Annotated in this window: 403 protein-coding genes and 1 tRNA gene (2 of these 404 running past the window's edge); 222 read left to right on the top strand and 182 right to left on the bottom strand. The window is 39.0% G+C overall.

The features are described 5' to 3' along the window. The 5 genes from P0Y49_21660 to P0Y49_21640 form a co-directional block, all read left to right on the top strand. Window positions 1-138, top strand: the end of a protein-coding gene (locus P0Y49_21660) for a glucosaminidase domain-containing protein (GenBank protein WEK19385.1). The gene continues 768 nt to the left of window position 1, outside the view; 138 of the gene's 906 nt are visible here — the last part of the coding sequence; its start codon lies beyond the left edge, outside the window; the stop codon is at window positions 136-138. A 51-nt stretch (window positions 139-189) separates the two neighbouring features. Continuing rightward, entirely contained in the window at window positions 190-942 is a 753-nt protein-coding gene (locus P0Y49_21655) for a hypothetical protein (GenBank protein ID WEK19384.1), read from the top strand. A gap of 403 nt (window positions 943-1,345) precedes the next feature. Beyond that, the gene (locus tag P0Y49_21650) at window positions 1,346-2,353 is read left to right on the top strand and encodes a DUF3078 domain-containing protein (protein ID WEK19383.1); all 1,008 of its coding nucleotides are present in this window, start codon (window positions 1,346-1,348) and stop codon (window positions 2,351-2,353) included. Between the two features lie 82 nt (window positions 2,354-2,435). Beyond that, window positions 2,436-3,770, top strand: a complete 1,335-nt coding sequence (gene ffh / locus P0Y49_21645) for a signal recognition particle protein (protein WEK19382.1) — start codon at window positions 2,436-2,438, stop codon at window positions 3,768-3,770. 141 nt (window positions 3,771-3,911) lie between these two features. Beyond that, window positions 3,912-5,450 carry a YifB family Mg chelatase-like AAA ATPase gene (locus tag P0Y49_21640; protein WEK19381.1) on the top strand — a complete coding sequence of 513 codons (1,539 nt, stop codon included), beginning with the start codon at window positions 3,912-3,914 and terminating at the stop codon, window positions 5,448-5,450. On the opposite strand, the gene P0Y49_21635 is transcribed toward P0Y49_21640, so the two are convergent. From P0Y49_21635 to P0Y49_21615, 5 genes are all read right to left on the bottom strand, one after another. Next, window positions 5,447-5,716, bottom strand: coding sequence for a hypothetical protein (locus P0Y49_21635; GenBank protein ID WEK19380.1), 270 nt, complete (start codon window positions 5,714-5,716; stop codon window positions 5,447-5,449). The two genes, P0Y49_21640 and P0Y49_21635, sit on opposite strands and share 4 nt — an antisense overlap. Before the next feature lie 35 nt (window positions 5,717-5,751). Further along, on the bottom strand, window positions 5,752-7,185 hold the full coding sequence (locus P0Y49_21630; protein WEK19379.1) for a hypothetical protein: 1,434 nt from the start codon (window positions 7,183-7,185) through the stop codon (window positions 5,752-5,754). A gap of 26 nt (window positions 7,186-7,211) precedes the next feature. Further along, window positions 7,212-7,805, bottom strand: coding sequence for a penicillin-binding protein activator LpoB (locus tag P0Y49_21625; protein WEK19378.1), 594 nt, complete (start codon window positions 7,803-7,805; stop codon window positions 7,212-7,214). 32 nt (window positions 7,806-7,837) lie between these two features. Further along, window positions 7,838-8,236: a hypothetical protein gene (locus P0Y49_21620; GenBank protein ID WEK19377.1), complete on the bottom strand. Its 399-nt coding sequence runs from the start codon at window positions 8,234-8,236 to the stop codon at window positions 7,838-7,840. 138 nt (window positions 8,237-8,374) lie between these two features. Beyond that, window positions 8,375-8,974: a TlpA disulfide reductase family protein gene (locus P0Y49_21615; GenBank protein WEK19376.1), complete on the bottom strand. Its 600-nt coding sequence runs from the start codon at window positions 8,972-8,974 to the stop codon at window positions 8,375-8,377. A gap of 207 nt (window positions 8,975-9,181) precedes the next feature. Between P0Y49_21615 and P0Y49_21610 the strand changes: the two genes are divergently transcribed. Both P0Y49_21610 and P0Y49_21605 read left to right on the top strand, forming a co-directional pair. After that, window positions 9,182-9,685: an RNA polymerase sigma factor gene (locus P0Y49_21610; protein WEK19375.1), complete on the top strand. Its 504-nt coding sequence runs from the start codon at window positions 9,182-9,184 to the stop codon at window positions 9,683-9,685. Further along, window positions 9,675-10,295 (top strand): hypothetical protein, encoded by a 621-nt coding sequence (locus tag P0Y49_21605; protein WEK19374.1) that lies wholly within the window; start codon window positions 9,675-9,677, stop codon window positions 10,293-10,295. Before P0Y49_21610 ends, P0Y49_21605 begins: the two co-directional genes overlap by 11 nt. Before the next feature lie 5 nt (window positions 10,296-10,300). Here P0Y49_21605 and P0Y49_21600 read toward each other — a convergent pair whose 3' ends face one another. The 3 genes from P0Y49_21600 to P0Y49_21590 form a co-directional block, all read right to left on the bottom strand. Beyond that, window positions 10,301-11,605, bottom strand: a complete 1,305-nt coding sequence (locus tag P0Y49_21600; GenBank protein ID WEK19373.1) for a hypothetical protein — start codon at window positions 11,603-11,605, stop codon at window positions 10,301-10,303. Next, on the bottom strand, window positions 11,602-12,195 hold the full coding sequence (locus tag P0Y49_21595) for an RNA polymerase sigma factor (GenBank protein WEK19372.1): 594 nt from the start codon (window positions 12,193-12,195) through the stop codon (window positions 11,602-11,604). The genes P0Y49_21600 and P0Y49_21595 overlap by 4 nt, the downstream gene beginning before the upstream one ends. Before the next feature lie 143 nt (window positions 12,196-12,338). Continuing rightward, on the bottom strand, window positions 12,339-13,043 hold the full coding sequence (locus tag P0Y49_21590; protein ID WEK19371.1) for a DUF4397 domain-containing protein: 705 nt from the start codon (window positions 13,041-13,043) through the stop codon (window positions 12,339-12,341). A 370-nt stretch (window positions 13,044-13,413) separates the two neighbouring features. Here P0Y49_21590 and P0Y49_21585 point away from each other — a divergent pair, with 370 nt between their 5' ends. Both P0Y49_21585 and P0Y49_21580 read left to right on the top strand, forming a co-directional pair. Continuing rightward, window positions 13,414-13,878, top strand: a complete 465-nt coding sequence (locus P0Y49_21585) for a nucleoside triphosphate pyrophosphohydrolase family protein (protein WEK19370.1) — start codon at window positions 13,414-13,416, stop codon at window positions 13,876-13,878. A 215-nt stretch (window positions 13,879-14,093) separates the two neighbouring features. Then, complete coding sequence (locus tag P0Y49_21580; GenBank protein WEK19369.1) at window positions 14,094-14,681, top strand: helix-turn-helix domain-containing protein; 588 nt, start codon at window positions 14,094-14,096, stop codon at window positions 14,679-14,681. Between the two features lie 84 nt (window positions 14,682-14,765). Here the strand turns inward: P0Y49_21580 and htpG are convergent, their stop codons facing one another. Further along, on the bottom strand, window positions 14,766-16,649 hold the full coding sequence (htpG, locus tag P0Y49_21575) for a molecular chaperone HtpG (protein ID WEK21822.1): 1,884 nt from the start codon (window positions 16,647-16,649) through the stop codon (window positions 14,766-14,768). A gap of 157 nt (window positions 16,650-16,806) precedes the next feature. On the opposite strand from htpG, the gene P0Y49_21570 reads away from it, so the two are divergent. Genes P0Y49_21570 through def form a run of 3 tightly spaced genes read left to right on the top strand, consistent with a single transcriptional unit; the run spans window position 16,807 to window position 19,109 of the window. Further along, the gene (locus tag P0Y49_21570) at window positions 16,807-17,265 is read left to right on the top strand and encodes a hypothetical protein (protein WEK19368.1); all 459 of its coding nucleotides are present in this window, start codon (window positions 16,807-16,809) and stop codon (window positions 17,263-17,265) included. 35 nt (window positions 17,266-17,300) lie between these two features. Next, a complete protein-coding gene (locus tag P0Y49_21565) occupies window positions 17,301-18,530 on the top strand; it encodes a pitrilysin family protein (protein WEK19367.1) in 1,230 nt (409 codons plus the stop codon). A gap of 18 nt (window positions 18,531-18,548) precedes the next feature. Then, window positions 18,549-19,109: a peptide deformylase gene (gene def, locus P0Y49_21560; GenBank protein ID WEK19366.1), complete on the top strand. Its 561-nt coding sequence runs from the start codon at window positions 18,549-18,551 to the stop codon at window positions 19,107-19,109. Here the strand turns inward: def and P0Y49_21555 are convergent. From P0Y49_21555 to P0Y49_21545, 3 genes are read right to left on the bottom strand one after another with little or no spacing between them, the layout of a single operon-like run. Further along, window positions 19,106-19,747, bottom strand: coding sequence for a hypothetical protein (locus tag P0Y49_21555; GenBank protein ID WEK19365.1), 642 nt, complete (start codon window positions 19,745-19,747; stop codon window positions 19,106-19,108). The two genes, def and P0Y49_21555, sit on opposite strands and share 4 nt — an antisense overlap. A 54-nt stretch (window positions 19,748-19,801) precedes the next feature. Further along, a complete protein-coding gene (locus P0Y49_21550; protein ID WEK19364.1) occupies window positions 19,802-20,047 on the bottom strand; it encodes a NifU family protein in 246 nt (81 codons plus the stop codon). Between the two features lie 47 nt (window positions 20,048-20,094). Beyond that, the gene (locus P0Y49_21545) at window positions 20,095-21,189 is read right to left on the bottom strand and encodes an Mrp/NBP35 family ATP-binding protein (protein WEK21821.1); all 1,095 of its coding nucleotides are present in this window, start codon (window positions 21,187-21,189) and stop codon (window positions 20,095-20,097) included. A gap of 119 nt (window positions 21,190-21,308) precedes the next feature. Here P0Y49_21545 and P0Y49_21540 point away from each other — a divergent pair, with 119 nt between their 5' ends. Genes P0Y49_21540 through P0Y49_21530 form a run of 3 tightly spaced genes read left to right on the top strand, consistent with a single transcriptional unit; the run spans window position 21,309 to window position 24,735 of the window. After that, a complete protein-coding gene (locus P0Y49_21540) occupies window positions 21,309-23,465 on the top strand; it encodes a transglycosylase domain-containing protein (protein WEK19363.1) in 2,157 nt (718 codons plus the stop codon). 5 nt (window positions 23,466-23,470) lie between these two features. After that, window positions 23,471-24,028 (top strand): hypoxanthine phosphoribosyltransferase, encoded by a 558-nt coding sequence (hpt, locus tag P0Y49_21535; protein ID WEK19362.1) that lies wholly within the window; start codon window positions 23,471-23,473, stop codon window positions 24,026-24,028. A 47-nt stretch (window positions 24,029-24,075) separates the two neighbouring features. Beyond that, window positions 24,076-24,735 carry a phosphatidylserine decarboxylase family protein gene (locus P0Y49_21530; GenBank protein ID WEK19361.1) on the top strand — a complete coding sequence of 220 codons (660 nt, stop codon included), beginning with the start codon at window positions 24,076-24,078 and terminating at the stop codon, window positions 24,733-24,735. A gap of 83 nt (window positions 24,736-24,818) precedes the next feature. Here the strand turns inward: P0Y49_21530 and P0Y49_21525 are convergent, their stop codons facing one another. The 10 genes from P0Y49_21525 to P0Y49_21480 form a co-directional block, all read right to left on the bottom strand. Further along, complete coding sequence (locus P0Y49_21525; protein WEK19360.1) at window positions 24,819-25,931, bottom strand: mechanosensitive ion channel; 1,113 nt, start codon at window positions 25,929-25,931, stop codon at window positions 24,819-24,821. Between the two features lie 2 nt (window positions 25,932-25,933). Then, window positions 25,934-27,160: a Glu/Leu/Phe/Val dehydrogenase dimerization domain-containing protein gene (locus tag P0Y49_21520; protein WEK19359.1), complete on the bottom strand. Its 1,227-nt coding sequence runs from the start codon at window positions 27,158-27,160 to the stop codon at window positions 25,934-25,936. A gap of 91 nt (window positions 27,161-27,251) precedes the next feature. After that, entirely contained in the window at window positions 27,252-27,599 is a 348-nt protein-coding gene (gene rplS, locus P0Y49_21515; GenBank protein ID WEK19358.1) for a 50S ribosomal protein L19, read from the bottom strand. 282 nt (window positions 27,600-27,881) lie between these two features. Next, the gene (locus P0Y49_21510) at window positions 27,882-28,151 is read right to left on the bottom strand and encodes a hypothetical protein (protein ID WEK19357.1); all 270 of its coding nucleotides are present in this window, start codon (window positions 28,149-28,151) and stop codon (window positions 27,882-27,884) included. A gap of 34 nt (window positions 28,152-28,185) precedes the next feature. Further along, the gene (locus P0Y49_21505) at window positions 28,186-28,467 is read right to left on the bottom strand and encodes a hypothetical protein (protein ID WEK19356.1); all 282 of its coding nucleotides are present in this window, start codon (window positions 28,465-28,467) and stop codon (window positions 28,186-28,188) included. Window positions 28,468-28,691: 224 nt separating this feature from the next. After that, window positions 28,692-29,369, bottom strand: coding sequence for a tRNA (guanosine(37)-N1)-methyltransferase TrmD (gene trmD / locus P0Y49_21500; protein WEK19355.1), 678 nt, complete (start codon window positions 29,367-29,369; stop codon window positions 28,692-28,694). Between the two features lie 14 nt (window positions 29,370-29,383). Beyond that, window positions 29,384-29,911: a ribosome maturation factor RimM gene (gene rimM, locus P0Y49_21495; GenBank protein ID WEK19354.1), complete on the bottom strand. Its 528-nt coding sequence runs from the start codon at window positions 29,909-29,911 to the stop codon at window positions 29,384-29,386. Window positions 29,912-29,987: 76 nt separating this feature from the next. After that, window positions 29,988-30,563: a 30S ribosomal protein S16 gene (locus tag P0Y49_21490; protein WEK19353.1), complete on the bottom strand. Its 576-nt coding sequence runs from the start codon at window positions 30,561-30,563 to the stop codon at window positions 29,988-29,990. A 109-nt stretch (window positions 30,564-30,672) separates the two neighbouring features. Beyond that, complete coding sequence (pfkA, locus tag P0Y49_21485) at window positions 30,673-31,656, bottom strand: 6-phosphofructokinase (protein WEK19352.1); 984 nt, start codon at window positions 31,654-31,656, stop codon at window positions 30,673-30,675. A gap of 58 nt (window positions 31,657-31,714) precedes the next feature. Further along, window positions 31,715-32,491, bottom strand: a complete 777-nt coding sequence (locus P0Y49_21480; protein WEK19351.1) for a biotin--[acetyl-CoA-carboxylase] ligase — start codon at window positions 32,489-32,491, stop codon at window positions 31,715-31,717. A gap of 41 nt (window positions 32,492-32,532) precedes the next feature. Between P0Y49_21480 and rsfS the strand changes: the two genes are divergently transcribed. The 4 genes from rsfS to P0Y49_21460 are packed head-to-tail and all read left to right on the top strand — an operon-like array spanning window position 32,533 to window position 36,865. Continuing rightward, window positions 32,533-32,907: a ribosome silencing factor gene (gene rsfS, locus P0Y49_21475; protein ID WEK19350.1), complete on the top strand. Its 375-nt coding sequence runs from the start codon at window positions 32,533-32,535 to the stop codon at window positions 32,905-32,907. A 26-nt stretch (window positions 32,908-32,933) separates the two neighbouring features. Continuing rightward, complete coding sequence (gene ftsH / locus P0Y49_21470) at window positions 32,934-35,015, top strand: ATP-dependent zinc metalloprotease FtsH (GenBank protein ID WEK19349.1); 2,082 nt, start codon at window positions 32,934-32,936, stop codon at window positions 35,013-35,015. 58 nt (window positions 35,016-35,073) lie between these two features. Continuing rightward, window positions 35,074-35,727: an LUD domain-containing protein gene (locus P0Y49_21465; GenBank protein ID WEK19348.1), complete on the top strand. Its 654-nt coding sequence runs from the start codon at window positions 35,074-35,076 to the stop codon at window positions 35,725-35,727. Between the two features lie 55 nt (window positions 35,728-35,782). After that, window positions 35,783-36,865 (top strand): ketoacyl-ACP synthase III, encoded by a 1,083-nt coding sequence (locus tag P0Y49_21460; GenBank protein ID WEK19347.1) that lies wholly within the window; start codon window positions 35,783-35,785, stop codon window positions 36,863-36,865. Between the two features lie 87 nt (window positions 36,866-36,952). Here P0Y49_21460 and P0Y49_21455 read toward each other — a convergent pair whose 3' ends face one another. From P0Y49_21455 to P0Y49_21440, 4 genes are read right to left on the bottom strand one after another with little or no spacing between them, the layout of a single operon-like run. Continuing rightward, on the bottom strand, window positions 36,953-37,696 hold the full coding sequence (locus P0Y49_21455; protein WEK19346.1) for a C4-type zinc ribbon domain-containing protein: 744 nt from the start codon (window positions 37,694-37,696) through the stop codon (window positions 36,953-36,955). Next, complete coding sequence (locus P0Y49_21450; GenBank protein ID WEK19345.1) at window positions 37,696-38,793, bottom strand: Nif3-like dinuclear metal center hexameric protein; 1,098 nt, start codon at window positions 38,791-38,793, stop codon at window positions 37,696-37,698. The genes P0Y49_21455 and P0Y49_21450 overlap by 1 nt, the downstream gene beginning before the upstream one ends. Window positions 38,794-38,816: 23 nt before the next feature. After that, the gene (locus P0Y49_21445; GenBank protein WEK19344.1) at window positions 38,817-39,176 is read right to left on the bottom strand and encodes a TM2 domain-containing protein; all 360 of its coding nucleotides are present in this window, start codon (window positions 39,174-39,176) and stop codon (window positions 38,817-38,819) included. After that, window positions 39,169-39,498 carry a DUF2752 domain-containing protein gene (locus P0Y49_21440; protein ID WEK19343.1) on the bottom strand — a complete coding sequence of 110 codons (330 nt, stop codon included), beginning with the start codon at window positions 39,496-39,498 and terminating at the stop codon, window positions 39,169-39,171. The genes P0Y49_21445 and P0Y49_21440 overlap by 8 nt, the downstream gene beginning before the upstream one ends. 167 nt (window positions 39,499-39,665) lie before the next feature. Between P0Y49_21440 and mfd the strand changes: the two genes are divergently transcribed. Both mfd and P0Y49_21430 read left to right on the top strand, forming a co-directional pair. Beyond that, window positions 39,666-43,007: a transcription-repair coupling factor gene (gene mfd, locus P0Y49_21435; GenBank protein ID WEK19342.1), complete on the top strand. Its 3,342-nt coding sequence runs from the start codon at window positions 39,666-39,668 to the stop codon at window positions 43,005-43,007. 9 nt (window positions 43,008-43,016) lie between these two features. Continuing rightward, window positions 43,017-43,235, top strand: coding sequence for a DUF3820 family protein (locus P0Y49_21430; GenBank protein ID WEK19341.1), 219 nt, complete (start codon window positions 43,017-43,019; stop codon window positions 43,233-43,235). Here P0Y49_21430 and P0Y49_21425 read toward each other — a convergent pair. Genes P0Y49_21425 through P0Y49_21400 form a run of 6 tightly spaced genes read right to left on the bottom strand, consistent with a single transcriptional unit; the run spans window position 43,232 to window position 51,928 of the window. After that, window positions 43,232-44,041 carry a phosphatidate cytidylyltransferase gene (locus P0Y49_21425; protein ID WEK19340.1) on the bottom strand — a complete coding sequence of 270 codons (810 nt, stop codon included), beginning with the start codon at window positions 44,039-44,041 and terminating at the stop codon, window positions 43,232-43,234. The two genes, P0Y49_21430 and P0Y49_21425, sit on opposite strands and share 4 nt — an antisense overlap. After that, the gene (locus tag P0Y49_21420) at window positions 44,038-44,970 is read right to left on the bottom strand and encodes a CPBP family intramembrane metalloprotease (protein ID WEK19339.1); all 933 of its coding nucleotides are present in this window, start codon (window positions 44,968-44,970) and stop codon (window positions 44,038-44,040) included. Before P0Y49_21420 ends, P0Y49_21425 begins: the two co-directional genes overlap by 4 nt. Next, window positions 44,957-47,326, bottom strand: coding sequence for a hypothetical protein (locus tag P0Y49_21415; GenBank protein ID WEK19338.1), 2,370 nt, complete (start codon window positions 47,324-47,326; stop codon window positions 44,957-44,959). The genes P0Y49_21420 and P0Y49_21415 overlap by 14 nt, the downstream gene beginning before the upstream one ends. An 11-nt stretch (window positions 47,327-47,337) precedes the next feature. After that, the gene (locus P0Y49_21410) at window positions 47,338-48,450 is read right to left on the bottom strand and encodes a DUF4249 domain-containing protein (GenBank protein WEK19337.1); all 1,113 of its coding nucleotides are present in this window, start codon (window positions 48,448-48,450) and stop codon (window positions 47,338-47,340) included. A gap of 2 nt (window positions 48,451-48,452) precedes the next feature. Next, on the bottom strand, window positions 48,453-51,200 hold the full coding sequence (locus P0Y49_21405; GenBank protein WEK19336.1) for a carboxypeptidase-like regulatory domain-containing protein: 2,748 nt from the start codon (window positions 51,198-51,200) through the stop codon (window positions 48,453-48,455). A gap of 2 nt (window positions 51,201-51,202) precedes the next feature. Continuing rightward, window positions 51,203-51,928, bottom strand: a complete 726-nt coding sequence (locus tag P0Y49_21400) for a hypothetical protein (protein WEK19335.1) — start codon at window positions 51,926-51,928, stop codon at window positions 51,203-51,205. 120 nt (window positions 51,929-52,048) lie between these two features. Here P0Y49_21400 and dusB point away from each other — a divergent pair, with 120 nt between their 5' ends. Next, entirely contained in the window at window positions 52,049-53,056 is a 1,008-nt protein-coding gene (gene dusB, locus P0Y49_21395; GenBank protein ID WEK19334.1) for a tRNA dihydrouridine synthase DusB, read from the top strand. A gap of 34 nt (window positions 53,057-53,090) precedes the next feature. After that, window positions 53,091-53,477, top strand: coding sequence for a Co2+/Mg2+ efflux protein ApaG (apaG, locus tag P0Y49_21390; GenBank protein ID WEK19333.1), 387 nt, complete (start codon window positions 53,091-53,093; stop codon window positions 53,475-53,477). 1 nt (window position 53,478) lies between these two features. Here the strand turns inward: apaG and P0Y49_21385 are convergent, their stop codons facing one another. Then, the gene (locus P0Y49_21385) at window positions 53,479-54,171 is read right to left on the bottom strand and encodes a zinc metallopeptidase (protein WEK19332.1); all 693 of its coding nucleotides are present in this window, start codon (window positions 54,169-54,171) and stop codon (window positions 53,479-53,481) included. 238 nt (window positions 54,172-54,409) lie between these two features. Between P0Y49_21385 and P0Y49_21380 the strand changes: the two genes are divergently transcribed. Beyond that, on the top strand, window positions 54,410-55,732 hold the full coding sequence (locus tag P0Y49_21380) for a DNA recombination protein RmuC (GenBank protein WEK19331.1): 1,323 nt from the start codon (window positions 54,410-54,412) through the stop codon (window positions 55,730-55,732). Here P0Y49_21380 and thiL read toward each other — a convergent pair. Then, entirely contained in the window at window positions 55,727-56,767 is a 1,041-nt protein-coding gene (thiL, locus tag P0Y49_21375) for a thiamine-phosphate kinase (GenBank protein WEK19330.1), read from the bottom strand. The genes P0Y49_21380 and thiL overlap by 6 nt on opposite strands. A 44-nt stretch (window positions 56,768-56,811) precedes the next feature. After that, entirely contained in the window at window positions 56,812-57,804 is a 993-nt protein-coding gene (gene nadA / locus P0Y49_21370) for a quinolinate synthase NadA (GenBank protein ID WEK19329.1), read from the bottom strand. 601 nt (window positions 57,805-58,405) lie between these two features. On the opposite strand from nadA, the gene nadB reads away from it, so the two are divergent. Together nadB and P0Y49_21360 are read left to right on the top strand one after the other, a co-directional pair. After that, on the top strand, window positions 58,406-59,992 hold the full coding sequence (gene nadB / locus P0Y49_21365) for an L-aspartate oxidase (GenBank protein ID WEK19328.1): 1,587 nt from the start codon (window positions 58,406-58,408) through the stop codon (window positions 59,990-59,992). A gap of 3 nt (window positions 59,993-59,995) precedes the next feature. Next, window positions 59,996-60,505 carry a gamma carbonic anhydrase family protein gene (locus tag P0Y49_21360; protein WEK19327.1) on the top strand — a complete coding sequence of 170 codons (510 nt, stop codon included), beginning with the start codon at window positions 59,996-59,998 and terminating at the stop codon, window positions 60,503-60,505. Here the strand turns inward: P0Y49_21360 and P0Y49_21355 are convergent, their stop codons facing one another. From P0Y49_21355 to P0Y49_21335, 5 genes are all read right to left on the bottom strand, one after another. Beyond that, on the bottom strand, window positions 60,506-62,134 hold the full coding sequence (locus tag P0Y49_21355; protein ID WEK19326.1) for an Ig-like domain-containing protein: 1,629 nt from the start codon (window positions 62,132-62,134) through the stop codon (window positions 60,506-60,508). Between the two features lie 143 nt (window positions 62,135-62,277). Further along, window positions 62,278-64,140: a tRNA uridine-5-carboxymethylaminomethyl(34) synthesis enzyme MnmG gene (mnmG, locus tag P0Y49_21350; protein ID WEK19325.1), complete on the bottom strand. Its 1,863-nt coding sequence runs from the start codon at window positions 64,138-64,140 to the stop codon at window positions 62,278-62,280. A 228-nt stretch (window positions 64,141-64,368) separates the two neighbouring features. Continuing rightward, window positions 64,369-66,231, bottom strand: coding sequence for an ABC-F family ATP-binding cassette domain-containing protein (locus tag P0Y49_21345; GenBank protein ID WEK19324.1), 1,863 nt, complete (start codon window positions 66,229-66,231; stop codon window positions 64,369-64,371). A gap of 475 nt (window positions 66,232-66,706) precedes the next feature. Then, entirely contained in the window at window positions 66,707-67,141 is a 435-nt protein-coding gene (ybeY, locus tag P0Y49_21340; protein WEK19323.1) for an rRNA maturation RNase YbeY, read from the bottom strand. Between the two features lie 12 nt (window positions 67,142-67,153). After that, complete coding sequence (locus tag P0Y49_21335) at window positions 67,154-70,468, bottom strand: hypothetical protein (protein WEK19322.1); 3,315 nt, start codon at window positions 70,466-70,468, stop codon at window positions 67,154-67,156. Between the two features lie 157 nt (window positions 70,469-70,625). Here P0Y49_21335 and P0Y49_21330 point away from each other — a divergent pair, with 157 nt between their 5' ends. Beyond that, the gene (locus P0Y49_21330; GenBank protein ID WEK19321.1) at window positions 70,626-71,423 is read left to right on the top strand and encodes a glycerophosphodiester phosphodiesterase family protein; all 798 of its coding nucleotides are present in this window, start codon (window positions 70,626-70,628) and stop codon (window positions 71,421-71,423) included. Window positions 71,424-71,489: 66 nt separating this feature from the next. Here P0Y49_21330 and P0Y49_21325 read toward each other — a convergent pair whose 3' ends face one another. The 3 genes from P0Y49_21325 to P0Y49_21315 all read right to left on the bottom strand — a co-directional run bounded on the left by P0Y49_21325 (window position 71,490) and on the right by P0Y49_21315 (window position 74,005). Next, window positions 71,490-71,681, bottom strand: coding sequence for a cold-shock protein (locus tag P0Y49_21325; protein WEK19320.1), 192 nt, complete (start codon window positions 71,679-71,681; stop codon window positions 71,490-71,492). A 96-nt stretch (window positions 71,682-71,777) separates the two neighbouring features. After that, entirely contained in the window at window positions 71,778-72,716 is a 939-nt protein-coding gene (locus P0Y49_21320) for a hypothetical protein (GenBank protein WEK19319.1), read from the bottom strand. A gap of 47 nt (window positions 72,717-72,763) precedes the next feature. Next, window positions 72,764-74,005 carry an aspartyl protease family protein gene (locus P0Y49_21315; protein WEK19318.1) on the bottom strand — a complete coding sequence of 414 codons (1,242 nt, stop codon included), beginning with the start codon at window positions 74,003-74,005 and terminating at the stop codon, window positions 72,764-72,766. A gap of 41 nt (window positions 74,006-74,046) precedes the next feature. Here P0Y49_21315 and P0Y49_21310 point away from each other — a divergent pair, with 41 nt between their 5' ends. After that, complete coding sequence (locus P0Y49_21310) at window positions 74,047-75,399, top strand: D-alanyl-D-alanine carboxypeptidase (GenBank protein ID WEK19317.1); 1,353 nt, start codon at window positions 74,047-74,049, stop codon at window positions 75,397-75,399. A gap of 16 nt (window positions 75,400-75,415) precedes the next feature. On the opposite strand, the gene P0Y49_21305 is transcribed toward P0Y49_21310, so the two are convergent. The 4 genes from P0Y49_21305 to P0Y49_21290 form a co-directional block, all read right to left on the bottom strand. Next, window positions 75,416-76,108, bottom strand: coding sequence for a M15 family metallopeptidase (locus tag P0Y49_21305; GenBank protein ID WEK19316.1), 693 nt, complete (start codon window positions 76,106-76,108; stop codon window positions 75,416-75,418). Next, window positions 76,108-77,334 carry an alanine dehydrogenase gene (locus P0Y49_21300; protein WEK19315.1) on the bottom strand — a complete coding sequence of 409 codons (1,227 nt, stop codon included), beginning with the start codon at window positions 77,332-77,334 and terminating at the stop codon, window positions 76,108-76,110. The genes P0Y49_21305 and P0Y49_21300 overlap by 1 nt, the downstream gene beginning before the upstream one ends. A 61-nt stretch (window positions 77,335-77,395) precedes the next feature. Next, window positions 77,396-77,821, bottom strand: coding sequence for a tRNA (adenosine(37)-N6)-threonylcarbamoyltransferase complex ATPase subunit type 1 TsaE (tsaE, locus tag P0Y49_21295; protein WEK19314.1), 426 nt, complete (start codon window positions 77,819-77,821; stop codon window positions 77,396-77,398). 375 nt (window positions 77,822-78,196) lie between these two features. Beyond that, the gene (locus P0Y49_21290; GenBank protein WEK21820.1) at window positions 78,197-79,750 is read right to left on the bottom strand and encodes a bifunctional response regulator/alkaline phosphatase family protein; all 1,554 of its coding nucleotides are present in this window, start codon (window positions 79,748-79,750) and stop codon (window positions 78,197-78,199) included. Window positions 79,751-79,855: 105 nt separating this feature from the next. Here P0Y49_21290 and P0Y49_21285 point away from each other — a divergent pair, with 105 nt between their 5' ends. From P0Y49_21285 to P0Y49_21235, 11 genes are all read left to right on the top strand, one after another. After that, window positions 79,856-81,079, top strand: a complete 1,224-nt coding sequence (locus P0Y49_21285; GenBank protein WEK19313.1) for an HD domain-containing protein — start codon at window positions 79,856-79,858, stop codon at window positions 81,077-81,079. 119 nt (window positions 81,080-81,198) lie between these two features. Continuing rightward, on the top strand, window positions 81,199-82,284 hold the full coding sequence (lpxD, locus tag P0Y49_21280) for a UDP-3-O-(3-hydroxymyristoyl)glucosamine N-acyltransferase (protein ID WEK19312.1): 1,086 nt from the start codon (window positions 81,199-81,201) through the stop codon (window positions 82,282-82,284). Continuing rightward, complete coding sequence (locus P0Y49_21275; GenBank protein WEK19311.1) at window positions 82,274-83,683, top strand: bifunctional UDP-3-O-[3-hydroxymyristoyl] N-acetylglucosamine deacetylase/3-hydroxyacyl-ACP dehydratase; 1,410 nt, start codon at window positions 82,274-82,276, stop codon at window positions 83,681-83,683. Before lpxD ends, P0Y49_21275 begins: the two co-directional genes overlap by 11 nt. Further along, on the top strand, window positions 83,680-84,465 hold the full coding sequence (gene lpxA, locus P0Y49_21270) for an acyl-ACP--UDP-N-acetylglucosamine O-acyltransferase (protein WEK19310.1): 786 nt from the start codon (window positions 83,680-83,682) through the stop codon (window positions 84,463-84,465). Before P0Y49_21275 ends, lpxA begins: the two co-directional genes overlap by 4 nt. Before the next feature lie 9 nt (window positions 84,466-84,474). Then, the gene (locus P0Y49_21265; GenBank protein ID WEK19309.1) at window positions 84,475-85,089 is read left to right on the top strand and encodes an ATP-binding cassette domain-containing protein; all 615 of its coding nucleotides are present in this window, start codon (window positions 84,475-84,477) and stop codon (window positions 85,087-85,089) included. Between the two features lie 156 nt (window positions 85,090-85,245). Continuing rightward, a complete protein-coding gene (gene efp, locus P0Y49_21260) occupies window positions 85,246-85,806 on the top strand; it encodes an elongation factor P (GenBank protein ID WEK19308.1) in 561 nt (186 codons plus the stop codon). 435 nt (window positions 85,807-86,241) lie between these two features. Further along, window positions 86,242-86,904, top strand: a complete 663-nt coding sequence (locus tag P0Y49_21255) for a hypothetical protein (GenBank protein WEK19307.1) — start codon at window positions 86,242-86,244, stop codon at window positions 86,902-86,904. Between the two features lie 158 nt (window positions 86,905-87,062). Beyond that, on the top strand, window positions 87,063-87,233 hold the full coding sequence (locus P0Y49_21250) for a hypothetical protein (GenBank protein ID WEK19306.1): 171 nt from the start codon (window positions 87,063-87,065) through the stop codon (window positions 87,231-87,233). A gap of 424 nt (window positions 87,234-87,657) precedes the next feature. After that, complete coding sequence (locus P0Y49_21245) at window positions 87,658-88,218, top strand: 5-formyltetrahydrofolate cyclo-ligase (protein WEK19305.1); 561 nt, start codon at window positions 87,658-87,660, stop codon at window positions 88,216-88,218. Between the two features lie 308 nt (window positions 88,219-88,526). Beyond that, window positions 88,527-88,904 carry a hypothetical protein gene (locus P0Y49_21240; GenBank protein WEK19304.1) on the top strand — a complete coding sequence of 126 codons (378 nt, stop codon included), beginning with the start codon at window positions 88,527-88,529 and terminating at the stop codon, window positions 88,902-88,904. Between the two features lie 15 nt (window positions 88,905-88,919). Beyond that, the gene (locus tag P0Y49_21235; GenBank protein ID WEK19303.1) at window positions 88,920-89,120 is read left to right on the top strand and encodes a hypothetical protein; all 201 of its coding nucleotides are present in this window, start codon (window positions 88,920-88,922) and stop codon (window positions 89,118-89,120) included. Window positions 89,121-89,201: 81 nt separating this feature from the next. Here the strand turns inward: P0Y49_21235 and P0Y49_21230 are convergent, their stop codons facing one another. The 4 genes from P0Y49_21230 to P0Y49_21215 are packed head-to-tail and all read right to left on the bottom strand — an operon-like array spanning window position 89,202 to window position 92,893. Further along, entirely contained in the window at window positions 89,202-90,173 is a 972-nt protein-coding gene (locus P0Y49_21230; protein WEK19302.1) for a formimidoylglutamase, read from the bottom strand. Beyond that, entirely contained in the window at window positions 90,173-91,417 is a 1,245-nt protein-coding gene (gene hutI / locus P0Y49_21225; GenBank protein WEK19301.1) for an imidazolonepropionase, read from the bottom strand. Before hutI ends, P0Y49_21230 begins: the two co-directional genes overlap by 1 nt. 2 nt (window positions 91,418-91,419) lie before the next feature. Next, window positions 91,420-92,190 carry an exodeoxyribonuclease III gene (locus P0Y49_21220; protein ID WEK19300.1) on the bottom strand — a complete coding sequence of 257 codons (771 nt, stop codon included), beginning with the start codon at window positions 92,188-92,190 and terminating at the stop codon, window positions 91,420-91,422. After that, window positions 92,171-92,893: a peptidylprolyl isomerase gene (locus P0Y49_21215; GenBank protein ID WEK19299.1), complete on the bottom strand. Its 723-nt coding sequence runs from the start codon at window positions 92,891-92,893 to the stop codon at window positions 92,171-92,173. The genes P0Y49_21220 and P0Y49_21215 overlap by 20 nt, the downstream gene beginning before the upstream one ends. Window positions 92,894-93,047: 154 nt before the next feature. Here P0Y49_21215 and ygiD point away from each other — a divergent pair, with 154 nt between their 5' ends. Beyond that, on the top strand, window positions 93,048-93,875 hold the full coding sequence (gene ygiD, locus P0Y49_21210) for a 4,5-DOPA dioxygenase extradiol (GenBank protein ID WEK19298.1): 828 nt from the start codon (window positions 93,048-93,050) through the stop codon (window positions 93,873-93,875). Window positions 93,876-93,877: 2 nt separating this feature from the next. Here the strand turns inward: ygiD and P0Y49_21205 are convergent, their stop codons facing one another. Further along, on the bottom strand, window positions 93,878-95,278 hold the full coding sequence (locus P0Y49_21205) for an aldehyde dehydrogenase family protein (protein ID WEK19297.1): 1,401 nt from the start codon (window positions 95,276-95,278) through the stop codon (window positions 93,878-93,880). A gap of 75 nt (window positions 95,279-95,353) precedes the next feature. On the opposite strand from P0Y49_21205, the gene P0Y49_21200 reads away from it, so the two are divergent. After that, window positions 95,354-96,562, top strand: a complete 1,209-nt coding sequence (locus tag P0Y49_21200) for a hypothetical protein (protein WEK19296.1) — start codon at window positions 95,354-95,356, stop codon at window positions 96,560-96,562. A gap of 496 nt (window positions 96,563-97,058) precedes the next feature. Here P0Y49_21200 and P0Y49_21195 read toward each other — a convergent pair whose 3' ends face one another. The 4 genes from P0Y49_21195 to P0Y49_21180 all read right to left on the bottom strand — a co-directional run bounded on the left by P0Y49_21195 (window position 97,059) and on the right by P0Y49_21180 (window position 106,638). Beyond that, on the bottom strand, window positions 97,059-97,358 hold the full coding sequence (locus P0Y49_21195; protein WEK19295.1) for a hypothetical protein: 300 nt from the start codon (window positions 97,356-97,358) through the stop codon (window positions 97,059-97,061). A 963-nt stretch (window positions 97,359-98,321) separates the two neighbouring features. Continuing rightward, entirely contained in the window at window positions 98,322-99,083 is a 762-nt protein-coding gene (locus tag P0Y49_21190; protein WEK19294.1) for a hypothetical protein, read from the bottom strand. A gap of 7 nt (window positions 99,084-99,090) precedes the next feature. Beyond that, window positions 99,091-102,684: a DUF6443 domain-containing protein gene (locus tag P0Y49_21185; protein ID WEK19293.1), complete on the bottom strand. Its 3,594-nt coding sequence runs from the start codon at window positions 102,682-102,684 to the stop codon at window positions 99,091-99,093. 39 nt (window positions 102,685-102,723) lie between these two features. Continuing rightward, on the bottom strand, window positions 102,724-106,638 hold the full coding sequence (locus P0Y49_21180) for a PKD domain-containing protein (GenBank protein ID WEK19292.1): 3,915 nt from the start codon (window positions 106,636-106,638) through the stop codon (window positions 102,724-102,726). 505 nt (window positions 106,639-107,143) lie between these two features. On the opposite strand from P0Y49_21180, the gene P0Y49_21175 reads away from it, so the two are divergent. From P0Y49_21175 to P0Y49_21165, 3 genes are read left to right on the top strand one after another with little or no spacing between them, the layout of a single operon-like run. Beyond that, window positions 107,144-107,776, top strand: a complete 633-nt coding sequence (locus tag P0Y49_21175; GenBank protein ID WEK19291.1) for a peroxiredoxin — start codon at window positions 107,144-107,146, stop codon at window positions 107,774-107,776. A gap of 16 nt (window positions 107,777-107,792) precedes the next feature. Next, on the top strand, window positions 107,793-108,104 hold the full coding sequence (locus tag P0Y49_21170) for a thioredoxin family protein (protein ID WEK19290.1): 312 nt from the start codon (window positions 107,793-107,795) through the stop codon (window positions 108,102-108,104). Further along, window positions 108,101-108,352: a hypothetical protein gene (locus P0Y49_21165; protein ID WEK19289.1), complete on the top strand. Its 252-nt coding sequence runs from the start codon at window positions 108,101-108,103 to the stop codon at window positions 108,350-108,352. The genes P0Y49_21170 and P0Y49_21165 overlap by 4 nt, the downstream gene beginning before the upstream one ends. 65 nt (window positions 108,353-108,417) lie before the next feature. Here P0Y49_21165 and P0Y49_21160 read toward each other — a convergent pair whose 3' ends face one another. From P0Y49_21160 to P0Y49_21140, 5 genes are all read right to left on the bottom strand, one after another. Next, window positions 108,418-111,006 (bottom strand): phosphoenolpyruvate carboxylase, encoded by a 2,589-nt coding sequence (locus tag P0Y49_21160; GenBank protein WEK19288.1) that lies wholly within the window; start codon window positions 111,004-111,006, stop codon window positions 108,418-108,420. Between the two features lie 322 nt (window positions 111,007-111,328). Continuing rightward, the gene (locus P0Y49_21155; protein WEK19287.1) at window positions 111,329-112,876 is read right to left on the bottom strand and encodes a DHA2 family efflux MFS transporter permease subunit; all 1,548 of its coding nucleotides are present in this window, start codon (window positions 112,874-112,876) and stop codon (window positions 111,329-111,331) included. 3 nt (window positions 112,877-112,879) lie between these two features. Beyond that, on the bottom strand, window positions 112,880-113,923 hold the full coding sequence (locus P0Y49_21150) for an HlyD family secretion protein (GenBank protein WEK19286.1): 1,044 nt from the start codon (window positions 113,921-113,923) through the stop codon (window positions 112,880-112,882). Between the two features lie 21 nt (window positions 113,924-113,944). After that, window positions 113,945-115,261: a TolC family protein gene (locus P0Y49_21145; protein WEK19285.1), complete on the bottom strand. Its 1,317-nt coding sequence runs from the start codon at window positions 115,259-115,261 to the stop codon at window positions 113,945-113,947. After that, window positions 115,251-115,877, bottom strand: a complete 627-nt coding sequence (locus P0Y49_21140) for a TetR/AcrR family transcriptional regulator (protein WEK19284.1) — start codon at window positions 115,875-115,877, stop codon at window positions 115,251-115,253. Before P0Y49_21140 ends, P0Y49_21145 begins: the two co-directional genes overlap by 11 nt. Window positions 115,878-116,008: 131 nt before the next feature. Here P0Y49_21140 and P0Y49_21135 point away from each other — a divergent pair, with 131 nt between their 5' ends. The 3 genes from P0Y49_21135 to P0Y49_21125 all read left to right on the top strand — a co-directional run bounded on the left by P0Y49_21135 (window position 116,009) and on the right by P0Y49_21125 (window position 119,351). Then, window positions 116,009-118,522, top strand: a complete 2,514-nt coding sequence (locus P0Y49_21135) for a glycoside hydrolase family 9 protein (protein WEK19283.1) — start codon at window positions 116,009-116,011, stop codon at window positions 118,520-118,522. Window positions 118,523-118,584: 62 nt separating this feature from the next. Next, window positions 118,585-118,764 carry a hypothetical protein gene (locus P0Y49_21130; protein WEK19282.1) on the top strand — a complete coding sequence of 60 codons (180 nt, stop codon included), beginning with the start codon at window positions 118,585-118,587 and terminating at the stop codon, window positions 118,762-118,764. 32 nt (window positions 118,765-118,796) lie between these two features. Continuing rightward, complete coding sequence (locus P0Y49_21125) at window positions 118,797-119,351, top strand: DUF2911 domain-containing protein (GenBank protein WEK19281.1); 555 nt, start codon at window positions 118,797-118,799, stop codon at window positions 119,349-119,351. 13 nt (window positions 119,352-119,364) lie between these two features. On the opposite strand, the gene P0Y49_21120 is transcribed toward P0Y49_21125, so the two are convergent. Further along, complete coding sequence (locus tag P0Y49_21120) at window positions 119,365-119,688, bottom strand: multidrug efflux SMR transporter (protein ID WEK19280.1); 324 nt, start codon at window positions 119,686-119,688, stop codon at window positions 119,365-119,367. A 106-nt stretch (window positions 119,689-119,794) separates the two neighbouring features. Here P0Y49_21120 and P0Y49_21115 point away from each other — a divergent pair, with 106 nt between their 5' ends. After that, window positions 119,795-120,361 (top strand): Crp/Fnr family transcriptional regulator, encoded by a 567-nt coding sequence (locus P0Y49_21115; protein ID WEK19279.1) that lies wholly within the window; start codon window positions 119,795-119,797, stop codon window positions 120,359-120,361. On the opposite strand, the gene P0Y49_21110 is transcribed toward P0Y49_21115, so the two are convergent. Genes P0Y49_21110 through P0Y49_21100 form a run of 3 tightly spaced genes read right to left on the bottom strand, consistent with a single transcriptional unit; the run spans window position 120,362 to window position 122,479 of the window. Then, window positions 120,362-120,784 (bottom strand): hotdog fold thioesterase, encoded by a 423-nt coding sequence (locus P0Y49_21110; protein WEK19278.1) that lies wholly within the window; start codon window positions 120,782-120,784, stop codon window positions 120,362-120,364. Then, the gene (locus tag P0Y49_21105; protein ID WEK19277.1) at window positions 120,781-121,284 is read right to left on the bottom strand and encodes a DinB family protein; all 504 of its coding nucleotides are present in this window, start codon (window positions 121,282-121,284) and stop codon (window positions 120,781-120,783) included. Before P0Y49_21105 ends, P0Y49_21110 begins: the two co-directional genes overlap by 4 nt. Further along, window positions 121,262-122,479: a HAMP domain-containing sensor histidine kinase gene (locus tag P0Y49_21100; protein WEK19276.1), complete on the bottom strand. Its 1,218-nt coding sequence runs from the start codon at window positions 122,477-122,479 to the stop codon at window positions 121,262-121,264. Before P0Y49_21100 ends, P0Y49_21105 begins: the two co-directional genes overlap by 23 nt. An 89-nt stretch (window positions 122,480-122,568) precedes the next feature. Between P0Y49_21100 and gltX the strand changes: the two genes are divergently transcribed. From gltX to P0Y49_21060, 8 genes are all read left to right on the top strand, one after another. Further along, the gene (gene gltX, locus P0Y49_21095) at window positions 122,569-124,077 is read left to right on the top strand and encodes a glutamate--tRNA ligase (protein WEK19275.1); all 1,509 of its coding nucleotides are present in this window, start codon (window positions 122,569-122,571) and stop codon (window positions 124,075-124,077) included. Window positions 124,078-124,148: 71 nt separating this feature from the next. Beyond that, the gene (locus P0Y49_21090; GenBank protein WEK19274.1) at window positions 124,149-124,988 is read left to right on the top strand and encodes a neutral zinc metallopeptidase; all 840 of its coding nucleotides are present in this window, start codon (window positions 124,149-124,151) and stop codon (window positions 124,986-124,988) included. A 122-nt stretch (window positions 124,989-125,110) separates the two neighbouring features. After that, the gene (locus P0Y49_21085; GenBank protein ID WEK19273.1) at window positions 125,111-126,235 is read left to right on the top strand and encodes a hybrid sensor histidine kinase/response regulator; all 1,125 of its coding nucleotides are present in this window, start codon (window positions 125,111-125,113) and stop codon (window positions 126,233-126,235) included. A 16-nt stretch (window positions 126,236-126,251) separates the two neighbouring features. Beyond that, complete coding sequence (locus tag P0Y49_21080; protein WEK19272.1) at window positions 126,252-129,845, top strand: response regulator; 3,594 nt, start codon at window positions 126,252-126,254, stop codon at window positions 129,843-129,845. A gap of 25 nt (window positions 129,846-129,870) precedes the next feature. Then, window positions 129,871-130,248: a response regulator gene (locus P0Y49_21075; protein WEK19271.1), complete on the top strand. Its 378-nt coding sequence runs from the start codon at window positions 129,871-129,873 to the stop codon at window positions 130,246-130,248. Window positions 130,249-130,251: 3 nt separating this feature from the next. After that, entirely contained in the window at window positions 130,252-131,073 is an 822-nt protein-coding gene (locus P0Y49_21070) for a protein-glutamate O-methyltransferase CheR (GenBank protein ID WEK19270.1), read from the top strand. After that, on the top strand, window positions 131,073-131,636 hold the full coding sequence (locus P0Y49_21065; protein ID WEK21819.1) for a chemotaxis protein CheB: 564 nt from the start codon (window positions 131,073-131,075) through the stop codon (window positions 131,634-131,636). The genes P0Y49_21070 and P0Y49_21065 overlap by 1 nt, the downstream gene beginning before the upstream one ends. Window positions 131,637-131,657: 21 nt before the next feature. Continuing rightward, window positions 131,658-132,020, top strand: a complete 363-nt coding sequence (locus P0Y49_21060) for a response regulator (GenBank protein WEK19269.1) — start codon at window positions 131,658-131,660, stop codon at window positions 132,018-132,020. Here P0Y49_21060 and P0Y49_21055 read toward each other — a convergent pair. Then, a complete protein-coding gene (locus tag P0Y49_21055; GenBank protein WEK19268.1) occupies window positions 132,013-133,695 on the bottom strand; it encodes a Zn-dependent hydrolase in 1,683 nt (560 codons plus the stop codon). The two genes, P0Y49_21060 and P0Y49_21055, sit on opposite strands and share 8 nt — an antisense overlap. Before the next feature lie 193 nt (window positions 133,696-133,888). Here P0Y49_21055 and P0Y49_21050 point away from each other — a divergent pair, with 193 nt between their 5' ends. Next, complete coding sequence (locus tag P0Y49_21050) at window positions 133,889-134,728, top strand: N-acetylmuramoyl-L-alanine amidase (protein WEK19267.1); 840 nt, start codon at window positions 133,889-133,891, stop codon at window positions 134,726-134,728. A gap of 36 nt (window positions 134,729-134,764) precedes the next feature. Here P0Y49_21050 and P0Y49_21045 read toward each other — a convergent pair whose 3' ends face one another. Beyond that, window positions 134,765-136,426, bottom strand: coding sequence for a glutamine--tRNA ligase/YqeY domain fusion protein (locus P0Y49_21045; GenBank protein ID WEK19266.1), 1,662 nt, complete (start codon window positions 136,424-136,426; stop codon window positions 134,765-134,767). An 80-nt stretch (window positions 136,427-136,506) separates the two neighbouring features. On the opposite strand from P0Y49_21045, the gene P0Y49_21040 reads away from it, so the two are divergent. The 7 genes from P0Y49_21040 to P0Y49_21010 all read left to right on the top strand — a co-directional run bounded on the left by P0Y49_21040 (window position 136,507) and on the right by P0Y49_21010 (window position 141,485). Continuing rightward, on the top strand, window positions 136,507-136,926 hold the full coding sequence (locus P0Y49_21040) for a cobalamin B12-binding domain-containing protein (protein WEK19265.1): 420 nt from the start codon (window positions 136,507-136,509) through the stop codon (window positions 136,924-136,926). A 3-nt stretch (window positions 136,927-136,929) separates the two neighbouring features. Continuing rightward, a complete protein-coding gene (locus tag P0Y49_21035) occupies window positions 136,930-137,712 on the top strand; it encodes an enoyl-CoA hydratase-related protein (protein ID WEK19264.1) in 783 nt (260 codons plus the stop codon). A 152-nt stretch (window positions 137,713-137,864) separates the two neighbouring features. Continuing rightward, window positions 137,865-139,265: a sigma-54 dependent transcriptional regulator gene (locus P0Y49_21030; protein ID WEK19263.1), complete on the top strand. Its 1,401-nt coding sequence runs from the start codon at window positions 137,865-137,867 to the stop codon at window positions 139,263-139,265. Window positions 139,266-139,276: 11 nt separating this feature from the next. Next, window positions 139,277-140,329, top strand: coding sequence for an AI-2E family transporter (locus tag P0Y49_21025; GenBank protein ID WEK19262.1), 1,053 nt, complete (start codon window positions 139,277-139,279; stop codon window positions 140,327-140,329). Window positions 140,330-140,381: 52 nt separating this feature from the next. Then, window positions 140,382-140,651, top strand: coding sequence for a YtxH domain-containing protein (locus P0Y49_21020; GenBank protein ID WEK19261.1), 270 nt, complete (start codon window positions 140,382-140,384; stop codon window positions 140,649-140,651). A 23-nt stretch (window positions 140,652-140,674) separates the two neighbouring features. Then, window positions 140,675-141,058: a phage holin family protein gene (locus tag P0Y49_21015; protein ID WEK19260.1), complete on the top strand. Its 384-nt coding sequence runs from the start codon at window positions 140,675-140,677 to the stop codon at window positions 141,056-141,058. Beyond that, window positions 141,033-141,485: a hypothetical protein gene (locus tag P0Y49_21010; protein ID WEK19259.1), complete on the top strand. Its 453-nt coding sequence runs from the start codon at window positions 141,033-141,035 to the stop codon at window positions 141,483-141,485. The genes P0Y49_21015 and P0Y49_21010 overlap by 26 nt, the downstream gene beginning before the upstream one ends. 85 nt (window positions 141,486-141,570) lie before the next feature. Here the strand turns inward: P0Y49_21010 and aspS are convergent, their stop codons facing one another. Continuing rightward, window positions 141,571-143,316 carry an aspartate--tRNA ligase gene (gene aspS / locus P0Y49_21005; GenBank protein ID WEK19258.1) on the bottom strand — a complete coding sequence of 582 codons (1,746 nt, stop codon included), beginning with the start codon at window positions 143,314-143,316 and terminating at the stop codon, window positions 141,571-141,573. Between the two features lie 147 nt (window positions 143,317-143,463). On the opposite strand from aspS, the gene P0Y49_21000 reads away from it, so the two are divergent. The 7 genes from P0Y49_21000 to P0Y49_20970 all read left to right on the top strand — a co-directional run bounded on the left by P0Y49_21000 (window position 143,464) and on the right by P0Y49_20970 (window position 149,546). Beyond that, window positions 143,464-144,024, top strand: coding sequence for an RNA polymerase sigma factor (locus tag P0Y49_21000; protein WEK19257.1), 561 nt, complete (start codon window positions 143,464-143,466; stop codon window positions 144,022-144,024). Next, window positions 144,011-144,532, top strand: a complete 522-nt coding sequence (locus tag P0Y49_20995) for a hypothetical protein (GenBank protein ID WEK19256.1) — start codon at window positions 144,011-144,013, stop codon at window positions 144,530-144,532. Before P0Y49_21000 ends, P0Y49_20995 begins: the two co-directional genes overlap by 14 nt. Continuing rightward, entirely contained in the window at window positions 144,529-145,740 is a 1,212-nt protein-coding gene (locus P0Y49_20990; protein ID WEK19255.1) for a hypothetical protein, read from the top strand. The genes P0Y49_20995 and P0Y49_20990 overlap by 4 nt, the downstream gene beginning before the upstream one ends. Before the next feature lie 79 nt (window positions 145,741-145,819). Further along, the gene (locus P0Y49_20985; GenBank protein ID WEK19254.1) at window positions 145,820-146,611 is read left to right on the top strand and encodes a TerC family protein; all 792 of its coding nucleotides are present in this window, start codon (window positions 145,820-145,822) and stop codon (window positions 146,609-146,611) included. Window positions 146,612-146,620: 9 nt separating this feature from the next. Further along, a complete protein-coding gene (locus P0Y49_20980; protein ID WEK19253.1) occupies window positions 146,621-147,670 on the top strand; it encodes a nucleoid-associated protein in 1,050 nt (349 codons plus the stop codon). Window positions 147,671-147,748: 78 nt separating this feature from the next. Then, window positions 147,749-149,293, top strand: a complete 1,545-nt coding sequence (locus tag P0Y49_20975; GenBank protein WEK19252.1) for an MFS transporter — start codon at window positions 147,749-147,751, stop codon at window positions 149,291-149,293. A 13-nt stretch (window positions 149,294-149,306) separates the two neighbouring features. Continuing rightward, window positions 149,307-149,546, top strand: a complete 240-nt coding sequence (locus tag P0Y49_20970) for a hypothetical protein (GenBank protein ID WEK19251.1) — start codon at window positions 149,307-149,309, stop codon at window positions 149,544-149,546. Window positions 149,547-149,600: 54 nt separating this feature from the next. Here P0Y49_20970 and P0Y49_20965 read toward each other — a convergent pair whose 3' ends face one another. Then, window positions 149,601-150,785 (bottom strand): class I SAM-dependent rRNA methyltransferase, encoded by a 1,185-nt coding sequence (locus P0Y49_20965; GenBank protein ID WEK19250.1) that lies wholly within the window; start codon window positions 150,783-150,785, stop codon window positions 149,601-149,603. 33 nt (window positions 150,786-150,818) lie between these two features. Between P0Y49_20965 and P0Y49_20960 the strand changes: the two genes are divergently transcribed. The 3 genes from P0Y49_20960 to P0Y49_20950 all read left to right on the top strand — a co-directional run bounded on the left by P0Y49_20960 (window position 150,819) and on the right by P0Y49_20950 (window position 152,366). Next, window positions 150,819-151,154, top strand: a complete 336-nt coding sequence (locus tag P0Y49_20960; GenBank protein WEK19249.1) for a tRNA-binding protein — start codon at window positions 150,819-150,821, stop codon at window positions 151,152-151,154. Between the two features lie 15 nt (window positions 151,155-151,169). After that, the gene (locus P0Y49_20955; protein WEK19248.1) at window positions 151,170-151,643 is read left to right on the top strand and encodes a nucleoside deaminase; all 474 of its coding nucleotides are present in this window, start codon (window positions 151,170-151,172) and stop codon (window positions 151,641-151,643) included. A gap of 117 nt (window positions 151,644-151,760) precedes the next feature. Further along, window positions 151,761-152,366, top strand: a complete 606-nt coding sequence (locus P0Y49_20950) for a superoxide dismutase (GenBank protein WEK19247.1) — start codon at window positions 151,761-151,763, stop codon at window positions 152,364-152,366. A gap of 81 nt (window positions 152,367-152,447) precedes the next feature. Here the strand turns inward: P0Y49_20950 and P0Y49_20945 are convergent, their stop codons facing one another. The 10 genes from P0Y49_20945 to P0Y49_20900 all read right to left on the bottom strand — a co-directional run bounded on the left by P0Y49_20945 (window position 152,448) and on the right by P0Y49_20900 (window position 169,040). After that, the gene (locus P0Y49_20945) at window positions 152,448-153,326 is read right to left on the bottom strand and encodes a glycosyl hydrolase (GenBank protein ID WEK19246.1); all 879 of its coding nucleotides are present in this window, start codon (window positions 153,324-153,326) and stop codon (window positions 152,448-152,450) included. Between the two features lie 39 nt (window positions 153,327-153,365). Next, window positions 153,366-156,188 carry a hypothetical protein gene (locus tag P0Y49_20940; GenBank protein ID WEK19245.1) on the bottom strand — a complete coding sequence of 941 codons (2,823 nt, stop codon included), beginning with the start codon at window positions 156,186-156,188 and terminating at the stop codon, window positions 153,366-153,368. A 5-nt stretch (window positions 156,189-156,193) separates the two neighbouring features. Beyond that, window positions 156,194-157,102, bottom strand: coding sequence for a PKD domain-containing protein (locus tag P0Y49_20935; protein ID WEK19244.1), 909 nt, complete (start codon window positions 157,100-157,102; stop codon window positions 156,194-156,196). A 28-nt stretch (window positions 157,103-157,130) separates the two neighbouring features. Then, window positions 157,131-158,687 carry a RagB/SusD family nutrient uptake outer membrane protein gene (locus tag P0Y49_20930; protein WEK19243.1) on the bottom strand — a complete coding sequence of 519 codons (1,557 nt, stop codon included), beginning with the start codon at window positions 158,685-158,687 and terminating at the stop codon, window positions 157,131-157,133. 13 nt (window positions 158,688-158,700) lie between these two features. After that, a complete protein-coding gene (locus tag P0Y49_20925) occupies window positions 158,701-161,760 on the bottom strand; it encodes a TonB-dependent receptor (GenBank protein ID WEK19242.1) in 3,060 nt (1,019 codons plus the stop codon). A gap of 60 nt (window positions 161,761-161,820) precedes the next feature. Then, the gene (locus P0Y49_20920; GenBank protein ID WEK19241.1) at window positions 161,821-163,056 is read right to left on the bottom strand and encodes a cellulase family glycosylhydrolase; all 1,236 of its coding nucleotides are present in this window, start codon (window positions 163,054-163,056) and stop codon (window positions 161,821-161,823) included. A gap of 2 nt (window positions 163,057-163,058) precedes the next feature. Beyond that, complete coding sequence (locus P0Y49_20915) at window positions 163,059-164,903, bottom strand: glycoside hydrolase family 2 TIM barrel-domain containing protein (GenBank protein WEK19240.1); 1,845 nt, start codon at window positions 164,901-164,903, stop codon at window positions 163,059-163,061. A 242-nt stretch (window positions 164,904-165,145) separates the two neighbouring features. Then, window positions 165,146-166,981, bottom strand: coding sequence for a 7TM diverse intracellular signaling domain-containing protein (locus P0Y49_20910; protein WEK19239.1), 1,836 nt, complete (start codon window positions 166,979-166,981; stop codon window positions 165,146-165,148). 145 nt (window positions 166,982-167,126) lie between these two features. Then, window positions 167,127-168,059, bottom strand: coding sequence for a LysR substrate-binding domain-containing protein (locus tag P0Y49_20905; GenBank protein WEK19238.1), 933 nt, complete (start codon window positions 168,057-168,059; stop codon window positions 167,127-167,129). A 39-nt stretch (window positions 168,060-168,098) separates the two neighbouring features. Continuing rightward, on the bottom strand, window positions 168,099-169,040 hold the full coding sequence (locus P0Y49_20900; protein ID WEK21818.1) for a GDP-L-fucose synthase: 942 nt from the start codon (window positions 169,038-169,040) through the stop codon (window positions 168,099-168,101). A 113-nt stretch (window positions 169,041-169,153) separates the two neighbouring features. Here P0Y49_20900 and trmB point away from each other — a divergent pair, with 113 nt between their 5' ends. The 4 genes from trmB to P0Y49_20880 are packed head-to-tail and all read left to right on the top strand — an operon-like array spanning window position 169,154 to window position 171,049. Then, on the top strand, window positions 169,154-169,804 hold the full coding sequence (trmB, locus tag P0Y49_20895; GenBank protein ID WEK19237.1) for a tRNA (guanosine(46)-N7)-methyltransferase TrmB: 651 nt from the start codon (window positions 169,154-169,156) through the stop codon (window positions 169,802-169,804). An 11-nt stretch (window positions 169,805-169,815) separates the two neighbouring features. After that, a complete protein-coding gene (locus tag P0Y49_20890; GenBank protein ID WEK19236.1) occupies window positions 169,816-170,142 on the top strand; it encodes an MGMT family protein in 327 nt (108 codons plus the stop codon). 1 nt (window position 170,143) lies between these two features. Beyond that, complete coding sequence (locus P0Y49_20885; GenBank protein ID WEK19235.1) at window positions 170,144-170,485, top strand: carboxymuconolactone decarboxylase family protein; 342 nt, start codon at window positions 170,144-170,146, stop codon at window positions 170,483-170,485. Then, entirely contained in the window at window positions 170,486-171,049 is a 564-nt protein-coding gene (locus P0Y49_20880) for a DNA-3-methyladenine glycosylase I (GenBank protein WEK19234.1), read from the top strand. 1 nt (window position 171,050) lies between these two features. Here the strand turns inward: P0Y49_20880 and P0Y49_20875 are convergent, their stop codons facing one another. Next, on the bottom strand, window positions 171,051-171,740 hold the full coding sequence (locus P0Y49_20875) for a hypothetical protein (protein WEK19233.1): 690 nt from the start codon (window positions 171,738-171,740) through the stop codon (window positions 171,051-171,053). An 87-nt stretch (window positions 171,741-171,827) separates the two neighbouring features. On the opposite strand from P0Y49_20875, the gene polA reads away from it, so the two are divergent. Further along, window positions 171,828-174,641, top strand: coding sequence for a DNA polymerase I (gene polA / locus P0Y49_20870; protein WEK19232.1), 2,814 nt, complete (start codon window positions 171,828-171,830; stop codon window positions 174,639-174,641). 89 nt (window positions 174,642-174,730) lie between these two features. On the opposite strand, the gene P0Y49_20865 is transcribed toward polA, so the two are convergent. The 3 genes from P0Y49_20865 to P0Y49_20855 form a co-directional block, all read right to left on the bottom strand. Then, window positions 174,731-175,408 carry a metal-dependent hydrolase gene (locus P0Y49_20865; GenBank protein ID WEK19231.1) on the bottom strand — a complete coding sequence of 226 codons (678 nt, stop codon included), beginning with the start codon at window positions 175,406-175,408 and terminating at the stop codon, window positions 174,731-174,733. A gap of 26 nt (window positions 175,409-175,434) precedes the next feature. Next, on the bottom strand, window positions 175,435-175,740 hold the full coding sequence (locus P0Y49_20860; protein ID WEK19230.1) for a YbaB/EbfC family nucleoid-associated protein: 306 nt from the start codon (window positions 175,738-175,740) through the stop codon (window positions 175,435-175,437). 78 nt (window positions 175,741-175,818) lie between these two features. Continuing rightward, a complete protein-coding gene (locus tag P0Y49_20855; protein WEK19229.1) occupies window positions 175,819-176,961 on the bottom strand; it encodes a M28 family peptidase in 1,143 nt (380 codons plus the stop codon). Window positions 176,962-177,085: 124 nt separating this feature from the next. Here P0Y49_20855 and P0Y49_20850 point away from each other — a divergent pair, with 124 nt between their 5' ends. The 10 genes from P0Y49_20850 (at window position 177,086) to argH (ending at window position 186,397) form a co-directional block, all read left to right on the top strand. Further along, window positions 177,086-177,220, top strand: a complete 135-nt coding sequence (locus P0Y49_20850) for a hypothetical protein (protein WEK19228.1) — start codon at window positions 177,086-177,088, stop codon at window positions 177,218-177,220. A 90-nt stretch (window positions 177,221-177,310) separates the two neighbouring features. Next, window positions 177,311-178,015, top strand: a complete 705-nt coding sequence (locus P0Y49_20845; GenBank protein WEK19227.1) for a GNAT family N-acetyltransferase — start codon at window positions 177,311-177,313, stop codon at window positions 178,013-178,015. Between the two features lie 13 nt (window positions 178,016-178,028). Beyond that, window positions 178,029-179,222, top strand: coding sequence for an argininosuccinate synthase (argG, locus tag P0Y49_20840; protein WEK19226.1), 1,194 nt, complete (start codon window positions 178,029-178,031; stop codon window positions 179,220-179,222). Further along, window positions 179,212-180,183 (top strand): N-acetyl-gamma-glutamyl-phosphate reductase, encoded by a 972-nt coding sequence (gene argC / locus P0Y49_20835; protein ID WEK19225.1) that lies wholly within the window; start codon window positions 179,212-179,214, stop codon window positions 180,181-180,183. The genes argG and argC overlap by 11 nt, the downstream gene beginning before the upstream one ends. Window positions 180,184-180,259: 76 nt before the next feature. After that, entirely contained in the window at window positions 180,260-181,393 is a 1,134-nt protein-coding gene (locus tag P0Y49_20830; GenBank protein ID WEK19224.1) for an aminotransferase class III-fold pyridoxal phosphate-dependent enzyme, read from the top strand. After that, on the top strand, window positions 181,390-182,352 hold the full coding sequence (locus P0Y49_20825) for an acetylornithine carbamoyltransferase (GenBank protein ID WEK19223.1): 963 nt from the start codon (window positions 181,390-181,392) through the stop codon (window positions 182,350-182,352). Before P0Y49_20830 ends, P0Y49_20825 begins: the two co-directional genes overlap by 4 nt. Window positions 182,353-182,357: 5 nt before the next feature. Beyond that, window positions 182,358-183,149, top strand: coding sequence for an acetylglutamate kinase (gene argB, locus P0Y49_20820; protein WEK19222.1), 792 nt, complete (start codon window positions 182,358-182,360; stop codon window positions 183,147-183,149). A 2-nt stretch (window positions 183,150-183,151) separates the two neighbouring features. Further along, window positions 183,152-183,970 carry a pyrroline-5-carboxylate reductase gene (gene proC, locus P0Y49_20815; protein WEK19221.1) on the top strand — a complete coding sequence of 273 codons (819 nt, stop codon included), beginning with the start codon at window positions 183,152-183,154 and terminating at the stop codon, window positions 183,968-183,970. Between the two features lie 5 nt (window positions 183,971-183,975). After that, entirely contained in the window at window positions 183,976-185,043 is a 1,068-nt protein-coding gene (locus tag P0Y49_20810; protein WEK21817.1) for a M20 family metallo-hydrolase, read from the top strand. 22 nt (window positions 185,044-185,065) lie between these two features. Then, on the top strand, window positions 185,066-186,397 hold the full coding sequence (argH, locus tag P0Y49_20805) for an argininosuccinate lyase (protein WEK19220.1): 1,332 nt from the start codon (window positions 185,066-185,068) through the stop codon (window positions 186,395-186,397). Window positions 186,398-186,456: 59 nt separating this feature from the next. Here the strand turns inward: argH and P0Y49_20800 are convergent, their stop codons facing one another. From P0Y49_20800 to P0Y49_20790, 3 genes are all read right to left on the bottom strand, one after another. Beyond that, on the bottom strand, window positions 186,457-188,037 hold the full coding sequence (locus P0Y49_20800) for a peptide chain release factor 3 (protein WEK19219.1): 1,581 nt from the start codon (window positions 188,035-188,037) through the stop codon (window positions 186,457-186,459). Between the two features lie 197 nt (window positions 188,038-188,234). After that, window positions 188,235-188,495 carry a hypothetical protein gene (locus P0Y49_20795; GenBank protein ID WEK19218.1) on the bottom strand — a complete coding sequence of 87 codons (261 nt, stop codon included), beginning with the start codon at window positions 188,493-188,495 and terminating at the stop codon, window positions 188,235-188,237. Between the two features lie 554 nt (window positions 188,496-189,049). After that, entirely contained in the window at window positions 189,050-190,411 is a 1,362-nt protein-coding gene (locus P0Y49_20790; GenBank protein WEK19217.1) for a hypothetical protein, read from the bottom strand. A gap of 302 nt (window positions 190,412-190,713) precedes the next feature. On the opposite strand from P0Y49_20790, the gene P0Y49_20785 reads away from it, so the two are divergent. Next, window positions 190,714-191,424 (top strand): SAM-dependent methyltransferase, encoded by a 711-nt coding sequence (locus tag P0Y49_20785; protein ID WEK19216.1) that lies wholly within the window; start codon window positions 190,714-190,716, stop codon window positions 191,422-191,424. Here P0Y49_20785 and nadD read toward each other — a convergent pair. The 3 genes from nadD to P0Y49_20770 are packed head-to-tail and all read right to left on the bottom strand — an operon-like array spanning window position 191,421 to window position 193,442. Continuing rightward, entirely contained in the window at window positions 191,421-191,993 is a 573-nt protein-coding gene (gene nadD, locus P0Y49_20780) for a nicotinate (nicotinamide) nucleotide adenylyltransferase (GenBank protein WEK19215.1), read from the bottom strand. The genes P0Y49_20785 and nadD overlap by 4 nt on opposite strands. A gap of 9 nt (window positions 191,994-192,002) precedes the next feature. Further along, entirely contained in the window at window positions 192,003-192,572 is a 570-nt protein-coding gene (gmk, locus tag P0Y49_20775; protein WEK19214.1) for a guanylate kinase, read from the bottom strand. A 6-nt stretch (window positions 192,573-192,578) separates the two neighbouring features. Further along, on the bottom strand, window positions 192,579-193,442 hold the full coding sequence (locus P0Y49_20770) for a YicC family protein (protein WEK21816.1): 864 nt from the start codon (window positions 193,440-193,442) through the stop codon (window positions 192,579-192,581). A 113-nt stretch (window positions 193,443-193,555) separates the two neighbouring features. Here P0Y49_20770 and P0Y49_20765 point away from each other — a divergent pair, with 113 nt between their 5' ends. Beyond that, complete coding sequence (locus tag P0Y49_20765) at window positions 193,556-194,266, top strand: hypothetical protein (protein ID WEK19213.1); 711 nt, start codon at window positions 193,556-193,558, stop codon at window positions 194,264-194,266. Between the two features lie 6 nt (window positions 194,267-194,272). Here the strand turns inward: P0Y49_20765 and rnc are convergent, their stop codons facing one another. Genes rnc through P0Y49_20750 form a run of 3 tightly spaced genes read right to left on the bottom strand, consistent with a single transcriptional unit; the run spans window position 194,273 to window position 196,531 of the window. Next, window positions 194,273-195,001, bottom strand: a complete 729-nt coding sequence (gene rnc, locus P0Y49_20760; GenBank protein ID WEK19212.1) for a ribonuclease III — start codon at window positions 194,999-195,001, stop codon at window positions 194,273-194,275. Between the two features lie 11 nt (window positions 195,002-195,012). Then, window positions 195,013-196,266 (bottom strand): beta-ketoacyl-ACP synthase II, encoded by a 1,254-nt coding sequence (fabF, locus tag P0Y49_20755; protein WEK19211.1) that lies wholly within the window; start codon window positions 196,264-196,266, stop codon window positions 195,013-195,015. 28 nt (window positions 196,267-196,294) lie between these two features. Further along, complete coding sequence (locus P0Y49_20750; GenBank protein WEK19210.1) at window positions 196,295-196,531, bottom strand: acyl carrier protein; 237 nt, start codon at window positions 196,529-196,531, stop codon at window positions 196,295-196,297. Between the two features lie 158 nt (window positions 196,532-196,689). On the opposite strand from P0Y49_20750, the gene P0Y49_20745 reads away from it, so the two are divergent. The 3 genes from P0Y49_20745 (at window position 196,690) to P0Y49_20735 (ending at window position 198,816) form a co-directional block, all read left to right on the top strand. Beyond that, window positions 196,690-197,109: an IPExxxVDY family protein gene (locus tag P0Y49_20745; GenBank protein ID WEK19209.1), complete on the top strand. Its 420-nt coding sequence runs from the start codon at window positions 196,690-196,692 to the stop codon at window positions 197,107-197,109. A 141-nt stretch (window positions 197,110-197,250) separates the two neighbouring features. Next, window positions 197,251-198,681 (top strand): pyruvate kinase, encoded by a 1,431-nt coding sequence (gene pyk, locus P0Y49_20740; protein ID WEK19208.1) that lies wholly within the window; start codon window positions 197,251-197,253, stop codon window positions 198,679-198,681. A 47-nt stretch (window positions 198,682-198,728) separates the two neighbouring features. After that, window positions 198,729-198,816, top strand: a tRNA-Ser gene (locus tag P0Y49_20735). Between the two features lie 49 nt (window positions 198,817-198,865). On the opposite strand, the gene P0Y49_20730 is transcribed toward P0Y49_20735, so the two are convergent. Further along, entirely contained in the window at window positions 198,866-199,522 is a 657-nt protein-coding gene (locus P0Y49_20730; protein ID WEK19207.1) for a DUF6266 family protein, read from the bottom strand. A 274-nt stretch (window positions 199,523-199,796) separates the two neighbouring features. On the opposite strand from P0Y49_20730, the gene P0Y49_20725 reads away from it, so the two are divergent. Continuing rightward, complete coding sequence (locus tag P0Y49_20725) at window positions 199,797-200,417, top strand: dihydrofolate reductase family protein (GenBank protein WEK19206.1); 621 nt, start codon at window positions 199,797-199,799, stop codon at window positions 200,415-200,417. Between the two features lie 17 nt (window positions 200,418-200,434). Here P0Y49_20725 and P0Y49_20720 read toward each other — a convergent pair whose 3' ends face one another. After that, entirely contained in the window at window positions 200,435-201,037 is a 603-nt protein-coding gene (locus P0Y49_20720; protein ID WEK19205.1) for an insulinase family protein, read from the bottom strand. A 179-nt stretch (window positions 201,038-201,216) separates the two neighbouring features. Here P0Y49_20720 and P0Y49_20715 point away from each other — a divergent pair, with 179 nt between their 5' ends. Continuing rightward, window positions 201,217-201,912 (top strand): LytTR family DNA-binding domain-containing protein, encoded by a 696-nt coding sequence (locus tag P0Y49_20715; GenBank protein WEK19204.1) that lies wholly within the window; start codon window positions 201,217-201,219, stop codon window positions 201,910-201,912. Between the two features lie 7 nt (window positions 201,913-201,919). On the opposite strand, the gene P0Y49_20710 is transcribed toward P0Y49_20715, so the two are convergent. From P0Y49_20710 to P0Y49_20695, 4 genes are all read right to left on the bottom strand, one after another. Further along, the gene (locus P0Y49_20710) at window positions 201,920-202,651 is read right to left on the bottom strand and encodes an aquaporin family protein (protein WEK19203.1); all 732 of its coding nucleotides are present in this window, start codon (window positions 202,649-202,651) and stop codon (window positions 201,920-201,922) included. 32 nt (window positions 202,652-202,683) lie between these two features. Further along, entirely contained in the window at window positions 202,684-204,174 is a 1,491-nt protein-coding gene (glpK, locus tag P0Y49_20705; protein ID WEK19202.1) for a glycerol kinase GlpK, read from the bottom strand. A gap of 145 nt (window positions 204,175-204,319) precedes the next feature. After that, window positions 204,320-204,499: a hypothetical protein gene (locus tag P0Y49_20700; protein WEK19201.1), complete on the bottom strand. Its 180-nt coding sequence runs from the start codon at window positions 204,497-204,499 to the stop codon at window positions 204,320-204,322. 211 nt (window positions 204,500-204,710) lie between these two features. Continuing rightward, window positions 204,711-205,325 (bottom strand): porin family protein, encoded by a 615-nt coding sequence (locus P0Y49_20695; GenBank protein ID WEK19200.1) that lies wholly within the window; start codon window positions 205,323-205,325, stop codon window positions 204,711-204,713. Window positions 205,326-205,619: 294 nt separating this feature from the next. On the opposite strand from P0Y49_20695, the gene P0Y49_20690 reads away from it, so the two are divergent. From P0Y49_20690 to P0Y49_20680, 3 genes are read left to right on the top strand one after another with little or no spacing between them, the layout of a single operon-like run. Then, window positions 205,620-207,326, top strand: a complete 1,707-nt coding sequence (locus P0Y49_20690; GenBank protein ID WEK19199.1) for a glycoside hydrolase family 3 protein — start codon at window positions 205,620-205,622, stop codon at window positions 207,324-207,326. A 9-nt stretch (window positions 207,327-207,335) separates the two neighbouring features. After that, window positions 207,336-207,992, top strand: coding sequence for a TatD family hydrolase (locus tag P0Y49_20685; protein WEK19198.1), 657 nt, complete (start codon window positions 207,336-207,338; stop codon window positions 207,990-207,992). Between the two features lie 5 nt (window positions 207,993-207,997). Beyond that, window positions 207,998-208,777: a tRNA threonylcarbamoyladenosine dehydratase gene (locus P0Y49_20680; GenBank protein ID WEK19197.1), complete on the top strand. Its 780-nt coding sequence runs from the start codon at window positions 207,998-208,000 to the stop codon at window positions 208,775-208,777. 10 nt (window positions 208,778-208,787) lie between these two features. Here the strand turns inward: P0Y49_20680 and P0Y49_20675 are convergent, their stop codons facing one another. Continuing rightward, the gene (locus P0Y49_20675) at window positions 208,788-209,297 is read right to left on the bottom strand and encodes a thioredoxin family protein (GenBank protein ID WEK19196.1); all 510 of its coding nucleotides are present in this window, start codon (window positions 209,295-209,297) and stop codon (window positions 208,788-208,790) included. Between the two features lie 295 nt (window positions 209,298-209,592). Between P0Y49_20675 and P0Y49_20670 the strand changes: the two genes are divergently transcribed. Continuing rightward, window positions 209,593-210,912 (top strand): ATP-binding protein, encoded by a 1,320-nt coding sequence (locus P0Y49_20670; protein ID WEK19195.1) that lies wholly within the window; start codon window positions 209,593-209,595, stop codon window positions 210,910-210,912. Window positions 210,913-210,914: 2 nt separating this feature from the next. On the opposite strand, the gene P0Y49_20665 is transcribed toward P0Y49_20670, so the two are convergent. Continuing rightward, on the bottom strand, window positions 210,915-211,106 hold the full coding sequence (locus tag P0Y49_20665) for a hypothetical protein (GenBank protein ID WEK19194.1): 192 nt from the start codon (window positions 211,104-211,106) through the stop codon (window positions 210,915-210,917). A gap of 260 nt (window positions 211,107-211,366) precedes the next feature. Between P0Y49_20665 and P0Y49_20660 the strand changes: the two genes are divergently transcribed. The 5 genes from P0Y49_20660 to P0Y49_20640 all read left to right on the top strand — a co-directional run bounded on the left by P0Y49_20660 (window position 211,367) and on the right by P0Y49_20640 (window position 221,911). Further along, window positions 211,367-214,594 (top strand): UvrD-helicase domain-containing protein, encoded by a 3,228-nt coding sequence (locus P0Y49_20660; GenBank protein ID WEK19193.1) that lies wholly within the window; start codon window positions 211,367-211,369, stop codon window positions 214,592-214,594. A gap of 1 nt (window position 214,595) precedes the next feature. Beyond that, window positions 214,596-217,511 (top strand): PD-(D/E)XK nuclease family protein, encoded by a 2,916-nt coding sequence (locus tag P0Y49_20655; GenBank protein WEK19192.1) that lies wholly within the window; start codon window positions 214,596-214,598, stop codon window positions 217,509-217,511. A 109-nt stretch (window positions 217,512-217,620) separates the two neighbouring features. Next, the gene (locus P0Y49_20650) at window positions 217,621-218,607 is read left to right on the top strand and encodes a pyruvate dehydrogenase complex E1 component subunit beta (GenBank protein ID WEK19191.1); all 987 of its coding nucleotides are present in this window, start codon (window positions 217,621-217,623) and stop codon (window positions 218,605-218,607) included. A 151-nt stretch (window positions 218,608-218,758) separates the two neighbouring features. Then, the gene (locus tag P0Y49_20645) at window positions 218,759-221,080 is read left to right on the top strand and encodes a Tex family protein (GenBank protein ID WEK19190.1); all 2,322 of its coding nucleotides are present in this window, start codon (window positions 218,759-218,761) and stop codon (window positions 221,078-221,080) included. Window positions 221,081-221,377: 297 nt separating this feature from the next. After that, window positions 221,378-221,911 (top strand): ORF6N domain-containing protein, encoded by a 534-nt coding sequence (locus tag P0Y49_20640; GenBank protein ID WEK19189.1) that lies wholly within the window; start codon window positions 221,378-221,380, stop codon window positions 221,909-221,911. Window positions 221,912-221,945: 34 nt separating this feature from the next. Here P0Y49_20640 and P0Y49_20635 read toward each other — a convergent pair whose 3' ends face one another. Further along, window positions 221,946-222,296 carry a phage holin family protein gene (locus tag P0Y49_20635; GenBank protein WEK19188.1) on the bottom strand — a complete coding sequence of 117 codons (351 nt, stop codon included), beginning with the start codon at window positions 222,294-222,296 and terminating at the stop codon, window positions 221,946-221,948. Window positions 222,297-222,314: 18 nt separating this feature from the next. On the opposite strand from P0Y49_20635, the gene P0Y49_20630 reads away from it, so the two are divergent. The 8 genes from P0Y49_20630 to P0Y49_20595 all read left to right on the top strand — a co-directional run bounded on the left by P0Y49_20630 (window position 222,315) and on the right by P0Y49_20595 (window position 231,553). Beyond that, window positions 222,315-222,752 (top strand): hypothetical protein, encoded by a 438-nt coding sequence (locus P0Y49_20630; protein WEK19187.1) that lies wholly within the window; start codon window positions 222,315-222,317, stop codon window positions 222,750-222,752. 154 nt (window positions 222,753-222,906) lie between these two features. After that, a complete protein-coding gene (rimP, locus tag P0Y49_20625; protein WEK21815.1) occupies window positions 222,907-223,371 on the top strand; it encodes a ribosome assembly cofactor RimP in 465 nt (154 codons plus the stop codon). Window positions 223,372-223,373: 2 nt separating this feature from the next. Then, complete coding sequence (nusA, locus tag P0Y49_20620; protein ID WEK19186.1) at window positions 223,374-224,609, top strand: transcription termination factor NusA; 1,236 nt, start codon at window positions 223,374-223,376, stop codon at window positions 224,607-224,609. Between the two features lie 116 nt (window positions 224,610-224,725). Further along, window positions 224,726-227,758 (top strand): translation initiation factor IF-2, encoded by a 3,033-nt coding sequence (gene infB / locus P0Y49_20615; GenBank protein ID WEK19185.1) that lies wholly within the window; start codon window positions 224,726-224,728, stop codon window positions 227,756-227,758. Window positions 227,759-227,878: 120 nt separating this feature from the next. After that, the gene (locus P0Y49_20610; GenBank protein WEK19184.1) at window positions 227,879-228,685 is read left to right on the top strand and encodes a methyltransferase, TIGR04325 family; all 807 of its coding nucleotides are present in this window, start codon (window positions 227,879-227,881) and stop codon (window positions 228,683-228,685) included. A 70-nt stretch (window positions 228,686-228,755) separates the two neighbouring features. After that, window positions 228,756-229,739: a GDSL-type esterase/lipase family protein gene (locus P0Y49_20605; GenBank protein WEK19183.1), complete on the top strand. Its 984-nt coding sequence runs from the start codon at window positions 228,756-228,758 to the stop codon at window positions 229,737-229,739. Between the two features lie 97 nt (window positions 229,740-229,836). Beyond that, entirely contained in the window at window positions 229,837-230,919 is a 1,083-nt protein-coding gene (locus P0Y49_20600; GenBank protein ID WEK19182.1) for an acyltransferase, read from the top strand. A gap of 37 nt (window positions 230,920-230,956) precedes the next feature. After that, window positions 230,957-231,553 (top strand): hypothetical protein, encoded by a 597-nt coding sequence (locus P0Y49_20595; protein WEK19181.1) that lies wholly within the window; start codon window positions 230,957-230,959, stop codon window positions 231,551-231,553. Here P0Y49_20595 and P0Y49_20590 read toward each other — a convergent pair. Both P0Y49_20590 and P0Y49_20585 read right to left on the bottom strand, forming a co-directional pair. Next, entirely contained in the window at window positions 231,543-232,484 is a 942-nt protein-coding gene (locus tag P0Y49_20590; protein ID WEK19180.1) for a nucleotide-diphospho-sugar transferase, read from the bottom strand. The genes P0Y49_20595 and P0Y49_20590 overlap by 11 nt on opposite strands. 22 nt (window positions 232,485-232,506) lie before the next feature. Then, complete coding sequence (locus P0Y49_20585; protein WEK19179.1) at window positions 232,507-233,601, bottom strand: glycosyltransferase family 1 protein; 1,095 nt, start codon at window positions 233,599-233,601, stop codon at window positions 232,507-232,509. A gap of 23 nt (window positions 233,602-233,624) precedes the next feature. On the opposite strand from P0Y49_20585, the gene P0Y49_20580 reads away from it, so the two are divergent. Next, entirely contained in the window at window positions 233,625-234,431 is an 807-nt protein-coding gene (locus P0Y49_20580; GenBank protein ID WEK19178.1) for a glycosyltransferase family 2 protein, read from the top strand. A 6-nt stretch (window positions 234,432-234,437) separates the two neighbouring features. On the opposite strand, the gene P0Y49_20575 is transcribed toward P0Y49_20580, so the two are convergent. From P0Y49_20575 to P0Y49_20560, 4 genes are read right to left on the bottom strand one after another with little or no spacing between them, the layout of a single operon-like run. Beyond that, window positions 234,438-235,403 carry a glycosyltransferase family 10 gene (locus P0Y49_20575; GenBank protein ID WEK19177.1) on the bottom strand — a complete coding sequence of 322 codons (966 nt, stop codon included), beginning with the start codon at window positions 235,401-235,403 and terminating at the stop codon, window positions 234,438-234,440. Window positions 235,404-235,431: 28 nt separating this feature from the next. After that, window positions 235,432-236,394: a glycosyltransferase gene (locus tag P0Y49_20570; protein WEK19176.1), complete on the bottom strand. Its 963-nt coding sequence runs from the start codon at window positions 236,392-236,394 to the stop codon at window positions 235,432-235,434. A 3-nt stretch (window positions 236,395-236,397) separates the two neighbouring features. Continuing rightward, window positions 236,398-237,558 carry a glycosyltransferase family 4 protein gene (locus P0Y49_20565; protein WEK19175.1) on the bottom strand — a complete coding sequence of 387 codons (1,161 nt, stop codon included), beginning with the start codon at window positions 237,556-237,558 and terminating at the stop codon, window positions 236,398-236,400. Window position 237,559: 1 nt separating this feature from the next. Next, window positions 237,560-239,401 (bottom strand): ABC transporter ATP-binding protein, encoded by a 1,842-nt coding sequence (locus P0Y49_20560; GenBank protein ID WEK19174.1) that lies wholly within the window; start codon window positions 239,399-239,401, stop codon window positions 237,560-237,562. Between the two features lie 131 nt (window positions 239,402-239,532). Here P0Y49_20560 and meaB point away from each other — a divergent pair, with 131 nt between their 5' ends. The 6 genes from meaB (at window position 239,533) to recG (ending at window position 245,790) form a co-directional block, all read left to right on the top strand. Then, on the top strand, window positions 239,533-240,423 hold the full coding sequence (gene meaB, locus P0Y49_20555; GenBank protein WEK19173.1) for a methylmalonyl Co-A mutase-associated GTPase MeaB: 891 nt from the start codon (window positions 239,533-239,535) through the stop codon (window positions 240,421-240,423). Between the two features lie 346 nt (window positions 240,424-240,769). Then, entirely contained in the window at window positions 240,770-242,125 is a 1,356-nt protein-coding gene (locus tag P0Y49_20550) for an OmpA family protein (protein WEK19172.1), read from the top strand. A gap of 75 nt (window positions 242,126-242,200) precedes the next feature. Continuing rightward, entirely contained in the window at window positions 242,201-242,341 is a 141-nt protein-coding gene (locus P0Y49_20545) for a hypothetical protein (GenBank protein WEK19171.1), read from the top strand. Between the two features lie 43 nt (window positions 242,342-242,384). Next, a complete protein-coding gene (locus P0Y49_20540) occupies window positions 242,385-242,765 on the top strand; it encodes a RidA family protein (protein WEK19170.1) in 381 nt (126 codons plus the stop codon). 3 nt (window positions 242,766-242,768) lie between these two features. After that, a complete protein-coding gene (locus P0Y49_20535; GenBank protein WEK19169.1) occupies window positions 242,769-243,680 on the top strand; it encodes an EamA family transporter in 912 nt (303 codons plus the stop codon). Between the two features lie 4 nt (window positions 243,681-243,684). Next, a complete protein-coding gene (gene recG, locus P0Y49_20530; GenBank protein WEK19168.1) occupies window positions 243,685-245,790 on the top strand; it encodes an ATP-dependent DNA helicase RecG in 2,106 nt (701 codons plus the stop codon). Here recG and P0Y49_20525 read toward each other — a convergent pair whose 3' ends face one another. Next, window positions 245,791-247,020 carry a serine hydrolase gene (locus P0Y49_20525; protein WEK19167.1) on the bottom strand — a complete coding sequence of 410 codons (1,230 nt, stop codon included), beginning with the start codon at window positions 247,018-247,020 and terminating at the stop codon, window positions 245,791-245,793. Window positions 247,021-247,182: 162 nt separating this feature from the next. On the opposite strand from P0Y49_20525, the gene fumC reads away from it, so the two are divergent. The 7 genes from fumC to P0Y49_20490 all read left to right on the top strand — a co-directional run bounded on the left by fumC (window position 247,183) and on the right by P0Y49_20490 (window position 254,101). Continuing rightward, window positions 247,183-248,580: a class II fumarate hydratase gene (gene fumC, locus P0Y49_20520; protein WEK19166.1), complete on the top strand. Its 1,398-nt coding sequence runs from the start codon at window positions 247,183-247,185 to the stop codon at window positions 248,578-248,580. Window positions 248,581-248,595: 15 nt separating this feature from the next. Then, window positions 248,596-249,096 carry a fumarate hydratase gene (locus P0Y49_20515; GenBank protein ID WEK19165.1) on the top strand — a complete coding sequence of 167 codons (501 nt, stop codon included), beginning with the start codon at window positions 248,596-248,598 and terminating at the stop codon, window positions 249,094-249,096. Between the two features lie 45 nt (window positions 249,097-249,141). Then, window positions 249,142-249,948 (top strand): S1/P1 nuclease, encoded by an 807-nt coding sequence (locus P0Y49_20510; protein ID WEK19164.1) that lies wholly within the window; start codon window positions 249,142-249,144, stop codon window positions 249,946-249,948. Between the two features lie 52 nt (window positions 249,949-250,000). After that, window positions 250,001-250,438 (top strand): low molecular weight phosphotyrosine protein phosphatase, encoded by a 438-nt coding sequence (locus P0Y49_20505; protein WEK19163.1) that lies wholly within the window; start codon window positions 250,001-250,003, stop codon window positions 250,436-250,438. 13 nt (window positions 250,439-250,451) lie between these two features. Further along, window positions 250,452-251,021: a DUF1543 domain-containing protein gene (locus tag P0Y49_20500; protein ID WEK19162.1), complete on the top strand. Its 570-nt coding sequence runs from the start codon at window positions 250,452-250,454 to the stop codon at window positions 251,019-251,021. A gap of 60 nt (window positions 251,022-251,081) precedes the next feature. Further along, window positions 251,082-251,765 carry a hypothetical protein gene (locus tag P0Y49_20495; GenBank protein ID WEK19161.1) on the top strand — a complete coding sequence of 228 codons (684 nt, stop codon included), beginning with the start codon at window positions 251,082-251,084 and terminating at the stop codon, window positions 251,763-251,765. Window positions 251,766-251,917: 152 nt separating this feature from the next. Then, a complete protein-coding gene (locus P0Y49_20490) occupies window positions 251,918-254,101 on the top strand; it encodes a carboxy terminal-processing peptidase (protein ID WEK19160.1) in 2,184 nt (727 codons plus the stop codon). Window positions 254,102-254,174: 73 nt separating this feature from the next. On the opposite strand, the gene P0Y49_20485 is transcribed toward P0Y49_20490, so the two are convergent. From P0Y49_20485 to P0Y49_20475, 3 genes are all read right to left on the bottom strand, one after another. Next, complete coding sequence (locus P0Y49_20485) at window positions 254,175-255,104, bottom strand: SPFH domain-containing protein (GenBank protein WEK19159.1); 930 nt, start codon at window positions 255,102-255,104, stop codon at window positions 254,175-254,177. A 95-nt stretch (window positions 255,105-255,199) separates the two neighbouring features. Continuing rightward, window positions 255,200-256,309 (bottom strand): CapA family protein, encoded by a 1,110-nt coding sequence (locus tag P0Y49_20480; GenBank protein ID WEK19158.1) that lies wholly within the window; start codon window positions 256,307-256,309, stop codon window positions 255,200-255,202. Between the two features lie 65 nt (window positions 256,310-256,374). After that, complete coding sequence (locus P0Y49_20475) at window positions 256,375-256,929, bottom strand: NlpC/P60 family protein (protein ID WEK19157.1); 555 nt, start codon at window positions 256,927-256,929, stop codon at window positions 256,375-256,377. Window positions 256,930-257,325: 396 nt separating this feature from the next. On the opposite strand from P0Y49_20475, the gene pdhA reads away from it, so the two are divergent. From pdhA to hisS, 3 genes are all read left to right on the top strand, one after another. Further along, complete coding sequence (gene pdhA, locus P0Y49_20470) at window positions 257,326-258,321, top strand: pyruvate dehydrogenase (acetyl-transferring) E1 component subunit alpha (GenBank protein WEK19156.1); 996 nt, start codon at window positions 257,326-257,328, stop codon at window positions 258,319-258,321. 30 nt (window positions 258,322-258,351) lie between these two features. Beyond that, a complete protein-coding gene (locus P0Y49_20465) occupies window positions 258,352-259,986 on the top strand; it encodes a 2-oxo acid dehydrogenase subunit E2 (protein ID WEK19155.1) in 1,635 nt (544 codons plus the stop codon). A gap of 86 nt (window positions 259,987-260,072) precedes the next feature. Beyond that, on the top strand, window positions 260,073-261,458 hold the full coding sequence (gene hisS, locus P0Y49_20460; protein WEK19154.1) for a histidine--tRNA ligase: 1,386 nt from the start codon (window positions 260,073-260,075) through the stop codon (window positions 261,456-261,458). Here hisS and P0Y49_20455 read toward each other — a convergent pair. Then, window positions 261,455-261,928, bottom strand: coding sequence for a nuclear transport factor 2 family protein (locus tag P0Y49_20455; GenBank protein ID WEK19153.1), 474 nt, complete (start codon window positions 261,926-261,928; stop codon window positions 261,455-261,457). The two genes, hisS and P0Y49_20455, sit on opposite strands and share 4 nt — an antisense overlap. A 42-nt stretch (window positions 261,929-261,970) precedes the next feature. Then, window positions 261,971-262,363: a response regulator gene (locus tag P0Y49_20450; protein WEK19152.1), complete on the bottom strand. Its 393-nt coding sequence runs from the start codon at window positions 262,361-262,363 to the stop codon at window positions 261,971-261,973. A gap of 762 nt (window positions 262,364-263,125) precedes the next feature. Between P0Y49_20450 and P0Y49_20445 the strand changes: the two genes are divergently transcribed. Together P0Y49_20445 and P0Y49_20440 are read left to right on the top strand one after the other, a co-directional pair. Beyond that, window positions 263,126-265,426, top strand: a complete 2,301-nt coding sequence (locus P0Y49_20445; GenBank protein WEK19151.1) for a TonB-dependent receptor — start codon at window positions 263,126-263,128, stop codon at window positions 265,424-265,426. 160 nt (window positions 265,427-265,586) lie between these two features. Continuing rightward, a complete protein-coding gene (locus tag P0Y49_20440; protein WEK19150.1) occupies window positions 265,587-266,576 on the top strand; it encodes an alpha/beta hydrolase in 990 nt (329 codons plus the stop codon). Window position 266,577: 1 nt separating this feature from the next. Here P0Y49_20440 and P0Y49_20435 read toward each other — a convergent pair whose 3' ends face one another. Further along, window positions 266,578-267,360: a zinc-dependent peptidase gene (locus tag P0Y49_20435; protein ID WEK19149.1), complete on the bottom strand. Its 783-nt coding sequence runs from the start codon at window positions 267,358-267,360 to the stop codon at window positions 266,578-266,580. Between the two features lie 3 nt (window positions 267,361-267,363). Beyond that, window positions 267,364-268,377 carry a Gfo/Idh/MocA family oxidoreductase gene (locus tag P0Y49_20430; GenBank protein WEK19148.1) on the bottom strand — a complete coding sequence of 338 codons (1,014 nt, stop codon included), beginning with the start codon at window positions 268,375-268,377 and terminating at the stop codon, window positions 267,364-267,366. Between the two features lie 126 nt (window positions 268,378-268,503). On the opposite strand from P0Y49_20430, the gene P0Y49_20425 reads away from it, so the two are divergent. Further along, a complete protein-coding gene (locus tag P0Y49_20425; GenBank protein ID WEK19147.1) occupies window positions 268,504-268,848 on the top strand; it encodes a hypothetical protein in 345 nt (114 codons plus the stop codon). An 87-nt stretch (window positions 268,849-268,935) separates the two neighbouring features. Here the strand turns inward: P0Y49_20425 and P0Y49_20420 are convergent, their stop codons facing one another. The 6 genes from P0Y49_20420 to P0Y49_20395 all read right to left on the bottom strand — a co-directional run bounded on the left by P0Y49_20420 (window position 268,936) and on the right by P0Y49_20395 (window position 275,364). Continuing rightward, a complete protein-coding gene (locus P0Y49_20420; GenBank protein WEK19146.1) occupies window positions 268,936-269,616 on the bottom strand; it encodes an OmpA family protein in 681 nt (226 codons plus the stop codon). 170 nt (window positions 269,617-269,786) lie between these two features. Further along, a complete protein-coding gene (locus P0Y49_20415) occupies window positions 269,787-270,485 on the bottom strand; it encodes an ABC transporter ATP-binding protein (GenBank protein WEK19145.1) in 699 nt (232 codons plus the stop codon). 29 nt (window positions 270,486-270,514) lie between these two features. Next, a complete protein-coding gene (locus P0Y49_20410; GenBank protein WEK19144.1) occupies window positions 270,515-271,990 on the bottom strand; it encodes a DUF5687 family protein in 1,476 nt (491 codons plus the stop codon). Window position 271,991: 1 nt separating this feature from the next. Continuing rightward, window positions 271,992-273,272 (bottom strand): replication-associated recombination protein A, encoded by a 1,281-nt coding sequence (locus P0Y49_20405; GenBank protein WEK19143.1) that lies wholly within the window; start codon window positions 273,270-273,272, stop codon window positions 271,992-271,994. A gap of 42 nt (window positions 273,273-273,314) precedes the next feature. Next, window positions 273,315-274,550, bottom strand: coding sequence for a DEAD/DEAH box helicase (locus P0Y49_20400; protein ID WEK19142.1), 1,236 nt, complete (start codon window positions 274,548-274,550; stop codon window positions 273,315-273,317). 49 nt (window positions 274,551-274,599) lie between these two features. Then, window positions 274,600-275,364 (bottom strand): DUF4197 domain-containing protein, encoded by a 765-nt coding sequence (locus P0Y49_20395; GenBank protein WEK19141.1) that lies wholly within the window; start codon window positions 275,362-275,364, stop codon window positions 274,600-274,602. A gap of 160 nt (window positions 275,365-275,524) precedes the next feature. On the opposite strand from P0Y49_20395, the gene P0Y49_20390 reads away from it, so the two are divergent. The 3 genes from P0Y49_20390 to P0Y49_20380 all read left to right on the top strand — a co-directional run bounded on the left by P0Y49_20390 (window position 275,525) and on the right by P0Y49_20380 (window position 278,286). Beyond that, on the top strand, window positions 275,525-276,103 hold the full coding sequence (locus P0Y49_20390; GenBank protein ID WEK19140.1) for a sigma-70 family RNA polymerase sigma factor: 579 nt from the start codon (window positions 275,525-275,527) through the stop codon (window positions 276,101-276,103). Next, the gene (locus tag P0Y49_20385; GenBank protein ID WEK19139.1) at window positions 276,096-277,394 is read left to right on the top strand and encodes a carboxypeptidase-like regulatory domain-containing protein; all 1,299 of its coding nucleotides are present in this window, start codon (window positions 276,096-276,098) and stop codon (window positions 277,392-277,394) included. Before P0Y49_20390 ends, P0Y49_20385 begins: the two co-directional genes overlap by 8 nt. Window positions 277,395-277,869: 475 nt before the next feature. Then, on the top strand, window positions 277,870-278,286 hold the full coding sequence (locus P0Y49_20380; protein ID WEK19138.1) for a hypothetical protein: 417 nt from the start codon (window positions 277,870-277,872) through the stop codon (window positions 278,284-278,286). A gap of 383 nt (window positions 278,287-278,669) precedes the next feature. Here P0Y49_20380 and P0Y49_20375 read toward each other — a convergent pair whose 3' ends face one another. The 5 genes from P0Y49_20375 to P0Y49_20355 form a co-directional block, all read right to left on the bottom strand. Beyond that, window positions 278,670-279,680, bottom strand: coding sequence for an inorganic phosphate transporter (locus P0Y49_20375; GenBank protein WEK19137.1), 1,011 nt, complete (start codon window positions 279,678-279,680; stop codon window positions 278,670-278,672). Window positions 279,681-279,691: 11 nt separating this feature from the next. Next, complete coding sequence (locus tag P0Y49_20370; protein WEK19136.1) at window positions 279,692-280,333, bottom strand: DUF47 family protein; 642 nt, start codon at window positions 280,331-280,333, stop codon at window positions 279,692-279,694. A gap of 86 nt (window positions 280,334-280,419) precedes the next feature. Then, window positions 280,420-281,445, bottom strand: a complete 1,026-nt coding sequence (locus tag P0Y49_20365; protein ID WEK19135.1) for an ATP-binding protein — start codon at window positions 281,443-281,445, stop codon at window positions 280,420-280,422. A 70-nt stretch (window positions 281,446-281,515) separates the two neighbouring features. Then, entirely contained in the window at window positions 281,516-282,163 is a 648-nt protein-coding gene (locus tag P0Y49_20360) for an HD domain-containing protein (protein ID WEK19134.1), read from the bottom strand. 17 nt (window positions 282,164-282,180) lie between these two features. After that, window positions 282,181-283,374 carry a class I SAM-dependent RNA methyltransferase gene (locus tag P0Y49_20355; GenBank protein WEK19133.1) on the bottom strand — a complete coding sequence of 398 codons (1,194 nt, stop codon included), beginning with the start codon at window positions 283,372-283,374 and terminating at the stop codon, window positions 282,181-282,183. Between the two features lie 72 nt (window positions 283,375-283,446). Between P0Y49_20355 and P0Y49_20350 the strand changes: the two genes are divergently transcribed. From P0Y49_20350 to P0Y49_20335, 4 genes are all read left to right on the top strand, one after another. Further along, window positions 283,447-283,815 (top strand): DUF3127 domain-containing protein, encoded by a 369-nt coding sequence (locus P0Y49_20350; GenBank protein ID WEK19132.1) that lies wholly within the window; start codon window positions 283,447-283,449, stop codon window positions 283,813-283,815. A 199-nt stretch (window positions 283,816-284,014) separates the two neighbouring features. Further along, window positions 284,015-284,605, top strand: a complete 591-nt coding sequence (locus P0Y49_20345) for a DUF1016 N-terminal domain-containing protein (GenBank protein WEK19131.1) — start codon at window positions 284,015-284,017, stop codon at window positions 284,603-284,605. Between the two features lie 92 nt (window positions 284,606-284,697). Further along, a complete protein-coding gene (locus P0Y49_20340) occupies window positions 284,698-286,533 on the top strand; it encodes an ATP-binding protein (GenBank protein ID WEK19130.1) in 1,836 nt (611 codons plus the stop codon). Further along, the gene (locus P0Y49_20335; protein WEK19129.1) at window positions 286,533-287,228 is read left to right on the top strand and encodes a response regulator transcription factor; all 696 of its coding nucleotides are present in this window, start codon (window positions 286,533-286,535) and stop codon (window positions 287,226-287,228) included. Before P0Y49_20340 ends, P0Y49_20335 begins: the two co-directional genes overlap by 1 nt. Here the strand turns inward: P0Y49_20335 and P0Y49_20330 are convergent. Both P0Y49_20330 and P0Y49_20325 read right to left on the bottom strand, forming a co-directional pair. Next, complete coding sequence (locus tag P0Y49_20330; protein ID WEK19128.1) at window positions 287,225-287,983, bottom strand: GLPGLI family protein; 759 nt, start codon at window positions 287,981-287,983, stop codon at window positions 287,225-287,227. The genes P0Y49_20335 and P0Y49_20330 overlap by 4 nt on opposite strands. A gap of 5 nt (window positions 287,984-287,988) precedes the next feature. Beyond that, window positions 287,989-290,781 carry an outer membrane beta-barrel family protein gene (locus P0Y49_20325; GenBank protein ID WEK19127.1) on the bottom strand — a complete coding sequence of 931 codons (2,793 nt, stop codon included), beginning with the start codon at window positions 290,779-290,781 and terminating at the stop codon, window positions 287,989-287,991. 155 nt (window positions 290,782-290,936) lie between these two features. On the opposite strand from P0Y49_20325, the gene P0Y49_20320 reads away from it, so the two are divergent. Together P0Y49_20320 and P0Y49_20315 are read left to right on the top strand one after the other, a co-directional pair. Beyond that, on the top strand, window positions 290,937-292,742 hold the full coding sequence (locus P0Y49_20320) for a DUF4153 domain-containing protein (GenBank protein WEK19126.1): 1,806 nt from the start codon (window positions 290,937-290,939) through the stop codon (window positions 292,740-292,742). A 23-nt stretch (window positions 292,743-292,765) separates the two neighbouring features. Beyond that, window positions 292,766-295,060, top strand: a complete 2,295-nt coding sequence (locus P0Y49_20315) for a helix-turn-helix domain-containing protein (protein WEK19125.1) — start codon at window positions 292,766-292,768, stop codon at window positions 295,058-295,060. A 16-nt stretch (window positions 295,061-295,076) separates the two neighbouring features. On the opposite strand, the gene dapF is transcribed toward P0Y49_20315, so the two are convergent. Then, window positions 295,077-295,862, bottom strand: a complete 786-nt coding sequence (gene dapF, locus P0Y49_20310) for a diaminopimelate epimerase (protein ID WEK19124.1) — start codon at window positions 295,860-295,862, stop codon at window positions 295,077-295,079. A gap of 154 nt (window positions 295,863-296,016) precedes the next feature. On the opposite strand from dapF, the gene P0Y49_20305 reads away from it, so the two are divergent. Next, window positions 296,017-297,552: a trypsin-like peptidase domain-containing protein gene (locus tag P0Y49_20305; GenBank protein WEK19123.1), complete on the top strand. Its 1,536-nt coding sequence runs from the start codon at window positions 296,017-296,019 to the stop codon at window positions 297,550-297,552. 177 nt (window positions 297,553-297,729) lie between these two features. Here the strand turns inward: P0Y49_20305 and P0Y49_20300 are convergent, their stop codons facing one another. After that, window positions 297,730-297,963 carry a hypothetical protein gene (locus P0Y49_20300; GenBank protein WEK19122.1) on the bottom strand — a complete coding sequence of 78 codons (234 nt, stop codon included), beginning with the start codon at window positions 297,961-297,963 and terminating at the stop codon, window positions 297,730-297,732. 561 nt (window positions 297,964-298,524) lie between these two features. Here P0Y49_20300 and P0Y49_20295 point away from each other — a divergent pair. From P0Y49_20295 to P0Y49_20280, 4 genes are all read left to right on the top strand, one after another. Beyond that, window positions 298,525-299,205, top strand: a complete 681-nt coding sequence (locus P0Y49_20295) for a succinate dehydrogenase cytochrome b subunit (protein ID WEK19121.1) — start codon at window positions 298,525-298,527, stop codon at window positions 299,203-299,205. 24 nt (window positions 299,206-299,229) lie between these two features. Then, on the top strand, window positions 299,230-301,209 hold the full coding sequence (locus P0Y49_20290; protein ID WEK19120.1) for a fumarate reductase/succinate dehydrogenase flavoprotein subunit: 1,980 nt from the start codon (window positions 299,230-299,232) through the stop codon (window positions 301,207-301,209). Between the two features lie 26 nt (window positions 301,210-301,235). Then, window positions 301,236-302,006: a succinate dehydrogenase/fumarate reductase iron-sulfur subunit gene (locus P0Y49_20285; GenBank protein ID WEK19119.1), complete on the top strand. Its 771-nt coding sequence runs from the start codon at window positions 301,236-301,238 to the stop codon at window positions 302,004-302,006. 129 nt (window positions 302,007-302,135) lie between these two features. Beyond that, window positions 302,136-302,999, top strand: a complete 864-nt coding sequence (locus P0Y49_20280; GenBank protein ID WEK19118.1) for an energy transducer TonB — start codon at window positions 302,136-302,138, stop codon at window positions 302,997-302,999. A gap of 78 nt (window positions 303,000-303,077) precedes the next feature. On the opposite strand, the gene P0Y49_20275 is transcribed toward P0Y49_20280, so the two are convergent. Beyond that, window positions 303,078-305,090 carry a TonB family protein gene (locus P0Y49_20275; GenBank protein ID WEK19117.1) on the bottom strand — a complete coding sequence of 671 codons (2,013 nt, stop codon included), beginning with the start codon at window positions 305,088-305,090 and terminating at the stop codon, window positions 303,078-303,080. Continuing rightward, window positions 305,087-305,464: a BlaI/MecI/CopY family transcriptional regulator gene (locus P0Y49_20270; protein WEK19116.1), complete on the bottom strand. Its 378-nt coding sequence runs from the start codon at window positions 305,462-305,464 to the stop codon at window positions 305,087-305,089. The genes P0Y49_20275 and P0Y49_20270 overlap by 4 nt, the downstream gene beginning before the upstream one ends. A gap of 816 nt (window positions 305,465-306,280) precedes the next feature. On the opposite strand from P0Y49_20270, the gene P0Y49_20265 reads away from it, so the two are divergent. From P0Y49_20265 to P0Y49_20255, 3 genes are all read left to right on the top strand, one after another. Next, complete coding sequence (locus P0Y49_20265; protein WEK19115.1) at window positions 306,281-306,961, top strand: helix-turn-helix transcriptional regulator; 681 nt, start codon at window positions 306,281-306,283, stop codon at window positions 306,959-306,961. A 167-nt stretch (window positions 306,962-307,128) separates the two neighbouring features. Beyond that, the gene (locus P0Y49_20260; protein WEK19114.1) at window positions 307,129-312,819 is read left to right on the top strand and encodes a YDG domain-containing protein; all 5,691 of its coding nucleotides are present in this window, start codon (window positions 307,129-307,131) and stop codon (window positions 312,817-312,819) included. 53 nt (window positions 312,820-312,872) lie between these two features. After that, a complete protein-coding gene (locus tag P0Y49_20255; GenBank protein WEK19113.1) occupies window positions 312,873-313,733 on the top strand; it encodes a type IX secretion system membrane protein PorP/SprF in 861 nt (286 codons plus the stop codon). Between the two features lie 124 nt (window positions 313,734-313,857). On the opposite strand, the gene P0Y49_20250 is transcribed toward P0Y49_20255, so the two are convergent. Next, window positions 313,858-314,028, bottom strand: a complete 171-nt coding sequence (locus P0Y49_20250; GenBank protein ID WEK19112.1) for a hypothetical protein — start codon at window positions 314,026-314,028, stop codon at window positions 313,858-313,860. Between the two features lie 207 nt (window positions 314,029-314,235). On the opposite strand from P0Y49_20250, the gene P0Y49_20245 reads away from it, so the two are divergent. Both P0Y49_20245 and P0Y49_20240 read left to right on the top strand, forming a co-directional pair. Continuing rightward, window positions 314,236-315,270 (top strand): sensor histidine kinase, encoded by a 1,035-nt coding sequence (locus P0Y49_20245; protein ID WEK19111.1) that lies wholly within the window; start codon window positions 314,236-314,238, stop codon window positions 315,268-315,270. After that, complete coding sequence (locus tag P0Y49_20240; GenBank protein WEK19110.1) at window positions 315,267-316,022, top strand: LytTR family DNA-binding domain-containing protein; 756 nt, start codon at window positions 315,267-315,269, stop codon at window positions 316,020-316,022. The genes P0Y49_20245 and P0Y49_20240 overlap by 4 nt, the downstream gene beginning before the upstream one ends. On the opposite strand, the gene P0Y49_20235 is transcribed toward P0Y49_20240, so the two are convergent. Genes P0Y49_20235 through P0Y49_20220 form a run of 4 tightly spaced genes read right to left on the bottom strand, consistent with a single transcriptional unit; the run spans window position 316,019 to window position 322,328 of the window. Beyond that, complete coding sequence (locus P0Y49_20235; GenBank protein WEK19109.1) at window positions 316,019-316,774, bottom strand: lysophospholipid acyltransferase family protein; 756 nt, start codon at window positions 316,772-316,774, stop codon at window positions 316,019-316,021. The genes P0Y49_20240 and P0Y49_20235 overlap by 4 nt on opposite strands. Before the next feature lie 25 nt (window positions 316,775-316,799). Further along, complete coding sequence (locus P0Y49_20230; protein WEK19108.1) at window positions 316,800-317,354, bottom strand: NUDIX hydrolase; 555 nt, start codon at window positions 317,352-317,354, stop codon at window positions 316,800-316,802. 34 nt (window positions 317,355-317,388) lie between these two features. After that, a complete protein-coding gene (locus tag P0Y49_20225; protein ID WEK19107.1) occupies window positions 317,389-319,806 on the bottom strand; it encodes an outer membrane beta-barrel protein in 2,418 nt (805 codons plus the stop codon). Window positions 319,807-319,832: 26 nt separating this feature from the next. Further along, window positions 319,833-322,328: a TonB-dependent receptor gene (locus tag P0Y49_20220; protein ID WEK19106.1), complete on the bottom strand. Its 2,496-nt coding sequence runs from the start codon at window positions 322,326-322,328 to the stop codon at window positions 319,833-319,835. A 93-nt stretch (window positions 322,329-322,421) separates the two neighbouring features. Between P0Y49_20220 and P0Y49_20215 the strand changes: the two genes are divergently transcribed. Then, a complete protein-coding gene (locus P0Y49_20215; GenBank protein WEK19105.1) occupies window positions 322,422-323,021 on the top strand; it encodes a thioredoxin family protein in 600 nt (199 codons plus the stop codon). On the opposite strand, the gene P0Y49_20210 is transcribed toward P0Y49_20215, so the two are convergent. Then, window positions 323,008-323,289, bottom strand: coding sequence for an ATP-dependent Clp protease adaptor ClpS (locus tag P0Y49_20210; GenBank protein WEK19104.1), 282 nt, complete (start codon window positions 323,287-323,289; stop codon window positions 323,008-323,010). The two genes, P0Y49_20215 and P0Y49_20210, sit on opposite strands and share 14 nt — an antisense overlap. A gap of 80 nt (window positions 323,290-323,369) precedes the next feature. Here P0Y49_20210 and P0Y49_20205 point away from each other — a divergent pair, with 80 nt between their 5' ends. Next, window positions 323,370-324,416 (top strand): ketoacyl-ACP synthase III, encoded by a 1,047-nt coding sequence (locus tag P0Y49_20205; protein WEK19103.1) that lies wholly within the window; start codon window positions 323,370-323,372, stop codon window positions 324,414-324,416. A gap of 3 nt (window positions 324,417-324,419) precedes the next feature. Here P0Y49_20205 and P0Y49_20200 read toward each other — a convergent pair whose 3' ends face one another. The 4 genes from P0Y49_20200 to dcd form a co-directional block, all read right to left on the bottom strand. Further along, entirely contained in the window at window positions 324,420-325,295 is an 876-nt protein-coding gene (locus tag P0Y49_20200; GenBank protein ID WEK19102.1) for an SDR family oxidoreductase, read from the bottom strand. Window positions 325,296-325,298: 3 nt separating this feature from the next. After that, window positions 325,299-326,060, bottom strand: coding sequence for an enoyl-CoA hydratase/isomerase family protein (locus P0Y49_20195; GenBank protein WEK19101.1), 762 nt, complete (start codon window positions 326,058-326,060; stop codon window positions 325,299-325,301). Window positions 326,061-326,069: 9 nt separating this feature from the next. Then, on the bottom strand, window positions 326,070-328,766 hold the full coding sequence (locus tag P0Y49_20190; protein WEK19100.1) for a TonB-dependent receptor plug domain-containing protein: 2,697 nt from the start codon (window positions 328,764-328,766) through the stop codon (window positions 326,070-326,072). Between the two features lie 782 nt (window positions 328,767-329,548). Next, window positions 329,549-330,085, bottom strand: a complete 537-nt coding sequence (dcd, locus tag P0Y49_20185) for a dCTP deaminase (protein ID WEK19099.1) — start codon at window positions 330,083-330,085, stop codon at window positions 329,549-329,551. A 67-nt stretch (window positions 330,086-330,152) separates the two neighbouring features. Here dcd and P0Y49_20180 point away from each other — a divergent pair, with 67 nt between their 5' ends. The 5 genes from P0Y49_20180 to P0Y49_20160 all read left to right on the top strand — a co-directional run bounded on the left by P0Y49_20180 (window position 330,153) and on the right by P0Y49_20160 (window position 333,043). After that, complete coding sequence (locus P0Y49_20180; GenBank protein ID WEK19098.1) at window positions 330,153-330,794, top strand: 4'-phosphopantetheinyl transferase superfamily protein; 642 nt, start codon at window positions 330,153-330,155, stop codon at window positions 330,792-330,794. A gap of 10 nt (window positions 330,795-330,804) precedes the next feature. Continuing rightward, on the top strand, window positions 330,805-331,515 hold the full coding sequence (lipB, locus tag P0Y49_20175; GenBank protein ID WEK19097.1) for a lipoyl(octanoyl) transferase LipB: 711 nt from the start codon (window positions 330,805-330,807) through the stop codon (window positions 331,513-331,515). 78 nt (window positions 331,516-331,593) lie between these two features. Further along, window positions 331,594-332,244, top strand: a complete 651-nt coding sequence (locus P0Y49_20170; protein ID WEK19096.1) for an SGNH/GDSL hydrolase family protein — start codon at window positions 331,594-331,596, stop codon at window positions 332,242-332,244. Window positions 332,245-332,327: 83 nt separating this feature from the next. After that, window positions 332,328-332,651: a CD225/dispanin family protein gene (locus P0Y49_20165; GenBank protein ID WEK19095.1), complete on the top strand. Its 324-nt coding sequence runs from the start codon at window positions 332,328-332,330 to the stop codon at window positions 332,649-332,651. Next, window positions 332,648-333,043, top strand: a complete 396-nt coding sequence (locus P0Y49_20160; GenBank protein ID WEK19094.1) for a DUF2752 domain-containing protein — start codon at window positions 332,648-332,650, stop codon at window positions 333,041-333,043. The genes P0Y49_20165 and P0Y49_20160 overlap by 4 nt, the downstream gene beginning before the upstream one ends. Before the next feature lie 5 nt (window positions 333,044-333,048). Here P0Y49_20160 and P0Y49_20155 read toward each other — a convergent pair whose 3' ends face one another. Then, window positions 333,049-333,792: an RDD family protein gene (locus tag P0Y49_20155; protein ID WEK19093.1), complete on the bottom strand. Its 744-nt coding sequence runs from the start codon at window positions 333,790-333,792 to the stop codon at window positions 333,049-333,051. Window positions 333,793-333,886: 94 nt separating this feature from the next. On the opposite strand from P0Y49_20155, the gene P0Y49_20150 reads away from it, so the two are divergent. The 6 genes from P0Y49_20150 to P0Y49_20125 are packed head-to-tail and all read left to right on the top strand — an operon-like array spanning window position 333,887 to window position 339,970. Continuing rightward, a complete protein-coding gene (locus P0Y49_20150) occupies window positions 333,887-334,837 on the top strand; it encodes a stage II sporulation protein M (protein WEK19092.1) in 951 nt (316 codons plus the stop codon). A 1-nt stretch (window position 334,838) separates the two neighbouring features. Beyond that, window positions 334,839-335,723: a hypothetical protein gene (locus P0Y49_20145; GenBank protein WEK19091.1), complete on the top strand. Its 885-nt coding sequence runs from the start codon at window positions 334,839-334,841 to the stop codon at window positions 335,721-335,723. A 2-nt stretch (window positions 335,724-335,725) separates the two neighbouring features. After that, a complete protein-coding gene (locus P0Y49_20140; GenBank protein WEK19090.1) occupies window positions 335,726-336,451 on the top strand; it encodes a DUF4129 domain-containing protein in 726 nt (241 codons plus the stop codon). After that, a complete protein-coding gene (locus tag P0Y49_20135; protein WEK19089.1) occupies window positions 336,448-337,629 on the top strand; it encodes a DUF4350 domain-containing protein in 1,182 nt (393 codons plus the stop codon). Before P0Y49_20140 ends, P0Y49_20135 begins: the two co-directional genes overlap by 4 nt. 3 nt (window positions 337,630-337,632) lie before the next feature. Further along, entirely contained in the window at window positions 337,633-338,610 is a 978-nt protein-coding gene (locus P0Y49_20130; GenBank protein WEK19088.1) for a MoxR family ATPase, read from the top strand. 13 nt (window positions 338,611-338,623) lie between these two features. After that, window positions 338,624-339,970 carry a DUF58 domain-containing protein gene (locus P0Y49_20125; protein ID WEK19087.1) on the top strand — a complete coding sequence of 449 codons (1,347 nt, stop codon included), beginning with the start codon at window positions 338,624-338,626 and terminating at the stop codon, window positions 339,968-339,970. A gap of 23 nt (window positions 339,971-339,993) precedes the next feature. Here the strand turns inward: P0Y49_20125 and P0Y49_20120 are convergent, their stop codons facing one another. The 11 genes from P0Y49_20120 to miaB form a co-directional block, all read right to left on the bottom strand. Next, window positions 339,994-341,421 carry an L-serine ammonia-lyase gene (locus tag P0Y49_20120; GenBank protein ID WEK19086.1) on the bottom strand — a complete coding sequence of 476 codons (1,428 nt, stop codon included), beginning with the start codon at window positions 341,419-341,421 and terminating at the stop codon, window positions 339,994-339,996. A gap of 57 nt (window positions 341,422-341,478) precedes the next feature. Continuing rightward, complete coding sequence (locus P0Y49_20115) at window positions 341,479-342,135, bottom strand: MgtC/SapB family protein (GenBank protein ID WEK19085.1); 657 nt, start codon at window positions 342,133-342,135, stop codon at window positions 341,479-341,481. A 53-nt stretch (window positions 342,136-342,188) separates the two neighbouring features. Continuing rightward, entirely contained in the window at window positions 342,189-343,217 is a 1,029-nt protein-coding gene (locus tag P0Y49_20110) for a PorP/SprF family type IX secretion system membrane protein (protein ID WEK19084.1), read from the bottom strand. Window positions 343,218-343,219: 2 nt separating this feature from the next. Continuing rightward, window positions 343,220-349,774, bottom strand: coding sequence for a PKD domain-containing protein (locus tag P0Y49_20105; protein WEK19083.1), 6,555 nt, complete (start codon window positions 349,772-349,774; stop codon window positions 343,220-343,222). Window positions 349,775-349,910: 136 nt separating this feature from the next. Then, on the bottom strand, window positions 349,911-351,551 hold the full coding sequence (gene groL / locus P0Y49_20100) for a chaperonin GroEL (GenBank protein ID WEK19082.1): 1,641 nt from the start codon (window positions 351,549-351,551) through the stop codon (window positions 349,911-349,913). Between the two features lie 110 nt (window positions 351,552-351,661). Further along, entirely contained in the window at window positions 351,662-351,952 is a 291-nt protein-coding gene (locus P0Y49_20095; protein WEK19081.1) for a co-chaperone GroES, read from the bottom strand. A gap of 217 nt (window positions 351,953-352,169) precedes the next feature. Continuing rightward, complete coding sequence (gene secG / locus P0Y49_20090) at window positions 352,170-352,514, bottom strand: preprotein translocase subunit SecG (GenBank protein ID WEK19080.1); 345 nt, start codon at window positions 352,512-352,514, stop codon at window positions 352,170-352,172. A 12-nt stretch (window positions 352,515-352,526) separates the two neighbouring features. Beyond that, entirely contained in the window at window positions 352,527-353,630 is a 1,104-nt protein-coding gene (locus tag P0Y49_20085) for a hypothetical protein (protein WEK19079.1), read from the bottom strand. A gap of 33 nt (window positions 353,631-353,663) precedes the next feature. Next, window positions 353,664-354,161, bottom strand: coding sequence for an LptE family protein (locus P0Y49_20080; protein ID WEK19078.1), 498 nt, complete (start codon window positions 354,159-354,161; stop codon window positions 353,664-353,666). A gap of 1 nt (window position 354,162) precedes the next feature. Next, window positions 354,163-355,395, bottom strand: coding sequence for a sigma-54 dependent transcriptional regulator (locus tag P0Y49_20075; protein ID WEK19077.1), 1,233 nt, complete (start codon window positions 355,393-355,395; stop codon window positions 354,163-354,165). Window positions 355,396-355,596: 201 nt separating this feature from the next. Beyond that, window positions 355,597-357,027: a tRNA (N6-isopentenyl adenosine(37)-C2)-methylthiotransferase MiaB gene (gene miaB / locus P0Y49_20070; protein ID WEK19076.1), complete on the bottom strand. Its 1,431-nt coding sequence runs from the start codon at window positions 357,025-357,027 to the stop codon at window positions 355,597-355,599. 245 nt (window positions 357,028-357,272) lie between these two features. On the opposite strand from miaB, the gene P0Y49_20065 reads away from it, so the two are divergent. The 3 genes from P0Y49_20065 (at window position 357,273) to P0Y49_20055 (ending at window position 360,914) form a co-directional block, all read left to right on the top strand. Beyond that, entirely contained in the window at window positions 357,273-358,244 is a 972-nt protein-coding gene (locus P0Y49_20065) for a glycosyl transferase (GenBank protein ID WEK19075.1), read from the top strand. An 83-nt stretch (window positions 358,245-358,327) separates the two neighbouring features. After that, window positions 358,328-359,089: a hypothetical protein gene (locus P0Y49_20060; protein WEK19074.1), complete on the top strand. Its 762-nt coding sequence runs from the start codon at window positions 358,328-358,330 to the stop codon at window positions 359,087-359,089. A 31-nt stretch (window positions 359,090-359,120) separates the two neighbouring features. After that, a complete protein-coding gene (locus P0Y49_20055) occupies window positions 359,121-360,914 on the top strand; it encodes a hypothetical protein (protein WEK19073.1) in 1,794 nt (597 codons plus the stop codon). A gap of 92 nt (window positions 360,915-361,006) precedes the next feature. Here P0Y49_20055 and P0Y49_20050 read toward each other — a convergent pair whose 3' ends face one another. The 9 genes from P0Y49_20050 to P0Y49_20010 all read right to left on the bottom strand — a co-directional run bounded on the left by P0Y49_20050 (window position 361,007) and on the right by P0Y49_20010 (window position 374,808). Continuing rightward, the gene (locus P0Y49_20050) at window positions 361,007-362,080 is read right to left on the bottom strand and encodes a phytase (protein ID WEK19072.1); all 1,074 of its coding nucleotides are present in this window, start codon (window positions 362,078-362,080) and stop codon (window positions 361,007-361,009) included. A gap of 10 nt (window positions 362,081-362,090) precedes the next feature. Then, the gene (locus P0Y49_20045; GenBank protein ID WEK19071.1) at window positions 362,091-363,347 is read right to left on the bottom strand and encodes a right-handed parallel beta-helix repeat-containing protein; all 1,257 of its coding nucleotides are present in this window, start codon (window positions 363,345-363,347) and stop codon (window positions 362,091-362,093) included. A 32-nt stretch (window positions 363,348-363,379) separates the two neighbouring features. Beyond that, window positions 363,380-366,148: a TonB-dependent receptor gene (locus P0Y49_20040; protein ID WEK19070.1), complete on the bottom strand. Its 2,769-nt coding sequence runs from the start codon at window positions 366,146-366,148 to the stop codon at window positions 363,380-363,382. A 250-nt stretch (window positions 366,149-366,398) separates the two neighbouring features. After that, window positions 366,399-368,000 (bottom strand): tetratricopeptide repeat protein, encoded by a 1,602-nt coding sequence (locus P0Y49_20035; GenBank protein ID WEK19069.1) that lies wholly within the window; start codon window positions 367,998-368,000, stop codon window positions 366,399-366,401. A 173-nt stretch (window positions 368,001-368,173) separates the two neighbouring features. Beyond that, on the bottom strand, window positions 368,174-370,294 hold the full coding sequence (locus P0Y49_20030; protein ID WEK19068.1) for a DPP IV N-terminal domain-containing protein: 2,121 nt from the start codon (window positions 370,292-370,294) through the stop codon (window positions 368,174-368,176). Window positions 370,295-370,384: 90 nt separating this feature from the next. Further along, window positions 370,385-371,449: a branched-chain amino acid aminotransferase gene (locus P0Y49_20025; protein ID WEK19067.1), complete on the bottom strand. Its 1,065-nt coding sequence runs from the start codon at window positions 371,447-371,449 to the stop codon at window positions 370,385-370,387. Between the two features lie 26 nt (window positions 371,450-371,475). Beyond that, window positions 371,476-372,432: a tryptophan 2,3-dioxygenase family protein gene (locus P0Y49_20020; GenBank protein ID WEK19066.1), complete on the bottom strand. Its 957-nt coding sequence runs from the start codon at window positions 372,430-372,432 to the stop codon at window positions 371,476-371,478. A 48-nt stretch (window positions 372,433-372,480) separates the two neighbouring features. Next, window positions 372,481-373,779 (bottom strand): HAD-IB family phosphatase, encoded by a 1,299-nt coding sequence (locus P0Y49_20015; protein ID WEK19065.1) that lies wholly within the window; start codon window positions 373,777-373,779, stop codon window positions 372,481-372,483. Between the two features lie 66 nt (window positions 373,780-373,845). Beyond that, window positions 373,846-374,808 carry an NAD-dependent epimerase/dehydratase family protein gene (locus P0Y49_20010; GenBank protein WEK21814.1) on the bottom strand — a complete coding sequence of 321 codons (963 nt, stop codon included), beginning with the start codon at window positions 374,806-374,808 and terminating at the stop codon, window positions 373,846-373,848. A gap of 74 nt (window positions 374,809-374,882) precedes the next feature. On the opposite strand from P0Y49_20010, the gene P0Y49_20005 reads away from it, so the two are divergent. From P0Y49_20005 to P0Y49_19995, 3 genes are all read left to right on the top strand, one after another. Further along, a complete protein-coding gene (locus P0Y49_20005) occupies window positions 374,883-376,064 on the top strand; it encodes a formimidoylglutamase (GenBank protein WEK19064.1) in 1,182 nt (393 codons plus the stop codon). 90 nt (window positions 376,065-376,154) lie between these two features. Further along, entirely contained in the window at window positions 376,155-377,297 is a 1,143-nt protein-coding gene (locus P0Y49_20000; protein ID WEK19063.1) for a TlpA disulfide reductase family protein, read from the top strand. Window positions 377,298-377,670: 373 nt separating this feature from the next. Then, complete coding sequence (locus P0Y49_19995) at window positions 377,671-378,111, top strand: hypothetical protein (GenBank protein ID WEK19062.1); 441 nt, start codon at window positions 377,671-377,673, stop codon at window positions 378,109-378,111. A 78-nt stretch (window positions 378,112-378,189) separates the two neighbouring features. Here P0Y49_19995 and purD read toward each other — a convergent pair whose 3' ends face one another. Further along, on the bottom strand, window positions 378,190-379,461 hold the full coding sequence (purD, locus tag P0Y49_19990; GenBank protein WEK19061.1) for a phosphoribosylamine--glycine ligase: 1,272 nt from the start codon (window positions 379,459-379,461) through the stop codon (window positions 378,190-378,192). A gap of 270 nt (window positions 379,462-379,731) precedes the next feature. Between purD and P0Y49_19985 the strand changes: the two genes are divergently transcribed. After that, window positions 379,732-380,214 carry an ORF6N domain-containing protein gene (locus tag P0Y49_19985; protein WEK19060.1) on the top strand — a complete coding sequence of 161 codons (483 nt, stop codon included), beginning with the start codon at window positions 379,732-379,734 and terminating at the stop codon, window positions 380,212-380,214. Between the two features lies 1 nt (window position 380,215). Here P0Y49_19985 and P0Y49_19980 read toward each other — a convergent pair whose 3' ends face one another. Continuing rightward, window positions 380,216-381,160 (bottom strand): putative sulfate exporter family transporter, encoded by a 945-nt coding sequence (locus tag P0Y49_19980; GenBank protein ID WEK19059.1) that lies wholly within the window; start codon window positions 381,158-381,160, stop codon window positions 380,216-380,218. A gap of 684 nt (window positions 381,161-381,844) precedes the next feature. On the opposite strand from P0Y49_19980, the gene P0Y49_19975 reads away from it, so the two are divergent. After that, the gene (locus tag P0Y49_19975; GenBank protein ID WEK19058.1) at window positions 381,845-382,297 is read left to right on the top strand and encodes a hypothetical protein; all 453 of its coding nucleotides are present in this window, start codon (window positions 381,845-381,847) and stop codon (window positions 382,295-382,297) included. A gap of 2 nt (window positions 382,298-382,299) precedes the next feature. Here the strand turns inward: P0Y49_19975 and P0Y49_19970 are convergent, their stop codons facing one another. Then, window positions 382,300-383,196, bottom strand: a complete 897-nt coding sequence (locus tag P0Y49_19970; protein WEK19057.1) for a LysR family transcriptional regulator — start codon at window positions 383,194-383,196, stop codon at window positions 382,300-382,302. 180 nt (window positions 383,197-383,376) lie between these two features. Here P0Y49_19970 and P0Y49_19965 point away from each other — a divergent pair, with 180 nt between their 5' ends. The 9 genes from P0Y49_19965 (at window position 383,377) to P0Y49_19925 (ending at window position 394,836) form a co-directional block, all read left to right on the top strand. Continuing rightward, window positions 383,377-383,676, top strand: coding sequence for a hypothetical protein (locus P0Y49_19965; protein ID WEK19056.1), 300 nt, complete (start codon window positions 383,377-383,379; stop codon window positions 383,674-383,676). Between the two features lie 149 nt (window positions 383,677-383,825). After that, the gene (gene secA, locus P0Y49_19960; protein WEK19055.1) at window positions 383,826-387,134 is read left to right on the top strand and encodes a preprotein translocase subunit SecA; all 3,309 of its coding nucleotides are present in this window, start codon (window positions 383,826-383,828) and stop codon (window positions 387,132-387,134) included. A gap of 66 nt (window positions 387,135-387,200) precedes the next feature. Then, window positions 387,201-387,662, top strand: a complete 462-nt coding sequence (locus P0Y49_19955) for an SPOR domain-containing protein (GenBank protein ID WEK19054.1) — start codon at window positions 387,201-387,203, stop codon at window positions 387,660-387,662. Further along, window positions 387,652-388,839: a M20 family metallopeptidase gene (locus P0Y49_19950; protein WEK19053.1), complete on the top strand. Its 1,188-nt coding sequence runs from the start codon at window positions 387,652-387,654 to the stop codon at window positions 388,837-388,839. The genes P0Y49_19955 and P0Y49_19950 overlap by 11 nt, the downstream gene beginning before the upstream one ends. Further along, window positions 388,839-389,771 (top strand): hypothetical protein, encoded by a 933-nt coding sequence (locus P0Y49_19945; protein ID WEK19052.1) that lies wholly within the window; start codon window positions 388,839-388,841, stop codon window positions 389,769-389,771. Before P0Y49_19950 ends, P0Y49_19945 begins: the two co-directional genes overlap by 1 nt. 47 nt (window positions 389,772-389,818) lie before the next feature. Continuing rightward, a complete protein-coding gene (locus tag P0Y49_19940) occupies window positions 389,819-391,378 on the top strand; it encodes a serine hydrolase (GenBank protein ID WEK19051.1) in 1,560 nt (519 codons plus the stop codon). 29 nt (window positions 391,379-391,407) lie between these two features. Beyond that, window positions 391,408-393,396, top strand: coding sequence for a DNA primase (gene dnaG, locus P0Y49_19935; GenBank protein ID WEK19050.1), 1,989 nt, complete (start codon window positions 391,408-391,410; stop codon window positions 393,394-393,396). A gap of 2 nt (window positions 393,397-393,398) precedes the next feature. Further along, on the top strand, window positions 393,399-393,761 hold the full coding sequence (locus P0Y49_19930; GenBank protein ID WEK19049.1) for a YraN family protein: 363 nt from the start codon (window positions 393,399-393,401) through the stop codon (window positions 393,759-393,761). Then, the gene (locus P0Y49_19925; protein WEK19048.1) at window positions 393,742-394,836 is read left to right on the top strand and encodes a glutaminyl-peptide cyclotransferase; all 1,095 of its coding nucleotides are present in this window, start codon (window positions 393,742-393,744) and stop codon (window positions 394,834-394,836) included. The genes P0Y49_19930 and P0Y49_19925 overlap by 20 nt, the downstream gene beginning before the upstream one ends. Window positions 394,837-394,947: 111 nt before the next feature. Here the strand turns inward: P0Y49_19925 and P0Y49_19920 are convergent, their stop codons facing one another. Next, window positions 394,948-395,478, bottom strand: coding sequence for a DUF4251 domain-containing protein (locus P0Y49_19920; GenBank protein WEK19047.1), 531 nt, complete (start codon window positions 395,476-395,478; stop codon window positions 394,948-394,950). A 157-nt stretch (window positions 395,479-395,635) separates the two neighbouring features. Further along, window positions 395,636-397,282, bottom strand: coding sequence for a glucose-6-phosphate isomerase (gene pgi / locus P0Y49_19915; protein ID WEK19046.1), 1,647 nt, complete (start codon window positions 397,280-397,282; stop codon window positions 395,636-395,638). A 231-nt stretch (window positions 397,283-397,513) separates the two neighbouring features. On the opposite strand from pgi, the gene P0Y49_19910 reads away from it, so the two are divergent. The 3 genes from P0Y49_19910 to P0Y49_19900 all read left to right on the top strand — a co-directional run bounded on the left by P0Y49_19910 (window position 397,514) and on the right by P0Y49_19900 (window position 400,089). Next, complete coding sequence (locus tag P0Y49_19910; protein WEK19045.1) at window positions 397,514-398,005, top strand: hypothetical protein; 492 nt, start codon at window positions 397,514-397,516, stop codon at window positions 398,003-398,005. A gap of 93 nt (window positions 398,006-398,098) precedes the next feature. Then, window positions 398,099-399,173 (top strand): peptide chain release factor 2 gene (gene prfB / locus P0Y49_19905; protein ID WEK19044.1). Its coding sequence is split into 2 segments (ribosomal slippage): window positions 398,099-398,158 and window positions 398,160-399,173, totalling 1,074 coding nucleotides; the frame shifts between segments, so codons are not numbered across the junction. Between the two features lies 1 nt (window position 399,174). Beyond that, complete coding sequence (locus P0Y49_19900) at window positions 399,175-400,089, top strand: alpha/beta hydrolase (protein ID WEK19043.1); 915 nt, start codon at window positions 399,175-399,177, stop codon at window positions 400,087-400,089. Here the strand turns inward: P0Y49_19900 and P0Y49_19895 are convergent. Further along, a complete protein-coding gene (locus tag P0Y49_19895; protein ID WEK19042.1) occupies window positions 400,084-400,953 on the bottom strand; it encodes a transglutaminase-like domain-containing protein in 870 nt (289 codons plus the stop codon). The genes P0Y49_19900 and P0Y49_19895 overlap by 6 nt on opposite strands. 35 nt (window positions 400,954-400,988) lie before the next feature. Between P0Y49_19895 and P0Y49_19890 the strand changes: the two genes are divergently transcribed. Continuing rightward, a complete protein-coding gene (locus tag P0Y49_19890; GenBank protein ID WEK19041.1) occupies window positions 400,989-401,771 on the top strand; it encodes a class I SAM-dependent methyltransferase in 783 nt (260 codons plus the stop codon). Window positions 401,772-401,788: 17 nt separating this feature from the next. Here the strand turns inward: P0Y49_19890 and P0Y49_19885 are convergent, their stop codons facing one another. Beyond that, window positions 401,789-402,919, bottom strand: a complete 1,131-nt coding sequence (locus tag P0Y49_19885; GenBank protein WEK19040.1) for a BamA/TamA family outer membrane protein — start codon at window positions 402,917-402,919, stop codon at window positions 401,789-401,791. Window positions 402,920-403,035: 116 nt separating this feature from the next. Between P0Y49_19885 and P0Y49_19880 the strand changes: the two genes are divergently transcribed. The 27 genes from P0Y49_19880 (at window position 403,036) to P0Y49_19750 (ending at window position 433,711) form a co-directional block, all read left to right on the top strand. Beyond that, window positions 403,036-404,016: a deoxyhypusine synthase family protein gene (locus tag P0Y49_19880; protein WEK19039.1), complete on the top strand. Its 981-nt coding sequence runs from the start codon at window positions 403,036-403,038 to the stop codon at window positions 404,014-404,016. 253 nt (window positions 404,017-404,269) lie between these two features. After that, entirely contained in the window at window positions 404,270-405,565 is a 1,296-nt protein-coding gene (locus tag P0Y49_19875) for a c-type cytochrome (GenBank protein ID WEK19038.1), read from the top strand. Window positions 405,566-405,611: 46 nt separating this feature from the next. Then, window positions 405,612-408,683, top strand: coding sequence for a TAT-variant-translocated molybdopterin oxidoreductase (locus P0Y49_19870; GenBank protein ID WEK19037.1), 3,072 nt, complete (start codon window positions 405,612-405,614; stop codon window positions 408,681-408,683). A gap of 24 nt (window positions 408,684-408,707) precedes the next feature. Next, window positions 408,708-410,180, top strand: a complete 1,473-nt coding sequence (gene nrfD / locus P0Y49_19865) for a polysulfide reductase NrfD (protein ID WEK19036.1) — start codon at window positions 408,708-408,710, stop codon at window positions 410,178-410,180. Between the two features lie 2 nt (window positions 410,181-410,182). Next, window positions 410,183-410,719 carry a DUF3341 domain-containing protein gene (locus P0Y49_19860; GenBank protein ID WEK19035.1) on the top strand — a complete coding sequence of 179 codons (537 nt, stop codon included), beginning with the start codon at window positions 410,183-410,185 and terminating at the stop codon, window positions 410,717-410,719. Beyond that, a complete protein-coding gene (locus tag P0Y49_19855) occupies window positions 410,712-411,302 on the top strand; it encodes a cytochrome c (GenBank protein WEK19034.1) in 591 nt (196 codons plus the stop codon). Before P0Y49_19860 ends, P0Y49_19855 begins: the two co-directional genes overlap by 8 nt. A gap of 15 nt (window positions 411,303-411,317) precedes the next feature. After that, window positions 411,318-412,532 (top strand): quinol:cytochrome C oxidoreductase, encoded by a 1,215-nt coding sequence (locus P0Y49_19850; protein ID WEK19033.1) that lies wholly within the window; start codon window positions 411,318-411,320, stop codon window positions 412,530-412,532. Between the two features lie 68 nt (window positions 412,533-412,600). Beyond that, the gene (locus tag P0Y49_19845) at window positions 412,601-413,830 is read left to right on the top strand and encodes a cytochrome c oxidase subunit II (protein ID WEK19032.1); all 1,230 of its coding nucleotides are present in this window, start codon (window positions 412,601-412,603) and stop codon (window positions 413,828-413,830) included. Between the two features lie 20 nt (window positions 413,831-413,850). After that, window positions 413,851-415,734 (top strand): cbb3-type cytochrome c oxidase subunit I, encoded by a 1,884-nt coding sequence (locus P0Y49_19840; GenBank protein ID WEK19031.1) that lies wholly within the window; start codon window positions 413,851-413,853, stop codon window positions 415,732-415,734. Between the two features lie 89 nt (window positions 415,735-415,823). Further along, on the top strand, window positions 415,824-416,888 hold the full coding sequence (locus tag P0Y49_19835; GenBank protein WEK19030.1) for a COX15/CtaA family protein: 1,065 nt from the start codon (window positions 415,824-415,826) through the stop codon (window positions 416,886-416,888). Between the two features lie 11 nt (window positions 416,889-416,899). Further along, a complete protein-coding gene (cyoE, locus tag P0Y49_19830) occupies window positions 416,900-417,778 on the top strand; it encodes a heme o synthase (GenBank protein ID WEK19029.1) in 879 nt (292 codons plus the stop codon). A 7-nt stretch (window positions 417,779-417,785) separates the two neighbouring features. Beyond that, a complete protein-coding gene (locus P0Y49_19825) occupies window positions 417,786-418,376 on the top strand; it encodes a cytochrome c oxidase subunit 3 (GenBank protein ID WEK19028.1) in 591 nt (196 codons plus the stop codon). A gap of 30 nt (window positions 418,377-418,406) precedes the next feature. Continuing rightward, window positions 418,407-419,114 carry a cytochrome c oxidase subunit 3 gene (locus P0Y49_19820; GenBank protein WEK19027.1) on the top strand — a complete coding sequence of 236 codons (708 nt, stop codon included), beginning with the start codon at window positions 418,407-418,409 and terminating at the stop codon, window positions 419,112-419,114. A 20-nt stretch (window positions 419,115-419,134) separates the two neighbouring features. After that, window positions 419,135-419,491, top strand: coding sequence for a cytochrome C oxidase subunit IV family protein (locus P0Y49_19815; protein ID WEK19026.1), 357 nt, complete (start codon window positions 419,135-419,137; stop codon window positions 419,489-419,491). Next, window positions 419,491-420,198: an SCO family protein gene (locus P0Y49_19810; GenBank protein WEK19025.1), complete on the top strand. Its 708-nt coding sequence runs from the start codon at window positions 419,491-419,493 to the stop codon at window positions 420,196-420,198. The genes P0Y49_19815 and P0Y49_19810 overlap by 1 nt, the downstream gene beginning before the upstream one ends. Window positions 420,199-420,213: 15 nt before the next feature. Then, on the top strand, window positions 420,214-420,747 hold the full coding sequence (locus tag P0Y49_19805; GenBank protein ID WEK19024.1) for a DUF420 domain-containing protein: 534 nt from the start codon (window positions 420,214-420,216) through the stop codon (window positions 420,745-420,747). 156 nt (window positions 420,748-420,903) lie between these two features. Continuing rightward, the gene (locus tag P0Y49_19800) at window positions 420,904-421,542 is read left to right on the top strand and encodes an RNA polymerase sigma-70 factor (protein ID WEK19023.1); all 639 of its coding nucleotides are present in this window, start codon (window positions 420,904-420,906) and stop codon (window positions 421,540-421,542) included. A 102-nt stretch (window positions 421,543-421,644) separates the two neighbouring features. Next, complete coding sequence (locus P0Y49_19795) at window positions 421,645-422,607, top strand: FecR domain-containing protein (protein WEK19022.1); 963 nt, start codon at window positions 421,645-421,647, stop codon at window positions 422,605-422,607. Window positions 422,608-422,636: 29 nt separating this feature from the next. Next, the gene (locus tag P0Y49_19790; protein ID WEK19021.1) at window positions 422,637-426,248 is read left to right on the top strand and encodes a SusC/RagA family TonB-linked outer membrane protein; all 3,612 of its coding nucleotides are present in this window, start codon (window positions 422,637-422,639) and stop codon (window positions 426,246-426,248) included. A gap of 16 nt (window positions 426,249-426,264) precedes the next feature. Further along, a complete protein-coding gene (locus P0Y49_19785) occupies window positions 426,265-427,725 on the top strand; it encodes a RagB/SusD family nutrient uptake outer membrane protein (protein ID WEK19020.1) in 1,461 nt (486 codons plus the stop codon). 25 nt (window positions 427,726-427,750) lie between these two features. Beyond that, window positions 427,751-428,599 carry a putative zinc-binding metallopeptidase gene (locus tag P0Y49_19780; protein ID WEK19019.1) on the top strand — a complete coding sequence of 283 codons (849 nt, stop codon included), beginning with the start codon at window positions 427,751-427,753 and terminating at the stop codon, window positions 428,597-428,599. A 16-nt stretch (window positions 428,600-428,615) separates the two neighbouring features. Then, a complete protein-coding gene (locus P0Y49_19775; GenBank protein ID WEK19018.1) occupies window positions 428,616-429,896 on the top strand; it encodes a DUF4302 domain-containing protein in 1,281 nt (426 codons plus the stop codon). A gap of 18 nt (window positions 429,897-429,914) precedes the next feature. Then, window positions 429,915-431,171 (top strand): DUF4302 domain-containing protein, encoded by a 1,257-nt coding sequence (locus P0Y49_19770; GenBank protein WEK19017.1) that lies wholly within the window; start codon window positions 429,915-429,917, stop codon window positions 431,169-431,171. 219 nt (window positions 431,172-431,390) lie between these two features. Then, window positions 431,391-431,639 (top strand): hypothetical protein, encoded by a 249-nt coding sequence (locus P0Y49_19765; protein WEK19016.1) that lies wholly within the window; start codon window positions 431,391-431,393, stop codon window positions 431,637-431,639. A gap of 57 nt (window positions 431,640-431,696) precedes the next feature. Then, entirely contained in the window at window positions 431,697-432,095 is a 399-nt protein-coding gene (locus P0Y49_19760; protein WEK19015.1) for a DUF983 domain-containing protein, read from the top strand. Beyond that, the gene (locus P0Y49_19755; protein WEK19014.1) at window positions 432,092-432,754 is read left to right on the top strand and encodes a DUF2461 domain-containing protein; all 663 of its coding nucleotides are present in this window, start codon (window positions 432,092-432,094) and stop codon (window positions 432,752-432,754) included. Before P0Y49_19760 ends, P0Y49_19755 begins: the two co-directional genes overlap by 4 nt. Window positions 432,755-432,868: 114 nt before the next feature. Beyond that, window positions 432,869-433,711, top strand: coding sequence for an OmpA family protein (locus P0Y49_19750; protein WEK19013.1), 843 nt, complete (start codon window positions 432,869-432,871; stop codon window positions 433,709-433,711). A gap of 539 nt (window positions 433,712-434,250) precedes the next feature. Here P0Y49_19750 and rfbC read toward each other — a convergent pair. From rfbC to P0Y49_19735, 3 genes are read right to left on the bottom strand one after another with little or no spacing between them, the layout of a single operon-like run. Then, on the bottom strand, window positions 434,251-434,805 hold the full coding sequence (gene rfbC / locus P0Y49_19745) for a dTDP-4-dehydrorhamnose 3,5-epimerase (GenBank protein ID WEK19012.1): 555 nt from the start codon (window positions 434,803-434,805) through the stop codon (window positions 434,251-434,253). A 6-nt stretch (window positions 434,806-434,811) separates the two neighbouring features. Next, window positions 434,812-435,114: a DUF4286 family protein gene (locus P0Y49_19740; protein ID WEK19011.1), complete on the bottom strand. Its 303-nt coding sequence runs from the start codon at window positions 435,112-435,114 to the stop codon at window positions 434,812-434,814. A gap of 15 nt (window positions 435,115-435,129) precedes the next feature. After that, on the bottom strand, window positions 435,130-436,938 hold the full coding sequence (locus tag P0Y49_19735) for a tetratricopeptide repeat protein (GenBank protein ID WEK19010.1): 1,809 nt from the start codon (window positions 436,936-436,938) through the stop codon (window positions 435,130-435,132). Between the two features lie 307 nt (window positions 436,939-437,245). On the opposite strand from P0Y49_19735, the gene P0Y49_19730 reads away from it, so the two are divergent. Genes P0Y49_19730 through P0Y49_19720 form a run of 3 tightly spaced genes read left to right on the top strand, consistent with a single transcriptional unit; the run spans window position 437,246 to window position 441,511 of the window. Continuing rightward, window positions 437,246-439,138: a prolyl oligopeptidase family serine peptidase gene (locus P0Y49_19730; protein ID WEK19009.1), complete on the top strand. Its 1,893-nt coding sequence runs from the start codon at window positions 437,246-437,248 to the stop codon at window positions 439,136-439,138. Window positions 439,139-439,149: 11 nt separating this feature from the next. Next, window positions 439,150-440,817, top strand: a complete 1,668-nt coding sequence (locus P0Y49_19725; GenBank protein ID WEK19008.1) for a HAMP domain-containing sensor histidine kinase — start codon at window positions 439,150-439,152, stop codon at window positions 440,815-440,817. A gap of 4 nt (window positions 440,818-440,821) precedes the next feature. Beyond that, on the top strand, window positions 440,822-441,511 hold the full coding sequence (locus P0Y49_19720; protein ID WEK19007.1) for a response regulator transcription factor: 690 nt from the start codon (window positions 440,822-440,824) through the stop codon (window positions 441,509-441,511). Here P0Y49_19720 and P0Y49_19715 read toward each other — a convergent pair. The 6 genes from P0Y49_19715 to P0Y49_19690 all read right to left on the bottom strand — a co-directional run bounded on the left by P0Y49_19715 (window position 441,508) and on the right by P0Y49_19690 (window position 448,326). Further along, window positions 441,508-442,398: a hypothetical protein gene (locus tag P0Y49_19715; GenBank protein ID WEK19006.1), complete on the bottom strand. Its 891-nt coding sequence runs from the start codon at window positions 442,396-442,398 to the stop codon at window positions 441,508-441,510. The two genes, P0Y49_19720 and P0Y49_19715, sit on opposite strands and share 4 nt — an antisense overlap. 19 nt (window positions 442,399-442,417) lie before the next feature. After that, window positions 442,418-443,683 carry a metallophosphoesterase gene (locus P0Y49_19710; GenBank protein WEK19005.1) on the bottom strand — a complete coding sequence of 422 codons (1,266 nt, stop codon included), beginning with the start codon at window positions 443,681-443,683 and terminating at the stop codon, window positions 442,418-442,420. Between the two features lie 36 nt (window positions 443,684-443,719). Continuing rightward, entirely contained in the window at window positions 443,720-445,198 is a 1,479-nt protein-coding gene (locus P0Y49_19705; protein WEK19004.1) for a sigma 54-interacting transcriptional regulator, read from the bottom strand. 100 nt (window positions 445,199-445,298) lie between these two features. Then, a complete protein-coding gene (locus tag P0Y49_19700) occupies window positions 445,299-446,396 on the bottom strand; it encodes a VWA domain-containing protein (GenBank protein WEK19003.1) in 1,098 nt (365 codons plus the stop codon). 81 nt (window positions 446,397-446,477) lie between these two features. Beyond that, window positions 446,478-447,359, bottom strand: coding sequence for a cupin-like domain-containing protein (locus P0Y49_19695; protein ID WEK19002.1), 882 nt, complete (start codon window positions 447,357-447,359; stop codon window positions 446,478-446,480). Window positions 447,360-447,444: 85 nt separating this feature from the next. Then, entirely contained in the window at window positions 447,445-448,326 is an 882-nt protein-coding gene (locus P0Y49_19690) for a cupin-like domain-containing protein (protein ID WEK19001.1), read from the bottom strand. 274 nt (window positions 448,327-448,600) lie between these two features. Between P0Y49_19690 and P0Y49_19685 the strand changes: the two genes are divergently transcribed. Genes P0Y49_19685 through P0Y49_19675 form a run of 3 tightly spaced genes read left to right on the top strand, consistent with a single transcriptional unit; the run spans window position 448,601 to window position 453,031 of the window. Next, a complete protein-coding gene (locus P0Y49_19685) occupies window positions 448,601-450,583 on the top strand; it encodes a DUF1800 domain-containing protein (GenBank protein ID WEK19000.1) in 1,983 nt (660 codons plus the stop codon). 17 nt (window positions 450,584-450,600) lie between these two features. Beyond that, window positions 450,601-451,869, top strand: a complete 1,269-nt coding sequence (locus tag P0Y49_19680) for a DUF1501 domain-containing protein (GenBank protein WEK18999.1) — start codon at window positions 450,601-450,603, stop codon at window positions 451,867-451,869. Between the two features lie 40 nt (window positions 451,870-451,909). Beyond that, complete coding sequence (locus tag P0Y49_19675) at window positions 451,910-453,031, top strand: formylglycine-generating enzyme family protein (protein ID WEK18998.1); 1,122 nt, start codon at window positions 451,910-451,912, stop codon at window positions 453,029-453,031. 26 nt (window positions 453,032-453,057) lie between these two features. Here P0Y49_19675 and P0Y49_19670 read toward each other — a convergent pair whose 3' ends face one another. Genes P0Y49_19670 through P0Y49_19660 form a run of 3 tightly spaced genes read right to left on the bottom strand, consistent with a single transcriptional unit; the run spans window position 453,058 to window position 456,470 of the window. Beyond that, window positions 453,058-453,843 (bottom strand): SDR family oxidoreductase, encoded by a 786-nt coding sequence (locus tag P0Y49_19670; protein ID WEK18997.1) that lies wholly within the window; start codon window positions 453,841-453,843, stop codon window positions 453,058-453,060. 16 nt (window positions 453,844-453,859) lie between these two features. Further along, complete coding sequence (gene hemW, locus P0Y49_19665) at window positions 453,860-454,999, bottom strand: radical SAM family heme chaperone HemW (protein ID WEK18996.1); 1,140 nt, start codon at window positions 454,997-454,999, stop codon at window positions 453,860-453,862. A gap of 37 nt (window positions 455,000-455,036) precedes the next feature. Then, window positions 455,037-456,470, bottom strand: coding sequence for an amino acid permease (locus tag P0Y49_19660; protein WEK18995.1), 1,434 nt, complete (start codon window positions 456,468-456,470; stop codon window positions 455,037-455,039). A gap of 175 nt (window positions 456,471-456,645) precedes the next feature. Here P0Y49_19660 and P0Y49_19655 point away from each other — a divergent pair, with 175 nt between their 5' ends. From P0Y49_19655 to P0Y49_19645, 3 genes are all read left to right on the top strand, one after another. Continuing rightward, window positions 456,646-457,212 carry an RNA polymerase sigma-70 factor gene (locus P0Y49_19655; GenBank protein WEK18994.1) on the top strand — a complete coding sequence of 189 codons (567 nt, stop codon included), beginning with the start codon at window positions 456,646-456,648 and terminating at the stop codon, window positions 457,210-457,212. Between the two features lie 138 nt (window positions 457,213-457,350). Next, window positions 457,351-458,469, top strand: coding sequence for a DUF4974 domain-containing protein (locus P0Y49_19650; GenBank protein ID WEK18993.1), 1,119 nt, complete (start codon window positions 457,351-457,353; stop codon window positions 458,467-458,469). Window positions 458,470-458,626: 157 nt separating this feature from the next. Then, window positions 458,627-461,373, top strand: partial view of a SusC/RagA family TonB-linked outer membrane protein gene (locus tag P0Y49_19645; GenBank protein ID WEK18992.1) — the 5' portion only. Its footprint extends 640 nt past the window's final position; the window shows 2,747 of its 3,387 coding nt (coding positions 1-2,747); its start codon is at window positions 458,627-458,629; its stop codon lies off the right edge, out of view.

Here is a 461,373-nt window from a genome sequence, read left to right as displayed (position 1 = left end):
GGCTCTTATACCGTTAAGCAAGGAGATACGCTCTATGGCATTTCTAAAAGGTTTAATGTGAGCATCGACACTTTAAAATCACTAAACAATCTTAGTGATACCGGAATTAAAATCGGGCAGAACCTCATCTTACGTTAAATAATGTTAATAATTATTTAAGCGCTATCACTATCTTGTATTTTTGTATTAATGAAGTTTTATAGCCTGGTGCTCCTTTTTTATTGTTTAACATTTAAAGCTTTTGCCCAACAAACGTCGGTGCAGGGCTTTGTGATAGACAAGGATTCCAAACATCGGTTGGCAAAAGTTTACATCTATAATTCTGCCAATGACGAGGGCATTTACAATACCCCTAAAGGAGAATTTTCCATTAAGGCTAAACCAGGTGATACCCTGTTCGCCGTTTTACAGGGATATGCTTTAGACACGGTTGTCATAAACACTCAAAAGGCCATTTATTTCCAGTTGAAACCATTAGGCATTCCACTTCGTGAAGTTGCCATTGTTGGCAGTAAATACACCCCAAGGGAGCTTCATGAAAAAACTTTAAAAGAATACAAGTATGCATTGGACAAGGGAAAGGCAAAAGATCTGCTTAATCTTGGTTTGGGTGGTGCAGGCCTAGGTATAGACGCCATCTATAATCTGCTTAGCCGTCAAGGCAAAAATGCGCGACATCTGCAGAAAATATTGGAAAGAGATTACCGGGAAGCTATTGTCGATTATAGATTTAAACCCGAATATGTAAAGCGGGTTTTACAGATAGGCGATTATGAAGCTGAAGATTTTATGCAGCAATACCGTCCATCATATGATTTTGTTTTAACGGCATCGGATTATGCCTTTGTGGTCTACCTGAAGAATAACTATGCCAACTACAAACGTAATCCTGCAGCATTTCGGCTACCCACATTACCTAAAATAACAATTGAAACGTTTTGAAACCGCTATTCCTTGTTGTTACAAAAATACCGGCCAACGCCATGGCCATCTTTCCCTTTATCCTTTTAAAGGACAGAAAGCAAAAAAATGATCCACACCTGGTTAACCATGAGCGTATACACTTACGACAACAACTGGAACTCCTGATATTCCCCTTTTATTTACTTTATCTGCTGAACTACATTATTTTGTTAATCAAGTACAAAAACCATCATCAGGCCTATTTAAATATTGTTTTTGAGAAGGAAGCTTATGCTTCCCAGCATAACTTAAATTATTTGAAGCGACGGAAGCTTTTCTCCTGGCTCAGATACCTCTGAAAGTCTGACATCTCTACCTTACTTATCCAATTAGTTTACTATTAAACTTTTAATAAGTCACTTTTTTGTTTTTCTTTGTAGCAATGAAGATTTTTTATGCTTGCTTACTTTTAGTTTTTAGCGGTACTACCAGCCTGTATGCTCAGGAGATTGACACCATCCCAATTAATACCAAGGGGCTTAACATCAAATTAAAGCGCAGCCCACTGCCGTCAAGAACCGGAACAATCCCTTTTAAACCAGTAGGGTTAGACCCTGTAGTTGTGGATGCCCGGGTAAATTACTGGAAAACCAGAACTTCTGTAGGCATTAATGTAAACCAGGCAACCTTTTCCAACAACTGGAAAGGCGGGGGAGTAAATTCTCTTGCGGTAGGTGGTATTGTCAATTATAAAGCTGAATACAGCAAGGAAGGCTATAGTTACGTAAGCGAGGTAATTCTTGAATATGGCAAGGTTAAAAATAAAGATCAGTTGCAAAAGAAAACCCGTGATCGGATTTTCTGGGACAATAAAGCTGCATTGCAATTATCTAAAAACTGGTACTTCTTCGGCTCGGTCAATTTTGAATCGCAATTTGATTCTGGATTCTCCTATACAAAGAAGGATGGGAACGAAGTGGCGACCTTGATCTCCAAATTCATGGCACCCGGCTATCTGACAGAATCAATGGGTTTTGAGTATAAACCCAGTAAATATTTTTCTACCCGAATTGGTACGGGTACAGCGAGACAAACGTTTGTGTTGGACTCAGCAGTTTATTTTAACTCAGATGGCAATAAGGTATCACCAAAATACGGAGTTGAATTTGGCAAGAAATTTAAGAACGAGCTGGCTTTCCAGATTGTAAGTAATTTCGAAAAAGAGATTTTCACCAACACGATGCTTAAAGCAAGGTACCAGATGTTTATTCCTTACGATAGGGCTTTAATAGAAATTGACCACCGCTTGGATGTTTCCATAACATCCAAATTAAACCGACTGATGAACGTTTCACTAACCTGCGTTGGCTTGTTTGACAAAGATAACGATCCGAAGATACAAGGGAGCCAGGCGCTCGCACTTGGTGTGTCGTTCTACTTCCCACGTTAATACTTTTAATTAATCATTATCGTTTCCTCCAAAATTAATACCTTTGAGGCTACAAAAAATTGAACACTAAGCATTAAAGAAAATGTTTGAAAATTTACAGGATAAACTAGATCGTGCGTTTAAAGTTTTAAAAGGACAAGGAAGCATTACAGAAATCAACGTGGCCGAAACCATGAAAGAGATCCGTAAGGCTTTATTAGATGCCGACGTAAACTACAAAACAGCAAAAAGCTTTACCGATGAGGTAAAAGAAAAGGCTTTAGGCTTAAACGTACTTACAGCTGTTTCTCCAGGTCAATTACTGACCAAGGTAATGAACGATGAGCTGACTGCCTTAATGGGTGGTGAGGTTACCGAGCTGGACTTAAAAACAAATCCTACCATTATATTAATTGCGGGTTTAAACGGAGCGGGTAAAACTACTTTTACGGGTAAACTAGCGCTTTACTTAAAAAGCAAAGGCAAAAAACCGCTATTAGTGGCGGGCGACGTATACCGTCCGGCAGCAGTAGACCAGCTACAAATTTTAGCAGAACAGGTTGGCGTTCCTGTTTATGCAAATAAAGACTCTAAAAATCCGGTAGCGATAGCCCTTGAAGGTATTGCCGAAGGTAAAAAGAACAATAACAACGTCATCATCATTGATACCGCAGGCCGTTTATCGATCGACGAAAGTTTGATGAATGAGATTTCAGAAGTAAAAGCACAGACGAAACCTCACGAAATCTTATTTGTAGTAGATGCCATGACCGGTCAGGATGCCGTTAATACCGCAAAAGTTTTTAACGACAGACTTGACTTTACCGGAGTTGTATTAACCAAATTAGATGGTGATACACGCGGTGGTGCCGCCCTTTCCATTAAATCTGTAGTCAACAAACCGATCAAATTTATCGGTACTGGCGAAAAGATGGAAGCCCTTGATGTGTTCTATCCAGAAAGGATGGCTTCACGTATTTTAGGGATGGGTGACGTGGTTTCATTGGTTGAACGTGCACAACAGCAGTTTGACGAAAAAGAAGCCGCAGAACTTCAGAAAAAGATCCGTAAGAACAAGTTCGATTTTAATGACTTCTACAACCAAATCCAGCAGATTAAAAAAATGGGTAACATGAAAGACCTGATGGGCATGATACCGGGTGTTGGAAAAATGATGAAGAACGTCGAAATTGAGGATGATGCCTTTAAAAATGTGGAGGCCATTATTCAATCAATGACCAAATTTGAACGTGAAAACCCGGATAGTATTCAACAAAGCAGACGACTGCGTATTGCCAAGGGATCAGGAAATAAAATAGAAGAAGTTACCAAACTCATCAAACAGTTTGAGGATATGCGCAAGGTAATGAAACAATTCTCTAATCCGGCTACAGCAGCCAGGATGATGAAGAATATGCCAAAAATGCCACAGCGCTAATTTAATTATAACAGCCTAACCGATCCCAACCCGCTAATGGTTGGGATTTTTTTTGCTCTTTTTTTAAATAAGTAGCCATTCCTGACCAACTAAACCTCAAATCAGTATAGATTCACACTTGTGATACCTATATATTGATTTATGCTGATAAAAACCTATGGCAGCGCTGTTTTTGGCGTGAATGCCCTGACCATTACCATTGAAGTAAGTATAGGCGGGGGAAATAGATACCATATTGTTGGTTTGCCCGACAACGCCATTAAGGAAAGTCTGAGAAGGATTGAAAGTGCCATACAATCTGCCGGACTTAAAATGCCCCGGCAAAAAATTGTAATCAACCTGGCCCCAGCGGACATCCGCAAAGAGGGTTCAGCTTATGACCTTCCAATTGCGATTGGCATTTTAGCAGCTTCAGGGCAAATAGAAAGCACAGAGATAGAAAAATACTTTATTATGGGTGAACTATCCTTAGACGGCAGCTTACACCCTATAAAAGGCGCGCTACCCATCTCCATACAAGCTCGTAACGCAGGCTTCAAAGGTTTTATACTCCCATGTGACAATTCACGCGAAGCTGCAATTGTAAGCGAACTCCAGATATATGGTATGCGCAACTTAACAGAAGTCGCTGCTTTTTTTAATGGCACCGCACATCCTGAGCCTGTGCTGGTCAATACCAATAATGAATTTTACAATAATGTAAGCAATTATGAGCAGGACTTTTCGGATGTAAAGGGTCAGGAAAATATAAAAAGAGCATTGGAAATCGCCGCTGCCGGCGGGCACAATCTGATTCTGATTGGACCTCCGGGTGCCGGAAAAACTATGCTTGCCAAACGCCTACCTACAATTCTACCACCCTTAAATCTTCAGGAGGCACTGGAGACTACCAAAATACATTCAGTCGCCGGAAAGCTAAGTGCAGCAGAGTCGCTAATGACAGAACGCCCTTATCGAAGTCCGCATCATACGATTTCAGACATGGCTTTGGTTGGCGGAGGGGCAAATCCGCAGCCCGGAGAAATCTCACTGGCCCACAATGGGGTACTATTTTTAGATGAATTACCGGAGTTTAAACGCAGTGTGCTGGAAGTGATGCGTCAGCCCCTTGAAGACCGCGCTGTAACCATTTCCAGAGCACGCTTAAGTGTAGAATATCCTGCCAGTTTTATGCTCATTGCCTCAATGAACCCCTGTCCATGCGGTTTTTATAACCATCCGGAAAAAGAATGTACCTGCGGTTCGGGCCTTGTTCAGAAATACCTCAGCAAAATCTCTGGCCCTCTGTTAGACCGTATTGATTTACATGTAGAAGTAACACCAGTAAATTTTAAGGAACTGACCTCGGCTTTCGAAACAGAAAAGAGTGCTACAATTAGAGAAAGAGTAATCAAGGCCCGTACTGTTCAAGACATACGTTTTAACACCACTAAAAACCTTTATTACAATGCACAAATGAGTCCCAATATGGTGCGAAACATCTGCAAAATAAATGATGCAGGGCAAAGCTTAATTAAAGCCGCTATGGAAAAACTGGGCCTTTCAGCCCGTGCTTATGATCGCATTTTAAAGGTATCAAGAACCATTGCCGACCTTGCCGAAAGCAAAGACATTAAATTAGAGCATTTGGCAGAGGCAATACATTACCGTAGTCTTGACCGGGATAGCTGGTCCGGTTAATCTAAAAAGTCTCCCTCATCAGCATCCTCTTCTTCCTCCTCTTCCGGGACATAAGCGACAATCGCTCTGCCAATAGCATTAATCTCCTCGTCGGCTTCAAACAAAGGTAAAGCGGTTTCTTCATCCAGCTTTAACCATTGCTCTTCTGTATCCTTTTGGATCTGCACGTATTCCTTCCCATCTTTAAAAATAACGTAAGTATCGTTGCCTTCCGGAAATACCGCATAATCTGTTGTCCCTATTGTAATGTCAAATGGTTCTTGCATATTGTTGTGTTCTATTGTTAATTATATAAAAAAGGTCAGCGTAAAGTTGAGTAGTTATAAAACTGCAGCTTCCCTGTTCCTGTAATTTCTATTGTTCTCGATTCTTCACTCCCCGAAGCGCTTTTTAGGTTCAGGGTAATGATATTGTTTCCTTTTTGCAAAGGTATACGTGTATAGTTAATATTGGCAGGTAATGATTGCCAATTTCGTGTATCTGCTTTTTCGGAAAACAAACTATATAACTGCATCCCTATTCCAAGGCCCTTCAACAAAGCATCATCCTTGCCATTTTTCCCAGTTCCCTTTGAACTTTCCTTAAGCACATATTCTGCACTCTTTTTAACGGCCAACCGCGTCAACACTTTGCTCATCTCTTTCACAAAACGCTGGTCAAGGGTTTTAAAAGCAAGCTCATTAATGTCTTCCGCTTTTTCAAATGAGAGGGATTGTGCCCCATTGCTTAAAGTTGCCGAGCTGTAATAAGGCGCTTGAGCAACATATTTTGGATAAGTGGCCCGCAAGCTTTCGACACCGCTCAAGCTAAAATTACCGTCACTAGCACTATGATCAAACGGGATAATGACCGTTCCCCCAAGGTTGGTGAAAAATAAATCTCCATCGTTTCCTTTAACCAAAGAGAAAAAGAGCTCTTCCTGCTGTTTTACCGGCACCAAACCATTTTCCCAAAAGAAAATCAGCTCACCACCATCAGGTGCAGGCCCTCGTTGATATTTTATACCAAAGAGGCCTTCAAAGCGCTCCAATTCGGCAGTAAAACCATTCAAATCAGCCATTCTCAATACACTTTGCTTTAACTCATCTGACATTTTTGTGCCATAATAGGTTTGATTCTCGCTTTTCAGATAAACCTCAGCAGCATTTCTATTGGCGATAAAAGCATTGTTTATATCACCATCATATTCATAAATCAACCCCTGAAGCATAAGAGAGAATGCATCCTTTGAATAACGGCTATCTTTATCATTAAACTTATCCCCCTGCTCCTGTGATTGCAGCGTAATCCGTCTGGCTTCGACAATGGCATCTTCGGTTTTGTTCAGGTACACATAGTTTAAGGCTTTATAATAATGGATCATGAACTTCTCAAAATCCTCCCCCTTATAACGCTGTGTCATTGGGTTTACCAATGTACCCACCATAGCATCCATAACCCCTCCCATTCCTTTCTCCAATAGCTGATCGGCTTCATTAAAATATCTGTTGCTACTTTCATAATCACCTTCAAGATGGCTGGCTTTACCCCTTTCCATTAAAAAAAGCAGCTTATTTCTCGGCTTTTTCAACAGCTTATTCTTATCAAGTTCCTTCGCTGCTTCAGCATAATTACCTGCAGAGATCTGTTTATAATAAGACGCAATCATGTCATTGTAGCTGGAACAGCCAAAAAGAAAAAGCATCAATCCCAAAAAGAATGATGCTTTAAAGATATTCCTGCGGATATGTGTCATATTATATTTAGCCGGGATAATGCCGGCTAATTTTTAACGTATTTAGCTATTTTCTTATCTCCAATCCAAACAACTTCATTGGTCTGGATATCGGTAAGCTCTAAATTAACCTGATAATATACTACCTTTTTGCGTTTATGGGAATCCACAATAGAGTTGATGGATCCCTGAAGGATATAATCCGCTCCACTTTCCAGGCCGAATTTTTTCATGGTAGATATCGTTGCATTGTCCTGCTGATCTGCTTTCTCTCCACGCAATTCTTCTCTTTTTTTACCCCCTTGAACCAAACGCACACGCTCGCTTTTAATAAAAGCCTGCTCTACATCTTTAACAAAAGTTTCGGCATCAATATGCTCATGGCTTTTGTTTTTCACTACGCCAACAACAACAACCGGTCTTTTGCCTTGTTTCTGTTCCAGGTGAGTTGATAACCACTTTCCGCCCAAAATAGTCTGGGTCATTTCTTCGGCAACAAGTCTGGAATCGGTATTATTCCAGTTACCGCTTACATCAATAGTCTGATCGGTGCTTACACGTGTTACTTGTCGCGAGCATGAAGTAATTATCATCCCCGAAACGGCAATAGCCGCAATAGTCATTATCTTTTTTACCTGCATTTTTTTGAATATAAAGTTTTTAAATATGCTGTTTACCATCCGTACCACGGTCTGCTGTTACCAAAACCATAACCTATATAACCCCCATAACCAAAACGGCCCCCAAAGCCATAATTGCCATAGCTTATTGAAGGATAAAAATATGGGCTACCATAATAATACCCTCCATTAAGGTTTAGTTGAAAATTACGTTCCCTTCGTAGTTTCCTGCGCTCTTCACGTGCCTCATACCAATCGTAAGCTTTATAGGTATCTTGAACTGTCGATCCCTGGTCGCGATTCAAAGAATCGGTCAGTTTAAGATACTTAGCCCTGCTTTCCTGATACCTTGGATTCTGATCCTTTATTGGATCAACTTTTTGCGCATAGCCGGCTGTTGCATAGGCAATGCCTGCGAGACAACTCCATACAAAAATCAAATTCCTTTTCATCTGTATATATTTTAATAAGAACCGGTATGAATTTGTCACAGGTTAACCAGTTCTTCGTTCAACGCTATATAAATTTACAGAATTTTTAACGCCTTGTAATGTTTTAACCTTTTTTAACTTTAAGACGTAAATAATCGGTTAAATGTTACTTTCCTTTAGCTTTTTTATAAAGTCTATAAATTTTTGACTTGCATAATTTGCAGCCCCTGCCTCATTGTAAGAAATACGTCCCTGTTTATCAAACACTACTGTAGTAGGCAGTGACCCTTTAAAAATTTGCTCAGGGATATTGCTTGCGACATTATAAACGGGGAGTTTATAACCCTTCTTATCCATAAATTGCTGCGATTTTGTAAAATCACTGTCAGCATCCACCAAAATAAAAACAACCTCTTTATCGTCCTTAAACTGTTCGTACAGCTTATTTACAGATGGCATTTCGGCCTGACATGGTGGACACCAGGTAGCCCAGAAATTCAGAAAAATAACCTTTCCTTTTAAACTTCCTAAATCAACAATCCGACCTGAAACATCTTTAAAGCGAATACCAGAAAGGTCGGCTACAGCTTCCGGAGCCACATTTTCGGTGGACCTTTCAACCGATGGCCTGAATAAACCAATCTCCATCAAGCCGCGGATCATTAAGGCTTTTGCAGATGGTACAAAAATAAGTGCCAAAAGAAAGCCAAGGAACAACCCATTTATAATGTTCTTTTTATTAAAAATCTTCTTCATCATCTATCTGCAGAGTGCTTTTTTGTAAATCTACGAGATTCCGTATTTAACAGGTCCTTTCAGAAAAGCTTTTGACATTTTATTGTTAATCCTAATTTTTTAAAAAATCTGTAACGAATCTTATCTTCCGAATACTTACTCTATGAAATCAAAAAAACTATACATTATGAAAAAATTATTTAGAAGGTTAAACCTATACTTAAATAAGGTTTGAAAACAAGAGAAAAAGAATTTCTTGAACATGTGGAAACCCACAAAGGAATCATACATAAGATCTCCAGGATGTATATGGATGATGATGACGGCCAGAAAGATCTATTTCAGGAAATCATCTGCCAACTATGGAAATCGTACGACTCTTTTAACTATCAAAGCAAGTTTTCCTCCTGGATGTATCGTGTGGCACTTAATACAGCAATTGTGTATTTCAAAAAGCAAAAACGAAAAGAATATGCTTATGCCACAATTGCACAGGAAATAGAGATCCCAACGGATGATGCAGAAACCAAAGAAATACAGCTGGCACATTTTTACAAAGCATTACAACAGTTGGATAAAATAGAGAAGGCTTTGATGTTCTATTTTCTTGAAGATTACTCGCACAAAGAAATAGGAGAGAATCTGGGAATTAGTGAAGGAAATGCAAGGGTTAAACTGAGCAGAGCAAAACACAAATTAAAAGAACTTATAAAAAAACAAGGATATGAATTTTGATGATATAAAATCTGCCTGGAACAAAGATTCCAACGGCAACATAGAAGTGCCCAATAAAATTGATGAGTTAAAGAAGGCCGAATTACCTCTTGATAAGATCAGAAGGAACATGAGACACGAATTTGTTGTACAAGTGTTATCAGTTATATTAATTGCATTTGTACCCCAAATCTATAGTCTTAAACCGGCACTTCTTTTACCTTTTAATGCGATATACATGCTGTTTGTGATGACTTCCGTTTATTTCTTTTCTCGTTTTTATGCCTTTTACAAACGTGTAGGTGCTACCTCGTTGACTACCAAAGATGCTTTATATGAAATAAATTATGACATCAAGTTAAATATGGAACTTTATAAAATGTTTAGCTACATGCTGTTCCCATTTGTTTTGATGATACTAAGCTTACTGCTCATTAGCATAAAATACAATCATGTTATTCGACTGTTGCAGTCTGGTATTACGAATACCTCTTTTTACCTTTACTTTGGCCTTAGCGTTGCTGCCATATACGCTCTGCTTCATTTCTCAGCAGTATATTGGTTAAAAACCTGTTATCAGAAATATGCTAAAGAGATTGAAAATATCTTAAAAGAACTTAAAGAAGAATAATAGGTCTAGAAATCGAATTTCAACCGAAGACCTGTGCCAATAAGGTTCAGGTTTTCTTTTGTAAATTCTTTCATGGGAAGTTTCATAAACGGTTCTATTGCGAACGACTTACTTCCGGATATTTTCTGCTTATACCCAAAAGAGATGTTGTAAAATCCTAAATACTTATCGTTTCTGATCTCTTCGGCAGGAACAGGTTCTGAAACAGCTTTCGTTGTAAAAATCGTTTTAAAGCCCGAGACATTTGCCGGATCCGAAACTGAATATTCCAGAGATCCTTTAAGATAGTTGTTGCTTTGTTTTTGGCTTAAAACAGCAAAAGCGGATACACCTATGTTGGTATAGAACTTTTTCGTAAGGTTATACTTAATTCCAAGAGGGATATCTATTCCCACAACGTTGGCATCAACAGATTGCAGACTTTGGGTATTGCTAATCATAGCCGTAGTAGATGGCGAGGCATAAGTATCTCCCCCCCCACCAATCATACTTTTTGAGGCATCCATTTCATTATAAGATATTCCTGAGCTAATGGAAACTTTGTCGGATAAAGCATAACCGAAGCTTACGCCATATCCCATATTTAGCTTTTTACTGTTCCCAATAGAGGGAGCAACGACTAATCCCATTTCCCACTTATCGGCCTTTTTAGCTGTCGATTTTGTTGCAGCCAATACATTGCCATTTGTTTTAACCTCCGAATCCAGAAAGTCCTGGAAACTGCGTGGTTGCTCTTCTTTAACCGGGGTATTTTCTTTAACCAGAGCTTTCGCAATATGACCTGAATCCACAGCTAAAGGAACCCCATCTTTTTTCCCTACAGCAGCCATTCTTGTTCCATTAATTTGCATTTGAGAAACGGCAGGTTGTTCATTTGGAATTACAGCCTGCTTAATGGCCTGATCAGGTTTCAAGGTGACAATTAAAGGACTATTTGCCACAAGATTATTCTTTCTTTGTCTAACTACACCAGCATTCTCTGCAACCTTAGTATTCAAATTTTCTCTTATATTTCGTTGAGCGATCTCTTTTGTAGCGGTTTTTGGCAATGTATCTGTATTTTGTTTATTGGTTCTAACTTTTGCATGTTGTTCTGCTTTGTTTTCCAATTTTTTATTACTGCCATAAAATATCGCGAACCCGATTAAAAGTATGGCTGCAGCGCTACTTAAGCTGGCTAGCCATAACCATCCACCTCTTCTTCTTTCTTTTTGTTCAAAACGCTCCCACGCACCGGGAGCATAAACCTCCTCGTACTCCGTCAAACTTTCCTTTATGTGAGCAAACAGCTCGTCATCTGCCCGTTTCATATTTTGCGGATATTTTGAATTGTTGTCGGTTCATATGAATTCATCAGGGAGTTTTTATACAGCACTCTCAACTTGTTTTTTGCTCTTGTTAAATAAACCCTGCAAGAGCTGTCAGGGATGTTTAGCATTTTTGAAATCTCTTCATGCGAAAAGCCTTCAATTTCATACATATTAAAAATCAATTTATGTGTTTCGGGTAACTTATTTAATAGTTTCATGATATCCTGCACATTTAGCTGCGATACCGCATTTAATTCAGTAAGCGGTTGCTGCTCTTCAGTAATATCATCTACATATAAAAAGGTCTTTTTGCTGCGTAAAAAATCAATAGCTGTTCGGGATGAAATTCTAGCTATCCAGCCTTTAAAGGCTTTTTGCAACTGATCACTATCTTTTGGGGTACTAAACTGACCTATACTTTTAAAAATCTTTATAAAACTGTCATTAACCAACTCCTCTGCATCATTTCTGTCTTCCACATAACGTAAAGTTACGCCCATTAAATAGCCGTAAAATGATTTATACACCATTTCTTTACTCTTATTATCATTCCTTAAGCACCCTTTTATAGCGTCCTCAAACTTGAGCATTCTTTTCTTAAGCAGTTAAGGGTTAGTTTATACGTTTTCCATGAATATACATATTTTTTAATGATGACAAGGTCAACTGGTCATACAATGTCTTTCTTTACCAGAGGCTATTCTTTACGAACAGCCTCTAATATAGGTAGATATTATTTGTGTGTGTAAATTGCAACTCCTAATTTCAAACTGTCTACTGTTGCCGTCGAAATTCCTTTTGCGTAAATGGTATAGATTTTACCCTTCTCTATTTTAACATTTGGCAATATTGTTTTAACCACATCTCCGGCTTTAACGTTAAATGTCACACTTTCACCAGGATCAACAGTAGTAAAAGTTGTATACTCATAAAACGCTTTATCTGTAAATAAGTTGGTATCCTTTCCATTAACGATAAGGCTTAACGCAGGTGCATCTTTGCTTAAATTGATGAAACGAACTTTTGCTTTATCTGTGGCAGGCGCACTTAAATCATCTTCAGTCAAAAGGTATTTTTTAGTATTTGTATTCACTGTGTCCAATACAAAAATAGAGTATCCTACACCCGAAAGCAGGTTAAATCGTTCAGAAATCAAAGCTCTATTTGATCCTCTTTTAGCTACGCTTAGCGCTCTGTTTCCAGGAAACAAGTTTAAATAATCAATTTTACTATTGAATTTTAAGGCCTTATTATTTGCTCTTGTTTGATCTATATAAAAATCTAAAGAATCAGGAGCTGGGAAGGCATTAATGATGGAGAGCCCTGCAACCTGTTGAGGCTCATACTTATCTTTTGAACAAGCAATAAAAACTACAGACACGGTAAGTACGGCAATAAAGGCTTTCAATATCGTTTTTAAATTATTTACGTTTTTCATAATCATTTATTTTTTAAGGGTTTTGAGGCCTTCTTTAGAGAAGCTCTCATTTTATCTTCTTTTATAAAAATTAGGGTTAATGGCCATTAACTGTTTTTCCCCTTAAACGAGGTCTTTAAAAAAAACGCTACAGCTATATTGATTTTTTATGCTTTGGTAAAGCGTATCTCCGGGTATTCGCGGGTCTTTGCCCCCGCAAGGCCCCAACAACACCCCAGCAAGGCCCCGGCAATGCCCCCTCAACCATTGACCCGCGCAAGCAATACGAAAGAATACAAATTCCAGCCCGAAAACTTTAATTTTAATACACTAATTTTGGACCGAAATAAATAAGTGTAAATTTAAAATTACAAAATAACTCATTAAAGACATGAAGGAAGCAAATTCATTAAACCAGGTAGCAGAGTTTCATAAAACATTTAAGCATCCAATAAAAGAAACTCCGGGTATTCCTTCCATAGAAAGAGCAAATCTAAGGGTTTCATTACTTGCCGAAGAGCTTAATGAGTTGAAACAAGCCATTGAAACCAACGACTTTGTTGAAGTTGCAGATGCATTGTGCGACCTGCAATATGTACTTTCAGGTGCAATATTGGAATTTGGATTAGGTGATAAATTTAAGGCGCTTTTTGATGAGGTACACCGTTCTAACATGAGCAAAGCCTGTAAATCTGTAGAGGAGGCTAATGAGACTATACAGCACTATAGAACAACTCAGCAATGTGATGCTTACCACAAAGAAGAAGACTCTTTATTTTTGGTATACAGAACCAATGATAATAAGACTTTAAAATCGATCAACTACTCCCCAGCAAATCTGCAAAGCATACTTTAATCCTTTAGCAGAGGTTATCCTCTGCTAAACTTTTATTTCAACAATTGCTAGATTTTTATAGCAAAGAGGCAATTCCCCGCGCTAAACGCAGCAATAAACTGGACAAAAATGCCTTTTAAACCCTTGAAGACATAGATGTCGTAAAAATGCCGTAAACAAGTCGTAAAGAAAAAAGTATAACTTCACTTAGCTTTGGCCCTGAACTAAATAACTATATGATGAAGAATACCGAGTTGGCGAAAAAAATTAAAGAATTACGAACCCGAAAAGGACTTAGTCAGGATGAATTGTCAATAGCTGCACAGTTAAATCTGAGAACCATCCAAAGAATTGAGAGTGGAGAAACGGAGCCAAGAGGTGATACATTAAAACGATTAGCTTCTGCACTACAGGTTACTCCTAACGATTTGATTGACTATACAGAAGACGAAGACCCCACGATGTTGATGCTTCTCAATATATCTGCGTTAAGTTTTATTGCATTTCCAATATTAGGCGTCATTATACCACTTGTTTTATGGATATCTAAAAAAGATAAAATCAAACACTTCAATACTACAGGAAAAAAATTGTTAAACTTTCAAATATCCTGGTGTTTAGCGCAATTTATCATTTTTATTACGGTGATTCTGATAAACCCGCGTCATATTTCTGGTCTTGGAATGAATTCATCTGAACTCATTTTGGTCATGAGCATTCCACTCATGTACTTCTCTAATTCGATCTTAATATTGGTCAACACCTACCGATGCTATAAAAATAAAACCGTATGGTACAAGCCGGCTATTTCTTTCATAAAATAAAGAAAACCCCTACTGTCTATAAAAACAGTAGGGGTTTCTTTTTATAAACTGAATAAAAAATTACCTTCTCTGAGAAGATGTATTTTAAATCAATTCCACGCTTCTACTAACAAAAGCAGTTAATTCTGCACCTGTTAGCATTCCTTGTGCCAGTAAAGCCAAGTCTACAGCCTGTTTTGCCAATAAACCTTGCTCACCTTCATTATCAGTAGCAATGATCTTTCCAATCAATTTATGGTTACCATTGATGGCTACTTTGTAGCTATCCGGCATATTGCCATAAAAGCCCATTCCACCTCCCATTGCAGCCATATCCTTCATGCGTCGCATAAACTCATCCATCGTTACAGTAACAGGTAACTCTTCAGGATTTAAGCCAACAATCTCTACACTATATCCAGCCTTAGTGATCGCTTTTTCAAAGATCTCTTTAACCTTTTTAGACTGATCTTCTGTCAATACCGACTCCACGTTCTCATCCTTATCAATCAGCTTGCTCGCTACACTTGAATCGACGCGTTTTAACGACGTTTTGTCAAGCTTCTGCTCTAACTGACTAATGAAGTGATTATCAATCGGAGAATCCATCAATAATACATCATAATTCTTTTTATTGGCCGATTGGATAAAACTATCCTGTTTTGCCGGGTCATTGGCATAGATATAAACAACCTGACCATTCTTATCAGTCTGCAGATCTTTTACCTTATTGTGGTATTCTTCTAATGTATAGTGTTCTTTTTTCGTATTGGTTAGCAGAGCAAAGTCTTTCGCTTTATCGTAGAATTTCTCTTCGCTCACCATACCATATTTTACAAACAGACCGATATCACTCCACTTTTCTTCATAACCTTTACGGTCTTTATTGTACAGTTCCTGCAATTTATCCGCTACTTTTTTAGTGATGTAGCTGTTGATCTTTTTAACATTGCTATCAGCTTGTAAAAAGCTTCTCGAAACATTCAATGGAATATCAGGTGAGTCTATCACCCCGTGTAACAACATTAAGAATTCAGGAACGATGTCTTTAACTTCATCGGTGATGAATACCTGGCGTGAGAATAATTTGATTTTATTGCGTTGCATATCAAAATCATTCTTCACTTTAGGGAAGTACAATACGCCCGTTAAGTTGAAAGGATAATCAACATTCAGATGGATCCAGAATAATGGATCTTCTGAGAAAGGATACAACTGCTTATAAAACGCAAGATAATCCTCATCTGACAAATCTGCAGGTGCTTTTGTCCAGATTGGATTAGTCGTATTGATGATGTTATCAACTTCAACACTTTTGGTTTTAGGCTTTCCTTCTTCATCTTCCCCATCTGGCTCCTGCTCTGTCTTCGTGCCAAACTTAATTGGAACAGGCAGGAATTTACCATATTTATCAAGAATCTCTTCCAGCTTATGTTTGCTTAAGAACTCTTCCGATTCTGTATTGACATGTAAAATAATCTCAGTACCTCTGGTAGTTCTGTTACCAGCAGTAATTTCATATTCCGTACTACCATCGCATACCCAGCGTGCAGGCTCTGCACCATCCTGGTACGAAAGTGTCTGGATTTCTACCAAATCAGCCACCATAAATGCAGAATAGAATCCTAAACCGAATTTACCGATGATTTCGTTAGCATCTTTGGCATCTTTAAATTTCTCAACGAACTCGCTGGCACCAGAGAAAGCAACCTGATTGATATATTTTTTAATCTCTTCGGCGGTCATACCCAAACCATTATCTGTAATCGTAATGGTCTTTTTCTCTTCATCTACTGCCACCTCTACAAGTGGATCCCCCAGCTCTCCGCTATATTGTCCAAGAGCCGCTAAACGTTTGATTTTTTGTACCGCATCAACGGCATTTGATACAAGCTCTCTTAAAAAGATCTCGTTGTCTGAATACAGGAATTTCTTGATAATTGGGAAAATGTTCTCCGTATGAATGGATATGCTTCCTTTTTCTTCTATGCTCATATGTAAACTCATTTTTAAGTACATAACTCACCTATCAATGGTTATTCCAAACTTCCTATGTTGTCAAATTGACAGTCAGCCCTACAAAAATGTATTAATATGAATTGTCCGTAAAAACCTATATATTCGTATAAATTAATGCCAATAAACAATGAATTCTTCTAAACTAAAGGTCATGCAGATCATGCTCAGCGCATTCTGTATTGGGATCATCACCTTCGCTATGGTATCCCTTTTATTAAACAAAGACAAGGTCTATTTTGACACATCCATAGCTGACGATCAAACAGGTTTCTATCCATTGTTTCCATTATTTGGCCTCGCAGCGATTATATTTGGAAGGTTTATGTTTAATAAACAGTTGGGCAATTTACCTGAAGGTGCCGGTCTGGATGAAAAAATTGCAGGTTATCAGACCGCGTTTATTATCCGTAGCGCTTTTTTAGAAGGGGCTTCCCTCATGAACATTGTCGGATTTTTGATTTCAGCAAATGCTGTATTTTTAATCGTTCCAGCAATTGCAGTCGCTGTATTAATCCTAACTAGGCCAACCAAACAAGGTGTAACAGATACTTTAAACTTAAGCTATCCAGACACAGAAAAATTATAGTCTCGTGATATAATTCTGTGTACCTTTGCCCTTTAATGGAATACAATGTTCATACCTTGCCAAACGGCATACGCTTACTTCATGTGCCTTCGGCATCAGCTATATCTCATGCATGTATCATCATCAATAGCGGTTCGAGAGATGAGAAAGCTGAAAAATCGGGCCTTGCCCATTTTATTGAACACCTGATATTTAAGCGCACAGAAAAGCGAAATACCAACCAAATCCTGAACAGGCTGGAAAGTGTAGGTGCCGACTTAAATGCTTATACCACGAAAGAATATACTTGTATTCATGCTTCCTTCCTTAATCCATATCTGGACAGGACTTTGGAGCTGTTTAACGATATTGTTTTTCATTCTACCTTCCCGGAAGATGAAATAGAAAAGGAAAAAAGTGTGGTACTGGATGAGATCGCATCCTACCTGGATCAGCCGGAAGAGGCCATCTACGATGACTTTGAAGACCTTGTTTTTGAAGGTCATCCATTGGGCAGAAACATATTGGGAACTACGGAAAGTGTAAGTAACCTGGATAAAAAAGACATCCTGCAATTCATTAAGGACAATTATCACACGGATAAAATAGTGATTGCAGTATTGGGGAACTACACGTTAAACAAGCTGATAAAAGTTGGATCGAAGCATTATGCAGACATCCCGGCCAATCTGCACAGTTTATCCAGAATTGCTCCAGTAAAGAACATTGCAGTTACCCAAACTTTTCAAAAACCCATTCAACAGGCACACGCCATGATGGGTACACAAGCTTACTCCTTACACCATCCTTATAAAACCGGCCTGCTGCTATTGAACAACTTGCTCGGAGGCACCGGAATGAGCTCTATCCTGAACTTACAGATCCGCGAAAAATACGGTATCGCTTATACCATAGAAACCGGATACAGTCCACTTAGCGACACCGGTATTTTTACCTTATATTTTGGCACAGATAAGGAAAAAGTAAATAAGGCATGGTCATTAATTCATAAAGAATTTAAAAAAATCAAGGATACCCCATTAACTGAAGTTCAGCTCCAAAAAGCAAAAAATAAGTTTATCGGGCAAATAGCGCTGGGTGAAGAAAACAGAATCGGCCTGATCATCGCTATGGCAAAAAGCCTGATCGATTATGACAAGATTGATGACCTTGAGACCGTATTTAAGAAAATTCAGGGGGTTAGCACATCAGATATGGCCAATATTGCCAATGAAATATTAGATGAAAGTAATCTTACATCCCTAACCTTTTATCCTTTAGGGTAATATTCGTACTTTTGTACCATGAAATTTCCCATTATAGCTTACGGAGATCCGGTTCTTAAAAAAGTGTGTACACCTATTGATGAGAATTATCCCGATTTGAAACAATTAATCAGCAACATGTTCGAAACCATGTACCACGCTCACGGCGTTGGGCTGGCCGCTCCACAAGTGGGTTTGCCGATACGCTTGTTCATCGTAGATACCGGGGCTGATGAGTCTGATAAAAACATGTTTAAAAAAGTCTTCATCAATGCCGAAATCATCGAAGAAACAGGCGAACCATGGGCTTTTAATGAAGGTTGTTTAAGTATCCCCGACATTAGGGAAGATGTAATGCGCAAGCCTAACATCCGTATCAAATATTACGATGAGAATTGGGTATTGCATGAGGAAGAAGTTACTGGCATGCCTGCTCGTGTAATTCAACACGAATATGATCACATCGAAGGGAAGCTATTTACAGACACTTTAAGTTTATTGCGTAAGAGAATGCTGAAAAGCAAGCTAGATGCGATTTCTAAAGGAAATATAAAAGCTGATTACAAGATGCGTTTCCCGAATCAAAGCAGAAAGCGCTAGTTGCTTTCGCTCCTAACCTTATCTCCTTTAAAGATAGATTGCATCAACTTACCCCATGCAAATGGGTTTAATAACGGATTGGTTTGAACCATGTTCTTGTTTAAAGCACGATCATGGTTTAACCTATTGTTGATACTTTGAATTTCCCCTCCATCCCTTGGCAGTGTCATAATTAATCCTCCAAGGCTCTCAGACGAAAGATTTCGGGCCGCAATGACATAATCATCATCTGCAATCTTCATAGACATGAAGTCTCTGGTAAAGTCCTCCACAGTTGCCCAGGGATAAACACGTACTGTTGGCAGGTTTACAATCTCTGCTTTCATTTTAATCATAGCAGTATACTTACTGTCATTAATTTGCGCAGGAATAGCCAGCAATAAGTCTCTATAACCAATTGCAGTGTACAATATTGTGTCTCCGGGGTGTGCAATAAAGGAGAAATATCCTTTATAATTGGCAGCATAGCGCTGTTCCTTATTGGTTAAATTGGTAACCGTTACATAAGGAACAACTGTATTGCTATCCACATCGGTAATAATTCCGGCGAATTGAATCAATTGTTTCTCCTTTGTATTTTGCTGGGCAAATACTGAGGACACGAAAAGAGACAACATGATGGTTAGCAAGTACTTCATATGACAAAATTAGCTGTTATAAATAAAACGGCTAGTTAAATTGTGTTAAATCGTTTAAACCGGCTCTGTCAGGTTTATTGCTTCAACAGCAGTAATTTGAGGAACAGCTTTCATAATTGCTTGTTCAACACCCGCCTTCATTGTCATAAAGCTCATTTTGCAGGATCCGCAGTTACCCAATAATTTCAATCTAACCACATTATTCACTGTAATCTCTTCTATAGCTACATTTCCACCATCAGCAATTAAATATGGTCGGATAGTTTCTAGTGCCTGCTCTACTTGTTCTGTTAAATTCATTTTGGTATATTAAAATATAAAAATAGTAATTTTTTTCTCATTTAATATCATTTGTCAGCAGCCAACGCAGCGACTCCTACCGTTTGTGCATTATTTATAGCAATTTGCTGTGCTACCCTCCCTGCAATTTCGGCAAAGGACACCGCTATGTTATTGTCCTTATCTAAAGCTACCGGCTTTCCGTTATCACCACCTGCAGTAATACTTTGTACGATAGGAATCTCTCCAAGGAATGGCACCGAAAATGATTTTGCGAGCTCCTTACCCCCGTCTTTTCCAAAAATATAATACTTATTATCCGGCAGCTCTTCAGGTGTAAAATACGCCATATTTTCTACCACTCCAAGCACAGGAATATTGATGCCCGGCATTTTAAACATTGCCAGTCCTTTTCGTGTGTCTGCCAACGCCACTTGCTGAGGTGTAGTAACAATCACAGCTCCCGCTATCGGGAAACTTTGAGTAATGGTAATGTGAATATCTCCAGTTCCTGGCGGAAGGTCTACAATAAGGTAATCTAACTCACCCCAATCTACATCGTTAAAAAGTTGCTTTACTGCATTGGAAGCCATAGGTCCACGCCATGGCACCGGCTGATCAGGATCTGCAAAAAAGCCCAGAGAAAGGAGCTTTATACCATACTTCTCTACCGGCATAATTAATGTTTTCCCCTCTTCAGTTTCCCTTGCTGATGGTTTTTCGCCCACAAGATCAAACATTATCGGCACAGATGGCCCATAAATATCTGCATCTATAAGCCCCACTTTTGCGCCGTCAGTAGCAAGTGTGATGGCCAGGTTACTGGCAACAGTCGATTTACCCACTCCGCCCTTACCTGAAGATACCAGGATAATATTCCTGATCGCTTTAAGCTGGGTGGTATCCATTGGTTTGGTTACTCTGGAAGTAATATTGATTTCTACTTCGGCGTCCTGACTCACAAAGTGCTTAATTGCATTTAAACATGCATTCTTTAGCATATCCTTCATCGGACAAGCAGGGGTCGTTAATTCCAAGGTAAAACTTACCTGTTTATCAACTATTTTTAAGTCTTTGATCATATTCAGCGTAACCAAATCTTTCTTAAGATCCGGATCCTCAACATTTCTCAAAGCGGCTAGAACTTGTTCTGGGCTAATCATCATTAGCCAAAATTAACAAAAGACGGCCACAATTAATTTTAAATGCCCCTTTTTATTGTAATTTTAACACGAAATAAACATTTGACTTTAACGTTTAGCAATAAAATCTATTTTATAGCATGCATCTTCCAAAAATTAACATCCCCAAAAAGTACATTAAGACCGGAGCGTGGGTATTGGGGATTTTTCTTCTTTTACTGATTATTGCAGGCATTGTTGCCTATAGCAAAAGAGAAGCCCTTCTAACAAAAATGATGACAAAGGCCATTGATAAGGCCGATAAAGATTATGGCCTGGATGTTAAAATTGCTGAATATGGGTTTAATGGATTGAGCACTGTTCACATGAAAAACATTTCGGTAGTCCCTAAAGACCGGGATACTCTTACCACAATAAATGACATGACCATTGGAGTTAAGCTTTTCCCCTTAATTTTTGGTGATGTTAAACTCTCTGAAATTAATTTAAACGTCGGTAAGCTAAATGTGGTTTTCAAAGATTCCTTAAGCAACCTCGACTTCATTCTAAAAAGAAAAAAGAAAGATAATACAGAAAAGAAGACCAAAACAGGCCTTGCTGATCTAGCGCATAACTTGCTAAATCAAATTTTGTATAAAATTCCTGACAATATGGAAATCAACGACTTTCTATTGAATGTAAACGATAATGATACAGCAAAACTGAGCTTCCTTACCAAAAAGGCTACAATTAATGATGGCGATTTAAATTCAACAATTTTAGTAAACGGCACTGAATCTACCTGGCACATTAAAGGAACTGTAAAACCGGGAAAGAAGCAATTGGACATCATGCTTTTTGCAGACAACAAGAAGATAGAATTGCCCTATCTGGATCGCAAACTGCAAGCCAAATTGAGTTTTGATACGGTAAGAACAGAAATGAAAAATGCCGAATATAGTGGCGACAATTTCAAAATATCTGGCTCCTGGTCGATCAAAAACTTACTCATCAACCATCCCAAAATCGCTTCCAACGACATCGTGGTTTCCAATGCAAGGATTGATGCCGATATGCTTATTGGAAAGAATTTTGTTGCGCTGGATAGTTCTTCGACTGTCTATCTTCAAAAAGCAACCATTCATCCTTATTTAAAATACACCTTATCTCCTAACAAAATTTATGAGGTAAAGCTTCGCGCGCCAGAACAGGACGCCCAGGAAGTATTAAGCGCTTTTCCGCAAGGCTTATTTGAATCACTTGACGGAATGCAGGTGAGTGGAAAGATCCGCTATGACCTGGATTTTTATCTTGACAGTTCACTTCCGGATAGTGTAAAATTCAGCTCTTCGCTAACACCTGCCAATTTCAAGATCCTCAAATTTGGAAAAACGGACCTACAAAAGATCAATAGGGACTTCGTTTACACGCCATATGAGCACGGAAAGCCCATGCGCGATATTTTAATCGGCCCGGCAAACCCAAATTACACTCCGCTTTCTGAGGTTTCCAGCAACTTTAAAAACGCCATACTTACCTCCGAAGATCCTTCTTTCTTTACCCATAAGGGCTTTGTGGAGGAATCTATCCGTAAATCTATTGCCGTAAACTTTAAGGCGAAGAAATTTGTTAGAGGTGGAAGTACCATATCCATGCAGCTGGTAAAAAACATATTCTTAAGCAGACAAAAAACATTATCGCGAAAAGCAGAAGAAATTCTTATTGTATGGCTGATTGAAAACAACCATCTGGTGAGCAAAAACCGCATGTTGGAGGTTTATTTTAACATCATTGAAATGGGCCAGAACATTTACGGAATTGGAGAAGCTACAAGGTATTATTTTGGTAAAAAACCATCTGATCTGAATATTGGAGAAGGAATTTTCCTGGCCAACATTGTTCCGAGACCTAAGATAGCATTGTATAAATTTAAAGATAACGGCGAGCTTAAAGACTATCTTTATCCTTACTTTAAATTTATCGGGAAGATTATGGCGGGAAGAGGTTTAACACCTAATGATAGCAGTGGATATGGCTTTTATAATGTCCGCCTGCGCGAAGGATTAAGGAAATACCTGCTGCCGGACTCGACCAAAATCGATACAACCGCATTTGACAATGATGATCCACTGCCTGCTATCGAAACCCACGATGCGCCAAAGAGTTTATTCGATAGGATATTCGGCAGACAAAAAAAGGACACCACGGCTACTCCGTCGGTAAAAATAGACACGACCAAAACGAAGAAACAATTGAGGCAGGAGCGCCGGGAACAACGAAAAAGAGAAAAAGAACAAGAGAAGGCAAAACAGTTATAAATACGATGAACAACATTATAATTGAAGATAAAGCGTTTGAAATTCTTTTGGAGAATCACACCATTAGCAAAAGAACACGTCTAATCGGTATACAGATGAATATGGACTATGAAAAACGTTGTCCCATATTTATTGGCGTATTAAATGGGAGTTTCTTATTTATGGCCGACCTGCTTAAGGAAGTGGAGATCCCCTGCGAAATTGGGTTTATCAGGGTTTCTTCTTATGAAGGAACCGAAAGCAGTGGAAAAATAAAAGAAGCATTTGGGTTACCTAAAAATCTACACAACCGCGACATCATCATTGTTGAGGATATTGTAGATAGCGGCTTTACGCTTAATTACGTCCTGAGCGAGGTATATAAACAAACACCAGCCTCAGTTAAGGTTTGCAGCCTTTTATTCAAACCTGAAGCCTTAAAAGCACCTATAAAGGAGCTTGAATACGTAGGTTTTGAAATCGCAAATGAGTTTGTGGTTGGCTATGGTTTAGATTACATCGGACTCGGCCGAAACCTGAAAGATATCTACAGAGAGAAAACTGTTCCGTCTCAGTTACCTTAAATGTTGTTTTTTTTTCACAATTTTGTGAAAACATACATTCTATATCAATGACCATACACAAAGAAGGTTACACCACCATTGCACTATCTGTCCTTTTCATATTTATTTTGAATGCGATTATTTCTTATAAATTTGATGACATAACCTGGTTAAGATGGTTAATCTACATTTTCTCTTTTTCCCTTTTCGTTATCGTTTTACAGTTTTTTAGAAACCCATCACGAACATTTACCACCGGAGAAAACCTGGTTATTTGCCCGGCAGATGGAAAAGTTGTGGTAATAGAAGAGACAGAAGAAGGTGAATATTTTAAAGACAAAAGATTACAGGTATCTATATTCATGTCGCCTGTAAATGTACACATCAACAGAAACCCGATTTCTGGAGTAGTTAAGTTTTTTAAATACCATCCGGGTAAATATTTAGCAGCCTGGAATCCTAAATCATCTACAGAGAACGAAAGAACAACAGTAGTTGTAGAACATAAAAATGGTACACCTGTATTGTTTAGACAAATTGCAGGTGCACTTGCCAGAAGGATTGTTTGGTATGTAAAAGAAGGAGATAAAGTTGAGCAGACTAAAGAATTTGGTTTTATCAAATTCGGCTCAAGGGTGGATATATTCCTGCCTCTTGGTACCAAAGTTAACCTGGAGCTAAATCAGGTTGTAAAAGGCGGAATTACAGTACTGGCCGAGCTTTCATAAAGCAAACAAGCTTTATAATTAAAAGGGGGATATCATTTAAATCATGATATCCCCCTTTTTTTAATGCCTATTCTAAGTCTTTTTTACTTCTGACCATCAGTAATCGATCTTTGCGTTGGATAGGCAAAGTCAGAGCGGTACTGTTTAACTACCTCCATAAGCTTAAAATTAACCTCCTCCTTCACTTTAAGATACTTATTGAATTCCATATTCTTAACCAGGTAAACAACCTGTATACGCAAAGAGGAATCGCCAAAACTATCAAACGTAGCGTAACCATCCTTTGTCTCTCGATGAGCAGTCAGAAAGCCTCCAATTGCTTCAAGGATCTGTTTAATATCAGTCGACTCAGTTTCATAAGTAATACCAATAGAAAAATTCACCCTTCTATAGTTTCTTAAGGTTACATTTTCAAGTACTCCGGCAATCATTGCCTTATTTGGAATAACGATGGTCGTTTTATCAGGACTCGTCAACCAGGTACTTCTAAAACCAACTTTATTAATCGTGCCCTCTACTCCACCCACCTTAACCACATCGCCAACAGTAAAAGGCTTATCCAGGAATATGGTAAAAGAGCCGAGTAGGTTCTCCAAACTTTCTTTTGCAGCTAACGCTATTGCAATACCACCAATTCCTAGTCCAGTAATCAGGGTAAGGACATTAATCTCAAAAACAAAGCCTAGTAACACAAAAAAACCTAAAAAACAAACCAGCGTCTTAGTCAACTCTTTTAAGAATGGCACCAATTGATCATCTGCCCGATTATTGGTTATTGATGCTTTATGCTTTAATACAAAAGCTATAAAATCAATAATTCTTAAGATGATCCAGAAAACGGACAAAATAATCAGAAATAGAAATACCTTATCCAGACAATCTCCAACAGTGACGCCTAACTTTGTTTTTGATCTGTGCCACAGGACAATATCAAGCGGGTGGGTTAAATTATTAACAGCAAGATAGAATGTACAGAAAGAAATAAATGATTCTATGGGTTTTACCAGGAGTGCAGTAAAAGTATCCCCATTAACCTCTTCGGCAAACTTCTTAAATATTTTAAAAAGAAAAAAACTAATTAACCTGGAAACCAATCTTTTAAACAGTAGTCCAAGTAAAATAATACCAACAAAAAAACAATATTGCTTAACTGTATTGCCCCAGAAAATCTGTTCAAAAAATTGATTATCCATCATATTTACACCAATTGTTTTAATGCAATTTCGAATGCGGTTTTAGATAGCTGTTTACGCTCCGGTGACTCATCATGGATCGCCTTCATTGCTTTATAAATTACTTGTGATGCATCAGTAAATATTGCATCATCGCTCATCTCTACATTTCTTTGCATCAAGTAAGCAAAAACTCTGGCCATACCACAGTTAGAAATAAAGTCTGGAATTACAGCACAATGGTTATCAACGTGCTCCATAATGCTTCCAAAGAAAATCTCTTTATCCGCAAAAGGAACGTTTGCACCGCATGCAATTACCTCCAAGCCACCAGCGATCAACTGATCCACTTCTGCTTGCTTAACAAGCCTGGAAGCTGCTGCAGGAACAAAAATTTCTGCTCCTATATTCCAAATCTGCTCACTAGCCTCCTCAAAAGAAATCAGGTCAGGAGAAACCAATGTGTTTCCAACCCTATTGTTAAACAGAGCAACGATCTCTTCCTTGCTAAAGCCTTCTTTCTTTATCAATCCGCCAACACGGTCAATAATCCCTACAACTTTTACACCATTTTGTGCCAGATAATAACCCGCGGCTGCCGCTACATTACCCCATCCCTGAATAATCGCTCTTTTTCCGGCTAATTCACCACCCCAGATGCCATAAAAATGCCCGATCGACTCGGCTACACCGTAACCTGTAATCATATCAGCAACTTTATATTTCCTTTTGATGTCAGGCGTGTAGTTTAAATCTTCCAGCACTTTAGATACTCCGTAGCGCAATTGACCAATCTGATGAATACGCTCATTTTCTCTGGCCTGGTAATGTCCATTGATTACACCCTCTTGTGGATGCCATAAGCCATAATTCTCAGTGATTGGAATCACTTCATGAATCTCATCAATATTTAAATCTCCACCGGTCCCATAATAACTCTTCAACAAAGGCATTACGGCTTTATACCAGCGTTCTAATACTTCCTTCTTTCTTGGATCCGCAGGGTCAAAGTTTATGCCTGATTTAGCACCACCTATAGGAGGTCCTGACACTGTAAACTTTACCTCCATTGTTTTAGCCAAAGATTCAACCTCTCTTTTATCCAGTCCCTTACGCATCCTTGTACCACCACCGGCAGCACCACCACGAAGTGAATTGATAACCACCCAGCCCTCAGCTTCAGATTCTTTATCCTTCCATTCAAAAACAATCTCCGGTCGCTTCTCCTCGAATTTTTTTAACAGTTCTTTCATTATTATATTAAGTTAGTTAGCGCAAAGATATGCAAACAAAAAAACCTCATCGATATGATCGATGAGGTTAATATATTTTTTTTTAAAAGAATTAAACTCTTTTAGATTTGATACGAGCTGCTTTACCAGTCAATTCGCGCAGATAAAATAATTTCGCTCTGCGAACTTTACCGTGGCTATTCACTTCGATTTTAGCGATGTTAGGAGAGTTAATAGGGAATATACGCTCTACACCTACGCCGTTAGACATTTTACGAACGGTAAACGTTTCGCTTGCACCAACGCTATTACGTTGTAATACTACGCCTTGGTAAATTTGAATACGTTCTTTATTACCTTCGCGAATTTTATAGTGAACACTCACTGTATCTCCTGATTTGAATGCAGGAAACTCATTTTTTGCGATTACCTGCTCTTCAACAAATTTTACTAAATCCATGATTTTAAGCTATTAAGCCGACTTTTTCTTGTTTAAAATCGGACTGCAATATTAGGAATTTTATTTTAAAAATAAAAGCCTTTTTTATTTTTTTCCACATTCTTTGACATTTCCACAAAATCAGCACAGCATACAGCACCCTGATAATCACGGGAAAATAACCAGGCGCATTCCTTAAACCTTCCCTATTTATCATAAAAAGGCTATAAAATCCGAAACCATACTAATTAACAGTTATTGCCTAACTCTCCTAATGTCAATTCTTAACAAAAAAATAAAAATCTATTTTTTCTTCTTTTTATAGATCAATGATTTTAAGTCACTCCCTTTAATGACCGAATTTTCCAAACCACCCCTCTTCATATTAAAAAGAATCTCCAACTTCCTTACCATAGCATAAGGAATATCAGTAACGGCATCCGCCTTAATATTGCGGTAATTATGAAAGGTATTTAATGAGATTTCTAACTCTTGAGGAATGATCTTCCTGGCTGCCGAATATTCAATAACGTTTAACCCATATAAATATTCGTTAATCTTATACTTGTACATGCTTAATAAAAATAAGTTAGCGGATAGATGTAAACTACTTGCGCAAGCTTTCACGCAGCATAAGCTCTTTTAAAGGCTTACAGCGCATTTCTTTATTGATCAGCTCACCACCTCTCATTTCAAACAGCTTCTCAATCATTACAACCTTCTCATACGGAATATCCTGCTTGTCATTCGATAAAATATTCCTGTAATTATGAAACGTATTCAATGATATTCCTAAAACCTTAGGAAGAATTTTTATGGCCTCCCTATATTGGGGCACCGGTAGCCGTAGCAAAAAATCATTAATCTTGTATTTCCTTGTTCTACTCATGGGACATGTATTTGGTTAATTTAAATTCATTTTCTTTTGCACATTAAAAAAACGGCAGAAACATAATTTTTTAGTGTGAATTTACTTAAAATTCACCGAAAAACCAAAATTAAACAATTTATTTTTTTGCACAGCGCCAAATTTATGTCGTTCAATTATAAAAAAAACGCACAGCAAATCCTGCCATGTAAAACACAGCAAAAAGAATTCTAAGAAATTAAATACTAATCTTCCAAAAGATCTGGCCTACGCGTTTGCGTACGGATCAAAGCCTGGTCATGTCGCCATTCGTTGATCTTTGCCTCATGCCCGCTCAACAACACATCTGGCACCTTATGCCCCCTCCAGTCAGCAGGCCTCGTATAAACAGGCGCATCAAGCAACTCACCCTGGAAACTATCAGACAACGCAGAAGTCTCATCATTTAAAACACCTGGAATTAACCGCACAATAGCATCTACAAGCACCGCTGCAGGGAGTTCTCCACCAGAAAGCACATAATCCCCGATCGAAATCTCTCGTGTTACAAACAGATCTCTGATCCGCTGATCTATACCCTTGTAATGCCCGCACAGAATCATAATATTTCCCTTTCCTGATAACTCGTTTGCAATCGTCTGGTTAAACGTTTCTCCATCAGGACTCATAAAGATAACCTCGTCATAATTACGTTCTGCCTTAAGCGCTTCGATGCAGCGCGCAAAGGGCTCAATAGACATCACCATACCACTACCACCACCATAAGGATAGTCATCTACACTTTTTTGCTTGTTGGTCGCATAATCCCTTAAATTATGAACAACAATTTCAGCAATGCCTTTTTTTTGTGCACGCTGAAGAATAGAATGAGCAAAAGGGCTAACCAGTAAATCAGGTAAAACAGATATAATGTCGAAACGCATCTTATAAAGTTAAATTAATTTGACAGGTAAATATCCAGTAAACCTTCCGGTAAATCTACCAATAAGGTCTCTTCCTCTTCATCAATTTCAACGATCATATCCTCGTTTAAAGGGAACATGATCTCTGTACCCTTATACAAAACCGTTGCTACAAACTGCTGTGGATATTCATTTACTTCAATAATTTCACCAAGCTCTCCATGCGTCTCATCCGAAACGGTAAAACCTTTTAAATCATTATAATGAAAATCATCATCTGAGCGATCTGGCATTTTAGACAAAGGCAGGTAGATTTTTTTTCTGACCAAAGCCTGAGCTTTATCGATATGATCTATATCATCGAAATAGAAGTTACCCGTGTTATTGCTTTGCAGCTTATAGGATGACACAAAAAACGGGACCATTTTACCATTTATTTCTGCAAAAACCACATCCAGATCTAATAATTCCGGTTCATCATATTCAAAAAATAATTGAACCTCACCCTTCAATCCCTTTGTCTTGGTAATATACCCTATGTAAAACGCTTCTTCCTGTGTCATAAATACCTGATAAATAAAAATAGCGAAGAATTCATTTTCATGAAATTTCTTCGCTATCAGTTAGCATAAAAAAAGATTATGCTTGTTCTTCTTTGTTTTCTTCAGCAGCAGGAGTTGCCTCATCAGTAGCTGGAGCATCTTCAGCAGCAGCCTCAGGAGCTACTTCTTCTTCAGCAACAACTTCTTCTACTACCGGTGCATTTTTAATAGCCAGAGCAGCAGCACGATCAGCATTTTTCTTGCTTTCAGCAGCTAAAGCAGCTTTTTTAACTTCTTCCTTAGATTTAGTTAAACCATCTTTTTTACCTGCAATCTGACCATCTTTAGCACTTAACCATTCAGCAAATTTAGCTTCAGCTTGCTCAGCAGTTAATGCGCCTTTTTTAACACCACCTTCTAAGTGTTTTTTGTACAAAACACCTTTGTAAGAAAGGATTGCACGACAAGTATCCGTAGGTTCAGCACCTTTGTTTACCCAGTCTAAAGTTTTATCGAAATTAATTTCAATAGTAGCAGGATTGGTGTTTGGGTTATAAGAACCTAAACGCTCAATAAATTTACCATCTCTTGGTGAACGGGAATCCGCTACCACTACGTGGAAAAAAGGTTTTCCTTTTTTACCGAATCTTTGCAATCTGATTTTAGTTGCCATTTCTTCTTTTTGTTTATGTATTCAACATAGTTCCCGGAGCTTCGTGCTTGCGGGGTTGCAAAAGTAAGTAAAATACTAATGATTAACAAGATGCAACGGCCCCTTTTTATTACAATGACAATATTTCTACCAGCTTTAACCAGGCTGGACTCACTTCCTGCGCATCAATATGCTTTATAGCATGATCAAATGGTGTAAAAACCAGTTCCCTGTTTATCTGCCCAACCATAACTCCCGACTGTCCATTCAAAACACCTTCAACTGCAGCAACCCCAAAGCGACTAGCCAAAACACGATCCATACAGCTTGGCTTTCCTCCACGTTGAATATGCCCCAATACTGAAACCCTGATATCATAGTGCGGAAACCTTTCTTTCAGAACTTCTCCTACATTAAAGGCACCACCTACCTCATCTCCTTCGGCTACTACTACAATCTTAGATGCCTTATCCTTACGGCCGCTTTCTAGTCGTGTAATCAAGCCATCCACGCCCATATTCGCTTCAGGAATAAGAATAGCCTCAGCACCTACGCCAATTCCACTTCTTAGGGCAATTAAGCCCGAATCTCTTCCCATCACCTCCACTATAAATAATCGGTCATGCGACTCTGCAGTATCCCTGATCTTATCAACAGCATTTACAACGGTATTAATTGCTGTATCATAACCAATCGTAAAATCAGTTCCCTGTAAATCGTTATCTATTGTTCCCGGCAGTCCAACAATCGGAAAATCAAACTCACTACTAAATAAATTTGCTCCGGTAAACGTCCCGTCTCCACCAATTACAATTAATGCATCTATATCATGCTTTTTCAACTGCGCGTATGCTTGTTCCCGTCCATCTTTAGTTCGGAAAGCATCACTGCGCGCTGTTTTTAAAATAGTCCCTCCCCTTTGAATAATATTGGCTACGGATTTTCTGTTCATTTCAATAAAATCTCCATGAACCAATCCTTCGTATCCTCTTAAAATTCCCGTAACCTGTAAATCATAATAAATTGCCGCTCTAACAACTGCCCTAATGGCAGCATTCATTCCAGGAGCATCGCCACCTGAAGTTAATACTCCAATATTTTTTATTTTATTCATTTAGTTTCTAAACCGGTTTAAACGCTTGCACTACAAGCCGTGAAAATAGCTATAATCTTTAAATGTTATTCAAAAATTCTACTTCTTTAAAATCATACTGCTTTTCTGTGCCCTCCGACTTAATCACCAGCAAGCCATTCTCCGTTACAGTTGTAATCACTCCTTCAAAGGTATGCCCATCATGTCGATATAGCGCTTTTTGATTAAATCTGTACAACCCATTAAGGTAGTTATCTTGCAAATTATTAAGGTTTCCTGATTTTAATTTCAGGTATTGGCACTCAATATGGCTGCATATTTGGCTCAGAAGCTCGATTAAATTAACATCCCGTTGTAAAATTTTGCCCATCGAAGTTGCCCTGTTTAACAGCGCCGAGTCAAAATTAAGCTGATTTACATTAATCCCAATACCAATAATACTCGCCTTATATCTTGTTCCAGACAAAATATTCTCTATCAGAATACCACCCAGTTTCTGATCATTATAATACAGATCATTGGGCCATTTTATTTTAAGAAAATCACCCAAAAAAGCGGTCAGCGCATCCCTAATACCAACGCTTACAGCCATATTCAGCAGGAATTGCCTGTTTATTGGCAAAAAAGAAGGACTCAAATAAATGCTAAAAGTAAGGTTCAGCCCCGGGGCTGCATGCCAGATATTATTCTGTTGCCCACGACCCGCAAACTGCTTATCTGCCATAATAACAGTTCCTTCGGGTAATGGCTCGGAATTTGAGACCTTAGCTTTTAAAAAGTTATTGGTAGAATCAACCTCAGGTAATCTGATCAAATTTTGACCAACAAATAATGTTGGAAAAGTATTATTTTGCAAGTGTTGATTGTATATTTGTTTATCAAAATTAAAATATTTTAATGATAAAAAAGAAAATTGGAAACCTTTCTACATACCTCTCAGAGATAGCTGTACACGGCATACAGGAAAAAAAAGGACACGATATAGTAAGGTTAGACTTAAGAGAATTGAATAGCTCTGTTTCTGATTACTTTATCATCTGCAATGCAGATTCTGCTACCCAGGTAAAAGCAATTGCCGATAGCGTAGAAGAAGAAATCTATAAAAACACACAAACTAATCCATGGAGAAAAGAAGGTATGGATCATGCCGACTGGATTATTCTTGATTATTTTGACATAGTAGTTCATATATTTAAAACTGAAAAGCGCGAATTTTATGGAATAGAAGACCTTTGGGGCGATGCCCAGTCTACTTCCTACCAAAGCGCATAATCATTCACCCCACTTTTGATTTAACAATGAAAGAGAATCCGAATACGAAACCCAAGTTGATAAAGAGAATTCCGAATATTCCCAAGAAACCTCAAAAAGGTTCAAAGTTTAATATTTTTTGGGTATACGCCGCTATTATTTTAGGACTAATTTTACTACAATTCCTATTTAGTGGTGATACCGCAAAAACCATTTCTTACCGCACATTTGAAACTCAAATGTTGGAACCGGGCGATGTAGATAAATTAATTGCCTACAAGTATGAAGATTTAATTAAAGTCGAGGTATACATTAAAAAAGACAGGCTTAAAGAAGCCAAGTATAAACAATACTTAAGCAGAAATAACTTTGGCGGTAGTGAAGGTCCTCTCGTTTATTTTAACGCAGGTTCTTTTGACAAGCTAGACGCAGACCTGAAAGACTCTCAGAAAAACATCCCTCCATTACAACAAGTAGAGGCACAAAAAATAACCAAACAGAGTTCTTTTAACTCCTGGTTCTTAACCATAATCCTTCCCGTTTTATTATTTATCGGCTTCTGGATATTTATCATGCGCCGTATGGGCGGTGGTGCAGGCGGTGGCGGTGGCCAGATCTTCAATATTGGAAAATCTAAAGCCACACTATTCGATAAAGAAAGCCAGGTAAATGTTACTTTTAACGATGTAGCAGGACTTGAAGAAGCCAAACAAGAGGTAATGGAGATTGTCGATTTCCTTAAAAACCCTAAAAAATACACCAATTTAGGAGGTAAAATCCCTAAAGGAGCCCTATTGGTAGGTTCTCCGGGTACAGGTAAAACCCTATTGGCAAAAGCGGTTGCAGGCGAAGCACAAGTACCATTCTTCTCCCTTTCAGGGTCAGACTTCGTAGAGATGTTTGTTGGAGTTGGAGCCTCACGTGTTCGTGATTTGTTCAAACAGGCTAAAGATAAAGCGCCTTGTATCATCTTTATTGATGAGGTAGATGCAATCGGACGTGCTCGTGGTAAAAACAGCATGATGGGTGGTAACGATGAGCGTGAGAACACATTAAACCAATTATTGGTAGAAATGGATGGTTTCGGTACGGACTCTGGAATTATCATTCTTGCTGCAACCAACCGACCTGACGTTTTAGACTCAGCTTTATTGAGACCAGGCCGTTTTGACAGACAGATATCTATTGATAAACCAGATTTGGTTGGTCGTGAGCAAATCTTTAAAGTTCACCTTAAGCCGATCAAAACAGATGAAGTTGTAGATGCTAAAAAGCTATCTGCGCAAACTCCGGGATTTGCCGGTGCAGAAATTGCCAATGTTTGTAACGAAGCTGCACTAATCGCTGCCCGTCGTAACAAAGAGTTTGTAGACATGCAGGATTTCCAGGATGCTATCGACCGTGTGATTGGTGGTTTAGAGAAGAAAAACAAAATCATTTCTCCTGAAGAGAAGCGCATTGTTGCTTACCACGAAGCCGGACACGCTATTGCAGGCTGGTTCCTTGAGCATGCAGATCCTTTGGTAAAAGTATCCATCGTTCCACGTGGTGTTGCTGCATTGGGTTACGCACAATATCTACCTAAAGAGCAGTTCCTGTATACCACAGAGCAGCTAACCGATGGTATGTCTATGACTATGGGAGGCCGTGTTGCTGAAGACATCGTTTTTGGTAAAATCTCAACAGGCGCCCAAAACGATTTGGAGCGCATTACCAAATTGGCTTACGCCATGGTAACTATCTATGGAATGAACGAAAATATAGGTAATGTATCCTTCCACGATCCGCAAAACGAATACAACTTTAACAAGCCATATTCTGAAAAAACATCAGAAATGATTGACAATGAAGTTCGTAATTTAATTGCCGGTGTATATACAAGAACTAAAGCATTACTTACCGACAAAAGAGAAGGTTTAGAAAAATTAGCTCAAAAATTAATCGAAAAAGAGATCCTTTTCCAGGCTGATTTAGAGGAGATCTTAGGTAAACGTCCTTTTGATAACCGCACCACTTATGATGAATTTGTAAATGGAACAGGCGATCAGAAGCCAGCTGCAAAAGGTTTATTGCATGATGGCGTAGGCGATCCTGCAACACCGATCACACCGGCTAGTACGGAATCTTAATCACAATATTTATGGGGCTGCCGCTTCTTTTAAAGATGCGGCAGCAAATCCATTTTCTATGCAAGAAAACATTTCCTCAAAAGAACTCATGCTAAAAAAGATAAGAAAAGCCCTTCTGGAAAGAAGAGACAATCCTTATCCCAACTTAGAAGATACCCCCCTGTATACCGAGAATGAAGACCATAGGGAGTATCCGGAAATCTTATTTGCAGAGCAACTTACTGCTGTCTCCGGCAATTTCATTTACTGTGAAAATGGAATAGAATTTATTGAAAATATTCTCCAACTGGCAGAAAGGTTTAATTGGAGAAAAATATACTGCTGGGAACCTGAATTACAAGACTTGCTCGCTACCTACGAATTCCCCTTTTATCAGACCGATAAAGGCTTTGAAATGGCGGAGGTAGGCATAACCCTATGTGAAGCCTTAATTGCCCGTAATGGCTCTGTAATGGTCTCAAATCAAAACGCAGCTGGCCGTAGACTAAGTATCTTTCCACACCACCATATTGTAATTGCCCGTAAGGGTCAAATGGTAATGGACCTAAAAGACGCATTTAAAATGATCAAGGATAAATATGGAAGTCAAATTCCATCAATGATCAGCACCATTACCGGACCAAGCAGAACAGCCGATATTGAGAAAACTTTAGTACTCGGCGCTCATGGACCTAAAGAATTATTCGTATTTTTAGTTGACGATTTTTCTTAATCTAATATATTTATTCTAATTTTATACTGTACACCAAAACAGTATATGGTTCAAAATGGGCATTAAAACAAACTTAAACTCAGTTATTACGGGTACCGGAAGCTATATTCCACAAAATGTTATCTCAGGAAATGCCTTTTTAAATGCCTCGTTTTACGACAATGGCACTAAGCTTGACAAAGAAAACAGTGAAATAATCAGCAAATTCTCAGAAATTACAGAAATTAATGAGCGTCGCTATATTGATGACGATCAGGTAAGTAGTAATATTGCTGCAATTGCAGCACAAAGAGCAATTGACGACGCCAATATCGATAAAGAAAGTCTTGACCACATTATATTTTGCCACAATTTCGGCGATGTAAAAATTGGCAGCAACCGTATGGATATTCTTCCATCTCTCGCCGCTAAAATTAAGCAAGCACTGCAAATAGAAAACCCGGATTGTGTTGCCTATGATATTATTTTTGGTTGTCCAGGCTGGGTACAAGGGGCCATTCAAGCCAATTACCTCATCCAAAGCGGCGATGCCAAACGTGTAATGGTGATCGGTGCAGAAACACTTTCCAGAATTATCGATGCACACGACCGCGATAGTATGATCTTTGCAGATGGTGCTGCTGCAGTAATTTTCGAAGCTCAGGATAGTGATGAACCACTGGGCATTATTGCCCATAAAACACAAACACATGCCATTAGCCACGGTTCCTTATTGGTGATGGGGAAAAGTAACAACCCGGACGAAAAAAGCGGCAATGCCTATCTAAAAATGAATGGACGAAAGCTTTATGAGTTCGCTGTAACAAATGTCCCTCAGGTTGTAAAAATGGCTATAGATAAAGCCGGCATTAGCATAAAGGACATTAAAACCGTTTTTATTCATCAGGCTAATGGAAAAATGGACGCAGCTATCATGAAACGACTATTTAAGCTTTATGATCTGGATACTGTTCCTAAAAATTTAGTGCCAATGACGATTTCCTGGCTTGGAAACAGCTCGGTAGCCACAATCCCTACGCTACTCGATCTGGTAAGAAAAGGCTTGGTTGAGGGCTATAAAGTGAATAAAGGAGAGTACGCTTTATTTACTTCGGTAGGTGCTGGTATGCACATCAATGCCTTTGTTTACCGGTTCTAGTCTATTCTTTACGTATAACCGTAAATTTAAAATACAAAAAAGGGTCAGAAAATATTTCTGACCCTTTTCTATTCCTTATAGCTGGTTTTAAACCGGCGCCACTTCCTGAGTAAGTGCTTCATCCACTAAAATCCTTCCGCAATGCTCGCAAACGATGATTTTTTTACGTTGACGAATATCCAACTGACGTTGAGGAGGAATCTGGTTGAAGCATCCTGAGCATGAATCACGGTCGATCGTTACTACAGCTAAACCATTATTAGCATTTTTTCTCAATCTGTTATAAGCTACTAAAAGGCGCTCATCGATTAAAGTTTCTGCTTTCTCTGCTTTTTTAAGTAAGCCTTGCTCATCTTTCTCCGTTTCAGCAGTAATAGTTTCCAGCTCTCCTTTCTTAAGCTCAAGATCTTTTCTTCTTGACTCTAAATCAGCAAGGGCTTTATCATAAATCTCAGTTTTTTGAGTAATATCGAATCCGAATTCTCTGATCTTCTTCTCACAAACCTGAATTTCAAGCGTCTGTATTTCAACCTCTTTAGTTAAGGCATCGTACTCACGGTTGTTTTTAACATCTTTTAATTGAGTCTCATATTTTTTGATCAGGTTTTGAGCATCCTTGATCATATTTTTACGTGTTACAATGGCATCTTCAGTATCATCCAATTCGCCTTTGAATTTTTGTATACGTGTTTCCAGGCCTGCAACATCATCTTCTAAATCGGCAACTTCCATTGGCAATTCACCACGAATCTGACGTATTTTATCAATCTGAGTATGCAGGGTTTGTAATTCGTATAAAGCTTTTAGCTTTTGCTCTACAGTTTGTTCCATTAAATGAAATAATTTATGGGGTTTGTGTTATGCTCCGTTAAACGGATTGCAAAGTTAGGAAATTTTTCTTGAATAATATCTATCAACAAATCAGATGTAAATTGTTCACTTTCAAAGTGTCCGATATCTGCGATCACTATTTTTTCATCTGCATCAAAAAACTCATGGTATTTAAAATCTGCCGTAACAAAAGCATCTGCACCTGCGGCGATAGCTTCTTTCAGCAAAAAGCTTCCAGATCCGCCACAAACGGCTACTTTTCTAATCTTTTTAGGCAACAAACGAGTATGTCGAATCACAGTTGCATCCATATTATGCTTTACCAGTCTTAAAAACTCCGAGCCCTCAAGCGCTTCTTCCAGCCAACCAATCATCCCCGCTCCGACTGTTTGCAGTTTATTATCCAACGGATAAATGTCGTATGCAACCTCTTCGTATGGATGATGCTCTAACAAGGCCAACAATACTTTCCGCTCATCCTGAACCTTAAAAATAGTCTCCAGTCTCACCTCTCGCTCCTGATGCAATACACCTGGTTCACCCACAAAAGGATTTGTATCCTCATCCCCTTTAAAGGTCCCATATCCCTCCGTATTAAAACTACATTCACTGTAATTCGAAATATCCCCTGCTCCTGCGGCAAACAGTGCTTCTCTTACAATGTCTGCCTGTGCAACCGGACAAAACGTAACCAGCTTTTTTAAAAGAGATCCCTTAGGACTAAGTATTTTTGTGTTTTTTAAGCCTAGTCTGCTGCTAATTACCCCATTTACACCATGCTGTACATGATCCAGATTCGTATGTATAGCATACAAAGCAATGTTATTTTTTATAGCTTTTAGCACTACACGCTCCACATAAGTTTTGCCGGTAATCTTTTTCAGCCCTTTAAAAACAATAGGATGATGGGTGATAATCAGGTTGCAATTGTGCAAAATGGCCTCATCTATGACACTCTCTATACAGTCTAAAGCAACCAGAGCCCCCTTTATCTCCTCATTCGGATCTCCAACTATCAAGCCCGAATTATCGTAATCCTCCTGGTAATTTAAAGGCGCAAATGCCTCCAAATGCTTTATTAAACCCGACAACCTCATATTCCGTAAATATACGATAGATTTTAATTATTAAATCCCATTTTTACCATTTGCAGGCTTTCGAAAACCATACGCTGGTTATACTCGGAGGCCAGACTTTTATGGTTAATCAAGTCAATGATCGTACCAATAAAGCACAAACCAACCGTAAAAAAGTACAATACACCCATTCCGATCTGGTTTACTAAAAAGCGTGGTAATCCCGGTACAAAAAAACCAAGTATACAATACAAAATCATATCATCAGGATTTCTTCTTTTGCTACTGTAAATCATTAAAAACCCTCTCAACTGTTGTTCACTAAATCCGGTAGTTGCACTTTGCAAATACGTATATTCCTGCGGTGTAATGCCTGGCAGCGACATAAATGGTGAATCAAACATATCCTTCCTCCTTATTCTTTAAGTTCAATATTCTACTACTTTTCAAATTCAATTTAATTAAAGTCACTATTCTACTGCATAAAATCAGTAGAGCGGGCAATCCAAACCAGTGTTGTTTAAAGCTTTCCCCAAAATTGCCCTGCAATAAATGAGCAATAGAACGTCCTATCCCACATCCAGGACACCATGTTAGACCCATATTCGCTAATGGGCAAAGTGTAAAATGGGCTCCGCTATGATCATGCACATCAGCTGTACCCAATAAAAGCAAAGCTGTTATCCAAAAGATCAATTCAAAAGGCAAACCTTTTATTATTTTCATCTTACAAAACTTATCAAGTTGTTAAAGGTATACACTTCTACTTAAAACAAGCTCCAAAACACCGGGATGTGCATAAATTATCATGAACATTAGCCCTTTTTAACTTTAGATCACTCGGTTGAAACTTTGTTACATTTAAAGCCCACCATAAACCTTACCTTTGCAAGGTGAACATTCGCGACCTGATCAACAGATACAAAACAGATGAGCGCATTGTAGAATTGGCAAAAGCCCTTAACGCGGGCAAAAGCACCAAACTTCAGCTTAAAGGCTTAGTGGGTTCTGCCGATGCAACAATTGCAGTGGCTACTTATTTTCTTTTACATAAGCCGCAGTTATTTATACTCCCAGACCGGGAAGAAGCTTCTTATTTCCTCGCCGATCTGGAAAGCATACTCGATATAGAGGTGTTGCTTTTCCCCTCTTCCTTCCGTAAAGCATTCGATTTTACACAGGTAGATACAGCCAACGTACTGGCAAGGGCAGAAGTTTTAAATGAACTAAACCACCATTCGGAATATGGAAAGATTGTGGTTTCCTACCCCGAAGCTATTGCTGAAAAGGTAATAGACCGCAATGTGCTTGAAAAAAATACACTGGAGATCAGCTTAAATGCCAAATTGGGTATAGATTTCATCAACGAGTTTTTATTCGATCATGATTTTAACAGGACTGATTTTGTATACGAACCGGGACAGTTTTCTATCCGTGGAGGTATTGTAGACATTTTCTCCTTCTCCCATGACCTCCCTTACCGCATAGAATTTTTTGGCGATATTGTAGAGAGCATACGTACTTTTGAAATAGAGAGTCAGCTTTCTGTTGAAGATGTAAAAACATTGACCATTATCCCAAATGTTCAATCTAAATACCTCACAGAAAACAACATCAGTATACTGGATTATATAGAAAAAGATACCCAGCTATGGTTTAAAGATGTAGAATTCACCTTAGATATTGTTAAAAGCGGGCATAAAAAAGCTGTTGAGCTTTGGAAGGCCCTTCCTGCAAAAGAAAAACAGGAAAACCAGGATTGGATAGATCCTAAATTTGCTTTTACGGACGAGAAAATGATGGGGGATATGTTCCAGGATTTCGCATTAGTTGAGTTTGGAAAGCAGTTTTTCTATAAAACAGAACATATTTTTCAATTCGAAACCAAGCCTCAGCCTTCCTTCAACAAGGATTTTAACCTACTGATACATAACCTTAAAGAGAACGAAAAACAAGGCATACATAACTTTATATTTAGCTCTTCGACAAAACAAACAGAGCGTTTATATGCCATATTAGACGATATTGATAAAACGGCCAAGTTTACACCGGTAAACATTCCGCTAAGAGAAGGTTTTATAGATGGCCAGCAAAAACTTGCTTTTTATACTGACCACCAGATATTCGACCGATTTTACAAATACAAGCTTAAAAGGGGCTATCAGCGCAGTCAGGCCATTACACTAAAAGAGTTGAGAGATCTTAAACCCGGAGATTTTGTAACTCATATAGACCATGGTATTGGTAAATATGCCGGTTTAGAAAAAGTAGAAGTAAATGGTAAAACTCAGGAGATGATCAGACTGGTTTATGCCGACAACGATCTCTTGTATGTAAATATCAACTCCTTAAACCGCATTGCTAAATATAGCGGCAAAGATGGCACAGCGCCAAAAATGAATAAACTAGGCACAGAAGCCTGGGACAAGCTTAAAAAGACAACTAAAAAAAAAGTTAAAGACATTGCCCGCGATCTGATTAAGCTGTATGCCTTAAGAAAATCGCAGGTAGGAACCGCCTTTAGTCCGGATGGATACCTGGAAACCGAATTAGAAGCTTCATTTATTTATGAAGATACCCCGGATCAGGAAAAAGCAACCAGTGACGTAAAAAAGGATATGGAAGCTCCACATCCTATGGATAGGCTGGTATGTGGTGATGTTGGCTTTGGCAAAACAGAAATTGCCATACGAGCAGCCTTTAAAGCTGTTGCAAATGGTAAACAGGCCGCTGTACTGGTGCCAACCACCATTTTGGCCCTACAACATTTTAAAACCTTTTCAGGTCGTTTAAAAGATTTTCCTTGTACTGTCGATTACATCAACCGTTTTAAAACCAATAAACAGATTAAAGAAACCCTGGCCAAAGTAGCCGAAGGGAAGGTTGATATCATAATCGGCACACACCGTTTATTGAGCAAAGACGTAAAGTTCAAAGATCTGGGTATCATGATAATTGATGAGGAGCAGAAGTTTGGCGTAACATCCAAAGAAAAATTAAGGGCTTTACGTGTAAATGTAGATACGCTAACCCTTACTGCAACGCCAATACCACGTACTTTACATTTCTCTTTGATGGGTGCACGCGATTTGTCCATTATGAGTACACCTCCACCAAACAGACAGGCTGTAAATACCGAACTTCACGTCTTTAATGATAAATTGATCCAGGAAGCTGTTCAATTTGAGTTAGACAGGGGTGGGCAGGTATTCTTTATCCATAACCGCGTTAATGATTTACCACAACTGGGTGGACTGATCAAAACCTTAGTGCCAAAAGCGCGCATAGGTATCGCTCACGGTCAGTTAGATGGCGATCAGCTGGAAGATGTAATGCTTGATTTCATCAATGGAGAAAAGGATGTATTAGTGGCCACAACCATTATTGAGGCTGGTTTGGACATTCCAAATGCCAATACCATTATCATCAACCATGCACACATGTTTGGCTTAAGCGATTTGCACCAAATGCGGGGCAGGGTAGGACGCTCCAACAAAAAAGCCTTCTGCTATTTGTTAAGTCCACCATTGTCAACCCTTACTTCCGAAGCACGTAAACGTCTTAGCGCTATTGAAGAGTTTTCAGACCTTGGGAGCGGTTTTAATATTGCGATGAGGGATTTGGATATCCGGGGCAGTGGAAACCTCTTAGGTGCAGAGCAAAGTGGCTTTATTGCCGAAATAGGTTTCGAAATGTATCACAAGATTTTGGATGAAGCCATTCAGGAGCTAAAAACAGATGAGTTTAAAGATCTATTTAAAGATGAACCTTTACGCCCATTTGTTAATTTTACCCAGGTGGATACCGATCTGGAACTCTATATCCCTGATGATTATGTAACCAATATCACCGAAAGATATAACCTGTATACAGAGCTTTCTAAAATTGAAGATGAAACGCAATTAAAAGCTTTTGAGCTTTCCTTAAAAGACCGTTTTGGACCTGTTCCAAAGCCCGTAAAAACCATGTTAAATGTGTTGAGGCTACAATGGGTAGCCAAAAAATTAGCATTCGAAAAACTGAGCTTTAAAAAAGGAATTTTGCGTGGTTATTTCATTACCGATAAACAATCGACATTTTTTGATTCAATAATGTTCAATAAAATACTGCATTTTGCACAAATCCATCCCCGTTTATGCAACCTTAAAGAGGTTAAAGATTCATTGCGTATTGCCTTTGACAATCTGAATACCGTTGATGAGGCTGTAGAAATGCTGGAAATGGTAGTCAATTAAACAATTAAAATGAATCCACAGCTATTACAAGACCTGGTTACCATGCAAATGCCTTTTGGAAAGTACAAAGGCCGTATCATCTGCGATTTGCCCGAATCTTACCTGGTCTGGTTTCATCAGGAGGGATTTCCACCGGGCAAACTGGGCGAAATGATCGCCACTCTTTATGAAATTAAATTAAACGGACTAGAATACTTATTAGAGCCTTTAAAGAAAAAAAGGTACTAATTAAGAATTAGGTACAGATAAGTATAAACTATCGGTGCGGCAATTAAAAGCCCGTCAAAGCGATCTAAAAAGCCTCCATGGCCCGGTAATATATTGCCTGAATCTTTTACATTAAGGCTGCGTTTAAGCATTGACTCTACCAGGTCTCCCAACGTACCAAAGGAAACGATCAATACTGCCATTCCACCAAATACCAATGGACTGATCTCTGTAAAGAATAAAGAAATCACATAAGAAACCACCACACTGGTAAACACTCCGCCTAAAAAGCCTTCCCATGATTTTTTAGGTGAATGGCGCTCAAATAAACGGGTTTTGCCGAATTTAACACCAAAAAGATATTGACCCGTATCACTGCCCCACAACATCAGCAAAAAGGATAAGGGCAGGTGATAATTATATTCACCCTGATTTTGTATAAACCCTAAAGAATAAAAAAAGCAAAAAGGTACTGTAACGTAAATAAAGCCAACAAATGTGTACGAAATATTAGAAAAAGGCATCTTTTCCTTTTTATATAATTCACTGATAAATATACAGAAAATTAAAGGCACAATCAGCAACAAAAACTTCGCTTCGAACTGCAGGAAGTGGTAGCCAGCTGTCGATAAGAATATTAATGCAGCCACAAACAACGCCATATTTCTATGTGGTTTGATACCTGCAGTTTTAATCATATTAAAAAACTCGAATAGGGCTGCAAGACTCAAAATCAGATAAAAAAAAGTAAAAGTATAGCCCCCTAAAAAGATGGAGCCCAGCATCACTATAGTAAAGAAAAAAGCAGTTATCGCCCTCGTTTTCATTCAGTTTTATTTTTAAAATATCGGAACAGCAAAAAAGTTAGTATTGCACTGATAATATACCCATACCAGGCAATATCCATTGTTTTATCAGTTTCGGACAAAGGTATATTGTTTTTTTGCATATACCATGCAACACATACCGCATATCCATTATTTATAAAATGACCAATTATGGCATACCATAAACTACCACTCCAAAAATAAAGATAACCAAAAGCAGCTCCCAAAAACATACGCGGTAAAAATCCATAAAATTGCATGTGGATAGCACTGAATATGATAGCAGTAAACCAGATAGCAATATGTGGATTATTAGACATACGACCCAGTGCACGTTGTACCCCCCCCCTAAACATAAATTCCTCCGCTACAGCAGGCAGCAAAGCAATCATGAATATATTGATAATAAATGCATCAATATTGTCCATTTTTAAGAGTGCTTTGGTCATTTCCATCCCTTGATCTTCAGCTTCCTTCATCCATTTTTCCAGCCCTTTAAAAGCCTCCGGTAATACCATTTTTTGATTAAGTTCAGTTACCCATTCCAAAACCGGCAAAGCGCAAATCATAATCAATAAAACAATAAACAGTAGTTCAGCTTTTGGCCTTTTAAAACTATAAAATCCATTGATCTTTTGTCCCTCTGTTTTAGCAAGCAAGAAGGCTGGAACTAAAAAAAGACCAATTTGTTGCGCTGTTAATAGTATCCTTTGAGCAGGAAGATAGTAGAGATCAGTGTCCGACAACCAACTAAGGTCTTCAAAAATGCCAACCCCGTACTTAAAATATACGATAATCAAGCCTATTCCTGATACCACCACTAAACCAACAATGGCATAAAAAACAAGCATTAAGATCTGTATAAAGGGGTCATTCTCTTTCCTTATTTTTTGTATGGAGTTCATTATTTCTATCTTAATTTCTGACATCAAATTTAAAAGTTGTATAACCTGCCTCACCTTTATTGGTTATACCTTGAATGATGCCAATATAATTACCTGGCTGGTCAGAAGTATAAAATGCCCATTTTTTATTTCCGGTCCTATCGGTAATCAGTTCTGGAGCCCATTCCAGAACAGTTCTAAAATCAGGCATTTTACTTTCAATTTGTCGTTTATTATCATAAACAGGAGCGTAGAACTGCGTTTTTAATTGAAGTCCTTCATAATCCAAAATTAAGGCATTGGCTTCAATTTCGTAGCCAGCCATATCTTTAGTATTGGTTGTTATGTTTATTATTCCCTCTTCCATCCTATTATTCATAAAATATCTGCGATTTACAATCTCCATCGCCTTCACTTGAGCTGGATTTATGTCCATTAATTTTTTTACACTAAACACAGGTACACCATTTAAAATAATCATTGGATTTATACTTAATAAGCCATTTGCAGTCCCTATTCTTAATTGTATATCCCCATCCTTTCTTACCATATATGCTTGGGAAATAAATTCTCTAAAAACCTCTCTCATTGTAGGAAATCGTACATAATCATCCATTAAGTAGCGTTTTGTATAATTAATATAAAAAGACGTAGTATCTGAATCATGATTAAACGTTTGCCTTAACTTATTCCCATAATAAGCGTTTTGCACTTGGGCATTTAGATTCCAGGAATTTAAATCATTTACGTTTAGCTTTTTGATGTTTAGTGGCGGTGTGTTTTTTATTTTATACGATTCAGAAAAGGGGTTGGATAAGCTTATTACAGAGGAGGTATCAATTGAAGCATCTGACTGCAATACTACTTCGTTAGTCCCATAATAATCTCTTACATTAATCACAAAAGACCCATCATACTTTGTATTAGCATTGAATAATTTTGGTTGAATTCCGGGTATAGAAAAGAAAACATTTCTATTATTAACTGGACCACCATTTTTATCAGTTAATCGCCCAGCAACTAAATGGCCTTCATGCTCTGGAATAAATTTTAATATGGGCTTACCTGCTTTTAATGCATCATCCCATAAATATTTTCTCCATCCGCTTGTTAGCATTAAATTATCTGCGGCAGAAATCAATTCGGCACCAGGTTTCCCAAAATAATAATCCGGTGATTCAATTTCATCTTTTAATTCTGATTTTAGCCAGAAATAGCTAAGGATATGCATTGATCCATCTAATTGAATTTCATCTGTTTTATAAACAGAAAGTGACGAATTAGCTGTTTGAGGGCCATTTTTGTCTTTAGATTGGATATCTAAAGAAACCTTACTTCTCACACCATAGCTGACGCTATCACTCTGCACATCGATATGCAAAACATCAGTTACAGGTTTAAAATATAAACGTCCACATACGGGCTGTCCAGATGAATTAAATAATGTAAAATTCGAAATACCTTGTGAAAGAAGTGCTTTATCTATGGAAAATAAAGCATGTCCTTTGTTTGTTTTAAGATGTTTAGCATGACGGATTAACTGTTTATCGTGAACGATTAAATAAATTTCTTCATCTTCTAAATTTTTCGATTCAATGTTAATTCCAATTTTTTCGGCAACTGTATCGATTATCTGCATACTGTACCCCCTGGTATTAATTGAGGGCAATACACTCATTATTTTTTTCCCACCCAAGGAAACAACACATTCATAATGTGAACTTCCATCAGGTATCATATTAAACGTACCAATACCAAATTTAAATGCGCTAAACTTTGCAATTGTGTCGGTTTTATTCTTTAAAATAACGGCTTTAAAATCGAGCCCTTTTCCATCATTTCCTACAACTTTACAAGCTACTTTACTATTTATTCCTTCTATAAAGCTTCCTCCTTCAGGAAAAAATTGAATAATTGGTCTATTTTGTACTTCTTGATTAACAGATTTATCACTTTGTGTATTTATGATTATAATCTGTTTTTCAAAATAATACTTTTCGTCAAAGTTTTTCATCCAATTGGTGTAGCCCACAAGTTTATAGTTACCAGTTGAAATCCCGGGTGGGATATAAAAGGAGCCTATACCAAATCCATTACTTAAGCTTATTTTTGCACGCTGAACAGGCTTATTGTTACTATCATAAATTTCAGTATACACCACTTTACTTAAGTCTAGTGGCCTATTCGAAATTCCATCAACACAATATATTTTGAACCAAATATTTTCTGTTGTCATATAGGCTTCTTTATCTGTATGGATAAAGATCTTCTCCTTAATATGAGATTGCTGATAATTAGTAAAAGAGCTATCTAGCTTTTCAATTACCCGATCTTGAGCATTTGAATTGCCAGCCCATATTATTAAATATAAAAATAAGCCAATAAAAATGTTTCTATTCATATTCATGCTATTTATGGCCAGAAGCTCGGCTTTGTCTTTGTTCCCCGTGTTGTACAATCAACACACTTAATGTCCGAAGCATAAGAAATCCCTGTAAAACCATCTTTATACACTAGAACATAATTTGTAGGATACAAAAATTGGGGTAAAACTGATTCAGGAAGACTATCTAATTGACAACTATAAATATCATCCTTTTTCCAGGTTTCAGGGAGTTCACTTTTATCAAGAAAAATTCTTTTTCTCGTTATGTTTCCTGCACCAACATAACCCAATACTTTTTCTTCAGAATTAGTTAAACAATGTATATTTCCAGAAACAAAAGATGGTTGAGGATCAAATATAGAACCTATATTTTCCGTGTTCTTTTTTAATGTTTCCCAATATTTATATTCCTGCTCAGACATTGCATATTGTTTTAATAAAATACTATATTTTAAAGATATACGTTCATCGCCAGAAGGAATAAATGTTACCGGAAAGTGAGATAAAATGTCATTACTAAGCTGTGCGGTAGACGCTATAAGGATGTTTGAAGAATAATCACTACCATAGCAATAATAGATATCCTCATTTGCCGATCTGGGAAGTATCATTCCATTTTTCAAAATCAATTGTGATATATATTTGGTGTGAAATCTCCAGGTTTGCTCATATTCAAATCTGTAATACCTTGAATTGTTTGTATCATCATGACTATCAACACTGATTTGAACCCCATTTAGCTTGATTTCCGCATTGATTTTATCTATTTGAGGGCTAACCTTTGGCTGAACAAATTCTGATTGATATAAGCCACCTTTTACGGTTTTAATATTCAATCTATATTTTTTGTTAGGATCAACAAAAAAATAAGTTGTATAATTACCTTGTCCCATTTCACTAAGATTATAAAATTGCTTGTCTTCGCTTTCAATATTTAAAATTGCTCCAAGTTCAGGTTTTGATTGAATAGCTTTCAGATTGGTAGTTCTACTTAATTTAATATCAGTATACTCTCCAGAAAAATTAATGAATCCTTCTACAACAAGATAATTTACATTACCATCTACAACACCTGGATTATATGTTTTTTTACACCCATAAATCATCAAAACAATACAAAGTAAAATATATTTCTTCATGTCTAAAATTTGATGTTATAATTGATAAAAGGAATAGCTGTTGCAAATATTGATAACTTATACCCGTTAATAGAACCCCGCTCTGAAGCAAAATATGTAGAATAAGCATTTTGTCTGCCTGTAAGATTGTACACACCTATGGTCCAGAAACTATGCGTTAACTGCTTAATTTTATGATTTCCTTCAATGTTAAATGAAATATCTGATCTAAAATAATCTGGTATTCTATATTCATTTCTATCAGAATACAATACCCTGATATTACCTGCATATACATATTTTGCTATAGGTAATGTAATTGGTCTGCCAGTACTATATGCTAAATTAATTGAAATACTATATCTATGTGTAAATCTATAATTACCTGTAAAATTAAAATCATGAGGTTTATCTGCATTCCCAGGATAGTAGGCTCCATTGTTAATGAGTTCCCCCTGGCTGGCATCAGTCATCCTGAGCAGTGTCCTAGAGTAGGTGTAGCTAATCCAACCATTTAAACTTCCAGCAGTTTTTTTTATCATAAATTCCGCCCCGTATGCCTTTCCCTCCGTTCTTATCACATCGGTTTCAATGTGATCATTTAACACTAAAGTAGCCCCACTTTTATAATCAAGAAAATCCTTCATTCTTTTGTAGTACCCTTCCGCAGAGAATTCAATCGTATGAGATTTATTACTTTTATAAATACCAAATGATAGCTGATTTCCTTTTTGTGGTTTTATATTAGGATCGCTTAGCTTCCAAATGTCCGTTGGTGATATAGAAGCAGAGTTTGAAAGTAAATGAATGTACTGATTTAATGTATTATAACCTCCTTTAAAAGATAGATTATCAGTAATACTATATCTAAATGATGCTCTTATTTCAGGAGACTGATATGTTTTAATAACATCTCCGGCCCCATAGGATTTCGTATCTGTTATAGTGTTAATTTCTACAGGGAGTCCTGGAGCATAACTATTTATAGTTTTGGCACCCAGATAATTATAAATACTATACCTAAGACCAACATTAATAGATAACTTACTACTTACATCAAATCTATCCCCAATATATACTGCTGTTTCAAGAGCCTTTTCATTTTCTATTAGAATACCCTTAACTAACGACTCAGCACCAACAGGTGTATAATTACCTGGCGACAGGTTATAATGAGCTGTATTTATACCAAAATCTAAGATATGCTTATGATCTAAAATATAACTAAAGTCAGCTTTCGCATTAATTTGTTTTATCCCAAAAAACAAATTATAAGCCGTTAAAGGGTTTGATTGAGATTCAACGTTGTAATTGTACCCAGAATAAGACCCCATTACATCAGAATAAAACTTATTGCTAAATATGTGTTTCCATTTTAAAGATATATTGCTATTTGCATATTTATAGCTCGTATCACTATTCAATTTAAATTTGTCAGCACTCAAATAGGTTGATAAAAGAATTGTATTTTTATCATTAACCTTATGATTGATATCAAGATTAAGGTCATAAAAAGAAGCCTTGCTATTTTTGTATTCCTTTGGTAAAAGATTCAATAACCAATTTGCATACGTAGTTCTACCACCAAAAATAAATGAAGTTTTTCCACTATCAATTGGTCCTTCAACATTAATTCTACTTGTCAGCAATCCAATACCAGCCGAACCCGTAAACTTTCCCTTATTTCCCTCTCTATTAGTTACTTCAAGGACTGATGAAAGTCGTCCTCCATATTTTTGTGGAATGCTGCTTTTATATAGCTCTATATCTTTCACAATTTCTGGGTTAAAGGCAGAGAAAAAACCAAAGAAATGGGAGGGACTGAAAACCGGTGCATCATTCAACAACACTAAATTTTGGTCGGTAGAACCTCCTCTAACATTAAATCCTGTACTGGCTTCTCCTACAGATTTAACTCCCGGTAACGTTAATACCACTCGTAATATATCTGCTTCTCCAAAAACAACAGGGACTTGCTTAATACTTTTTATATCTAATCTATTTACACCAAGTTCAACCGCTTTAACATTGCGCGCGCGCTCTGCAGAAACATTTACTTCTTTTAAAGAGAATGACTGTTCAAATAATTCAAAATTTATTTTTCCACTCGAATAAACCACAACTTGTCGGCTTGCATCTTGCATACCCGGAAATCTAATTATAAACTGTCTTTTGCCAGCTGGCAAATTAATTACAAAATATCCCTTTTCATTAGCTGTAATTGTTGCCGAACTATCTCGTATTGAGATAGTAGCTCGAGGTAAAGGTTCCCCCGTTTTACTATTTCTAACAAAACCGGACAAACTGATCATTTCAGTTGAAATAAGATTCCTTTTTTGTCCAATTTCATACAATTTATTAGATACTTTAGCATTCAAAATATCCTCTTCATCCTTTGATTCTTGCCTAATTTGACCGATATAGGCAATGTTATTAGAAAAGTAAGGGGAAATTTCTATTTTTATTTCTTTATCCTTTGTCAGGAAAATATTGCGATCAGATCGCACATATTTTATGTCTGTATTGACAAGTAGGCTTTCTAAAAACTGATTGATGCTCTTATTTCCAGAATCAGAACTAAATAAAATGTTATTAAAATCCGCAATATTGTAAAAAAACCGAACTGAATATTTACCCTCTAATTTTTTAACTAATTGTTCAATATTTAGCTCGTTAAAATTTTCATTGACGATTATTTTAATTTCCTGTGCTGAATTTTTTAAACTCAAAAATATTAATATAAAGAAAATAACAAAGAGCGTTTTTTTCATATTTATTTGTTTAAAGTTTCATAATAGATTATTGCTTTCTTCATATATAATTCCTGATTAACATTATAATCTATCTTATTTGCTTTTAAATAACCTTTAATTATACTCTTCTTTTCCTTAAATAAAGCCAAAAAATCTGATTTTGACGTGATAAAACGCCGCGTATTTTCTTTTTCAATTAGATAGAATAGGCGCTCGTGAAATTCCTTCTCAATTGAAAAAGTACTAGATAAAGTCCTTATTCCTTTTGTCCTTTTTACATAAAAAATAATATTTCCATTACTTAGTAAATCATAAAAACCATTAACATTTAGCTTATCATTTCCTCCTTTTAAGAATATAAAATGATGATCAAGAAGCCAAAATTCACATACTTTATCATTTATCAAGGTAAAAGGTAAATTAGTATTTGTATCTAAAACAACGACTAAATCCTTAACCAAATCGTATTTTAATGGTATATTTTTATACTTAATTCCATTGTATATTACATCACCCTTATTCCATCCACTCTCATTATTAAAGTTTGGAGAACCTTTAATATTTGGCAAATAGGAATCATATTCTAACCCATTATTTAAGCCTCTTTGTATATCAATTTGACTAGTGTAAAAGTTTATTGCTTTAGTCAAAGCTATTGATCTAAGAATTGAATCTTGACCATTATTTTGAGCAAAACTCTCAATATACACGCTGGTAATAAATATAAATAATAAATATTTCTTCATTATTTTAATTAGCTAACGGCGTAATATAATGATTATTTGATAATGAAACTATCCAATTATATGGTAAAGAATTCATTATTTGTACCTTTGTGGCTTTAATTTTGGCTTGAAGATAGAGAAATGTCGGTAAAGATAGGAAATATTGATCTGGGAGAATTCCCTTTATTGCTTGCTCCGATGGAAGATGTAAGCGATCCACCTTTCCGTTTTGTATGTAAACAAAGCGGCGTGGATATGATGTACACTGAATTTATATCATCAGAGGGATTGATTAGGGATGCTGCAAAAAGCAGGGCTAAGCTCGATATTTTTGAATATGAAAGACCAATTGGCATCCAAATATTTGGCAGTGAAATTGATCATATGCGCGAAGCAACTGAAATTGCTACGCTTGCCGGACCTGATTTAATGGACATAAATTACGGTTGTCCGGTTAAACAAGTGGCCTGTAAAGGTGCCGGTTCTGCATTATTACAAGATATTGACAAAATGGTAAAAATGACAGAAGCTGTCGTTAAAGCTACCCATTTACCGGTAACTGTTAAAACCAGGTTGGGATGGGATGATACCACTAAAAATGTTGAGGAAGTTGCTGAACGTTTACAGGATATTGGAATACAAGCATTAACCATTCATGGTCGTACCAGAGCACAACTCTACAAAGGATCGGCAGACTGGACATTGATACGGGAAATTAAACGTAATCCAAGAATTAAGATTCCTATTTTTGGCAATGGAGATGTAGATAGTATACAAAAAGCGGCAGATTGGCGTTTGGAATATGAGGTTGATGGTATTATGATAGGTAGAGCCGCAATTGGATATCCATGGATATTCAGAGAAATCAGACATTTTTTCAATACCGGTGAAATTTTGCCAGGGCCAACCATTGAAGAACGTGTTTCGGTATGTAGAACACATTTTGAAAAATCAATTGCCTGGAAAGGACCAAGGGTTGGTATTTTCGAAATGAGAAGACATTATGCCAACTATTTTAAAGGAATACCAGACTTTAAAACTTATAGAATGCAACTGGTTAAAGAAGAAAATATTGATACTATTCATAGTATTTTAGACGAAATAGCAGATAAATATCATCATGTTTTCACAAATAGTGAAATGGCCTGATTTTTGAAAACTATTTATTAAATGATAAGTTAAAATGGTTACTGCTATTACATTAGGTGTTAAAATTTCAGTTGAAACAACCTATCAGGAAGAACATTCTAATCCCGGTAATGGACATTTTATGTTCGCTTACCGAATTATTATTGAGAATTTAACGGATTATGCCATTCAGCTAAAAAGAAGACAATGGTTTATTTTTGATTCCAATGGCTCACAAAGAGAAGTTGAAGGCGAAGGAGTAGTAGGAGAGCAGCCTGTTATTGAAGCAGGCCAAAGACACTCCTACATATCTGCTTGTAACTTAAATACTGATATGGGTAGCATGAGTGGAAATTATTTAATGCGCCGCATATTTGACGAAAAGGATTTTATTGTGGATATTCCCGAATTTGAACTGATTGTTCCTTACCGCTTAAACTAGCTTATTTACTTCTTCCAAATAGAACTGAGGCATAGTAAAACAGGTTTGCCAAAGCACCTAAAGCAGCAACAACGTAAGTCATAGCAGCCCACCAGAGCGCATCCTTAGCCTGACGATGTTCTTCAGTAGTATACAATACTTCTTTATTGTTTTTTAACCATAATAACGCCCTTTTACTGGCATCAAACTCCACCGGTAAGGTAACAATGCTAAATAGGGTAATCAAGGTAAGTCCAACAACACCTATCCCCAATACAACCGGATTAAATGTAAAAGCAATTAACAAAACACCTATAATTAATACCCATTGCAGCAGATTTGAGGTGATACTAACTACAGGAACCATATTAGATCTAAATTCCAGCCAATGATATGATCTGGCATGTTGTACAGCATGACCACATTCGTGTGCAGCTACAGCAGCAGCAGCAACGCTACGTCCATAATATACATCCGTACTTAAATTTACTGTTTTATCTTCAGGATTATAATGATCAGATAAAGCTTTATCTGTACTCATCACTTTTACATCAAATATTCCATTATCATACAGCATTTTCTCTGCCACTTCCCTTCCCGAAAACTCTGAATTCAATTGCATTTCGGCATATTTTGAAAATCTGTTTCTAAATCGCCACTGCACAAACATGCTAATCACCAGTATCGGAATGATCAAAATAATATAAGTTCCCATTTATATAATGATTGTTCCCATCAGCTGTTAAACAAAAAGTGTTCCTATTTTATTTAAATGCAGATTTTAATCATTTTTAAGCAGACAATTAGCATTGTTATAGCAATCAGACCTATATTTTTTTTAACAAAGAAAATGACTTTAAACCTTGTAAGTGTAGCTATCCTAAAAATTAGTAGTAAATAACCTTCATTTGTTAATGCCATAGATTTTAATCATTTTTGATAAAAATATTAGTATGGAAGCTTTTTTAATCCCCTTATTGATCATAATTTTAGTACTACTGGTAGTGTTGTTTTTTAAAAAGCCAGCGACCCGTGAAAATTCAGCAGCCTTACTCGAATTAAAAGAACAGGAGCATTTAAAAGCTATAAACTGGCTAAAAGAAGAGAAGCAAAAACTGGAAGATGAACTAAATGACCTGCGGGCTATTTTTATGATAGAACGTAGTAAAGTAATTAAAGCCGAAGAAAACTTATCCGCTCAGCAACAAAAGCAAATCGAACAGGAAAAATATATAGCTGAACTGCAATTACGTTTTAAACTCGAGTTTGAAAATATAGCTAATAAAGTACTGGACGAAAAAACAGAAAAATTTACGCTGCAAAATAAAACGAACCTGGATGTTATTTTGAATCCTTTAAAAGAAAATATCAAAGCATTTGAAGACAAGGTTGACAAAGTTTATAAAGCCGAATCTGATGAGCGTAATATTTTAAAAGGAGTGATCTCACAGCTGATGGATCAGAGTAAGCAAATTCAGGAAGATGCCAATAATTTAACCAAAGCCCTTAAAGGCGATAATAAGAAACAAGGAAACTGGGGAGAAGTAATACTTGAACGGGTTTTAGAACGTTCGGGTTTAATCAAGGATAGAGAGTATAGGATACAAACCAGTTTAAGCTCATTTTCAGGCTCCAGGATGCAACCAGATGTTATTATTGACCTTCCTGATGAAAAACATATAGTAATCGATTCTAAGGTCTCTTTACTGGCTTATGAGCGATTGATCACTGCCGACACCGATGAAGACAGAGAAACAGAGCTTAAACAGCATTTAACATCTATTAAAGCACACATACAAGGACTATCTGCAAAAAACTATCACGAACTGTATCAAATCAACTCCCCTGATTTTGTATTGCTTTTTATTCCTATTGAATCTTCTTTCGGAATTGCAGTGCAAAAAGATGCCGAATTGTTTAATTATGCATGGGATAGAAAAGTAGTTATCGTAAGCCCTTCTACATTATTAGCTACCTTACGTACCATTGCCAGTATATGGAAACAAGAAAGACAGAATAGAAATGTATTGGAAATAGCACGTTTAAGCGGCAGTATGTATGATAAGTTTGTTGGTTTTTTAGCAGATATGGAAGGTATTGGTCGAAACATAAAGCTAAGTCAGGATGCTTATGATAAAGCACTTAACAAGTTATCCACAGGCTCAGGAAACCTTTCAAACACCTCAGAGAAGATTAAAAAATTAGGTGCCAAAGCCACTAAGCAGATTGACACCAAATTTTTAGATCCCGTTTTATCGTCAGACGAAGAATTATGATTTAAAGGCATTCCAGCCCTGTGCTTTCAATTCGTGCACTACATTGGATTTTGAGATCATCTTACATCCTGAGTTCTTCTCCGTAATATGGCCAATGATACTGATGTCTACATCATGCTTTAATTTCTCGTAATCTGCTTGTTTTATGGTAAATAGCAATTCATAATCTTCACCGCCATTTAAAGCACAAACCATTGGATCAAGTCCCAGTTCCCTGGCAGTCTGGTAAGTCATAGGATCAATAGGTAACTTCTCCTCATACAACGTAACACCCTTATCAGATTGCTGACAAATATGTAAAACCTCAGAAGCTAAGCCATCAGAAATGTCAATCATTGAAGTAGGAATAATATCCATTTGAGCCAGTAAATCAACAATATCTCTACGACCTTCAGGCTTTAACTGACGCTCAATAATATAGTCTTTTCCTTCAAGATCAGGCTGTATATTAGGGTTTTCTAAAAATATTTGCTTCTCCCTTTCCAAAATTTGCAGGCCTACATAAGCACCCCCCAAATCTCCGGAAACACATAAAAGATCACCCTCTTGTGCCCCATTTCTATAACAAACGGTTCCTTTTTCAGCATGACCAATACTGGTTACACTAATCACTAAACCTTGTTTGCTTGAAGAAGTATCACCGCCAATCAAATCGATATTAAATTTATCACAAGCCAGCTGAATACCTTTATAAATTTCTTCAACTGCTTCTAACGGAAATTTACTCGATAAGCCAATAGAAACGGTAATCTGAGTTGCAATACCATTCATGGCGTAAATATCGCTTAGATTAACTTGTACGGCCTTATAACCTAAATGCATCAACGGTACATAGGCCAGATCGAAATGTATACCTTCCAGCAATAAATCTGTAGAAATTAAAACCTCTTTATTTTCAAAATTCAATACTGCAGCATCATCACCAATACCTTTGATACTGCTTTCGTGCTGTACCTTAAAATTAGCTGTCAGGTGCTTAATCAATCCGAATTCACCCAATTCAGCAATATCCGTACGCTCTTTATTTTCAAACATTATCTAATTATTTTACAGTTAATTAACATAGTTACTAACACATACTACAAGCCTAATTTTGCAGATATTTCCAGCATTCTTTCAATTGGTTTGCGAGCCTGTTCAATAATATCAGCAGGCACGGTAACCTCCGGCAAACCATTTTTTAAGCACAAATACAGTTTTTCAAGAGTATTTCTCTTCATATATGGGCAATCATTACAAGCACAATTGTTATTTGGAGGTGCTGGAATAAAGGTTTTACCCGGACTAGCTTTCTCCATTTGGTGAATGATTCCACTTTCTGTAGCTACAATGAATTCTAAGGCGTCGTTTTTGATAGAATAATTCAATAATCCAGTCGTAGAACCAATATAATCAGCCATTTGCAACACTGATTCTTCACATTCCGGATGCGCAATAAATTTTGCGTTAGGATGACGTTCTTTTAGTTTAGTAATTTTTTCTCTCGAGAAAATCTCATGTACCATACAGGCTCCATTCCATAAAACAAGGTCTCTACCTGTCTTTTTAGCCACCCAAGCCCCTAAATTCTTGTCCGGACCAAATATAATCTTCTGATCTTTAGGTAAACTTTCAACAATTTGAACTGCATTTGTCGATGTACAGACAATATCACTCATTGCTTTCAATTCAGCTGTACAGTTCACATAAGTAATCACCAGGTGATCTGGATATTTTTCTTTAAATTTCTTGAATAAGTGCGGTGGACAGCTATCTGCAAGCGAACAGCCGGCTTTTAAATCCGGCAGCAATACTGTTTTTTCCGGAGACAAAATTTTAGCAGTTTCTGCCATAAAATGAACTCCTGCAAAAACAATCACATCAGCTTCAGTTTTAGCAGCTTCCTGAGAAAGCCCCAAACTATCCCCAATATAATCAGCAATATCCTGTATATCAGGCTCCTGATAATAATGAGCTAATACAATTGCATTTTTCTCTTTTTTTAATTTTTCAATTTCTTCAAAGAGGTCAAGCGTTGGATCAATACTTTCCTCAATATATCCTTTTCTATTTAATTCGGTTAAGGTATCCATTTTGTCTTCTTATTTTATTCAATTTCTTAATGAATACTTTATTCCATAAGCATTCATACTCTTCTTTAAGTTTTCATCAGAAAAATTTGAAAACTGTTTTTAAGATTTTGTAAAGGTACGCAGTTTCAACACTTCAATAAATTATAATTAATTTAATATAAATAGATTTCTATTGTTTATTAGTGTGTTGATAACGTTTATAAAAATGTTTTTTTTCTTCTTTGATTTGAGTTATTAGTAATTTACTAACATTTATACTGCTTTTTTATTTAAAATATCTCCTGATTTACAGCAATATATTTTTTGAGCTTAATTTTTATCAATAGAAATATGTGTATTGTTAGTAGGTGTGTAAAAAGTTAATAAACTCGTCAGCTCTGGTTAAAAATAACGCAAAATATTGTGGCAAATTCCCTTTTTAGCTTAGCTTTAAACATTCAAAAATATTTGTTCTGATTCTATAGACAAGTAATTAACATTAATACCAACGTTGTTAACAACGTGAGAATAATTGTTTAATTATTGAAAATATGTGAATATTCAGATCAGATAATGGAGCTCATGAAAGCTTTATAATAAGTTGAAAAACAATATCATACAAATGAGAGAAGTAGATTTTTTGGTTATAGGATCGGGAATTGCCGGTTTGAGTTTTGCATTAAAGGCGGCTCAGCATGGTAAAGTATTAATTGTTACAAAATCAAATGAAGATGAGTCAAATACGAAGTATGCCCAGGGTGGGGTAGCTGTAGTTGTAGATAAAGACGATTCTTTTGAAAAGCATATAGAAGATACACTTATTGCAGGTGATGGATTGTGTGACAAGAAGATAGTGGAAATCGTTGTAAAAGAGGGACCTCAGAGAATACAGGAAATAATTGATTATGGAATCAATTTCGATAAAAACAGGACTGGTGTTTACGATCTGGCTAAAGAAGGAGGGCACTCAGAACACCGTGTTTTGCATTATAAAGACGTTACAGGCTATGAAATAGAAAGCGTGCTTTTAAGGCAAATTCATCAGAATAAGAACATAGAGATATTAACACATTACTTCTGTTTGGAGTTAATTACCCAGCATCATCTAGGGGAGCATGTGGATAAGAGTTCTGAAGATATCCACTGTTATGGGATATATGCCTTTAATACAGAACTTAACGATGTGGAAAAGATCTTAGCTAATGTGACTATCATGGCCTCTGGTGGAGCAGGACATGTGTATTCAAGCACTACAAATCCCGTAATTGCCACAGGTGATGGTATGGCAATGGTTTATCGTGCTAAAGGTAAGGTGAGGAATATGGAGTTCATTCAGTTCCATCCTACGGCTTTATATAACCCAGGAGAGTATCCTGCATTTCTAATTTCTGAAGCAGTAAGAGGTTTTGGAGGTGTTTTGCGACGCAAAAATGGAGATGAATTTATGTACGAGTATGATAAACGTGGGTCTTTAGCACCACGTGATATTGTAGCGCGCGCTATTGATGCAGAGATGAAAAAGTCGGGCGAGGATTTTGTTTATCTGGACATTAGAAACAGAAATAAACAAGATATTTTAGCGCATTTTCCTAATATATATGCCAAATGCCTATCCATAGGTATTGATATGACTAAGGATTTAATACCTGTAACACCAGCTGCACATTATATGTGTGGGGGTATTATGGTGGATGAATATGGAAGATCTTCTATTAAAAATCTATATGCTTGTGGCGAATGTTCATCTACAGGCTTACATGGCGCCAATAGATTGGCTTCTAATTCACTGTTAGAAGCGCCTGTATTTGCACATAGAATTTATGAAGACGCCATTAAAGTATATAAAAATAGCGTAATTCCTGACCATATTCCAGACTGGAATGAGCATGGTGTTACCCAGTCGGATGAAGATATTTTGGTGACACATAATCTTCGGGAAACTCAAAAATTAATGAGCGATTATGTGGGTATTGTACGTTCTGATTTCAGGTTGGAACGAGCCATGAGAAGATTGTTTTTACTCCACGAAGAGACAGAAGAATTTTATAAAGCCAATAAAGTTTCTGTTAAACTTTGTGAGCTAAGAAATGTTATACAAGTCGCTTTTTTAGTGATTAAGTCTGCAAAAATGAGAAAAGAAAGCAGGGGATTGCACTATACAACAGATTATCCAAACCATTCAACAGAGTTGACAGATACAATTTTTTAAGATATGCCAGTAATATTACCAGTTAAAGATAAAGACCCAAAATGGGGTGAAAATTGTTTTATAGCACCAAATGCCACTTTGGTTGGTGATGTATTGATGGGAAATAATTGTTCAGTATGGTTCAATGCTGTCATTAGAGGGGATGTAAACAGCATTACCATTGGTAATGAGACCAATATACAGGATGGCGCTGTAATACATGCTACCTACCTTAAAGCCTCTACAATTATTGGTAATAGGGTGTCTATAGGCCATAATGCGATCGTTCATGGCTGTATTCTAAGAGATAATATATTGATTGGGATGGGTGCAATCGTTATGGATAATGCACTTGTGGAGCCATATTGTATTATTGCTGCAGGTGCTGTAGTGCTTGAAAATACACGCTGCGAGAGTGGATTTATTTATGCCGGAACACCTGCTAAAAAAATAAAGCCCATTACTGAAGAGCAACGGGCTTTATTAAATAAATTACCTGATAATTATATCATGTATTCCGATTGGTTTAGATAATTATTCTTTCGGAATAGTTATCGTTTCATTACGTTCCCAATTAGCTCTTATAGAGAGTTCTTTGGGTTCGTTCCATATTTTTTCCGGTTGAAGTCCCAATTTTACATTACCGGTATCCCATTTACCATTTTTATTGGTATCATAGGTTATCCTTATCCAGTATTTACCAGCTTTGTAATTGGCAAATCTTACTGTGGTATCCCTGGTAATTACGAGCGTATTTACGACGCCTTTATTTTCATTTAGTACCTCTAGAATGTAGCTTTTATTAGGCTCAGGAGGTACAATTTTAACAACTAATGTTCCGTAATCATCCTTGTTGGCCAGTTGGAAGGTTTTAGTAAACTCCTTGTTTTTCGTATTGAAAATAGCAGTAAAAGCACCAGCGTCAAACTTTATATCATAAGTCTTTTTGGGTTTCCATGGATATCTAAAATAGTAGTAGAGGAGGTCAGCACTGTCTTTAACCAAGGTAAATCCCTTGCGTTCAACAGAGTCCTCGAGAAGGCTTATTTTATTCAGGTCAGTGCTTTCAATTGGAAAGTTAAAAGTTAATTTTAATGGCTTATTAGGGTTTAATAAACGGTTATCTATATTGTCTGTAGCATTAAGTACCCTTGTATAAGTTTCCTTTTTACCTCTGGTCAGATTAGCTGTTTGAAGTATTTTTCCATCCTCTTTAATGGCTATTTTAACAGAATCAAAGGTCAATTCTTTGAGCCATACCTTTAATGAATCATTGTTTTTGCTGAATTTGAACAGCTTTGTAGCATCCAAAGCAGGAGGATCTGTTACAACAACTTGAGGATGTATTAATTTCTGGTTGAAAACAAAAGTAATGCTACCATCTGGATTTAGTTTTTTATCCAACATTCTAAATACTGTTGCATCTTCCTTAAATACACTTAAATTAATGTTATCCAGGGGCTTGGTTAATACAATAGAGTCTTTAAGAAAACCAATTTCATCTGTTGCCTGCTGGTAAATTTTATCTCCGTTTTTTTCTTTAAGCGCATAGATCTTATAAGTATCTTTTCTTAAGTTATTCAAGGAGTAATTCCCACTACTATCTGTTGTTGTAAAGATAGAAGGCCTTTTCTTTCCAAAAAGTGTATCTCTATCCAGTGGAAAAACGAAAACAACGGCATCAAGTTCAGGTAAACCTGTCACAGAATTGGTTACTTTACCTTTTATGCTTAATGAGTCCAGATGTGGTCCGGTAGAAAATACATAAGTAAAGTTCTTGAGCACGTTACCTTCATTTACATCGGCTATGGCTTTACCAAAATTAAGCGTATAGGTAGTGTTCTTTTCCAGGCTATCTTTAATGGTGATTTCTAGTTTTTTACCTTTGGTTTTTAATTCCGGTGGTTTCTCCATTTCAGGTGATACAGAAAATTCCTTGGATTCATTCTGAACTTTGAAATACTCATTAAATTCAATAACAATCTTTGGGGAATTAAAATTAACCGTCAAATTTTTCGGGGTTAATTTTAAAACCTTGGGTGGCTCGGTATCTTTTGGTCCTCCCTGGGGCTGTTGGATACTCGCACAAGCGTAAAATAAGATGCTGATGAAAACAAGAGCAAAAAATTTAGGCAAATTTTCTATGATTCGATTTTTAGCCATTTATAAGCGCTGTATTTAATTTATATGTGTTTTTAATGAATATCATTCAGAAATTCTAAAAGTGTCTTATATCTCATTTAATGATGTCAGTTTTAAAATGTTAGAATTCATGGTTAATGTATTATAAATCAATAAGTTGTCTTCTATTTACTAATGTGTACCATTAAAACAGAGATATCGGACGGCGAAACACCAGAAATTCTTGAAGCCTGTCCCAAAGTTCTGGGTTTTATCTTTAATAATTTCTCACGCGCCTCTTTAGATAGAGATACCAACTGCGAATAGTCGAAATTTGGGTTGATATCTTTATCCTCCATTTTTTGCATTTTGTTTACAATCTCCTGCTCTTTTTCAAAATAGCTTTCATACTTGATCTTGATCTCTGCCTGTTCAATAGTTTCCTTGTCAAACTGATTTAACATTTCATCGAAGACATGACTAACTTTTCTGACGTCGTCTATGCCAACCTGTGGTCTGCCGAGTAAGCTTACTATTTTTACATTTTGATTTAAAGCACTTGTTCCAAGTTCTTCAAGCATGGCATTGGCACTACTCATTTCTATACCTTGCTTTTTAGAAAAGGCAACAATAGCATCAGAGTTTTCAATCTTCTTATGAACAATATCTAAACGCTCATCACTGATCAATCCAAGTTTATGACCAATAGGGGAGAGCCTGATATCTGCATTATCCTGACGCAGTAATAAGCGATGTTCAGCTCTGGAAGTAAACATACGATAAGGCTCTTCGGTACCTTTTGTAACCAGATCATCGATCAAAACACCTATATATGATTCCGAACGTTTCATGATCAGCTCATGCTTGTCAAATACTTTCTGATGAGCATTAATTCCAGCTATAAAACCCTGACTAGCAGCCTCTTCGTATCCTGTTGTGCCATTAATTTGACCTGCAAAGTATAAATTGCTGATTAACTTGGTTTCGAGGGTCAAAGATAGCTGGGTAGGTGGGAAATAGTCGTATTCTATGGCATAACCAGGTCTAAACATCCTGGCATTTTCGAAGCCTGGAATCTGGGTTAAGGCACGATATTGTACATCTTCAGGTAGTGAAGTAGAGAAGCCATTCACATAGATTTCGCAAGTATTCCAGCCCTCAGGTTCAACAAATATCTGGTGTCTTTCGCGCTCGGCGAAGCGGTTTATTTTATCTTCAATAGAGGGACAATATCTTGGGCCAAGGCCTTTGATACGACCGGTAAACATAGGGGATTTTTCAAAACCTTCCTTTAAAGTTTCGTGTACATTGGCATTGGTATAGGTAATCCAGCAGCACCTTTGTTCTTTTGGAAGCGCTACGTTTGTGAAGGAGAAACGGCCAGGATTTTCATCGCCCCATTGCTCTTCCATTACACTGTAATTTAAAGAACGACCATCTATACGGGGTGGGGTACCAGTCTTCATTCTTCCGGCTTCAAAACCTAATTCTGTGAGTTGTTCCGTTAGTCCGGTTGCAGCTTTTTCACCAGTCCTGCCACCGCCAAATTTCTTCTCACCAATGTGTATCAGACCATTTAAAAAGGTACCATTTGTAAGCACTACAGACTTGCCTTTTATCTCTACACCTATAGATGTTTTCACACCAACAACAGTATTATTTTTTATGATCAGACTGCTTACCATATCTTGCCAGAAGTCTACATTTGGGGTTCGCTCTAATGCCAATCTCCATTCTTCAGCAAATCTTTTTCTATCATTTTGCGTTCTTGGACTCCACATTGCCGGACCTTTAGAAAGGTTAAGCATTCTGAATTGTAGTGTAGTTTTGTCGCTAATGATACCCGAATAGCCACCCATAGCATCTATTTCACGCACAATTTGACCTTTTGCAACACCACCCATGGCGGGGTTACAGCTCATTTGTGCAATAGTTTCCATGTTCATTGTGATCAGTAAAACGGAAGACCCAAGGTTAGCGGCAGCAGCTGCTGCTTCACAACCTGCATGGCCTGCGCCTACAACGATTACATCATATTCTTTAAACATTTCGTTTTTTATTAGTTAGTGTTTCACGTGGAACCTAATGCGCTTACGCTTGATTTTTTTGGAGGGGGTTTCACGTGGAACGTTTAGTTTTTTTAAATTATTTCTATTGTTTTAATTCAGTAATTTCAGTTTATTCTAGTTTTAAAAGAGGGTCATAAAATTGATATAATTCTTGTTTTGATTTCAATTCTTTCTTCTTATAAATAGAATATAAATTCTAAATTTTGATTATTGTTCCGATAGCGTTAACCAGCGTTCTGTGATTACTTCTAACTCGCCATTTAATTTTTCTATCGACTTTGTTGTGTTTTGCAATTCTAAATAATTAGCACTATCAATCTTAGAAAGGGATGATGTCAGATCGGTAATTTCATTTTCAACTTCTGTAATCCTTGATTCTAATTCTTCCAGTTCTCGCTGCTCTTTATAACTTAATTTTTTTACAGCAGGAGCAGGGGCTGGGGTAGTCACATTTTGCTTTTGCTTAGGGACTGTTTTTTCTTTTGGTGTCTCTAGACTTATACGGTACTCAGAATAATTACCATTGTAAATTGCTACGTTTCCATCGCCTTCCATGATGAACAATTGCTCGCTCATTTTGTCAAGCAAATACCTGTCGTGAGAAACCAAAATTAAAACACCAGGGAAGTTTTCCAAAAATTCTTCCAATACATTTAGCGTGTCAATATCCAAATCATTGGTTGGCTCATCCAGAATTAAGAAGTTAGGGTTTTGCATCAACACCTTCATCAGGTGTAAACGTTTCTTTTCACCACCACTTAATTTCTCAACCATCCCGTGTTGTTTTTTAGGCGGAAATAAGAAGAGGGTTAAAAGCTGCGAAGCAGAAATGGTTTGGCCATCGGCCATTTTTATATATTCGGCATCCGACTTCACAATATCAATCACACGCTCTTTCTCATTAAAAGCAAGGCCGCCTTGTTTATAATATCCGTAAACTGTAGTTTCACCGGTACTCACTTTTCCTTTCTCCGGAGTTAGGAATCCAGTAATGATATTTAGCAGAGTAGATTTACCAGTACCATTTTTACCGGCTAAACCAATACGATCTGCACGTTTAAACGTATAACTAAAATCATTAATGATGTTTTTTCCATTAAAGGACTGGCCAATATGATCCAGTTCAAGTATTTTATTTCCTTGCCTGGACATTTTTACATTTAAAGTAACTTTCTGATTATCAGATCTTTGTTTTGTTTTTGATTCTAAATCATAAAAAGCATCAATTCTAGACTGAGATTTAGTTGTACGTGCAGCAGGCATCCTTCTCATCCATTCCAGCTCTTTCTTAAGCAAGTTTTTATTCTTTTGAAAAGTACTCTCATCAGCAGCTTCCCGTTCCGACTTCTTTTCAAGAAAGTAGGCATAGTTTCCATTGTAATTGTAAATCTTGCCTCTGTCGAGCTCTACGATTGTATTACAGACATTATCCAGGAAGTAACGATCATGTGTAACCAAAAGCAAAGTTTTGTTGCCTGTGGTCAGCAATTTCTCCAACCATTCAATGGTATCTATATCTAAATGGTTGGTTGGCTCGTCCAGTACATAAATCTCCGGATCTTCAATTAAAAGTTTAGCAAGTGCCAGACGTTTTTTCTGTCCCCCTGAAAGGGTAGAAATCTTTTGCTGCAAATGGGTGATGCCCATTCTGCTTAAAATGGTTTTTATTTCATGCTCATATTCCCAGGCATTGTGCTCGCTCAGTTCTTCATACAAGCGGTTTAATTTCTTTTCGTCTGGATTGGGATCTTCTATCAGTTCCTCATATTCTTTAATCAGCTGCTGCTGCTTATTTTCAAGAGAAAAGATAAAATCACTAATGGAATAGCCCTCTGTAAATGAAGGTTCCTGATCCAGGAAGCCAATTTTTACCGATTTGTTCTTTACGATTTTTCCTTCCAAAGGAGAGAACCTTTCGGCAAGAAGTTTTAATAGGGTGCTTTTTCCGGCACCGTTAATACCCACCAACGCTACGCGCTGCCCGGTTTGGATGCCCAGTGTTAAGTTTTTAAATAGCCATTCGTTGTGATAAGCATGGCCTAAGTTTTCGGCTGCAATAAGTGTGCTCAAAGTCTGTGTTTAACGATATTATAGATAAGAAATTACCACAAAAGTAAGTAATAATTATTTGGTATCTAACTGGGCCTATTAGATATAAAGGATTTTGATCTTTTACAAACATAAGTCTAATCAAAAACCAATTGTAACAAAAATGTTATATAAAGAAAAAGGAGACCAAATTGCCAGATGATTTTTGAGGACAAATAGGGCTAAAAAATGACCTTCATAACTCGTCTTAGAAGCAATAATACATCTTAGTTCAATATATTTATCGTAAAAGCACTAAAGTTCGGCAAAAGGCTTAAAAACAACCTGATTTGGCTTTGGCTATTTTTGCTAAATAGCGGACATTTTTTTTGGAAAATTTTACTTAAAATTTACTTCAGAAACTCCTTTATTTAAGTTATTGAAAAATAATGGTGGGGCTTAACTTCTAAGAAGCAAGCAAACAAAATAAATGGGAAAGAAAAGTCGGGAGCTGAATTTAAGAATTGAATAAAAGGGAAAGGTAGTGATCTTCCTTTTCCGTCATTAGTTTTTTTGCAGCTTTGGTTTTATCCTTATAACCTAAAAGATGAAGCGCCCCATGAACCATAATCCTGCACAACTCCTGTTCGGTGGTATGCTTAAATGTAGCTGCATTTTCTTTGATCCGTTCTATGCTGATAAATATATCGCCCACAATCGTTTTAAGCTCCTCAGAGTTATCAAAAGTGATCACGTCAGTATAGGTGTCATGATTAAGGTAATCCTGGTTTATACGCAATAAATACTCGTCAGAGCAAAGGATGAAATTTAGTTCTTTTAACAGATACCCTTCTGCGACAACAGTTGATTTCAACCAATCTTTAATGATGGTCTTTTTTTTAAGGGTATAATTCGTGTCTTCAGTAAAAAAATTAATGCTCGGTTTGCTCATCAAATTATAATATTATTGCCCCGAATTTAGCAATTTAAAATATTCTGCAATTTTATTTTTGTAATAATGGTTCAGATTAGGCGGTAATTTTTGCAGCCATTCTGTTTCATTTTTCTCGAATGCTTTAAATTTCTCCTGCATTTGTTTGTACGAAGAAGGTAGGTCTTTACCAGCTTTACTTTCCCTTTTCGCATCCTGATCTTGTTCACGCTGGGCATTCTCCGCATCTAAAAGTTTTGTCAGCAAGTCCTTCTGACGCCTCATGGTTTCCTGCTCCAAACGTTTGTTTACCAGTTCCGATTCCGTCGCTTTCATATCCTCTACCATTTGGTTCAGGTTGCCAAGGCCGCCTTTCCCGTCTTTGTTTTCTTCCCTGTTTATTTTTTGCAGGGCTTCGCGGATCATCTGCTGTTGCTGAGCCATTTTAGCAAATTCTTCACTCAGGGTACCCTTAGGTACTGTACCTTTATTTCCTCCATTTTGCATTTGATCACGCATTTTTTGCATGTTGTTATTCAGTTGTTGCTGCATTTGCTGTAACTGTTTCATGCTTTGCTTTTTCTTCCCTTTTCCTCCGCTCTTGCTGTTTTTCATCATGTCTTGCAACTGGTCAAGTGCCTCATTAAGCATTAAGGAAAGGTTGTTTATCGAGGTCATGGTATATTGCTGGTTCTTATTGGCTGCAGCTGTATATCGTTCGCCCAGGTTTTCAAGGCTCTTATCGATATTAAAATTAATCTTCTGCATTTCCTCATTCACTGCCGTTTCAATCTGCGGAACCCGTTTACTCAACGAAAACAGACTATCGGCAATAGTTTTCATATTATCTTTGATCTCGCGTTGTTTTTGAACATTGGTTGTATACTGCGGGTCATTGTTATTTAAGCGCCTAAGGTTTAGCATGACCTTCTCCTGGTCAAAGGAAGTTTTAAGCAGGTTTTCAAGCAAACGGTGTAACTCCTGAGCATTTAGGTTATTTTCCATTTCGGCAGATTCCTGCTGCATTTCAGCCATTTTTTTTGCCTGTTGCTCCATTTTCTCCGCTGCTTTCTGTTGATTTTCGGCAGCGCTCTTCTTTTCATTCTTACTTAGCTGTTCCTCACTGTTTTTCTGCTGCTGCTGGATGTCTTTCATTTCCTTTTCAGGCGATTGAAAAGCGTTGGGGCGTTCCAGCTCCTGGTTCTTTTCATCCAGATTTTTAATCTCTTTTTTCAACTCCTCAAAGGATTTAGAGAGCTCCTTTTGTTTGCTCTTCAAATCTTCCAGTTGGGTATCTTTGCTTAAACTCCGTTTAGCTAGCTCTTTTTGAGCTTTAGCCAGCTCATTGAGCCGGTCTATCTTGTTTTGCAGATTTTGTTCAAATTCAAGCTGTTTGTAGAGCTCTAAGATGCGGTCAAGTTCATTTTTTAGAGATTTATTGTCCATTTGCATTTTAGAGAGTTCATTCTGCGTCTGATCTTTATTGTTTTGATCCATCAGGCGCTGCAGCTTTTCCAGCAGGGCCTTGGTCTTGTCATCCAGCACATTGTTAAACAGGTCATCAATCTTCTTTTGCTTATCCGCAAGCTCCTGTTTTAGTAAATTATTCTCTTCTTTCTCGACAGTATTCTTTTTATTGAGGGTGTTGATCTCTTTAACCGCTTGCTCTAGTTGTTTTTGTTTTTCCAGCAACTGTTCAATCTGCTTTTTATCATCAAAAGAGATTTGTTTCTTATCCAATAAGGTTTCGCCCAGTTTCTTGCTTTCTTTTTCAACCTGTCCGGCAAGTTTTATGGCTTTTTCCATTTTCTGTTTGAGTGCCTGACTGCTTTCACTTATTTTTTCTGCTACCTGTTGCGATGAAGGGACAGTATATACCTTAAGTTCAGATTTAGTTGTTTTAGCGCCATTTACGCCATCATTATCTGCTACTTCAAAGTAATACTCCAAAGTCTGCCCAGGCTTTATCAAGGGCTCATTTAAGTCCCAAAAGAAAAAGAATGAATCTTCTGGTTGTCCTTTTTTAATCGCTATAGACTTACTTACTGTACTTTTAATTTTATCCTTTTCTTTGATGTTATATTTGAATTTAAGAGAACTAAATCCATGGTCATCCGTTACTTTTCCAGAAAAGTATAAGGCTTTGCTGCTTAGTGAGTCTGGCGCTTCAGTCACCAAAATACCCGGAAACTCGTCTTTAATAACATTTAACTGATGTGTAAGCGAATCATTACTGCTGATAAAGTTGTTCTTAGGGACGATGCTGTACTTTGAATTCTCGTGAATAGTCCCGGCATACGAAAATACATTATTTGAAGCTGTCAATATCTGTGATTTACCCCCCAATACAAAAGCGAGGCGATTACTATTTCTTGTTTCCAGTTCCCAGGTTACATGAGTTCCTTCAGGTAGGATCAGATCTCCAGCATTTTTAATGCTTTCTTGTTTTTTGTTTAAATAAGAGGGGTAGCGCAATAAAGCTGTTACCATCACAACAGCAGGACGAGGTTTTACCTGAATCGTAAAAGGCATAGAGTTGAAGCCCCCGGCAGAAAACCTTATTTTTTGTGTTTTTTGGAGGTTTTTAAACGTGTAATTGAACGTTGTATTGCTTTCTTTTTCTAATTTATAAGTATTTGTGCCATCAGAAAGGTATACTTCCTGTGGAATCTCATTGCCATTTAACTTTAGCTTTAATGCTACATCATCGCCCTGAGCAACGATCAAATTGGTGGTTAGCAATTGAAAATCAAAGGGTGCCCTGGGTAATATTTCCTTATTGTATTGAATAAAACTGCTGGTTCCTTCTTTTAGGATGTGTGGAGCAATAAGGGCAATCAATAAGATAACTGAGGCCGGGGCAAGAAAATATTTGATGTACTTTCTATTGTCTCCCAGTCTTATGGCGCTTGAAAAAGGAATAGGGCTAAGTTCGGCAATCTTCTGATCTATTCCTGCCATAATCAGCTGACTATTTTCCGGCGAAGAATCGGCCATTGCTTTAAGTTGCAGGGTATTCAGCAGTTTATCTTTTACATTGAAAAAATGATTCCCTATAATTTCGGATGCTTGCGCTATACTTAAGTTTTTACCCAACTTAAAATAGGCCAGGGCAGGTTTCACAATCAGTATGGTAATAGTCGCAATAGTTATGGCCAGATACCCGAAAAAAAGAAATGTTTTAGTAATGGTTCCAGGATTTGCATAGTAGATCAGGACAAACAATAACAAGTATAAGCCCAGCAATAAGGTGGCAGCATAAATGCTACCGCGCAAAAGTCTATTGAGGTAAAACTTTTGTGTAAACTCATTAATTTTAGAAATTAAAAGTTCGTAATTATTGTTCATCTATTGGGCGATGTAGCTTATGGTAAAGGTCAGGGCTGTTTTTTGATAAAAATAGAGATATTAATCTTTGTTTTATTTAAGTATTATCAAATATTAACTTTAAGAAAACATATATATTATCTTTTTAATGATATTTTAGTAAAAAAAACACAAGCAAATGAAACATTCATCTTTAATCATTATCCTTATGGTAGTGACCTTAAACGGCGCATTTGCGCAGAAAAAGACAAATAGTTTTAAAACCTGGAACAAAAATTTGGTGATTGCACATCGCGGTGCCTGGAAAAAGAATGCATTTCCGGAAAATTCGATTGCATCATTAAATGAAGCTATACGAATTGGTTGTTATGGATCTGAATTTGATGTTCACATGACTTCCGACAGTGTATTGGTGGTTAATCATGATCCTGATTTTTTAGGCTTACCAATTGAAAAATCAACCTATCAGGAATTGTTGAGTAAGAAGCTATCGAATGGAGAATCTATTCCTACGCTGGAGAGCTATTTAAAGGCCGGTATGAAGCAGAAGACTACCAAGCTGATACTTGAGATCAAGCCTTCAAAAGCAGGGGCGGAAAACGACAAAATTTTAACCACTAAAGTCGTAGCTATGGTCGGAAAGTTAAAAGCACAGCCTTGGGTGGATTATATTAGCTTTAGTTACGACATCCTGAAAAAGGTTAAAGAATTACAACCAGGTGCGAATGTTGCCTACCTTGCAGGTAATGCTCCCCTGGAAAAACTTAAACAAGATGGTTTTTATGGGGCTGATTACCAATATGGAGTATATCAAAAAGGGGAGTGGTTTGCAAAAGCTAAAGAACTTGGCCTGACTATCAACGCCTGGACAGTAAATGGAGCGCCGGAGATGAAATGGCTGCTTGATAGTAACATCGATTTTATTACAACGAACGAGCCTGAAATGCTTTTTGAGTTGATCAAAAGCAAGAAATAAACCTCTTTAAAACAAAAAAGCATCGCGGGTTATCCGCGATGCTGTACAATTTATGTTTTTAATAATCTAGATTACTTTAACATTAATCGCATTCAACCCTTTTTTGCCGCTTTCAACGTCGTATTCAACTTTGTCGTTCTCACGAATTTCGTCGATAAGGCCTGTTGAATGTACAAAAATTTCGCTATCTCCGTTTGCAGGGATAATAAATCCGAAACCTTTAGTTACATTAAAAAATTTTACTGTTCCTTCTTGCATTGTATTATTTATTAAAATTAAGTGTGCAAGGTACATATTATTTTTTTATAATATGCAAACGCTTCATTTTTTGATAAATATAAAATAAAACGCCCTTTAAGCACTATTTTTGCGGCCTGTGACAATCAAATTAATTTCGCTGGAGTGCGGAAATCCTAAAGTTTTTCCGGGAATTACCTTCAAAAGGTTTTGAAGATAAACGTTGATTATTGCCTCTAATGTTTTCTTCCTCGGCTCATAATTTTCAGGGAAATCTACACGGAATTTTCCGAGGTGAATTTTACCTTTTGCATCCACCAGGGCCGAGAATTCATAGCCAAAATTAGCATAAGCTTTCGTAATATCTATCCGGTAACTAGGGAAAAGATAATCATAGGATTCTGTTCTGCCAAGAAGCTTGTCAACCGTACTAATTTTTTTTACCTGAATCATTTTGCTTAAAGGAATAAACATTACCGGTTCGCGGCCTGCGAAGGCACTATCGCGGTTATCAGGGTTCCTATTCGATTTTTCTGCTAAGTTTTGAATGTAAGCCGTATCAGCCTTTGTAGGACGCTGTAGCGCTTCGGCCGTCGTCTTAAGCACATTGTTGATGTAATTTTCTGAGTACCACGTCATATTTACATCCGAACTGATATCTTTCGAGATTTCACGACCCGTTAGATGAAGTCGTTGGAAGACCATGCTGTCCTTACTGATCTTTTTAATTTTAAACCATTCTTTTGCAAAATTATACACGTCGCCATGGTCATAATGCAGGAAAAAGCTTTGCATCCTTTTCTTCTGTGGACTATAGGCCATAATGGAATCCTGCGATTTAAACTGGATAATCCATGTGGGTTCCTGCTGAAAGCCCAATTCATTAAAGGAAAGACCAGTACTGAAACGGCGTTTTATTTCATAATATTTGATGCCTATAATCGAATCAAAGGATAATCGGCCATTGGCTTTCGAACTTTCTTTAGTGGTATTGTTACAGCTGCTCATGAGCAACGCAAGGCATGTCAGTGGGATTAGGATACTGGACTTCGTCATGGAAGGATTAAGGCTTCTATATTGAAAAGCAAAGTTATAAGAATCATTTAAATTCTTTGTTTAAGCTTAAATACCTTAACCATCAATTCATTGTTCCTCATAATGGAAAGAATGATTGTTTTGCCATTGGCAGACTTAAAAAGGTTGTTGATGTCATTTAGTTTATAGGTTGATACCGGGGCCAAATTTATCGTAACAATCTCGTCATCAACCAAAACACCGGCTTTTTGTGCTGGCGAATCTGGCTCAATTCTGCTTACGAAATAGCGCTTCATTTTATCGTTATGAACATATAACTCAATTCCGGACATATCATGCTCAAAAGGGCGGGTAAATTGGCTGTTTTTTCTTAAATACATTGAATTGTCGGCATAATCGAATACCACATTAAACCGGCTCAGGACATCTGCTCCCAGGTTTCCATTGCGATCCCTAAGAAAAATTTTAGCAGCAACATCGTCATATTTGGGATAAGAGGCTAAAACTCTTTTCAAGGTAAAGCTACCTATTTTTAATGCCGAAATACGGCCAATACAACCATCTATAGGGCCACTCATGCCTACCCCAAGGTTTGCCTTTATTGAAGATGGGGGAACAGGGAATGGCTGTTCATGGAGCCGCTCTAAGGAAATGGCATGACTGGCGCCATTATCAATTAGTGTTTTGATTTCAATTTTTCCATGTTCCTCATTTTCAATCGTAATGTTTGCATAAGGCTTATACGCACTGATTTCTATGGGAACCCTTTCGCCTTTGATTTTACCACCACTTCCGGGATCTTTAAACAGTATTTTTTTAGTCGAATACCGTAACTCAACTATAAAGCTTTTGAAAAAATAATAGCCCAGTAAGCCATAAATTTTTGTATCCAGATAATTGGATAACCCAAAAATGTCCTCCTTTAATATCGCCGTAGGAATCTCGTCTATGTACGCTTTACCCAGTTGTGCCGAAACATCATTGGAGATATAAGCATCTATTTCATTGCCCTTACCCAATCCCGATATTTTAATGGAACGTGATACCTTTAAACCAATACTGTCTATTAAGCTCGGATCAGTAATGATCATAGGGCCAACGCCGGTATCTAAAATAAAGTTAAAGGGGCCCTTTTCGTTCAAATAAAGCGGAATGATAATCAGGTTTTTAACCATTGTAAAAGGTATGACATCCTTATTCCGATCTCCTTTAAAATAAAACTGTTGCCCCTGAGCTGTAATTGCAGTACAAAATAGAATCATCAGTATAATCTGATAAATTCTAAGGGTACTTAAATTAATCCTGCTCATTAACAATTTCATTAAACTAAATTAATAAATTAGTACGCAGTATGGTTCGATCTAAGCATAAAAGTATTCAGTTAAAGAATAATAATATAAAACCCATCTTTTTTGCCGCCATAATTGGCATGGCTTTATCAATAGGGTGCTCTACAGAGAAGAGGATTTCCAAAAGCTTGACTAAGGTGTTTTCAAGTTCTCCGGTCCTTAAACAGTATTATGCAGGCTTTGCATTGTATGACATGACTGCAGATCGAATGTTGTTTGAACAACATGCTGATCAATACTTTACACCGGCGTCAAACACCAAGTTATATACTTTTTATGCCGGATTAAAAATGACCCCGGACTCTATTCCCTCCCTCAGGTATATAGAACGAGGCGATTCTCTTATCTTTTGGGGAACAGGTGATCCCTCTTTTTTGCAAAGCAAATTAAAAGGAACAAAAGCAGCAGATTTTTTAAGAAACAGCACTAAAAAGCTATTCTATGCCCCGGGTAGGTATACCGGAAATTTTTATGGAAGTGGCTGGCAGTGGGATGATTATAATGACTATTATCAGGCTGAGATCAATGAACTGCCCCTTATGGATAATTTGGTTGACATTAGGGCTAAAATTGGGAAGCTGGTTATTTCTCCGGCTGTACTTAAAGACTGCTTTGCAATGGATTCCATTTCCGAAGAAAAGACATTTAGTGTAATCCGTGATTTTACTACCAACCATTTTAAGTATCCAAATGTCCCCATTCCAGCAGCTTATAACCAGCAAGTTCCATATAAAGTAAGCCTTCCTCTTACATTAACCATGCTTTCTGATACGCTTCACAAAGACATTCAGTTAATTAAACTAAAAATGCCTGAGAATGCAAAAACCATTTATAATTTAAAAACTGACTCAGTGTTAAAGGAAATGATGTTGCCAAGCGACAATTTTATTGCAGAACAGCTGCTGCTGGTGTTCGCCAATCAACTGGGAGAAGAACTGAATACTTATAAGGCCATTGCTTATATCGAAAAGAATTACCTGTCGGATTTGCCTGATAAACCTCGTTGGGTAGATGGATCTGGCCTGTCAAGACGTAATCTATTTACGCCAAGAGACATGGTCAAATTGCTCGATATGATTTATAAACAGGTAAATGATCCGCAACGGTTATTCAGTATGCTACCGGCGGGAGGTAAAAGTGGGACACTCAGAAATGCGTACCCAAAAACAGACCAGCCCTTTGTGTTTGGTAAAACCGGCACACTTTCCGGAGTGCACAATCAAAGTGGCTATGTTCTTACCAAAAAAGGGAAAACATATATTTTTTCCTTTATGAACAACAACTTTGTGGTACCTGCCAGCGATGTGCGAAGAGAAATGGTCCGGATTATGACCTATATCCATGAAAAATTTTAAATCGGGCTTAAAAAGATTATAGCTTTTGAAAGGAAATGTCCATCAAATCATAGGCCTGCCAACCCGTAAAATCGAAATGCCACCATTCATTTTCCAATACCTTGAAGCCATAGCGCTGCATTGTGCTGATTAACAATTGCCTGTTTTTTATAATTTGGGGTGGTAGATTGGTATAAGTAACGGCAGCTTCGGGTGCAAAACTGTCGTAAGGAGTTGGCATTTTAAGCTCCTGACCACTTTTCAAATCAATCAGGGTGAGGTCAATCGCACAGCCTCGATTGTGTCTTGAGCCCTTGTTTGGGTTGGCAACAAATGCTTTATCAGAGGCCTCCTTGTAAAAAGCAACTGTTATGCTGTAGGGACGGTAAGCATCGAAAATTTTTAGGCCATAGCCTTTCTTTTTAAGCTCCGCCTGTACTCTTTTTAGTTGCATGACCACGGGCCTTCGGGCAAATGCACGAGCCTGAGGGTACATTACACGCTTCATAAAATTATCTTTCGTTGCGTATTTGATGTCGAGGACAAGGCCTGGGACATATTTTGTAATTTCTAAAAGCTGATAATCTGTATTCTTTTTGCAGGAGTCTAAATAGTCCGTATAGGAGTCCACCTTCAGTCCAAAAGGATTGAGTTTGTTTTTCTGTGCCTGAACAGAAAGACAACAGCCTACCAATAAAAGCAGGATGGTTTTTTTTATTGACCAGCGCATTATTGGTTAGCTGCCAGGAGTAAATCGAGATCTTTATAGGGTAGATTAAACATATTGGCCAGATCTTTACTGGTTAAATGCCCCTGATAAATGTAAAGCGCTTCTCTGATCCCGGGAGTGCTCCAAACGACGTTCATCAGTCCACCCATTTCACCGATATCCAACAAAATAGGGGTAAAGATATTGGTTAGGGCGTAAGAGGCTGTTCTAGGTACTCTGGAGGCAATATTTGGCACACAATAATGAATAACATCGTGCTTTCTAAATACCGGATCTTTATGGTTGGTTACTTGTGAAGTTTCAAAGCAACCACCCTGATCAATGCTAACATCAATTATCACTGAATTTGGTTTCATTCTTGCAACAGTTTCTTCCATCACTACACAAGGGCTTCTACCATGGGTAGCGCGAATGGCACCAATCACCACATCGCAGGTTGTAATGGCTTTGCTCAATACGATAGGTTGCATTACAGAAGTAAAAACCCGTGTTCCTAAGTTGTTTTGGAGGCGTCTAAGGCGATAAATGGAGCTGTCGAACACTTTGACTTCCGCGCCTAATGATATCGCTGTACGGGCAGCATATTCGCCTACTGTTCCTGCTCCCAGAATAACAATCTCCGTTGGTGGAACACCAGTAAAGCCACCTAGCATTAAACCCTTTCCTCCGGTTACATTGCTTAGGTATTCTGCAGCAATCAAAATTGAGGTTGCTCCAACAATTTCACTCATTGAGCGTACTACACTTAAAATATTTCCTTCATCGCGCAGATTCTCAAAGCAGATGGCATTGATTTTTTTATTCAGGAGGGTTTTCAGGTATGATTCTTTAAGTGCACCCATCTGCAAGGCCGAAATTAAAGTTTGCCCTTTGTGCATCATGGCTATTTCCTCAACAGTTGGCGGGGCAATTTTTACGATAATATCCGCTTCAAATACCTGCTTTTTGTTGAAGCTAATCGTTGCCCCTTGCTCACTATAATCATTATCAGAAAAATTTGCACCTACACCGGCCCCGGTTTCAATAATTACTTTGTGCCCGTTGTTTACAAGGAGCGCAACTGATAAAGGAGTCAGCGCAATCCTGTTTTCCTGAAAAGAGATTTCTTTTGGAATGCCAATGTACAAGCTGTTGGTCTTCTTATTTATCTCTGACATTGCCTCTTTTGGTTGTATTAAACCCTTCTGAGCAATGGAGGCCATACCTTCGCGTAATCCTGTAGCCATTTTCATTTATTGATTTGGATTGAAATTAAGCAAAATAGCTGAAATAAAGAGCGTTTAGTCTTTAAATTTTTGAAATTGACAATATACGGTCATTTTCATTCTGTACCGAAATTTCTATTTTTACATAATGTTGAGGCAAAAGAGGCTCAATTTTCTCCGGCCATTCTATAAAACAGATATTTCCTGAGTAAAAATATTCTTCGTAACCAATATCATAAGCTTCCTGAAGGTTTTTAATCCTGTAAAAATCAAAATGATAAATTACCTTCCCTTGGGCGTCGTATTCATTTACAATAGAAAATGTTGGACTGCTAACCACTTTGGTTACTCCTAGTTCTTTGGCCAAAGCCTTGATTAAAGTAGTTTTTCCTGCGCCCATTTCTCCTTCAAAAATAAAGATGTGGTCGTCCTGCGTACGTGTTACAATTTTTTTAGCCGCATTTTCAAGACCATCGAGCCCATTAACTTCAATTTTTATATTTTCCATACTAAAGCAAATTTATAACAATTCAGCTAAATTTTTCAGTATGCAGACAGGCAGTGTAGGATAGAACTTATAAGACGCATAATGCACACCAGTGGTTCCATAGTGCTTCTATAGTGCGTCCTGTGTGGTAGGATACCTTCCATGGTGCTACGCCTAGGTTGAGTCGGTATTGACACGGGGTTGTTTCGATTTCTATACCCGAACCAACCCCCTCTTTACTCCGGCGCAACTCCGGCGTAGGTATCCAACCATTATAGAAGATCAGTAAAGGCATTATGAACGGACAGTGTCCTTTATACTGTCTTATAACAAGAAGGGGTGTGTCCGATCTTTTTGGACACACCCCTTCGTTAAATCAATAAAAAAAGCTATTAACTACCTCGAACTGTAGGTTGCAATAGGTATAATCATTTCTTCCAAAGAAATGCCGCCATGTTGAAAAGTCTCATTGTAATAGTTTACAAACTGGTTATAGTTGTTCTGATAAACAAAATAGCGGTCTTCCTTCGCAAAAATGTAGTTAGAGCTGATGTTTATTTTAGGCAATTGGGCTTCATGAGGGTTTTTAATCAGGAAGACTTCTTTTGCATTGAAATTAAGGTTTCTCCCCTGTTTATAACGCAGGTTGGTATTGGTATTTCTGTCGCCGATTACTTTACTTGGGTGTTTAACCCTGATGGTACCATGGTCGGTTGTAATGATTAATTTAACCCGTTTCTGTGAAATCTTTTTAAGCAAATCCATCAATGGCGAGTGTTCGAACCAGGAAAGCGTTAATGAGCGATAGGCTGCATCATCATTAGCCAACTCGCGAATCATTTGCATATCGGTACGGGCATGTGAAAGCATGTCAACAAAATTGTAAACAATGGCATTAAACTCGTTTTGCATTAAGTTGTTGATTTGCTCATTCAAGGCCTTTCCGTCATCATAAGTCAGGATTTTGTTATAGCTAAATTTGCAGTCCTTACGTAGATTCCTTTTGATCTGATCAGCAAGAAAAGTGCCCTCATGCATGTTTTTTCCGCCCTCGTCATCATCATTCTGCCACAATCCCGGGAAGCGTTTTTCCATTTCCAAAGGCATCAGGCCTGAGAATATAGCATTTCGTGCGTATTGCGTTGCCGTAGGAAGGATACTAGTATAGATATCTTCGTCATCCATCCTAAAGTACTCGGTAATTAATGGATTAATGATGCGCCATTGATCGTACCGAAGGTTATCAATCAGGATAAAGAAAACAGGGGTGGTGCTGTTGATTAATGGGAATACCTTCTTTTTTAGTAACTCATTAGATAACAGAGGGGCCTTCCCTTTGCCGTTTACCCAGCTTAGGTAATGGTCTTCAATAAATTTAGAAAACTGTGCATTGGCTTCCGACTTTTGCATGGTCAGGATCTCATGCATTTGTGGATCGTCCAGTTTTTCCAGCTCAAGCTCCCAGAATACCAGCTTTTTGTATACGTCTACCCATTCTTCATAACTTAACTTGTCATTTAGCGTCATTCCCAGGCGTCTAAAGTCCTGCTGATATGCCATTGATGTTTTTGCGCTAACCAGACGCTTGTTGTCGATGAGCTTTTTAATGGTCAGTAATACCTGTTTAGGGTTCACTGGTTTAATCAGGTAATCGTCTATTTTAGAACCTATGGCATCTTCCATCAGGTTTTCTTCTTCGCTTTTGGTGATGAGCACCACAGGCACATCATTTCTGATATTTTTTATGGCACTAAGGGTCTCCAGTCCACTCATCCCCGGCATATTTTCATCCAGAAAAACCAAATCAAAATGCTCTTTCCCGAATGCTTCAAGGGCATCATTACCGTTGGTATATGTGGTTACATGATATCCTTTTTCATTTAATAGCAATATATGCGGTTTTAATAAGTTGATCTCATCATCTGCCCATAAAATCTTAGTCTCTTGCATCATTATATTTGTATAATGTAAAAATAATTCCTCAAAAAGAGTCTTCTCTTTCTTAGTTATGGATAAAAATAGCAATTTTTGTACCGCATAATTTATTTTTAAGGATTGAACAAAAAGAAAATCATAAATGATCCGGTATATGGCTTCATAAATATCCCTTCTGAAATCATATTTGATCTGATCTCTCATCCATATTTTCAAAGGCTCAGGTATATTAAGCAATTGGGAATGACTCATCTTGTCTATCCCGGCGCTTTGCACACCAGGTTTCATCACGCTTTAGGTGCTATGCACTTGATGAGTTTGGCGATTGAGGTGCTTAGAGGGAAGGGGCATGAAATTACTGCTGCTGAAGAAGAGGCTGCCACAATTGCCATTTTGCTACATGATATTGGTCACGGGCCTTTTTCTCACGCGCTGGAGCATACCCTGGTTAACGAGATTAAACATGAAGATATTTCCATGATGATGATGGAAAAGTTGAATGAGGAATTTGGAGGCCGGTTAACTTTGGCGATTAATATTTTTAAGGGTGATTATGCCAAAGCTTTTCTTCCGCAACTGGTTTCCAGTCAGCTGGATCTTGACCGAATGGATTACCTGAACCGGGATAGCTTTTTTACTGGCGTAAGCGAGGGGGTCATTAGTTTCGACAGGATCATTAAGATGTTTAATGTGCTGGATAATCAACTGGTGATTGAGGAGAAGGGGATTTATTCGATAGAAAAGTTTTTGATTGCCAGGAGGTTGATGTACTGGCAAGTGTACTTACACAAAACGGTGATTGCCGGGGAGATGCTGCTGGTGAAGCTTTTAGAAAGGGCAAAGTACCTGGCCGGAAATGGCGAAACGTTATTTGCAACACCCGCATTGCAGCACTTTTTAAAAAATGAGATTACTGAGCCGGAATTCTTTTCTTCGGAGGAGCACCTGTTGCAGTTTTCGAAGTTAGATGATCAGGATATTTTTGCCTCGGTGAAGGTATGGGTAGATCATCCTGACAGGATTTTATCGGAGCTTTGTCGCATGCTGACGCAAAGGAACTTATATAAGGTGGAAATCAGTAATGAGGTTCCTGATGAAAATAGGGTAAAAGATTTGAGGGAAAGAACAGCGGCTTTTTTAAATCTAAATGAAACGGACGTATGTTATTTTGTATTTACGGATATGATTAGAAACAGAGCTTATAATGCCGGTAGTGGCAATATTAATATTCTGTTGAAAAACAATACAATTATCGATATTGCAAAAGCATCGGATTTATCTAACTTAGAATCTTTAGATAAGACTGTAAAGAAACATATACTCTGCTATCCCCGAATTATTTAGCATTATTTAACAAAATAATAAACAATTAATCCCGTTTTTTAGGCTGTTGATTAAGAACACTGATCAATAACCTACGGAGGTTTATTTGTTCATATCAATTTAACATATAACTTTGCAAAATGCAATTTACTGCCAAGCAGATAAGTGAGTTTATAGATGGGACCATTGAAGGCGACGATAACGCTAAGGTTAGCGAGCTTTCTAAAATAGAAAATGGTAAGACTGGTTCTTTATGCTTTTTATCTAACCCTAAGTACGAGAACTATTTATACCAGACAAATGCTTCAGTAGTAATTGTTGGAAAAGACTTTGTGCCTTCACAAAAGGTAAGCAGCACCTTAATTCGGGTTGCTGATCCTTACAGTGCTTTTTCTGTTTTACTTGACAAGTACAATGAGGTAGTTAACCAGAGTAATACACAAACCGGGATTGAACAGCCTTCTTTTATCCATCCTTCAGCAAAAATTGGGAAAAATGTATTTATAGGTGCGTTTTCCTATGTGTCTGAAAATGTGGAGATTGGTGATGGCAGTAAAATTTCGGCTCAGGTATTTATTGGAGCCGATAGTGTTTTAGGGAAAAACTGCAGCATTTTTCCAGGAGTAAAGATCTACAATCGATCGGTTTTGGGGAATAATATCACGATCCACTCCAACAGTGTAATTGGTAGTGATGGATTTGGATTTGCCCCTCAGACAGATGGAACGTACGCTAAAATTGCGCAGATTGGCAATGTGGTGATTGAGGATGATGTAGAGATTGGTGCCAATACGGCCATCGATAGGGCGACTATGGGTTCTACTTTCATTAGAAAGGGCGTTAAGCTCGACAATCTGATCCAGATTGCACACAATGTTGATGTAGGTGAGCACAGTGTTGTTGCAGCGCAAACCGGTATTTCGGGTAGTTCAAAATTGGGCGGGAAGTCTGTTATTGGCGGCCAGGTTGGTATTGCGGGACATCTTTCATTAGCCAAAGGAACGCAGGTTGGTGCCCAGACCGGAATAAATTTTAATATAACTGAAGAAAATAAACAGTGGCATGGCACTCCTGCTCAGCCATTAAGAGATTGGATGCGGGCTTCTGTAATTTTTAAGCAGTTGCCAAGCGTTGAAAAAAGAATAGCAGACCTGGAAGCAAAAATCAGGGAGCTTAACTTGATCATCGAACAAAACAGTACAATATCAAATAATAATGAACGTTAAACAAAAGACCATAAAAAACGAGGTTTCGGTAAGTGGTGTAGGCTTACATACCGGAGCGAATGTTACACTTACATTTTGTCCGGCACCGGAAAATCACGGGTTTAAATTTCAAAGAATAGACCTTCCTGGAAGTCCGATCGTTGATGCAGATTGTGATAATGTTACCGATACAGCAAGAGGAACAACCATTACTCAGAATGGAGCGAGTGTAAGTACGGTAGAACATGTTATGGCCTCTTTGGTGGGGATGGATTTGGATAATGTGCTGATAAAGCTTGATGGCCCGGAAACACCAATTATGGACGGGAGTGCTATTGAGTTTTTAGACGCTTTAGAGCGTGCAGGAATCCAAGTGCAGAACCAGGATAGAGAGTATTTTCAAATTCCACATAATATTACTTATACAGAGCCCGATAGAAAGGTTGAGATCGTTGCAATGCCTTTGGATGACTATAGGTTTACTTGCATGATTGATTACAATTCACCGGTATTGGGTAGTCAACATGCTGGAATATCCAGCATTGCTGAATTTAAAAAAGAAATTGCTTCGTGCAGGACTTTCTGCTTTTTGCATGAGCTTGAATATCAGTTGCAAAACAACCTGATTAAAGGGGGTGATTTAAATAATGCCATTGTCATAGTTGATAAAGAGGTGACCAAAGATGAGTTGGATCATCTGGCTAAAATATTTAAACGTACAGAAATTGAGGTTGCGCCCCAGGGTATTTTAAATAATATGGAGCTGAGGTATCAAAACGAGCCGGCAAGACATAAATTGCTGGATATGATTGGTGACCTTGCTTTGGTTGGTGTTCATTTGAAAGGGCATATTATGGCTGCAAGACCTGGTCACGCGGCTAACATCGCTTTTGCCAAAAAAATTAAAGCGGCTATCAAAAAAGAGAAAAACAAAAAGGTGCATCATGTTTATGATACCAATGTAAAACCGCTATACGATATTGTTCAGATTATGGACATATTGCCTCATCGTCAGCCATTTTTGTTTATTGATAAGGTATTAGAACTGAGTAAAACTCATGTTGTTGGTCTGAAAAATGTGACCATGAATGAGGAGTTTTTTAAAGGTCATTTTCCTGGAGCGCCTGTTTTTCCGGGTGTGATTCAGATTGAGGCGATGGCTCAAACAGGGGGCATCCTGGTGTTGAGTACAGTACCTGATCCAAGAAATTACCTCACCTTATTCCTTAAGATCGATAATGTGCGGTTTAGGGCTCAGGTTTTACCTGGCGATACGATTGTTTTCAGATGCGATTTGATGGAGCCAATTAGAAGAGGCATCGCGCAAATGAAAGGTGTTGGAATGGTAGGTGGAAAAGTTGTGGTTGAAGCAGAAATGATGGCTCAAATCGTAAAAGTAAAAGAAAACGAAACTACATGATACAACCTTTAGCATATATACATCCTCAGGCAAAAATAGCCGATAATGTGGTTATTGAGCCCTTTGCTGTAATTCATAAAGATGTTGAGATCGGTGAAGGAACCTGGATTGGCTCTAACGTGGTGATCATGGATGGAGCCCGTATTGGAAAGAACTGCAGGGTATTTCCCGGGTCAGTAATTTCCGGTGTGCCACAGGATTTAAAATTTGCAGGAGAGGTGACCACGGCCGAGATTGGCGATAATACCACGATTAGAGAGTGTGTGACTATTAATCGGGGCACAAAGGACAAATGGAAGACGGTTATTGGCAGCAACTGCCTGATTCAGGCTTATTCTCATATCGCGCATGATTGCGAAGTTGGTGATTACTGCATATTTTCGAATAGCACGACGCTTGCAGGGCACATTACAATAGGTAATTATGTTGTTCTGGCCGGATTGGTGGCCATCCATCAGTTTGTAAAGGTGGGATCACACGCATTTGTTACGGGTGGTTCATTGGTTAGAAAGGATGTACCACCGTATGTTAAGGCAGCCAGAGAGCCTTTGTCTTACGCCGGGATTAATTCTGTTGGTTTAAGAAGAAGAGGTTTTTCGTCTGAAAAGATCAACGAGATACAGGAAATTTACAGGGTTTTGTTTGTGAAGCACAACAACGTAACCAAGGCTCTGGATATGATAGAGGCCGAATTTAAGCCTACGGAGATCCGTGATGAGATTGTAGATTTTATCAGAAACTCTAACCGTGGTGTAATGAAGGGCTTTGGTTCTGGTAGCTAAGGATCTGGGATGACAATCGGCTTAGCTAACGTTGGAAGAAGGTTTAACCAGGAGTGGATTTTCAGGAATATAGACTATTCGTTTCTTTCTGGAGAAAAATACGCGGTCTTAGGGCCTAACGGTTCTGGTAAATCTACTTTGTTAAGCGTCTTGCTGGGGAATTTATCTCCGTCTGAAGGGACAATAAGCTACAAATCAGAGGTTGATATCCCTGTAGAGGAAGTTTATAAGTCCATTAGTTTTGCTGCGCCTTATCTGGATTTAATTGAAGAATTTACACTTCAGGAAACCATCAGCTTTCATTTCAAGTTTAAAGCCTTCTACGAGGGTATGAATGCGGAGTCGGTGTTACACCTGCTTGGGCTTGCGAAATCTCAGGATAAAGCCTTAAAATACTTCTCTTCGGGAATGAAGCAGCGTACTAAGCTTGCCTTGGCTTGCTGTGCAAACACTCCAATCCTTATACTGGATGAGCCGACCTCCAATCTGGATAAGCAAGGAATGGCCTGGTATCTGCACCTGATTGAACGATTTTCGGTAAACCGAACTCTGATTATAGGGTCAAATCAGGAGTCTGAGTATTCCTTTTGTAACCATTTTGTTGAGTTGACGGATTATAAATAACTAAAATATATATTTGAAAACAGGCCAAACGGGGCTGTTTAGGGCTTAAAATGTCTTAAAAAAAATATTTTTAAATTACTATTGCAGGATTAATAAATAGTCTTTACCTTTGCGGCACGAAAAAAAGCCGAAAGTTTAGGCACAATTTCAAAGAAAATGGCAAAAGCATCAGAAGTAAAAAGTGGGAACATACTTCGTTTTAACGGAGAGTTGGTACAAGTAGAAGAGTTTCTACATCGTACACCCGGAAATTTACGTGCCTTTTATCAGGCTAGAATGCGGAATGTTAAAACCGGTAAATTGGTTGAATATAGGTTCCGTGTTGATGAAGAGGTGGAGATTTGCCGTGTTGAAACCAGTGATTACCAGTTTTTGTATGAAGATGGTGATGCACTAGTGGTAATGGATAATAATACTTTCGAACAGTTTAACATACCGAAATTATTATTCGGTAAAAGTATCCGGTTTTTGAAAGAAGGAATGAATGTAATCATCGCATTTGAAAGTGACGAGCCGATTATGGCACAAACACCTTCTCATGTGGAATTAGAAATAACCTACTCTGAGCCTGCGGTTAAAGGCGATACTTCTACAAATGCATTGAAATATGCAACGGTAGAGACAGGAGTAGAGATAAAAGTCCCAATGTTTATCAATCAGGGCGATAAAGTTAAGATTGATACACGTACTGGTGACTATGTTGAAAGAGTAAAATAAGAATTTTCATAGTTTAGTTTTAGGTTTAGGTTGATTGTGGCTTCGGAGTGGTTCCCGAAGCCATCTTTTTTATGGGGATTTTTTGCTTTTGAAAAATCATATTATGCTTCTGAGGCTGGAATCGCATATAAAATGAAAACAATGGTGGGAAAAGGTTAGTATGCGGAAGGAACGCTTAAAAGGTTTGGGGTACTGGAAAGACATGTTAAAGACCTTGCCAATTAATACAACAAAAAAGATTTATAAAAAGTACAATTTTGTATTTTTTTATTTGAAACTCACTACCTTGGCATACTAACCAAATTAATATGATCTCAAAAATTGACGCTCTAAAAATCTCATCAATCCTTATCTTCTGGATTGTTCTTTTGCAGCAAGGAATAGATCGAAATGGCTATAGCATGCTAAAAAAAGGTAAAAGCGGAGGATGTTAGTATGAAAGTATTAAAAATTTTGGCGCTACTGCTAGCTAGCTTCAGCTATTGTAACGCTCAAAATCTGAACGGAAAATACGCTGTCGTAGATAACGCTTTTCAAGGAAGTAGGAAATTGACATTTGAAAATGGAAAGTTTACTGATTCCATATCAACAGGTGATATGGGAATAAAAACCATAGGAACGGGAACTTATACCTTGGAAAACCATAGGTTAACCCTCAAATACTTAGCGACCATAAACGGAGATAGTTCTTATTATCAACTCAATTCTTATTCACAACCTTCAGCAACTGGTTTGCTTTCCGTGAAGATCGAAGATAAAACCGGGGCGGCAATGCAGGCAAATGTTGGTTTCAAGGATAACAATCAAAAGCCTTTGTTCTTCTTCTTAACAGATAAAAGTGGTCTTTCAGATTTAAGATTATATGAAGGACTTCACACTGGCCATGTTGTGGTAGATTTTATAGGTTATTATACGGTTTCTATTCCGGTTGCCAATCTACTGGCTAAAAAATCAACTCTTTTGGTTAAATTGATGCCAGCTTTAAAAACCTATATAGATTCTAAAACTGAGATTTATGAGGTAACAATAAGTTCGACAAATGTAATCTTAGCGTCCAAAAAAACGGGAAAGTTGCAACTTACAAAAATTGGAAATTGATGATCTCAAAAGCTGGGACGGGCAATTCATGCAGTGGGCTTTTGGTATCCCATTTGCCGCTGCGGATGGTTTATGGACGGACTTTCAAAGCAGATCGAAGGACGTCCTGTGAAGCAGAAAACCACTAAATACATTATCTAAAGACTGTCCTGATTAATATGAAAAATTTAGCAAAAGTGCTCTTAATTGTAATTGGAATATTCGATGCAATCCATCTTGTTTTTTTGACATGTATGCCCTTTGTCGGCTTCAAAGTATTTTTTCAGGGAATTTTTTATGGTGCTATCTACAACAGCCGGGAGCTGGCTGATATGGCGCTGCAGTACTAACTATTTTTGAATATTTCCAGTTCCTTATTGTATGTAGGAAGTCTCATCATTGCTTTATTGATTATTACGCGCGGAAAGCAAAATGTCAATAAAAAACTTTTGTGGGCATTTCTGTTTACACTTGTTCCCTGGGTGCTGATCATGTTAAAAGTATATTTCGTGCCTTTTTAAATACATACATTCTTACAGATTATTTATTTAAAAGGAAGAATGCATAAAAAAGGGTGCGTTACTCGGGGAGTCGAGTATCAAAATCCACCCAAATAATCAGTGAGATTTTGCCCAGAAGAAGGGCAAAAATTTCTTAGGCCTCTTCAGCACAATATTAATTTTTCTTTGGGTGTAAAGCTTGAACCATAAAAATGCTAGATTCAGGATTTGGAGTATGTTGCAGGACTTGTAATTGTTATGTAAGTTTGTTTTAATGACAAAAGCAGAGATAAGAAAAGTCGCCGCAGTACAGCGAAAATGGCTTTCTGAGGCCCAAATTGAAGATTATAGTGAACGATTACTAGTGCAATTCTCTTCGCTTGACCTATCTGCTGTAAGTACCATTCATCTGTTTTTGCCGATTACCGAGAAAAAGGAACCGGATACTTTCCTTTTTATTGATTGGTTAAGCCTGCATCATCCAGCTATAAAAATAATTGTGCCTAAGGCTGACTTTGATACAGCCTTGATGGTTAATTATGTATACAAGGGCAAGGAGGGATTGATTAAGAACTTATACAATATTCTTGAGCCTGCGCAAGGGGAATTGCACACTGGAGTTGTGGATATGGTACTTATTCCAATGTTAGCTTTTGATTTACGGGGTTATCGTGTAGGCTATGGTAAGGGCTTTTATGATCGGTTTTTACAAAATATAGTGACAAAAAAAGTCGGTTTGTGCTTTTTTGATCCGGTTGAGCAGATCAGTGATGTGAATGAACATGACATATGCCTAGATTTTTGCATTACTCCAACTAAAGTTTATTCATTTTAAAGGCGAAAAAATATTATCTCGTGTCGATATATCTAATATCTCCAAAAGATTTGATTGCTTTTAATACGCGTCCTGCGCCAGAATTCAAGTATTTTTTATGATAATGAAGGATATTCATTGAAGAGATGTTGCGATAAGAAAAGGATAATCCAAAATATTGGAATTTAGCTCGAAATGCTACTATTTGTCACAAAATTTACGTTTTGGTTAATTAATATAATTTATATTATCTTTGTGATATTAATAAAGAGCGGTATGACTTTATCACTGATCCTCGCTTAACGAGATTTACATTCCAAAGCATTGGTTTGAAAGGCAACGTGAAAAAAGCGGTTGAATACACATCTGTTGAAATAAATGGGCAAAAGTTCTATAATCTAGGATTTGGAGACTTGAATGATGCAACAGGTAAATTCGATGACCTTTCTATATCAAATAATGGTGATCGGGATAAAGTATTAGCTACTGTTGCGGCTACTGTTCTTGATTTTGTTAATTATGTTCCTGGAGCTTTGATTTTTGCTGAAGGTAGCACTCCGACAAGAACACGATTATATCAGATGGCATTAATGACCAATCTGGAAGATATTAGTAAAGTTCTTGAAGTTTATGGATTGATAAAGGATCAGTGGTATCCGTTTGAGAAAAATGTTAATTATGAGGCTTTTATGGCTTTACGTAAATAATAAATATATTTGTATATGAAAAAGGAAGAAACATTTCAAGCGCAATTAGAGAGGTTTGCTTTTGATCCTGCCAGGGATAGGGTTGTTACTAAACTTAAAGACCGTAGTAATGATCCTTACATTGTAAAAAAAGTTAACAAAGCAATTGAGACCCTAACTAGAGTGGGTTTCCCTGCTGAGTTACTAAAAATGCGGGCTGACCGTTTGAAACAATAAGGCCGTCTTCTGTAATTATCTTAAGCTTTTAGTGAAACCTCAGGACTATTGAGTGCTGGCTGTAAGAAATATAAATCGAATTTATTTTTGTGACTTGATAAAATCGCTTATAAGGTAAGTTATGGTCTTTGGCGTGCTCTGACTCGATCTGCCGTCAGTTAGCGCAACAGCGCCCTCGCAAATGTGTAAATACGTAAATTTTTTAGTGGAGGTCAATATTAGTCTTCTGATTTCGTTTAAAGTGAAGCCTGAAGGTGTCATGGCGCTTGATAGTAAATTCTCTATGCAGTCCAGATCGAGCTCTAACCCGGTGGTTGTCCCTGTTTTTTTAAGGAGGTTAGCCCAGGCAGTGAAGACGGACTGGTCGCCTTTGAGAAGATCATCAAAAAAGACCGGATAGATGTGTTGGTTTGCAGCTATGGTTTCGAGTATCGCGTTGTTATTATAATTCTGGTGGAGGCCAAATATGCCATAACGCGTTAAAAAGTCATCTTTTATGGCGTAACTGAATCCATTACCGCTATGTCTTCCTGTTGTAGGTCTTAAATCGGCATGGGCATCTATATTGATGACATCAATTGGCCTATTTAAGGCCATTGAAGTCCCTTTGATAATTGGGTAGGCATTATTGTGGCCTCCACCAATTACAATGGGTATTTTGCCCGAGGTAACGATTTTTTGAATTACCGGGTAAACCAGCGCATCGATCTCCTCTACTTTTTGCTGTAGATGGGGGATGCCTTCTTCGGATGGGGTTGAGAAAGTAAAGTGGCCGAGTACCAAGAGTTCATCACCCTTAAAAAAGGGGGTGCTTTGGATGTTAAGGAGCGCTTTAAGGGTTGGGTGCCAGGCAGAGGCCGCCCCGGCAATACCATGGTTGGCCCGGACACCAATATCTTCGGGGATACCGAGCAGCACAAATTGAGCGGTTGAGGTCGCAATTTCATCTAATGCGGATACAGATTGGACTTTCTGGCCCAATTTAATCTCTCCTTCCCGCGGATTGGTTAAGGAAGTGAGTTCTGCCGCACTGTATATTTTAAGGCCGTTCATTAGCTTATTTTGCCGTTTAATACGATGGTTTCTATTTGAGGCTGACCAAAACTATAAGGCAGAAATGCAAGGGAAGACATTGGTCTGGTGATAAACAGGTTGGCCTTTTTGCCTTTGGCGATACTGCCTATTGCTGAACTCAATTCCATTGCTGCAGCTCCATTGATTGTTGCTGCGTTTATGGCTTCTTCGGGACGCATTCGTAGTTTAATGCAGGCCAGTGATACCACAAAGTTCATGTTTCCCGAAGGAGTGGAGCCAGGGTTATAATCAGTTGCCACAGCTACAGGAATGTTTGCATTGATCAGCCCTCTGGCATTGGCAAAGGGGATGTTGATGTAGAATGAGCAGGAAGGCAATAAGGTTGCGATGGTGTTGCTTGCCGTTAAGCTTTCAATGACTGCATCATCAGTAGCTTCCAAATGATCTACAGAAATAGCCTGGTGTTTTACACCGACCTGTACACCGCCGGATACCGAAAGCTGATTGGCATGGATCTTAGGTTTTAAATCGTATTTCGCTCCTGCTTGCAGCAATCTATCGGTGTCATCCACAGAGAAAAAGCCCTGTTCGCAAAATGCGTCCATATAATCTGCAAGACCTTCATCTGCTATTTTAGGAAGCATTTCTTCTATGATCAGTTTGATATAACCTTCGTGGTTGTCTTTATAAGCCGGAGGATAAGCATGTGCTGCTAGAAAAGAGGCTTTAACAGGGATGGGAAAGTTCTCTTTTAGCTTACGGATAACCCTCAGCATTTTTAATTCACTGTCTGTTGTAAGGCCATAGCCGCTTTTTATTTCTACAGCTCCGGTACCTTGTCTGATCATGTCAGTTAAGCGTTGTGTTGCAGAATCATACAATTCATCGGCTGAAGCGACTTGTAACTTCCTTGCTGAATTTAAAATTCCACCCCCTGCTGCTGCAATATCTTCATAGCTTTTGCCGTCAATTTTCATGACAAACTCTTCTTCTCTTGAGGCGGCAAAGACGATATGTGTATGAGAATCGCACCATGAAGGGAAGACAAAACCACCATTTGCATCGTGCGTCACGATGTAATTTGGTAAATGTTCCGGTAGCTGGTCCATAGGGCCAAAGTCTTTTATTTCTTCTCCTTCACATAAAAGCCAGGCATTTTCTATTGCCGGAAGGTTTTGCATCTGGTTTCCCCTTAAAAAGCGTGTGTTCTCAGGGTGTACACCAACTAATGAGCGGATATTGGTAATGAGTAGGTCTGACATGGCTAAGGGTTTAATTCCAATAAAACAGGACAGTGATCAGAATGAATGGCATCGGCCAGAATGGTTACATTTTTCAATTTGTTCAACATCGGTTGTGTTGCCAGGTGGTAATCGATACGCCAGCCCAGATTCTTTGCTCTTGAGTTGGCTCTGAAACTCCACCAGGTATAATGATGCGGGTCTTTGTTAAAGTGCCTGAAAGTGTCTATAAAACCGTTGTGTAAGAACAATTCCATCCATTCGCGTTCTTCTGGCAGGAAGCCGGAAGAGTTGGCATTTGATTTCGGGTTATGAATGTCAATCGCGGTATGGCAGATGTTGTAATCACCGGAAATGATCATGCTAGGGTGTTCTTTCCGTAAGTCAGCAATATAGGTGTCGAAGAATCGCATAAATTCATACTTTTTAACCTGGCGCTCATCGCCACTGGATCCTGAAGGCATGTAAAGGCTCATTAGGGAGAATTCATCGAAATCAGCTCTTAAAATTCTTCCTTCTTTATCAATCCATTCTTCACCACAACCATATTCAACATGGTTTGGTTTTATTTTAGTGAGGATAGCAACTCCACTGTATCCTTTCTTCTCGGCTGGGAACCAGTAGTGATGATAGCCCAATTGTTCTATTAAACCAATGATTTCGGGTATTTGTGATGGTAGTGCTTTAACTTCCTGCAGGCAGATCATGTCGGCATTGGTCTCTTGCAACCAACCGAAAAAGTTCTTGGTAGAGGCAGAGCGGATGCCATTGACGTTATAGGATATGATTTTCATTGCGATGTGCTTTTTCTTGTTTAGTGAGTTCTTTTTCGAGTTTTTTTGCTTCCCGACGTTTTAAAATGGTAATGGTCATTTTTACATCGGCTACAGGTCTGTTGTTGCCATCTGTTTCCAGGATAGCAATTTTATCTACCATGTCTATACCTTGCACTATTTCTCCGTAAACGGTATAGTTTCTGTCTAAATGTGGCGTGCCACCCAGTGTTTTATAGACTTCTCTTTGCCATTCCGGAAGTTTAAATTTCAGGCGGTTTTTCTCCAGGGCGTCCAGTTGTTCGTCTGTAAATCTTTTACCTTGTACCAGGTAAAATTGACTGCCACTGGATGCTTTTTCCGGATTATCGTCTCTTGCTGCGGCTAATACACCCTTTTTATGAAAAAGGCTATCACGAAACTCGGCGGGCACGGTGTAGCCTACGGTTCCTTCACCCAGTAGTGCGCCTTTAACTGCATTTTTGGAGTCAGGATCTCCACCCTGGATCATAAAATCTTTGATTACCCGATGAAATAAAGTGCCGTTGTAAGTTCCTTTTTCTGTTAATTTAAGGAAATTGTCGCGATGCTGTGGAGTTTCATTGTACAGTTGGATGATGCATTCGCCCAGATCTGTCTTTATTTTAACGTATTGGTGTTTTGGCTTTGCCGAAAAGGCCGAAATGAAGCACAGGCAGAGCATTAGGGTAAAATAATTCCTCATTGTCAGTTTAATTACCCGGCTAAGTTAAGTTAAATCTACTTTATTCAATAGTCGGTATTAAAATGTTAGCGCTGGTATTTCTTATCATAGGTCAACAATCAGGGCTGGAATTCGTTATAACTTTGTGGCTTATAATTAATAGATTTTTAACGTTATGTCGACCTTATCTCAATTCAATAATTTTACCAGCAATTTGCCTTATCAGGATATCTTAATGCCTGTTTTGTTTATTGGTCATGGATCGCCAATGAATGGAATTGAAGACAATGAGTTTAGTACCAAATGGGCGGATGTTGCAAAGGATATTCCACAGCCAAAGGCTGTTTTAGTCATTTCTGCGCATTGGTTTACCAAGGGCACACATATCACTGCAATGGATTTTCCGAGAACTATCCACGATTTTGGAGGTTTTCCAAAAGCATTATTCGATGTGAACTATCCTGCTCCGGGCAGCCCCGCTTTAGCTTTGGAAACTGCGGGACTTATTCATAGCACGGAGGTGGGGCTAGACCACGATTGGGGTCTTGACCATGGTGCATGGACTGTCGTAAGGCATATGTATCCGGAGGCAATCATACCTGTTTTGCAGCTGAGTATAGATTATACCCAGGATGCAGCATATCATTATAACCTTGCGAAAGAGTTGTACGAACTCCGAAAAAAGGGCATTCTGATTTTAGGAAGTGGCAACATGGTGCATAACTTAAGGATGATGAGTTGGGAAATGATTCATGGAGGGGGCTATGATTGGGCCCTGGAAATGAACGATAAATTTAAAAGCCTGATTTTAAATCGTGAGCACCAGCAATTGGCAGATTACAGGAATTTAGGGAGGGAGGCTATGCTTGCAATTCCTACACCTGAACATTATTTGCCATTGATGTATACTTTAGGTCTGCAAACTGCTAATGAAGATGTTTCTTTATTTAATGATAAAGCGGTTGGTGGTTCTTTAACGATGACTTCGGTAAGGGTTGGCTAAGCTTACATTAGTTTTTTAAGCCATTTTAATAAGCCGTATTTACCTTCGTAAGGTGGGTAAACGATATTGCCCATGTTCATTGCAGACTGGAAGACAACTGCTCGTTCATGTGAGAAGGTTTTGAAACCGAAAAAACCATGGCAGCTTCCCATTCCACTGCTATTTACTCCACCAAAGGGTAATTTGGAGTTGGAAATGTGTATCAATACATCGTTAACACAGGTGCCACCGGCGGAAGTGTTTTTTATGATATGATCGATGTTTTTGGCGTTTTCGCTAAAAATATATAGCGCCAGAGGCTTATCGCGACTGTTTATTTGCCCGATGGCTTCGTCGGGTGTTTGATAGGTGATGATGGGCAAAATCGGGCCAAAGATCTCTTCTTTCATGATGCGCGAGTCTAAGTTGACCTGAGTAAGGACTGTTGGGTTTATGGTTTGTCTGGCTTCGTCTTTCCCTCCTCCAAATGCTATTTTGGCGCCTTTTTCGGTTGCTTCATTCATTAAATTTATCAATCTGTTGAAATGCTTTTCATTGATAATCTTTGCATAGGCATTTTCATTGATCTGCTGGTTACTGTTAAAAAACAACTGGGTAGCTGCATGGGCATATTCAAGGATAAATTCTCCCTGCCTCTTTTCCGGGATTAAAATATAGTCGGGAGCGATGCAGGTTTGACCTGCATTGACTAGTTTTCCCCATGCGATTTTTTCTGCTGCTTTTTTGAGGTTGGCGCTTTCGTCTATTATGGTAGGTGATTTACCTCCAAGTTCGAGTGTAACTGAGGTTAAATGTTTGGCTGCTGCTGCCATCACAATTTTGCCGATTACGGTGCTTCCTGTAAAAAATATATGATCAAAAGGGAGGTTAAGTAAGGTTGTTGATACTGTGGCATCGCCCTCAAAGCAGCAAATTTCCTGCTCTTCAAAACATTCTTTGATGATTTTGCTAATGATACTACTTGTCGCTGGACTTAGCTCTGAGGGTTTTAAGATGGCACAATTCCCGGCGGCAATTGCAGACAAAAGGGGGCTCATCATTAGTTGAAAGGGGTAATTCCAGGGGGAAATGATCAGGCAGGCGCCCTTAGGTTCGTAATAGATTCTATTTTTGGCCATTAAGCTTGCCAGACTTTTTCCGGCGCGTTTGGGTTTCATCCATTTGCCGATATTCTTTATTGCGAAATCCAGCTCACTGTAAATAAAAAACAGCTCTGTTACAGCAGTTTCGAAACGACTTTTGCGCAAATCGGATTGCAGGGCGGCGTAAATATCCTTTTCGTATTTCTCTATAGTAGCCTTTAAAGTTTTTAATTTATCAATTCTTTGTGTTGCATTGCTGTTTCTAAGCGTATATTTATGTTTTTGCTGTGCTTCGAATATTGAATTGATAGTTTGTGTCATGACTAATTTAAGCGGGTAAGATCATTTGTCGATATTGCAGATCGTTAACTAAATATATACATAAGTACATACAAAATGAAAAAGGGATTGTTTGTTGTTTTCGTGATTTCGGTATTTACGCAGGTTGCCACTGCCCAAACCATTAAAACAGGGGTTTTAGTGATTGGGAATGGGAATAATGCTATTGGATCAGGATTTCAATCCGCAATTTCGGGGGTAAAAACCACCATGTTGATTCAAGGGGCGGACCTGGTTGTCTCTCCGCCCGATAAAAATATCAGCTCTGGTCTTGAGTTTCAATTTTTAAAGAAGATGCGTTTGGCTAAAGGAATTCAGGATAGTACAAGCAAGGTATATATTGATGGAACCAGCGCGAATTCGGTACTTAAAACCTGGGCAGACAGCATTAAGAACTTAACGGTATTGAGGAATATAAAATGGTCGCGGATAAAGAGGTCCGGGAATAACTGGAATGTGTTGCTGGAAGATGGAAGAAGTATAAAAGCAGAGGTGATTGTTAATGCAGATGGTAGTGGAAATGTAGATGAAGCTTTGGGACTTAAGGGTGGGGCAGTTAAGCAGTGGCAGCCATTAAGTTATAGCAATAATCTTTACCGGTTAAGTGTTAGCTCGGGTTATTTGACGAATAATACAAATGCGAATATCATCTTGCTTAACAGTTTTTTGTTGCCTCAACAGGAAAATCTGGTTGTCTTAAATCAGGGGAATGAAAGTTTTGCCGGTGGACAGGCAGCTGGGGCTACGGCAGCTTATGCGGTGTTTTTTAAAACGAAAACATCACTTTCTGACTTAAAGGAGATACAAAAGGAACTGATCAATCATAAGTTGGCCACATTACCATTTGCGGATGTTGAGCAGGGAGATCCCAATTGGAAGTCAATTCAGTTCATTGGTCTTTCGGGATTCTTAAAGGTTGTTTTGACAAATGGAGATGCCAATTTCTATCCGGAGCAAGCGGTCTCTACTGCCGAAGTAAAAGAGCCTATAAAAGAGTTTTACTATAAAGCCCAAATTTGGTTTGATGACTATAAGGATGTTAACATAACCGTTGGGGCTGCATTGAACATGATTTGCATGGTTGGAAACAAGGCGCCGGAAAATACAAATGCCGAAGTTCAGAAAAAATGGAAGTCAAGCTATCATTTTAAAAATGAGTTTGATTTAAATAGGAGCATTACCCGCCGTGAATTTGCCGTTTTGGTGGATGAGTATTTAAATCCATTTAAAACGAACATAGATAAGACGGGCAGGGTAATCAGGTAAAACACTATTGATTTGCTTTATACGGCTTATAGGGAGCTTTTAGAGAGCAAAAAACAAACCGGGATGTGGGGCGGGCTTGAAATTAAATTACAAATGCAATTCGCTACCCATTCCTGTCAAGCCATCCCGTTCCCCGGCCGTTTGGATTTCGCGCCTTACGAGCTCAACTTTTGGGTGGAGTATAGCCTGGAACATTGGGAGGGTTATTCTTCATATCTGGTAATGAGGGTTTATTTGGGTCACCTTCTGCGCCCCATTGCTAAAGACCATTCCCCTGATTAGCATCCTTATTATTGGGGGAGAGATCTATTAATTATCCTTTCATTATATTTCTAAAGATTGTAATAGCGGCATTAAAAACGATCGAAAAAAATAACACAGCAATAACTATTGCGATTCGTTTTTTATTATTTTGTTTTCCTTTTAAAAACTCAAATTCCTTAAATCTTAAATCGAACTTTTTATGCTCCAGGTATCCATATTCCAGCTGCGCCTATTAGATTATCTGCAATGTTCCACCCGATATTGCTAGCGGATGGATCTTTATAAATACTGTAAACACTATAAAGCGCTCCTGCAACAAATATCCTTTTACCAATTGCGTCAGTGGCTGCTTTGGTGAAAGTACCACCATTATACAAATTATTATTCCCATCAGAGCGGCTCCAAATCCAAATGTTTCATCTAGGCTTAGAAACTCTGAATAACCACCCCCTCTAGCGGTCCATGTTCCTCCGAATTCATAACTCTTAAAGGTTTCTATAATTTCTTGTAACGGTGCTTCTTTATCACCCATTGGTTATAGCCTAGGCCTAATAGATCCTTTTGCTCCATAACTACCAATACTTCAACTATATGGATAGCTAGTGGCTATAAAAGACCATAAGGTGTTTAATCCTTAAATCACGAGTTACCGCAAGAGAAATCTGGTTAATCATCTATATCTTTAGTAGATTTTCAATAATATTATTATGAATATTTAGAACTTTAAAAATAAAATTTAGAGTAAAAAAGATAGCTAAAAGCAATACTTTGTAACCCATATAGGTACTGGCAAATATTATTATTAACAGCTGAATTAACTCAAATGTTATTGACAAATGATAAGTTAAGCATATATTCGTCTGTCCATTTTGTCGAGTAAGATCAAATTGACCTTCATTTATTTTACTATAGTAGGTGTAGTTTGGGACCAATTTCCAACTTACAATTTGATCGTTAAATGAGATAGTAGTCGCAGTTTGCTTAACGACATTGTAATTTTTCTCTTTCAAGTATCTTATTGTCTTATCGTATACAGCGTCTGCATTAAATTCTACTAGCTTATGCGTTTTAAATTTTAATTTCATTTTAATGTTGTCCAAAGTTATGAAGATATTGATTCGAAAAATTAGGATTTCCTATTTGATCTGCTCTATATGGTTCACCTATTAAGGTAGTTTGCCCAATGCTAAAGTAACCAGTTTTGCCATTTTGCCAAGAAAAGGTTTCTCCAACGCCTATAGTGTTATAACTAGATGATGTCCCTAATATAAGACTGGCAGTACCACCATCGAGATACCTCCGAAGCCCCCCTTGCCAATCCCTTACCGCCCACTTGTGGTAGGGTAAGTAGGTTTTTGGCTGACACAAAAACACAACTTGCAAGTATAAAAACAAGCACATTAACAGATAGATATCTATACGTATATACCGATAGTTTGATCTAAAAAAGCAAAGCCCGGCTGGTGACCGGGCTACTGTCAATGATAATTAATATCTATTTATAAGCATATTTTAAAAGGTAATCCTTAATCCCCTGTTCATACCATTCACCTTTTACGTAGTAATAATTGCTTTTATCTAAGGTAATCACTGGCACCACTCCATTCACATCCTGTTTAATCGTCTGTTGAATTTTAGGGTCATAAACCGTGAATGTTTTAGATATACTTTGACGTGTGCTATAAAAAATGTCTTGGTTCGGGTCAAAGCTTAGGATGACCTGCTTATTATAATTATGGTTGGTCTTAGGGGTACGTTCTGAGGTACTTTCATCGTGAATGCTAAGATTTAACTTGTAATTATTTTTTCCATTCCCAAACAAACGCACTTTAACTTTAAACAGTTGATATTCACTCAGGTTGCCTTTTATATGCTGAATATTTCGCATATCATAAGTTGAACCCGATCTAATATGCATTGCCTGGCATAATTTTTTATTGTCAACACATAGCAGCAGCATGTTTTCTAAATCCTCATTTGAGCCAGCCCTTTTAGCGTATGTTATTTGCAAAAATCTATTATTCAATACCTTAACGTTGTTTATATCCATGTAGTCAACCAATAACAACGTGTCTTTTAAATAGCTAATAGCTAATGTACCAAGTGATGGTTTGTACAATAAATTAACTCGCACCTTAGCTCCCTCTAAAGACTGAAGGCTATAAGTTTGAGCATTGGTAGTATTATACAATGAACAAACAGTCATTAATAAGAATAGTAAAATAAGCCCTCGCTTTATCTTCATTATTGTATTCATAGTGATCTTATCTAAATCCAAAAAATGTTGAATTACCTGCAATCGTGGTTATATAAAAAATACCTTGATTGACTCGTTGAAAGTTTGAGTCTGTGCCTGGCTGACCAGGAGGTGGACTTGCGCTCCAACTGATAGCGCCATTAGAGTAATCCCTTGTTGTGCGGTTGTCATACGCCTGCAATGCACCTACTATGTAAGGCAAGGAGCTGGCTCTAATTTGATCCATAGTCATACCCATAACCATTTTATATTCATATTGATTAGGATGCCGGAGAATTTGATAGTTGCCTTTAACTGTCCCCCCAAGACCCTTACTATGTATTGATGCTGCCATCCAATTTGGATCATTTAGATCTGATCCTGCTGCATCCAATCTATTTAATATAGTACTTGCTATTGCTCTGGCAGCAAGTCGATTTCCCGCCGCTTCCCCGGATGCTATTGCAATAAGATCCTTCAATCCAAACGGGTCACCCAATATACCAGCCCAATTATTAGAAGTAATCGTTGTTCCGTGCTGAGCAATTGTTGCTGCAACTTGAGCATCAGAAGGAAGGTTCTGACCCAAATAATCACTCCAGGCGCCATGATCCCCTAGTGATTCGAACTTGGCCAGCAACTTCTCTTTAAAATTTCGATTATTTTTAAGTATGCCACCGCCACCAAGGGGGAGCGCGTCACCAGTTCCAGCATTAGTATCCATCATAGGCAAAGGCCTGGGCTCGTCACCCAGCGGATCATTAAACATTATTGGGTTATTGTTACTATAGTGATAGCCAGTTACAGAAGCATCACTATCCGCTAATGGGTCAATCCCTATAAATCGACCTAAGGCAGCATCATAATTCCGATAAAAGGTTTGCTGATAATCCGGTAAATTTCCATAATCGTTTTGCCACTCTGCACCACCATTGTACAAATTCTTATTCCCATCAGATAGTGTGCCTACCGGACTGTTCGGTAAAATCATTCCAAACCCATAATAACTGTTCTCCTGGCGGACAACCGCCACACCATTGTTATCTTCAATACTCACACGTGCATTACCCTGTTGATCAGTAATTACATATTCCAATTTCAGTGCACCCAAATCATTTCTCACCCTGCCCTCAGGCATTGGAAAATAGGCCAAATCCTTGACATTACCCGCGCTATTGTTCGTATAAACAAAACCTTCAATGTAATCTGTAACCAATGTAGCTGCGCCAGCTTTAAAAACCTCCTTACGTAACAAACCACCAGAAGCATCATAAGTATAAGCGATGTACTGCCCATTTCCAGCATTTATCGTAATCCTATCGGTCTTATTTAATACATTATAGGTTAAGCTAAGCCCTTTATAAGGATCGCTAATCAGATTGCCACTCAGATCATATTCATACGTACCTATATTGCTCCCACCGGGGTAAATCATAAAACCCGCAGTGCTAACTGAGGCATCAACAACCCCTGTTAAGTGATTGGGCTGTGTGACACTATACGTATAAGTCAAGTTATCTATCTTGGTATGCGCATTGCTGCCGGGGGTAGAAGAATTGCGTTGCAACGTTAAAATGTTTCCATTTTCATCATAACTAATCCCGTCCTCGTTGAATCCACCTATATTCGTACTAAAACTTCCGGTAGCTCCAACCCGTTCAGCATAAGATGAAGAAGTCAGTCTATTTAAAATATCGTATTGATAGGAATAACTTCTTTCAACACTACTAATGTTATTTCCGTCTTTACTCATCCATTTAACTGCTGATAGCGCTCCACTAAAGTAAGGAATATTTCCCAAATCTGGATCACTTTGATCATACAACAATTGCATCCCAAAAACATCATTGTCATCAAGATTAGTAACACCACCATCAGCAGTTAATCTGCTATTATTAATTGATTGCAATTGACCACGTATGTTATACCGATAATCTAAAGATTGAAGCCCAGCCCCTTCGCCGGGCTTTAAATTTTTCTTAATGAGTTGTCCAATCTCATTATACGTATAAGCCGCTAGCGAAATCGGTGAGGCCCCATTGTAGCTTTGATTAACCGATATTAAACGGTAAGCATGATCATAAACATATCCCGTTTGAACAGTCGTACTGGCAACGCCTGCCAGCTTCGAAGTTTTAGTTAAGACCCGGGCTCCACTAAAATCAAAAGTACTTGTACTTATATCGGTGATAACTTCGGCCGCATAGTTTAAATGGTTGTTACTTTGTTTCTGGATCAAATGACCATACTTATCGTAAAACAGCACATCTATTAACCAAATATTGTTCAATCCAGTTCCCAGAGTCCTTTTTCTTATCATAGTAGGCATACCTCGTAATAGGGTAGTAGCTACAGCTTCTCCAGTAAGACCTTGAACAGCATAACTATAATCAGACACCCCATTTTGATCCAAATCATAATCATCATAATAACTGTAAGCAAGAGGGGTTATTCCTGTATTGGGAAAAACAACATTGCTGTAATAAGCTGTGGCAGAATTGGATGTTCGCTCTTCATAATAGACATTGCTGTAATCAAGCGTGTTTACATAGTTTTGCATATTACTAAGACCGATGTGTCCAGGGTCCAAATCGGTATAAATACCTTGGCTAATGGCATGTCCTTTAGCGTCATATTTAATATAATTCCACTGATTATCCATTCTAAGATTTGCGTCCTGCATCAAAACGGGTCTGTTTACAGGATCGTAAATGATAAATACAGCGCCTTTAGCAGGTATGGATTTCTGAATTAAGCGACCACGAATATCATACTCGTAACTAAATGTTAAATTGACAATTGTAGTTTGCGAAAGGCTCCAATTTCCACTTTGTTGCATCAATGAAATCGCTTTGGGTGGAACAACATAAGCCAATGCGCCGCTTTCATTGTAAAGGTAATAAGTATCAAAGTAAGCTCTAAATACGCCATTAACCGTTTGATTTGCCTTTTTACGTTCTAACAGTGTTTTGCCATTTTTATCTTTAAACACCGTCACCTGTTTACCATCCTCATCAGTAACATCCGACACAAGCAAAGTCGCGGAAGTATAATAACCTTGATTCGTAGCATTTGTCCCCCAATTAATGACATAATCAGAATTTTGGTTCGAACGGTAGTTATAGGTGCGATGGTGTTGATCAGGTTGAAAGCCTGATCCAACAGTCCCCTCCTTTAATATCCTTTGCAAAGGACTGTTTTCAAATATCTGCTGACTATATGCTGCTGCATCTTGTGCAACTAAAGGATTTCCATTTTGATAAAAAGCGGGCTGCTCATTCGTAGCCGCATTTGGGTGGTAACTCCCATCTACTGTAGTGGTAACATAGGGTAGATAATGAATACTTTCCTTTCCAAGACTATTGTAAACGATGGGTTGAATAATATCTTTTTTTAGGGGGCTGCCCTGGATGGCTACAGATTGAACAATCCTACCCAAACCATCAGTGTACGATCGGGTAACCGTTTTTTGCGAAATGTCTAATGAAACCAATTGGTTTTCATTAATCACCCCATTCACCTTAACTTTTTCGTTCTGTATGTAACCGGTTTGTGCCAATACGCCAAAATTTAACAACATTAACAATGGTAAAATGGCACAATATTTTATATGGTATTTCATCCTGCTTGATTCTATTTAGTTATGAACTAGAGTTAAATTTTAATTACAGTTCCCATTTTCAATACTGATGGTCAGTGACCTCGAAGAGGTTAAGTTGGCTAAGAAAGTATAGCTGCTAGACATGAAATGGTCACTGCAATAATTAAGGTCACCATCATCCAGTTTAACACTCCCGTATGTTCCAGAACAAAAAACCCTTACCCTGAAAGCTCCCTCTGGAACTTTAACATCACCATTAGATAGTTCAGTTCCGGTAAACTCATATTTCACCACACCATTTTGGGAGAGCTGGATACTTGTGATTGATCCAGAGCTAGTGTTCTGATAAACAACAGGAACAATAAGTGGTGGATCTGGTGGAATGGGTGGCGCTACAACATTAATCACCGCAGTTGTTTTTCTACTACTGTACCCCAATGCGGTAACAGTAAGGCTTACGGTGTATGTACCATTGGTAGTGTATGTGTGACTTTGATAAAAATTGTTTGTAGTAACAACAGGACTACTGCCATCACCAAAATTCCATGTAAAAGTTACTCCGGTAAACTGACAAGGATTATAATAAGTGTCGTTGTAAAACCTGACTTCCGCATTCTCTAGAACATCTTTAACAGGATAAAAACTAAATGTAGGATCGGAAAAAGTTTCATAAGTGTCAAGATACTGATAACTTGTGCGAGACTTAATTTGTTTATCCTGATCATAAACAAGATTCAACCTGCCAAACTTGTCAGATTCGTAATATTCAGAAATGCCATTGGTGTTGGTCTCAACGATTTTACTTGGCATTGCCATTCGATAATCGGATGTTATTATCTCAGAACTCTCTGGGTAAAAAAGGACATCAGTTACTGTAAAAGTTGAAACCGCATTATTTTTAATGCCTATATTAAAAGTTGGAGATAAGCTACTTACAGGAACTTTAATTTCATGGTACTTCCAGCTTCCATTACTTGCAATAAAATTAAGCGAATACGAATATGGAATATTATCGGTTCCTGTTAGCACGACTGATATGGTACCACTGATACCAGAATTGATCCACACAGAGAAAATATAATTTTTGGCACTTTTATTCTTCTTAATTGCTTTCGAAAAAGCAACACCTGAATGGATACTTACGCCACTCGATCCTGCACCAGATCGTCCTGAAGACATCTCCGGAATGCCATTGTCTACAGTGAAAGATGAAGATCTAATTAAATTATTGGGATTATAATATCCAATTTCATCGGCCGATGCATTTTGAATATTAGCTACTGGAAAATGGTGTATAGGATTAGAAAGAACAGTATTTACCCGCTTATGATGATCATCCTTGGTTTGTAAAAAACCATTCGCATCATATAGCAGATAATTTTCCAAAGGAATATAATTAACATCATGGCTAAAGTTTCCGGATAAAATATCAGAAGGTGTAAATTGCGCAATTCCATTTTGACTTATAAAGGACAGTTTTTGAGAAGGAAGGCATAAGGAGTAGTTATCAAAATTAAAGGCCTTAAATTTGACCAGGGAGCCCGAAGTAACTTTCAACTCCTGATTAGGTTTTTGAACCTGTACGTATTGTTCTACAGGTATATTTTGATTTTCCAATTGCAGCTGACGTAATGCAACTGAGGCGTCATCGTTAACATTTGCAGTATTATAGTCCTTAGCGTATTTGATAAATTGCTTTTCAATTGTACCATCGCTTCTTACAATTTCCTGTCTGGTAGTAAGGCGATGGAAAGGGCTGTCATAAAAATAAGAATTAGATGTTTCCCTTACCTGACTATAGGGAGCTAAGTCCGTTGTCTTCTTTATTATCGTCTTTTGTAGCTCCCCCGCGGCTGCATACACAGTGTATTTGGAATAGACTTTAAATCCGCCGTTTTCGTCCCATCTTAAGCCAGTAATTGAAATCGGAGTACCTGTACGCTGATAAGAATAAGTACTCTCATCAACAATAGCACCAGTTTCATTATATACTTTTACACTTTTTAGTAACCCTCGTTCAAAATCATAATTTGTGTTTGGTGCAAATGGATAGGTTACTTTATCATTTTTCATAAAACCTGCTGCTGTACATCCTGGTCTCGCAACAAAACTAACTGTCGGCGCCCAATCTACAGTTGCGCAATTAAGACAAGAAGGCGAAGCACTCATATCATAATTCGTTGCAGGTATAGCGTATTCATAAACCATCTTGCCCGCACCAGTTTTAGCTTCAGCAACATGAGAATATACAATACTGTGATCAGCTGAAGATAGGTCAATTTCCGACCTGACCGTAGACTGGGTCCACAAATCCTGAGAGGTACCGTTGCCTGTATATGGTCGGGTAAAACCATAAATAGGCAAAGAAGTTGGCTTACCACTAGATATGCCAGTCACAGGATCTTTGTAACTATAGTTACTGACCATATTATGAGAGACATCGATGCCATCATAGTCAATAACCTGCTTAATTCTAACACCACCTCCTTGGACAACAGTTCCTGCCAATGGATCATAATAATCATGGGGTTCATAAATCAAGGTCGTAGTTCCATGATCAAGGTAGTTAATCTGGCTTACAGATCCGGCCGCTGCTACAGTTGGATCTGATCGTCTATCTGCGCCCGACAAGCCAATACTGTAAATTGGTCTCCAGATATTATCTGCGACAACCTGATACCTCTGAAATAAACCGTTAGATGGATTAATACTTAAGGCTGGCAACAGTGATGTATTGGAATAGCTATTTGCATACCCCCAATAATCTATGCTTTTAGAGGAGGAGTCGCCCAAAGATGTCCTATAGACATAGTAAGATGAAATCTCACCATTATATGTGAACTTATATTTTTCAGGCGAATTGCATTGATCTGTTGTAATATCCCGTAGAAAGAATCTTGAATAGTTACCCGTCAATGGTATCACACTACTATAATTTAAAAAGTAGCATGCACCGCCAGTTAATTGAATAGCATTTAGCAGTGCCTGTGTAGTATGATAATTTTTACTATATGAAAAAGATGCGCCACCTCCTCCTCCATAAACACTACTTAATAAACTTGGAAACGTCTCATCTTTAATCCAATATTGAGTGGTTTTGGACGGACTTCCTACATACAATTCAATTGGAGTTATATTCTCTTTTGGCGGGCCAGGTTCATAAGAAAACTCAATTTTATTATGATTTGCATCAGTCAGGCTGGTTAATTGCCAGCTGTTGTATGAACTAATACCCGATTTATACTGTAAAAAACGAGTTCTAAAATAGGAAATATTGCTTTCGTTAATGCTTTGAGAATTAAAAGTTGATAGCGTTTGTTTTGTTGATTTAGTGGTCAGGACCACCTCAAATTGATAGCGTATGCCCTGATCATTTATTACTGTAAATTGATCGATATTCCCATTGCTATTTGTGGAGTAAGATATTTTTAGATCTTGATAAGGTATTGTCTGAATTTGATGATTTTTATCAAAAACAAAATTGAAGGATAATCCTGGTGCATTAACAGAAAAAAGATCGGGTTCTGTATCCGACAGATCAGAAAAATTGGCATTTAAACTCGTGATATCTGTGGTTTCATCGGTGCAGGTTGTTGTATTACCGTCATTTGCGACGATAAAATTATCTATCTTAATTCCGTTACTGTTATAAAGCCAACCTAAACGAATGTTATTTGAATTGTCCTTCTGACAATCGTCAGGTAAACCACGTATTTCCCTGCTGATCTCACCTCCTCCAGATATTTCCCAACCCATACCTGCAGTACCTTCTACGTCTTTAACTTTTATCCCTCTTCCAGCATTTATAAGACCAATTTGTGTGGAAACAGCACCGTTTTGTATGGTGTAAATCGGTACAACTACACTTGCTGTTCCCGAATATGGGTTTACCTGTACCAAATTTCTCTGGGCTTTCAATGGGCATGTATAGGCTACAAACAGGAGAACTGTAAGAAAAGAATAAATCTTTGACATAATGAAGAAAATTATAATTCCCCAATACTAAAAAACCTCAGTGCAACCAGTTTGCACTGAGGTTTTTTTCTCAAAATAAATTCAAGCTCAAATTTTTAGTCCAAAATCAAGTGCTGTGCGCTTTATAAGCCGTATTTTGACTAAAAGCCTTACAAAATTTAACCAAACACAAAACATCTCCGGTGCAAAAAAACGACATGCATCTTCCCAATTTCCTTAAAAAAGATTACTCATTTCAAACGTCATTAGATACATTGACAATAAAATAAACCTAACCGCCAAACGCAGAAAAATGATAGATGAATGCAAATGGGTTTATAGGTTATATGAAGAGACGCTTAAAAAAATCACATAGATAAAAACTAATTTCAATTATTGTATTATAGACGTACTCTATATGCCTATCAAGATTAAGTATCCCTAATATCCTAAATACGGTTGTTTTTGAGGGTATATAGCCTTACCTTTGCACTGTCAAAAAAGAACAATAAACACAAAAATAATTATGGCAATAGTAGGTAAAAAATTCCCGAGTGTAAGCATCGATGCAATGTCAGAAATGGGTGATGATTTAAGGATCAACATCTTTGAAGAAGCAGTAAGTAAAGAGAAAAAAGTTTTATTATTCTGGTATCCAAAAGATTTCACTTTTGTTTGCCCAACAGAGTTACACGCTTTCCAGGCAGCTTTACCTGATTTTGAAAAAAGAAACACAATTGTAATTGGTGCTTCATGTGATACTAACGAAGTTCACTTCGCATGGTTAAATACAGCAAAAGAGAATGGCGGTATTGAAGGTGTAACTTATCCGATTCTGGCAGATGCACACAGACATTTAGCTAACATTTTGGGTATTGTAGATCAGGAAGTTGAATATGATGAAGAAGGAAATGAGTCTTTCTCTGGTTCAAACGTAACTTACAGAGCTACTTATTTAATTGATGAGACAGGTAAAGTGTTCCACGAAAGTGTTAACGATATGCCTGTAGGCCGAAATGTAAAAGAATATTTGCGCTTAATTGATGCTTATGCTCACGTTCAGAAACATGGTGAAGTTTGCCCTGCGAACTGGGAAGAAGGCAAAGAAGCAATGAGCGCGAACAGAACCGGTGTTGCAGAATACCTGAGCGCTAACTAATAAAAAATTAAAAAATATGTTTTTAGAATTAACAGAAGATAATCTTCAACAGTATGTTGCTGAAAACAACAAGGTAATGGTTCAGTATGCTGCATCCTGGTGCGGAAACTGTAGGATCATGAAGCCGAAATTTAAGAAGTTGGCTGCTGAAAATGAAGATGTTACTTTCTTAATCGTGGATGCTGAAAAACTTCCGGCTTCACGTAAACTTGCAAACGTTGATAATTTACCAACTTTTGCAGCCTTTGAAGGTGGGGCTTTGGTTGACCAGGTTCAAACCAATAAGGCAGAAGTGTTAAATGAATTATTTGATAAAATAAAATCATGAAAATACCAGTTATAAGGCAGCTATTCCAAAATAGCACTCCTGAAAACCTTGAAGCAACTTTAACTGTTTTAGAGGCTTTCTGTGAGTTCAGAGGAGTAAATGAGGAAGAAATTGATGTGGCTGGCGAATTGATTACTAATATCTGCGGGGCACTTGAAGTTCATGAAAGTGTAAAGGCAGGTGCAGTTGAAAAAGATGCGCTGAATGCATTTGGGCAAAAAGTTATGGGCTCAATTGATAGACATTAATTTTTGATACACAAAAAAGGGAGGTTCCAATTGCTGGAACCTCCCTTTTTTATGCATTATGCTTTTTAAGCTAGGTTACGGCCGGCATTTACAATGCCATATACCGTTCTAATGGCTAGTTTTTCGTACGATTGCTGCTCTTCATCTGTAATTTTAGATTGCAGTTGTTCCAATGCGTAGTGCTGGATGAGTACTAAAGGGAGTACAATCTTCTCTCTGACTGCAATAGAGCTCTTCTCAACGGGGTAATTCTCCATTAAGGCCTCATGACCCGACAGCTTCAATAACATGTGCTTAGAGAGCTCAAATTCGTCGTGTAGGATTTTCCAGAAGGCGCCATATTCTTTGTCATTTGCAAAGTGAGCAGTTATAGAAAAATCAGATTTGCTCATAGACATCATACAATTGTCTACGATGGTTTTAAAATACCCTGATTCCTGATAGGTCTTTACAACCTTATCCCAGTTGCCTTCGGTTTCCTGATTTTTTAAAGCTGTTCCCATTCCATAAAAACCGGGGATGTTTTGTTTTAATTGACTCCAGGCGGTTACGAAGCTAATTGCTCTAAGATCTTCCAGCTTTAAAGCGCCTCCGGAGTTACGTTTTACCGGTCTGCTGCTAATGGTGATTTTAGACAAGAGGGTTAGAGGAGAGAATTTCTCCAGGTAACTTAAAAACAGGGGATGCTGACGTAAAGCAAGGAAGGAGTCGTAACTATCTTTTGCCATTACATCAAGTAGGTTTTTGTGGAGCGGGTCGAGCAGGATATTGTGTGTTTCTTTTATTCCTGCTGACATACCGGCATTGATCAGCTGTTCGATGTTAAATTCTGCACTGTCGATTGATCCGTACTGTGAACTAATGGTTTGCCCTTGTATAGTTAACTGGATGTTTTTGTTGGCAATCTCTTTACCCATAGAGGCATAGAAACGGTGTGTTTTACCTCCTCCGCGTGAAGGCGGGCCTCCACGGCCATCAAAAAATGCAAGTTGTATGTTGTGCTGGTTTGCAATTCCTGTTAAGGCGACTTTGGCATTAAAAATAGACCAGTTGGCCATCAGATAACCACCGTCTTTGGTGCTGTCTGAGAAGCCCAACATAATGTGTTGTTTATTGCCGCGGCTCTTTAGGTGCTTTTTATAAAACGGATGTGCATAAAGCGTGTTCATAATTTGATCTGCATCGGCAAGGTCATGAACGGTTTCAAATAGCGGTACGAAGTCGATTGAGAGGTTATCTTCTTCCCAGCCATTCCATAAGAAAAGCTCCATTAGTTGCAGGATATCGCTTGCTTGCTGACAATTACTGATAATGAAACGGTGGCAGGCCAGTTCTCCATTACTTTCCTGGATCTGCTTGATCTCTGCGATGGTTTGCAGGGTATCCTTTACCAACGAGTCTGAAGATTCAGGAACATTTAATTTAGCGCTTTTGAACGACAGATTTTTAATCTTTTCTTCTTCAGAAAGGCTATCGTAGTTTTCAGGGAATAAGGAGACAATTGGCTTGCTTTGGCGGCAGAAAGCGTGAACGTTTCTAAGTACCCTGCTGTCTTGTCTGATATCTAAAGATGCGAAATGACTACCATAAAGTTCTACTTTTCTGATCAAATCGGATGCTACATCAGCAAAGAGCCCATCATGGTCTTCGTTTAAAGTGGTTAGGATCTTATTGAGGTTTTCGATTAAGAAATCAGCAATATTTTCCATCTTGATATTTGGATCGAAAGCATTTTTGTACAATACGTCTTGTACAATTGCAATGGTATCTTCGACTCCTCTGAAGGTAATACGGCGTTTAAGGTTCCTGAAGTCGCGGTAGTAGCACCTGAATAGGATTTGACGTAGCATTTTAGATACTTGTATTGTAGAGTCGGCATGTACATTCGGGTTGCCGTCTCTGTCTCCACCGGGCCAGAAGCCAAGTTCGATGATCTTTTTTGATTGCAGGTTATAATCGTTCAGGCTTTTATCTACTTCTGATTGGATATTGGCAGCAGCAAAGTAAAATACGTTTTCAAGGTACCAGGCCAGACTTAAGGCTTCGTCAACAGGGGTAGGGGACTTCTTGTTAAAGAAGGGAGTCTTGCCTAACTGTTGTAAGAGCAAGTTAATGGTTGATATATCGTTGGTCTTGATTGCGGTCGTTAAGTCGGTAATGATCGACAATACGCTACCTGGGTAAAACTGTGTTGGGTGTGCAGTTAATACAAGACGAAGAGAAAAATCTTCAATTAGTTTTTCAATCTTATCATTAAGGGCCTTATTGTCAATACCCTTTTTAAGGTAGGACAATAGGGCATTGTGCTCATCAGCAGCATTAAGCTTATTGAAGGAAGCATCTTCAACTGCATCGAATAATACAACCTGACGCTCTATATATTGTATAAAACGGAATAAAAGGTCTATAACATCCTTGTTTGAATGCTTTTGGGTATACTTCTTGAAAAAAACATTAATAATCTCTGCGGGAGTATCATGGTTGTTTACACCATCTTCGCAGTATTTTAGAAAGAGGGGTAATAAAGTACCGGTGTCTTTAACTTTGTAAAACGGAAGGGTTAGGAAAAGGCTATTATAAAGTTCGAACCGGGATACGACTTCATTGTTAAATATAGACTCTCTCTGACCTTTTGCTCGTTGTTTTTGCATCATAATTGGAAGGAAATATTTTCGCGCTTAATCTAGCAAAAATGATCCAAATAACTGCTTAAACAGGCAATAAATTTATTTGTATTTATTTGGTGAAATCTCTAACTTAGTTGCGTAGAGATTCAAAAAATCTTTAAAAAGGGTTTGTGTATTTAAGCGGAGACGCTGAAAAATATACAATTTAATTGTTATTTTTTTGGGGTAAAAGAGGTTGATTCATCGATAAAAGGATGGTCAACCTTTTTTTATGATCTATTTTTTTATAAAAATGCCCCCATAAGTGTTTAGCTTTTTGGGGGCATTCTATAATGATACAGGCGCTTTTTTAGTGCAGATCTGCTGGAACTTCGACGTTCTTCTTAAATTTCTGTAGGTATAGTAATGGGATGGAGCAGAGCAGAATAAGTCCTGCTACCCAATAAGCATCGCTATAGGTAAGTAATAAAGATTGCTTAGTTACCGCCCCATCGATTGCTTTAATGGCAAGCGCCTTGGCATCAAGATATGAATACCCCTTGGCCATAAAATTGTGTACAAAGGCATTAAAACGATCAGTAAAGGCAGGGTTATACTCATTGATATTAACGAGTAGGTTGCTGCGGTGAAAGCCCTGACGCACATGTATCAGTGTGGTTAAGGATGCAATACCAAATGAACCGCCCAATTGCCTCATCATGTTGTTTAATCCGGAACCTTGGCCAATTTCGTCGCCCTTTAAGTCCTGAATTGCCAACGTGGTTAATGGAACGAATAGCAGAGCCATACCCACACCACGTATAATTAATGGAAGGAAAAAGTCATTAGTGCCTGATTCTAGTGTGGATTTGCTCAACATAGAACAGAAAACAAAGAATAGGAACATGCCTATGGTTGCCATGAACTGTGCCGGTATGTTTTTCTTGAGCATAATCCCTACAAATGGCATCATTACAATAGTACATAGCCCTCCTGGGAATAAAAGTTCTCCGGTTTGAAGGGGTGAAAATCCAAGTAGGTTCTGACAGAATACAGGAAAAACGAACACTGAACCATATAGTCCAAACCCTAAAACAAAGGAGGTAAACATCCCGACAGAAAAGCTTCGGTGACGTAGGATCTTAAAGTTTACAATAGGGTGGTCTGTACTAAGCTCTCTCCATATAAATAGGATTAAGCCTAGTACTGAGGTTACGGCAAGCGCTACAATGTAAGGGGTGGCGAACCAATCTTCGCTTTCTCCTTTTTCCAGAACGGTTTGCAAACTTCCTACAGCAATAGCTAATAAAAGAATACCCCACCAATCTACAGGCGTTCCTTTTCCATACTTTGGTGTTTCCCTGACAAAGGTATACGTACAATAGGCTGCGAGGATTCCGACGGGAATATTGACATAGAATATCAATGGCCATGAACTGATCTCGAGCAAGTAACCTCCTATTGTAGGACCAACAGTAGGGCCTACAACAGCTCCAAGTCCAAATAAAGCTGTAGCGATACCGACATCTTCACGGGGCCAGGTTTCTATTAAGATCGCCTGTGCAGTTGAGATTAAGCCTCCTCCTGCCAGTCCTTGCAAAATCCTGAAGGCAATGAGTTCTTCGAGGCTAGTTGCGTTTCCGCAAAGAAAGGAAGCAATGGTAAACAGGATTATGGAAAAGAGGAAGTAATTTTTACGGCCAAAACGGCTACCCAGCCATCCTGACATTGGTAATACAATTACGTTTGCAACTGCATAACCGGTAGATAACCAGGCTACATCTTCGAGAGTTGCACCCAGGTTACCTTGTATTTGAGGGATAGCCACGTTTACAATAGTGGTGTCAATCAGCTCCAATAGCGAGGCTGTGATCACTGTAAATGTGATTATCCACTTTTTTAAACCTTTCTCGGCCATTGTTTAGTCTTTTATAGAAACAGAAACCTTAACGCTCATTCCTGGGCGCAATTTTTCAAGAACATCTTTTGGAGTTTTTGTTATTTTTATTTTAACAGGTATGCGTTGTACAACTTTAACAAAGTTACCTGTTGCATTATCAGGAGGCAGAAGTGAGCCTTTTGCACCGGTAATAGGTGCAAAATTATAAACTTCACCTTCCATAGTCTGATCTGGATAAGCATCAACGGTTATTTTAACTTTTGAGCCGTGTTTGATGTCTTCTAGCTGAGTTTCTTTAAAGTTTGCAGTAATGTATAAGCTGTTGTCATTTACAATAGAAAATAGAGATTGACCCGCTTGCACGAGTTGTCCTTTTTGAATATTCTTTTTAGATACGATACCTGTAGCCGGGGCTTTAATTTCTGTATAGGATAGCTGCAATTTTGCAAAATCTACATCTGCCTGATGTTGCGTTACACTGTTGCTGCTTACTGCCAATTGGGATTGTGTAGTCCCAACTTGCTTTACAGCGGCATTGTATTGGTCGTTTGCTGCAGTGAAGGCTGCCTGAGCGGCTTCTTTTTGTGCTTTTGCCTGATCAAATTGTTGTTGGGTAATAGAACCATCTTTTACCAAGTTCTGGTAACGGTCGTAATCTTTTTGTGCCAGATTTAATTTTACTCTTGCAGCTTCGATATTGGCTTTTGCAGTACTGGTATTGGCTGCAGTAGCGGCAATCTGTGATTCAGAAACACCAACCCCTGCACTTGCACCCTTTTGTCCGGCCATGGCCTGTTCCAGTTTTATTTTGTAATCGTGGTCATCCAGCTTAACCAATACATCACCTTCGTGAACCCTGGTGTTTTCTTCGAAATTAATGTCTTGTACATAGCCTCCAACACGGGAAACTACCGGACTGATGTCTCCATCAATCTGGGCATCATCGGTATCTACGTGCTTGCTGTAGTAGATATATTCTCTGGTTCCAAATATTGCACCCAGGATGAGGAGTACCCCTAATATGATCGGGATAACTTTATTCTTTTTTTTCTTTTCAGTTGTCATTGCCTAATTTGTTATGGTATTTTATTGAGAAATTTTTCCGGTAGATTTTAATAAAGTGTAATAAGCTAGTCCGGCATCAGCTCTGGCTATTTCTAAGTTAATTTTAGCCTGGTATAGTAAGGTTTCTGCATCTATTCTGTCTATTGCTGAGGCTACGTTATTTTTGTATTTTGATTCCATTAATTTATCATTCTCTGTAGCCTGTGCAATTGATGTTTCCAGCACATTGATCTTGTCGAGGGCTAGCTGATAATTTTGATAATTTCTGTTGATCTCTGTTTTAACCTGATCAGAAAAGATATCTTTTTGGATCACAACCTCTTTTTGTTGTATTCTGGCATTTGTTACTTTATTCTTATTTGTCCACAAGGTGCCTATATTCCAGGAAGCGGTTGCACCGATGGTTACCGGCAGAATGTATTGGTTGGCTGAAGGAATAAAGCTGCCATTTGGATTGATATAGTACAGATTTGCACCTACACCCACAGTTGGTAAGGTATTGGCTTTAACAGATTTTATGTTTACGTCAGCAACTTTGTTCTGTATATCCAGTTGTTTCAATTCCTGTCTGCCTGTAAATCCCATATCCAGGTAGTTGCTTAAAGGTGCTAAAGCCTTCAATTCTTTGGTCGGGTCTGTAATTTCAATTTGGGTATTTTCGTTTAGGCCCAGTAGAATATCGAGGTTGTAGTTGATAATTTTTCTGTTGTTTTCGGCCTCCATACCAGTAAGGGAGATATTTGCACGTTGAAGTTGAAATCTTAAAACATCGTTTTTGGTCACAATACCTTGTTCAAAAAAACGCTGGGATTGCTTTAGTTGACTATCAATAGACTCGATATTTTGAGCAATTACCTTTTTGCTTTGCAATACTTTAAATAAAGAATAGTAGGTGTTGATAATTGCATAGCTGATCTCTTCCTTGTCTTTATCTGCATCCAGTTTTGCTACATCAGCAAGTAAACGGGTAGACTCTTCAGCATATTTCAGCTTTCCTCCTCCATAAACAAGTTCTTCGACCGCTGCGGTGCCAATAAAAGCATCTGCACGCTTCGGTAAGTTGATGAGATCACTTCCGCCGATGCTTAAGGTGTTGTTCGGAATTTCTGCATGGCTGTACATAAAAGAAGCCTTTGATGTAGGTAAAGCATTGTCTTTAACCATTTTCAGATTTGCGATAGCCTGATCTACCTTATTTTGGGAAAGTTTTAGGTTCTTGCTATTCTCTATCCCAAGAGCAATAGCTTCCTGCAAACTTAGTTTTTTGATGTCCTGGGCATAGAGGATCCCCGGAACAAGGAACGCTAAGAAGCTTAATTTGACTGATTTATGTATCATTTTTTGGTGTTAAATACGTGATGATGAGGTCTTTTAAATGATTTATTAAGCGGGAAGTGATCAACTTTCTGTCTTCTTCATTATTGATATCAAGTGTTGTGCCAGAGGTGATTTTCGAAGGGGATGTTGCGACATTACTTATTGTTCCCATAATGGTGGCAATCAGCATTCTAACGTCTATTTGTCTAAAGCTTCCTTCATTTATTCCATCAGTGATGATCTTGTCTATCATCATGAGGTTTTGGGACATTGCATTTTTAATCTTAAAAAACATTTCCGGGCGGTGTGGCATGGAGAGTTCTCTGTGCATCATTTTATGAAAACCAGGACTGGATAGGGTTTTTGTGGCATAGCCTTCAATTACTTTCAGTAATTTCTCCATCCCAGATAGGTTATTTTGGTTGATGCAGGAGAGCTGCGCATTAAAATCAGCAATTCGTTGGCTCATGATTTCCATGAAGACACCTTCTTTTGACCCAAAATAATAATTGATCATTGCCATATTGGCTGTGGCATCTTTTGCGATTTGCCGGGTAGAAGTAGCTTCGTAGCCCAATTCGATAAATAGCTTTTCTGCTGCTTCGAGAATATTAGCCCTTTTATCTATTTTTTCCATTTTTATTATTTGTGGCGCCAAAATTAATCAATCGATTGATTGGTTGTATTTAGTGAAGAGACTTTTTGTAATAATTGACGAAATGCTGACAAGGGTTTGTTATTTTTATAGCTCCCTAATCAACGTTCGATATGAAAAAGATGAATTTTTGGTTCCTATATGCCTGTTTTTTAGGAATAACACTCATTTCGCTTAATGGTTTGTCTCAGGAGGCCAATTCTGGCGGATCATGGATCAGAATAAATCTGCTTGGATATCAGCCGCAGTCTATTAAAGTCGCTGTGTGGGTAAGTAAAGATAAAAAGGATCAGCCTGAAAAATTTGAGATTATAGAAAAGGTTACCGGAAAAGTGGTGTACAGCTCTGAAAATGTTAAGCCTTTTGGTACTTATGGTCCATTTAAAGCATCATGTAGATTGAATTTTAGTGATTTTAAAAAGGCGGGTCATTATTTTATCAAAGCAGGAAATGCGGTTTCACCAGAGGTGGTCATCAACGAAGATGTGTATCGGCATACCGCTGATTTTGCATTGCGTTATATGAGGCAACAGCGCAGTGGATTTAATCCTTATTTAAAAGATAGTTGCCATACACAGGATGGATACACCATGTATGGTCCCATGCCAGATAGCACGCATATAGATGTTAGCGGTGGATGGCATGATGCTTCTGATTACCTTCAGTATGCCACAACATCGGCAAATGCGACGTATCATTTGCTTGCTGCATATCGGGATTTCCCGGAAGTATTTACGGATCAATATCAGGCCAATGGGCTTGAAGGAAAGAATGGACGCGCCGATATTTTGGACGAAGCGAATTGGGGTTTGCAATGGCTGTTAAAGATGCATCCTAAGAAAGATTGGTTGTTTAATCAGATTGCTGACGACAGAGATCATCAAGGGATGCGGTTGCCCACAAAGGATAATGTTGATTATGGGAAGGGTAAAGAACGGCCTGTTTATTTTGCAAATGGTAAACCTCAAGGTCTGGGCAGGTATAAAAGCCGGGCGACAGGAACAGCTTCTATTGCGGGGAAGTTTAGCAGTGCTTTTGCTTTGGGGAGTAGAATATTCAATGAGATTGATGCACCTTATGCTCAATTGCTTCGAAATAAATCTAAATCAGCATATGAATTTGGATTAAAGCAACCGGGTGTACAGCAAACTGCACCTAATCGGGCTCCTTATTTTTATGAAGAAGACAATTGGACGGATGATATGGAGCTTGCTGCAGCCGAACTTTATCAAAGTGTCGGGGGAAAACAATTTTTGAAGCAGGCAGTGAATTACGCGAGTCAAGAACCGGTAACACCCTGGATGGGGGCGGATACAGCAAGACATTATCAATGGTATCCATTTCACAATTTTGGTCATTATGAAGTTGCTAAAACAGGTGATAAATTGGTTTCTGAAAAGGCGCTATCTTATTATAAAGAGGGATTGGATCGGGTTTGGCAAAAGGCAAAGCATAATGCGTTTTATAGGGGTGTTCCGTTTATCTGGTGTTCAAATAATTTAACAACTTCGTTTGCTATTCAGAGCTTCTTATACCATAAGGAAAGTGGAGATGACAGTTATGAGGAGTTGGCACAGGCAAATTTTGACTGGTTGTTTGGTTGTAATCCTTGGGGATCTACAATGGTATACGGGTTACCAGCCGGGGGAGAGACCCCAAAAGATCCGCATTCTGCATTTACACATTTGTTTCAGTATCCGATAGATGGGGGATTGGTTGATGGACCCGTTTATGGTAGTATTTATAAAGGCCTCATTGGGATCACTTTATACAAGCCGGATAAGTATGCCGAATTTCAGTCTGACCTGGTGGTTTACCATGATGATTTTGGGGATTACAGCACGAATGAACCTACTATGGATGGAACAGCTTCATTGGTTTATTTACTGGCGGCTTATGACAGCAGGACAAAGGAGGAGATATCTCAATTTAAAAAAGATAACGGAGCTATAATTAGGGGAAACATAAATGAAAAAAAGATTGCGTTAGTCTTTACGGGACATGATTATGCCGATGGTGTAGTGCAAATCAATAAAACCTTAAACAAGCATAAGGTAAAAGGATCTTTCTTTTTTACTGGTGATTTTTACAATAATACAGGATTTAGTCAGCTCATTAGATCACTTAAAACAAGTCATCATTATTTGGGGGGACATTCGAATAAGCATTTGTTGTATTGCGATTGGACTAACCGGGATAGCTTACTGGTTACAAAAGCAAATTTTCTGAAAGATTTAAAGGCTAATTATGAGGCGATGGGCAGATTTGGGATTGATAAACGCAATGCGCCTTTCTTTTTGCCTCCGTATGAATGGTACAATCAGAGGGTTGCTGACTGGACAGCTGATGCTGGGTTAACGCTGATTAATTTTACACCTGGAACGCGTTCCAATGCGGATTATACTTACCCGGAAATGGGTAAACGCTATGTTGGAAATCAGGAGATTTATAAGTCTATCATCAGTTTCGAAAATCATCAGGGGCTGAATGGTTTTTTACTGCTGCTTCATGCCGGTACCGATCCAAGAAGAACGGACAAGTTTTACAATAAATTAGATGATTTGATTACTTATTTAAAAGAAAAGGGCTATAAGCTGGTAACGGTTAATGATTTGCTAGGGAAATAAAAGGGCAATATTTGTTTACAGATAAAATAAATCAATATCTTTGAAGCCTAAGAATTAGTATAATGATTAAAGAAGAGAACAATAGTTTTGATTGGGTTTATTATGTTATGGGCCTGTTTTTTGGTGTTTTAACTGCTATAATTATATCGGGTAGTTTTGGTGGAGCTGTGTTAGGAGGGATTATAGGGTTTATATTCGGCGCGATTTTCTTAAACGGAATAGTTAAAGGCCGTCATTATTAATCTTAAATTATATTAATTTAAGACATCTTCTGATGAAAAGATTAAGTTTTATCGCAGTGCTTGCGATGTTTACTTTTGTTGCTGAAGCACAGGAGCCAAAATTTGCTCCTGTTGATGCCAGTCCTGCTGATATTGTCTATTTTCCTTTAAATGCTGCAAAAGCAAAGGACGATTCAACCCCATCTATAAAGATAATCTATTCCAGGCCGACTAAAAAAGGGCGTGAAATATTTGGGGTGCTGGAGCAATTTGATAAAGTGTGGCGTGTTGGAGCCAATGAGTCCACAGAAATCAAATTCTATAAGCGTGTAAATATTGGTGGAAAATCTGTTAAAGCCGGTTCTTATAGTTTATTTGCAATTCCTAATCAAGATAAATGGACTTTGATCATTAACAAGCAGACAGATCGTTGGGGCGCTTTTACTTATGACCAGAATAAAGACGTTGTTAGGGTAGATGTGCCTGTTAAAACATTAGATAAGCCGCTGGAGTCTTTTTCTATTACATTTACTGCTCAACCTCAAGGCACAAACATGGTTCTTGCCTGGGATCGAACTTTAGTTGAGCTTCCAATTGTTATAAAATAGTTTTTGAACGGGCTTAATGTCCGCCCGCCAAAAACTTTAAGCCTAAAATTGAACCGATCAGAGAGGCAATAAAAAAGATTCTCCAGAAGTTAACAGGCTCATCAAAGAAGAAGATTCCAACAAGAACAGTCCCTACTGCACCTATCCCGGTCCAAACGGCATAAGCCGTACCCATTGGTAAAGTTTGGACAGCTTTGTTTAGTAGTAAAAAGCTAAGCGTGATGCACAGAAAAAACGCGGCGCTCCATCTAAAGTTACTAAAGTTGTTTGAAAGCTTTAAGCAAGTCGTAAAACCGACCTCAAAAAAACCAGCAATCACTAATATAATCCAGCTCATAATTTAAATATTTGAGGCAAAAGTACTTCGATTTAGGTAGGAAGTTTTTTACAAATGTTAAAAAATAACCATTGGGCTACTTTATCTTTACATAAACCTTAGCCAATTGCAAAACGTTTTAAATACACTAAAAGGCATTTATCCATTAAAAGAGTCGCATTTAAATCAACTGCTGGATTTGATGGAAAGGGTAGAGGTGCCCAAAAACCATCGGATCATTCATGCGGAAAGTGTCGAGAAGTCTCTTTTTTTTATTGAGAAAGGAATTGCACGGGCATTTTGTGAAGGACCGGAAAATCAGATAACTTTTTGGTTTGGCAAGGAGGGGGATATCGTATTTTCTTACAACAGCTATATCAATGGCTTGCCGGGCTACGAAAGCGTAGAAGTATTGGAGCATAGTGTGTTGTATGAAATAAAAACAGCGGCATTGGCAACTCTTTTCCAGAAGGATGTTGAGTTTGCGAATTGGGGAAGAAAGCTGGCAGAGCAGGAGCTTATCAAGACAGAGGAACGCCTTATTGCACGCTTATTTAAAACTGCAGCTGAGCGTTATCGGGAATTGCTGAACAATGATCCGGCCTTGATCCAAAGAATCCAGTTGGGCTATATTGCCTCCTATTTGGGCGTAACACAAGTAACTTTAAGCCGGATAAGGGCAGAGGTTAGATAATCAGGCTTTATTAATAACGGCTACTGTAAGCCTGCTGATGCAATTCATTTTTCCTTTATCATTATAGATCTTGATTTCCCAAACATGGGTTTTAGCACCAATATGGAGGGGTTTACAAATACCGGTTACCAAGCCTGATTTTACAGGTCTGAGATGGTTGGCATTAACTTCGAGCCCTACTGCCTGATATTTTTGAGGATCGATGCACATGTAGGAGGCGACACTTCCAAGCGTTTCGGCTAATACTACAGAAGCTCCGCCATGTAAAATTCCAGCAGGTTGGTGAGTACGCTCGTCTACAGGCATTGTTGCGGTCAACGCATCATCAGTTACTTCGGTAAACCTAATATCGAGGAAAGCCCCCATATGATTTGCAGGCCTATCATTTAGTTGTTCCGGTGTGAATTCTGTAAACCAGATCATAAATAGCGACTTTTAATGATTTGTACATGATGTATAATGTGGCCTGGGATTACATAGAGTAAAGCTCTTACAGTAATTTGCCGTTCAGATGCGGTTCCACTTCTATTCAATTCTTTTTCTATAAGGGAGTTGAATAAATACATGTTCGCTCTTCTAAGCAGGGAGAACTCTTCCGAAAGGCTCAATAAGCTCCTGTCCTGGAAGTGTGCGTGGGCTACATAGTCGTCTTCTTCAAACCCAGGGAGGGCGTGATTTTCTCCCCGCGCAAAGCAAGTTAAACGGTATACGAGAATACGTTCTGTGTCTATAATATGACCAATAAGTTGTTTAATTGTCCATTTCCCGGGAGCATAGGCATAGTCGGCTTTTTCAACCAGGTCATTCACAAAGTCGGGAAATTCTATAGCCTGCCTTTTTAATAATTCTAATACGTCACCTTCAACGAGGCTAATGTATTGTTCAGCCCATACGGGATACTCATGTGTTTGAGGTCGGTTCATAAGTAATACTGCTTTTTAAAATGATACGAAAGGTGGTGCCTTTACCGAGCTCAGAATCTTTAACAAAGATTTGACCATTATGGTAATTCTCCACGATTCTTTTGGTGAGGGATAAGCCTAAGCCCCATCCGCGTTTACGCGTAGTATAGCCCGGTTGAAATACCGCGTCAAATTTGGATCTTGCAATACCTTTTCCGGTGTCTGTTACATCTATAAAAACCTCTTCTTTGGTTAAGTTTTCGATGATGTTTATGGTGATATTCCCTTCGTTTTCAATAGCGTTTGCAGCGTTTTTCAGCAGATTTTCTATAACCCAGTCAAATAGGGGGACATTTAACAAGGCTCTTACCTGTTCATCTCCTATGATTTGGAACACGATTTTATCAGATGTTCGAAGTTTGAAATATTCAACGAAATTATAGATGACAGTGAATACCACATGATCTTCCACAATTGGTTTAGATCCAATTTTAGAAAAGCGATCAGTAATCACCTCCAGGCGTTTAATGTCGTTCTCCATTTCAGCAATTAGTGGATCATCTTCTGCATCAAATCTTGATTTGATCAGTTCTACCCAAGCCATGAGCGAGGATATTGGTGTGCCTAGCTGATGGGCGGTTTCTTTTGCCATACCTACCCATACCTGATCCTGTTCCGCTTTCCGTGCCGAACTAAAGGCTACGTAAGCAGTAAGTAAAAAGAGTCCGATTACAGCCAGTTGGATGTAAGGGAAGTAGCGGAGTTGGGTTAAAGTGGCAGAATCTTTATAATAAATGTACCAGCGGGTTCCATCCAATCCGATAATTGGTGTTGGTGGATGTTCTTTTTTCATTTTACGGAGTTCACGAGAAAAATAGGCCGGGTCGTAGGTCTTATTGGGTTGTTTTTCTACTTCGTAATTCGTTTTTGTAGAGTCTAGCCCCTGATAAGAAAGAATGGCTCCTTCAGAATCGATCATAATTACAGGGAGCTTGGTATTTGTTCGGATCAGGTCTATTAAACTGGTGTATCTATCATCGTCATACATAGCAAGGGACTGCTCAGTTACTTTTACATATAGCTGAAATTGAAGCTGTTCTTCACGTTCCATTTTTTTTACGAAGAAGTCGCTGTAAACAACAGACGCTGTGCCGATGACAATGGCAAAGATCAGTAAAAAGAATTTCCAGCGGCGTTTTTTCTCGTATGGGTTCATAGAATATGAAGGCAAAATACAAAATAGCATTCAAAAATGTATCAATAGAACGGTAACGCAGTAAAAAATATATCTTTGTACTTCGTAATATGGAAAAGAAAGTAAGAGTTAGATTCGCCCCGAGCCCAACCGGCGGCCTGCATTTGGGCGGTGTACGTACCGCTTTATTTAATTATCTGTTTGCAAAAAAGCACAACGGTACATTTATTTTGCGGATTGAGGATACTGATCAAACACGTTTTGTGGAAGGAGCTGAGGAGTATATCGTTTCCTGCCTTAAATGGTGTGGTCTTGTTCCGGATGAAAGCCCGGAGCGTGAAGGGAGTTTTGGCCCTTATCGTCAAAGCGAACGAAAAACTACTTATAAACAATACGCTGATCAGCTAATTGCTGATGGGTATGCTTATTATGCTTTTGATACGCCGGAAGAGCTGGATATCAAAAGAAAACAAATACCAAACTTTACCTACGGATTGGCTACAAGAGGAGAAATGCGAAATTCCCTTACTTTAACTCAAGCAGAGGTGGATGAACTATTAGCAAGCAATGCGCCGTACGTAGTTCGCATAAAAATGCCAGAAAATGAGGTTGTTTCTTTTACTGATCTGATCAGAGGTCATGTTAGTTTTGAGACTAACCTGGTAGATGATAAAGTTTTGCTAAAAGCAGATGGAATGCCAACCTATCATTTGGCTGTTGTTGCTGATGACAGAGCGATGGAAATTAGTCATGTTTTTAGAGGTGAGGAGTGGCTTCCTTCTGCGCCAATTCATATTTTATTATGGAGATACCTGGGCTGGGAAGATGAAATGCCTCAATGGGTGCATTTACCTCTGATTTTAAAGCCTGATGGAAATGGAAAGCTCAGCAAAAGGGATGGGGATAGATTAGGCTTTCCGGTATATGCACAAAACTGGACAGACCCTAAAACGGGTGATTTGACTAAAGGTTTTAAGGAGCTTGGTTTTATGTCTGAAGCTTTTGTAAACCTATTGGCTATGCTTGGTTGGAATGATGGAACTGATCAGGAAATATTTTCATTAACTGAGTTAGTCGATAAATTTTCGATCGAAAGAATCAGCAAAGCGGGTGCTAAATTTGATTTTGAAAAAGCAAAATGGTATAATCAGGAATGGATCAAACATACAACTGCAAAAGACCTGCTTCCCTTTGTAAAAGAAGTGTTTAATGCTCAGGGCACGGCTTTGGATGATGATGTATACCTGGAAAAGGTAATTGACCTAATTAAAGATCGCTGTACGCTGTTAACAGATTTTGTTGCGCAAAGTATTTATTTTTTTATCACACCATCTGCCTATGATCTGGATGCGGTGAAACCGAAGTGGACACCTGAAAAGGCAGGCTTTTTTGAGTCCTATGCTTTGGAGCTGAAGGATGGATTGACCAATGTGGAGCTGGAAGAAAAGTTCAAGTTACTGGCTGCTGCACATAATTTTAAACCTGGTGAATTGATGTTACCTTTTAGAATTATGCTTGTTGGTGGTAAGTTTGGCCCTGGGGTATTTGATATTGCTGTAGCTCTTAGTGCAGTCGAAACCACAAAACGAATCCATAAAGCAATTGCAGCCTTTAATTAAACTGAACTTTCTTTTAGTTTTGGTATAACAATTGTCCCAGCCTTTTATTAACCAAATTAAAAGGAATTTATATGCAATGGTTCGGTAAAGGAAGCAGCAATGTTGATGACAGAAGGGGGATGTCTGGCGGCAAGGTACTTGGCGGGGGAGCAGCAATTGTTGTTGTGGTACTTGGTCTTATTTTTGGACAGGATTTTACAGGTTTAGTTAATCAGTTGCCCATAGGTCAGGCACAAAATGTTGTTGGCAAGCATGGTGTCCCGGTGGATGCTGAAGGTAAATTTGTTTCCGGCGTTCTGGAGTCAACAGATTCAGTTTGGATTGCTCAGTTTAAGCAGATGGGAAGGGTATATGAGCCTCCTGTGCTTACCTTATTTGATAATAGCGTCCAATCTGCCTGTGGAAATGCAAGTTCTGCTGTGGGGCCTTTCTATTGCCCTGCAGATCACAGAGTGTATATTGATCTCACTTTTTATAAAGATTTAAAAGACCGGTTTGGTGCTGCAGGTGATTTTGCGCAGGCTTATGTGATTGCGCATGAGGTAGGACATCATGTGCAGAATCTACTTGGGGTTTCCGAACAGGTACAACGTGCCAGAGCTCAGTTGAGTGAGGTAGAATACAATAAGCTATCTGTTAAGTTAGAATTACAGGCTGATTTCTTTGCCGGCCTGTGGGCAAATCATGTCCAAAAACTCGCTAATTTTAGATTGGATGAGGGAGATATTGAAGAAGCATTGACTGCTGCAAATGCGATTGGCGATGATAAACTTCAACAGCAGGCTCAGGGGCAGGTTATTCCGGATGCCTTTACCCACGGTACATCTGCCCAAAGAATGTACTGGTTTAAAAAAGGGTTTGATACCGGTGATTTTAAGCAAGGGGATACTTTTAATTCCGCAAGCTTATAATTTCTTTTTTGCAATTAAATGATTGTTTATAAGCTTAAACTTATAAAGTTTATATAACTTTAATGCAAAACTAACGCCTTTACTGTACCCAAAACATTTAAAAGCCTTATTTATTTTTAATAATGATATTAATTGTAGATGATACCTCCGAGAATTTGATTTCTTTAAAAAGAGTTCTGGAGAGACATAATTTTGAGGTTGATACTGCATCATCCGGTGAAGAGGCCTTAAAAAAAGTACTTAAAAACGAGTATGTATTGATAATACTGGACGTTCAGATGCCAGGAATGGATGGATTTGAAGTAGCAGAAGCCATTTCTGGTTATAGTAGAGCTAAAGAAACGGCAATCATCTTTTTGTCCGCAGCAAATACAGAACTTAAGTTTATTGCCAAGGGATATTCTTCAGGTGGGCTGGATTATATCACGAAGCCGGTAGATATGGATATTTTGCTGTTAAAGGTGAAAACATTTTATCGTATTTATGAACAAAGCCGTAAGTTAATCGAAATCCAAAAGGCTTTGTTGGATGAGATCGAGTTCAGGAAAAGAGCAGAGCGAAAAAAAGACGAATTCATTAGTATAGCAAGCCATGAGCTAAAAACCCCCCTAACAAGTGTAAAAGGGTATGTACAGCTGTTAGCTCGCAGTGTAGATAAAGGTGATATTCCTACTGTAAAAAAGCATCTGGCTAAAGCTCAGGTTCAGTTGGAAAAGCTGAATGAGTTAATTGCAGATCTTTTGGATATTTCTAAAATAGAGAGTGGCAAATTAAAATTCAATAAAAAGTATTTTGAATTTGATGCGCTACTTGATTCTGTTATAGAGGTTATCCATCAGGCTAATCCTGAGTTTAAAATCAGCAGAAAAGGGAATGTTCCTAAAGAAATTTATGCTGATGAGATGCGGATTGAGCAGGTGATCGTTAATTTTTTAACCAATGCAATTAAATACTCGCCGGGAACAAACAAAATAGAGGTGAAAGTCGAAACAACAGCCGATCAATTATATGTTGGTGTTCGGGATTTTGGAATAGGCATTGCCCCGGAGCTACAAAAAAACGTATTTGAGAAATTTTATAGGGTTGAAGAAACAGCTATTCATTTTCAAGGATTAGGAATAGGGCTATATATTTCTGCAGAAATTATCAACAGACATGGTGGTGAAGTTGGCGTAAAAAGTAAATTAGGTGAAGGGTCGGAATTTTATTTTACCTTGCCTTTAATGGCCATTCCTGAAACGGAGTAACATAATAATAAGTCGTATGAGTAAGAAAACCATCAAAAATAATCTGCGGATTGGTCTGGGATTGTCATTGTTGATCCTTTTTATAACTTCTTTAGCTTCTTTTCTCAGTATAAGAGGCCTGATTAAAAGTGCTGAGATGGTTTCCGAAAGTAATAGTGTTATGTTTAAGCTGGAGGATATTATGTCCACCTTAAAAGATGCTGAATCAGGACAACGGGGCTATTTATTGACAGGGAGAAAAGATTTTTTAGAACCTTATCAAGGCGCGAAGGAAGTTGCTTTAGGATTGTTAGATAAAATTGCTGTAGAAACTGAAGGCAATCCCTTACAGCAAAGGAATGTAAAAAAGTTAAATGCGATGATCCAGGGAAGGCTGGAGATATTAGAACATACCGTTGATATAAAAAGTCGTGGTGGTTTTGTAAGTGTTGCTGAGCTGATCAGTGGGAAAGCTTACATGGATGGAGCAAGGGATCTGATAAAGATGATGGAGGAGGAGGAGCGTAGGGTTCTGAATTTGCGGACGGCTAGTTTAAATAAACTGGCAAATATTACACCTTCATTGATTTTGTTTGCTGCTTTTCTGGCCATTTTAATTACAATATTTTTTTACAGGAAGGTTTCGCTTGATTTTAATACGAGGGTAAGACTACAAGAAGAGTTACAGCATAAAAATGAAGAAATAGATAACAGGATAACTGTTATTCAGGGGATTGCCAATAGGATTTCAAATGGAGACTACCAGATGCGACTTGATGAAGAAGAAAAGGACGGTTTGGGTAGTTTGGCAGGATCTTTAAACGCAATGGCCGAATCCTTGCAGTACTCTTTTTCTTTATTGGCAGATAAAGAATGGCTGCAATCCGGAATCGCTGCGCTGAACGATAAAATGGTGGGAGAAAAAAGTGTTAAGCAACTGTCAAACGACATTGTAGAGGAAATTGTTGAGCGCACACATAGCCAGGTGGCTGCACTTTACCTGGTTGAAGAAGATAAGTCTTTACGCCTGGTGGGTAGTTATTCGCTAATGGAAGATTATAAGCGTAGAAATCTTCTTCTTGGGGAGGGAGTTGTGGGGCAGGCTGTTCAATCGGGTAAGCAACTATTGATCAATGATATTCCTGATAGTGAGTTAACAATTAGCTTTGCAATTGGAACTACACGGCCACGCAATGTAATTGCAATACCTATTTTTAGGGAAAGTGAAGTGATCGGAGCAATGGAGTTTGGCTCTTTGCAGATTTATACTCCGTTACAGTTGGATTTTTTTAATAGCATTTCACATAATATTGGGATTGCCATCACTGTCTCTCAAAATCGCAAAAAACTACAGGAATTTCTGGAGGAAACACAGGCACAGGCTGAGGAGCTTCAGGCGCAGCACAGAGAGTTGGAAGGCTTAAATGCTGAATTGGAGGCTCAAACGCAGAGAATCCAAACTTCCGAAGAAGAATTAAGGGTACAGCAGGAAGAGCTTTTGCAAAGCAACCAGGAGCTGGAAGAGCGAACCAATTTGCTTGAGGAAAAAAATAAGCTTATTCAGGAGCGGAATTTGGATATACAGCATAAGGCAGAACAATTGGAGCAGAGCACCAAATATAAATCAGAATTTCTTGCCAATATGTCTCATGAGCTGCGTACACCTTTAAATTCTATTTTATTGCTGTCGAAGCTGATGTCTGAGAATAAGGATTTAGATGAAGAGTATATCGAATATGCAGAAGTGATACAAAGTTCTGGACAGGGCTTACTTGGCCTGATTGATGAAATCCTTGATCTTTCTAAAATTGAAGCCGGTAAAATGAAGCTTGAATTTGGAGATGTCAATATTCAGGAGGTGGCAACTGATATGCGTGCGCTATTTAATCCGGTAGCAAAGGATAAACAACTGGAATTTGTTATTGATATTGATGACACCTTGACCACCATCAATACGGATAAGATGAGGTTGGAGCAGATATTGAAGAATTTACTATCTAACGCCATTAAATTTACGGCCGCAGGCCGGGTTGTTTTAAAGGTTAACAATGATGAGCAGGGCGATAACATTCTGTTTAAGGTTACAGATACAGGAATCGGGATCCCGGCAAGTAAGCAAGGATTGGTTTTTGAAGCCTTTCATCAGGCAGATGGCTCTACCCGCCGCAAATTTGGTGGAACGGGATTGGGCTTATCTATAAGTAGAGAATTGGCTAAGCTTTTAGGTGGAAAAATAGAGTTGGCCAGTAAAGAAAATGTTGGCAGTGAATTTACTTTCTCTTTACCACTGATTCGTAAAGAGCATATAGAAGAGGATTTGTCCGAGGATGCTGCTGTGGCTCCGCCTATTTATATGGAACGGATTGAGCCTGTGATTGCTGAACGTTTTACAGTTGATCTTATCCCTCAGGAAATAGAAGATGATAGACATAATATTCAACCGGGAGACAGGGTAATCCTAATTATCGAAGATGATACTAATTTTGCTAAAACCCTGTTAAAATTTACCCGGAAAAGAAATTACAAGGGTATTGTTGCCGTTCGTGGCGATATGGGGATCGAATTGGCGAATCTCTATCAACCCCTAGCCATATTGCTGGATATACAGCTGCCGATAAAGGATGGCTGGCAGGTAATGGAAGAGTTGAAAGCCAATCCTGCCACCAAGCCTATACCTGTTCATATCATGTCTTCTCTTGAAGTTAAGAAAGAAAGTTTATTAAAGGGAGCTGTAGACTTTATCAATAAGCCGGTTGCTTTGGAGCAGATGAAGCAGATTTTTCAGAAACTAGAAGATGCGCTGAGTCGGCACCCTAAGAAGGTGTTAATTGTTGAAGAAAATAAACAACATGCGGAGGCACTAAGTTATTTCCTGAGCAATTATAGTATACAGACTGAGGTAGCCAGTAATGTAACTGATAGTATTGGGGCACTGAATAAGAATGAAGTGGATTGCGTGATCCTGGATATGGGAATTCCCGATAAGAATGCCTATGAAACCTTAGACACAATTAAAAAAAGTCGCGGTCTGGAAAATTTGCCGATCATCATATTTACAGGAAAAAATTTGTCCAAAGGGGAAGAAAATCGCATTAAGCAATACGCGGATTCGATAGTGGTGAAAACGGCGCATTCTTATCAGCGTATTTTAGATGAGGCAGGGCTTTTTCTTCATCTGGTGGAGGAAAAAGAGCTTGATGGGAAGCATAAAAAAACACCTTCCGAAAACCTGGGGGGGCTATATGAAGTCTTGAACAATAAAACAGTGTTGATTGCTGATGATGATGTCAGGAACATATTCTCCTTAACAAAGGCGTTGGAACAACATAAAATGAAAGTTCTTGCAGCTACCGACGGAAAAGAAGCGCTACAAATGCTTAAAGAAAATCCATTAGTGGATGTGGTGCTGATGGACATGATGATGCCTGAGATGGACGGATATGAGACGACAAGGGAAATTAGAAAGATTCAAGCATACAAACAATTGCCGGTTTTAGCTGTTACTGCAAAAGCTATGATGGGTGACCGGGAAAAATGTATAGCTGCAGGGGCATCGGACTATATTTCAAAGCCGGTGGATATTGATCAATTGATTTCATTATTAAGGGTGTGGCTTTACAACAAGGTGTAGTCATAATTGACATGTTTTTAGATATATGGCAGATAATAAAGTATTAATAATAGATGATGATAACCGGAATATTTTTGCTTTAACAGCGGTGTTAAAAGCAAAAGGTTATCAGTGCTTGTCTGCAACAGGTGCAGAGGAAGGGCTTGAAATTCTTATGAATGATAGCGATATTGGGGTGGTATTAATGGACATGATGATGCCCGGTTTGGACGGATATGAAGCAATGGCGATGATGAAAAAGAATCCCGAACTCAGAGGGGTACCTGTAATTGCAGTCACGGCGCAGGCAATGCTTGGGGATAGGGAGCGTTGTTTAAGTGCAGGTGCTGTTGGCTATATTTCCAAACCAATTGATGTTAATGAATTAATTAGATTGCTGAACCTTTACGTTTTAATAGAATAACGCTTGGACTTATCTGTAATTACCGATGAACATGTAGAAATATTGCTTTCTGACCTTTTGGAACAGTATGGCTACGATTTTACCGGTTACTCAAAGGCCTCTTTAAAAAGACGTATCTCCAGAATTTATGCATTGGATAGAAATTTAAGTTTCGCAGAGTTTAGGTATAGGATTTTGAATGATCAGATCTATTTTAAAAGGTTTGTTGAGCAGATTACGGTGAATGTAACCGAGATGTTTAGAGATCCATCTTTCTTCAGGAAATTAAGGGAGGAAGTATTGCCAAAGCTTGGCACTTACCCTTTTATCCGGGTGTGGGTTGCCGGCTGCTCCACAGGAGAAGAAGCTTACTCCATTTCTATTATTTTAAAGGAATTGAATTTGTTACATAAGTCACTGATTTATGCGACCGACCTTAATCCTTCTGTATTGGAAAGAGCGGGCCAAAGTATGTTTGCTTTGAGTCAAATGAAGCAATATTCTGAAAACTACATTCTATCTGGGGGTATTAAAGAGTTTTCCAGTTACTATACAGCTAGTTATTCATTGGCAAAGTTTAATGATGAACTGAAGTGTAAGATCATTTTTTCTACCCATAATCTTGTCTCCGATCATTCGTTTAATGAATTTCAGCTGATTCTCTGTAGAAATGTGTTGATTTATTTTGATAGGGATTTGCAACATAATGTGCTCGATTTGTTCGACAGTAGCCTGGATGAGCTGGGGTATCTGGCATTAGGATCAAAAGAAACAGTTGATTTTTCGAGAATTTCCAACAGGTATAAGCGGTTACCAGGAGAAAAAATATGGAGAAAGGTCGGATGATGAAGAAATGTAAAGCATTGATCATTGGGGGCTCGGCCGGTAGCCTCGAGGTATTGCTTAAAGTGCTCCCGGATGTGAAGATTGATATCTCGTTTCCAATTATCATTGTAGTACATAGAAAGCATGGGGTCGATTCTTTATTACCTGCGCTGCTTTCTACGCGCACGGAACTTATCGTTAAGGAAGTAGATGAGAAAGAAGAAATAAAGGCTGGAACGGTTTATATTGCGCCCTCAGACTATCATTTGCTAATTGAACAGGACGAAACCTTTTCTTTGGATTACTCGGAAAAGATAAATTATTCAAGACCAGCAATAGATGTTACATTTCAAACTGCAGCTGAAGTTTATAAAACAAAGCTTGCCTGTCTTTTGCTTTCGGGCTCAAATTCTGATGGGGTAAATGGATTAAAAAGTGTAAAATATTGGGGCGGCAAAGCATTAATTCAACATCCGGATTCTGCTCAGGTAGCATACATGCCTGCTCAGGCGCAACTTAATGTAGAAATTGATCAGGCACTTATGATTGAAGATATGGCAGAATTTATAAATTTGCTATCTTAAGCTCTACATCATAAACGGACTATGAACAAGAAGGTATTCGTATTTGACGATAATATTGACATTTTAGAGTTATGCACTATTATCCTGGAGGATGCGGGTTATGATATTAAAACATCTTCCACATCCAATAACATTATAGATCAGGTACTGGCTTATACTCCGGATATCATCTTTATGGATAACTGGCTGCCTGATGTAGGGGGTATAGATGCTACAAGAGCATTAAAGGCTCATGACATATTGAAGAATATTCCGGTGATCTATTTTTCCGCCAACAATGATGTAAAATCGCTGGCAAATCAGGCAGGGGCAGATGGGTATTTATCCAAGCCCTTCGATATCGAAGAGCTTGAAGAAATCATTAATAAACATTTGGCTACTTAACGCCTAAAACATCTACTCCCTGTTCGAAAATAACATCGACAGGAATTCCCTTTTTCGTTAGCCTATCAAGGTCAGATTGTAACTCCGGACTGATCACAGCTTTTTCGCGTTGTGTTTTTTCAACGGCAGCCTTATCTCCATTGCCCTGTAGCGTAATAATTAACCTGCTCAATTTGTTCATCGCATCTTCGAACTTAACAAAATCCACCTTGTAGGTGCCATTATCATTTCTGATAAATGCGCCATTATCTTTAAAGAAATTAAAGCATTGCATATTTGCCTTTCCATGAGCGCTTGCAGCCCCAAACCTCACTGAGCGTAGAATGCCGGCCATGTAGGTCGTATAAAATTGCTTAATATCTCCTTCAAGCTCACCCTTTTTAAGCAACCCAGTTACCATGTAAAGGCCTAAAACATCGGCCTTACCTTCTTCAAGCCAGGAGAATTGCTCTTGCAGAGCCTCCTTGACAAATCCTTTGCCGGTTATGGTATTTTTTATACCTAGTCCGTGCGCCACCTCGTGAAACATCACATTGGCAAAGAAAGCATCAAAGTTTATGTATTGAAGCTGATCCTTATCTATCAGTTCCTTGGCAATAGGCACAAGAATTTTATCAAACTTGGCTTTCATGGCATTTTTTAACTGGGAGCGTCTGGTTCCCTTTTTTTGTTGGATCACTTCATCATTTGGAAGGTTAACAGCTATTGTCTTAGAGCCGGCATTGCAATCACCTGCATAATATACCACATCATAGGCATTTAGCTCAGAATCTGTTCCCGGCTTTTCAGTTTTGTATTTCGCATCAACAGGAAGTCCTTTTTGTAACTCAGGCAACATGCTTACATATTTTGCCAGTTTTTTGCTCCATACTTTATCCTTTACCAGTACGTATGCCTCATAAGAAGCCCGGGCATTGAATAATTTGTCTTCGTAGTTCTCAATTGGGCCAATGATCAGGTCGAGGGTATTTGTCTTCATGTCCAGCCATGCATAATCACTGGCAGTAAAGTTATCCGTAACCAAGGCATCGGCACGTAAGTTGAGGTATTTCTTTAAACCGGTATCATCGGCAAGCAAAGCAGCTTGTTTCAATAAACTGGCTGCTTTTTGTAATTCTGTGGCATATAAAACATGATAAGGCACTGATATGAGTTTGCCGGTTTTGTCTTTTTCTATAACAGAGTATTGGCCGTACTTATCTTTTACATCAGAATTTTTAAGGTCTTCTTTCGTCATGCCGGCAGGATAAAAGGTTGCTGCATCCGGTTTTGGGCCAATGCCCAAAATAAATGGTTTGTCTCCATTTAATCTATCCCACGGGCCATAATTAATCATAACGAATTCCTTCGCTTTTTCGTCTTTAATGGTATTTAACAGGCTATCGCGCTGTGGATAAGCCTGTCTCCAAAACAGGTCATCCATAATCTGAGCGGCCTGTATCATTAATGGCAATATTTTCCGATCATTAACAGAGAGCTCATTGATATTGGTTGTTAGCTTAACTTTTTCGTAAATGGCCAGGCGTTCATTTACATATTTCTGCAAGCTGTCTTCTGCTGAAGAATGTTTCATTGCTTTTTGGTTGGTATTTCCCTGAGGGCCAGAACATGATGAGATTCCCATAATGATTGAGCATCCAGCAATAAAAACAGTTGCTTTGCTAATGTGTTTCATCTATATGTATTTATTTTCAATTGTCAGATGGAGCCTTTGATGATTAAATAATTATTTTAATCATGTTTGGTTCGTATATCAGTTAGTTTTTAATAAGTTACGAGGCCGCCAAGGCAGCATGAGATTCATATCTCGAATTATTTGCAGCTAAAATAGTAAAAAATAGTAATTTCACATCTTCTATCCCCTCAATATGGCTCAGTACTATAAAATTACAAAAATTGGACTCGTAATCGGTTCTTTATTTTTATTTGTTGCTTGTTCTACGAATAAATATGCAGCAACGGAAAAAATCTACAAGAATAAGGCCAAAGCTTTTTCTGAAATCATTAAGACTGTGCCCCCTCCGGGACAGAAAGTTGACGGCCTTGATCCTGCGCTGCAATCTTGGGTAGGATCGATCAATTTCGGTATCCGTAAGCCTAATTTTGTCATCATACATCATACAGCGCAAAACTCTCTCCAACAAACAATTAATACATTTATTGTAAAAGGTAAGAGTGAGGTCAGCTCGCATTATGTTGTAGGGAAGGATGGTGCTGTTGTGCAAATGGTAAACGATTACCTGCGGGCTAATCATGCCGGTATAGGGAGATGGGGGAATACAAATGATCTGAATTCTTCTTCTATAGGCATAGAGCTTGATAACAATGGAATTGATCAGCCATTTAGCGATGCCCAGATTAAAAGTCTGATTGCCCTTCTTGATGCTTTAAAGAAGCGGTATAATATTCCCACGGCCAATTTTATAGGTCATGCTGATATTGCACCTGGAAGGAAAAATGATCCAAAGAATTTTCCATGGAAGGTTTTGGCAAAGCAGGGCTTTGGGCTTTGGTATGACGATGTTTTAAATCTACCACCAGCGGATTTTAATGCGGAGCTGGCACTGAGGATTATCGGTTATGATACCCGCAATTTGCCTGCAGCGATTGAGGCATTTAAAATACATTTTGTGCAAACTGATATTACCCAGGTGCTCACACCGGCAGATAAGTTGATCTTGTTTAATCTGTATAAAAAGTATATGTAAACAAAAAAGGCGCTTTTTAAAGCGCCTTTTTTGTTTTTATTTATTTCCTTTTGCCCAGGCATCTTTTAAAGATACTGTGCGATTAAATACCAGATGTTCTGGTGTTGAATCTTTGTCAAGGCAGTAATAACCTTTTCTGATGAATTGATAGCGTGCATCTTTATCTGCTGTAGTCAAATAAGGCTCTATATATGCCTGTTTAATTACCTCGATACTATTCGGGTTTAGATAGTCCTTAAAATCACCTTCTTCCCCATCAGGAGATTCTATGGTGAACAGACGGTCATACATTCTTATCTCAGCATTTTTAGCATGTTTGATGCTTACCCAATGGATTGTTCCTTTTACGTTGATACCACTGGTGTCTTCACCGCTCTTCGATTCAGGAATATAAGTGCACTGTATCTCTGTTACTTTTCCCTCAGCGTCTTTTACGAAATTCTCACACTTAACAATATAGGCATGTTTAAGGCGTACCATTGCGCCGGGAGCAAGTCTGAACCATTTTTTTGCAGGTTCTTCCATGAAATCCTCGCGCTCAATCCAAAGTTCATTGCTAAACGGAATTTCCCTGTTTCCTCCTTTATCTTCAGCTTCAGGGTTGTTTTCGCCGATTAATATTTCTTCTTTTCCTTCGGGATAATTAGTAATCACCAGCTTTATCGGATCTAAAACGGCCATTACCCGATTAGCAGTCTTATTCAGGTGTTCGCGTACACAGAATTCTAAAAGACTAAGTTCTATCAGGTTCTCTCTTTTGGCAACTCCAATTCTTTCACAAAACTCACGGATACTTTCGGGCGTATAACCACGTCTTCTTAACCCGCTGATCGTTGGCATCCGGGGATCATCCCAGCCACTTACCACGCCCTCATTAACCAGTTGAAGCAATTTACGTTTGCTCATCACAGTATAAGAAAGGTTTAAACGAGCAAACTCATATTGTTTAGAAGGATAAATTTCCAGTTTTTCTATACACCAGTCATACAATTCTCTATGAGAAACATACTCCAGTGTACAGATGGAGTGGGTAATGGTTTCGATGCTATCACTTTGTCCATGCGCAAAATCATACATTGGGTAAATGCACCATTTATTCCCGGTACGGTGATGTTCTGCATGTTTAATACGATAAATTACTGGGTCACGCATGATCATGTTCGGGCTTGCCATGTCTATTTTGGCCCTTAAAGTACATGCTCCATCTTCAAATTCACCACTCTTCATACGGGTAAACAGATCCAGGTTTTCCTCAATGCTGCGGTTTCTGTATGGGCTATCTTTGCCAGGTTCGGTTGGTGTACCCTTTAGTTCTGCAATTTCTTCAGCTGTACTGTGGTCTACATAAGCCAAACCTTTTTCAATCAGCTTGACAGCGTATTCATATAGTGTATCAAAATAATCCGAGGTATATAGTTCGTTTTTCCACTCAAAGCCAAGCCATTTAATGTCAGCCTGCTGGCTGTCAACATATTCTGTTTTTTCGGTTATTGGGTTGGTGTCATCAAACCTAAGGTTTGTGTAGCCACCATATTTTTTAGTTAAACCAAAGTTTAAACAAATGGCTTTAGCATGGCCAATGTGTAAATATCCATTAGGTTCAGGTGGAAAACGGGTGATTAACGTCTTGTATTTTCCGTTATTTAAATCGTTCTCAATGATCTCCTCAATAAAGTTCAATGATCTTTCCTCACTCATATCAGCTGTAATTTTTTGGTCAAAGTTAACATAAAACAGCTAATTTACTTACATTTACAGCCTACTTATTAGCATAAAATATGAGCAATGCATTAAAAAGGCCTATCCGGGTTTTAGTGGCCAAGGTTGGACTAGATGGCCATGATAGAGGTGCAAAAGTAATCGCGACTTCTTTAAGGGATGCTGGTATGGAGGTGATTTATACTGGATTGCGCCAAACTCCAGAAATGGTGGTGAATACAGCTTTACAGGAGGATGTTGATGCCATAGGCATTTCCATTTTGTCGGGAGCCCATATGACGGTGTTTCCAAAAATCGTGGAGATTATGAAACAGAAAAATGTGACTGATGTTTTGCTTACCGGGGGAGGGATTATTCCTGAGGCGGATATGGATAAGCTTAAACAAATTGGAGTTGGAGAGTTATTCGCTCCAGGAACAACAATGGAGACGATTGTTAATTATATTAAAAACTGGGTTGCTGAAAACAGAAATTTTTAGATCATGACTTACCAAAATATTCTAACCGAATTAAAAGAGCAGATTTTATATGTAACCATTAACCGGGAACATAAATTGAATGCCTTAAATAAAGAAACACTAGCAGAATTGGCTGATGTGATCTCTTCTGCTACACAGCAGGACGAAGTGAGGGGTGTTCTTTTAACCGGAGCTGGAGAAAAAGCTTTTGTAGCAGGGGCCGATATTTCGGAGTTTTCAGATTATAACGGACAACAAGGCGAGGATTTAGCTAGAAATGGACAAAAAGTCGTTTTTGATGCAATAGAAAAATGCCCTAAACCTGTTATTGCTGCCATTAATGGTTTTGCGCTTGGCGGAGGATTAGAGCTGGCTATGGCTTGCCATATTCGCGTAGGTGCAGATCATGCAAAATTAGGTCTCCCGGAGACTTCTCTTGGTTTGATTCCCGGATACGGTGGTACGCAAAGGTTAACGCAAATTGTAGGCAAAGGAAAGGCTATTGAAATGATTGCAACGGCAGAGATGATTTCTGCTGCTGATGCAGAGAAAATCGGATTGCTGAATTATGTAGTGCCTCAATCAGAATTGATAGCGAAGGCAGAAGCTATCTTAAATAAGGTCAAATTACGAGCCCCTTTAGCAATTGCAGCTGCAATAAAATCTGTCAACTCTGCATTAGATTTTGAGGTAAATGGGTTTGAAACTGAAATAAAAGAATTTGGAAAGTGCTTCAATACCGAAGATTTTAAAGAAGGTACTCGTGCATTTTTAGAAAAAAGAAAACCAACTTTTCAGGGTAAATAGTACTCATATTCTATTTTGAGGCGGTTTTTTACTTTTCCGGGCAGCATTTTTTAATTTGGCTGGAGGAAATGTCTATGCAAAAAAGTGTAGAAAATATTTCCCATAACAAAAAAACTACCTATATTTATCTCAGTATTATTCAATAAATATCTATGAGAAAAATATTAATTGTTGACGATGAAATAAATATTGGGATACTATTATCTAAATTTTTAACACGCAATTCATTCAGTGTATCAACAGCGACAAGCGGTGTTTCAGCGATGGAATATCTGTCGAAAGAGTATTATGATTTAGTTTTATGCGATTACCGCCTGGAAGATACTGACGGCAAGGAAATGCTGATTAAAATCAAAGAAAAGTATCCCAGAACGGGGGTGATCATTATAACGGGTTATTCTGATATCAAGTTAGCCGTAGAGTTGATTAAGCTTGGTGCTTATGATTACATCACGAAGCCATTGTACCCTGATGAGATCCTGAATACGATTAATAAATCAATAGAGACGCAGATTGCACTTAACGCAGATCCTTTACCCGAAGTTTCTGAAACACCAAAACAAAGGTTTCAAAAGCAGGTTTACAGCCAGACTGATAATTTTGTAGCGGGACAAAGTAATGCTTCAAAGCATTTATTAAAACAAATCCAACTGGTTGCTCCAACCTCCTATAGTGTTATTTTGACAGGGGAGAGTGGTACCGGAAAGGAATCTGTTGCTAAAGCCATTCACTTAAATAGTCCAAGACGTGACAATCCATTTGTGGCGATGGACTGCGGTTCTTTAACCAAAGAGTTGGCAGGGAGTGAGTTTTTTGGACATGAAAAGGGATCATTTACAGGTGCTTTATATACTAAAATTGGTCATTTTGAAATGGCCAATGGCGGCACGCTCTTTTTGGATGAGGTGGGAAACCTTTCTTATGAAATTCAGGCTGCCTTGTTAAGGACTGTTCAGGAACGTAAGATCAAACGGATTGGTAGTACAAAAGAAATTGATCTCGATGTCCGGATTATTGTGGCGACGAATGAAAATCTTGGGAATGCGATTCAAAAAGGTAAGTTTAGAGAGGATCTATACCATCGTTTTAACGAATTCTCTATTGATCTCCCGCCGTTAAGTCAGCGTGGAAGAGATATTCTGATCTTTGCAAATACATTTCTGGAAGTTGCTAACCAGGAGCTTGGCAGAACTGTTCTAGGTTTTTCTCAAGAGGTAGAAGAATGCTTTTTAACCTATAACTGGCCGGGTAACGTAAGGGAATTGAAAAATGTAATCAGAAGGGCTACCTTGTTAACAGAGTCTCAGGAGATTCAACTGAAAGCACTTCCATTAGAAATTTCTACTTATGCAAAGGCTAATGCCATAGAAACAACCATGTCGCGCACGGAACGACCAAGGGATTTGAAAAATGCTGCATTAGAGGCCGAATATGAGGCTATTTTAAAAGTATTGAGAGAAGTTAATTTTAATAAAACCAAAGCGGCTAAAATTCTGAATATAGACAGGAAAACACTTTACAATAAAATGAGGGCCATTAACCTGGAGAAATAAAGCGACTTTATATGTCAATTTTCAACTATAAGCAACGGAATAATATCAACCTTGTTATTATTATAGCATTAGGTTGTTTAATTGCGTATTCTTTGCAGGGGATTTTTGGCTCTATTTTAAGTACGCTGGTTTTGTTTACCATTTTACGACCCGCATTTATGTACCTGGTTGATGTTAAGCATTGGAATAGACGTTTTTCTGCTGTGCTATTGCTTGTAATTTCAGTTATCGTACTCATTCTCCCGTTTTACGCCCTCAGTGCAATGGTGATTAAGAAAATCGGGGAACTGCAAAATGACCCGGCTTATTTTAAGGAACTTCTTTTTAAGCTGCAGCATTTGGTGCCGGTAGGTGAAAATGTTCAAAAATTAATTGGAGAGGGGTTAAGAAAGGCTGGGACCTGGGCCGCAGAACTGTTTCCTTCTCTTATATCGGGCGCATTTAATATTATCCTGGGATTAGTGCTCATGTATTTTTTACTATACTTTATGTTGGTAGAAAGAGAACGGTTTGAAAGTGCATTGATAAAGTATGCGCCTTTTAGAGCCCAAAATGCACAACGGTTTGCTCAGGAAATGCGCAATACAACTTATGCAAATGTGTTGGGTCAGGGCTTTATTGCAATGGTACAGGGTGGTTTGGTAAGCCTTTCTTTTTTTGTATTGGGGTATTCTGATCCCGTATTTTGGGGGGTGATCACTACTTTTATCTCCTTTGTCCCTGTGTTGGGACCGCCTGTCATTTTTGTCCCTGCGGCCTTAATCCAGATTGCCAATGGCAATGATTTTGGCGGTTGGGCTATGCTGATGTTCGGTTTTTTGGTAATTATAAACATCGATAACGTCTTGAGGTTCATGATTGCAAAAAAAGTTGGAAATATTCACCCCATTATAACCGTAATTGGCGTAGTTATTGGAGTACCCTTATTCGGAATACTGGGGTTGGTTTTTGGCCCGCTGTTGTTATCGTATTTTATATTGCTGATTAAAATATACGAAACAAGCTCAATGGCTTCGGAAAGATTGGAAAGAATTAAAACAATTTCTGAACACGAAGGGTTGTAATACTGGTGTTCCGGGGAATAAATATATCGTTAACCATAAAAATTTAAATGTTATGAATGATAATTCAAAAGTGTTAGTTGGATTGTTGGTTGGATTAGCTGCCGGCACCGCACTGGGTTTGCTTTTTGCTCCGGAAAAAGGAAGTGAAACCAGAGATAGATTAAGTCAATCGTTAAAAGATCTTGGTGATTCTATTAAAGATAAAGCTGCGGATGAGATCAATAACCTTAGTAACTTAAAGGATAAAGTTGTTAGCTCTGTTAAAAGCAAAATCCGTCAGTCTGAGGACGAGTTTATTGATGACGATCTGGAACACGCTTAAAAACTTGCAAAAACCACATCATAATGCAGGAAAATAAAGAAAAGAGTATTGAAGGTTTGTTTGACGACGCCAAAGATTACATAGATACGCGAGTAGAATATACCAGACTGTATCTGGTAGAAAAGTTGTCCAAAATATTTGCGGATCTGGTAACGAATGCAGTTGTTGCCATTTGCTTTGTTTTAGCCTTTTTATTTGGAACATTTACTTTGGCCCTCTTTTTATCAGATGTATTGGGTAGTTATACCCGTGGTTTTGGCTGTGTAGCACTTATCTATTTGCTACTGGCACTGATTGTGTATTATACCAAAGAAAAGTATATTGAAAAGGCAATAATAAACTTTACCATCAGGAATTACTTTAATAAACTGGCTGACAAGGATGAAGAAGAAGATCAGAAAATATAACATCAATAATATTGATGAGCTGCATGTGATGGTTTCTACTTTAAAAGCCGAACATGAACTTAAAGGTGATTTATTGATTAAGCATACCAAAGGATACCTTAACCAGTTTACTTTAGGTGCAATGATTAAGCGATACGCTACTCCTTCAGCTTTCCTTAAAATTGATGATAAGCTGAACATCAGCAGTAGCATCATGTCGATGGTATTGCCCTTTTTAATGAATACAACTTTATTTAAAGGCTCAGGGTTTTTAACTAAAACTTTAATTGGTCTGGCATCAAATAAAGTAGGAAAAACATTGGATGCGGAACATTTATCCGCCATTTTTAATTCCATCAAATCCTGGTTTAGCGGGACTAAAAAGAAAGATGAAAAGATGCCACAATACGTGGATTACGGGATACCTCCCGATAGTGAGACTTATTAATTAAAAGCTCCCGGTACTGCACCGGGAGCTTTTTTTGTCCTTATTTTCCGGTTTTTTGTAGTAATTGTGGATAATCGCTTGATAACTAAACTGTCGATTTTATTTTTAGTTCATTCAATTGTTTCTCATCAATTGTAGAAGGACTATCAATCATTACATCCCTTCCAGAGTTATTCTTAGGGAAGGCGATTACATCGCGGATACTATCTAAGCCAGCGAAAATAGAGCACAACCGGTCAAATCCAAAGGCAATCCCACCATGTGGAGGTGCACCAAATTCAAAGGCATCCATCAGAAAGCCAAATTGTTTCTGCGCCTCTTCAGGAGAGAATCCTAAGTGTTTAAACATTAAGGCTTGAAGTGCTCTGTCGTGGATACGGATAGATCCACCACCAATTTCAGTACCATTTACCACCATGTCATAAGCATTTGCCCTAACCTGACCCGGGTTGGTATCCAATAAGGCAATATCTTCCGGTTTTGGAGAAGTAAAAGGGTGGTGCATAGCATGGTAACGCTCTGATTCCTCATCCCATTCCAATAGCGGAAAATCAAGTACCCAAAGGGCGCTGAATTTGTTTTTATCACGTAAACCTAAACGGGTACCCATTTCCAGGCGCAATTCGCTCAGCTGCTTGCGTACTTTATCTGTATTTCCTGCCATTAGAAGCGCTAAGTCTCCAGGTTGGGTGTCAAGGGCTGTCGACCACTTTTTAAGCTCGTCTTCGCTGTAAAATTTATCTACAGAAGATTTTAATGAACCATCTTCATTGTGTCTCAGATAAATTAAGCCTGTGGCACCAATTTGTGGACGCTTAATGAAGTCAGTTAATTCGTCAACCTGTTTACGTGTATAGTTTGCACAACCTTTAGCATTGATACCGATAACCAGTTCTGCATTATCAAATACAGGGAAGTCTTTTCCTTTAACGATGTCATTTAATTCTACAAACTGCATTTCAAAACGCGTGTCAGGTTTGTCAGAACCGTATAAACGCATGGCATCAGCGTATTGCATTCTTGGAACTTCCGGTAAATCAAAGTTTTTAAGGTCTTTGAACAAGGTACGGATCAATCCCTCAAAAGTATTTAGTATGTCTTCCTGCTCAATAAACGACATCTCACAGTCAATCTGTGTAAATTCAGGTTGTCTATCAGCACGTAAATCTTCATCTCTGAAACATTTTACGATTTGGAAATAACGATCAAATCCGGAAACCATTAGCAATTGTTTGAACGTTTGTGGTGATTGAGGCAAAGCGTAAAATTCGCCTGCATTCATTCTGCTTGGTACCACAAAATCTCTTGCACCTTCCGGTGTAGATTTGATTAAAACAGGCGTTTCTACTTCAATAAAGTCCAGCCCATCTAAATAACGACGAACAGCTTGTGCCATTTTATGACGCAAGATCATGTTATTACGGACAGGGTTTCTGCGTAAGTCTAAATAGCGGTATTTCATGCGTAAATCATCACCACCATCAGTTTCATCATCAATCATGAACGGAGGTAATTTTGCAGCATTTAACACCTCAAGTGCAGTGACTTTTATTTCGACTTCACCCGTCGGCATTTTAAGGTTTTTGTTAGAACGCTCTACTACCTGTCCGATTGCTTTGATGACAAATTCGCGGCCCAGATTACGAGCAGCCTCGCACAATTCACGGTTATCATCCATATTGAAAACCAATTGAGTTATGCCATACCTGTCACGAATGTCTATGAAAGTCATTCCTCCTAAATCTCTTGATTTCTGAACCCAGCCACATAGGGTTACGTTTTCGCCCAGGTTCTTAATGGTTAAAGCGCCGCAAGTAGTTGTTCTTAGCATTAGTATTAAAGTATTAAGTAGCAAAAATATTCATTTTGAACCACATATTTCAAACCAGGATGATTTTACTTGATATATTCAAGAATTTTTAAATAAAGATGCAACGTTTCGGAATTTACATTGTCATATATAACGAATAAGAAAATATTGGAAACAACATACATAGATAAGCATATCGCTCTTGTAGATCAATGCAGGAAAGGGGATCGTAAGGCACAGTTTGAAATTTACAAATTGTACAGTAAGGCTATGTACAATGTGGCATATAGAATTGTAAATTTTGAAGAGGAAGCAGAGGATATTTTACAGGAGTCTTTTTTAGATGTTTTTACAAGGATCGATAGCTTTAGGGGTGAAACGACATTCGGTTTATGGTTAAAGCAAATCGTGATCAATAAATCTATCAATCAGTTGAGAAAGCGAAAAGTGGATTTTGTAAATATTGATGAGATGGATATTGTTGAGGATGAGGATGATGGTTTGTTCGGTTTGGAGTTGAAGGCAGAAGAAATCAGGCAAGCAATCATGAGTCTTCCGGACAAACATAGGGTGATATTGAGCTTGTACCTACTTGAGGGATACGACCATAGTGAGATTGCTCATGTATTAAAAATTTCTGAAGGAACATCACGATCACAATTTATGCGGGCTAAATTAAAATTAAATGATTTTTTGATAAAGGGAGGGGTAAAAGATGAAAGATATTGAGGATTACATTAAAAAAAACAAGGCGGATTTCGATGTTGAAATCCCATCAGATCAACTTTGGGGAAGAATCGAAGCCGGACTAAATCAGGGAAAAATAGATAGGCGGAAGTTCCCTTTTTGGTTGAATATCGCCGCATCTATCCTATTGGTTGTGGGGATTGTAGGCTTATTTAAGTTTTATGGAAGGAATAGTAGGCCTGAACTTTCAGCAACAAATTTTGGATATGAAAAAGGGGAAATAAGGTTTGCTAGCTTAATCGAAGAGAAAAGGGACAGTTTGTTGATTTATGCCAAAGACAATCCTGACCTATACAAGAAATTTAATGAAGATCTTAATGAACTGAACAAAGATTATGAACAGTTGAAAAAAGAACTATTACACAGTCCAGATCAAAGAACTGTGGTTAAGGCAATGGCTTATAATCTGGAAACGCAATTGCAGATTGTAAGCCAGCAATTATCTGTAATCAGCCAGGTTAATAATTATAAAAGAGAAAATAGGTTATGAAAAAATTAAGTAGAATAATCGGCATTGCCATTTGTATAATTTGCCTTATGTGTGGGCAGTCTATTTATGCTGTTGGGACAACGTCGTTTTCACATACCGGAATTGCGCTGCCAATAGGACAGGAAGTTGAGGAGCAGGATCCCGGGCTGAGCAAAATCAGCAAGACTTTTGCGGTAAATGCTTCAGACAAAGTAATTCTAGATAATCAGTATGGCGCATTGACTGTCAGGACATGGAATAAGAATGAGGTGAAGCTTGATGTTATCCTATATGGAAGTCCAGAATTGGATGCCCGAAAATTATCAGAAATGGTAACAGTAAATGCTGTTAAAAAAGAAGGAGCAGTAGTTTTAGAAACAAGGCTTTCTGGTGATAAACCGCTAAACGGGAAGAAAATCAGATTTGAGGTTCTGGTCTACATGCCTGAAACGAATAATCTGACACTATCACATCAATACGGAAATGTAAATATTGGCGATTTTAGCGGCTCAGTCGTTGCAAAAGTTCAATACGGCGATTTTGTTGCAGGAGAGCTGAAAAATAGCAATAATGATCTTTCTATCAGCTATGGGAGTACCCTAGTTAAAAATATCAACAAAGCTAAAATTTCACAGGAATATGGACATGGTTTAATGATTGGGACCGTTGGTACGCTGTCTCTAAATGCGGCCTATGCAGCTGTAAAGATCAATACGATTACAGAAAAAGCAAGTATTTCGCAACAATATGGCGCCGGGTTAATTATTGGCACAGTTGGACAATTGAACCTGGATGCTGCTTATGCCAGTGCTCAAATTGGAGTAATTAAAGGACCGGCTAAGATTTCCCATCAATATAGTGAGCTCATCATAGGTGCCGTCAATGGGCTAAATTTAGATGCTCAATACACTAGTGTAAAGATCGGACATTTAAATGGTTACGGCAGACTGAATGTTCAATACAACAGTTTAAATATTGGTGATGTAGGAACCGATTGCCAGTCGTTAATTGTAGAATGTGCCTATGTAAAAACCGGCATCAAATTTAACAATAACTATAATGGTAGTTTAGAAGCAATTACTAGTAAATCATCATTTAAGTACGGGCCCGGAATTTCAGTAAAACTTGAAGAAAATAAAAAGGATAAACGATATACCGGTAAAATAGGAGGTGGTGGTAATTCGAAAGTAAAACTGATTTCCAGCTATGGATCGACGGTTGTCAATTGAAAAATTAGAATAAACAACTGAAGGGCTTGTTGATTTATCAGCAGGCTTTTTTATATCTTAGCGGCTATATAACTACTATATGGAACTTTTAAGTAGCCCGGAAGCTTGGATCTCACTTTTAACCCTAACGGTTCTCGAGATCGTTTTGGGGATAGATAATATCATCTTTATCTCTATCCTGTCGGGCAAACTACCTGCACATCAGCAAAAAAAAGGGCGTCAGGTTGGTTTGGCTTTAGCAATGATCACCAGGGTGTTGCTGCTTTTGTCCCTTACCTGGGTAATGACCCTAACTGCACCCCTGTTTAACATAGGTTCGTTGTTAAATATATCCAACTCGGAATGGCTTGGTAAACTGGCCATATCAGGTCGCGATCTGATCCTGATTGTAGGAGGATTGTTCTTAATTTATAAAAGTACCCACGAGATTCATGACAAGCTGGAAAGTGAGGAAGAGAAGGAAATTAAAGGAAAAGTATATTCATTTACCGGTGTAATTGTACAAATCCTATTACTGGATATTGTTTTCTCTTTAGACTCAGTAATTACCGCTGTTGGTATGGCAGAACATGTAGAAATTATGATTGCTGCGGTTGTTATAGCGGTAATTATCATGATGGTATCTGCAAGTGCAATCAGTAATTTTGTAAATAATCACCCTACAGTAAAAATGCTGGCTTTGTCCTTCCTGTTGCTAATTGGCGTTTCACTATTAGCTGAAGGATTTGATCAGCATATCCCTAAAGGATACATTTACTTTGCCATGGCCTTCTCTATTTTAGTAGAAATGCTGAATTTGAAGATGAAAAAAAATGCGAAGAAGCCGGTTGAGCTACGCAATGTCCCTAATGAACACGAAACCAAAGCTTAATTTTTCTGAATGATTTCTTTTTTTGAGGCCTCACTGGCCGAATTATCTATACACCGAATCGGAAATAAATCCGAAGATGAATTTTATGTGTTGTCTGAAAAATCAATTGAGATCAGAGACATTACTTTGAGTAATTTATTACAACAATATTTTTTGTCACCTTATGGAAAGGTAAATGAAGTTTACCGGTTTATTCATCCAAATGGTGATTTGAATCTGAATGAAGCTTATCATTTTGCTACGGAGATATTTGAGAATGGTGAAACATTCCATGAGAACAGTAAGCAGTTGGCTAAATATCTATATGATGTTTCCGGGCATCCAAAGATTAAGTCAGGGGAGTTGTATGTGGCTTATTTTGAAAATGTACAGATAGAAGGAGAGCTTCATGATGCGATCGGAATCTTTAAATCTGAGACGAAGGAAAGCTACTTAAAAGTTTTCCCTGAGCAGGATGGTTTTGGCTTAAGTTATGAACAGGAAGCGATTAATATCAATAAGCTGGATAAAGGCTGCCTGATCTTTAATGTCGATAAGGAAGAAGGCTTCAAAGTCGCTGTAATTGATCAAAGAAGTGCAGAGGCCGTTTACTGGAAGGATGAGTTTTTAAAGCTTAAAATCAGAAATGATAGTTTCAATCAAACTGCTGGTGTTTTGGGCGTGTATAAAAACTTTGTAACAGAGAAGCTTGATGAGGAATTCGAAATTTCAAAAGCTGATAAGATCGATTTGCTAAACAAATCGATGAAGTATTTCAAAGAGAAAGAGAGCTTTGACCTGGAGGAGTTTTCTAACGAGGTTATTGGCAATACAGAAGGAATTGAATCCTTTAAAAATTATAAGAAAAGCTTCGAAGAAGAGTTTGATCAGCCTATTCCGGATAGTTTTGACATTTCAGGTGCTGCGGTAAAAAAGCAGGCCCGTGCTTATAAAAGCGTATTAAAGCTGGATAAGAATTTCCATATCTATATTCATGGCGACAAGGAGCTGATTGAAAAAGGATTTGATGACGACAAGTACATGAACTATTACAAGGTTTTCTTTAAAGAAGAGGAATAACTTTTACAGGAGTGCTGTGCTCATCATTCATTAATAAATTGTAGATTTATTTTTTAAGTCAAACATTTTAAACCAAATATGAGCCAGGAACCACAACAAACCGGTATTTTTAAAGTTATAGGCGCCTCGTCACTGGGGACGCTGATTGAATGGTATGATTTTTACATTTTTGGAAGTCTTGCTACCATTATTGGATCACAATTATTCCCTGCAGATGCCGGAGCTTCAGCCTTAATTAATACATTGGCTATTTTTGCTGCCGGGTTTATTGTCCGTCCTTTTGGCGCACTGGTATTTGGTCGCCTGGGTGATCTGATTGGTAGGAAATATACTTTTTTATTAACCCTTGTCCTAATGGGTGGGTCGACCTTTTTAATTGGGTTAATTCCTTCTTATTCAAGTATCGGTTATGCAGCTCCTATACTGGTGTTAATATTAAGACTGATACAAGGCCTGGCGCTTGGAGGGGAATACGGGGGAGCGGCTACTTATGTTGCTGAACATGCTCCTGCTAATAAGAGGGGTTTTTTTACCAGCTGGATTCAGACAACAGCTACCGGAGGGCTATTTTTATCTCTTGGGATCATTGTGTTAACCAAAAACCTGGTAGGTGCAGATAGCTTTGCAGACTGGGGCTGGAGGATACCCTTCCTGCTTTCAATCCTATTGGTTGGGGTTTCTATCTACATCAGGATGAAGATGCATGAATCGCCAATGTTTAGCAAGCTAAAATCAGAAGGAAAAGTATCTAAAAACCCCTTAAAGGAAAGTTTCAACAATAAAACGAATTTTAAAATGGTGTTGCTTGCCTTGTTTGGAGCCACTATGGGGCAGGGAGTGATTTGGTATACGGGACAATTTTATGCACAATCCTTTATAGAGAATACCTGTCATGTTGATTTTAATGATTCAAGGTATATTCTATTGTGGGGAATTGCTTTTGCTACACCATTCTTTGTTGTTTTTGGTTCCTGGAGCGATAAAGTAGGTCGTAAGTGGATTATGCTTACCGGAATGCTATTGGGTGTGATATTTTATCGTCCTATTTATCAGATTTTCCTGGACGACACCGATGTTTCGAAGGTAGAGCAAAAGGATATAAAAGAAATTTCTAATCCGGTAGTTATGCGGACGGCTGTAGTCGGAACAACAGACAGCTTGATTTCAACGAGTTCGATGGTAACCTTATTGGACGGTTCGTCATTTAAGAAGATACAATCACATACTAAGTTCGCAGATGCAGGTAAACCAGTTGTTGAGTTGCCTGATGTTTATAAGGATAAAAAGCTATCAACCCCCACTTTCTGGAAATTTGTACTGTTAATTTTCTTCCAGATCCTACTGGTAACGATGGTTTATGGGCCGATAGCGGCCTTTTTAGTTGAGCTATTTCCTACCAAGATCAGGTATACTTCGATGTCCTTACCTTATCATGTTGGTAATGGTGTTTTTGGAGGTTTGGTGCCATTTATTGCAACGCTTATTGTCAGTTTCTCGGGTGCTACGCCTTTATCAGGCTTATGGTATCCAATAGGGATAGCCGCCTTGAGTTTGGTTATAGGAACAGTTTATTTATCTAATAAAAAGCCTGATCATAACGAGGCTGAATCAGAAAATCATTAAAAACATTCAGATTATGAACGCATTAAAAAAAGCATTAGGAGTAGTTTGGATCATATTGGGTCCTGCGTCTATTATATTTCTGTTTATGCAGGCTATTGAAAAAATAGGTTTGGCCGAAGAAGGGGTGCATAAAACAAACACCGCTTTGCAATGGGGTATTATATTATTCATCTTTATTCCAATCAGCGCCGGCCTGGTGATATTTGGCTATTATGCGCTCAAAGGAGAGTATGATCAATTACCGGAAGATTAGTTATTGTAGAAAAGGGGCGTTATCAGGCAATGGATAACGCCCCTTTCTATGTGCTTATAATACTCTTAGTAGTAGTCCTTTTAAGTATTCCCCTTCAGGGAAGGAAATTCTTACCGGGTGGTCTTCAGGCTGACTAAACTGTTTTATGATCTGAACTTCTCTGCCCGCATCTAATGCAGCCCAGGCAATGATCTGTTTAAAGGTTTCCAGATCTACAGCACCCGAACAAGAATAAGTGGCCAGTATACCGCCTTCTTTTAGCAGGAGCATGCCAAGCCTGTTCAAGTCTTTGTAAGCCCTTGCAGCGCGGTCTAAAGCCGATCTGGAAGGCGCATATTTAGGGGGATCTAATACCAGTACATCAAAGGTTTTTCCTTCCTCCTTAAAAGCACGGAGCTGTTTGTTCACATCCGATTGGATACTGGTTTGTTTATCCGCACTAAAACCATTCAGTTCAAGGTTATGTTTCAAGGTTTCAATGGCCAGGGCCGAGCTGTCTACACTGGTTACATGTGCAGCTTCATATTTTAAGCTGTTTAATGTAAAACCACCACTGTAGCAAAAGCAGTCCAATACGGTTTTGTCTTTTGTATAGGCTGCCAGGATCTGCCTGTTGTCACGCTGATCACAATAGAACCCTGATTTTTGCCCATCAGCAATGTTGATGTGATACAGAATGCCGTTTTCTTTTACCTCAATAAATTCTGGAGGTGTTTCTCCCCAAAGCAATCCTTGTACAGGCTCCAAGTTTTCGTGCTTGCGTGCACCGGCATCACTTTTATCAAATATTCCCTTAGGGTTTAGTTCTTGTCTTAATATATCAATGATATCTTCTTGTACGGCCTCAATTCCGGCGCTCAATACTTGTAATGATAAGAAATCGGCATACTTGTCCACTATAAGACCAGGTAAAAAATCCGCTTCGCTAAATACCAATCTGCAAGTGTTGGTCTCCGCATTTAATACATGAGCGCGCGAAGCAATAGCGGCCTTTAGTTTCTGCTGATACCAGCTTTTATCTATTGTGGTGTTTTCATCCCACTCTAACAAGCGGAGTGCCACCCTTGATTGATCATTATAATAGGCATAGGCAAGAAATTCTTTTTCGGCTGACCTTACAATTACCACCTCACCATTTTCGGGCTTTCCTTTAATTTTATCAATTGCACCTGAGAAAATCCAGGGATGGCGCAGCACAGCAGCTTTCTCTTTGCCTTTTTTAAGTATTACATCGATCATGGCGACAAAGATAATAAATTGTAAATTCACGGCATGGAAGAAATAATCTGGAACGACTTTGAGAAAGTTGAATTATGTGCGGGAACCATTTTAGAAGTCTTTGATTATCCGGAAGCTAGAAAACCAGCCTATAAGGTAAAAGTGGATTTTGGAGAATTGGGCATTAAAATGAGCTCTGCACAGATCACAAAGCTGTATACGAAAGAAGAATTAGTTGGTCGACAGATTGTAGGGGTGGTCAATTTTCCTAAAAAGCAGATCGGTAAATTTATGTCGGAGTTTTTGGTGACCGGATTTGCGGATGAAAACGGAGATATTGTGTTAACTACTTTAAATGGAAAAGTTCCTAATGGGAGTAAAATGATATAATACTATCTTTGGACCATGAGCTTTTATAATTTTTCAGAAGAAGAAAACCCTGCCGCAGAAGATGAGCATTTTATGCGTTTGGCTTTACACGAAGCGCAAAAAGCTTACGAGGCCGAAGAGATCCCGATAGGAGCGATAGTAGTTTGTAAAGGCCGTATAGTTGGTCGTGGGCACAATTTAACCGAGCAGTTGAATGATGTAACTGCTCATGCAGAAATGCAGGCATTTACAGCAGCATCACAAACCCTTGGAGGCAAATATTTAAAGGACTGTACTTTATACGTAACCATTGAGCCTTGTGTGATGTGTGCGGGCGCAAGTTACTGGACCCAGATCGGCAAATTGGTATACGGAGCACCTGAACCCAAAAGAGGTTTTACCACAAAAGGAGCTAATTTATTACACCCAAAAACAGCCGTGAAGAGCGGTGTTCTTGCCCTGGAATGTGGGGCTTTGATGAAAAAGTTTTTCGAAAATAAAAGGGGCTAAACTTGACAAAGTATTGAACAAAACTTAACCCTTGATTGTTATATTTGCTGTTGAAGTCGGCAATTAACCAATCGTTGGCATAAATTAAATAATTATTTAAACTTAAATCATAATAGTATGGCTTTTGAATTACCTGCGTTACCGTACGCTACAGACGCATTAGAACCGCATATCGATAAATTAACTATGGAAATCCACCATGGTAAACATCATCAGGCTTACGTTACTAACCTAAATAAAGCTTTAGAAGGCAAACCTGAAGCAAACGAAAGCATCGAAGAAATTATAAAAAACATCTCTAAGTTTCCTGTTGCAGTAAGAAACAACGGTGGTGGTCATTATAACCACTCAATGTTTTGGGAAGTTATTGGTCCAAACAAAGGTGGAGAGCCTAAAGGTGCTTTAGCTGATGCAATCAATGCCGCATTTGGTTCATTCGCTGATTTTAAAACTAAATTTGCTGAAGCTGGTGCAACTCGTTTTGGTTCAGGATGGGCTTGGTTAAGCGTTGGTGCTGATAAAAAATTAGTAGTTTCATCTACCCCTAACCAGGATAACCCTTTAATGGATATCGCAGAGGTAAAGGGTACGCCAATTCTAGGTATGGATGTATGGGAACATGCTTACTACCTGAAATATCAAAACAGACGTCCTGATTACATCTCTGCTTTCTGGAATGTAGTGAACTGGGATGCTGTAGCTGAGCGTTTCAAAAAAGCTTAATTTTCTTCCTGTTTTTATAGCAGGATCAATGATATGTAAAGGCCCCGACGTTTTGTGTCGGGGCCTTTGTTATTTGTGAAGTTACCGTTTGATTTCTGTGTTTGGTTTAAATTCAGAATACCATTTTCCAAGTTTAGTTAGATTGCCATTGGCATCAACCAATGACGAAGGCCACAAACGAGAACTTGTTGGTGAACCCGAGAACCAGGAGTAGCGCTGCACAAAATCTAGGGCTTCCAGTTTAGGTAACAATCGCTGCATAAAGGCCAATACCATGTCTGGAGTAAAGGGATTTTCTGCCATAGTAGTGGCTTTATCCGAAACAGTTGCAAATTCGGTAATCCAGATGGGTTTATGGTATTTGTTGTATAGATCCTGGAGTACATTTATAAATGCAACATCATCAGTGCCCACATACATATGCACGCAGATAAAGTCAACACGTCTTTTTTGAGCGATGGCCTGATCCATAAAATCATAAATCCATTGCCTGGTTGGCCATGAAGCCGCTGGGCTGCCTAGCGGCAACCCAATCGTTTCAAGTTGTGGCCATAAAGCCAGTGCATCCTGTACGGTCATGTTCGACTGGTCAGCAAGATCAGGTTCATTAAAGCCAAGTACATATTTAGCCCTCCCCTGGTCTTTTAACTGTTTTACGTAGGCAATATTGGCATCCGTTACATTTGCTTTACTCCAGAACATCGGTACAAATTCACAGTTTTGTGGTACAAGTTCGAAAGGAACTGAAGTACCCCAGGTATAGAACCAGTGACTTTGCAGTGTGATGGTATTGCCCCACCAGGTTCCATTTTTAGTGTTCGTACTAAAATCAGCACCCTTTTTGCCTGTGGCTGTATAATTGCCCGACACAGCTTTTGTTGGTATATATACATTGCTTTTTGAGCAGCCCATAATGGCCGTACAGCAACCAATAAATAACAGGTTTAAAATCTTAATCATCTTCATCAATTTAATCATTAATTTGTTATGCTATATCTTTTATGGTGTTGGAAGTGTACCATTGTAACCAACATTTTTTAAGGATAAATATCCATCAGTATCTATTTTCCAGATCGCAAAGTCGTAACCAATACCCTGGAAAAAGCTTTGTGTAAGCTCTGCCTGAGTCTTAACCTGTCCATCTAAGCCGTTCAGATCGTTCGTAATGGCACTTGTACGGCCAACGATCGTTACACCTGTGCCTACAAAGTTGCTGCTGTTTACTCCGGTTCCATTGGCTGCTGTTCCCGAAATCCTGAAATTATTATCCCAGTTTGGAGCAGTATTTGAACCTTCGATTGAGGTATTGGCAACGAAACTATTCTTGGTATAACCATTGTTCTGATAAGTACTGGCGATGCCGGCATTTGGAAATCCTGCTGGCGTAATTACGGATTTAATAGTTACTTCTCTAACTACGCAGTTTTCCAGTTTGGTTTTATTGGTTCCTGCAATACCACCTATATTTCCCGTTGCAGGGGTTGTGCTCGCTGCACTCAGCATTGGCTGTGTAGCAAGTGGTCCTTTACCTTTTACAATGCAGTTGGTAATTGTTGACCCTACACCTGCGATGCCACCAATTGAGAAGCCTGCAGATATTGAACCGCTAAACATACACTGATCAATAGGGACAATATTTGCATTCTGATCTGCACCAAAGATACCTCCAATACCATTTGCGGTGGTAGCCGCTGCTACTGTAGCTGTAATATTTACTGTGGAAAGACAGTTTTTAATAATTCCCCCGGATACAGTTCCTTCAGCGCGTCCTAGTATGCCGGCAATTCTGTTTTTAGAAGCAGTAATTTCCAGGCTTCCAGTGGTTGTACAATAAGAAATCTCTGTGATTGCTCCGGTAGAAGTGGTTAGTCTGCCTGCAATTCCACCAATCATCCCGCATGATGCAGAAATGTTGAGGTTGGTATAGCACTGCGTAAGCTTACCACCGGCAGATAGCTCACCTGAGATACCGCCTAGGAGGTCGCCCGTATTTGTAGAAATGACAGATCCCGTAACTACAACATTTTGAATGGTTCCACCTGTGGTTTTACCAGTTATCACCCCAAATGCTGCGTTGGTTTTACAATCTACATTCAGAAACTGAATATCTTTGATAGTACCTGTATTGGTGTTGATGAAACCATCATTTGCAGTTGTTGAGTTGATGGTTAGCCCGGTCACTTTAAATTTCCCTCCATCTAGCGTTCCGCTGAAAGTAGGGATTGGCGTCCACGGTTTGGTTAACGCAATGTTTGCTACGATTTTATAATTTTTAGTACCATCATTTCTCACATAATCCAGAGCGGATTCATTAGAAATGATATAAGGACTAGCTACAGAACCGTCTCCTCCATCAAAAAATGAACCTGCTTGTTTTGAGAATATTTTAACCGTTCTAACAGCAGATAAATTATTTTTTTGCATTGAAATTTGCAGGTCGCCACTTAAAAAGCCTGCCTGAGGTGTTAAGGTTAGCTTTTGTTGACCAGATACAGGGGCTGCAGTCAATAGTGCAGGTGTAGTCAACACAGCAATTGTCCCATCAGAAGGCGCGAAAACAAAGTCGACTGTTTTAGCCGATGCTATTCCATAAACCTCTGTTGGGAAGGTATCAGGAAGTACCAGTACAACATTGGACGTTTGTGATGAACCCGTATTTACACCACCAGTTAATGAACCTATGCTATTAAGCCCTTTTATAGTAAGGCCATTTACATCTGATGTGGTAATAGATCCATAATTGGTCCCTGAGATACCGCCAACAAACAGGCCTCCATTAATTGTTCCGCTAACCGTTACAGTACTTACACTGCCTCGATTAATGCCGGCGAGTGCTGCGGTATTGTTTTGACCGGTAATATTAACGTTTTTAAGGATGAGATTCTTAACCATGGCGTTTGGACCAAGCTCAGCAAATAACCCTGATTTATCCGCAGAAGAAGTAATGGTAAGGCCGGTAATGGTTTTGCCGTTGCCATCAACAGTTCCGTTAAATGTGCTTGTTGAGGTTGTAGCAGTGGTTTGAGTAAAATCGCTGGTTAATTTGAAATTGCCAGATAGGGCGTAAGCAATTCTGTTCATACGATCTGCATCCGGTATTTCAAATGGTGCAGCCGTAGTTCCGGCACCAGCGGCAAATGCGTTACAGCTGAGCGTTCTGGTTACCGGGGCGATAGCCATAAAAGTAGCCGTAATGGCAACCGTACCTGTTGTAAACTGAGCGGTTGGGGTAATCCTTAAAGTTCTCTTTGTAGGGGAGACATTAATGATTTCCGCCGTCAGATTTGGTGAAGGAACAATCGTAAATACAGTAGATTTTGGATAAATATCAAAATCGATATCAGTTACCTTATTCACATTTAACAGTGGAGTTTCTGCCAGAGCAAAATCGATTGCGGTAACCGTTGCAAGATCGACATAGAACTCTTTACTGCACACATAAGTAGTGCCGTTAACCTTTATGTTTACCACCAGCACAAAGGTTCCGTCAGTGGTAGGTTTTCCAGTGAGCGGCACATTTACGCTTGATGTGCCATTGAGTTCTACTGTTGTTGCGGGGATGGAGATTCCATTTACCGCTTCAGCACTGATGACTGCAGATGTACCGGTAGGTGCATTTTTAAAAGACAGGGTAAAGGTATTGGTTGCAGAAAGAACTAGACTTTCAACAAGGTTTCCGTTAACCTTAGACTTTGTATCCAGGATCTCCATACGATCCGGTAATGATTTAGGACGTTCATTGTCTTTTTTACAAGCCTGCAGAACGGTAATTGCAAGGATAACCAGGCAAATTATATTTCTAAAAAAATAGGTTCTTTTCATAATGTTTATCTTACGTAGCCTTTGCGGATTAATAAATAGACATCTTTCCAGGCGCTGGCTGCCCTGGAAGCAGGTATAGTTTCTGTATGGGTTACAATCATTTCATTTTCTGAAATAGAACTGATCTCATATTCGATAATATCTGCGCATCCCCTGTAGAAGAAAAAGAAAGCACCATCATACAAGCGAAGGTAGTGCTTGCCACCTCTGATCTCCATTGTCCATTTCTGAACAGGCTTTGCCGGTGTATAATTTATCGTCAAATCGCCGCCATCCGCTACCGGGTTGGTTGCTGTGCCCCAGTTTGCATTAAGCTCTTTAAAACGGAATTGAGTAATGCCGTCAATGGTTCCTCCATGGACATAAGACGTATTATGGTTGTTGTATGTACATTCAAAACCGGCCAGCTTAAAGTTAAGTTCATCATCGTAAACCCCTTTCCCGCTTTTGGCAAGCTTATTCCAGGGAGTAGTGGAGCCGGAATTGATCAGTTTAACATGAGCATCTGAGAGTGAATCCAGTACCCAGGTTTTCCCGGCCGTGGCGGTAGCGCCACCGGTAAGAAGACCATAAAAGGGATCCAGATTAATGTTGTCCTGATTAAATGAAACCAGGACTGATTTATCTACAGCAGTTAACCCATTAAAAACAGTGAGTGTTACGGTGTAATTTCCTTTAAAGGGATATCTGCCAATCACAGTATCACCAACCGCTTTTTGATTGTTGCCAAGGTCCCAGCGTGCAGTAGCAGTTTTCCCAATTTTAGCATTGATAAAACGATATACATTTAATGTATCCGTTTTTTGTACAATGATGTTGACGTCTTCTGAAGGAATTGGATCTTCAAGAGAGGGCTTTTTTGTACACGATAAACAAATCAGTGATACAAAAGCAGCTAATAATATATATCTCATCTGAGTAAGTTTTAAAATATCCATTAGGTTAATATCCCGGGTTCTGAACTAATGTGTTTTTAGAGAGGATGATCTCATAATCAGGAATTGGAAATAATCCAGCCGCAGCAGTGTTAAATTTGCTCACAAAAGGCTCACCTCTGTTGATGTTGATTTTGCTTGCCGCATAATCAAGACCTCTTCGCATTAAGTCCCAATAGCGAACACCTTCAAGGGCAAGTTCCAGATCACGTTCATTATAAATTACATCCAGTGATACAACAGGTGGTACATATCCGGCAGGTCTTGCACGTTTTGCTACCTTTTCAAAGTATTGTTGTGCTTTTGCTGTGGAGCCTCCATGTAATAGCTGTAATTCGGCAGCCATAAGGAGCACATCTGAAAACCGGATTGAAATAAAATGATTCGGATAATTTAGCCCCACATTTCCTTTGGATGAGTTATTTACTTTTAGTGCTACCCATTTTTGAGGGAAAATATCTGTGTTTTGATAGCCCGGGGTAAATGAAACAGATTGCGATTTAGGGAGTAAAAAGGTAACTGCCTTGCGCAAGTCTGTATTGTCGAACTGATTGTAAAATATTGGATCAATCGGGGCAAAGGACCATCCTGCAGCATAAGGTGAGGCAGAATTGGGATCGCGCATTGACCAAAGCATCACTGCTAAATTTCCATTGGCCTCTTCGCGATAACTAAAGTTTCCACTATAAGCAAGACTAGAGTACTGAATTTCAAAAACGGACTCTTTATTGTTGTTGTTATACGGTGGGGTAGGTGTAAATACATCCGCAAAATTGGTAAGCAGATCATGGCCGCTGTTATTGATCAAAGTTTCACTGATATTAAGGATATTTTGAGCGCTAACACCAGGCAATTCCGGTTTTTTATAATACCCGGTATAATATAGCCATACCCGCATCATTAATCCCCTTGCGGCGTCGGAAGTTACCCTGCCCAATTCAGTTGGGGGCATGTTTTTGTAAGCGGGTAGCACATTGATTGCTTCTGTAAGGTCAGCAGAGATTTGAGCATATACAGCTTCCGGGCTGCTTTGCGTTTGATTGTATTCTGAAGGGGCGAGTGTCTTTAGAATCAGTGGTACATTGCCAAATAGACGTACAAGGTCGAAATAATAAAAGGCGCGTAAGAATTTGCATTCTGCTGTAAACCGTTCGCGTAGCCCTGGGGTGTCAAAAGTAGCATTGGGCATTTTTTCAAGTAGCAGGTTACAGCGGTAAATTCCCGTGTAGTATTTATACCAAAAGGCTTTTGGTCCAAGGTCGTCCGGGCGGATTTGACCCCTGTCGATTCTGGATACTCCCGGTAAATCCGTTACAGAAGCACCACCTGTAAAACAATGATCACCCAATACTTCACTGATCAATTGAAAAGGGGAATTTTGATTCTGTGGGGCATCCCAAAGCAGAACGTTATACGCCGCAACCAACCCTTGAAGACAATCTTTCTGATCTTTATAGAAGTTCGTTTCCACATCACTGGTGATGGGTAATAAATCAAGTTCTTTATTGCATGATGTTGAACCCAACATTAATAAAAATGCAATAGTTTTTATATATCTTTTCATACCTGGTTTGTTATTAAAATCCAATACTTGCACCGAAAATAAAGGTTCTTGGTTGTGGATAAACCCCGCGGTCTATACCTATCCCCAGCGCTGTTCCGGAAACTTCCGGATCAAATCCTGTGTATTTTGTGAGGACAAATAAGTTTGTGCCTGTAGCATACAATCTAATGTTATTGATCTTGTATTTAGACAAGTTTTTGATGGTATAACCTAAAGCAACGTTTTTTAAACGTAGGTAACTTCCATCTTCCAGGAAAAAATCAGATGGATTGGTAAAATTGCCATTCGCGTCTCCTGCTGCTACTCTTGGATAGGTATTCGAGGTACCTTCGCCATGCCACCTGTTTAAAATTTCTATTGGATAATTGGCAGTTGGAAGGTCCCAACGATGTAGACTGTTGAAGATTTTGTTTCCTGCTAAACCGTTGAAGAAAACGTTCAGATCGAAGTTGGCATAGCGCATGGTTAGGTTAAAACCATAATTGTATTTTGGATGTGGGCTACCCATGTTAGAACGGTCCTTGCTGTCAATTACTCCGTCTCCGTTTAAGTCCTTATAGCGAATATCTCCCGGAACCGCATTTGGCTGTATTTTAGCTCCGGTTGGTCCTACGTATTTATCAATTTCTGATTGGTTTTGGAAAATGCCATCCATTGCATATAGCCAAAAGTATCCCATTGGATACCCGACTTGCATACGGGTTACCCCTTGCATTTGATTGCTGGCGTCACTTCCAACGATGAAGCCTGTGGCATTGCCAACTTCGGTAACTTTGTTGAAATTGTAAGCCCCGTTAACGTTAAGATTGATGTTGAGTTTCCCGAAATCTTTTTTATAACCCAAGGATAGCTCAATTCCTTTGTTTACAACGGCTGCGCCATTAGTTGAAGGTGCGCCATTTCCGACATAAAGTGGGATAGGGGGTGTTAGCAGTAAGTCCTTGGTTTTTTTTGAATACACATCAAAGGTTGCATTAAAATTATTCAAAAAATCGGCGTCAAAGCCAATATTGGTTTGTTCTGATGTTTCCCATTTTAAATCCGGATTGGATATCTTACTTGGTGATGCACCAACCATTTGTGTGTTAGCTCCCCAATAATAATTACGGGCATAGGTACTGATGGTAGAGACAAAACTGTATTCCCCAATATTGTCATTCCCTGTCTGACCCCAACTAGCTCTTAATTTTAAGTTATTTAGCCACGTTTCATTTTCCATAAAATGCTCTTTGGATACATTCCAGCCCGCTGAAATGGAAGGGAAATACCCAAACTTATTGTTTGAGCCAAAGTTATAAGATCCATCGGCTCTAAAGGATGCTGTGGCCATGAACCTGCCATCGTAATCATAATTTAATCGGCCAAAATATGATAAGAAGGCACTGTGACCGGCTCCTCCTGACGCGGCGGCACTTGTGTTGTCTTTTGCCAGGTCAAGGTAGGCAAAAGCAGGGTCATCATATAAAAGACCATTTTTTGAAGCAGAAACATTACTGGTTTGACCTTTTCTTATCGTATTTCCAACAAGGATAGAGAAAGTGTTTTTTTGGATTGTTTTACCATAGGTCAAGGTATTTTCAAAATTTAACGTTTTGGTCTCGGCAGCAGATTTGCTCGCTCCAGATGCAAGGGTAAAATTGGTGGAGTTAAGGTAATATATTGGCGTATAATTGCTGCCCTGATCATATTGGAACGTATAACCTATGGTACTGCGGAGTTTTAAATCTTTAAGAATTTGTAGTTCTCCGAATGCATCACCAATTAGACGGGTATATCCCGAAGCCCCATTCGAATAATATATTCTGGCAATGGGATTTACAATTTCTTGCGATACATATCTTGAAATGGCGAAAGTACCATCGTCCTTCATTACCGGGGTAACTGGGTCCATATTGATGGCACTTAGTATGGGACCTGCATTTCCAGCGTTTGAGGTAATGGCGGCTCTTTTTACATTGGCGAAATTAAGATTTACACCAGTGGTTAAAAGGCCATCCAAGAATTTTTGTTCTGTATTGATCCGACCGGTATAACGCTCGAAGTTTGATTTCCCCTTAGCCAGTGTTCCATCCTGACTGAAATACGAAAACGAGGAGTTGAATGTAGAGCGATCTGATCCTCCTGATAAACTAGCCTGGTGGCTTTGTATAGGTGCATTATTGTAAGAAACTTCTTTTTGCCAGTTCGTTCCGGCGCCCATTTTTGCAATCTCATCGCTCGAGAAAGGTAGCGGAAGGTTGGAGTTGAAATAGGCTTCGTTCTGAATGCGTGCATATTGAGTAGCGTCCAGCACATCAATGTATTTTCTTACATTCTGAATCCCATAATAATAATCGTAGTTGACTCTGTATTGCCCGGCTTTTCCTTTTTTTGTAGTGACGATAACAACTCCATTTGCACCCCTTGCGCCATAGATTGCCGCAGAAGCCGCATCTTTAAGCACTTCCATGGTTTCAATGTCCCTTGGATTAACACCTTCTAGGTCGTTAACTGGGTAGCCATCTACAATGAGAAGGGGATCATTTGAGCCATTGGTTCCAATACCTCTGATGCGAATACTTACACCAGATCCAGGCTGACCGCTATTCATCATTACGCTTACACCAGCTGCTCTTCCTTGTAAGGCCTGATCAGCTCGCATTAATCCGGATATATCCAGATCCTTAGCGCGTAGAGAAGCAATAGCACCAGTTACCAGACTCTTTTTTTGTGTACCATAACCAACCACAACCACGTCATTTAATGATTGTGTAGAGGGGGTAAGTACAACTTCCAACGTTTGGTTGTTTTGTATCGATACCTCCTTTGAATTCATTCCTATGCTTCTGAAAAGTAAGGTATTTACTGATTTTTCTACAACGATTTGGAATTGCCCGTCTTTATCTGTCATAGTTCCGGCGGATGAGCTCCCTACAGCAGAAACTGAAACGCCCGGCAATGGTTGGCTGTCTTCTGAACTTTTTACAACTCCTTTAATCGTACGATTTTCTTGCGCAGAAACCAGCGCAGTAGATAAGCACAAATAAAAGATCATCAAGAGACTGCATAATCGCATTAGTCTAATTCTCTTCATACAAGTTTGTTTAGTGGTTTATATTTGGTTAGTTGTTTTACGGATTATAAAGGCATACAATTACGAACCGGCTTTAAGGCCAAGTGCCGTTATATATCCCTTGTTAAAGTTGCATTTGTCAAACTTACAGGCCTCCAGGAAATCGGTAAGTGCTTGTTGGATCTTGATCCTGTCTATTTTGATTTCGCGGATATCTTTGTAGCTATTCTTTGGCGTTTCTGCGTAATCAATCAACAGATTGTAATTCTGAGGAGGAACAATGGACGCGATATTTTTTGGACTATCCATTTTTTTGTAAGGCCAGAAGTGCCACCCTATATTGTTCTTTTCCAGTAAGGATCTAAATTCAGTGATCCATTCATCTGTATTTTCACCGGTTTCGCCTATGTATATCGGCACCTTATGCTGCGCTCTAAAATCAATGAACTTTTTGATGCTACCCAATGAAGGTTGATCGCCATATTTGTGGAATGTGTAAACGGCATTGGAATCAAAGAATTCATCAAATACTTTAAAGTTGGTATTCCATTGCGCTCCGCCCAGAAAGACGATGTGGTTTTTGTCTACCGTTCTGATTTCCTTAACAATCTTCTTGTATAGGGGGAGCAACAGGTGGTTTAAAGAATCTGCATTGAAATAATGGGCGATAGGTTCGTTTAGCAGATCATAACCCATAACAGTTTGTTCGTTTTTATAGCGTGTGGCTATTTTCTTCCAGATGTCAATTGTGAGCTGTTGATTTTCTTTATTTTTAAAAAGGAAAGGGTACCCATAGCTATCGTCAATATTATCTCCGGTTTGACCACCAGGTGCACAATGCATATCCAGAATAACATATAATCCTTCGTTTTTACACCATTTAATTACCCGGTCAAGTAATTCCATCCCTCTGGAAGCATTATTGTCTCCTAAGTAGTCTTCGTTGGTGAAAAGACGGTAATTGAATGGAACTCTGATAGAGTTTACGCCAATCTTCTTTAAATACTGGATGTCGGCTTCAGTGATGTAGTTGTTTAAATATTTTTTCCAGAATTGTTTGGTGGCCTCCGGACCGATTAGTTGGGCAAACGTTTCATGGATTTTTGTCGGAGAGTTCGTGTTTTTAAACTTAAACATGTAGCCTTCAGGAACAAGCCAATTGCCCAGGTTCGTTCCTTTGATCAGAAAAGGTTTGCCATCCGGACCAATTATTTCTTCCTGATTTGTCCGGAAGAACCCTTTGCTTTGGGCAAATGTATTTTTGTTAAAACCGGCCAATAATAGCAGTAGTAAGAATGGCCCTATTAATCTCTTCATATTTATTTTTGTGTTTGCTGGATTTCGTTGTAATAGTCTTTTAAGATGAAAAAGGATTTCTTTTTTCTTCCGTTTTGGTCAATGAAGCCTTTGTTATTCCAGCCTTCCTGATAGGTTGGATTGTTTCTTCTTGGTGATCGGAAATCTGCTAGAATCCATGGAGAGATACCGACAAAATTGGCAGGCATACGTTTAAGCATCGCTACTTGTTCTTGGTAAAACCACTCCTGAAACTCCTCAGTCCACAATGTTGACCGGTCGCCGTGATAGCCTCCAAGTGCTTCAGCGCCTGTTTCACTGATAAATAAGGGTTTATTGTATTTCGTTGCCCAATTCGCTTGTCTGCAGCTTTCCGGTGTGCCGCCATACCAACCCAGGTATTGATTAAAAGCAACAATGTCTACAAACTCACCAAGAGGGTCGTCAATTGTTCTTAGATTTTCACTAGAGTGATAGTTAACTTCCAGAGCCGCTGCAACAAGTCGCGTTGGATCATCCTTTTTGGCTGTTTCTAGCAAGGATTTCATGAAATTTGTTCTTGTTTCACTAACAGGAGTTTCATTTCCTACCGACCAAATAATGACACTGGCTCGGTTGTGGTCTCTTGTGATCATTTCATCTAATTGTTTCTTTGCTTTTTCCAGGACTTCCTGACTTGCAAAGTCTATGGTCCAATAAACCGGGATCTCCGACCACACAAGCAGGCCAAGTGAATCGGCAAGTCTGGTCATTTTTTCATCGTGCGGGTAATGTGCTAAGCGAACCATGTTGCAGCCCAGTTCTTTAGCCCAACCAAGTAATTGCGCTGCATCTTTTTGACTATAAGCCCTTCTTGATTCCTGAGGAATTTCGCTATGAATACTAATGCCTCTTAAAAAGACAGGTTTATCATTCAGGGTTAATTGAATTCCATTCGTTTTGATCGTACGAAAGCCAATCTTTTCCTTTACCCGATCGTTATTCCCCGAAACAATCACTTCATAAAGTTTTGGGGTTTCTGGCGACCAACGCTGGAACTTTGGAAGGTTAAATTTGATTTGAGCTTCGTTCCCGACAACTTTAAATTGTTTTTTAAGCTTTAGCTCAGGGATCTCTATGGTTACCATTTCATTGTTTACCGGACCATCAAGTTTTACATTCCCTAAAACCTCGTTACCAGCAGGGTTTTGTGGATTGAGTTGTATCACATAATCTCTGATATGTGTTTTTGGAACACTGATCAGGAGTACATCCCGCGTAATACCGCCATAATTCCACCAATCCGTATTTAGTGTAGGTATTTCATTGGCGAATCGCTTATTGTCTATTTTAACAACTAAAAAGTTTGATTTTTCCTTTAAAACAGAATCCGGAATTTCGAAATTAAATGGGGTAAAGCCACCCTTATGGCTTCCCAGTTTCTTGCCGTTTAGGTATACATCCGCTCTATAATTTACGGCTCCAAAATATAAGAATAACTTATCTGAAGGGTTTTGCTTTTTAAAATCAAAAGACTTTTTATACCAAACGGTGCCTTCATAATATAGGAATTTGGGGTCCTGAGAGTTCCAGTCACCGGGTACATTAATACTGTATTTTGAAATGTAACCATGCTCTTTACGATCTAGCTTGTTATCCGGCACATCCGAGTTCCAATAGGCTTCTCTGTCATTCGCAGCCCGTTCTTTAAACCGATAATCATAAAACCCGGTTTCGTAAGGATCTACAATGTACTGCCATTTCCCGTTTAAGCTTACAGATTGACGTGCCGCTGTGTTGGTAATCAGGTTGTTTTGTGCGTATCCTTTGGGCGCTGCTAAAAATAGGAGCAGGGCCAAAACTAGGATGGATAAGGATTTCCGTTTCATGAAGTGCTGAATGTGTTTGTTTGTATTTGGTTATTTATACAAATGTATAGTACTAGGATCTAATAAAACAAGTTTATTTTTGTGCAATGTTCTAATTTATAGATAGTTATGCTGTGTTTAAGACGCTTTGTCGGCATTAAGACAGTTGAGCTTTTAGGCTGATATACAGGCGTAAAACTTCTATTTGCCAATTTGTGCCATTGGACTTTAATACACATCAATAAATTTTAAAAAAGATGACTTTATCCCAGAACGAGTTTGCTCCAGCCCTTTTCTCCTGCATTTTTGAGCTCTTTCTTCCGCTCTTCCATTATTTTTTTGACTTTATTACTATAGGCCCAGCAGGTTCCCTGTCTCATAGAAAGAATTTCTGATAGCTTGTAAGAAGAGATTTTACCATTGCTGGAATACATCAAAAAGATAATGTAGAATGCTTTGTTGATGGGGATTTTGCTATTGTGGAAGATCGTATTCGTCGTTACAGACTCATCGTAACCGCATTTAGAGCACCTTCTGCTAAAAGGAGTTTCGCCTTCAAAATGATTCTCATTATCGCATTTACGACAATTGTACTGATCGTTCCACTTCAGCTCTGCAAGGAATTTAAAACAGGCGTTGTTGTCAGGGTATATTTTACTGAATTCGGTAAAGTCAACTTCTTTAGACATCACTCTTGCCTGACTTACCTTTTCAATATCTATTTGCAGGTCAATGTTATCTTTTTTCAGAAACTCATTTATTTTATTGATCTCTTCTGCTTTAAGATTGAGTAGCTCATTCATGTTAAGAAGCTCTTCATTTTGAGATTTAATAATTTCAGATTGCGCGATCACCTCTTTGGTTCTAAGCAATACCTGTTTTTCCAGTTCCTTATTCTGATTGTCCTTTAGACGCTGGTTTAACTTTATTTCCTGAAACATGCGCGATTGAGCTTTGTCTTTTTTCTTTTTCAGCAGACGTACTTTATCACTAATGGCGAAGGAAACAAATAGCATTTCCATAATAAAGCAAAAGCTGAGGCTGTAAAAGTTTGCCGGGCCAAAGGGAAGATTATATGGGTAAACTGTTTTCACAACTCTAATCAGAACACCTAAGACAAGAAATGTATAACCGGCCACAAAGAACCTTGCCGGGCGGTAACCTTTTCTATAAACATACCAACCGGTAAAATAGCAAATAATTAGTGGAAAGATTTCTATGTATTTATAGTTAAATAGCTGTTGATCAATAAATAAGCATGATGCAAAAAAGAGGGTTCTCAGACCAATGGCCCCAAGGATAAGTTTATTTAATGTGGGCGCTTTTGTTTTTGTGTATAAAAACTCGCGGGTAAATAACATAGAAGAGATGCTGGCAATGTAAAGCATGACGCCAAAAGCAATTCCATTCCATTCGGGTGAATCAGGCCAGAGATATTGATATGCAATCCCATTAGAACTCATTTCAAACATCCCGATACTTAAATTGTAAACGATGTAATAGATATATTGCTTTTGCTTAACAGCAAGAAACATCATGAAATTATACAGACTGAAGATGAGGATCATTCCGTAGTAAATTCCAAAAAGGTAATATTCCTTTAGTGCATATTTAAAATAGGACACAACAGGTTTGAGCACAACCATTACGTTTGAGGGATGGCTTGATTTGGCAGAAAAATAATAGGTGCGATCACCTTTAAAAGCGGTATCCAGATTGATAACAAAGTTCTTATGGAAGTAAATTCTATGGTCAAAAGGCCGTGCTGCACCAAAGTTTTGCATGGAATATTTTCCATGATGATCAGGGGTATAAAAATGTATTTCTTCAATAGTCTGGTCAAAAAATTCAAGCACCCAACTATTCTTCACAAGGCTACTGTGATTTATTTTGATGCGGTACCAGCCATTGTGCAGATATTGGTAATTCGTAGGCGTAAAAGTTTTGCTGGGCTTAAATTTATTAGAAAATGAAGGTTTAGTAACATCATTTATAGTAAGGCTGTTTGTGGTGTCTATAAAGTATTCTATTTCCTTATAGATGAAGATATGTTTACTGATGCTATCATTTAATAAAACCTTATCCTGCGCTTTTGACACAAAAGTGTTTAGTGTGCAAAGCAGAACTATAGTAAGTTTCCAGCACAATATGCTGATAGGTTTAGTTTGGTTAGAAAACATGGGCTTTCCCGGAAATTAGACTCCGAATATATAGTAAACTTGTATATAATCAAAAGCTAAAGCTTTATATACCTACCACATCCTTTTTCTTTTTCTGCTTCATTGTTTTTGGGATAACTGCCAGTATTTCATCCTTTAATGCGTTTAACATCCTTTTTTTAATGAAATTCTTATGCGTAGCAAGGCTAATCTCCCTTACGGGCTCTGGTGATTTAAAATGCCTTACTTTGTTCAGTTGTCTGCTGCTCAGTTCTTCTAAGGCCAGCTCAGGTAGCAAAGTAGCGCCGTTATTCATGTCTACCATCCTGATCAGCGTTTCTACACTACCCGTGTTGTAAGTTAGGCCCTGAAGTCTGTTTTGCTTGGTTGAACGGCAAATGTTTAACACCTGAGATCTCATACAATGACCTTCGTTAAGCAGCCAGATGTTTTCGTCTTCCAGGTCATCAGCATCAATAGCTTTCTTTTTATATAGCTTGCTGTTTTTGCTGATGTAAGTGACAAAGTTTTCGTAGTAGAGGGGTAATTCATCTATGGCATTGTCGCCGAGTGGTGTGGCGAGAATCCCACAATCCAGTACGCCGGTTTTTAGATGATGTATGATGTCTTCAGTAGTATACTCCCAGATCAGCAATTTCAAATCGGGATATTTCTCCATCATTGCCGAAATTACCTTTGGCAATAAGTAAGGCGCAACAGTAGGGATGATGCCAACTTTAATCTCGCCGGTAACTTCCTGTTGTTGGTTGTTGATAATTTCTTTGATCTTTTGACTTTCCTGCAATACCAGTCGTGCCTGTTCAATGATCTGAGCTCCGATTTCTGTTGGAACAACAGGTTGCTTGCTGCGATCGAAGATCTTAACATTCAGCATTTCTTCCAGCTTTTGAACCTGCATACTCAGTGTAGGCTGAGTAACAAAGCACTTGTCGGCCGCACCCACAAAACTCCTGTAAGTATCTACGGCTACAATGTATTCCAGTTGAACTAAGGTCATATAGCTAAAGTTTATTTTTCTTTAGCAAATATATCAATTTTAGCTATGCTTCTCTAAAAAATCCTCATAGGCAAGCTTAATGCCCTCTTCCAGTTCTATTTTATGTCTCCATCCCAATGCATGTAATTTAGATACATCCATTAATTTACGTGGAGTTCCATCAGGTTTGCTGCTATCGAAAGTCAGCGCTCCTTCAAATCCGATAATGTTTTTGATCAGTATAGCCAGATCCTTTATGGTTAAATCTTCGCCGGTACCGATATTCAAAAATCCGGCTTCATTATAATTTTGCATTAAGAAATAGCACGCATCGGCCAAGTCATCAGCAAATAAAAACTCCCGCATTGGCGTTCCTGATCCCCAAATATTAACTTCGGTATGTTGGTTTACCTTCGCTTCATGAAATTTGCGAATCAGCGCTGGCAATACATGAGAATTTTGTGGATGGTAATTGTCATTGTAACCATATAGGTTCGTTGGCATTACAGAAATAAAATTGCAGTTGTATTGGGAACGATAGGCATCGGCCATTTTAATCCCAGCAATCTTAGCAATGGCATAAGGTTCATTGGTTTCTTCAAGCAAGCCTGTAAGCAAGTATTCTTCCTTAAGTGGTTGTGGTGCCAGCTTAGGGTAAATGCAGCTGGAGCCCAGAAACATTAGCTTTTTAACCCCGGTTTTATAAGCCTGATGGATTACATTATTTTGGATACATAGGTTTTCGTAAAGAAAATCGGCCCGATAGGTGTTGTTGGCAATAATACCGCCAACCTTCGCTGCCGCCAAAAACACATAGTCAGGCTGCTCAGCTGCAAAAAAATCAGTAACAGCCTGTTGATTGCGTAAATCAAGTTCTGCTGATGTTCTGGTGATCAAGTTGCTGTAGCCTTCTTTTTGTAATTTCCGGTAAATTGCAGAGCCAACCATTCCCCGGTGTCCTGCTACGTATATTTTTGCGTTTTTTTCCACGTATCTTATAATGAGGTCACAAAAGTACGAAAAGCAGTCATGAATGTGTAGAATCCTTAAATAAATTCAGAGCGGCGGGAGGTATAAAATAACTATTTGCCTAAGTTTGTACAAAAAACAAAATAGTGGGTAAAGATAAATTAAGAAAGTTTGCGGAAATAGACACCTTCCCAAATGTTTATCAGTTGGATGCTGGAAAAGAATTAAAGGGTAAATGGGCATCACAACATTTTAAAAATGAGCATCCTGTAGTGCTCGAATTGGCGTGCGGAAAAGGAGAATATGCCGTTAGTATGGCAAAGCTGTTTCCGGAAAAGAATTTTATCGGGGTTGACCTAAAAGGAAACAGGATATGGCGCGGCGCACGTACAGGAATGGATGAAGGAATTGCTAACCTGGCTTTTTTAAGAATCCAGATTGAAGATATCATGGAATTTTTTGGTGAAAATGAGATAGATGAAATTTGGATCACTTTTCCAGACCCACAACCTCAGGACAGCCGCGAAAAGAAACGCTTAACCTTTCCAGGATTTTTAGATAAATATAAAACCTTCTTGAAACCGGGAGGTAAAATAAATTTAAAAACAGATAACGATGGCTTATATCTTTATACCGTAGAAAAGGTAGAAGAGCTTAGACTGCAAACTCATAAGAAAACAGATCAGTTGTATAAATCGGAGTTTTATGATGAGGTGCTTTCTATTAAAACACATTACGAACGCATCTATTTAAAACACGACAAGAGCATTAACTATATACAGTTCTCTTTGAAGTAACACGATATTAAATGGAACAATCATTTTACGACCAGGTTTTTGAGTTGGTAAGGCTAATCCCAAAAGGAAGGGTAACCTCTTATGGAGCCATCGCCAAAAGCCTGGGTGCTGGTGGTTCTGCTCGTATGGTGGGCTATGCCATGAGCAATGCTGGCCTCGCACATCCGCCTGTTCCGGCACATAGGGTCGTAAATAGCAGTGGACTGCTTACCGGGAAGTTCCATTTTAAAACCCCTGATCTGATGCAGGAATTGCTCGAGAAGGAGGGAATTGTCGTAAAAGACGATAAGATACAGAACTTTAAAAAACATTTCTGGGATCCATTACAAGAATTATAATATGGGAAAACTAGTAGAAGAATTTAACGACTATCGGACTAAAATGAACGATAGGATCATGGAGACTGCCAATACCAATATCAAACGGTTTTTTGCGCTGGATACCACAACCTATGCCGAAGGAGCATTAAATGTAAAGACCAAAGAGATGTTGGGACTGGTTGCTTCAATGGTCTTAAGATGTGATGATTGTATCAAATATCATTTAGAGAAGTGCTATAATGAGGGGGTAAGTAACGAAGAGATCAATGAGGTCTTTATGATTGCAAACTTAGTTGGAGGTTCTATTGTGATCCCTCATTACCGCAGGGCAGTTGAATATTGGGACGAGTTAAGTTCGTAAATGATGGAAGAACAAATCAGATGCGGGTGGTGTGGAACTGACCCTATGTATATTAAATATCACGATGAAGAATGGGGGAAGCCCGTTTATGATGATAAGGTCATGTTCGAATTTTTAATTCTCGAAGGTGCTCAGGCCGGTTTAAGCTGGATCACCATCTTGAAAAGAAGAGAAGGGTATAGAAAGGCTTTTGCCAACTTTGATGTGCAGAAAGTTGCTGCATTTACAGAGGCGGATGAAGAACGCTTGATGAATGATCCCGGGATCATCAGAAACAAACTAAAAGTAAAGGCCGCAATTACCAATGCCAAACTGTTTATGGCCATACAGAAGGAATTTGGTTCTTTTTCTGATTATATATGGGGATTTTTACCAGGGAAGCAACCAATTATGAACAAGGTGGTTACTTTAAAGGATGTTCCGGCCAGAACGGAAATATCCGATGCCATCAGTAAGGACATGAAAAAGCGGGGCTTCAAGTTTTTTGGCACCACAATTTGTTACGCCCACATGCAGGCCGTAGGTATGGTAAACGACCATATGGAAACGTGTATCAGCAGGTAACTTATTTGTGCATATCGTTGTAAGCGGCTACAAAAGCCTTGATAAGTTTAGCATCAAAGGTTTCTGTAGCCTTTATACGCTCGGCCAGGTCTTCATCATTGGTCAGCTTTTGCAATAACACCTCTTTAATTTGCTGGTTTTTACCTTCAGAATTCCCTCCATTAACCGGAAGTTCAGTCATTGGTCCGGTGCCAAAACGTTCAATGAAATAAGCTGTAGGGGCAACGGCTCTTGGTTGATCATCTTGCCTGTTTCGTCCGCCGCCTATGGTAATGCCCACACCGCCGCCTAGTCCACCAAAGCCGCCTGTACCGCCACCAATACCTATGCTAGGCTGTATGCGTGGCCTTCTTTGCTGAGGTTGTTCGGCTGCACCGTTCCCTCCGATGCTATATAAGTTTACGGCACCTCTTTCTATCATTTTAAAAAAGCGTAGTTCCATGCGTTTTTTGATAACAATAGGTTTGCTAACGTAAGTTTCGCCATTCCATAAAAACTCTTTGATGTCTTTCGCTTTAAATTGAGTAATGCTTCCATCATCATTTTTAAGTATAACCGTCGAAAAATCCGTGCCCTGTATGGTTCCCCTAACAAAATTTCCATCAGAAATAACCACAGCATCCTGGGCTTTTACCGCAATTGCGGTTATAGAAAGCATCAACAGTAAGGCGTATACTTTTATCCGTTTCATAATGATCAAATAACGGAAATTATTCTGTTTTTGTTGTGGTCCAACGGAGTATTGTTACCTTTATCCGAGTAATTTTAAATAAAAAATATGAAACGACTTTTTCTTCTTGACGGTATGGCGCTGATTTACAGGGCACATTTTGCATTGAGTAAAAACCCCAGATTTACTTCAGCAGGAGTCAACACTTCGGCCGTGATGGGTTTTGCCAATACCCTAATGGAAATACTTAAAAAGGAGAATCCAACACATATCGCCGTAGTTTTTGATACCGCGGCACCTACCGAAAGACATACCGATTTTGAGGCTTATAAAGCACATCGTCAGTCTATGCCCGAGGATCTTTCGGCGGCCTTACCCTATGTTTTTAAACTCATAGAAGGATTTAGAATTCCCGTAATTACAAAAGACGGCTATGAGGCAGATGATATCATCGGTACTTTGGCTAAAGAGGCTGAACAAAAAGGTTTCCAGGTATTTTGTATGACCCCGGATAAGGATTTTGCCCAATTGGTGACAGAAAATATCTTTATTTATAAGCCGGCACGAATGGGTAATGAAATGGAGATCCTGGGCGTAAAGGAAGTGTTGGAGAAATGGGAAGTTGAAAACGTAGAACAAGTTATCGATATTTTAGGGCTTTGGGGAGATGCGGTCGACAATATCCCCGGCATTCCTGGAATTGGAGAAAAGACAGCCAAATCATTGATCAAGCAATATGGTTCGGTAGAAAACATCATTGCGCATTCCCATGAATTGAAGGGTAAGCAACGGGAAAATGTAGAAACCTTCGCAGAGCAAGGGCTGTTGTCTAAAAAACTGGCGACAATTCTATTAAATGTTCCGGTAGAATTTGATGAAACGGCATTAGAAGTAGAAACGCCCAGCCGTGAATTGTTGGAGCCTCTATTTGCCGAATTGGAATTTAGAACCATTGGAAAAAGAGTATTTGGCGATGATTTTAATAGAGGAGGCACTACAGTAGTTGCTCAACAAACAGACCTTTTTGGTAATGCTGTAGGTGAACCTGTAAGAAGTGTTCAAGTGGTGGTTAGTCCACCGCCACCACCTCAACATGAAATGGTGCCACTTAAAACCATAGAAAATACACCACATGATTATAAGTTAGCCGATACCCCTGAATTGCGTAAGTCATTAATTGAGCTTTTACAGCAGCAGGAAAGGATCTCTTTTGATACGGAAACCACCGGAACAGATGCGAATCTGTCCGATTTAGTGGGGATATCCTTTAGTATTAAACCGGGCGAAGGTTATTATGTGCCTGTGCCTGCCAATAAGGAAGGTGCACAACAGATTGTTGACGAGTTTAAACCCGTATTGGAAAATGAGAACATTGTAAAAATAGGGCAGAATATTAAATATGATATGCTGATCCTGAAATGGTATGGCATCTCTTTAAAGGGAAGGTTGTTTGATACCATGTTGGCACACTACCTGATAGACCCGGACACCAGACACAATATGGATGTACTGTCGGAGAATTATTTAAATTATTCGCCAATTTCAATCACCACCTTAATTGGAGCAAAAGGTAAGGGGCAGGGTAATATGCGTGATGTTCCGGTAGAGCAGGTGGTAGATTATGCCGCGGAAGACGCAGATGTAACCTTACAGCTGGCCAATTTTTTTACACCATTACTAAAAGAGCTAAACGCCGAAAAATTAGCAACAGAAGTAGAAAATCCTTTGATTTATGTACTTGCTGATATGGAAAAAGAAGGGGTAAGGATTGATATGGATACCCTGATCAATTACTCTAAAGAGCTGGAGCTGGATATTAGAAGGTTTGAACAGAATGTATACGATAAATGTGGCATTAAGTTTAACCTGGCCTCACCAAAGCAATTGGGAGAGGTGCTTTTTGATAAACTACAGCTTGATCCTAAAGCTAAAAAGACCAAAACCGGGCAATATCAAACCGGAGAGGATGTGTTGTTGGCCTTGGCACATAAAAGCGACATCGTTCAGGATATTCTGGATTTCCGTCAGTTGCAAAAGCTAAAATCAACCTATGTAGATGCTTTACCTTTGTTGGTAAACCCTAAAACGGGACGTGTGCATACCAGTTATAATCAAGCTGTGGCTGCAACAGGAAGGTTAAGTTCAAATAACCCTAACCTGCAGAACATCCCGATCCGTACAGAGCGTGGTAGGGAAGTGCGTAAAGCATTTATTGCCAGGGATGAAGATCATATCCTCCTTTCTGCGGATTATTCGCAGATAGAACTCCGCATTATTGCAGAGATCAGTAAAGAAGAGAACATGTTGGAGGCTTTTGATAAGGGGATAGACATTCACACTGCGACAGCAGCTAAAGTATATGGTCTTTCTATTGAAGAAGTAGACGCAACACAGCGTCGTAATGCCAAAGCGGTAAACTTTGGGATCATATATGGGCAATCTGCTTTTGGATTGTCACAGAACCTTGGCATACCAAGAAAAGAGGCAGCAGCGATTATAGATCAATATTTCACTCAATATCCGGGTATCAAAAGATATATGGCCGACACCATGCACGCTGCGCGTGAAAATGGATACGTAGAAACAATTCTAGGCAGAAGAAGGTATTTGCGTGATATCAATTCGGCTAATCAGACGGTTCGTGGTTTTGCAGAGCGAAATGCGATCAATGCACCGATACAAGGTTCTGCTGCGGATATGATCAAGGTAGCTATGATTAATATCCATAAGGATATTCAGGCGCAAGGCTTGCAGTCTAAAATGACCATGCAGGTACATGATGAGTTGGTGTTTGATGTGCTGAAGACAGAAGTAGCAGCAATGAAAGAGATCATTACACATCGAATGAAGACCGCAATTAAAACTACCGTGCCAATTGAAATAGAGATTGGTGAGGGGGTGAATTGGTTAGCGGCACATTAAGCGTTGGTTATTCTGAATGACACACGTACAAAAAAGAGCCAGCATCATAAATCATGATGCTGGCTCTTTTTTGAATAGGTATTTTACAATTAAAGCTCAATTGTTTCACCAATTTCCGGTAAAAGTAACGTCTTATTTTCTCTTTTAAATTTAGCCGTTGCTGCTTCAGTATCTATCTGAATTGGCTGGAAAGTATTGTAATGTACGCCAATTACTTCATCGCAGTTAAGGTATTTTGCTGCTACAACTGCATCGTCAGCATCCATGGTATAATGACCGCCAATAGGAAGAATGGCATAATTCATATGATATAAGTCAGCAAGGATTTTCATCTCCATAGTTAGTGCAGTATCTCCGGCATAGTATATCGTTTGCCCTTCCAGTTCCAATACAAAACCGGCAGGATTACCACCATAACTACCATCCGGATTGCTGCTGGAATGCGTTGCCCAGACAGTGCGCAATGTTCCGAAGTCAAATTTAGCTTTGCCAAAATTTACATCAGTTACATTTTGTACACCCTGTTTTCTGATCCAGCCGGCAACCTCAACCATCGCAATTACCTGTGCTTTGGTCTGATTTGCAATTTCTACCAGATCGGCGACATGGTCCCCATGCCCGTGGCTAACCAGGATATAATCGGCTTCAATGCTTTTGATATCAATATGTTTAGCCAGAGGGTTGTGCGTAATAAAAGGATCAAAAAGAAACTTTTTGCCATCAGCTTCAAGCAGAAAGCAGGATTGGCCATAATAAGTATACTTCATCTGTATTTAGTTATTAAGCGTGAGTATTATTGTCCAAACATACCACCAAGTCCACCCAACATATCTTTGGTCGCAGCCTGCATTTCTGTGGCGCTTACCTGATCAGCCTGAGTAAGGGCCTTGTTTATGGCCGTAAGCAGTAGCTCTTCCAGCTCTTCTTTATCAGCTTGCTTGTAAAAGTCATCATTAATCTCTACACTGGTAATCGCTTTATTTGCCGTAGCAGTAATACGTATTGCACCGCCTTCAACTTCACCATAAACAGAAATTGTATCCAGACGTTTTTTTATTTCATCGGCTTTTTGTTGTGCCGCCATCAATTTATCGAACATAATCAGGTTGTTTTTTTATTAACAACGAAATTAAAGGAAATTGGTTTAAACTATGCCGAATAAAATGAAAAAGAAGCATTACTGCATGAGTTTGTTGTTAAAATCGACAAACAGCTTAAAAAGATCGTTGTATTTAGTGAAAGGAAGACTATCAGGACGATCAAAAACATCATGGTATGCACTTATACCTCCGGTAGTATAAATAAAGAAAGCAGGAACCCCTTTTTCCGAAAAAAAGTAGTGGTCGCTATTTGCCGCCTTACCTCTGGAATTAATCTTTGCGAGGTAATGATGGGCATCATTAACCTGGTTTAGCAGAGCAAACTCTTTTGGGTATTCAGTTGCATTAACTACGGTAATGCCCGTTTCTCCGGTTCCAACCATATCGAGGTTAACTAAAAAGCGGATTTTATTCAGTTCAATAAGTGGATGTTCCGTAAAGTATTGCGAGCCGATCAGACCGGGTTCTTCGGCCGAAAAGCAAATAAATGCCATGGTGTAGGGGGCTGGATTAGCCGCATAATGTTTAGCCATACTCATCAAAAAGGAAACCCCACTGGCATTGTCATTTGCTCCGGGAAAATAAGTTGTATTCCCCATTCCGCCTAAATGATCATAGTGTGCCGTCAGTACAATTAAGGAGTCGGGCCGCATGGTTCCTCTGACCAGCCCACAAATGTTTGCCGTTTTAAATTCCGGGATAAAGCGGTTTTCGATATTTATATCAAAGGTTTCCGGTATGGTTGTGGCCTTTTTAAGTACTTCGATACCCGTATAGTCGGCCACTTTGTTGCTTACCGACCAGGTTAGTTTATCTTTCAAAACCAGCACAAGCCTATCCGTCGATGAAATAAATACCGTGCTGTCTTTTTGTTCCAGCTTGCCACTTGCTACGCTTCCCATGCTTTCGGGCATTACAATAAACTCCTTCCCGGCGACAAGCGATTTGCCATTTATTTTGAGTTCCATATTACCCGGAAAGGTATTTACAGAGAAAGAGAAGTCCTGCTTAAATGTTTTTCCGCCCATCGGACTAAGCCCGTATGTCTTAAATTGAGCGCTGATATAATCGGCAGCCTTCCCAAGCCCATTGTGGGTATAGCCTCTTCCCCACATCGTTTTGGAGGTGAGTGTATCCAGAATTGCCCTGGTAAGTTTGATGTCTTGCGACAAAACCACTCTTGGGATGATGAGGCATAGGATGATGAGGCACTTTTTCATGCCATTAAATTAAAAGCATTTTTTCATTATAAAAATGTAAAAAAATTAAAAACGTATTGCACAACTCAATATTTATTTAAACCTTTGCGCCTCAACTCATTCAAATAATTATTATAAACAGAAAATGATCAAACACGCAACGCATAAACTTTCTATTGTTGAAGCAAAGAATATTGCTTCAAGAAGTCTGTTTATTGAACGTTTACAACCCGTGTTTTTTGTGACTACGAACCGGCAAACCTATACGCCGCGGATCTGAGTAAATCCCTTATATCAGGCCATTTACGAAGAGGATTGCCTCTCAAAAAACAATTAATCAGAACATTTATATTTTTTCGTTATCATATTAATGAATATAAACGATTTTATAGTGCAGGTTGCACTTCCTGAACATCGTGTCTTTGCAGAAGAAATCTGTGAAGAGATGGCTGAATCGGCGAAAGCACGAGGTACAGGTATCGCTAAGCGCTCTCCGGAGTACGTGGCAGGGAAAATGGCGGATGGTAAAGCCGTTATTGCATTTCATAAAGATGGCTCATGGGCAGGGTTCTGCTACATAGAAACATGGACTCACGGGCAGTTCGTGGCCAACTCAGGACTTATCGTTAGTCCTAAATACCGTAAGGCAGGCTTAGCCCATGCCATTAAGGAAAAAATCTTTGAACTTTCCCGACAAAAGTATCCGAAGGCTAAGATATTTGGTTTAACAACAGGCCTTGCCGTAATGAAGATCAATTCTGATCTTGGCTACGAGCCGGTTACTTATTCCGAACTTACCCAGGATGAAGAATTTTGGAAAGGTTGCCAAAGTTGCGTTAACTTCGAAATATTAAAAATGAAGGAACGTAAAAACTGTATGTGTACCGCAATGCTGTACGATCCTGTAGCACAAAAGCACGACGTGGCAAAGAAATTTGCTGAAGAGCTGCACAAAAAGCCTAAGCTGTACGAGCGTTTTATGCGCATTAAGCAAAGGTTAGTGCTTAAATCAAAGCCCCATAATAAAAAGGGCCTGAAATCCCTGTTTCTATTGTTTAGTATTTTATTTAAATAGCTGTCATATTAAGATGAAGAAGAAAGTTGTTTTAGCTTTTAGCGGAGGTTTAGATACCTCGTTTTGTTGTATTTACCTTGCTCAGGACCGTGGACTTGAGGTTCATTCTGTAATTGTAAATACAGGTGGATTTTCTGAGGAAGAGTTACAGGAAATTGAAAAGCGTGCTTACGCCCTTGGTGTAGCTTCTCATGCTGTAGTTGATGAAACTACAAATTATTATAACGGTTGTATTAAATACCTGATTTTTGGTAACGTATTGAAAAACGCTACCTATCCACTTTCTGTAAGCGCAGAGCGTGTAAGTCAGGCAACTGCCATTGCTAATTATGTAAAAAAGATTGGTGCTGATTATGTAGCTCATGGAAGTACAGGAGCAGGTAACGATCAGGTACGTTTTGATATGATCTTTAATATCATCATTCCTAACGTAGAGATCATTACGCCAATCAGAGATTTAAAATTATCCCGCGAAGCGGAAATAGAATACCTGAATGCTCATGGTGTGGAATATAGCGCCGAAAAAGCGAGATATTCAATCAATAAAGGATTATGGGGAACTTCAGTAGGGGGAAAAGAAACATTAACTTCTAATGAGACTTTACCAGAAGAAGCATGGCCTACACAAGTTTCGGAAACAAAATCCCGTAAAATTGAATTGACTTTTGAAAAAGGAGAGTTAGTGGCTCTTGATGGCGAAACTTTAGCGCCTGTTCAGGCCATTCAAAAATTGCAGGCCATTGCACAACCTTATGGTATTGGCAGAGATATCCACGTTGGAGATACCATTATTGGTATAAAAGGACGTGTGGGTTTTGAAGCAGCAGCGCCAATTGTGATCATCAAAGCTCACCATACCCTCGAAAAACATACTTTAACCAAATGGCAACTTTCCTGGAAAGAGCAATTGTCTGGTTTCTATGGCAACTGGCTGCACGAAGGACAGTTTCACGATCCAATTATGCGCAACATCGAAGCCTTCTTAACCGACACTCAAAAAGTAGTTAGTGGGAAAGTATTCGTAGAATTGCTACCTTACCGTTTCAATATTATTGGTATTGAGTCTGAGCATGACTTGATGAGCAATAAATTTGGCAGCTATGGCGAAATGAACAACGCCTGGAGCGGTGAGGATGTAAAAGGATTTTCTAAGATTTTTGGTAACCAGGTAATGATCTGGCATAAAGTAAATAGTCATGAAGATTAAAGCAGGTATAGTTGGTGGTGCAGGGTATACTGGAGGCGAAACACTTCGCATTCTAATCAATCACCCTTCTGTAGAGATTAAATTTGTACATAGCAACAGCAATGCCGGAAACCCGGTTTCTGCTGTTCATGCCGATTTGTATGGCGATACAGACTTACGTTTTACCAATTCACTTTCGTCCGATATTGATGTGTTGTTTTTGTGTGTTGGACATGGGGCTGCAAAGGAGTTTTTGGAAAGTAACGACATTAATAAAGCAATTAAAATCATTGATTTAAGTCAGGATTTCAGACTAAAAGCCAATGCGGGTACCCGTTGGGCTTACGGTTTGCCGGAGCTGAACAGAGAAGCCATAAAGGAGAGTAGTTTTATTGCTAACCCGGGCTGTTTTGCTACCTGCATTCAGTTGGGCTTACTTCCGCTGGCGGCAAAAGGTTTGCTTAAAAGCGAAATACATATCAACGCTACAACGGGATCTACCGGTGCAGGGCAGAGCTTGTCTACAACAGCGCATTTTAGCTGGCGTAACAATAACCTGTCCGTTTATAAAGTCTTCGAACATCAGCATCTAAATGAAATCGGTGAGAGCCTTAAACAGCTCAACAAAAAGTTTGATCAGGTGATTAACTTTATCCCGCAACGTGGTGATTTTGCAAGAGGGATTTTAGCCGCAATGTATTTGGAAAGCGACTTGACAACCGAAGAAGCACAACGTATTTATCAGGATTATTATGCTGCACATCCTTTCACGCATGTGAGCAAAAAGAATATCGATTTAAAACAAGTGGTAAATACCAATAAGGCATTGGTGCATGTAGAAAAGCATGGTGCTAAGCTGTTTATTGTAAGTATAATAGATAATTTATTAAAGGGTGCAAGCGGACAAGCGGTGCAGAATATGAATTTAATGTTTGGATTGGAAGAGACCGAAGGGCTCCGGCTAAAAGCTGTAGCATTTTAAGTTAACCGCTCCATTCTGATTAATTAAATTATTTATTCAACGCCGAAGTAAGCACTTCGGCAAAACCTTTAAGAAAATGAACTTATTCGACGTATATCCATTAAATAATATAGAAATTGTAAAAGCATCAGGTAGTAAAGTATGGGATGCAAATGGTCAGGAATATTTAGATCTGTATGGCGGTCATGCCGTAATTTCTATTGGTCATACCCATCCACACTATGTAAAACGCTTAACAGATCAACTCAATAAAGTAGGCTTTTATTCCAATTCTGTAGTTATTCCTTTACAAACCCAGTTAGCCGAAAAGCTTGGCAAAGTTTCGGGGAAGACCGATTTCCAGTTGTTCCTATGTAATTCGGGAGCTGAAGCGAATGAAAATGCGCTGAAACTGGCTTCTTTTTACAATGGAAGAAAAAAGGTGATTGCCTTTAAAGGTGCTTTTCATGGCAGAACCTCTTTAGCAGTTGCAGCAACTGACAATCCTAAAATCATTGCACCTGTAAACGAAACAAATAACATTATTTTCTTGCCACATAATGATGAGGCCGCTTTGGCTAACACTTTTGCGGAGCATGGAAATGAAATTGCAGCAGTAATTATTGAGGGAATACAAGGGGTTGGCGGTATTAAAGAAGCTTCTGTAAGCTTTCTGCAAAAGATCCGTTCACTTTGCGATCAATACAACGCAGTGTACATTGCTGATAGTGTACAGTGTGGTTATGGCAGAACAGGTAAATTCTACTCACATGATTATGCCGGGGTTGATGCCGATATCTATACCATGGCAAAGGGTATGGGCAATGGTTTCCCGATAGGAGGGATTTCTATTGCACCTAAGTTTAAACCTTGGCATGGGATGCTGGGAACAACTTTTGGTGGTAACCATTTGGCTTGCGCAGCTGCATTGTCAGTTTTAGAAATCATTGAGCAGGATAACCTGTTAGAAAATGCCGAAGAAGTAGGTACTTATCTGATTAATGAATTAAAGCAAATAGAAGAGATCGTTGAAGTGCGTGGACGTGGTTTAATGATCGGAATAGAACTGCCGGAAAACTTGTCGAACGTAAAAAAAGACTTACTATTTAAGTATAAAATCTTTACTGGAGAGGCAAAGCCTAATGTAATCAGACTGTTGCCTGCTTTAAATTTAACTAAAGATCTGGCAGATCAATTTTTGAATGACTTTAAAACCGCTTTAAAAGGATGAACCAATTCACCTCAGTAAATGATGTGCAAGACATCAGCCAATTGGTTAAAGACGCATTGGCACTTAAGGAAAGCCCTTACGCACACCAGCACCTGGGTAAAAATAAAACCCTTGGACTGGTTTTTTTAAACCCAAGCTTACGTACCCGTTTAAGCACCCAAAAGGCAGCCCTTAATTTAGGGATGAATGTGATGGTGATGAACATGGATAAGGAAGGCTGGGCATTGGAAACACAAGATGGTATCGTAATGAATGGAACTACCGTAGAGCATATTCGTGAGGCTGCAGCCGTAATGGGGCAGTATTGTGATGTACTTGGTTTGCGTTCCTTTCCTAAATTGTTGAACCGTGAGGAGGATTATAACGAAGACTTTTTCAATAAATTTATAAAATATTGCAAGGTTCCGGTACTGAGTCTGGAAAGTGCTACCCGCCATCCTCTGCAAAGTTTGGCAGATCTGGTTACGATACAAGAAACCTGGAATCAAACCACTAAGCCTAAAGTTGTTTTGGCATGGGCACCACACATTAAAGCATTGCCACAAGCAGTTCCTAACTCTTTTTCCGAATGGATGTGTAAAGCTCAGCAAGAAGGAATGCTTGATTTTTCCATTGCGCAGCCTAAGGGTTATGAGTTAAATGAGGATTTTACTCCAGGAGCTTATATTACCCATGACCTGGATGAGGCTCTGGCTGGTGCAGATTATATTTACGTGAAAAACTGGTCTAGCTATAAGGAATATGGTAAAGTGCTTACCTACCCTGAAGGTTGGATGTTAAACAATGATAAATTAAAGAGGACTAATAATGCCAAAGTAATGCATTGTTTGCCGGTTCGCCGCGATTTAGAGCTTTCATCAGAAATATTGGATGGACCTAACTCATTGGTGATCCATGAAGCGGGAAATCGCTTATGGGCAGCGCAGGCCGTGTTAAAGCAAATGCTTGAAAAACTATAAGGCTTATGAAGAAGAAGCTCAACGTAATTAAAATTGGTGGTAATGTAATTGATGATTCGGAAAAGCTGCATCAGTTTTTACTGGACTTCACTGCGCTTCCGGGCGACAAGATTTTAATTCATGGTGGTGGAAAGATCGCTACAGAATTGGGCGTTTCGCTTGGTGTAGAAGCCAAAATGGTTGAGGGTAGACGCATTACCGATATAGAAACACTCCGTGTGGTAACTATGGTGTACGCTGGACTAATCAATAAAAATATGGTAGCCCAGTTACAGGCAAAAGGTTGTAATGCAATAGGACTTACCGGTGCAGATGGCAACATTATAAAAGCCGTGAAGCGGCCTGTAAAGGATATTGATTATGGTTTTGTGGGTGATCTGGATGCTTCATCTGTTTCCACTAAAACGCTGTCTAGCTTGTTGAACGCCGGATTGGTACCTGTACTTTGTGCCATCACACATGATGGGGAAACACAGCTTTTAAATACCAATGCAGATACCATCGCTTCGGCAGTGGCAGTTGCCATGTCTGACTTATATGAAACTTCATTGATCTATTGCTTTGAAAAACGGGGGGTAATGCGCGATATAGACGACGACAATTCATTGGTGACAGAGATAAAGATGGAGCAATTTGACACTTTAAAAAATGAAGGTGTGGTTTCTGGAGGAATGATTCCTAAATTGCATAATGCCTTTGAAGCCATAAAAAGCGGCGTATCTGCTGTTTATATTGGAAAAGCAGATGAATTGCCAAAGATTAATGGGAATAATTTCGGAACCAGATTAATTAAATAATTATGAACAAGTTTAAAGGTAGCATTGCAATTTTAGGAAGCGGAAACATTGGCATTTCTTTAGCCAAAGGTTTAGTTAAATCTAATTATGCAGAACCCGGACAGATCAGTTTAACCAGAAGAAATATTTCGGGGTTAAGCGCACTGGCCGAGCAAGGTTTTGTGGTTAGTGATGACAATGCTGCCGTAGTTACAAATGCCGATATTGTTGTTTTAGCTGTATTGCCGCAACAATTGAACAACTTGTTATCACAAATAGAATCCGTTGTCGATGCTAAAAAACAAGTGTTTATCTCTGTTGCATCGGGCGTAAGCTGTATAGACATCAGAAGCAAATTAGGTGAAAATGTACAGGTGATCAGGGCGATGCCCAATACTGCAATCGCTATTGGACAGTCTATGACCTGTGTGGCTACAGATAATGCGACCACAGAGAATGTTGAAGAGGTAACCAGAATGTTTGAAACCGTAGGTTCTGTGGTTAAAATCAACGAAGATCTGATGACCTCGGCCACAGCTTTATGTGCTTGTGGGATCGCCTTCTTTTTAAGAGCCATCAGAGCGGCATCGCAAGGTGGAGTAGAGATTGGTTTCCATGCCGATGAAGCATTAAAAATGGCGGTGCAAACCGCTAAAGGTGCTGCCGATCTGTTGTTGCTGATGCAATCACATCCAGAGCAGGAAATTGATAAGGTAACTTCGCCTAAGGGCTGTACCATAGCTGGATTAAACGAGATGGAGCACAATGGCTTCAGCTCATCATTAATAAAAGGAATTAAACTCTCAGCAAATAAAGCAGGTGCTTTATATACAAAAGAATAGATATGATGATAGCGGAACTGCAAAACGATAGTTTAGAGTTGCTGAAACAATTGATCAGTATTCAATCCTTTAGTAAGGAGGAGGATAAAACAGCTGATGCGATTGAGCTTTTTTTGCAGCAGAGAAATATAAAAACCAATCGCAAGCTGAATAATATATGGGCATATAACAAGCATTTTGATGCGGCTAAGCCGACGGTGCTGTTAAATTCGCACCATGATACCGTAAAGCCAAATTCGGGCTATACGCGCAATCCTTACGACGCAGCGGTTGAAGATGGTAAATTGTATGGGCTAGGTAGTAATGATGCCGGAGGATGCCTCGTATCGCTTATAGCGACCTTTCTTTATTATTATGATCAGGAAGGATTAAATTATAACATTTGTTTGGCTACTACAGCCGAGGAAGAGATATCAGGTAATGATGGTTTAGAGTGCGTGCTTCCTGATTTAGGCGAGCTGGAGTTTGCCATTGTGGGTGAGCCTACACAGATGAATCTGGCGATTGCCGAAAGAGGATTGTTGGTATTGGATTGTACCGCTCATGGAAAAGCAGGTCACGCGGCACGTGAAGAGGGCGATAATGCCATTTACAAAGCATTAAAGGATATCGAATGGTTCCGTAACTATCGTTTTTCTAAAGTGTCTGACATGTTCGGCCCTTTAAAAATGTCCGTTACCATTATCAATGCCGGTTCTCAGCACAATGTTGTACCTGCTACCTGTACTTTTACAGTTGATGTGCGGGTAACAGATGCTTATACAAATGAGGAAGTGTTAAAGATCATCCGTACAAATGTGGATTGCGATGTGGAGCCTCGTTCGATAAGGTTGAAACCTTCATCTATTGATAAAGCACATCCAATTGTGCAGGCAGGACTTGCCTTAGGCCGTACTACTTATGGTTCGCCAACAACATCTGATCAGGCTTTATTAAGTATTCCTTCGGTAAAGGTCGGTCCCGGCGACTCTGCCCGGTCGCACATGGCTGATGAATATGTGTATGTGAATGAAGTTGAAGAAGGTATTGAGCTTTATATCGCAATGCTGAAATCGGTAGTTGGGGGCAAGTAGATTAAATTTTAAAAATTGATACATGAAGATCTGGCAAAAAAATATTGATGTAAATAAGGATATTGAAACCTTTACGGTGGGTAAAGACAGGGAGCTGGATTTGGAAATGGCAGCTTTTGATGTTTTAGGCTCTCTTGCGCACGTAGAAATGCTGGAAAGCATAGGTTTGCTTACCGCAGATGAACTTGCAGAGATCCAAAAAGAACTTAAAAATATTTATGCTGAAATAGCGGCCGGAAAGTTCGTTATTGAAGATACGGTTGAAGATGTACACTCGCAGGTAGAGTGGTTGCTTACCCAAAGAATAGGGGATGCAGGTAAAAAAATACATAGCGGACGCTCACGTAATGATCAGGTCTTGGTTGATCTGAAACTATATTTCAGAAGCTGTATCGAAGAGATGGTGGGCAATACCAATGTGTTGTTCGGACAGTTGATTTCGTTAAGTAATACTCACAAGGATAAATTGTTGCCGGGATATACGCACTTACAAATCGCCATGCCTTCTTCGTTCGGCTTATGGTTTGGTGCTTATGCCGAAAGTCTGGTGGATGATATGGAGCTGATGCTGGCTGCCTGGAAAATCTGCAACAAAAATCCTTTGGGCTCTGCTGCCGGTTATGGTTCTTCGTTTCCGTTAAACAGAACGATGACCACTGCTTTGCTGGGCTTTGAACGCTTAAATTATAATGTGGTTTACGCACAGATGGGCAGGGGCAAAACAGAAAGAATTTTGGCACAGGCCATGTCGTCTGTTGCTGCATCTTTAGCAAAAATGGCGATGGATGTTTGTCTGTTCATCAATCAGAATTTTGGGTTTATCAGCTTCCCTGACGAATTGACTACGGGGTCGAGCATTATGCCGCACAAAAAGAACCCGGATGTATTTGAGCTGATCCGCTCACGTTGCAATAAGATCCAGGCATTGCCAAATGAGATTGCTTTAATGATAACCAACCTGCCTTCAGGGTATCATCGCGATTTGCAGCTGTTAAAAGAGAATCTTTTCCCTGCAATCACCTCATTAAACGAATGTCTGGAAATGACCACTTTTATGCTTCAAAATATTACCGTAAAAGACAATATTCTGGATGATAAAAAGTATGCTTACTTGTTTAGCGTAGAAGTGGTAAATGAGCTGGCGTTAAATGGTACTCCCTTTAGAGAAGCATATAAAATAGTTGGCGAATCTATTGATAATGGCACTTTTGCTCCTGGAAAAGCGGTACACCATACCCATGAAGGAAGTATAGGAAACCTTTGCAATGCAGAGATTGAAGGCATGATGACAGAGGTGTTGTCGCAGTTTAAATTTGAGAAAACACATCAGGCTATCGCGAAATTGTTAGCGTAGCGGGATTATATTGTCATAAAAGAGGGCCGCTATCATTTCTTGTGATAGCGCCCCTTTTGTTATTTAAACTCCGATGTTTTATGGAATTCAATATCAGGATAATCTCGCATGGTCATATTGATCATGAACTCATTGTCAGCAAGATAAACCGGGTTACCATCTTTGTCTTCACCAATATGCGCTTGTTTCCTTTTCAGGAATTCAGCAAGTTTAGTCTTGTCTTTCGAAGTTACCCAGTTGGAACGGGTGTAACTAAGCATTCTAAATGCCGCTTTAGCACCATACTCATGCTCCAAACGGAAGGCAATTACTTCAAATTGAAGCTCACCTACAGCTCCAACCACCTTACGATTTCCAGGTTGCATGATAAACAATTGCGCTACCCCTTCCTCAGTAAGCTGTTGTATGCCTTTCTCCAGCTGTTTTGTTTTTAATGGGTCTCTGTTCTCCAACTCCTTAAATATTTCGGGAGAGAAGCTAGGAATGCCCTTAAATTGAAGTTTCTCGCCTTCAGTAAGCGTGTCGCCTATTTTAAAGTTTCCACTGTCATAAAGACCTACCACATCACCCGGCCATGCTTCTTCAACAATGCTTTTTTCGTTGGCCATGAAATCCATCGGGTTAGAGAATTTCAGTTTCTTATCCTGACGAGTGTGGTAATAAAATTTATTACGCTCAAACTTGCCCGAACAAACCCTTAAGAAGGCAATTCTATCTCTGTGTTTTGGATCTAGGTTGGCGTGGATTTTAAATACAAATCCCGAAAAGTTCTTTTCTTCTGCGGCCACCTCCCTTTGTTCGGCCTCACGTCCTTTTGGACTTGGGGCAATATTGATAAAGGTATCCAGCAATTCTTTGATACCAAAGTTATTGATGGCACTACCAAAAAATACTGGTGCTAACAATCCTTCAATATACATGCTTTTGTCAAGGTCGCCATAAACGCCGTGTACAAGCTCCAAATCACTTTTTAAACCATCAAGTTCCTTCGGTTTTAAAAACTTATTCAGGTTTTCATCATTAAGGTCGTTAACTTCAATTACCGGAGCACTGATTTTTGATTTATCAGGTTCAAACAGGTTTAAATGTTTGTTGTATATGCTGTATACGCCTTTAAAAGTATGCCCCTGACCAATTGGCCAGGATAAAGGACAAAGGCTAATGTTTAACTTACTTTCAATCTCGTCTAACAAATCGAAGGTATCTTTACCTTCACGGTCCATTTTATTGATAAAAATGATTACCGGAGTGTTCCGCATTCTACAAACAGACATTAGCTTTTCTGTTTGCTCCTCAACCCCTTTTACACAATCCACAACAAGAATTACGCTGTCTACTGCTGATAAGGTACGGTAAGTGTCTTCCGCAAAATCTTTGTGGCCTGGCGTATCTAAAATATTGATACGCTTGCCGCTGTATTCAAACCCCATTACAGAAGTGGCTACAGAGATACCACGCTGTTTTTCAATTTCCATAAAATCGGAAGTATTGCTTTGGTTGGCCTTGTTGCGTTTTACCGCTCCAGCCGTATTAATGGCACCGCCAAAAAGCAGGAATTTCTCTGTTAGGGTTGTTTTACCGGCATCGGGGTGACTGATAATGGCAAATGTTTTTCGTTTTTCTATTTCTGGGTGAATCATAAAGAATTAAGCCTGTGCGTTCAACGCGGCTGCAAAGATAATTATAATATATAAAAATAAGAGCCTGGGTATTCCACGTGGTCCACACATCCTTCACACCAAACCCAAAAATGGGTACTTTTTTGTAAAGGATGTGTGGGTTATGTGAGGACAATGGGTGTGCTATAGCCAATTACCGATTTCGATAGATGTAGAGTCTATTTGTTTTCATAGAGGATGCTTGTTGCCATAATCATAGGATGAAGATGTTCATAGAAGGCGATCAAATTAGCTCGTTCTACATTGTTTAAAAATTCTTTTTTAGTATAAAAGCTTTGTTTTATCATTTGGCGAAGGTAATCAAGACTATCGTCGAGTGAATAATCAGCAAAAAAAGATTTTAAGACTTCGTTGGCAACGGCTTGTTGCTCAGCTTTGGTGCCGGATGGTCTTTTGTGTAGATACTGTTCGTGATTCATATGCTCATTTTTAAAGTTAAAAAAATGAGTCTCCGGGGGTTTAGGTTTGCTTGTCCTAACCTTCATTTCTTAAATGAAACGAAGGTGAACTATAGCAGGCTCAATGTAAAACCATATCCTCTCGTGCTTCTGACGGCCTTGAACCTACGGATTACAATAGAGCCCATAACGCTATAGTGCACCTTCAAAAGTACAACAATATTTGTTACGGGCATTAATCTATTGTCTCAGTTCACTGTTGTCAGAATTTGAGAGGTGAGACTCTAATTAATACCTCATTAAGAAGTAAGTGATATGTTGTGCTGTTTCTTTATTTCATTGGCTTTTTTTTAGTTGTTTTTGTTTGATTAATCTTTTTGGTTTGCCCTTATTTATAGAGCTATGGTGTTTGTTTAAAGATAAATAGAATATTTAAAATAAACACAATTTCCAATAAATAAATTAATGGCATTGATCAGTGAAATTTTAATACGCATTTTGATATTTTGAGCGTTTGGCAAATAAAAAGGTGCCCTGGTTGGGGCACCCAATTATAATAAAAATGATTTGTTCGGCTACTCTCTTCCAGTACGTGTTGGTCTTTCCCCGCCACCTTGGTTACCTCTACCGTCATTACTTCTTTGAGGTTGTTGTTGGGGCTGTACTCGCTCCGGTCTTTGTTGCTGTGGCTGAGGTTGCTCCTGTCTTTGTGGGCGCGGTGCTTCTGGCCTTTGTTGCTGCGGCTGAGGTGCTGGTCTGCTTTCCTGACGTTGAGGTTGTTCCTGTCTTTGTGGACGCGGTGCTTCAGGTCTTTGCTGCTGCGGCTGTGGAGCCGGTCTGCTTTCTTGACGCTGAGGCTGTTGCGGCCTTTGCGGGTGAGTTACTTGCGGCCTTGGCTGCGGCTGTGGTTGAGGCTGTTGCACAGGCGCTTGTTCCTGACGTACTGGACGCTCTACTTGTGGCCTTTGAGGTTGAGTCGTTCCCGGATTGTGAGGCATCTCAGGTCTGCCAGGCCTTGTATTGTTGCCTTGTCCAGGTCTTGTAGTTCCAGTTGGAGGTGTAACACCCGGCCTATTTGTATTTCCTTGATTTTCACCTCTCGAAGGACGACCTGTTGCTGGCGCTCCATTACCGCCAGGGTTTCTGGTACCTCTTATCACAGTAGCTCCTTCTTGTTGAATAGCTTGTTTTGGCCTCGCATTTGCATTATTATTCCCTCTGCTGGGTCTTGGTGTGTAAATGTTTAGACTGTTTCCACTAATGTTGGTTCTGCTCGGTCTACCGGTATTATTTAAATTATAAACCCTTACATCCTGCCTGGTAGCACGTCTGATATCATCAGCTCTTGGACCAGTATAATAAGTTCTTCTGTTGCGTACATAAGTATTATTAATAATGGTGGTATTGTTTATGTAAACTGTATTTCTGTTCGAATAATACCTTGGGAAACTGCTGCCATAGATATTTCTTTGCGGAATAAATACCCACCATAAAGCAGGGATGCTAAAGCTGATGTCGATGCCAGGCCCCATTGGTGCCCATCCATAATAACCGTCACCACTTCTCCAACTTACCCATGCAGGTCCCCAAACAGTATCAGGAATCCAAATCCATTGGCCGTAACGGTTATAAACCCATCTTCCATAGTGAAATGGAGCCCAACCCCAATCGTAATTAGAGACCCAGGTATTGCCATATTCGGTCATTACCCACCGTCCATTTGTATAATAAGGTCTAAAATCTCCCTGTTGCTCTACGTCTGGTCTCCAAACGTATCCATATTGTGGATCTTGAATCCAGGTTCCATAAGGAGAGAGGTCATCATAAAAAGATTGTAAAGACACATCTTCTCCTTGTGCCATAACCTTTTGTGTTGTTCCGGTTAACATGAGCATTAGCCCAAGTACTATAGCCGGTAATTTGATCATGTTTTTCATTTTGTGGTTTTTAATTTTCCTAACACCTTTATCTTATCAATTTGAGTTCCAAAAACAAGTAAAAGTTTAGTATGTCCACTAAAATATTACATTGCGATGTTTCTATGTGTCCTAATTAAATTTGTCTATCTTGTGCTTAGGCCTATTTTAATTTAAAAATACAGTATACAATTTACGAATTTTCTTACAATTAAAACAGGTTTGTTCATTAAGATTATTTATAGCCTATACTATTTAAATGAGGAAATGTGCGCTTTACCGCTAATAATTCTCTTCTTTTGCATATAAAATCATAATTACGAATGACAAAAGGTACATTATTTCTTATCCCCGTTCCTCTGGCAGAAAATGCAGCACAAAAATCTTTTACTGCATTTCTTGGAGATACCATCAACGCTTTAAGTGTTTATATTGTTGAAAATGAGAAAACTGCCCGTAAATTCTTAAAAGAAGCTGGAATAAAAATTCCGCAAAGTGATTTGACCATCCATGATTATGGAAAACATAAGCGCAATGACTCTATGGTGCCTTATTTTAAGGAACTGATGACTGGAAAAGATGTGGGCCTGATGAGTGAGGCGGGATGTCCGGGAGTTGCTGATCCGGGTGCGGATGTAATTCTGGAAGCACATAAACGTGGTATAAAGGTAGTGCCTTTAGTAGGGCCAAGCTCTATTTTATTGGCTTTAATGGCATCAGGATTTAATGGGCAGAGCTTTACCTTTAATGGTTATCTGCCAATAGATAAGGTAGAAAGAGGAAAGCGCATTAAAGAGCTGGAACAATTGGCGCAGACTAAAAAACAAACCCAGCTGTTTATTGAAACGCCATTCCGCAACAACCACCTTTTCGAAGATATTCTTAAAAATGCAGCCGCACAAACCCTACTTTGTATTGCCTGCAACTTAACAGGAGAAGATGAATTTGTAAAAACAATGTCGATCGGTCAGTGGCGTCAGGAACGGATTGATCTCCATAAAAAGCCTACTATATTTTTGATATACAGAACCTAGCGGTACATATTTTTGCTGTCGATAAATGAAAGTACTTTGTCTGGAACAAAGTACTGTACATTTTTTCCAGCTGCAATCCCCTTACGGATAAAGGTCGAGGAAATGTCCATTTGAGGAGTTTCTGTAATGTGGATGGAGGGGTGGTCTGCCCATTCCGTCAAATCTACCCCCGGTCTGGGATAGACAAAAATCTCGTAGTTTTTTAAAATAACCTCGTAGTTTTTCCACTTTTTAAAAGAGGCGAGGTTATCTGCACCCATAATCAGCGCAAACTCTTTTCCTGGATATTTTTCCTGTAAATAGGTTAAAGTATCAACGGTATAAGAGGGCTGGGGTAGGTTAAACTCAATATCACTGACTTTAATCTGATCGGATGTTTCTGTCGCTAATTTTGCCATTTCCAGCCTATCGTACATATTCGAAAGGCCGTTTTTGTTCTTTAACGGGTTATGTGGCGAAACGACCAGCCATACTTCTTTAAGCCCGGAAAAAGCGGCCATGTAATTGGCTATAATTAAATGGCCAATGTGGATGGGATTAAACGAGCCAAAGAAGAGTCCGGTTTTCATCAGTCTATACTATTGATTTATAAAATCACCAACCAATTTTTCAGCTTCAAGACAAGCCGTATGTAAATCGAAGTTTTTAAGGATCACATCAAACTTTTCAGCATAGGCCAACTCTTTTTCGGCTTTTGTAAAGCGTTCCTGAAGCTTTTCGGCACTATCAGTACCTCTTCCTGTTAAACGTTCCTTTAAGACCTCCAATGAGGGCGGCTGAACAAAGATAGCTAGTGCATCCTTTTCATATTTGCGTTTTAAGCGTAAACCACCTTCAACATCAATATCAAATATAACATGCTGGTCATTGTCCCAGATGCGTTGAATTTCCGACCTTAAAGTACCGTAAAAAGTTCCGCTGTAAACTTCTTCAAACTCTACGAACTCCTGACGGGCAACCCGGTGAAGGAAATCTTCTTTAGAAATAAAATAATAATCCTTTTCGTTTTTTTCATCACCACGAGACTCGCGTGTAGTGGCAGAAATGGAGAAACTTAAAGAGGGAAACTTCGTAAGCAAATGTTTAACGATAGTGGTTTTACCTGCTCCCGACGGTGCAGAAAATATAATTAGTTTACCTTGTTTCATTGGTACTTACAAAACGTTTAATAATTGTTCTTTAATCTTTTCCAGCTCCTCTTTCATTCCAACAACCAATTGTTGAATCTGGGCATCATTGGCTTTAGCACCCATGGTATTGATCTCGCGGCCAATCTCCTGAGAGATGAAACCTAGTTTTTTACCATTGGCATCCTTGCTTTTTAGCGTGTCAGTAAAATAATCACAATGACTTCTTAAACGGATCTTCTCTTCGGTGATGTCTAATTTGTCAATATAATAGATCAATTCCTGCTCTAAACGGTTCTGATCAACGTTAATTTTACCTACGTTTTCTTCTAAAAATTGGTTTAAACGGGCTTTGATTAATGGTATTCTAAGGGGTTCTAATTCTTCAATCTGGCTAAAAAATCCAAGGATATTTTTAATTCTAAGTTCTAAATCCGCTTTTAAAACGCTTCCTTCGTCTTCTCTAAAACGGTTAAAGCCAGTCAGGGCTGTGTTAAAAGTATTGTTTAGGATAGTCCAGTCATTTTCACTTACCTCATCCTCAACATAGCTAATTACGTCAGGAAAATTAAGTACAGCTTGCAAAAGATTACTTGAATTTGCACCGAGGTTGATATTGATTGCTTCCAGCTCCTTGTAATATTTACTCAATAAAGCAGCATTGATGGTGGCACCTTTTAAAGCTTCTTCACCACGTTCGATATTTATAGAAACACTAACTTTTCCGCGTTCTATTTCTTTGCTGCAAACGTTGCGCAATAACAATTCTTTGTCCGAGAACGCTTTAGGGAGCTTTAGATTAAGCTCTAAAAACTTACTATTTAAGGATTTTATCTCTACAACGAATTTTACATTCTGATGATCTGTAGAGGCCAGGCCGTATCCTGTCATTGATTTTATCATGTGCAAAGATATAATTTATTGGCTTTCTCTGCCCATTTAACTTTTTTTAACTAAGGTAATTACTAAACAATGGTTAATTTTACATGAATAAATAACTTACAATGAAGTTTAATTGTTTAAATATTGTACTGTTTTGGGCATTTTTTCTGATTTCCGCTCCTTGTGTTTTTGCGCAAGATTTTTTATTGGGTGGGGTTGTATTTGAAAAAGGAACTTCAAATCGCATTGCGGCCTCAGAAATTATCAATAAGCGAAGCGGCTTCAGTGTGATGAGCAATGATTTTGGTTTGTTTCAGATCAAGGCGGCGGTGGGAGATACGCTTTTGGTCATTAAAAGAGAGTTTTCTGATGCTGAGGTTATGGTGACCGGTAACAAGGATATGCTGATTTACCTGGAACGTGGGAGAATGCTGAAAGAGGTAAATATCAGCGGGCAAACTAAAAAACAGGAACTGGAAGAGCTGAAAACAGATTATAGAAACAAGGGCTCCTTTTATCAAGGTAAACCACCTTTCCTTGCTTATTTATTTAAGCCCTTAACCGCTGTTTATGAGCTGTTGGGCAGGACACCCAAGAATGCCAGACGATTTGGACGCTATTATGAAACCGAATTACAGCAGAGCAAGATTGACGGTTTCTTTAACGAGTTTTTGATACAAAACAATACTGACCTGAAAGGGGCGGATTTGGAAAAATTTATGCTGGACTACAGGCCTGAGTACGAAAAGGCAAAAAACTGGACACAATACGATGCCATTAAACACATCAGGGACTCGTACAAAAAATATACAGATACGCTCAGAAAAAATTAAGAAAGGTTAGATAGAAAGTGTTTCGCAGGTTTTTTCTGCAGCTAATTTTTCAGCGTTTTTCTTATTGTAATCTCTTCCAACACCATAGCTTTCGCCTTCAATAACAGCCTGAATGGTAAACAGTTTAGGGCTTTCGCCTTCTTCATTCTGAATCATATCAAAGGTAATGTCTTTTCCATGGCGCTGGCACCATTCGATCAGTTTACTCTTGAAATTAGTTTCTGTAAGCTCAAGCGTGTGGATATCAATGTAAGGTTTAACAATCCTTTTAAGCAGGAAGTCTTTAGTGAAATTATAGCCTTTATCTAAATAGATGGCGCCAATAAGAGCCTCAAAGGCATCACCAAGCATAGAATGATGCTTGGTTTGAACATTAACGGCTTTTTGATCAAATACGATCAGCTGATCGAATCCCATTTTGCGGGCAAGTTGATTTAAATTAGCACGGTTTACAATTTTAGAACGCATTTCTGTTAGAAATCCTTCTTCCTTGTAAGGGTAACTTTTAAAGAGAAGTTCAGCGATTACGGAGCCCAATATGGCATCACCTAAGAATTCAAGGCGCTCATTGCTACTTCGGGTTCCATTTTTTAGAACCTTTGCCACAGACCTGTGCCTGAATGCCATTTTATACAAAACGGCATTTCCAGGCACAAAGCCTAAAATGTTTTTCAACTTTCTTATAAAGACTTTATCAGGTGAAAAATAAAGCTTATACAGATTAAATAATGGCATTAATTACTTTCTTATTCTTCGTACTTCTTGAAAATCACAGACGCATTATGACCACCAAATCCAAATGTATTGCTCTGAGCAGCACGAATGGTGCGTTTTTGCGCCTTGTTAAAAGTGAAATTTAATTTTGGATCACATTCAGGATCATCATTAAAGTGGTTGATTGTTGGTGGAACAATATCATTTTTCACTGCAAGAATTGTAGCTATAGCTTCAACCGCGCCTGCAGCACCCAATAAATGTCCAGTCATTGATTTTGTAGAACTGATGTTTAGTTTATAAGCATCTTCTCCAAATAAATCTACAATGGCCCTGCTTTCAGAGATGTCCCCTAACGGAGTAGAAGTTCCGTGAACATTGATGTAATCAATGTCTGAAGTCGTTAAACCGGCATCATTTAAGGCATTTGTCATAACCATTCTGGCACCTAATCCTTGCGGATGTGGGGCAGTAATATGGTTTGCATCTGCGCTCATTCCTCCGCCAACTAGTTCAGCATAGATTTTAGCACCACGTTTTTTAGCATGTTCCAACTCTTCCAAAATAATGGTTCCGGCACCTTCACCCGCAACAAAGCCATCACGGTCTCTGTCAAAAGGTCTCGAAGCTGTTGATGGATCATCATTTCTTGTAGAAAGGGCATGCATTGCATTAAATCCGCCTATACCGGCTTCATTAATAATGGCTTCAGAACCGCCACTGATCACGACGTCACACATACCCAAACGAATATAGTTGTAAGCGTCAATCATAGCGTTTGTAGCTGAGGCACAAGCAGAAACGGTAGCGAAATTTGGCCCCCTTAACCCATATTTTATAGAAATATGGCCGGGAACAATGTCAATAATTACTTTCGGAATAAAGAACGGATTTATGCGTGGCGTACCATCGCCTAAAAAGAAGTTCTTCATTTCATCCTGAAACGTTTTAAATCCGCCAATACCAGAACCCCAAATTACACCAATACGATTGGTGTCCAGCTGTGAAAAATCGAAATTACCATCTTTAACAGCTTCATCTGTAGAAACTATTGCGTATTGAACAAATGGATCTAATTTGCGAGCTTCCTTTCTATCCATGAACTCCTCAGGATTGAAGTTTTTAAGCTCGCATGCAAATTTTGTCTTGAACTTTGATGTATCAAAACTTGTAATAGGGCCGGCACCACTCACCCCATTAACCAAACCATCCCAGAACTCTGGAATGGTATTGCCTATTGGAGTGAGCGCACCTAACCCTGTAACTACTACTCTTTTTAATTCCATTTATACGGATTATACGGAAACCGTATTTTTACTTAACGTTTTTCTCTAAGTAAGCAATTGCTTGACCAACTGTACCAATGGTCTCAGCCTGATCATCAGGAATTGCTACATTGAATTCTTTTTCAAACTCCATAATAAGTTCTACTGTATCTAAAGAATCCGCACCCAAGTCGTTAGTGAAAGAAGCTTCTGGTGTAACTTCGTTTTCATCCACACCTAATTTTTCAACGATAATAGCCTTAACTCTTGAAGCAATATCAGACATAATGTTTATAATTTAATGGTTAAATAATTCAGTGCAAAGAAAAATAAATATTTACACATTTCAAATGTTTTTATTTCTCTTCCAATTTTAATGTTTTTATTTTGAACATCAATGTAAAATTAGTTTTATAATTTCGTATTCCCGTAAAATATTCTGTTTTGAACAAAACTTATTTAAAACTTTCATTAGATCTCGACTTCGTATTAATTGCCATTACCGCCTCTTTGAAGGATTATGTACTTTGTCACAAAATAAATACCCGATTAAATTTTGGCTTTGAAAAGATTGACGATCATGAGGTTTATTTCAATATTGACGAATCTCCATTGGCTTTTTCCAAATACTATTATTTTGTGGAGCAGGGAGAGATCGAATATTACATTGTAAACAACCGAAATGCAGAAGGATTTTTAATTCCGGAGATGAATAAAGTCGATTTTTTTATGATAATTCATCAATATATTGACAAGGAAGACCTGAATTATATCATTACGGGCATTAATAAACTTCCTGATATTCAGGTTGCTGCACAGATTGACCCTGCTAAGTTGAAATCAAAGGAAAATTTGATAATGTAAATTTTATGTTGGAGGTGTACAAAATACACTATATTTGGATTTACATAACCAAACAGATAACTTTAATAAATCAGACTGGCATCGGTTTTCTGTGTTGATAAACGCTCGTTTTGTTGGTCTGTAATAAATTTAAATAATTCAATGAAACCATTTCATTCAAGAACAAAAATCGTAGCCACATTAGGCCCCGCCTCAGCTAAACCAGAAGTTTTATATAGTATGTTTAACGCGGGACTGGATGTATGCCGCCTGAACTTTTCTCATGGTTCGCAGGCGGATCACCAGGAGGTTCTCGACACCATTCGTTCAATCAATAAAAAGCATAACTATAATGTTGGTATACTAGCTGATTTACAGGGTCCTAAGATCAGGATTGGTATGGTTAAAGACGGTGGTATTCAGTTGGTTAATGGAAATACAACGATCATTACCACTAAAGAATGTGTCGGTAATGAGGAGCGCATTTATATCACTTATGAAAGCTTCCCGAAAGACGTTAAAGCAGGTGAAATTATCTTACTGGATGACGGTAAATTACAAATGAGGGTTGTTGAAACGAATCTTGAAGATGAGGTTTTATGTGAGGTTGTTCATGGTGGAATTCTGACTTCAAGAAAGGGAGTGAACTTGCCAAATACTAAAGTTTCTATTCCTTCTCTTACCGTTGAGGATCGCAGTAATTTGGAATTTGTTCTCGAAAACGATGTAGAATGGATTGGACTTTCCTTTGTGCGTAACGCTGAGGATATTATAGAATTAAAAGACATCATCAAAGCAAGAGGAAAAACAGCCCGAGTAATTGCTAAAATTGAGAAACCGGAAGCAATTGCTAACATCGATGAGATTATTGCAGTTTCTGACGGTGTTATGGTTGCCCGTGGTGATCTGGGGGTAGAAATGCCAATGGAAGAAGTGCCTTTGTTGCAAAAAATGATTGTACAAAAATGCCGTGCGGCTTCTAAACCTGTAATTGTTGCCACACAAATGCTGGAAAGTATGATCACCACACCTAGGCCAACGCGTGCTGAAGTAAATGACGTGGCTAACTCTGTATTGGATGGTGCTGATGCTGTAATGCTAAGTGGAGAGACCTCTGTAGGTGAGTTTCCATTGATCGTAATCGAAACCATGCAGAAAATCATCCAAAATATTGAGCAGAATAACTATCCTTTCCACCCTGAGAAATTCTTGAAGCATAAAGCTGAGAGCTTTTTAAGTGATGCGGTTTGTGATACAGCTTGCTTCTTGTCAAAACAAACTAATGCCGCAGGTATCGTTTCGATGACATTGAGTGGTTATACTGCATTTGAAATCTCTAGCCACAGGCCAAAAGCACATACTTACATCTTTACAAGTAACAGAAGCTTACTAAATAGCTTGAGTTTATTGTGGGGTGTTCAAGGCTTTTATTACGATAAATTTGAAAGCACCGATGAAACTATTCAGGATGTAAATGACTTACTTAAAGCGAATAAGTTGATTAAAGCGGGTGATGTTATCATCAACACAGCTGCTATACCAATGGAAGCTAAAGGTAAAACGAATATGATAAAAGTTTCTGTTATCGATTAATATTCCTTAGCATTCAAATTTTTTTTTACTTTTGCAATCCGCAAAACGGAGGGTTGTCCGAGTGGTCGAAGGAGCACGCCTGGAAAGTGTGTATACCCCAAAAGGGTATCGAGAGTTCGAATCTCTCACCCTCCGCAACCTTTTAAAAGGTTTTAGCCTCTAGTGAATAGCTAGGGGCTTTATTTTAAAGCTTCAATCTACCCAGATATACGCTATCCGATACCTGTTGTCTGTCGTTACTAATAAAAGCAATATAAGTTTCTACAACAGTATCCTGAGGATTACCTTTTATTAAACACGGATAAATCTCTAAAACATCTATTTCAGCCGTTCTTCTGGCTCCGCCAACAGTAAAATTTGCATGTTTAGTGTCGGGGAAATAAGCCAGCAGCAAAACCTGGTCGTCATTTCTTTGATAACCGATTTGTGGATCTTTCTCCCATTTAAAGGTTAACTTGTTGTCCGACAATTCAACCGATGGATTAAGAGGGAGTGGTAAATCACCTTTACTTACAATTACTTTAGAGAAATCAATCCAATAATCGGGATAGTCGCCTTGTATTGCCAGTTTTCTAAAGTAGGAAGTCGCGGCGTTTTGCGGTATTTTAGCTGTGCCCTTTGTTTCCGGATGAAAGCTGTAGTTTACAAAATCGTTAATAGGTTTCACGAAGCGCATCGCCATACCAAACTGTTTCCGGGAAATGAGTTGTTTTTCTGTAGCGGGTTTAGATGAGGGATGCGGAAGCGCCCGTGTTACAAACTGTCCGCGTCTGATGTAACCTACTAATGGCCCTATTTTTCCTATAAACGGGCCTAAAAGACCAAACTTTGTTCTTCCCATAATTATTTGATTAAGAGTGTTCTAAAATGTGATGCTACTTTAAAGTTAAATAAAAAATCTCATTGTCTGCTTACATAGCTTTTTATAAAAGCTAAAATAAGACTTTTATAAAATTGAACTCAAACAGCTAAAAGCAGTACCAAACCAGTCCAATAGCAGTCGAATAGCAGTCCAATACCAGATGAATTTAATAGCACATAAACAAATGGTTTGGCAATTTGTTCTATCCAGGTAAAGCCGCTAACTTCATATGATCAGACTATAAATAAAAATTATGAGCAAAATTATCTTTGACAGCGGAATATCACTTGATGGCTTTTTCGCAGGCGATAACAGAAGTCCAGACAACCCAATGGGTGGTGTTTCACCAAAAATCCATAGCTGGATGTTTAAACAAAAAGCATTTTGGAAACACATCAATATGGAAGGTGGTGAAGAATACGGTCCGGACAGTAAGTTAATTGATGAAGTGTTCGCAAGAACAGGCGCTTACATTATGGGAAAACGAATGTTTGAAGAAGGCGAAGTCCATTGGGCAGAAGATTTATATAAAGCAGACGTTTATGTTCTGACACACGAAAAACGGGAATCCTGGGTTCAAAAGGGGACAACGACTTTTTATTTCATCAATGACGGAATACAAAGTGCATTAGAAAAAGCAAAACAATCTGCCAAAGGAAAGGACATAAGAATACAAGGTGGTGCGAATACTATTCAACAATTTCTCAATGCAGGGCTTGTCGATGAATTTTTCATTCACATTGCCCCTGTTTTTTTAGGAAGTGGTATCCGATTGTTTGACGGCATTGACAAAGACAAATATGATATTCAAATTGTAGAAGTAATACCATCAAACTTAACAACACATTTGAGATACAAACTGACGCGGAAATGAGAAATTAGCTTTAAGTATTACTTCCAGGTGCCGAATTCTTTTTTAGCCAGGATTTTTGCTGTTGCAGCGGTAATGTTACCGGCAATGGTAAGGTAGGCTTTTGATGGAGTAATGGTTCTTGTATAAAAGGATTGTACGTCCTTCAGTGTTAATTGTTGCAAGGCCATTTCATTAACTGCTTCCGGGTAGTAATGATCCTGCGCCTTCAAATGATCAATTATATTTTGCTTCGCTTTATCAAAGGATGGTTGGGTTAAAGCAGGTGTTTTTATAGATGTCGACATTATAGATAAGGCTTTGTCAAAATTTGTAGCTAATGAAGCCAGATTGGCCCCTTTGTCATCGAAACTTACACCTGCTTCAGCATCACTTGCAATTTCATTTAACATCTCATTTAATATATTTTGGGCTCCGGCTTTGTGATTTTTATCAGCCGTTTCTTCATTAACAGTAAAGCTCGAATAAATTTTATTAGTGCCAGAGTTCTCTGCAACAATGACGGTCATGCCGTTGCTAAGTTTAAAACTTATCGGGCTTCCCATTGTGAAGGACTGCGCCTGAGCAAATTGAATTGTAAATAGCGCAATCGTTGTAATAAATAGTTTTTTAGTAATTCGCATTGTAGTAGTATTTATTAAATTGATAAGCAAAGCTACGTCGGCTATCTGGCCCATGAAATGAAGAATAGGCAGAAAGGCAGATGGGGCCGATGAAAGGCATTTTTGCTGTGTTCAGTTTGTTCATTCCTATAGGGTTCGGTGTATTATCCCTATTTTAGTGTAATCATTCCCCAGCCTAAATGAACTGCTTAGTCGTTGATGACAATATCATAGCCTTAACTATTATTAAGAAACTGATAAGTATAGACCCTACTCTGACTGTAGCAGGAGAGTGCTTTGATGCGGTTGAGGCCTACCGGCAACTCCAACTGAACGAGATTGAGCTTTTGTTTCTGGATATAGAAATGCCGGATATGAATGGCATAGAGCTGGTTAAAAGTTTGGGAGACAAACGGCCTATGGTCATTATTACTACCTCTACTGCAGATTATGCTGTCGAAGCCTTTGATCTGAATGTAGTAGATTTTCTGATTAAGCCTATCAGGCCCGCTCGTTTTTTGCTGGCCGTAGAAAAAGCCCGAAAGATGATGGTGGTAAAGAGTCTGGCTTTAACGGATAAGGAAGATGAATTTGTATTTATACGTGAGTCTAACGTGGTCCGGCGACTAAAAATAAGTGATATTTTATATATGGAGGCCAGGGGTGATTATGTTAAAATCAATGTCCCTGGCCATACCTATTCTATTCACTCATCATTAAAATCGGTAGGAGAAAAGCTTTCCAAAAATACCTTTTTAAGAGTACACCGTTCATTTATTGTCAATGTAAGTAAGATTGATACTGTAGAAGGTGGAATGCTTGTGATTAACCAAAATATTGTACCTGTGTCTGATGCTTACAGAGCTGCATTATATCTTCGGATGCAGTTTCTTTAGCTGCCTGCTATATTTTTATCCATAAATAGAGCATAGCGGCCAATGTAGCCCCTATTAGAGGCCCGACAACCGGAATCCATGAATACCCCCAGTTGTTACCTCCTTTTCCTGCAACAGGCAATACGGCGTGCATAATTCTTGGTCCAAGATCTCTGGCCGGATTAATGGCATATCCGGTGGTGCCACCGAGTGATAAGCCGATTACCCAAACCAGAAGGGCTACCGGCAGCGCACCGATGGAGCCTAATCCAATGGGACTTTTATCAACTCCCAATTCTGCATTTGTAAAATGAAATATAACAAAGATCAACACGAAAGTACCGATGATTTCACTAATCAGGTTTGAAACTGTATTGGGGATAGCCGGACCGGTACAGAAAGTAGCATGTTTTGCACCCCTATCTTCTGTGCCTGCGTAAAAGTCCTTAAACATTAACCAAACCAGAAAGGAGCCCAACATAGCTCCGATAAACTGGGCAGCAATGTAAGTTGGGACATTTGCCCAGCTAAATTTCCCGGCAATGGCCAGACCAATGGTTACAGCGGGGTTTAAGTGTGCACCACTGTAGGGCGCGGCGATTACCACCCCTACAAATACAGCAAGGGCCCAGGCGGTAGTGATGACCATCCATCCTCCGTTATTTCCTTTGGTTCCGTTCAGAACCACGTTGGCAACAACACCGTTGCCCAATAAAATCATAAACATAGTGCCAATAATTTCGGCTGAAAAAGGAGACATATGGGTTAAATTTAAATGTGGTTATAAATAGATTAGTTTTGGGCAGCAGCCTTTGCCGCTTTTACAGCCTTGTTCCAACCATTAATTCGTTCGGCAATGTGATTTGTTTTTCCGGCATTGAAATTTTTATCAATTTTCCATTGTCCGCTAATATCATCCATGCTGTTCCAATAACCTACGGCCAAACCTGCCAGATAGGCGGCGCCTAATGCCGTAACTTCGGTTACTTTTGGTCTGATTACCGTAGTGTCGAGTAAGTCGGCCTGAAACTGCATCAGCATGTCATTGGCTGTTGCACCACCATCTACTCTTAACTCTTTGATACTGTATCCCGAGTCTGCTTCCATGGCTTTGAGCACTTCCATGGTTTGAAAAGCGATACTTTCTACCGCCGCCCTGGCAATGTGGGATGCTGTTGTTCCACGGGTTATGCCGGTTATGGTGCCGCGGGCATCCTGATCCCAATGTGGAGCACCAAGTCCGGCAAATGCTGGTACCAGATATACTCCGCCCGTATCCTCAACCTTAAGTGCCAGTTGTTCTACCTCGGCAGATGATTTGATGATGCCCAAACCATCTCTTAACCATTGCACTACAGCACCTCCAATAAAGATGCTGCCCTCCAGGGCATACTGCACCTTGCCGTTTATTTTCCAGGCTATAGTGGTTACCAGATTATTTTGCGAAACAATAGGTTTATCTCCAATGTTCATCAACATAAAGCAGCCCGTTCCGTAGGTGTTTTTTACCATTCCTACCTGCGTACACATTTGGCCAAACAGGGCAGCTTGCTGATCGCCTGCAATTCCTGCAATAGGGATTTTTGCAGCAAGTACATTGCCTGTGGTTTCTCCGTATACCTCACTTGATGATTTAACTGCTGGAAGGATACTTTTTGGAATATCAAAAAGGTCTAGTAATTCCTGATCCCAATCCAAGGTGTGAATGTTATATATCATTGTTCTTGATGCATTGCTTACATCAGTAATGTGTACCCTTCCATCGGTCAAATTCCAGATCAACCAGGAGTCGATGGTTCCAAAAGCAAGCTCTCCGGCTGCAGCTTTTGCCCTGGCACCCGGTACATTGTCGAGAATCCATTTTATTTTTGTGGCGGAAAAATAGGCATCTAAAATAAGCCCTGTTTTCTCCTGTATAGTTTTAGCCATACCTTTGGCTTTAAGTTCATCACAATAGCCTGAAGTACGTCTGTCTTGCCATACAATGGCATTGTACAAAGGTTCTCCGGTTTTTCTATCCCACAATACAGTGGTTTCGCGTTGATTGGTAATGCCTATTGCGGCAATATCGGTTGGTGTGATGCCGGCTTTTACTATAGCTTCTGTGGCTACAGAAATCTGCGTGGTCCAAATCTCGCTGGCGTTGTGCTCTACCCATCCAGGTTGAGGGTAAATCTGCTCAAACTCCTTTTGCGCGATGGAGACAATACTTCCTTCCTTATTAAATACAATCGCCCTTGAACTTGTGGTTCCCTGATCAAAGGATAAAATAAATTTGCTCATAATTTATAATTGCAATGATGTGTAATAAAACGTAAGTATAAACAATCATTATCGAAAGTAAAAGATACAATGCGAAAAAAAAGCATCCCGTCAGGAATGCTTTTTTGGATGAACAGGGAATTGTTATCCTCGCCTAAATAAAATCTTAATGACCTTCGCGCTTGCGTTGGTTATCTCTATTGGAGGTTTGGTCGGAACGCTGCCCGCCACCATTTGAAATGCCTTGTTGTTTCTTGTCTTGTTTTACACTATGGTGCATCCGATCGGAGGTTGTCCTGCCTTGCTGTTCATTCCCGCTGTGTTTTTGTGTTGGTTGATTTTTCATCAGCATATAATTTGATTTTTAATTGTGATGAAGCTATCATGTGCTATCAAAAATTTACTCGTTTGGGTTTGTGTTCTGCTGCACATGATGGTTTCATAATAATGATGGATAATATGAACACTGTATTTATAACAGTAGCGGGAAGTATATGTTTGTAAAAAAACAGCGCCTGATTATGATTGATCATGTAGGCGCTGTTTATAGGAGATGATTAGAATTTTATTCCTAAACCTACAGAGAAGACCTGGTTTTTAAATTCAGGGGTTTCTTTTGATCCATCTTCATTGTTTTTCTGGAAGTCCAGGGCATAACGACCATGGATATCAACTTTATTGTTTACATCATATCTAAAACCAATCAATCCTCCAGCCAGACTCTTTTTAAACCGATCAGCTTTGTTTTCAATAATTTCCTGTTCTACGGTACCTAAGCCATTCTCAAATTTATTCTTTGTAGAAAGCAAGAAAGATACTTGTGGACCTACGACAAGGTTTAAGCCACTTCCACCAACATTAATACTAGCCAAAATTGGGACATCGATAAAACTAGTGGTTTGTGTAAAATTACCAAATGTTGTTTCAGCTTTGTACCCCTTGGTCGAATAAAGCAATTCGGGTGTGAAAGCTAAACCTTTAATCAGGTTGATATCTAAAGTTATACCTGCATTGAAACCAGGGTTTACTTTTGTTTTGAAGTCATTGTTGCCATCATCTTTAATGATGTTTGGAAGGTTTAAACCGGCTTTAACTCCCAATCTGATTGGGGCTTGTGCATTGGCAGCACCTGCTGCAAATAGGCCTAAGGCCAAAATAATTAACTTTTTCATGTTTATGTGTTTTTATAAACCCATAGATGAAAGAAATGTGCCAGTTTTAAACAGATCAGGAATTTATATCCTCTGGATTGTTCAAAAGGTTCTGTGTACCTGATGATTAGGGTTGTTTGGTCAGGCTTGCTTATTAGCGATGAAGATGGATTTGTATATTGTTTTATTGTATCAAATTTGATACAATAAGGGGGTGGTCTCAGGATTAACGTCATATTTTCCACTCAAGGAAGGTTCAGATCCATTAAAATAGAACTTTTGTTTAACTTTGAAGTTTAACCAATTGTTATACAAATGAATGTTAAGCATTTTTTCATAGTTACTTTACTGCTACTAACAACGCTATTTAGTGCACAGGCACAGCAGAAAACCTATTTACAAACACTGGCTGAGCCTAATGTATGGGTAGATTCCGTATTTAAACGCTTAAGTAAACGTCAAAAAATTGCGCAAATGTTCTTTGTCAGGGCACATACCAATTTTGGTAAAGCCTATGAAGATTCAATAGGTAGGGTGATTAAGAAAGAGCGTATAGGTGGGTTGGTATTCTTTCAGGGAGGTCCCGGTCGACAAGCCATTTTAACCAACCAGTACCAGTCGCTGGCCAGAGTTCCCTTATTAATCACTTCTGATGGTGAATGGGGATTAGGAATGCGTTTGGACAGCACTATTTCGTATCCATATCAGATGGCATTGGGTGCGGTTCAAAATACGGATCTGATTTATAAAATGGGGCTTGAAGTCGCAAAGGATTATAAACGTATTGGGATGCACATGAACCTGGCTCCCGACGTGGATGTGAACAACAATCCTAAAAACCCGGTGATCAACTTTCGCTCTTTTGGGGAGAACAAATACAATGTGGCGACTAAAGGTGCAGCCTATATGAAGGGTATGCAGGATGGGGGATTGCTGGTTAGTATTAAACACTTCCCGGGCCACGGTGATACTGATGTGGATTCGCACTACGATCTGCCACAGTTAAAATTTACAAAGGCACGTTTAGATAGTTTAGAGCTTTATCCTTTCAAAGAATTAATTAAAGATGGCGCTGCCGGTGTAATGATTGCACACATGAATATCCCGGCATTGGATAATACGCCAAATATGCCGTCCACACTATCTAAACCGATAGTTACCGGACTTTTAAAAAACGAACTTGGCTTTAAAGGTATTGTCATCTCTGATGCAATGGGCATGAATGGGGTGGTAAAGAACTTTAAAAATGGCGAAGCTGATGTAATGGGGATTATTGCAGGTAATGATATTTTAGAGTTATCGGAGAACAGTGCAAGAGCTATAAAATTGGTGCGCAAAGCTGTTAGAGAAGATAGAATTAGTATGGCGCAGATTGATGAAAGCGTTAAAAAGATTCTTACAGCTAAATATTGGGCCGGCTTAAACGCTAAAAATACCATTGATGAAAATAACGTGGTTGCTGATGTAAACCGTCCGGAAAGTTTGGCGTTATTGCAGCAACTTGCTGAAGCGTCTATGACTATGCTAAGGGGCAAAGAAAATATTCAACAGTTGAATGCGGAGAAGCGCACCGTAATTATCAGCATTGGCACACCGGAGGTTACGACGTTTCAACGTGAACTCGGTGCTTACTACAAAAATGCTGTTTTCTATACCCTTGATAAAAATGCAAGTGCCAATGCAATTGCAAAGGTTGTAAGAGATCTTAAGGCATTTGATCAAATCATTATTGGAATTCATGATACGCGTACACGTCCTGGCAACGGAATGGTTTTGAGTGCAGATCTAAAGATGTTTATCAAAGATATGTCGCTAAGCAATGCTGTATTTGCTTTGTTTGCAAATCCATATAACCTGGCTGCATTACCGGGCTTAGAGCAAAGCAAAGGTTTGGTTGTAGCTTATCAGAAAGAAGACTTTATGCAAAAGGCGGCTGCAGCGGTGATCAAAAATCAAGTGATCGCAACTGGAAAACTACCTGTTACTGTAAATAGTTTCTTTAAGTACGGCGATGGACTTTAATACCATATTTTGCAATTTTTAGATATCCATACACATCAGGAAGGGAAGGATGCCGGGGTAAGGCAAATACTAAGTGTTTCCTTAACCGGAGATACGCGGATTACATTTCCGGAAGATCAGGAGCTTTCGTTAGGATTGCATCCCTGGTTTGCAACAATGGAGCATCTGGAGCATGATTATCTCAAACTTGCAGAGGCTGCAACAGGAATGCAGGTTAAACTGATTGGTGAGTGCGGCTTAGACAGATTGAGAGGGGAAAGCCTGGACAATCAGTTGATTATTTTGAGGAAACAGCTAAGACTAGCCAATGCGCTGCATAAACCGGTTATTCTTCATTGTGTAAGGTGTTTTGGAGAGTTGATTGCCTTACAAAAGGAAATGAAAGTTAGCGTTCCTCTTATTGTTCATGGGTTTAATAAACACGAAGAATTAGGCAGGCAATTGCTGGACAATGGGTTTTATCTTTCTTTTGGCAAGGCTATACTAAATCCTGATTCGGGAGCTGCAGCTCTGCTTAAACATACAGATATGTTTTTTTTGGAAACTGACGATTCGGATTATCACATCCGGGAAATTTATCAGGCTGCGGCAAATTTAAAAAACTGTACTGTTGAAGAGATGAAAGCGCTTATTTTTGCCAACTGGAAAAAAATAAAGTTTACTTAATATATATGTCTGATTTAAACTGGTTGTCGCGCTCTGCTTTGCTGATAGGGAATGAAGGAATTGATCTTTTGCAGCAAAAGCATGTGTTGGTTATAGGTCTGGGTGGTGTGGGCTCTTTTGCGGCCGAGTTTATATGCCGCTCAGGAGTAGGAGAGATGACAATTGTGGATGGTGATGTTGTAGACCCTAGTAACAGGAACCGGCAGTTGCCTGCCTTATCTACCAATCATGGAAAGAATAAGGCTGATATCATGCAGGAGCGCTTAATGGCCATCAATCCTGAACTTAAATTACATGTTATCCGAGACTTTCTAACCCCACAGAAGTGCAGGGAGCTGATGGAGCATTCTTTTGACTATGTGATGGATTGTATTGATAGTCTTACACCTAAGGTGATCTTACTGTCTAAAGCATTGGAAAGAAATGTACCTATCGTCAGTTCAATGGGGGCCGGGGGTAAAATGGATCCGACCTTACTGAAGGTAACCTGGCTACCGGATACATATCAATGTGTTTTTGCCCAGGTTGTGCGAAAAAGATTAAAACGACATAGTAACTATAACCAGATCAAGGCTGTTTTTTCCACTGAGGAGACTTCGAAAGATTCCCTGCTCATGACCGATGGTAGTAACTTTAAACGTTCTGCCTATGGCACGATATCTTACATTCCGGCTGCCTTTGGCGGCGTTTGTGCCTCCGTGGTGATCAGGGACCTGTTAGGGCAAACCATCACTATGGCCGAAAGACCACCAAGGATTGCAAAAAAAGTAAAAAAGAAAGTCTGATCGACTGTTTCTATTTGTTGTTTTCTGGTTTAAGGGCGGCAACCGTCCAACCTTTTAAAAACTCCATTACTTTTTTTACGCTATGACCTTTTCCTTCTTCAAGGTAAGCGGAGTTTTGGATGTGTATTACTTTACCGTTTCCATCGAGAATTACAAATACCGGGTACCCAAAACGGCCTGGATAACCTAAGCTTGCCATTACAGCCGGGTTTTTATTTTCCGGACTATAGTTTACCAGTACGGTTTCGTAATTGCTGTTTAGGTAATCCTTTAGTTCTGGTGTTGCATCAACCAGCTTATGAAAAGCGATGCACCAGCTGCACCAATTGCCGCCTACCTGGATAAATACATGTTTGCCTTCCTTTTTTGCTTTTGCAACTGCAGCATCAATATCTGCTCTTGCATTGGCTTTAGGGTTGTAAATTGTTACGATTTCCTTTTTAACAGGTTCTTTGTCCTGGGCTAATGCTGTGCCGGATATGGCTATAAAAGCGAGTAATACTAAAGCTAATTGTTTCATCTATTTATCTTATTGTTTTTAGTTGTTAGATGGGATCTAAACGTGAAAAATTTAGATAAATATAGCAATGTTTATGGCTAAAGAGTTGTTTCAATGGGATTTCATGCTTTGTCAGAGTAAATTTTACAATCCATTTTCAGAATTATAAAACAAAGACGAGCCAGAAAAGCCAATTGGCTAGATGGATGTGAAATAAATTTATGGACTCTGTGTTGGATAAATCGTCTTTACAATAAAGATGATTATTGCAAAATCGTCTTTATTGTAAAGACGATTTTATATATATTTGTGTATTATGAAAGAGACCATAAAAGAGATTTTGATTCAAAACCAGGAAAGAAACCTTTCTAAGGGGCTTAGAATGCGCAACACAGGGATTTCATTGGATCTTGAAAAAATTCAAGCGATCATTGGTCCCCGGCGTGTAGGCAAAACTTCAGCAATGCAACTGGCTATTGACGAATTAAAAACAACCAGGGGGGTATCGCCCAGGCAGATTATCTATTTCAATTTTGAAGATGAAAGGATACAATTCGAACCCCATCAACTCGATTTAATTCTACAAGCATGGCAGGAGCTTAATCCGGAAACTAAATTAGAAGATGCATGGTTCTTTTTTGATGAAGTACAAGCTACACCAGGCTGGGAGCGTTTTTTAAACCGCATCAACGAAACCTGGTCTAAAAAAATATTCTTTACCGGCAGTAACAGTTCTGTACTCCATACCGAGCTTAAATCTGTATTGCGGGGTCGCAGCATCGCTATTGAATTATTACCCCTTTCTTTTAAAGAATACTGTGAATTCAGCAATTTTAAACCATCAGAATATGGGACAGGAAAAATCCAGACCCTCACAATGTTTCATAAATACCTCGTTCATGGGGGATATCCAGAAACGATTAACCTACCTTCGCAACAAATAAGCCTGGCCTATTTACAGGAATATTATAACGCCATGTTGCTTCGGGACATCGTAGAATACAACAAGCTCAGTAATTATACCTATTTACGAAGCTTGTATCGTCAGGCAGCATCTACTATAGGTAAAACAATTAGTAACAGACGATTATATAATCAGCTCAAATCACAGCAATATAGTGTAGGAGTGAATAGTGTCTATGAAGCAATGGATATGGCCGAGCAAGCGTATCTTTTTAAAAGAATCAGTCGCTTTGATTATTCAGATAGTAAGCGCGAAAAATCAGATAAAAAGATTTATTGGCTCGATAATGGGCTACTAAATGCCAATACAGCGCAGTATACAGGTAACAATGGTTTGCTGTTAGAGAATATGGTGTTTAAAGAACTTTATCTGAAATTTGGAAGTATTTATTCTAATAACATCTATTATTATGCAGAAGCTTCTGGTGAATGTGATTTTGTAATCTATCCGGAAGGCGGAACTGCATTACCTGTGCAGGTAAGCTGGACGCTAAATGATCCGGACACAAGGAGCAGGGAACTAAAAGGGTTACTAAAAGCGGCTAGCTATTGTAAGGTTAAAGAAGCATGGATCATCACGCTCGAAGAAGAAGAAGAATTGACCATAGATGGTGTACATGTCAAAATCATACCCGCCTGGAAATGGATGTTACAAGCTTTAAAATTTAGTTGATTTTATTTGTTTAAAACATAAACCACAAAAATGATGATGCCCAGTTTCTTTTTCAAATGGAAAGAAGCATTTACTGTGTCTACATCGATCTGTAGTTTATGCGATGCTATATGTTCCCGAACCACATCCTCTGATTCCTGTTTGTTCTGGAGCTTGCGGTAAGCAAAAGCATATAATAAACTTGTAGCGGTCATAAATTTCCATGAACGCAGTATCGTCACTCGAACGCAAAAGCGTAACAAGATCAGCATCACTGTATTTCTGATAATCGTTCATTTCTTTATATGCCTGTGCAATAAATTTACGGACTTTCAGCAGCAATGATAATTATAATTCCCGAATAAGCTAGTATTCAGGTCTTAAAAGCCCGATCTCTCGGTAGCCTTTATGAGGATAGGGCAGCCAAACGATTATTTTATCTGCCGATGTTGTAAAATATTAATAGCTTTACCTAATGCCTCAACAGCCTTTAAAAATATTACAAGCATCTGCCGGATCTGGTAAAACATTCAGTTTAACAGCGCATTATTTAACCCTGTTGTTGTCGGGCGAAACCAAGTATCGCGAAATTCTGGCTGTAACTTTTACAAATAAAGCTACAGAAGAGATGAAAAGCCGGATAATGGAGGTGTTAAAGGGCTTTGCTGAAGGTGATCCTTCAAAAAAAATCAGCGACTACAGGGAGATTGTTTTAAAAGCACACCCCGAGCTGGATGCGATAAGTTTAAAACATAGATCCGATAAGATATACCGCAAGATTTTGCATGATTATGGCCGTTTCTCGGTCAGTACCATTGATGGTTTTGTGCAAAAAGTGATCCGGGGTTTTGCCTTTGAGCTGGGTTTGGATGCAGGTTACGGCCTGGAGATGAATTATGATAAGGTAAAAAATGAGCTGGCTGAGCGTTTGGATAAAGCATTGGATAAAAACCCTGTTTTATTGCAATGGATTATTGACCTCGCTTTAGATCGTATCAATAATAATTTGAGCTGGAATTACCGTAGAGAACTGATTGATCTAACCAATGAGATTTTTAAAGAGCGGTATCAACCTTTCGAAAACGCAATTAAGGAGTTGGGGGAATCGGCAGATCTGGATGCACTTTTTAAGGATTACAATAAGGTTACCCGGTTTGGAATAGAGGCCTTCGAAAGTACCATTAAGGAACTTGCTGAGCAGGTACAGCAAATCTTTGAGGTGGAGGGAATAGAAGTATCCAGCTTAAAAGGTAAGTCACGCTCGCCCTTAAACAATCTGCCAAAAATTGTCGGTGGCGATTTAAGTAAAATAACCAGCCTTGCAAAGTTGGTAGATCAACCGGAAGAGTGGTTTCAGAAAGGAGAGGAAAGTGGTGCTTATTCGGAGCTAAATCCTGTTTTGTCAAAATTGCTCCATGTTTATCAGGATGGCCTGGCGGGTTATTTGCTTGCTCAGGCGTTCAATAAGAATTTATATTACCTGCGGTTGATGCAGGAGATGGCTGTTTTATTAAAGGATTATAGGGATGAAAGCCCTAATTTGTTAATCAGTGATGCCCAGACCTTATTAAAGGGTATAACGGATGATGCAGACGATAACCCGTCTTTCATTTGGGAAAAGATGGGTAACAGGTACCGTAATTTTCTGTTTGATGAGTTTCAGGATACTTCTGCTAATCAGTGGGGGAGTTTTAAATCGTTGCTCAGCAATGCTATTGCATCGCCGAGTGAAAAATTGATAGATCATTTGATTGTAGGCGATACTAAACAGTCTATCTATCGTTGGCGCAATGGCGATTGGAATATTCTTCATCAGCAGGCAAAGGCGGATGTCAGAGCGGAAAATGTACTGGAAGATAGTTTGGAAGAGAACTATCGGAGTACGCAGAACATCATTCAATTCAATAATTATTTGTTTAAAAAATTGCCGCAACTGATGCAGGTCAATTTAAATGGGACGATTGCTGAACAGGATGTTGCTGAGGTTTTAAACTGGTGGCAGGGACAGGGATTTGATCATATTGTAACGGATGTTTATGCCGAGGCAGAACAGAAAACGACTCCATTTACATTGGATGGGGGAACCATTAATTTTAATGTTTTAAAGGAGGATCCGGAAGGCAATACATTAACTAAAACTACTTTCAGGGATTTGGCGCTGTCTAAGATGATGGCAGAGCTGGACATCCTTATCAAGGATAAAAATTACAAACCGAAGGACATTTGCGTATTGGTACGTTCTAATTCGGAAGCTGTAGCTGCGGTGGAGGCACTGATGGATCAAGGTGTTGATGTGATTTCGGGAGAAGCGTTACTGTTGAATAACAACAGTGCAGTAAAATTAATCATCAATACATTGCAGGTAATGGGCGGATTGTCTGAAAATACCGCTTTGTATAAGGCAAATTGTATTAGTCTGTATGCGAGACTGCAGCAGAAAGCTGTTGAACCTCATCATTATTTCTCGTTAAAGTTTAAAAACCTGACACAGCTTGCTGATCTATTGCCTGCTGACCTTTGTGCGCATTGGCAAACCTGGATACAGCAGCCCCTGCCTGCCCTGCTGGAAAAAATTATTGCTGCCTATGGTTTAGGCGAAAGCAGAAATGTTACCAATTTGCCCTATTTGTTTGCTTTGCGCGATTTAATGGGAAGTTTTGCTTTACACGGGGAGCGAGGTATTGCAGCTTTTTTAGCTTTTTGGGACGAAGAGGGGGCAAGGAAGACTTTACCTTCACCGGATAATGCAGATGCTGTGCAGGTTATCACCATTCATAAATCTAAAGGTTTGGCATTTAGGGCTGTAATGCTGCCATTTTGTAATTGGGACATTAATGGGAAGCCTAATGGCATTTTCTGGGTTCCTGCAACAGATACTCCTTATCATCATTTGCACAGCATTCCTTTAAAATACAATAAGGACCTTGGTCGTTCAAGCGTAGCCAAACCTTACTTTGAGGAGCTGCTTTATAACAATATGGATGCTTTGAATATGCTTTATGTGGCTACGACCCGCTCAAAAGAATATTTGTACATCAGCACCATGGGGAAAAAGACAGACACGATTACCAATATTGGTGATTTACTGGGTAAGGTTTTTGCTGATCAGCTTTCAGAGGAAGGTAATTACATGATCGATGGTATAGTGCCTGATCAACCTGAAAAAAACAGTCCTGTTCAACAGATAGAAATGGAGCATTATCCGGTCTCTGACCGGTTGAGCCAGGTGTTCGATGCCAACTTAAAGCGGAGGGAAATAGATCTGCTAACAGGTGAAAGCGCCGGTAGGACGGGTACAATTCTACATGAGGTACTGGCTGAAGCTAGGGGTGTTGCAGATGTGGATGCTGTTTTGCAGACGTTATTGCTGGATGGTGTTTTTAAGGAGGAAGAATTGCCGTTTTTAAAAGCGCAGGCTATTGCCGTTTTACAGCACAAAGGCTTGCAAGATATTTTGGGTAAAAGCGAACAGAGTTTAAATGAACGCAGTATTATAGATGCCAAAGGCAAAAGTTACCGGCCCGATAAGGTACTGGTAAGCGGCAATGAGGTAACTGTAATTGATTATAAATTTACACAGCAGGAAAGCGATAAACATATTGAGCAGGTTAGTCACTATAGAGCCCTATTGATGGCTATGGGTTATACGAATGTAAAAACCTATTTGTTTTATGCGCTAAGCGGACAATTAAAATTGGTTTAGGATGAGTAAGGAATTAAATATGAAACCATTTTTAAGAGAGGTAGCTGAGGATTTGGTAGCACGGCTTAGTGATAATTTGCAAAATGCGGCCATTATTTTCAACAATAAACGTCCGGTGGCCTACTTACAGGATCATTTGGCAAAAATCATCAATAAGCCCTTCTGGAGTCCATCTTTCTTTACCATCCAGGAATTTTTTGCCTTGTCTTCCGAACTGAAGGTGGCCGATGCTTTTACGCAGTTTTTTACTTTATACCAGAAATACAATGAACTGGTATTGCAAAATGGTGAAACCAAAATAGAGCCGGCTAAGTTTTATCCCGTTGCCCGGATTATTTTAAGTGATTTTGCTCAAATAGATAATGATCTGGTGAATGCCAAAAAGCTATTTGAACAACTGGAAAATTTTGCTGAGGTAGATTATCAGTTTGATTATTTAAGTGAAGAGCAGCAGGAGTTTTTAAGAGGTTTTTGGAGTTCTTATTCCGAAGGCAAACATAAAAAGCAGCAGGAGCAGTTTATAAAAATGTGGGGACGAATGCCGGATCTGTATCATGGCTATCATGAGGCATTAAAGGAGAAGGGGCTGACTACTATGGGGCATATTTACCGACAGCTTGCTGAAGGGAAAGCAGGGCTGCCCAACTTTACAGATGCTTATGGTAAACTGGTATTTGTAGGCTTTAATGCTTTAAGTAGGGCAGAAGCCGTGGTATTTAAACGTTGGCAGGAGCAGACTAAAACTTTGTTTTATTTTGATACGGATGCCTATTATGTAAAAGATACCTTGCAAGAGGCGGGGCTGTTTTTAAGAAAAAATCTTGAAGTGAATGGTTTGCTGAATGCTTTGGGCGCAAGCAGGGATCTCATCAAAGCAAATCCTAAAACTGTAAATGTTTATAAGACCCAGGGACAGGTTGCCCAGGCAAAAATACTAAGTGCCGCACTTCAGGCGGATTATCCATTATTAAAAGCAGAAAATAATGCAGGCAAGATTGCTCTTATCCTTGCGGATGAAAGCTTGCTGTTACCGGTATTACAAACTATCCCGACTCATTATTTTGAAGGTGACATAAAGCATCCTATAAATATCAATGTTACAATGGGGTATCCATTGGTGGCTTCTTCCATTTTTGGGTTGGCCGATTTGTGGTTAAGTGTGCAAGCACAATTGATTCAAGGTGAAAAGGATACGGTGTATCACCGTGAGGTTGAAGCCTTTTTGTCTCATCCACTCACGGGAATTACTGAGCTTATGCGCAGTAAGATTCAGCAAAAGCTGTTGGCCGAGCAATTGGCAGAAGTGCCTTTAACGAGGTTGCAGAGCCAAAAAGGGCTATTGGCGATGTTCTTTACCAAAGTTAAAAATGGTGCCGAAGCGACCGATACCCTGCAGGCCATTTTTAAACATATTCTTGAACAGCAGTTGGCTGGTAAAACATTGCGTCAAACGGAGGCTGATTTGTTTGTGGCTACCATTAAAGAGCTTAACAGGTTGCACGATGCTTTAAATGCCTATTTGCCAGTTTTAAGTAGCCCGAAGGAATTGTCATTTATTCTGTCTCTTATTCAAAAGGCAGTGCAGGGAATTGCGGTTCCTTTATCAGGAGAACCGCTTCAGGGGATTCAGGTCATGGGATTGCTGGAAAGCAGAAGTCTCGATTTTGAACAGGTATACATTTTAGGTGTGAATGAGGGGTTGTTGCCTCAAGCCAGTGTTTCGCCGAGTTTTATTCCGGATAGCATTCGCAGGGCTTATGGATTGCCGGTTCTTGAAAATCAAGATGCCATTTCGGCTTATATGTTTTACCGCTTGCTGCAGCGTTCGGGCAAAGTGAGTTTGGTTTATAATGCACAGGCGGATGATACCAATACTGGGGAACCAACCCGCTTTTTGAGGCAGCTCGAATACGAAAGTGGTTATAGCTTTAATTACCTGGAGCATAAGCAAAGTATCTCTACTGAGAAAAAGGTGCCGGTCATCATCCATAAGGATAAGAATGTTATGGCTGTGCTGAATAAATATCTGACAGGTGAAGCACAGTTATCTGCTTCGGCCTTAACTTCCTACGTGAATTGTCCTTTGCAGTTTTTTTATAAATATGTTGCTAAGATAGAGGAGCCGGAGGAGATTTCGGAAAACCTGGAAGCCAATTATATTGGCTCTATGTTGCATTATGTGCTGGAAACCTTTTATAGAGATCTAATGGTCGAGGATAAGGAAATAACCAAACATCGGATAGCAGAATACCGTAAGAAAGTGCCTGAGCTGGCGGTAAAAGCCTTTGCTCAGGTGATGTTTGAAAATGAAAACCACCAGGTAAACCATAATGGAATGCAGAAGGTTGTGTTGGCTATCGTTGAAGAATATGCCAATTTGATCCTGGATTATGATGAGAATGAAGCCCCTTTTGAGATTTTGGCCTTAGAAAAAAAAGATAAGGTTGATTTTAAGTTTAAGGTTAATGGGGGAGTGCAAACCATCATTTTGCATGGAATTATCGATCGGATAGACCGTAAAAACGGGATTACACGGATCGTAGATTATAAAACGGGGAGTGATATTTTGCGTTACAGTAATCTGGCCGATGTTTTTGATACCAATAGCAATAAACAGAACAAGGCCTTAATCCAGACACTATTTTATACTTATGTTTTTGAACAGGCAAATGGAATTGAAAGAGTTGAGCCTAACCTATATAGCATCCGTAATATGCGTAAGGATGGGACATTTTTTATAGAGGGGAAAGAGAAGTTAAAGCTGAATGGGGTAAAGCTGGAAAGCATAAAAGAGGAGTTTATTGGTTTCCTTGAGGCTAAACTTGCAGAGTTGTTTGATGAAACTAAGCCCTTTGTGCCCACAGAGAATGAAGCTGGTTTCGCGTTTTCTCCATATTTAACTTTGTGCGGAATGTAAAATGCCAAATTATTTTAGCCGATTTGAGGCTTCTAAAGTGTAATTAAAACACTCCTTTATAATTGCATTACAATACTTATATTTGTCGCAGTTAATATTTGAATATACAATGAGAGAGATTCAATTTAGAGAAGCTTTGCGTGAAGCCTTAAGCGAAGAAATGCGTAAAAATGAAAACGTTTTCCTTATGGGCGAGGAAGTTGCGCAATACAATGGCGCTTATAAAGTTAGTCAGGGTATGCTTGACGAGTTTGGCGATAAACGTGTAATTGATACACCAATTGCTGAATTAGGCTTTGCCGGTATTGCTATAGGTGCTGCAATGAACGGATTAACTCCGGTTGTAGAGTTTATGACTTTTAACTTCTCTCTGGTTGCTATAGATCAGATCATTAATGGTGCAGCTAAAATGTTGTCTATGAGTGGTGGACAGTTTCCTGTTCCAATCGTATTCCGTGGCCCAACCGGTAATGCAGGTCAGTTAGGTGCGCAGCACTCTCAGAATTTTGAGAACTGGTATGCCAACTGTCCGGGTTTAAAAGTTGTAGTTCCTTCTACGCCTTATGAAGCTAAAGGATTGCTTAAACAAGCTATTCTTGATCCAGATCCAGTTATTTTCATGGAGTCGGAAGTAATGTACGGTGATAAAGGTGAGGTTCCTGAAGAGGAGTATTACTTGCCAATCGGTAAAGCTAATGTGGTTAAAGAAGGTACTGATGTAACCATTGTTACTTTTGGTAAAATGCTTACCCGTGTGGTAAACCCTGCGGTTGAGGAATTGACTAAGGACGGAATTAGTGTTGAGGTGATTGACTTACGTACTGTACGTCCTATTGATTATGCAACAATCATTGAGTCTGTTAAGAAAACCAACCGTTTGGTGGTTGTAGAAGAAGCATGGCCACTGGCTTCAATTTCTTCTGAGATTGCATTTAACGTTCAAAAGAATGCTTTTGATTATTTAGATGCTCCTGTATTGCGCATTACTTGTGCTGATGTACCGTTGCCTTATGCTCCTACGCTTATCGCGGCTAGCTTACCTAACGCTGAAAAGGTGATAAAAGCAGTTAAAGAGGTAATGTACGTTAATAAATAGAAACTACTGTTGCTTTTATAAGCACATGATGATATGATCCTGTCGGTAATACCGGCAGGATTTTTTTGTTAACCATAATTTATTTTAGGATGTCAATTGTTAGGTTTATTTTTGGCGGCAATTGTACGTTGGGAGATCAAATAAAATATAAATGAGCAATCATTCTAAAATCATTGCTGCTGAGTTAGCAGTAACGGAAAAACAGGTTATCGCTACTATTGAATTATTAGACGAAGGAGCAACTGTTCCATTTATTTCGCGTTACCGGAAAGAGGCTACGGGGAGTTTGGATGAGGTACAGGTAGCAGGTATCCGCGATAGGTTTCAGCAATTGAGGGAACTGGATAAGCGTAGAGAAGCTATTTTAAAGGCCCTCGCAGCATTGGACAAGCTTACGCCAGAATTGGAAGCGCAGATTAATACGGCAACAAATATTGCTACCATAGAGGATATTTATTTACCATATAAGCCTAAGCGCAAAACAAGAGCTTCTGAGGCCAGAAAAAAAGGGCTGGAGCCATTGGCATTATTTCTACTGGAACAAGGCAAGATAGCCCCGGAAACAGAAGCTGGTAAGTTTTTAAATGACGAGCTGGGTGTAACTTCTTTAGCCGATGCATTGGCAGGGGCAAGGGATATCATTGCTGAGATCGTAAATGAGAACGTGGAGGCAAGAACCGCGATGCGTAATTATTTTCAGCAAAAGGCCACTTTTAAATCTGCAGTAATCAAAGGCAAGGAAGAAGAAGGGGTTAAATATAAGGATTACTTTAATTGGGATGAGCCGCTAAAAACGGCACCGTCGCATAGGGTTTTAGCTATCCGCAGAGGAGAAAATGAAGGTATTTTGAAACTGGATGCTATGCCTTCAGAAGAGGGTGCAATTGATATTTTAGAACGTCAGTTTGTTAAAGGCCATAATGCCTGTGCCGATGAGGTTAAACTGGCGGTACAGGATAGTTATAAGCGTTTACTAGGCCCTGCAATGGAGACCGAGATCAGAAACCTTTCTAAAGAAAAGGCTGATGAGGAGGCAATCCGCGTATTTGCCGAGAATGCCCGTCAGCTATTGCTTGCTGCTCCAATGGGACAGAAGAATGTGCTGGCTATAGATCCTGGTTTCCGTACCGGATGTAAAGTGGTGTGCCTGGATAAACAAGGTAAATTGTTAGAAAATACAACCATCTACCCGCACACAGGGCAGGGTAATGTTAAAAAGGCAGCAGAGAAACTGATGGAGCTTTGCGCCAAATATGAAATTGAAGCTGTTGCCATCGGTAATGGTACTGCCGGAAGGGAAACTGAGGTTTTTGTTCGTGGATTAAATATTCCGGGCATTGTGGTGGTAATGGTGAGTGAAAACGGAGCATCTATTTATTCTGCCTCAGAAGTGGCACGGGAAGAGTTTCCTACACAAGATATTACCGTAAGAGGTGCAGTCTCTATTGGTCGCAGGTTGATGGATCCATTGGCCGAACTGGTAAAGATTGACCCTAAATCGATAGGTGTAGGGCAGTATCAGCATGATGTGGACCAGAATAAGTTACAGGCTTCGCTTGATGATACGGTTATGAGCTGCGTAAATGCGGTAGGTGTGGAGTTGAATACTGCTTCTAAGCAAGTATTGGCTTACGTGTCTGGTTTAGGTCCTCAGTTGGCACAAAACATCATAAATTATCGCAATGAACATGGCGCATTTAAAAATCGCGAGAGCTTAAGGAAAGTGCCACGTTTGGGTGATAAAGCATTTGAGCAGGCTGCGGGTTTCTTGAGGATTAGAAATGCTGAAGCGGCTTTAGACGCTAGTGGTGTGCATCCGGAGCGATATGCTTTGGTTCATAAAATGGCGAGGGATTTAAACTGTAGTGTAAACCAATTGGTTAAAGATGCGGAGTTGCAAAAGCAGATTAAGCCTCAGCAATATGTAAGTGAGGATATTGGCTTGCCAACTTTAAATGATATTCTTGCTGAGCTGGCTAAACCGGGAAGAGATCCGCGTGAGCAGTTCGAGGTGTTCAGCTTTACTGATGGGGTAAATGAAATTGCCGATCTGAAAGTAGGAATGAAATTACCGGGTATTGTGACTAATATCACCAATTTCGGTGCATTTGTTGATATAGGTGTACATCAGGATGGTTTGGTGCATACGAGTCAGATTGCGGATAAGTTTGTTGCCAATGCCAATGAAGTCGTTAAAGTGCATCAGAAGGTAGAAGTTACCGTAGTTGAGGTCGATGTGACACGTAAAAGGATTTCCCTGTCTATGAAAAAAGAGGTAGGGGCAAAACCTAAACAAGATCATAAAGGAGGGGGAGAAAGGGCTAAAAGCTCTGCTTCGAGGTCTTTCTCAAAGCTGGATCAGCATAAAAAGCCATTGGCGAAGCCTCAGCATAAAGGGGGGCAAAAAGAGAAGCCGCTACCTGAAGGGGATTTGCAATTGAAACTGGAAGCATTGAAAAATATGTTTAAGTAAAGGAAGAAAATATTACCGCTAAACATGTCGTTGTTCTAAGTAGTAGTAGTGTAGATGTGCGCCTTGGAACAACTGGCCTCATTCAATGCACCGATACAACAGAAAAGTTTTAAAGCCTTGTTTTTAGCAAGGCTTTTGCTGTTTAAGGGGTTTTTCTTTTCAGGTTTATTGATCCTGATGGGATGGAGTCAACTGATTGGATATGTCCGGCCATAAATATGTAAGCAGTACAGAACGGATAAGCACTATCCGTTGAAAAATAACCAAGATATATAACTATGTAAATATATTAGTAGTATGAACCAAACCAATGCTGTAGTTATACCTGATGAAGTGGTAATGAACAAGATCTATGTGATTCGGGATCAGAAAGTGATGTTGGATAGGGATCTTGCTGAACTCTATGGAGTTAAAGCTATACGTTTAAGAGAGCAGGTGAAACGTAATAAGGAGCGGTTTCCGGAAAACTTTATGATGCAGCTAACCGAAGAGGAAGTAGAATGCATGGTATCGCAAAATGCGATACCATCAAAGCAGGTACTTGGAGGGGCTTTACCATATGTGTTCACAGAACATGGTGTGCTTATGCTGTCGAATGTATTGAAGAATGAGAAAGCAATACAGATGAGCATACGTATTATAGAGGTGTTTGTGAAGTTAAGGGAAATAATACTGTTACATAAAGATGTTTCTCTGCTTGTTGAACAAGTAGAGAAGAAGCTGAGTAAACAGGATGAAAAGATAAAGGTGTTGTTCACTTATCTAAGTAAATTCATTGAAAAAGAGGATAAACCAAGATCAGAAATAGGCTTTAAGCGAAAAGGGAAATAATCCCCCTCTCACCACCTCAGGGCAGAGGTACTACCTAGTTTTTTTCTGTTCCGGCAATAGAGCTGAATATGGCCTTCATGATCGCTACAACAATTGCTAAAAATGCCGCTGACCAGAATCCTGATGTGTGAAACCCTGTCATTATGTTGGAGACTAATAGGATCATCAACACAGAAATGATGAATGAAACCAGCCCAAGCGTTAAAAAATTAATAGGAAAAGTAAGTACTCGTAAAATAAATCCAATAGTTGCATTGGCTAGTGCAATTAAAACAGCAGCAATAACAGCTGTTCCGAAGCTGTCTACTGTAACGCCTGATACTATATAACGTGCTCCTATAAATACAGCAAGCCCTGTCAATAACATTTCTATAATAAATTTCATAATGTTTAATTTAGCGGTATGGTTAAACGTTTTGTTAAGCAGTTTGGCATTTTTTTCTTTGCCATTATTTTGTTTTCATGTTCATCAGCAAATAACAAGCCACTTTTAATTGGTTTCTCTGCTGATAGCTCGGCTATTGTATTTGATCATATCAATCGTGCTGGGTTATTGCAGTTACAAAACGATTCTCTTGATGGGGATTCGGTACTGAATGATTTGGTCTCTGTTTTGCAAACGCCATCTGAACTGGATTCGACGTTAAAAGAGCTTCCTGTTGAGGGGAAGGTTGTAGTTACCGACAGTAACCTTGTTTTTATCCCTAAAGTTCCATTTGTTAAAGGAAGAGATTATTTAGTTGTGACGCATTTGAATGCCCGGTTTGGAACTGTAAAGGAATTGTTAAAAAGTGAGTTGAAACCCGGAGTAAGGACGTATAGGCAACTGCTAAAGAGATAATTGCAAAACCTTATTTCTTGAGAATAAAGCTATGGTTATTAGAACTCATTGTGGCATAGCATTTTTAATTTATAAAAATATTTCTTACATTTGCACTGTAATAGAGGTAAGAGGGGGCAGAAGTCCCCTCTTTTCTATTATTGGCAAATTGGTTATGCAGGTAGAAAAAAGAGTAACAGAATTAGTTGAAGAGAAGATTTCGGATAGGCCGGAGTTGTTTTTAGTTGAGGTAAGGATGCTGCCAAATAATAAGCTGATTATTCATGTTGATGGCGATCAGGGAATTAGTATCCAGGATTGCGCAGCCATTAGCAGGCATGTGGGTTTTCATTTGGAAGAGGAGAATGCAATTGAAAAGGCTTATAATCTGGAAGTATCTTCGCCAGGTGTCGGCGAACCTTTAAAGCTTAAAAGACAGTATATTAAAAATATTGGACGTGAGCTGAGTGTAAAGCTGGCTGGTGGTGAAGTGAAAGAAGGGAAATTGTTAAGTGCTGATGAAAACAGCATAACCATAGAGGCAAAGGTTAAAGAAAAAGGTAAAAAGGTTCAGTTGGTAGAGACCAGCATAGACTTTAATGATATAACAGAAACAAAGGTTTTAATTTCATTTAAATAAAAATGAGCAATATTAATTTAATCGATTCATTTCAAGAGTTTAAAGACTTCAAGAACATCGACCGTCCTACAGTGATTAGTGTGCTGGAAGAGGTATTTCGCAGTATGTTGCGTAAAAAATATGGTACGGATGAGAATTGCGACGTAATTGTTAACCCGGACAACGGAGATTTGGAAATCTGGCGTACCAGAAAAGTGATGGAAGATGGCTTTTCTGAAGATGATGATTTGGAAATTGAATTGGCAGAGGTAAAGCAATTAGATCCGGATATGGAAGTTGGTGACGACTACATTGAGCAGATCACTTTGGAAAGCTTTGGTCGTAGAGCGATTTTAGCTGCTCGTCAGACCTTGGTTTCTAAAGTATTGGAATTAGAGAAAGACGAGATCTTTAAAAAATATAAAGACAGAGTTGGCGAGATCGTTACCGGTGAGGTTTATCAGGTTTGGAAAAAAGAAACCTTGGTGCTTGATGATGAAGGTAATGAGTTGATGATGCCTAAAACTGAGCAAATTCCAGCTGATTATTTCAAAAAAGGAGATGCTGTTCGTGCCGTGATTTTGAAAGTGGATATGGTAAATGCTACGCCAAAGATCATTATCTCGAGAATTGCGCCTGAGTTTTTACAACGTTTATTTGAAATCGAGGTTCCTGAGATTTTTGATGGTTTGATTACCATTAAGAAAATTGTTCGTGAACCGGGAGAGCGCGCTAAGGTTGCGGTTGAATCTTACGACGACAGGATTGATCCGGTGGGTGCCTGTGTTGGTATGAAAGGTTCACGTATTCACGGTATCGTTAGAGAGCTTAAAAATGAGAATATTGATGTAATTAACTTTACAAATAATATCTCACTATATATAACCAGGGCGTTGAGTCCTGCAAAAATCACCTCTATTAAATTAGATGATGAAACTAAACATGCTTCAGTTTATTTGAAGCCGGATCAGGTTTCGTTGGCAATTGGTCGTGGTGGACATAACATTAAATTAGCTGGTAAATTAACCGGTTATGAAATTGATGTATACCGCGAAGCAGGTGAAGAAGATGAGGATGTGGATATCGAAGAGTTCTCGGACGAAATCGATAGCTGGATCATTGATGAGCTGAAATCTGTTGGCTGTGATACAGCTAAGAGTGTATTGGCTTTGTCTGTTGATGAGTTGGTAAAACGTACCGATTTAGAAGAAGAGACCATCAAAGAAGTCATGAGTATTTTAAAATCAGAGTTTGAATAACGTTGGCTATGGTTTTTATAAAATAATGTAGTAATTAAAAACTAATTGCATACACATGAAATAAATAAGAATAAACGTTACTTTTGTATAAGAATTAAAGAAAAAATAGGATATCAATGTCAGACGACAAACCAATAATTTTATTTAAAGCAGTTAAGGAACTTAACGTAGGTATTGCTACGGCCGTTGAGTTTTTAGAAAAGAAAGGCTTTTCTGTTGAGAATAAACCCACTACTAAGCTCTCTCGCGACATGTATAATGCATTGTTGAAAGAGTTTCAGGGCGATAAAATCGTAAAAGAAGAAGCCAATCAAATCGTTATTGGTAAAATTCGTCGTGATGAGCCGGAAGTAACTGATAAAGTTGCGGAAGCACCTAGAAAAAATGTTGAATTTGAAAATGAGGGGATCTTAATTAAAAACCTTCATTCTTATACTCCTCCGGCTGAGAAGCCTAAGGAAGAAGCTCCTGCTGCTGAAAAAGTAGAAGAGAAAGCCGAAGAAGGTTCTTTACCTGGTGTGAAAATAGTAGGAAAGATCAATCTTGATGATTTAAATGCTAAAACACGCCCTGTTAAGAAAGAGGACGCTCCAGCACCGGAACCTAAGGCCGAAACGTCTGTAGTACCAGTAGCGCCAGTTGCTCCTGTTGAAAAAGCACCTGAGCCGGTTAAGGAAGTAGAGAAGCCGGTTGAACAGCCTGTTGCAGAAATAAAACCTGAACCTGTTAAGCCTGTGGAAACACCTAAAGCCGAAGAGCAGCCAAAACCTGCTGCCGAGGCACCAGCGGTTAAAGCTCCTGAGCCAGTAGTTACACCAAAAGTGACTCCTGAACCGCCAAAAGTTGAAAAGCCTGAAGAAACTGAAGTGATAAAAGCACGTTCGGTGAAACTTTCCGGCCCTAACATCATTGGAAAGATTACCTTGCCGGTAACGCCTGATCGTAAGTCACAGCCAGTAGCTTCTTCGGGAGAAAGTGCTGATGCGAAAAGAAAACGTAAACGCAAGAAAACTCCTGGTGGACATCCTGGCCAAGCTGGTCATGGACAACAACACGGTGGCGGTCAAAACCAGGGTGGCCAGCAAGCACAAGGCGGACAGCCGGGTGCGCCTAAACCTGCACCTACTTTTGGTAACAGACCTGATTTTAGAAACAACACTAACAATACAGCCAACAGGCCTAACTTTAGAAACAACAAACCGGGAGCTCCTTCTGGCGGACCTAAAGAAGAACCTACGGAAAAAGAAATACAAGATCAGATTAAAGCAACACTTGCTCGTTTAAGTGGAGCGGGTAAATCTGGTAAGTTTGCTCAGCGTGCAAAACTTCGTCGTCAGAAACGTGATGATGTAGCGATGTCTGCAGATGAGGCTGCAATGGAGCAGGAATTACAATCTCGTGTACTTAAAGTTACGGAGTTTGTAACGGCTAATGAATTGGCTACGATGATGGATGAGCCGGTTACAAAAATTATCGCGACTTGTATGAGTCTCGGTATGTTTGTATCGATCAACCAGCGTTTGGATGCTGAGACTTTAACCATTGTTGCTGATGAATTTGGTTACGAAATACAATTCGTTAAACCGGATGATGAAAGTGATATCGTTATTGAAGAAGAGGATACTGAAGAAGATTTATTGCCAAGAGCACCTGTTGTAACCATTATGGGACACGTGGATCATGGTAAGACCTCATTGCTGGATTATATCCGTAAAGCGAATGTGGTTGCAGGTGAGGCCGGGGGTATTACCCAGCACATTGGAGCTTATATGGTAACTACGGCAACAGGCAAACAAGTTACCTTCCTGGATACACCGGGGCACGAGGCCTTTACGGCGATGCGTGCTCGTGGTGCCAAGGTTGCGGATATTGCAATTATCGTTGTTGCTGCGGATGATGCGGTAATGCCTCAAACAAAAGAGGCGATTAACCACGCGCAGGCTGCAGGAGTACCTTTGGTATTTGCTTTCACAAAAATTGATAAACCGGGTGCAAACTCAGATAAAATACGTGAACAGCTATCTATGATGAATATCCTGGTTGAGGATTGGGGAGGTAACTTCCAGTCGCAGGAGATTTCGGGTAAGAGCGGTTTAAATGTAGACTTACTATTGGAAAAAGTTTTATTAGAGGCTGAATTATTAGACCTTAAAGCTAATCCTAATAAGCGTGCTACGGGTAGTGTAATTGAGGCTACGCTTGATAAAGGACGTGGTATTGTAACTACTGTTCTTGTACAAGCCGGTACTTTAAAGGTGGGTGATCCTATTCTTGCTGGTAGCTACAGCGGACGTGTTAAAGCGTTATTTAACGAACGCGGACAAAAAGTAGATAAAGCAGGCCCATCGGTACCGGTACAGGTATTGGGTATGCAAGGTGCACCTACTGCAGGGGATAAATTCAATGCACTGGAAAGTGAAGTTGAAGCTAGAGAGATTGCCAATAAACGTTTACAGTTGATGCGTGAGCAAGGGCTTCGTACTCAGAAACACATCACGTTGGATGAGATTGGTCGTCGTTTGGCTATCGGTAACTTTAAAGAGCTTAACTTAATCGTTAAGGGTGATGTGGATGGTTCTATCGAGGCATTATCTGACTCATTATTGAAATTATCTACTGAGGAGATCCAAATCAACATTATTAGTAAAGCTGTAGGTCAGATCTCTGAATCTGATGTATTGTTAGCTTCTGCTTCTGATGCGATCATCATCGGTTTCCAGGTTCGTCCTTCTTCTGGAGCGCGTAAACTGGCCGAGGCTGAGCAGATCGATATCCGCTTATATTCTATCATCTATGATGCGATCAACGAGATCAAAGCTGCGATGGAGGGTATGTTGGCTCCTGAGTTTGAAGAGAAGATCACTGCTAATGTTGAGATCAGAGAAACCTTTAAAATCACTAAGGTTGGTACTATTGCCGGCTGTATGGTATTGGATGGTACGATTACTCGTAACAGTAAGATCCGTATCGTTAGAGATGGTGTGGTCGTTTACACAGGTGAGCTTGCTTCGTTGAAACGTTATAAAGATGACGTGAAAGAGGTATCAAGAGGTTACGAGTGCGGATTGAACATCCATAACTTCAATAACATTGAAGTTGGCGATATTGTTGAAGCTTACGAACAAGTCGAAGTAAAAAGGAAGTTGTAAAACTTCGAACAATTATATTGTAAAGCGCATTGGAGGTAAACTTCAATGCGCTTTTTTTATGGCTAGTCTTCTTTACCATTCGACTATTTAACTATTTTGCAGAAAATTAATTATCAGCGAATGTTCAAGATTAAAAATGCTTTTAAAAAGAAACCTAAAAATGTCAATCAATATGGTTGGTTTGGAAACTTTAATAGTTGGAATGAAGCAAAAAGCAGTGCCTTTGGATACGAGGCAAGCAACATTCTTGAAAAAACAAAGCAGTCATTATTAAAAATCAAGAATGGTGAGGCTATATATGAACGGGATTCTGTGTTATTTGATAAAAAAGAGTATCCCTATTCAATTATCTCTTCCTTATTGTATATTGCTATCAAAAATAATAATAAGTTAAATGTGGTCGATTTTGGAGGGTCATTAGGAAGTACCTGGTTTCAGGTTCGTGACTTTATTCCTTCGGAAATTGAAGTGAGCTGGTCGATTGTTGAACAAGCGGCATATATTGACGAAGGTAAAAAGTACTTTGCTGATGATGTTTTGGATTTTTACTATACTATAGAGGATTGTATTGCGGCTAAAAAGAATGTAAATGTGGTTTTGCTTTCGAGCGTTGTTCAATATCTCGAAAAACCACACGAATTCCTGGATCAATTAAGTAGCTACCAGATCGATTACCTGCTTTTTGATAGAACGGCATTTATTAACGAGCCCTCTTTAGATAGACTTACCCTACAAATTGTGCCGCCTGAAATTTATGAAGCTAGATATCCATCCTGGTTTTTTAATGAGGCTAGATTTTTAAATCATTTCAGTTCTTACCAACTTAAAGCAGATTTCTTTTCTTTTGTTGAAGGTGAACGGTTTATGTCAATAGACCATAAGGTCGTTGCATATGACAAAGGCTTTTTGTTCGAGAAAAAGAAGTGATTAAAGGTGAAAAAACCTAGAAGTCTTGGATTTAAAATTTAAATTTGAGAAGCCTTCTATTCATCCTTGAATGGGGGTTTATAATATGATCAGGGGATTTGGTTTAGCATGTTTATTTACATTACTCAGTTTTGTGTGTTTTGCGCAAGGAAGACCGCCCGTTTGTGGACCTTTTGCTCAGTTTTATAATAAAGACAGCATCAATATCGTAACCTTTGGCGCGAGTACTGTACAAGGAGTTCCTGCTCCTTTGAATTTTCAAGGGCCATTAAAATCTTTCCTTGAGAACTGTTATAAAGGAAAGCCTATTGTGATTACAAATTATGGTATCGCCGGTGAAACAACCACTGAAGGATTAAATCGTTTTGATGTGGCAATAGCTAATCAGAGCGGATTTTTACTGATTTTAATGGGGGCTAATGATGCCGTTCAAATCGCGGATGGCAAGGCAAGGGTGAGTACTACCATTGCCAATATGCGCGAAATGGTTACCCGTGCAAAAAATCATAACCTGACAGTTATTATTGGTACACTTCAATATTTTGTTGAGCCACCAGGTAAGGGCTCCGATGCAAGACTTGCTCAACGTAGAAATCGGGTGATTGACCAGATTAATGCAGCTTATGCTAGTCTTACAAAAGAATTAAATATTGGCTTAGCTGATTTTAATGCTGTTATAGGAAGGAATAAGCAATTGTATTCAGATGATATCCATCCAAATGCCAGAGGCTATCATGTTTTGGCTTTCGTTTTTTTTGATGCAATTAATCAAATGATTTCTGAACGCTTTCAGGCAGCCGGTGTTTTACAGAATTACCCTAATCCCGCTAATGCATTTACAAAACTTAGATTTAATTTATCATCTGCCGCTGCAGTTAAAGTTAGCCTGTACAATGTTATGGGACAGCGCATTGGTGTTGTTTTTGACGATTATAGAAATGCAGGTTATCATGAGGAGGAAATTTCTACATTACAATATTCTCCAGGGATGTATTTCCTGGTTTTTGAAATGCTTGACCTAAGGTTTACCAAGAAGATTGTGATTGTTCACTGAGACTAATGAAATAGCCTTGGGAGGTAACTATATTGTTAATCTTTTTTCTAATCCAATTAAAGGTTGTTTCTTTAAAAAATTAGGATTGATTTTTTAGATGGAGCTAGTAAAAACGAAACGTAAAGGTAAAAATTTTGAATTTGTAGATACAATCAGGTGCATATCAATGATTGGGATTGTGTTTGAACACTGTACAATGATTGGCGAGCCACATTACGAGAATTTCTATTCCAGTATGTTTCAAGCTTCAGTAATGCAGTTTTTTAAGTTTTCAACTATTGCATTTTTTCTAATCGCGGGTTTTCTTATTAATCATAAATTTACTGAGTATACTCCTTGGGAGTATCTTAAAAACAGGTTTAAAAATACCATAAAGCCGTGGTTATTATGGATTAATGTGCTGATCGCTCTAAATGTAATAACTCTTATTATAAAATGTTTCAGGCGGGGTTGGAATGAATTTCCTTCGAATTTTTATTCCTATTTACTTGAGCAATACCATCATACTATCTTTTTCACAAGTTTTTGGTTTATTTTAAATTTTCTGATTTGCATTGGTATCCTGCTTATTTTTAAAAAGTACATCTACAAGCTTTGGTTTGGAGTAGTTTTGGCTATAGTTTCCTTATTTTATAGTGTTAATCTATATCATAAATGGATTATTACTAGTCATAGTACGGCATTGTTCGGATTTGTATTTTATCTGTGGTTAGGGGTGATACTAAATAAGTATTACGATCAATTTAATTTATGGCTAAGTAGGGTTTCAATTTGGATAATTGTTGCTGTTACATGTTTGTTCTTTTTATTTGCGGATTTAGAAGCTGTGTATTTGAGGGAACTAGGTATCAATGATGCATATAATACTTTGCGTTTTACTAATATTTTATATTCTCTATTTTTTTTCTTGTTGTTGTTAAAGAATGGGCCAATTTCCATGATTAATAAATATTTAAATCCAAGGGAAACCACTTTTGGTATATACCTTGTGCATTGGATAATAATAACACATGCAGTAGGTGAAATCTTCAGGCCATTTAAATATAATATGAATACTATAACACTTATAGACGCTATGTCTTACAGTATTTTAAGGTTTTTAGTCACTTATATGATTAGTTTTGGCCTGGTAACGATAATTCGACATACGAGCTTTAAATGGTCTATAGGCGCAGGTTAAGCTTTGTTTACATAATTTAAAATAACGAACTCTTCTAATGATTCATTTAATTATTACAACAGCTAATATTGAAAACCATTATCAGGAAAGGAAGTGGTTGTACATTCAATCAATTGAAAGGGCCTTGCAATTTGATTATTTATTTGACTCCTATACAATTTTAGAATGTGCTTCTTCCGATGAAGATTATTTAAATGAGCATAATGTTCATTACAGTAACGTTCAGAATAAATATCCAGAAAAGGGCCTCAATGAAATGCAACATCTTAAAGCTTTCATCGAACACGCTTCTTTTGATGAAAATGATCTCATTATCAAATTAACTGGTAGATATATGCTTGAGGATAACTCTTTTTTTAATAAGGTCAGGTTATTGGCTTCTGATTACGATAGCATCTTTAAAGACGATAGTGATATTTATGAAGGTGTGGGATATCATACTTTCTTATATTGTGCGAAGAAATCCCGGTTCCTTGAAATTATCAACTCACTGAACTATTCAAAAGAGAACTTAGATCCAATAGAGTGGGGTGTGAAAAATTATCTTAAAGGAAAAGAACGGCATTATGAAATTGCAAGATTAGGGATAAAAGCATATCAGGGTACGTATGGAGAAAATGTGTTTAGCTGCTAAACTTTTTCTTAAACCATCTTTTTATCTTGTATTTTAACTTATTGTGCTTTCTCCATCGCTCTTTTAAATTGAAGTCACGTACAAACATAGCATAATCTGCAGCCTTTTCGGGCAAGGTATATTTAGGAAAGGTGATTTCCGAAATTTCTCCTAAGGGGATATTTGAATACGTATGATTGGGATCAAAAGTGTGCGTAGCCGCTTCACCAAAGCCGATATTTGAAATAAGGTTGACATTCGGATTAATGGAAAGGCTATTGTTAAAATAATTTATAAATGCAAGTTGATAATCCCAGGTGTCAATTTTACCGGCTTTAACATCTTTGAATATGTTCACCCAGGTATCCAAGACAAAGGAGTCATTAAAGATATTACTTAATTGATGTCTGATTTCATCTTCATGATATGCTGTCAGTTCTTTATCATAATCCTTCCATACCCTTCGCCAACTTGCCCAACCCCAAACATGTGTTTGATTTGCAAAGTAAGTAGAGGCTGTGCCCCAGGTTTCTGTTCGGTGAAGGTTACATCCTGCAATATGTCTAATGCGTGTATCCAGTCTGTACTTTTCCAATAGTGTATCACAGTAATAAAAGAAGCTATTTGCAGGTAAACAATCATCTTCCAGAATAATACCTTCTTCTTCATTTTCAAAAAACCAATCTATTGCAGAAGAAATCGCATTTTTACAGCCGAGATTGCTTTTTTGAAAGCGGGTTCTCACCTCGCAGTCCCAATCTACCTTGTCGACTATGGAAAGCGTGTCTCTACACAATTTATCTTCACCTTCTTTACCTAATCTGGGCCCATCAGCGGCTATATACAATTTGGCAGGCCTTGCTATTCTTATTTGTTCAAAAACTCTTTCAGTTGTATCGGGTCTATTGAATATCAGAAATAATACTGGGGATTTTACTTGATAATTTTCCATATATATTGAGTTCTTTTAGCAATTAATCAACAAGCGATTTATAAAGTTCGATTGTCTGTTTGATACATTTGTCAAGCGTATATGTTTCCAGTTTTTTCTTGCCAGCGGTGATTAGTTTGCTTTTTAGAGATTTGTTTGTTATTAGTGTTTCTATTTGATGAGCGAGTGATTCGATAGAATCGGGATTAAAATATAAAGCGGCATCGCCAGCAATTTCTGGAAAACAACTGCAATTGCTGAGTATCACAGGGCAGTTATTTTTGAAGGCTTCTAGTATCGGAATTCCAAAACCTTCATACAAGGAAGGGAAAACGAAGCATAAGGCATTTTTGTAGAGCATATTTAATTGTGAGTCAGTTGCCGAAATTTGTCTTGTTTTATCAAAAATCCCATTGCGGATCAAAAATTCAGAATCGCCGGTTTCCAGTGGACCTCCGCCAGCAAGTAATAAAACTATGTCTTTGTGCTTCTCGGTGAGTATTTTAAATGCACGGGCAAACATGAAAAAATTTTTGTAGCCACTGCGGCTACCAACAAAAAGGAGGTAGTTTTCTGGTAAGTTTTCAACTTCCTCATATTTTGGAGCTTTATTGTCTATACCATGAGGAATGACATGGATTTTGTTCGCATCTACCTGAAGATGTTTAATAATATCTGTTTTGGTGGTTTCTGAGATTGCTATGATCTTATCTGCCCGATTTGCCAAAAGTCTTTTTTGCTCCGGTAAGGGGTCATTATTTGGGAAATATTCTGGCATTTCTTCATAAGTCATGTCATGTATTGTTATGACCAATGGCTTTTTTAGTTGATCAAGAAAATAGGTGTCAAAATACGTTGGATGAAAAACCTCGAAATTACCTCTACTTAGGAGTCGATTACAGTAGTTGTTGTTTTTTTTATATATATGTTTTGATTTTTTAAGAAAAGTAGATAGCAACAATTCACTAAAGTTTATACTATTTTGTTGGAGGTAATAATTGTTGGTGTAGAGAAAGCCCTTTATCATCTCTATTTCACCTGCGCTATTGCCTCCTTTTATAATGTTTGCAAAGTATCTTGAAATGCCCCCATAAGTTTGCCGGTCGAATATCTGATGATCAAAAAGAACTTTTATCATTACTTTTGTATAAATCTATTATAATGGCCATTAAAAATCCAAAAATATCAATTATATCTGTTAATTATAATAATCAGGAAGGATTAGCGCGGACGATAGATTCGGTTACTGGTCAAACGTATGAGCATACGGAATATATTATTGTAGATGGTGGATCAACAGATGGTAGTAAGGAAGTTATACTTGAGCATGAACCAAGGATAAGCCACTGGGTAAGTGAGCCTGACAGAGGGGTATTTCATGCTATGAATAAAGGGATTGAACTGGCTACTGGTGAGTATTTGCTTTTTATCAATAGCGGAGACTTTTTAATTGATGATCGGGTACTTGAAGATATTGTAGCACAGGGTCTAAATGCAGATCTGGTCTATGGAAACATCCGATTGCTGAATGGATCAGATCAACGGGATTGGCGTCCAGAGCGGGAATTAAGTTTTAAGACTTTTTATGATAGAAGTATTCCTCACCAGTCGACTTTGATAAAACGAACTTTGTTTAGTCAGATTGGATGCTATACAGAGCAATATCAAATTGTGTCTGACTGGGAGTTTTTTTTGCTGGCAATTTGCAAGTACCAATGTACCTATGTCTATATTGACAGATTTATAGCCGGCTTTACAGAGGACGGTATTAGTTCAAATCCGCAGAACTTTGGTAAAATGCATGAAGAGCGGCATGACGTTTATAACCGACATTTTAGTGCATTTATTAAAGACTATGAGAAATTTGAGCTTTTAGAAAAGGAGATGAAAAAGATCGCTTTTTTTAGCCATGCACGGCACTTTGTCAAAAGAATGCTAAAGTCTGTAAGACTAGGGCCTTCAGTATAATGAATCTTAATTTTTTTGTGCCAAGATCTTTTGAACTTTGGTATTTAAACTGTCAAATATATGGATGATATATTCTGCTGCATTTGGCTGAAATTTAGGCTGGTTCAAAAATTCCTGATACAACTTTGGATTATGATGCAGCTCTGCTACCTGCTTATTTAAGCGATTTAAGCTATCTGGCCCATCATAGAATAAAATAGCATCTTTATTCAATACATCCGGTTCCGGATTGTTGTTGCTCCCCCAATAAATAGGGATGGTATTGCTTCTTATAGCTTCAAAGACTTTTTCTGTGACATAACCTTTGCGGTTGGAGTTTTCCGGGCAAATGTTGAATTTATAATGACCGATAAACTGTTCCTTATTATCGCCAAAATCTTTATTTAATGCTTGAGAATTGTTCAAAAGTTTACCGGCACTTGTTACTCTATCAATTTTATTGAGGCTGTTGAATAATATGGTTCTGATCTTTCCGTCGTCATGGCTGCTCACTAAAGATGTAAATTTCTTGTTCTCTTCTCTGCAAATATCTTTATTCACAAAGTTAGATACCGTTTGACGGATCATTTTGCTATCTGTTTTTGGCGAAAAGAAAGGTTCCAACCAGTAGGGGAACCGTTGATAACGTTCATGGTCTAGATAATCAAATCCTATCATTAGATCGACCATATTATTACAATGGTCTTTATAGTCTCGATACCGCATTACATTTTCACCAGTGTAAAATAATTTGATATAGCTTTTACTTAATTTGATGGCTTGTTTTGGGCCGAAAACGGAGCTGATTAGCAATGAATTCTGCTGAGATAAATTTTTAGCAAAATGATGCTTCACATATTGATAGTGCCATAGTCTTTCTGCTTCAGTAGTCCAGCAATTTAATACTTCTATATGGCTTTCATCTGGGAGGTAGGTGTAATCTAATATGGGTTTTGACAGCCCTAGTCGTGTTAGTAGAGATTTTAATTTCATTAATAAATAAGATCAGGTAGGTGCCGTTTTATATACTCGTCTTTTTTCTAAAAAGTTTATGTTTTAGTTTTTTAAAAAATGGTTTTTTTTGTGAGTTGTTTTTTGCTGTGTAATAGTTTGGCATGTTAATGAAATGTTCATACTCATTGTTTTTCAAAGCCTCATGGTATTTGATGAGTAGAGGCTTGATATCAGGCCGCATTTCCAGATTAAACAATGTCCATTTAGAAATGCCCAGAGGGTTGTTATAATCCCAGCCACTAAAATGAAAAAAGGAAAGAGGGATAGACTCATTCACCATAAACATACCGTCTTTCTGTGTAATCATTCGTTCATGCAAATTCCAGTAAGCAACATTTAAGCCTTGGTTTAGTTCGATGTGGGCACTTTTAAAATAAAGGGGCACAAAATTGAGCCATAACTGCTCGCCATAGTATCCTCTTTTAAAATCATATATACATTCTAATACAGACCTTTCCTTAAGCCAGCTGATGTATTTTTCTGTTTCCTCAGATTTTCTAAGCTTAAAAAAGCCGCCATTAAATAAGCCGGCATTTAACACTTCCAGCTCTTGCCTTTTCATTTCAATTGGCGGTGGACTTGTAAAATGTGGTGTAAAAATGATATCATGCTCATTGATCACATTTTCGGGTAAAGAGCCAAAAAATAGCATGTCTGAATCGCCAAAGATGACTTGTTTAATCTCTGGCTTATCAAGAAAATGTTTGGCAAATAAGACTTTTGAGCTATTCGCCAATTGCATTGGATTGTAATTCTGAGTAATAAAATCAAACTCTTCGGCAGCTAATTCATGCAGCTGAAGAATAGGGTGTTTACTCATCAATTTATTTTGGGTTATCGTTTCCGGCTTTAAATAATCAGTAAGGCAGATGCAAACTTGAAACTCCGGATGCTGTTGTTTTACTGAATCTAATAAAGAAACAGCAAACGGCAGGTAATTCGTAGTTGCAATTGTGAAAAATAACGTCATAATTTAAAATAGCTTGTCTAGTTTATGATAACAAAACTCTTGTTCATAGCCGGATTCAAATGCTTCTTTTGCAAATAAAGACTGTTTTTCATAAGTATTCGTTTGCTGAAGAAGATTAATGATATGTCTGCTAAACTCTTCGGGTTGATCACTTACCAGACAACCATTGTTGGTTTTATTGATTAATCCATCTATCCCCCTTGTGTTGCAAACTATAGGGAGATGATAGGACAGCGCCTCTATAACTTTAATTTTAGTGCCGGTACCTGATAACATTGGACATATGGCAATTTTTGACTGGTGATAATAGGTCCTAAGATCCTCAGCAAACGGAATAAGGGTAATGTTTGGATGGTTGCCCTTAATATAGGTTGTAATCTGGCCTATAATACAAATGTTTAAAGATTGCGGTAAAAGTGGGTAAACCTTTGAAATAAACCAATTTGCCGCCTCTATGTTATGCGGGTTTCTACTTGCTATATATATGAGATCAAATTTTCGGTCTGCAACAGGAGTTGGATTTGGTGCAGGAGCTCCAATCATCATTGGGGCCAGGCAGATCTCATTCCAGCAAAACTGACTGAAAAGATACTGCTCTTCTATGGAAATGGCTAATACCTTACTAAAAAGAGAAAGCCTCCTGATCTCTTCTTTAAAAGAGGCACCAATATCAAATTTATACTGATTTTGAGCAGTTAAAAAATCATGAGTATCAAGCACTGTTTGTGCATTTGCAATATGCTTATTGTTTTCAATTAATGATGCCCAACTTGCATAGTTTATGAATACATAATCGTATTGGTTGTTCTTGAGGATTTTGTTAAATGCTTTTTGAAGTCGGTAAGTAACCAGCTCTGGAAAGTTTATAGCGAATATGCCATACTTTTTCTGATAGAAGAAGTTGGGTAGTTTATAGCAGAAGAAATAGTAAAGCAAATTCTTTTTAGATGCTTTACGAGGTAAGATAAAGGTTTTATCTGCCAATCCACTTTGTTCAAAATCAGTAATATCCTGATTATTCCATTCACCCCAATAATATTCGCTCACAAAGTGAACCTGAAAGCCTCTGGATTTAAAATAATTAAGAAAGCTCAACGCCCGGATTTTGTTACCCGCATTTTTTTTTACAGGGTTATCAGGCATAAAGAATAAAATCTTTTTCATCTTAGTCTTCAAAAGTCTGCATGTCAATTAGTCTTCGGTATAAGCCGTTGTTTTTCATTAACTCATTGTGCGACCCTTGTTCAATTACAGATCCTTTTTCAAGTACAATAATCCGGTCTGCATTTTGTATGGTTGATAAACGATGAGCAATAATTAATGAGGTGCGATTTTCCATCAATTTATAAAGTGCATCTTGTACCAATTTTTCTGATTCCGTATCCAGTGCAGAAGTTGCTTCGTCTAATAACATCAATGGGGGATTCCCTAATACCGCTCTTGCAATACAGAGTCGTTGTTTCTGTCCACCTGATAAACGAATTCCTCTGTCTCCGATAAGTGTTTCATAGCCGTTCTCTGATTCCAGGATAAAGTCGTGTGCATTGGCAATTTTAGCCGCAGCAGTAACTTCTTTTAACGTGGCATTGGGCTTAGCAAAAGCTATATTGTTAAAAATTGTATCGTTGAAGAGGATTGATTCCTGATTAACAAAGCCCATCTGACTTCTTAAAGAATCCGTAGTTACATCTTTAATATTTACACCATCTATATAGATGTCACCTTGTTGAGGGTCAATAAATCGTGGTACAAGATCCATCAATGTAGATTTACCCCCACCTGAAGGTCCTACTAATGCGATGGTTTTGCCTTTAGGAATTTCTATGTTTACGCGGTTTAGTACCTTTCGCTCACCGTAGGCAAAGGATACATCTTTAAAGGTAATCGCTTTTTCAAAAGATTTGGCTACAACAGCGTTTGGCTTGTCAACCATTTCTGGTTTCGTATCAATTAAGTCTAATACACGCTTTCCTGCCGCGAGACCGGTGTGAATTGCACTGAAAGCATCAGTTAAAGCTTTTGCGGGACGCATAACCTGAGAGAATATGGCAATATAAGCGATAAACTCTGCGGAAGTTAAACTAGATTCTCCTGACAATACAAGTGAGCCCCCAAAATACACAATCCCTGCAACCATAGTAACGCCAAGAAATTCTGATACTGGGGATCCAAGCTGTTGCCTGCGTGCCATTTTGCGGGTAATGTTTGAATAAGTAACATTTTCCTGATGAAATCTATCCTTTACGTATTCTGTTGCATTAAATGCTTTAATGATCTTAATTCCCGATAGGGCTTCGTCGAGATAGCCAAGCATAAGCGCAAATGTTTCATGAGCTTTGGTGGCTTGTTGTCTTAACCTTTTTACTATTTTAGCAATAATCAGTCCTGATAATGGAATGATTAACAAAGAAAAGAAGGTTAGCTTTGCGGAGATAGTAAAGAGGAGAATAACATATACAATTAATGTAACGGGTTCTTTAAATATCACTTGAAGAGTATTGGTTACCGTAAATTGGACTACCTGAACATCTGAGGAAACTTTAGAAATGATATCGCCTTTTCGTTGGCTGTTGAAGTAACCAATGTGGAGGTTCATTACATTGTCAAATACTGACTTTCTTAGCTTCAATAAAGTATGAACACGTAAGTCCTCCATTATTCTGTTAGAAAAGTATTTGAAAATGTTAGATAACAATACGGAGACCACAATTACTATACAAACGAACTTTAAGGCTCCCTGTTTGCCATAATTGGCAATAGAATAATCTGTAAGCTCTCTGAAGCGGGCCATGATGTCCCACCATGATTTGTCTTCAAAAGAAAGTGTTTTAGCGGCCTTTGTTCCGGCTATAGCAGTTTCGCTATTAAATAAAGTATCTAATAGAGGGGCTAATAGCGCTAGATTTAAGGTATTAAAAAGTATATAAAGGAGAGTTGCAATAACGTAAGGTATGGCAAACTTTTCAATAGGCCTTGCGTAAGATAATAATCGGAAATAGTCTTTCATTTAAGAATTTGAAATTTTTCAAAGGTAAGTATTTAGTGTCATGTTTAAAATTCGGGCAAAATGAGTACTTTCTCTGCAATGTTAAAAGGCTAAAAAATAAATTGTGTTTATTTGTAAATACAGAATCAGCAATGAATACCTATTTATCACTTATTACAGAGATTGAACGTGGAAATTTTAATGCCCTGGCACGGGCAATCACCTTTGTAGAAAATGATATCCCTCCGTCGGCCGAATTGCTAAGGACAATAAAAGGGAATTCGAAAGTCCCTGTAATAGGAATAACTGGTCCTCCGGGAGCAGGTAAAAGTACCTTGGTAAATGCAATTACGGAACATATTGTAAAGGACGGTAAAAAAATTGCTATTCTTGCTGTGGACCCAACTTCTCCATTTAATTTTGGGTCATTGTTGGGTGATAGGATTAGGATGTCACAGCTATTTAATAATTCTAATGTATATATCCGGTCGCTGGCAACCCGTGGAGCCTTAGGAGGAATCTCGGCAAAAACGATTGAAATTGTGGATGTGATTAAAGCGGCGGGATTTGATATGATCCTGGTAGAGACCGTAGGTGTTGGTCAATCGGAAGTAGAAATTGCAGGACTTGCCGATAAAACGGTAGTTGTACTTGTTCCTGAATCGGGGGATGAAATTCAAAACATAAAATCAGGGCTAATGGAAATTGCTCAGGGTTTTGTGGTGAATAAGGCCGATAGGGAGGGAGCGGATATATTTGCAAATAATCTTAAAAAGCTGGTTCATCAGCAACATGAGCATATCCCTGTGTTTAAAACTGTGGCTGATAAGAAGGAAGGGATAGCTGAACTTTGTGAATGGCTACTTCAGCCTGCTTTAATGGGCAATGACCGCAAGTCTTTTTTGTTGGCGGAAAAGGCTTTTAAAATTATCCAACACTATCGTATGAGTAACGTAGATAGAAAAAAGTTGCATCTTGAGCTTGTTGAAGCTATGAAGAATACGGATTTTAACATTTATCGATTTACTGATAGCTGGATTTGATCCCTTGATTATCCGACCTGTCTTAAAAACAGGACTTGTCATTATTATGGGTTTGGATTGTAATTAAGCAGTTTTTTTAAATTTTATTGAAAAATAAAAACAGGCTTGAAGTGTATTTTGAACACCGTTTAGTTGGGGGAGTGTTTTTTTTTATGCCGAATCACAAACTTTTAATGATTTAAAGTGTTTATGGGTAGTTGCTTGCTCTAAATGATGTTATTTATTAATAATTTAGAAGTTTGGAACGGAGTTTGTGTAAGTGTTTTGAGAATTTAAAAATTTGTTTAATTTTGCTACACAAAAAAATTATACAATTAAAATTTGTTTAACCTTAAAAAAGAAAATTATGAATTATTCTACTTTAAAAAAGGGTTTAGCAGCCTCTTTAGTAGCAATGGTGGGAGTAACAACTCTTGCTAACGCTCAGGATGCTACATCCTCTTCTTCTGCCAAGGTATTTGGTGGGAGCGGGCAGTACAGAACGTGGTCTATCGGTGTGAATGGTGGTGTTTTATCTCCATTTATTGCTATTGGTGGTACTAACGATTTCAAAAATGCTGAAGTTAACTTAGGTTACGGCATTTCATTGAGAAAACAACTAAGTCATGCTTTTGGCTTAGAAGGTAACATTTTCCGCGGAAAAATCTCTGGAACTAACAAAGATGCTCCAGGTGGTATTCAAAATGGTACCAGATCATTTGAAACTGATCTTGCTTATGCTGGTGACATCAGAGGTGTTGTAAACATTGGTTCAATCGATTTCTTACGTCGTGAGAATTCTGTTAACTTTTATGTATCTGCTGGTTATGGTTTAATGGCTTACGCTCCTAAAGTTACTTTAGCGAATGGTACTGTTATTAACTGGAAAGATAGAGCTATTGGTTCTGCTGGTGACAGACATGATTCTAAAACTTATGTTAAAGAAGCTTATATTCCAGTAGGTGTAGGTGTTAAATTTAAAGTTTCTGAGCGTGTTGCGTTTAACTTAGGTTATACTGTGCATTTCGTTGATTCAGATAACTTAGATGGAGTTTATGCAAATGGAGCTTCAAACAAAGATAAATTCTCTTATGGATATGCTGGTTTAGAGTTCTCTTTAGGGTCTAAATCTAAACCTAGCTTAGTGTGGTCTAACCCATTAGCTTTAATGTATGATGAATTGAAAGATCCATCTTTACGTAACGAAGTTGAAGCTTTGAAAAACCGTGTATCTGCTGTTGAGAAATCTGTTGAGTACTTGAAACAAGATAGCGATGGTGATGGTGTTTCTGATCAGTTTGACAAATGCCCAGGTACTCCTGCAGGTGTAGCTGTTGATGGTTCAGGATGTCCTCTACCTAAATATGAAGCTACAGTTGTTGAAAAAAACAACTTAACTGGCTTTGAGAGAATCCAATTTGAATTCAACTCTTCAGTTTTAAAAACTGAGTCTTACCCTATTTTAGATAAATTATCTTCATTATTGCGTGAAAACGGTGGTAAAATAACTGTAAACGGTTATGCTTCAAGCGAAGGTACTGCTGCATACAACTTGAAATTATCTAAAGACAGAGCTAATTCAGTTAAAACTTACTTAGTTAACTCTGGTGTTAATGCTAAACAAATTGTAACTAAAGGTTATGGCGAAGCTAATCCAATTGCTTCTAACGATACTGAAGAAGGTCGTATCCAAAACCGTCGTGTTGAAAGTGCTAGAGACTAGTTATTTCTAATTAAAATACGAAAAAAGAGGGCTTCAATTTGAAGCCCTCTTTTTTTTATTTATACCTTTGCAAGTATGTATTTATTTAGAAAAAAGGATCCGGGCAGGCCAACGAATACCAACATCAAAATCATGCACATCATTAATGCAATTGCTATTACGATGTTTATTGCTGGCATTTTGTGGAAATTAATTGATTGGCTCTTTTTAAGCTGAATTAATATAATCTCATTATTAATAATATTAATTGTATACTGATATGAATACGGTAATAAACACCACTGATGCTCCGGCTCCAATTGGACCATACAGCCAGGCAGTAATTGCTAATGGCTTTTTATTTTTATCTGGTCAGGTAGCGATCAATCCCGAAACCGGTGAGCTAACCCAATCTTCAATAGAAGAGGAAACACACCAGGTCATGAGAAACATTAAAGCCGTTTTACTGGAGGCTGCTTATGGATTTGAAGATGTGGTGAAGACGACCATCTTTTTGTCGGACATGAGTTTGTTTGCTGAAGTGAACGAAGTATATGGTTCGTATTTCAAAAAGAACTTCCCGGCTCGTGAAACTGTTGCGGTAAAAGGTTTGCCGAAGGGCGTAAATGTGGAGATTTCAATGACGGCATTTAAATCTTAAACTTTGCCTAAATCAAATTTACGGTACTTCTTTGCGGGGATTTTATCTTTTGCCATTTGGGGTTTTTTCTCGATCCCATTAAGGAATCTGAAGGCTTTTCCTTCGGAAGAGATTCTGTATTACCGTATTTTTACCTCCCTTGTTTTTATTTGGCTAGCTATTCTTGTTTTCAGAAGAAAGGAGCTTAAAAAGGACCTTGCTTATATTTCGTCTATTACAGCAAGAGAGAAACGTAATATCTTATTGCAGTTAGTTGGCTCTACATTGTTGCTAACATCTAATTGGTATACTTATATCTATGCCGTAAATAATGTGAGTCTTCAATCGGCTGCCTTTGCTTATATGGTATGTCCGCTGATTACCGCTTTTGGAGGGTTCCTGATTCTAAAAGAATCATTATCGAGATTAAAGCTGATTTCACTTGGTATCGCTTTGCTGAGTATCTTGTTGTTGGCTACAGGTTCATTTGTAGAAGTACTATGGTCTGTTATTATTGCGTCATTGTATGCATTTTACCTTATCATACAACGTAAAATGCAGCACCTGGACAAGTTAAATGTGTTGGCGGTTCAAATTGGTATTGCTGTGTTATTGATGCTGCCTATCTATTTGTTAAAACATGAAGGTTTTCCTCAGGGCTTCTGGTTTTGGGGAAATATTACACTAATTGCGGTCTTTTTCACCATCATTCCGTTGTTCTTAAGCTTATTTGCCTTAATAGGAATTCCTTCATCAACCTTAGGGATTATTATTTATATCAATCCCATCATAGCCTTTACTGTGGCTATTTTCTACTTCGGTGAACATGTTGATGCACATAAGTTGTTCGCTTATTTATTACTGGTGATATCGGTAATCGTATTTAATTGGGGTATAATAAAAGATATCTTTACATTTAAGAGAAAAAATATTTAAAGCTTTGTTTGCATCTACCTTAGATACGACTATCGAATTTCTGAAAGGCGTCGGGCCCAAACGTGCAGAACTTTTGCAAAAGGAACTGGGTATTTTTACGTACGACCAACTGCTTAATTATTTTCCATTTAGGTATATTGACAGGACACGGTTTTATAAAATTAATGAACTTAATCCCGAGCTTCCCTATGTACAGATATTAGGACGGATCACCAGTAAGGAGCAAATAGGCGAAAAGCATAAGAAGCGAATTGTAGCCCGTCTGACTGATGAAACAGGTTCTATTGAACTGGTCTGGTTTCAAAGTTTGAAATGGGTGGATGAGCATGTGATGAAGGGAAAGGTTTATATTGTATTTGGTAAGCCCACTGTCTTTAATGGGAGTTATAGTATTTCGCACCCCGAATTGGAAAGTTATCCAAGACCTGCGACCATTACGGGGAACCTTAGATTGCAACCGGTTTACAATTCAACCGAAAAATTAAAGAAGTTTTTTCTGGATAGTAAGGGTATTCAAAAACTCCAGACTTTATTGCTACAGCAGCATCTTTCGGAAGTTAAAGAGACCATACCGCCTTATATTCTCGATAAATACCACATGATTTCGAGAAAGGAGTCTATTTTAAATATTCACTTCCCTAAGGATGTCACTTTATTAAAGAAGGCGGAAAGCCGGTTGAAATTTGAAGAGTTGTTCTTTATTCAATTGCAGTTGCTGCACAATAAACAACTTAGGGAACTAAAGTTTAAAGGGCACCTGTTTCCGCTTGTTGGGGAGCGTGTAAATACATTTTATAATGAAATACTTCCTTTTGAGCTTACAGGCGCTCAGAAACGGGTAATTAAAGAGATTAGACTGGATACACAGCGGGGTATACAGATGAACCGTTTGGTACAGGGCGATGTAGGAAGTGGTAAAACTGCAGTAGCTTTAATGAGCATGCTATTGGCTAATGATAATGGTTACCAGGCCTGTATGATGGCGCCTACAGAAATATTGGCACGGCAGCATTATGAATCTATCAGTTCGTTATTAAAAGATCGTCTGGTGAAAGTTTCCATACTTACAGGCAGTACGACGAAAAAGCAACGAACGCAGTTGCATCAGGCATTAGAATCGGGTGAGATTGATGTTCTGGTAGGTACACATGCTTTGATAGAGGATAAGGTCGTATTTAAAAATCTGGGGCTGGTGGTGATTGATGAGCAGCATCGTTTCGGAGTAGAGCAACGTGCTAAGCTATGGCGTAAAAATATTGTACCTCCACACATATTGGTGATGACTGCTACTCCGATACCACGGACGCTCGCAATGACGCTGTACGGTGATCTGGATGTGTCTGTAATTGATGAATTGCCTGTAGGAAGGAAAGCTATTGAAACGAAACATTTGTTTGAGGGACAGCGCCTGAGGATGTTTGGTTTTATGAAGCAGGAGATTGCTAAAGGCCGACAGGTGTATGTGGTTTATCCACTGATTAAGGAAAGTGAGAAACTAGACCTCCTGCATCTGGAGGCTGGAATAGAACAAATGAGTTATCAGTTCCCACGACCAGATTATCAGATCAGTATTGTTCATGGTAAAATGAGCAATGCCGATAAGCAATACGAAATGCAACAATTTATTGATGGGAAGAGTCAGATTATGGTGGCTACAACCGTAATAGAGGTGGGTGTGAATGTTCCGAATGCATCGGTTATGATCATTGAAAATGCGGAACGTTTTGGACTTTCTCAGCTTCATCAATTACGTGGTCGGGTTGGACGTGGGGCGGAGCAATCATTCTGTATCCTGATGTCTGGTAATAAATTAAGCGCAGACGGAAAGTTACGTCTGGAAACCATGGTGAAAACCAGTAATGGGTTTGAAATTTCAGAAATAGACCTGCAGCTTCGAGGCCCCGGTGATATCACCGGCACCCAGCAAAGTGGCGTACTGGAATTGAAGCTGGCAGATTTGGCAAAAGATCAGCTGATTTTGCAAGAAGCCAGAAATACAGTTATAGAATTGCTTAATGCAGATCCTCACTTGGAATTGCCGGAAAATAGTTTGCTGAAAACCTATCTTGCTAAAAGACGTCGAGGTATTGCATTCGATAAGATCTCTTAATTAATCCTCATCACTTCCCGGTAAAGAGCCAGTGCCAGAATAAGCGCCTTTACGAATGATCGGTACGCCAAGATGCTTATATAATTCATCAAGATGCATTAGGCTTCCATTGGTTAGATTGCCAAGGAATATAATCACAATGTTCTTTTGGAAATCGCGTACATAGATGTGTCTGAAACCGTGCCACCAGCCGGTGTGATATACTACCTTTCTCCCGTTTTCCCCATCAAAAATACGCCAGCCATAGCCGTAGTTGAAATGGCCATTGATGGCTTTGTTGCGACCTTGGTAAGCAGAATCGAGACTTGACTGTTTTAACAAGCGGCCGTTTTTTAACGCTTTGTCATACAAAAGCAGATCGTGTAAAGTGCTGTAAATCCCCTTATCACCCACCGGGCCATCCAGGAAGTTTTGCACTACAGAATAGCGCCATGTGCGGTCGTGCCCTACTACATCAACAGGTATTTTAGGGTAAACTGTAGTAGAATAAACATGTGTATGTTTCATCCCCGAAGGTTTGAAAACATGTTCCGCCAGGTAATCTGCGTATGGCTTTCCGGTAACTTTCTCGATAATTGCACCAAGCACCATGAAGTTGGAGTTGTTGTAGTGAAAAACTCTATTTGGTTTGGTATAAGGGGTAGGTTTCTTTTCGGCAATAATTTCCATTACCTCCTGATTTGACACCCCTTTTTTCATGTCACGTTTTTCTTTGCGCCAGATGTCGTCAATGAAATAAACATAATTCATCATCCCGCTACGGTGCGATAGGAGTAACTCTATGGTTATTCCATCATAAGGGAAATTGGGATAGAATTTTTTTACATCATCTGTTAGCTTTAATTTTCCGGCTTCAACCAGTTGCATGATGGCCACACCAGTGAAAGTCTTGGTAATTGAGGCTAGCTCAAATTCAGAATTTATTTTTAGACTGTCACGGTGCAGGTAGTCGGCCCAGCCAATCGCTTTTTCATATAGGATCTTTCCGTCTTTAGCGACCAGCATATTTCCGTTAAAACCATATTTTTTATGGAGGTTCTGCACAAAGTCGGCAATCCATTTATCCCCTTTGGCCGGGTTGTATGCCAATAACAAGCTATCAGCTTTGTCATCATCAACAGTTCGTTCTTTGCTGGGTTCTTTTAGCTTTGAATTATTTTGTGAATGTGAACAGGCTGTAAATAAAAAAGTGGCCATTGCAGCCACGGCTAAAGTGCGAAGATAGCTCATGAATTGAATTGCTTTGTAAAAGGCCCTAAAAATAAGAAATATTATACCTTTAAACGCTATAGAGTTTTAAACATTGTATGCTTTTGTAGTTGATTAATTACATAAATACAATTCATTGAGATACAAAAACCTTAAATTTGCCCCAACAAAAAATAGAACACTATGAATTTTAGAACCGAACACGATACGATGGGTGAAGTGCAGGTGCCTGCTGATAAATATTGGGGTGCTCAAACTGAACGTTCAAGAAATAACTTTAAAATTGGTCCGGAGGCTTCCATGCCTAAAGAGATCATTCATGCTTTTGGATATTTGAAGAAAGCTGCGGCTCTGGCAAATACAGAGCTGGGTGTTTTATCACAAGATAAAGCAGATTTAATTGCAAAAGCTTGTGATGAAGTGATCGCAGGAAGCCTGGATGATCAGTTCCCATTGGTGATCTGGCAAACTGGTTCAGGTACGCAAAGTAATATGAATGCTAATGAAGTTATTGCTTATCGTGCTCATGTTTTAAATGGTGGAGATCTGGCTGATGATAAAAAAGTTTTGCATCCTAATGATGACGTAAATAAATCACAATCATCAAATGATACGTATCCTACTGCAATGCATATTGCGGCCTATAAACAAGCAGTTGAAGTTACTGTTCCGGGATTGGAAAAACTACATAAAACCCTTGTTGCAAAATCTGAAGAGTTTGCTGCAATCGTAAAAACAGGACGTACTCACTTTATGGATGCAACTCCTTTAACCCTTGGACAAGAGTTTTCGGGTTATGCACAGCAAGTAAGTAATGGTCTTAGAGCGATTAAAAATGCTTTGGTAATGATCAGCGAGTTGGCTTTAGGTGGTACGGCTGTTGGTACAGGTTTAAATACACCTAAAGGTTATGATGTATTGGTGGCAAAAAAGATAGCCGAATTAACCGGCCTGCCTTTTGTTACTGCTCCTAATAAGTTCGAAGCTTTAGCTGCACATGATGCAATGGTTGAGCTATCGGGTGCTTACAAACGTGTAGCGGTTTCTTTAATGAAGGTTGCCAATGATGTGAGGATGTTGAGTTCCGGCCCACGTTCTGGTATTGGTGAAATCATTATTCCTGATAACGAACCAGGATCTTCTATTATGCCGGGTAAAGTTAATCCTACGCAACCGGAAGCATTAACGATGGTTTGTGCTCAGGTAATTGGAAATGACGTTGCTGTAAGTGTTGGTGGAAGCACTGGTCATTTTGAACTGAATGTGTTTAAACCAGTAATTGCGGCTAACGTTTTGCAATCAGGGCGTTTAATTGGTGATGCCAGCGTTTCATTTAATGATCATTGCGCTGCCGGAATCCTTCCAAATCTTCCGGAGATTAAAAAACATCTGGAAAACTCTTTGATGCTGGTTACTGCATTAAACCCTCATGTTGGTTATGAGAATGCAGCTAAGATTGCAAAGAAAGCACATAAAGAAAATAAAACCTTGAGAGATGCAGCAATTGAGTTAGGTTTGTTAACCGGCGAGCAGTTTGATGCCTGGGTTCGTCCAGAGGATATGGTTGGTAGTTTAAAATAAGCACTTGACAGTCGTATGGGAATGTTGAGATCGGTATTTTATCTCTTGCTTATTTTGTGTGTATCTGCTTCGTGCAGAAGGTTGCCTGATGTGCAGGGAAAAGGAGAAGCCTTTTTGCAAGGTGTATGGAATCAGGACAGCATAGCAAATGTTGATCAACTGCTGAACTATACACAGCATAAGTTTAGGTTTACCTGCGACTCATTTTATGTTGATCTGACCACACACTCTAAAGTGAACTACTATTCCGACTCTTGTTTTAATGGAGGTGTCTGGAAAGAGTACGCCAAGGGAGTATATGAAGTAAGAGGAGATAGCTTGTTTTTAGCAGGAACCTACACTAAGGCAAATTATAAGCAAAAGGTGTCGGGCTGTTACCAGATCGGGAGGTATGTAAAAACATTTCACATTAAATCTTCTGAACCTAATAGCTTGCATCTGGAAAGCATAGATAACCAAAGGGCTTGTAATCTGGTTTTAAAAGAACGGATTATTTGTAAGCCTAAAGAATTGTAACGCCTGATACAGGTTTTTGATAAGCGTAAATATACATTGATGAATATGATAAAGAATTTAATAATTAGCGGGTACAAAGTAATATTAGTTTTAGCTGTTGCATTGTACTTGCCGCTAACTGCAGGAGCATGGGGAATGCTTGGGCATAGAATAGTTGGACAGGTTGCGGAAAGCCACCTGACCAGTAAGGCAAGAAAAGGAGTAAAAGATATCCTGGGTAATGAAAGTCTTGCTATGGCAAGTAACTGGGGCGATTTTATAAAATCCGATCCTGCATACGATTATTTATACAACTGGCATTTTGTAAACCTACCGGAAGGACTGGATAAGCTGGGAGTATTTAATTTTTTAGATACTGAAAAAGGGCCGAATGTATACAATAAGGTGCTTGATATGACCAACATTTTAAAAAATAAGCAAAGCACTGCAGACGAAAAATTGTTGGCAATGCGCATGCTTATCCATTTGGTTGGCGATTTAAATCAGCCAATGCACACAGCCAGAAAAGAAGATATGGGCGGAAATAAGGTTTTTGTGACCTGGTTTGGTGAAAAATCTAACCTGCACCGTGTTTGGGATGAGGCACTTATTGGATATCAGCAATTGAGTTATACGGAGTATGCTAACGCTATTGATTTTCCGTCACCTACTCAATTAAGCACCTGGAAAACCTATTCATTAAAGGATTATGTTTATGGATCTTACCAGGCCTGCAACAGGATTTATTCCAACATCAAGCCTGAAGAAAAATTAAGCTATAAGTACAATTTCGAATTTGTAGGCTTGCTGAATGAGCAGCTTTTAAAAGGTGGAATTTGTTTGGCTAATATTCTTAATGACATTTATAGTTAAGTAAATAAAACTCATGATAGCTTCTTGCCGTTAAGAAGCAAACGATATACTGATGAAAATACTAATGGTTTGCCTGGGTAATATTTGCCGTTCTCCACTTGCGGAGGGCATTATGCGCCATTTGGCCGATGAACAGCACTTAGGCTGGGAAATTTCTTCTGCGGGAACAGGCGATTGGCACGTAAACCAGCCTGCCGACAAAAGAAGCATAGCCGTAGCCAACAATTATGGCTATGATATTTCCAGGCAAAGAGCCCGACATTTTAACCAGGATATGTTTGATGAATTCGATCATATCCTGGTTATGGACCAAAATAATTTGAAAGATGTATTAAAACTTGCTTCAACGGCAGCTCATCGGAATAAAGTGCGGTTGTTCTTGCCGGATGAGCTTGAAGTGACTGATCCTTATTTTGATGATAAGCTCTTTGAACCGGTATTTCTGGAGATAGAAAAGCGGTGCAAACAACTAATTGAAGATTTTAAATAAATTGAATTGTGAAATGGAAGATACCGGGACGCTTAAATTATTTATGATTTTGCTTGGTTGCAAACCCGTGGGTAGGCATACAGAGCAGCATGATGTATTTTTTGGTATTGGAAGTTCAATAAGCGACTTGAAGACTGATATTATGGATTTCTGGCCTGAAGCAAATGGTAAAATTCATATTGATGCCTGGCGCGAAGTGACTGCGGTGGGCGGATATATCTTGAAAGTAGCGGCTAAATCAGAGTTGGTAGAAGCCAACTTAAATAAACTTTTCTTTATCAATCTGGGTGGATACAAACAAGGGGAATTTGATGAACTTCATTATAAAATGCTCCTTGTTGCAGATACGATGGCAGATGCCAGCAAGTTGGCAAAAGAAACTACCTTTTATAAACATACAGGATTTGAGGGAGCCGTTTCTCATATCGATGATAAGTATGGAGTAGATGTTGACGATGTATTTGAAATAGCTGATGTATTACCGGACCGTGTAAAAAGCAGGTTCCATATACAAATAGAGCGTGCATCGGCCCTTTTTGAAGATGAATTACATCTGGGCTATCTACCTCTAAGTAAAGTCTGAGATTTCTCCTTTTTGATTAGTATACAGTTGTTTATGTAAATTTGTCCTATCTTTGCGGTGATGAACAAAATTTGTTTACTATTGATTTGCCTTTTTATTTCTAATCAGGCCATGTCCCAAGCAAATCCTTTTTTGTCACAACAGCCCCCGCAGGTAAATGGAGCGGTGAATATTGTTGTGTCTAATCTGGAAGAAAATGATGGGAATGATTATTTTGCCGAAGCAGATAAAAAAGAGCGTCAAGGAGATTTAAATGATGCAATTACGCTATTCAGTAAGGCGGCATTTGAGTACAATAGCGCTAAAAAGTTTAACCAATATGGATCTGCCCTATTAAGATTAGCAAATGCTCATTATTTAATGTCGCATTATACAGAAGCAGAGCAGGTAACTCTTAATGTAGCCTTAAAAAATTATGCTAAAATAGGCAGTAGAACAGGACAGATGGAGTCATATAACCAGTTAGGTAAAATATATCTGGCGTCTGATAAGTTAACACAGTCCTTATGGTTCTACACGCAACAAGGCATCCTGGCTAAACAAGTTGGCGATAACAACGCATACATAGACTCGATATTAGGTATTGCACAAGTAAAAACGAAGAAAAAGGAATATTCACTTGCATTAAAAGATTTGAGCAGGGCGGAGCTTTTAGCCAAATCCTCAAATCTTACCAAGTTTAAAAATCAAATCAGAGATGCCAGGGCTCAGATCCCTGCCAAGGCTGCCGTAGCAAAAAAATAGTGGAATAATAAATTGTCATACAAATCGTTTTTTATATCATTATTATAGTAATTTGACTACTTTTAGTATGTTTACATAAAAGAGACAGTATTATTACTGTCTCTTTTCTTTTTATTTCTAAAATTGGTATCATATTAGTGCTGAGTATAAAAATGGATTTTAAAATAGTTAAAGAGATGTTAAAAAAGATATTACTGGTAACCTTTACTGCCGCTGTTCTTGCATGTCACGCGTCGCCACACCCTCAACAAATGGTTCAGGGGGTAACGAATATTGTGCCCGATGAAAGACAATCTTTGGTATGTAAGGAAATAGTTGCACTGATTGAAAATTATAATTACAAGAAGATAAAGGTTAACGACTCTATCTCTTCACTGATATTGGATAAGTACATCAAGGAACTGGATCCATATAAATATTACTTCCAGCAATCAGACATTAAGGAGTTTGAGAAATTCAGATATTCACTAGATGATGATTTCCGATATGGAGATTTAACTGCCCCATTTTATATATTTAATGTCTATTTAAAGCGATATAATGAATTTATCAATTTTGCCCTTAATGAAATTAAAGTAAAGCAGAATTATAATTCGAATGAGACTTATGTCTTTGATCGCGAAAAAATGCCCTGGGCTAAATCAAAAGCTGAACTGGATGATATCTGGAGAAAGAGGGTTAAATATGAGCTGGTTAATTTGAAGATTGCCGGCACTCCTGAGGCTAAGAATGAAGAAACGCTCACAAAACGTTATCAGGCATTGAAGTCGCAAGCTTCAAAATTAAATAACCAGGATGTATTTCAAACCATCATGGATGCATTTACCGGAACTATTGATCCACATACAAACTATTTTAATCCAACTAATGCGCAACAATTTAATGAGGACATGGCAAGGTCTTTTGAAGGTATAGGTGCAAGATTACAGCTGGATAATGAAATATTGAAAATTACTGAAGTAGTTCCAGGCGGTCCTGCTTTTAAAAGCAAGCTGTTGAGCGCCGGAGATAGAATTGTTGGCGTAGCGCAGGGTGATGGTGAATTTGAAGATATTATTGGTTGGAGAATAGAGAATTCAGTTGCCAAAATAAAAGGACCTAAAGGCACAAAAGTTCGCCTTAAGATCATTCCGGTGGGTAAAGACATGTCTTCTAAACCGGTTATTATAGAGTTGGTAAGAGAGAAAATTGTAATGGAAGACCAGTCTGCTAAGAAGAAAGTGCAGACTGTTCAGGAGAATGGCCAGACCTATAAAATAGGTATCATTACTGTCCCTGCTTTTTATGCTGATTTTAAAGCGGCAAATGCTGGCGATCCCAATTACAAAAGTACAACACGTGATGTAAAGCTATTGATTGATACCTTGAAAAACCGTGATAAAGTGGATGCAATTGTAATGGATTTAAGGGCAAATGGTGGTGGTTCTTTAGTTGAGGCTATTGATCTTACCGGCTTGTTTATCGATAAAGGTCCAGTAGTACAGGTAAAGGATCTTAAAAACGAAGTAGAGGTGAGTGAGGATACGAATCCGGGCGTAGCATGGAGTGGTCCACTGGGTGTTATGGTCGACAGATTGAGTGCTTCGGCATCAGAGATCTTTGCCGGGGCAATTCAGGATTATGGAAGAGGAATTATCATGGGAACACAAACTTATGGTAAGGGAACCGTTCAGTCTTCAATTGATATGAATAAATTGGTTAATCCATCTATTCTTCAAAAGCTTGCAGCCTTGCTCAATAAAGATGGAGCTACAAAATTAAAAACAGATAAAGATGGTGTTAACCTGGGCCAGATTAATCTTACAATGGCTAAGTTTTATCGTGTAACGGGGAGCAGTACTCAGCATAAAGGTGTAATGCCAGATGTTCAGTTTCCATCATTATATCCAATGGATAAAATTGGAGAGGATACAGAACCTTCAGCTTTACCTTGGGATGAAGTTAAGAGGTCTGATTTTACTCCCGTGGCTGATCTGAACCCGATTAAACCGGAGCTGGTTGCTTTGCATAAACAACGTATGGACAAATCACTTGATTATAAAATCATGGTTCAGGACATCGCTGAGTCTAAAAAACGTGATGACGAGGTTTCAGTACCTTTGAATGAAAATAAATTGAAGGCGGAAAGGGATAGTACTGAAGCTAAGAACCTGGCTAAAATCAATGCTTTAAGAGCATCCAGAGGCTTGCCTCCTGTAAAAAAAGGAGACAAGATAAAGAAAGAGGATAGCTATGATTTTATTCAAGATGAGAGCTTGAAGATTATGGCTGATTTCATACAGCTGACCAATCCTAAAGGAAAAGAAGTTGTTAAGAATACATCCGGGGTTAATTAAAGGACAAATCAACTACATAAAAAAGGGTTTTATCATGATTGCATGATAAAACCCTTTTTTATGTAGTAACTATTTATTTTTTACTTTCATTCATTTTTTGAGTCTGCATAGCCATCATTTCTTTCATGGTGCGGTTCATCCCTTCTGTTGAGCCATCAAGAAAGATTACATTGCCTTCGCTATTCTCTGCAAACTGTTTGATAGATTCTGTCCACATGGTGAAAAGGATTACCGAAACATCCAGGTTAGCTTGTTCCATCTCCTGTGCAGCTTTAGTCATACCATGAGCAACCTCAGCTCTAAATAAGGCAATACCCTGTCCACGAAGTTGTGCAGCTTCCCGCTCGGCAGCAGCAGCAATTTTAATGGCATTACCATCAGCTTCAGCACCTTTAGTTTTAGTAATTAATAAAGCCTGACCTTCATTTTCAGCTGCAGCTTTTAAGTTGTTTGAGGCTACAACACGACTCATCGAGCGCATAATCTCCTCATCAAATGTAATGTCATTCAGCTGCAAATCCTGCAAATGATAACCCCAGCTTTCCAATACCTGGTCAATCTGATGTTTAACATGGTCTACAATTTCATTGCGCTGTGCAAGTACATTTGCCTGTTTTTGGGTAGCTACATAAGCCCTTATTGAGCCTTCGATGGTACGAATTAAAGCCTGCATTAAGTTAGTTGAATCCACAAACTTAAAGGCTACATTTTTAATGGTTTCTTCATCACGATTAATTACAGAATAAAGGAGCATAGCCTTGAAGTATACATTTGCCTGATCCTGGGTAACTGCCTGAAAAGACAATTCTACAGATCTGTTCTGTATCGAAATGCGCGAGTGAATGCTTTCTATTAATGGTATTTTTAAACTTAGACCAGGACTTAAAAGTCGTCTGTACTTTCCAAAAATTGTAATTACAGCAATTGTGCCCTGTTTTACCGTAACAAAAGAGCTTCCCAGAATTACCAGGAGAACGAAAATAACAATATACATCGTATACATAATAAGTTTTTATAATTTGAAAATAATGATTTCAAGATACGAACTATTCCAGTGTTATTGAACATTAATTATTCCAACGATAAATTAAAAGGAGATTAGTCCACCTTTTTTAATTCAATACGATCGTTCTGGGAGAAAATAAGGTTGTGATTTGGGAAATCCAGGTCTGTTAATGATTTAATCTTTAGGAATGCCTGATGACCTGGGTCTAATGTCAAACGGTTTACCTTATCTTGCTTTACCGAAACAATATCTGCATATAGGAAATCTCCATTGCTATTGATTTTGAGTTGTAGCAGCGGAGCAATGCCATTTGGACCTTTAAGGTTAAACATGCCATAGGTACAAAAATTGCCTAGACTATAAGCAATAAACTTATTCTTGTAAACCTCTACGGCTCTTGTAACGTGTGGACCGTGGCCTAAAACCACATCGGCGCCTGCATCAATTACGGCATGTGCAAAAGCATATACATCACCTCTGTTTTCATCGTAAAATATTTCATTTGTTTTAGGCACACGCTCATATTTCGAACCCTCTGCACCACCATGAAAAGAAACAATAACAATATCGGCTTCAGCCTTTAAACGTTTAACAAGCTGTATGGCGCTGTCAACTTTATTGATCGACACCGTATTTTCATTGGGTGCAAAAGCACAAAAGGCATACTTAATACTGTCTTTTTCAAAAATGCTAAAGGGATGTGATTGTAAGCCGGCATAGTAAATGTTTAATGAGTCTAAGATGGCCGCTGTTCTTGTTCTTCCCTTTAATCCAAAATCGCCGACATGATTATTCGCCGTGCTTAGCAAATTAAAACCAGCTTTTTGAATAATTCCGGCATAGCGTTCAGGCATTCTAAATGCAAAACAGCTGTTGCCAATGGTGTCTTTACATTTGGTTGATTTTCCACTGTTTAGAAAACAGCCTTCGAGGTTGCCAAAAACGATGTCCCCACTTAAAAAACGATCCACTGCTTTAAAACTATTTGCGGCATCATCAGGTGGTAGATTGGATTTATTCGGATAAGCAGAGCCAATCATGATGTCGCCAACAGCTACGATAGATATAGTATCTTTTTTTGCGACCTTAATGGTATCTGTAGGCAGATGTTTAGGCACGCTGGCGGCGCTATTGCTTTCACAACTAGATGCAATAAGAACAATTGCGGCGGACAAAAAGCCTAGGGTAGAAAATTTCATCATTATATGGGTATAAAAAAGTCCTTCTAAAGAATTAGAAGGACCGGTACTTTAAAAGATGGGGAAGATTATTCCTGAATCAGGTCTTCTTTAACGCCGTCTAAAATACGGCCACCTTTATAAAAATATCTTGAGTAATAGGGTTCGTTTAAATTGCTGATGACTACGCCACGGCTTGAAGAAGCATGTGCAAAGCGGTTGTCTCCAAGGTAAATTCCGATATGGGTAATGCTGCGGCTTTTTATTTTGAAGAATACCAGATCTCCTTCTTTCAGTTCATCTTTAGGTAATGGGTCAACCATGCTAAAAATATCACGTGAGTTTCTCAAGATGGTCGTGTTGAAAACTTTGTCATAGATTGCTTTGGTAAAAGCCGAACAATCGATTCCTTTTTGTGTATTTCCACCAAATCTATAAGGGGTACCAATCCATTCGTAAATGAACTTGTATAATTTTACATTTGAAGTTGCATCAACTGCAACACCCATAACTTGCGAAAAATATTGAGAAGCTAAATTGTCTGGATCAGCTAATTTATTTGTTTCTTTTGTTTTCGTTTGTGCTTTGATAGCCGTAAGACTGCACAAACCAATTAGGGAGGACAACAAAAACTTTTTTATCATGTTATACTGTTAAGTTTGGGTATTAATCACTTACACTTAAACGTACACCACTGCGGGCTTATTGTTTGGTTGGCAAACATATACATTTTACAAATCTTATCCAAATACCGCTAAGTTTATGTTGAAAGTTATTAACATTTTAACAAAAGGTATCAAATTTTTTCCACCATATAAGTTTCGGCTAGTCGGGTTTTAGGTGCAACTTATGATTGCATTCTTTATGATCTGTTTGCTTTTAATTTGTTAAGTTGGCTATATGTGCTAATATTGACCTTGTTAGAAGCATTGCCCAGTGGCTTTATTTATGCAGTCATAGTGTGCATTTTACATCAATTACTTCGATATATTGCAATAAAAAAGTAGATTTGCTCTCGTAAAAAAAATCAACACCCCAAAATGAGTGCAGTAGAAATAAATAAAGATACCTATCTGAAGTGGTTTGAGTCGATGTTGCTGATGCGCAAGTTCGAAGAGAAAACCGGTCAACTTTATGGACAACAAAAAATACGTGGATTTTGTCATTTATATATCGGTCAGGAAGCGGTGGTAGCGGGAGCAATTTCTGCTATGCAGCAAGGAGACTCCATGATTACTACTTATCGTGATCATGCTCATGCACTCGCTTTAGGTGTAAGTGCAGATAGTATCATGGCAGAAATGTATGGTAAAGCTACTGGTTGTTCAAAAGGAAAAGGTGGTTCAATGCACATGTTTAGCAAAGAACATCATTTCTATGGTGGGCATGGTATTGTAGGTGGACAAATTCCATTGGGAGCAGGTATTGCATTTGCTGAAAAATATAAAGGCACAAACAATGTAAATATTTGCTATATGGGTGATGGTGCTGTCCGTCAGGGTGCTTTAAACGAAGCATTTAATATGGCAATGCTTTGGAAACTTCCTGTAGTGTTTGTTTGTGAGAACAATTTTTACGCGATGGGAACTTCAGTGGAGCGTACCACAAATATGACAGACATTTACAAAATAGGTTTAGGTTTTGATATGCCATGTGCTCCGGTTGATGGTATGGATCCTGTTGCAGTTCACAATGCAATGGATGAAGCCATTCAGCGTGCAAGAGCCGGTGAAGGTCCGACCTTCCTGGAGATGAGAACCTACAGATATCGTGGACACTCTATGTCTGACCCTGCTAAATATCGTACAAAAGACGAGTTAGAAGAATATAAAGCTAAAGATCCTATTGAGGCCGTAAGAGAGGTTGTTTTGAAAGAGAAATATGCAAATGAGGCTTGGATTGAAGAAATCGAAGCTAAAGTAAAGCAAATCGTTGATGACGCTGTGAAATTTGCAGAAGAATCTCCTTTCCCTGAAGCATCAGAATTGTATACAGATGTGTATGTGCAACAGGATTATCCTTACGTAAAAGATTAATTAAGAACGCATTTCAATAGATATTATAGAATGGCTGAAATAGTTAGAATGCCCAAAATGAGCGACACCATGACTGAGGGTGTAATGGCTAAATGGCATAAAAAAGTTGGCGATAAAGTTAAAAGTGGCGATGTAATGGCCGAAGTGGAAACCGATAAGGCGACCATGGATTTAGAGTCATATTGGGATGGTACCGTTTTATACATTGGTGTAGAAGAAGGTAAGGCTGTTCCAATTGATGCTGTTATTGCTGTAATAGGTAAAGAGGGTGAAGACTATAAAGCTGCCCTTGATGCAGAAAGCGCTGCTACTGCAGCACCTGCAACTGATGCTAAACCTGCTGAAGCAAAGAAAGAAGAAAATACTTCTGCTACAGGTTTAAGCGAAGCTGATTTAGTGAAAATGGGCGTTACAGTTGTTAGAATGCCTTTGCTTAGTGATACTATGACTGAAGGCGTAATTGCTGAATGGCATAAAAAAGTTGGCGATAAAGTTAAAGAAGACGATATCCTTGCAGATGTAGAAACCGATAAGGCGACTATGGAAGTGATGGGTTATGCAGAAGGAACTTTATTACATATTGGTGTTGAAAAAGGTCAGGCTGCTAAAGTTAATGGCATTATTGCTATTGTTGGACCTGCCGGAACTGATATCAGTGGAATTCTTAGTCAAGGTGATGCACCTGCAAAACCTGTTGCTGATAAAACAGCTGATGCTCCTGTTGCAGAGAAAGCTGCTGCAAAAGAAGAAGCTCCGGTTTCATCTGGTAGCACAGACCGCGTAAAGGCATCTCCATTAGCAAAAAGAATTGCAAAAGATAAAGGAATTGATCTTGCACAGGTTGCAGGTAGTGCAGACGGTGGACGTATCATTAAAAAAGATATAGAAAACTTTAAGGCAGCTGCAACGTCAGTAAAAGCAGATTCTTCATCAGCTCCCGCTGCAGAGAAAGCTGCGCCTGTTATTCCTCAATATATTGGTGAAGAAAGGTTTACTGAGAAACCGGTATCGCAAATGCGTAAGGTGATCGCTAAACGTTTAGCAGAAAGCCTGTTTACTGCTCCACATTTCTACTTAAATATTAGTATTGATATGGACAGTGCAATAGCTGCACGGGCGGCTATTAATACAGTAGCTCCTGTTAAGGTTTCATTCAACGATATTATCATTAAAGCCGTTGCTGTTGCATTAAAACAACATCCTGCGGTTAACTCTTCATGGCGTGGAGATAAAATCCGTTTCAATGAGCATACAAACATCGGTGTAGCAATGGCCGTAGAAGATGGTTTATTGGTTCCTGTGGTTCGTTTTGCTGATGGTAAATCATTATCTCATATCTCTGCAGAGGTTAAAGAGTACGGACAGAAAGCAAAAGCTAAAAAATTACAGCCATCAGATTGGGAAGGATCTACCTTTACTGTTTCTAACCTGGGTATGTTTGGTATTGATGAATTTACATCAATCATTAACTCTCCTGATGGAGCAATCCTATCTGTAGGTGCGATACAACAAATTCCTGTTGTTAAAAACGGAGCAGTTGTACCGGGTAATGTTATGAAGCTGAGCCTTGGCTGTGATCACCGTGTGGTTGATGGCGCTACGGGTGCTGCTTTCTTACAAACACTTAAAGGATTATTGGAAGAACCAATCAAGTTATTGGTTTAAAACCGGATTCATAAAAATACGAAGGGTTGTCAGCGTAAAAGCAGACAACCTTTTTTTATGCCTGTTAGTTTTGTACTTTTGCGCTCATGTCGAATATCAAACCCTCTTTAGCAAAAGGAACCAGAGATTTTTCTCCTCAGGAAATGGTTAAACGTAATTTTATTTTTGATACCGTTAAAAAGGTATTTAAAAAATATGGCTACGCCGAAATACAAACCCCCTCAATGGAAAACCTTTCCACTTTAACAGGTAAGTATGGCGATGAGGGTGATAAACTGATATTTAAGATCTTAAATAGTGGTGATTACCTTTCTAAAGTAAAACCCGATTTGTTGGCACAAGCCAATTCGAATGCAATGATTTCATCCATTAGTGAAAAAGCATTGCGGTATGACTTAACTGTTCCCTTTGCCCGCTATGTGGTGATGCACCAGAATGACATTTCGCTGCCGTTTAAACGGTTCCAGGTACAGCCAGTTTGGCGCGCCGACAGACCACAAAAAGGGCGTTACAGAGAATTTTATCAATGTGATGTGGATGTTGTGGGGTCTGACAGTTTATTAAACGAAGCAGAGTTTATTTTGATCTATCAGGAGGCGCTGAACAATCTGGGATTAAAAGACTTTACCATAAAAATCAATAACCGTAAAATATTATCCGGAATCGCCGAAGTAATTGGCAAACCTGAACTGATCATCGACATGACGGTAGCTATTGATAAGCTGGATAAAATTGGTTTGGATGGGGTAATCAAAGAGCTGATAGAACGTGGTTTTACTGCTGATGATATTGAGATGCTAAAACCGGTTATCTTACTGGAGGGTACAAATGAGCAGAAACTGGATAGTCTAAAATCCGTGCTGGCAACTTCTGAAACTGGCTTAACAGGGATAAAAGAAATAGAAACGGTATTCGATTATGTAAACGAAATGCTGAAAGCCGATTCATCTTTAAGACCTAATGTAGAACTTGATATTACCCTTGCGCGCGGATTAAACTATTATACAGGTTGCATATTTGAAGTTAAAACGAATGAAGTAGCCATGGGCAGCATTGGTGGCGGTGGTAGGTATGATGACCTGACAGGCATGTTTGGTTTAAAGGGCCTAACCGGAGTAGGTGTCTCTTTTGGTGCCGATAGAATCTATGATGTATTACAGGAATTAAACCTTTTTCCTGAATCGACTGCTGCATGTACTAAGGTTCTGATCAGTAATTTTGATCAGGAAGCCGAAAGATACGCCCTGCCGATCTTACAGCGCTTACGTATGGAAAATATCGCCGCAGAGTTATATCCTGCCTCAGCGAAGCTTAAAAAGCAAATGAGCTATGCCGATGATAAGCATATCCCTTGTGTGGTTTTGATTGGTAGTGATGAGATGCAAACAGGCTTATTAACATTGAAGGACATGCATAGCGGACAGCAGCAAAAATTAACTGTCGAAGCTATTGTTGAGCTTTTGAAAAATTAATTAGCGCCACGAGCCATAAAAGCCTCCAGGTTTTTTCTGGCCTTTGCCCTGATTTTATTTTTGATAAAGCTTGTCCAACCTAACAGGAGACCGGTAAAACCAAGCGCCTGCTTTGCCCACTTATAAAAACTAAAGTGATCTGTGTGCTTTATGATTTTACCATTTTCAATGATAAATGAAGCGCAGATATGATTGTGCACCCTGTTGCCGGTAGCTGAAAAGGTATACCAGGCATCCCATTCGGCATGAGTGCCGGTTTCATCAGTGCTGATATTTTTGAATTCCAGGCGCATATCTTTGCCGTTTTTAAGCAACATGGCCCACATAGATCTTACCTCCAGGGTGTTAAGATTAGTAAAGACCGGGTCGCTAAAAGAAGCATTGTCTGCATAACAATCTTGCATAGCCTGCACGTCTTTGCGCTGAAAGCTGGTGTAAAAATGATGGATCAGTTCTTCCTGAGTGCTCATAAGTCTTAGTTTCCACCTAATTTACGAAATTACATTCTTGCTTTAGTAGGTTTTTCCGGCAAGGATACCCTCAATTCGATCCAGCAGGTCATCAATATCGAAAGGTTTTGGTAAAAAACCATTCGGTTTATATTCGCCATGCTGAATGTTCTGTGCGGTATATTTTGCCGAGATCATCAAGACTGGTAAACGCGCTGTTGGTGCATTTGTCCTCAGTTGTTTTAACAACTCTCTTCCATCTCCATCAGGAAGCATAATATCAAGGATAAGCAGGTCAGGCTTATGTAGATCTATGTGCGTCATCATATCGGCACTTTTGCTTAATCCGGTAACCTTATAAGATTCACTTTGCAGAATTAAAGTGATCACATCCAGGATAGCGTTGTTGTCCTCAATTACAAGGATCTTTTTAAATGTTACAGCTTTTTTTTTCAAAGTAGGAGGCGATTTGTAGATACAAATATATCAAGTAGAACGTTTTGTAGCGTGATTATTTGGTTTTTTTAAACAATAATATTTATTCGTAAGTAGCTTTTGCTTAAATAAAATAATTACAAATAATAAAAATACATGTTCCCGATGAAACCTTTTACAATTATTATAGTCTTATATATAGTTTTTAGTTTTAGGTTAAAAAAGGGGAGCAATTGTGGCGGTTGTTCCTCTTTTTTATTTTTATAATTCAGGTCATACATTGGCAATGTTATAAATCAATTGAATATAATTCTATAGAATTTGTTAGTTTTGACTCGAATTGAGGAAAAGGCATTTACATATCCATCGGATATTATCGATTTTGTTGTTATGGGTATTTGCCATAGCACTTACGCCTTTTAGTGCTTTTCACCATCATCATCACGATGAGCCCCACTGTTCGATTAAAGAAAAAACATGTACACATAAGTTGCATATTGGCAATCAAACGGAACATTGTTTAGTCTGCGAGGCTCATTTCGAGAAAAATTACATTACCACTAAACATCAGTTTCAGGTTTACCTGGTTTGGAAACCTGTATCCAAAACCTACCATATCATAAGTGGGTCTTATACAGAATTAATTGATCAGGCGCTTCGGGGTCCTCCTGTAGCCTAATAATAATCAATTCACAGGTAACACCTGTTTTTAATTCCTTATTTATTATTTGGATGGATCAGTATGATTACATGCTGGTGCCGTCGTTTAAACAATTTATTCTGATGAAAAGAGTACATCTTTTACTATTCATAGCACTATATCTATTTTTTCCGGTACTAAGTTTTGCTACCGAAATTGCCCAGTTTAGGGGTAAAGTTGTTGATGCCACTACACAAGCACCGCTTCCTGGTGCAACCATTTACATTACGGATCTGAAAGCTATTACCACCACCAATGATCAAGGGGAGTTTATCCTTAAAAACGTGCCTGCAAAAGGAAAGTTTTTACTTGAAGTTCGGTTTGTGGGATATAAAACTTATTCGGCGATTGTCGATCTGAGTAGCCAACATAATTTAATGATCTCTTTATCACCCTCTATTATCGAGAGTGCAGAGGTTGTCATCACCGGTTCGCCGTTCAGTTCTAACAATAAAACCAACAGTTTATCTGTGGTTACGGTTGGAAAAACGGAGTTGACCCAGTCTGGTGCAACAAATCTGGTTGATGCCATCTCTAAAATTCCGGGCGTATCTCAGGTAACTACTGGCGGTGCTATCTCTAAGCCAATCATAAGGGGGCTTGGTTACAATAGGGTTTTAACAATGGTTGATGGTGCAAGAGAAGAAGCGCAGCAATGGGGTGATGAGCACGGTATTGAGGTTGATCAGTTCTCGGCATCAAGGGTCGAAATTTTAAAAGGACCGGCAAGTTTATTGTATGGCTCGGATGCTTTGGGTGGAGTGGTTAATGTGATCGACGATCTTGTTCCTGCCCCAGGTGTACACAACGGTAACCTTACTTCTGCTTACAGTACCAATAATGGATTAACCGCCTCTTCTTTAATGTTGCAGGGAAATGATAACGGTTTTGTTTATCGTGGACGCGCATCCTATAAAAATGCGTACGGTTTTGGTTATAAGGATACCACAGTGCCAAATTCAGGATTTAATGAATTAAACTTTAATGGGATGTTAGGTTTAAATAAAAGCTGGGGTTATTCGCACCTGACCTTCTCGCGCTTCCATACCAATATCGGTCTTGTGGAGAATGGTCCCGATGCTGAAGGTAATTTTTTAAATGCAGATGGAGCAATCATCACTCAGGCAGAAGCAAAGGAAAGAAGTATAGGTTTGCCGTTTCAAGATATCACACATTATCGGACGGCCCTGAATAGCAATTTTATTCTGGGAAAGGGGCAATTGAAAACAGTATTCGCTTATCAGGATAACATCAGGAAAGAGTTTGCCGAAAGCAAACAGGAACCTGGTTTAAACCTAAACCTTAAATCATATACCTATGATATAAAGTACAACTTTCCTAATATGGGTGAGTGGCAACCTGCTGTTGGTGTGCAGGGCATGTACCAAAAAAATGTCAATAGTGGTAATGAGTTTTTAATCCCTGATTATAACAGCAACAATATCGGTGCATTTGCTTATTTGAAACGCAACTTCGCCAAAGGAGCTATCAATGCGGGTGTGCGTTATGACTACAAAAAGATTGATGGCAAAGATTTGAACTTTAATGGAGAGCAAATTTTTACTGGCTTTAACAATAAGTTTTCTAATGTTTCAGGTTCAGTGGGTTTTGCTTTCGAAGTTGCAAAAAACCTGATGCTTAAGGGTAATGCCGGGTCGGGCTTCAGAGCACCAAACATTGCAGAACTTGGATCTAATGGAAGACATGAAGGAACCTTCAGGTACGAAATTGGTAACAGCAATCTTAAGCAGGAAACCAGTATGCAGTTCGATCTGGGACTAGAGTATACAGCCGAGAAGGTAACTTTTGGGTTAAATGCCTATGCCAACAGGATCTTCAATTATATTTATCCGGGGAACTTTAACAATGAAACCATTGCACTTCATAATGAGAATGGAAGCATAGAAACATTGCCGGTTTATCGTTATGTACAAACCAATGCAGATTTATTGGGTGGAGAGGCTTCTGTTGATTTTCACCTGGTGAAATCTTTGCATTTCGAGAACTCTTTCTCTTACACCAAAGGTGTGAACAGGGCAACTGATCAGCCCCTGCCATTCATCCCGGCGGCCACCATCAATAACGAATTACGGTTTGAACCAACTATTAAAGGACTAGCGGATAGTTACATTAAAGTTGGTTTGACCAATGCATTTAAACAAAATCGTTTTGATAGTTTTGAAACGGAAACTAATGGTTACACTTTATTAGATGCAGGTATTGGTACCAGTTTCAAAACAGGTAAAGGTAAATTGAACGTATGGATAACCGGACAAAATCTTTTAAATAAGGAATATTTCAACAATATGAGCAGATACAAACCGGTTGGTATTTATAACCCGGGGCGTAATGTTACATTTGGTGTTAGCGTTCCCTTTTTATAGTCAATAATCATCGCTTATTTATATAGCCTAAACAATGTCGCTAACACATTGTTTAGGCTATATTTATGTCAACTATATTCGCTTATTTTTGTACGGAAAAATAAATAATGCTTAAGTTTAGCACTTTCGCTCCCTTTTATTGTCGCTTTAAAAACTAATTATGTTAAAAAGACTATCACTTTCCATTTTCGCTATCCTTTGTTTGGTTATCACTGTACAGGCTCAAAAAGCAGATACTTTATCCATTACTTTAGAAAATGTTAAATATGCTTATCCTGTAAAATACTTTCCTATATCGGTAGAAGGGCAGGATATACGCATGGCCTATATGGATGTTGCGCCTACACAAATGGCAAATGGCAGAACGGTAATGCTTTTTCATGGTAAGAATTTTGGCGGGTACTATTGGACTGAAGTGATCAAAGCTTTAACCAGTAGAGGTTTTAGGGTGATTGTTCCCGATCAGATTGGCTTTGGCAAATCTTCAAAACCATTCATTCATTATAGTTTTCATCAAATGGCTGCATGGAATAAAGCTTTGCTTGATGCCCTTGGTATCCAGAAAGCAAGTGTGCTAGGTCATTCTATGGGTGGGATGCTGGCAACGCGTTTTGCGCTGATGTACCCTGAGCAAACAGAAAGGCTGCTGCTTGAGAACCCTATAGGATTAGAAGATTATCGTCGATTTATTCCCTATGTGACTACAGATCAACAATATGCAACAGAGCTGAAAGCGACAGCCGAGAGCATTAGAAAATACTACCAAAGCTCTTATTTTACGGTTTGGAAACCCGAATATGAAACATTGGTAAATATTGCTGCCGGAGTTACCTTTAGTGCTGATTTTCCAAGATGGGCGAAGGTTGCAGCGATGACTTATACCATGATTTATGAGCAGCCGGTTGTAAACGAGTTTATCAATGTAAGGGTACCAACGGTTCTGTTTATTGGTAAAGAGGATAAAACAATCGTGGGGAAGGGACTACTTAGCCCCGATCAACAAGTTTTATATGGCCAATACAGATTCTTAGGAAAGCAGACTGCTGCTAAAATACCGGGGGCCAAACTTATTGAATTTGATGGTTGTGGTCATATTCCACACATTGAAATTCCTACCGAGTTTACCGTAGCCCTACTCGGTAGTCTTTAAGTTATTTACTGGCGAGATCCTGTAAAAAGGTTTCAGATAAGATCTGGTATAACTGGGGGTGTTTTGCCTTCAACTGCTTAGGGTTTTCGAAAAAGTACTCGGATACTACAGCAAAAAACTCAGCCTCATTTGTAATGGCGTAGGGGTTAATGTCCGATTTGCCTTTCTCAATTTGCTGCATCTCCTGATGTATCATTTTTACCCAGGGTACTGTATATTCATGCTTCATCAGGTTATCCGGCACGCCATCTGTTGCCCCATCCGATTTATCCAATAGGTGAACAAATTCATGAATGGCCGTATTTTCTTTACCGGCAGCATTAGAAAAACCACGTTGTAAAGCCGAACGTGACAGTATCATTTGTCCGTTCATATAGCCTTCGCCTACCATCCCAAGAATATTTCTCTCCTTACCTTCAAATTGAAAATCTTTATTAAAGGTATCCGGATACAAAAGTACGCTGGATAGGTTTTTATATTTCCAGTCATCAAAACCAAACACCGGTATAATGGCGCTGGAGGCAACCAATATCCGGTCTAATGGGTTTACCTCAAGGTCAATCCCTTCAATGCGCACATAGCCTAAAAAGGCGGCTATTTTAGCTTCAAATTTCCTTTTATCTTCTGCGCCTAATTGCTGGTAGAAATGGACCTGCTTTGAAAGCAGGTCGCGTTCTTCCGCAGTAAGCGATGGAATAGCTTTCGATTTAAAAATATTGCCCCGCAGGATAAAGTAAACAACAATAATAAATAATGGGATCAGGATAAAGAAGATGGTATTCATGGTTTATGATTCCAGTATTTCTAATTGTGTGATAATTTGTGCTGCTGTTATTGGATATGCTTGCTGGTTGGTAATGCTTTGATACATGGCCTCAAATAAAGGCATATAATCTCCCTTTAAGGATGGCACTAAATGCTGAATTTTATTCCCCTGATCATCTATAAGGGTTAGCTTACCTGCTTTTCCCGGAAGTTCAATGCCATAGCCGGGATCAGTTAGCTTTATGCCCTGTAGCAATTGTTCTTCCTGCACATCCGTACGGTCTTTTATAAATGATCCCTTGTTTCCGTGTAGTACAAATGAAGGTAATGGATCAGCTACCAATAGATTAGCGTGTACAAAAACATTGACACTGTTTGGATAGCTCAAATGAATAGAAAAATAATCATTCACCTTGGTGTCTTTGCGATTTTCTCCCAGTATTTTATGGTATGAATCAGGCTTTCCGAATATGCTGATTACCTGATCAAGCAAATGCGGTCCCAGATCGTAAATCAATCCACTTGCGGCAATAGGTTGTTCTTTAAACGTTTTAGGCCCAATGTCGGCGCGGTAACGGTCAAATCTGAAATGAACTTCATTTAGTTTTCCAAGTTGTCCACTTTCAATTACATCCCGTACCGAACTAAAATCACTATCCCATCTTCTGTTCTGGTAAACAAATACCTGCTTACCTACACTTCCGGCCAGTTCAAATATTTCTTTTGCTTCTGCCGAAGTAGCGGTGAATGGCTTTTCAACCAAAATATGTTTACCCGCTTTTAAGGCCTTTGTGGCATAATCGAAATGTGTATAATTGGGAGTGTTTATAATGATAAGGTCAATTTTCTCATCCGAAAGCAAATCCTCAATCGTATCGTAGCTAATGATTTCAGGGTAAATGGAAGCTGCGCTTTTCTGGTTACGTTCGGTTACGGCATGTAGCTTAAATCCGGGATGTTTATCTATAAAAGGAGCGTGAAAAACTTTTCCAGACATTCCAAATGCCATTATACCAGTTACAATTTGAGTGTTCATTCGCAAAATTTAGTTTGATGATTCTTTAGACTTATGTCGTTATTGTGTGCTAAATTTAGTTAAATCACTTACTATTTGCCAAAGTTTATTGTAATAAAGCTGAGGTCCTAATTGTATCTTTGTATTATGAAGCCTGCAGAAACACATGCAAAATGGAAAATTTTGCAAGAAAGAATAGCGAAGGAGTTTAGTTCTGATATTCCGGATTTGAAGGTAGTGCTGTTTTTAATTGGAGTACAGGAACTTGGTAAAGGGCCTGGCAAATACAGTAAACGCCAAAAGGAGGAGTTGATGCACATTGCTACCTGTCGCTTGTTAAGTGAAATGGGATTCTATGAGCTGGAAGGTCTGGATCAGGATGGCTGGCCACACTGGAAATTAGTTAAGCCGGTTCCGTCATTTGCGATGATGGAGCAGGAGCTGTTGCTTAAGTCATTGGCCATAAACTATTTCGAAGATATCTACGAATAGAAACCTCATAAAGTGTTTAAAAATGAAAACCCCGAAGAACAATGTACTTCGGGGTTTCATTTTTATAGGTAGATATAGATGTGCTAATTATTTTCCTTGTGCCTGAGCTTCTTTTTTCAATTGATCGTTGGCAACGATAACAACTTCAACCCTACGGTTTGCAGCTCTTCCTTCTTCTGTTGAATTGTCTGCAATTGGCTCAGAAAATCCTTTACCTAAAGTAATCAGACGTGATGCCGGAACACCTTGCGAAACTGCGTAGGCTTTAACAGCTGCAGCTCTTCTTTCTGATAGGGCCATGTTGTAAGCTTCAGTACCTTTATTATCGGTATGACCAATTACTTTAATGTCTGTTCCAGGATATTGGTTGATTGAGCTTGCTAAAGATTTAATGTTTGTTTTTGCTTGCGCTGTTAAATCCGATTTATCGAAGCCAAATAAGATACCACTATCAAATTTAACAATGATACCCTCACCTTCACGAATTACTTCAGCATTAGGAATGGCGTTTTGTATTTCAGCAGCCTGTTTATCCATTCTTTTTCCGATAAAACCACCCGCAGTACCACCAACAGCTGCACCAATAATTGCACCTACGGCTGTATTACCAGCTTTTTTACCAATAATAGCACCAAGAACACCGCCTGCTGCAGCACCAATACCCGCACCTTTTTGTGTTTTTGTTAAGCTGTCGCATCCTTGAAATGCCATTGAACCGATGGCCAGAGCGATACTAAATGTTGCTATTTTAAATTTTGAAGTCACCATAATGTTTCATTTGTTTTTATTTTGAACATAAATCAAACCTAATGCCAAGTTTATTGTTTCCGGATTTATAGGTTGTGACATCATTAAATAAACCTGAAAAAGTTATTGTGTGACTAATAAAATGTAACTAAGTAACTTTAATGTGACCATAATTCTATACAGTCTGGTTTTTATTCCGAAAAGTATTCTTCCAGCTCTTTTAGCGTGTTTTCGTCTTTACTGAAATCTTTAATGATCAGGCCTTTTTCTAAAAGAATGATCCTGTCACAAACATCTGTAACATGGTTCAGGTCGTGACTAGAGATTAAAGTGGTTAGTGAATGCTCATTTTTTAAGGATCTGATTAATGTTTTAAGCCTAATCTGGGTGGTCGGGTCGAGGTTTGCAAAAGGTTCATCAAGCACAAGTAATTCCGGTTTCTGCATTAATGCAGCAGCAATACCAATCTTATTTTGATTTCCTTTGGAGAAGTCCCTAATGTATTTTCCTTTATTTAAAATCTCATTATTAAAGAACTCTTCATATTGTTTTAGATAGTCCATTACATGTGCCGGACTAAAATGATGTAGACTGCCAATAAATATAAAATACTCTTCAGCAGTTAGGTAGTCTATTAAAAAGCCTTCGTCTAAGTAAGAAGCGGTATATGTTTTCCACTCACCATTATCCGCCACATTTGTACCTTTTGAGTATACCTGCCCCTGATTGGGGCGAATTAGGTCAAGTAAAATCCTGAAAAGTGTTGTTTTACCAGCGCCGTTATTGCCAACAAGTCCAATGGTTTCTCCTGCATTGATTTTTAAATCATCAATGTTAACAACAGTTTTATTGCCGTATACCTTCTTTAAATTTGTAATTTCTAAGATCATGGTTTTTTTCTGACGTTTTCTAATATTCTTTAATTGGCTCTAAAGCCCTCAGCAATCGTATATCTTCTTTTACTTAGTTCTTTTACCAGGAATGCAATCCAAAAGCTGCGGGTACTCAATGCAGCCAGACCAAATAAGGCTAAACAAATCAGGCCCCAGTAAGGGTATCCGTTTAATGCAAAAGGTAAATAAAAAGCATAGGGAATTAAAAAATAAGGGATTAGTAAGATAAACTGACCAGCACTAACGCCTTGGTAATTAAATGAGGAGCCTTTACTTAAATCGATAGCTTTGGAATTCCAGGTTGCAAAATAAAGTACAATGATGGTTCCTATACCTATATTATAGCAATAAGCTGCAAACTGTATGAGTAAAATTTTGGGACTGATCAACCCATAAAGACTGGTTATCACAGCAACTATAGTAGATATAGCTGTAAATAACAGGAATTTTGCTTTTATAAAATTTGTAAGATTGGTTTTGTTGACCATTAAACCATCAAAATGAGCTGCCTGCCAGCCAAACATAAACTGTCCGTAGATGCTAATGCTACTTCCCGTCATAAATACCGCTGCAAAAATCATCATGCCGATATGATCCCGATCTAATTCTGCTTTTCTATAAAAGATGAAGCCATAAAGCATGAAAATTAAACTCATGGTAATAGCTGATCTTGGCCGTTTGTGTCTGAAGATTAATTTAAGCTCTAAAGCGGCTAACACACCTACTGCTCCAAATCTATCAAGAAATGGATAGGTTGTACTCACCTTTTTTTCCTGGGCAGTGCTCAGTTCTTCGGTGTACATATTGCTACGCAAATATTTGGAGTTTATGATGTACACGACTATAGCAGCGAATGTAAAGGCAAAGGCGGTTAAAGGGTGTAAAGTTATAAAGGCAAATATTCGGTTAGAAGTTTTGGTAATAGAAAATATTTTAAAATATTCGAGTAATATGACGCTGCCAATTACAATAATAATCCCTATAATAACTTTTAGACTTACGGTGGTGAGACGTTTAATATACATCGCCGTATAATTATTGAAGGCGCAGAGCGAAACAATAGCAATAATGTACATTATGGCAACAAGCGGGCCATATACATCGACAATTGCAGTGCAGCAAAAGGGAATAAAAATAAATAAGGGTAAAATATTGAAGGCACTAAACAGGGATCTGATGTTTAGAAAGGTCACTATTTTTTGCCTGGGGATTTTCAAATGAAGGTAGGGGACAATGCTTAGCGTAGGCAACTCTTGCAATTTCAGTCGCATTAAAAAGTCAACTGCAAAATAATAAAGAATTATACCGTTAAAAACATAAAATACATCCTTTCCGGGTAAAAGCTTACCGATAATCATTTCCATTCCAAAACCTAAAATGAGGGCAACCGTCAATAGGTAAAGTATGATAAAACCTAGAAATAGCTGTGCGGCAATGCTGGTGCCTTTGTTTCTTGAGCGCCAAAAGGCCCTCCATTGGTGATTTAAAAAGGTTGAAAGCATATTAATAATTGTATTTGTTTTTCCAGTTTTTTCTCAATTGTTCCCTTAATTTTTCTTCTGCCGGATTGTTTCCGGGATCATATAGTTTTGTGCCACTCAATTTTTCAGGTAAATACTCCTGCTCTGCAAAATTACCTTCATACCCATGCGAATATTTATAGTCCTTCCCGTAACCGATATTCTTCATCAATTTTGTTGGTGCATTACGAATATGTAGGGGCACCGGCAAGTTCCCCGTTTGTTTTACTAATGCCTGCGCATTATTTATAGCTTCATAGGCTGCATTGCTTTTTGGAGAGGAGGCCATATAGGTAACAGCCTGTGAAAGGATGATCCTTGCTTCAGGATAGCCGATTACATTCACGGCCTGAAAGCAATTGTTGGCCAATAATAAGGCGTTAGGATTGGCATTGCCAATATCTTCAGAAGCTAGAATAAGCAGCCTTCTGGCAATGAACAGCGGATCTTCACCGCCTTCAATCATTCTGGCCAGCCAGTAAACGGCACCATTGGGATCACTACCCCTTATTGATTTTATGAATGCAGATATAATGTCATAATGCTGTTCTCCAGCCTTGTCATACAGGGCCAGATTTTGCTGGGCATGTGCCAAAACATTCTCGTTGGTAAGCGTTATTTTGTTGCCACCTATACCATTAATGGCAATTTCGAGTACGTTGAGTAGTTTTCTGGCATCACCACCGGATAAACGAATCAATGCCTCGTGTTCTTTAATGGTTATTTTTTTTTCTTTGAGCAGGACATCCTGCTTAATCGCAGTTTCCAGCAGGCCGGAAAGTTCGTACTCATCCAGCGCTTTTAAAATGTAAACCTGGCAACGCGACAAGAGTGCTGAGATGACTTCGAAAGAAGGATTTTCTGTAGTCGCGCCAATTAAGGTCACCAGCCCGCGCTCTACAGCACCTAGCAGACTATCTTGTTGTGATTTACTAAATCTGTGAATCTCATCAATAAACAGGATTGGTAATCCCATTAAGCTGTCTTTAAGTAAGGCTGCCCGGTCTATAACGTCCCTTATGTCCTTAACCCCGGAGTTAATAGCACTCAGATTAAAAAAAGGACGATCCAGGGTTTGCGAAATGATGTAGGCAAGCGTTGTTTTTCCTACTCCCGGAGGCCCCCAAAAAATCATTGAGGGCAGTTGTCCGCTTTGTATGGCCTTTCTTAATACTGCATCCGGCCCTACCAGGTGTTGTTGCCCAACGTACTCATCCAGATTCTGAGGGCGCATACGTTCGGCTAAAGGAGGGAGATTTTGCATAAAAGTAAAGATACAAAAATGTGTGTTATCCCCCTTAGGTAATTATTGTGCTTTTGGTTTCTTATTCCAGAATTTGCGTTTTGGTTTTCCTGATCCAGGTTTTTTGGCATGCCTTGGAGTTAATGGATCAATTGATATTTCAGCCGGAGCTTCACCTAAATGTTCTGGTAAAGGCATTCTCTCAATCTCCTTTTCGATCAGTTTTTCGATGCTGGCCAGTTTACGTTTATCCCTGTTGTTTACCAATGTAATCGCGGTGCCTTTTGTTGCAGCTCTGGCGGTACGACCAATGCGATGTACATAATCTTCTGCATCATGAGGTACGTCAAAGTTAACCACCAGGTCTATACCTTCCACATCAATACCACGACTTAAAACATCGGTACCAATAAGTATAGGCAGTTGTTTATTTTTAAACTTTAGCAATATGCTTTCTCTTTCTTTTTGTCCCAGATCAGAGTGAAAAGCTTCCGCTTTAAGCCCCAGATTTCTGAAAACTTTGCCCAGGTTCTTTACTTTTTCTTTGGTTGATGCAAAAACAATGATGCTTTTATATTCTTCCGTTTTTAAAAGACTGCTCAATAAAGGAACTTTCTGCTCATCATGGACGATATATACCTGTTGAGATATTCCTTCAGCAGGTTTAGAAATGGCAAGACTAATTTGTTCCGGATGACTTAGCAATGTTGCAGCCAGTTTTCTGATTTTTGGCGGCATAGTTGCCGAGAACATCACCGTTTGCCTAACCTGTGGGAGATAACTCACGATGCGCATAATGTCATCATAAAACCCCATGTCAAGCATTCTGTCTGCCTCATCCAGTACCAGGTGTTGTAACTGGTCCAGTTTTAAAACACCCGAAGAAAGATGAGAAATCAATCGTCCCGGTGTTGCAATAATGATATCCACGCCTTCGCGCATAGATCGTTTCTGCTGTTCGTAGGCAATTCCATCGCCACCACCATATACAGTTAAGGAGCTGATATTGGTAAAGTAGGAGAGTGCCTCTACCTGCAAGTCTATTTGCTGGGCAAGCTCTCTTGTTGGGGCTAGTATCAATGTATTGTTATGACGTTCCTCCGTACCGGCAATCATATTCATGATGGGCAAAAGGTAGGCGCCTGTTTTTCCGGTTCCTGTTTGTGCGCAGGCAATCAAGTCTTTCTTATCTAAAATAAGGGGGATTGCCTGTTGCTGGATTGGGGTCGCATTGCGGAACCCCATTGCTAATAACCCTTCAAGTAGTTCGGGGTTAAAATTAAATTCTTTAAAATCCAATATACTTTTATGTTGTTAGTATTTACCGTATAAAAGTAACCTTTTTATTTTACTTATTCTTATCTGCGTAACCAAACACCTTTTGTAAGAGTGGAGTAGATCTGGAGCCGAGGTTGTCTCTTATCTTAAGTTCTTCCTGTGCCACCTGTATAAACATCCCATCAATAGCTTTCTGTGCCACATAAGCAGAAAGATCTGTATTTAGTGGTTTCACCATTGGTATTTTGTTGTACTGACTGGTTGCATCTCCCCAATATTTAGTCGCTCCAACTTTTGCAAGGCTAGTTGTAATTACCGGTTTAAACTTTTCCATTAATTGACTGGTGGTTACTCTTTTAAAATATTCTGTAGCCGCATCTTTATTACCCAACAATATATTGGTCGCGTCGGTAATTGTCATTTGCTTAATTGCAGAAACGAAAATTGGTTTTGCCTCCTTTGCTGCATCTTCAGCAGCACGGTTTAAACTTAAAATCACATTGTCAGCCAATTTACCCATTCCCAATGTACGCAAGGTTTTATCCACCTTTTGCGCTTCGGGCGGAAACAGAATCTTTACAGCCAAATTGCCCATAAACCCATCTTTTGCCGAAAGCAGGTCTGCTCCATGTGAGGTTCCGATTTCCAAAGCTTGTTTAATTCCTGAGGCTATATCTAATGCGCTAGGTGTTCCGGTTGTTGTAGTACCGCTGGTACCGGTAGCTCCGGTTACTTTTTTTAAAATATCGCCTAGTTTAGATTGAGCCTGAGTAGTATAAGTATTCATTAAAAAGCAAGCCGAGAGGGCCAAATAGACAAGTTTTATGCGTTTCATTATTATTTGATTGGTTATTTTTAATCGAAGGTAGCAAATCTTCGGCCATTAATTTAGCGGATTTGACCAGTTTAATAAATTCTGGGGGATAACTACAGAATTTCCACACCAGTGTCAGAAAATATTTTTATACTTGAGCAGATTATGCCTTAAACACCCATTGAAGTTTATAAAAAATAACGCCAGGATACAGGAGCAGGATGATGCTGCTTTAATTGCACGCTACAAAAGCGAGAGCGATCTGGGGGCATTGGGTACACTTTACAACAAATACATGCACCTGGTATTTGGGGTTTGTTTAAATTATCTGAAGGATGAGGAGTTGAGTAAGGATGCTGTAATGCAGATCTTTGAAGAACTAGTGCTGAAGCTAAAGATTCATGAGGTGCAGAATTTTAAAAGCTGGCTGCATGTCCTGACTCGAAACCATTGTTTAATGGCGCTTCGTAAACAATCTAAGCATACTACGGTTTCTATCGACGATACTTTTGTGGAAAATACGGATTTTGTGCATCTTGATATGGATCATACAAAAGAAAAGAAATTAACCGTTATGGAAAAGTGTATGGAAACACTTCCGGAGGAACAGCGTTTGAGTGTAGATCTTTTTTATTTGCAGGAGAAATGTTATAAGGAAGTTGCAGATATTACAGGCTATGAAATGCTGAAGGTGAAGAGTTATATCCAGAATGGGAAAAGAAATCTTAAAATTTGTATAGAAAAGAATAGCAGTGAATAACGATTGGTTAGATATAGGAGTTTTAGAGGATTACCTTGACGGTAAGCTTGATGCTAAAACCATGAATAGGGTAGAGCGTGAAGCTTTGGATGACCCTTTTGTAGCGGAAGCATTGGCTGGCTTAAGTGAGTCGCCTAAGCGTTCTCTGCAATCTATATCTTTGCTTCAAAAGCAATTACATGAAAGGATTGCCGAACATCAGTCCGTGAAAAAGACTTCGGTGATTACCTGGCAACGTTTGAGCATCGCCGCTACAGCCGCAGTGATGTTTGTGGCAGTGAGTATCATGTTCTGGATGCGGGAGAACAACCTTCAGAAAGAATTGGCAGGCAGACCTAAGAAAGTTGATGTTACGATTGCTTCTACTGTTGGGACAGAAGCTCCTGCGGTAGTACCAACTTCACCTGTTTTAGCGGCGGAGTCTGCCGATAAGCGAACAGAGAAGGAGATTGATAGGGCTATTAAAGCTGCAAAAACGAATACTTATGCAGCAAGAGTAAAACGAAAGGCTAATACTATCACCTCGACCGATACAGCAGCTAAGCAATTGAATGAAATAGCTGTTGTTGGCTATGGCAGGCAAATGAAGCGGGATATAACAGCTTCGATGTCTGTTGTAGCAGCAGCTCCTTTGCAAAATACATTAAGCGGGAAAGTTGTTGATCAAAATGGTGGACAACCTTTGCCAGGAGTATCTGTGCGAGTTGTGGGTACAAACCTGAACGCGGTTACTGATACAAATGGTATGTTTAAAATCAATGCGGATACTTCAATTAAAGAAGGTAAGATCCGTGTCAATTATATTGGCTTTAAAGCTGCAGAATTATTGGCTACGGTTAATCAGCCTGTCGCTGTTGCTTTAGTGCCATCTAACATGTCTCTTAATGAGGTGGTCGTTACAGGATATGGTCAATTAAAGAAAGAACGGGACGTAGATAGTTTCAAAGTTAATGGCAAACCTTCCGGGCAGGTGGCAAACATTCGGATCAGGGGAATGAGTACTATTCCTACAACAAGCAATGCCAAAATGGTTTCCAATCCGATTGGTGGCTGGGACAAGTTGTTTGAGTACATCAAAACAAACAATGCCTTTGAAAAGGAGCCTAAAGTAGGGCAGACAGTTGAGCTGAGTTTCAAAATTGATAAAGAAGGAACGCCAATGGCTATTAAGATTGTGAAAGGTGCGGACGAAAAGTATGAGCAGGAAGCAATCAGATTGATCCTTAATGGGCCTAAGTGGGAAAAACCAGAGAAGGCTAGTAGTAGGATGACCTTTAAAATAGATTTCTAGCATATCCATCAAAAAGTTGGATTTTTACGCAAAATTTTACTGTATTGATTTTGTAATTAATTTTTTAGATAATTTTGTTATTTAAAAAATCCTAATTACGTTTGAATGGAGGTTATAACCCGGTACAGAAACTAAAATAAAGCCAATGAACTAAAATATAAACAACATCAATTACTTCTAAAATGAGGTATTAATTTAAAGAGTCTCTCCTACCAGATTACCACAATATAGGAAAGGGAAAGTAGATTAATGCCCATAGCAATATTTGTTGTACTTTTGAAGGTGCACTATAGTGTTATGGGCTCTATGTAAATCCGTTTCCAAGGCTGTGGTAAGCCCGGTAGGGCGGTATTTAGGGTCCGATCACTATAGTGCATCTTCGTTTTAAACCCATCTGTGGTTAAAACAGATCTCCAGAAGCCTTCTGCCAAAATCCCGCCGGGACTCATATTATTAACTGTTTAAAAATGATAATATGAAATTCAATGAGCCTGAAGAAACCGAAGAAACTATTTTTTTTATTCTGGAACCCAACGAAGAAATGGATATCCCTATCCATGTAGCTTTTGATGATGAGTTTGCTGCTAAAGCTTATTTAAATAGGTTTAGAACATTTAGTGACGCACGACTCCTGGAATGCCGCCTTAATCCCGGTTTTTATACCGACATCACTAAAGACTGTTATTTTATGCAACTCGACAGACATTCTGATGTGTATGCTATTTCTCTTGTAAATGACTTGCAACGATCTGAATTGGCTATTAAAGGACACTACTTTTTTGAAGGGGAGCAAATCTGCATCTATTTAATGGCCTCATCAGAAAATGAAGCTGTAAAAACTGCTCGTAAGATTAGAGATAAGGTCATTGCAAACAATGAGTTTGGTAGTTGAGCATTAGTATAGAACACGCTGAGCAAAGTGCATAATAAGCATATAATAACTTCGGGATAAGTAGGGAATGAATAGGAGGTTGCTTTACCCTTGCTTTACCTATGCCTTACCCTTGCTTTACCTTTGGTTTACCCTAGTGGTAAAGCAACCCTAACGAAGGGGTAAAGCAAGGGTAAAGCAATCCGCAACTTATCCCGAAGTTTATCCGAAGACATTCCGTAGTTACTAAGGCATGTGTCTTGTACGGATATTACTTGTTTTGTTGTACTACAAGAGGTTTGCGTATTAATTTATGCTGGATTTGTATTTGTAAATGAAAAAGGGCTGCATCATTTTTTTGAATGATGCAGCCCTTTTTAGAAATATGATTTTCCCTTTAGTTTTTAAAAGAAAAGGTGGATAATGCCATAAGTAATGGCTGCTAATGTAGCAGAAACAGGGATGGTTAAAACCCAGGCCCATAATAAGCTTACGGTAACGCCCCAACGTACAGCAGAAACCCTTTTTAATAAACCAACACCAACAATAGAGCCGGTAATGGTGTGTGTAGTAGAAACAGGAATACCAAAGTGCTCCGTAATTCCTAACGTTACGGCACCGGCAGCTTCGGCAGCTACCCCTTCAAAAGCATTTACTTTAGTGATTTTAGAACCCATTGTTTTTACAATTTTCCAACCACCGCTCATTGTTCCTAAAGCGATTGCAGCATAACAGGAGATTGGGATCCACTCTGGCATTGCATCACCTGTATTTAATACATTAGCGGCTACCATGGCAACATAAATAATCCCCATTACTTTTTGGGCGTCATTACCACCATGTGTAAAGCTAAGTGCTGCAGATGATATCAATTGCAAGCGTTTAAACCATTTCTCGGCCACGGATGGCCTTGCATTTTTAGAAATATGTAAAATGATGATAGAAATGATCACCGAGATCAGCATACCAATTACAGGAGCCAATACAATAAAAGCCACTACTTTTAGTATGGGCGCAAGGTTGATGGCTGACATTATGCCAACGCCTAGTGTGGCAGCTTTCGCCATGCCTGCTCCTGCAAAACCGCCAATAAGCGTATGCGAAGAACTGGATGGAATACCAAACCACCAGGTAAATAAGTTCCAGGTAATGGCAGCCAAAAGACCGGCCAGAATAACTTCAAGTGTAATAAAATTCTCTACTACAGTTTTAGCGATGGTATTGGCAACTTTATGATCTGTAAAATAAAAATATGCGGCAAAATTGAACACTGCAGCCCATAGTACAGCCTGAAAAGGAGATAGTACTTTTGTAGATACAATAGTTGCAATAGAGTTAGCCGCGTCGTGAAAGCCGTTTATGTAATCGAAGGCGATGGCCAGAACGATTACAACAACCAATAAGGTAGTTACCATTTTTTAAAGGTTTAAGCGTTCTTTACCAAAATAGATTCCAGCACGTTTGCTGCATCTTCACATTTGTCTGTAGCCAATTCTAAGGTCTGCAGCACTTCTTTTTGTTTAATTAGTTCGATAGCATTGGTTTCGAATTCAAACAAACGGGCAATTGCAAGGTTACAAACATAGTCTGCCTGATTTTCTCCGCTGTTGATACGTACACAAGCATCAGCAATAACACGAATGTTTTTAAAGCTTCTTAGTTCTTTAATTGCTTTATCCAAATCTATACACATTTCCACCAAAAGTTCCGCAAGTTTGATCATCGCATCACCAATATGGGTTACATTATATAGTTCTATATTGCTGGCAGAAGCATGAATATAATCAGCAATATCATCAACAGCACTAGCTAGTGCATGGATATCCTCTCTATCAAAAGGAGTGATGAAGTTTTTACTTAATTCAAGAAAGATTGAATGAGTAATATCGTCTCCAACATGCTCCAAACGTTCTACCTCCTTAATGTATTCTTTTCTTTTTTCCAGGTCTGTTGCACTAAGTGCAAGCAAAAGTGCCTGAGAAATTTTTAATACGTTGCTTCCTGCCTGCTCAAATAGGGGCTGAAATTTCTTGTCTTTCGGGGTAAAGAACTTAAAAATGCTATTCATATTAATTTAAAATATGATGCAAAAGTATGAGAGTAATGTTAAGTTAGTGTTAAGTGTTAACATATTTTTCAAAATAGAAGCAGCTGTTAACCAATCTTTTCAAGTGTAAAGGCAAAGGTTGTTCCGATTTGTAAAGTGCTCCTTACAGATATGATTTGCTCATGGGCCTCTAAAATGTGTTTAACTATGGCTAAACCAAGCCCTGTGCCTCCTTCTTCTCTTGATCTGTGAGAATCTATCCTGTAGAAGCGTTCGAACAAACGTGATAAGTGCTTTTCATCAATCCCAATTCCATCATCTGTTACCTCAATTAAGTACTGATCATGTAATTCAAAGATTTTTATTGCTGTAGAACCATGCTCTTTTCCATATTTTAAGGAGTTCTGGATAAGATTGATCAGCACCTGTCTGATCTTTTCGCGATCAGCTCTTACAAAAGCCGGATGGGTGTACTTGTCCTTAAAGGAAAGCTTAATATGCCTTTTTTTTGCGGTATCTTCCAGCCCTTCCATTACTTCTTTGGCGAGTGGTACAAAGTCGAAACGCTCGTAATTAATGGGGATCTCGCCGGTTTCCAGTTTCGAGATAGAGTCTAGGTCGTCGATTAGATAGCTTAATCGTTCAACGTTCTTTTCTGCCTTGTTTAAAAATTTAGTTGCTGTTTCGGGGTCATCTACCAGGCAGTCTTGAAGGGTTTCTATATAGCCTTGGATGGCAAATAATGGAGTTTTAAATTCATGAGATACATTAGACAGGAATTCTCTTCTAAACTGTTCCTGTTTTTTCAGGACTTCAATTTCTCTTTTCTTAGCCCCAGCCCATTCTTTTACTTCATGTTCTACATCATTGATAGGGTCGGAACTAACATATTCGCCTAAAGCATCTTTCAGATCTTTACCTAACTTCAAATTGTGGATCATTTTATAGATCAGAACAATTTTTGAATAGATATATTTTTCGAGCAGATAATAGAAAACAACAAAACTGGTAATAAAAGTTACCACAAAGGAAACCAGCATATAATACCAGTCCTTCTGGAAATAGAAATTGACCAAACCTATGGAAAGGCCTACTGCAAAAGCAGTAATTAACACCAAAATACTTAATTTCATTCTTATAAATTTACAGTAAGAGCAGTTGCTTAGACTGTGAGCAATTTACAAGATATATTTAAATTGTACGTTAAATTTTTCCTTCGCATTCATTATAAAATTGCTCCAGGTAAACCAGCATAAAATCGTGGCGTTTTTGTGCAATTTTCTTGCCGGTTGCGGTCTTCATCAGGTCTTTTAGCAATAAAAGTTTTTCATAGAAATGGTTTATGGTAGGACCATTTGAGTTTTTATATGCTTCCTTGCTCATGTTTAGTTCAGGTTTTATCTCAGGGTCATATAAAATCCTGTTTTTATATCCTCCATAGGTAAAGGCACGAGCTATACCGATGGCTCCTATGGCATCTAGCCTGTCCGCATCCTGAACCACATCCAGTTCAATAGATTTAAAAGTAACTTCACCCAGACTGGCTTTGTAACTTAAATTTCTAATGATTTGCTGTACATGTTCAATAATTGAAGGTTCAAGGTTAAGAGCGGTTAAAAAGTCGCCAGCTACTCGTGGCCCGATTTCTTCATCTCCATTGTTAAATTTAGCATCTGCAATGTCATGGAGTAAGGCCGCAAGGGCCACAATTAATTCGTCAGCTTTTTCAGTAGCATTAATTGCGAGCGCATTTTTATAAACGCGTTCAATATGAAACCAGTCATGACCGGCCTCGGCATTGGCTAAAGTTTGTTTAACAAATTGTATGGTTTGATCAATAATTGAATTCATGGGTAGCTAAAATGTTTTTAGGTAGTTGGCTTAACCGGTCTTTCGTCATCAGGTCTTCTGCTGCCGTCATATAACTCATACTCCAGCATTCGGCAATCCAGCTTTCCATTATAAAACTCTACTTTGCGATCAGCTTTTAGTCCAATCTTTTTAGCCAGATCAGGGTTTCCTGTAAATATATAGCCAAAATAGCCTTTGCAATGTTGCTTCATAAAATCACCCATGCGCTTGTAGGTAGCCTCTAATTTAGAGTGTACACCTAATCGCTCGCCATATTCAGGGTTAAATACTACAGCGCCTTTTCCACCTTCAGGAACCTGAGTGTCTGCAAAATCGCATACTTCAAAAGTGATGAGTGTGTCCACTCCTGCTGTTTTAGCATTTTTGCGACTGATATCAACGGCATCATCAGATAAATCTGTAGCGATGATCTGTAGATCAACGTTTTTGATGACCTGATCTTTTAAGATTCTGCGTTCGTTAAAGAATACCTGTTCATCATATCCCATGATATGCATGAAGCCATAATTCATACGAAATAATCCGGGGCGACGGTTGGTAGCAATTAAGGCTGCCTCAATAGCCAATGTTCCGGAACCACACATCGGATTTACAAAAGGTGATTTTTGATCCCATTTGGTGCTCAATACCACACCTGCGGCCAGCGCTTCGAGCATTGGTGCTTTTCCAGGGATCTTGCGATAGCCATGTTTGGCTAAAGTTTCGCCCGAAGTATCAATAAATATGTCGGCTTCACTGTCTTTCCAGTACAGGTGAACCACCGCTTTATTGGCATCAGCACCCGAATTTGGGCGGATACCTTTTTTATCTTTAATCCTGTCGACTATAGCATCCTTTACCTTTAAGTTGGCAAAGAGTGGAGTCGTGATGGTTGGGTTATCCACATTTGAAGTCACGGAGAAGTAACCTGAGAAATCGATTAGTTCTTCCCACGGCATATTCACCATCTCCTTATACAATTCATCAGGGTTATTGGCCTTAAAGCTTTTCAGACAGTATAAAATCTGGCTGGCACACCTTAAATTGAGGTTTAGCTTAATACATTCAGACAGGGTGATATTCAATTCTACACCTGTAGGGAAATCTCTTACAATTTCATAACCCAGGTCTTTAACCTCCCCTGATAAATAAGGGGAAAGGCGTTTGTTGCAGGTTATAATAACCTTACTTTTTGTGTGGAAAACTTGCATAATTTATTGTGCGAAGTTATCAATAAAAATATAGAGATTTGAACTTCGTAGTAGAATAAAAGAGTATTTGTTATGGAAATAAAAGGAAAAGTGCATGAAATCGGTGCATTACAGCAGGTGAGTGAGACTTTTAAGAAAAGAGACCTGATTATAGAATATGCAGAAAACCCTACTTATCCTGAATACATCAGGTTTGAGGCTTTACAAGATAAAACAGCTTTATTTGACAGCTTGAAACCAGGTGATGATATCGAAGTTTCATTCAATTTACGTGGTCGTCCGTGGACTGATAAAACCGGAAAAACATCTTATTTTAATAGTTTGGTAGTATGGCGTATCAATGCGTTAGCAAATGGCGCAGCCGCAGCATCTACTCCAGCATATGCCCCGCCAGCTGATTTAAACAGCGCACCGGGTGAGGAAGATGATCTTCCTTTCTAAGAGCTTTTTTAAGTAACCAAATTTACAATTATGCCGGAAATACCTTCCGGCATTTTTTTTGACTTAAATTTTATCCAATATTTTGTATTTTTATTCAAAATACTGTAAATCAATAATTTATGCACTTTGTTTTGTGGAAGTTTGTTTTAAATAGCATAAATTTTACCGGTAAGAATTAAAGTCTTTATCGGCAAAATTTATGGGTAAGAAAAACAAGCTAGCACTGCCAATTGCTACGGATATCAGGCAGTTAATTGAAACCAGCAGAAACAATGTAGCTATTGTTGTAAACAGTGAAATTACACTGTTGTATTGGAAAATAGGGAAACGCATTAACGATGAGGTTTTGCTGAATACCAGGGCAGAATATGGGAAACAAATTGTGTCGTCATTGGCAAAGCACTTGACAGAAGATTATGGTAAAGGTTGGGGCGAAAATCATTTGAGAAAATGTATGCAATTTGCGACGGTATTTCCTGATGAAAAGATTTTGTACGCAGTGCGTACAAAATTGAGTTGGACACATATTCGTACTTTAATGTTTATTGACGAGCCATTAAAGCGGGATTTTTATGTGGAGATGTGTAAACTCGAAAGATGGTCGTCGCGACAATTGCAAGAGCGGATTCAGTCCATGCTTTACGAACGAACAGCTATAAGTAAAAAACCTGAAGAGCTGATTGAAGATGAATTGAGGGATTCGTATTTAACGGCATTGCCTTCGCCCGAAGTGTTGCAGCAGAAACTTCATAAGGCTATTGAAGTAGCCAGAAACAGGTTTTTGAATTAGCCAAAACCGCTTGCTAAGTCGTCAATATCGTGTTAAAATTTGTTAAATAAGGCGTTTTATGTGAATGCTTCTTTATTTTTGATTGATCTATAATGAAGAAAAGGAGCCTATGGCTGATTACCGGCCTCATGACCGTAGCATTGCTAGGGGTGTTTGTAATGCAATTGTATTACATCAGGGAAGCCTATAATCTTAAATCTCAACTTTTTGAGCAGGATGTAAAGCAAGCCTTAAATGCTGTAGTAAATAAGGTGCAAAGACGTTATGCTGCGGTTCACATTACTAAAAAAGATTACGAAATCAGAAAAGAGCGGGAACGTGATTTTAGAGATAAGACACAACGAATCATTGATTTTAAAGAGCAGTTTAAGGAACAGGAAATTAAGAGAAAACGAGAGCAACAAAAGAAGGTAATTACTGATTTGAATATGCGCGACAGTATTGTTCGCGTTACTTTCCTGAAACCGGAGCTGATCAGTGAAGAGGTGTATCAGGAAATTTCGAATGTAAATAATAAGGGTAAATCTTCTCTACAGGTTCAGGTTGATTTTGGGGTGGATGCATTTGGTAATGTACGTGGTAATGTCAATCAAACGGTCATATCTAAAAAAACTTCTACCTTTTCATTGGCACCTGATCATCTTGCTGACAGTATCAGGTACCTGGCTTATAACCCTCAAAATCTTAACCCGATAACCATAACGCTGGAAAGGGTAACACCGGAGCTTGCGCTTAAATTTAATATAGAAGATAAAACTGCAGCTCAACGCTATCAGGAAGGGTTAAAAGACTTGATGCAGGATACAATTGCTTTGGAAGGGACAAATTTAAATTACCTGGAAGACGTGGCTAAAGAAATGCGCCAGGTGTATGTGCCGATTAATCAACGGGTATCTATAGATGCTTTGGATACACTGATTAAAAAGGAGTTACAAGACCGTAATGTAAGTTCAAAGTATGATTTTTGGTTAAAACTGGCGAATAAGGATTCGGTACTTTATCAGAAAGTTTCCTACCCTCAAAAAGATCTGCTTCCGGAAAACACTTACCGGACTACCTTGTTTAGCAATGAGATTTTTCGAGATCCGGGAATGTTGTATTTATATTTTCCCAATAAAAATTCTTTAATCCTTAGCAATATGTGGGCTACCATGGCTTCCTCTGCGGGGTTGTTGCTGGTGCTGATCTTTATTTTTGCTTATACCATTTATGCGATACTGAAGCAAAAGAAAATCTCTGAAATGAAGACCGACTTCATTAATAACATGACCCACGAGTTTAAGACCCCCGTGGCGACCATTATGATTGCCAGTGAGGCATTGAAAGATCCGGAGGTGGTAGCAGATAAAAGCCGGATTAGCAGGCTTGCAGGTATCATTTATGATGAAAATGTAAGGTTGGGTAATCATATAGAACGCGTGCTGAGTATTGCCAGACTGGAAAAGAAAGAGTTAAAGCTGGAACATAAGGAGGTGAATATCCATGATCTGATTTCGGCTGTGGTGGATAGCATGAGCTTGCAGTTGCAAAAGAAAAATGCTAAAGTTACCCTGGAATTAAATGCGGCTCATCCCATTATTTATGGTGATGAGTTGCATCTTTCGAATGTATTCTACAACCTGGTTGACAATGCCAATAAATACAGTGCCGAAGATCCTGATATTACCATAAAAACCAGAAGTACGGATAAAGCGCTGATTATTGAGATCACAGATAAGGGTATAGGTATGACTAAGGAGCATACCAAGCGTATTTTTGATCAATTTTATAGGGTGCCAACGGGTAACCTTCACGACGTAAAGGGCTTTGGTCTAGGATTGAATTACGTGCAGGATATTGTTGAACAAATGGACGGAACAATAAAAGTGCACAGTGAGAAGGATAAAGGGACTACATTTGAAATAAGTTTACCACTAAACCACGACTGATGAAAAAAATTCTATTGGTAGAAGATGATCCCAATCTTGGGTTGCTTTTGCAGGATTACCTTCAATTAAAAGGGAAGTTTGATGTAGTACTATGTACTGATGGGGAAGAAGGATTGAGGGCGTTTAGTAAGCAAGAGTTTGATCTTTGTATTCTGGATGTGATGATGCCCAAAAAGGATGGCTTTACATTAGGTAAAGAGATTAGAAAGATTAATCAGGAGGTACCCATAATTTTTGCCACAGCCAAGGCCATGATGGAAGATAAAGCTTCTGCTTATGATCTTGGTGGGGATGATTACATTACTAAGCCATTTAGAATTGAGGAGTTGTTATTGCGTATAAATGCTTTGTTAAAGCGCGTTGCGGTAAAGGAACAAGTTGATCCGGGGCCTGCGCAAACGCAATTTCAAATAGGTGATTATACTTTTGATTATACCACACAGTTGATCCATTTTAATGAGCTTCAACAAAAGCTGTCGACCAAAGAGGCCGAATTATTACGTTTACTCTGCCTTAAAAAGAATGCGGTACTTACCCGGGAGGAGGCGCTGTTAAGCATCTGGCATGACGATAATTATTTTAATGGTCGTAGTATGGATGTTTTTTTGAGTAAATTGAGGAAATATTTGCGGGATGATCCTAAAGTTGAGATCCTGAATGTACATGGCAAAGGTTATAAGTTGCTGGTAAACTAAAGGTTCAACATCTTAAACAGGGAATTCCCCAGGTTGCCCACTCTTGATGAGGTTACGGTTTCCTGAAGCTTTTTTCGATCCACAGGTTTTCCTTTAACTGGTACTTTAAGTTCGTTTGTGGTAACGGGGCGGTCTGTTATTTTTGTAGCAAACCAGGTCACGTGTTCATGGGGCAAGGCTAAGCCAAGTATCATTCCTGGTAAACCGGAAAAAGACTCTGGCCCGCCCGAAACAGGAATCTTATCAGTATAAAAGGCCACTACATAAACAGAGTCTGCAGTCATTGCATTCGCCCTACGACATTCGTAACCTGCTATGGTGCGCATTTCTCCGGTTAATTTCCAGGTGATCTTTCTAACACTATCTTTAAGTAAAAAGGTTTCTTCAAAAACCTTTCTTTGTGAGGTCAATAGCCCTGTGGCCAGATCGGTATAAGTAATGTTGTCCTGTGTGCCAAAGGGAATCTGGATGCCCCCGGCAGTTTCTTCAGTAATTGGGGTAAAAAGGGTTTTATTGCCGGCGAAATGTAAAGTGCTGTTTAGTTTTTTAAATTGTGGCTGGTTTTTTTTATAATGTTCATAAACATCCGCCATAAAGCTGTTACGTTGATCCTTTGCCAAATTTTTTAAAATGGCATGCGTATTTACAGAACGCTCAAATTCAATAACACCCTGGTTGGTAAACCTTACATTTTGGGCCTGTAGCGTTGCAGTTGTAAGTAACAGATAAATAAATAGTGTAGGTATGTACTTCATAATGGTTATTTGTTAGTTGATCCGCCCATTTTGTTAAAATCCCAGATCACCGAAAACATAAAATATCTTTGTATGGTGGTATAGGTGTTCTGGATGATCCGATTGCTCCATGCGCTTCTGTTCTGACCTGTATTCTGGTTCAGCAGATCATTTCCTTTAATTTCGAATGAGAGGTTCTCCTCTTTAAAGAATTTTCTGCGGATGGCGGCGTTCCAGATCGTGCGTTCAAAATTGTCGTTAAATGAGGCTGTTGCTGCAGTAAACTCATAATTTACATCGTTGCTGAGTTGAAACTTGGCTGGCAGGTATATCGTAAGTGCCCCGTTTGAGTTTAAGCTCCAGCCATTGTTGTTTACCTGCCGCTGCAAGGAGGATTCACTGGTGTTGTAGCCCGGCGTAATTCGGACATTGAAACTGTATTTTTTTGCATCCCATTTGGATACGGATAGGCTGCCTGAAAAGCTGTAAGATTTAGCCTCATTTAATGCATTGTTGACATAGTTGTAGGAAGTATTGCCGCGAGCGCCTAATCCCAGGCCTATCCTGAGGTCGATAGGCTTGATTTTCCGACCGCCGTTAAAATTAAAGTAAAAGGTACTCGGCATTTTGCCCCTAAGATTGATAGCTTGATACGTGTTTTTTGCGGCGGCATCAGTAGTCATATTGCTTACAATAGCACTTCCTGTAAAACTATAAAAAGCATAAAAGCTAAAGTCTTGCTCTGTTAGCATTTTATAGGAAAAATAATTCAGGTTAAAGCTGTTTGTGAAGGAGGGGGTCAGGTTCTTATTGCCGATGGTGATATTTAAAGGGTCTGTATTTACTCTTATGGGCTGTATTTCGTTAAGCTGTGGCTGGTTATTGTTGCCATTGTAGCTGATGCGGAAGGATGCCTGTTGTGAGATCTTGATTGCATAGGATGCCTGTGGAGACCAGTTGATGAAACTCCTGTCGAAGTTCTGATCCCTGAAAACGTTGTATTGGTTAAAACGTACCGAGGTTGCCTTTGTCCCGAAATTGATAGTTGTTCTGTTTTTTCTGTAGTTAAAAACTGCCCCCAGCTGATTGGTCAGTTGATCCAGCTTATAATCATTGCTGTACAAGGTGTCCAGTAGATCATATCGGTCGGTGCTTCCCTTGTTAAAAGATTTCCTGTCGGATGTTCCTCTATTAAAACCGAGTCCGTAATTAAATACAATTGATAGGCTTTTTGAAAGTGGCTCGGTATACGTGAAGTTGGTATTTAATACCGAATTTATTCCATCATTGGTCTTGTATTGGTCGATTTTACTGACGCTGTCCTGCCCACCCGTATCATTAAAAAAGGTATTTACTGAATTTAAAAATCCGGTGCTGATCTTTTTGCTTAAGGAATAGCTCATATTGGCAGAAAATGTGCGACGGGGCTTTTTAAGTTTTAAGGTATATAAAGCGCCTATATTAAAAAGTTGGTCTTTACCCTCATTGCTTAGCTTTCTTTCACCACTGTTGAGCAGACCTTTGCCTTCTCTGGTGCTGTTAGAATTAAACATCGTGTTCGTTTCTGAATTTTTGAGCGTACCATCCACCGATATCTTTAATGTAGATACAGAATCGAGGTTGGCAAAATAACTGAAATCCAGCTTTTGTCTGAAAATATAATTGTTAAAGTTCTGATCCGAACTGCTGTTTAGAATCCCATCCGGCAGGTTGTTCTGGGTCAGTGTGTTTTTTGTGCCCTTTACGCCCAGCGATCCTATTTTATAATTGGTATTGATGGTTTGTTTGTCTTTATTCCATTTAGTGTCGTAATGCATTCCGCCGGTTCGTGCCAAGGGAATCCCTTCATTGTTGTATCGCCCATCAAAGGATTCCAGTTCATCATTCCCTCCTCCAAAGTTTATCATCATGCCGCCATCATCGGAAAACTCGACTGTTATACCCGCATTATATTTCCTGCTATCGTTCCGGTTGAGCCCTGTTTTACCCGTATTCCCAACCGTACTGTAGGCCGAGAGTTTTTGCTTGGCTTTAAAGATATTGAACATGCCCTGCAAGCCGTAAAAATCATCTGTTCCCATTCCCGCATCTATTTTTCCAAAATATCCCTTTTTTTTGTCTTCCTTCAGCTTCAGGTTAATGGTTTTTTCGGTCTTATCGTCGTTGATGCCAGTAAACACGGCCTGATCACTTTTTTTATCATAAAGCTGCACTTTATCTATCATGTCGGCCCTCAGATTCTTTGTCACCAAGGTAGGATCATCGCCAAAAAACTCGTCCCCATCTACCAGCACTTTGGTTACTGTTTGGCCCTGAGCTGTAATTTTTCCATCCTTGTCCACCTGTATGCCGGGTAGCTGCTGTAAAAGATCTTCTACTCTTGCGTTAGGCCTCACCACAAAACTGCCTGCATTAAACTCGGTCGTATCTCCTTTTATTTTAATGGCCGCTATTTTGCCGTTGATGATCACAGTATTCAGCAGCGTAGATTTTAGAATCATATTTAGGCTTCCAAAATCCTTAATTGCCTGCTCGGTGTCCAAGGTAAAATCCTCAGCATAATCTGCATAGCCGGGATAGGTAACTAACAAAATGAATTTACCCGGGCGCAGTATTGTTGTCGAAAAATTACCTTCAGCATCGGCTCTGCTAAACTTTACCAGGGTAGAGTCCTTTTGGTTTAATACAGTGATGGTGGTATTGACCAGTTTATAACTGGCCATGGTATCTATAACGGAACCTTTAATAGAATAAGCCTGCTGCGCCGAAGCGAATAGAGCCTGGCTAAGGAATAAAATAATTAGAGCGATTAATTTCATTTGGCTAGTTATGGTTTAATTTAAAGTTATAACTAAAGATTTAGTAATAAAAATTTTTAGATGTTAATTTTTGTTAAATGATCTGTAAACCAATCGTTAGTTTAAATATTGCTATTTTTGAAAATACTAGTTAATAGCCCTTATCGTTAATTCATATGAAACTCAAATTACCTTCAGTACACTCCTTATGGATCAGCTTTGTTAAAGTTGTTTCTCGGTTTCCTTTGCAGGTTTTAGTGGCTATAGTAGCTACCATATCATGGTGTTATATCGTAGATGTAAGTAGGCATACGGAAGAGCAGCTTGCTGTATTTCTTTCTGTTTGCAATCTTGCGTTGACTTTGCTTTTGGCTGTAGATCTTTATGCAGAAGCTAATAAACTTAAGTCTGCAAGACAATGGGCTTTACGATTGGCAGTCGTATTGATCTGTACCGTCTTGTACTTTGTGTTAAAGCCATCTTTTTATCTGGCCGATGTTTTTCGTATAGGTTTGCTGGCATTCGCCTTTCATTTGCTGGTCGCTTTTGCGCCCTTTATAAGGAATGGGAATGCTAATGGCTTTTGGCAATACAATAAAACTTTATTTTTAAGAATCCTGACCTCCGCCTTGTATGCAGGTGTGCTTTTTGCCGGACTGGCCATCGCGCTTGTCGCAATTGATGGCTTGTTTAATGTAAATATTGGCTGGAAGACTTATATGCGGCTATTTGCGGTTGTTACCGCTGGATTTATGACGGTCTTTTTTCTCGCAGGTGTGCCTGATGATTTTGAAGAATTAAACAAAGACGAAAGCTATCCAAAAGGCCTTAAAATATTTACACAGTACGTGTTAATTCCCTTAATGACCATATATCTGCTTATTTTGCTGGTTTATGAGGCTAAGATCATGATCAATTGGGTATTGCCTAAAGGTCTGGTGTCAACGTTGATTTTAGGCTACGCTGTATTTGGCATTCTATCTTTATTGCTCATTTATCCCATCAAGGAAAAAGAAGGGAATGGATGGATGAAGTTGTTTTCAAGGTTCTTTTACGTAATGATGATTCCATTAGTGGTGTTATTGCTGCTTGCTGTTTGGAAAAGAGTGGGTAATTATGGCATTACGGAGTCAAGGTATATACTTATTGTACTGGCCGTGTGGTTAACCTTAATTACGGTTTACTTCCTGATCAGTAAAAAACAAAACATTAAAATCATTCCGGTTAGCTTATGCGTACTTGCTTTGCTGGCTACCTATGGACCACAGAGTGCTTTTTCAGTATCTAAATATTCGCAGGTAGCTCGTTTAAAAAGACTAATGGCTTCTAAAAATCAAAAGGACATTGACCAACGTGGTGCTGTGGTAAATTATTTGGTTGACAGGCATGGCTTAAGTACATTGCAGCCTTTTACAAAGGTGAATTTGGAGGAGCTGGAGACTAAAATTGAAGCAAAGGATACTACACAATCCCGTTATGCGATTAAAAGTAAAAAAACCGATACGGCTTATGCTTTGCTGAACATAAAAACAGTAGGTAGACGGTATATGGATTACGTACGATTTGTTCCGCAAGATGAGTCTATTGTGAATGTAAGGGGGTATGATTACGTAATCCCTATCGAGAGTTATGCCGAACAAAACACTACAAAAATTAATAACCAGCTGGTTGTTGTTGAAAAGGTTAGACAAACTGGAAACCTAACGGTGAAGGTTGGAGCTGAGCTTCAAGCTGAATTTGATTTGCGTAAGCTGGCTGAAGATGCCGTTAAAGCTTTTAAAACAGGTAAATTAAAAGAAAGGCCTAATGGTGGTAATGCTTATTATTTGCCGGAGGATTCACTTTCGCTGGCTCAGAATTTAAATAACTATGAGTTAAAATTGATGATTATGTCGCTCAATACAAGTTCTAATACAGAAGATGCCGAAGAATTAAACAGTCAGTTAAGTTACAATGGTTACCTGCTAATTAGGGTAAAGTAGCCAATTCTTGTTAGATTTGCAGTATGCTGAATTCAGAAACTGCTAATCCTGCTGAGCTTGCCGCCAGGTTTGTAAATTATACTTCCAAACATATTTTCCTTACCGGAAAGGCAGGTACAGGTAAAACTACTTTTTTAAGGCGCTTAATAGACCTAACGCATAAAAAGGCGGTAATTGCTGCACCTACAGGTATTGCTGCAATCAATGCAAATGGAGTGACTATTCATTCCCTGTTTCAGTTACCCTTTGGGGCTTATTTGCCTAAGCAGCCTGCTGCGGATGGGGATCATTACAATCAGCAATACAATACACCAAAATCTATTGTTCGCCATTTAAACATGACTGCTGCCAAACGCAAGGTGTTGCTGGATATGGAGTTATTGATCATTGATGAGGTGAGTATGCTTCGTGCAGATTTATTGGATGCTATTGATATGGTGCTGCGGTATGTCAGAAGAAATAACACCGCCAGCTTTGGAGGCGTGCAGGTTTTATTTATCGGAGATTTACATCAGTTGCCTCCAGTCGTAAAGTCTAACGAATGGACGATGCTCGCACAGTTCTATAAAAGTGCTTATTTTTTCGATGCTCATGCCTTATATCATGAGCCTCCGATTTATATAGAGCTGGAAAAGATATACAGACAGGCCGACAATGTATTCATTAGCTTATTGAATAATTTGAGGAATAATGAAGTAACGGCAGCGGATCTGGTTTTGCTGGAAAAGCATTATCAGGCTGATTTTAAGCCTTCGTTAAATGAAAAGTATATCACCCTAACAACGCACAACAATAAGGCTGATACCTTAAACAAGGAACGGCTCGAAGAACTTAAGGATGTGGCTTACCTGTATGTGGCCAAGGTTGAGAATGAGTTTAGCGAGTATGCTTATCCGGCAGAGCATATTCTTGAGCTGAAAATAGGGGCACAGGTGATGTTTATTAAAAATGATCCTAGTGGTGAGCAGCGCTATTTCAATGGTAAAATTGCTACTGTGATTGCGCTTAAGCCTGATCTGATAGAGGTGCAGACTGAGGGCGATCATGCGAAGATTGTGCTGGAAAAGTATAAGTGGGAAAATATCAGGTATACAACCGATAAGGTAACAGGCGAGATAAAAGAGGAGCTGATTGGTACTTTTACACAATATCCACTTAAACTAGCCTGGGCCATAACGGTACATAAAAGCCAGGGTTTAACATTTGATAAAGCAATAATTGATATCGGGAATGCTTTTGCACCGGGACAGATTTATGTTGCATTATCCAGGTTAAGGTCTTTGGATGGATTGGTTTTAACCTCGCTCATTTCCGGTTCCGGCATCCGACAGGATCAGAATGTAACTTTTTTCTCTAAAAATAAACAAGATCCATCAACATTAGAAAGTAAGATCCAGCATGAGACGGAAACGTTTTTAAGATCCTATTTGTTGCAGTGTTTTGATTTAACTCCATTGGATAATTACGTGTATGAACACGTGCATTCGTATACCAAAGACATTAATAAGTCTGCCAAGCAAAAGCATGTAAAATGGGCTGCTCAGTTGTTAAAGGATCTGAGTGAAGTAAAAACACATGCCAATAAGTTTTTATCGCAAATTAAAAGGTTGTATGAGGATAAATCTGAATCCGGGTTGCAGACTTTGCTGGATAGGGCGACTGCCGCCGAAAACTATTTTAATCCCTTGCTTTCTGCCTTCTCTAAAAGGATATTTGAACGCATGGAGCTGGTGAAACAGGACAAGCAGGTGATTGCCTTTTTAACTGAGCTATTGGAAATGGAAGCCTTGTTTTATGAGCAAGTGAAAAAGATTCGCAAGGCTACAGCCTTACTAGGCGCTACCATTAGTGGAAAAGAGTTTACCAAGAAGGATGTAAATGCCTTGTTAAGTCAGGCAGAGCGGGCTGCCCAAATGGAAACGGTGTTTGCAATGCCGGGTAAACTTGATTTTACAGAGAAAAAAGGTAAATCAACTAAATCAGGAACGTCCAAAGCTCCTAAGAAAGAAAAAAAACCTAAAGCTGATACTAAGGAGTTGTCTTTAACGCTTCTCAAAGAAGGAAAAACCATTCAAGAGATTGCAGAGGAGCGTAAGATGGTTGTTGGTACCATTGAGGGGCATTTAGCGCACTATGTGGCTAAGCAAGAGATTTCTGCCAAAGACATTATTGGAGCGAAAAAATTGAATAAGATATTGGAAGCCATAAGTGAATTGAAAACCTTGCAAATGAACCCGATAAGGGAGCATTTGGGCAGGGATTATTCTTTTGGCGAAATTAAGATCGGTGTTGCCGCACATCTGGCGGAAAGGGAATAAATTGGCTGAAGGGCAGTTAAAAACTGATCTGCCCTTCAAATACCTTTTCAGCAGGACCGCATAAAAATACATGTGTGAATTCTTTGCCGTTGTAATCGAATTCTATGCTTAAATCTCCTCCCAAAACTTTAATAGGTGTTTTTATATGGCCACTTAGGTTTTTATGTTGTGCCATTGATAAAGCTACAGCGGTTACTCCGGTACCGCAGGCATAGGTCTCGTCTTCAACACCACGCTCAAATGTGCGTACAAAAAGGTAATCACCTTTATCTTCTACAAAGTTAACGTTAATGCCTTCTTTTCTGTAGGTATCATTATTGCGAATGGCTTTGCCATTATGATAAACATCATAATCTTCAAGATCTTCCATTTGGGCTACATAATGTGGTGAACCTGTGTTTAATACAAAGGCATCACCATCTCTGTTAATGGTATCTATGTCTATCATTTGCAGGTCTACCCAATTGCCTTTTTCTGAAATTTTGGCGTAATGAGGGCCGTCGACTGCCAAAAAGTTAGTCTCCCGATCAATTATCCCAAGATGTTTGGCAAATGCCACAATGCATCTTCCTCCATTACCACACATGCTACCGGGTCTGCCATCTGCATTGAAATAATGCATTTCGAAGTCAAAATCATCATGAGCAGTTAAAAACATCAATCCGTCTGCACCAATGCCAAAACGCCTATCGCATAGTTGTTTTACACGTTCGTAGTTGATGTCTTGCAATGGGCTGATTCTGTGGTCAATCAGTATAAAGTCGTTTCCGGCACCTTGGTATTTGAAGAAATGAATATCCATTTTTAGTGTTTACTGCTCATTTAACATTTTTTAACAGTATTCGTGACTGTTTACAGATGCAAATATCGCGCTTATGGTATTAAATTTGAATAGTTCTAGAAAAGAAAATAATAGGTAGGTTTCTTAAATAAGTTAAATATAAACTGATATATAAATGAAAAGGATAGGATTAATCGTGTTGGCTGCATTTATAGGTGGTGCAGCTGCAATAGGTGGCTATAAATTGTTAGAGCAAAAAAATGACGGCTTGCTGTCATTTGCAGATCAACAAAAGGTAATTTTTGCAAATAACCCTAAAGTTTCTTCAGCAGGTGCTGTAGATTTTGTGGAGGCAGCAGCGGCAGTATCGCCGGCTGTAGTTCACATTAAGACTTCATATAGCGGTACAAGCGCAACTCAAGGTAGATCATCATCCCCAATGGATATGTTTGATGATCTTTTTGGTGGCGGAGGCCGTAGAATGCAACGTGCCCCTAAAGCAGCTTCAGGCTCAGGTGTGATTTTAACTCCTGATGGTTACATCGTAACCAATAACCATGTGGTAGATAATGCTGATAAGATTGAAGTGATCTTGTCCGATAGGCGTAAGGTAAGTGCAAAGGTGATTGGTAAAGATGCAAACACAGATTTGGCTTTGATTAAAGTTGATGCAACTGATCTACCTGTAGTGAAAATGGGTAACTCTGATCAGGTTCAGATTGGTGAGTGGGTTTTAGCTGTAGGTTTCCCTTTGGATTTGCAAACTACAGTGACAGCTGGTATTGTAAGTGCAAAAGCACGTAATATTGGTATTTTGGCAAGAGATCAGCAGCAGCCATCACAAGAGGACCTTGATGAGTATCAAAGAACAGGGAAGATGCCTTCCCGTGCTGCAAGCAGTAGCATTGAATCTTATATACAGACTGATGCTGCAATTAACCCTGGTAACAGTGGTGGTGCATTGGTGAATGCAAACGGTGAATTGATTGGTATCAATGCTGCTATTGCTTCTCAGACAGGTACAAACGTAGGTTATGGCTTTGCTATTCCAATTAACCTTGCCAAAAAGATATTGGACGATTTCAGAAAATATGGCGCGGTTAAACGTGGATATATTGGTGTTACCTTCAATACATTGGATGCAGATCTGGCCGAGAGGTTAAACGTAAAAGACAATTCCGGATTGTATGTAAGTGAAGTGCTTCCTGGAAGTGGTGCTGCAGCAGCGGGTTTGATGAAAGGTGATATCATTAAAAAGATTGATGGCAATGTAATCTATGATTCTCCGGATTTACAAGAAAAGATTGGTCGTTTAAGTCCTGGTGATAAAGTGGAGTTAACTTATTCCAGAAATGGACAATTGAAAGATACACGCGTGACTTTGAAAGGTGAAAGGAACAATAGCCCGGAAGAGATTTTATTAACCAGTAAAAAAGGAAGGAAAGTAGAGCCTCTTGGCGCTTCTTTTGCACCAGCGCCATCTCAACTTAAAGATAAATATGGAGTAAAAGATGGTGTTGTGGTTACCGAAATAGAACAAGGGAAGGTTTTTGATTCGTTTAAAAACCCTAAAACCTTACTTGTTACTACAGTTAATGGAAAGCCTGTAAATAATTCTAATGATGTCGAAGTAGCATTACGACAGTTTAGGGATCGGAAGACGGTAATATCCGGCATTACTGAGCAAGGGAGTTTCACTCTATCTTTTTAAGGCTCTGCCTTAAAAAGATAGTTGACTTTGTATACATTTTTAGGTTGAGGTTTATGAAGTCTCAACCTAAATGGTAGTTTATGGTCTTCATTAAATTCCGTTAGACCATTAGATTTGTCAATGTTGTAGTAAGGTTAACGATTCTCTTTTAAAATGTGGAATAAAGCCAATGTAGAGTTAGGTCATAGGATGGACAACGCCTACTATTTGCGGTGGACATTTTAAAGTTTGGACTCCATCAGTAACGACGAGTGCTTCGTAATAAGTGGTTGTACCATTTTTATAAACAGACCATTGTTCTAGATTTGTACCACATGGCCCTGCGCCTCCTGTATTAATTCTAAGTACTTGTCCGGTGGGGCAAAGTACAGCACATACGTCGAGTGCAGTACCTCCCGTTATTTTCTTCATTTCATTTCTACTTAGAGTTTTGCCTGATTTTTCTTGCTCTTTTTTCATACTTTATTTAGATTGTTAAATTGTTAACATGAACTTAGCTGTTTTTTTTGAAAATACAAATTTACTTTAATTGCTTTATTAGATGTTAATTGGTTCAATCTGTGGGTGTTTTAGAAATTGAATCGCAATTATGTTTTTAGTGATATTGAAAATGTGTGTTTTAATTTTTTATACTTAATAGACTCAAATTTGGCCCTTATTTATGACTTTAAAACTGTGCGATATTGTTAGTTGGTGGCGGGAAAACCGCATATATGGGGAGCTATCTCTGGATAATAGACTTACTGTAAAAAAGATTCAAGAGGTTTGCCAAGTGAAAAGATATGAAGGGTTATCTACAGAAAATGCTGTGCAAGTACGAATTTTGACGGCTGAATGTTGTGGTAGTGGTCGTAGATCGTCATAACATTGTAATGTTAGAATGTTTCTAAATAGCTGATTTGTGCTTTGAATTAACCGATTAATTCTTTTATTAAATACTTTTGCACATAATAGAAATAAAAAAACAATCTAATGGCAAGTTTCGGAAACGCTTTTTCCTCATCAATTGGAAAAAAATTAATAATGGGCATAACGGGCCTGTTTCTCATTTCATTTCTTTTAGTGCACTGTTTTATCAATGCCCTGATTTTTGTAAATGACGGTGGACTAACCTATAATGTCGGCGCTCATTTTATGGGTACTAACTGGATAATCAGAGCTATGGAGGTGGTATTATTCGCAGGTCTACTTGCGCATATTTTTCAAGGATTCAGATTGGTTTTTCAAAATCAGGCTGCACGTCCGGTTAAATATGCCGTTACTAATGGTGCTGCAAACAGCAAATGGTACTCCCGTTCAATGGGTTTATTAGGTACCTTGCTTTTAATCTTCTTAATTGTTCACATCTCTAAGTTCTGGGTAATGTCGCGTTTTACAGGCATTCCTACAGTAGATGCTAATGGTAACCATGATCTATTCGCGGTAATGGTAACAACTTTTCAAGATCCTTTATTGGTTGTACTTTACGTATTGGGAATGGTTTCTTTGGCTTATCACTTGCTGCATGGTTTCTCTTCAGCATTCCAAACATTAGGATGGAACCACAAGAAGTATACACCAATCATTAAAAGTGTGGGGATGTGGTATTCAATTATCATTTCTTTGTTGTTTGCTTCAATGCCTATTGCAATGTACCTAGGCCTTATTAAATAATTTTTGATCTTAAGTTTAAATAACATGGCAGAATTAAATGCTCATATACCTGAAGGAGAGTTAACAGAGAAATGGACTAAATTACGTTCTTCTATGCCATTGGTTAACCCGGCCAATAAAAGAAGCATAGAAATTATCGTAGTAGGTTCTGGGCTTGCAGGTGCTTCGGCAGCAGCAACCCTTGCTGAAATGGGTTATAAGGTTAAATGTTTTTGTTTCCAGGATTCACCTAGAAGAGCGCACTCTATTGCAGCTCAGGGTGGTATCAATGCAGCGAAAAATTATCAGAATGATGGCGATAGTACTTATCGTTTATTTTATGATACGATAAAGGGTGGTGATTACCGTGCACGTGAAGCTAACGTTCATCGTTTGGCCGAAGTAAGTGCAAATATTATAGATCAGTGTGTGGCTCAAGGTGTGCCTTTGGCCAGAGAGTACGGCGGTTTGTTAGACAACCGTTCTTTTGGTGGTACACAAGTTCAACGTACATTCTACGCTGCAGGTCAGACTGGTCAGCAGTTGCTTTTAGGTGCTTATAGCGCTTTAGAGCGTCAGGTAGGTATGGGTAAAGTTGAAATGTTTACCCGTCACGAAATGCTTGAAGTTGTTGTGGTTGATGGTAAAGCACGTGGTATTATTGCCCGTAACTTGCTTACCGGTGAATTAGAGCGTCACTCGGGACATGCGGTGTTGCTTTGCAGTGGTGGTTATGGAAACGTATTCTACCTTTCTACAAATGCAATGGGTAGTAACGTAACGGCAGCCTGGAAAGCACACAAAAAAGGAGCTTTCTTTGGTAACCCTTGCTACACGCAAATTCACCCTACTTGTATCCCGGTTTCCGGAGATCACCAATCTAAATTAACCTTGATGTCTGAGTCGTTACGTAATGACGGACGTATCTGGGTTCCTAAAAAGAAAGATGATACCCGTAAGGCTTCTGATATTCCTGAGGATGAAAGAGATTATTATTTAGAGCGCAGATACCCTGCTTTTGGTAACCTTGTGCCTCGTGATGTTGCATCACGTGCTGCCAAAGAACGTTGCGATGCTGGTTATGGAGTAGGTGCATCTAAACTTGCAGTTTATCTTGATTTTAAAGCCAATACTGAGCGTTATGGCCGTATTGAAGCTAATAAACACAATATCCATAATCCTGATAAAGAAACCTGTATGCGCTTAGGTCGCGAGGTAATTAAGGAGAAATATGGTAACCTGTTTGATATGTATGCGCAGATTACCGGGGAAGATCCTTATGAATTACCAATGCGTATCTATCCTGCGGTTCACTATACCATGGGTGGTTTATGGGTAGATTATAACTTGATGACAACCGTTCCGGGCTTATATGCTTTGGGAGAGGCTAACTTCTCTGACCATGGTGCTAACCGTTTAGGTGCTTCTGCTTTGATGCAGGGATTAGCGGATGGTTATTTTGTAATTCCTTACACTATCGGTGCCTACTTATCTAAAGAATTGGCTACAAAACCAATTCCTCAGGATCACCCTGCTTTTGTTGAAGCTGAGGCTAGTGCAAGAGGAATTATCGACAAGTTCTTCGCTATTAAAGGAACAAAATCTGTAGATCACTTCCATAAGAAATTAGGAAAGATCATGTGGGAGAAATGTGGAATGGCACGTAACGCTAAAGGTTTAACTGAAGCGATTGCAGAAATTCAAGAACTTCGTAAGGAATTCTGGAGCGATGTTCGCGTTCCGGGAGAGGCCAATGAGTTTAACCCTGAGTTGGAAAAGGCTGGTCGTGTGGCCGACTTTATTGAGCTGGGAGAGTTAATGTGTATGGATGCCCTAAACAGAAACGAGTCTTGCGGTGGTCACTTCAGAGAAGAGTACCAAACTGAAGAAGGTGAAGCAATGCGTGATGACGTAAACTACGCTTATGTAGCTGCATGGGAATACAAAGAGGGTGTTAAATTTGAGCTGCATAAAGAGGAGCTGAAATTCGAAAACATCAAGGTTGCACAAAGAAGTTATAAATAATAGCTAAGTACTAAAATCTCAATATTATGAGTACAGGAAATATGAATTTAACGCTGAAAATCTGGCGTCAAAAAAATACCAAAGCCAAAGGTAGTTTGGTTGATTATAAATTATCAGAGATCTCTCCGGATATGTCTTTCTTAGAAATGTTTGATGTTTTGAACGAACAGTTAATTTCTAAGGGTGACGAGCCTGTTGTGTTTGACCATGACTGTAGAGAGGGGATCTGTGGCGCTTGCTCTATGTTTATCAATGGCAGACCTCACGGACCAAAAGAAGGAATTACAACTTGCCAGTTACACATGCGTTCATTTAAAGATGGAGATACCATCGTTGTTGAGCCATGGAGAGCAAAGGCTTTTCCGGTAATCAAAGATTTAACGGTAGATCGGTCTGCATTTGACAGAGTTATTGCTGCAGGAGGCTTTATTTCGGTAAATACAGGGAACGCACAGGATGCTAATAACCTTCCAATTCCTAAAGTGCAAGCGGATTCAGCTTTCGAAGCTGCAGCTTGTATTGGATGTGGTGCTTGTGTGGCTACTTGTAAAAATGCATCGGCTATGCTTTTTGTATCTGCAAAGATCTCTCAGCTGGCACAATTGCCACAAGGACAACCAGAGCGCTACCGCAGGGTACAGAGCATGGTTGCACAGATGGATGCCGAAGGATTTGGTAACTGTACCAACACCGGAGCTTGTGAGGCTGAATGCCCTAAAGGTATCTCTTTAGAGAATATTGCTCGTATGAATAGAGATTTTTATTCTGCAAAATTTGTATCTGAGGAAGATATTTAATAGTTTTATAGCACGAGACAAGGTATTACACGAAGAACCCCGACCAATTGGCCGGGGTTCTTTGCTTATATTGAATTTGTAATTACTTCTTCATAAATTAGGGAATTAAACATTCACTAAATAAACGCTATGTATTACAAATCAAGATTAAAGAACTCAGGTCTTTTAAAGTATGGGATCTGTGTTCTCCTATTTGCCATTGCATTAACCATGTCATCGGCGAAGATTAGAATGGATAAAAATAACCAGGTAAAAGCTGCGGTATATCTTGGTGACTGGGAGGACTTTTATAAATATGCTAAACGTGCTGTTAGATACCCTGATGCCGCACAGAAGGCTCTGCTACAGGGAACCAGTATAATAAAGTTTAAAGTTGTTAATGGTTTGGTGGAAGATGTAGGTGTTGTGGCCGAACTGGGTGGGGGCTGCGATGCATCGGCAATGAAATGCATCTCATCATATACAGGTTATAAAGATATTAAAGATGGAGATTATACCTTAAAGTTCACATTTATACTTAGTGAAACCAACACACCTAAATTAAACGAAAATATTGCCCCATTAAAAGGATATAAATCCCTGGATGAAGTTACGATAAATGGTTCTGGGGGACTTCCTCAAGGGGTAATTGATGGTTCGCTAAACGGGGATACCAGAGTATATGATTTTATGTCGATAGAGCGGAAGCCATCTTTTGAAGGTGGGAATCCGGCGTTTAAATATTATTTGAAAGAGAATGTAAAGTACCCTAAAAAGGCGGAAAGAAATAATGTTAGTGGTGGCGTTTTTCTTTCTTTTATTGTTGAAGTAGATGGTAGTATAACCAACGTTAAGGTTGAAAGACCGCTGGGCTCTGGTACTGATGAAGAAGCGGTTAGGGTATTAAGGGAATCACCGAAATGGATTCCAGGGAAGCAGAAAGGCAAAGACGTACGTGTAAAATATAATATGGTTGTAGCTTTTGGACAATTCCCTCAATCCTTTAAAGAATAGAATATAAACGGAATTAAAACTAACGAACCCCGACCAATTGGCCGGGGTTCTTTGCTTATATAAAATTTGCTGTTATTGCTATTTGTTTTCTTTTGTTTTCTCTGTCTTTTCAATCACTTTTCCTGTCTTGCTTGTGATCAAAATTACGCCATTAGCTCCTTTAGCCCCATATATTGCTGTAGCCTTGGCATCTTTAAGGATGTTTATAGATTCTATGCTATTCGGATCCAAGGCTTTCATATCTGCGGCGTTGATTAGTTTCCCGTCCAATACGTAAAGAGGACTTTTTTCAGGATTGTCGCCAAATTTCATTTCCCCACCGTTACTATCCACAAAACGAATGCCTGTATTGTTGCCGGAAGGTCGGGTTGATCCCTGTTTGTTTTGTGAGGGTAAGGGCGCATCCTGACCTTTACCAGAATTGAACACAATAGGAAGGTTATATTTTACACGTACAAGCTTGCCATTTTGGGTGCCTGGAATCCATTTCGGTGATGCCTTTAATACCCTTACAGCTTCTTCATCTGTAGCACTTCCCAGTTTTCGTTCAACTTTAATGTCATTTAGCGTTCCGTCTTTTTCCACAGTAAAAGATAGAAATACCTTGCCGTGTACATTGTTTTTAATTGCCTCTTCAGGGTATTTTAGTTCCTTTTTTAAATAGGTATAAAATTGGGCCATCCCCCCGGGAAAACTAGGCTGTTTGTCAATCGACACAAAGTCATAAATCTTATTTTCATCATTTGTGTTGCTGTCAGCAGTTTCTCTTGACATGGCATGTCCCGTAATGGTGATGTCATTTAAGGCTGTATAACCCTTTACTGGTGCTATATTCTCATTTTTTAAAGGAGTGTTGGCGCCGTCTAGTAGAAACTTAACCTTTAAAGTGTAATTACCGTCTTTAATTTTTTTGTAGCCCGTGTAACTTACAATTACCCTCATCACTTCGGCGTCGCAGTGTTCACCTAATTTGGTAGCAATTGCGGCGTTCTCGACCGTGCCATCAGCTACTTTAAATTTGATCATGGTATTCCCCTGTAGCTTGGCTCTATAAGCGAAATAATTATACTTTATGGCTCGTTTCGCATATATGTAAAAGTCCTCCCAACCCGATTCAATTGTCCCTGTTGCTTGCCCTGTAACCATGACCTTTTTTTGTGGCTGAGATGCTGTTGGTTTGTTTATTGATTCTTGTACGACTTCTTTAATCGCTTCTATAGGTGTGTTTAAAGGGATTTCATCAGCTATGTTCTTAATGTTTTTATTATTTCTGATGGTGGCCGATGACATGGTTAATGCAATGGCAAATAGTGGAACAAACAGTCCGTACTTTAAAATGGCTGCTTTCCTTGATCTTGGTTTGTGCAACATAAAAATTCTTTTTTTGATAAGTGATTTATTTAAAAAACTATTTGTTAGTGTATTTTGTGGAACGCCAAAAGCACTGCTCAGTAGCAATAAGGCATATTGTGCTTTATCACCCTGAAATTTTGCAGCTTCATCATCTGCGAGGTATTCATGTATGTGTTTGATGGAAGTTTTGTAGATATAAATAATAGGGTTGAACCAGACAAATATGGCAATGACTTCAAAAAGGATGATGTCCAGACTATGGAGTTGACGAATATGAATCTCTTCGTGTTTATGAATGGTTAATAGCTGAGGTAGATCTTTATCGATTCTTTTATGTTTAAAGAACGAGAAGGCAGTGCCTTTGTCTGTTCTTTTTAATAGTTTACCGATAGAAAGGAGTTGCCAAATGAATTTTCCAAGGAAAAATAAGATTCCTAGGAGGTAAATAGAAACTGCCAGATTACCTATATTGAACCTGTCTGGAGCGGTGTTTTCTACCATTACTTCGGTCATTAGTTCGTTTAACTGACCAACACCAATAGTTAATGGTTGAGTGGTTGGTTGCTCAGCAAACCAATCGAATCTTAAAAAGGGGATAGTTAAGGAGAGTAAGCCCGCAGAAACCAAATAGATTCTGTTGAGCGTGAAATAAGTTTCTTTGTCTAACAATAACTTATAAAAGCCATAAAATACCAGAAGGTAAATGTTGACTTGCAGGATGTAATGTGCCCAACTCATCTTGGTCTGTTTTTAATTTTGTTAATCATTTTAAGAATTTCGTCTACATCACTCAAGTCTAGTTTTTCTTCTTTAACAAAGAAGGAGAACATGCTCTCTACGGAGTTTTCGAAATAACCATCTAAAAGCTTTTCGGTAGCATGTCGTTTATAATCTTCTTTACTGATGAGTGGATAGTATTGATGTGACTTCCCGAAAGCTTCGTGTGCAACAAAGCCTTTGGTTTCGAGAATGCGAATGATGGTTGATACGGTATTGTAGGCAGGTTTAGGTTCTGGTAAAAAATCCATTACTTCTTTAACAAAGCCCTTTTCGATTTGCCAGATGATTTGCATGATCTGCTCTTCGGCCTTGGTTAAATCTTTTATTTCCATATTATATTCGGTTAATAGTTTTATTCTTGTGAGTTATTCCGTTTTGTGCGAAGTTTTCGGTATAACTAAAGATTTAGTATAAACTTATAACTAATATTTTAGTTTTCAAAATGTTTAATACTTTTTTTATTGAGTCCGCAGTTTTTGCTGGTATTAGAGAAACCCCAGACGTCAATTTTTTGAGTAAATAAATTTCTATTGAGTTGATATATTGTGGCTTTTTTAATACTATTGTGCTTATTTTAAGCCGTTGTCTATTCAAAACAGCTGGTCTTTGAGGCTAGATGTTTGTTTTTTATGAATTTACTTTGCATCATTTTACTTTCCTTATCCATAGTAAATAGCCTTACCTTAATTTTTAAGCAAGGTAATTATCGAATAAAAAACAAAATGCTTGGGATTTCCCTTCTTTGTTACCATATATCTTTATTGGTTTATTTTATTTGGTTTGAAACAGGGTATATCATTGATCAACCTCATCTATTAAGGACAATTAGTCCGTTGATGTATTTGAATGGCCCCTTTTTTTACTTCTATATTAGAAATTCCTTACTAAATACGGATGGTTTAAAAACGCGAGATTATTTGCATTTTATTCCTGCGATCATTCATTTGATTGATCTGATTCCTTTTTATTTATTACCGTTTAATGAAAAACAGGAAATCGCTAAAATGATATTTTCTGATAAGGTGTTGTTGAATTACCTCGGGTCTGGATTTATCCCAATTTCATTTCATTACCTCTTTAGGATGGTTTTGCAGTTGATTTATCTTGTATATTGTATTTATCTGGTACAAAAGTCAAAGCCCCAATTTATGACATTGATCAATAGAGAAAAATTGAAGAATTGGTTGTTTATATCATTGTTTTTAATGGGGGTTGTGATTTTTAGTAATTTTTGTCATACCCTAACAACCTATTTTGGCCAGAATCAAGATCAGTATACGGGGTTAAAGCTGTTTTTTTCCTGTATTGCATTTCTGGGAATACTTTCCCTTAACTTTTACATGAACTTTAATCCTGAGTTGGTTTATAATGGTTTTAAGGGGAGTTTAATTAAGGAAGAACTAGCGATTAATAACGCTATTAAAAAGCCTGATTTTCTTAAGGAGCTGGTGGAGGTAGAGATCAAAGACGCTGATCTTTTACTGGAAAAAATCAGATCTGCTTTGGAGGATAAAAAGTTTTTTTTGGGTAAAGGGTTGACCATTGTCGACCTTGCAAAGAATATTGATGTTTCGCCTAAAATTTTGTCAATTCTCATCAACAGAAAATTCAAAACTAATTTTAACGAGCTCATCAATATTTACCGGGTTAATTACGCAAAACAGCTACTAGAAGAGAATGTATTGGCGTTATATTCTATTGAGGGCTTAGCTAGTATGGTTGGATTTAATTCCAGAATAACCTTTTTCAATTCATTTAAGAAAAATGTAGGGATTAGCCCAAAAGAATACGCTAAATCTCTGTTAACTGCTAAAGAGTTAGCTAGTTAAAGTTTCCTTTTTTCTTTTGTTTCATTTTAATTCTGATTGGTGGAGTTGTTTCATGTTCCGTTTTTGAAACAATAAACGGTTGTGCCTTTTTTTTAATTTATGGTATTTCGCGCTTTCTCTGTACATGAGCCTGTACCTATTTAATTAAATCATTCAAGGCAATCATTATGAACAAACTTTTACTATGCACTTTCTTTTTGGTCCTGCTTGGATTAACACCAATGCACTTATTTGCTCAGCCAGCTAATCAGAACTTTGAATCACTAAATTACGGTAATTATCCTGGTACCACAGATAATGTTACAATTGGGATATTAAAATATTCAGTTGTATCTCCAACTTCCAGAACTTATCAAACTTTAAATGGCACTCCCCAGGCTTTTTTAAGTGTACAAACCCCTGGCGGAAATAACGGAGCGGGCCTTTTTAGTGGAGTTTCCAAAATGTTGGTATTGAATCAAAATTATTCAGGCTATGAGGGAGGAACATTTACGCTAAGCCCGGATGGGGAAAGCAACTATAGCACTGGTGCCGCCGACCTTCGTATTGCAACTATAGATGGGTCGAAGTTTAAAATTAACTCTATGTATATAGATCCCGGACGTACCAACGAACATCCTTATTCGGAATGGTATAGTGTTGATGTGAAAGGATATAAAAATGGGGTTGAAGTTGCAAAAATTACGATAAGTGATTTTACTAAAACTGGTAATCGTAATTATGGGAGTGGGGCTAATGTAGCAAGTTATACTGCCGTTGATAAGGGTTCGTTAACTACCTATGGTGGGTTATTAGTTTTTATAGGAAGTAATTGGGCGAATATTGATGAAATCAGGTTTACATCGACGGGGCCGGTTGCTATGGCTATTGATGACCTTGATTTTTCCGCCGCAGGTACTACCGCTGTGGTGCCAACGCTAACTACCATATCAGCTGCAACAAACGTATCCGCAGTAAAGGCAACTATGGGCGGGACTGTGATCAATAACGGTAACGCTACTGTTATAGAAAGAGGGATTATATGGAATGTGAATGCCGGTAGTTTAGTATTGGGACAAGGCAATAAGGTAATAATGGGATCTGGTACAGGAAGCTTTAGTGATGTGGTGGGTTCATTGCCAAGTGGGAGTATAATTCGTTTTCGGTCATATGCTATAAATTCGGCTGGAGTGGGATATGGTGAGACCAGAGGATTTACAACTACTGCGGCTATGTCTGCCACATTTGATCTTTATCATATTTCATGTCCTGGGACCAGTACCGGTGCGGCTAGTATTAATATTATAGGCGGAAAAGGGCCATATACTTACTCATGGTCTGGTTCTAGTGACACAGGGCCTACAGTTTTTGGACTTAAGGCTGGTAGCCAAACTTGTACAGTTACAGATGGAGAAGGCTCTACAATCACTGAAACATTTGTAATTAATGAGCCTGTTCCGTTTAATGCAATTTACAATCAGGGGAACGCCATCTGTAATGGTGGTAATGATGGTTGGGCTGAAATAGTTCCTGATAACAATGGTCCGTATACCTATTCCTGGATGCCTGGTGGAGCAACAACAGCTAAGATTAGTAATCTGATAGCTGGTACTTATGTTTGTACAATTACCAATTCAGGAGGGTGTTCGATTACAAGGACAGTTATTATTACGGAACCTAAGAGAGTCGCCTTAGTAGGGGGAGCATTTTTGGCAGGTAATATTGGGAGTTTGTATAGTAGAAGTGTCTTTGGAGCTAACGGAGGAAATGGGACCTATTCTTACGCCCAGGTTTCTGGCACCTTGCCTCCAGGATTAACACTATCGCCTACCGGGCAACTTACCGGAACGCCGACTTCACTTGGAACCTATAATTTTAGTGTGGAAGTTAAGACGAGTAACTGTCCAGAAACGGCTACAGCCGACTTTAGTTTAATCATTTATAAAGCATCCCAGACCATCGTTTTTAATACAATTCCAGCTAAATCCTATGGTGATGTAGACTTTGTTTTGGGTAATACATCGACTGCGCAATCATTACCTATAACTTATACGGCAGCTGATCCAAGCATAGTTTCTATTGTCGGTAATATAGCTCATATCTTAAAAGTTGGTACAACACAGATTACCGCGAGCCAGGCCGGTAACGATTATTACAATGCAGCGACGAGTGTATCACGGGCATTAACGGTTAGTACGAAAACAATATCAGCTTCTGGATATACTGTGAGTAAGGTATATGATGGTACGAATACAGCAACAATTACTTTGAATGCTACGGGAAAGGTTGGAACAGATGATGTAGGCATAAGCTATACTTCGGCAGTGTATGCAAATAAGAATGTTGGTACTGGTAAACAAATTACTTACACTGGTCTTGCTTTAACTGGGGCAGATAAATCTAATTATTTCTTGGGTACCCCCGTTATAACAGGGGTAATTATCGCAAAAGATATTACTGGAAATTTTACTGCTGATGATAAGGTTTACGATGGCTTAACATCGACGACTATCTTAACGCGTACAATAGTACCTCTACCGGTAGATGATGGCAATCTGACATTAATCGGTGGTGTAGCTACTTTTGCTGATGCAAATGCAGGTATTGGGAAAGCAGTAACTGCAACGGGAATGACTTTAAGCGGTACGGCGGCAGGAAATTACAGGTTAATTTCTATATCACCTGCTGTTGCAAATATTACAGCCAGAGACATAACCGGAAGTTTTGTATCATCGAATAAAGTTTATGACGGACTATTATCGGCTTCAATAACAAGCAGGACAGTAACGCCTTTGGCCGCAGATGCGGGTAAGTTGACATTAACAGGAGGTTTGGCTGACTTTGCTGATGCAAATGTGGGAGTGGGTAAAACAATAACTGCTACTGGAATGACTTTGGATGGCACAGCTGCAGGAAACTATAATCTGATTTCTGTATCACCTGCAACGGCGAATATCACGGCTTTGGACATCATAGGAAGCTTCAGCTCCGAAGATAAAGTTTATGACGGAGTAACAGCGGCTTCAATAACAAACAGAACAATAATTCCTTTAGCTACAGATGCAGGTAAGCTGACATTAACAGGAGGCTCAGCCAATTTTGCCAATGCAAATGCGGGCACAGGAAAAACAGTAACCGCAACAGGAATGGTCTTAGGTGGTTCTGCAGCAGGAAACTACAATTTGATTTCTGTTTCACCTTCAATTGCAAATATCACCGCCAAAGAAATCACAGGAAGTTTTGTATCAGAAGATAAGGTTTATGATGGATTATCATCGGCTTCCATAATAAGCAGAACAATAACTCCTTTGGCTGCAGACGCTGGTAACCTGACCTTAACGGGTGGTGTGGCTAGCTTTGCTGATGCAAATGCAGGTATTGGGAAAGCTGTTACTGCAAGCGGAATGACTTTAGGTGGTTCTGCAGCAGGAAACTATAATTTAATCGCTGTATCACCAGCGGTTGCTAATATTATGCCCAAAAATATTACAGGTAGTTTTACGGCATCAAGTAAGATTTATGATGGTTTAACTTTAGCGGTCATCATAGATCGGACCATAACATCTTTGGTTGCAGATGCTGGAAATTTGACCTTAACGGGTGGTGTGGCTAGCTTTGCTGATGCAAATGCTGGTATTGGTAAAACTGTCACTGCAACAGGAATGACTTTAGGGGGGGCAGCAGCAGGTAATTATAATTTAGTTTCTGTGTTGCCGACGACGGCTAACATTACCGCCCTGGATATTACCGGAAGTTTCACATCGGCAAATAAAGTTTATGATGGATTAACTTCAGCAGTAATCACAAATCGTACAATAACACCATTGGTTGTAGATGCAGGCAAATTAACCTTAACGGGTGGTGTGGCTAGCTTTGCCGATGCAAATGCTGGTATAGGTAAAGCAGTCACTGCAACAGGAATGACTTTAAGTGGTGCGGTTGCCGGAAACTATCATCTAATCTCGGTATTGCCTACTACAGCCAATATTACACCCAAAGATATAACAGGAAGTTTCGGCGCGAGCAATAAAGTTTATGATGGGCTAACATCAGCCATGATAGCAGATCGCAGTGTAACACCGCTAACAACAGATGCAGGTAAGCTTACATTAACCGGAGGTTTTGCTAACTTCTCTGATGCAAACGTAGGCACCGGTAAAACTGTAACTGCCACCGGCATGGTTTTGAGCGGTTCAGCTGCTGGAAACTATAACCTAGTCTCAATATCTACTGCGGTAGCCAATATTTCGACGAAACCGGTTATTGTAACTGTTAATGCAAATCAAAACAAAATTTACGGAGCGGTAAATCCAGACTTAAACTACACGATAACTCCTGGAGGATTGTTGGGGACAGATGTGCTTAGTGGAAACCTTGCAAGGGCATCAGGCGAGAACGTAGGGTTTTATGCCATAAACAAAGGTAGTCTGGTTGCAGGAGCAAATTATGCGCTTCAGTTTGTAGGTAACTCTTTTGAAATTAAACAGGCGAACCTAACGATTATTGGAGACTCTAAGGAGAAGTTTGTAGGTACAGAGAATCCGCCTTTAACCATAAGTTATAGAGGTTTTGTAAATAACGAAGGCGTAGCCGCACTAAATGCTTTACCTTATATAGGTACAACAGCAACCTTAAATAGCGGAATGGGTAGTTATCCGATTATGGTGGGTGGAGCATCGGCCATTAATTATAGCATTAGCTATCAAAATGGTGTTTTGCAGGTGAAACCCGGCGCACCAACCAGTGTCAGCTTAGCAGCCATTGTTGTATTTGAGAACAGGCCTGCGGGTACTAAAGTAGGTGATTTAAGCTCTACCTCTCAAGATCCAAATGCAACATTTACCTACTCGTTTGCCACAGGTGCGGGAGACATTGACAATAGTAAATTCCAAATTGTAGGTAAAGAGTTGAGAACCAGTCAAAGTTTAGATTATGAGGAAAAATCAAGTTATAGCATTCGGGTAAGAAGTACAACTCAATACGGTTTTACTTTAGATCAGATATTTATTGTTCAAATTGAGGATGTAAATGAACAGCCAACATTAAATCCGATTGCGGATCAACGAATCTATTTCCAGACTGGAAAAGAGGAACGTATTGGTTTAGAAAATGTGAGCCCTGGGCCGGAGCTTCATCAAACTGTTACTGCAAGCATCCAAACTGATCGTGCATCACTATTTGATCGTCTGGAGGTTATAAACAATCAGGTGATTTACAAGATAAAACCAGGACAATTAGGTGAAGCCAATATAACTGTAACCATTACCGATAACGGAGGTACTGCCAATGGTGGTGTAGACAAAATCAGCAGGAGCTTTAACCTTAAGGTAGATGCGACTCCTGTTATTACAGGTACTGGTACCCAGGTTGGCTTAAAAATACCAACGGATTATATCTCCAGTCCAGGCATTGGTAAGGGGTTAAGTTCCCAACTGCGTGTGCAGGCCGAGGATGTGGTTAGTTACCGTTGGACCGGAATAGGTTTAAGCAATGCAAATATCAGTAATCCCGTAGCCCAACCATTAACTACCATGACCTATCAGGTTACCATTACAAATAGCAAAGGATACAGCATTACTTTACCAATTACAGTAGAGGTTAGGGAAGACTATATCATTGAAGCGGAGAACAATTTTTCACCAAACGGTGATGGAATCAATGATACCTGGGTGATTAAGAATATCGAAAATTATCCGAATCATGTGGTCACTATTTTTGACCGTGCAGGCAGAGTTTTATATACTGTGAATGGTTACAAAAATACCTGGGATGGTACAGTAAACGGAGCACCATTGGCCGAGGGGACTTATTACTATATGATCAAATTTACCGATCAGAAGGTCAGGGTTATAAAAGGATTTATCACGATAGTAAGGTAAGCTGCTGTGATACAATTGATAACTTCTAAAACATTAATAACAAATTTATACTGATGAAAAAAATTTTTGGAATAATTCTCTTAATAAGTACAGGCATTAGTATCCAGGCACAAATTGTACCTCAAAAGAGTCAATATTATAATAATCCCTATTTGGTTAATCCTGCTATGGCTGGCAACGGGCATAAGACGAGTATATATCTTAATTATAGCAGCCAATGGAATAAAATAGACGGTGGTCCATCGCTAATGAGTATTTCTGCTGCCACACCTATAAGTGATAAGGCAGGAATAGGCGCAAATTTAATTACTGATAAGGCTGGTTTATTATCAAGAACTCAAGCCATGAGTAGCTTTTCTTATCGTTTACCATTATCAGAAAATGATAATTTAAGGTTTGGCGTATCTTTAACATGGAGTCAGGAGCGTTTAGATCAGGCCGGTGCCACTTCAAGCGGTATTCGTGATCCTGCATTAATGAGTTACAACGATAGGAGGGACAGTTATTTTGATGGTAACTTTGGAGTTGCTTATCAGGCTAATAATTTGGAGGCTCAGTTTAGCTATTTAAATTTAAATCAAAAACGTTCACATCAAATTAGTACAGTTGATTACACTACTTTTTATAGTTCTGTGAGTTACAGGTTGTCTTTCGACAAACAACTATCTGTAAAGCCAATGATTGTTTACAGGGGCTTAAAGGGATTTAGCAATCAATTAGATTTGGCTGCTGAATGGAGTGTAAATGCGAATTTAGACTTCTACACCATGTATCATAGTAATAATAGTTTTACCGGTGGACTTGGTTTCCGGAGTCATAAATTTCGGATATCGACTTTGTACAATAGTGAGCCTACAGCAGTACGGGGATTAAGCGGGGGAATATTTGATGTTGTGCTTGGTGTAGAGTTTTGATAAAAAAATGGCGGTATCCACCGCCATTTTTTATTATTAACTAAACTAAAATTTATATGCTAGATACCCATAGCGATAAATCGCTGTAGGTAGTATGTAGCCGAAAGCTAAAGGATCAGGTTACTTAGAATGGGCTTACTACAACCTTGGTTATCGTAGTCTTAACAGCAGGAGCTTTTGCAGCTAAATCCTCATTTTGACGATCAGAACCCGTGGTCATGAAGGTCAATAAGATCACTATAAAGACTGGAACCAGCAGTAGTAAAAATGGCGATGTATTTGCTAACTTTTTCATAAGTCCTTGATTTGTTGTTTTGATGAAACAAAGAGAATAAATAAAAACAGGCTGCTAAAATCTTTTAGACCAAGTGGATTTTATCCTAGATAAACAGTTAAATAGGAGTTGGTAGAAGAAAAATGCCCGTTCGTCGAACACCACCATTTTAAAATAATTAGATTTGTGTAATTTGATAGCTCAAATGTTTAATTATTACCCGTATAAATGAAAAACAAAGGCCCTTTAGCTGTACACCTATTTTTTTGGCTGCTTATATTATCTGTATTGTTATGGGATACTTTTAGTGGTGAGCAAAAACCATCCTTGTATGAAGCCCTGGTGAAGTTTGGATATTTTGCGATCATCAATCTTTCGATCTTTTATATCAACTACACCCTGTTAATACCCATTCTCGTAAAGCAGAAAAAGAAATATGGGCTCTATATGCTTTCGATCTTTATGCTTATCGCCATCATGGTGATCATAAAGACGGTGGTAGCCAGTTTAAACAGTGATTTCTTTTTAGCGTATCTTAGTAAGGAAACGGGTAAAATAGAGTACTTTGAGCTGACTAAGTACGTAGTATTTGCAATTTTTGTCTCCGGTTTTTTCGTTGTTGTAAGTGCGCTGTTAAAGTTTGCAATAGATTGGTTTGGGAGTGAACGCATACAGCGCAATCTGGTAAGTGAAAAAAGAGACATGGAGCTACAGTTCCTAAAATCACAGCTTAACCCGCATTTTCTTTTTAATTCTTTAAATAATATTTATTCCCTGGCATATCAAAAGTCTGATAAAACTGCCGACGCTATTTTAAAGCTATCCGAAATTATGCGCTATATGATTTACGAGAGTAACGATAGCTGGGTTTCATTAAGTAAGGAGATTACCTATGTTCAAAGTTATATTGAACTACAGAAATTGAGGTTTAAGGATGGGGCTGCGGTTGAACTTACCTTAAATGGAGAGATAGATGATCAGCAGGTGGTGCCATTGATATTGATATCTTTCGTAGAAAATGCGTTTAAACATGGGGTGGCTAATGATCCGACCGACCCGATCAGGATCAATATTATTGCCAACCAGAAAATATTGCACTTTAGTGTGACGAATAAGAAGAATAAATATAATAAAGATGTAATGGGTGGGGTGGGCTTAAATAATGTAGAGCGCAGACTGCAATTACTTTATCCCGATAGGTATAAATTAAATATTGTAAATTCGGCAACTCATTATACCACCGAACTAATGCTTGATATATGATAAAGTTAAAATGTATAGCTGTTGATGATGAACCGTTAGCGCTGGATATTATAGAGGATTACGTTTCTAAAGTGCCATTTCTGGAGCTGGTTAAGCGCTCAGAAAATGCCATTGAAGCATTGCAAATGGTGCAGGCTGGTGGGATAGATATTGTGTTTTTGGATATTCAGATGCCTGAATTGACCGGAATACAGTTTTTAAAGATTGCCAGTGGGAAGGCTAACTTTATTTTAACTACGGCTTATTCTCAGTACGCATTGGAAAGTTACGACCTGAATGTGTCTGATTATTTATTAAAGCCCATTGCATTCGATCGCTTTTATAAAGCTGTAGAAAAGGTGCATAATCAGGTGGTAAAGGTGGCCAGTCCTCCTGACTCCCCAATACAGCCATTAATGGCTATCGTTCCAGCCCCACAGCCGGTAAGTCCTATTCAGGACTTTATCTTTGTAAAAACAGAGCATAAAATTCAGAAAATTGAGTTAGATGATATTCTTTATATTGAAGGTTTGAAGGATTACATTTCCATCTTTACAAAGACTGAGCGGGTAATTACATTGCAGAATATGAAAAAGATGGAAGAGACCTTACCTAAAGGGAAATTCATCAGGGTTCATAAATCGTACATCATTGCGCTGGATAAAATTGAAAGTATTGAACGCAGCAGGATCACTATATGCAGCAAAACTATTCCGATAGGGGATACTTACAGGGACGAGTTTTTTAGGCATATAGACAATAAAAATATCTAAATCGTACCTGGGGCTTTTACCTGGTTTAACTTAACCCTGATTGCATTTTCGGCTTCAAGTACAATTTCTTCAGGGTTTTTATTGAGCGGCTCTACGGGAGCTAATACGGTCCACTTCAATTTTTCGCCAAAGCTTAAAGGATAGGCCCCATATTGCACCAGTTTCCATGAGTTTTCAATCGCTATGGGTACAATTAAAGCGTTAGGGACTATTTTTAAAAGTGTAGCAATACCTCCAACCTGAAAAGGCTTCATTTGTCCATCTTTGGCGCGGGTGCCTTCGGCGAAGATCATGGCCGACCAGTTATTTTCTTTCAGTCTTCGTCCCAGCTTTATCAGTTCAGAAACAGCCTGCTTGCTATCTTTACGATTGATGTTAGCACCGCCGCCATATTTCAGGTTAAAGGAAATAGAAGGAATACCTTTTGTAAGCTCAATTTTAGAAATGAATTTTACATGGTATTTTCTTAGGAACCAGATGAGGGCGGGAATATCGAACATGCTTTGGTGATTGGCCACAAAAATGATGGGTCTATCAGTAGGCAGGTCTTGATGATTTATAAAAGTAATGGAGCTGCCCATCAACAGATCAGCGTAGGTTAAGAAAAAGTTAAGCGCATCAACAGATGCTTTGTGTGTCTTATAGCCAAAGAACTTATAGCAAATCCATTGAATAGGATGGAAGATCACCAATGTTAAACCAAAGAAGATATAAAATAGGAGACTGAAGATATAGCCTAAAAACTTATTCATAGTTTATTTTAATGTAGATAAAAAATTAAAGATGACCTTCAAGGATCAATATTTTGGTCCTCAAAATAGCGGCAACACTCATGCTGTCGGTAATTTCGCCATTAATCACCATTTGATAAGCTTCATCAAATGGGAGTTTACGCAATTTCAGTTCTTCCGTTTCTTCGGGTGAGGATTCGCCCTGAGTTAAATCTCTGGCCATGTAAATGATCGCCAATTCATTACTTACGGAATTAGATAAATGCATTCGTTGTAGCTCGATCCATTCATTTGCCAGAAGGCCGGTTTCTTCCTGCAATTCGCGTTGTGCACTTTCCAAAGGATCGGATTCTAATGACCCGCCACCTTCCGGAATCTCCCAGCTATATGCCTTTAAAGGAAATCGGTACTGACCTACCAGCCAGGTGTTATGGTTTTCGTCTAATACCATAATGCCTATGGCATAATTCTTAAAATGAACTTCGCCATATATACCCTTACCCCCTGAAGGGTTGATCACATTGTGTTCTGTTAAGCCTATCCAGTTGTTTTCGTAGATTTTATGGCTGTCAATTGTTATCCAGGGATTACGCTCTTCCATGTCCGCAATATACGAATTTCTGATTTTAGCCCGGCTATTGGGTTTTAGGTGGAGTTGGAACTTTTTTAATTTTTGTAAAGCGATAATTCAAAGTCATAGTTACATTACTGGTATTGCTGGCGGAGTAACTTTGCAATCTGAAATTGACACCTTCACTAAATAGGGTATTGTTACGTTTGCCAAAAGGATCGTTAACACTTACTCTTGCACTCAGCCTGTTTTTCAGGAAAGTCTTTCTAGCGGCCATGCTGCTGGCAACGGAAGCCTTCGTCCGGCCTTGCGCATTTGCATTGTTGGCGTAATTGACATTGGCTTCAAAAGCTGTTTTAAGCGGAAGTTGCATAGACAATCCCAGAGCGCTTCTGATGCTTAAACCATCTCTGTTTAATGCACTATTTAAGGAAGATGAGTATTTGCTCTGTGTGAGCGTAAAATTGGCATTGGCGGTTAACTTCTTGCTAGGCCTGTAGTTTCCAATCAATATCAATCCGAAAATATCATTGGAGCCCACGTTGAAATAGGTGGTTTCGGATGTCGCTACCCCGTTTACTACATTTACAGAACGGTAACGCTCTATAACGCCGCCGCTGGTAGAGTAGGATAGCCGGGGGGTAAAAGACCACTTTTCACCAAATGCACCAAAGCTGACGTCCATTTGCTGTGTATAAGCAGGAACCAGTGCAGGGTTACCAAACGAAATGTTAAGTGTATCGTTGTTATTGATCTGTGGGTTTAGGGTGTTCTCCCTTGGTCTGTTTATACGTACGCTATAAGTAGCACCAATATTGTATCTTTTCTTGAAAAAGTGATTAATGGAGATATTTGGAAACAAACTTAAATAGGGTTTAATGTTATAGCTATCGCCGGTCGACAGGTCGAAGTTTACATCTGTCAGCTCAGCCCTAAGAGCTGCTTTAATACCAATGCTCTTGCCTTTATAGTTATAGGAAGTATATCCGGCAATTATCTTTTCATTGTAGAGGAACTGATTGCTGAGTTTTTGGGCAATGACATATTCCTGAGTAGCAAAATTAAAGTCTCTCACCAGCATGTCGTTGTCATTTTTTCGGTGTGTGTACATCACTCCGGCTTCAAACCGATCCCGCTTTTTAAAAACAGGTCTGTCATAATCCAGGTTAAAAGTAAGACCATTGTTGCCCACCCCATCGGTATTTTCACGTAATGAAGGTTTTAAGGTAACCGGTAAAGTGTAATGCTGGTCCAATAGTCTTAGGTTGTCGTTGGTGTTGTTATTGATGGTTAATCCAATGGTTAACTTGTCGCCGCTTTCTTTTCCTTTTAAACTATAATCGGCGTTAAATACCAGACTATGACTTCCTCCCTTGGCAGTACTCATTTGGTTACGGACACGTTTCAAGGCTAGTTCTTCACTTAAAAAGTTAAAATCAGTGCCCGACCTGCTGTTGTTGCTGTTGGTATTAAAGTTAGTGCTCACGCGTAGGTTCTGCTGTGTTGTAATGTCCCAGTCAAGTCCGGCTCTAAAGTTTCCACCATTAGTGTTACTTCTGCTATTGCCGTAATTGTCGTAATAGAAAGTGGTGTCTTTAACCAGGTCAAAGTTTTCGCGATAGGAGTGCGAGGTACTTTTGGCAACATTGGAGCGGTAGGCTGCACTTCCCGTTAGCGAGTAGTTCTTACTTCGATAGGAGGCATTGGTATTCATATTGGTGTTTCCCTGTACACCTGCCGTAATGCCCGCATTGCCATTAAAGCCAATCGCAAATCCCTTTTTCATCACAATGTTAATGATGCCCTCCCCATCGCCGGAATACCTGGCCGGGGGATTTGTCATCACCTCTATCTTCTCTATCGCATCAGAAGGCAGGACATTTAAAAGATCAGCGATATTAGAAGTCATGTAATCTGAAGGTTTCCCATCGATAAAAATCCTGGTCGACCGCTTTCCTGCAATGGTAGCCTTTCCATCGATATCAACCTGTACCATGGGTACATTTTTAAGAATATCGGTAGCTGTACTTCCTTCAGCCAAAATAGATTTATCTACATTGTAGGTAATCATGTCGGCGGTAAATTCTATAACTGGCTTTTCTGCGGTAATGGTTACCTCATTTAAGTTATTCTGCTCACTGCTTAATTTTAGGGTCCCCAAATTGCGCTCGGCATTTTTTTCGGTAAGGATAACTTCATTAACTGTTAAGGCTGTAAAGCCCACGTAGCTTATTTTTACCCGGTAGGTCGCATACTTTAAGGCGTTAAACTTAAAAAAGCCATTCTCATCTGTAGATGTGGTTGCAAATGGACGTTCGGCATCAGCCTCATAAACAGCTACTACGGCAGATGGAATAGGGAGCGCACCTACCTCTTCAATTACTTTACCGGTAATTATGCCTTTGTCGGTCGCCGCATATAGATTTGCAGCGCCAACAAAGGATAGTAGCAGGTAGAAAATGAGGGTTAATGGTTTTTTCAATGTTTGGTTATGGTTGTGGTGTATGCTTAGAAAGATTCTTCATCAGAGCGTGTTTCCCCCTGATCAGATTTCTTATTCTTTTTAAAAGTGAAATCGGTTTTACCAAAACGGTAAGCATAAGTTAAGCTGCCCATAGGCCCCACCATATTACGTCTAAAGTCTGTAATCACTCCGTTTGCTGTACTGGTCATGCTCCAGCGTCTGGTATTAAATACGTCTCTTACGTTTAGGCTCAACGATGACTTTTTGTTCTTGAAGTCGTACTTGGCACCTGCATCTACCGCATACATAGCATTTCTCCTGCCCTGTGCAGTTACCTCTTTTGAGCGGTAGTCGCCTTTTATTTGCATGGTAATGTTATAAGGAAGTACAAAGTTGTTGGTCAGGTTGGCATTCCAGCTAAAACCTGAACTTTCTAGCACCCCATAAGCAGGAGCTCCGTTAATTTTCTTTTGGTATAAGTTTACATTACTGGTAAAGTTCCATGCTTTAACCACATCAAAACGTCCGATAAGTTCTAATCCACTAGATAGGTCGCTTGGTAAGTTTTGTGGGGTAACTGTGATAATTCCACTATCATCTGTTGTTCTGATTCTTTGTACAACATCATTGGTTTTGCGCATGTAAGCAGTAGAAATAAAGGTGACCTTTTTCCAGAATTTGCTATAGCTCAATTCGTAGGCATTTACATCCTCAGGCTTCAGGTTTGGATTACCCTGACGATGAATTGTTGGATCAGATACATCTACAAAGGGGTTGGTATCCCAGGCTCTTGGTCGGTTTACCCGTCTGCTGTAACTCAGTTGTAGTTGTTGATCCTGTTTAAATTTCTGTGTTAAAAAGATACTTGGATACAAGCGTGAGTAATCTACTTTTCCGGGTGTATAACTCATTTCACCTGTCTTGCTATAGCTAACAAGGCGGGTGTCTAATATGGCATCTTCTCCTCTCAAGCCTACCTGGTAACCAAAATTCTTAAATTGGTTCTGGAAGTTTACATATAAGGCATGAACCTGGTCTTTGCTGTTAAAGTTGTTGGTGAGGTCATAATTTGGTACATATTCACCAGTGATACTATCATAGTTCGTCGAGAACAGGTCATTCTCTGCATAGCGGATTTGGCTTCGGTAGCCGGTTTCAAATTTACCCGCCTTACCTACTGGTATGGTATAGTCTGTTTGTATGTTATAGCTGCTGTTGTTGCCGGTTCCATTATTAACCTGGATTTTAGGTAAAGTGATTACTGGTGTACCATTTTGGTTATATACATCTGTATTGTAGTTCTGGTTATTATTGTTTGTTCCATTAGAATAGCTAAAATTGAAGGTTAGCTCTTCTTTAGGTTTTTTAAATTTATGTATAAAATCAAGACTAAGGTCATAAGTGTGACCCGATCCATCATTGATATTTTTTCTTTTACTCAGTTCAATTGGGTCTTTAGCTGAATTCAGTTTGTTAATATTTAAGAACTCATTCTGGTCATTATCTCTGCGGTTAAAACCTCCGGTAAAACTAAGGATGTCTTTTTGACTCAGGTAATAATCCAATCCTGCTTTTACGTTATGCCCCTTGTCTACGGATTTGGAATCGGTATTTTGGTCGATAAATGGGAATCGATAAGAATAGTTTTTTGTGTCATATTCGTTGTTGGTAAATCCATTACTTAATCGGTTACCATAGCGGTAGCTATAGTTTCCATAAATATTTACCTTGCTGTTTTGAAAGCTTAAGCTTGTGCTTGCATTATAATTATCTCTATTACCTGCTGTAAGTGCTACAGAGCCATTTAAGCCCAATTTTTTATTCTTCTTTAAAACAATATTGATAATACCTGACTGTCCTTCCGCATCATATTTTGCTGAAGGGTTGGTGATCAGTTCTACACTTTCAATGGAACTGGCAGGCAGAGATTGCAGAATTTGGGTCACATTACCTCCGGCGATCATAGACGGCTTACCGTCTATTAAAACCTTAACACCTGTAGAGCCTCTTAGCGTTATATTTCCATCAATATCAGATTGTACGGATGGAACATTTTGCAGCAGATCAGAGGCGGATCCCCCTTCACTAACTAAACTCTGATCCACAGAGAATACCTTTTTGTCTATGCCTAGCTGCATGGTGCTCTTTTGTCCAGTAATGGCTACTTCTTTTAATGCGGTTCCTTTGGCAGGTTTCATTTTTATGGTCCCAAGGTTAACCGCGTTTTGTACATCAGAGATGGATACAGAATCTCTTACCATAGTTTGATAACCTATATAGCTTACTTTAAAGGTAAATACACCTTTAGGTAAACCGTTTACTAACAAGTTTCCGTTTACATCGGCCTGGGTGCCTTTTACAACGGCTTTGGTTTTTCGGTTTATGATTATGGCAGAGGCAAAGGGAATGGTTTCATTACTTTGTGCATCGACAACCTTTGCAGTGATTTTTCCATCACCGGTGGTTTGTGCATTAATTTTTACAGTGATAGTACAAATAGCAAGCGTTAAAAGCAGAACTTTGTAGGCGTAGTTGGTCATTAAAATGTTTCTTTTTTGTGTGTTTGTCTAAGATGGACAAATAAACGACTCGGAGGTTTAAAAAACATGGCGTAACTATTTTATTACAGGCGTATGATCAATTATAACGATATTTTTAATGCAGAAGGGTTGAGCTATCTAGCTTACAGGAATTTAATAGATGAGCTTTTGGCTGCTAAAAAGACTACCGGATCAGATCATTCTGATGCAATGTTACACTATACTAAGATGAATGTGCAGAGAATGAATCGTGTAGATAAAACCGTTCAACTTAGTGAGGAATTGTTCAGTGGTTTAAATGCTATCGAGGGCAACTACCGTTTTCTTGTGATTTCTGAGGGATGGTGTGGTGATGCAGCTCAGATTGTTCCTGTGTTTGATAAAATGGCAACAGCCTTTCCGGATAAGTTTGATTTGAAGTTTGTGCTTAGGGATACCAATCTCCCCTTAATTGATGCACACCTTACCAATGGTGGAAGGGCAATTCCTGTTTTACTGGTGTTGGATAATGATGGAAAGGTTATCACCAAATGGGGTCCAAGACCTCAGATGCTACAAGATCTTTTGGCCGAATGGAAAAGTCAGGAAAGCGATATGATGGCACTTGCCGAGAAACTTCATGCATGGTATGCTAAAGATAAGACGAAAACAACACAGCAGGAGCTGGCAGCTTTGTTTTCTAGTCTACAGTAACCGTTAATCCTTCTTGTTGTAAAATTTTACGGTATACTTCCATTTCGGTAAAGGAGCCTTCCAATACGGCACATTTTCCTTTATTGTGTACTTCCCATGCAATTTTCTCTGCCTGGTTTTCGGAGTAGTCCAGATACTTCATCATGCAATAAATCACATGATCAAAAGTATTCACGTCATCATTCCAAAGTATTAAACGATGAACAGTTTTTAGCGAAGTAAGAATTTCTTCCAGTGTAAATGTTTCCTCTTTTGTTTCTGTCGACATCCTACAAATTTAAGCTAATTTCAAAATAATGTTGTAGTTAAAGTAATTTTTGCTTAAAATTATTCTAAAAGCTAAGTGATATGGATCGTTCAAAGATTGCCGGAATAGGTTACTATGTACCCAAAAATGTTTATACTAATACTGATTTATCGCGTTTCATGGAAACCAGCGATGAATGGATACAGGAACGCACCGGAATTAAAGAACGCCGCTTTGCAGATAGATTGGGAGAAACGACCACTACAATGGGGATCGAAGCTGCTAAAATTGCTATCGAACGGGCAGGTATTACTGCGCAAGATGTTGATTTTATCATTTTTGCAACCCTTAGTCCCGATTATTATTTCCCGGGATGTGGCGTTTTGCTACAGCGTGAAATGAAAATGAAGGAGGTGGGGGCACTGGATATTCGCAATCAGTGTTCCGGATTTGTATATGCCTTGTCTGTTGCGGATCAATTCATTAAAACCGGTATGTATAAGAATATATTGGTGGTGGGGAGTGAGAAACATTCATTTGCAATGGATTTTGAAACGCGTAGCCGCAATGTTTCTGTAATATTTGGCGATGGGGCTGGTGCTGTTGTATTGCAACCCACCCAAAAGGAGGGACAGGGAATTTTAAGTACACACCTGCACAGTGATGGCGCTGATGCGGAATTGCTTGCCATGTTTTATCCAGGAGCAAGTGCCAATAAATGGTTAAAAGATAAACCGGGATACCCTGATCAGGAGCTTGGTGGATTATTTATGACAACGGAACAACTGGAAAGTGGTGCAGCACTACCATTTATGGATGGGCCTGCTGTATTTAAAAAAGCAGTAGTAAAGTTTCCAGAGGTGATTAATGAGGCACTAAAAGCCAATCATTTAACTGCTGCTGATATTGATTTGCTGGTGCCACATCAGGCCAATTTAAGGATTAGTCAGTATGTACAGCAATTGCTGGGGCTGCCGGATGATAAGGTATTTAATAACATTCAGAAATATGGTAATACCACTGCGGCCTCTGTGCCGATAGCACTTTGTGAGGCTTGGGAGTCTGGTAAGATTAAGGATGGCGACCTGATCTGTCTGGCGGCCTTTGGGTCTGGTTTTACCTGGGGCAGTGCCTTAATCAGGTGGTAAAGATCAGCTTCCTTTAGCTGACCGTGTCATTTGCTCAAAAGCATCCCACATTTCGTTAGGGATAGCCTCCAGTCCGTTAAACTGACCTGCGCCCTGCAACCATTCACCACCGTCAATGGTAATCACTTCACCATTGATATAGCCGGAAAAATCGCTAATCAGGAATGCGGCCAGATTGGCAAGTTCCTGATGCTCGCCAACGCGTTTTAAAGGAACCCGGTTTTTAAAGTCGAATTTCTCGGCGAGATCACCCGGCAATAGTCGCTCCCAAGCTCCTTTTGTAGGAAATGGCCCCGGTGCAATGGCATTGGTGCGGATACCATATTTCCCCCATTCAACGGCTAAAGAGCGGGTCATAGCCAGTACACCGCCTTTGGCACAGGCCGAAGGAACTACATAGGCTGATCCGGTAAAAGCATAAGTGGTCACTATATTTAAAACGCTTGCCGATTGTTTTTCCTTAATCCAGTGTTTCCCAAAAGCCAGCGTACAGTTTACAGAACCTTTTAATACAATATCGATGATGCTGGAAAAGGCATTCGCTGATAAGCGTTCGGTAGGAGAGATAAAATTGCCGGCCGCATTGTTTAACAAACTGTCGACCCTACCAAAAGCTTTGATACTTTCTGCCAATACGTGTTCTACCTGTTCATATGCTCTTACATCGCAAGCCAGAGCAAGTACCTTTCCTCCTGTTTCCTTTTCCATCTCTTGAGCTGTTTTTTGCAGCACATCAAGCTTTCGGCTGGTAATAACCAGGTTGGCACCTAATTTAAGGAAATAAGTTCCCATAGCCTTTCCAAGACCTGTGCCACCACCTGTAATCACAATCGTTCTACCTTTTAAGGCATCGTCTCTTAACATAGGTTCGTTAAACATGGCTTATTTCTTTTGCAGGTTATCAATAATTGTTTTTAATATATTCCTGGTAGTAGGTGCCCACCATTGTTTCAACATTACAGCCAAGGCTTCGCTCTGATCTGCGCTGGTGCTGGCAATGAGGTCTTTTCTGATGCTGAGCTTGCTCTGCTCCCAGGTATTGCGCTCCATAGCCATATATTTTCTAATTTTTCGCTCTGCAGCGGTAAGTATACTTGCCGGGTTCACCAACTCATCTACCAGGCCAATTTGTAAAGCTTCTTCGGGGCTAAATAGCTTTCCTTCCAGGAGACTGCGTGATGCATTTGCTGAGCCTATCCAAAAAGCATATAAGTTAAATATGCTGTTGGGCACAATAATGCCTACCGGAACTTCATTTAAGCCAATGATGTATTTGCCTTCTGCCATTACTCTGTAATCGCAGGCCAATGCAATTATGCATCCTCCGGCAGGACTATGCCCATTTATGGCTGCTACCAAAGGCTTTTTAAAAGCAGTAATATTGGCTATAAAATTCAAAAACAGGTGCCAGAAAGACTCAGCTTCGGCTTCATCGTAATTGTATAGCTCGATGAGGTCTAGTCCGGCCGAAAAGAAAGGTTCTTTTCCGGTGATGATCACACCGCATATATTAGGGTCTGTAGCGATATTATTGAGCATATCATTTAGCTCAGTAATCATTTCTCTATTCAGGGCATTGGATTTGCCCCTGTCTAAAGTAATCAGGCTTAAATGATCTTTTATGGTAACTTTTATGGTATTCATTGCAGGTGTTTATTTTACTTCATAGGTGTATACGGCTCTAGCCAGATGGCCCATCATATCAATACCTTCAACAACCACCCTGTAGGTGCCGGTTTCATCGGTATTGAAAAAGCTAAATTTGGCTTTGCCATCGACATCGGTTACAATATGGGGCTGCCAGTATACCGTACTGCGTAAATCTAACCTGTTATCAGGTGTTGCAGGGTCGTATTTTGGTGAGTAGAACTCCCTGGTCACATTGTAGCCTTTAGGCGAATAGGTGATGATGCCAGGAGCGAAAACAGTGCCGTTGTAGCCACCACCTCTTTTGGTGGTGATGATTAACACACCGCCACCACCTTGCGAGCCGTATATGGCTGTATTTCCAATGGATTTTAAGACTTCAACGGTTTCTACATCAGATGGAACAATATTATCGAGAAAATCAGAGTCTACACTCATTCCATCAATGATGATTTGCATTGCTCTTCCAGTAGACATGTTTCTCATCAGGTAAGGTACACCACCTTGTATAATTAACCCTGCCACTCGCCCCTGTAAACATTGCGCAAGCGTAGTACAGTTTTGCAACATATCGGCGGTTAGTATATAATCGGCATGACCAGCACCATTTAGGTTTGATGAATTCTCTGCCGGATTCTTTTTCTCCGTAATATTTACCTCCTTTAGCATGATCGTTCGCTCCAGCAAACCACGCTTAGTCAGTTCATCGAAATAATTGTTGCTGCGCGTCAGATACCCTTGTAAGGCTTCATTTACGTTTACTTCCAGGTCTCCGGTATTTTTATTTTTGGTTACAATTTGTCCCGGTACAATGTCGAGTTTAATGTCTACACTCTTTTTGTTTTTTACGGTTCTACCTTGTACAATGAATTTTGTACTGTCAGTAAACACCAGGTTGTTGAAATTAAAATGACCCTGGGCATCAGTTAAGGTGTCAATCATAAAAAAACCACCCGAAGAAGAGAATAATGTTACTTTACTGTTTGGAAGTGGTTTGCCCCCATAGCTGGTGATAGTGCCACTGATACCAATAGATTTTTCCGGTTTAAAAGTGTCGATAGGAGGCGTATTATTGATGATGCTTTTCCATAATATTCTGCGCCAGCCTTGTGTAAGCATTAAGTTGTCAAGATCTTGCACGGTTTTCTCATCCTTGTCAAGAAAATAATAGTTTGGATTTTCAATGTAACCAGTTAGGTCGGAGGTAAGCAGTATGGAGGTGAAAATGTTGGTTTCATTCTCCGGATCGGGTTTTACTGATGCGGTATTGGTTACGGCAACCGAAAAACTACCGCGCACAGGTTTGTCGCCAAAGCGGGTAAGCAGGTCGATATCTACCTTTCCTCTTTTCGAATAGCTAGGTTTTAAATTTTCTATAGTTGTATTTATACGGTCTTCGACATTGTTTACAAAAGCCAATCTTTCGCAAACCGGGTTATTGGTTCCATTAAATAAGGTAAATTGTACAATCCCTGAAGGAAGTTCTTTTTTAGGAATAGAGGCAGTGATGATTTGTTTTTGTGAAGGCGATCTGGTTACAAAATATACGTTTCCGTTGTTCTGGGCTACTACTTTTAATTCGTTAGTGCCTACCAGATCTTCACTCATCATTATTTTAACACCAATCTTATCGGGGCTATTGTTGTTTATGGACAGAACATACCCACTGGTTTGAACTTTTGGTAAAGCAAAGGTTTGCTCTGAGCCATCTTTAAATTTAACTTTTGCAGTGTATGTTTTACCGGGTTGCGGGTTGACGATAAAGTTGCCCATGCCCAGGTGTTTGGTCTCAAATCGATTTATTTCAACACCTTCGTTATCTAAAATGGTTCCAGTCACATCTTCGCCATGGCCCGCTGCATTTACTGCTTTTACGGCAACTTTATTAGGTAGCGACTCAATCAGGTTTCCTCCTTCAGGAAAAAACTGTACATCGACATTGTTGGATGTTGCGGTGATAGGGATGTTTTTTACTGTTTTTTCTTTGTTTGGCAAGGTCAGCGTAGCGATGATTTTACCTGATTTATATAAAGCCGGTTGCGTATTGGAGAAGTTGATGCTTACTTCGCCTTGGTTGTTGGTCGTGGCTTTGCCTTTTGTGATACTTCGGGCATTTAGTTGTATTTCGTAGGCCACCTCATTATTGATATAAGGCTCACCCTTCTTGTCCGTGAACTTAATTTTCGCATTTACCTTTTCGGTATTGTTTTCTTTGGTAAAGCTATAGTTGGTGTTTGTAAAGACTCTGTTGGCCCAGGAGTTTCCTATTTTTATGGTTTTATCAAAAAAGTACTCGGGACCTGCATTCCGCATCCATTGTGTATAGGCTCTTATGCGATAATTGCCTTCGCTTAAGGTATCAGGAAGCTTAATATCTCCCCAGGATAAACCACCATTCATAGGTAGCTTTAACTGGGTTTTTATATTGTCTTTTTCATCGATCAGTTCAACATATAAAGCTTTACTGATGTCGGTTGGTTCGGAGGTTAGGGTGTTGATGACGTAAGCTTTTAGCCAGATGTCATCGCCAATGGCATAATAGGGTTTGTCGAGGTGTAGGTGCACTTTTTCCTGTGCGTACTTCTTATTATATTCCTGCAGGCGCTTAATCAGATCAGAAAAGGGATCGTCTGCCAATTTGTAGGCGAATGAAAAACAGATCCCAAGCATTAATAAGGCAGGAATAACGAGTTTAATTTTCATAAATTGATCATAAGTAACAAAGCCTCAATATACAAATATTGAGGCTTTGTTAGCATAATTTAAAAAGATATATAGGAGCTGTTTTATGTAACTTTATTGTATGTATTAGAGGTATTTATTTTACTTCGTAAGTATACACAGCTCTGGCCAGATGCCCCATTGCATTAACACCTTCTATAACTACTCGGTAGCTTCCTGTTTCGTCAACGTTCTGGAATCAATTTAATGGCTGGAATGGATGGTTTCAAATTCACCCTGAAACCAAATTTAATTCCAATGGTCATATAACAGCAGTGATATCCATGCTTGGTTAATTAATCGTGCAAAACAAATTTAATATTAATAGTAGAAATAGTAAAAAATCTTCAAACTACGTAATTTTCCATATATTAGTGATGTCCAAACATGAACAACAACAGCAAAAGCTGTCCCCCTAAAATTTTTAGTAAAAAATGGAGTGTTATCGGTCCTAAAGGAGACCGATATCAGCGTTATATACTAGCTCGGACCTACTTCGTGTCAGGTTCGTCTCTGGTTCGTCTTTGTTCGGTAAAAATTCAAATGAAACTTATCTATTAACCGGGCAATATATGAGTAGTAAACAACTGTCCAATCCGGCTTACTTTCGATCCGAAAAAAAATTAGGTGAAGTCCTCTTAATACCGAACGTCTTCCGGGAATGAGGTTGTATCACAATTCAAAAGCAGCCTCTGAGAATTCTATATTCGAAAATGCTCCTTTAGGAGGACACGAATAAAAATGACAAAGATATCTCTTTGATTTTAAAACTTATTTTTAAACATCATGCTTTCAACCGGTTTGGTTGTTTTATTGTTGTATTTGGCATTAACTTTTGTATTGTACATGGTTTCAATACTACCCTCAATAACAAAGTAAATCAGTTGGCCAATTGGCATACCTGCGTATACGCGAACAGGCTGTGCACAGGAGATTTCGAGGGTCCAGGTATTACAAAAGCCGACATCGCCTTTTCCGGCAGTAGCATGAATGTCTATGCCCAGTCGCCCGGTACTCGATTTGCCCTCTAAAAAGGGAACATGGGCATGAGTTTCAGTATATTCTAAGGTTACGCCAAGGTATAAAGTGCCGGGTTGCAGGATGTAACCATCTTTAGGGATTTCAAAATGTTCAATTTTATTGTGTGTTTTTGCATCAAGTATCCGGTCTTTATAAGTAGCAAGATATTTACCTAGATGTACATCGTAAGAGTTTGTTCCAAGGCTTTCGGGTTTAAAAGGCTCAATGATAATTGTGCCCTTCTCTATTTCTTCGAGAATTCGTTTGTCAGACAGGATCATTATTATATAGTATTTGGACGAAATTATGATTAATTTAAGATACTTTTGCAAAGTTGTCTAAAAAGAGATGCCTGTAGTTTTTAATAAAAATATTGACAAGGACACCATACTGGCGGTCTGGAAAATCGAGGAAACCGAAGAGCAGCTGCTCTCGGGTTTACAGTTGAAACAACATGAACTCGATTTTATTTCATCCTTAAATAATGGCAAGCGCCTGCTCCACTGGTTAAGTACCAGGATGTTGTTGAGAACGATGCTAAATACCAATGAATATATTGATTGCAGAATGGATGATCATGGTAAACCCTATCTTCCTGATCTGGATTATCATATTTCATTAAGTCATTCTTATGATTATGCTTCGGTAATTATTGGCAAAACAAGGAAAGTTGGTGTTGATATTGAGCTGATCAAGCATAAAATAAAAAGCATCAAGCATAAATTTCTTTCGGATGTTGAACTGGCACAGCGACAGGTGGGCGATAATATTGACGGGCTGTATGTTTGCTGGTGTGCCAAAGAAGCCATTTATAAATGGAATGGCAGAAGAGGACTGGAGTTTAAACAGGATATGCATATTAAACCTTTTAAGTTGAAAAATGAAGGTAAGCTGAATGCACTGGTTGATCTACCCGAAGGTACGAAGGAGCTTACGGTTCATTATTTTAAAACAACGGATGGTTATATGCTGGGCTACGTGGTAGCTTAATTTTTGCAAAATGAATAAGAAAGTTGAATTTATAGATTGGGGCCTTACAGATTATCAGGAGGCTTGGCGTAAGCAGGAAGCTATCTTTGACCAGACGGTTGTTTTAAAAACGCAGAACCGGACGAATAATACACAGCTTGAGACACCTAACTATCTTATTTTTTGCGAGCATCCGCATGTGTATACACTTGGGAAAAGTGGCAAGCCTGAAAATCTATTGCTGGATGATGCTGCACTATTGGCTAAACAAGCTACTTATTATAAAATAAACAGGGGGGGCGACATCACTTATCATGGCCCCGGACAAATTGTGGGCTACCCGATATTAGACCTGGATAATTTCTTTACGGATATACATTTATATTTAAGGATGTTGGAGGAGGCTGTTATTTTAACACTGGCCGATTATGGCATTGTGGCAGGCCGCTATCCGGGATTTACCGGAGTATGGTTGGATGCTGACAATGAGCAGGCCCGTAAGATTTGTGCAATGGGCGTTCGTTGCAGTCGCTGGGTAACCATGCATGGCTTTGCGTTTAATGTAAATACGGATCTTGACTACTTTAAAAATATTGTTCCCTGTGGGATTGATGATAAGGATGTGACTTCGATGCAACGGGAATTAGGATATGCATTAGATATGGAAGAGGTTAAGGGTAAGTTGATGTGTCATATTGCAAGTCTTTTCGGTATGACATTAACTGGTAAAGTATTACAATAACAATCGATCTTTCGTGCAAAACTTTTTGTACGTATTTTGTTTTCTTTATTAACTTCGGGCTGTACAAAAAATAACGCCATGCCTTTGCAAGCCTCAAGTAACGATATCACTATCAAAACCGAAAAAGTTTTAACTTACCTAGCCTTGGGAGATTCGTATACCATAGGTGAATCTGTTCCGCAGTCAGGGTCTTTTCCTTATCAGTTGCAAAGTCTTTTAAAGGATAAAAAAGTGACAGTTGCTGAGCCTAAAATTATTGCAACTACAGGATGGACAACGGATGAATTAATGCAGGCCATCCAGCACGCCCGATTGACGTCTAAATTTGATTTTGTGACTTTGTTGATCGGTGTAAATAATCAATATCGTGGTTATCCAATTGCTACCTATAAAAAGGAATTTTTAGCGTTGTTACAAACTGCTATAAGTTTTGCAAAAGGAAATAAAAAGCATGTCTTTGTAATTTCTATACCGGATTGGGGTAAAACAGCTTTCGGTGTAAGTGGGGGCAGGAATTTGGATGATGTGGCTCGGGAGATTGACCATTTTAACATAATATGTAAGGAAATAACACTTGCCGAAGGAGTAAATTACACAGATATTACTCCAATATCGAGACGTGGATTGGTAGAGCCTGATTTGGTTGCCAGCGATGGTTTGCACCCCAGCGTGAAAATGTATGGGGAATGGGTGAAACTGCTTGTACCTAAGGTTATTGGGTCTGTTTAATAAATTAATATATAGATTGTGCTTTCCCTTTTAAATTAAAAAATATACATTAGAAGAAGTATTTCAAAAACTAAAAACTTACGATGGAAGAACAACAATCACAAAATCAGCCATTTGGACAGCCTCCTTTTGGTAACGGTTCTACCCCTCAGCCTAAAAACTGGTTGGTTGAATCTATTTTAGTTACTTTATTCTGCTGTTTGCCGTTTGGTATAGCTGGTATTGTTAATGCGGCAAATGTAAACAGTCGATATGCGGCAGGCGATTACATGGGTGCACAAGCTGCATCTGCTGCTGCAGGAAAATATACAAAAATTGGCTTCTTCGTAGGTATAGCGGTAATTATTCTATATGTTATCTTTTTTGTTGCATTAGGCTTGGGTGGAGCCATGTTTAATTCGCGATGATATTAAAGTACATCTCGGGCTTATTTATAGTTATTATCATTTCTGTTTTATATTATAGATATGATCCTGAGATGTATAGTTTTTTTCCTGAATGTCCATTCCATAAGTACGTTGGCCTTGATTGTCCTGGTTGTGGTTCACAACGGGCTGTTCATGCCTTACTTCATGGCAATATCCTATTGGCATTAAATTATAATGTGCTGCTGGTGTTAAGTCTTCCTTTTTTAGTGATCCACTTTTTATTGAAAGTTCTGAGTTATTTTATGCACAAGGATTTAACCTGGAGCATATGGTATAAACCATTAACACCTAAAATGATCTTTGTAGTAGTATTACTTTTTTGGATCGGTAGAAATATCCCCGTAGTGCCCTTTACTTACCTGGCCTCTTAAACTCATTACAAGGAAATAGCCGTTTGATAGTTATAGTCTTTAATCACAGTTTTTAGAAACTCCATTTCATTCATGCCTTCAGGAATGCTTATAGAAAGTAAAGTAGCCACCTTTGCCGACATGGTATAGATCAGCTCGGTATTGTGGGTTTTATAATAAGTGTCAATTACTTCATGTATCAGCTCAACATCTCTATCGGTAAGCAAGTTCACATTGCTAAAAACAGGGACATAATCTTCCTCAACAGGATGGAAAGCAATGTGGTTAAAGTTTGTATGAGGAACAGTTTTGATGACCGTAGTTCCGGCAACGATATCCCCAATCCGCTGTTTGTTTTTTGATACCGCAACGCAAATTAATCCGCCCACTTGAGCGGTAAAAACAAAATCAACCAGGCGAAACAGCCATCGGATAAAATATTGGCCTAAGCTGGGCTGGCTGCCATCCAGACTAATGACTTTTATTTTCATTAAACGTTTTCCCACGCACTGACCGTTCATAAAAATCTCACAAATCAGGTTATAGAAAACATAGCTTGCACCATAAATGATCATCAATCCTATAATAAAATACGGTGTGCCTTTCAATGATCCGGAAATGCCTGTAAGCACAACCAGCACTATAAATATTAAATACAAGCCTAAGAATATCCCCAGATCAATTAGCCTTGCCGCTATGCGCTCGCCCAGGCCGGCTACAGGATAATCTATATCTACGTGCTGACTGGTATTTACTTTTATTGTTTCCATACTTAATTCAAATATAATATTGAAGTTGAATTTTTTGTTGTAAAATGTTTTTTTGTTGCTATTTTAACAGCAAATTACATTCTTAATTAAATCTATGAGAGAGGCATTGTTTGTTAAACAGAATTCTGGGAAATGGAAATCCTATGAGCAGTTGAAGACAAACAACCCTGATGAAGTTGCCGAGCGCTTTATAGATATTACTAATGATCTGGCTTATGCCAAGACCTTTTACCCCAAGTCTAAAACCACAGCTTATTTAAATGGATTGGCTTCGGTGTTGCATCAATCTATTTATAAGAATAAGAAAGAAGATACCAATCGTTTTTTAACCTTCTGGAAATATGAGTTGCCGGTACTGTTTTATACTTATCGCCGGCAGTTGCTGTATTCATTTATTTTCTTTGTGATATCAGGTGCCATTGGTGTGTTATCTGCTAAGTATGACCATGCTTTTGTAAGATTGATCATGGGGGATGGTTATGTGAATATGACCAATGAAAATATTGCAAAAGGTGATCCCTTTGGAGTTTATAAACATCAGGGGCCGGTTTCTATGTTTCTTTCTATTGCCGCCAACAATACTTATGTTTCTTTGATCCTGTTTATAAGTGGTATATTTCTGGGTATTGGCCCTGTTTTTATGTTATTGAAAAACGGAGTTATGTTAGGTGCATTTGAGTATTACTTTTTTAGCAAAGGCTTGGGAGCAGCATCGGTGCTGGTTATCTGGATACATGGAACTTTAGAAATCTCGGCAATTATTATAGCAGGTGCCGCGGGCTTGGTTCTCGGTCATGGCTTGCTTTTTCCCAGAACGTATACCCGTTTACAAGCATTTAGAAACAGTGCAAAGGATGGAACAAAGATAGCTCTTGGCATTGTGCCAATTATTCTTATAGCGGCATTCTTCGAAGGTTTTATTACACGTTATACCCACATGCCTTTGTGGCTAAGCATAAGTATTTTAGGAGGATCACTGCTATTTATCATTTGGTATGTGATTATCTATCCATCACAATTAATTAAACGCAATCAAATCAGCTAAGATGTCAGAAAAATTGGAATTAAAAAAACTAAGAGCATTCGGAGAGATCATTAATGATACCTTTTTATTTATCAAAGAAAACTTCAGGCCCCTATTAAAGGTATTTGTTTACTTGTGTGGGTTCTTTATTTTGGCAGGAATGATCGCTGCCATCATGCAACAGTTGGAGACGAAAGCGTTTGTAAATGGTATAAGTAAGATGGGAGCGTCGGCCTGGAGGACTAATTTAAGCCAGATTTTTACATTTAACTATTTACTGGTTGTGATATTTTCCATATGCAGTTCTGCTGCAATACTGGTTTCGACACTTAGTTTCATTGCTTTGTATATTCAAAAGGGAAATGTGGCACCTACTCCCGATGAAGTTTGGTCATATTTTAAGTATTACTACTTCAGGGTGTTTTTTAGTAACATTTTTACTTTACTTATTGTAATAGTAGGATTTATGTTTTGCCTTGTGCCGGGGATTTACTTGTTTCCAGCCATGTCTTTGCTTTTTCCGATAATGGTATTGGAAAATGCCAATTTCCAATATTCTTTTGAGCGCTCATTTAAATTACTGAAAAATCAATGGTGGGTAACTGCCGGTTCCATATTTATCCTTTGGGTAATTGCCTATGCCTGTATGACTTTTGCAAGTGTCCCGGCGGCAGTTTTGACCATGGCTGGTACTTTTTTGCCAGGATTAGAGGGATGGAGTCAGGCAATGATTGTGGTTGGTACTATCATTCAGTATTTAAGTTATGTATTTCTGATGATTCCGGTAATTGGCGTTTCCCTTTGCTTTTTTAACCTGGTCGAAATACAGGAAAGCACGGGTCTTATGGATCGTATCAATCATTTTGGAGAAGAGAAGGACAATTCCCAAGGCTTAGAGGAATACTAAACATGCACAAGGCTCTTATTGTATTTTTATTGTTTTTTATCACTGCTAGTGGCTTTTCGGCAACAATACCGGGGCCTAAGCCTGTAAAGAATATTCCCTTAAAAGATGATACAACGGCCATTTCGGTCAGGAGTTTTGACCTTGAAAAAATTAAGGAGTACAGCACTCAAAAAGATTTCAGGTATGATGAGGCTACTCCGATAAACACCAGTTGGTGGGATCGCTTCTGGACATGGTTTTGGGATTTGATGAACGGAATTTTAAAAAACAAATATTCGGGCGGCTTTTTAAAGTATGTGATCATTTTTGCCATAGCAGCTCTGGTGATTTTTGTTGTCATTAAACTGATCGGACTCGATTTGAAAATCTTTGCCGGAAAATCGAAATCTGTTGATGTCCCATATAATGAATCAATGGAGAATATTCATGAGATAGATTTTAACGAGGAGATAGAAAAGGCAGTCGCAAATGGCAATTACCGACTGGCAGTGCGCTTGTTTTACCTACGCTCGTTAAAGTTGTTGAACGATAAAGAATTGATCGACTGGCAGCCGGAAAAAACAAATCAGACTTATATCAATGAAATTATTGATCCGGATAGGAAGCAGCAATTTGCTATGTTAACCCGACAGTTTGAATACATCTGGTATGGAGAGTTTTTTATCGATCAGGAAGGCTTTAAGGCTGTTAAGGGTAGTTTTGAACGATTTAATGTGAAGGCGCTATGAAGGGACTGAAACTATATTTAGTTGGGAGTGCAGTGGTCATGCTGCTGTATTTAATCGCACAATATTACAAGCCAAAGCCTACCGATTGGAGACCAACCTACTTAAAGGAAGATAAAATCCCTTTCGGCACCTACATCTTGTATCATGAGTTGGAAAGTCTATTCCCGAAAGCCTTAATCAGCTCATCAAATTTGCCTGTTTACAACACCTTAAAGGATAAGAATTTTGAGCATACCAATTACCTTATGATTGCAGGTGAGGTAAAAATGGATGAATATGATTATGCGGAATTGGTTAAATTCATGGAAAAGGGTAATCATGTATTTATTGCGGCTTATAAATTAAGCGATCTTTTAAGTGATACCCTTAACCTGAGAATGAACTCCGTACCTAATTATGGTGACATAAAGGGGACCCCGATTAACTTTGTAAGCCCGGTTTTAAAGGAAAAGCACTATTATATTTTTAATAAGGGCCTGGGCGATCAGTACTTTAGCCGGGTAGACACCCTCCGGGCCGCTGCATTAGGACGAAATGATGCCGGTGAGGTCAATTTTGTGAAATATAATTTTGGTAAAGGAGCGCTGTATATGCTGCCAAGTCCGCAATTGCTAAGTAATTACAATTTGCTAAATCCTGCCGGTGCTACTTATATTGCTAAAGTACTTTCTCATCTGCCTACTGCCGAAAGGGTAATCTGGGACGAAAATAATACAAAGGGGAATGTAAATGAAGATTCTGTGCTGCGGGTGTTGTTTAAACATGAGCAGCTGCGCTGGGCTTATTACCTGGCCTTGACCGGATTGTTGATATTTATCCTTTTTGAAATGAAACGCAGGCAGCGGATCATTCCAGTAATTGAGCCTTTAAAGAACACATCTGTAGATTTTGTGAAGGTTGTGGGCAAGGTTTATTATCAGCAGCGCGATAATCGTGATATTGTACAGAAGAAGATCAGCTACTTTTTAGAGTATGTGCGAACCAGCTACCGTTTGAAAACCTCAAAGCTGGATAAGGAATTTATGGCCGATCTTGTACTTAAATCGGGCGTAAACGAAACTGTCGTAGAGCAATTGATTGACATGATAAACAAGGTGAATAACGCCGTTATGATTAACGATAATCAACTTATCGACCTGAATAAATTAATAGAAAAATTTTATAAACAAGCCCAATAAATTATGGAAGTGGAAATGTTTACCCAAAGAACCGATCTTACACAGCTAAATACTGCCGTAGAGCAGATCAGGCAAACGCTGGGAAGTATTATTGTTGGCCAGAAAGATACCATTGATTTTCTTATTGCCGGATTACTTGCCGATGGACATATACTTTTGGAAGGTGTACCTGGTGTAGCTAAAACTTTAAGTGCAAAGTTGATTGCCAAAAGCATTGATGCTTCTTTTGCCCGTATTCAGTTTACTCCGGATCTGATGCCATCTGATGTAATCGGAACCTCTGTTTTTGATCCCAGATCGGCTTCTTTTGAATACCGTAAAGGTCCAATATTCGGACACATTGTGCTGGTGGATGAAATTAACCGTGCCCCGGCAAAAACACAATCCGCTTTATTTGAGGTGATGGAGGAACGGCAAATCACTGTGGATGGACATACATATTTAATGGATGAGCCTTTTATGGTACTGGCTACCCAAAATCCGATTGAGCAGGAAGGTACATACAGGTTACCTGAAGCGCAGTTAGATCGTTTTTTATTTAAGGTTGAGGTGAAATATCCAACACTGGAAGAGGAAACAGCCATTTTGTTAAACCAACATCAGCATAAGCTGGATGATGAACTGAAAGCCGTTAAAGCGATTTTAAGTATCGAGCAGATCAAAGCCTGTCGGACCATCATCAGGGGGCTACATGTAGAGCCTAAGTTAATCGAGTATGTGGCAAAGGTTACGTATGAAACGAGGACTAATAAATCGCTTTATTTGGGTGCTTCGCCACGTGCTTCATTAGCGATGATCAATGGGGCCAAGGCATTTGCTGCTATGCAGGGCCGTGATTTTGTAACGCCGGAAGACATCATAAAAGTGGCACCGCCGGTATTATCGCATAGAATTATGCTTAGCCCTGATAAGGAAATGGAAGGTCTGACACCGAATGATATTGTAGCTCAGATTCTTCAAAAAATAGAAGTACCTAGATAAAAACCCAGGGATATTGAAACACTTTTTTAGAAAATATTACAGCGACCTTTTTCTGGGCAAAAGATTTTTTGTCGGGATAGGGCTATGCGTAAGTTTATTTCTTTTTTCCTTCTTCCTTCCCTGGCTTGGAGATTTGCCTTACATCTTTGTAGGGGTGTTGGCCTTGTTGGTGTTGATTGATCTGGTGCTGTTGTACCTTGCAAAACGCGATGTCTTTTTGCGCAGGGATGTACCAGAGCGGTTAAGTAATGGGGATGACAATGAACTTCAGATCTATGTAGAGAATTTTTATTCCTTTGGTATTCATATCGGTATTATTGATGAAATCCCTTTTCAGTTTCAAAAAAGAGACCTCTGGTTTAAAAGTCACCTGAAATCGGGTGAACGGAAAACGATTGCCTATTTGTTAAGGCCAACTAAAAGAGGAGAGTATATTTTCGGACAGCTGCGGTTATATGTGCAATCGCCATTAAGACTAGTCACACGGAGGTTTAATTTTGGTGAAGAAGTAACCGTTCCTGTTTACCCTTCTTTTCTGCAATTGCGCAAATATGAACTGATGGCCATATCAAACAGGCTAAGCGAATTTGGGATTAAGAAGATCAGACGGGTTGGGCATAGCATGGAGTTTGACCAGGTAAAGAATTATGTGCAGGGCGATGACTATCGCTCCGTAAACTGGAAAGCCACTGCCCGGAAGGGGGAGTTAATGGTAAACTCCTATACGGATGAAAAAGCTCAGCATTTATATTGCATTATTGATAAATCGAGAGCAATGAAAATGCCTTTCGAGGGGCTAAGCTTATTGGATTATGCAATTAATGCCAGTTTGGTGCTTTCAAATGTAGCCTTGTTAAAACAGGATAAGGCGGGATTAATCACGATAGCAGATAAAACCGGAAGTGTGGTGCCTGCAGATCGCAGACCTGCGCAGCTAGGTAAAATAATGGAGGTCTTGTATAAGGAAAAGAGTCGCTACCTGGAGCTGAACATGGAGGCTTTATATACCAGTATCCGCAGTACCTTAAGGCAACGAAGTCTGATTGTATTTTTTACAAATTTTGAAAGCATGTCTGCCTTAAACAGGCAGTTGCCTTATTTAAAGCGTATAGCCAAATACCATTTGCTGCTGGTTGTATTTTTTGAGAATACGGAGCTTAAAATGATTACCGAAAAGCCGGCGAACGATGTAGAAGGCATTTATATACAGACCATCGCCACTAAGTTTGCTTACGAGAAAAAGTTAATGGTAAAGGAACTGGCCAAACATGGTATCCTGAGCATCCTTACACCACCAGAGAAATTAACTGTAAATGTGGTGAATAGGTATCTGGCCATTAAGGCGCAGCAAAAAATCTAAGTGATATGCTTGCTGCGCGTATTTTAGCATTCCGGTAAACTGATCGGGATGTTTGTTGCCAAACCTCCGTCAGATGTTTCCTTGTATTTTGAATTCATATCTAATGCAGTTTCCCACATGGTGTTTACCACTGCATCCAGACTAACTTTTGCTTTATCAGGGTTGCTTTGTAAGGCAAGCTGACTCGCAGTTATGGCTTTTATCGCACCCATGGTATTCCTTTCAATGCACGGTATTTGAACCAAGCCACCTATAGGGTCGCAGGTTAAACCCAAATGATGTTCCATGGCTATCTCTGCTGCCATGAGTACTTGACGCTGTGAGCCGCCTAAACACTCTGTTAAAGCTGCAGCCGCCATTGCTGATGATACACCGATCTCGGCCTGACAGCCACCCATTGCGGCCGATATCGTTGCCCCTTTTTTAAAGATGCTACCTATTTCTGATGCACAGGCAATGAACTGGGTAATCTTTTCATCTGTGTATCCATCGCAGAAGGCGATATAATACTGTAATACTGCAGGGATAACTCCAGCTGCACCGTTGGTAGGTGCTGTAACTACCCGGCCAAAAGAGGCGTTCTCCTCATTTACAGCCAGGGCAAAGCAGCTTACCCAGTCCAGAATATAGTTAAAGCTGTTTCCACCATTTCTGATGGCCATTATCCAGCTGGTATAATCGTTATAAACGCTGCTACCGATTAATCTTTTATTTAAGGCTGCAGCTCTTCTGCCAACATTTAGTCCTCCCGGTAAAAATCCTGAGGTGTGACATCCACGGTAGGTGCAGTCTTTCATGACATTGAAATGCTGCATAATGCCTTTTCTTGTTTCAGCTTCTGTACGCCAGGACAACTCGTTCTCCATCACGATTTCTGATACTTTAAGGCCGGTAGATAAGCACCAATGTAATAGTTCACTGGCTTTTTCGACAGGGAAAGGCAAGTCGACCTGCTCTTTCTCATTTCCGTTTTCGCCTTCTTTTACCACAAAACCGCCACCTATAGAATAATAAGTTTCGGAAAATGCCTTCCCCGTATTTAAGAAAGCCTGGAAAGTAACTGCATTAGGATGAAATGGCAGGCTTTCGAAAAACAGGAAAACCATATCATCATTGTAATTGAATGTGATCAGTTGCTCATTTCCGAGAGACAGCAATTGATCGCCTTTAATTGTTGCAATGGTACTGTCGATGGCATTTACATCAAAAGTAACCGGATCGGCACCTGTAAGACCTAGTAATATGGCTACATCTGTTCCGTGTCCTTTGCCCGTTTTGGCCAAAGAACCATATAGCAGGATCTTTACCTGCTCCACTTGTGCCAATAATCCTTTCTCTTTTAGCGAAGCTGTAAATTGCTGCGCTGCTCTCCATGGACCTAAAGTGTGTGAGCTTGATGGGCCAATACCTATCTTAAAAATGTCGAATACCGAGATCTGTTCCCTTTGCATAATGCAAAGCTACTATAGTTTGTTGAGATTATTTGTACATTACAAGAATGATACGGCCTAAAAATCGAATGCAATGATGTTTTTGTCTTGCAGCATCCGGTCCACGAATGTTTTATGGTTCTCCGGACTGCCAATTGCAATCCATGTTCCGCTAATGATGCCGTTGGCAAGTTCCTGCTTACCGCGGGTAAGTTTTAGCTTAGAGGTTTTGATGTCCTGCTCGTATTTTTCAAGACTTTCGCCCTCATATCGTTTTACAATCCGATATATTCTTCTGGTAAAGCGACGTTCGGCCACCTCTTCCAAAAAGGGGAAGGTGAATAGAGCCAATAGCACCACTACGGTTACTCCGATGGCTTGTTCGATGTAGCCGGAGCCAATGGCCATACCTATGGCAGCAACAATCCAGATCACACATGCAGTGGTAAGCCCTTTTACCTGGTTATCTTCCTTAAAAATAACTCCGGCACCGAGGAAACCAATCCCGGTAACAATGTTGGATGCAATACGATCGTGACTGCTTAAGCCGATCTTGACGGAAAGAATGGTAAATAGGGTAGAGCCCAGTCCAATCATAATCATGGTTTTTAGACCAGCTTGTTTGCTTCTAAATTCTCTTTCGGCACCAATAAGGCCACAAAGCAAAGTCGCCATTAAAAACTTGTTTACCTCCGTTTGGGTAAGAAAATGATTGTTCTCAAGAATATTCTGCATGGCGGTTTAAATGACCTAATATACCAAAGTTTTTGTGTGATTGTGATTCGATTTTAGTAGAAATCGTAACATCTTAGTCCGTTAAATTTATTGTAACCGGAGCCGTTAGGAAAATACATCTGGTAACCAACGCTGGCTTCCGTTGTACCACTGGTATTGGTATAGTTAATTTTTGAGGTCGTGGCATCATGACTCAAACCTAATCTTAGTTTTTCGCCATTCCTGTTTCCTTTAAACAGGTCGAATATTAAGGAAACCACAATTGCATCAGGGCCACCTTCTCCGCCGGTCCGGTACCATAATCCGGCGTTTAATCCTTTAAATTTAAATTGCGCTCCGGCACTCACAGAGGTTGAGCTGGCTTGCTTATAATAAATTATTGAAGGGATCAGGTAAGAACCGTCATCCTGGTTGTAATACATACCCGGACTTAAGGGGATTCTGTAGCTGGCATTTGCTGTTATGCGCATAGGAAGTTTGGCAACAGTTCCGCTGAAGGATTCGTCAGGCTGGTTGATGTGGTGAACTGCAACACCTGCCATTAGATTCTGAAATACGATGTTTGTACCTGCGGCTCCGTCAAAATAAAACTTGTTAGACATGTCAGGCGGCTGAGCTGAAGATACACTGCCGGGAATGTAACCAAGGCGCATGTCTATCTGATCAGAAAAAACCAGTTTACTCCAATCTATTTGTCGGTTGGTAAAACCTGCCTGTATACCAAAAGAGGCTATAAAGTCGTCCCCGCCAACACTATAAGAATAGGTTGCTGCAGCATTGTTTTTAACCAGATAAGCTGTTCCTTCGCTGCTGCGGTTAAATATCAAACCAACTCCACCGGAAAATTTGGAGATGTTGAGGTCCGCAGAAGCTGTGATATAGGATAGGTCGCCACTAAGTCCCGACCATTGGTTTCGGTAAATCAGGTTCGTCCTGAAGTCGCCCTCAAACTGCCCGGTCAATGATGGGTTGAGATAAATAGGGGCATTAAAAAATTGAGAATATATATGGTCCTGTGCCATAGAAGACAGGTTAACCATAATCATTACTAATGCTAGTGTATATCTTAATCTCCCGCTCATCCTTATCTGATTAAATGTATTGCTCCTGTACGTTTAGGTGCAGATTTGTCGTAAGTCATGCCCTTCCATTCTGTTCCGTTTACCATCTGCACATCGATTTTCCAGTAATAAACCCCTTGTGGCATAGGTTGCCCTTTAAAGGTGCCATCCCAAGCTTCTGCAGGTCTTCCTTCGTCCAGTTTAGTGGTTTCCCATAGTATTTGTCCCCATTTATTGAATACGCTGAAGCGCCATGATGCAATGCCTGATCCTTTGGCACGGAACTCGCGCAATTCAGGCAGTGTGTTTCCTGGTATGAAGGAATTCGGCACAAACAGATAGCCTGGTACGCCTTTAATGGTTACATTTTTAAATGTAGTTGTAAAGCAGCCATTCTGGTTTATCACTTTTAAAGTTACTTTATAAGTTCCTGTATCCAGATAAGTATGGTTAGGGCTTTTCAGAGTGGAAGTTATCCCATCACCAAAATTCCATTCCCACATTGTAGGATTATTGGTACTTTCATCTTCAAATTTGAAGGTATAATTAGGGATACTGATCAGGGTAGAAGGATTCACATTGAAGGCTGCAACAGGTGGTTGTACGATATGAATGTACTGATTTTTGATTACCTCCATCGAACAATTAAGGATGTTGGTTGCCGTTAGTGTTACCGTATAATATTCCTGATTTCCCATGTAAACATGACTTGGTTCAAATTCGTTGGATTTCGGAGAGCCATCTCCAAAGTCCCACACATAGCTAAAGCCATCCTGAGTTTTGTTTTTGAATTTCACTTCAAGCCCCGGACAACCAAGTATTTGATCTGCTTCGAAATCGGCAATAGGCTGCGGAAGTACTGTTACCGATTTTGTTATTGGAATTTCAGAACAACTATTATAGGCGGTCATGGTAACAGTAAAGGTTCCGGCTGTTTTATAAATATGTTGAACTGTATTTGTATTTAATGCAGGAAGGATTGGACTGCCATCACCAAAGTCATAAGTAAATCTTGAAGCACCAATAGTATTGTTTTCAAAATTAACGCTATGAGGGGCACAACCCTCTATTTCTTCCAGTTTTATACCTAACGCCGGAGTGATGTTCTGAGGGAAAACTCTGATGGTCCATTGCTTTTCGTCTCTTCCACAGGAATTTTCAGCAATCATTTTGACGGTAAAGTCCGTAGTTACTGTGACATTGTAAATATGGTCAACAGGTGATTTATTAGTTTTTATGTCTATTGCTGATCCATCACCGTAATCGTAGTAATAAGTATTTGTACCTCCAGGTGAAGTATTGGTAAAGACCGCCTTAAATGGAGCGCATCCCTGTACTTTCTCTGGGGTAAATATGGCAATTGGTTTTGCCTTTACAAATACATTTTTACTCACCGAATTAGATCCGCAAGCAGTAATAGATTTTAAAGTAACTATATAGGTGGTATCTTTTCCTGTAGGATCCTGATCAAAGATTATGGTAGGAGGATTGGTGGCTGTTGATGACCGTCCATTTCCGAAATTCCATTCAAACGTAGCTCCGGCTGTTAGTAAAGAGGTATTTGTAAAATTAACAGATAACGGTCCACAGCCTTCAGTATCACTTAGGTCAAATGAAGCCGGAACGGCCTGGTTGGTGCTGAATGTATGGCTGAACTCGTCTGTTGAACAAGCAAGACTGCTCGTAACTACGAGTTTGATGGTTACAGATTGACCGCTGTTTTGGATGGTATATCCCGGGAAAGTAGAACCTGTTGCTAAGACAACATTGTCCGCATACCAGGTATAAATTGCATTTCGATCTGCATAGGTAACCACCTGTACAGGCAATGTATATGGAACACATCCCCGATCAGTAGGACCCCATGTAAATTCTGCTTTAGCATTAGGAGTAATCGTTTTTTTTACAGCCGTACTTATACTTTGTAAATTCCCACTACATTCAATAGTGCTCACAATACGTCTGTAATAAGTGGTTGCGGTTAGGATAGGAGGTTGATAATTTTGGCCCACAGCGCCTGTAATGTTTGCCCATGTCGTTCCGTCCAGACTAGATTGCCACTGGTATAGAAATTGTCCATCGCCACCTGTTGGTAAGACTCCGTTTATTAAATCCGGAGTTAATCCACTACAAATCGTTTGGTCTGCAGATATTCTGTTATTCCCTATCGGTGGCTGAACCGTAATAGGGAATGGATTACTAGTTGATGTACATGTCCCACTATTCACAATTCTCCTGACACTCACAGTCCCAGTCGTGGTTAGGGTTATGGTTAAATTTTTACCTGTTTCACCTGCAACTACAGTCCAGGTTCCCCCATTTAATTGGCTTTCCCACGTATAATTGTAAATGCCTTCTTCACCCCCTCTTGGGTCGCTACCAGTAATAACTATTTGTTGACCATTACAAACTACTGCGTTTGTAGTAATGCTATTCAGATCAATTGGGGCGTTGTTACGGATGGTGACATCCTTAAATGTTGGGCCACAAGGAGAGTTACCAGTGATGGTCCACCTGAAAACATAGGTCTTATCCGGAAGTAGATTGGTAACTGTAGTCTCGTGATTGGTTGGTGTTGTAATTGCTGCATTTGCGTCACCCGTTACCATGGTCCAGATTCCAGCTTCTCCTGATGCTATTAGATTTCCTTTTAGAAGGACTGAAGTTTCAGCACATAAGGTTTGATCGGAGGCATCTGCTATTGTGGTAGCAGGAGCTACAGTTATAGTAGTTGGAGTTGAATAACCTATAGTACAGCCTGCATTTTGTACAACAGCTCTGTATTGAGTGGTCATAGTCAGTTTATCGAATGTGTAGGTTAAATCGGCATTAGTGCCGGGAACATCTTCCCATATTGTTTGTCCATCAGGTAAACGTTGCCATCTTAACACAGAACCAGTATTTCCACTTAATGTAATTATTCCTGTGTTGTTATTTTGACAGACTAATGGCTGCAATGTTGCAGTAGTTCCAGGTATCGTCGGCATATTTACTGTAATGGTTACCTGAGCTTCCGATTTTTGGCATTCCCCCGTTCCCGTTATTGTCCATTTAAATGTATAAACTCCACCAGCGACAAGGTCGGTAACTTTTGTTTTAAAATTTGTGGGTGTAGTAATTGTTGGTGTTCCGATACTTGCAGAAACAAGTTCCCACTTCCCGGTACCTACATGAGGTTCGCTACCTTCTAAATCATAGGTAGTGGTATTGCAAATGCTCGCATCAGCCCCTGCCGTAGCAGTGGTAACAGCTGGATCAACTTTAACAACAATCGTAATTGTATTTCCTTCACACCCTGTTTCGGATAATGATTTGATTGTATAGGTAACAGTTTCCTGATTAATTCCTGAATTCAATAATACATCAGGAATTGTTATGGTTTTTGATAGGGCACTTCCTGTTGAATTTGTATTTCCTGTTATCGCTGTTGAAGACCTATCACTTGTCCATATGAACTTGGTAGGAATGTCTGAGGTTACAGTTATGGCTACGGGATTACCTTGGCAAATGCTTTTGTTTGGAGTAGTTGTTGATATTATCGGTATTGGTGTAACAGTAATTTTCACTTGATCACTTGTTCCTGCACATGCACCCTCACCAGAAATTGCCCATTCAAATACATAAGGTTCACCTACTACCAAACCTTTAACCTCAGTTTCATGGTTGTGACGATCAATAATGGAAGGCGCTGGTATTTGCGTAGAAATGAGTTTCCATTCTCCTGTCCCCACATCAGGTTTGTTCCCCTTTAACATATAGGTGTTGGAAGTGCCGGTTGCACAAATACTGGCATCAGAGCCTGCTTTTGCTTTAGTAACTGCAGGATCAACCGTAACAGTCACTTTAATTGTATTTCCTTCACATCCTCCTGGAGAGTAAGATTTAATGGTATAGGTAACAGTTTTTTGTTCAAAGGTTGAATTCACCAATTCATCATTAATCGTGATGCTAGCTAACGAGCTACTTAAAGCAGAACTTGTATTTCCTGTAATACCATTCTCTGCATCACTTGTCCATATGAACTGGGTTGGAATATTGTTGGACCTTGCTGTTATACCTGCAGAATTATTAGAGCAAATCGTTTTATCGAGAGCAGGGGTTGATATATTAGGTTTTGGAGTAACCGTAACTGTAAAGGTAAAAGTATTGCCTATACACCCATTAGCCGTCGGTGTGATGGTGTAAACTACAACAGCGTTCTGAGTTGTGTTAGTATTCGTAATAGCTTGGTTAATATCTCCACTGCCGCTAAGACTGAAACCGGTCGCATATCCGTCTGCGTTTGCCGCAGTCCAGGTAAAGGTACTTCCTGGAACGCTCGAACCTAGTATAAGCTTAGCTGCGTCACCCGTACAAATTATTTGAGGCGTATTCGTTCCTATATTATTAGGATGAATATCTATATCTGTACTAACGGGAACAAATTGACACACACCATTTATTCCTGTGTTTAACGTAAGGGTGACTCTTGCTTTAAGAAGGCTTCGATCTGTTGGGCCTGGGGTGTATGTTGTAGTTAAGGTATTAGTACTTGTAAATGTTCCATCCCCCGTAGTAGTCCACACCGAGCTTGTGTATGTTCCTCCTGTAACTGTTGCGACTAAATTTGCGGAAGCATCATAACAAATTTTAGGCACGAGATCTATTTTGGGTACCGGTGCTGATGCGAATGTAATAATTTGGAAAGCCTCTACGGAAGTACAGGTGTTTTTATGAATAACAGAAACTTTATAAGGGATAAACCTTTTAAATTGAATGGACGGTTCTCTGGAGTTATTATTTGTGCTATTCGCAAAACTGTAATCATTAACTGGATCTAATGCACTTCCATCAAGGGCTGTAACTTTCCAGGTATACGTATCTGCAATGTCTACTTGTGTTCCTGTAAATAAGGTTTTTGTTGGGCCGGTTTGTGTATTGAAATCTAAGGTGTTTAAAGCGCATAGGGTAACATTTGGTGACATTGTTATTGTCGGAGCCCCATCAGCAAGAATGATTTTCTGAGGTATTTGTGTACTTACTGCACCACATGATGCCGTTATAATTTGAAGTATGATGGAATAAGTACCGGGGTTTGTAAATTTAAAAATTGGATCTTTGTCAGTTGGATTAAATATTACTCCCGGCGGACCTGTTACAATCCAATTGTAAGTGTTGTCCGTATTACAACGGTCATCAATTATCGATCTGTCAAATGCCTGAATAGTGAAAGGGGCACAACCCGTTTGAGATTGATTATTAAAATCAAATGCAGGACGAGGTGGGTCCTGAATACATATCTCATATTCAATAGGTGCACCTGCACATAAACTGCTGCTAACAGATTCAAGCCTGATTTTGTGTACTCCATGTACTGGGAATGCATAAACGAAATCTGTTGATTTAGGTAAGCTGGGCCCAATCTTAGTATTATCCACAAACCAGTTATACATCACAGTGTTATCTTGACAATCTGGAGTATTGGGGTCCGGATCTTGACCTGGGGTGGAAATATTTCTAAATCTTACTGATGTATTAGTACAGGCGGTGGTTGGAGAAATAAAATCATTTTTTGGTTTAGTGACGACCTTTACCGAAGTAGATAGTGCATTTCCTATTGTTCCACTACAATTTGAAAATGAAGCTAAAATAGATATATTTATTCCGAATACATTATACTTAGTTTCTCCTCCGGTACTGTATGGAGGGTTGCCGCAAGATGATGTTAAATATTCATGCTTGATTGGTATGTTTGCAAGATCACATAGTGTATAGGTATCTTCTTTTTGATCTCCCCAGACTATTTTATATATATTTCCAGGGTAATTATTCCCCATTCCTGTTGCTGATAAATCTACTCCATACTCTAGAAACCCTCCAGGTAAACACACTATATTGTCCCCTGGGGTATTAAATGAAGTTTTTGCAGGATTATTAACTAGTAAATATGCTTTAGTAGCAGCTCGTCCGTCCGGCATTTTTGCTTTAATGATAACTGTGTAATGTGCTAATCGTGCTGTAAAGGTTTCGGTTTGTGTAGGGAAGGTAAGATTGCCAGCTATTATATGCGTCAGCTCATTTGTTATAGTGCCTGTTGTGGTGCTACCTGCGGTTGATTCATTAAATAAATCGAAGGCTACATTATCTCGTCCTGTACAGTAACCAAATACTTCTGGTGCCTGTAGTACGGGGAAAGAACTGATTTTAGCTTCCACAACACCTCCTGTCGTTATCGCAAATGTTCCGGCTGGTGTTTCTGTAGAAATTAATATAGGGCTTGTAGATTTTACCCTTAGTTTATAACCTGATCCTGCAGCTAATCCTGGCGGGATAATTCCATTAACAAAGGTTGTATAGAAACGGTTGGCTTCACCTATTTTTGTTTCATTTGTGAAATCACCGGATGCATTTGATAAGAACAACTCAAATTTACTGTTCGGGCGGATGCAATTTGTATTACCAAGATTGATTGGGACTGCAATACTCGACCCCGGCGTATACGGCCCGGGATCAACCGTGCCTATCGTAATCTGAGAAAAACCTACAGTTATTTGAAAAAAAGAAAGAAGAATGGTTAAAAGAAGTAGACGTTTCACCATATATACATATTAATTGTATAAATGTAGAGTTTTTTTTACTTCAATTCAGAATATTAGAGGGAAATGAGATTAAATAAGAAAACCACAGGAGTTAACCTGTGGTTTTCTTATTTATATTCAATGAAGAGGGGGATGATTACATCATTCCACCCATACCGCCACCGCCCATTGGAGGCATACCGCCACCAGCAGGAGCTTCTTCTGGATCATCAGCCAATACAACTTCTGTTGTTAACAACATAGCTGCAATTGAAGCTGCATTTTCCAAAGCTACACGACCAACTTTAGTTGGATCAATAACACCAGCTGAAATTAAGTTTTCATAAACATCAGTACGTGCATTGTAACCAAAGTCTGCTTTACCTTCTTTAACTTTTTGAACTACGATAGAACCTTCGATACCTGCGTTTTGGCAGATTTGGCGTAAAGGCTCTTCAATAGCACGACGAATGATCTGGATACCTGTCGACTCATCATCGTTAGTACCTTTCATGCCATCCAATGCCTCGATAGCGCGGATGAAAGCAACACCACCACCAGCAACGATACCTTCTTCAACCGCTGCACGAGTTGCATGTAATGCATCATCAACACGGTCTTTTTTCTCTTTCATCTCTACTTCAGAAGCAGCACCAACATAAAGAACAGCAACACCGCCAGCTAATTTAGCTAAACGCTCTTGTAATTTTTCTTTATCGTAATCAGATGTAGTCGTCTCGATTTGAGCTTTAATCTGGTTAACACGAGCTTTGATATCTTCTGACTGACCAGCACCATTGATGATTGTAGTATTGTCTTTATCAACAACAACTTTCTCAGCAGTACCTAAATAGCTAAGGTCAGCATTCTCTAATTTATAACCTCTCTCTTCAGAAATAACAGTACCACCAGTTAAGATAGCGATGTCTTCCAACATTGCTTTTCTTCTGTCACCAAAGCCTGGAGCTTTAACAGCAACAACTTTCAGAGATCCACGGATTTTGTTAACTACCAAAGTAGCCAATGCTTCACCGTCTAAATCTTCAGCAATGATCAATAAAGGTTTACCAGTTTGAACTTGTTTCTCCAATACAGGCAATAATTCTTTCATATTGCTGATCTTTTTATCATAGATCAAAATGTAAGGGTTTTCTAATTCCGCTTCCATTTTATCAGCATTAGTTACAAAGTATGGAGATAAGTAACCACGGTCAAATTGCATACCTTCAACTGTTTTTACTTCAGTTTCAGTACCTTTTGCCTCTTCAACAGTAATTACACCATCTTTACCAACTTTACCCATTGCTTCTGCAATTAAAGCACCAATAACCTCATCATTGTTAGCCGAAATAGAAGCTACCTGTTTGATTTTGTTATTGTCTTCACCTACAGTTTGTGACTGAGCTTTTAAGTTCTCAACGATTGCAGTAACCGCTTTATCGATACCACGTTTCAAATCCATTGGATTTGCACCGGCAGCAACGTTTTTGATACCAGCAGTAACAATTGCCTGAGCCAATACAGTAGCAGTTGTAGTTCCGTCACCTGCGATATCTGCAGTTTTAGAAGCTACTTCTTTAACCATTTGAGCACCCATGTTTTCAATTGGGTCTTTCAACTCAATTTCTTTTGCAACAGTTACACCATCTTTAGTGATTGCAGGTGAACCAAATTTTTTGTCAATAATTACGTTACGTCCTTTAGGACCTAAAGTTACTTTCACTGCATTAGCCAAAGTATCAACACCTCTTTTCAGGGCGTCACGGGCTTCTACATTATATTTTACTTGTTTTGCCATTGTTGTTTTAATAGTAGGTATCTTGAAAAGATACTGTGTTTACTGATTAATTAATTTGTTTTTCAAGAGCAAAGCCAGAACAGCTCTGCCATTAATCTCATATCCCGGTACTAAGAAAGTACAGCGTAGATATCGCTTTCACGCATGATTAAATAGTCTTTACCATCAATAGGAAGCTCTGTGCCACCGTATTTGCCATAAAGAACAACATCACCTACTTTAACAGTTGGTTTTTTACCTTCTGAATCTTCATCAGAAACTGATACTACAGTACCTTTAGATGGTTTTTCTTTTGCAGTGTCAGGAATATAGATTCCAGATGCTGTCTTTTCTTCTGCCGCAGCAGGTTCAACAATAACTCTGTTTGCTGTACCTGAAATGGGTTTAAGGTTTAAAGCCATAACTTGATATTAATTTATTTTTTAAGTTAAATTTTAAAATCGTATAAACTACGTTGTAAAACTACATCAGTTTTTATGCCAATGCAAATTGGGTTGACAAATTTGCAAGCATTGTCAGCTAACCTATTTTCATAAAGTATTTTTGTGTCAGAGTGGCAGGACACAAAAAAGCCCGGTATTGTTTATACCAGGCTATCTATTGTAAACTTATAAAGTCCTATTTCTTTGTTGTATCAGCTGTCGCAGGAGCTGCAGCTGGTGCTGTTCTGCTGCCAAGAGGAGATGGGGTAGGCGTTTTGTCTAAATGCTCTTGGATTTTTGAAGCCTCACCTGTAGAAGAACCTCCTGATTTAGCGATTGTGGTAATCGATAAAGTAAGTACTACAATTAAAGTCAATAAAACCCAGGTACCTTTTTCCAAAACATCACCTGTACGTTGAACGCCAAACATGTTGCTACCTGCTCCACCAGTAGCTAAGCCACCACCCTTAGGATTTTGTACCAAAACAAACAGCCCTAAAGCAACGCAAACAATGATTAATAAAATAATTAAAAATAGCATAATGTTATATTGTTAAATTTTCTTTTCTATAGATTGGATAAGGTCGGCAAAGTAACGTCTTTTTTCTGGAAACTTCAAACTTAATTTTTCGTAAGTCTCGATTGCCTTATCATAAAGCATTTGTTCAATGTATATTTTAGCTAAAGTTTCAGAGACCAGATCATTATGATCCTCCGCACTCTTCTTCGCTTTATTCTCGTTGTCGATCTGTTCCGGCTTCAGCGGGCCAATCTGAGGGTCGTTTTTAATAAAGCTCTCGATAATCTCATCACCCTTGCTTGGGGTTCTAAAACCTTCCGTAGTATATTCTTCTTCCGCCTCACCATTAAAAGGACTTTGGAGATGAAATATATGCTCTACATACTGATGCTGTAATTCACTTGGCCTTTGGGGCGAAGCAGGTTTATGCGCTTCATTCGAATTCGCTTTTCTTGGTGAAGCATAAGGCTGGAATATCTGCTGATGCGCTGCCCTGGTTTTAGCCAGCCACCATAAAAATGTATAAGGCAACTGATCGTCGTCATACTTACTGATCACAATTGGCTCTTCAGGTTTCGCTGGCTCCAGCAAAGGCGAGGGCCTGAAATTTGGATCTTCCTGATCAGGAATGACTGTTTCTGCAATAAAGCTTTCCTGAAAAGCAAAGAAATCTGAGGCTACGATGTTCTCCATAACAAGGTCATCCTCAGGTTTAACATCAACCTCGCCAATTTCTTCGAACACTTCCTGCTCATCCATGTCCGCACCTGACTTTTCAGTCGGCTCAGTAGTTTCAGCAGGTACTTCGTTTATTGTAGATACTTCAATTGGTTCAGGCTGACTGCTATTCTGGTCAGATGCAGGATTAATGACCTCAAAATTGGCCGTATGAAGTTCCTCAGGAGCATGAAGCAAGCTGTGAAGTAATTGTCCATTAGTATACAAAGCTGCAGTGGCCAGGTTGTTATTTTGCTCCGGTCCCTGTAGTGTTGCTTTGGCCAATAAAAGATGCAATGGCTGAAAATAAGGATAAAGCAATGCTAAATCTTTTAACACAGGAGCATCTTCCCTGCTTATCTTTTCAGGTGCCGAAAGCCACACCCCCAGTTGTTGTTTTATATCTAATTCCTGCTCCACGTTGCTAAGTTAATAATTGATCTCTACTTTAGCCTACCATTGTGCAAAAGCTGCGTTAAAAATATCTTCCGTCAATTGCGCGGTAACATCCGTAATTAATCCCGGTTCCATAGCCGCGATTGTTCCCGTTAGCTTAAAAACTTTATAGCGTTCAAATGTTCGCTCAAAACTCAGCTTAGGATTCAGGTTGTTGGTGTACTTTACATTGATGGCGATGGTCAGTCTGTTGGCGCCGGCAACAGGATTATTCCCGTTTTCGATAGCCTCTGGGGTTATGCTATATCCGGTAATATTTCCCGAAAAAACACCTTGTGCGTCATTAGCCGTAATACTTAAGCTAGTTTGATTACGAATTCTTGTTTTTAAACTCTCCGTAAATTGCGAACTTAAATAAGGAACTACCAATGGTGCATTATTTTCAAAAACCGTTACGTTCACAGTTTTCATCTCTCCGATAGATGCGCCATTTAGGGCTATTCTACATCCGCTCAACGAAAAAAACAAAACGACAAGTATACACAGCTTCTTCATCTTAGTTTAAATTCAATTCTTTAATTTTTCTATATAGCGTGCGTTCTGAGATACCCAGTTCCTGAGCTGCAAATTTACGCTTACCCTTATGCTTTTTTAACGCCTTTTTAATTAGGTCAGACTCTTTATCGATTAGTGATAGGGATTCTTCCACTTCTTCAGCATCCTGGGTATAGTTGTAGTCTACCGGAGAACTCTGTGAGGGGTTTTTAATGGTCAACGTTTGCTCATTGCTCATCGTTTGATCTACATCCTGATACAGCTGATTGATATAGTGCGGATTGTCGGCCATAATATGAGCCGTATTCCCACCGCTTTGAATGATCTCTGCAACTAATTTCTTCAATTCCATCATGTCCTTTTTCATGTCAAAAAGAACTTTGTAAAGAATATCACGCTCCGTAAAATCCTCTTTGCTGGCTCCATTAATCGCCATAGGCAAATTGGAGGCACTCTCATTGGGGATGTAATTTAGCAATGCTGCAGCAGTTACATTTCTATCCTTTTCCAGTACACAGATTTGTTCCGCTATATTTTTCAGCTGTCTCACATTTCCCGGCCAGCTGTAATTGCTCAGGATTTGTATGGCATCAGGCTCGAGTTGTATACCCGGACTTCTGTATTTATCACTAAAATCTGCAGAGAACTTTCTGAAAAGAAGATAAATATCTTCCTTACGTTCATGCAAAGCAGGAATACGCAAAGGCACTGTGTTTAATCTGTAATAAAGATCTTCACGGAATTTGCCCGATTTCACCCTGTTGTATACATCAACATTGGTAGCTGCAATAATGCGTACATCGGTTTTTTGTACTTTTGAAGAGCCTACCCGTAAATATTCTCCACTTTCCAGAATTCTAAGCAAACGCGCTTGCGTACCCAAAGGTAACTCTGCAACTTCATCTAGAAATATAGTACCGCCATTGGCGACCTCAAAATAGCCTTTACGGGCTTCATGAGCACCCGTAAATGATCCTTTCTCATGACCAAACAATTCGGAGTCAATTGTACCCTCAGGAATAGCTCCGCAGTTTACAGCAATAAAAGCACCATGTTTACGGGTGCTCAGCTGATGGATGATGTGCGAGAACACCTCCTTACCACTGCCGCTCTCTCCGGTAATCAATACAGACATATCGGTCGGCGATACCTGCCTCGCTATATCTATCGCACGGTTTAATAGGGGAGAGCCTCCTATAATTCCAAAACGGTTTTTAATGTCTTGTATATCCATTTATCTGTATTTAGGAGCAAGGATTGGGAACCAGGATGAAGGAGCAAGGATTAAAGACTGGATGCTTAATCTTTGCGCTTTAATCTTTGCTCCTTGTTCTTTACTCTTTAATCTTCTTTATGTTCTTTAATCTTTGCTCCTTGTTCCTTAATCCTGATTCTTTGCTCTTTAGTCCTGACTCTTTGCTCTTTAATCCTTAATCTAATTAACTACAGTTCCTAATAATGTTGCAGATGTACAACGATCAATGTGTACATTTACGTATTGGCCTGCTTTTATTCCTTCAGTTGCAGGGAAAACAACCATTGCATTCTGGTCATTTCTTCCACAAAAATCTTTATCTGATTTTTTAGACGTACCCTCCACCAAAATTCTAACAGTTTTTCCAACAAATTGTTGTAGGCGGAACAATGAAGTTTGTTGCTGCTTCAACAAAATTTCTGCAAGCCTGCGCTTTTTTACCTCCTCAGGGATGTCATCAGCAAGTTTACGTGCTGCCAATGTTCCCGGTCTTTCCGAATAACTGAAAGTAAAGGCAAAATCATAACCTACGTAATCCATGATACTTAATGTTTCCTGATGCTCCTCCTCGGTTTCAGTACAGAAGCCGGCAATAATATCAGATGAAATTGCACAATCAGGTATAATCCTTCTAATGGCATCAACTCTATTGATGTACCATTCGCGGGTATAGGTTCTGTTCATCAGTTCCAGAACCCTGGTGCTGCCCGATTGAACAGGCAAGTGGATATAATTACAAATATTGTCGTATTTCGCTATAGCATATAAAACCTCGTCGGTAATGTCTTTAGGGTGTGAGGTCGAAAACCTGATCCTTAAATCCGGACTGATCAATGCAACTTTTTCAAGCAATTGGGCAAAGTTAACTTCAGTCTCCGCATTTTCATTGGCATCATTACCTTTCCATTTATAGGAATCCACGTTTTGTCCAAGTAGCGTTACCTCTTTATAACCTTTATCAAATAGATCCTGAGCTTCTGCTAATATAGAATATGGATCGCGACTTCTCTCGCGGCCACGCGTAAAAGGAACCACACAAAATGAACACATATTGTCGCAACCCCGCATAATAGAAATAAATGCAGTAATGCCATTCCCATTTAAACGAACCGGGCTAATATCCGCGTAAGTTTCTTCACGGGATAGCAGTACATTAATGGCTTTGTGGCCACTTTCTACTTCGTTTAATAATTGTGGAAGCTCACGGTAAGCATCCGGGCCCACCACTACGTCTACCAGTTTTTCCTCTTCCAGAAACTTTGATTTTAAACGTTCGGCCATGCAGCCCAATACCCCCACAATCAATTTAGGATTCCTGCGTTTTACCGCGCCAAATTGTGATAGCCTGTTGCGTACCCTTTGCTCTGCATTCTCACGGATCGAGCAGGTATTGATAAATACCACATCAGCTTCCTGATAATCGCCCGTAGTTTCAAAACCCTGATCCAACAAAATAGAAGCAACAATTTCGCTATCAGCGAAATTCATCTGGCAACCATAGCTCTCAATATACAGCTTTCGTCCATTACGCACTAAAGGTGCATCAATAACCAAAGCCTCTCCCTGGCGCTCTTCATCGTGTGTTTTATCTGTCAGCTGTAAATCAATCATAAATGGTTAACATTATTATGGGCTCCAAAAATACAGAATTTAATTTACAAATGACAGATTGGCAGGGGCTGAAAAATAATTTAGAAATCATATAGGACTTTTTTAATGATCTATTGTCCTGTTAGCATAAAGTGGATAATACTTGCCTCCTGGCAGCTAACAAAAAATGGTTTTACTTAATTAATTTGAACATGCTTCAATTCTGTACCTTATTCAATTCGGTTTATTTATCTCGGGGTTTAGCCATGTATAACTCATTGGAACAGCATTGTAAGCGGTTCCATCTGTATGTGGTCGCATTTGATGACCATTGTTTTGAAGCGCTGTCAAAACTTAATCTTGCACATGCAACGATTATAAAACTAGAGGATTTTGAAAATGAAAACCTGCTTGCTGTAAAAGGAGGACGGACGGCAGGAGAATACTGCTGGACTTGTGCATCATCTTCTATAAAATATTGTATAGAAACCTATAACCTCGATCACTGTACTTATGTTGATGCTGATTTGTTGTTCTTTGCAGATCCACAACCCTTGTATGATGAAATGGGAGATAAATCTGTGTTGATTACCAAACACAGATATACACCTTGCTATGACCAAAGCGAAACCAGTGGTGTTTATTGCGTACAATACATGACCTTTAAAAATAATGCAGAAGGTATGGAAGTTTTAAACTGGTGGGTTAATGCCTGTTTGGAATGGTGTTTCGCAAGAATGGAAGACAATAAGTTTGGTGATCAGAAATATCTGGACGACTGGACAAGTCGTTTTTCATGTGTTCATGTTCTAAAACATTTGGGCGGTGGAGTCGCCCCATGGAATGTACAACAGTATGCTTTTAAGAAGAGAAGAAACAAAGTGTTGGGGAGGGAATTCTTTAGCAATAATAAATTCGAGCTTATTTTTTATCACTACCATGCATTCATTTATAGCTGGAATGATAGTTTCAAATTAACAGATGAATTGTATGCTTTAAATCGCAATCAGGTAAAACAAATTTATCAACCCTATGTGCATGCTTTATCACGAGCCGAAGACATGGTTGAATCTCTGAATGAAAATATTGTAGCTTATAAAAGAAGTGAGCAAGGTGTGCAGATTAAAAAAGTAATTGGACGATCAGTAATGTTCTTTTTACGCGGGTTTTATAAACATTTTTATTCCAGAAGGTTTTTTCAGCATGGAGTTCTTAATCAGTTTATTGGAATGATTTAGGTGGTGAATAACTAGTGACTGACTTGCATAGATAAATGAAGGATTATGTATATTGTGGCACCGAAATTATTAGTGCTGCTTATATGCAAAAGTTAGTTGTGAAAAGTAAATCAGGAAGATATAAAAAGGGAATATGGATAACTTCCCTTTTAGCTATATTCATTGTTGTTATAACCGGAATGGTGTTGTTAGAAGTAAGGTGGAAGCCTCGGCTTTCTCAAAAAATTAAAGATGGTGTATATCATCGTTCCTTCGAACTTTATAAACTTGATTTTAAAGAGATCAGTTTTAATTTTTTTACAGCAAGTGCAACACTGCATCAAGTATCGTTAACTCCAGATACTACTGTTTACAATAAATTTAAGGCGATGAGTGTGGCGCCGGCTAATACTTATCAGATAAGGCTGGAAAAACTACACTTGAATGGGATCTCGTTTTTAACAGCATATTTTAAAAGAGTGATTGACATAAAAACCATTATACTGGAGCATCCTTTAATCGATATCAGGCATTACGCAATAATGCCATTGCCGGAGGTATTGAAAAATGAACCAACACTATACCAAATGATCTCCAATAGGATCAGGTCTGTCGATGTTAAAGCCATTAAGTTAGTTGACGCAGAATTTGATTATATCGATGGCGAAACCTCAAAATCAATTCATTCTGCAAAACATCTGAATATTAGCCTGAATGATTTTCTGGTGGATTCCTTGTCACAGTATGATACGACAAGACATTTTTATGCTAAAGAGATAGATTTTGCACGATCAGGAAACAAATTACTAAGTAGAGAGAAGTTGGATACCATAAAATCTATAGTGTTGCCTACCTTCTCAAAATAATTGTATATTAGGCTAAACTACAGGGTTGCTTATGGCTGTGAACGTTGGAAAGAAATACATGATCCTTAAATGGTTCGCTGCAGCCTTGCTGTTTGTTGCATTAATCCTGACTGCAATAACCTGGTACTATAGTGTTAAACTGAAACCTATAATTACAGCCGAATTAAAGGAGCTGGTTTTAAAAACTACAAATAACCTTTATCAGATAGAATTCTCTTCTGTCGATGCAAATGTCTTAACCGGGATCTCGTCCTTGTCTAATGTAACCATTACCCCGGATACTGCGGTTTATCGTCAGCTTATTGCGCTTAAACGAGCCCCAAATAACCTATATAAGATAAAACTTAAAAAACTTGCAGTAAGAAATTTTCACCCTTTTAGGTTGTGGCGACAAAAAAAGCTAAACATTGATCTGCTATTGTTCGATAACCCCTGGATTGAAATGACCAACAGGCAGTTTGATTTTAATGATGAAAAGCTTCCTCAGCCCAAAAAATCGCCCTATGATTACATTTCAAAATACATTAAGGAGCTGCGTATAAATACGGTAGATTTTAAAAATGCCAGTTTTAAATACATCAATAATAACAATCCTGGCAAGCAGGAAGTTGATGCTGTGGATAGTTTAAACATCACATTGAAAGATTGGTTGATCGATCCACATTCGGCGACCGACAAAAGCAGGCTTTACCTGTTGAAGGATGTGATCATCAACCTGAATGATTATTCTTATGCAACTTCCGATAGTCTGTACTTTGTTAAGTTCAACCGACTTGATTTTATCGCTTCTTCGGGCAAGCTGGATGTTAAGAGTTTTAGTCTTGAGCCCCGGTACAGCGAACAACAGTTTGGCAGTACTTTAGGTTATGCCAAAGATCGATATAACATACAGGTCGCTAACATTGGTTTTACAGGGATTAACCTTCCGCTATACATCTTAAAACAAGAGCTGTTTGCCAAAGATATGACCATTGCCAATGGGACATTGGCCGTTGTAAACAACAATACACTTCCTAAAAAAATAGTCAATAAAACAGGCACCTACCCACATCAACTCCTGCAAAAGGCAGATGCGAAGTTGAATATCGCGAAGCTGAATTTAAACAATGTAGATATTAGCTATGGCGAGTTTAGCCCGGAAGGAAAGGGAAAAGGAGTGATTACTTTTGAGCAAACCTGGGGTGCCATTTCCAATGTGACTAACGTAGAAAAGGCCATTGCCAGGGATTCTATAGCTGAAGCCGCTTTAACTTCTTATGTGATGGGCTCAGGGAAGCTTAATGTTAATTTTAAGTTTAACCTTGCAGCCAGAGATGGTGCTTTTTCTTATTCCGGATCACTGGTAGATATGGAAGGAAAAGCATTTAACCGGATCACAAAACCACTTGGATTGGTAAAAGTAAATAGCGGGTATATTAATAAGCTGGCATTCGATGTTAAGGCGAATGATGAGCTGGCAAAGGGTACCGTAAGTTTTGCCTATAAAGACCTTTCTTTGGCAGTGCTTAAAAGGGTAAAAGGAGAGGATCGCCTGGTAAAACAGGGCTTAATTTCGTTTCTGGCTAATGCGCTGGTCTTCAACAAGGCTAACCCCGGTGCAGATGGGAAGTTTGTTACAGCTGCTGTTGATTATAAACGCACACCAACAGGCTCCTTCTTTAACTTTATATGGAAAACTCTTTTTCAGGGGGTCAAATATAGTGTTGGGCTTACTCCGGCAAAAGAGAAAAAAATTAAAGATCAGATCGCTAAATTTGAACAGATCAAGGCCGATCGGCAAGCACGCCACAAACGCCGGGAGGCACGTATACGCATGAGAAAATAAGAGGGAGCAAGGATGAAGGAGCAAGGATTAAAGACATTGAGCGCTTAATCTTTCTTTGCTCCTTTATCCTTGTTCCTGCTTCCTGCCCGCTCTTATTTGTTGACCTTCAACTTCGTGCCGGCCAGATCTTCCCAACGATAAAGCTGAAAAGTTTTGTCATCACTCATTGCAACGAAGAGTCCGTGTTTAAAGTCGTTGTTAAGGGCTTTCGAATAGATGTCAGAACCATCACTATTGTTGGTTGCTGTTGGAATGCTGGTGATCAGTACATGCTTGTTCGGGTCTTGTTTTGTGCCTTCACGATTAAATACCTGGAATTGATTGGCTGACTGATCCGAGACCAATATATAACCTGTACTGTCGGAGGTTTTATAAATACTGATACCCTCATGATCCTCTTTAAAGCCTGTTGTTGCAAACAAGGCAAGTTCCTGATTGCCCTTTGATGGATCTGCATAATACTTTCTGACACCAAATTGTTCGTCAGAATAATAGATGTATCCGAGCTCGTTGTCTACAGCTATAGCTTCGATCTCTTTTTTACCGCTATACTTACCAAACTTCCTTTTTAAGGTAGCTTTCACCAGGCCTTTGCCATCATCTTCTAATAGGTACTGCCATAAATAACTACCTTCTTTAGGGCCCGATTTACGGCCAACGATAGCATAGATTTGTCCTTGCGGATCGGTGTACATAGCAATACCCATCAGATCTCTATAATTTTCGCCTGTCTCACCCTCAAAAACCGGGATACCGCCATTATCAATAGGCTGCATGTCGGGTAAGGAGAATATTCTCAGTTTGTGTGTCATTCGCTCTGTAGTGACAGCAATGTCTACCTTTTTATCGCCAAGTTTTAAACCATAGGCCACATCAACGTTGTTCGGGCGCTTTAGTCCCTTCACAGTTTTTTCTTTAATGATCTTTCCCTGAAGGTCGAAAACATAGAGCCCGCCAGCTTTATCTTTGTCGGTTCCAATAATTAGTGATTTGGAATTGTCGGCAGGATTTACCCAAATTGCAGGATCATCAGAGTCGAATTGTACAGGCTCAGATACGTAAAGTGGCTTAACGGCATTAATATCAGCAGGTTGTTTTTGACTGCAGGCAGTAGTAAATAATAGTATGGAGGCCGTAAGGCAGAGGATTGAATTGGTTTTATTCATGATAAGTTAATTAGTTAGGTGATCCGTAGGCGCCGATATAGTTTGCCGGTGCTGGTGATTTATAGGTAATTCCGTTTAGCACAAGTCCAGCAATATGGTGAGGTGTGAAGTCTGTTTTTCCTTTGCCGAGTGCCGGAGATCCCGCTTGTAAATGGAAGCTCCATGCGGTGTTAAATGTAGCATTGTTGACATCCGTATTTACCGGATAGTTTACGAATTTCGGGTCATTCGCCCCTGCAGTTTTGCCAATGATATCATTGGTGCCGGCTATGATTTCGGCCGTTGGCTGAAACTGGTTTACTGTAGTCTGGTCGTATCCATAATACAAATTGTTGCCAAACAGGGACCGGCTGTCTTCAGGAGCTTTTGTATCCCGTTTTATACCAAAACGAGTATTCGCAAAAATGTTGTTAAATATGCTCACACGAACCGTTGCTTCAACCCAGATAGAGCCTCCTTTGGCTGTTGGCCTGCGCCATCCGGTATTGATAAGTGTGTTGTTGTATGCTATAATGTAAGCCTGAGGACTCCTGTCGCCACTGTTTGACAGTTTTAAAGCATTGGTATTGGTACTGTAAACAAGGTTGTAAGCCACATCTGCCAGACAGCCTGATTTAAAATTGATGGCCTCACCACCGGTTAAACCCGTGGTGTAAAACTGGTTGTTCGCAAAAATGATCTTTCCACCTTCTATATAAGTACAGTCTTCCTGAAGGTTCCTGAAAATGCTGTTGGTCACTACCAGCTTGCCATTTACATTGGCAAACCATAATGAGGGTAGGTTTTCACCTGCTTTTCCCTTATAGAGCTTTTGTTTTACGGATGTGGATGCATCAGAAGTAGTGGCGCCTGCGTATTCAATAATTGTATAGTTGAGTAGCAGCTCAGTACAACTTGGAGCAGCTAAAATTCCGCCCCATAAACGGCCAAATTTATTCTCCTCAGTTCTAAGAGCTTCATCAACAGTAAATTTTATAGGGAATGCCTGGGTGCCCTCTGCATAAAGATTTCCTTTTACAATGATTTCTGGTTTTGCTACAGCATCCATAATTACGGTTACGCCTTCTTCTATAGTCAGCGATTGACCTTCAGGGATGATAATATCGCCGGTGATGTGCTGCGTACTTCCTCTTTTCCATATTCCGGAAACTTCGCCGATGGCTGATCCGTTGCCGGTATCTGGATCTACATTGATGTTGGCCTTTTCACAGCCTGTAAAAATTGCCATAAACAGGGCAAGGCAGGTAAACATTTGTTTTGCTTTCATTTTTTGTCTTTTATGATGAATGATCAAATGGTTTATAATTTGTAGCGTATACCCAATAAATAGGTCTGTTTGTAATAGTCGTTACGAATCAGTGTTTTACCATCAAATTCTGTCGCTATATTGGCATTGTTTGGGTTGGTGCCTTTAATAAATAGTTTTAAAGGTGTATTTAATAGGTTTCCTCCTTTAACAAAAATGCTGAGATTGTTTTTGAATTTCTTTTCGGCAGACAGATCCATCTGGATGAACCCTTGTTGCCATAGATCATTATCTAGGAATTGGGAAACGGTATTGATGCGAGGGCCTGTGTAAGCTGCGGCCAATTGTGCATCGAAGCCATTTTTTCCACCTTTATAAAGTAGGGAAATGTTTCCGATGTGCTCAGATTGCCCATACAACGGTCGGCTCTGATCTACAAAAACCGGCTTAAGATCTCCGTTCTCGTCTCTTACCCTTGAGCTTTTTGGCGTTGTAATTTTGGAGTGTGTATAAGTATAGTTGGCCTTAATACCGAACTTATGGATGAACTTGATGTAGTCAATTTCCAGTCCATAGTTACGTGCATTTCCAAAATTGCCGGGTAAGTAATAAGTGTCTTGCGGACGGATCGGATCAGGCTGAAAGCTATATTCTATTGGGTTTTTTATGCTTTTGTAAAAGGCACCAACCAACAGCTGATCATTCCCGTTAGGAAATAATTCATAACGCAGGTCGTAGTTGTCGGCCGTTGCACGTTTTAAATCTGGATTCCCCTTTTCCTTATAATCATCCTGAATCAGTCCACCTCCTGGGATAAGTTCGTAAAATCCCGGGCGGTTTAGTGAGCGGAAGTAAGAAGCGCGTAATTGTTGTTTATCCGCCAGTTTGTATTTCAGATTTAAACTAGGTAAATAATCGGTATAGATCTGCGATCCTACAGGTCGTAGTTCTGCAGCAGGGAAAAGCATTCTGTAGCCCTGGTTGGTATGCTCTATACGCAGACCACCTATCAGCTGCAGGTTTTTGGTATTTAAAGTCACCATACCATACCCAGCAGTCATTTTTTCTGATGCATCATAGGTTAGCGCATTGTCCACTGATCCCGAAGGGTTCTTGATTGTCCACTGGATTTCCGTATAGCTGTTGAAATCTCTACCATACAAGGCATTAGGATTGGTAGATGTAAAAATATATTGGTTATAGAAACTGCTGCGTTGCTTATCACGATACAAGGCGCCCGCGCTAAATTCTACCTTTGCTCCCGAAATGGCGGTGTTGTAACTAAGGTCAAGGTAGCCGGCCTTATCTTCTTCAGTGTTGCGTTCCCAACGGCGGGTATAGGCATCGCCAATTGCAGGGGCATAGGTACGGCGGTCTGCAAAGTTCTCCCGAACACCCAGAATATTGATGTTGTTTTGATCCGGCGACTCGTTTTTAGCAGATGAATAAACGGCCGACCAATGAACCTTTAGCTTTTCAGTGATCAACTGGTGATCTCCCTGTAAGGTGCTGTTGTAGATTTGCTGCTCAGTCAATCGTGTACGGGTGGCATAATTGAGTTTTGCATTTCCTTTTTCCGGTTCGTATGCACTAGTGAAATCTATTGTTTTTGAATCTCGGAGTTGCTCGCTGTTGAGGTCAACATATGCATTATACAAGCTGAGTTTATGATTTTTATTGAATACATAATCTAATTTAGCATGTGCACCATAACGTTTTTGCTGTTCGGAGTATGCTCTTTCACTCTTGTTTACGATGGCTCCAAATTTATCGGTTGCCACTACCTGTGTGTTGTAAAAAGTGCTGTTACTTCCTCTGTAGTTGTTTTGATAACTTCCGGCAAGTAAAATCCCGAATTTGTTGTCAAAATAGCGGTTCCCAATAGAGAGGCCCCCCACTACATTTGGTGCCGGGTGTTTAGACGTATAATCTAGTGTTCCTTTTGGGAAATCAGCAGCAGTTGCCTTGTAGCTCTTTCCATTAATTTCATAAGGCGATTTGCGATTAATGTCATTGGCATTGAAACTCATGAAGTCCCGGTCAATAAATAACTGGCTATATCCGGTGGCCAGATTAGCATTGATCTTCAGTTTTTCCGGTGCATCTTTCATCACCATATTCACTACACCACCAATTGCATCACCTTCCATGTTTGGAGTTAATGTTTTGTATACTTCGAGTCTTTCCAATAGTTCGGAAGGGAAAATATCCAGGGGCACATATCGGTATTTGTTATCAGGACTAGGAATTTTTACACCATTAACAAGCGTATAGTTGTATCTTTTGTCCATCCCCCTTACAATGGCGTATTGACCATCACCACTGCTGCTTCTTTCAATAGATATTCCTGAAACACGCTGAATAACGTTCGCTACAGTTAGATCGGGAGAGATCTCTATGGCACGACCAGAGACCACGTTGACCAATTGTAAAGATTTCTGTTCAATGCGTCTGGCTGTTTTCTCTGAGGCACCATCGCCTTTACCCGAAATCATAACCTCACTTAAATCCTTGTCCTTGCTTTCCGACAAATAAATTTTTAAGGTAGGATTGTCTTCTTTGAGGATGGTAATCTGTTTTAGCAGGGCTTTATACATCAAATAGGATACTTTTAAAGTGTAAGTTCCTGCCGGTGGGTGCTTAATCTCAAAAGAACCGTCCAAACCTGTTAACACTGTTTTGTCGGTGTGTTCCAGATGTACGGATGCCCCCGGTATGGCTTCTCCGGTTTTCTGATCATAAACATAGCCTTTCAAGCTCGTGGCTTTTGCGGTGGCTATACTTAGTATTAAGCATAAAAGAACTTGTAAAGTTGACTTCATTTTGCGAATAATTTTGTTTGTGTTTTTAATTATGCTGCAAATGTGTAAACCGCTATAGATACTTGTCAATTTAGTCCGTGTACAAAATGTATACAGCGTTACAAAGGCTATATACAGAACGTATACATCGTATACCGTTTTTGTTTAATTGTTTGATTTTTAGAGGTTTGTTTGTAGTTAAAAACGCCATTATCATTAGGTTAGCGTAATATTAACAATGTGTTAAGCTCGGGTGGTTTGTGTTTTTTGCTTACAAAGTCTGGATAAAAGTGCTCAGATTTTCGCCCTGTGGGATGCTTAGTTTTTTTCTTAAACGGTAACGGGCAACACGTAAACTATCCTGTGATATGCCGAAAAGGGTAGCCATGTCTTTAGAGTTTAAATTCATTTTAATAAGGGCAACCAAACGGAGATCGCTGGCCGTTAATTCTTCACTATATTTCTTCAGGTTGTCGAAAAATGTATGGTGAATTTGCTCAAATAGGTTGCTGAATTCTTTCCAGTGTTTATCACGACTGGTGCTTTGGTTGATCTTTGTTACAATTTGTTGCAGCCTTTTTTTCTGATCTCTTTTGTCATCCTTTATCATTTCCTCCAGTTCGGTGCGCAGCTCTTCCAGGAACTGATTGCTCTGTATGACATGAAGGGTATTGCTGGTTAGTTCTTTGCCTTTCAGTTCGAGTTCAGCCTCTATCGCATCCTTTTGAGCCCGGTAAAGCGCATGGTTCTGCTCATTTAACTGTTGTTCATTCCTGATTTTAAGGCGTTGTCTGCTAATGACGCTAGCGGCCAGTAAGCCTAGTAAGATTACAATAAGTATAGTGGCGATAGTGATAAACTGATTTGCTTTTTTTTCTTTTTCAAAACCTGTAATCGCATTATCTTTTTGCTGTATTTCAAATAACGTTTGCAGTAAAGCCATTTGCTTATTGGTATCCTCAGTAAAGATTCTTAGAAAGATATTCCTGCCCAGTTCGCTGTAATGATATGCACTATCATACCTTTTCATCAGTGCAAAATTTTTCGAAAGGTCACGATAAGCACTACTCAATTGATACTGGTCGTTCATTGCCAGGGCCATTTGCGCTGCTTTACGTGTGTATCCCAATGCTTCTTCATATCTACCTGTTTTTCTGTAAACATCACCGATATTATTGATGATCTCTATCTGAGCCGGCTCATTGGCATTTGCCTTATTCAGATTTAGTGCAAGACTATAATATTTTAAGGCAGAGTCCAATTGTGGCTCATCTTCATAAATACTACCCAGGTTTTCATAGATCTTGGCAATACCGGTCTTGTCCTTCATTTTGTGGAATGCTGAGAGGGCCAACTGCTGGTATTTCATCGCCTGTACGTAATCCCCACTTTTTTCATAAGTCTGTCCAATCAGACCATACGACTCTGCAATGCCCTTTGTGTAGTTCAATTTTTTGTAAAGTGTCAAAGCCTCCTGGAATTTAGTCCTTGAAACCCCATACTGTTTGCTATAATAATAGGCTTCGCCGGTTTTGTTTAGTGTTTTTGCCAGGTTGCCAAGGTCATTGCTTCTCCTGAAGATCCCGTCTGCTTTGTAATAATATCCAACTGCTTGCGGGTAGGCTGCCTGATGATAAAAAAGTTCGGCAAGATACAAGTAGCATTTGGCTGCGGAAATAGAGTCATTTTCAGTAAGCGCCTTATTTAAAGCGTTTTTGATTTTTATAAATGTCTCATTAGGTTGCTTCTTAATTAAAGAGTCTATCAGACCTTTTTCAATACCTTGTGCATGCGTAAATGGACAGCAAGTGATGATGTAAAGCAAGCATAGGAGCATGCATTTTGGAATGCTTTTTAGATTTGACTGTTTCACGCTTTAAAAGTAAAGCATGTAGTGTTAACAGGATGTTAAATCAATGTTGGGGAGAGGGGAGGGATGAAGGAGCAAGGATGAAGGAACTAAGAACAAGGAGGTAAAAGGTAAGGATGAAAGACTTTATGCGTTTAGTCTTTCATCCTGGTTCCTTTATCCTGACTCCTTTTCGCTTACTTCAGTAATTCTTCCGGTACAGGTTTATTCAGTAGATTTTGGTAATAAAAGCGAATCCGTTCAGAGCGATCGTGTGGTGTTTTAACACCAGCCCAGCCATGTCTGCCGCCCGGATAAATCATCAGTTCAAAATGCTTGTTGGCGTTTTCAAGTTTATCGATCAGTTGAATGGTATTCTGCATGTGTACATTGTCATCCATATCACCATGCATAATGCGCAGTAAGCCTTTGTAATTGTTTACATAAGTTAGTACTGATGCATTTTTATATCCTTCAGGGTTTTCCTGCGGTGTATCCATAAAACGTTCTGCATAATTTGTATCATACAACTCCCAACTGGTAACAGGTGCACCTGCATAACCAAAGTCGAAATCATCAGCCCCCATAGTGAGTGCCAGACAGGTCATGTATCCACCATAACTGTGTCCGGTAATTAATAATTTCTTATTGTCAACCCATGGTTTTGCTTTTAACCATCTTGCGGCTGTAGTGTAATCTTTCATCTCCCATTTACCTAGGTTGCGGTGCATTAAAGCTACGCCGGCCTTACCAAACTGCCCCGAAGCTCGGTGATCCACTGCAATTTGTATAATTCCTTCATTTGCCCACCACTGGTTGGCTGTTCCTTTCCAGGTATTGGTTACTGTACCGGCATTAGGGCCTCCATAAATGCTCATCACTACCGGGTATTTTCTGCTTTGATCAAAGTTGGTAGGGTAGGTAATCACAGCCGGAAGATTATAGCCATCATCTGTAGGGATGGTGATCATTTCTGTTTTACCAAAAGCGTACTGGTCATAATCAGCAGCTTTACTATCCGCCAGTTCCTTCACGATTTTTCCGGTGTTGCTTACTAAAGCGCGTTTCGGTGGTGTAGAAACATTTGAATAGGTAGTAATGAAGTAAGTGCCGCCAGGTGACAGTTGTACCTGATGGGTATAATCGCCGAAAGTTAAACGCTTTAAATTCTTTCCATTATAATCGACGCGATAAAGGTCGGTACGGGTCGAGGCCTCTTTGCGGGCCATAAAGTAAAGAACTTTATTTTTCTCATCTACGCGCATCAGGTTTGTCACCTGCCAGTTGCCGCTGGTTATCGGATTGATGAGTTTGCCATCTAAAGTATACAAGTAGAAATGCGCCCAACCTGTTTTGTCACTTTTAAGGATATAATGCTTTTTGTCCTGCAGGTATTCAATTCTGCCATCATAATCCAAATCAACCCATGAAGGCTGCTTCTCATCATAAATTTCTTTTTTCGCACCCGAAGTAGGGTTTACAGCATAAAATTTCAGGTTGTCCTGGCCTCGGTTCATCCACTGAACCATCAGATTGCTGCCATCATAACTCCAATAAGGTGTGCCAAAATACTGGTCATCTTTCTCATTGAAATCAGCCCATACTACAGGACCACCGGTAGTCTTTACGAAGCCTACTTTTACCTCAGGATTTGGGTCTCCTGCTTTAGGGTAACGTGTTTTTTCTACGTAGCCATGCTGACCTGTTGAGCCATTGATAGGGAACATGGGTACCTTGGTATCATCAAAACGCATGAAAGCAATATGCTTACTATCCGGTGCCCACCAAAAAGCGCGGTAGTTGGTCGGTCTGCCTAAAATTTCCTCATAATATACCCAGGATGACCAACCGTTGTAAATGACATCGGTGGCATCAGTAGTATACCTGATCTCTTTTGCAGTTTCCGTGTTAACTGCAAACAAGTCATTGTTACGGGTAAAGGCTACATATTTCCCATCCGGCGACAAGACCGGATTCTTCTCCTCGTCTTTATCGTTTGTTAAGCGTTTTGGGGCATCTTTTCCATATCGGATATAGATGTCGTTCTTATCTACAAATACATTTACATTGCTTAGAGGAGGGGGAGTATAAGCTGTTTTTGCCCCTGATTTGATATCAACAGCATACAGTTTACGATCTTGCGGATCCATTTCAATGTAATGGTTGTCGTCACTCCAACCTGTTATTGTGCTCATTGGCTTGGTTAGCGAAGGTTGGCCGGCAAATATTTGCTGTTGGTTTAGCTTTTTAAGTTGAGCAGATGTCGGAATGCTGAAAAGTAAAGCACCTGCTAAACCCAGGATTAAGGTTGGCTTCATTTGAATAAGTATAGTTAGTTTTTATGATTTGACAATAAAAAGGCGCCCTTGATAAAGGCGCCTGTATTTTATGTTTTTTGAAGCGATTGCTTACAATACCCAGTTCCAGCCAAACTCGTCAGGAGCTAACCCGTAACGGATATCGTTTAGTGTTTTGGCAATGCCTGCAGAAATGGTACGTGTTGCAGGATCTGTTAAAGTATAAGTTTTACCTTGGTAACCAATTGCACCGATTGGTGTAACTGTTGCCGCAGTACCTGCTGCAAAAGCGTCGGTAAGACTTCCGTTTTCGATGCCTTCAATGACTTCTTTTACGCTTACACGTCTTTCTTCAACTTCAATACCTGCTTTTTTAGCAAGGGTAATTATGGTATCGCGGGTTACTCCGTCTAAAACGGTGCTTCTTACTGAAGGTGTTACCAGCTTACCATTGATCACAAAGATCAGGTTTGCAGTTCCAGCTTCCTCAATAAATTCATGAGTAGCAGCATCAGTCCAGATTAACTGGTCGAAACCTTCTTTTTGCGCTTCCGCAAAAGGGAATAAAGAGCGGGCATAGTTTCCTGCAGTTTTGGCATAACCAACACCACCGTCATCAGCACGGGTATATTCTGTCTCAATTTTAACTTTTAAGGCTTTGCTATAGTAAGGGCCGGTAGGCGTAGTTAATAAAGCAAAAGTATATTTATCTGATGGTCTAACCCCTAAATATGGATCGGTAGCAAACATTACCGGACGGATGTATAAAGAATAATCCTCCTGTGCAGGTACCCATTTTTCATCAATATCAATTAATGCAGCGATACCCTGCATAAAGATTTCTTTAGGGATAGCTGGCATAGACATACGTGCCGCTGATTTGTTGAAACGCTCAAAGTTTTTCTCTGGTCTGAAAACACTGATCTTACCATTAGCCTGGCGATACGCTTTCATCCCTTCAAAAATTGCCTGTCCATAGTGTAAAGCAGAAATTGCAGGACTCATTGGAATCGGTCCGTAAGGTAAGACCTGTAGGTTAGACCATTGGCCATTGTCGTATTCTGCAATAAACATATGGTCAGAAAATACCTTTCCAAAAGGCAACTGAGAAAAATCAGTTACTGTAAGTCTGCTGTTCTCAGCTTTCGTGATTGTTATATCAAGTGTATCATTCATTGTAGTAGTCGTTACTTAAGGCAAATTTACGATAAATTCTTCAGCACACCAAGCACCCATCCTTTGCCCCATTCTTCCATCTGTTCTTCAGTCCATAGAAACGGATAGAAGATTCTTTTCTGAAAGCGAGGGGGCAGGTATTTCTGCCAGTTGGTTCCACCGGTAGCAGCAATGTCGACCGGATCACGCTCCAGGTACCTTACGGCCGATTTATAATGTGACAGTGGCCATTCCACGTTCACATACAGGTCCAGTTTTCTCAACTGATCAGCCAGTGCTGTAACATCGTTTCCTTCATTAGCCAGTTTATGGTATAGCGCCGAAAAGTTAGTTTCCTTCCTGTCTTTTACCAATTGTAAAAACTGAGCCGCGTATTTATTGATAAACTGCTTTAAGGTCAGCGTTTGCTTACCTGTTGCCAGTTCTGTAGCCCCAAATTTCCAGTAGATATGCTCAAATTGTGTTTCTACGTCTGCATTTGCAAGCTCTTCTCTTTTACTTTTGTCGACAAGCTGAGTAAAGTTTGTCGCGCAGATCTCAATCATGCGGTACTGACCGGATTGAAAACCACTGGCAGGTAACAGCGACATGCGGAACTTTAAGAACTGGTCTTTTTCCATTCCATTTACCATCACCTCAAAGGAGGTTGTTAATGCATTAAAATAAGCATTGATACGTTTAATCCGTTCCGTGAAAAACTCGACTGTTAACGAAGGATGTTCAGCAATTTGCTTACACTCGTGTAACGAAAGCTTAAAATAAAGCTCCGTAATCTGATGGTACATGATAAAGATTTCCTCGTCAGGGAAAGGAGTTTTTGGACTTTGCAGACTTAGCAAGGTATCCAGATGGATATAATCCCAGTAAGTTAAAAAGTCCGCATACAACAGACCGTCCAGATAAGCGGCCATATCCTGCCCCATAGCAGCATACTTCTCCTGCAGCTTATCCAGCTTCTCTTTTATTTGTGGTGTAAGTTCCATTTAATAAGTTAGTTTACCACAAATGTAATTAAAGGAAGGCTTACACTGTTAATACAATACCCTAAATTTTATGGTATGCTCAATCTTCTTTAAAAATTTAAACAGCTGCTTGTCGTACTGTGCATTGATATCCGTAATTACATAACCGATACTTGGATTGGTCATCAAAAACTGACCCACAATATTGATATCATGGTAAGCAAAGGCTGTATTGATCTTTGCCATAATTCCGGGAACGTTTTTATGGATATGAATCAGGCGGTGCGACTTGTCTATCCTCGGCAACTGAAGATTAGGGAAGTTGCTGCTCAGGTGTGTCGTACCTGTATTCATAAAATCGATCATTCTTTTAGGAATGAAAACATTATTGCGTGGGTTTCCTTTTATATCATCAAAAACTACAATTCCCTGCTCGGTACATTTTTGCAGGTCTATCTTGTGTTTTGCATTTCCAAGGTAACCAATTGTTTTTAGCGTAACCGCTTTTTCAAGTTGATCGTTGGTTATTTTCTCGCCATCGGCAAGCAACAGCATGTGTACATCTGCAACGTACTTTTCTTCAAAGCTGGTTTTATGACGAATAGAAAAGCCATCTTTCTTTAACATCTCTATGCTTTTCGGCTCTACATCACCTATGACCAGGCATAGGATCCTGTTTTTTGGATAGGATATTGCCCTTGGCAAGTTGTTTACATACAGGAACTCGTCGAAGCTTGGTGTAACGTGATCTGCTTTCTTAACGATACTTTCTCTGGATATGTTTTCTGTAAAGGCATAGAATTTCTTGATCAGGCCACTTTCGCGAAGCTGAAAGTCTGAATAGCCATCGCCAATTCCATAAAGATCGCCTTCAAGGTTCATTTGCTGCATTAGCTTTACCTTTCCACCTTCTTCACTTAAGGGATTGGAATGGTCGTAATCTATAATTTTGCCATCTCCGGTAGTGACGAAGGTATTGGCGTAGATGTTTTCTTTTTTAATGTGATACTGGCTTACTACAGGAGTAATAAACTCTTTAAAACCGCCTGAAACGATCAGGACTTCATCTGCATGTTTTTTAAAGAATGCCGCGTTACGGGAAAAAGAGGCAGATACTTTCTTCTTAAGGACTTTGATCAGCTGCTTCAGGTGGTCTTCGGTTGCTTCCAGCAGTTTTACCCTTTGTGCTAAACTTTCACCAAACGAAAGCTTACCTTCCATAGCCAGGTTGGTATAGTCTTCAATTTTCTGGAATATGGCTTCCTTTTCAGGGTGCTTTTTAAGGGAAATACGTGCCAGCTCGTCCAAAGCTTCAACTTGCGTAAAAGTGCTGTCAAAATCAATGATATAGAAGTTTTTTTGCTTCATCCGTTTAGTGGTAATGATATTTAGGTGGTTCTACGGTGGTTAATAATTGAGTCAAAGATATGAAATTCAATCCTGCTGCCTGCAGATTTCTTCAATAGTTTGCTTTATTTCTTTAAATTCTATCGAAATAGTATTTTTTATCTTTTCATTGCTGTATAAACTCTCGTTTAGGCTGCTTCTGGCGGTATCCCGGGTTAGTGCTGCGGGCTTTCCTGTAAACAAGGATCCCAGCTTTGCAGCCCTCCATGCAATCCCCAACATCCAGGGCTTGGCCTCTTTTGCAGGGGCTTTAACACCATAGCCTGCTGCGATCTCTCCAAAGAACTGTTGGTAATGATAGTTTTTCGCGGATAGGATATACCTTTCGGCTGTTTCCCGGCTATTCATCAATGCGATCATGCTTTTGGCAACATCAGCAACATCTACAATTCCTGTGGCTCCTTTGGTGTAATAGGCCAGACCATCCTTTACCAATTTAAAAATGGCGCCGCTTCCTTCAAAGCCTGCACCGGCACCAATAATGACCGAGGGGTTTACAATTACAGCATCAAGGCCTTCGGCTATGCCGCGCCATATTTCCATCTCACCTTCATATTTAGAAATGGCATAAGCATGAGCTTTGCCATCATATTCCCAAAAGTCTTTCTCTGTAATAAGTGCCCCCTTTTTGGCATCACCTAATGCTGCTACTGAACTTACATGGAGCAGACGGGCACCAAAAGCCAGACAAAGGTTTACCACATTGCCGGTTCCTTCAATATTTACATGTAAAAGTTTGGTTTTATCTTTAGGGTTAAAAGAAACAAGGGCTGCACAATGGTATACCTGCTCGATGCCTTCAAAAGCATCTTCAAGTGCCGAAATGTCGTTTATGTCGGCAATTGCCCAGTCAATCAGGTTATTATCCTTAATTAAATCCGGAACAATGGAGTGTTCGCGTTTCAACGCCCTCAGCTTTATGCCCTGGCTGGTTAACTGATGGATGAGTTCAGCGCCTAAAAAACCAGTAGCACCGGTAACCAATATCATTTCATTTTTTTTAGGATGTTCATTAATATATGCGCTCAAAAATAGATATTTGATGCCATACATTATATCACAATATGTCTTTATCAGATTTTTTTTCTCCGGTAAACCCCGATAAATTTGCACCTAAACAGGGATTCTATACCAGTCAGCTAGGTTTAAAGGCCGGGTTTTATACTGACAAATTCCCTCAGCTGGACGAAAAGCAGTATGATATTGCCATTTTTGGTGTGCAGGATGATCGTGCTGCGGTAAATAATGAAGGCTGTGGACTGGCACCGGATTATTTCAGGGCTCAGTTTTACAGTTTAAATGAAGGTGCTTTTACCACAAAAATCATTGATTTGGGTAATATCAAAGCAGGGGCATCGATTTCAGATACTTATGTGGCACTGAAAACAGTCGTTTCAGAGTTGATCAAGCTGGATATTGTGCCTGTTATTATCGGCGGTGGACAAGATCTGACTTATGCGCAATACCTCGCTTACGAGAGCTTGGAGCAAAAGGTAGACCTTGTGGTGGTTGACAGTAAGTTTGATCTGGATGAAGAGGATCAAGAGGGACTTGCAGCAAAGTCGGACACCTACCTGAACAAAATTCTTTTGCATCAGCCGAATTACCTTTTCAACTTTAGCAATGTGGGGTACCAAACCTATTTTGTAAATCAGGATAGCTTAAAGGTGATGAACAAGCTGTATTTTGATGCACACCGATTAGGCGAATTTGCGGATGACATCACCTTAACGGAGCCCATCATCCGTAATGCGAGTATGATCAGTTTTGACATAGGAGCTATTCGTTCGTCGGATGCTGGTGCAAATGCCAATGCCGGGCCCAATGGTTTTTACGGAGAGCAGGCTTGCGCCATTACCCGTTATGCCGGAATGAGCGATAAGCTAACTTCGATAGGCTTTTACGAGTTTAACCCTGCGTTTGACCAAAACGGACAAACAGCGATGTTGCTGGCTCAGATGGTATGGTATTTTGTTGATGGTTATTACAACCGTAAGAAAGATTTTCCTTTAACACCGAAGTCTCAATACCTCATTTACAGGGCCAGCTTAAACGATGGGTCATCAGAATTGCTTTTTGTAAAGAGCAAAAAATCCGATCGCTGGTGGATGCAGGTGCCTTATCCTACAGGGATTTCTAAAAATGAGCGCTATCATCTGGTACCTTGCCGGTACGAGGATTATACCACAGCTGTTAATGGTGATATGCCTGATTTATGGTGGCGCACCTTCCAAAAGCTACTATAATATTACAATAGACCATGCGTTATGTTTTTGATCTATTAATTACATTTGGGTCAGAATAACCAAACTTATTATTTCAATCAAAGAAAAATTATGAAAAAGATCACATTGATCGCAGCTTGTTTATTGCCTGCTGCTGCTGTAATGGCACAAGGCAAATTTACCATTAGCGGTAAGGTAGGCAACTTAGGCTCACCTGCAAAAGCTTATTTAATGTATGGCCCAAGGGCTAAGCCGGTTACAGACTCAGTAAATATTGTTGGCGGCAAGTTTGCATTTACCGGTTCGGTAGAAGGACCAGCTCAGGCTTCTATCAGAATTAAGCATACAGCCGGAGCTGCTCAACCTGGTGCTGCTGTTGATGCTATGGGTTTTTACATTGAGCCTGCTGTAATGCAAATCGTATCGACAACAGATTCAGTAAAACATGCAGTTGTTAAAGGTTCGAAATTAAATGATGATAATGCGAAATACAAAGCATTAACTAAATCAGCTGACGACAAAGGTGCTGCTTTAATGGCTGAATACCGTAGCAAATCTCCTGAAGAGCGTAAAGACGAGGCTTATATGAAAACGGTTTATAGCCGTGATGAAGCAATCAGAAAAGAATTAGAGGAATTAAGCAAAAAGTTTTATGCAGCTAATCTTAACTCTTATGTAGGTCTTGTAGCCTTTAAAGGAACTATGGATATCGATGCTGATCTTAAAGGTACTGAAACTGCATTTAACAAATTTTCTGCAGCAGTAAAAGGAACTGATCTTGGTAAAAACATTAGCCAGGAGATCGAGTCTGCTAAAAAAACAGGTGTTGGTCAGATGGCCATGGATTTCACTCAGAATGATGTGAATGATAAACCGGTTAAATTGTCGGACTTCCGCGGAAAATATGTGTTGCTTGATTTCTGGGCTTCATGGTGCGGTCCTTGTCGCGGTGAAAACCCTAACGTAGTAAAAGCATATAATGCTTTTAAAGACAAAAACTTCACTGTTCTTGGTGTTTCATTGGATAACCCTGGTAAAAAAGATGCGTGGTTAGCTGCTATCGAAAAAGATGGTTTAACCTGGACGCAGTTGTCAGATTTGAAAGGTTGGGACAATGCAGCTTCAAAAATGTATGGCGTACGTGGTATCCCTGCAAACTTTTTAATTGATCCTTCTGGTAAGATCATTGCTAAGAATGTGAGAGGTGAGGAGCTGCACAAGAAGCTTGCTGAGGTTCTTAACAAAGCAAAATAGAAAACAACCGTTCTCTTCAAGAGCTGCATTACTTCACTGAAGAAGCGAAGAAGGCTAGGCTCTTTCTGAGAAGGTAATTTTCTTCCTCACAAAAACGAAGGAGGGGGCTCACGAAAAGAGGTGGTTTCTAATAATGAAAAGGGCGAATAGATCGGACAACCGGTTTATTCGCCCTTTTTGCGGTTTAACTGATAGGAAGGTTTTGGTATTTGCAGGTTTTTGTGAGGGGCAAAATTGGGTTTTCCGAGGAGACCTAGGAAATTTTGCCTCCTTCAGGCAAAAGATTCCAGACTCCGAGGAGAATCCCTATTTTGCTTTTTGCATTTTGGTTTTGAATTGTATAATTTCTAAATTGCGCAGATAGAACATGATCATGAAGAAATATATTTTAGTTGTAATGCTGTTGTTGGGTTTTAATGTCTTCACTAAAGCACAACAAAAGATGCCTACGGCTCAGGAAATGACTGTTAAAAGTGTTGATGAGCTGGAAAAAAGATTGAAGCTGACTCCAACACAGAAAAGTGTGATTTACAATTATGTGTTCGATATGTCGAAACAGCAGCTGGATTTGATTAAAAGACAGCAGGCGGGAACATCTAAGGAAGATGATGTAACTAAGTTTTATAAGCTTCAGAATGAAACGAATGATAACATCAGGACGATCTTAAAGGGTGATCAGTTGCCGGAATTTGAAAAAGTACTGGAAGATCGTTTAAATGGTGGTGCTAAGAAGAAGAAAAACAAAAAGGGTAAGCAAGAGGAAGAAGAAGTGGTTACAGGGATTTCCGGATTGAAATTACAGGCTCAACCTTAATAAGGTTCCTTATAAATACAAAAAGGGCGTATCATTTATTGTGATACGCCCTTTTTGCATGATTAATGTTTTAATGCGTTATACCAGATCGAATCCAATATCTTCTCTGAAGTATTTACCATCAAAGTAAATGCGTGCTGCATCGGCAGTTGCTGATTGAAGGGCTTCAAATTGACTGTCTTGCAAGCTTGAAACTGCTAGAACACGCCCGCCATTGGTTTTTACGACTCCACCTTCAAGGGCTGTTCCAGCATGGAACACGAGCGATCGGCGTACGTTCTCAATTCCGGCGATTGCTTTACCTTTTTCATATTCGCCCGGATAACCACCGGCAACAACCATTACGGTTGCGGCATTTTTAGGACTGATATTTAGTTTGTAATCTTTTAGTTTTTTCTGAGCGGTGGCCATGAATAGTTCTACCAGGTCATTTTCTATTCTTAGCATTACGCTTTCTGTTTCCGGATCACCCATACGGCAATTGTATTCGATAATCATTGGCTTGTCGCCAACTTTAAATAAACCAAAGAAAATAAAGCCTGTATAATCGATTTTATCCTTCTTTAGGCCATTTATCGTTGGTTTTATAATGTTTTCTTCTACGGTATCCATGAACTTTTTGTCGGCGAAAGGTACCGGTGAAACAGAACCCATGCCGCCGGTATTTAAGCCGGTATCGCCCTGACCAATTTTTTTGTAATCTTTTGCTTCGGGTAATATTACATAGTTATCACCATCAGTAAGCACAAATACAGAAAGCTCAATGCCCATCAGGTATTCTTCTATTACAACCAGTGATCCGGCAGTTCCAAATTTTCCACCTAGCATCAGTTGTAATTCTTCTTTAGCTTCAGCGATTGTCTGGCAAATTACCACGCCCTTACCTGCAGCAAGACCATCAGCTTTCAACACGACTGGTAAGCTATGATTTTCGAGGTAGGCTAAGCCCTGTTGTAAGGTCTCATTGGTAAACGATTCAGATCCTGGTGTAGGGATGCCATGGCGTGCCATAAATTGCTTAGAGAAATCTTTGCTTCCTTCAAGGATGGCGCCTTCTTTTTTCGGTCCGATTACCGGAATTTTGGCAAGGTCAGCATCGTTTTTGAAAAAATCATGAATACCATTTACCAGCGGTTCTTCGGGACCAACCACAACCAATGTTATCGCTTCTTTAAGTACCAACGCTTTTACCGCATCGAAGTTGTTGGGATTGATGTTTACGTTTTTACCGTAAGCATTTGTACCACCATTACCAGGTGCAATAAATAGTTGTGCGCATTTCGAAGACTGGCTGATTTTCCATGCAAGAGCACTTTCTCTGCCGCCGGAACCTAATAGTAAGATATTCATCTATGTCTGATTTGTTTTTTAACTGTATGAGGGAGCGTGTATTGTTTAGCAAATATACCGCTTTAGCTAAATTATCACAGTTTAAGTTTAAATAATGAAAGAAGGGGAGGATGGACTGGTTTTGTTATGCTTTAAACGGAATAATGGGTTGAGAATTTAGATGGTTGTAGGTAAGCGTTGAATAAAGGTTGAATAAGGGTTGGTTAAGCTTGGGGGTATACCAAGGCTTAACCAACCCTTACCCAATGCATACCCAAAGGTTAAGGAACGTTGAATGGACATGGACACCTTGCAGAAATGTACGGAGTGGAAACCCGTGTGCTGAACCAGGCTATAAAACGAAATGAAAAACGTTTTCCGGGCGACTTTATGTTCCAGATGACCAGTGGGGAACTATCGGATTGGAAATCACAGAATGTGATATCCAATAAAGAGAAGATGGGCTTAAGAAAGCCACCAAATGTTTTTATCGAACGGGGCGTGGCCATGTTGTCAAGTGTGCTCGAAACAGCCATTGAGGTAAATATACAGATCATCAGGACCTTTACCCGTATCCGGCAGATGTTGAGTGAGCATACCGAACTTCGTCTGGAAGTGGAGAAAATCAAAAAGAAACTGGATAACCAGGACAAGAATATGGAAGTGGTGTTCCAATATCTAGATGAACTGCTGGAGAAAAGGGACCAGCCCGAGCCCGAACGTAAAAGTATTGGTTATAAAATCAATCCAGAACGCGAACTAAATCGGGGATAGATCAACTTTTGGCCAACATCATAATCGCACAAAGGCTAGCCATTGATATCAATATCCATAAAGCTGTTCCCTGAAGAAGGGGGCTAAGCCCAACGCTTTTAAAAGTCTTAAATGATAAGCCGGAGCCTATAAGAAACAAGGTTAAACTTAAGCCTGCTTTAGCAAAGCCAACTAAATATGGACCTGCTTTGGTGACAAACGGAAGGTACGTATTTGCCAGGATGGCCAGAATAAATAAGCCGATAAAATAAGGGATTTGCATTTTAGTTTTATCTGTTTTAAACAAATAGGTAGCGGCAAGGGATACGGGAATAATCCATAATGCTCTAGCTAGCTTCACTGTTGTAGCTATTTGTAGCGCTTGTTGGCCATATTTACTGGCTGCGCCCACAACTGAACTTGTATCGTGGATGGCAATGGCGCACCATAAGCCAAATTGGGATTGTGAAAGGTGTAGTAAATGACCAATAACCGGAAACAAGAACAGCGCAATTGAATTGAGAATAAATACCGTTCCCAGCGCAACAGAAATCTGTTTTTGATTGGCTTTGATGACCGGAGAGAGGGCTGCGATGGCACTTCCACCACATATAGCTGTGCCGGCAGAGATCAGAGAAGATGTTTTAAAGTCTATTTTTAATAATCTTCCGATAAGGTAGCCAATGGTTAGTGCACCAAATATAGAGGCAACGGTAAATAATATACCTTCTTTACCTGCCTTGATGGTGCTAAAGATGTTCATTCCAAAACCCAGGCCTATAACTGAGATTTTTAATAAAATGTGTGTTGCTTTTTGGCTTGCGGCTGCGTAAGGATGTTCTATTATTTGTGCCAGTGCCAGCCCCATTAATAAAGCGATTCCCGGTGAGATAAAGGGGAATAAAGAAAGTGCCGCGGTAGTTATAAAGATAATTTTTTGATTGAGGTGTTTTACAGGATGTTCCATTCGTATTGCAGATTTGTACTGCAAAAATACCTTGGTATGCTGGGGTATTGTTATTCCGAATGTTTATCCGGCATTACTTCAAGTTATAATGTAATCTTATAAAAGATATCGTTTAAAGACCTTTATTATTTGTTTAACCTAGTAAATCCAAACTTAAAGTTTGGATTTACTAGGTTGCTATGCCCTAAAGCTACTTGTACAGCTGTTAGCGTAATCTAGGCTTGATTTCAATTTGTAATGCAGCTTGGCGTAACGCATCATTTTCTCTGCAGTCTGGTCTGATTTGCCCTTAAGATGAATGAAGTAGAAGATTTTTGTTGATCTTATATTAGGTAAGCCATTGGTTGATAATAGTATGTGGATACATTGGTATTGGCAAAATAGCTAAAAGATAGTTATGTGATTACATTAAATTGTAACTTGGTTTTAGTATTTTTGTAACAGAGCAGTTATTCAATTCTGTAAAAAATTGATAGCAATAAATATGATGCGAAATAGGAAAATGGCAATGGTGGTTCATCAAGTTAGGATGGAGGACGAGGATAATCTTGATGTTTTGTTTTGGTTAAGCAAAACTGCAGCAGAAAGGTTGTCAGAAGTGAGTCGCCTTAGGAAAAACTATTTTACTTGGACGGATGGTGTTTTTCCAGAAAAGATTGAAAAAATAGTCCATCAAAGGAAGCTATGATTTTTGAACAGGATTTTATTGATTTTATAGAACTTCTGAATGTTCATGGGGTTGATTATATGATTGTCGGGGCTCACGCATTAGCGTATCATGGTCGTCCCAGGCATACCGGTGATTTAGATATTTGGATTAAACCAAGTTCGGATAATGCTTCGAAAATGGTCGCTGTACTAAATGATTTTGGGTTTGGATCCTTAGGTCTTACAGAGCAGGATTTTTTAAAAGAAAACTATGTTACTCAATTAGGATATCCACCCTTGAGGATTGATATTTTAAATGCAGTATCGGGTGTCGAATTTGACGAAGCTTATATCAATAAAGTTGATGGGTTGGTAGATGAGCTTAAAGTTAACTTTATAAATATTAATGAGTTTATTAAAAACAAAGAGGCTTCCGGAAGAAAGAAGGATCTTGGTGATATCGCATCATTAAAGAAAACAAAACCATAGACTTACTTCAAGTTATAATGCAGTCTGGCAAAACGCATCATTTTCTCTGCAATGGGGTCTGGTTTACCCTTAAGATAAATGAAATAGAAGTTTCGGGTTATACTGATGTCTTTAATCTCTATGATACGCAACTCGCCGCTTAGTAGCTCCCTGCTGATTGCATGTATAGATAAAAAGGCTACTGCGGTGGAGTGTAGTAAGTATGCTTTGATACTTTCTGTATTGCCGAGTTGAATTTCGACTGGTAAATCTGATAAGTTTAGTCCCTGGGTTTTTAATGCATGATCAATTACCTGGCGTGTACCGGATCCTTGTTCGCGCACAATGAAATTATAGGAAGGAAGGGCAGCAGGTTCAATTTCAGTAGTTTTTGCAAGGGGGTGGTCTTTATGGCAAACCAATACAATCTCATCCTTGATAAAATCAGAATAGCTGATCTCCTGGTTTTTCGATTGTCCTTCTACAATCCCAAGTTCAATCTCTTTTTCGATTAAGGTCTTCTCTATTTGCTCGGTATTGCCGGTAATCAACTTTAATTCTATCTCTGCAAATTTCTTTTTAAAGCCAGCTAGGATTGGGGCAATGATGTATTGCGATATGGTTGTACTTGCGCCAAGATGCAATAGACCCTTATCTTTCTGTTGCAGTGCATTCATGTCAAAATCTATAGCCCTATAGGCGGCAAAGATTGTTTCGGCATGTTTTAACAATAGGTTGCCTGCTTGGGTAAGTTTGATGGTATTTCCGTTGCGGTCAAACAGCTTGCTGTTATATTCTTGTTCTAGCTCCCGAATATGCTTTGTAACAGCAGGCTGACTAATGAATAATTCTTCAGCGGCTTTGGTAAAGCTTAGCCTTTTGGCAACGGTATAAAAAACAGCTAAACGGAAATCTGCCATATGATTTTTCTAACAAATATGCATAATAACATTGAAAAAATCCACCCTGATATTGCCATCATGGCACTGGTTTTTGATGTTGGAATAGAATTTGCGCGCCACATATTTCTTTATGTAAAAGAATAAAATTAGATTTGGCCGCTGAAGTGCCTTATATAAATTAAAACGCTTGCCCAAAAGATGAGACATATTGTTACTTTATCGCTGGTATTTTTTAGTCTGACCCACCTTGCTAAGGCGGAGCGGATTGAAGGATTGCGCCTTGTAACGAAGTATTGTAATAGTCAACAGGTAAACAAAGAAGCATCAACAGTAAGGTTAAAACAGGTTGATGAGGAGCGACATCCTTTCTTTTTGTCTTACAGCGCACTTTCCTCGATAGGATTATTGCCAGAGCAGCAGATTGAAAAACATAGGATCAATAATTATATCATAGTCGACCTGACAATAAAGGAACAGACTAAAAACAATAGTCCCTAATTCCCTTCCCGCTTAAATAAAATATAGGGCTAACCCCTTTGCGCAATAGTATTTTATTGCCCTACGACTGACATTGTGGCTTATTTAGCTACATGGCTTGGTTGTTGTAATTTGATCATTTTAAAAGAAATATAAACACAAAACATAATATGTTAGGATTTTTAACCAAGGTATTTGGAAGCAAATCAGAAAGAGATATAAAGGCATTACAGCCTATTGTCGTAAAAATAAACCAGGAATACGCAAAGCTATCCTCATTAAGCAACGATGAGTTACGTAATAAAACAGTATACTTTAAAGATGTTATTGCGAAAGCATTAGCGGAAATTGACGGTAAAATCAGTGGTTTAAAAACCGATGGCGAAAGTCAGGAATTGTCATTAGCTGAAAAAACAGCTATATACGATCAGATTGATGCGTTGATTAAAGACCGTGATAAAGAACTTGAGGTGGTTTTGCAGCAGATCCTGCCTGAAGCTTTTGCTGTAGTTAAAGAAACTTCGAGACGTTTTTCTGAAAATGAAACATTAGAGGTTACCGCTACACAATTTGACCGCGATTATGCTGCCCGTAAGAAAAATGTAGTGATCCAGGGTGATAAAGCACTTTGGGCTAATCATTGGGAAGCTGCAGGTGTAGAAGTTCTTTGGAACATGGTACATTATGATGTGCAGTTGATTGGTGGTATGGTGTTACATAGTGGTAAAATTGCTGAGATGGCTACTGGTGAGGGTAAAACCTTAGTAAGTACATTGCCAGCATATCTGAATGCACTAGCTGGGCAAGGTGTACACATTGTAACGGTGAATGATTACCTCGCCCGTCGTGACTCGGAGTGGAATGGTCCTTTGTTTGAATTCCACGGTATCTCGGTAGATTGTATTGATAAACATGAGCCGAACTCGCAAGAGCGTAGAAATGCATATTTAGCTGACATTACTTACGGTACCAACAACGAGTTTGGTTTTGATTATCTGCGTGACAACATGTCGCAGACTCCAGACCAGCTGGTACAACGTAAATTGCATTTTGCGATGGTGGATGAGGTCGATTCAGTATTGATTGATGATGCCCGTACACCTTTGATCATTTCCGGACCTGTTCCTTTTGGTGATCAGCACGAGTTTCATGAGTTGAAACCAAGGATTGAACGCCTGGTAAATGCGCAGAAAGAATATGTGACCAGAGCTTTAAATGAAGCTAAGAAATTAATTAACGACGGTAAAGCCGGAACCGAAGAAGGTGAAGGTGGTTTAGCACTTTTACGTGCGCACCGTGGTTTACCTAAAAATAAAGCCTTGATTAAGTTTTTGAGCGAGGGTAGTGTGAAACAAACCTTATTGAAAACGGAGAATCATTATATGGCTGATCAGTCTAAGAATATGCCTAAGGTAGATTCGGAACTGTTCTTCTATATCGATGAGAAAAACAATCAGGTTGAGTTGACTGAAAAAGGTATTGAGCTGATCACCAAATCTGGTGAAGATGCACATTTCTTTGTATTGCCTGATGTAGGTACTGAGATTGCTGAGATTGAGAAATCATCATTAAGCAGCGAAGAGAAAATTGCAAAGAAAGATGCTTTGATGCGCGATTATTCAATCAAAGCAGAACGCATTCACTCTGTGAACCAGTTGTTGAAAGCTTATACTTTGTTTGAGATTGATGTAGAGTACATCATTGATGAAGGAAAGATCAAGATCGTTGATGAGCAGACTGGTCGTATTATGGATGGTCGTCGTTATTCTGATGGTTTACACCAGGCAATTGAGGCTAAAGAGAATGTGAAAGTAGAGGATGCTTCACAAACTTATGCTACTGTTACTTTGCAAAACTTCTTTAGAATGTACCACAAGCTTTGTGGTATGACGGGTACTGCAACTACGGAAGCAGGTGAGTTCTGGTCTATCTATAAATTGGATGTGGTGGAGATTCCTACCAACAGAGTAATTTCAAGAAAAGATCATCAGGATTATGTTTACCGTACAGTACGCGAAAAATACAATGCAGTAGCAGAAGAAATTGTAAAACTAACGCAAGCAGGTAGGCCGGTATTGGTGGGTACTACTTCGGTAGAGATTTCGGAACTATTGAGCAGGATGCTGAAACTTCGTGGAATTAAGCACAATGTGTTGAACGCGAAGATGCACCAGAAAGAGGCGGATATTGTTGCCGAAGCAGGTCAGACAGGTCAGGTAACCATTGCGACCAACATGGCGGGTCGTGGTACGGATATTAAATTAGGCCCAGGCGTTAAAGAAGCAGGAGGTTTGGCCATCGTAGGTACTGAGCGTCATGAGTCTCGTCGTGTAGACAGACAGTTGCGCGGTCGTGCCGGTCGCCAGGGTGATCCGGGTTCATCTCAGTTCTTCGTATCTCTTGAAGATAACTTAATGAGGTTATTCGGATCTGAAAGGATTTCCAACATCATGGTGAAAATGGGTATTGAGGATGGTGAGGTGATTCAGCATTCGATGATTACCAAATCTATTGAGCGTGCACAGAAGAAAGTTGAAGAAAACAATTTTGGTATTCGTAAGCGTTTGCTGGAGTATGATGACGTAATGAACTCACAGCGTTCTGTAATCTATTCGAAACGTAGAAATGCCTTGTTTGGCGATCGTTTGGATGTAGACATGAGCAATATGGTATTTGATGTTGCGGAAGATATTGTAACTGAATATAAAGAAGAAGGTAATTACGAAGGGTTTAAACTGGAAGTAATTAAAAATTTCTCTGCAGATACAACTATCGATGAGGCAGAATTTAACTCAAAAGGCATTCATACTTTAACTGATAAATTGTTTGAGGAGGTTACAGCTTTCTATGCAAGGAAATCAGATGCCATCATTAGTCAGGCGATGCCGGTATTGAACCAGGTGTTTGCAGAGCGAGGTGAGCAGATCGAGCAGATCGTGGTTCCATTTACTGATGGACTACGTAGCGTACAAGTGCCTGTTGGTCTTAAAAAAGCAATAGACAATGGTGGGCGCGAAATTACCAAATCATTTGAGAAAACAATTGTACTGGCCTTGATCGATGAGTCATGGAAAGAACATTTGCGTGAAATGGATGAATTGAAGCAGTCGGTTCAAAATGCAGTTTACGAGCAGAAAGATCCATTGATCATCTATAAAATGGAAGCCTTTAATTTGTTCAAAAACATGTTGAATGCAGTGAACAAAGAGGTGGTAAGTTTCTTATATAAAGGTGGAATCCCTGTACAAACAGACCCTAATGATGTAAGAGAAGCACAGGCGCCAAGGCCAGCACCAAGCAGATTGAAAATGTCTAAACCAGAGTTCGGACAGTCTACCAGCAGTGCCGATGTAATGGATGATACCCGTGAGCTGGCACCTCAGCAACCGATACGCAAAGAAGTTACTGTGGGCAGAAATGACCTTTGTCCTTGCGGTAGTGGTAAGAAATACAAAAACTGCCATGGTGCAGGATTGTAATTTGTAATAAACATATAGAATGCCGAGTTTTGTAAAGAATTCGGCATTCTTTTTTTATATTCTTTCATGAAAAAATTGTTAACTGGCTTATTGTGTTGTTTTTCTGCTGTCGCATTTGCTCAAACAAAGGGGGTAGTTTCGGTAGTAAAGGACCCTATGATAGACAGTTTAATTGCCAAACGCATAGAATTAAATTTAAAATCTGCAGCTACCAGTACTCCGGGAACGGCAGGGAGTGGCAGACCGGGAACAACGCTTGTTTCACAAATGGGTTACCGCGTACAGATCTTTTACGGATCGGACAGGCGTGAGGTTTTTAACGAGCAGAGTAAATTCAACTCCAGCTATCCTGAGTTAAATACCTACATTACTTATAAGCAACCAAATTATTATTTACGGGTAGGTGATTTCAGAACACGGCTGGAAGCACAGCACTTAATGAATGAGCTTAGACAGATATTCCCTACGTTGTTTATTTTCAGGGAAAAGATTAATGCACCTAATTTAAATTACAGCAATGATAATTAAAGATAAGATTAAGGCACTTTCCGGCGATATATTTGAGCAGGTTGTGGGCTATCGTCACCACTTGCATGCTAATCCGGAGCTTTCTTTTAAGGAATTTCAAACTTCAGCATTTATTAAGGGTATTTTAACAGATTGGGGTATTCCTTTTACTGAAATGGCCAATACAGGCGTTGTTGGATTGATTACCGGTGAGCTTCCTTCGGACAAGATCATCGCTTTGCGTGCTGATATGGACGCATTGCCGATATTGGAGGCTAATGATAAACCTTATGCTTCTAAAAATTCGGGTGTAATGCATGCCTGTGGTCATGATGTACATAGCTCTTCTTTGCTGGGGACAGCCTATATTTTGAATAGTTTGAAGGGAGAGTTTGGTGGGACTGTGAAATTGATATTTCAGCCTGCAGAAGAAATGTTGCCTGGTGGGGCAAGCATCATGATCAAAGAAGGTGTATTGGAAAATCCTAAACCTCAGCAGATCATCGGGCAGCATGTAATGCCTTTGATTGAGTCGGGTAAGGTAGGTTTCCGCTCAGGTATTTATATGGCCTCTACAGATGAGCTATATGTAACTGTGCGCGGTAAAGGCGGGCATGGAGCTCAGCCACATCAGAATATAGATCCGGTTTTGATTGCCTCACATATTGTAGTGGCCTTACAACAGATTGTGAGCAGAAATGCCGATCCGCGTTTACCATCGGTGCTTTCTTTTGGTAAGGTAATTGCCAATGGTGCAACGAATATCATTCCTAATGAGGTAAAACTGGAAGGTACTTTCAGGACACTGAATGAGGAATGGCGTAAGGAAGCTAAACGTTTGATGAAAAAAATGGCCGAAGGCATTGCAGAAAGCATGGGCGGAAGCTGTGAATTTAACATTATGGATGGTTACCCTTATTTAATCAATGAGCCGCAAGTAACCGCAAATGTGCGTGCAAGTGCCGAAGATTATTTAGGTAAGGAAAATGTAGTTGATTTGGATATCTGGATGGCTGCTGAAGACTTTGCTTATTACTCGCAGATTACCGATGCCTGTTTCTACAGATTAGGCACCGGGAATAAAGAGAAGGACACCTGTTATTCTGTGCATACGCCAAATTTTGACATAGACGAAGATGCTTTGAAGCTATCTACAGGCTTAATGGCTTATATGGCAGTAAAGCAGTTGGGTAATTAATGAAGAGATTACTCTTGTTTACAGCTCTGGTGGTGTTGTCTTTTAAAGGGTTTGGGCAGGTGGTTCCCCGCTTTAATCCGGATACGATTAAAACCGTTCAGCTGGATTCTGCTGTAAATATTACTGCTGAGCGTTTAAGTGCCGAGACTTTTATCAGAGCTGTGATTTCTGATACGAGCTTTTACCAGGCTTTTCGAAATATGAAGAAATATGCGTTTATAGCCGAGAATAACATTTACACGTACGATAAAAAGAACAAGGTAACCGGGCGTTTATACAGTAAGGTGAAGCGGAATGCTTCGGCTCCATGGCTGGAATATCTGGTAAAACAGGATACCGGTAAGCTTTTTAAGAAAAATGGGAAATATGACCTTTATACGGTTGAGATGTTTGACTATATTTTTATGAACGCTTATCAGTCTTCCTATTCTTCCGAATCAGTTGCTGGGAAGGCAGATGGAGCTCTTGCAGGGTATAAAGACAAATTAAAAACATTGATCTTTTCTCCAGGCCGACCGGTTAAGGGATTGCCCTTTATAGGTAGTAAAACAGAGATTTTTACTGCCAATATGCGGCAGTATTATGATTATAGCTTTTATAGCGGAACGTATCTGGACTCCATTCCTGTTTACCGTTTTAAGGTTACGGTAAAGCCCGACCTGAGCAATTGGACTAAGGATGGCCTAATGATTAAAGAACTAACGACTATTTTTGATAAGCGTAACTTTGAAATTCTGGGTAGATATGTGGATATGAAATACAGCAATATGCTTTTTGATTTCAATGTCCAAATGAACATTGAAATGCGTTATTTTGGGGAGGAGAAGTTGCCTGCCAAGATCAGCTATCAGGGAAATTGGAATGTTCCGATGAAGAAGCAGGAAAGGGCTAGTGTGTTGGTTTTGCAAAGAGATTACCACATGGGTAAATAACGAAGAAGAAGGTTTTTTTATAACTTTATAAAACAAGTATTTTCTCTATGAATAGAAACAAAATCATGGGCTTACTGGCTTTATTGCTGTTTAACTTTGCTGTAAAAGCGCAATTGAGCTCAGCGCAGGTAGATAGCCTGGTTCAAAAGGCGCTTGTTACTTTTGATGTTCCGGGAATTGCGGTTGCTATTGTAAAAGATGGTAGAGTGATTCACAGCAAAGGTTATGGTGTACGGTCACTGCAGACAAAAGCATCTGTAACGGATCATACGCTTTTTGGAATTGCGTCCAATAGTAAAGCCTTTACTGCCGCGGGCCTGGCTATTCTGGTTGATGAAGGGAAGTTGCGCTGGGATGATAAGGTGGTAGACCTGATCGCTGACTTTAAAATGTATAATCCTTATGTAACTCAGGAGTTCACCGTTAGGGATTTGTTGACACATCGAAGCGGACTGGGGCTTGGTGCCGGCGATTTGATGATCTGGCCAGATTCTACTACTGTAACTAAAGCGGAACTGATTCATAATTTAAGGTTTTTGAAACCTGTATCAGGATTTAGAACCAAGTTTGATTATGATAACCTGTTGTATGTGGTGGCTGGAGAGGTTTTGGCAAAGGTATCTGGCATGACCTGGGAAGACTTTATCGAGCAGCGGATCATGAGGCCATTAGGCATGACCGAAAGTGCAGCAGATTATTCGCGTTTAAAAGACAATAGAAATTCAATCGATGCGCACGCTCCTGTTAATGGTAAAATCACTGTGATTGGGAAGGAATTTACCTCTATTGCGAATGCAGCGGGCGGGATTTGGTCTAATGTAGCTGAAATGAGTAAATGGGCAGTTATGCAATTGAATGATGGTAAATACGGAGAAAATCTGAGTAAAAAGATATTTACAGCTGCATCGCATCAGGAAATGTGGAGTCCGCAAACCATTATGGGTGGTGGATCGCCCTACAACACGCATTTTAACAGCTACGGCTTAGGTTGGTTTTTGAGTGATGTGAATGGTTATTTGCAAGCATCACATACAGGTGGCCTTGGAGGCATTGTAACTCAGGTAACGCTAATTCCGGAACTTAAGTTGGGTATTATTGTCCTGACCAATCAAGAGTCCGGAGCAGCTTTTACAGCAATTACGAATTCTATTAAAGATGGATATTTTGGTATTAAGGGAAAGGACCGTATCAAGCAATATAGAACCAATGAATTAAAAAGTCATGAAGAGGGCGAGGCCATAACTAAAAAAGTTTGGGCTGATATTGCGGCGGCACAAAATAAGAACATCGCCAAACCCGATCTGGATATATATACTGGAAAATTTAGAGATGACTGGTTTGGGGAAATTAATGTGGTTAAAAATGGAGCCGATTTATGGTTTCAAGCGATTAAATCTCCTAAATTAAAAGGGAAGATGTCCTTTTATAAAGGAAATACGTTTATTGTAAAATGGAATGACAGTAGCATGAATGCGGATGCTTATGTTATTTTTGCTTTAGGAAAAGATGGGCAGGCAAGCGGAATAAAAATGGAAGCTATTTCACCATTGACAGACTTTAGCTATGATTTCCAGGATTTGGATTTCAGCAGAATTAATAAAAAATAATTTACAATTGACAGGAGGAAGAGGAAGGAATGATTAATCAGGATACGATCAACAAAATAATGGACACTGCCCGCATTGAAGAGGTGGTGGGTGATTTTGTTGCGCTAAAGAAGCGGGGTACCAGTTTAATTGGGAACTGCCCTTTTCATAATGAGAAAACACCTTCTTTTAACGTTTCAGTTACTAAAGGGATTTATAAGTGCTTTGGTTGTGGTAAAGGGGGAGATTCGGTCCATTTTATTATGGACCACGAGAAGTATTCTTACCCGGAGGCACTGAAATACCTTGCGCAGAAATACAATATTGAGGTAGAGGAGACGGTACAGTCGCCCCAAAATATTGAAGCCCAGAATGCGCGTGAAAGTTTATACATTGTTTCCGAATACGCCGCCAACTATTTCTCCAATGAGTTGTGGACGGGTAGTGATGGCCGTGCAATAGGATTAAGCTATTTTAAAGAGCGTGGCTTTAGGGAGGATATTTTAAAGAAATTCCAGGTAGGTTATTCACCCGATTCATGGGATGCGCTGATTCAAAGTTCAGTTGCTGCCGGACATAAGGAAGAATACCTTGAAAAAACAGGACTGGCCATCAGAAATGATAAAGGCAAGTTATATGACCGCTTTAGAGGTCGGGTATTGTTTCCTATTCACAACTTTACAGGTCGGGTAATTGGCTTTGGTGGGCGGACTTTAAAAACGGATAAGAATGTTCCTAAGTACGTAAACTCTCCGGAGAGTGATATTTACCACAAATCTAATGTGTTGTATGGTTTGTATCATGCAAAGAAGGCCATTAGGGAATTCGACAATTGCTATCTGGTCGAGGGTTATGCAGATGTACTGGCTGTGCACCAGGCTGGGATAGAGAATGTGGTGGCTTCATCAGGTACTTCTTTAACCACTGAGCAGATCCGGTTGATTGGTAGATTTACAGAGAATGTGACTATTCTTTATGACGGGGATGCTGCGGGGATAAAGGCCTCTTTGCGTGGATTGGATATGATCCTGGAAGAGGGGCTCAATGTTAAAGTTGTGCTTTTTCCGGATGGCCATGATCCGGATTCTTATATGCACCATGTAGGATCTGGAGAGTTTAAAAAATACATAGAGAGTAACCGCAGGGACTTTATTTTATATAAAGCCAATATCTTACTTAAAGAGGCTGGTACCGACCCAATAAAAAGGGCTGGCATCATCAGAGATATCATAGAAAGTATTGCCAAGATCCCAGATGAGATTAAGGCAGCAGTTTTTATAAGAGAATGTAGCAGTTTATTGCAGGTTGAGGAAAAGACATTACTGTCTGAACTCAGCAAAATGCGGATTGCAAAGTTTAAGAAAGCTTCCGGGAATACTCCAAGTCCGCAGACACAGTCTTTTCAGCAACATCAAAACAACGCCTATCAGCCTTACGAAGATGGACCGCCAGATAACCTGTTTGAAAGCTCTGGCCCTTATGAGGCGCCTGCTCCAACAGCTCAAGCCAGCAATGATCAGATTCAGGAACGGGAAATTGTACGGTTATTGTTGGCATTTGGCCACGAGTTGGTTACCTGGGATGGTATCGATAATATGTATATTGGATCGTTTATTATCCAGAATTTAACGGATGTGGTCTTCGAAGATAGGCTCTGTAACCGTATTATTGAAAACTATAGGGAGGAAATTGAAAATGGGCACTTGCCTGTTGCCAGTCAATTTATAAAAAGTCAGGATCGTGAAATTGCGGACCTTGCGATTACGCTTTCCACATCGCCCTACATCTTAAGTGAGAATTGGGAGGCTAAACATAATATTTATGTTAAGGATGAAAGTGAAAACTTGAAAGCGACTATTTTGGGTGGTTTATTTCACTTGAAAAAAGCCAAAATAGCAGGAATTCTTTCCGATATTGCTCACGAAATTAAAACGGAAGTAGACCCTGTGAATATAGAGATTTTAATGCAAAGATTTGTGGCGATGAAAGGGGTGGAGAAGGAGATTTCTAAACATTTAGGCATTACAATCTTAAAATAGAGATGGCAACGCACAATGATCTGGGTAAACGGGGCGAAGAAATTGCTGTAGCTTATCTGGAGAATTCCGGTTATAGGATTTTAAATACGAACTGGAAATGTGCAAGAGCGGAAGTAGATATAATTGCAGATCTGCAGGGGACCATTGTTTTTGTCGAAGTGAAAACACGTACTTCAGTAGATTATGGGCAACCTGAGGAATTTGTGAATTATAAAAAGGAGAAGCAGCTTGAGTTTGCCTCTTCAGCCTATATAGAAATGAAGCAGCATGAAGGAGAGATTCGTTTTGACATTATTGCAATTGTTTTTGAAAATAAACACCTTTATAAAATTAATCATATTGAAGATGCATTCTGGCCAAGTTAAAAGTACATTTAGTAAAGCAATGCCTGTCGTTTGCTTGTTATTTAGTTTATTGTTTGTGATTTCCTGCAAGGAAAAATCATCTGCTCCGGCTTTTTCATTTAGGTTGCCTGAGCAGGGCCAGTCTTTTGGACTTGGTGATGAAGTAAAAATTGCACTGGATGTTCCGGAAGGAGCACATGTGACTTCTGCGACCTATTTATTGGATGGCAAGGAAGTAGGTATAAAGAATAACGCTGATGCGATTTCTGTAAGTACTGCAGGTCTGTCGTTGGGGTATAAGCTAATTACTGCTGTTGTAGACAATGGAACAGTTAAAGATACCCTAACGATCAATATAGAGCTTAAATCGGCGGTTAAACCGGAGCTGTATGGATATAAGGTAATCAATACCATGCCGCACGATACTTCGGCTTATACACAAGGTCTGGAATACCATAATGGTCGGTTTTTGGAAAGTACTGGACAGGAAAAACATTCAACCCTACGTTGGGTAGATGTAAAATCTGGGAAAGTATTGCAACAGATTAAATTGGATGATCAGTATTTTGGCGAAGGATCAAGTCTGGTAGGTGATAAAATCGTGATGCTGACGTGGCAAAATCGTTTAGGATTGATATTTGATGCAAAATCATTTAAGCAATTATCCACATTTCCATATCAGGCAAGCATGGAAGGCTGGGGCCTTTGTTTTGATGGGACTCAACTGATTAAATCAGATGGAACTAATAAGCTCTGGTTTCTGAATAAAGATACTTATAAAGAAGAAAGGTCTATAGATGTGTATGACAATAATGGCCCTGTAGATTCACTGAATGAATTGGAGTACATTGATGGTAAGATTTATGCCAATGTATATACTAAAAATATTATTATAGTGATTGACCCTAAATCAGGCGTTGTAGAGAAAGAAATTGATTTTTCGGGGTTGTTGCCAGCTGATTACTTTAAAGATGGCGAGGAGCGCGCAAATAACGTACTGAATGGCATCGCCTGGGATGTTGTAGGTAAGCGCTTGTTTGTTACCGGAAAGAAATGGCCTAAGCTATTTGAAGTAAAATTAGTGCCTAAAAAATAAGGATTTGGGAATAAGGATGAAGGAGCAAGGAACAAGGATGAAAGACTAAGCGCCCAATGTCTTTGCTCCTTCATCCTTGCTCTTTATTCCTGGTTCTTTAATCCTTGCTCTTTATTCCTTTTTCTCTTTAGGTTCGCTAATAAAACCGTTAAAGGATATCGACTGTCTGGTGTTGCTGTTTACGCTAAGCGTACCGTATCCATTATCAGAAACATTTAAAATCATAGACTGGGTATCTTTGGCGTCCTTAAAGTTCATGGTAATTATCCACGAACCTTTTTTCTTTTTTTCGGCTTTATATGTAAAATTCTTAGACTTGAATTTAATACCTGCATCGTCAGGGTTTAAGGTTGCACTATAAGCCCTTCCATAATAAGGCAGGTAAGCCTCAATGCTGTCTTTAGTCACAATAAGTTGGTATTGCGCTCCGGAAAGCTGGATTGTTCCACCTCCACCATTACCTGGCATTCTGCTTAAAATCCTATTTACGTCGTTATTCGCCATTGGCATTGCAGAAGTAGCATTGAAAATATAATGCTGGTTGTCAATTACCTTTATGGTAGTTGCTTTATCAGTTTGCGCGTTTACTTGTATTGCAATCAGCAATGTAGCCAATACTAAAATGTTTCTAACTGTTTTCATTTTGCGTTTTTTAATGATTTGTTTTCATATTTAAGGACGAATTAATGTACCCTTTTAATTATGATGCCTGCACGAGTTATTTTCCATAAATCATGCAGGTTTATATAATCCAAAATACTGAATTAGAACAAAATGTCATTAAAAAAGTTTGATCCCCTTATCTCCAGCTCTTATACTGATTAATTAGTCCGTTGGTAGATCCGTCATGAGAAGTGATAGCCGCATTGCCATCCAGTTCCGGTAAGATGCTCTTCGCAAGCTGTTTGCCCAATTCTACACCCCATTGATCAAAACTGAATATATTCCAGATGATGCCCTGTACAAATATCTTGTGCTCATATATGGCAATCAGGTTTCCAAGGCTATATGGCGTAACTTTCTTCAGCAGGATTGAATTGGTTGGTCTGTTTCCTTCAAATACTTTGAATGGGGCTAGTTTTTCGATTTCTGCATCAGATTTACCCTCTTTCTTTAGTTCGGTAACGACTTCTTCTTTGGTTTTACCATTCATAAGGGCCTCCGTTTGTGCAAAGAAGTTTGAAAGTAAGATAGGATGGTGGTTTCCTATTGGGTTTAAACTTTGTGCAGGGGCTATAAAATCACAAGGGATAATGCGCGTACCCTGATGAATCAGTTGATAGAAAGCATGTTGTCCATTCGTTCCAGGCTCGCCCCAGATAATTGGACCTGTTTCATACGTCACATCATTTCCATTACGGTCTACATGTTTTCCATTACTTTCCATATCTCCTTGTTGGAAATAAGCCGCAAAACGATGCATATATTGATCGTAAGGTAAGATGGCCTGTGTTTCTGCATCAAAGAAATTAATATACCATACGCCGATCAAGGCCAGTATTACCGGTACATTGATCTCAAACTCGGCGCTTTCAAAATGCTGATCAGCAGCATGAGCTCCGGCAAGTAGTTGTTTAAAGTTATCGAAGCCAATGCTTAAGGCAATAGGAAGGCCGATCGCACTCCATAATGAATACCTGCCGCCTACCCAGTCCCAGAATTCGAACATGTTATCGGTATCAATACCAAATGCTGCTACATCTTTTTCGTTGGTAGACAATGCAGCGAAGTGTTTGGCTATATCTTCATTTTTTGCTCCATTTTCGAGGAACCAATCCCGCGCAGTATTGGCGTTTGTCATGGTTTCCTGTGTAGTGAAAGTTTTGGAGGCAATCAGGAACAATGTGGTTTCAGGATCAACAGCTTTCAGAGTTTCTACAATATGTGTACCGTCAATATTGGATACGAAATGCATGTTTAGGTGATTCTTGTATGCTTTTAAAGCTTCAGTAACCATTACCGGGCCCAAATCAGAACCTCCGATGCCAATATTTACCACATCGGTAATGGCTTTCCCGGTATACCCTTTCCAGCTTCCAGAGATAATCTGCTGACTGAACTTCTCCATCTTATCGAGCACCTTGTTTACTTCAGGTACTACATTTTTACCATCCACCAGGATTTCTTCATTGCTTAGGTTTCGCAATGCGATATGCAATACCGGTCTGCCTTCTGTTTGGTTGATCTTTTCTCCGCTAAACATTGCCTTAATGGCTTCGTCCAATTTGCACTCTCTGGCCAATTGTATGAGTAATGCAATGGTGGTGTCGTCTATTCTATTTTTAGAATAATCTACCAGAATGTCCTCAAACAAAAGGGAAAATTTCTCAAATCGGGCTTCATCTTCCGTGAAAAGTTCTTTAAGACTCTTCTTGTTTAGGTCGATGAAATGATCGGCAAGGTACTTATACGCAGCTGTTTCTGTGAAGTTTACTGTTGGTAGCATAATGGTTAATGTTTTTGTAAATGTAATGGTTTATTTTATTTCATATAATTCTATATCTATTTAATAACAATAAAGTATGCGAGATGTTATAGGACTGGGTAGGGCTTGAAGTTTCATGTTGGGTAAGCTGCAGGACAATGCTCTGAAACACAATCGCCTAATGCGCTGTTTGTTAGCAAGGACAGATTATTAGCGGTAGATTAGATTATAAAACCTTTTAAAAAAACACCTATGTTAGACAATTTAAATCAATTGGTAAAGGAAAATGTTCAGGACGCTATTGTAAACAATAGTGAAGTTCCGAACGAGCAAAATGAAGCGGCTATTTCAGCTGCTTCGGGGTCGATTGTTGATGCAATTAAACAACACCTATCATCTGGAAACTTAAGTAGTCTTGTGGATTCCTTTAAGGGAGGGAATCCAGAAGGTAGTTCGGTTGCACAGGCTGCCACGGCTGGTTTTACGGATAAACTGGCGGGGATGGGTATCAATTTGGAATCGGCCAAAAATATAGCTTCTTCTGTGATTCCTAATATTGTTGGAAAATTTGTGAATAAGACAAATGACCCTAATGATAGTTCATTTAATATTCAGGATATAATTAGTAAGATATCGGGACCAGATGGCAAGTTTCAGTTATCTGACATCACCAATCTGTTCAGCGGGGGTAAAGAGGGAGAATCAGGCGGTGGAATCATTGATAAATTGAAAGGACTTTTTTAGCTGAGTTTAATAGCATAATACGGTAAAAGGGTTGGACCGAAAGTACTTTTGATCCAACCCTTTTTGTGTGATAAATATTATATATTTGTGGTTATGACAAAAGAACAAATTCAGGATTTAAGGGACAGAGTAGCGTCGCTGAGGAGGTATCTTTGACGTTGAAAATCGACTAGAAGACATTCGTATTGAACAGGAGTTGACCTTACAGCCGAATTTTTGGGATGATCCCAAGAAGGCGGAAAAGCATATAGCGGAGATCAACTCAAAAAAAATATGGACTGATGCCTGGCAAAATGCAAATGCTTTGCTGGAAGATACCTTGGTGCTGTTTGATTTTCTTCAGAGTGGAGATGCTACGGAGGAAGAGATGGAAGAACAATATCAGCTCTGCTTAAAAGCAATAGAAGATCTGGAGCTAAAAAACATGCTTAAAAATAAGGAAGATCAGTTGCCTGCTGTACTCCAAATCACTGCAGGTGCAGGAGGAACAGAAAGCTGTGATTGGGCCTATATGCTGATGCGTATGTACATGATGTGGGGCGAAAAGAACGGGTATAAAATTACTGAACAGGATTACCAGGAGGGTGAAATTGCAGGTGTTAAATCGGTAACACTACAGTTTTCGGGCGAATTTGCTTATGGTTACCTAAAGGGGGAAAATGGAGTTCATCGCTTGGTCAGAATTTCTCCTTTTGATTCGAATGCCCGCCGGCATACTTCTTTTGCTTCTGTATATGTTTATCCTTTGGTTGATGATACCATTGAGATAGAAGTAAAGGATTCTGAAATTGAGTTTGAAACGTTCCGTTCCGGTGGGGCGGGTGGACAAAATGTAAATAAAGTGGAGACTGCTGTAAGGTTGCATCATAAACCTTCCGGGATTATCATTAAAAATCAGGAGTCGCGGTCTCAGCTACAAAATAAAGAGAATGCAATTCGTTTATTGAAATCTCAGTTGTATGAAGCTGAAATGCGCAAGCGGATGGAGGCAACTGCATTAATTGAAGGCAATAAAAAGAAAATAGAGTGGGGCTCACAAATCAGGAGTTATGTGCTGGACGATAGGAGGGTGAAGGATCACCGTACAAATTTCCAGTCTTCAAATCCTCAGGCGGTGCTGGATGGGGAGTTGAATGACTTTTTGAAAGCATACTTAATGGAGTTTTAAAATGAAGTATTTAGGAGGCCGACTATTCATGACATTAATGTTAGCTGCAAGTGGCCTGATGGCTCAGGAAGTGTTGCCGCTTTATCCCGGAAAGATTCCAGGAGCGAAACCTACGCCTGCAGATTATCAGGAGGTAACCACCATGCGTGAGGAAAGAGGGGCCGGCATAACGAAAGTGTCGGTGCCAACACTTACAGTCTACCAACCAGACAAAGGTAAGGGGGATGGAACTGCGGTGATCATTTGTCCGGGTGGTGGTTATTCAGGATTGGCTATGGGGCATGAGGGGTATCAGGTTGCGGAAAGGTTCGCGTCGATAGGGGTAACCGCATTTGTATTGAAATACCGTTTGCCTAGCGATGCGATTATGGAGGATAAATCTATAGGGCCGCTTCAAGATGCTGAGCAGGCTATATACCGCGTAAGAAGGGATGCTGTAAAATGGGGTGTTGATCCATCAAAAATAGGTATAATGGGTTTTTCGGCAGGTGGGCATCTGGCGTCGAGCTTAACGGTACATTATAAAGATGTAAAAATTGAAAATAAGGAGGGGATTAGTCTTCGCCCTGATTTTTCAATTTTAATCTATCCGGTAATTTCATTTACTGAATCTGCTCATACAGGGTCTGCAAAGAATTTGGCGGGGACTAATGAGAATTTAAAAGCGTATTTTTCTAATGAAAAGCATGTAAACGCAGAAACACCACCAACATTTATGGTTCATGCCAATGATGACCAGACGGTACCGGTTCAAAATAGTATTCTGTTTGATCAGGCATTGGTAAACGCAAAGGTTAAGGGTGAATTGCATATATACCAGGCAGGAGGTCATGGCTTTGGGATGAAAAATAAAACCACTACAGAAGACTGGTTTAAAAGTCTGGAGGGTTGGATGAAAGGCAATAAGTTTTTATAAGTTGTCGCTGTTCAGGATTTCCTGTAGTTGTTTCAATTCCTCTACCTTTTCTGTTGATCCCAGGTTTTCATAAGCTGAAATCAAATTGCGAATGATTCTTCTAATGATCTCGACATTACTGCATGGTGCGTAAAATCCGGGAAGCGGATCGAGGTTTAACTGGCGAAGAAACTGATCTACATCGTGTTTGCCAAAAATAGCACCTTTGTTAAAGGCATTGATGTAAAATAACACCCCAAATTCCTGTTCGTCGCGCTTGCTCTCATCAATATATCCGAGGATGAAATGCTGAGGCAGATTTACGCCATATACAGGAATGTCTAATTTCTGGGCAAGTGTGGAGTAAATTATGGCCAGTGATATCTGGTTTCCTTTTTTGCTTTCCAGCACCTGACTGATATAGGAGTTTTGAGGATCATGATGGTTTTTGGTATTTCCACTAAAACCGTATACGTTGTAAAATATATGATTAATGAGCTTTATTTTCTCAATAGAGCTCATTTCGTACTGTAGTCCCAGCCAGATCTCTCTTTTGATGTCTTCTATTTGGATGATGATCTTTTGCTCGTCAAGATCAGGGTATTGATAGCGGTTAATGACCAAAGCACCCTGCAAAAGATCGAATGCTCCACTATGATACCATAAATTAAGGTCTTCTTTTACACTATTGAACTGGATTTTGTGTACTATATTTTCAATGCGTTCCTGGAGTAAGGTATCCAGTGAATGCTCCCATTGGTTTTCTAAATAATCAACTACTTGAGTTCCATATTCGAGCAGGCGTTTCTCAACGTGCTCATAGACCTCCTGATCGGGGTCGTCAAGCAGTTTTACCAATGCATTTATTTCTTTACTATTTTCCATTACACATGCAAATTTGAATGCCTATTTTTGCGACTATGGTTTTTAATTTTATCGGCGATTTTCTTAAGCACCGTTTCACTGCTAAAAGCAGACACGGTACACATTCCCCATTTGTATATAAACTTACTGATGAGGTAATTTACGATTTTAAGTCCAAAACAGACTACAAAACTATTGAGGCGCAGCGAAAAAAACTTTTCAATGACGATTCATTAATCACGGTTACAGACCTTGGAGCGGGTTCTCACCTAAATAAAGACAGGACTAAGAAAGTAAAAGAGATTGCAAAAAATGCATTGAAAAGTCCGGCACTGGCTCAACTGATTTACCGCCTGGCGAAAGATTGTAATCCTTCATGTATCATAGAGTTGGGTACTTGTCTGGGTATTACTACTGCTTATTTGGCTAAGGCTTGCCCGGATGCTGAGGTGGTGACTATTGAGGGCTGTCCCGAAACCGCAAAGGTTGCTTATCGCAATTTCCGCAAGTTGGAATTGGAGAATGTTGAGTTGCAGGTAGGTAATTTTGATGTGTTGCTACCTGAAGTTATAGCAGAACATGAAAAACTGGACTTTGTTTATATTGATGGGAATCATAGAAAAGAGGCTACGCTTAATTATTTCAAATTGTGCCTGCCTAAGGTACATGAAGGGTCGCTACTGATATTTGATGATATTTATTGGAGTAAAGGTATGAAAGAAGCCTGGACGGAAATAAAGAACCATCCGGATGTAACTGTAACTATTGATTTATTCTGGATCGGGTTGGTTTACTTTAGAAAGGGACAGGCTAAAGAGCATTTTAAGATTAAATTTTAATTTATTATTGAAATAGCCTAAAATGCTTCGGCCAGACTAATGTAAAAACCGGTCTGGCGTTTTTCATTTGGACGTTTCTCTCCAATGCCATAATCTAAACGCATACTTAAGCCTTTTTCCGGATCGAAGAAATATCTGCCGCCTGCACCAACGGAAGGTTTAAAGCTCTTAACTGCAAAACCACCATTATCAAAAACTTGTCCGGCACCACCAAATATCACAGCTCCAAAGCGGTTGTTGTAGCGGTATCTGAGTTCTGCTTGAGCAGCCAGGAGATTTTTATCACGGTAACGACCGGTGTAATAGCCCCGCATCATTTCATCATTACCCATTTGTGGTAATAAATAGAATGGGGTGTTTCTACCTTGTATGGTATGGTACAGGGCGTTCAAGCCCAGGACAAACTTAGGCGATAGTGACCAGAAATTGCTGGCGTTTACCTTAATTAGGCTCCCCGTGAAATTCTCTCCACTCCAGAAGTCAGGTGCATATTGATAACTAATCTTTCCTATAAAACCTTTTGTAGGGTAATTATTGGAGTTTCTGGTATCATAACTTTGAGAAATACCGGCATAGATTACATCACCGCCTGTTTTACCAATTATAAAGGGGTCAGAGCTAAAGATTCCTCCGTGTACTTTATCTTTAAAACTAAAATGCTCAAAGCCGAGTGAAAAACCCGTATATAGATTTGGAGCGAGCTTTTTGTCGGCTTCTATAAGCAGCTTGATCTGATCCTGAACCAAACGTATCTCATTAGCCTGCAAAGTTTCGTTGCCAATGCCATAAAAATTAAAGGGCATCCGTCTAAGCTTAACTTCACTAATGTAATGGTATTTGTTTTGTTTGGTCCAGATGTCGCTTTTTAGCGAAACATTATATTGGCCTTTAGTAGAAACGGAGAGTATTCCCGTAAAGTTAGAGCTTCGGTTAGCCGGATCTTTCTTGTCGAGATAAAGGGAGTAAAGCGTTCCTAATCCAAGTTCTAAGCCTATTTCCTGACTATACCTGAATACCGGTAGGGGCATAAAACTAGCTTTTCGTGTGGTATCAGCTTTGTTGGATAAGTATTTTTCTATCAGTTTCTTTTGCCCTATTACGTTTGAAGTGATTAAAACAAATATGGTGCAAATCGAAAGTTTTTTCATCGGCCTAAAATAGTGGAAAGGTTTTAAATATCGGTGTCCGCAGAGCAAGTTTAAAGCCAAATAGTTTTAAGTAATAATATTTATCTATTTTTGCCGCAACAAAAAAATAGATTAAGATGAGTACAACAAGAGGACCGATATCTCAATTTATGGAGCGTAATTATCTCCATTTTAATGCAGCAGCTATGATGGATGCGGCTAAAGGATATGAAACACATTTAGATGAAGGTGGAAAAATGATGATTACCCTTGCAGGTGCAATGAGTACTGCTGAGTTGGGTATTTCACTGGCAGAGATGATCCGTCAGGATAAAGTTTCTATCATTTCATGTACAGGTGCTAACCTGGAAGAGGATATCATGAACCTTGTTGCGCACTCACATTATAAACGCGTTCCTAACTATCGTGATTTAAGTCCACAGGATGAATGGGATTTATTAGAAAACCATTACAACCGTGTTACGGATACTTGTATTCCGGAAGAAGAAGCATTTAGAAGACTGCAAAAACACATCAATAAAATATGGAAAGATGCAGAAGCGGCTGGTGAGCGGTACTTCCCGCACGAGTTTATGTATAAGATGTTGTTGAGTGGTGATTTGGAGCAATACTATGAGATTGATCCTAAAAACTCATGGATGCTTGCTGCGGCTGAAAAGAATTTGCCGATCGTTGTACCAGGATGGGAGGACTCGACAATGGGAAATATCTTTGCTTCTTATGTGATGAAAGGTGAAGTTAATGCTACTACTGTAAAGGGTGGTATTGAATATATGGGTTATTTAGCTGATTGGTATATCAAGAATAGTGAAGGCAAGGGAATTGGCTTCTTCCAAATTGGTGGTGGTATTGCTGGCGATTTCCCAATCTGCGTTGTACCTATGCTTTATCAGGATATGGAAATGCCTAATATTCCATTCTGGAGCTACTTCTGTCAGATTTCTGATTCGACAACTTCTTATGGTTCTTATTCGGGTGCTGTACCTAATGAGAAGATTACGTGGGGTAAGTTGGATATCCACACACCTAAATTTATTGTAGAATCTGATGCAACAATAGTGGCTCCATTGATGTTTGCATGGATACTAAAAATGTAATTCAAAATAACAAATGAGGTAATAATCCAATACCTTTTGAGGATCACCAATTTTTATAAGAAATTGGTGATTTTCTTTGTTTAAAGCATTAAAATGACATTATTTAGATTGATTATAAATTGTATTTACTGTCATTTCTTTGTCATTGGTACGTTAATAAATTTTACTTTTGTGGACGTTTTGGTGAAGACCCCGTGTTTAAACATCAATTACGTTTATAAAGTTTTTTAAAAAATAGTATAAAATACTCATTATGAGGGATATCTCATTGATCATTAGAAGAGTTTGGAAGTCGGCGTTCATGTTTACGGCTCTATCTGTTTTAATCGTTTCTGCAACACAAGCGCAAGATGTAGTGGAGGGAAGAAAAATATTTAAAGATAAATGTGCTTCTTGTCACCAATTAGACCGTAACAGTACTGGTCCGGCATTAACACCTAAGCTGAAAGAGCTGGATGAAGCTTTCGCCATTAAATGGATTAGAAACTGGAAGGCTTTAGTTGACGCGGGTGACAAACAGGCTATCGAGGCTACGAAGTTCTCTCCTGTAGAGATGACTACGTTCCCAACGATGACTGACGAGCAGATTAAAAGTGTAATCGCTTATGCAAAAGCAGGCGAGCCGAAAAAAGAAGCGGTGGCTGGTGCAGCTGTAGCAACAGGTTCTGACGAGGTTTCGTCTTTCTCTATTGCAGGGGTTGCCTTGATTATACTTATCTCTATTGCTGTATTGGTTGTTTTAGGCCGTGCAGTAAAAATGTTAGAGCGTTTGATTCTTAAGAAACAAGGAATTGAAGTTCCTGAAGAAGAAAATGTTTCTTTTGCTGATGGTACACGTAAGATGTTTAAAAATAAGAAGTTTGTATTCTTCTTCATTTTATGTTTGATTATAACCTTAGGTTCATTTGGATGGATGGGTATGTGGGATACAGGTGTACATACAGGTTATCAGCCGGTACAACCTATCAAGTTCTCTCACGAGTTGCACGCTGGGGTTAATCAGATTGATTGTCAATATTGTCACTCAGGTGCATTTAAATCTAAAAATGCTTCTATACCGTCAGTTAATGTTTGTATGAACTGTCACAAAGCTGTACAGGCAACTGAAAAATACAACGGAGAGATTTCTCCTGAGATCCAAAAGATCTACACTGCTATAGGTTATGATCCAAATACACTTACTTACGATAAATCGAAAGAAAAGCCGGTTGAGTGGGTACGTGTACACAACTTGCCTGATTTTGCTTACTTCAATCACTCACAACACGTTGTAGTTGGTGAGGAAGCTATCAGAAAAGAAAAAGGTTTACAGCCTAATGAACCAGTATGTTTTGCATGTCATGGTCCGGTAAATACAATGGAAGAAATCTATCAGTATTCTCCACTAACCATGAAATGGTGTATCAACTGCCATAAAAATGCAGAGATTTCAGGTAAAGACAACGCATTCTATACTAAAGTGATTGAAGCCCATGAGAAAATCAAAAAAGGCGAGAAAATCACTCCTGCATTGCTAGGTGGTTTAGAGTGTGGTAAGTGTCACTATTAATAGAGTTTAATAACAAAGAACGTTCGATAACAGTAATATAGCTTAAATGGAAAGCAATAAAAAATACTGGAAAGGCTTAGAAGAGTATAACAACACTCCGGATTTTGTTGAAAACAACAAGAACGAATTTGCTGAGCCACTTCCAATAGAAGATGTTTTAAATGAAGCAGGGTTAAGTACCGTAACTCCACGCCGTGACTTTTTAAAAGCTTTAGGCTTTGGTTTAGGTGCGGTAACATTGGCGGCTTGTCACACAGCCCCTGTTCGTAAGGCAATACCTTATGTAATTAAACCTGAAGAGGTTGTTCCGGGTATTCCTAACTATTATGTTTCAAGCTTTAAAGGTCACCCTGTATTGGTTAAAACCAGAGAAGGTAGACCAATTAAGATAGAGGCAAATACAAATGCAGGTGTATATAACTGTGGTACTGATGCGCAAGCTCAGGCTTCCGTGTTAGATCTGTATGATGTATCCAAATTAAAAGCACCTTTATTAAAAGAAAACGAAGCTACCTGGGTTAAGGTAGATGAGTTTGTAAAAGGAGAGTTAAACAAAGTTCAGGCTTCGGGAAAGAAAATCCGTTTGGTTTCTTCTTCTGTAAACAGTCCTTCTACAAAAGCAGTTATTGCTGATTTCACTGCTGCTTATCCTAATACTAAACACGTACAATACGATGCGGTTTCTTATACAGGTATCATTAAAGCGAATGAGAATAGCTTCGGTAAAGCTGTTGTTCCTAAATATAATTTTGATAAAGCAGACCTGATTGTAAGTTTCGGAGCTGACTTTTTAGGTACATGGATTAATGGTGAAGAGTTTACTGCTCAATATGTTTCTAACAGAAACCATAAGTCGTTAAAAGAAGGCAAAATGTCTCGTCACTTCCAATTTGAGGCGGGTATGAGCTTAACAGGTACAAATGCAGATACACGTATTCCGGTAAAATTATCGGAAGAGGGCCCTGCTTTGATCGCCTTATATAATGCAATTACAGGTGCCGGCTTAGCTGGTGGTACTTTACCTAATAATGTTACTGCTGATAAAGCATTGAAATTAGTAGGTAAAGAGCTTTTACAAAATAAAGGTAAAGCGCTTGTAGTTTCAGGATCAAATGATGTTTCTACTCAAATTTTAGTAAATGCTATAAACTCTGCTATCGGCAGTTATGGTACTACTATTAATTTAGATAATCCTTGCAAACTTTATGCAGGTAATGACGCTGAATTTGCTGAATTGATCAATGAAATGAACAGAGGCGAAGTTGCTGCTGTTTTCTTCCTGGATAGCAATCCGGCTTACGATGTAGCAAACACTAAAGCGTTTACTGATGCTTTAGCGAAAGTCGCCTTAAAAGTGTCGTTCTCTGACCGTAAAGATGAGACTTCTACTTTGTGCGATGTTACTGCAATTAACCATAACTATTTAGAGTCATGGGGTGATGCAAGCTCGTACGAAGGAGTTTATTCTATTGTACAGCCAACAATTAATCCTGTATTTAATTCACGTCAGGCAGAGGAGAGTTTATTGATCTGGTCTGACAATGCTGTTAAGGAATACTATCAGTATGTTCGTAACAACTGGGAGAAAAACATCTTACCTGCTGTAGGTGCTAACTGGATGGAAGCTTTACAAAAAGGTGTATTTGCCCTTGCTGAAAAACCAGCAGGTGCATATACTTTCAGCCTTTCTTTAGCGGCAGTAGTTCCTTCTATTTTAAACGATAGCAAAATCTTAGCTAAAGATATCGAGCTTCAGGTATACGAAAGTGTTCCGATGCGTGATGGTAAACATGCCAACAATGCATTCTTGCAAGAGCTTCCTGATCCAGTTTCGAAAGTAACCTGGGATAACTATGTTGCTATTGCACCAAAGTATGCAGAGAAATTAGGATTTAAAGAATTTGATATCGTTTCAGTGAAAGCTGATAACGGTTATACGATTGACCTTCCTTTATTGATCCAACCAGGGCAAGCGATAGGTACTGTATCCATTGCATTAGGTTATGGCCGTACCAAAGCTGGTAAAGCCGGTGATAATGTAGGTAAAAATGCTTATCCTTTTGTAAGCTTTAGCAATGGTACTCTAAAGTATGCTACGACTGTTAAATTAGCAGCTACTGGCAGAAGAGAAGAACTTGCTCAAACACAAACACATTATTCTTTTGAAGGTAGAAATGTAATCCGTGAGGCTACATTTGCTGAATACCAAAAGAATCCTGCTGCTGGTTCGGGTAATGATCATGCTAAGCATAAAACTTACGATTTATGGAGTAAATATGAAACACCAGGTAACAACTGGGTAATGGCAATCGATTTGAATGCTTGTACCGGTTGTGGTTCTTGTATTGTTGCTTGTAACGTAGAGAATAACATTCCTATTGTAGGTAAAGATGAAGTGCGCAGACGCAGAGAAATGCACTGGATCCGTATCGACCGTTACTACAGCTTTAACCAGGAAGGTGAAGCCCATGCAGAAGGTGCACATGGTCATAGTGCTATTAACGCTGTAACGAAAGAGAAAGAGATTGCTCATCTGAATGAAGATCAAATGAACAATGTATCGGTTGTACACCAGCCAATGCTTTGTCAACATTGTGATCATGCTCCATGTGAGACTGTTTGTCCGGTATTGGCTACAGTACACTCTTCAGACGGTTTAAATCACATGGCTTACAACCGTTGCGTAGGTACTCGTTACTGTGCAAACAACTGTCCATATAAAGTACGTCGTTTCAACTGGTTCAACTACTGGAATGATTCACGTTTTGACAACTACCTGAACAATGAATTTACTCAGTTGTTACTTAACCCTGATGTAACTACACGTTCAAGAGGTGTGATGGAAAAATGCTCGATGTGTATTCAGCGTATTCAGGCAGGTAAATTGAAAGCTAAAATTGAAAAACGTCCGTTGAAAGATGGCGATATCAAAATGGCATGTCAGCAAGCTTGTTCTGCAAATGCAATCATCTTTGGTGATTCCAACGACCCTGAATCGGAAGTTTCTAAAGCATTACGTAGTGAACGTATTTACTATGTGTTGGAAGAGATTAACGTACAACCGGGTATAGGTTATATGACGAAAATTAGAAATACAGATACAACAGTACAAGCGTAAGCTGATATTAAAGGAAAATAAATTATGTCAGGACATAACGAATCAATATTAAGAGAACCACTAATCACCGGTACAGATATCACGTATGCAAAGATTACGGATGATATTTTATCACCGGTAGAGAATAAGCCAAACAGGGCTTGGTGGATAGGATTTACCGTGGCACTGTGCGGAGCTTTACTATGGGTAGTAGCAGTAAGCTATACCTTCTGGTTTGGTATCGGTGCCTGGGGATTAAATAAAACAGTTGGATGGGCATGGGATATCACCGGTTTCGTATGGTGGGTAGGTATTGGTCACGCAGGAACACTTATTTCTGCAGTACTATTGCTCTTCCGTCAGAACTGGCGTAACTCGATTAACCGTTCGGCAGAGGCGATGACAATCTTCGCCGTTATTTGTGCGGCAACGTATGTAGTATCTCACATGGGTAGACCATGGTTAGCTTACTGGGTACTTCCGTTACCAAATCAATTCGGATCATTATGGGTTAACTTTAACTCACCATTAGTATGGGATATGTTTGCGATCTCAACTTACTTCTCGGTATCACTATTGTTCTGGTATACAGGTTTATTACCTGATATCGCAACTATTCGTGACCGCGCTACAGGTGTTAGACGCAGAGTTTATTCAATATTATCATTTGGATGGTCGGGAAATGTGAAGACATGGCAGCGTTTTGAGGCTGTATGTTTAGTCTTAGCTGGTATTTCTACACCTTTGGTACTTTCGGTACACACGATTGTATCTATGGACTTTGCTACTTCGGTAATTCCGGGATGGCACACTACAATTTTCCCTCCTTATTTCGTAGCGGGTGCGATCTTCTCAGGATTTGCAATGGTACTAACACTTATGTTGGTTACCCGTAAAGTATTGGGTCTTGAAAACTACATCACCATGTTCCACATTGAATCTATGAACAAGATTATCATCTTGACAGGATCGATTGTGGGTGTGGCTTATTTAACCGAGTTCTTTATTGCCTGGTATTCAGGTTCTGAGTATGAGCAATATGCTTTCATCAACCGTTCTACTGGTCCATACTGGTGGGCATACTGGATGATGATGACTTGTAACGTAATCTCTCCTCAGTTGTTATGGTTCAAAAAGATCCGTACCAGCATCCCTGCTACCTGGATTTTATCTATCGTAGTAAACATAGGTATGTGGTTTGAGCGTTTTGTAATTATTGTAACTTCATTACACCGTGATTATATTCCTTCAAGTTGGGCAATGTTCTATCCAACCTGGGTAGATGTGAGTGTATTTGTGGGGTCAATTGGTCTGTTCTTTACTTTGTTCCTGTTGTTCTTAAGGGTATTGCCTTCAATTGCAATTGCAGAGGTTAAGATGATATTGAAAAGTGCTAGTGAGCAGGTTAAACTTAAGCAAATTAAAGAAGGTCATTTGGATCCGACACATGTATCAGAATACATTGAGTCTTTAGAGAAATTTGATAGTGTTAAACAAGAAGAATACGCAAAAATATAACAATGAATAATACCAAATATATTTTAGGCAGCTTTGGTGATCCTGATGAAATGATGCATGGCATCGATAAATTGCAGGAAAACAACATTAAGATACATGATGTTTATACGCCAATGCCTATTCACGGCATAGAAGCAAAATTAGGAGTTAAACGTTCGAGGTTAGATATTGCTGCTTTCTTTTTCGGAATCACGGGTACTTGTACCATGCTTTCATTTGTATATTATGCAGCTGCTATCGACTGGCCAATCAATATTGGTGGTAAGCCGCACTTTGCTTTACCGGATTTTATTCCAATTACATTTGAGTTGACTATTTTATTTTGTGCTTTTGGTTTAGTAGCTTCTTACTATGCATCGACCCACTTATTTCCGGGAAGAGCACCAAGAGTAATGGATTTAAGAGCAACAGATGATAGGTTTATTATTGCAGTTGATGCAAAAGAAAACACTGATCACAGTAAGATTGACGATTTATTAAAGGAAGCTGGTGCTTTGGAAGTAAAGCATAATGAAAGGAAGTATATTAGCTATGAATAAGAGTAAAGTAGTTTTAGCCTCATTTTGTATTCTTGCAGGTGCTGTTGTATTTTCAGCATGCAAGGATAAAAGAAGTCCGGGTTTAGAATACGCACCAAATATGTATGAACCGATTGCTTACAATCCGGATCAACCTAATCCTAATCCAAGTTTTAAAGGACAAACGGCACAAACTCCGCCTGCACATACCAATCCGGTAGGATTCAATAAGTATGATGATTATCCTAACACTAAGGAAGGATATGAGTTGGCTGGTGCGAATCTGGTTAATCCACTTCCTTTAACGGAAGCAAACGTGGAATCAGGTAAGCATTATTTCACTGTATTTTGTTCTCCATGTCACGGAGAAAAAGGTGATGGTAAAGGTCACTTGGTTCAAATTGAAAAGATCAGCGGAATTCCTGCTTATCATGGTGATGCAACTTCTTCGCGTGGTGGTCTGATGAAAGATTTAACAGCAGGAAAAATTTATCATACCATTGAGTATGGTTTAAATAATATGGGATCACATGCCTCTCAGCTATCTCCAGAAGAAAGATGGAAAGTAGTGATGTATGTTCAACAATTACAAAAAATACAATAGAAAAGCACAATATAAATGGGAACTCACAATTATAATTTTACTGAGCAGTTTGAGTTTACAGGTAAAGCTAAAACTTTAAGCATAATCGCTATTGTAATAGGTCTGGCGGCTATAGGTTATGGTTTTTCTGCTGAGGCGCTTCATGAGCGTACCTTTGCAAACCTGTTGCTAATGGCTTATTACTTCGCATGTGTATGCATGTCTGGAGCTTTCTTCCTTGCTGTTCAATTTGTAGCACAAGCTGGCTGGTCTGCTTCTATATTACGTGTACCGCAGGCAATGGCCAAAACTCTACCAATAGCAGTAATCATATTACTTGCGGTAATTGGTGCAGGTTTATATACACACAACTTATATCATCACTGGCACGCTGTAGGATTAACAGATCCCGGCAGTGCAAACTATGATAAAATAATCGATGGTAAATCATCTTTCCTGAATGTACCTTTCTTCATGGCTCGTCAGGTAATTTTTCTAGGTGTTTATACCATCTTCGCTTTATTATTATCAAAGCTATCTAACAATGAGGATCTTGAAGGTGGTTTAAATTCATACAGAAAGAGCTTTAAATACTCTTGTATATTTTTGGTTATTTATGGATTTACCACACCAATTTTTGCTTTCGATACTGTAATGTCACTTGAGGCACACTGGTTCTCAACTATGTTTGGTTGGTATAACTTTGCTGCCATGTGGGTAAGTGCTTTAGCTACTATTGCGATCATCTTGATTTTATTGAGAAAAGCAGGTTACATGAACTGGGTAAACAATAGCCATTTACATAACCTTGGACAATTGGTTTTCGGTTGGTCTATTTTCTGGACTTATGTATGGTTTGCTCAATTTTTGTTAATCTATTATGCTAACATGCCAGAGGAGACTGTATATTTCTATAACAGGTTTGAAAATTATCAATTCTGGTTTTACCTGAATTTGGTATTGAACTTTTTAGCTCCTGTGTTTTTGTTAATGGACAGAGACAATAAAAGACACGAGAATATATTATTGACCGTATGTATTGTTGTTGTATGTGGCCACTGGGTTGATTATTATCAAATGATCATGCCAGGAACAGTTGCTGAAGAACATACATTTGGTATAATAGAGATTGGTACCGCGATTGGTTTTGTTGGTTTGTTTACTTTTACAGTTTTGAGTGCTTTAAGTAAGAAACCTTTAATCGCTAAAAACCATCCGTTTTTACAAGAAAGTTTACACCACCATTTGTAGTTGGTGATCTTTATAGATAATAAAAAATAATAGTATAATAGAAGTACAGCGTTACTACTTTTAAGGAAATGAGTTTAAGAAAATTTATAAGTAACAAAACGATAGCGGCACTAGCAGTAATTTTAACTGTGTTTGCAAATACCAGCGCTTTTGCACAAGCTGCAGCCGCTGAGACCGCTAAAAAGCCCGTTGATATGGGGCCGATTTATAAATCGGTGATATTTTATGCCATGGCCTTTTTACTGGTTTGCTTATTCGTAGCAATCATTGGAAAAGCATTAAAGGTATATGAATTGACCCGTGAGGCTCAGGATAAACCAAAAGGAATTAACTGGAATACAGTTAATGGAGTGCTTTTTGCATTGTTCCTTATTGTAGGTTTATATGGTGTATATTGGGAATATACAGTTCATGGAAACATGATCCTACCTGAAGCAGCATCAGAACATGGTAAAAAGATTGACCAGATGTTTAACATTACGTTGATCCTTACAACTATAGTTTTCATTGTTACACACATTCTTTTATTTGCTTTCGCTTATTTCTATAAATACACAAACAAAAGAAAAGCATATTATTACCCTCACAACAATACCATTGAGCGTATCTGGACAATTGTTCCGGCTTTCGTTTTAACAATTTTGGTATTAATGGGATTCCTTACCTGGAGATCAATTTTTTACAAAATCGAAGACCCTAATAACAAACCTATCAGTATTGAGATTACTTCATCTCAATTTGCCTGGGCAATTCGCTATGCAGGTGCTGATGGTGTAGTTGGTACAAAGAATTACAAATTGATCACCGCAAATAATGCATTAGGTATTGATTATAAAGATAAAAACTCACTTGATGATCAGTCGGCAGATGAGATGGTAATTCCGGTTAACAAGCCAGTGCGTTTAATTTTGACCAGTAAGGATGTAATTCATAGTTTTTATATGCCACATTTCAGGGTTCAATTGAATACAGTACCAGGCATGACTTCTTACTTCGAATTTACACCGACCATCACTACTGAAGAGATGAAGGCTAAAACGAACGACCCTACTTTTAAATATTTGTTTTTATGTAACAAGATCTGTGGAGACGGTCACTATAAAATGCAAAAAGAAGTTAAGGTTGTTTCAATGGCTGAATATGAGGCTTGGGTAAAACAACAACCAGCTTATTTAACTGACGATTTGAAAAAGGAATTTAACTTACCTGTAACACCTGCTGCTGCTCCAGTAGCTGCTGATACAACAGCAAAGGAAGCCTCGGCAGTTAAAACAAAACAATTAGCTTTAAAAAATTAATAATACTGGAATAGCACATTATGTCAACTATATCATTACACGATACACATAACCACGATAACCATGATGATCATGGGCATCACAAAGAGACCTTCTTAACGAAGTACGTCTTTAGTCAGGATCACAAGATGATTGCGAAGCAGTTCCTGATAACAGGTATTATTATGGCTGTTATTGCAATGGGATTGTCGATATTGTTTCGTTTACAACTTGCATGGCCAGATAAAGACTTCCCTATTTTAGAGACTTTCTTAGGAAAGTGGGCTGAAGGTGGTCGTATCCGACCTGATTTTTACCTTGCTTTAGTGACTATACATGGTACCATCATGGTATTCTTTGTATTGACGGCAGGATTGAGCGGTACTTTTAGTAACTTATTGATACCGCTTCAGATTGGTGCCAGGGATATGGCTTCTCCATTCCTGAACATGCTTTCTTATTGGTTCTTCTTTACTGCTTGTGTAATCATGATGGGTTCATTCTTTATACAAACAGGACCTGCGAGTGCGGGATGGACGGTTTATCCACCATTGTCTGCTTTGCCTACAGCGATTAGCGGTTCTGGTTTGGGTATGACTTTATGGTTAATCAGTATGATACTTTTTGTTGCTTCATCTTTAATGGGTGGTATCAACTATGTAAGTACTATCTTAAACATGCGTACTAAAGGTATGGATCTTTGGAAAATGCCTTTAACTATATGGGCGTTTTTCCTGACTGCAGTTTTGGGTATTTTATCTTTCCCTGTGTTAGTTGCAGGTGTTGTGTTGTTGATCTTCGATAGAAGCTTTGGTACAAGTTTCTACCTTTCTGATATTGTTATGGGGACTCAGATCCTTCCAAATGAAGGTGGATCTCCAATTTTATGGCAGCATTTATTCTGGTTCCTTGGACACCCGGAGGTATATATTGTAATTATGCCGGCAATGGGTTTGTCTTCAGAGATCATGTCTGTAAATTCAAGAAAGCCTATTTTCGGTTACCATGCGATGATTTATTCATTGATCGGTATTACAATCCTTTCATTTATCGTTTGGGGTCACCATATGTTTGTAACCGGTATGAACCCATTATTGGGAGGTGTATTTATGATCACTACGTTGATCATCGCTGTGCCTTCAGCTGTTAAAACATTTAACTGGCTGGCTACATTATGGAGAGGTAACATCAGGTTTACTCCTGCTATGTTATTTGCCATTGGTATGGTTTCATTCTTTATCTCTGGTGGTTTAACTGGTATCTTCTTAGGTAATGCATCTTTAGATATCAACTTACACGATACTTACTTTGTAATTGCCCACTTCCACTTAGTAATGGGATCTGCAGCGATATTTGGTATGCTTGCTGGTGTTTATCACTACTTCCCTAAAATGTTCGGAAGAATGATGAGCAGCAAATTAGGTTATCTACATTTCTGGATTACTTTTGCTTGTGCTTATTTAGTATTCTTCCCATTACACTTCTTAGGATTAGATGGGGTTCCACGTCGTTATTATGCATTCACTGAGTTTGAGTTTATGCAAAAATGGGTTACAGTGAATATCTTGGTTACCTGGTCTGCAATTATCGCAGCACTTGCTCAGGTTGCTTTCTTATTCAACTTCTTCTACTCGATCTTTAAGGGTAAAGTAGCAACTCAAAATCCTTGGGGCGCAAATACATTGGAATGGACTACTCCTGTTGAGCGTTTACATGGTAACTGGCCTGGAGAAATCCCTACGGTATACCGTTGGCCATATGATTACAGTAAGCCTGGAGCTGAAGAAGATTTTATTCCTCAAACAGTTCCTTTTTCACAAACAATGAGCTCAAATATGCCTCATGATTTTGAAGGGAATAGTGAGTCTGAGCGTATACAAAGAGAATGGGAAGAAGAAAACCCTTCTGTAGATGCGTCAAAATAGACTAATACGTAGTATCTAATACGATGAGGTATCTGCAGTAAGTAAATACTTACAACAGGTACCTCATTTTTTTTAATCTAACACATACCATGGTTTCTAAATCTGAAACGAGATTTATCAGGCTAAACCTTACTACAATCGTTGTAACCTTGTTGCTAATTCTGGCAGGAGGGGTAGTACGTAGTACAGGATCTGGTATGGGCTGTCCGGATTGGCCTAAGTGTTTTGATCAATATGTGCCACCTACTCATGTTTCGCAGCTCCCTATCGATTACAAAGAAAAATATGTAGCAGAACGTGTAGCTAAGAATGAGCGGTTTGCTAAAACATTGGAAAAAATGGGCAAAGGTCATTTGGCCGATAGCATCAGGCATGATCAATCTATTCTTCAGCCTGAAACTTTTAATGCTGGAAAAACCTGGACCGAATACATCAACAGATTAATGGGCGCAATCACAGGTTTTCTGTTATTGGGCTTATTACTATTTTCATTTGCCTATAAAGGAAAAGCCAATAGAATCATTGTTCTTAGTTTTTCAAATCTTATTGTTGTTGGTTTTCAAGCCTGGTTGGGCTCAATTGTAGTGTCTACTAATTTAATGCCCTGGATAGTTACCGTACATATGTTACTGGCATTGGTTATATTGGGTATTTTGGTTTATACTTATAATTATACCAATCAGATGCATAAGGAAGACACTGTGATTATGGGTAAGCTAGGTTGGCTTAAGCTTTTAATTTTAGGATCTGTTGTGCTGAGTGTGATACAAATTGTGATTGGTACAGAGGTTAGGGAGGCAATAGATGCAATAGCTAAAGCCTTGTTATACAATGGGCGACATAGCTGGGTTTCGAAGGTTGGAAGCTTATTTTCTTATCACCGCGATTTGGCTATGTTAGTATTGGTTGCCAATATCATCATTTATAAACTGGTTAAAGATAAGTTTAACGGTAAGGCCCTTGCCTTAAGGGTAGGAGGCTCAATTGGGATTGTTTTGATTATTCAGATTGTAACAGGCTTATTATTGTCTAACTTTGCACTTCCACCATATGCACAGGCATTGCATATTTTGTTCTCTACGCTTTTATTTAGCTTACAATATTACTTGTATTTATTAGTTTACAGGACTAGTAGTTACAATCAACAGAATTAATTATATATAAATTGAAAAGGTTTTTCTCAGATTTCTCTAAACTCATAAAATTCAGGTTAACGTTCCTGGTGGTGTTCTCTGCGTCAATTACTTTTTTAATTGGCTCTCAAGTACCAATAGATGGAGTAGTCCCAGGGATCAATTGGACAAATTGGGTCATTTTAATTATTGGGGGCTTTTTGGTTACTTCTGCAGCAAATTGTTTTAATGAAGTAATCGAAGTAGACCTTGATAAATTAATGACCAGGACTAAGGATCGTCCAATGCCTGCAGGTCATATGACTACTGGTCAGGGATTGGTTTCTGGATTGGTTATGGGATTATTGGGGACCTATTTATTGGGTAAATTAAACATTGAGACGGGCTTGCTTTCAGTGTTTTCTATTTTTCTTTATGCCTTTGCATATACACCTTTGAAACGCAAATCTCCAATTGCAGTATTTGTTGGGGCAATTCCAGGCGCTTTACCTCCATTAATTGGATATGTGGCTGCACATGGTAAAATTGATAAAATAGCGGTTATCTTGTTTTTAATCCAGTTTATTTGGCAGTTTCCGCATTTCTGGGCCATTGCCTGGGTATTGGATGATGATTATAAAAAAGCAGGGTTTAGACTTTTGCCAACAACAAAAAGAGATAAAGTAAGTGCTTTTATTACATTTTTAAGCACATTGATATTGATCCCGGTTAGCTTATTGCCTACCATAGATGGTTTCGGGGGATATTATATTGGCGGGGTTTCGTTATTGGCGGGCCTTGTCTTTGCCTGGCTTGGATTTAAGTTGTGGGTAAAGATGGATTTGGACAGTGCCAGAAAGGTGATGTTCTGTTCATTTTTTTACTTACCTCTGGTTCAGCTGGTTTTATTGTTTGATTTTATAATTAAATAAATTTTAAATGGTACACACATTAAAAGAAGAGGATTTAAAGATGGAGGCGGCCTTTAATGCTAAGCCCAGGAAATTTGTCGTATGGTTATTTGTGGTGTCATCAACAATTATGTTTGGTGGCTTTACAAGTTACTATATTGTTTTTGCTGCATCAAAAGGTAAAGGTCATGGTTTGGTATTACCTGATCTTTTCATGTACAGTACAGCGATATTGATTTTGAGTAGTGTTTGCTTATTTATGGCCTCAAAGGCTTTAAAGAATGGCAATATTGCCGGACAGAAATTATTCCTTTGGGGAACATTGGCATTAGGTTGTCTTTTTGGTTATTTGCAAGTTGATGCATGGGGAACTTTGTTTCATACAGGTGCTGCATTTGTCAATAACAATGCAGCTATTTCAATGATTTATGTGGTGTCAGGACTTCACCTGCTACACATTTTTGCTGGATTGTGTTTTGTATCAAGTAGCCTTTTTGGTGCTTATATGGACCTTTCTGCAGAAAGGAGTAAATTCCGGATGGATATTGCTTCTATATTTTGGCATTTTATAGATATATTATGGATATATCTGTATGTTTTTTTACTTTTGAACAGTTAGACTTTTTAACAAACTATTACAATTTATAAAATGAGTTCATTATCACAATTAGATCAGGTAAAAACCACTCCATGGAGCGGAGGCCGCTCGCCGTGGTCAGTAGAATACGGCAAAATAATGATGTGGTTTTTTCTGGTTTCTGATGCATTTACTTTTTCATCATTATTGATTTATTACGGAGCGCAACGCTTTAGTAAGTTTACCTGGCCAGATCCGGATTTGGTTTTTCAGTCTATTCCAGGTATAACCGATAAGGGTGCACCACTGGTATTTGTTGGTCTTATGACCTTTATCCTGATCATGAGCTCTGTAACTATGGTATTGGCTGTTGAGGCTGGGCATAGACGCTCTAAGAAGGAAGTAATCTGGTGGATGGTTGGTACCATTATCGGCGGTTTTATGTTCTTAGGCTGTCAAGCTGCAGAATGGACTCACTTGTTCCACGAAGGTTTTGGATGGGGTAAAATTCCTCCAATGGAAACGTTACATCATTTATTTGACGGTGAAGTATCTACGGTATCTGCTTTACAGTTTTCGAACTTGTTTTTCACTATCACAGGTTTCCACGGATTCCACGTGTTTAGTGGTGTAATCATTAATATCATTATTTTATGCATGACCATTAATGGTACTTTTGAAAAACGCGGACATTACCTAATGGTTGAGAAGGTTGGTTTGTACTGGCACTTTGTAGATCTTGTTTGGGTATTCGTATTTACCTTCTTCTATTTAGTTTAATTTTTCTCAATTAAGATATTATGTCACAACATACAGAACATACGCATGATGAACATGCACACGGTGAGCACGCAGGCTTAGACAAAAAGAAAATTTGGCAGGTATTTGCTATCTTACTTGGCATTACTATAATTGAGTTTATTATTGCTTTATGGGCAATTCCTGGTAAACACATGTCTCAGCACGTTGGAAATTATGTTTATATTGTATTGACTTTATTTAAAGCCTTTTACATTATTGCTTATTTCATGCACCTTAAATATGAGAAACTGGGGCTTAAACTTGCAGTTTCCGTCGTTTTTATTTTCATATGTTACTTTATAGTTTTAATGTTAATTGAAGGCGGATATTTACACTTACACATGCCTTTGGTTTAATGAAGGGTACTTCAATAAAAAAAGTTTTAATCCTGGTCACCATATTAGCGGTACCAGGATTTTTGTATTATTTGCTACAGGATCAAGGCAAGAACAGGTATAAACCATTGCCTATTTTTGGTCCAAAGAAAGTCGCCACTACTTTTCATTCAGTTCGTGGAAAACAAATCCCTGATACGATATATTATCGGGTTGGTAATTTTAAGCTGATCAACCAAGCCGGTGATACTGTAACTGCCAAACATTATGACGGAAAAATTCTGGTTATAAACTTGATTTATACTAAGGGAAACACTTCTTCCGTTGATATTGCAAATAAAGCAATGGAATCTTTTGAATTTACTTACAGACCAAATAAGGTGGTAAATCTTATCAGCTTAAGTATAGATCCATTGTATGACACTCCAGAGCGTTTAAAACCGTTTGCAGAACGACTTTCTGCTAAACCAGGTAAATGGGATCTTTTAACCGGAGACAGCACCCAAATCTTCGACTTAATTAACAAAGGATTATCTGTCGATGCCCATCAGGAGATTGTGAAAGGTGAAAAGAGATTCGTTTATAGCAACATGTTTGTTCTACTGGATTTCCAACACCGCATCAGGGGGTATTATGAAGCCACTAGTCAGGCGGATATGAATAAATTAGATGATGAGATCAAGGTATTGATCACAGAAGAATTAAGAAACACTAACGACGGAAGATAATTCGTCACTTGATATATGAGTAACAACAGCCCAATTGAACAGAAGTATAATAGATGGATCATTTTGCTCTCAATTGTTATTCCATTGGCCGTAGCCGTATTGTTTTATGTTAAAATCCCTAATGCTACACCACTACCATTTTTGCCACCAATATATGCAACCATTAATGGTATAACAGCAGTTTTATTGGTTATTGCCGTAATGGCTGTTAAAAATGGAAAACGGAAATTGCACGAAAACTTAATGAAATGTGCAATTGCATGTTCATTGCTATTTCTAGGGATGTATATTGCCTATCACATGACTACTCCGTCTACTAAATTTGGAGGCGAAGGGAGCATTAAGTATGTTTATTTTTTTATCCTGCTTACGCATATACTCTTGTCTATTGCCATTATACCTTTGGTATTGATTACGTATGTAAGGGCTTTGGCAGAGCGCTTTGATAAGCATCGTAAAATAGCAAAGGTCACGTTTCCACTGTGGTTATATGTTGCCGTTACCGGCGTAGTTGTATACCTGATGATCTCGCCTTATTATAGCTACTAGTTTTTAACAGGTTTTTTCCAGTTTACTGACTTCCATTTTAATAAATACCACAGAATTTTGAGGCCTTTTCAAAATTCTGTGGTGATTTGTGACATGATTTTGCATCATAAGTTGTAAATTCGATTTTTAAACTAATTAACCTTTCAATCACCCCTAATGTTAAAGGACCTGAAGATCCACGGAAGAGCAACTGATGCTATTGCCACGGGGCAGGATTTGCTGTCACTGATTGCTGGTGGGGATAAAGACGCATTTACCAATTTTTACCTTGATAATTTTAGAAAGCTAATTTTAGTTTCTGATAAGTATGTTCAAAGCATTCCTGTGGCGGAAGAGCTGGTACAGGATATTTTTTTGAGAATATGGGAGGACCAGGAGGCCCTTCTGGAAATTAAATCCGTTAAAGCCTATCTGTACCGCAGTGTGGTGAACTCCTCTATCAACTACATCAATCGGCAAAGAAGTATTGAGAAACATCACTTACAAATTTCGGGGAATATTTCTTCTGAGGATATTGATTTACAAGACACTCACAATGAGTTAATTGTGCTTTTATACGACGAAATTGCTCGGTTGCCAGAAAAATGCCAACGAGTTTTTAAAATGAGTAGGTTAGAAGGTATGAAATATAGAGATATAGCGAACCAGCTTGGGATTTCGGAGAAGACGGTAGAGAATCATATGGGAAATGCCCTCAAAACACTTAGATACCGTATTCTTGAGCAGGCAATCGATGCAAATACAGGGGGGAACCGATTTAAATATTTCAGTTTAATGACCATGTACTTGTACTAAGGGAAGCTTAATCTAAGCTTATTTCAAAAAAAATGTTTTTTTATGTAAAATGACTAGGGGTTTTTATTGATCCATTTGTCTTATATAAAAAACAGAAATCACTTGCAAGAAAAACTACCTATTCAGGATATCATCCTGAGCTATCTTAACCAACCTGAGGACCCCGCTTTAATTAAACAAATTGATCAGTTGAGGGCTGCTTCTGAAGAAAATGAAGCTTATTTTCAATCCACTAAAATGCTTTGGGAAGCTGCTGCAGAAACCAAAAAATTGGAAGAGGTTAATGTAGGGAATTCAGCTATTAATTTTAAAACTCAGTTGAATGAGCTTAGCCCTGTTGCTGTTCGTAAGCGCTCCATATGGCCGAAAATTGCGGTTGCTGTTGTCATTTTTGCTGCTGGTTTCTGGATGTACAAAGAAAAGCTAGAGGTTCATTACTTCGTTAAACAAACGGGATCACAAATTGATTCCGTATTACTCAGTGATGGAACTAAGGTCATTTTGGCAGAAAACAGTACTGTTCAATATCCTGATAAGTTTACAGGAGATAATAGGCCAATTACTCTGTTGAAAGGACGTGGGTTCTTCTTAGTGTCAAAAGATGCTGCTCATCCTTTTGAGATTTCGATAGGACCATCTACCGTTAAGGTTTTGGGTACTTCATTTAACATTGACTATTCTGACCGTAAAATTGATGTTTCTGTGAAAACAGGACGGGTCATGTTTACGCCGAATAAAAAAAGTGCGCCATCTATATTGGTTGCTGGTGATGCGGTAAGCTATAACCTTATTAAAAACCAACTTACACAGGAAAATGGAATTAATTCCAATGGATGGTTAACCAAAGAGCTTCATTTTGTTGACATGCCTTTGGATGCGGTTTGTAAAGAGTTAAGCAGCTACTATAACGTAAAAGTTATATTGTTGGATCACATGAAAATCGCGAAAAAGTTAAACGCCAAATTTAGTAACAGCAGTATAGACGAAGTACTTAAGGTTCTTAAGGAAACCTACCCAATTCAGGTACAACAGAAAGACAACAATATTTATATCAAGAATTTATAATCAACTAAACACCTATTAACTATTATTTTATGGAGAAAAACTACAAAAAGACCATACGAAGACTGAGTCACTCCCTAATGGGCGGGTTACTCTGCGCTCTCCTTTGTGTGTCACTAGTTCGTGCAGAAAGTGTACAAAAGGGGCTGCTCATGGCTGAGCGGCTAGACAATTACCTTAAAAAGATAGAACTTGCCTATCAGGTGAGTTTTGTCTACGACGCAAGTCAGATCAACAAATCGATGAGTATTGATGTGCCATCAAAGCTAACCTCTATTAATTCCGATTTAGAACCACTAAAAGCAAACGGAATCAATTACAGTATTGTAGGTAAACAAGTTATACTTAAAAAAGTTATTGAATCTGCGGCTAAGCAGGATTTGATTGTTAAAGGACATGTAACCTCAAGTAAAGACAAGGAGTCCATACCAGGTGTGAGTGTCAAAGAAAAAGGAGCTGGAAATGGCGTTTCAACCAATGGAGAGGGGTTTTATCAAATTAGAGTGAGAGACGCTGCTACACTTGTTTTCTCTGCAATTGGATATAAAACAAAAGAGGTTGTTATTTCTGGAAGAACATCTATTGATGTTGCTTTAGAGGATGATGTGAGCCAGCTGAAAGAAGTTATGATTTCAACGGGTTATCAAAATATCAGTAAGAAGCTATTTACAGGTTCTGCTGTTACGTTGACTGGTGCAGAAGCGAAACGTGATGGTATTGCCGATGTAAGTAGAATGCTTGAAGGTCGTGTAGCTGGGGTTTCAGTACAAAACGTGTCAGGAACTTTTGGTGCTGCCCCGAAGATTCGAGTTCGTGGAGCTACATCTATCACCGGTGATAATAAGCCATTATGGGTTGTAGATGGAGTGGTATTAGAAGATATTGTTAACGTTTCTAATGAACAACTTTCTACCGGAGATCCAAGTACCTTATTGGGATCTGCAGTAGCTGGATTAAACTCTGACGATATTGAAAGCTTCCAGATTTTAAAGGATGCTTCGGCTACTTCACTTTATGGCGCAAGGGCGATGAATGGTGTGATTTTAATTACCACTAAGAAAGGTAAAGTTGGTGATGGCTCTCCGGCAATCTCTTATACTGCCAATTTATCAAGTTACCTGAAGCCTACTTACAGAACATTTGACATTATGAACTCTTATGATCAAATGTCTGTATATTCTGAAATGTACCGTAAGGGTTTACTTAATTACAGTACAACTGTAAATGAAGCAAATGGCGGCGTTTATAAAAAACTATTTCAGAGTTTAGACTTCCTACCAGGGTCGACAGTCCCAACTGTTATCAATACATTAGATGGGCGCTCTGCATTTTTAACACGCTATGCGAATGCAAATACGGATTGGTTTGATGAATTGTTTAAAAATTCATTTATGCAAGAACATTCCCTGAGTATTTCAACAGGTACTGATAAATCCCAAATGTATTATTCAACAAGTTATTTGAAAGATAATGGTTGGACCATAGGAGATAAAGTACAAAGGTTTACAGGTAATATTAGGGGGAACTGGAAAATCAATGATAAAATTAGTTTTGGCTTAATCACAACCGGATCTATTCGTGATCAAAAAGCGCCAGGGACGTTGGGACGCACAACAAATCCTGTTACAGGAGAGTATTCAAGAGATTTCGATTTGAACCCATTTAGTTATGCATTGAATACGAGTCGTACCTTGACTCCATACGATGAAAATGGAAATCTGGAATATTTTACCAGAAATTATGCGCCATTTAACATTATTGATGAGTTACGGAAAAATACATTAGACTTAACACAGATAGATTTTAAGGTACAAGGAGAAGGTCAATATAAAATTTTAAAGAATTTGACTTATAATTTCCTTGGTTCTTACCGATATACAAAAAGCGGACAGGAACATAAAGTGTTTGATGATTCAAATACAGCGAATGCTTACCGTGCAGGAGTCTATCCTGAAAATGCGTTTATCAGAGATCATAATAGATTTCTGTACAGGAATCCTACTGATCTTGATGCTTATGCTATTTCAGTACTTCCGAATGGTGGTATTTATTATACCAACGATGACTTTTTGAAGAGTTTCTTTGTTAGAAATAGTTTTGATTGGAATCAAACTTTCAATGAAAAACACATTGTCAGGGTTTTTGCTTCTCAAGAATTACGTTATGCTGATAGACAGAATACCCAGTTTACAGGTTATGGATACCAATATGACAAAGGTGGAACTCCTTTTATCGATCCTAATGCTATTAAACAAGCTGTTGAAGGTAACTTCAACTATTATTCAATGACACGTAATTTTGACCGTTATGTAGCGTTTGCAGGTACTGCTTCTTATTCATATAATAATAAATACCAACTTAATGGAACCATTAGATATGATGGATCGAATCAGGTTGGTGAATCTGCTCAAGCGCGTTGGCTTCCGACCTGGAATGTGAGTGGATCCTGGAATGCTGACGAAGAAGAGTTTATGAAACGTCAGGAAACCATTAGCAAATTAACACTTAGGGCAACATACGGATTAACTGCAAGTTTAGGAAGTGCGACGAATTCAAGCTTAATTGTTAGAAGCTCAAGTACACTACGTCCGCGTTTGTCTGAAATTGAAAACAGACTAACAATCGCATCTCTTGCGAACTCTGAATTAACCTGGGAGAAGCAATACGAGGCTAACATCGGTTTGGATGTTGGATTGTTTAAAAACAGACTGAACGTGGTAGTTGATGCTTATAGAAGAAGTGGTTTTGACTTAATCGGACGAATTAGAAATTCTGGTATTGGCGGTGAAGTGCTTAAATATGCTAACTATGCTGATATGATTTCAAAAGGTATAGAGGGCTCTGTAGGTGGTGATATCGTGAGGAAAAAAGATTGGGGCTGGAAATCACAAATTACTTTTGGATATAACAAAGGTAAGATTACCAATTTGAAAGGCGAACCATCAATTTTTGATTTGGTTGGACCTGATGGCGGACCCCAGATTGGTCATCCATACAGAGGTTTGTACTCAATTGATTTTCAAAAATTGTCAGCTGATAGTGGAGTTCCTTTCTTTATCAACGAAGCCGGACAATTAAGTAATGAAGTATATTTACAAAGTACGATTACTGATTATTTGAAATATGAAGGACCGATTGACCCATTGTTTAATGGGGGCTTTTATAACTCCTTCAATTATAAAAATTTCACTGCATCGATTTTGCTTACCTTTAGTGCTGGCAATAAAGTACGTCTAAATCCAGCTTATAAAAATGTTTATTCTGATCTGGATGCAACTCCAAATGATTTCCTGAATCGTTTCTTGTTTTATGGAGATTCAGGGACACCATCTATTTTAGATCCTAGAAATCGTACAGCCTTAAATGGTGCTTATCCATATAATGCTTATAATTATTCAACTGAACGTGTTGCTGATGGTGGGTTTGTTCGACTTAAATCAATTTCTTTTGGTTACATTTTGCCTAAACAAACCATTAACAGAATCGGATTTAAAACTGCTTCATTGAATATTGTAGGTAATAACTTATTCCTAATTTACTCAGATAAGAAATTGAATGGACAGGATCCTGAATTCTTTAGTTCGGGTGGAGTTGCCTTGCCTATTCCTCAACAATTTACTTTATCGTTAAAGGTTGGACTATAATTAAACTAGACTAGAAATGAAACATACTATAAAATATTTAACATTAATTGCGATACTTACTTCTGCAAGTAGTTGTAAGAAATATTTAGAGCAGGCTCCAGATTTAAGAGCTACTATTAATACTCCAGCGAAAGTTTCGGAGTTACTAGTTACTGCATATCCGCGGGGCAGCTATATCACTTTTTGTGAAGCTGCTAGTGATAATGCAGAGGATAAGGGTATAGCAGCAACAGATGAGGATTTACCAGCAAAACCGGTTAATCGTGATGCGTGGTACTTTAGAGATATCAAAAGTAATGATACTGATTCACCTGATAATTATTGGAATGAATGCTATGCAGCTATTGCGGTTGCAAACCAGGCTTTAGCTTCTATTAAGGCTAATGGTAATCCTCAGGCTTATACCGCACAAACAGGCGAAGCCCTTGTGGCCAGAGCTTATGCACATTTTATGCTGGTTACACTGTTTTCACATGTGTACGATGTATCTACGGCAGAAACTGATCCTGGTGTTCCATATGTTACCGAGCCAGAAGTTGTTGTGTTTAAAAAGTATTCACGCAAAACAGTTGCTTATGTGTATCAGCAAATTGAAAAGGACTTAACTGAAGGATTGCCATTAATCAATGACAATTCTTATAAAATACCTAAATACCATTTCACAACTTCTGCTGCGCACGCTTTTGCTGCAAGGTTCTATCTGTTTAAAAAAGATTATGCAAAGGTTGTTGAGCATGCTAACCTGGTATTCCCGGGTGGTAACATTGCCGCTAATCTTAGAAATTTTGTCATTCCGGCATTTACTACTTTAGAGTATGGTGCCAGACAGGCACTTTATACTGCAGCTGACAATCCTGCTAATATTTTGTTACAAGAGACGGAAACCGGATGGGCTAGATCATATCCTTCTTACCGTTACGCATTAACCAATAATCTGCTGTATAAAACAATGTTTGGTCCAAATGTGACCGGTGCAAACTGGGATTATAAGGTTTCAGGAAGAGAATTTACTTTGAATACAAGTAAATTTTCGGAACATTTTGTAAAGACCAATCCGAATTCTGATGTGGGCGATAGTTACGCAATGATTCCTATTTTCTCAGCGGAAGAAGTTTTATTTAACAGGGCAGAAGCAAATGCTTATTTAGGCAATTCAGATGCAGCTTTAAAAGATCTAACGGATTTTGTAAATAAGAGGATTATTGCGGGTAGTACAGTTACTGCCGCAAAAATTACCAGTTATTATAAGCCGGTAAGCCTTAGCGCTGGTATTGTTCAAACCGTATTGGATTTTAAAAAGACGGAATATTTATTTGAAGGGTTAAGATGGTTTGATATTTTAAGGTATAACCTTCCGGTTGTCCATAAAACCGCTGATTTGTTAACCACGCTAACCTTAGGGCCAAATGATCCGAGAAGGGTGTTCCAGATTCCTGAACAAGCTACCTTGGCGGGAATCGAAAGAAATCCACGTTAATCAATTAATATAGAAATTATCAGATATGAAAAAGATATCAGTAATCATGATTTGTTTGATGTGCATCATATTAAACTCATGTAAAAAAGAAACACTACCGGATACACCAATTGTTGGTTTGGGTGGAGACTATTGGGTGCCGGGTGCACTTGATGCCTATATAAAAACAAACTTTACAGATCCATTAAATATAGAAGTTAAATACAAATGGGATCCATGGGAAACTAAATACAATAAAAACATGGCCCCTGTTGATGAATCGGTAGTTATTCCTGTACTTGAGGCTACTCAGAAAATCTGGATCCAGCCTTACCAAAAACTGGCTGGAATGGAATTCATGAGACAGTTGGCTCCGAAACAACTTGTATTGATTGGTAGTGCAGAATACAATTCTGACGGGACCATTACTTTAGGGGAAGCGGAGGGAGGTAAGCGGATTTCATTACTTGTCGCAAACTCTTACAACCGAAAAAATGCTGCAATTGTTAAACAGATGTTGCATACAATCAACCATGAGTTTGGACATATTTTGCACCAGAATATTAACTATCCAAGAGATTTTAAGAGAATAAGCGAGTTTTACTACACTTCAAGTTGGTTCAATACCACCAATGTACAGGCAAATGCTCAGGGTTTAGTTACTGCCTATGCAAAGGTGGGAGCAGATGACGATTGGGTAGAAACTATTGCTTATTTATTAGTTGAAGGACAAACTGCGTTTGATGCAATGGTTGCAGCGAATCCAGGTTATGCTGCAACTACATTAAGAACTAAAGAAGCGATGGTAGTTGATTATTACCGTACTGCTTACAAAATAGATTTCAGAGCATTACAGGCCGAAATCAAAGCCGCAATTATAGCCATCAGTCAATAATTTAACCTAATTAAAAATGAAAAAGATAATATTATATGGGTTGCTTTTGATGAGTTTAGGCGCCTGTAAAAAAATTAACAATGAGCCAGACAAAAGACCAGATGTGCGTTTAACAGAAGCATTAACAGCATATCAGGATCAATTAGTAGGTTCTCCGAATGGTTGGATTGGTTATTTATATCCAAAAGGTGGAGGTGGATACACTTTCAAATTTAAATTTGATAAGAATAATCGGGTTGTTACATACTCTGATCTGAAGAGCGCTTACTCTACTACTTCTAAAGAAAGTTCATACCGTTTACGTGCAGCTCAGGTGCCTTCACTTTATTTTGATACTTATACGTATTTAAATATCATTGCCGATCCGGATCCATCAATAAGTGGCGGTTCTGCAACTGGAAATGGAAAAGAATCAGATTTTGAGTTTTCGTTCATTTCTGTGAGTCCTGATACGATAAAGTTACGGGGGAATTTTAACAAGAGTGATTTGGTATTAGTTAGAGCGCAGGCTGATCAAGGAGATGATTATATCGCAAAAGCTTTCAACACCAATTTGTTAATTGGTAAATTGAATACTTTTTCTTATTACTACAATCAATTGACAATAGGTGGTAAGAAATATAATATGACCATCAATACGAGCATGCATACCATTAGTTTTTATTATCTGAACAATGGTGTCTTTACTCGTTTTACTACCGAATATGCGACTGCGGCAACGGGTATTGTATTAAGAAAGCCATTTATTGATGGGGATATTGTAGTTGCAGAATTTCACGATTTCATTGTAAATGATGCTGCCAAAACCATGACTATGGTTGCTGGTAAAACCTCAGCTTCGACAACGAACGAACCTGTTCCCTTAGTTATTGATACAGACGCCCCAAGGCGAATGGTTTCTGCTGGCTATGCTTTTACCAGTGATTTTGGCTTTACTATGAATGGAGTAGAAAATGCCCAAAAAGTAACTAATATTCCAGGATATCTGGGTATAGAGTATAATTTTAATTATGCACAAGGATATGATGCATTGACGTTCTATTATAGAAATACTCAGGGTAAGGTAGCATCTTATGCGCCAGCATTCTTAAATCAAATGACAGCCGATGGAAAATTGCTGTTGTACGGTTATGCAGGTGCTTTTGGGACTAGTCCCGGAACTGCTGGTGCAACCATCATAACTGCAGTTCGAACTCAATTGCTAGATAATCAAGGTTATTATGTATATGAAACTGGTTTGAATAGTTTTGACTTGGTAAGTGTTAAGGATAGTAAAAATTGGATTAGATTCTATTAACGGTTTAGATAAATGAAAATGAAAAATATAATATACTTAATGATTCTGTTTACGGGCCTCTCTGCCTGTAAGAAGGATCGGATTGTGAGCTATGAAATTGAAAAATCTTTTCAAGATCCAACGTTGAAATTTGAAGATTTCAAAAAGGCGATTGCTGCTGGTACTGATGGCTTTCAGATGATTATTGAATCGAAATCTGGGAGTATCTGTGGTGGATATATCAAATTTGATGGAGCTGGGAATGCTAAGTTTGTATCTGATAATAATGCTTCAAATGCGTTAACACCTAAAGACACTAAATACAGTCTGAATGTAATTCAGACGAATTCTGTACTTGGGTTTGGTAAGAGCAGTAGCTTTGGCCTTTTTGCTGCAGGCTTAGCCGCAGATACTTCATATAGTTATAAAATGAGTGCTGGTGATACTTTGAAGCTTGTTGGGAATACGTCAGGTACAAATCTGAAGTTAATTAAGGTTGCTAAAAAGTCTGGTGATGATTACCTGGCCGGTGGAATGTCTACTGCTATGTCCAAGTGGCCAACTTTAAATACCTTTAAGTATTATTTTAAGCGATTTACAGTCTCAGGCAAAACCTATGATATTGTAATTAACTCCAAATTAAAATATGTTACAATCAACTCCTTAGTTGGAACAAGTTTTAAGCGTTTTACAACAAGTTATGTATATTCAAGTAATGGTATTACATTACTTCAACAATTTGTAGATGGAACATTGACTGTCAGTAATTTGAGCGATTTAGTTGTTTCTGCAAATGCTGGTACAGGAAATGCAGGTACAAATCCGTTTACCATCGCAAATGCTTCCACACCGTTGGTTTATGATACAGGTGCAGCCGCGGCTTTTTATGCTGGTGGATCAACTGCAATATTTTCAGGTATCGTAAGTTGGGTAAGTTATACCGGATATACTATTGAAGGAGTTCAGGATGCTTACGGCGTTACGACTATTCCTGGATTTAACTATTTGTCGTTTACGGCAAGATATCAACCTACATATGACAGATTGGGCTTTACTGCTAACTTAGCACTGCAAGCATATGGTCCGGCAATTCCTACCACAATTAAACCAAATGGCACGATTGCATTTTCTAATTTTGGATCATTTGGAACTGCGGCTGTCGCGATAAGAACCATTGTTACAAACGTTACAAATCAGACTGTAGATGCGCTTGGATATTATGTAATCCAGTCAGGTCCAAATCAATTTGATTTGGTTAACGTGAAAGATGGTACTATCTGGATCAGTTTTGAATAATTTATTAATATCAAATTAATTGCTCACCATAAAGCCCTCGAAATTTTCGGGGGCTTTTTTAATTACTGTTTTCCATGCTTCAATTTTTTCTCTGGCATCTTTCTCCGATAGAAAACAGCTGGTATTCAAACACTCATCACGGAAGCTTCTATTGAAGGGTGCTACAATGTTTCGAAATTCCTTATCCACCATTAACCTTCTTTCCCTATATTTGTAAATATGAAAAGGATTGCATTCGTCTTCGTTTTTATCATATTATCTGCCATTGCTGTAAGCAATACAGCCAATGCGCAATGTGCCATGTGTACGGTTAATGCTGAGCAAAGTGTTAAAAATGGCAATACCCAAGGTAATGGCTTAAATATAGGTATTTTATATCTGCTAGCTATCCCTTATGTTTTGCTTACCGGTGTTGGCGTTTTATGGTATGTGAAATTCCGTAAAAGAACAACGCAAGGGACTTCATAGCTACTATAAATATTTAATTCATCTTCCCGCATCAAATATGCGGTATTCTGATATCCTATGCAGAAAACATCCAAGCTTTACGCAATCATACATAGCAAATGCCCACAATGTCGCAGAGGCGATATCTTTACAGGAAGCTTGTATGGCTTCAATGTACAAAGAACAAATACAGTTTGTCCTCATTGTGGACAGCGATTTGAAATAGAACCAGGGTATTTTTATGCAGCGATGTATGTCAGTTATGCGATGAATTGCGCCGAAATGATTAGCCTGGGAGTTGCTACTTATGTTTTATCCAGCGGCCGTTTGGATTTTGAGTCCTTCTGGCTTTATCTAGGTGTAATTTTTACAGGATGTTTACTTTTAGCTCCTTTCAATTATCGCTATTCCCGAGTGATTTTATTACATTGGCTATCTCCAAAAATAAAGTATAACGCCTATTACGATAAGCCATGATTAAGCCCGAAACACTTGCCTTTATAGCAGACGTAGCAGAAAATAATAACCGCGAATGGTTTGCTGAAAATAAAGAAAGGTATGAAATTGCCAAAACCGATGTGTTGACCTTTATTGATCAGCTGATCCCACTGCTTGCTGCTGCCGATCCTGAATTTTCTATAGAAACCCAGGCAAAAAAATGCTTGCTGCGAATTTATAGGGATGTACGGTTTAGTAAGAATAAAGATCCTTATAAAAACAATTACGGGATTTCTTTTGGCGTAAAGGGAAAAGGCGTAAATGAACCCGGTTATTATCTCCATATACAACCCGGGAGCTGCTTTTTTGGAGCAGGATTTTGGATGCCTGAAGCATCAGATTTGAAAAAGATTAGAGAAGAGATAGATTACAATACAGCCGATTTTCTGGAAATCATCAATAAGGAAAGCTTTAAAAATACGTTTAAGCTGAGTGAGGAAGATAAGTTGAAAAAAGCCCCAAAAGGTTATGAGACCGATCATCCTCAGATAGAACTGTTGAAGCTGAAAAGCTTTATTGCTACTTTTCCCATTAAGGATGAAGAGTTTTTAAAACCCGGAATCGTTAATAAGTTGAAAAATGCTTTTGAAAGTGTATATCCTTTTATTCTATTTTTGAGAAAAGCAGTTGAGCAATAGTTTTTGCGAAAGCTAAATTAAAACGCAAAACACAAATGAACCATAATAGTCTACTACCTGAAAGTTAAATCGGGCTTAGGCAGACTTGTAATCCTTAACAACCAATATACACTAATGAAGAAAATCAGTTTGTTTTTATTTGTCGGATTGTTTGCGAGTGCATTCACGTCCTGCGTAGTTCTGTCGCCTCAAAAGTATAAATCATTACTGGCCAAACAAGATTCCTTAAGCAAGGGCTGGAATGAGTCACAGTTGATGAACGAAAATCTGGAAAGCTTAATTGCTAAACTGCGAAAAGATACAACCGGATTAAGTAGCGCATTAAGCGATTTAAAGGGTAGATATTCCGAAATGGATAACAACTATACAAAATTGCGTAGTAATAGCTCCAATGAGATTAATAAGCTGTCTGCCGACTTAAAAAAACGGGAGCAAAGACTTAAAGAGGTAGAGGAGATTTTGCGTAAGCGTGATGAAGCTACCAATCAGCTGAAAGAAAAATTGCAACAAGCTTTATTGGGCTTTACTAAAAATGGTTTAACTGTGGAGATCCGTAATGGTAAAGTATACGTTTCATTAATGGATAAACTACTGTTCCCTTCAGGCAGTATCATCATTGATGAAAAAGGAAAACAAGCTTTAAGCCAGCTTGCCGATGTATTGAAACAACAACCTGAAATTAATATAGCTGTTGAAGGACATACTGATTCTCAAAAGATTACCAATCTTGGTCAGATTAAAGACAACTGGGATTTAAGTGTATTGCGCTCTACCTCAGTGGTACGTTATTTAACCGAAGTGAGCAAAGTAGAAGGGGTACGTATGACGGCGACAGGTAAAGGCGAGTTCCAGCCACTTGCTCCAAATACTTCGGCTGAAAGCAGAAGTAAAAACCGTAGAATTGAGATTGTGCTCTCGCCGAAATTAGATGAGTTGTACAACTTGATTAAACAATAGAGTGGCTGTGAATGTAAATTTGCAGTAGCTCTGTATAAACACTAGGGAAACTCAGTTTATACAACCTTAGTTAAATAAGAGAATTTTTTTTATTTAACTAAGGTTGTTTTAGGAATTGAATCTATGACTGTTGGCATCATTGGATGATCATAGGGTCTATAGATACAACTGTTTAAAGTATTTTAGAGAAATTGATTGCCATGGCATTAAGTATTTAATGCATTGTGCTTTCGGTAAGATGTTAATTTGAACTAGTCGTAGAATGTCTGTGAACTTCCTATAAACAAAAACATAGGCGAATAAACTTATACAAAAAAGAGCAGGAGATAGGTTCTTATTTTTGGATAAAATGTAAAGGACAATCAAAGGAGTAAATATCAATAGGTAATAAACTATTTTATTTTTCAACATAGCTTGAGAAGTTATTTTACACTAATAAATATAAGAAAATAAATACTGAGAACCTATTTTTTAAAAGGGGAATTAAGTGAGTTTTTTATAGAACATCATAGCTAATAACTAATAAGCATAGAATGACCCTAAAAAGGACTTTCAAAAACCCTGAAATTGGAAAGCACCTGATCTTTGTCAGAAAGTAAAAATTCAGATTCCGGAATATCCTTGCTCCATTGAATGTTCAAATCCGGATCATTCCACATTACACCTATTTCCGATTCTTTATGATAATAGTTACTCACTTTGTAAGTGAAAATGGTTTGATCTTCAAGTGTCAGGAAGCCATGTAAAAAGCCTGGGGGTACCCAAAGCTGCTTGTGATTCTCACCACTTAGCTCAATCTCAAAATATTGGCCGTAAGTTGGGGATACCTTTCTAATGTCTACTGCAATATCCATAACAGCTCCTTGGAGTACCCGAACCAATTTGCCTTGTTCATAGGGCTTGTTTTGCGCATGAAGTCCACGTAAAGCACCTTTTTGCGAAAAAGATTGATTATCCTGTACAAAGTTTACATCAATACCTGCATCAGCAAGTAATTTGGTGTTATAGCTTTCATAAAAGTAGCCACGGTTGTCCTTCCATACCTTAGGCTCAATAATTAAAAGACCTTCTATTGGTGTTTGAGTAATTTGCATAGGTACTTAAGCGATATATTCCATTAAAGTTTGAAAAGAAACAAATTTATTTTCGAAAAGTCCGTTAGCCTCGGCTTGCAATTTTGGGGCAAAGGTTTCCTGGTAATCAAGGTAATCAGCCATATGATCAACGACATATTGGGCGCAATAGGTTACGCCCTCATTAGGTGAATCCAGCACCCGTAGCAGACGATAAGAAACAAACTTTCCTGATGCCATAACATTAGGAATATGTGTATCCTCCATCCATTTCAGCCAACTATCTGCCGCTGCGTCTTCAATTATTGTAGTTACATTATATAATAGCATCTTGCAAAGATAATACTAAGTGCCAACATTATCACCGCGAAGTTTTCGGAAACGCTTGCGTGCTTCATTGGTATACATGCTTCCCGGGTGATTGTTAATTAATGTTTCATACAGTTTTTTAGCTTGTTCGGTGTCATTTAAGTTATTTTCGTAAAGGTCCGCAAGTATAAATAAAGCATCGTCGGTCCAAATACTGGCTGTTTGTTGCGCTATAAGTCTTTTCAATGTAATTACCGCATTGCTGAAGTCGTTGTTTTTAATATATATCCTTGATTTCGCCATCAAAATAGCATCAACAAGACTATTGCCAGGAAATGCAATGGCGATACTATCCAATTTTGCCAATGCATTTGAAGGGAGATTTCTAAACTGTAGCATTTCAGCATCTGCATACATTTTAAGCGCATTGCTATCTATAGTTGATTGTAGATTATCTGAGATCAGTAAGCTAAGGTTTAAGGCATCGTTGGCAATGAGCTGTGAGGTAGAAGCTTTCAAAACATCGGCTTGTGACTTGGCATAAGTAAAATTCCCCTGGTAAAAAGAAAGTTTGGCCGACCGATATCGGGCCTCATTGCCAATTTCCTGATTTTCGAATTGTTTGGCTACTTGCTCATAGATTAAAAAAGCTTCCCACGGCTGCTGTGTTAAAATATATACATCACCTAGTTCCAGTTTTATTTGTCCGATTTCTGAGGAAGGAATTCCGGGTATGCCCAATATATTTTCGAGCGCAGTTTCGGCCTGTTTAAGATCATTAAGATAGCAGGCCTGAAGGTTAGCAAGTTTTTTTAGCGCAAAAAGTGTTTGCCGGTTTTTCCCATATTCATCAATTATAGTCTGGTATTCTCCGGCTAACGTTGCTATCGTCTTTTTGTCAAATTGACCGGTAATTACTTGTTGATACTTTGCATTGATCATTTCGACTTTTGCAGGTAAGTAATAAGGGTTTTCTTTTCCCTTGGTCAACAAATACTCGTAGGCTTTAATGGCTACCGGATAAGCTTTATTGTCCAGAAAAGTATTTATGGTATTAAACAAGATGGATCCATCATCCTTTATGCGTTTGTCTTGCGCAATAAGTTGCCTTAAAGCCATGTCATATTCCTGCTGTTGCAAGTATTGCCAAATCAGTAGCTTGGTGTAAATTTCTATCTGCGGCTCTTTTTGTATTTTTTTTAGCAGGGCTGATTGTAAAATCTGATAGTCAGTATTGTCTTCGAATACACTTGATAGAACGCTTTCTGCTTGTGGCAGCAATTGAGGCATTTCAGGAAGGGCATTCAGGTATTCTTGAATCAGCATGTTTTTGTCTTTCTTGTAACGGTAAATACTCAACAACTCATAAGTAAAAGGCTTGTTGTCGTCCAATATTTTTCGTCCCTGTAAAAAGGCAGTTACAGCAAGGTCATATGCCTGGAAACTATAAAAATGATTTGCAATTTCTCTGATTTTAAATTCGTCCGGAGGCAGGTTATTGATCACCTGTAGGTATAGTTTATTAGCGGCTTCTGTTTGCCCTTTATCCTGGTAAATTCTTGCCAGAGCAATGCCATAGCCTAAATTCTTTGAATCTTGTTTGATTAGCTTTTTAACCAGTTTTTCAGCCTCATCATACTTTTTTAGTTTAAGCAGAGACGTAAAATAGAGTTCAAAATAAGTATCGCTTTTGACCCTATTAAATAGTTTTTCAAGCAAAACCACAGCTTGCTGATATTGGCCTTGTTGATAATATTGGTAGGCCAAAGCATCATCCACATTGTCTTGTCCAAGGCAAACGAGGTTTGCAAAACAAAATACAATGATGATGGACAATTTTTTCATTTCCTGGATTAAAGTTCCGAAGTCTAAAATTAGCTATTTTTCACTAACTTCCCTCTGGGAATAATGTATAATCAATACCTTCTATAAAGCCAAGTCCTCACATGACTCACACATTCTACACACTTCCTTCACAAAAAAGTACCTGATTGTGGGTTTGGTGTGAAGGAAGTGTGTAGAAGGTGTGAAGAAACGTGCTGCTTGTGAAGGAAGGTGATGAAGCGTAACATTAAGGTTTTAAAGTAACAATATTGGTGTATTGCCTATTTACAAAGCGGGCGTTGCGTAGCTTTGTAGGCTAGTGAATGATATGATTGGATTTAAAAAGTATTTTTTCTTTATTCTGGTAGTCTTTGCTTTCGCTTGCCAGCGTCAGAAAGAGACAAGAACTATACCTGTTGATGATTTTTTTAAATCACAAAATAAAGTGGCTTACAGGTTGTCGCCTGATGGAAAAAATCTCTCTTACCTTAAGTTACAGGGGGCAGACAGGAATATTTACATTGAAGATATTGAAACGGGTGAGGGCAGGACTATTACCCAGTTTAAAGGTATGAATATTGTTTTTTATTGCTGGGTGAGCAATAATGAACTGATCTATTATAAAGAGATTGATGCAGCCAGCAAGCAATCTGATATGTATATTATTGATAAAGAAGGGAAAAACGAACGTCAGTTGGTCAAAAATGAAAAAAGCAGGTTAAGAATTATTGACGATCAGCTGATTGATGATAAATACCTGCTGGTATCCTCTAACAAACGAGACTCTACTGTATTTGATGTTTATCGTTTAAATGTACGCAACGGAGATATGGAAATGGCGGCTAAAAATCCTGGGAATATTCTCGACTGGAGAACTGATGCAGAAGGGAAATTAAGACTAGCCATTAGTAGTGATGGAGTTAATTCAACCATTCTTTATAGGGCGAAAGAAAACCAGCCTTTTAAAGCTGTATTGACCAGTAATTTTAAAGATACTTTCAGACCCATTACTTTTAGCCACGATAAACCCAATATCATCTATGCCATATCTGACATAAACAGAGATAAAACGGCTTTGGTTGAGGTAGACTGCAACACAGGGAAGGAGCTAAAAACCCTTTTTTGTAATGATACTTTAAACATTACAGAAGCGCAATATTCTAGGAAAAAGCAGAAGATGTCTTTCGTGGTCTACGAAACCTGGAAAAAGGAAAAGTACTTTCTGGATGATTCTGTGAGACAGTTGTATGCTAATCTGGATAAACTTTTGCCTAAAACCGAAACCAGAATTTTTGATAGGGATAAAGGAGAAAATGTATTCTTATTAAGAACATTTACCGATAAAAATCCAGGCTCATATTATCTTTATTTTGCTAGTACAGGTAATGTAAGAAAGCTAAGTGATTTTAATTCGTCAATCCGGGAGGATGAAATGTGCGAGATGAAACATATCAGTTATCACTCAAGAGATGGCTTGTTGATCCATGGATACCTGACGCTTCCCCTCAACCAGAAAGCAGAAAAGCTACCGGTAGTGGTATTGCCTCATGATGGCCCGGTTGACAGAAATTTATGGGGATATAATCCTGAAGTTCAGTTTTTGGCCAATAGAGGTTATGCTGTGTTGCAGGTAAATTACAGAGGCTCTTCGGGGTATGGGAAAACGTTTGTGGCGGCAGGATTTAAGCAATGGGGTGGCAAAATACAAGATGATATTGATGATGGCGTAAAATGGCTTGTTGACAAGAAGATTGCTGATCCTAAGAGAATTGGTATTTATGGCACCGGCTTTGGGGGATATATTGCTTTAAACAGCTTGTATTTACACCCACATACTTATGCATGTGCAGCATCCAATGCCGGTGTAATTAACCTGTTCACATATTTAAAATCGATTCCCCCTTATCAAAAACCTATTTTGCAGATGTATTACGAAATTATTGGTAATCCACTTACAGATATAGACAGAATGAAGCAGGTGTCGCCGTTGTTCCAGACGGATAAGATTAATGCGCCAGTATTCCTGGCTCAGAATATTAAAGATCCAAATAATAACTCGACCGAAACAATGCAGTTTGTTAAGAACCTTAAAAAGCGCAATATAAGTGTTACTTATATCGAAAATAAAGGGGATATGTTTCTAGGTAAAAATGAGGCACTAAGGCATAATTTTTACAATACACTTGATGAGTTTTTAGAATTTAACCTGAAAAGGAAGTAAATTCACCTCCTATGGCTTCAGAGAAGAAAGACGGATACCGTAAGAATTTTTCATTGATACTTACTTTCATTGTATTGATGTCAGTTCTGTTTCTACTCTCTTTGGGATTAGCTTATAGGTTCAGTACTAAATACATAGAAAACGAGTTTGTCTCCGAAAAAGTAAATGTACTTGAACAAAGTATTAAGCCTTATAATGATTTTTTTCAAAAAAAGCTTCCTGAAGTTTCTTTCTATAATGGGTACCTGGACTCAGCAACTGCTTCAAGATTTGTAGATACGCTTTTGCTGGAATATCCCTTTGTATCAAAAGTTGTTTTTTACGATTCAGAGGTGAGTAATACCGCGGTTAGTGATGGATTAAACATAGGTAAGTTCTCTTTTGGTCCTAAAAATATTTATCAGTTTGGAAGTCTGGTTCCGATCGACTCCATTCGGCTCTTTTCAAAAAATAATACTCGAAATTTTATTGTTGGTGATGATTTTAATGCACTGGCCTTAAAGCTGGTATCTTATATTGAAAGCCTGGATACTACGCGTATCCCAACTCAGGATGAGCTGTTTAGTAATTTTAGTAATGTTCGATCCAATAAAATCACTTATCTGAACATTCCACGGTTTGAAGATTTGAAGGTTTATAAGGAAATGTTGAGGAAGACCTTGCATCCTAGTCCTGTTTATCAACAGGATATGCTGTCTTTTCAGCTGGATCCTTATAAAATAAAAATTATCAACACCCGGCCGCTCTTGTATCAATATGTTAAGATAGCACCACTAACTTACGACCCTGTAGATACCACTGCTGTGTATTTGAGTACGGAAATTACTTTACCAGGCCCATTTTCTGATTATAAACTTTTCTTTATCTCTTCAAAATCATTTATAGATAAGGAAGTATTTAGTTATTTTTTCCCTATTGCATTAGCTATCCTCTTTTTTTACGGTATATTGGTATTAGTGGCCTTTTTAATTTACCGAAATCTAAACATTAACCAGAAAATGTTTAAGCTGCAGTATGATTTTGTGAATAACCTGACGCATGAGTTTAAAACGCCCGTCAGTGTGATAAAAATAGCAGGGAATAACATTAAAAGTTCTCCGGCACTTACGGAAAGGGAACTTAAACTATATGGTAAAATACTGGATGAAGAAGCCGATAAGTTAAATGGATTGATGAATAAACTACTTGCTTTTACGCAGATAGAAAATAAATCGATACAGTTGAACCAGGACCAGGTCCGTATGGTCGATTTTATGGAAAGTACAGTAGAATCGCACCGCTTAAAACATCCAGATTTCGACTTCACTTATGAAGTAAGCGGTTTTACAACTTTTGTGACCGACCCGGTGCTATTGGGGAGCTTGTTTGATAACCTTGCTGAGAATGCCTATAAGTACTCGCCGCCGGAACGTAAAAAATTGCACATCAGTGCCCGATTAATTAAAGGGAAAGTTGTGTTTAGGTTTACTGATCAGGGTATAGGTATACCGGCATCGGAAATTAATAATATATTTAAGAAGTTTTTCCGGATACAAAACCAGTACAACCAAAATGGGAGTGTGGGACTGGGGTTGGCTTTTTGTAAGGAACTGGTTAACTTTATGGAAGGTGAGATTACAGTGCGTAGCAAAGTAAATAAAGGATCAGAATTTAAAATTGTATTACCATATAATGATTAAAGATATGTCGAAAGGAGTTAAAATACTGATAGTTGAAGACGATGAGAACTTACGTTTTTTAGTAGTACATCGTTTGAAATCTGAAGGATATGAAGTTTCGGAAGTTGGAGATGGAGAAGCCGCAGAACGGATTATATTGGAGGAAAAACCGGATATTGTTTTGCTAGACTGGATGTTACCTGGCAAGCAGGGCGCCGAGGTATGTGAAGATGTACGCAGGCAAGGTTTCGATAATTTGATTATTATGATGACTGCCAAAGCGCAGGATGTAGATAAGATCGATGCTTATAATTTTGGGGCTTCAGACTATGTAACCAAGCCGTTTAACATGGATGTATTGGTAGCGATGCTGGAGAGTAAAGTGAAGTTTATTTTAAACAATGAGCGCGCTGAAGTACATCGTTTTGGTAATATGGAACATCACCCTAACATTCATACTTTATTTAGAGAGGGTAAAAAGATTGAGTTGACAATTCTGGAGAACAGGATACTACTTTATTTTTTGCGTAATCCGAATAAAGTTATCAATAGAGATGAGTTGATGCTGGTGGTTTGGGGATACAATTCCGATGTAAATACACGTACGCTTGATATGCATATTGTACGTCTGCGTAAAAAGATTGAACTAAATCCGGATAACCCACAATTGTTGCAAACAGTTAGGGGAGTAGGATATCGTTTTAATCCGGCTTAAATCAAAGCTGTAAGACAAGCCGCTAGTATCAGAACAATATATTGCAATAGCATAGTGCCATCCAGATAAAAGAAATAGTAATATTCATTCTTTTTGATATTGGATTTGAAAATTAACCAGCCTGTAAGTATCAGGGTTAAGGTTAATGCAATGATATCCGAAGTAGAGGCTTGTCTAAATAACAACAGCAACAATAGGTAGCCTGCCAGTAAAAACTGACAAAAGATGTATGCTTTTTTTTCGCCTAGCACAACAGGGATGGTTTTTAAGGCATAAAGTTTATCCTGAAATAAATCCCTGATGTCGAAAGGAATGGTAATCGCTGCTATAAACAGGAAACGTTTGGCAACCAGCAGGAGGCTCTCTGCTGTTGAAATGTTGATCTGATAATTGTGCTCCAGTTCTACGACCGGGAGTAGAACGCAACTTATGGACCATATCAGCGCAATTAAAAATAGCTTGACACCTGGAATATTCCGCAACCCTATTTTTTGATTGTTTAGCGTTAAAAAAGGGATATTATATCCTAAGGCAAGTACTGCAGTGAATATCATAAGTAGTTTGGCCTCAATACTGAGGTAAAGCAAACCTAAGGGGATCAGACAAAGTACCGAAATGAGGGTAATGGATATGATTAGTTTATGATGGGAGAATATCCATCGGACCCTTATATAGGGAGAGTTCTCCGGTTTTTTTGGTTTAGATAGCAGCATGCTAAAATTATAGACGCCGATCGTACCGAAGAATATAATTGCCAGGATATACTTGTCGGGTGCCACATTTAATAGATGGTAAGTCACCAGCCCTTGGGCAACGGCACAAATTGCAATAAACAAGTTGCTGAAAAGCAAAAAGTCTAGAATCGACAAGAGCACTTTTTTAATCATGTTTGGCAATCAATTTGAATTAAGCTCGCTTCAATTCAAATATCGTTATTTCCGGTAGAATTCCAACTCTTCCGGGATAGCCTAAAAAGCCATAGCCTACATTTACATAAAGCTGTTGTCTTTGTTCCTGATACAAGCCTGCCCATTCCTTATAAATATATTGTACAGGACTCCATTGAAAACGTTCAGTTCTAACTCCAAATTGCATTCCATGGGTATGACCACTAAACATGGCGTCTATTTGTGGATATTTTTCAAGCACCTGACCGCGCCAATGAGAAGGATCATGAGAAAGGAGTAGTTTAACCGGCAAATCGTCAGTGTGCTTAACCGCCAGGTCCATCCGTCCATATTTCGGAAAACGGCCCATTCCCCAGTTTTCTATACCCAAAATACCTATCTCTTCGCCATCAATCTTTAACCTTCTGTTCTCATTCATCAGCAGATCCCAGCCTATCAGTTTGTGCGTTTTTATTACGTCCTGTAAGTTTCTTGCCTTTGCAGGAGACGGAGCTTTGCCAAAGTGGTAATCCCCATAGTCGTGATTACCCAACGTCGAATATACACCTAGAGGGGCCTTTACCTTCGAAAAAATATCCTGATAATCGCGCATTTCTGAGGCCATATCATTTACCAGATCACCCGTAAAGAAAATAAAGTCAGGTTTTTCACCTAGTAACATTTCAACACCACCAAGTACCGCTTTACGGTTATAGAAGCTGCCGGAATGGATGTCGGAAATCTGCCCCATTTTTATGCCATCAAAAGCTTTGGGCAAATTTGGCAGGATAAGAGTTTTACGTTTTATCTTGTAATCATAAGCACCAGATACAATTCCCCAGCTTAATGAGGCCAGTGGAACTGCAGCCGTAAGGATGCCTGCTTTAACAATAAAAGCCGAGCGACTGATAGGTTCTGCTCTACTTATTGGAGTAGTGGGTAGTGCAACGCCTGCAGGTTTTTGCTTGCTGCATAGTCTTAAAAGCTTAATAATGCCCCTTCTTAAGTCATCTATCAGCAAGAAGGGTAGCATGACTAATTTACAACCAACCGTTAAAAAGAAGGCCACCAGAATAACTGCCCTTATCGTAAGGTATAGGTTCAAGTAAATCCCTGCAAAAACACCTAGCACCAGACCAATGGTATAAGTCCACCAAAGTATAGTAAATAGCTTTTTTGTACTCGGCTTCCATTTTTTAAAAACGGATAATATAGCACGGTAGCAGTAATAGTCAAATATTAAAAGAAAAACGGATAAGAATATAATTAGGGGTAATCGGCCCATAGCTATGTATGTTATTTAATTAAAATTGTTGTAGTGTTAGTCCTCGTCCTGCATATTAATGTTAAACAGACTGTCGAACATATCGGAGAAACCAAAGCCCCCTGCAAGATATTTTTTGTTTAGTTGTGAGTATTCGGCTAATCCATGCAGGATCAATTCCATCAGTAAAAGCGTTTGATTTTCAGATGCTTTTGGATGATAAAACTGAGCTACTTCATATAGTCCATCAACGTCCATCAGCTCCTTTTGGTATTGAGCAGTACTCAGGTTATCAGCTAAATTCAATGTATTTCCTTCAGTAAACCAATTTATAACCTTTTCATAAGGATTGCCTGACTTGCCCTTTTTAACTTTCTCGGGGTCTGGAAAATAAAGTGGGAATAGCGTTTTAATGGCTTTTCCAATAAGTGTGTGGGCTACTTTTGTAGGACCTTCCAGTTCACCTTCATAAACCAGTTCTATTTTTCCTGTTATGGCAGGAATGATGCCGGTAAGATCTGACAAGCGGACAATAGCGGTCTTTTCTCTATTAAGGAGCATTCTCCGCTCTGCAGTACTGATCAGGTTCTCAAATGCAGCAATAGTAAGTCTTGCCGAAACACCGGATTTCTGATCAATAAACTCACTCTTTCTAGCTTCAATGGCTACCTGTTCAATAACATCTCTGATCAGTCCGTCGGCATGAACTTGTTTTAGTTGCTCCTGACTTATCCTGGTTTCCTGACGGGTAATCTCTCTTGCAACTTCTATTGTTTTAGGGTAATGAGTAAGGATTTGACTCTCGATACGGTCCTTTAATGGGGTTACAATAGAGCCACGATTAGTATAGTCTTCAGGATTTGCGGTAAATACAAACTGAATATCAAGAGGCAGGCGTAGTTTGAATCCTCTAATTTGAATGTCTTTCTCCTGCAACATATTAAACAATGCTACTTGAATTCGAGCCTGAAGATCAGGTAATTCATTAATTACAAATATGCTACGATGTGCTCTTGGTATCAATCCAAAATGGATCACCCGCTCATCATTATAAGTAAGTTTTAAGGTAGCAGCCTTAATAGGGTCTATGTCGCCAATCAGGTCGGCTACTGTAACGTCTGGTGTTGCCAGTTTTTCTGTATAGCGTTCAGAACGGTGTTGCCAGCTAATTGGTGTATTGTCGCCATGTATCAATATTTCGTGCCTGGCATACCATGAAATGGGATTAAGAGGGTCATCAAAAATCTCGCTACCACTTACATAAGGGATATATTCGTCCAATAAATCAACCATTAAGCGCGCAATACGGGTTTTTGCCTGTCCACGTAACCCAAGTAACAGGATATTATGGCGGGATAAAATGGCGGTATGTAGTTCGGGTATCACAGTGTCATTATATCCTAAAATACCCTGAAATCCTTCTGATCTGTTTTTAAGCTGTTTGATCAGGTTTTTACGGAGCTCATCTTTTACAGATAATGATTTGTATTTGGAAGCTTTTAGCTCGCCAAGGGTTTTTATCGTGTTGTGATCCATCTATGTCTTTGTTTTAGGATTAAAGATTAAGGAGCAAGGATTAAAGACAGGGAGGCTAATTCTATGTCGTTGTTGCAGTCTTTGCTCTTTCATCTTTACGTTACCTTACTGTTTTTCTTCTGTTTTTAATATAATCCTCAAAAATATACTCTCCTAATCCGGTTAAAGAGCTATAAAATGCCCTTCCACCATTTATTTGTGTAAATTCCCGTACAAACTGTTGTAAGTATGGATCCTGAGCGATCATAAAGGTTGTAATGGGTATGCCGTGACGTTTACATTGCGCAGCCATATTTAGGGTTTTATTGATTACCTTTCTGTCCAGTCCCATGCTGTTTTTATAGTAGCGCCCGTTTTCTTTTAAACAGGTAGGCTTACCATCAGTGATCATAAAAATCTGTTTATTATGTGTTTTACGCCTGCGAAGTAAGTCGGTAGCCAGTTCCAGGCCTGCATAAGTATTCGTGTGATAAGGCCCAACCTGTAGATAAGTCAGATCCTTAACCGTAATAGGCCAGGCATCATTACCAAAAACTACAATATCTAAGGTATCTTTAGGGTAACGCGTGCTAATCAATTCCGCAAGCGCCATGGCTACCTTTTTGGCTGGCGTTATTCTATCTTCACCATACAAGATCATAGAATGAGAAATGTCGATCATCAGTACGGTCGAAGTAAGGGTTTTGTAATCCTTTTCTTCTACTTCCAGATCCCGTTCCGTTAATGTAAAGTTGCCGATGCCATGATTGATCTGCGCATTGTGGATCGAAGCTGTCATATCTATTTGATCCAGACTATCACCGAAAGTATATTCCCTTCTGTCGGCATTCTTTTCTTCACCAATACCAGATATATTGCTGTTGTGATTTCCCCTTCCTGCCTTTTTTAGTTGGCCGAAAATTTCTTCAAGGGCCGACTTACGGATGGTTTGTTCCGTTTTTCCAGTGATGCTGATATTTCCATTTGCCGGGGTTTCTGTGATGTAACCTTTGGCTTTGAGGTCATCCATAAAATCCCCCATACCATACTCATTACCGGTAAGTTTATATTGCTTGTCCAGTTCATTCATCCATGTTAATGCGTCACCCGCATCGCCTGCCGTATAATTGAGCAGTTGGGTAAATAGCTTTAGTAACTCATCAAATCCCCCCTTGGGGAGGTCATCTGGCTTATGGTCAGAAAAATGGTACCCTCTCATATTCACAAGATAAACGAATTATCGAAGGTAAAAGTTTCTGGTATCAGTAATGTTATGCCGCTGTAAAAATACCGGGGTTAATTATTTTGGATCGCCCACAGCTAATGCCCTTTCTGCTTTTTTAACCGCTAAACGTTCTCTCCATTTTGCGTAAGGAGCTTTGAAGGTCATTTTTAGCATACTGTCTAGTCCTCCTTTAATGGCAAGGTTAAAAACGCTTTGTGCTTTTCTGGTTAAGGAGGCATCCCAGGCTCTAAGTGTCAGGGAGAAAGATCCATCCAGGTATTTCATCCAATGCCACATGCCCGTTGGCATAAATAAAGTGTCACCGTGTTCAAGGAATACCTCATATCCTTCCACACCGTTTAAGGCAGGAAATTTCTCAAAATCAGGATTGGCCACGTCATAATCTTCTAACGCATAGGTTGCATTAGGGATACAGTACAGGCGTTTTTTCCATTTGTTGTCGAACAATATGATGTGTTTTCTACCGCCAAAGTGAGTGTGAAAAAGGTGGGGCAGATCAATATCGTAATGTAAAAAAGTAACAGAGTTTGAACCTCCAAAGAACATGGCCGGCATGCTTTCAATAAAACCTCCCATTAGATCTTTAGGAATAACAATGTCATCAACCAAGCCAGGCACATGCTTAAACAGGTTAAAGAAAAAGATACGCAGTTCTGTTGGTTTGGACTTAATCAGGTCCAGGTAATCGCCAAAGCGCATTTCTGCAACAGAAGCGTTGATGGGTTTAGATGGATCAGCTTTAGAATTGTCCATTAGACTAACATTCACATCCCCCGCTATTTGCTTCAGATAGTCAGTTGTCCATTTTTCTCTGGCTGGCCAGGTTTTGGTTAAGCCTTTGATGATTAAAGGACGACCAGCATCCAGGTAATTTTTTTTAAAATCAGCAGGGCTGATACTTTCAACGGTATCTACCGGCTTTAAAATAAAGCTCATACATTTAATAATAAGATACCTGTGAGCGGCTTAATGCCAATTACGGATCTTATTTAGAGCAAACTTAGAGATTTTTTTTGACCTATTAATCCGGTTTGTTTCGTTCCAGTGCACGATTGGCTCTTTTAATGGCCAATTCTTCTTTCCAGTTCATGTATTTTTCTCTGAAATTGGCCTTCATAAAATCATCGAACTTACGTTGAAGGGTTAAGTTGTATAAGCTTTTAGCCTTTACGACCCAGGATTTGTCCCATGCCCGTAGACTAATAGAAAATGAACCGTCCAGGTATTTCATCCAATGCCAATATCCGGTAGGCATAAACAATGTGTCGCCATGTTCAAGAAATGCTTCTACCCCTTTAACACCTTTTAAAGCAGGATATTTATTGAAGTCGGGTTTCTCTACATCATAATCTTCCAATGCATAGGTAGCATAAGGTATCTGATATAAGCGGTCTTTCCATTTGTTTTCGAACAGTATAACATGTTTACGACCATTAAAATGAGTATGGAAAATATGAGCCATATCTATATCGTAATGCAAAAAAGTAACAGAGCCCTTGCCGCCAAAAAACATATTTGGATAGCTGTCTAAAAAGCCACCCATTAAATCTTTTGGTGCCCTGTAATCTTCCAATAATTTTGGTGCTTGCTTAATTGGGTCGAAAAGGAATATACGGAGGTCTGTCGGTGTATGTTTAATCAGCTCAATATAATCTCCAAACTTCATTTCTGCAGCAGAAGCATTAATTGGTTTAGAGGGATCAGCTTTGGAGCTGTCATAAAGTGGTACAGTTTGATCACCGACCACTGTTTTCATATAATCCAGATTCCATTTATCATAAGCGGGCCATGATTTAGACCTGTTTTTGATGATGAGAGGTTTACGGGGATTCAGATAGTATTTTTCAAAATCTGTTTTGTTGATGTCATTAACGATATCAATAGGAGTCAAGTCAAACTTCATATAAATAAAATGTTAAGATGAAGCAAAATTATATAAACAACAATTGGAAAGAAATTGTTAGTTCAAAAATTAAAAAAACCTGACAAATGAAATCATTTAGTCAGTTTCTCTTTTGAAAATAGATTCGGTACCCCTGAGGACCGACCCCAAAGTTGTCTGCCTCTAACAGTAGTTAGCTCTGTTTTGCCTTTACCTTTTTTGATGGCTTTTTCAATATCTTTAAACCTTATTTGATTTCTATTGTCATAGTATTATAATCAAATTATAACATCGCATGAAAACACCGGCAAAAGTTATCTATTCATTTGTAATTGTGTTTTTTATCACTGTATTATGCTCGGCCTTCCAAAAGGAAAAGTTGGCTACGGTAAAATTCGCATTCCCCTATAAACAAGCAGGACTGGATGAACGACAGGCAGCCGCACATCTTTTGAGTAGGTTTACTTATGGAGCAAAAGCAGAAGATATTGATGAGGTGGTTAAGATGGGGCTGGAAAAATGGTTTTTGCAACAGTTGGATGGAAAGATCGACGATGAGCAGCTAAATAGATCTTTGAGTCAATATGATGATATTAATTTGAGTAATACAGAAGTCGAAAATAAATACCCCCGTCCGGGATTAGCTATAAGGATGGCTGTTAAAGAGGGTATAATCAATAAAGATTCTGTAAACAAGGCCGATGGAAAAGAATACAAAGAAAAGGTAAAAACCTTTATGGAGTCGAAAGGCTACAAGCCTCAACAGGAGCTTTTCCGCCAGTTTTTTAATCAAAAAATACTTAGAGCAGCCTATACCAATAACCAATTGCATGAATTGCTTACCGATTTCTGGTTTAATCATTTCAATGTTTCTTTAACAAAAAATCAAAGTGCGTCATTTATTCCGGCTTATGAGCGGGATGTGATCAGGCCTAACGTTACTGGCAAGTTTCAAACCTTGTTACTAGCTACAGCAAAATCCCCAGCCATGTTGATGTATCTGGATAATTTTTCGAGTAGTGGAACTCCGACCGCAAACAATAATGGGAACATGGCAATGGAAGGTATTAGACAAGTGAATCAACGCCAGGGTGTCCGACCTTTTGCAAACGCTGCATTCCTGAAAAAACAACAAGAGAAAAAGAAACAGGGTGGACTAAATGAAAATTATGCCCGCGAGGTGATGGAGTTGCATACTTTAGGCGTAGATGGAGGGTATACTCAAAACGATGTAACTCAAGCTGCGAGAGTATTAACCGGATGGACTATTGCGCCTATGGGCGATAATGGCTATGGTTCTGTGGCAAAAAATCTATTCGATAAAGTGGATGAAAATACGTTGGAAAGGCGAGGCTTTGTACATGATGGCGACTTCTTGTTTACGCCAACACGTCACGACAATGGAGAAAAAATAGTATTGGGTAAACGTTTCCCTGCAAACCATGGATATGATGAAGGGGTAGAGCTGCTTACTATGTTAGCGCATCATCCTTCTACTGCAAAATTTATTTCTAAAAAATTGGCCACCAGGTTTGTAAATGACAATCCCGCACAGTCATTGGTCGATAAGATGGCTAAAACCTTCCTTAAAACAGATGGAGATATTAAACAGGTCATGATTACCATGGTTTCTGCACCAGAATTTTGGAGTAAGGAATCCTTAAGGGAGAAAACTAAATCTCCTTTCGAGCTTACCATTAGCGCAGTACGTAGTTTAAATGCTGAGATCACACAGCCGTTCCAGTTGTATACCTGGATCAATAAAATGGGTCAAAGAATGTATTATTATCAGGCGCCTACCGGTTTCCCAGATAAAGGACAATACTGGATCAATACAGGATCTTTATTAAATAGAATGAACTTTGGACTGGCTCTGGCCACCCAACGGATTCCCGGAGTTAAGATAAACCTTGCTTCACTAAACAACAATCATGAACCGGAAAGTGCTGATGCCGCATTGCTGATTTACTGTAAGCTGATCATGCCTGAACGTGATGTTGAGGAAACCGTTAAGCGACTAAAACCTATGTTAAATAATCCGGATTTGGTAAACAAGGTCGAAACTGCAGCTGCAAAAACAACACCACCTCAAACTATGGATACGATGGCTGGTACTGATATGCAAAGCATGAATAAAAGCGATAAGCAAGAAGCTAAAGTGGCCAACAGAGGTTTCGGTAAAAAAGCAAATAAAATTACTTATGCGGCCGGTAACAATACTATGCTGGCACAGGTAGTAGGTGTAATTATTGGTTCTCCAGAATTTCAACGTAAATAAACCTTAAAAATATAATCATGACTTCAAGAAGAGGATTTATAAAAGCAGGTGGATTAGCCCTATTTGGCATAGGGTTAGGGGGGATTCCCGGTTTTTTAGCTGAAGCTGTAGCAGGAACAAAAGCTCCCGGGTTGTTTAAAAGGAAAAAGATAATGGTTTGTATTTTTCAGCGTGGGGCAATGGATGGCTTAATGGCTGTAACACCCTTTACTGATAATTACTTAAAGGCCGCCCGCCCGACCTTGTTTATGAGCGCTGCTAAAGGAGGTAAAACAACTCCATTGATAGATCTGGATGGTCGTTTTGGTTTACATCCTTCAATGGCGGCTTTTGAACGCATCTTTAGGGAAAAGAGAATGGCAATTGTCCATGGTATAGGTTCCCCAAATAATACCCGATCACATTTTGATGCACAGGATTATATGGAGTCTGGTACGCCTTTCAGAAAGGGTACGGATAGTGGCTGGTTAAACCGTGCGGTCGGCTTGTTGGGACATGATGCCGCAACTACCCCTTTTCAGGGCGTTAGCTTAACTTCATCTTTACCAAGATCATTTTATGGTGAAAATCCGGCAGTGGCAATTAGCAACCTGCAGGATTTTAATATACAATTAAGAGGCAATGTTAAAGGAGCAAATATGGCGGCAAAAAGCTTCGAAGATTTGTATGATACCACTTCGTCGGGTTTATTGAAAGAAACCGGAAAAGAAAGTTTTGATGCCATGAAAATGCTTCAAAAAGTTGATACAAAAAACTATAAACCATCAAACAACGCTGTATATCCTAATTCTGCATTGGGTAATTCGCTAAAACAAATTGCTCAGTTAATTAAAATGGATGTAGGAATGGAAGTTGCTTTTGCTGAATCCGGAGGTTGGGATACGCATTTTAATCAGGGTGCAGAAACCGGGATCTTTGCCAGAAATGTAAATGATTTGAGTGAAAGCATTATGGCTTTTTGGACGGATATGGGGACTTATCAGGATGATTTAACGGTGATGACAATGACTGAATTTGGGCGCACAGTAAAACAAAATGGTACTGGTGGAACCGACCATGGAAGGGCATCTTGCAATTTTATTTTGGGCAATGGTGTTAATGGCGGACTAGTGCACGGTCTTGTTAATCCACTGGCCGTAGAAAACCTTGAAGATGGCAGGGATCTCGCTGTAACCACCGATTTTAGAAGTGTGTTTAGTGAGGTCGCGGATAAGCATCTGAACATCAATAACGATAAGGTACTGTTTCCTGATTGGGAAGGTAACAAAATCGGTGTAATGAGGTAGCTGGTTTTTGTACTATCCTTTTTATCATTAATTTAGCCCTGTGAAAAGAGCTATTTTATCCCTGTTTGCAGTCCTTATTATCATTTCCTGTAAGCAAAAGAACAATACAAATGAGCAGACTGCTACAGCTGTAAAAAAAGACTTAAGTTGCTGTGATGCGAAGCTACCTAAACGGTTTGGTGCCATTAAGGGGATAGATTCCCTGGGTTCAGAGCAGGAAAAGGGAAAGGTTTCGCATGAGGGAATGAAATTTATTCCGACCGGAGATTTTGCAATGGGAGCTGCGGATAATGAAGGTCGTCCTGATGAATATCCGGTACATGAAGTGGCAGTTGATGGTTTTTGGATTGATGAAACAGAGGTAACTAATGCCCAGTTTTCACGTTTTGTAAAAGCTACAGGCTATGTAACTCAGGCCGAGCGTAAACCGGACTGGGAAGAACTGAAAAAGCAATTGCCGCCGGGAACGCCTAAACCAGCCGATGAACTATTGCAGCCAGCTGCATTAACTTTTAAAAAACCTGCTAAACGTATAAATATTAATGACGTATCGCAATGGTGGAGTTGGACTGAAGGTGCTAATTGGAAACATCCACAAGGACCTAAAAGCAACATTATAGGTAAAGATAATTATCCGGTTACTCAGGTGTCCTGGATTGATGCTGCGGCTTATGCAAAATGGGCTGGGAAACGCTTGCCTACCGAGGCTGAATGGGAGTATGCAGCACGTGGCGGACTTAAAGGTAAAAAATACCCTTGGGGTGATGAAGATTTAACTCAGGGTAAGATCAAAGCAAATACCTGGCAAGGTGAATTCCCTTATACCGATTTAAAGACCGATGGGTTTGCAAGTGTAGCTCCGGTAAAATCATTCGCCGCAAATGGATACGGATTGTATGATATGTCGGGCAATGTATGGGAATGGACTGCGGATTGGTATACCCCGGATTATTATAAAACACAGAAGGGTAAACAAAGTAACCCCAAAGGACCTGCAGAAAGCTTTGACCCGGAAGAGCCTACTATTCCTAAAAAGATTATCAGAGGCGGATCCTTTATGTGTCATTCCTCTTATTGTAAAGGTTACAGAGTAAGCTCTAAAATGAAGTCTTCAGTAGATACAGCACTGGAAAACACCGGTTTTAGGTGCGTTGCCAATTGATATTGAAAATTACACAAACGTTTGCGTTAAGTTACTTTAGCTGTTCTCAAATATTTGGAAAAACGTAAAGGGAAGAGACGTTTAAATAAAACAGCCTTAACCTCTTTGCCACCAATGTATACTTCTTCTTTATTGGCATTAATGGCACTTACAATTTGTTTGGCGCATTCTTCAGGACTAATCCCTGTTTCGGGGCCGTGATCATTTATGCCATAAGGAGCCCCATTAGCGGTTAATGCATTCAAGGTTACATTGGTTTTAACAAAACCAGGGCAAATGAGCGTGATTTGAATGTTTTTATCAAATACTTCAGCTCGTAAAGAATCAAAATAGCCATGTAAAGCATGTTTTGAAGCCGCGTACGAAGAACGAAGGCGTGTGCCAAATTTACCCACAAGGCTACTGATGCAAACAATTTTTCCGCCACCTTTGGCAATCATATTTGGTAATACTGCTTTGCTAAGCATAACTGTTCCCCAGAAGTTTACACTCATCAGTCGCTGTTCCGTTTGCAATGTTGTTTCCAGGGCAAGGCTGCGTTGACTAATCCCACCGCTATTGATAAGTAGGTCCACATGACCATAAATGCGGAGGGCCTCTTCAGCCTTGTCTGCAAGTGAAACTGTATTTTCAAGATCTAAAGGCAGGACATGAATGTTAACAGGGCTTTTACAGGCTCTTTTAACTCTGTATAGCTCATCTCGATTGCGAGATGACAGGATAAGTTTAGCGCCAGCTTTGTCGTAAGCATATACCAATGCTTCACCAATACCGGATGATGCGCCGGTAATCCAAACAACCTTATTCTTCATGGCTTAATATTTTATTTTAAAGATGGTCATTTTGTATAAGGAATAATTCAGATGCGATGTAATCCGCAAATAATTTACCTTCCTGTGTCAAAATTAAATGGTTATTCTCCTGGATTAGCCATGCCCGTTCTATAAAAGGCTTTATCGCTTTTAGCGTATCTGTCAAAAATAACTGGCCAAAATCAGCAGCAATTTTATTTAAATCAGTTCCCCACATGGTACGTAAAGAAGTCATGATGTATTCATTAAACCTGTCGTACTGGTCAAGTTCTTCAATAGTTTCTGCCAGTTCTCCTTTTTGCAAATGTTGCAGGTAATGTGCATTGTTGGCAATGTTTAGGTAACGGGTTTGGCCATCAAAACCATGTGCTGATGGACCTATACCTAAATACGGAATGCCACGCCAGTAATTGGTATTGTGAATGGCATACTTCCCGGGCTTACTAAAATTAGAAATCTCGTATTGTTCAAAGCCGGCTTCTTTTAGTTTTTTAATTAAAGTGATAAACTGGGCAGCACTTTGCTCGTCATTAACTGGCGGTTGTTGTCCTCTCTTGATTGCACTGGCAAGTGCAGTTCTCGGTTCAACAGTTAGGGAATAAGCAGAGATATGAGGTGTTTGAAATTCAATAGCTTTATTGATATTGCTAAGCCATTTACTATCTGTTAATAATGGATAACCATAAATCAGGTCTATGCTCAGGTTTTCAAATCCGGCATCCTGACTGCGCTTAATACAATCTTCGGCTCCTGCTGCGGTATGAGCTCTGTTCATCCAGATCAAGTCTTCCTCAAAAAAAGATTGTATGCCTATACTGAATCTGTTTACCGGAAGTTGCCGGAGTTCAGCTATTTTCTTCGCTACCAGATCATCCGGATTTGCTTCAATGGTAATTTCGGCGTCCGAGGAGATAGAGAAATGTTGGGTTAGCGTATTGAATATTTTCTCAAATCCTTTTGTCGGCAGTACTGAGGGGGTTCCGCCACCAAAGTAAATACTGCCTACCTGGTCGGTTATCCTATCCTTTTTTTTAATAATCTCCGCACAAATGGCATCTGTCATTTCATCAACATATTTTAAGGAAGTACTGAAATGAAAGTCGCAATAGGTACAAGCCTTTTTACAGAAAGGGATATGGATATAAATTCCGGCCATTTGACAAAGATAATGAAGTTAACTTTTCTATTGTATTTTACCTTATCCTTTGCTTTTTACTGACCAACAGGTAACAAATATATAGCAGTAAAATCCATGCCGGAATCAACTCAACCGATATTTTCAATCCCGTTATCCACATAATCCCTAAAATACCTACGAGAAATACCAGGCATATATAGTTCGATAGCGGATAGATAAAAGAAGGAAATTTGGTCTTTATCTGATCTGCCTCTTTATTCCTTCTGAATTTCAAATGGGTAATACTGATCATTAGCCAATTGATAATTAGCGAGGAAACGACCAGCGACATTAAAATCTCCAATGCCTTCTCCGGCATTAGCTTGTTGATGATAATACATACCGCGGCAAATAAGCTTGATATTAGAATTGCATTTATGGGGACTGAATTTTTATTCAGCTTCGATAAAAAAGAAGGTGCATTTCCTTGTTCAGCCAATCCAAACAACATCCTGCTATTACTGTAAACACAACTATTATAAACAGACAATGCAGCTGTCAATACAATAACATTAAGCGCATTAGCAATCACACTTGTAAAGTAAATTGTTTTACCCATAAGCGTAAATTGAAAGCCTTTTAAACTTTCAAAAACCATTACAAAAGGACTACTATCCGTGGTAATGTTTTTCCATGGAGATAATGAAAATAGGATCACAAGTGCACCTACATAAAAAATGAGAATCCGGTAAATCACCTGATTCGTAGCCTTAGGAATCGTCTTTTCAGGCTGCTCTGCCTCTGCCGCTGTTATCCCAATTAATTCCAACCCACCAAATGAAAACATGATTAATGCAATTGCAGCAAACAATCCCTGAAAGCCCCCTTTTCCATCTGCACTAAACAAGCCCTTTGGGAAAAAACCACCATTATTCCATAAGTTTTGAATGCTGGCCTGCTGGCCTCCGTTACCACTAAAAAGCAAATAAACACCAAAAACGATCATGGCAATAATGGCTACGACCTTTATGATTGAAAACCAAAATTCCACCTCGCCATACACCTTAACAGAAGTGAGGTTTAGGGCATTAATAGCTATAAAAAAGAAAAGACTCGATGACCAAAGCGGGATTTCAGGCCACCAGAAATGTACGTAAATGCCAATGGCAGTCAACTCCGACATACTCACCAGGATATATAATACCCAATAGTTCCAGCCAGAAGCAAAGCCGGCAAAAGATCCCCAGTACTTATTGGCAAAGTGGCTAAAACTACCCGAAACGGGCTCTTCAACCACCATTTCGCCTAACTGACGCATGATAAAAAAGGCAATAATACCGGCTAGTGCATAGCCTAAGATTACGGAGGGACCAGCCAATACGGCTGCCGGACCAATGCCGAGAAATAATCCTGTGCCTATGGCTCCCCCAAGGGCAATTAACTGAATATGTCTGTTTTGTAAACCTCTTTTGAGTTTTTGATCTTCAGGCTTTTGGTCAGCTTGTTTCAATATTTATGGTATTTATTTAATTACGATCTGAATATCATTCAGAATTTTAGCAAAAATGGGAACTTATATTGAATATTTTTCGGTGATTTGATATTTATCTATTTAATCCTACTTTTGGTTTTATGAAATTTTATCAGGTAAGGCGGTAAAATTTGAGTTTAACTTCGTAGGCATTATGTTGATTTATGGCTCGCTTTCAGATCTGGAATTAACGGATCTCCTTAAAGAGGGGGATGTAAATGCCTATACTGTAATTTATAACCGTTATTTTGATGAATTATTTCTTCATGCTTTTCGTAGGTTGAATGACAAAGAAGAAGCACAGGATGTTATTCACGAGCTTTTTGCGGGATTGTGGAATAAAAGAGCGGAACTAACAATCAGATCCAGTCTTGCAGCCTATTTGTATACCTCGGTTCGTAATCGGATTATGGATGTGATCTCACATCTGCAGGTGGAAACAAAATATGTGAACTCATTGCAGAATTTTATAGATCAGGGCTACTGTATTACCGATCATCGGGTGCGCGAACGACAGCTAAGTGCCCTGATAGAAAAAGGTATTGCAGAATTACCCCCAAAAATGCGGGAAGTCTTTGAATTGAGTCGCAAACAGGTAATGAGTCATAAGGAAATCGCCGCACAACTCAACATATCTGAACAAACCGTTCGGAAACAAGTCAATAATGCCTTGAAAATTCTACGTTCAAAGCTCGGAATGACTCTTTTCTTATGTGTGTAAAATTTATTTTAAATTTTTATTATTTCTTTATACCCCATGCCTGTACCCTTTGCCGTCTATCATTTAAAGGGGCAATTCTTTAAAGCTATGAATCTAATTTATGCTTTTGGGTTCATTATATAAAGAGGGAATACATTGATGCGAGATATTAAAGCAAAGGAATTATTATTAAAATTCAAAACGGGTAATTGTACTGAAGAGGAACTTGCTGTGTTGGAAAGTTGGTATTTGGAAGATAAAGATATGACGCCAGCCGATCTAAATTCTGAAGTATTGGCGGAAGTAAAGGCTCGGGTTTGGAAGACTTTACCTGTTCATGAACTTCCTATGGGAACAGTTAAGCTTTGGCGTAAAATAGCGGCTGTGGCTGCAGTATTCATTTGTACGCTTACTGCTTTATTTTTTTATCAAAAGAAGTACACTCAGCCCGTTAATAGCGATCGGGCAGCCAATATTGTTCCAGGTGGGAATAAGGCGATCTTAACATTGGCCGATGGTTCAACTATAGCGCTTGATGATGCGGTTAATGGTACCTTGGCAAGCCAACCAGGTATCTTGATCACAAAGAATAAAGATGGCCAGATCATTTATTCGGTTAGTAAAGAAAATGAAACAGGAAATGCACCAGTTTACAATACTGTTGAAACGCCACGTGGAGGGCAATATCAAATCAATTTGCCTGATGGTACAAAGGTATGGCTCAATGCAGCATCTTCAATAAAATTCCCTACTTCTTTTGAAGGAGATGAACGTAAAGTTGAGTTGAATGGTGAAGGGTATTTTGAAGTGGCTAAAAATAAATATAAGCCTTTTAGGGTTGTTTCAGGTCGTCAGGTTGTAGAAGTTCTAGGGACTCATTTTAACATCAATTCCTATAATGATGAGGAGCAGATTAAAACAACATTGGTTGAGGGAAGGGTAAGCGTTGCCATTGGCACAGAAACAGTAATTCTTAAACCTGGACAACAAGCTGTTGCGAACCAAAAATCTATCCATGTTGAAGCAGTAAATACTGATGATGTAATAGCCTGGAAAGAAAATTCATTTGTTTTTAATAATGAAGACCTTGGCAGCATTATGCGGAAGATTTCCAGGTGGTACGATGTGGATGTGATATGTCCTCCTGAACTAGGAAAAATGACTTTCGGCATTACGGTGTCCAGGAATAAAAGCATAAAACAAGTGCTTTATAACATTGAAGAAACAGGAACTGTTCACTTTAAGATTGAGGGAAGGAGGATTACTGTGATGCCATAACTTCTACTATTTCACAAACAGTAATTCCAGAAACAAAAAATCCAGGAGCGGTTGCAACGCCCCTGGATTAAACTCTTTCAGAGTATTGTTCGGGACAGGCTGTTAAATAAATCGACTTTACTAAACATTGGACCTTAAACCCAAACAAAACAAATGTATGAATTTTTACATGACATTTAAGTACAGCTTATTAGGCCGTATTTATGCCAATATATTATTAAAATTGAAACTGACTTTTATAATATTGATTTCAGTGATACTGAACGCTAGCGCAACCGGCTATGCCCAGATAACACTGAAAGAAAATGGCGCTCCTCTCGAACAGGTAATTCAGAAAATAAGAAAGCAGGCGGGCTATGAGCTTTTCTATAATGCAGGAATGCTGGCTAAGGCCAGGCCTGTTACCTTGAACGTTAATAATGCATCCGTTGAGCAAGTGCTAGACCTTTGTTTTAAAGATCAGCCTCTCACCTATAGCATTAAAGATAAAACCATAATTGTTAAAAACAGGCTGGTTGAAGTTGTTGTAATCAAGGATTTACCTATACGAGGACGCGTGTTGGATGAAAACGGGAAACCGATTCCAGGAGCATCAATCAGGGTAAAGGGTACTCCTGGGTTGGTCACGGCAAGTACTGTGGATGGTAGCTTTAAAATCAATGTCAATACTGAGAATGACATTCTGCTGGTTTCTTATGTAGGATATAAAACCCAGGAAATAAAACTTAAAGCCAACCAGGGGCCACTTACAATCAAGATGGAGGTGTCTGAAAACAATATGAAAGATGTGGTCATTACGGGAATGATGACCGTTAAGAAAGAATCTTTTTCTGGCGCAACAGCTTCCTTTAGCGGTGAAGATCTTAAAGCCATAGGAAACGTCAATGTGATCCAAAGCTTGAGAACCCTTGATCCTTCATTTTTATTGATGGAAAATAATATAACAGGATCAAATCCCAATGTCTTGCCAACCATAGAACTTCGCGGTCAAACAAGTATTACGACCCAGGGATTAAGAGACGAGTTTTCAAACGATCCTAACCAACCTCTATTTATTTTAGATGGATTTGAAACCTCATTAAAGTCTATTGTGGATCTTGACATGAACCGGGTGGCCTCTATCAGTATCTTAAAGGATGCGGCTTCAACAGCTGTATATGGATCCAGAGCATCCAATGGCGTAATTGTAATCGAAACGATCAGGCCAAAAGCCGGAGAGCTTAATCTTACCTACACGACTGATGGAAATATAGATTTTGCTGATTTGTCCAGTTATAACTTAATGAATGCGAGGGAAAAACTTGAGTTTGAACGTTTGTCTGGTCGATACATCATACATCCACGTTTTGGTACCCCAATTCAGCAAATGGCTCTAGATGATTTATATGCAAGTCGGCTTAAGGACGTCGAAAAAGGCATAGACTCCTACTGGCTAAACGAACCTATACAAACAGGATATGCGCAAAGGCACTCCATCTCTGTTAGTGGCGGCGAAAAAGATATTACTTATAGTGTAGGTGGAGATATTAGAAATGTGGAGGGAAGCATGATTGGTTCAGGAAGAAAAACCTGGGGTACAAGGCTAAATCTTACCTACCGGAATAGCAAAATTAACATTAGCAATATGCTTTATGTTAACGGATACAACTCTAAGGAATCGAATTATGGCGATTTCTCCAAATGGGCAAATATGAATCCATATTTTGATAAAACTACTGCGAGTGGGCGTTATCTGTTGGAGTTGCAAAATCCTTTCCAGCCAAGCCTTTTTGAACGTGTTGAAAACCCATATTACGCTACAACACTAGGTAGTTTCGACAGAGAGAAAAACTTTAGTTTGACAAATAATACGCAGGCAAGATATAACATCAATAAATCTTTGTTGATTACTGCATCTTTTCAGATTGTAAAAGGAACTACAGAGGCTAATAAATTTATTTCGCCCCTGGATAATAAGTATGTTTCTGCCAGTGCACTGGAAAAAGGCTCTTTGACCAATTCAACTACAAACAACCTTGGATTGACGGGTAACATTGCATTGAATTATTCCAAAGTGATCAATAAGCATTCGATAACTGGTATGTTGCGTACTGAAGTGTCTAATGTCGAATATAACCGAAATGGTTACATTGCGGTTGGCTTTCCCAATTCCAGTAATGGGAATGCGCGCTTTGCCTATGGTTTTGCTGAAAATGGCAGACCAGCAGTATCACAAACCACTTCCAGAAGAAATTCTATTATCAGCTCTGCAAATTATTCTTACGACAATAGGCTTAACTTTGATGCATCATTTACTTATGACGGAACTACCTCTTTTGGTAATGCCAATAAGTATTCGCCCTTCTTTTCCATTGGATCAAGCTGGAATTTGCACAATGAAGGCTTTCTAAAGAAAGAAGAGTGGATTGATTTATTACGCGTAAGAGCTAATTTTGGTATTACTGGAAATCAGAACTTCTCTAGTTATACATCCGTAAGTACCTACAATTTCGACACCAATTACAATTACTTTGGACAGGGATTATACCTCAGTTCATTGGGTAATGAAAATCTGAAATGGCAAAATACTTACAATACTAGTTTAGGTATTGATGCTGCATTCTGGAAAAACCGCTTAAATGTTCAATTGAATGGTTATCGAAAATATACAGACCCGCTAGTTGTTGCGGTATCGTTGCCACCCTCAACAGCATTGACAGCATATCCAATCAATGCAGGAACACTTGATGTTAAAGGACTGGAGGCTATTATAAGGGTTTCTCCAATATATAACCCAACTAAGGGTACTGTATGGACTCTGGGGCTAACAGCTTCTCATTATACGCAGAGATATGATAATTTCAACAATATTTTAGAAGGATTAAATGAGGGATTAAGAAAGAGCAAGTCTTTAACCCGATACCG

Origin of the sequence: Candidatus Pedobacter colombiensis, from assembly GCA_029202485.1 — a bacterium.
Classification (GTDB): Bacteria; Bacteroidota; Bacteroidia; order Sphingobacteriales; family Sphingobacteriaceae; genus Pedobacter; species Pedobacter colombiensis.
The sequence above is the reverse complement of the archived record's forward strand: the minus strand, read 5'-3'. Positions and strand labels throughout refer to the sequence as shown.

Coding starts and splice junctions, on each gene's coding strand:
- purD (WEK19061.1), bottom strand. CDS start 379,461: ATGAATATCTTACTATTAGGTTCCGGCGGCAGAGAAAGTGCTCTTGCA.
- def (WEK19366.1), top strand. CDS start 18,549: ATGAAATTTCCCATTATAGCTTACGGAGATCCGGTTCTTAAAAAAGTG.
- P0Y49_21450 (WEK19345.1), bottom strand. CDS start 38,793: ATGAGGTTGTCGGGTTTAATAAAGCATTTGGAGGCATTTGCGCCTTTA.
- P0Y49_21545 (WEK21821.1), bottom strand. CDS start 21,189: ATGATTAGCCCAGAACAAGTTCTAGCCGCTTTGAGAAATGTTGAGGAT.
- P0Y49_19870 (WEK19037.1), top strand. CDS start 405,612: ATGGAAAGCAATAAAAAATACTGGAAAGGCTTAGAAGAGTATAACAAC.
- P0Y49_20155 (WEK19093.1), bottom strand. CDS start 333,792: ATGGAAACAATAAAAGTAAATACCAGTCAGCACGTAGATATAGATTAT.
- P0Y49_20150 (WEK19092.1), top strand. CDS start 333,887: ATGAGAGAGGCATTGTTTGTTAAACAGAATTCTGGGAAATGGAAATCC.
- P0Y49_20565 (WEK19175.1), bottom strand. CDS start 237,558: ATGAAAAAGATTTTATTCTTTATGCCTGATAACCCTGTAAAAAAAAAT.
- P0Y49_20985 (WEK19254.1), top strand. CDS start 145,820: ATGGAACTTTTAAGTAGCCCGGAAGCTTGGATCTCACTTTTAACCCTA.
- P0Y49_19895 (WEK19042.1), bottom strand. CDS start 400,953: ATGGAAAATAGTAAAGAAATAAATGCATTGGTAAAACTGCTTGACGAC.
- P0Y49_20395 (WEK19141.1), bottom strand. CDS start 275,364: ATGAAACGCATAAAACTTGTCTATTTGGCCCTCTCGGCTTGCTTTTTA.
- P0Y49_20445 (WEK19151.1), top strand. CDS start 263,126: ATGAAAAGAGTACATCTTTTACTATTCATAGCACTATATCTATTTTTT.
- P0Y49_21605 (WEK19374.1), top strand. CDS start 9,675: ATGAATTTTGATGATATAAAATCTGCCTGGAACAAAGATTCCAACGGC.
- P0Y49_21565 (WEK19367.1), top strand. CDS start 17,301: ATGGAATACAATGTTCATACCTTGCCAAACGGCATACGCTTACTTCAT.
- P0Y49_19735 (WEK19010.1), bottom strand. CDS start 436,938: ATGAAAAAATTGTCCATCATCATTGTATTTTGTTTTGCAAACCTCGTT.
- P0Y49_21400 (WEK19335.1), bottom strand. CDS start 51,928: ATGAAGAAATATTTATTATTTATATTTATTACCAGCGTGTATATTGAG.
- P0Y49_21120 (WEK19280.1), bottom strand. CDS start 119,688: ATGAGCTGGATTATATTAGTGATTGCTGGTTTTTTTGAGGTCGGTTTT.
- P0Y49_20965 (WEK19250.1), bottom strand. CDS start 150,785: ATGATCGATGTAATACTTAAAAAAGGCAAAGAGAAAGCTGCTGTGCTG.
- P0Y49_20770 (WEK21816.1), bottom strand. CDS start 193,442: ATGACAGGATACGGCCTGGCCTCTACAGATCATCAGAATGTAAAATTC.
- P0Y49_20650 (WEK19191.1), top strand. CDS start 217,621: ATGAGAGAGATTCAATTTAGAGAAGCTTTGCGTGAAGCCTTAAGCGAA.
- P0Y49_19740 (WEK19011.1), bottom strand. CDS start 435,114: ATGCTATTATATAATGTAACTACAATAATTGAAGACGCAGCGGCAGAT.
- P0Y49_20660 (WEK19193.1), top strand. CDS start 211,367: ATGCCTCAACAGCCTTTAAAAATATTACAAGCATCTGCCGGATCTGGT.
- P0Y49_19885 (WEK19040.1), bottom strand. CDS start 402,919: ATGAAAAAACTTTCGATTTGCACCATATTTGTTTTAATCACTTCAAAC.
- P0Y49_20875 (WEK19233.1), bottom strand. CDS start 171,740: ATGAAACGGATAAAAGTATACGCCTTACTGTTGATGCTTTCTATAACC.
- P0Y49_20115 (WEK19085.1), bottom strand. CDS start 342,135: ATGCAGAATATTCTTGAGAACAATCATTTTCTTACCCAAACGGAGGTA.
- P0Y49_21040 (WEK19265.1), top strand. CDS start 136,507: ATGAGCAATGCATTAAAAAGGCCTATCCGGGTTTTAGTGGCCAAGGTT.
- P0Y49_20765 (WEK19213.1), top strand. CDS start 193,556: ATGAAGTTTAATTGTTTAAATATTGTACTGTTTTGGGCATTTTTTCTG.
- P0Y49_21195 (WEK19295.1), bottom strand. CDS start 97,358: ATGGGTGATAAAGAAGCACCGTTACAAGAAATTATAGAAACCTTTAAG.
- P0Y49_20925 (WEK19242.1), bottom strand. CDS start 161,760: ATGAAGAGAATTAGACTAATGCGATTATGCAGTCTCTTGATGATCTTT.
- lpxD (WEK19312.1), top strand. CDS start 81,199: ATGCAATTTACTGCCAAGCAGATAAGTGAGTTTATAGATGGGACCATT.
- P0Y49_19670 (WEK18997.1), bottom strand. CDS start 453,843: ATGAAGAATAAGGTTGTTTGGATTACCGGCGCATCATCCGGTATTGGT.
- P0Y49_20360 (WEK19134.1), bottom strand. CDS start 282,163: ATGAATTCAATTATTGATCAAACCATACAATTTGTTAAACAAACTTTA.
- P0Y49_20645 (WEK19190.1), top strand. CDS start 218,759: ATGAGCAATCATTCTAAAATCATTGCTGCTGAGTTAGCAGTAACGGAA.
- secG (WEK19080.1), bottom strand. CDS start 352,514: ATGCTATTTTTAATTATTTTATTAATCATTGTTTGCGTTGCTTTAGGG.
- P0Y49_21155 (WEK19287.1), bottom strand. CDS start 112,876: ATGGCCGAGAAAGGTTTAAAAAAGTGGATAATCACATTTACAGTGATC.
- P0Y49_20145 (WEK19091.1), top strand. CDS start 334,839: ATGTCAGAAAAATTGGAATTAAAAAAACTAAGAGCATTCGGAGAGATC.
- P0Y49_21235 (WEK19303.1), top strand. CDS start 88,920: ATGAAAAAGGAAGAAACATTTCAAGCGCAATTAGAGAGGTTTGCTTTT.
- P0Y49_21620 (WEK19377.1), bottom strand. CDS start 8,236: ATGAAAAGGAATTTGATTTTTGTATGGAGTTGTCTCGCAGGCATTGCC.
- P0Y49_20220 (WEK19106.1), bottom strand. CDS start 322,328: ATGACCAACTACGCCTACAAAGTTCTGCTTTTAACGCTTGCTATTTGT.
- P0Y49_21355 (WEK19326.1), bottom strand. CDS start 62,134: ATGGCTAAAAATCGAATCATAGAAAATTTGCCTAAATTTTTTGCTCTT.
- rnc (WEK19212.1), bottom strand. CDS start 195,001: ATGCCATTATTTAATCTGTATAAGCTTTATTTTTCACCTGATAAAGTC.
- P0Y49_21130 (WEK19282.1), top strand. CDS start 118,585: ATGATTAAAGAAGAGAACAATAGTTTTGATTGGGTTTATTATGTTATG.
- lipB (WEK19097.1), top strand. CDS start 330,805: ATGAATAAGAAAGTTGAATTTATAGATTGGGGCCTTACAGATTATCAG.
- P0Y49_20845 (WEK19227.1), top strand. CDS start 177,311: ATGAATATAAACGATTTTATAGTGCAGGTTGCACTTCCTGAACATCGT.
- P0Y49_21555 (WEK19365.1), bottom strand. CDS start 19,747: ATGAAGTACTTGCTAACCATCATGTTGTCTCTTTTCGTGTCCTCAGTA.
- P0Y49_21325 (WEK19320.1), bottom strand. CDS start 71,681: ATGCAAGAAGGAACAGTAAAATTTTTTAATGTAACTAAAGGTTTCGGA.
- P0Y49_21505 (WEK19356.1), bottom strand. CDS start 28,467: ATGAGTAGAACAAGGAAATACAAGATTAATGATTTTTTGCTACGGCTA.
- P0Y49_20165 (WEK19095.1), top strand. CDS start 332,328: ATGGAAGAACAACAATCACAAAATCAGCCATTTGGACAGCCTCCTTTT.
- P0Y49_19780 (WEK19019.1), top strand. CDS start 427,751: ATGAAAAAGATATCAGTAATCATGATTTGTTTGATGTGCATCATATTA.
- P0Y49_20655 (WEK19192.1), top strand. CDS start 214,596: ATGAGTAAGGAATTAAATATGAAACCATTTTTAAGAGAGGTAGCTGAG.
- P0Y49_20825 (WEK19223.1), top strand. CDS start 181,390: ATGAACCAATTCACCTCAGTAAATGATGTGCAAGACATCAGCCAATTG.
- P0Y49_21165 (WEK19289.1), top strand. CDS start 108,101: ATGAAAATACCAGTTATAAGGCAGCTATTCCAAAATAGCACTCCTGAA.
- P0Y49_20340 (WEK19130.1), top strand. CDS start 284,698: ATGAAGAAAAGGAGCCTATGGCTGATTACCGGCCTCATGACCGTAGCA.
- P0Y49_20795 (WEK19218.1), bottom strand. CDS start 188,495: ATGAATCACGAACAGTATCTACACAAAAGACCATCCGGCACCAAAGCT.
- P0Y49_20495 (WEK19161.1), top strand. CDS start 251,082: ATGAACAAAATTTGTTTACTATTGATTTGCCTTTTTATTTCTAATCAG.
- polA (WEK19232.1), top strand. CDS start 171,828: ATGAAACGACTTTTTCTTCTTGACGGTATGGCGCTGATTTACAGGGCA.
- P0Y49_20330 (WEK19128.1), bottom strand. CDS start 287,983: ATGAAGTACATACCTACACTATTTATTTATCTGTTACTTACAACTGCA.
- P0Y49_20045 (WEK19071.1), bottom strand. CDS start 363,347: ATGAAAGCAAAACAAATGTTTACCTGCCTTGCCCTGTTTATGGCAATT.
- P0Y49_20210 (WEK19104.1), bottom strand. CDS start 323,289: ATGTCGACAGAAACAAAAGAGGAAACATTTACACTGGAAGAAATTCTT.
- hisS (WEK19154.1), top strand. CDS start 260,073: ATGTCGAATATCAAACCCTCTTTAGCAAAAGGAACCAGAGATTTTTCT.
- P0Y49_21015 (WEK19260.1), top strand. CDS start 140,675: ATGCAGGAAAATAAAGAAAAGAGTATTGAAGGTTTGTTTGACGACGCC.
- P0Y49_20975 (WEK19252.1), top strand. CDS start 147,749: ATGAGCCAGGAACCACAACAAACCGGTATTTTTAAAGTTATAGGCGCC.
- P0Y49_20080 (WEK19078.1), bottom strand. CDS start 354,161: ATGAAGAAGCTGTGTATACTTGTCGTTTTGTTTTTTTCGTTGAGCGGA.
- aspS (WEK19258.1), bottom strand. CDS start 143,316: ATGCTAAGAACAACTACTTGCGGCGCTTTAACCATTAAGAACCTGGGC.
- P0Y49_20245 (WEK19111.1), top strand. CDS start 314,236: ATGAAAAACAAAGGCCCTTTAGCTGTACACCTATTTTTTTGGCTGCTT.
- P0Y49_21510 (WEK19357.1), bottom strand. CDS start 28,151: ATGTACAAGTATAAGATTAACGAATATTTATATGGGTTAAACGTTATT.
- P0Y49_20025 (WEK19067.1), bottom strand. CDS start 371,449: ATGAATGATACACTTGATATAACAATCACGAAAGCTGAGAACAGCAGA.
- P0Y49_21445 (WEK19344.1), bottom strand. CDS start 39,176: ATGTTTGATTCACCATTTATGTCGCTGCCAGGCATTACACCGCAGGAA.
- P0Y49_21030 (WEK19263.1), top strand. CDS start 137,865: ATGAGAAAAATATTAATTGTTGACGATGAAATAAATATTGGGATACTA.
- P0Y49_21175 (WEK19291.1), top strand. CDS start 107,144: ATGGCAATAGTAGGTAAAAAATTCCCGAGTGTAAGCATCGATGCAATG.
- P0Y49_21630 (WEK19379.1), bottom strand. CDS start 7,185: ATGACACATATCCGCAGGAATATCTTTAAAGCATCATTCTTTTTGGGA.
- P0Y49_20275 (WEK19117.1), bottom strand. CDS start 305,090: ATGAGTTGGGCACATTACATCCTGCAAGTCAACATTTACCTTCTGGTA.
- P0Y49_19695 (WEK19002.1), bottom strand. CDS start 447,359: ATGAGCTTTATTTTAAAGCCGGTAGATACCGTTGAAAGTATCAGCCCT.
- P0Y49_20950 (WEK19247.1), top strand. CDS start 151,761: ATGGCTTTTGAATTACCTGCGTTACCGTACGCTACAGACGCATTAGAA.
- rimP (WEK21815.1), top strand. CDS start 222,907: ATGCAGGTAGAAAAAAGAGTAACAGAATTAGTTGAAGAGAAGATTTCG.
- P0Y49_20335 (WEK19129.1), top strand. CDS start 286,533: ATGAAAAAAATTCTATTGGTAGAAGATGATCCCAATCTTGGGTTGCTT.
- P0Y49_20065 (WEK19075.1), top strand. CDS start 357,273: ATGTATAACTCATTGGAACAGCATTGTAAGCGGTTCCATCTGTATGTG.
- P0Y49_19995 (WEK19062.1), top strand. CDS start 377,671: ATGAAGAAATATATTTTAGTTGTAATGCTGTTGTTGGGTTTTAATGTC.
- P0Y49_20200 (WEK19102.1), bottom strand. CDS start 325,295: ATGTTTAACGAACCTATGTTAAGAGACGATGCCTTAAAAGGTAGAACG.
- P0Y49_20060 (WEK19074.1), top strand. CDS start 358,328: ATGCAAAAGTTAGTTGTGAAAAGTAAATCAGGAAGATATAAAAAGGGA.
- P0Y49_20295 (WEK19121.1), top strand. CDS start 298,525: ATGGCAAGTTTCGGAAACGCTTTTTCCTCATCAATTGGAAAAAAATTA.
- P0Y49_20505 (WEK19163.1), top strand. CDS start 250,001: ATGAAAATACTAATGGTTTGCCTGGGTAATATTTGCCGTTCTCCACTT.
- P0Y49_19945 (WEK19052.1), top strand. CDS start 388,839: ATGAAGAGATTACTCTTGTTTACAGCTCTGGTGGTGTTGTCTTTTAAA.
- P0Y49_20995 (WEK19256.1), top strand. CDS start 144,011: ATGAAAGATATTGAGGATTACATTAAAAAAAACAAGGCGGATTTCGAT.
- efp (WEK19308.1), top strand. CDS start 85,246: ATGGCAAAAGCATCAGAAGTAAAAAGTGGGAACATACTTCGTTTTAAC.
- P0Y49_21585 (WEK19370.1), top strand. CDS start 13,414: ATGAAGGAAGCAAATTCATTAAACCAGGTAGCAGAGTTTCATAAAACA.
- P0Y49_20190 (WEK19100.1), bottom strand. CDS start 328,766: ATGAAAATTAAACTCGTTATTCCTGCCTTATTAATGCTTGGGATCTGT.
- P0Y49_20970 (WEK19251.1), top strand. CDS start 149,307: ATGAACGCATTAAAAAAAGCATTAGGAGTAGTTTGGATCATATTGGGT.
- P0Y49_20105 (WEK19083.1), bottom strand. CDS start 349,774: ATGGTGAAACGTCTACTTCTTTTAACCATTCTTCTTTCTTTTTTTCAA.
- P0Y49_19750 (WEK19013.1), top strand. CDS start 432,869: ATGAAGAAAATCAGTTTGTTTTTATTTGTCGGATTGTTTGCGAGTGCA.
- P0Y49_20440 (WEK19150.1), top strand. CDS start 265,587: ATGTTAAAAAGACTATCACTTTCCATTTTCGCTATCCTTTGTTTGGTT.
- P0Y49_20170 (WEK19096.1), top strand. CDS start 331,594: ATGCCTTTGCAAGCCTCAAGTAACGATATCACTATCAAAACCGAAAAA.
- P0Y49_20935 (WEK19244.1), bottom strand. CDS start 157,102: ATGAGATATATATTATTAGCTGCTTTTGTATCACTGATTTGTTTATCG.
- fumC (WEK19166.1), top strand. CDS start 247,183: ATGAATTTTAGAACCGAACACGATACGATGGGTGAAGTGCAGGTGCCT.
- argC (WEK19225.1), top strand. CDS start 179,212: ATGAAGATTAAAGCAGGTATAGTTGGTGGTGCAGGGTATACTGGAGGC.
- P0Y49_21455 (WEK19346.1), bottom strand. CDS start 37,696: ATGGAACAAACTGTAGAGCAAAAGCTAAAAGCTTTATACGAATTACAA.
- P0Y49_19850 (WEK19033.1), top strand. CDS start 411,318: ATGGGAACTCACAATTATAATTTTACTGAGCAGTTTGAGTTTACAGGT.
- P0Y49_20590 (WEK19180.1), bottom strand. CDS start 232,484: ATGGAAAATTATCAAGTAAAATCCCCAGTATTATTTCTGATATTCAAT.
- P0Y49_21075 (WEK19271.1), top strand. CDS start 129,871: ATGGCAGATAATAAAGTATTAATAATAGATGATGATAACCGGAATATT.
- P0Y49_21050 (WEK19267.1), top strand. CDS start 133,889: ATGGCTCAGTACTATAAAATTACAAAAATTGGACTCGTAATCGGTTCT.
- P0Y49_19835 (WEK19030.1), top strand. CDS start 415,824: ATGGTTTCTAAATCTGAAACGAGATTTATCAGGCTAAACCTTACTACA.
- P0Y49_19900 (WEK19043.1), top strand. CDS start 399,175: ATGAAGTATTTAGGAGGCCGACTATTCATGACATTAATGTTAGCTGCA.
- P0Y49_21135 (WEK19283.1), top strand. CDS start 116,009: ATGAAAAAGATGAATTTTTGGTTCCTATATGCCTGTTTTTTAGGAATA.
- P0Y49_20375 (WEK19137.1), bottom strand. CDS start 279,680: ATGGTAACTACCTTATTGGTTGTTGTAATCGTTCTGGCCATCGCCTTC.
- P0Y49_20915 (WEK19240.1), bottom strand. CDS start 164,903: ATGAAACGGAAATCCTTATCCATCCTAGTTTTGGCCCTGCTCCTATTT.
- P0Y49_20110 (WEK19084.1), bottom strand. CDS start 343,217: ATGAGCGGGAGATTAAGATATACACTAGCATTAGTAATGATTATGGTT.
- P0Y49_20020 (WEK19066.1), bottom strand. CDS start 372,432: ATGGAACTTACACCACAAATAAAAGAGAAGCTGGATAAGCTGCAGGAG.
- P0Y49_19920 (WEK19047.1), bottom strand. CDS start 395,478: ATGAAAACAGTTAGAAACATTTTAGTATTGGCTACATTGCTGATTGCA.
- glpK (WEK19202.1), bottom strand. CDS start 204,174: ATGAGCAAATTTATTTTATCCTTTGATCAGGGAACCACAAGTTCAAGG.
- P0Y49_21580 (WEK19369.1), top strand. CDS start 14,094: ATGATGAAGAATACCGAGTTGGCGAAAAAAATTAAAGAATTACGAACC.
- P0Y49_21180 (WEK19292.1), bottom strand. CDS start 106,638: ATGTCAAAGATTTATTCTTTTCTTACAGTTCTCCTGTTTGTAGCCTAT.
- P0Y49_20640 (WEK19189.1), top strand. CDS start 221,378: ATGAACCAAACCAATGCTGTAGTTATACCTGATGAAGTGGTAATGAAC.
- miaB (WEK19076.1), bottom strand. CDS start 357,027: ATGATTGATTTACAGCTGACAGATAAAACACACGATGAAGAGCGCCAG.
- P0Y49_20960 (WEK19249.1), top strand. CDS start 150,819: ATGGAAGAAATAATCTGGAACGACTTTGAGAAAGTTGAATTATGTGCG.
- P0Y49_19760 (WEK19015.1), top strand. CDS start 431,697: ATGCAGAAAACATCCAAGCTTTACGCAATCATACATAGCAAATGCCCA.
- P0Y49_21330 (WEK19321.1), top strand. CDS start 70,626: ATGAAACATTCATCTTTAATCATTATCCTTATGGTAGTGACCTTAAAC.
- argB (WEK19222.1), top strand. CDS start 182,358: ATGAAGAAGAAGCTCAACGTAATTAAAATTGGTGGTAATGTAATTGAT.
- P0Y49_21550 (WEK19364.1), bottom strand. CDS start 20,047: ATGAATTTAACAGAACAAGTAGAGCAGGCACTAGAAACTATCCGACCA.
- P0Y49_20635 (WEK19188.1), bottom strand. CDS start 222,296: ATGAAATTTATTATAGAAATGTTATTGACAGGGCTTGCTGTATTTATA.
- P0Y49_20410 (WEK19144.1), bottom strand. CDS start 271,990: ATGCTTTCAACCTTTTTAAATCACCAATGGAGGGCCTTTTGGCGCTCA.
- P0Y49_20730 (WEK19207.1), bottom strand. CDS start 199,522: ATGGGAAGAACAAAGTTTGGTCTTTTAGGCCCGTTTATAGGAAAAATA.
- P0Y49_20425 (WEK19147.1), top strand. CDS start 268,504: ATGAAGCCTGCAGAAACACATGCAAAATGGAAAATTTTGCAAGAAAGA.
- P0Y49_20415 (WEK19145.1), bottom strand. CDS start 270,485: ATGATCTTAGAAATTACAAATTTAAAGAAGGTATACGGCAATAAAACT.
- P0Y49_21185 (WEK19293.1), bottom strand. CDS start 102,684: ATGAAATACCATATAAAATATTGTGCCATTTTACCATTGTTAATGTTG.
- P0Y49_20215 (WEK19105.1), top strand. CDS start 322,422: ATGATCAATTATAACGATATTTTTAATGCAGAAGGGTTGAGCTATCTA.
- nusA (WEK19186.1), top strand. CDS start 223,374: ATGAGCAATATTAATTTAATCGATTCATTTCAAGAGTTTAAAGACTTC.
- P0Y49_20235 (WEK19109.1), bottom strand. CDS start 316,774: ATGAATAAGTTTTTAGGCTATATCTTCAGTCTCCTATTTTATATCTTC.
- P0Y49_20465 (WEK19155.1), top strand. CDS start 258,352: ATGGCTGAAATAGTTAGAATGCCCAAAATGAGCGACACCATGACTGAG.
- P0Y49_19940 (WEK19051.1), top strand. CDS start 389,819: ATGAATAGAAACAAAATCATGGGCTTACTGGCTTTATTGCTGTTTAAC.
- pdhA (WEK19156.1), top strand. CDS start 257,326: ATGAGTGCAGTAGAAATAAATAAAGATACCTATCTGAAGTGGTTTGAG.
- P0Y49_20315 (WEK19125.1), top strand. CDS start 292,766: ATGCTGAATTCAGAAACTGCTAATCCTGCTGAGCTTGCCGCCAGGTTT.
- P0Y49_20785 (WEK19216.1), top strand. CDS start 190,714: ATGACAAAAGGTACATTATTTCTTATCCCCGTTCCTCTGGCAGAAAAT.
- P0Y49_21430 (WEK19341.1), top strand. CDS start 43,017: ATGAATCCACAGCTATTACAAGACCTGGTTACCATGCAAATGCCTTTT.
- ftsH (WEK19349.1), top strand. CDS start 32,934: ATGAAAGAGAATCCGAATACGAAACCCAAGTTGATAAAGAGAATTCCG.
- P0Y49_19925 (WEK19048.1), top strand. CDS start 393,742: ATGCATTCTGGCCAAGTTAAAAGTACATTTAGTAAAGCAATGCCTGTC.
- P0Y49_20350 (WEK19132.1), top strand. CDS start 283,447: ATGGAAATAAAAGGAAAAGTGCATGAAATCGGTGCATTACAGCAGGTG.
- P0Y49_21380 (WEK19331.1), top strand. CDS start 54,410: ATGGAAGCTTTTTTAATCCCCTTATTGATCATAATTTTAGTACTACTG.
- P0Y49_19710 (WEK19005.1), bottom strand. CDS start 443,683: ATGGGCCGATTACCCCTAATTATATTCTTATCCGTTTTTCTTTTAATA.
- P0Y49_20160 (WEK19094.1), top strand. CDS start 332,648: ATGATATTAAAGTACATCTCGGGCTTATTTATAGTTATTATCATTTCT.
- P0Y49_19825 (WEK19028.1), top strand. CDS start 417,786: ATGGTACACACATTAAAAGAAGAGGATTTAAAGATGGAGGCGGCCTTT.
- P0Y49_21420 (WEK19339.1), bottom strand. CDS start 44,970: ATGTCAGAAATTAAGATAGAAATAATGAACTCCATACAAAAAATAAGG.
- nadD (WEK19215.1), bottom strand. CDS start 191,993: ATGAAAACCGGACTCTTCTTTGGCTCGTTTAATCCCATCCACATTGGC.
- dcd (WEK19099.1), bottom strand. CDS start 330,085: ATGATCCTGTCTGACAAACGAATTCTCGAAGAAATAGAGAAGGGCACA.
- P0Y49_19820 (WEK19027.1), top strand. CDS start 418,407: ATGAGTTCATTATCACAATTAGATCAGGTAAAAACCACTCCATGGAGC.
- P0Y49_19655 (WEK18994.1), top strand. CDS start 456,646: ATGTTGATTTATGGCTCGCTTTCAGATCTGGAATTAACGGATCTCCTT.
- P0Y49_20230 (WEK19108.1), bottom strand. CDS start 317,354: ATGGAAGAGCGTAATCCCTGGATAACAATTGACAGCCATAAAATCTAC.
- P0Y49_19650 (WEK18993.1), top strand. CDS start 457,351: ATGCGAGATATTAAAGCAAAGGAATTATTATTAAAATTCAAAACGGGT.
- P0Y49_21595 (WEK19372.1), bottom strand. CDS start 12,195: ATGCTCAAGTTTGAGGACGCTATAAAAGGGTGCTTAAGGAATGATAAT.
- P0Y49_20885 (WEK19235.1), top strand. CDS start 170,144: ATGGGAAAACTAGTAGAAGAATTTAACGACTATCGGACTAAAATGAAC.
- P0Y49_21100 (WEK19276.1), bottom strand. CDS start 122,479: ATGAACCCATACGAGAAAAAACGCCGCTGGAAATTCTTTTTACTGATC.
- P0Y49_20945 (WEK19246.1), bottom strand. CDS start 153,326: ATGATTAAGATTTTAAACCTGTTATTTATTGGTTGCTGTACGGCCATT.
- P0Y49_20300 (WEK19122.1), bottom strand. CDS start 297,963: ATGAAGAAAATAACGGGAGGTACTGCACTCGACGTATGTGCTGTACTT.
- P0Y49_21160 (WEK19288.1), bottom strand. CDS start 111,006: ATGATGCAAAAACAACGAGCAAAAGGTCAGAGAGAGTCTATATTTAAC.
- P0Y49_20830 (WEK19224.1), top strand. CDS start 180,260: ATGAACTTATTCGACGTATATCCATTAAATAATATAGAAATTGTAAAA.
- P0Y49_20630 (WEK19187.1), top strand. CDS start 222,315: ATGGTTAAACGTTTTGTTAAGCAGTTTGGCATTTTTTTCTTTGCCATT.
- P0Y49_21025 (WEK19262.1), top strand. CDS start 139,277: ATGTCAATTTTCAACTATAAGCAACGGAATAATATCAACCTTGTTATT.
- P0Y49_19965 (WEK19056.1), top strand. CDS start 383,377: ATGAGACATATTGTTACTTTATCGCTGGTATTTTTTAGTCTGACCCAC.
- nrfD (WEK19036.1), top strand. CDS start 408,708: ATGTCAGGACATAACGAATCAATATTAAGAGAACCACTAATCACCGGT.
- P0Y49_19815 (WEK19026.1), top strand. CDS start 419,135: ATGTCACAACATACAGAACATACGCATGATGAACATGCACACGGTGAG.
- P0Y49_20675 (WEK19196.1), bottom strand. CDS start 209,297: ATGAAACAATTAGCTTTAGTATTACTCGCTTTTATAGCCATATCCGGC.
- P0Y49_21230 (WEK19302.1), bottom strand. CDS start 90,173: ATGAACGGCCTTAAAATATACAGTGCGGCAGAACTCACTTCCTTAACC.
- P0Y49_20480 (WEK19158.1), bottom strand. CDS start 256,309: ATGATGAAATTTTCTACCCTAGGCTTTTTGTCCGCCGCAATTGTTCTT.
- P0Y49_19705 (WEK19004.1), bottom strand. CDS start 445,198: ATGGATCACAACACGATAAAAACCCTTGGCGAGCTAAAAGCTTCCAAA.
- P0Y49_21250 (WEK19306.1), top strand. CDS start 87,063: ATGAAAAATTTAGCAAAAGTGCTCTTAATTGTAATTGGAATATTCGAT.
- P0Y49_20990 (WEK19255.1), top strand. CDS start 144,529: ATGAAAAAATTAAGTAGAATAATCGGCATTGCCATTTGTATAATTTGC.
- P0Y49_20325 (WEK19127.1), bottom strand. CDS start 290,781: ATGAAATTAATCGCTCTAATTATTTTATTCCTTAGCCAGGCTCTATTC.
- P0Y49_20255 (WEK19113.1), top strand. CDS start 312,873: ATGAAAAAAATTTTTGGAATAATTCTCTTAATAAGTACAGGCATTAGT.
- thiL (WEK19330.1), bottom strand. CDS start 56,767: ATGTTTGAAAATAAAGAGCGTACGGATATTGCTGAATTGGGTGAATTC.
- P0Y49_20055 (WEK19073.1), top strand. CDS start 359,121: ATGGCTGTGAACGTTGGAAAGAAATACATGATCCTTAAATGGTTCGCT.
- rimM (WEK19354.1), bottom strand. CDS start 29,911: ATGACACAGGAAGAAGCGTTTTACATAGGGTATATTACCAAGACAAAG.
- P0Y49_21590 (WEK19371.1), bottom strand. CDS start 13,043: ATGAAAAACGTAAATAATTTAAAAACGATATTGAAAGCCTTTATTGCC.
- P0Y49_21255 (WEK19307.1), top strand. CDS start 86,242: ATGAAAGTATTAAAAATTTTGGCGCTACTGCTAGCTAGCTTCAGCTAT.
- P0Y49_20435 (WEK19149.1), bottom strand. CDS start 267,360: ATGAATACCATCTTCTTTATCCTGATCCCATTATTTATTATTGTTGTT.
- P0Y49_20585 (WEK19179.1), bottom strand. CDS start 233,601: ATGATAAAAGTTCTTTTTGATCATCAGATATTCGACCGGCAAACTTAT.
- P0Y49_21600 (WEK19373.1), bottom strand. CDS start 11,605: ATGAAACGGGCAGATGACGAGCTGTTTGCTCACATAAAGGAAAGTTTG.
- P0Y49_20580 (WEK19178.1), top strand. CDS start 233,625: ATGGCCATTAAAAATCCAAAAATATCAATTATATCTGTTAATTATAAT.
- dnaG (WEK19050.1), top strand. CDS start 391,408: ATGATTAATCAGGATACGATCAACAAAATAATGGACACTGCCCGCATT.
- P0Y49_20120 (WEK19086.1), bottom strand. CDS start 341,421: ATGCAAAGGGAACAGATCTCGGTATTCGACATTTTTAAGATAGGTATT.
- P0Y49_19845 (WEK19032.1), top strand. CDS start 412,601: ATGAGTTTAAGAAAATTTATAAGTAACAAAACGATAGCGGCACTAGCA.
- P0Y49_20595 (WEK19181.1), top strand. CDS start 230,957: ATGATTCATTTAATTATTACAACAGCTAATATTGAAAACCATTATCAG.
- P0Y49_21290 (WEK21820.1), bottom strand. CDS start 79,750: ATGCAAGAGACTAAGATTTTATGGGCAGATGATGAGATCAACTTATTA.
- P0Y49_21150 (WEK19286.1), bottom strand. CDS start 113,923: ATGACAACTGAAAAGAAAAAAAAGAATAAAGTTATCCCGATCATATTA.
- P0Y49_20270 (WEK19116.1), bottom strand. CDS start 305,464: ATGGAAATAAAAGATTTAACCAAGGCCGAAGAGCAGATCATGCAAATC.
- P0Y49_20600 (WEK19182.1), top strand. CDS start 229,837: ATGGAGCTAGTAAAAACGAAACGTAAAGGTAAAAATTTTGAATTTGTA.
- P0Y49_20000 (WEK19063.1), top strand. CDS start 376,155: ATGAAAAAGATCACATTGATCGCAGCTTGTTTATTGCCTGCTGCTGCT.
- P0Y49_20005 (WEK19064.1), top strand. CDS start 374,883: ATGTCTTTATCAGATTTTTTTTCTCCGGTAAACCCCGATAAATTTGCA.
- P0Y49_20940 (WEK19245.1), bottom strand. CDS start 156,188: ATGAAAAGAACCTATTTTTTTAGAAATATAATTTGCCTGGTTATCCTT.
- P0Y49_20305 (WEK19123.1), top strand. CDS start 296,017: ATGAAAAGGATAGGATTAATCGTGTTGGCTGCATTTATAGGTGGTGCA.
- infB (WEK19185.1), top strand. CDS start 224,726: ATGTCAGACGACAAACCAATAATTTTATTTAAAGCAGTTAAGGAACTT.
- P0Y49_20525 (WEK19167.1), bottom strand. CDS start 247,020: ATGAGCTATCTTCGCACTTTAGCCGTGGCTGCAATGGCCACTTTTTTA.
- P0Y49_20670 (WEK19195.1), top strand. CDS start 209,593: ATGAAAGAGACCATAAAAGAGATTTTGATTCAAAACCAGGAAAGAAAC.
- P0Y49_21125 (WEK19281.1), top strand. CDS start 118,797: ATGAAAAGATTAAGTTTTATCGCAGTGCTTGCGATGTTTACTTTTGTT.
- P0Y49_19790 (WEK19021.1), top strand. CDS start 422,637: ATGGAGAAAAACTACAAAAAGACCATACGAAGACTGAGTCACTCCCTA.
- P0Y49_21110 (WEK19278.1), bottom strand. CDS start 120,784: ATGATCTGGTTTACAGAATTCACACCGGAACAACTAAATGATAGGCCT.
- tsaE (WEK19314.1), bottom strand. CDS start 77,821: ATGGAAAATATAAAAATTGAAGTTAATGGGCTCGATGGTCTTGAAAAT.
- P0Y49_20285 (WEK19119.1), top strand. CDS start 301,236: ATGAGTACAGGAAATATGAATTTAACGCTGAAAATCTGGCGTCAAAAA.
- dapF (WEK19124.1), bottom strand. CDS start 295,862: ATGGATATTCATTTCTTCAAATACCAAGGTGCCGGAAACGACTTTATA.
- gltX (WEK19275.1), top strand. CDS start 122,569: ATGGAAAAGAAAGTAAGAGTTAGATTCGCCCCGAGCCCAACCGGCGGC.
- P0Y49_21145 (WEK19285.1), bottom strand. CDS start 115,261: ATGATACATAAATCAGTCAAATTAAGCTTCTTAGCGTTCCTTGTTCCG.
- groL (WEK19082.1), bottom strand. CDS start 351,551: ATGGCAAAACAAGTAAAATATAATGTAGAAGCCCGTGACGCCCTGAAA.
- apaG (WEK19333.1), top strand. CDS start 53,091: ATGGTTACTGCTATTACATTAGGTGTTAAAATTTCAGTTGAAACAACC.
- P0Y49_21080 (WEK19272.1), top strand. CDS start 126,252: ATGAGTAAGAAAACCATCAAAAATAATCTGCGGATTGGTCTGGGATTG.
- P0Y49_21410 (WEK19337.1), bottom strand. CDS start 48,450: ATGAAGAAATATATTTTACTTTGTATTGTTTTGATGATTTATGGGTGT.
- P0Y49_21655 (WEK19384.1), top strand. CDS start 190: ATGAAGTTTTATAGCCTGGTGCTCCTTTTTTATTGTTTAACATTTAAA.
- P0Y49_20320 (WEK19126.1), top strand. CDS start 290,937: ATGAAACTCAAATTACCTTCAGTACACTCCTTATGGATCAGCTTTGTT.
- gmk (WEK19214.1), bottom strand. CDS start 192,572: ATGAAACAAGGTAAACTAATTATATTTTCTGCACCGTCGGGAGCAGGT.
- P0Y49_20475 (WEK19157.1), bottom strand. CDS start 256,929: ATGATAAAAAAGTTTTTGTTGTCCTCCCTAATTGGTTTGTGCAGTCTT.
- P0Y49_20560 (WEK19174.1), bottom strand. CDS start 239,401: ATGAAAGACTATTTCCGATTATTATCTTACGCAAGGCCTATTGAAAAG.
- P0Y49_19730 (WEK19009.1), top strand. CDS start 437,246: ATGATTGGATTTAAAAAGTATTTTTTCTTTATTCTGGTAGTCTTTGCT.
- P0Y49_21360 (WEK19327.1), top strand. CDS start 59,996: ATGCCAGTAATATTACCAGTTAAAGATAAAGACCCAAAATGGGGTGAA.
- P0Y49_20135 (WEK19089.1), top strand. CDS start 336,448: ATGAAGGGACTGAAACTATATTTAGTTGGGAGTGCAGTGGTCATGCTG.
- P0Y49_20050 (WEK19072.1), bottom strand. CDS start 362,080: ATGAATAAAACCAATTCAATCCTCTGCCTTACGGCCTCCATACTATTA.
- P0Y49_20455 (WEK19153.1), bottom strand. CDS start 261,928: ATGAGCACTCAGGAAGAACTGATCCATCATTTTTACACCAGCTTTCAG.
- P0Y49_21085 (WEK19273.1), top strand. CDS start 125,111: ATGATATTAATTGTAGATGATACCTCCGAGAATTTGATTTCTTTAAAA.
- P0Y49_20575 (WEK19177.1), bottom strand. CDS start 235,403: ATGAAATTAAAATCTCTACTAACACGACTAGGGCTGTCAAAACCCATA.
- P0Y49_20195 (WEK19101.1), bottom strand. CDS start 326,060: ATGAATACCATAAAAGTTACCATAAAAGATCATTTAAGCCTGATTACT.
- P0Y49_20855 (WEK19229.1), bottom strand. CDS start 176,961: ATGAAAAAGTGCCTCATCATCCTATGCCTCATCATCCCAAGAGTGGTT.
- ygiD (WEK19298.1), top strand. CDS start 93,048: ATGTCGACCTTATCTCAATTCAATAATTTTACCAGCAATTTGCCTTAT.
- P0Y49_21320 (WEK19319.1), bottom strand. CDS start 72,716: ATGACGAAGTCCAGTATCCTAATCCCACTGACATGCCTTGCGTTGCTC.
- P0Y49_21035 (WEK19264.1), top strand. CDS start 136,930: ATGACTTACCAAAATATTCTAACCGAATTAAAAGAGCAGATTTTATAT.
- P0Y49_21415 (WEK19338.1), bottom strand. CDS start 47,326: ATGAATAGAAACATTTTTATTGGCTTATTTTTATATTTAATAATATGG.
- P0Y49_20850 (WEK19228.1), top strand. CDS start 177,086: ATGATCAAACACGCAACGCATAAACTTTCTATTGTTGAAGCAAAGAAT.
- ffh (WEK19382.1), top strand. CDS start 2,436: ATGTTTGAAAATTTACAGGATAAACTAGATCGTGCGTTTAAAGTTTTA.
- P0Y49_21465 (WEK19348.1), top strand. CDS start 35,074: ATGCAAGAAAACATTTCCTCAAAAGAACTCATGCTAAAAAAGATAAGA.
- P0Y49_20265 (WEK19115.1), top strand. CDS start 306,281: ATGACATTGATCAATAGAGAAAAATTGAAGAATTGGTTGTTTATATCA.
- P0Y49_20810 (WEK21817.1), top strand. CDS start 183,976: ATGATAGCGGAACTGCAAAACGATAGTTTAGAGTTGCTGAAACAATTG.
- argG (WEK19226.1), top strand. CDS start 178,029: ATGAAGAAGAAAGTTGTTTTAGCTTTTAGCGGAGGTTTAGATACCTCG.
- P0Y49_19800 (WEK19023.1), top strand. CDS start 420,904: ATGTTAAAGGACCTGAAGATCCACGGAAGAGCAACTGATGCTATTGCC.
- P0Y49_20665 (WEK19194.1), bottom strand. CDS start 211,106: ATGACCGCTACAAGTTTATTATATGCTTTTGCTTACCGCAAGCTCCAG.
- P0Y49_20180 (WEK19098.1), top strand. CDS start 330,153: ATGCCTGTAGTTTTTAATAAAAATATTGACAAGGACACCATACTGGCG.
- P0Y49_19685 (WEK19000.1), top strand. CDS start 448,601: ATGAAAACACCGGCAAAAGTTATCTATTCATTTGTAATTGTGTTTTTT.
- P0Y49_20980 (WEK19253.1), top strand. CDS start 146,621: ATGATTTCTTTTTTTGAGGCCTCACTGGCCGAATTATCTATACACCGA.
- P0Y49_20075 (WEK19077.1), bottom strand. CDS start 355,395: ATGGATATACAAGACATTAAAAACCGTTTTGGAATTATAGGAGGCTCT.
- P0Y49_20890 (WEK19236.1), top strand. CDS start 169,816: ATGGAACAATCATTTTACGACCAGGTTTTTGAGTTGGTAAGGCTAATC.
- P0Y49_21405 (WEK19336.1), bottom strand. CDS start 51,200: ATGAAAAAAACGCTCTTTGTTATTTTCTTTATATTAATATTTTTGAGT.
- P0Y49_21305 (WEK19316.1), bottom strand. CDS start 76,108: ATGCGCTGGTCAATAAAAAAAACCATCCTGCTTTTATTGGTAGGCTGT.
- P0Y49_19725 (WEK19008.1), top strand. CDS start 439,150: ATGGCTTCAGAGAAGAAAGACGGATACCGTAAGAATTTTTCATTGATA.
- P0Y49_19690 (WEK19001.1), bottom strand. CDS start 448,326: ATGAAGTTTGACTTGACTCCTATTGATATCGTTAATGACATCAACAAA.
- pgi (WEK19046.1), bottom strand. CDS start 397,282: ATGCTACCAACAGTAAACTTCACAGAAACAGCTGCGTATAAGTACCTT.
- P0Y49_21265 (WEK19309.1), top strand. CDS start 84,475: ATGACAATCGGCTTAGCTAACGTTGGAAGAAGGTTTAACCAGGAGTGG.
- mnmG (WEK19325.1), bottom strand. CDS start 64,140: ATGTTTAAAGAATATGATGTAATCGTTGTAGGCGCAGGCCATGCAGGT.
- P0Y49_20280 (WEK19118.1), top strand. CDS start 302,136: ATGTATTACAAATCAAGATTAAAGAACTCAGGTCTTTTAAAGTATGGG.
- P0Y49_20010 (WEK21814.1), bottom strand. CDS start 374,808: ATGATATTGGTTACCGGTGCTACTGGTTTTTTAGGCGCTGAACTCATC.
- P0Y49_19955 (WEK19054.1), top strand. CDS start 387,201: ATGAAAAAATTGTTAACTGGCTTATTGTGTTGTTTTTCTGCTGTCGCA.
- P0Y49_20800 (WEK19219.1), bottom strand. CDS start 188,037: ATGATTCACCCAGAAATAGAAAAACGAAAAACATTTGCCATTATCAGT.
- P0Y49_21520 (WEK19359.1), bottom strand. CDS start 27,160: ATGAAAGAACTGTTAAAAAAATTCGAGGAGAAGCGACCGGAGATTGTT.
- P0Y49_20545 (WEK19171.1), top strand. CDS start 242,201: ATGTATTTATTTAGAAAAAAGGATCCGGGCAGGCCAACGAATACCAAC.
- P0Y49_19805 (WEK19024.1), top strand. CDS start 420,214: ATGAGTAACAACAGCCCAATTGAACAGAAGTATAATAGATGGATCATT.
- P0Y49_21425 (WEK19340.1), bottom strand. CDS start 44,041: ATGAAAACGAGGGCGATAACTGCTTTTTTCTTTACTATAGTGATGCTG.
- P0Y49_19775 (WEK19018.1), top strand. CDS start 428,616: ATGAAAAAGATAATATTATATGGGTTGCTTTTGATGAGTTTAGGCGCC.
- P0Y49_21275 (WEK19311.1), top strand. CDS start 82,274: ATGAACGTTAAACAAAAGACCATAAAAAACGAGGTTTCGGTAAGTGGT.
- P0Y49_20570 (WEK19176.1), bottom strand. CDS start 236,394: ATGACGTTATTTTTCACAATTGCAACTACGAATTACCTGCCGTTTGCT.
- P0Y49_19880 (WEK19039.1), top strand. CDS start 403,036: ATGAGTACAACAAGAGGACCGATATCTCAATTTATGGAGCGTAATTAT.
- P0Y49_21220 (WEK19300.1), bottom strand. CDS start 92,190: ATGAAAATCATATCCTATAACGTCAATGGCATCCGCTCTGCCTCTACC.
- P0Y49_20260 (WEK19114.1), top strand. CDS start 307,129: ATGAACAAACTTTTACTATGCACTTTCTTTTTGGTCCTGCTTGGATTA.
- P0Y49_21335 (WEK19322.1), bottom strand. CDS start 70,468: ATGAACAATAATTACGAACTTTTAATTTCTAAAATTAATGAGTTTACA.
- P0Y49_20680 (WEK19197.1), top strand. CDS start 207,998: ATGTCTGATTTAAACTGGTTGTCGCGCTCTGCTTTGCTGATAGGGAAT.
- P0Y49_20380 (WEK19138.1), top strand. CDS start 277,870: ATGAAATTCAATGAGCCTGAAGAAACCGAAGAAACTATTTTTTTTATT.
- P0Y49_21190 (WEK19294.1), bottom strand. CDS start 99,083: ATGAATACAATAATGAAGATAAAGCGAGGGCTTATTTTACTATTCTTA.
- P0Y49_21055 (WEK19268.1), bottom strand. CDS start 133,695: ATGAAACACATTAGCAAAGCAACTGTTTTTATTGCTGGATGCTCAATC.
- P0Y49_19785 (WEK19020.1), top strand. CDS start 426,265: ATGAAACATACTATAAAATATTTAACATTAATTGCGATACTTACTTCT.
- P0Y49_21525 (WEK19360.1), bottom strand. CDS start 25,931: ATGATGGATAATCAATTTTTTGAACAGATTTTCTGGGGCAATACAGTT.
- rplS (WEK19358.1), bottom strand. CDS start 27,599: ATGGATTTAGTAAAATTTGTTGAAGAGCAGGTAATCGCAAAAAATGAG.
- P0Y49_21570 (WEK19368.1), top strand. CDS start 16,807: ATGAATTCTTCTAAACTAAAGGTCATGCAGATCATGCTCAGCGCATTC.
- P0Y49_20490 (WEK19160.1), top strand. CDS start 251,918: ATGGATTTTAAAATAGTTAAAGAGATGTTAAAAAAGATATTACTGGTA.
- nadB (WEK19328.1), top strand. CDS start 58,406: ATGAGAGAAGTAGATTTTTTGGTTATAGGATCGGGAATTGCCGGTTTG.
- P0Y49_20130 (WEK19088.1), top strand. CDS start 337,633: ATGGAAGTGGAAATGTTTACCCAAAGAACCGATCTTACACAGCTAAAT.
- P0Y49_20405 (WEK19143.1), bottom strand. CDS start 273,272: ATGCAAAATCTCCCTCCTTTAGCCGAACGTATGCGCCCTCAGAATCTG.
- P0Y49_19680 (WEK18999.1), top strand. CDS start 450,601: ATGACTTCAAGAAGAGGATTTATAAAAGCAGGTGGATTAGCCCTATTT.
- P0Y49_21020 (WEK19261.1), top strand. CDS start 140,382: ATGAATGATAATTCAAAAGTGTTAGTTGGATTGTTGGTTGGATTAGCT.
- P0Y49_19765 (WEK19016.1), top strand. CDS start 431,391: ATGAAAAGGATTGCATTCGTCTTCGTTTTTATCATATTATCTGCCATT.
- P0Y49_20240 (WEK19110.1), top strand. CDS start 315,267: ATGATAAAGTTAAAATGTATAGCTGTTGATGATGAACCGTTAGCGCTG.
- P0Y49_19770 (WEK19017.1), top strand. CDS start 429,915: ATGAAAAATATAATATACTTAATGATTCTGTTTACGGGCCTCTCTGCC.
- P0Y49_20250 (WEK19112.1), bottom strand. CDS start 314,028: ATGAAAAAGTTAGCAAATACATCGCCATTTTTACTACTGCTGGTTCCA.
- P0Y49_19890 (WEK19041.1), top strand. CDS start 400,989: ATGGTTTTTAATTTTATCGGCGATTTTCTTAAGCACCGTTTCACTGCT.
- P0Y49_20420 (WEK19146.1), bottom strand. CDS start 269,616: ATGGTGACTTCAAAATTTAAAATAGCAACATTTAGTATCGCTCTGGCC.
- fabF (WEK19211.1), bottom strand. CDS start 196,266: ATGGAATTAAAAAGAGTAGTAGTTACAGGGTTAGGTGCGCTCACTCCA.
- P0Y49_20690 (WEK19199.1), top strand. CDS start 205,620: ATGAATGTTAAGCATTTTTTCATAGTTACTTTACTGCTACTAACAACG.
- P0Y49_19950 (WEK19053.1), top strand. CDS start 387,652: ATGATAATTAAAGATAAGATTAAGGCACTTTCCGGCGATATATTTGAG.
- P0Y49_21385 (WEK19332.1), bottom strand. CDS start 54,171: ATGGGAACTTATATTATTTTGATCATTCCGATACTGGTGATTAGCATG.
- P0Y49_20750 (WEK19210.1), bottom strand. CDS start 196,531: ATGTCTGATATTGCTTCAAGAGTTAAGGCTATTATCGTTGAAAAATTA.
- P0Y49_20790 (WEK19217.1), bottom strand. CDS start 190,411: ATGAAAAACATGATCAAATTACCGGCTATAGTACTTGGGCTAATGCTC.
- P0Y49_19860 (WEK19035.1), top strand. CDS start 410,183: ATGAATAATACCAAATATATTTTAGGCAGCTTTGGTGATCCTGATGAA.
- P0Y49_20030 (WEK19068.1), bottom strand. CDS start 370,294: ATGAAGCCAACCTTAATCCTGGGTTTAGCAGGTGCTTTACTTTTCAGC.
- P0Y49_19720 (WEK19007.1), top strand. CDS start 440,822: ATGTCGAAAGGAGTTAAAATACTGATAGTTGAAGACGATGAGAACTTA.
- proC (WEK19221.1), top strand. CDS start 183,152: ATGAACAAGTTTAAAGGTAGCATTGCAATTTTAGGAAGCGGAAACATT.
- P0Y49_20500 (WEK19162.1), top strand. CDS start 250,452: ATGGAAGATACCGGGACGCTTAAATTATTTATGATTTTGCTTGGTTGC.
- P0Y49_19930 (WEK19049.1), top strand. CDS start 393,399: ATGGCAACGCACAATGATCTGGGTAAACGGGGCGAAGAAATTGCTGTA.
- P0Y49_20205 (WEK19103.1), top strand. CDS start 323,370: ATGGATCGTTCAAAGATTGCCGGAATAGGTTACTATGTACCCAAAAAT.
- P0Y49_20550 (WEK19172.1), top strand. CDS start 240,770: ATGAATTATTCTACTTTAAAAAAGGGTTTAGCAGCCTCTTTAGTAGCA.
- pfkA (WEK19352.1), bottom strand. CDS start 31,656: ATGAATAAAATAAAAAATATTGGAGTATTAACTTCAGGTGGCGATGCT.
- P0Y49_21315 (WEK19318.1), bottom strand. CDS start 74,005: ATGAGCAGGATTAATTTAAGTACCCTTAGAATTTATCAGATTATACTG.
- P0Y49_21140 (WEK19284.1), bottom strand. CDS start 115,877: ATGGAAAAAATAGATAAAAGGGCTAATATTCTCGAAGCAGCAGAAAAG.
- P0Y49_21530 (WEK19361.1), top strand. CDS start 24,076: ATGACCATACACAAAGAAGGTTACACCACCATTGCACTATCTGTCCTT.
- P0Y49_21635 (WEK19380.1), bottom strand. CDS start 5,716: ATGCAAGAACCATTTGACATTACAATAGGGACAACAGATTATGCGGTA.
- P0Y49_21060 (WEK19269.1), top strand. CDS start 131,658: ATGAACAAGAAGGTATTCGTATTTGACGATAATATTGACATTTTAGAG.
- P0Y49_20485 (WEK19159.1), bottom strand. CDS start 255,104: ATGTATACGATGTATATTGTTATTTTCGTTCTCCTGGTAATTCTGGGA.
- P0Y49_21300 (WEK19315.1), bottom strand. CDS start 77,334: ATGGCTACAGGATTACGCGAAGGTATGGCCTCCATTGCTCAGAAGGGT.
- P0Y49_19975 (WEK19058.1), top strand. CDS start 381,845: ATGATTTTTGAACAGGATTTTATTGATTTTATAGAACTTCTGAATGTT.
- P0Y49_19980 (WEK19059.1), bottom strand. CDS start 381,160: ATGGAACATCCTGTAAAACACCTCAATCAAAAAATTATCTTTATAACT.
- rfbC (WEK19012.1), bottom strand. CDS start 434,805: ATGCAAATTACTCAAACACCAATAGAAGGTCTTTTAATTATTGAGCCT.
- P0Y49_21200 (WEK19296.1), top strand. CDS start 95,354: ATGAAAAAGGGATTGTTTGTTGTTTTCGTGATTTCGGTATTTACGCAG.
- P0Y49_20720 (WEK19205.1), bottom strand. CDS start 201,037: ATGCGAATTACTAAAAAACTATTTATTACAACGATTGCGCTATTTACA.
- P0Y49_21650 (WEK19383.1), top strand. CDS start 1,346: ATGAAGATTTTTTATGCTTGCTTACTTTTAGTTTTTAGCGGTACTACC.
- P0Y49_20725 (WEK19206.1), top strand. CDS start 199,797: ATGAGCAAAATTATCTTTGACAGCGGAATATCACTTGATGGCTTTTTC.
- P0Y49_20290 (WEK19120.1), top strand. CDS start 299,230: ATGGCAGAATTAAATGCTCATATACCTGAAGGAGAGTTAACAGAGAAA.
- P0Y49_20865 (WEK19231.1), bottom strand. CDS start 175,408: ATGAAGTATACTTATTATGGCCAATCCTGCTTTCTGCTTGAAGCTGAT.
- meaB (WEK19173.1), top strand. CDS start 239,533: ATGAATACCTATTTATCACTTATTACAGAGATTGAACGTGGAAATTTT.
- hemW (WEK18996.1), bottom strand. CDS start 454,999: ATGGCCGGAATTTATATCCATATCCCTTTCTGTAAAAAGGCTTGTACC.
- P0Y49_21460 (WEK19347.1), top strand. CDS start 35,783: ATGGGCATTAAAACAAACTTAAACTCAGTTATTACGGGTACCGGAAGC.
- P0Y49_21105 (WEK19277.1), bottom strand. CDS start 121,284: ATGAACCGACCTCAAACACATGAGTATCCCGTATGGGCTGAACAATAC.
- P0Y49_19715 (WEK19006.1), bottom strand. CDS start 442,398: ATGATTAAAAAAGTGCTCTTGTCGATTCTAGACTTTTTGCTTTTCAGC.
- trmD (WEK19355.1), bottom strand. CDS start 29,369: ATGCGTTTCGACATTATATCTGTTTTACCTGATTTACTGGTTAGCCCT.
- P0Y49_20710 (WEK19203.1), bottom strand. CDS start 202,651: ATGTCTCCTTTTTCAGCCGAAATTATTGGCACTATGTTTATGATTTTA.
- P0Y49_20370 (WEK19136.1), bottom strand. CDS start 280,333: ATGAATAGCATTTTTAAGTTCTTTACCCCGAAAGACAAGAAATTTCAG.
- P0Y49_21490 (WEK19353.1), bottom strand. CDS start 30,563: ATGGCAACTAAAATCAGATTGCAAAGATTCGGTAAAAAAGGAAAACCT.
- P0Y49_21170 (WEK19290.1), top strand. CDS start 107,793: ATGTTTTTAGAATTAACAGAAGATAATCTTCAACAGTATGTTGCTGAA.
- P0Y49_20510 (WEK19164.1), top strand. CDS start 249,142: ATGATAAAGAATTTAATAATTAGCGGGTACAAAGTAATATTAGTTTTA.
- P0Y49_20955 (WEK19248.1), top strand. CDS start 151,170: ATGAGCTTTTATAATTTTTCAGAAGAAGAAAACCCTGCCGCAGAAGAT.
- P0Y49_20365 (WEK19135.1), bottom strand. CDS start 281,445: ATGAAATTAAGTATTTTGGTGTTAATTACTGCTTTTGCAGTAGGCCTT.
- P0Y49_20905 (WEK19238.1), bottom strand. CDS start 168,059: ATGACCTTAGTTCAACTGGAATACATTGTAGCCGTAGATACTTACAGG.
- P0Y49_21065 (WEK21819.1), top strand. CDS start 131,073: ATGAAGAAATGTAAAGCATTGATCATTGGGGGCTCGGCCGGTAGCCTC.
- P0Y49_20610 (WEK19184.1), top strand. CDS start 227,879: ATGTTCAAGATTAAAAATGCTTTTAAAAAGAAACCTAAAAATGTCAAT.
- P0Y49_21205 (WEK19297.1), bottom strand. CDS start 95,278: ATGACACAAACTATCAATTCAATATTCGAAGCACAGCAAAAACATAAA.
- argH (WEK19220.1), top strand. CDS start 185,066: ATGAAGATCTGGCAAAAAAATATTGATGTAAATAAGGATATTGAAACC.
- P0Y49_21615 (WEK19376.1), bottom strand. CDS start 8,974: ATGATGAAGAAGATTTTTAATAAAAAGAACATTATAAATGGGTTGTTC.
- dusB (WEK19334.1), top strand. CDS start 52,049: ATGTCGGTAAAGATAGGAAATATTGATCTGGGAGAATTCCCTTTATTG.
- P0Y49_20860 (WEK19230.1), bottom strand. CDS start 175,740: ATGTTCGATAAATTGATGGCGGCACAACAAAAAGCCGATGAAATAAAA.
- P0Y49_20920 (WEK19241.1), bottom strand. CDS start 163,056: ATGAAGAGATTAATAGGGCCATTCTTACTACTGCTATTATTGGCCGGT.
- P0Y49_21010 (WEK19259.1), top strand. CDS start 141,033: ATGAAGAAGAAGATCAGAAAATATAACATCAATAATATTGATGAGCTG.
- secA (WEK19055.1), top strand. CDS start 383,826: ATGTTAGGATTTTTAACCAAGGTATTTGGAAGCAAATCAGAAAGAGAT.
- P0Y49_20355 (WEK19133.1), bottom strand. CDS start 283,374: ATGCAAGTTTTCCACACAAAAAGTAAGGTTATTATAACCTGCAACAAA.
- ybeY (WEK19323.1), bottom strand. CDS start 67,141: ATGAGCAAACCGAGCATTAATTTTTTTACTGAAGACACGAATTATACC.
- nadA (WEK19329.1), bottom strand. CDS start 57,804: ATGGATACCTTAACCGAATTAAATAGAAAAGGATATATTGAGGAAAGT.
- P0Y49_21045 (WEK19266.1), bottom strand. CDS start 136,426: ATGAGTGAGGAAAGATCATTGAACTTTATTGAGGAGATCATTGAGAAC.
- P0Y49_19910 (WEK19045.1), top strand. CDS start 397,514: ATGTTAGACAATTTAAATCAATTGGTAAAGGAAAATGTTCAGGACGCT.
- P0Y49_20015 (WEK19065.1), bottom strand. CDS start 373,779: ATGAAGCAAAAAAACTTCTATATCATTGATTTTGACAGCACTTTTACG.
- P0Y49_20880 (WEK19234.1), top strand. CDS start 170,486: ATGATGGAAGAACAAATCAGATGCGGGTGGTGTGGAACTGACCCTATG.
- P0Y49_19970 (WEK19057.1), bottom strand. CDS start 383,196: ATGGCAGATTTCCGTTTAGCTGTTTTTTATACCGTTGCCAAAAGGCTA.
- P0Y49_20695 (WEK19200.1), bottom strand. CDS start 205,325: ATGAAAAAGTTAATTATTTTGGCCTTAGGCCTATTTGCAGCAGGTGCT.
- P0Y49_20540 (WEK19170.1), top strand. CDS start 242,385: ATGAATACGGTAATAAACACCACTGATGCTCCGGCTCCAATTGGACCA.
- P0Y49_21625 (WEK19378.1), bottom strand. CDS start 7,805: ATGCAGGTAAAAAAGATAATGACTATTGCGGCTATTGCCGTTTCGGGG.
- pyk (WEK19208.1), top strand. CDS start 197,251: ATGAAACCATTTCATTCAAGAACAAAAATCGTAGCCACATTAGGCCCC.
- P0Y49_21245 (WEK19305.1), top strand. CDS start 87,658: ATGACAAAAGCAGAGATAAGAAAAGTCGCCGCAGTACAGCGAAAATGG.
- P0Y49_21215 (WEK19299.1), bottom strand. CDS start 92,893: ATGAGGAATTATTTTACCCTAATGCTCTGCCTGTGCTTCATTTCGGCC.
- P0Y49_21440 (WEK19343.1), bottom strand. CDS start 39,498: ATGAAAATAATAAAAGGTTTGCCTTTTGAATTGATCTTTTGGATAACA.
- P0Y49_19810 (WEK19025.1), top strand. CDS start 419,491: ATGAAGGGTACTTCAATAAAAAAAGTTTTAATCCTGGTCACCATATTA.
- P0Y49_20095 (WEK19081.1), bottom strand. CDS start 351,952: ATGGCTTTAAACCTTAAACCCATTTCAGGTACAGCAAACAGAGTTATT.
- hutI (WEK19301.1), bottom strand. CDS start 91,417: ATGTCAGACCTACTCATTACCAATATCCGCTCATTAGTTGGTGTACAC.
- P0Y49_21540 (WEK19363.1), top strand. CDS start 21,309: ATGCATCTTCCAAAAATTAACATCCCCAAAAAGTACATTAAGACCGGA.
- P0Y49_19875 (WEK19038.1), top strand. CDS start 404,270: ATGAGGGATATCTCATTGATCATTAGAAGAGTTTGGAAGTCGGCGTTC.
- P0Y49_20430 (WEK19148.1), bottom strand. CDS start 268,377: ATGAACACTCAAATTGTAACTGGTATAATGGCATTTGGAATGTCTGGA.
- P0Y49_20605 (WEK19183.1), top strand. CDS start 228,756: ATGGGGGTTTATAATATGATCAGGGGATTTGGTTTAGCATGTTTATTT.
- P0Y49_19755 (WEK19014.1), top strand. CDS start 432,092: ATGATTAAGCCCGAAACACTTGCCTTTATAGCAGACGTAGCAGAAAAT.
- P0Y49_19855 (WEK19034.1), top strand. CDS start 410,712: ATGAATAAGAGTAAAGTAGTTTTAGCCTCATTTTGTATTCTTGCAGGT.
- P0Y49_21310 (WEK19317.1), top strand. CDS start 74,047: ATGGTTCGATCTAAGCATAAAAGTATTCAGTTAAAGAATAATAATATA.
- P0Y49_20930 (WEK19243.1), bottom strand. CDS start 158,687: ATGAAAAGATATATAAAAACTATTGCATTTTTATTAATGTTGGGTTCA.
- P0Y49_20515 (WEK19165.1), top strand. CDS start 248,596: ATGGGAATGTTGAGATCGGTATTTTATCTCTTGCTTATTTTGTGTGTA.
- P0Y49_20700 (WEK19201.1), bottom strand. CDS start 204,499: ATGAAAAATCAACCAACACAAAAACACAGCGGGAATGAACAGCAAGGC.
- hpt (WEK19362.1), top strand. CDS start 23,471: ATGAACAACATTATAATTGAAGATAAAGCGTTTGAAATTCTTTTGGAG.
- P0Y49_21090 (WEK19274.1), top strand. CDS start 124,149: ATGCAATGGTTCGGTAAAGGAAGCAGCAATGTTGATGACAGAAGGGGG.
- P0Y49_21640 (WEK19381.1), top strand. CDS start 3,912: ATGCTGATAAAAACCTATGGCAGCGCTGTTTTTGGCGTGAATGCCCTG.
- P0Y49_20715 (WEK19204.1), top strand. CDS start 201,217: ATGAACTGCTTAGTCGTTGATGACAATATCATAGCCTTAACTATTATT.
- P0Y49_20345 (WEK19131.1), top strand. CDS start 284,015: ATGGGTAAGAAAAACAAGCTAGCACTGCCAATTGCTACGGATATCAGG.
- P0Y49_19700 (WEK19003.1), bottom strand. CDS start 446,396: ATGAGAGGGTACCATTTTTCTGACCATAAGCCAGATGACCTCCCCAAG.
- P0Y49_19840 (WEK19031.1), top strand. CDS start 413,851: ATGTCAACTATATCATTACACGATACACATAACCACGATAACCATGAT.
- lpxA (WEK19310.1), top strand. CDS start 83,680: ATGATACAACCTTTAGCATATATACATCCTCAGGCAAAAATAGCCGAT.
- P0Y49_20040 (WEK19070.1), bottom strand. CDS start 366,148: ATGAAGTCAACTTTACAAGTTCTTTTATGCTTAATACTAAGTATAGCC.
- P0Y49_20140 (WEK19090.1), top strand. CDS start 335,726: ATGCACAAGGCTCTTATTGTATTTTTATTGTTTTTTATCACTGCTAGT.
- rsfS (WEK19350.1), top strand. CDS start 32,533: ATGATAAAAAAGAAAATTGGAAACCTTTCTACATACCTCTCAGAGATA.